At 69.7% G+C, this 446,233-nt stretch carries 442 protein-coding genes and 1 tRNA gene (2 of these 443 only partly in view); 222 read left to right on the top strand and 221 right to left on the bottom strand.

The features are described 5' to 3' along the window. Window positions 1–228, bottom strand: the start of a protein-coding gene (locus EAO79_RS06500; protein ID WP_124768437.1) for an alpha/beta fold hydrolase. The gene continues 861 nt to the left of window position 1, outside the view; 228 of the gene's 1,089 nt are visible here — the first part of the coding sequence; the start codon lies at window positions 226–228; its stop codon lies off the left edge, out of view. A 411-nt stretch (window positions 229–639) separates the two neighbouring features. On the opposite strand from EAO79_RS06500, the gene EAO79_RS06490 reads away from it, so the two are divergent. Both EAO79_RS06490 and EAO79_RS06485 read left to right on the top strand, forming a co-directional pair. Beyond that, window positions 640–713, top strand: a tRNA-Gly gene (locus EAO79_RS06490). Between the two features lie 35 nt (window positions 714–748). Beyond that, the gene (locus EAO79_RS06485) at window positions 749–1,213 is read left to right on the top strand and encodes an NUDIX hydrolase (RefSeq protein WP_124768435.1); all 465 of its coding nucleotides are present in this window, start codon (window positions 749–751) and stop codon (window positions 1,211–1,213) included. Here EAO79_RS06485 and EAO79_RS06480 read toward each other — a convergent pair. The 10 genes from EAO79_RS06480 to EAO79_RS06435 all read right to left on the bottom strand — a co-directional run bounded on the left by EAO79_RS06480 (window position 1,175) and on the right by EAO79_RS06435 (window position 14,106). Beyond that, window positions 1,175–1,720 carry a GNAT family N-acetyltransferase gene (locus tag EAO79_RS06480; RefSeq protein WP_124768434.1) on the bottom strand — a complete coding sequence of 182 codons (546 nt, stop codon included), beginning with the start codon at window positions 1,718–1,720 and terminating at the stop codon, window positions 1,175–1,177. The genes EAO79_RS06485 and EAO79_RS06480 overlap by 39 nt on opposite strands. 8 nt (window positions 1,721–1,728) lie before the next feature. Then, complete coding sequence (locus EAO79_RS06475) at window positions 1,729–2,181, bottom strand: VOC family protein (protein ID WP_124768433.1); 453 nt, start codon at window positions 2,179–2,181, stop codon at window positions 1,729–1,731. A 206-nt stretch (window positions 2,182–2,387) separates the two neighbouring features. Continuing rightward, window positions 2,388–3,593 (bottom strand): mannose-6-phosphate isomerase, class I, encoded by a 1,206-nt coding sequence (gene manA / locus EAO79_RS06470; RefSeq protein WP_206428295.1) that lies wholly within the window; start codon window positions 3,591–3,593, stop codon window positions 2,388–2,390. Then, entirely contained in the window at window positions 3,593–6,334 is a 2,742-nt protein-coding gene (locus EAO79_RS06465) for a CIA30 family protein (RefSeq protein WP_124768432.1), read from the bottom strand. The genes manA and EAO79_RS06465 overlap by 1 nt, the downstream gene beginning before the upstream one ends. After that, window positions 6,331–7,329 (bottom strand): ROK family protein, encoded by a 999-nt coding sequence (locus tag EAO79_RS06460; RefSeq protein WP_124768431.1) that lies wholly within the window; start codon window positions 7,327–7,329, stop codon window positions 6,331–6,333. The genes EAO79_RS06465 and EAO79_RS06460 overlap by 4 nt, the downstream gene beginning before the upstream one ends. Before the next feature lie 11 nt (window positions 7,330–7,340). Beyond that, window positions 7,341–9,827, bottom strand: a complete 2,487-nt coding sequence (locus tag EAO79_RS06455; RefSeq protein WP_241161006.1) for a glycoside hydrolase family 2 protein — start codon at window positions 9,825–9,827, stop codon at window positions 7,341–7,343. Further along, the gene (locus tag EAO79_RS06450; RefSeq protein WP_164486910.1) at window positions 9,824–10,744 is read right to left on the bottom strand and encodes a carbohydrate ABC transporter permease; all 921 of its coding nucleotides are present in this window, start codon (window positions 10,742–10,744) and stop codon (window positions 9,824–9,826) included. Before EAO79_RS06450 ends, EAO79_RS06455 begins: the two co-directional genes overlap by 4 nt. Further along, window positions 10,741–11,700, bottom strand: coding sequence for a carbohydrate ABC transporter permease (locus tag EAO79_RS06445; RefSeq protein ID WP_124768430.1), 960 nt, complete (start codon window positions 11,698–11,700; stop codon window positions 10,741–10,743). The genes EAO79_RS06450 and EAO79_RS06445 overlap by 4 nt, the downstream gene beginning before the upstream one ends. An 82-nt stretch (window positions 11,701–11,782) precedes the next feature. Further along, window positions 11,783–13,081 carry an ABC transporter substrate-binding protein gene (locus EAO79_RS06440; protein ID WP_124768429.1) on the bottom strand — a complete coding sequence of 433 codons (1,299 nt, stop codon included), beginning with the start codon at window positions 13,079–13,081 and terminating at the stop codon, window positions 11,783–11,785. Between the two features lie 155 nt (window positions 13,082–13,236). Further along, complete coding sequence (locus tag EAO79_RS06435; protein ID WP_086472883.1) at window positions 13,237–14,106, bottom strand: LacI family DNA-binding transcriptional regulator; 870 nt, start codon at window positions 14,104–14,106, stop codon at window positions 13,237–13,239. A 29-nt stretch (window positions 14,107–14,135) separates the two neighbouring features. On the opposite strand from EAO79_RS06435, the gene EAO79_RS06430 reads away from it, so the two are divergent. Further along, complete coding sequence (locus EAO79_RS06430) at window positions 14,136–15,404, top strand: ROK family transcriptional regulator (protein WP_240773515.1); 1,269 nt, start codon at window positions 14,136–14,138, stop codon at window positions 15,402–15,404. Window positions 15,405–15,412: 8 nt separating this feature from the next. Here EAO79_RS06430 and EAO79_RS06425 read toward each other — a convergent pair whose 3' ends face one another. The 6 genes from EAO79_RS06425 to EAO79_RS06400 form a co-directional block, all read right to left on the bottom strand. Beyond that, the gene (locus EAO79_RS06425) at window positions 15,413–17,371 is read right to left on the bottom strand and encodes a cellulase family glycosylhydrolase (protein WP_124768428.1); all 1,959 of its coding nucleotides are present in this window, start codon (window positions 17,369–17,371) and stop codon (window positions 15,413–15,415) included. A gap of 66 nt (window positions 17,372–17,437) precedes the next feature. After that, a complete protein-coding gene (locus tag EAO79_RS06420; protein WP_164486909.1) occupies window positions 17,438–18,409 on the bottom strand; it encodes an aldo/keto reductase in 972 nt (323 codons plus the stop codon). Between the two features lie 2 nt (window positions 18,410–18,411). Continuing rightward, window positions 18,412–19,302 carry a carbohydrate ABC transporter permease gene (locus tag EAO79_RS06415; protein WP_124768426.1) on the bottom strand — a complete coding sequence of 297 codons (891 nt, stop codon included), beginning with the start codon at window positions 19,300–19,302 and terminating at the stop codon, window positions 18,412–18,414. Continuing rightward, window positions 19,299–20,273 carry a carbohydrate ABC transporter permease gene (locus EAO79_RS06410; protein WP_124768425.1) on the bottom strand — a complete coding sequence of 325 codons (975 nt, stop codon included), beginning with the start codon at window positions 20,271–20,273 and terminating at the stop codon, window positions 19,299–19,301. Before EAO79_RS06410 ends, EAO79_RS06415 begins: the two co-directional genes overlap by 4 nt. Beyond that, window positions 20,270–21,577 carry an ABC transporter substrate-binding protein gene (locus EAO79_RS06405; protein WP_124768424.1) on the bottom strand — a complete coding sequence of 436 codons (1,308 nt, stop codon included), beginning with the start codon at window positions 21,575–21,577 and terminating at the stop codon, window positions 20,270–20,272. The genes EAO79_RS06410 and EAO79_RS06405 overlap by 4 nt, the downstream gene beginning before the upstream one ends. Before the next feature lie 98 nt (window positions 21,578–21,675). Beyond that, window positions 21,676–22,356 (bottom strand): ThuA domain-containing protein, encoded by a 681-nt coding sequence (locus EAO79_RS06400; protein WP_124768423.1) that lies wholly within the window; start codon window positions 22,354–22,356, stop codon window positions 21,676–21,678. 92 nt (window positions 22,357–22,448) lie between these two features. Between EAO79_RS06400 and EAO79_RS06395 the strand changes: the two genes are divergently transcribed. Beyond that, complete coding sequence (locus EAO79_RS06395) at window positions 22,449–23,642, top strand: ROK family transcriptional regulator (RefSeq protein WP_124768422.1); 1,194 nt, start codon at window positions 22,449–22,451, stop codon at window positions 23,640–23,642. A gap of 64 nt (window positions 23,643–23,706) precedes the next feature. After that, window positions 23,707–24,915, top strand: a complete 1,209-nt coding sequence (locus EAO79_RS06390; protein ID WP_124768421.1) for a multidrug effflux MFS transporter — start codon at window positions 23,707–23,709, stop codon at window positions 24,913–24,915. Window positions 24,916–25,002: 87 nt separating this feature from the next. Here EAO79_RS06390 and EAO79_RS06385 read toward each other — a convergent pair whose 3' ends face one another. The 4 genes from EAO79_RS06385 to EAO79_RS06370 all read right to left on the bottom strand — a co-directional run bounded on the left by EAO79_RS06385 (window position 25,003) and on the right by EAO79_RS06370 (window position 30,245). Next, window positions 25,003–25,857 carry a carbohydrate ABC transporter permease gene (locus EAO79_RS06385; protein WP_124768420.1) on the bottom strand — a complete coding sequence of 285 codons (855 nt, stop codon included), beginning with the start codon at window positions 25,855–25,857 and terminating at the stop codon, window positions 25,003–25,005. Window positions 25,858–25,973: 116 nt separating this feature from the next. Next, window positions 25,974–26,951, bottom strand: a complete 978-nt coding sequence (locus EAO79_RS06380) for a sugar ABC transporter permease (protein WP_241161005.1) — start codon at window positions 26,949–26,951, stop codon at window positions 25,974–25,976. A 4-nt stretch (window positions 26,952–26,955) separates the two neighbouring features. Next, window positions 26,956–28,653, bottom strand: coding sequence for an extracellular solute-binding protein (locus tag EAO79_RS06375; protein ID WP_124768418.1), 1,698 nt, complete (start codon window positions 28,651–28,653; stop codon window positions 26,956–26,958). A gap of 77 nt (window positions 28,654–28,730) precedes the next feature. Beyond that, window positions 28,731–30,245 carry a carboxylesterase/lipase family protein gene (locus EAO79_RS06370; protein ID WP_164486908.1) on the bottom strand — a complete coding sequence of 505 codons (1,515 nt, stop codon included), beginning with the start codon at window positions 30,243–30,245 and terminating at the stop codon, window positions 28,731–28,733. 201 nt (window positions 30,246–30,446) lie between these two features. Between EAO79_RS06370 and EAO79_RS06365 the strand changes: the two genes are divergently transcribed. Continuing rightward, entirely contained in the window at window positions 30,447–31,172 is a 726-nt protein-coding gene (locus tag EAO79_RS06365) for a FadR/GntR family transcriptional regulator (RefSeq protein WP_124768416.1), read from the top strand. A gap of 91 nt (window positions 31,173–31,263) precedes the next feature. Here EAO79_RS06365 and EAO79_RS06360 read toward each other — a convergent pair whose 3' ends face one another. Continuing rightward, window positions 31,264–32,271, bottom strand: a complete 1,008-nt coding sequence (locus tag EAO79_RS06360; protein ID WP_206428294.1) for a glycosyl hydrolase — start codon at window positions 32,269–32,271, stop codon at window positions 31,264–31,266. A 246-nt stretch (window positions 32,272–32,517) separates the two neighbouring features. Further along, window positions 32,518–33,081 carry a TetR/AcrR family transcriptional regulator gene (locus tag EAO79_RS06355; RefSeq protein ID WP_124768415.1) on the bottom strand — a complete coding sequence of 188 codons (564 nt, stop codon included), beginning with the start codon at window positions 33,079–33,081 and terminating at the stop codon, window positions 32,518–32,520. A 120-nt stretch (window positions 33,082–33,201) separates the two neighbouring features. On the opposite strand from EAO79_RS06355, the gene EAO79_RS06350 reads away from it, so the two are divergent. Both EAO79_RS06350 and EAO79_RS06345 read left to right on the top strand, forming a co-directional pair. Further along, the gene (locus tag EAO79_RS06350; protein ID WP_124768414.1) at window positions 33,202–33,867 is read left to right on the top strand and encodes an SDR family oxidoreductase; all 666 of its coding nucleotides are present in this window, start codon (window positions 33,202–33,204) and stop codon (window positions 33,865–33,867) included. A gap of 26 nt (window positions 33,868–33,893) precedes the next feature. Then, complete coding sequence (locus tag EAO79_RS06345) at window positions 33,894–34,526, top strand: NAD(P)-dependent oxidoreductase (protein ID WP_124768413.1); 633 nt, start codon at window positions 33,894–33,896, stop codon at window positions 34,524–34,526. 73 nt (window positions 34,527–34,599) lie between these two features. Here the strand turns inward: EAO79_RS06345 and EAO79_RS06340 are convergent, their stop codons facing one another. The 3 genes from EAO79_RS06340 to EAO79_RS06330 all read right to left on the bottom strand — a co-directional run bounded on the left by EAO79_RS06340 (window position 34,600) and on the right by EAO79_RS06330 (window position 35,770). Further along, the gene (locus EAO79_RS06340; protein WP_124768412.1) at window positions 34,600–34,953 is read right to left on the bottom strand and encodes a hypothetical protein; all 354 of its coding nucleotides are present in this window, start codon (window positions 34,951–34,953) and stop codon (window positions 34,600–34,602) included. Window positions 34,954–35,079: 126 nt separating this feature from the next. Then, the gene (locus EAO79_RS19390) at window positions 35,080–35,376 is read right to left on the bottom strand and encodes a hypothetical protein (RefSeq protein WP_124768411.1); all 297 of its coding nucleotides are present in this window, start codon (window positions 35,374–35,376) and stop codon (window positions 35,080–35,082) included. A gap of 112 nt (window positions 35,377–35,488) precedes the next feature. Continuing rightward, the gene (locus EAO79_RS06330) at window positions 35,489–35,770 is read right to left on the bottom strand and encodes a helix-turn-helix transcriptional regulator (protein ID WP_079704757.1); all 282 of its coding nucleotides are present in this window, start codon (window positions 35,768–35,770) and stop codon (window positions 35,489–35,491) included. Between the two features lie 107 nt (window positions 35,771–35,877). Between EAO79_RS06330 and EAO79_RS06325 the strand changes: the two genes are divergently transcribed. Continuing rightward, the gene (locus EAO79_RS06325; RefSeq protein ID WP_124768410.1) at window positions 35,878–36,699 is read left to right on the top strand and encodes a TSUP family transporter; all 822 of its coding nucleotides are present in this window, start codon (window positions 35,878–35,880) and stop codon (window positions 36,697–36,699) included. Here EAO79_RS06325 and EAO79_RS06320 read toward each other — a convergent pair. From EAO79_RS06320 to EAO79_RS06290, 7 genes are all read right to left on the bottom strand, one after another. Further along, complete coding sequence (locus EAO79_RS06320) at window positions 36,694–37,698, bottom strand: alpha/beta hydrolase (protein WP_124768409.1); 1,005 nt, start codon at window positions 37,696–37,698, stop codon at window positions 36,694–36,696. The genes EAO79_RS06325 and EAO79_RS06320 overlap by 6 nt on opposite strands. Next, complete coding sequence (locus EAO79_RS06315; protein WP_124768408.1) at window positions 37,691–39,160, bottom strand: MFS transporter; 1,470 nt, start codon at window positions 39,158–39,160, stop codon at window positions 37,691–37,693. Before EAO79_RS06315 ends, EAO79_RS06320 begins: the two co-directional genes overlap by 8 nt. A gap of 132 nt (window positions 39,161–39,292) precedes the next feature. Continuing rightward, window positions 39,293–40,159 carry a hypothetical protein gene (locus EAO79_RS06310; protein ID WP_124768407.1) on the bottom strand — a complete coding sequence of 289 codons (867 nt, stop codon included), beginning with the start codon at window positions 40,157–40,159 and terminating at the stop codon, window positions 39,293–39,295. An 81-nt stretch (window positions 40,160–40,240) separates the two neighbouring features. Then, window positions 40,241–40,942, bottom strand: coding sequence for a DUF3349 domain-containing protein (locus tag EAO79_RS06305; RefSeq protein ID WP_241161004.1), 702 nt, complete (start codon window positions 40,940–40,942; stop codon window positions 40,241–40,243). A 2-nt stretch (window positions 40,943–40,944) separates the two neighbouring features. Then, window positions 40,945–41,253: a hypothetical protein gene (locus tag EAO79_RS06300; protein WP_086472872.1), complete on the bottom strand. Its 309-nt coding sequence runs from the start codon at window positions 41,251–41,253 to the stop codon at window positions 40,945–40,947. A gap of 11 nt (window positions 41,254–41,264) precedes the next feature. Then, complete coding sequence (locus EAO79_RS06295; RefSeq protein ID WP_124768406.1) at window positions 41,265–42,476, bottom strand: inorganic phosphate transporter; 1,212 nt, start codon at window positions 42,474–42,476, stop codon at window positions 41,265–41,267. A gap of 69 nt (window positions 42,477–42,545) precedes the next feature. Continuing rightward, on the bottom strand, window positions 42,546–43,187 hold the full coding sequence (locus EAO79_RS06290) for a TetR/AcrR family transcriptional regulator (protein WP_124768405.1): 642 nt from the start codon (window positions 43,185–43,187) through the stop codon (window positions 42,546–42,548). A gap of 131 nt (window positions 43,188–43,318) precedes the next feature. Between EAO79_RS06290 and EAO79_RS06285 the strand changes: the two genes are divergently transcribed. Then, a complete protein-coding gene (locus EAO79_RS06285; RefSeq protein ID WP_124768404.1) occupies window positions 43,319–44,032 on the top strand; it encodes an SDR family oxidoreductase in 714 nt (237 codons plus the stop codon). Between the two features lie 70 nt (window positions 44,033–44,102). Here EAO79_RS06285 and EAO79_RS06280 read toward each other — a convergent pair whose 3' ends face one another. Continuing rightward, on the bottom strand, window positions 44,103–45,095 hold the full coding sequence (locus EAO79_RS06280; RefSeq protein WP_124768403.1) for an NADP-dependent oxidoreductase: 993 nt from the start codon (window positions 45,093–45,095) through the stop codon (window positions 44,103–44,105). Window positions 45,096–45,590: 495 nt separating this feature from the next. Next, a complete protein-coding gene (locus EAO79_RS06275) occupies window positions 45,591–47,057 on the bottom strand; it encodes a sodium:alanine symporter family protein (protein ID WP_079704748.1) in 1,467 nt (488 codons plus the stop codon). Between EAO79_RS06275 and EAO79_RS19540 the strand changes: the two genes are divergently transcribed. After that, on the top strand, window positions 47,050–47,844 hold the full coding sequence (locus EAO79_RS19540) for a MarR family winged helix-turn-helix transcriptional regulator (protein WP_124768402.1): 795 nt from the start codon (window positions 47,050–47,052) through the stop codon (window positions 47,842–47,844). The two genes, EAO79_RS06275 and EAO79_RS19540, sit on opposite strands and share 8 nt — an antisense overlap. Before the next feature lie 34 nt (window positions 47,845–47,878). Here EAO79_RS19540 and EAO79_RS06265 read toward each other — a convergent pair whose 3' ends face one another. Next, window positions 47,879–48,391 carry a hypothetical protein gene (locus EAO79_RS06265; RefSeq protein ID WP_124768401.1) on the bottom strand — a complete coding sequence of 171 codons (513 nt, stop codon included), beginning with the start codon at window positions 48,389–48,391 and terminating at the stop codon, window positions 47,879–47,881. Between the two features lie 100 nt (window positions 48,392–48,491). Here EAO79_RS06265 and EAO79_RS06260 point away from each other — a divergent pair, with 100 nt between their 5' ends. Together EAO79_RS06260 and EAO79_RS06255 are read left to right on the top strand one after the other, a co-directional pair. Further along, on the top strand, window positions 48,492–48,788 hold the full coding sequence (locus EAO79_RS06260) for a hypothetical protein (RefSeq protein WP_079704745.1): 297 nt from the start codon (window positions 48,492–48,494) through the stop codon (window positions 48,786–48,788). A gap of 110 nt (window positions 48,789–48,898) precedes the next feature. Continuing rightward, entirely contained in the window at window positions 48,899–49,918 is a 1,020-nt protein-coding gene (locus EAO79_RS06255; RefSeq protein ID WP_124768400.1) for a YafY family protein, read from the top strand. Here EAO79_RS06255 and EAO79_RS06250 read toward each other — a convergent pair. Beyond that, the gene (locus EAO79_RS06250) at window positions 49,902–51,056 is read right to left on the bottom strand and encodes an epoxide hydrolase family protein (protein WP_124768399.1); all 1,155 of its coding nucleotides are present in this window, start codon (window positions 51,054–51,056) and stop codon (window positions 49,902–49,904) included. The genes EAO79_RS06255 and EAO79_RS06250 overlap by 17 nt on opposite strands. A gap of 135 nt (window positions 51,057–51,191) precedes the next feature. Here EAO79_RS06250 and EAO79_RS06245 point away from each other — a divergent pair, with 135 nt between their 5' ends. After that, entirely contained in the window at window positions 51,192–51,725 is a 534-nt protein-coding gene (locus tag EAO79_RS06245; protein WP_124768398.1) for a GNAT family N-acetyltransferase, read from the top strand. Between the two features lie 76 nt (window positions 51,726–51,801). Then, window positions 51,802–52,320 (top strand): tetratricopeptide repeat protein, encoded by a 519-nt coding sequence (locus EAO79_RS06240; RefSeq protein WP_124768397.1) that lies wholly within the window; start codon window positions 51,802–51,804, stop codon window positions 52,318–52,320. 35 nt (window positions 52,321–52,355) lie between these two features. Here the strand turns inward: EAO79_RS06240 and EAO79_RS06235 are convergent, their stop codons facing one another. Further along, window positions 52,356–52,982 carry a LysE family transporter gene (locus tag EAO79_RS06235; RefSeq protein ID WP_124768396.1) on the bottom strand — a complete coding sequence of 209 codons (627 nt, stop codon included), beginning with the start codon at window positions 52,980–52,982 and terminating at the stop codon, window positions 52,356–52,358. A gap of 70 nt (window positions 52,983–53,052) precedes the next feature. Between EAO79_RS06235 and EAO79_RS06230 the strand changes: the two genes are divergently transcribed. Then, the gene (locus tag EAO79_RS06230) at window positions 53,053–53,472 is read left to right on the top strand and encodes an Lrp/AsnC family transcriptional regulator (protein WP_124768395.1); all 420 of its coding nucleotides are present in this window, start codon (window positions 53,053–53,055) and stop codon (window positions 53,470–53,472) included. 45 nt (window positions 53,473–53,517) lie between these two features. On the opposite strand, the gene EAO79_RS06225 is transcribed toward EAO79_RS06230, so the two are convergent. From EAO79_RS06225 to EAO79_RS06215, 3 genes are all read right to left on the bottom strand, one after another. Beyond that, the gene (locus tag EAO79_RS06225) at window positions 53,518–54,054 is read right to left on the bottom strand and encodes an MOSC domain-containing protein (RefSeq protein WP_124768394.1); all 537 of its coding nucleotides are present in this window, start codon (window positions 54,052–54,054) and stop codon (window positions 53,518–53,520) included. A 75-nt stretch (window positions 54,055–54,129) separates the two neighbouring features. Further along, window positions 54,130–54,672: a GNAT family N-acetyltransferase gene (locus EAO79_RS06220; protein ID WP_241161003.1), complete on the bottom strand. Its 543-nt coding sequence runs from the start codon at window positions 54,670–54,672 to the stop codon at window positions 54,130–54,132. A gap of 69 nt (window positions 54,673–54,741) precedes the next feature. Further along, the gene (locus EAO79_RS06215) at window positions 54,742–55,197 is read right to left on the bottom strand and encodes an Lrp/AsnC family transcriptional regulator (protein WP_085512140.1); all 456 of its coding nucleotides are present in this window, start codon (window positions 55,195–55,197) and stop codon (window positions 54,742–54,744) included. A 99-nt stretch (window positions 55,198–55,296) separates the two neighbouring features. On the opposite strand from EAO79_RS06215, the gene EAO79_RS06210 reads away from it, so the two are divergent. Then, a complete protein-coding gene (locus EAO79_RS06210) occupies window positions 55,297–55,869 on the top strand; it encodes an alpha/beta hydrolase (protein WP_124768393.1) in 573 nt (190 codons plus the stop codon). Here the strand turns inward: EAO79_RS06210 and EAO79_RS19455 are convergent. Next, on the bottom strand, window positions 55,828–56,316 hold the full coding sequence (locus EAO79_RS19455) for a TetR-like C-terminal domain-containing protein (RefSeq protein ID WP_256386833.1): 489 nt from the start codon (window positions 56,314–56,316) through the stop codon (window positions 55,828–55,830). The two genes, EAO79_RS06210 and EAO79_RS19455, sit on opposite strands and share 42 nt — an antisense overlap. Further along, the gene (locus tag EAO79_RS19370; RefSeq protein ID WP_159877177.1) at window positions 56,216–56,686 is read right to left on the bottom strand and encodes a hypothetical protein; all 471 of its coding nucleotides are present in this window, start codon (window positions 56,684–56,686) and stop codon (window positions 56,216–56,218) included. The genes EAO79_RS19455 and EAO79_RS19370 overlap by 101 nt, the downstream gene beginning before the upstream one ends. 74 nt (window positions 56,687–56,760) lie before the next feature. Between EAO79_RS19370 and EAO79_RS06200 the strand changes: the two genes are divergently transcribed. Then, window positions 56,761–57,663 carry a serine hydrolase gene (locus tag EAO79_RS06200; RefSeq protein WP_241161001.1) on the top strand — a complete coding sequence of 301 codons (903 nt, stop codon included), beginning with the start codon at window positions 56,761–56,763 and terminating at the stop codon, window positions 57,661–57,663. A gap of 19 nt (window positions 57,664–57,682) precedes the next feature. Here EAO79_RS06200 and EAO79_RS06195 read toward each other — a convergent pair whose 3' ends face one another. Next, the gene (locus tag EAO79_RS06195) at window positions 57,683–58,027 is read right to left on the bottom strand and encodes a hypothetical protein (RefSeq protein ID WP_124768391.1); all 345 of its coding nucleotides are present in this window, start codon (window positions 58,025–58,027) and stop codon (window positions 57,683–57,685) included. A gap of 329 nt (window positions 58,028–58,356) precedes the next feature. Between EAO79_RS06195 and ykgO the strand changes: the two genes are divergently transcribed. From ykgO to EAO79_RS06165, 6 genes are all read left to right on the top strand, one after another. Further along, on the top strand, window positions 58,357–58,479 hold the full coding sequence (ykgO, locus tag EAO79_RS06190; protein ID WP_064295097.1) for a type B 50S ribosomal protein L36: 123 nt from the start codon (window positions 58,357–58,359) through the stop codon (window positions 58,477–58,479). Further along, the gene (locus EAO79_RS06185; protein ID WP_241161000.1) at window positions 58,476–59,537 is read left to right on the top strand and encodes an iron ABC transporter permease; all 1,062 of its coding nucleotides are present in this window, start codon (window positions 58,476–58,478) and stop codon (window positions 59,535–59,537) included. Before ykgO ends, EAO79_RS06185 begins: the two co-directional genes overlap by 4 nt. A 34-nt stretch (window positions 59,538–59,571) precedes the next feature. Further along, a complete protein-coding gene (locus tag EAO79_RS06180) occupies window positions 59,572–60,576 on the top strand; it encodes an ABC transporter substrate-binding protein (protein WP_124768390.1) in 1,005 nt (334 codons plus the stop codon). Then, window positions 60,573–61,370 (top strand): ABC transporter ATP-binding protein, encoded by a 798-nt coding sequence (locus tag EAO79_RS06175; RefSeq protein WP_124768389.1) that lies wholly within the window; start codon window positions 60,573–60,575, stop codon window positions 61,368–61,370. The genes EAO79_RS06180 and EAO79_RS06175 overlap by 4 nt, the downstream gene beginning before the upstream one ends. Further along, the gene (locus tag EAO79_RS06170) at window positions 61,367–62,176 is read left to right on the top strand and encodes a trans-aconitate 2-methyltransferase (RefSeq protein ID WP_079704733.1); all 810 of its coding nucleotides are present in this window, start codon (window positions 61,367–61,369) and stop codon (window positions 62,174–62,176) included. The genes EAO79_RS06175 and EAO79_RS06170 overlap by 4 nt, the downstream gene beginning before the upstream one ends. 208 nt (window positions 62,177–62,384) lie before the next feature. Further along, window positions 62,385–64,058, top strand: coding sequence for an ATP-dependent DNA helicase RecQ (locus EAO79_RS06165; protein ID WP_124768388.1), 1,674 nt, complete (start codon window positions 62,385–62,387; stop codon window positions 64,056–64,058). Here EAO79_RS06165 and EAO79_RS06160 read toward each other — a convergent pair. From EAO79_RS06160 to EAO79_RS19030, 8 genes are all read right to left on the bottom strand, one after another. Continuing rightward, window positions 64,008–64,670 (bottom strand): HAD-IA family hydrolase, encoded by a 663-nt coding sequence (locus tag EAO79_RS06160; RefSeq protein ID WP_124768387.1) that lies wholly within the window; start codon window positions 64,668–64,670, stop codon window positions 64,008–64,010. The two genes, EAO79_RS06165 and EAO79_RS06160, sit on opposite strands and share 51 nt — an antisense overlap. Next, the gene (locus EAO79_RS06155; protein ID WP_241160999.1) at window positions 64,667–65,152 is read right to left on the bottom strand and encodes an NUDIX domain-containing protein; all 486 of its coding nucleotides are present in this window, start codon (window positions 65,150–65,152) and stop codon (window positions 64,667–64,669) included. The genes EAO79_RS06160 and EAO79_RS06155 overlap by 4 nt, the downstream gene beginning before the upstream one ends. Window positions 65,153–65,188: 36 nt before the next feature. Then, window positions 65,189–65,704, bottom strand: coding sequence for an ASCH domain-containing protein (locus tag EAO79_RS06150; RefSeq protein WP_206428293.1), 516 nt, complete (start codon window positions 65,702–65,704; stop codon window positions 65,189–65,191). A gap of 45 nt (window positions 65,705–65,749) precedes the next feature. After that, on the bottom strand, window positions 65,750–66,319 hold the full coding sequence (locus EAO79_RS06145) for a hypothetical protein (RefSeq protein ID WP_124768386.1): 570 nt from the start codon (window positions 66,317–66,319) through the stop codon (window positions 65,750–65,752). A 16-nt stretch (window positions 66,320–66,335) separates the two neighbouring features. Then, a complete protein-coding gene (locus tag EAO79_RS06140) occupies window positions 66,336–67,496 on the bottom strand; it encodes a hypothetical protein (protein ID WP_124768385.1) in 1,161 nt (386 codons plus the stop codon). Window positions 67,497–67,541: 45 nt separating this feature from the next. Beyond that, window positions 67,542–68,438: an oxidoreductase gene (locus EAO79_RS06135; protein WP_124768384.1), complete on the bottom strand. Its 897-nt coding sequence runs from the start codon at window positions 68,436–68,438 to the stop codon at window positions 67,542–67,544. Next, window positions 68,435–69,631, bottom strand: coding sequence for a M20/M25/M40 family metallo-hydrolase (locus tag EAO79_RS06130; RefSeq protein WP_124768383.1), 1,197 nt, complete (start codon window positions 69,629–69,631; stop codon window positions 68,435–68,437). The genes EAO79_RS06135 and EAO79_RS06130 overlap by 4 nt, the downstream gene beginning before the upstream one ends. Before the next feature lie 120 nt (window positions 69,632–69,751). Next, window positions 69,752–69,898 (bottom strand): hypothetical protein, encoded by a 147-nt coding sequence (locus tag EAO79_RS19030; protein WP_157579891.1) that lies wholly within the window; start codon window positions 69,896–69,898, stop codon window positions 69,752–69,754. A 100-nt stretch (window positions 69,899–69,998) separates the two neighbouring features. On the opposite strand from EAO79_RS19030, the gene EAO79_RS06125 reads away from it, so the two are divergent. After that, window positions 69,999–70,226, top strand: coding sequence for an RNA-binding S4 domain-containing protein (locus EAO79_RS06125; protein WP_124768382.1), 228 nt, complete (start codon window positions 69,999–70,001; stop codon window positions 70,224–70,226). Between the two features lie 11 nt (window positions 70,227–70,237). Then, complete coding sequence (locus EAO79_RS06120) at window positions 70,238–71,095, top strand: SDR family oxidoreductase (protein ID WP_124768381.1); 858 nt, start codon at window positions 70,238–70,240, stop codon at window positions 71,093–71,095. Window positions 71,096–71,117: 22 nt separating this feature from the next. Here EAO79_RS06120 and EAO79_RS06115 read toward each other — a convergent pair whose 3' ends face one another. Further along, complete coding sequence (locus EAO79_RS06115) at window positions 71,118–71,675, bottom strand: GNAT family N-acetyltransferase (protein ID WP_124768380.1); 558 nt, start codon at window positions 71,673–71,675, stop codon at window positions 71,118–71,120. A gap of 151 nt (window positions 71,676–71,826) precedes the next feature. Between EAO79_RS06115 and EAO79_RS19025 the strand changes: the two genes are divergently transcribed. From EAO79_RS19025 to EAO79_RS06100, 4 genes are all read left to right on the top strand, one after another. Further along, window positions 71,827–72,090, top strand: a complete 264-nt coding sequence (locus EAO79_RS19025) for a hypothetical protein (protein ID WP_164486907.1) — start codon at window positions 71,827–71,829, stop codon at window positions 72,088–72,090. 79 nt (window positions 72,091–72,169) lie between these two features. Next, window positions 72,170–75,112: a helix-turn-helix transcriptional regulator gene (locus tag EAO79_RS19510; protein WP_206428292.1), complete on the top strand. Its 2,943-nt coding sequence runs from the start codon at window positions 72,170–72,172 to the stop codon at window positions 75,110–75,112. Between the two features lie 66 nt (window positions 75,113–75,178). Further along, entirely contained in the window at window positions 75,179–75,886 is a 708-nt protein-coding gene (locus tag EAO79_RS06105) for an NADPH-dependent F420 reductase (protein WP_124768378.1), read from the top strand. 245 nt (window positions 75,887–76,131) lie between these two features. Next, entirely contained in the window at window positions 76,132–76,674 is a 543-nt protein-coding gene (locus EAO79_RS06100) for a GNAT family N-acetyltransferase (RefSeq protein ID WP_124768377.1), read from the top strand. A gap of 81 nt (window positions 76,675–76,755) precedes the next feature. Here EAO79_RS06100 and EAO79_RS06095 read toward each other — a convergent pair whose 3' ends face one another. Further along, window positions 76,756–77,397, bottom strand: coding sequence for a hypothetical protein (locus EAO79_RS06095; RefSeq protein ID WP_124768376.1), 642 nt, complete (start codon window positions 77,395–77,397; stop codon window positions 76,756–76,758). Between the two features lie 76 nt (window positions 77,398–77,473). Here EAO79_RS06095 and EAO79_RS06090 point away from each other — a divergent pair, with 76 nt between their 5' ends. Together EAO79_RS06090 and EAO79_RS06085 are read left to right on the top strand one after the other, a co-directional pair. Then, complete coding sequence (locus tag EAO79_RS06090) at window positions 77,474–78,853, top strand: TrkH family potassium uptake protein (protein ID WP_241160998.1); 1,380 nt, start codon at window positions 77,474–77,476, stop codon at window positions 78,851–78,853. Continuing rightward, on the top strand, window positions 78,846–79,532 hold the full coding sequence (locus EAO79_RS06085) for a TrkA family potassium uptake protein (RefSeq protein ID WP_240043972.1): 687 nt from the start codon (window positions 78,846–78,848) through the stop codon (window positions 79,530–79,532). Before EAO79_RS06090 ends, EAO79_RS06085 begins: the two co-directional genes overlap by 8 nt. A gap of 43 nt (window positions 79,533–79,575) precedes the next feature. Here EAO79_RS06085 and EAO79_RS19020 read toward each other — a convergent pair whose 3' ends face one another. Together EAO79_RS19020 and EAO79_RS06080 are read right to left on the bottom strand one after the other, a co-directional pair. Next, window positions 79,576–79,746 (bottom strand): hypothetical protein, encoded by a 171-nt coding sequence (locus EAO79_RS19020; protein ID WP_164486832.1) that lies wholly within the window; start codon window positions 79,744–79,746, stop codon window positions 79,576–79,578. Between the two features lie 97 nt (window positions 79,747–79,843). Further along, window positions 79,844–80,563, bottom strand: coding sequence for a tyrosine-protein phosphatase (locus tag EAO79_RS06080; protein WP_124768373.1), 720 nt, complete (start codon window positions 80,561–80,563; stop codon window positions 79,844–79,846). Between the two features lie 85 nt (window positions 80,564–80,648). Here EAO79_RS06080 and EAO79_RS06075 point away from each other — a divergent pair, with 85 nt between their 5' ends. Next, entirely contained in the window at window positions 80,649–81,401 is a 753-nt protein-coding gene (locus tag EAO79_RS06075; protein WP_124768372.1) for a GAF and ANTAR domain-containing protein, read from the top strand. Window positions 81,402–81,522: 121 nt separating this feature from the next. Next, window positions 81,523–82,101, top strand: coding sequence for a TerD family protein (locus EAO79_RS06070; protein WP_124768371.1), 579 nt, complete (start codon window positions 81,523–81,525; stop codon window positions 82,099–82,101). 30 nt (window positions 82,102–82,131) lie between these two features. On the opposite strand, the gene EAO79_RS06065 is transcribed toward EAO79_RS06070, so the two are convergent. Then, complete coding sequence (locus EAO79_RS06065) at window positions 82,132–83,637, bottom strand: SulP family inorganic anion transporter (RefSeq protein ID WP_124768370.1); 1,506 nt, start codon at window positions 83,635–83,637, stop codon at window positions 82,132–82,134. A 212-nt stretch (window positions 83,638–83,849) separates the two neighbouring features. On the opposite strand from EAO79_RS06065, the gene EAO79_RS06060 reads away from it, so the two are divergent. Beyond that, window positions 83,850–84,203 carry a MerR family transcriptional regulator gene (locus EAO79_RS06060; RefSeq protein WP_121291167.1) on the top strand — a complete coding sequence of 118 codons (354 nt, stop codon included), beginning with the start codon at window positions 83,850–83,852 and terminating at the stop codon, window positions 84,201–84,203. Window positions 84,204–84,270: 67 nt separating this feature from the next. On the opposite strand, the gene EAO79_RS06055 is transcribed toward EAO79_RS06060, so the two are convergent. From EAO79_RS06055 to EAO79_RS06035, 5 genes are all read right to left on the bottom strand, one after another. Continuing rightward, a complete protein-coding gene (locus tag EAO79_RS06055) occupies window positions 84,271–87,882 on the bottom strand; it encodes a family 43 glycosylhydrolase (protein ID WP_124768369.1) in 3,612 nt (1,203 codons plus the stop codon). Window positions 87,883–87,956: 74 nt separating this feature from the next. Then, window positions 87,957–89,000 carry an ABC transporter permease gene (locus tag EAO79_RS06050; protein ID WP_079704715.1) on the bottom strand — a complete coding sequence of 348 codons (1,044 nt, stop codon included), beginning with the start codon at window positions 88,998–89,000 and terminating at the stop codon, window positions 87,957–87,959. Then, the gene (locus tag EAO79_RS06045) at window positions 88,997–90,121 is read right to left on the bottom strand and encodes an ABC transporter permease (RefSeq protein ID WP_124768368.1); all 1,125 of its coding nucleotides are present in this window, start codon (window positions 90,119–90,121) and stop codon (window positions 88,997–88,999) included. The genes EAO79_RS06050 and EAO79_RS06045 overlap by 4 nt, the downstream gene beginning before the upstream one ends. Next, window positions 90,118–91,644, bottom strand: a complete 1,527-nt coding sequence (locus EAO79_RS06040; protein ID WP_079704714.1) for a sugar ABC transporter ATP-binding protein — start codon at window positions 91,642–91,644, stop codon at window positions 90,118–90,120. Before EAO79_RS06040 ends, EAO79_RS06045 begins: the two co-directional genes overlap by 4 nt. 117 nt (window positions 91,645–91,761) lie before the next feature. Continuing rightward, on the bottom strand, window positions 91,762–92,760 hold the full coding sequence (locus tag EAO79_RS06035) for an ABC transporter substrate-binding protein (protein WP_086472835.1): 999 nt from the start codon (window positions 92,758–92,760) through the stop codon (window positions 91,762–91,764). A 268-nt stretch (window positions 92,761–93,028) separates the two neighbouring features. Here EAO79_RS06035 and EAO79_RS06030 point away from each other — a divergent pair, with 268 nt between their 5' ends. The 3 genes from EAO79_RS06030 (at window position 93,029) to EAO79_RS06020 (ending at window position 96,897) form a co-directional block, all read left to right on the top strand. After that, window positions 93,029–94,612, top strand: a complete 1,584-nt coding sequence (locus EAO79_RS06030) for a sugar ABC transporter ATP-binding protein (RefSeq protein ID WP_124768367.1) — start codon at window positions 93,029–93,031, stop codon at window positions 94,610–94,612. Continuing rightward, window positions 94,605–95,642, top strand: coding sequence for a LacI family DNA-binding transcriptional regulator (locus tag EAO79_RS06025; RefSeq protein WP_086472833.1), 1,038 nt, complete (start codon window positions 94,605–94,607; stop codon window positions 95,640–95,642). The genes EAO79_RS06030 and EAO79_RS06025 overlap by 8 nt, the downstream gene beginning before the upstream one ends. Before the next feature lie 271 nt (window positions 95,643–95,913). After that, entirely contained in the window at window positions 95,914–96,897 is a 984-nt protein-coding gene (locus tag EAO79_RS06020) for a TerC family protein (RefSeq protein WP_124768366.1), read from the top strand. A 77-nt stretch (window positions 96,898–96,974) separates the two neighbouring features. Here the strand turns inward: EAO79_RS06020 and EAO79_RS06015 are convergent, their stop codons facing one another. Together EAO79_RS06015 and EAO79_RS06010 are read right to left on the bottom strand one after the other, a co-directional pair. After that, complete coding sequence (locus EAO79_RS06015; protein WP_124768365.1) at window positions 96,975–98,354, bottom strand: FAD-dependent oxidoreductase; 1,380 nt, start codon at window positions 98,352–98,354, stop codon at window positions 96,975–96,977. A gap of 11 nt (window positions 98,355–98,365) precedes the next feature. Continuing rightward, window positions 98,366–99,121, bottom strand: coding sequence for an MIP/aquaporin family protein (locus EAO79_RS06010; RefSeq protein ID WP_241160997.1), 756 nt, complete (start codon window positions 99,119–99,121; stop codon window positions 98,366–98,368). Window positions 99,122–99,169: 48 nt separating this feature from the next. Here EAO79_RS06010 and EAO79_RS06005 point away from each other — a divergent pair, with 48 nt between their 5' ends. After that, a complete protein-coding gene (locus EAO79_RS06005; RefSeq protein ID WP_124768364.1) occupies window positions 99,170–99,844 on the top strand; it encodes a helix-turn-helix domain-containing protein in 675 nt (224 codons plus the stop codon). Between the two features lie 21 nt (window positions 99,845–99,865). Beyond that, window positions 99,866–100,264: a low molecular weight phosphatase family protein gene (locus EAO79_RS06000; RefSeq protein WP_124768363.1), complete on the top strand. Its 399-nt coding sequence runs from the start codon at window positions 99,866–99,868 to the stop codon at window positions 100,262–100,264. 16 nt (window positions 100,265–100,280) lie between these two features. Here the strand turns inward: EAO79_RS06000 and EAO79_RS05995 are convergent, their stop codons facing one another. Further along, entirely contained in the window at window positions 100,281–101,600 is a 1,320-nt protein-coding gene (locus EAO79_RS05995; RefSeq protein WP_124768362.1) for an NAD(P)-binding domain-containing protein, read from the bottom strand. Window positions 101,601–101,684: 84 nt separating this feature from the next. Between EAO79_RS05995 and EAO79_RS05990 the strand changes: the two genes are divergently transcribed. The 3 genes from EAO79_RS05990 (at window position 101,685) to EAO79_RS05980 (ending at window position 103,334) form a co-directional block, all read left to right on the top strand. Continuing rightward, window positions 101,685–102,032, top strand: coding sequence for a helix-turn-helix transcriptional regulator (locus tag EAO79_RS05990; RefSeq protein ID WP_206428291.1), 348 nt, complete (start codon window positions 101,685–101,687; stop codon window positions 102,030–102,032). Next, entirely contained in the window at window positions 102,029–102,553 is a 525-nt protein-coding gene (locus EAO79_RS05985; protein WP_124768361.1) for a GNAT family N-acetyltransferase, read from the top strand. Before EAO79_RS05990 ends, EAO79_RS05985 begins: the two co-directional genes overlap by 4 nt. A 91-nt stretch (window positions 102,554–102,644) precedes the next feature. Then, window positions 102,645–103,334 carry an SOS response-associated peptidase gene (locus tag EAO79_RS05980; RefSeq protein WP_124768360.1) on the top strand — a complete coding sequence of 230 codons (690 nt, stop codon included), beginning with the start codon at window positions 102,645–102,647 and terminating at the stop codon, window positions 103,332–103,334. A 3-nt stretch (window positions 103,335–103,337) separates the two neighbouring features. Here EAO79_RS05980 and EAO79_RS05975 read toward each other — a convergent pair whose 3' ends face one another. The 3 genes from EAO79_RS05975 to EAO79_RS05965 form a co-directional block, all read right to left on the bottom strand. Further along, entirely contained in the window at window positions 103,338–104,117 is a 780-nt protein-coding gene (locus EAO79_RS05975; protein ID WP_241160996.1) for a CPBP family intramembrane glutamic endopeptidase, read from the bottom strand. A gap of 99 nt (window positions 104,118–104,216) precedes the next feature. Further along, window positions 104,217–104,585, bottom strand: coding sequence for an antitoxin HicB (locus EAO79_RS05970; RefSeq protein ID WP_124768359.1), 369 nt, complete (start codon window positions 104,583–104,585; stop codon window positions 104,217–104,219). Further along, a complete protein-coding gene (locus tag EAO79_RS05965; protein ID WP_124768358.1) occupies window positions 104,582–104,788 on the bottom strand; it encodes a type II toxin-antitoxin system HicA family toxin in 207 nt (68 codons plus the stop codon). Before EAO79_RS05965 ends, EAO79_RS05970 begins: the two co-directional genes overlap by 4 nt. Before the next feature lie 190 nt (window positions 104,789–104,978). On the opposite strand from EAO79_RS05965, the gene EAO79_RS05960 reads away from it, so the two are divergent. From EAO79_RS05960 to EAO79_RS05945, 4 genes are all read left to right on the top strand, one after another. Next, entirely contained in the window at window positions 104,979–105,629 is a 651-nt protein-coding gene (locus EAO79_RS05960; protein WP_124768357.1) for a TetR/AcrR family transcriptional regulator, read from the top strand. A 58-nt stretch (window positions 105,630–105,687) separates the two neighbouring features. Further along, the gene (locus EAO79_RS05955; RefSeq protein ID WP_164486905.1) at window positions 105,688–106,473 is read left to right on the top strand and encodes an MBL fold metallo-hydrolase; all 786 of its coding nucleotides are present in this window, start codon (window positions 105,688–105,690) and stop codon (window positions 106,471–106,473) included. 80 nt (window positions 106,474–106,553) lie between these two features. Continuing rightward, window positions 106,554–107,075 (top strand): hypothetical protein, encoded by a 522-nt coding sequence (locus tag EAO79_RS05950; protein WP_206428290.1) that lies wholly within the window; start codon window positions 106,554–106,556, stop codon window positions 107,073–107,075. Window positions 107,076–107,098: 23 nt separating this feature from the next. Continuing rightward, window positions 107,099–107,488, top strand: coding sequence for an MmcQ/YjbR family DNA-binding protein (locus tag EAO79_RS05945; protein ID WP_124768355.1), 390 nt, complete (start codon window positions 107,099–107,101; stop codon window positions 107,486–107,488). Window positions 107,489–107,508: 20 nt separating this feature from the next. Here EAO79_RS05945 and soxR read toward each other — a convergent pair whose 3' ends face one another. Next, window positions 107,509–107,952, bottom strand: a complete 444-nt coding sequence (gene soxR / locus EAO79_RS05940) for a redox-sensitive transcriptional activator SoxR (RefSeq protein WP_255377972.1) — start codon at window positions 107,950–107,952, stop codon at window positions 107,509–107,511. Window positions 107,953–108,134: 182 nt separating this feature from the next. On the opposite strand from soxR, the gene EAO79_RS05935 reads away from it, so the two are divergent. After that, entirely contained in the window at window positions 108,135–108,803 is a 669-nt protein-coding gene (locus tag EAO79_RS05935; protein ID WP_124768354.1) for an NYN domain-containing protein, read from the top strand. Window positions 108,804–108,946: 143 nt separating this feature from the next. Continuing rightward, window positions 108,947–109,243, top strand: coding sequence for a hypothetical protein (locus EAO79_RS05930; RefSeq protein ID WP_079704698.1), 297 nt, complete (start codon window positions 108,947–108,949; stop codon window positions 109,241–109,243). 28 nt (window positions 109,244–109,271) lie between these two features. On the opposite strand, the gene EAO79_RS05925 is transcribed toward EAO79_RS05930, so the two are convergent. From EAO79_RS05925 to EAO79_RS05915, 3 genes are all read right to left on the bottom strand, one after another. Beyond that, window positions 109,272–109,463, bottom strand: coding sequence for a YbdD/YjiX family protein (locus tag EAO79_RS05925; RefSeq protein WP_124768353.1), 192 nt, complete (start codon window positions 109,461–109,463; stop codon window positions 109,272–109,274). Beyond that, the gene (locus EAO79_RS05920; RefSeq protein WP_124768352.1) at window positions 109,463–111,784 is read right to left on the bottom strand and encodes a carbon starvation CstA family protein; all 2,322 of its coding nucleotides are present in this window, start codon (window positions 111,782–111,784) and stop codon (window positions 109,463–109,465) included. The genes EAO79_RS05925 and EAO79_RS05920 overlap by 1 nt, the downstream gene beginning before the upstream one ends. A 77-nt stretch (window positions 111,785–111,861) precedes the next feature. Further along, window positions 111,862–112,869: a LacI family DNA-binding transcriptional regulator gene (locus EAO79_RS05915; protein WP_124768351.1), complete on the bottom strand. Its 1,008-nt coding sequence runs from the start codon at window positions 112,867–112,869 to the stop codon at window positions 111,862–111,864. Between the two features lie 110 nt (window positions 112,870–112,979). Between EAO79_RS05915 and EAO79_RS05910 the strand changes: the two genes are divergently transcribed. From EAO79_RS05910 to EAO79_RS19355, 5 genes are all read left to right on the top strand, one after another. Continuing rightward, on the top strand, window positions 112,980–114,026 hold the full coding sequence (locus EAO79_RS05910) for an alpha/beta hydrolase (protein WP_124768350.1): 1,047 nt from the start codon (window positions 112,980–112,982) through the stop codon (window positions 114,024–114,026). Further along, complete coding sequence (locus EAO79_RS05905; RefSeq protein WP_124768349.1) at window positions 114,023–115,039, top strand: alpha/beta hydrolase; 1,017 nt, start codon at window positions 114,023–114,025, stop codon at window positions 115,037–115,039. The genes EAO79_RS05910 and EAO79_RS05905 overlap by 4 nt, the downstream gene beginning before the upstream one ends. Then, the gene (locus tag EAO79_RS05900; protein ID WP_164486904.1) at window positions 115,039–116,367 is read left to right on the top strand and encodes an MFS transporter; all 1,329 of its coding nucleotides are present in this window, start codon (window positions 115,039–115,041) and stop codon (window positions 116,365–116,367) included. Before EAO79_RS05905 ends, EAO79_RS05900 begins: the two co-directional genes overlap by 1 nt. Before the next feature lie 127 nt (window positions 116,368–116,494). Next, window positions 116,495–117,001, top strand: a complete 507-nt coding sequence (locus tag EAO79_RS05895) for a hypothetical protein (protein ID WP_124768347.1) — start codon at window positions 116,495–116,497, stop codon at window positions 116,999–117,001. A 126-nt stretch (window positions 117,002–117,127) separates the two neighbouring features. Next, window positions 117,128–118,696 (top strand): LuxR C-terminal-related transcriptional regulator, encoded by a 1,569-nt coding sequence (locus EAO79_RS19355; protein ID WP_124768346.1) that lies wholly within the window; start codon window positions 117,128–117,130, stop codon window positions 118,694–118,696. A gap of 69 nt (window positions 118,697–118,765) precedes the next feature. Here EAO79_RS19355 and EAO79_RS05885 read toward each other — a convergent pair whose 3' ends face one another. The 3 genes from EAO79_RS05885 to rffA all read right to left on the bottom strand — a co-directional run bounded on the left by EAO79_RS05885 (window position 118,766) and on the right by rffA (window position 124,569). Next, window positions 118,766–121,879 carry a DUF11 domain-containing protein gene (locus tag EAO79_RS05885; protein ID WP_124768345.1) on the bottom strand — a complete coding sequence of 1,038 codons (3,114 nt, stop codon included), beginning with the start codon at window positions 121,877–121,879 and terminating at the stop codon, window positions 118,766–118,768. 267 nt (window positions 121,880–122,146) lie between these two features. Beyond that, the gene (locus EAO79_RS05880) at window positions 122,147–123,373 is read right to left on the bottom strand and encodes a glycosyltransferase family 1 protein (protein ID WP_206428289.1); all 1,227 of its coding nucleotides are present in this window, start codon (window positions 123,371–123,373) and stop codon (window positions 122,147–122,149) included. Next, entirely contained in the window at window positions 123,370–124,569 is a 1,200-nt protein-coding gene (rffA, locus tag EAO79_RS05875; RefSeq protein ID WP_206428288.1) for a dTDP-4-amino-4,6-dideoxygalactose transaminase, read from the bottom strand. The genes EAO79_RS05880 and rffA overlap by 4 nt, the downstream gene beginning before the upstream one ends. A gap of 242 nt (window positions 124,570–124,811) precedes the next feature. Here rffA and EAO79_RS05870 point away from each other — a divergent pair, with 242 nt between their 5' ends. Together EAO79_RS05870 and EAO79_RS05865 are read left to right on the top strand one after the other, a co-directional pair. Next, a complete protein-coding gene (locus EAO79_RS05870; protein ID WP_124768339.1) occupies window positions 124,812–125,468 on the top strand; it encodes a response regulator transcription factor in 657 nt (218 codons plus the stop codon). Beyond that, complete coding sequence (locus EAO79_RS05865; RefSeq protein ID WP_124768337.1) at window positions 125,465–126,547, top strand: sensor histidine kinase; 1,083 nt, start codon at window positions 125,465–125,467, stop codon at window positions 126,545–126,547. The genes EAO79_RS05870 and EAO79_RS05865 overlap by 4 nt, the downstream gene beginning before the upstream one ends. 18 nt (window positions 126,548–126,565) lie before the next feature. Here EAO79_RS05865 and EAO79_RS05860 read toward each other — a convergent pair whose 3' ends face one another. Together EAO79_RS05860 and EAO79_RS05855 are read right to left on the bottom strand one after the other, a co-directional pair. Then, window positions 126,566–127,141: a GNAT family N-acetyltransferase gene (locus EAO79_RS05860; RefSeq protein ID WP_124768335.1), complete on the bottom strand. Its 576-nt coding sequence runs from the start codon at window positions 127,139–127,141 to the stop codon at window positions 126,566–126,568. After that, window positions 127,138–127,470, bottom strand: coding sequence for an NIPSNAP family protein (locus EAO79_RS05855; protein WP_124768333.1), 333 nt, complete (start codon window positions 127,468–127,470; stop codon window positions 127,138–127,140). Before EAO79_RS05855 ends, EAO79_RS05860 begins: the two co-directional genes overlap by 4 nt. Before the next feature lie 106 nt (window positions 127,471–127,576). Here EAO79_RS05855 and EAO79_RS05850 point away from each other — a divergent pair, with 106 nt between their 5' ends. Further along, window positions 127,577–128,236: a HEAT repeat domain-containing protein gene (locus EAO79_RS05850; protein WP_079706169.1), complete on the top strand. Its 660-nt coding sequence runs from the start codon at window positions 127,577–127,579 to the stop codon at window positions 128,234–128,236. Between the two features lie 119 nt (window positions 128,237–128,355). On the opposite strand, the gene hisD is transcribed toward EAO79_RS05850, so the two are convergent. The 3 genes from hisD to EAO79_RS05835 form a co-directional block, all read right to left on the bottom strand. Then, window positions 128,356–129,672 carry a histidinol dehydrogenase gene (hisD, locus tag EAO79_RS05845; protein WP_124768331.1) on the bottom strand — a complete coding sequence of 439 codons (1,317 nt, stop codon included), beginning with the start codon at window positions 129,670–129,672 and terminating at the stop codon, window positions 128,356–128,358. A 94-nt stretch (window positions 129,673–129,766) separates the two neighbouring features. Next, the gene (locus tag EAO79_RS05840; RefSeq protein WP_079704685.1) at window positions 129,767–130,699 is read right to left on the bottom strand and encodes a LysR family transcriptional regulator; all 933 of its coding nucleotides are present in this window, start codon (window positions 130,697–130,699) and stop codon (window positions 129,767–129,769) included. Between the two features lie 4 nt (window positions 130,700–130,703). After that, window positions 130,704–131,582: a nitrilase-related carbon-nitrogen hydrolase gene (locus tag EAO79_RS05835; protein ID WP_124768329.1), complete on the bottom strand. Its 879-nt coding sequence runs from the start codon at window positions 131,580–131,582 to the stop codon at window positions 130,704–130,706. Window positions 131,583–131,768: 186 nt separating this feature from the next. On the opposite strand from EAO79_RS05835, the gene EAO79_RS05830 reads away from it, so the two are divergent. Both EAO79_RS05830 and EAO79_RS05825 read left to right on the top strand, forming a co-directional pair. Continuing rightward, window positions 131,769–133,262, top strand: coding sequence for a cytosine permease (locus EAO79_RS05830; protein WP_124768327.1), 1,494 nt, complete (start codon window positions 131,769–131,771; stop codon window positions 133,260–133,262). An 84-nt stretch (window positions 133,263–133,346) separates the two neighbouring features. Continuing rightward, on the top strand, window positions 133,347–136,199 hold the full coding sequence (locus EAO79_RS05825; protein ID WP_124768325.1) for a hypothetical protein: 2,853 nt from the start codon (window positions 133,347–133,349) through the stop codon (window positions 136,197–136,199). A 13-nt stretch (window positions 136,200–136,212) separates the two neighbouring features. Here the strand turns inward: EAO79_RS05825 and EAO79_RS05820 are convergent, their stop codons facing one another. The 3 genes from EAO79_RS05820 to EAO79_RS05810 all read right to left on the bottom strand — a co-directional run bounded on the left by EAO79_RS05820 (window position 136,213) and on the right by EAO79_RS05810 (window position 139,834). Next, window positions 136,213–137,871, bottom strand: coding sequence for an extracellular solute-binding protein (locus EAO79_RS05820; RefSeq protein ID WP_124768323.1), 1,659 nt, complete (start codon window positions 137,869–137,871; stop codon window positions 136,213–136,215). Window positions 137,872–137,954: 83 nt separating this feature from the next. Continuing rightward, window positions 137,955–138,842 (bottom strand): carbohydrate ABC transporter permease, encoded by an 888-nt coding sequence (locus EAO79_RS05815; RefSeq protein ID WP_079704680.1) that lies wholly within the window; start codon window positions 138,840–138,842, stop codon window positions 137,955–137,957. Beyond that, window positions 138,839–139,834: a sugar ABC transporter permease gene (locus tag EAO79_RS05810; protein ID WP_338000138.1), complete on the bottom strand. Its 996-nt coding sequence runs from the start codon at window positions 139,832–139,834 to the stop codon at window positions 138,839–138,841. Before EAO79_RS05810 ends, EAO79_RS05815 begins: the two co-directional genes overlap by 4 nt. Before the next feature lie 141 nt (window positions 139,835–139,975). Between EAO79_RS05810 and EAO79_RS05805 the strand changes: the two genes are divergently transcribed. The 6 genes from EAO79_RS05805 (at window position 139,976) to EAO79_RS05780 (ending at window position 149,276) form a co-directional block, all read left to right on the top strand. Further along, window positions 139,976–141,067 carry a substrate-binding domain-containing protein gene (locus EAO79_RS05805; RefSeq protein WP_124768321.1) on the top strand — a complete coding sequence of 364 codons (1,092 nt, stop codon included), beginning with the start codon at window positions 139,976–139,978 and terminating at the stop codon, window positions 141,065–141,067. Window positions 141,068–141,171: 104 nt separating this feature from the next. Beyond that, window positions 141,172–142,200, top strand: coding sequence for a hydroxyacid dehydrogenase (locus tag EAO79_RS05800; RefSeq protein ID WP_124768319.1), 1,029 nt, complete (start codon window positions 141,172–141,174; stop codon window positions 142,198–142,200). A 28-nt stretch (window positions 142,201–142,228) separates the two neighbouring features. Next, window positions 142,229–144,160, top strand: a complete 1,932-nt coding sequence (locus EAO79_RS05795; protein ID WP_124768317.1) for a heparinase II/III family protein — start codon at window positions 142,229–142,231, stop codon at window positions 144,158–144,160. Continuing rightward, a complete protein-coding gene (locus tag EAO79_RS05790) occupies window positions 144,157–146,148 on the top strand; it encodes a DUF2264 domain-containing protein (protein ID WP_124768315.1) in 1,992 nt (663 codons plus the stop codon). The genes EAO79_RS05795 and EAO79_RS05790 overlap by 4 nt, the downstream gene beginning before the upstream one ends. Window positions 146,149–146,174: 26 nt before the next feature. Beyond that, complete coding sequence (locus tag EAO79_RS05785) at window positions 146,175–148,361, top strand: alpha-galactosidase (protein WP_124768313.1); 2,187 nt, start codon at window positions 146,175–146,177, stop codon at window positions 148,359–148,361. Between the two features lie 9 nt (window positions 148,362–148,370). Then, complete coding sequence (locus EAO79_RS05780) at window positions 148,371–149,276, top strand: PhzF family phenazine biosynthesis protein (protein ID WP_124768311.1); 906 nt, start codon at window positions 148,371–148,373, stop codon at window positions 149,274–149,276. On the opposite strand, the gene EAO79_RS05775 is transcribed toward EAO79_RS05780, so the two are convergent. From EAO79_RS05775 to EAO79_RS05760, 4 genes are all read right to left on the bottom strand, one after another. After that, on the bottom strand, window positions 149,242–150,027 hold the full coding sequence (locus EAO79_RS05775; RefSeq protein ID WP_124768309.1) for an ABC transporter ATP-binding protein: 786 nt from the start codon (window positions 150,025–150,027) through the stop codon (window positions 149,242–149,244). The genes EAO79_RS05780 and EAO79_RS05775 overlap by 35 nt on opposite strands. Then, window positions 150,024–151,079 (bottom strand): iron ABC transporter permease, encoded by a 1,056-nt coding sequence (locus tag EAO79_RS05770; protein ID WP_124770077.1) that lies wholly within the window; start codon window positions 151,077–151,079, stop codon window positions 150,024–150,026. The genes EAO79_RS05775 and EAO79_RS05770 overlap by 4 nt, the downstream gene beginning before the upstream one ends. A gap of 50 nt (window positions 151,080–151,129) precedes the next feature. After that, the gene (locus tag EAO79_RS05765; protein WP_206428287.1) at window positions 151,130–152,173 is read right to left on the bottom strand and encodes an ABC transporter substrate-binding protein; all 1,044 of its coding nucleotides are present in this window, start codon (window positions 152,171–152,173) and stop codon (window positions 151,130–151,132) included. A gap of 180 nt (window positions 152,174–152,353) precedes the next feature. Further along, window positions 152,354–152,719 carry a VOC family protein gene (locus EAO79_RS05760; protein ID WP_124768307.1) on the bottom strand — a complete coding sequence of 122 codons (366 nt, stop codon included), beginning with the start codon at window positions 152,717–152,719 and terminating at the stop codon, window positions 152,354–152,356. Between the two features lie 92 nt (window positions 152,720–152,811). On the opposite strand from EAO79_RS05760, the gene EAO79_RS05755 reads away from it, so the two are divergent. After that, a complete protein-coding gene (locus tag EAO79_RS05755) occupies window positions 152,812–153,771 on the top strand; it encodes a YafY family protein (protein WP_124768305.1) in 960 nt (319 codons plus the stop codon). A gap of 34 nt (window positions 153,772–153,805) precedes the next feature. Here the strand turns inward: EAO79_RS05755 and EAO79_RS05750 are convergent, their stop codons facing one another. After that, window positions 153,806–154,285, bottom strand: a complete 480-nt coding sequence (locus EAO79_RS05750) for an HIT family protein (protein WP_164486903.1) — start codon at window positions 154,283–154,285, stop codon at window positions 153,806–153,808. Window positions 154,286–154,343: 58 nt separating this feature from the next. Between EAO79_RS05750 and EAO79_RS05745 the strand changes: the two genes are divergently transcribed. Then, window positions 154,344–154,946: a bifunctional 2-polyprenyl-6-hydroxyphenol methylase/3-demethylubiquinol 3-O-methyltransferase UbiG gene (locus EAO79_RS05745; protein ID WP_124768301.1), complete on the top strand. Its 603-nt coding sequence runs from the start codon at window positions 154,344–154,346 to the stop codon at window positions 154,944–154,946. 28 nt (window positions 154,947–154,974) lie between these two features. On the opposite strand, the gene EAO79_RS05740 is transcribed toward EAO79_RS05745, so the two are convergent. Together EAO79_RS05740 and EAO79_RS05730 are read right to left on the bottom strand one after the other, a co-directional pair. Further along, a complete protein-coding gene (locus EAO79_RS05740; RefSeq protein ID WP_124768299.1) occupies window positions 154,975–155,550 on the bottom strand; it encodes a hypothetical protein in 576 nt (191 codons plus the stop codon). Between the two features lie 870 nt (window positions 155,551–156,420). Beyond that, a complete protein-coding gene (locus EAO79_RS05730) occupies window positions 156,421–157,296 on the bottom strand; it encodes an SAVED domain-containing protein (protein WP_164486902.1) in 876 nt (291 codons plus the stop codon). A gap of 377 nt (window positions 157,297–157,673) precedes the next feature. Between EAO79_RS05730 and EAO79_RS05725 the strand changes: the two genes are divergently transcribed. After that, window positions 157,674–158,657 carry a cyclic GMP-AMP synthase DncV-like nucleotidyltransferase gene (locus EAO79_RS05725; RefSeq protein ID WP_124768295.1) on the top strand — a complete coding sequence of 328 codons (984 nt, stop codon included), beginning with the start codon at window positions 157,674–157,676 and terminating at the stop codon, window positions 158,655–158,657. Beyond that, window positions 158,654–160,330 carry a ThiF family adenylyltransferase gene (locus EAO79_RS05720; protein ID WP_124768293.1) on the top strand — a complete coding sequence of 559 codons (1,677 nt, stop codon included), beginning with the start codon at window positions 158,654–158,656 and terminating at the stop codon, window positions 160,328–160,330. The genes EAO79_RS05725 and EAO79_RS05720 overlap by 4 nt, the downstream gene beginning before the upstream one ends. Before the next feature lie 361 nt (window positions 160,331–160,691). Here the strand turns inward: EAO79_RS05720 and EAO79_RS05715 are convergent, their stop codons facing one another. The 6 genes from EAO79_RS05715 to EAO79_RS05690 form a co-directional block, all read right to left on the bottom strand. Then, window positions 160,692–162,764, bottom strand: a complete 2,073-nt coding sequence (locus tag EAO79_RS05715; RefSeq protein WP_164486901.1) for a P-loop NTPase fold protein — start codon at window positions 162,762–162,764, stop codon at window positions 160,692–160,694. Window positions 162,765–162,930: 166 nt separating this feature from the next. After that, entirely contained in the window at window positions 162,931–163,590 is a 660-nt protein-coding gene (locus EAO79_RS05710) for a response regulator transcription factor (RefSeq protein ID WP_124768289.1), read from the bottom strand. Continuing rightward, window positions 163,587–164,843 (bottom strand): histidine kinase, encoded by a 1,257-nt coding sequence (locus EAO79_RS05705; RefSeq protein ID WP_164486900.1) that lies wholly within the window; start codon window positions 164,841–164,843, stop codon window positions 163,587–163,589. Before EAO79_RS05705 ends, EAO79_RS05710 begins: the two co-directional genes overlap by 4 nt. A 68-nt stretch (window positions 164,844–164,911) precedes the next feature. Further along, window positions 164,912–166,138, bottom strand: coding sequence for a serine hydrolase (locus EAO79_RS05700; RefSeq protein ID WP_124768285.1), 1,227 nt, complete (start codon window positions 166,136–166,138; stop codon window positions 164,912–164,914). A 14-nt stretch (window positions 166,139–166,152) separates the two neighbouring features. Continuing rightward, window positions 166,153–166,977, bottom strand: a complete 825-nt coding sequence (locus tag EAO79_RS05695; protein WP_124768283.1) for a hypothetical protein — start codon at window positions 166,975–166,977, stop codon at window positions 166,153–166,155. Beyond that, entirely contained in the window at window positions 166,977–167,723 is a 747-nt protein-coding gene (locus tag EAO79_RS05690) for an ABC transporter ATP-binding protein (protein WP_124768281.1), read from the bottom strand. Before EAO79_RS05690 ends, EAO79_RS05695 begins: the two co-directional genes overlap by 1 nt. A gap of 99 nt (window positions 167,724–167,822) precedes the next feature. Here EAO79_RS05690 and EAO79_RS05685 point away from each other — a divergent pair, with 99 nt between their 5' ends. Together EAO79_RS05685 and EAO79_RS05680 are read left to right on the top strand one after the other, a co-directional pair. Beyond that, window positions 167,823–168,377 (top strand): hypothetical protein, encoded by a 555-nt coding sequence (locus tag EAO79_RS05685; RefSeq protein ID WP_124768279.1) that lies wholly within the window; start codon window positions 167,823–167,825, stop codon window positions 168,375–168,377. Window positions 168,378–168,466: 89 nt separating this feature from the next. Further along, window positions 168,467–169,180 carry an HAD family hydrolase gene (locus EAO79_RS05680; RefSeq protein ID WP_124768277.1) on the top strand — a complete coding sequence of 238 codons (714 nt, stop codon included), beginning with the start codon at window positions 168,467–168,469 and terminating at the stop codon, window positions 169,178–169,180. 31 nt (window positions 169,181–169,211) lie between these two features. Here the strand turns inward: EAO79_RS05680 and EAO79_RS05675 are convergent, their stop codons facing one another. The 3 genes from EAO79_RS05675 to EAO79_RS05665 all read right to left on the bottom strand — a co-directional run bounded on the left by EAO79_RS05675 (window position 169,212) and on the right by EAO79_RS05665 (window position 172,418). Further along, complete coding sequence (locus tag EAO79_RS05675; protein WP_241160995.1) at window positions 169,212–169,655, bottom strand: BLUF domain-containing protein; 444 nt, start codon at window positions 169,653–169,655, stop codon at window positions 169,212–169,214. Between the two features lie 307 nt (window positions 169,656–169,962). Then, window positions 169,963–171,234: an HNH endonuclease signature motif containing protein gene (locus tag EAO79_RS05670; RefSeq protein WP_124768275.1), complete on the bottom strand. Its 1,272-nt coding sequence runs from the start codon at window positions 171,232–171,234 to the stop codon at window positions 169,963–169,965. 587 nt (window positions 171,235–171,821) lie between these two features. Continuing rightward, window positions 171,822–172,418, bottom strand: coding sequence for a hypothetical protein (locus tag EAO79_RS05665; protein ID WP_124768273.1), 597 nt, complete (start codon window positions 172,416–172,418; stop codon window positions 171,822–171,824). A gap of 58 nt (window positions 172,419–172,476) precedes the next feature. Between EAO79_RS05665 and EAO79_RS05660 the strand changes: the two genes are divergently transcribed. Next, window positions 172,477–173,841 carry an FAD-dependent oxidoreductase gene (locus EAO79_RS05660; protein WP_124768271.1) on the top strand — a complete coding sequence of 455 codons (1,365 nt, stop codon included), beginning with the start codon at window positions 172,477–172,479 and terminating at the stop codon, window positions 173,839–173,841. A 129-nt stretch (window positions 173,842–173,970) separates the two neighbouring features. On the opposite strand, the gene EAO79_RS05655 is transcribed toward EAO79_RS05660, so the two are convergent. Next, window positions 173,971–175,281: an ABC transporter permease gene (locus tag EAO79_RS05655; RefSeq protein WP_124768269.1), complete on the bottom strand. Its 1,311-nt coding sequence runs from the start codon at window positions 175,279–175,281 to the stop codon at window positions 173,971–173,973. Continuing rightward, window positions 175,278–175,985: an ABC transporter ATP-binding protein gene (locus tag EAO79_RS05650; protein WP_124768267.1), complete on the bottom strand. Its 708-nt coding sequence runs from the start codon at window positions 175,983–175,985 to the stop codon at window positions 175,278–175,280. Before EAO79_RS05650 ends, EAO79_RS05655 begins: the two co-directional genes overlap by 4 nt. Window positions 175,986–176,151: 166 nt before the next feature. On the opposite strand from EAO79_RS05650, the gene EAO79_RS05645 reads away from it, so the two are divergent. The 3 genes from EAO79_RS05645 to EAO79_RS05635 all read left to right on the top strand — a co-directional run bounded on the left by EAO79_RS05645 (window position 176,152) and on the right by EAO79_RS05635 (window position 179,788). Further along, a complete protein-coding gene (locus EAO79_RS05645; protein ID WP_164486899.1) occupies window positions 176,152–177,402 on the top strand; it encodes a sensor histidine kinase in 1,251 nt (416 codons plus the stop codon). Continuing rightward, window positions 177,399–178,076: a response regulator transcription factor gene (locus EAO79_RS05640; protein WP_124768263.1), complete on the top strand. Its 678-nt coding sequence runs from the start codon at window positions 177,399–177,401 to the stop codon at window positions 178,074–178,076. The genes EAO79_RS05645 and EAO79_RS05640 overlap by 4 nt, the downstream gene beginning before the upstream one ends. 269 nt (window positions 178,077–178,345) lie before the next feature. Further along, the gene (locus tag EAO79_RS05635) at window positions 178,346–179,788 is read left to right on the top strand and encodes a sugar porter family MFS transporter (RefSeq protein WP_124768261.1); all 1,443 of its coding nucleotides are present in this window, start codon (window positions 178,346–178,348) and stop codon (window positions 179,786–179,788) included. 7 nt (window positions 179,789–179,795) lie between these two features. Here EAO79_RS05635 and EAO79_RS05630 read toward each other — a convergent pair whose 3' ends face one another. Then, a complete protein-coding gene (locus EAO79_RS05630) occupies window positions 179,796–180,359 on the bottom strand; it encodes a manganese efflux pump MntP family protein (protein ID WP_124768259.1) in 564 nt (187 codons plus the stop codon). A gap of 212 nt (window positions 180,360–180,571) precedes the next feature. Between EAO79_RS05630 and EAO79_RS05625 the strand changes: the two genes are divergently transcribed. The 4 genes from EAO79_RS05625 to EAO79_RS05610 all read left to right on the top strand — a co-directional run bounded on the left by EAO79_RS05625 (window position 180,572) and on the right by EAO79_RS05610 (window position 183,375). Continuing rightward, window positions 180,572–180,907 (top strand): helix-turn-helix transcriptional regulator, encoded by a 336-nt coding sequence (locus EAO79_RS05625; protein ID WP_079706164.1) that lies wholly within the window; start codon window positions 180,572–180,574, stop codon window positions 180,905–180,907. Further along, on the top strand, window positions 180,904–181,596 hold the full coding sequence (locus tag EAO79_RS05620; RefSeq protein ID WP_124768257.1) for a cation diffusion facilitator family transporter: 693 nt from the start codon (window positions 180,904–180,906) through the stop codon (window positions 181,594–181,596). The genes EAO79_RS05625 and EAO79_RS05620 overlap by 4 nt, the downstream gene beginning before the upstream one ends. Window positions 181,597–181,636: 40 nt before the next feature. Then, a complete protein-coding gene (locus EAO79_RS05615) occupies window positions 181,637–182,392 on the top strand; it encodes an enhanced serine sensitivity protein SseB C-terminal domain-containing protein (RefSeq protein ID WP_124768255.1) in 756 nt (251 codons plus the stop codon). Window positions 182,393–182,541: 149 nt separating this feature from the next. Then, window positions 182,542–183,375, top strand: a complete 834-nt coding sequence (locus EAO79_RS05610; RefSeq protein ID WP_124768253.1) for a hypothetical protein — start codon at window positions 182,542–182,544, stop codon at window positions 183,373–183,375. Window positions 183,376–183,387: 12 nt separating this feature from the next. Here EAO79_RS05610 and EAO79_RS05605 read toward each other — a convergent pair whose 3' ends face one another. Further along, a complete protein-coding gene (locus tag EAO79_RS05605; RefSeq protein WP_124768251.1) occupies window positions 183,388–183,714 on the bottom strand; it encodes a hypothetical protein in 327 nt (108 codons plus the stop codon). Window positions 183,715–183,827: 113 nt separating this feature from the next. Then, on the bottom strand, window positions 183,828–184,253 hold the full coding sequence (locus tag EAO79_RS05600; protein ID WP_071261327.1) for an Hsp20/alpha crystallin family protein: 426 nt from the start codon (window positions 184,251–184,253) through the stop codon (window positions 183,828–183,830). A gap of 160 nt (window positions 184,254–184,413) precedes the next feature. On the opposite strand from EAO79_RS05600, the gene EAO79_RS05595 reads away from it, so the two are divergent. Continuing rightward, window positions 184,414–184,698, top strand: a complete 285-nt coding sequence (locus tag EAO79_RS05595) for a MerR family transcriptional regulator (protein ID WP_079704638.1) — start codon at window positions 184,414–184,416, stop codon at window positions 184,696–184,698. A 43-nt stretch (window positions 184,699–184,741) separates the two neighbouring features. Next, window positions 184,742–186,214 carry a serine hydrolase gene (locus EAO79_RS05590; RefSeq protein ID WP_124768249.1) on the top strand — a complete coding sequence of 491 codons (1,473 nt, stop codon included), beginning with the start codon at window positions 184,742–184,744 and terminating at the stop codon, window positions 186,212–186,214. A gap of 18 nt (window positions 186,215–186,232) precedes the next feature. Here EAO79_RS05590 and EAO79_RS05585 read toward each other — a convergent pair whose 3' ends face one another. Beyond that, complete coding sequence (locus EAO79_RS05585; RefSeq protein WP_124768247.1) at window positions 186,233–187,525, bottom strand: hypothetical protein; 1,293 nt, start codon at window positions 187,523–187,525, stop codon at window positions 186,233–186,235. A gap of 28 nt (window positions 187,526–187,553) precedes the next feature. After that, on the bottom strand, window positions 187,554–187,796 hold the full coding sequence (locus EAO79_RS05580; protein ID WP_124768245.1) for a hypothetical protein: 243 nt from the start codon (window positions 187,794–187,796) through the stop codon (window positions 187,554–187,556). A 110-nt stretch (window positions 187,797–187,906) separates the two neighbouring features. Between EAO79_RS05580 and EAO79_RS05575 the strand changes: the two genes are divergently transcribed. After that, window positions 187,907–188,911: a zinc-binding dehydrogenase gene (locus tag EAO79_RS05575; protein ID WP_124768243.1), complete on the top strand. Its 1,005-nt coding sequence runs from the start codon at window positions 187,907–187,909 to the stop codon at window positions 188,909–188,911. A 44-nt stretch (window positions 188,912–188,955) separates the two neighbouring features. Here the strand turns inward: EAO79_RS05575 and EAO79_RS05570 are convergent, their stop codons facing one another. From EAO79_RS05570 to EAO79_RS05555, 4 genes are all read right to left on the bottom strand, one after another. Next, window positions 188,956–189,930, bottom strand: a complete 975-nt coding sequence (locus EAO79_RS05570) for a LacI family DNA-binding transcriptional regulator (protein ID WP_240043979.1) — start codon at window positions 189,928–189,930, stop codon at window positions 188,956–188,958. Between the two features lie 94 nt (window positions 189,931–190,024). Next, a complete protein-coding gene (locus EAO79_RS05565; RefSeq protein WP_079704633.1) occupies window positions 190,025–190,924 on the bottom strand; it encodes a carbohydrate ABC transporter permease in 900 nt (299 codons plus the stop codon). Further along, window positions 190,921–191,985, bottom strand: a complete 1,065-nt coding sequence (locus EAO79_RS05560) for a carbohydrate ABC transporter permease (protein ID WP_124768239.1) — start codon at window positions 191,983–191,985, stop codon at window positions 190,921–190,923. Before EAO79_RS05560 ends, EAO79_RS05565 begins: the two co-directional genes overlap by 4 nt. 89 nt (window positions 191,986–192,074) lie before the next feature. After that, a complete protein-coding gene (locus EAO79_RS05555; protein WP_124768237.1) occupies window positions 192,075–193,376 on the bottom strand; it encodes an ABC transporter substrate-binding protein in 1,302 nt (433 codons plus the stop codon). Window positions 193,377–193,611: 235 nt separating this feature from the next. On the opposite strand from EAO79_RS05555, the gene EAO79_RS05550 reads away from it, so the two are divergent. Then, window positions 193,612–194,460 (top strand): DNA/RNA non-specific endonuclease, encoded by an 849-nt coding sequence (locus EAO79_RS05550; protein ID WP_124768235.1) that lies wholly within the window; start codon window positions 193,612–193,614, stop codon window positions 194,458–194,460. Window positions 194,461–194,488: 28 nt separating this feature from the next. Here EAO79_RS05550 and EAO79_RS05545 read toward each other — a convergent pair whose 3' ends face one another. Together EAO79_RS05545 and EAO79_RS05540 are read right to left on the bottom strand one after the other, a co-directional pair. Then, window positions 194,489–194,989: a MarR family winged helix-turn-helix transcriptional regulator gene (locus EAO79_RS05545; RefSeq protein WP_079704629.1), complete on the bottom strand. Its 501-nt coding sequence runs from the start codon at window positions 194,987–194,989 to the stop codon at window positions 194,489–194,491. A gap of 106 nt (window positions 194,990–195,095) precedes the next feature. Beyond that, window positions 195,096–195,707: a TetR/AcrR family transcriptional regulator C-terminal domain-containing protein gene (locus EAO79_RS05540; RefSeq protein ID WP_079704628.1), complete on the bottom strand. Its 612-nt coding sequence runs from the start codon at window positions 195,705–195,707 to the stop codon at window positions 195,096–195,098. 94 nt (window positions 195,708–195,801) lie between these two features. Between EAO79_RS05540 and EAO79_RS05535 the strand changes: the two genes are divergently transcribed. From EAO79_RS05535 to EAO79_RS05510, 6 genes are read left to right on the top strand one after another with little or no spacing between them, the layout of a single operon-like run. After that, window positions 195,802–196,407, top strand: coding sequence for a biotin transporter BioY (locus EAO79_RS05535; RefSeq protein ID WP_124768233.1), 606 nt, complete (start codon window positions 195,802–195,804; stop codon window positions 196,405–196,407). Continuing rightward, window positions 196,404–197,561 carry a class I adenylate-forming enzyme family protein gene (locus EAO79_RS05530; RefSeq protein WP_124768231.1) on the top strand — a complete coding sequence of 386 codons (1,158 nt, stop codon included), beginning with the start codon at window positions 196,404–196,406 and terminating at the stop codon, window positions 197,559–197,561. Before EAO79_RS05535 ends, EAO79_RS05530 begins: the two co-directional genes overlap by 4 nt. Further along, window positions 197,554–198,702: a thiolase family protein gene (locus tag EAO79_RS05525; RefSeq protein WP_124768229.1), complete on the top strand. Its 1,149-nt coding sequence runs from the start codon at window positions 197,554–197,556 to the stop codon at window positions 198,700–198,702. Before EAO79_RS05530 ends, EAO79_RS05525 begins: the two co-directional genes overlap by 8 nt. Further along, window positions 198,699–199,409 (top strand): energy-coupling factor ABC transporter ATP-binding protein, encoded by a 711-nt coding sequence (locus tag EAO79_RS05520; protein WP_124768227.1) that lies wholly within the window; start codon window positions 198,699–198,701, stop codon window positions 199,407–199,409. Before EAO79_RS05525 ends, EAO79_RS05520 begins: the two co-directional genes overlap by 4 nt. A 4-nt stretch (window positions 199,410–199,413) precedes the next feature. After that, a complete protein-coding gene (locus EAO79_RS05515; RefSeq protein ID WP_124768225.1) occupies window positions 199,414–200,010 on the top strand; it encodes an energy-coupling factor transporter transmembrane protein EcfT in 597 nt (198 codons plus the stop codon). Further along, a complete protein-coding gene (locus EAO79_RS05510; protein ID WP_124768223.1) occupies window positions 200,007–200,336 on the top strand; it encodes a CHY zinc finger protein in 330 nt (109 codons plus the stop codon). The genes EAO79_RS05515 and EAO79_RS05510 overlap by 4 nt, the downstream gene beginning before the upstream one ends. Here EAO79_RS05510 and nhaA read toward each other — a convergent pair. Further along, window positions 200,290–201,606: a Na+/H+ antiporter NhaA gene (gene nhaA / locus EAO79_RS05505; RefSeq protein WP_124768221.1), complete on the bottom strand. Its 1,317-nt coding sequence runs from the start codon at window positions 201,604–201,606 to the stop codon at window positions 200,290–200,292. The genes EAO79_RS05510 and nhaA overlap by 47 nt on opposite strands. 160 nt (window positions 201,607–201,766) lie before the next feature. On the opposite strand from nhaA, the gene EAO79_RS05500 reads away from it, so the two are divergent. The 3 genes from EAO79_RS05500 to EAO79_RS05490 all read left to right on the top strand — a co-directional run bounded on the left by EAO79_RS05500 (window position 201,767) and on the right by EAO79_RS05490 (window position 204,803). Next, window positions 201,767–202,495 (top strand): VIT family protein, encoded by a 729-nt coding sequence (locus EAO79_RS05500; RefSeq protein ID WP_124768219.1) that lies wholly within the window; start codon window positions 201,767–201,769, stop codon window positions 202,493–202,495. A 201-nt stretch (window positions 202,496–202,696) separates the two neighbouring features. Next, the gene (locus EAO79_RS05495; RefSeq protein ID WP_079704619.1) at window positions 202,697–202,870 is read left to right on the top strand and encodes a CsbD family protein; all 174 of its coding nucleotides are present in this window, start codon (window positions 202,697–202,699) and stop codon (window positions 202,868–202,870) included. Window positions 202,871–203,531: 661 nt separating this feature from the next. After that, window positions 203,532–204,803: an HNH endonuclease signature motif containing protein gene (locus EAO79_RS05490; protein WP_124768217.1), complete on the top strand. Its 1,272-nt coding sequence runs from the start codon at window positions 203,532–203,534 to the stop codon at window positions 204,801–204,803. 433 nt (window positions 204,804–205,236) lie between these two features. Here EAO79_RS05490 and EAO79_RS05485 read toward each other — a convergent pair whose 3' ends face one another. Next, window positions 205,237–205,890: a hypothetical protein gene (locus EAO79_RS05485; RefSeq protein ID WP_079704617.1), complete on the bottom strand. Its 654-nt coding sequence runs from the start codon at window positions 205,888–205,890 to the stop codon at window positions 205,237–205,239. A 207-nt stretch (window positions 205,891–206,097) separates the two neighbouring features. Here EAO79_RS05485 and EAO79_RS05480 point away from each other — a divergent pair, with 207 nt between their 5' ends. Both EAO79_RS05480 and EAO79_RS05475 read left to right on the top strand, forming a co-directional pair. Then, complete coding sequence (locus EAO79_RS05480; protein WP_124768215.1) at window positions 206,098–207,618, top strand: glycosyltransferase family 39 protein; 1,521 nt, start codon at window positions 206,098–206,100, stop codon at window positions 207,616–207,618. A gap of 4 nt (window positions 207,619–207,622) precedes the next feature. Beyond that, window positions 207,623–208,120 (top strand): GtrA family protein, encoded by a 498-nt coding sequence (locus EAO79_RS05475; protein WP_124768213.1) that lies wholly within the window; start codon window positions 207,623–207,625, stop codon window positions 208,118–208,120. Window positions 208,121–208,130: 10 nt separating this feature from the next. Here the strand turns inward: EAO79_RS05475 and EAO79_RS19450 are convergent, their stop codons facing one another. Continuing rightward, complete coding sequence (locus EAO79_RS19450; RefSeq protein ID WP_086472760.1) at window positions 208,131–208,622, bottom strand: MarR family winged helix-turn-helix transcriptional regulator; 492 nt, start codon at window positions 208,620–208,622, stop codon at window positions 208,131–208,133. Between the two features lie 122 nt (window positions 208,623–208,744). Between EAO79_RS19450 and EAO79_RS05465 the strand changes: the two genes are divergently transcribed. The 11 genes from EAO79_RS05465 (at window position 208,745) to EAO79_RS05415 (ending at window position 219,131) form a co-directional block, all read left to right on the top strand. Continuing rightward, window positions 208,745–209,968: a TerC family protein gene (locus tag EAO79_RS05465; protein WP_079704613.1), complete on the top strand. Its 1,224-nt coding sequence runs from the start codon at window positions 208,745–208,747 to the stop codon at window positions 209,966–209,968. Window positions 209,969–210,097: 129 nt separating this feature from the next. Next, window positions 210,098–210,688, top strand: coding sequence for a TerD family protein (locus tag EAO79_RS05460; RefSeq protein WP_079704612.1), 591 nt, complete (start codon window positions 210,098–210,100; stop codon window positions 210,686–210,688). Between the two features lie 58 nt (window positions 210,689–210,746). Beyond that, entirely contained in the window at window positions 210,747–211,325 is a 579-nt protein-coding gene (locus EAO79_RS05455) for a TerD family protein (RefSeq protein ID WP_079704611.1), read from the top strand. Window positions 211,326–211,377: 52 nt separating this feature from the next. Next, complete coding sequence (locus EAO79_RS05450; protein ID WP_124768211.1) at window positions 211,378–212,589, top strand: toxic anion resistance protein; 1,212 nt, start codon at window positions 211,378–211,380, stop codon at window positions 212,587–212,589. Between the two features lie 55 nt (window positions 212,590–212,644). Next, window positions 212,645–213,160, top strand: coding sequence for a hypothetical protein (locus EAO79_RS05445; RefSeq protein WP_124768209.1), 516 nt, complete (start codon window positions 212,645–212,647; stop codon window positions 213,158–213,160). Next, window positions 213,160–213,711, top strand: coding sequence for a TerD family protein (locus tag EAO79_RS05440; protein ID WP_064295863.1), 552 nt, complete (start codon window positions 213,160–213,162; stop codon window positions 213,709–213,711). Before EAO79_RS05445 ends, EAO79_RS05440 begins: the two co-directional genes overlap by 1 nt. Before the next feature lie 3 nt (window positions 213,712–213,714). Then, window positions 213,715–214,572 carry a hypothetical protein gene (locus EAO79_RS05435; protein ID WP_124768207.1) on the top strand — a complete coding sequence of 286 codons (858 nt, stop codon included), beginning with the start codon at window positions 213,715–213,717 and terminating at the stop codon, window positions 214,570–214,572. A gap of 2 nt (window positions 214,573–214,574) precedes the next feature. Next, window positions 214,575–215,768 (top strand): HpcH/HpaI aldolase/citrate lyase family protein, encoded by a 1,194-nt coding sequence (locus tag EAO79_RS05430; protein ID WP_071261351.1) that lies wholly within the window; start codon window positions 214,575–214,577, stop codon window positions 215,766–215,768. Next, on the top strand, window positions 215,765–217,171 hold the full coding sequence (locus EAO79_RS19190; protein ID WP_206428286.1) for a phosphoribosyltransferase domain-containing protein: 1,407 nt from the start codon (window positions 215,765–215,767) through the stop codon (window positions 217,169–217,171). The genes EAO79_RS05430 and EAO79_RS19190 overlap by 4 nt, the downstream gene beginning before the upstream one ends. Continuing rightward, window positions 217,168–218,322, top strand: a complete 1,155-nt coding sequence (locus EAO79_RS05420) for a cysteine protease StiP family protein (protein WP_164486898.1) — start codon at window positions 217,168–217,170, stop codon at window positions 218,320–218,322. The genes EAO79_RS19190 and EAO79_RS05420 overlap by 4 nt, the downstream gene beginning before the upstream one ends. Beyond that, window positions 218,319–219,131, top strand: coding sequence for an HAD family hydrolase (locus EAO79_RS05415; RefSeq protein WP_124768203.1), 813 nt, complete (start codon window positions 218,319–218,321; stop codon window positions 219,129–219,131). The genes EAO79_RS05420 and EAO79_RS05415 overlap by 4 nt, the downstream gene beginning before the upstream one ends. A 12-nt stretch (window positions 219,132–219,143) precedes the next feature. Here EAO79_RS05415 and EAO79_RS05410 read toward each other — a convergent pair whose 3' ends face one another. The 3 genes from EAO79_RS05410 to EAO79_RS05400 are packed head-to-tail and all read right to left on the bottom strand — an operon-like array spanning window position 219,144 to window position 221,319. Next, on the bottom strand, window positions 219,144–220,382 hold the full coding sequence (locus EAO79_RS05410; protein ID WP_124768201.1) for a molybdopterin molybdotransferase MoeA: 1,239 nt from the start codon (window positions 220,380–220,382) through the stop codon (window positions 219,144–219,146). Then, window positions 220,379–220,651 (bottom strand): DUF6457 domain-containing protein, encoded by a 273-nt coding sequence (locus tag EAO79_RS05405; protein WP_124768199.1) that lies wholly within the window; start codon window positions 220,649–220,651, stop codon window positions 220,379–220,381. Before EAO79_RS05405 ends, EAO79_RS05410 begins: the two co-directional genes overlap by 4 nt. Next, entirely contained in the window at window positions 220,648–221,319 is a 672-nt protein-coding gene (locus EAO79_RS05400) for a molybdenum cofactor guanylyltransferase (RefSeq protein ID WP_124768197.1), read from the bottom strand. The genes EAO79_RS05405 and EAO79_RS05400 overlap by 4 nt, the downstream gene beginning before the upstream one ends. A 93-nt stretch (window positions 221,320–221,412) precedes the next feature. Between EAO79_RS05400 and fdhD the strand changes: the two genes are divergently transcribed. Next, window positions 221,413–222,291, top strand: a complete 879-nt coding sequence (gene fdhD / locus EAO79_RS05395) for a formate dehydrogenase accessory sulfurtransferase FdhD (RefSeq protein WP_124768195.1) — start codon at window positions 221,413–221,415, stop codon at window positions 222,289–222,291. After that, a complete protein-coding gene (locus EAO79_RS05390) occupies window positions 222,288–224,579 on the top strand; it encodes an FdhF/YdeP family oxidoreductase (protein WP_124768193.1) in 2,292 nt (763 codons plus the stop codon). Before fdhD ends, EAO79_RS05390 begins: the two co-directional genes overlap by 4 nt. Window positions 224,580–224,619: 40 nt before the next feature. Here the strand turns inward: EAO79_RS05390 and EAO79_RS05385 are convergent, their stop codons facing one another. From EAO79_RS05385 to EAO79_RS05365, 4 genes are all read right to left on the bottom strand, one after another. Next, on the bottom strand, window positions 224,620–224,880 hold the full coding sequence (locus EAO79_RS05385) for a hypothetical protein (protein ID WP_079704601.1): 261 nt from the start codon (window positions 224,878–224,880) through the stop codon (window positions 224,620–224,622). A 90-nt stretch (window positions 224,881–224,970) separates the two neighbouring features. Then, the gene (locus tag EAO79_RS05380; protein WP_124768191.1) at window positions 224,971–225,915 is read right to left on the bottom strand and encodes an alpha/beta fold hydrolase; all 945 of its coding nucleotides are present in this window, start codon (window positions 225,913–225,915) and stop codon (window positions 224,971–224,973) included. Window positions 225,916–226,124: 209 nt separating this feature from the next. Continuing rightward, on the bottom strand, window positions 226,125–227,273 hold the full coding sequence (locus EAO79_RS19185; protein WP_206428285.1) for a hypothetical protein: 1,149 nt from the start codon (window positions 227,271–227,273) through the stop codon (window positions 226,125–226,127). Window positions 227,274–227,405: 132 nt separating this feature from the next. After that, window positions 227,406–227,807 carry a cupin domain-containing protein gene (locus EAO79_RS05365; protein ID WP_124768189.1) on the bottom strand — a complete coding sequence of 134 codons (402 nt, stop codon included), beginning with the start codon at window positions 227,805–227,807 and terminating at the stop codon, window positions 227,406–227,408. 133 nt (window positions 227,808–227,940) lie between these two features. Here EAO79_RS05365 and EAO79_RS05360 point away from each other — a divergent pair, with 133 nt between their 5' ends. Beyond that, window positions 227,941–228,834, top strand: a complete 894-nt coding sequence (locus EAO79_RS05360) for a DUF808 domain-containing protein (protein WP_079704599.1) — start codon at window positions 227,941–227,943, stop codon at window positions 228,832–228,834. A gap of 24 nt (window positions 228,835–228,858) precedes the next feature. Here EAO79_RS05360 and EAO79_RS05355 read toward each other — a convergent pair whose 3' ends face one another. Beyond that, a complete protein-coding gene (locus EAO79_RS05355; RefSeq protein WP_124768187.1) occupies window positions 228,859–229,353 on the bottom strand; it encodes a GNAT family N-acetyltransferase in 495 nt (164 codons plus the stop codon). Window positions 229,354–229,525: 172 nt separating this feature from the next. Here EAO79_RS05355 and EAO79_RS05350 point away from each other — a divergent pair, with 172 nt between their 5' ends. After that, window positions 229,526–230,422 carry an alpha/beta hydrolase fold domain-containing protein gene (locus EAO79_RS05350; RefSeq protein WP_124768185.1) on the top strand — a complete coding sequence of 299 codons (897 nt, stop codon included), beginning with the start codon at window positions 229,526–229,528 and terminating at the stop codon, window positions 230,420–230,422. 73 nt (window positions 230,423–230,495) lie between these two features. Here the strand turns inward: EAO79_RS05350 and EAO79_RS05345 are convergent, their stop codons facing one another. Continuing rightward, on the bottom strand, window positions 230,496–230,807 hold the full coding sequence (locus tag EAO79_RS05345; RefSeq protein ID WP_064295846.1) for a metalloregulator ArsR/SmtB family transcription factor: 312 nt from the start codon (window positions 230,805–230,807) through the stop codon (window positions 230,496–230,498). Window positions 230,808–230,872: 65 nt separating this feature from the next. Between EAO79_RS05345 and EAO79_RS05340 the strand changes: the two genes are divergently transcribed. Beyond that, entirely contained in the window at window positions 230,873–231,772 is a 900-nt protein-coding gene (locus tag EAO79_RS05340) for an NAD-dependent epimerase/dehydratase family protein (RefSeq protein WP_124768183.1), read from the top strand. A gap of 51 nt (window positions 231,773–231,823) precedes the next feature. On the opposite strand, the gene EAO79_RS05335 is transcribed toward EAO79_RS05340, so the two are convergent. Continuing rightward, on the bottom strand, window positions 231,824–232,882 hold the full coding sequence (locus EAO79_RS05335) for a LacI family DNA-binding transcriptional regulator (RefSeq protein WP_198425022.1): 1,059 nt from the start codon (window positions 232,880–232,882) through the stop codon (window positions 231,824–231,826). A gap of 166 nt (window positions 232,883–233,048) precedes the next feature. Here EAO79_RS05335 and EAO79_RS05330 point away from each other — a divergent pair, with 166 nt between their 5' ends. Further along, on the top strand, window positions 233,049–235,484 hold the full coding sequence (locus EAO79_RS05330; protein WP_124768181.1) for a glycoside hydrolase family 2 TIM barrel-domain containing protein: 2,436 nt from the start codon (window positions 233,049–233,051) through the stop codon (window positions 235,482–235,484). 51 nt (window positions 235,485–235,535) lie between these two features. Here the strand turns inward: EAO79_RS05330 and EAO79_RS05325 are convergent, their stop codons facing one another. The 3 genes from EAO79_RS05325 to EAO79_RS05315 all read right to left on the bottom strand — a co-directional run bounded on the left by EAO79_RS05325 (window position 235,536) and on the right by EAO79_RS05315 (window position 238,499). Further along, window positions 235,536–236,522 (bottom strand): hypothetical protein, encoded by a 987-nt coding sequence (locus EAO79_RS05325; RefSeq protein ID WP_124768179.1) that lies wholly within the window; start codon window positions 236,520–236,522, stop codon window positions 235,536–235,538. Between the two features lie 64 nt (window positions 236,523–236,586). After that, the gene (locus EAO79_RS05320; protein WP_124768177.1) at window positions 236,587–237,555 is read right to left on the bottom strand and encodes an alpha/beta hydrolase; all 969 of its coding nucleotides are present in this window, start codon (window positions 237,553–237,555) and stop codon (window positions 236,587–236,589) included. A gap of 188 nt (window positions 237,556–237,743) precedes the next feature. Next, window positions 237,744–238,499: an SDR family oxidoreductase gene (locus EAO79_RS05315; protein ID WP_124768175.1), complete on the bottom strand. Its 756-nt coding sequence runs from the start codon at window positions 238,497–238,499 to the stop codon at window positions 237,744–237,746. A 115-nt stretch (window positions 238,500–238,614) separates the two neighbouring features. Here EAO79_RS05315 and EAO79_RS05310 point away from each other — a divergent pair, with 115 nt between their 5' ends. After that, window positions 238,615–239,460: a helix-turn-helix transcriptional regulator gene (locus tag EAO79_RS05310; protein WP_124768173.1), complete on the top strand. Its 846-nt coding sequence runs from the start codon at window positions 238,615–238,617 to the stop codon at window positions 239,458–239,460. A 173-nt stretch (window positions 239,461–239,633) separates the two neighbouring features. Here the strand turns inward: EAO79_RS05310 and EAO79_RS05305 are convergent, their stop codons facing one another. Further along, complete coding sequence (locus EAO79_RS05305; RefSeq protein WP_124768171.1) at window positions 239,634–240,140, bottom strand: hypothetical protein; 507 nt, start codon at window positions 240,138–240,140, stop codon at window positions 239,634–239,636. Window positions 240,141–240,262: 122 nt separating this feature from the next. Beyond that, complete coding sequence (locus EAO79_RS05300) at window positions 240,263–240,676, bottom strand: hypothetical protein (RefSeq protein ID WP_124768169.1); 414 nt, start codon at window positions 240,674–240,676, stop codon at window positions 240,263–240,265. A gap of 105 nt (window positions 240,677–240,781) precedes the next feature. Between EAO79_RS05300 and EAO79_RS05295 the strand changes: the two genes are divergently transcribed. Both EAO79_RS05295 and EAO79_RS05290 read left to right on the top strand, forming a co-directional pair. Continuing rightward, window positions 240,782–241,351 carry a hypothetical protein gene (locus EAO79_RS05295; protein WP_124768167.1) on the top strand — a complete coding sequence of 190 codons (570 nt, stop codon included), beginning with the start codon at window positions 240,782–240,784 and terminating at the stop codon, window positions 241,349–241,351. 62 nt (window positions 241,352–241,413) lie between these two features. Then, complete coding sequence (locus tag EAO79_RS05290; RefSeq protein WP_124768165.1) at window positions 241,414–242,226, top strand: isocitrate lyase/phosphoenolpyruvate mutase family protein; 813 nt, start codon at window positions 241,414–241,416, stop codon at window positions 242,224–242,226. 13 nt (window positions 242,227–242,239) lie between these two features. Here EAO79_RS05290 and EAO79_RS05285 read toward each other — a convergent pair whose 3' ends face one another. Together EAO79_RS05285 and EAO79_RS05280 are read right to left on the bottom strand one after the other, a co-directional pair. Further along, window positions 242,240–242,782: a hypothetical protein gene (locus tag EAO79_RS05285; RefSeq protein ID WP_124768163.1), complete on the bottom strand. Its 543-nt coding sequence runs from the start codon at window positions 242,780–242,782 to the stop codon at window positions 242,240–242,242. Further along, window positions 242,779–243,135, bottom strand: coding sequence for a helix-turn-helix domain-containing protein (locus EAO79_RS05280; RefSeq protein ID WP_206428284.1), 357 nt, complete (start codon window positions 243,133–243,135; stop codon window positions 242,779–242,781). Before EAO79_RS05280 ends, EAO79_RS05285 begins: the two co-directional genes overlap by 4 nt. 235 nt (window positions 243,136–243,370) lie before the next feature. Here EAO79_RS05280 and EAO79_RS05275 point away from each other — a divergent pair, with 235 nt between their 5' ends. The 3 genes from EAO79_RS05275 to EAO79_RS05265 all read left to right on the top strand — a co-directional run bounded on the left by EAO79_RS05275 (window position 243,371) and on the right by EAO79_RS05265 (window position 246,867). After that, window positions 243,371–244,270, top strand: a complete 900-nt coding sequence (locus tag EAO79_RS05275; protein WP_124768161.1) for a pentapeptide repeat-containing protein — start codon at window positions 243,371–243,373, stop codon at window positions 244,268–244,270. A 34-nt stretch (window positions 244,271–244,304) separates the two neighbouring features. Next, window positions 244,305–244,838 carry a hypothetical protein gene (locus EAO79_RS05270; RefSeq protein ID WP_124768159.1) on the top strand — a complete coding sequence of 178 codons (534 nt, stop codon included), beginning with the start codon at window positions 244,305–244,307 and terminating at the stop codon, window positions 244,836–244,838. Between the two features lie 133 nt (window positions 244,839–244,971). Next, a complete protein-coding gene (locus tag EAO79_RS05265) occupies window positions 244,972–246,867 on the top strand; it encodes an FAD-binding monooxygenase (protein WP_124768157.1) in 1,896 nt (631 codons plus the stop codon). Between the two features lie 3 nt (window positions 246,868–246,870). On the opposite strand, the gene EAO79_RS05260 is transcribed toward EAO79_RS05265, so the two are convergent. After that, window positions 246,871–247,917: an NAD(P)-dependent alcohol dehydrogenase gene (locus EAO79_RS05260; protein WP_124768155.1), complete on the bottom strand. Its 1,047-nt coding sequence runs from the start codon at window positions 247,915–247,917 to the stop codon at window positions 246,871–246,873. Window positions 247,918–247,962: 45 nt separating this feature from the next. Here EAO79_RS05260 and EAO79_RS19505 point away from each other — a divergent pair, with 45 nt between their 5' ends. Beyond that, window positions 247,963–248,538 (top strand): TetR/AcrR family transcriptional regulator, encoded by a 576-nt coding sequence (locus EAO79_RS19505; RefSeq protein ID WP_124768153.1) that lies wholly within the window; start codon window positions 247,963–247,965, stop codon window positions 248,536–248,538. Here EAO79_RS19505 and EAO79_RS05250 read toward each other — a convergent pair. From EAO79_RS05250 to EAO79_RS05230, 5 genes are all read right to left on the bottom strand, one after another. Continuing rightward, on the bottom strand, window positions 248,455–249,804 hold the full coding sequence (locus EAO79_RS05250) for an acyltransferase (protein WP_124768151.1): 1,350 nt from the start codon (window positions 249,802–249,804) through the stop codon (window positions 248,455–248,457). The two genes, EAO79_RS19505 and EAO79_RS05250, sit on opposite strands and share 84 nt — an antisense overlap. Window positions 249,805–249,922: 118 nt before the next feature. After that, the gene (locus EAO79_RS05245) at window positions 249,923–250,591 is read right to left on the bottom strand and encodes a response regulator transcription factor (RefSeq protein WP_079704581.1); all 669 of its coding nucleotides are present in this window, start codon (window positions 250,589–250,591) and stop codon (window positions 249,923–249,925) included. Then, window positions 250,588–251,835: a sensor histidine kinase gene (locus tag EAO79_RS05240; protein WP_241160993.1), complete on the bottom strand. Its 1,248-nt coding sequence runs from the start codon at window positions 251,833–251,835 to the stop codon at window positions 250,588–250,590. Before EAO79_RS05240 ends, EAO79_RS05245 begins: the two co-directional genes overlap by 4 nt. A gap of 5 nt (window positions 251,836–251,840) precedes the next feature. Beyond that, window positions 251,841–252,521, bottom strand: a complete 681-nt coding sequence (locus tag EAO79_RS05235; protein ID WP_124768147.1) for a DedA family protein — start codon at window positions 252,519–252,521, stop codon at window positions 251,841–251,843. Between the two features lie 112 nt (window positions 252,522–252,633). Next, the gene (locus EAO79_RS05230) at window positions 252,634–253,953 is read right to left on the bottom strand and encodes an ammonium transporter (RefSeq protein ID WP_124768145.1); all 1,320 of its coding nucleotides are present in this window, start codon (window positions 253,951–253,953) and stop codon (window positions 252,634–252,636) included. Window positions 253,954–254,120: 167 nt separating this feature from the next. Between EAO79_RS05230 and EAO79_RS19330 the strand changes: the two genes are divergently transcribed. Then, complete coding sequence (locus tag EAO79_RS19330; protein ID WP_241160992.1) at window positions 254,121–254,903, top strand: GrpB family protein; 783 nt, start codon at window positions 254,121–254,123, stop codon at window positions 254,901–254,903. A 268-nt stretch (window positions 254,904–255,171) separates the two neighbouring features. Here EAO79_RS19330 and EAO79_RS05210 read toward each other — a convergent pair whose 3' ends face one another. Next, the gene (locus EAO79_RS05210) at window positions 255,172–255,708 is read right to left on the bottom strand and encodes a phosphoribosyltransferase family protein (RefSeq protein ID WP_124768141.1); all 537 of its coding nucleotides are present in this window, start codon (window positions 255,706–255,708) and stop codon (window positions 255,172–255,174) included. 96 nt (window positions 255,709–255,804) lie between these two features. Between EAO79_RS05210 and EAO79_RS05205 the strand changes: the two genes are divergently transcribed. Together EAO79_RS05205 and EAO79_RS05200 are read left to right on the top strand one after the other, a co-directional pair. After that, window positions 255,805–256,053 carry a hypothetical protein gene (locus tag EAO79_RS05205; protein WP_124768139.1) on the top strand — a complete coding sequence of 83 codons (249 nt, stop codon included), beginning with the start codon at window positions 255,805–255,807 and terminating at the stop codon, window positions 256,051–256,053. Continuing rightward, window positions 256,050–256,286 (top strand): hypothetical protein, encoded by a 237-nt coding sequence (locus EAO79_RS05200; RefSeq protein ID WP_124768137.1) that lies wholly within the window; start codon window positions 256,050–256,052, stop codon window positions 256,284–256,286. The genes EAO79_RS05205 and EAO79_RS05200 overlap by 4 nt, the downstream gene beginning before the upstream one ends. Here EAO79_RS05200 and EAO79_RS05195 read toward each other — a convergent pair. From EAO79_RS05195 to EAO79_RS05170, 6 genes are all read right to left on the bottom strand, one after another. Beyond that, complete coding sequence (locus EAO79_RS05195) at window positions 256,283–257,020, bottom strand: TetR/AcrR family transcriptional regulator (RefSeq protein ID WP_124768135.1); 738 nt, start codon at window positions 257,018–257,020, stop codon at window positions 256,283–256,285. The genes EAO79_RS05200 and EAO79_RS05195 overlap by 4 nt on opposite strands. 58 nt (window positions 257,021–257,078) lie before the next feature. Next, entirely contained in the window at window positions 257,079–258,077 is a 999-nt protein-coding gene (locus EAO79_RS05190) for an alpha/beta fold hydrolase (protein WP_124768133.1), read from the bottom strand. A 5-nt stretch (window positions 258,078–258,082) separates the two neighbouring features. After that, a complete protein-coding gene (gene glnT / locus EAO79_RS05185; RefSeq protein WP_124768131.1) occupies window positions 258,083–259,444 on the bottom strand; it encodes a type III glutamate--ammonia ligase in 1,362 nt (453 codons plus the stop codon). A 192-nt stretch (window positions 259,445–259,636) separates the two neighbouring features. Beyond that, window positions 259,637–260,683 carry an NAD(P)-dependent alcohol dehydrogenase gene (locus EAO79_RS05180; protein ID WP_124768129.1) on the bottom strand — a complete coding sequence of 349 codons (1,047 nt, stop codon included), beginning with the start codon at window positions 260,681–260,683 and terminating at the stop codon, window positions 259,637–259,639. Window positions 260,684–260,826: 143 nt separating this feature from the next. Further along, window positions 260,827–261,360 carry a hypothetical protein gene (locus EAO79_RS05175; RefSeq protein WP_124768127.1) on the bottom strand — a complete coding sequence of 178 codons (534 nt, stop codon included), beginning with the start codon at window positions 261,358–261,360 and terminating at the stop codon, window positions 260,827–260,829. Between the two features lie 33 nt (window positions 261,361–261,393). Then, window positions 261,394–261,762, bottom strand: a complete 369-nt coding sequence (locus tag EAO79_RS05170) for a VOC family protein (RefSeq protein WP_124768125.1) — start codon at window positions 261,760–261,762, stop codon at window positions 261,394–261,396. Window positions 261,763–261,825: 63 nt separating this feature from the next. On the opposite strand from EAO79_RS05170, the gene EAO79_RS05165 reads away from it, so the two are divergent. Next, window positions 261,826–262,272 carry a MarR family winged helix-turn-helix transcriptional regulator gene (locus EAO79_RS05165; protein WP_124768123.1) on the top strand — a complete coding sequence of 149 codons (447 nt, stop codon included), beginning with the start codon at window positions 261,826–261,828 and terminating at the stop codon, window positions 262,270–262,272. Window positions 262,273–262,285: 13 nt separating this feature from the next. Here EAO79_RS05165 and EAO79_RS05160 read toward each other — a convergent pair whose 3' ends face one another. Continuing rightward, window positions 262,286–263,416 carry an epoxide hydrolase family protein gene (locus EAO79_RS05160; RefSeq protein ID WP_124768121.1) on the bottom strand — a complete coding sequence of 377 codons (1,131 nt, stop codon included), beginning with the start codon at window positions 263,414–263,416 and terminating at the stop codon, window positions 262,286–262,288. Window positions 263,417–263,523: 107 nt separating this feature from the next. Between EAO79_RS05160 and EAO79_RS05155 the strand changes: the two genes are divergently transcribed. Next, window positions 263,524–264,105, top strand: coding sequence for a helix-turn-helix transcriptional regulator (locus EAO79_RS05155; RefSeq protein ID WP_124768119.1), 582 nt, complete (start codon window positions 263,524–263,526; stop codon window positions 264,103–264,105). Next, complete coding sequence (locus EAO79_RS05150) at window positions 264,102–264,659, top strand: hypothetical protein (protein WP_079704568.1); 558 nt, start codon at window positions 264,102–264,104, stop codon at window positions 264,657–264,659. The genes EAO79_RS05155 and EAO79_RS05150 overlap by 4 nt, the downstream gene beginning before the upstream one ends. Before the next feature lie 41 nt (window positions 264,660–264,700). On the opposite strand, the gene EAO79_RS05145 is transcribed toward EAO79_RS05150, so the two are convergent. The 3 genes from EAO79_RS05145 to EAO79_RS05135 are packed head-to-tail and all read right to left on the bottom strand — an operon-like array spanning window position 264,701 to window position 269,324. After that, entirely contained in the window at window positions 264,701–265,669 is a 969-nt protein-coding gene (locus EAO79_RS05145; protein ID WP_124768117.1) for an NAD(P)-dependent oxidoreductase, read from the bottom strand. Beyond that, window positions 265,666–268,344 carry an alpha/beta fold hydrolase gene (locus EAO79_RS05140; RefSeq protein ID WP_371413674.1) on the bottom strand — a complete coding sequence of 893 codons (2,679 nt, stop codon included), beginning with the start codon at window positions 268,342–268,344 and terminating at the stop codon, window positions 265,666–265,668. The genes EAO79_RS05145 and EAO79_RS05140 overlap by 4 nt, the downstream gene beginning before the upstream one ends. Continuing rightward, complete coding sequence (locus EAO79_RS05135; RefSeq protein WP_194718740.1) at window positions 268,338–269,324, bottom strand: 3-oxoacyl-ACP synthase III; 987 nt, start codon at window positions 269,322–269,324, stop codon at window positions 268,338–268,340. The genes EAO79_RS05140 and EAO79_RS05135 overlap by 7 nt, the downstream gene beginning before the upstream one ends. A 228-nt stretch (window positions 269,325–269,552) precedes the next feature. Between EAO79_RS05135 and EAO79_RS05130 the strand changes: the two genes are divergently transcribed. Together EAO79_RS05130 and EAO79_RS05125 are read left to right on the top strand one after the other, a co-directional pair. Continuing rightward, a complete protein-coding gene (locus EAO79_RS05130; protein ID WP_124768113.1) occupies window positions 269,553–270,626 on the top strand; it encodes a hypothetical protein in 1,074 nt (357 codons plus the stop codon). Window positions 270,627–270,708: 82 nt separating this feature from the next. Further along, window positions 270,709–271,935 (top strand): pyridoxal phosphate-dependent aminotransferase, encoded by a 1,227-nt coding sequence (locus EAO79_RS05125; RefSeq protein WP_124768111.1) that lies wholly within the window; start codon window positions 270,709–270,711, stop codon window positions 271,933–271,935. A 78-nt stretch (window positions 271,936–272,013) separates the two neighbouring features. On the opposite strand, the gene EAO79_RS05120 is transcribed toward EAO79_RS05125, so the two are convergent. Continuing rightward, a complete protein-coding gene (locus tag EAO79_RS05120; RefSeq protein ID WP_079704563.1) occupies window positions 272,014–272,682 on the bottom strand; it encodes a YitT family protein in 669 nt (222 codons plus the stop codon). Window positions 272,683–272,773: 91 nt separating this feature from the next. Between EAO79_RS05120 and EAO79_RS05115 the strand changes: the two genes are divergently transcribed. After that, entirely contained in the window at window positions 272,774–273,265 is a 492-nt protein-coding gene (locus tag EAO79_RS05115) for an Lrp/AsnC family transcriptional regulator (protein ID WP_124768109.1), read from the top strand. Window positions 273,266–273,304: 39 nt separating this feature from the next. Here EAO79_RS05115 and EAO79_RS05110 read toward each other — a convergent pair whose 3' ends face one another. Continuing rightward, entirely contained in the window at window positions 273,305–274,540 is a 1,236-nt protein-coding gene (locus EAO79_RS05110) for an MFS transporter (protein WP_205125839.1), read from the bottom strand. A gap of 83 nt (window positions 274,541–274,623) precedes the next feature. Here EAO79_RS05110 and EAO79_RS05105 point away from each other — a divergent pair, with 83 nt between their 5' ends. Both EAO79_RS05105 and EAO79_RS05100 read left to right on the top strand, forming a co-directional pair. Continuing rightward, window positions 274,624–274,938, top strand: a complete 315-nt coding sequence (locus EAO79_RS05105) for a helix-turn-helix transcriptional regulator (RefSeq protein ID WP_064295809.1) — start codon at window positions 274,624–274,626, stop codon at window positions 274,936–274,938. A 101-nt stretch (window positions 274,939–275,039) separates the two neighbouring features. Then, entirely contained in the window at window positions 275,040–275,357 is a 318-nt protein-coding gene (locus EAO79_RS05100) for a hypothetical protein (protein ID WP_086472701.1), read from the top strand. Window positions 275,358–275,549: 192 nt separating this feature from the next. Here EAO79_RS05100 and EAO79_RS19325 read toward each other — a convergent pair whose 3' ends face one another. Next, window positions 275,550–275,834 (bottom strand): hypothetical protein, encoded by a 285-nt coding sequence (locus EAO79_RS19325; RefSeq protein WP_241160991.1) that lies wholly within the window; start codon window positions 275,832–275,834, stop codon window positions 275,550–275,552. 446 nt (window positions 275,835–276,280) lie between these two features. Then, window positions 276,281–276,802, bottom strand: a complete 522-nt coding sequence (locus tag EAO79_RS05090) for a MarR family winged helix-turn-helix transcriptional regulator (RefSeq protein WP_079704559.1) — start codon at window positions 276,800–276,802, stop codon at window positions 276,281–276,283. 131 nt (window positions 276,803–276,933) lie between these two features. On the opposite strand from EAO79_RS05090, the gene EAO79_RS05085 reads away from it, so the two are divergent. The 4 genes from EAO79_RS05085 to EAO79_RS05070 are packed head-to-tail and all read left to right on the top strand — an operon-like array spanning window position 276,934 to window position 278,780. After that, window positions 276,934–277,236: a hypothetical protein gene (locus tag EAO79_RS05085; protein WP_124768103.1), complete on the top strand. Its 303-nt coding sequence runs from the start codon at window positions 276,934–276,936 to the stop codon at window positions 277,234–277,236. Between the two features lie 7 nt (window positions 277,237–277,243). After that, window positions 277,244–277,783 carry an RNA polymerase sigma factor gene (locus tag EAO79_RS05080; protein WP_241160990.1) on the top strand — a complete coding sequence of 180 codons (540 nt, stop codon included), beginning with the start codon at window positions 277,244–277,246 and terminating at the stop codon, window positions 277,781–277,783. Continuing rightward, window positions 277,780–278,397 carry a hypothetical protein gene (locus tag EAO79_RS05075; protein ID WP_079706159.1) on the top strand — a complete coding sequence of 206 codons (618 nt, stop codon included), beginning with the start codon at window positions 277,780–277,782 and terminating at the stop codon, window positions 278,395–278,397. The genes EAO79_RS05080 and EAO79_RS05075 overlap by 4 nt, the downstream gene beginning before the upstream one ends. Next, window positions 278,397–278,780 (top strand): hypothetical protein, encoded by a 384-nt coding sequence (locus tag EAO79_RS05070; protein WP_124768099.1) that lies wholly within the window; start codon window positions 278,397–278,399, stop codon window positions 278,778–278,780. The genes EAO79_RS05075 and EAO79_RS05070 overlap by 1 nt, the downstream gene beginning before the upstream one ends. A gap of 6 nt (window positions 278,781–278,786) precedes the next feature. On the opposite strand, the gene EAO79_RS05065 is transcribed toward EAO79_RS05070, so the two are convergent. Further along, window positions 278,787–279,725, bottom strand: a complete 939-nt coding sequence (locus tag EAO79_RS05065) for a DMT family transporter (protein ID WP_124768097.1) — start codon at window positions 279,723–279,725, stop codon at window positions 278,787–278,789. Window positions 279,726–279,797: 72 nt separating this feature from the next. Between EAO79_RS05065 and EAO79_RS05060 the strand changes: the two genes are divergently transcribed. Continuing rightward, window positions 279,798–280,721, top strand: a complete 924-nt coding sequence (locus tag EAO79_RS05060; RefSeq protein ID WP_124768095.1) for a LysR family transcriptional regulator — start codon at window positions 279,798–279,800, stop codon at window positions 280,719–280,721. A 90-nt stretch (window positions 280,722–280,811) separates the two neighbouring features. Continuing rightward, complete coding sequence (locus EAO79_RS05055; RefSeq protein WP_124768093.1) at window positions 280,812–281,993, top strand: alcohol dehydrogenase catalytic domain-containing protein; 1,182 nt, start codon at window positions 280,812–280,814, stop codon at window positions 281,991–281,993. 84 nt (window positions 281,994–282,077) lie between these two features. Here the strand turns inward: EAO79_RS05055 and EAO79_RS05050 are convergent, their stop codons facing one another. Beyond that, window positions 282,078–283,514 (bottom strand): glucose-6-phosphate dehydrogenase, encoded by a 1,437-nt coding sequence (locus tag EAO79_RS05050; RefSeq protein WP_124768091.1) that lies wholly within the window; start codon window positions 283,512–283,514, stop codon window positions 282,078–282,080. 408 nt (window positions 283,515–283,922) lie between these two features. Next, complete coding sequence (locus tag EAO79_RS05045; protein ID WP_124768089.1) at window positions 283,923–284,723, bottom strand: sugar phosphate isomerase/epimerase; 801 nt, start codon at window positions 284,721–284,723, stop codon at window positions 283,923–283,925. A 188-nt stretch (window positions 284,724–284,911) separates the two neighbouring features. On the opposite strand from EAO79_RS05045, the gene EAO79_RS05040 reads away from it, so the two are divergent. After that, the gene (locus EAO79_RS05040; protein WP_079704550.1) at window positions 284,912–285,097 is read left to right on the top strand and encodes a hypothetical protein; all 186 of its coding nucleotides are present in this window, start codon (window positions 284,912–284,914) and stop codon (window positions 285,095–285,097) included. A 23-nt stretch (window positions 285,098–285,120) separates the two neighbouring features. Here EAO79_RS05040 and EAO79_RS05035 read toward each other — a convergent pair whose 3' ends face one another. Next, complete coding sequence (locus EAO79_RS05035) at window positions 285,121–285,324, bottom strand: three-helix bundle dimerization domain-containing protein (protein WP_079704549.1); 204 nt, start codon at window positions 285,322–285,324, stop codon at window positions 285,121–285,123. 214 nt (window positions 285,325–285,538) lie between these two features. Here EAO79_RS05035 and EAO79_RS05030 point away from each other — a divergent pair, with 214 nt between their 5' ends. Together EAO79_RS05030 and EAO79_RS05025 are read left to right on the top strand one after the other, a co-directional pair. Beyond that, the gene (locus EAO79_RS05030; RefSeq protein ID WP_124768087.1) at window positions 285,539–285,982 is read left to right on the top strand and encodes a YciI family protein; all 444 of its coding nucleotides are present in this window, start codon (window positions 285,539–285,541) and stop codon (window positions 285,980–285,982) included. A gap of 37 nt (window positions 285,983–286,019) precedes the next feature. Further along, a complete protein-coding gene (locus EAO79_RS05025; RefSeq protein WP_206428325.1) occupies window positions 286,020–287,279 on the top strand; it encodes an RNA polymerase sigma factor in 1,260 nt (419 codons plus the stop codon). Between the two features lie 18 nt (window positions 287,280–287,297). Here the strand turns inward: EAO79_RS05025 and EAO79_RS05020 are convergent, their stop codons facing one another. The 5 genes from EAO79_RS05020 to EAO79_RS05000 form a co-directional block, all read right to left on the bottom strand. Continuing rightward, window positions 287,298–288,002 (bottom strand): DUF805 domain-containing protein, encoded by a 705-nt coding sequence (locus tag EAO79_RS05020; protein WP_124768083.1) that lies wholly within the window; start codon window positions 288,000–288,002, stop codon window positions 287,298–287,300. A 52-nt stretch (window positions 288,003–288,054) separates the two neighbouring features. Beyond that, a complete protein-coding gene (locus EAO79_RS05015; protein WP_241160989.1) occupies window positions 288,055–290,040 on the bottom strand; it encodes a glycoside hydrolase family 127 protein in 1,986 nt (661 codons plus the stop codon). A 2-nt stretch (window positions 290,041–290,042) separates the two neighbouring features. Beyond that, window positions 290,043–290,966, bottom strand: coding sequence for a carbohydrate ABC transporter permease (locus EAO79_RS05010; protein WP_341864845.1), 924 nt, complete (start codon window positions 290,964–290,966; stop codon window positions 290,043–290,045). Window positions 290,967–290,968: 2 nt separating this feature from the next. After that, on the bottom strand, window positions 290,969–291,886 hold the full coding sequence (locus tag EAO79_RS05005) for a carbohydrate ABC transporter permease (RefSeq protein WP_079704545.1): 918 nt from the start codon (window positions 291,884–291,886) through the stop codon (window positions 290,969–290,971). A 78-nt stretch (window positions 291,887–291,964) separates the two neighbouring features. After that, the gene (locus EAO79_RS05000; protein ID WP_124768081.1) at window positions 291,965–293,260 is read right to left on the bottom strand and encodes a sugar ABC transporter substrate-binding protein; all 1,296 of its coding nucleotides are present in this window, start codon (window positions 293,258–293,260) and stop codon (window positions 291,965–291,967) included. A gap of 159 nt (window positions 293,261–293,419) precedes the next feature. Here EAO79_RS05000 and EAO79_RS04995 point away from each other — a divergent pair, with 159 nt between their 5' ends. Beyond that, window positions 293,420–294,466: a LacI family DNA-binding transcriptional regulator gene (locus tag EAO79_RS04995; RefSeq protein WP_079704543.1), complete on the top strand. Its 1,047-nt coding sequence runs from the start codon at window positions 293,420–293,422 to the stop codon at window positions 294,464–294,466. 69 nt (window positions 294,467–294,535) lie between these two features. After that, the gene (locus tag EAO79_RS19015) at window positions 294,536–294,805 is read left to right on the top strand and encodes a hypothetical protein (protein WP_164486897.1); all 270 of its coding nucleotides are present in this window, start codon (window positions 294,536–294,538) and stop codon (window positions 294,803–294,805) included. Between the two features lie 26 nt (window positions 294,806–294,831). On the opposite strand, the gene EAO79_RS04985 is transcribed toward EAO79_RS19015, so the two are convergent. Continuing rightward, window positions 294,832–295,410: a hypothetical protein gene (locus EAO79_RS04985; protein ID WP_124768079.1), complete on the bottom strand. Its 579-nt coding sequence runs from the start codon at window positions 295,408–295,410 to the stop codon at window positions 294,832–294,834. Between the two features lie 73 nt (window positions 295,411–295,483). Here EAO79_RS04985 and EAO79_RS04980 point away from each other — a divergent pair, with 73 nt between their 5' ends. Both EAO79_RS04980 and EAO79_RS04975 read left to right on the top strand, forming a co-directional pair. Next, complete coding sequence (locus EAO79_RS04980) at window positions 295,484–295,813, top strand: hypothetical protein (RefSeq protein WP_124768077.1); 330 nt, start codon at window positions 295,484–295,486, stop codon at window positions 295,811–295,813. 118 nt (window positions 295,814–295,931) lie between these two features. Further along, window positions 295,932–296,615: a helix-turn-helix transcriptional regulator gene (locus tag EAO79_RS04975; RefSeq protein ID WP_124768075.1), complete on the top strand. Its 684-nt coding sequence runs from the start codon at window positions 295,932–295,934 to the stop codon at window positions 296,613–296,615. Here the strand turns inward: EAO79_RS04975 and EAO79_RS04970 are convergent. Continuing rightward, entirely contained in the window at window positions 296,591–296,989 is a 399-nt protein-coding gene (locus EAO79_RS04970; protein WP_124768073.1) for a VOC family protein, read from the bottom strand. The two genes, EAO79_RS04975 and EAO79_RS04970, sit on opposite strands and share 25 nt — an antisense overlap. A gap of 83 nt (window positions 296,990–297,072) precedes the next feature. Next, the gene (locus EAO79_RS04965) at window positions 297,073–297,639 is read right to left on the bottom strand and encodes a TetR family transcriptional regulator (RefSeq protein ID WP_164486896.1); all 567 of its coding nucleotides are present in this window, start codon (window positions 297,637–297,639) and stop codon (window positions 297,073–297,075) included. A 46-nt stretch (window positions 297,640–297,685) separates the two neighbouring features. Here EAO79_RS04965 and EAO79_RS04960 point away from each other — a divergent pair, with 46 nt between their 5' ends. Further along, window positions 297,686–298,855 (top strand): zinc-binding alcohol dehydrogenase family protein, encoded by a 1,170-nt coding sequence (locus EAO79_RS04960; RefSeq protein ID WP_241160988.1) that lies wholly within the window; start codon window positions 297,686–297,688, stop codon window positions 298,853–298,855. Between the two features lie 10 nt (window positions 298,856–298,865). Here the strand turns inward: EAO79_RS04960 and EAO79_RS04955 are convergent, their stop codons facing one another. After that, window positions 298,866–299,450 carry an NADPH-dependent FMN reductase gene (locus EAO79_RS04955; protein WP_124768067.1) on the bottom strand — a complete coding sequence of 195 codons (585 nt, stop codon included), beginning with the start codon at window positions 299,448–299,450 and terminating at the stop codon, window positions 298,866–298,868. Window positions 299,451–299,509: 59 nt separating this feature from the next. On the opposite strand from EAO79_RS04955, the gene EAO79_RS19535 reads away from it, so the two are divergent. Then, on the top strand, window positions 299,510–300,574 hold the full coding sequence (locus EAO79_RS19535) for a GrpB family protein (protein ID WP_371413673.1): 1,065 nt from the start codon (window positions 299,510–299,512) through the stop codon (window positions 300,572–300,574). A gap of 59 nt (window positions 300,575–300,633) precedes the next feature. On the opposite strand, the gene EAO79_RS04945 is transcribed toward EAO79_RS19535, so the two are convergent. Both EAO79_RS04945 and EAO79_RS04940 read right to left on the bottom strand, forming a co-directional pair. Next, window positions 300,634–301,908 (bottom strand): threonine/serine exporter ThrE family protein, encoded by a 1,275-nt coding sequence (locus EAO79_RS04945; RefSeq protein ID WP_124768065.1) that lies wholly within the window; start codon window positions 301,906–301,908, stop codon window positions 300,634–300,636. A gap of 50 nt (window positions 301,909–301,958) precedes the next feature. After that, on the bottom strand, window positions 301,959–302,165 hold the full coding sequence (locus tag EAO79_RS04940) for a hypothetical protein (protein ID WP_124768063.1): 207 nt from the start codon (window positions 302,163–302,165) through the stop codon (window positions 301,959–301,961). 143 nt (window positions 302,166–302,308) lie between these two features. On the opposite strand from EAO79_RS04940, the gene EAO79_RS04935 reads away from it, so the two are divergent. Together EAO79_RS04935 and EAO79_RS04930 are read left to right on the top strand one after the other, a co-directional pair. Beyond that, window positions 302,309–302,521: a DUF2945 domain-containing protein gene (locus EAO79_RS04935; RefSeq protein WP_079704533.1), complete on the top strand. Its 213-nt coding sequence runs from the start codon at window positions 302,309–302,311 to the stop codon at window positions 302,519–302,521. A gap of 68 nt (window positions 302,522–302,589) precedes the next feature. Continuing rightward, on the top strand, window positions 302,590–303,498 hold the full coding sequence (locus EAO79_RS04930; RefSeq protein ID WP_124768061.1) for a cation diffusion facilitator family transporter: 909 nt from the start codon (window positions 302,590–302,592) through the stop codon (window positions 303,496–303,498). Between the two features lie 21 nt (window positions 303,499–303,519). Here EAO79_RS04930 and EAO79_RS04925 read toward each other — a convergent pair whose 3' ends face one another. The 3 genes from EAO79_RS04925 to EAO79_RS04915 all read right to left on the bottom strand — a co-directional run bounded on the left by EAO79_RS04925 (window position 303,520) and on the right by EAO79_RS04915 (window position 305,675). After that, on the bottom strand, window positions 303,520–304,707 hold the full coding sequence (locus EAO79_RS04925; RefSeq protein WP_124768059.1) for a cobalamin-independent methionine synthase II family protein: 1,188 nt from the start codon (window positions 304,705–304,707) through the stop codon (window positions 303,520–303,522). A 46-nt stretch (window positions 304,708–304,753) separates the two neighbouring features. Next, the gene (locus EAO79_RS04920) at window positions 304,754–304,957 is read right to left on the bottom strand and encodes a hypothetical protein (RefSeq protein WP_124768057.1); all 204 of its coding nucleotides are present in this window, start codon (window positions 304,955–304,957) and stop codon (window positions 304,754–304,756) included. Between the two features lie 160 nt (window positions 304,958–305,117). Further along, a complete protein-coding gene (locus EAO79_RS04915; protein ID WP_124768055.1) occupies window positions 305,118–305,675 on the bottom strand; it encodes a GNAT family N-acetyltransferase in 558 nt (185 codons plus the stop codon). Window positions 305,676–305,727: 52 nt separating this feature from the next. On the opposite strand from EAO79_RS04915, the gene EAO79_RS04910 reads away from it, so the two are divergent. From EAO79_RS04910 to EAO79_RS04875, 8 genes are all read left to right on the top strand, one after another. After that, window positions 305,728–306,015 carry a hypothetical protein gene (locus EAO79_RS04910; protein WP_124768053.1) on the top strand — a complete coding sequence of 96 codons (288 nt, stop codon included), beginning with the start codon at window positions 305,728–305,730 and terminating at the stop codon, window positions 306,013–306,015. A 62-nt stretch (window positions 306,016–306,077) separates the two neighbouring features. Further along, window positions 306,078–306,806 (top strand): alpha/beta hydrolase family protein, encoded by a 729-nt coding sequence (locus tag EAO79_RS04905; protein ID WP_124768051.1) that lies wholly within the window; start codon window positions 306,078–306,080, stop codon window positions 306,804–306,806. Between the two features lie 139 nt (window positions 306,807–306,945). Beyond that, complete coding sequence (locus EAO79_RS04900) at window positions 306,946–308,298, top strand: cytosine permease (protein WP_124768049.1); 1,353 nt, start codon at window positions 306,946–306,948, stop codon at window positions 308,296–308,298. Between the two features lie 67 nt (window positions 308,299–308,365). After that, window positions 308,366–309,919 (top strand): hydantoinase/oxoprolinase N-terminal domain-containing protein, encoded by a 1,554-nt coding sequence (locus EAO79_RS04895; RefSeq protein WP_124768047.1) that lies wholly within the window; start codon window positions 308,366–308,368, stop codon window positions 309,917–309,919. Continuing rightward, window positions 309,916–311,019, top strand: coding sequence for a DUF917 domain-containing protein (locus tag EAO79_RS04890; RefSeq protein ID WP_124768045.1), 1,104 nt, complete (start codon window positions 309,916–309,918; stop codon window positions 311,017–311,019). The genes EAO79_RS04895 and EAO79_RS04890 overlap by 4 nt, the downstream gene beginning before the upstream one ends. After that, complete coding sequence (locus tag EAO79_RS04885; protein WP_124768043.1) at window positions 311,016–312,164, top strand: DUF917 domain-containing protein; 1,149 nt, start codon at window positions 311,016–311,018, stop codon at window positions 312,162–312,164. The genes EAO79_RS04890 and EAO79_RS04885 overlap by 4 nt, the downstream gene beginning before the upstream one ends. Before the next feature lie 9 nt (window positions 312,165–312,173). Further along, window positions 312,174–313,229: a DUF917 domain-containing protein gene (locus tag EAO79_RS04880; RefSeq protein ID WP_124768041.1), complete on the top strand. Its 1,056-nt coding sequence runs from the start codon at window positions 312,174–312,176 to the stop codon at window positions 313,227–313,229. After that, the gene (locus EAO79_RS04875; RefSeq protein WP_124768040.1) at window positions 313,226–314,734 is read left to right on the top strand and encodes a CdaR family transcriptional regulator; all 1,509 of its coding nucleotides are present in this window, start codon (window positions 313,226–313,228) and stop codon (window positions 314,732–314,734) included. The genes EAO79_RS04880 and EAO79_RS04875 overlap by 4 nt, the downstream gene beginning before the upstream one ends. Before the next feature lie 245 nt (window positions 314,735–314,979). Here EAO79_RS04875 and pdxY read toward each other — a convergent pair whose 3' ends face one another. Next, window positions 314,980–315,828 (bottom strand): pyridoxal kinase PdxY, encoded by an 849-nt coding sequence (pdxY, locus tag EAO79_RS04870; RefSeq protein ID WP_124768038.1) that lies wholly within the window; start codon window positions 315,826–315,828, stop codon window positions 314,980–314,982. Between the two features lie 170 nt (window positions 315,829–315,998). Between pdxY and EAO79_RS04865 the strand changes: the two genes are divergently transcribed. Genes EAO79_RS04865 through EAO79_RS04855 form a run of 3 tightly spaced genes read left to right on the top strand, consistent with a single transcriptional unit; the run spans window position 315,999 to window position 318,120 of the window. Then, entirely contained in the window at window positions 315,999–317,009 is a 1,011-nt protein-coding gene (locus EAO79_RS04865) for a diacylglycerol kinase family protein (protein ID WP_124768036.1), read from the top strand. Between the two features lie 37 nt (window positions 317,010–317,046). Next, window positions 317,047–317,562 (top strand): helix-turn-helix domain-containing protein, encoded by a 516-nt coding sequence (locus EAO79_RS19315; RefSeq protein WP_079704520.1) that lies wholly within the window; start codon window positions 317,047–317,049, stop codon window positions 317,560–317,562. A 9-nt stretch (window positions 317,563–317,571) separates the two neighbouring features. Continuing rightward, window positions 317,572–318,120, top strand: coding sequence for a PIN domain-containing protein (locus EAO79_RS04855; protein WP_124768034.1), 549 nt, complete (start codon window positions 317,572–317,574; stop codon window positions 318,118–318,120). 26 nt (window positions 318,121–318,146) lie between these two features. On the opposite strand, the gene EAO79_RS04850 is transcribed toward EAO79_RS04855, so the two are convergent. Further along, on the bottom strand, window positions 318,147–319,481 hold the full coding sequence (locus EAO79_RS04850; RefSeq protein ID WP_124768032.1) for an MFS transporter: 1,335 nt from the start codon (window positions 319,479–319,481) through the stop codon (window positions 318,147–318,149). 10 nt (window positions 319,482–319,491) lie between these two features. After that, window positions 319,492–319,770, bottom strand: coding sequence for a hypothetical protein (locus EAO79_RS04845; protein WP_124768030.1), 279 nt, complete (start codon window positions 319,768–319,770; stop codon window positions 319,492–319,494). A 197-nt stretch (window positions 319,771–319,967) separates the two neighbouring features. Here EAO79_RS04845 and EAO79_RS04840 point away from each other — a divergent pair, with 197 nt between their 5' ends. Then, window positions 319,968–320,483 (top strand): GNAT family N-acetyltransferase, encoded by a 516-nt coding sequence (locus EAO79_RS04840; RefSeq protein WP_124768028.1) that lies wholly within the window; start codon window positions 319,968–319,970, stop codon window positions 320,481–320,483. 7 nt (window positions 320,484–320,490) lie between these two features. On the opposite strand, the gene EAO79_RS04835 is transcribed toward EAO79_RS04840, so the two are convergent. The 8 genes from EAO79_RS04835 to EAO79_RS04800 form a co-directional block, all read right to left on the bottom strand. Beyond that, the gene (locus EAO79_RS04835) at window positions 320,491–322,452 is read right to left on the bottom strand and encodes a hypothetical protein (protein ID WP_124768026.1); all 1,962 of its coding nucleotides are present in this window, start codon (window positions 322,450–322,452) and stop codon (window positions 320,491–320,493) included. 10 nt (window positions 322,453–322,462) lie between these two features. Beyond that, on the bottom strand, window positions 322,463–323,215 hold the full coding sequence (locus EAO79_RS04830) for an SDR family NAD(P)-dependent oxidoreductase (RefSeq protein ID WP_064295403.1): 753 nt from the start codon (window positions 323,213–323,215) through the stop codon (window positions 322,463–322,465). A gap of 221 nt (window positions 323,216–323,436) precedes the next feature. After that, window positions 323,437–324,309: a phosphogluconate dehydrogenase C-terminal domain-containing protein gene (locus EAO79_RS04825; protein ID WP_079704514.1), complete on the bottom strand. Its 873-nt coding sequence runs from the start codon at window positions 324,307–324,309 to the stop codon at window positions 323,437–323,439. After that, window positions 324,306–325,103: a sugar phosphate isomerase/epimerase gene (locus tag EAO79_RS04820; RefSeq protein ID WP_124768024.1), complete on the bottom strand. Its 798-nt coding sequence runs from the start codon at window positions 325,101–325,103 to the stop codon at window positions 324,306–324,308. Before EAO79_RS04820 ends, EAO79_RS04825 begins: the two co-directional genes overlap by 4 nt. Next, window positions 325,100–325,927 (bottom strand): triose-phosphate isomerase family protein, encoded by an 828-nt coding sequence (locus EAO79_RS04815; RefSeq protein ID WP_124768022.1) that lies wholly within the window; start codon window positions 325,925–325,927, stop codon window positions 325,100–325,102. The genes EAO79_RS04820 and EAO79_RS04815 overlap by 4 nt, the downstream gene beginning before the upstream one ends. After that, complete coding sequence (locus tag EAO79_RS04810; protein WP_124768020.1) at window positions 325,927–326,397, bottom strand: ribose-5-phosphate isomerase; 471 nt, start codon at window positions 326,395–326,397, stop codon at window positions 325,927–325,929. Before EAO79_RS04810 ends, EAO79_RS04815 begins: the two co-directional genes overlap by 1 nt. Next, on the bottom strand, window positions 326,394–328,178 hold the full coding sequence (locus EAO79_RS04805; protein ID WP_124768018.1) for a dihydroxyacetone kinase family protein: 1,785 nt from the start codon (window positions 328,176–328,178) through the stop codon (window positions 326,394–326,396). Before EAO79_RS04805 ends, EAO79_RS04810 begins: the two co-directional genes overlap by 4 nt. Beyond that, a complete protein-coding gene (locus EAO79_RS04800; RefSeq protein WP_229940051.1) occupies window positions 328,175–329,554 on the bottom strand; it encodes an MFS transporter in 1,380 nt (459 codons plus the stop codon). The genes EAO79_RS04805 and EAO79_RS04800 overlap by 4 nt, the downstream gene beginning before the upstream one ends. 264 nt (window positions 329,555–329,818) lie before the next feature. On the opposite strand from EAO79_RS04800, the gene EAO79_RS04795 reads away from it, so the two are divergent. After that, window positions 329,819–330,556, top strand: a complete 738-nt coding sequence (locus tag EAO79_RS04795) for a FadR/GntR family transcriptional regulator (RefSeq protein ID WP_064295407.1) — start codon at window positions 329,819–329,821, stop codon at window positions 330,554–330,556. Window positions 330,557–330,716: 160 nt separating this feature from the next. Here the strand turns inward: EAO79_RS04795 and EAO79_RS04790 are convergent, their stop codons facing one another. After that, entirely contained in the window at window positions 330,717–331,304 is a 588-nt protein-coding gene (locus EAO79_RS04790) for an NAD(P)H-dependent oxidoreductase (RefSeq protein WP_124768016.1), read from the bottom strand. Window positions 331,305–331,476: 172 nt separating this feature from the next. On the opposite strand from EAO79_RS04790, the gene EAO79_RS04785 reads away from it, so the two are divergent. Both EAO79_RS04785 and EAO79_RS04780 read left to right on the top strand, forming a co-directional pair. Continuing rightward, window positions 331,477–331,833 carry a hypothetical protein gene (locus tag EAO79_RS04785; RefSeq protein ID WP_124768014.1) on the top strand — a complete coding sequence of 119 codons (357 nt, stop codon included), beginning with the start codon at window positions 331,477–331,479 and terminating at the stop codon, window positions 331,831–331,833. A 5-nt stretch (window positions 331,834–331,838) separates the two neighbouring features. Then, a complete protein-coding gene (locus tag EAO79_RS04780) occupies window positions 331,839–332,195 on the top strand; it encodes an ATP-dependent DNA ligase (protein ID WP_124768012.1) in 357 nt (118 codons plus the stop codon). 6 nt (window positions 332,196–332,201) lie between these two features. On the opposite strand, the gene EAO79_RS04775 is transcribed toward EAO79_RS04780, so the two are convergent. Together EAO79_RS04775 and EAO79_RS04770 are read right to left on the bottom strand one after the other, a co-directional pair. Continuing rightward, window positions 332,202–332,453, bottom strand: a complete 252-nt coding sequence (locus EAO79_RS04775; protein WP_124768010.1) for a hypothetical protein — start codon at window positions 332,451–332,453, stop codon at window positions 332,202–332,204. Beyond that, window positions 332,450–332,758, bottom strand: coding sequence for an ATP-dependent DNA ligase (locus EAO79_RS04770; protein WP_124768008.1), 309 nt, complete (start codon window positions 332,756–332,758; stop codon window positions 332,450–332,452). The genes EAO79_RS04775 and EAO79_RS04770 overlap by 4 nt, the downstream gene beginning before the upstream one ends. Before the next feature lie 189 nt (window positions 332,759–332,947). Between EAO79_RS04770 and EAO79_RS04765 the strand changes: the two genes are divergently transcribed. Continuing rightward, window positions 332,948–333,283, top strand: coding sequence for a hypothetical protein (locus tag EAO79_RS04765; protein WP_124768006.1), 336 nt, complete (start codon window positions 332,948–332,950; stop codon window positions 333,281–333,283). Between the two features lie 72 nt (window positions 333,284–333,355). Then, window positions 333,356–334,522 (top strand): VanZ family protein, encoded by a 1,167-nt coding sequence (locus EAO79_RS04760; protein ID WP_124768004.1) that lies wholly within the window; start codon window positions 333,356–333,358, stop codon window positions 334,520–334,522. An 11-nt stretch (window positions 334,523–334,533) separates the two neighbouring features. Here EAO79_RS04760 and EAO79_RS04755 read toward each other — a convergent pair whose 3' ends face one another. After that, window positions 334,534–335,094, bottom strand: a complete 561-nt coding sequence (locus EAO79_RS04755; protein WP_241160987.1) for a TetR/AcrR family transcriptional regulator — start codon at window positions 335,092–335,094, stop codon at window positions 334,534–334,536. 247 nt (window positions 335,095–335,341) lie between these two features. Here EAO79_RS04755 and EAO79_RS04750 point away from each other — a divergent pair, with 247 nt between their 5' ends. The 9 genes from EAO79_RS04750 to EAO79_RS04710 all read left to right on the top strand — a co-directional run bounded on the left by EAO79_RS04750 (window position 335,342) and on the right by EAO79_RS04710 (window position 350,562). Next, window positions 335,342–336,862, top strand: a complete 1,521-nt coding sequence (locus EAO79_RS04750; protein ID WP_124768002.1) for an ABC transporter substrate-binding protein — start codon at window positions 335,342–335,344, stop codon at window positions 336,860–336,862. Between the two features lie 160 nt (window positions 336,863–337,022). Next, window positions 337,023–337,964 (top strand): ABC transporter permease, encoded by a 942-nt coding sequence (locus EAO79_RS04745; protein ID WP_079704501.1) that lies wholly within the window; start codon window positions 337,023–337,025, stop codon window positions 337,962–337,964. Continuing rightward, a complete protein-coding gene (locus tag EAO79_RS04740) occupies window positions 337,961–339,820 on the top strand; it encodes a dipeptide/oligopeptide/nickel ABC transporter permease/ATP-binding protein (RefSeq protein WP_124768000.1) in 1,860 nt (619 codons plus the stop codon). The genes EAO79_RS04745 and EAO79_RS04740 overlap by 4 nt, the downstream gene beginning before the upstream one ends. Beyond that, the gene (locus EAO79_RS04735) at window positions 339,817–340,668 is read left to right on the top strand and encodes an ATP-binding cassette domain-containing protein (RefSeq protein ID WP_064295413.1); all 852 of its coding nucleotides are present in this window, start codon (window positions 339,817–339,819) and stop codon (window positions 340,666–340,668) included. Before EAO79_RS04740 ends, EAO79_RS04735 begins: the two co-directional genes overlap by 4 nt. Before the next feature lie 236 nt (window positions 340,669–340,904). Beyond that, window positions 340,905–343,376 (top strand): beta-glucosidase, encoded by a 2,472-nt coding sequence (locus EAO79_RS04730; protein WP_124767998.1) that lies wholly within the window; start codon window positions 340,905–340,907, stop codon window positions 343,374–343,376. Beyond that, window positions 343,373–346,201 carry a family 78 glycoside hydrolase catalytic domain gene (locus EAO79_RS04725; protein ID WP_124767996.1) on the top strand — a complete coding sequence of 943 codons (2,829 nt, stop codon included), beginning with the start codon at window positions 343,373–343,375 and terminating at the stop codon, window positions 346,199–346,201. Before EAO79_RS04730 ends, EAO79_RS04725 begins: the two co-directional genes overlap by 4 nt. Before the next feature lie 89 nt (window positions 346,202–346,290). Continuing rightward, window positions 346,291–348,033, top strand: coding sequence for a DUF5605 domain-containing protein (locus EAO79_RS04720; protein WP_124767994.1), 1,743 nt, complete (start codon window positions 346,291–346,293; stop codon window positions 348,031–348,033). A gap of 431 nt (window positions 348,034–348,464) precedes the next feature. After that, window positions 348,465–348,815, top strand: coding sequence for a hypothetical protein (locus EAO79_RS04715; protein ID WP_079704496.1), 351 nt, complete (start codon window positions 348,465–348,467; stop codon window positions 348,813–348,815). A gap of 115 nt (window positions 348,816–348,930) precedes the next feature. After that, window positions 348,931–350,562 (top strand): beta-N-acetylhexosaminidase, encoded by a 1,632-nt coding sequence (locus EAO79_RS04710; protein WP_124767992.1) that lies wholly within the window; start codon window positions 348,931–348,933, stop codon window positions 350,560–350,562. A 204-nt stretch (window positions 350,563–350,766) separates the two neighbouring features. On the opposite strand, the gene EAO79_RS04705 is transcribed toward EAO79_RS04710, so the two are convergent. The 5 genes from EAO79_RS04705 to EAO79_RS04685 all read right to left on the bottom strand — a co-directional run bounded on the left by EAO79_RS04705 (window position 350,767) and on the right by EAO79_RS04685 (window position 359,875). Next, window positions 350,767–351,267, bottom strand: coding sequence for a DUF2087 domain-containing protein (locus tag EAO79_RS04705; RefSeq protein ID WP_124767990.1), 501 nt, complete (start codon window positions 351,265–351,267; stop codon window positions 350,767–350,769). Between the two features lie 64 nt (window positions 351,268–351,331). After that, window positions 351,332–352,018 carry a 4'-phosphopantetheinyl transferase gene (locus EAO79_RS04700; RefSeq protein WP_124767988.1) on the bottom strand — a complete coding sequence of 229 codons (687 nt, stop codon included), beginning with the start codon at window positions 352,016–352,018 and terminating at the stop codon, window positions 351,332–351,334. Then, a complete protein-coding gene (locus EAO79_RS04695; RefSeq protein WP_124767986.1) occupies window positions 352,011–353,018 on the bottom strand; it encodes a hypothetical protein in 1,008 nt (335 codons plus the stop codon). Before EAO79_RS04695 ends, EAO79_RS04700 begins: the two co-directional genes overlap by 8 nt. Beyond that, window positions 353,019–355,136 (bottom strand): MMPL family transporter, encoded by a 2,118-nt coding sequence (locus EAO79_RS04690; RefSeq protein WP_164486895.1) that lies wholly within the window; start codon window positions 355,134–355,136, stop codon window positions 353,019–353,021. 35 nt (window positions 355,137–355,171) lie between these two features. Then, window positions 355,172–359,875: a type I polyketide synthase gene (locus tag EAO79_RS04685; RefSeq protein ID WP_164486894.1), complete on the bottom strand. Its 4,704-nt coding sequence runs from the start codon at window positions 359,873–359,875 to the stop codon at window positions 355,172–355,174. Between the two features lie 250 nt (window positions 359,876–360,125). On the opposite strand from EAO79_RS04685, the gene EAO79_RS04680 reads away from it, so the two are divergent. Then, on the top strand, window positions 360,126–360,869 hold the full coding sequence (locus EAO79_RS04680) for a dienelactone hydrolase family protein (protein ID WP_124767980.1): 744 nt from the start codon (window positions 360,126–360,128) through the stop codon (window positions 360,867–360,869). Between the two features lie 96 nt (window positions 360,870–360,965). On the opposite strand, the gene EAO79_RS04675 is transcribed toward EAO79_RS04680, so the two are convergent. Further along, entirely contained in the window at window positions 360,966–362,357 is a 1,392-nt protein-coding gene (locus EAO79_RS04675) for a glycine--tRNA ligase (RefSeq protein WP_064295424.1), read from the bottom strand. A 184-nt stretch (window positions 362,358–362,541) separates the two neighbouring features. Between EAO79_RS04675 and EAO79_RS04670 the strand changes: the two genes are divergently transcribed. Both EAO79_RS04670 and EAO79_RS04665 read left to right on the top strand, forming a co-directional pair. After that, entirely contained in the window at window positions 362,542–363,846 is a 1,305-nt protein-coding gene (locus EAO79_RS04670; protein ID WP_124767978.1) for an esterase family protein, read from the top strand. A gap of 93 nt (window positions 363,847–363,939) precedes the next feature. Continuing rightward, a complete protein-coding gene (locus tag EAO79_RS04665; RefSeq protein WP_124767976.1) occupies window positions 363,940–364,374 on the top strand; it encodes a hypothetical protein in 435 nt (144 codons plus the stop codon). Window positions 364,375–364,410: 36 nt separating this feature from the next. Here the strand turns inward: EAO79_RS04665 and EAO79_RS04660 are convergent, their stop codons facing one another. Next, window positions 364,411–365,424 carry a LacI family DNA-binding transcriptional regulator gene (locus EAO79_RS04660; protein WP_241160986.1) on the bottom strand — a complete coding sequence of 338 codons (1,014 nt, stop codon included), beginning with the start codon at window positions 365,422–365,424 and terminating at the stop codon, window positions 364,411–364,413. A 183-nt stretch (window positions 365,425–365,607) separates the two neighbouring features. Between EAO79_RS04660 and EAO79_RS04655 the strand changes: the two genes are divergently transcribed. The 6 genes from EAO79_RS04655 to EAO79_RS04630 all read left to right on the top strand — a co-directional run bounded on the left by EAO79_RS04655 (window position 365,608) and on the right by EAO79_RS04630 (window position 372,042). Further along, complete coding sequence (locus tag EAO79_RS04655) at window positions 365,608–366,837, top strand: Gfo/Idh/MocA family protein (protein ID WP_124767974.1); 1,230 nt, start codon at window positions 365,608–365,610, stop codon at window positions 366,835–366,837. A 70-nt stretch (window positions 366,838–366,907) separates the two neighbouring features. Then, a complete protein-coding gene (locus tag EAO79_RS04650; protein ID WP_082916064.1) occupies window positions 366,908–368,167 on the top strand; it encodes an ABC transporter substrate-binding protein in 1,260 nt (419 codons plus the stop codon). Window positions 368,168–368,172: 5 nt separating this feature from the next. Continuing rightward, entirely contained in the window at window positions 368,173–369,171 is a 999-nt protein-coding gene (locus tag EAO79_RS04645) for a carbohydrate ABC transporter permease (RefSeq protein WP_124767972.1), read from the top strand. Window positions 369,172–369,185: 14 nt separating this feature from the next. After that, entirely contained in the window at window positions 369,186–370,067 is an 882-nt protein-coding gene (locus EAO79_RS04640; RefSeq protein WP_124767970.1) for a carbohydrate ABC transporter permease, read from the top strand. A 59-nt stretch (window positions 370,068–370,126) separates the two neighbouring features. Next, window positions 370,127–370,906 (top strand): ThuA domain-containing protein, encoded by a 780-nt coding sequence (locus EAO79_RS04635; protein ID WP_124767968.1) that lies wholly within the window; start codon window positions 370,127–370,129, stop codon window positions 370,904–370,906. Further along, on the top strand, window positions 370,903–372,042 hold the full coding sequence (locus tag EAO79_RS04630; protein ID WP_124767966.1) for a Gfo/Idh/MocA family protein: 1,140 nt from the start codon (window positions 370,903–370,905) through the stop codon (window positions 372,040–372,042). The genes EAO79_RS04635 and EAO79_RS04630 overlap by 4 nt, the downstream gene beginning before the upstream one ends. A gap of 51 nt (window positions 372,043–372,093) precedes the next feature. On the opposite strand, the gene EAO79_RS04625 is transcribed toward EAO79_RS04630, so the two are convergent. Next, complete coding sequence (locus EAO79_RS04625; protein WP_124767964.1) at window positions 372,094–372,870, bottom strand: hypothetical protein; 777 nt, start codon at window positions 372,868–372,870, stop codon at window positions 372,094–372,096. 87 nt (window positions 372,871–372,957) lie between these two features. Between EAO79_RS04625 and EAO79_RS04620 the strand changes: the two genes are divergently transcribed. Both EAO79_RS04620 and EAO79_RS04615 read left to right on the top strand, forming a co-directional pair. Beyond that, window positions 372,958–374,502, top strand: a complete 1,545-nt coding sequence (locus EAO79_RS04620; protein WP_124767962.1) for a leucyl aminopeptidase — start codon at window positions 372,958–372,960, stop codon at window positions 374,500–374,502. Window positions 374,503–374,799: 297 nt separating this feature from the next. Further along, on the top strand, window positions 374,800–375,444 hold the full coding sequence (locus tag EAO79_RS04615; protein WP_124767961.1) for a cyclopropane-fatty-acyl-phospholipid synthase family protein: 645 nt from the start codon (window positions 374,800–374,802) through the stop codon (window positions 375,442–375,444). Between the two features lie 244 nt (window positions 375,445–375,688). On the opposite strand, the gene EAO79_RS04610 is transcribed toward EAO79_RS04615, so the two are convergent. Continuing rightward, a complete protein-coding gene (locus tag EAO79_RS04610) occupies window positions 375,689–376,759 on the bottom strand; it encodes a LacI family DNA-binding transcriptional regulator (protein ID WP_124767960.1) in 1,071 nt (356 codons plus the stop codon). Window positions 376,760–376,967: 208 nt separating this feature from the next. On the opposite strand from EAO79_RS04610, the gene EAO79_RS04605 reads away from it, so the two are divergent. The 5 genes from EAO79_RS04605 (at window position 376,968) to EAO79_RS04585 (ending at window position 381,683) form a co-directional block, all read left to right on the top strand. Beyond that, window positions 376,968–377,840, top strand: coding sequence for an ABC transporter substrate-binding protein (locus EAO79_RS04605; RefSeq protein WP_071261542.1), 873 nt, complete (start codon window positions 376,968–376,970; stop codon window positions 377,838–377,840). Window positions 377,841–377,909: 69 nt separating this feature from the next. Continuing rightward, window positions 377,910–378,698 (top strand): amino acid ABC transporter permease, encoded by a 789-nt coding sequence (locus tag EAO79_RS04600; RefSeq protein ID WP_079704476.1) that lies wholly within the window; start codon window positions 377,910–377,912, stop codon window positions 378,696–378,698. Continuing rightward, window positions 378,695–379,465, top strand: coding sequence for an amino acid ABC transporter ATP-binding protein (locus EAO79_RS04595; RefSeq protein ID WP_124767959.1), 771 nt, complete (start codon window positions 378,695–378,697; stop codon window positions 379,463–379,465). Before EAO79_RS04600 ends, EAO79_RS04595 begins: the two co-directional genes overlap by 4 nt. Next, the gene (locus EAO79_RS04590; RefSeq protein ID WP_124767958.1) at window positions 379,465–380,550 is read left to right on the top strand and encodes a Gfo/Idh/MocA family oxidoreductase; all 1,086 of its coding nucleotides are present in this window, start codon (window positions 379,465–379,467) and stop codon (window positions 380,548–380,550) included. Before EAO79_RS04595 ends, EAO79_RS04590 begins: the two co-directional genes overlap by 1 nt. Continuing rightward, window positions 380,547–381,683 carry an FAD-binding oxidoreductase gene (locus EAO79_RS04585; protein ID WP_124767957.1) on the top strand — a complete coding sequence of 379 codons (1,137 nt, stop codon included), beginning with the start codon at window positions 380,547–380,549 and terminating at the stop codon, window positions 381,681–381,683. The genes EAO79_RS04590 and EAO79_RS04585 overlap by 4 nt, the downstream gene beginning before the upstream one ends. 249 nt (window positions 381,684–381,932) lie before the next feature. Here EAO79_RS04585 and argG read toward each other — a convergent pair whose 3' ends face one another. Beyond that, entirely contained in the window at window positions 381,933–383,372 is a 1,440-nt protein-coding gene (gene argG, locus EAO79_RS04580; RefSeq protein ID WP_079704472.1) for an argininosuccinate synthase, read from the bottom strand. Between the two features lie 293 nt (window positions 383,373–383,665). Next, window positions 383,666–385,645 carry a M13 family metallopeptidase gene (locus tag EAO79_RS04575; RefSeq protein WP_124767956.1) on the bottom strand — a complete coding sequence of 660 codons (1,980 nt, stop codon included), beginning with the start codon at window positions 385,643–385,645 and terminating at the stop codon, window positions 383,666–383,668. 150 nt (window positions 385,646–385,795) lie between these two features. On the opposite strand from EAO79_RS04575, the gene EAO79_RS04570 reads away from it, so the two are divergent. The 7 genes from EAO79_RS04570 to EAO79_RS04540 all read left to right on the top strand — a co-directional run bounded on the left by EAO79_RS04570 (window position 385,796) and on the right by EAO79_RS04540 (window position 394,703). After that, entirely contained in the window at window positions 385,796–388,696 is a 2,901-nt protein-coding gene (locus EAO79_RS04570; protein ID WP_124767955.1) for a VTT domain-containing protein, read from the top strand. Window positions 388,697–388,761: 65 nt separating this feature from the next. Continuing rightward, window positions 388,762–390,102 carry an MATE family efflux transporter gene (locus EAO79_RS04565; RefSeq protein ID WP_256386826.1) on the top strand — a complete coding sequence of 447 codons (1,341 nt, stop codon included), beginning with the start codon at window positions 388,762–388,764 and terminating at the stop codon, window positions 390,100–390,102. Between the two features lie 98 nt (window positions 390,103–390,200). Further along, a complete protein-coding gene (locus EAO79_RS04560; RefSeq protein ID WP_124767954.1) occupies window positions 390,201–390,776 on the top strand; it encodes a hypothetical protein in 576 nt (191 codons plus the stop codon). Between the two features lie 183 nt (window positions 390,777–390,959). Further along, window positions 390,960–391,883 (top strand): ABC transporter ATP-binding protein, encoded by a 924-nt coding sequence (locus EAO79_RS04555; protein WP_124767953.1) that lies wholly within the window; start codon window positions 390,960–390,962, stop codon window positions 391,881–391,883. Further along, a complete protein-coding gene (locus tag EAO79_RS04550) occupies window positions 391,880–392,740 on the top strand; it encodes an ABC transporter permease (protein ID WP_124767952.1) in 861 nt (286 codons plus the stop codon). The genes EAO79_RS04555 and EAO79_RS04550 overlap by 4 nt, the downstream gene beginning before the upstream one ends. A gap of 86 nt (window positions 392,741–392,826) precedes the next feature. Then, complete coding sequence (locus tag EAO79_RS04545) at window positions 392,827–394,077, top strand: sensor histidine kinase (RefSeq protein ID WP_124767951.1); 1,251 nt, start codon at window positions 392,827–392,829, stop codon at window positions 394,075–394,077. Beyond that, window positions 394,074–394,703, top strand: a complete 630-nt coding sequence (locus tag EAO79_RS04540; RefSeq protein WP_079704466.1) for a response regulator transcription factor — start codon at window positions 394,074–394,076, stop codon at window positions 394,701–394,703. Before EAO79_RS04545 ends, EAO79_RS04540 begins: the two co-directional genes overlap by 4 nt. A gap of 26 nt (window positions 394,704–394,729) precedes the next feature. Here the strand turns inward: EAO79_RS04540 and EAO79_RS04535 are convergent, their stop codons facing one another. The 7 genes from EAO79_RS04535 to EAO79_RS04505 all read right to left on the bottom strand — a co-directional run bounded on the left by EAO79_RS04535 (window position 394,730) and on the right by EAO79_RS04505 (window position 402,557). Next, window positions 394,730–396,034, bottom strand: a complete 1,305-nt coding sequence (locus EAO79_RS04535) for a glycoside hydrolase family 125 protein (RefSeq protein WP_124767950.1) — start codon at window positions 396,032–396,034, stop codon at window positions 394,730–394,732. Window positions 396,035–396,135: 101 nt separating this feature from the next. Beyond that, entirely contained in the window at window positions 396,136–396,537 is a 402-nt protein-coding gene (locus tag EAO79_RS04530; protein WP_124767949.1) for a YbjQ family protein, read from the bottom strand. After that, window positions 396,534–397,820: an amidohydrolase gene (locus EAO79_RS04525; protein WP_079704463.1), complete on the bottom strand. Its 1,287-nt coding sequence runs from the start codon at window positions 397,818–397,820 to the stop codon at window positions 396,534–396,536. The genes EAO79_RS04530 and EAO79_RS04525 overlap by 4 nt, the downstream gene beginning before the upstream one ends. 75 nt (window positions 397,821–397,895) lie before the next feature. Beyond that, window positions 397,896–398,225: a hypothetical protein gene (locus EAO79_RS04520; RefSeq protein ID WP_124767948.1), complete on the bottom strand. Its 330-nt coding sequence runs from the start codon at window positions 398,223–398,225 to the stop codon at window positions 397,896–397,898. Further along, complete coding sequence (locus EAO79_RS04515) at window positions 398,222–398,761, bottom strand: hypothetical protein (protein ID WP_079704461.1); 540 nt, start codon at window positions 398,759–398,761, stop codon at window positions 398,222–398,224. The genes EAO79_RS04520 and EAO79_RS04515 overlap by 4 nt, the downstream gene beginning before the upstream one ends. Window positions 398,762–398,958: 197 nt before the next feature. Further along, on the bottom strand, window positions 398,959–401,493 hold the full coding sequence (locus EAO79_RS04510) for a hypothetical protein (protein WP_124767947.1): 2,535 nt from the start codon (window positions 401,491–401,493) through the stop codon (window positions 398,959–398,961). Beyond that, window positions 401,493–402,557 (bottom strand): LacI family DNA-binding transcriptional regulator, encoded by a 1,065-nt coding sequence (locus tag EAO79_RS04505; protein ID WP_241160985.1) that lies wholly within the window; start codon window positions 402,555–402,557, stop codon window positions 401,493–401,495. Before EAO79_RS04505 ends, EAO79_RS04510 begins: the two co-directional genes overlap by 1 nt. Window positions 402,558–402,682: 125 nt before the next feature. On the opposite strand from EAO79_RS04505, the gene EAO79_RS04500 reads away from it, so the two are divergent. Together EAO79_RS04500 and nucS are read left to right on the top strand one after the other, a co-directional pair. After that, the gene (locus EAO79_RS04500; protein ID WP_124767945.1) at window positions 402,683–403,927 is read left to right on the top strand and encodes an MFS transporter; all 1,245 of its coding nucleotides are present in this window, start codon (window positions 402,683–402,685) and stop codon (window positions 403,925–403,927) included. Between the two features lie 278 nt (window positions 403,928–404,205). Continuing rightward, the gene (nucS, locus tag EAO79_RS04495; protein ID WP_064294112.1) at window positions 404,206–404,901 is read left to right on the top strand and encodes an endonuclease NucS; all 696 of its coding nucleotides are present in this window, start codon (window positions 404,206–404,208) and stop codon (window positions 404,899–404,901) included. Between the two features lie 199 nt (window positions 404,902–405,100). On the opposite strand, the gene EAO79_RS04490 is transcribed toward nucS, so the two are convergent. Genes EAO79_RS04490 through EAO79_RS04475 form a run of 4 tightly spaced genes read right to left on the bottom strand, consistent with a single transcriptional unit; the run spans window position 405,101 to window position 410,247 of the window. Further along, window positions 405,101–406,570 (bottom strand): GntP family permease, encoded by a 1,470-nt coding sequence (locus EAO79_RS04490; RefSeq protein WP_124767944.1) that lies wholly within the window; start codon window positions 406,568–406,570, stop codon window positions 405,101–405,103. Window positions 406,571–406,622: 52 nt separating this feature from the next. Further along, window positions 406,623–408,263 carry an amidohydrolase family protein gene (locus EAO79_RS04485; protein WP_241160984.1) on the bottom strand — a complete coding sequence of 547 codons (1,641 nt, stop codon included), beginning with the start codon at window positions 408,261–408,263 and terminating at the stop codon, window positions 406,623–406,625. Continuing rightward, window positions 408,260–408,919, bottom strand: coding sequence for a bifunctional 4-hydroxy-2-oxoglutarate aldolase/2-dehydro-3-deoxy-phosphogluconate aldolase (locus EAO79_RS04480; RefSeq protein ID WP_124767943.1), 660 nt, complete (start codon window positions 408,917–408,919; stop codon window positions 408,260–408,262). The genes EAO79_RS04485 and EAO79_RS04480 overlap by 4 nt, the downstream gene beginning before the upstream one ends. Window positions 408,920–408,942: 23 nt before the next feature. Next, window positions 408,943–410,247: an amino acid deaminase gene (locus EAO79_RS04475; RefSeq protein WP_124767942.1), complete on the bottom strand. Its 1,305-nt coding sequence runs from the start codon at window positions 410,245–410,247 to the stop codon at window positions 408,943–408,945. A 158-nt stretch (window positions 410,248–410,405) separates the two neighbouring features. On the opposite strand from EAO79_RS04475, the gene EAO79_RS04470 reads away from it, so the two are divergent. The 4 genes from EAO79_RS04470 to EAO79_RS04455 all read left to right on the top strand — a co-directional run bounded on the left by EAO79_RS04470 (window position 410,406) and on the right by EAO79_RS04455 (window position 413,916). Beyond that, a complete protein-coding gene (locus tag EAO79_RS04470) occupies window positions 410,406–411,455 on the top strand; it encodes a sugar kinase (protein ID WP_124767941.1) in 1,050 nt (349 codons plus the stop codon). Next, window positions 411,452–412,225 (top strand): IclR family transcriptional regulator, encoded by a 774-nt coding sequence (locus tag EAO79_RS04465; protein ID WP_124767940.1) that lies wholly within the window; start codon window positions 411,452–411,454, stop codon window positions 412,223–412,225. Before EAO79_RS04470 ends, EAO79_RS04465 begins: the two co-directional genes overlap by 4 nt. 157 nt (window positions 412,226–412,382) lie before the next feature. Then, window positions 412,383–412,787 (top strand): RidA family protein, encoded by a 405-nt coding sequence (locus tag EAO79_RS04460; protein WP_079704451.1) that lies wholly within the window; start codon window positions 412,383–412,385, stop codon window positions 412,785–412,787. Window positions 412,788–413,025: 238 nt separating this feature from the next. Continuing rightward, complete coding sequence (locus EAO79_RS04455; RefSeq protein ID WP_124767939.1) at window positions 413,026–413,916, top strand: EamA family transporter; 891 nt, start codon at window positions 413,026–413,028, stop codon at window positions 413,914–413,916. A 45-nt stretch (window positions 413,917–413,961) separates the two neighbouring features. Here the strand turns inward: EAO79_RS04455 and EAO79_RS04450 are convergent, their stop codons facing one another. The 4 genes from EAO79_RS04450 to uxaC form a co-directional block, all read right to left on the bottom strand. Continuing rightward, complete coding sequence (locus EAO79_RS04450; RefSeq protein WP_124767938.1) at window positions 413,962–415,710, bottom strand: NosD domain-containing protein; 1,749 nt, start codon at window positions 415,708–415,710, stop codon at window positions 413,962–413,964. Between the two features lie 193 nt (window positions 415,711–415,903). Beyond that, window positions 415,904–417,142, bottom strand: coding sequence for a D-mannonate dehydratase ManD (manD, locus tag EAO79_RS04445; RefSeq protein WP_124767937.1), 1,239 nt, complete (start codon window positions 417,140–417,142; stop codon window positions 415,904–415,906). A gap of 80 nt (window positions 417,143–417,222) precedes the next feature. Next, window positions 417,223–418,683, bottom strand: coding sequence for a mannitol dehydrogenase family protein (locus EAO79_RS04440; protein WP_241160983.1), 1,461 nt, complete (start codon window positions 418,681–418,683; stop codon window positions 417,223–417,225). Between the two features lie 5 nt (window positions 418,684–418,688). After that, window positions 418,689–420,107, bottom strand: a complete 1,419-nt coding sequence (uxaC, locus tag EAO79_RS04435; RefSeq protein WP_124767936.1) for a glucuronate isomerase — start codon at window positions 420,105–420,107, stop codon at window positions 418,689–418,691. Between the two features lie 184 nt (window positions 420,108–420,291). Here uxaC and EAO79_RS04430 point away from each other — a divergent pair, with 184 nt between their 5' ends. From EAO79_RS04430 to EAO79_RS04410, 5 genes are all read left to right on the top strand, one after another. Continuing rightward, window positions 420,292–421,104 carry a sugar phosphate isomerase/epimerase gene (locus EAO79_RS04430; protein WP_124767935.1) on the top strand — a complete coding sequence of 271 codons (813 nt, stop codon included), beginning with the start codon at window positions 420,292–420,294 and terminating at the stop codon, window positions 421,102–421,104. 52 nt (window positions 421,105–421,156) lie between these two features. Next, entirely contained in the window at window positions 421,157–422,254 is a 1,098-nt protein-coding gene (locus EAO79_RS04425) for a Gfo/Idh/MocA family protein (RefSeq protein WP_124767934.1), read from the top strand. Beyond that, window positions 422,251–423,135 carry a sugar phosphate isomerase/epimerase gene (locus tag EAO79_RS04420; RefSeq protein WP_124767933.1) on the top strand — a complete coding sequence of 295 codons (885 nt, stop codon included), beginning with the start codon at window positions 422,251–422,253 and terminating at the stop codon, window positions 423,133–423,135. The genes EAO79_RS04425 and EAO79_RS04420 overlap by 4 nt, the downstream gene beginning before the upstream one ends. An 86-nt stretch (window positions 423,136–423,221) precedes the next feature. Then, a complete protein-coding gene (locus EAO79_RS04415; protein ID WP_124767932.1) occupies window positions 423,222–424,289 on the top strand; it encodes a LacI family DNA-binding transcriptional regulator in 1,068 nt (355 codons plus the stop codon). 104 nt (window positions 424,290–424,393) lie between these two features. After that, window positions 424,394–424,918 carry a GrpB family protein gene (locus EAO79_RS04410; RefSeq protein ID WP_124767931.1) on the top strand — a complete coding sequence of 175 codons (525 nt, stop codon included), beginning with the start codon at window positions 424,394–424,396 and terminating at the stop codon, window positions 424,916–424,918. Window positions 424,919–424,938: 20 nt separating this feature from the next. On the opposite strand, the gene EAO79_RS04405 is transcribed toward EAO79_RS04410, so the two are convergent. The 3 genes from EAO79_RS04405 to EAO79_RS04395 all read right to left on the bottom strand — a co-directional run bounded on the left by EAO79_RS04405 (window position 424,939) and on the right by EAO79_RS04395 (window position 427,905). Next, entirely contained in the window at window positions 424,939–425,316 is a 378-nt protein-coding gene (locus tag EAO79_RS04405) for a RidA family protein (protein ID WP_079704440.1), read from the bottom strand. Window positions 425,317–425,320: 4 nt separating this feature from the next. Continuing rightward, window positions 425,321–426,310, bottom strand: coding sequence for a helix-turn-helix transcriptional regulator (locus EAO79_RS04400; RefSeq protein ID WP_124767930.1), 990 nt, complete (start codon window positions 426,308–426,310; stop codon window positions 425,321–425,323). 95 nt (window positions 426,311–426,405) lie between these two features. Further along, window positions 426,406–427,905: a glycoside hydrolase family 36 protein gene (locus EAO79_RS04395; protein ID WP_124767929.1), complete on the bottom strand. Its 1,500-nt coding sequence runs from the start codon at window positions 427,903–427,905 to the stop codon at window positions 426,406–426,408. 143 nt (window positions 427,906–428,048) lie between these two features. On the opposite strand from EAO79_RS04395, the gene EAO79_RS04390 reads away from it, so the two are divergent. Beyond that, window positions 428,049–429,263: an ROK family transcriptional regulator gene (locus EAO79_RS04390; protein WP_241160982.1), complete on the top strand. Its 1,215-nt coding sequence runs from the start codon at window positions 428,049–428,051 to the stop codon at window positions 429,261–429,263. Window positions 429,264–429,291: 28 nt separating this feature from the next. Here EAO79_RS04390 and EAO79_RS04385 read toward each other — a convergent pair whose 3' ends face one another. After that, the gene (locus EAO79_RS04385; protein WP_124767928.1) at window positions 429,292–430,344 is read right to left on the bottom strand and encodes a Gfo/Idh/MocA family protein; all 1,053 of its coding nucleotides are present in this window, start codon (window positions 430,342–430,344) and stop codon (window positions 429,292–429,294) included. After that, window positions 430,341–431,222 carry a sugar phosphate isomerase/epimerase family protein gene (locus tag EAO79_RS04380; RefSeq protein WP_164486893.1) on the bottom strand — a complete coding sequence of 294 codons (882 nt, stop codon included), beginning with the start codon at window positions 431,220–431,222 and terminating at the stop codon, window positions 430,341–430,343. Before EAO79_RS04380 ends, EAO79_RS04385 begins: the two co-directional genes overlap by 4 nt. Window positions 431,223–431,322: 100 nt before the next feature. On the opposite strand from EAO79_RS04380, the gene EAO79_RS04375 reads away from it, so the two are divergent. From EAO79_RS04375 to EAO79_RS04345, 7 genes are all read left to right on the top strand, one after another. After that, a complete protein-coding gene (locus EAO79_RS04375) occupies window positions 431,323–432,018 on the top strand; it encodes an HAD hydrolase-like protein (protein ID WP_194599907.1) in 696 nt (231 codons plus the stop codon). A gap of 89 nt (window positions 432,019–432,107) precedes the next feature. Beyond that, window positions 432,108–432,701, top strand: coding sequence for a sulfite oxidase-like oxidoreductase (locus EAO79_RS04370; RefSeq protein ID WP_086472594.1), 594 nt, complete (start codon window positions 432,108–432,110; stop codon window positions 432,699–432,701). Between the two features lie 38 nt (window positions 432,702–432,739). After that, the gene (locus tag EAO79_RS04365) at window positions 432,740–433,426 is read left to right on the top strand and encodes a ferredoxin reductase (RefSeq protein WP_241160981.1); all 687 of its coding nucleotides are present in this window, start codon (window positions 432,740–432,742) and stop codon (window positions 433,424–433,426) included. Continuing rightward, entirely contained in the window at window positions 433,426–433,683 is a 258-nt protein-coding gene (locus EAO79_RS04360) for a DUF6510 family protein (RefSeq protein WP_124767926.1), read from the top strand. The genes EAO79_RS04365 and EAO79_RS04360 overlap by 1 nt, the downstream gene beginning before the upstream one ends. Window positions 433,684–433,816: 133 nt before the next feature. Beyond that, window positions 433,817–434,653, top strand: a complete 837-nt coding sequence (locus EAO79_RS04355; protein ID WP_124767925.1) for an alpha/beta fold hydrolase — start codon at window positions 433,817–433,819, stop codon at window positions 434,651–434,653. Between the two features lie 25 nt (window positions 434,654–434,678). Further along, window positions 434,679–435,230, top strand: coding sequence for a TetR/AcrR family transcriptional regulator (locus EAO79_RS19500; RefSeq protein ID WP_305790874.1), 552 nt, complete (start codon window positions 434,679–434,681; stop codon window positions 435,228–435,230). Window positions 435,231–435,281: 51 nt separating this feature from the next. After that, the gene (locus tag EAO79_RS04345; protein ID WP_071261898.1) at window positions 435,282–435,659 is read left to right on the top strand and encodes a VOC family protein; all 378 of its coding nucleotides are present in this window, start codon (window positions 435,282–435,284) and stop codon (window positions 435,657–435,659) included. 6 nt (window positions 435,660–435,665) lie between these two features. Here the strand turns inward: EAO79_RS04345 and EAO79_RS04340 are convergent, their stop codons facing one another. Further along, window positions 435,666–436,079, bottom strand: a complete 414-nt coding sequence (locus EAO79_RS04340; protein ID WP_124767923.1) for an ASCH domain-containing protein — start codon at window positions 436,077–436,079, stop codon at window positions 435,666–435,668. A 143-nt stretch (window positions 436,080–436,222) separates the two neighbouring features. Between EAO79_RS04340 and EAO79_RS04335 the strand changes: the two genes are divergently transcribed. From EAO79_RS04335 to EAO79_RS04320, 4 genes are read left to right on the top strand one after another with little or no spacing between them, the layout of a single operon-like run. Further along, the gene (locus EAO79_RS04335) at window positions 436,223–437,362 is read left to right on the top strand and encodes a ThiF family adenylyltransferase (RefSeq protein WP_124767922.1); all 1,140 of its coding nucleotides are present in this window, start codon (window positions 436,223–436,225) and stop codon (window positions 437,360–437,362) included. A gap of 58 nt (window positions 437,363–437,420) precedes the next feature. After that, the gene (glp, locus tag EAO79_RS04330; RefSeq protein WP_124767921.1) at window positions 437,421–438,656 is read left to right on the top strand and encodes a gephyrin-like molybdotransferase Glp; all 1,236 of its coding nucleotides are present in this window, start codon (window positions 437,421–437,423) and stop codon (window positions 438,654–438,656) included. Further along, window positions 438,653–439,636: a bifunctional molybdenum cofactor biosynthesis protein MoaC/MoaB gene (moaCB, locus tag EAO79_RS04325; RefSeq protein ID WP_124767920.1), complete on the top strand. Its 984-nt coding sequence runs from the start codon at window positions 438,653–438,655 to the stop codon at window positions 439,634–439,636. Before glp ends, moaCB begins: the two co-directional genes overlap by 4 nt. Then, the gene (locus tag EAO79_RS04320; protein WP_056011786.1) at window positions 439,629–440,057 is read left to right on the top strand and encodes a molybdenum cofactor biosynthesis protein MoaE; all 429 of its coding nucleotides are present in this window, start codon (window positions 439,629–439,631) and stop codon (window positions 440,055–440,057) included. Before moaCB ends, EAO79_RS04320 begins: the two co-directional genes overlap by 8 nt. Before the next feature lie 72 nt (window positions 440,058–440,129). On the opposite strand, the gene EAO79_RS04315 is transcribed toward EAO79_RS04320, so the two are convergent. Next, window positions 440,130–440,696, bottom strand: coding sequence for a dihydrofolate reductase family protein (locus EAO79_RS04315; RefSeq protein ID WP_124767919.1), 567 nt, complete (start codon window positions 440,694–440,696; stop codon window positions 440,130–440,132). A 93-nt stretch (window positions 440,697–440,789) separates the two neighbouring features. On the opposite strand from EAO79_RS04315, the gene EAO79_RS04310 reads away from it, so the two are divergent. Genes EAO79_RS04310 through EAO79_RS04300 form a run of 3 tightly spaced genes read left to right on the top strand, consistent with a single transcriptional unit; the run spans window position 440,790 to window position 444,482 of the window. Then, window positions 440,790–443,399, top strand: a complete 2,610-nt coding sequence (locus EAO79_RS04310) for an excinuclease ABC subunit UvrA (RefSeq protein ID WP_124767918.1) — start codon at window positions 440,790–440,792, stop codon at window positions 443,397–443,399. Window positions 443,400–443,434: 35 nt separating this feature from the next. Then, window positions 443,435–443,977: a hypothetical protein gene (locus EAO79_RS04305; protein WP_124767917.1), complete on the top strand. Its 543-nt coding sequence runs from the start codon at window positions 443,435–443,437 to the stop codon at window positions 443,975–443,977. A 37-nt stretch (window positions 443,978–444,014) separates the two neighbouring features. Then, window positions 444,015–444,482, top strand: coding sequence for a BLUF domain-containing protein (locus EAO79_RS04300; protein ID WP_124767916.1), 468 nt, complete (start codon window positions 444,015–444,017; stop codon window positions 444,480–444,482). Here EAO79_RS04300 and EAO79_RS04295 read toward each other — a convergent pair. Together EAO79_RS04295 and moaA are read right to left on the bottom strand one after the other, a co-directional pair. After that, window positions 444,479–444,736, bottom strand: coding sequence for a MoaD/ThiS family protein (locus EAO79_RS04295; protein ID WP_079704425.1), 258 nt, complete (start codon window positions 444,734–444,736; stop codon window positions 444,479–444,481). The two genes, EAO79_RS04300 and EAO79_RS04295, sit on opposite strands and share 4 nt — an antisense overlap. Continuing rightward, window positions 444,729–445,796 (bottom strand): GTP 3',8-cyclase MoaA, encoded by a 1,068-nt coding sequence (gene moaA, locus EAO79_RS04290; protein WP_064293946.1) that lies wholly within the window; start codon window positions 445,794–445,796, stop codon window positions 444,729–444,731. Before moaA ends, EAO79_RS04295 begins: the two co-directional genes overlap by 8 nt. A 90-nt stretch (window positions 445,797–445,886) precedes the next feature. Here moaA and EAO79_RS04285 point away from each other — a divergent pair, with 90 nt between their 5' ends. Next, window positions 445,887–446,233 carry the beginning of a molybdopterin-dependent oxidoreductase gene (locus tag EAO79_RS04285; RefSeq protein ID WP_124767915.1) on the top strand. It continues 1,219 nt past the right edge of the window, so the window shows 347 of its 1,566 coding nt (coding positions 1–347); the start codon lies at window positions 445,887–445,889; its stop codon lies off the right edge, out of view.

The following is a 446,233-nucleotide window of genomic DNA, read 5'->3' as shown; positions in this document are numbered from 1 at the left end:
GATGACCCGTGAGCCGTCGTCGAACTCGAGCCCGTATCGTCCCGGCAGCGCGGTGGCAGCGTTCCGTTCGAGCCGCACGGTCATCGGCGACGAGGTCGGCAGCACGTCGCTGTAGTGCACGCGTCCTGCTCCGATGACGCGCCGGGCGACCATGGCACTCGCGACCCCGAATCCCGCGACCGCAACGGTGGCAAGGCCGGCCACGACGATACCCGCGCTGCGCTTCACGTCACACCCTCGATCCCGTCCCGCTCGGGGAACGGTGAACCAGCCTAGCTCCGGGCACCCGACACACCGAGCCGACCCTTGTCACCGATCCCGGTCCCTGAGCCGACCCTCGTCACCGATCCCCCGGTCCCTGAGCCAGCACCAGCCCCGGTCCCTGAGCCCAGCCCCGATCCCTGAGCCCAGCCCCCGGTCCCTGAGCCCAGCCCCGATCCCTGAGCCCACCCCGGTCCCTGAGCTTGTCGAAGGGCACACGACCACACCTCGCCCTTCGACAAGCTCAGGGACCGAACAAGGGCCGCACGCCGGGACCGAACAAGGGGCGCACGCCGGGTCCGACCGGAGGCCTCCGCGCCGGGTCCGAACGGAGGCCCGCCGGGTCATGTACGATTACTCAGGACGCTCCGGCGCCACGCGGATGTAGTTCAATGGTAGAACTTCAGCTTCCCAAGCTGATAGCGCGGGTTCGATTCCCGTCATCCGCTCCAAACACCAGGTCAGCGGTCGCCCTAGAGTCGACGACATGCCCTCGATTCGGAACATCTCCGTCGGCCTTCCCATCCGAGACGGTCACGTACTCGTCTTGAACGGCGTGGACACCGTGAAGGACCAGGCCTTCCATCGCGCGATCGGGGGCGGCATCGAGTTCGGCGAAACCGCGGAAGCCGCTCTGCGCCGCGAGTTCGTCGAGGAGCTCGGCGTCACGCTGGGCCCCGTCACCCTCCTCGACGTCGCGGAGAACATCTTCGAATACGAAGGTGAGCCGGGCCATGAGATCGCCCATATCTTCGCCGTCGAGTCCGCCGAGATCGATGCCATACCGCTCGACGCCCGCCTCCACGTCCTGGACGAGGGAAGTCCGGTTCGGTGGGTGTCGATCAGCGAGACCGATCACCCCTTCTACCCGGCAGGTGTCACACGCCTCCTCCGTTACCCGGCGCTCATCACCTCATCGCACCAGGCCGTTCGCCACATCGACTCGCCGTGACAACACCTGGCCCGGCCATGCGTCAGCCCCGTCGCCGACCATGAACGTCACGTCACGCTCGTAGCCGGCGGCCTCGTAGAAGCGGACGAGATCTCCCGAGCCACCCGCGTAGCAGTCGACCCGCATGCGACCGACCCCGGCAGCCCGCGCGCGCTCCTCGGCGAATGCCAGCAAGCGGCGACCGGTGCCTTTCACGCGTGGATCGCGCGAGCCGATCAACACGCGGACGCAGACCTCCGGCTCGGTGGCGGCCGGCACGTACTCGAGCGCCTCGCCCAGCACGAGCGCTCCGCAGACGCCGACCGCGGGATGCTCGGCGACCCAGGCATCGGATGAGGCACACCACTGCTCGACACGCGTGATCCAGCGCTCCTGCCCAGATGCAGGCTCGGTACCCCACTGCCGTGTGTTGCCGGTCCGCACGAACCACGCGATTGCTGCATCGAAGAGCGCCAGCACTGCGCCTGCGTCCGCCGGAACGGCCCGACGGACCTTCAACTCGTCCATCGCCGCGCTCAGCTGTGCGTCGTGTTCGCCCGCATCTCCTCCACGGTCATCTCCGGCGCGCCGCCGGCGGCCGCCTCCGGGTCCATCCAGACGAAGTCCCAGTGGTGGCCGTCGAGGTCGTCGAAGCTCTTCGAGTACATGAAGCCATGGTCCTGTTCGCCGGCAGGTGTAGCCCCGCTCGCGATGGCCTTCTCGACGATCGAGTCGACGTCGCCCTTGCTCTCAGCGCTGAGCGCGAGCTGCACCTCGGTGGAGGTGGTGGCGTCGATGATCGACTTGCTCGTGAACTCCGCGAAGAACTCCCGCGTGAGCAGCATCGCCGTGATCGTGTCGCTGATGACCACGCTGGTCGCGTTCTCGTCGCTGAAACCCTCGTTGATCGAGTACCCGAGTGCTTCGAAGAACACGCGTGACCGCGCCAGGTCGTTGACGGGCAGGTTGATGAAGATCATGGTGGGCATCGGGGCCGTCTCTCTCGAGGGTGCCGGCGGCCCGTTGCCGTCGATCGTTGTTGAATGATGACGAGGATGGCCGATGACGTCAAGAGTCATCCGACGCGAAGCGGCTCGAGCAGCGCACGCCTGTCGTCACGACCGAACGTCCGCGCACGGATTCACGCCTCCATGTGGTGGACAGCAGCCACCGACAGTGTCGGCCGGTCAGCCGGTCAGCCGGTGGCGACGAAGACCCTACCGTCCGTGGACACCGTCACCGGCTCCGGCCCCGGAGAGACGAACACCGCTGTCCCGCGCTCGAGCACGACGGTGTCCGCACCCTGTTCCACCCGCGCCGTACCGCCGGTCACGAGGATCACCGCCGCCTGGCCGCGAGCAAGGTCGGTCGCCGTCCCGGGACCGATCCGGACGAGCCGGAAGTCGTCGACCGGCACCGGGTACATGACCCCACCGCCGGTTCGCACGATCGGCTCGACGAACGGGACCGGCGATGGTTCGAAATCGAGAACCGCGAGAAGCTCCGGAACGTCGACGTGTTTCGGCGTCAGTCCGCCGCGGAGCACATTGTCACTCGAGGCCATGACCTCGACCCCGAAGCCGGAGAGGTAGGCGTGGATGTTCCCCGCGGGCAGGAACAACGCCTCACCCTCCCGCAACGTCCCGAGGTTGAGGAGCGCCGCGACGACGATGCCGGGGTCCCCCGGGTACTCTTCGGCGAGCTGCAGGATGAGCTCGCGCTCGGCCGACCAGCGCGATCGACCGTCGGCGTCCGGGACCGCTCCGCTGTCGGTGCCGACACCGGCGGCCGTCACCAGGGCAGCGACCACGCCGGGCGTCCGTCGTTCGAGCACCGCTCGCACCGTCGGTTCCAGACCGGCGTCACGGAGCTCCGCCTCGAACGCCTCGAGCACCATCCGGTCACGCCCCTCGACGTAGGCGGACAGGTGCATGAGGAATGCGCGCGACTCCTCGACCGCCCGGAATCCGCAGAGGGCGCGGAAGCCGTCCTGCAGGGCGACGATGATCTCCGGCTTGTGCCAGGCGTCCTTGTAGTTCCGATGCGGTGCGTCCAGTGACACGCCGCGGCGGTCCTCGTCCGCGAACCCCGCCCTGGCCCGGTCGGGCGTGGGGTGGACCTGGAGGGAGAGCGGCCTCGCGGCGGCTAACAGCTTCACCAGGAACGGCATCCTGGGGCGCCCACCGAGAGCCGCGTCGGGGTCCGACGCGATCCAGTCGTTGAGGCTGTCGGGACGACCGTGACCCGGCTCGACGAACTCGGTCACGCTGCCAGGGTGTGCCCCGAGCCAGAGCTCCGCCTGGGGCGAACCGTCGGCGGGTACCCCCAGCAGCTCCGGGATGGCCGTCGTCGACCCCCAGGCGTACCGCTTGGGGTCGCTGGTGATGCGGTGCAGCGCCATCAGAGAGCCCGCCGTCGACCGCGGACCAGCAGCAGACCACCCATCGCGAGCAGCGCGAACGCGCCGACGATCCAGGGCGTGGCGTCCAGGCCGGTGCGGGCGAGGTCGCCCGTCGGCGCCACCGGGTCGGTGCCGCCCGACCCTCCAGGCTGTCCCGTGCCCGGCTGTCCCGTGCCCGGTTCCGGCTCCGGCTCCACCGCCGCGACCGTCGTGACGACGTCGTCGACCAGCAGGGTGCCGGATCCTTCACCACCGAGGTAGAACCCGATCTGGGTGACGGAGGTCGGGTCGAACGCCGCCTCGCCGGCCCAGGCCGGTGGGGCGAAGGCCGAGAACGGGATCTCGATCAGCTGCCAACCCTCGCCCTCGATGGGCGCGACCGTCTCCCAGTACGTCCCACGCGTCACGAACTGGACGGTGACGTCGTCGCCCGGTGTCCCCTGCACCCAGAGCTGGAGCCCGGTGTAGCCCCACCAGTCCTGCGGTGTCTGGAAGGTGCGGACGACGCCGGCATAGCCGGGACCGGCGAGGTCGTACGCGGCCGACATCGCGTTCGTGCCGGTGTCGGGGTTCGGCGTGAGCGTCGGTGTCACGGCGCCGCCCCCGCTGTTCCGCACGTAGGCGGCCTGCAGGGCGGCGTCATCGGCGTACGACTCGAAGTCCTCGACGACGAGCGGTTCGCTCGGCAGCGCCTTCATGAGGAAGTCCGCCGCTCCCGTGCTCGCTGCGGTCGTCCCGGCTCCGTTGACCGCGGTGACCGACCACCAGTACCGCTGTCCCGGCATGAGGGAGACCGTCGGGGTGACCGAGGGGGTTCCGACACCGTCGACGACGACGACCGGGTTTCCGAGGTCGGCCTGCGCGGCGAGCGTGAAGCGGTAGTAGGCCGCACCGGCCGCCGACTCCCAGGTGAAGGTCGGCGTCGCGGTCACATCGACGGTGCCGGGCGCCGGTGAGACGGATGCGAACGCCGCCGGCGGCCCGCTCGGAGCGTCCACCGCCGACCAGATGGTGGCCCGCGACACGGTCGCGTCGGCGGCGAGGGTCACCCGGAGGTACGGCCCCGCCAGATCGCGAGCGATCACCGTGCCGCCGGGTCCGACCTCGGCCGCGGCGGTCACCCAGGCTGAACCGTCAGCGCTGGACTCGACCACGACCGATCCGGAGACGATGAACGACGCCGCCGAGAGTCGGTCCTGCTTCCAGGTGACGCTGGCTCCATCGGAGGCGGCGACCACGCTCGTCCCATCTGCGCGTGGAACGATCGTCGCACCGTCGTGCGCCTCGGTGAGCAGCCAGGACTCGAGCGGGTCGACGAGCACGCGGGTGTCGGTCTCGGTCGTGACCGGGTCCGACAGCGCCGCGTCGGCCCCGGCCCCGTCGATCGCGACGACGCGGTAGACCGCTCCCGTCGGCGAGGCGAAGTCCGTCGCGGACCCGGCATCGGCCCGGAGCGCGCCGGTGTCGACCGCGGTCCACGAGATCCCGTCGAGCGAGCGTTCGAGCCGGTACGAGACCGCGCCGCCGGCCCCGCGCCATCGGACGGTGTTGATGCCGTCCGCGCGGTCGACCGCTGTGATGAGCGGTGTCCCGACGGCGGGAGCAGCCGGCACGGCACCGATCGCAGCGGCATAGGCGGTGATCGCGGAGACCCGGGCGCGCTCGGCATCGGTCGCACCGGGTGCATGGATCGTGAACCCGTCGTCGTGCGGGACGAGCCCACCACGGTCGCTGTTGCCGAACAGCGACCAGAACAGCATGCCGGTCACGTTCGGGTCGGCGACGAGCGGTTCGAGCAACGCCGGGCTCGCAGCAGTGGAGGCGTACTCGCCGGCCAGGTAGACCTTGCCCGCGGCGGTGACCGTGGCCGCGTCCGCGGACACGCGTGCGGCGGTGGGCGGGTAGTAGTGCACATCGACGATGTCGAGTTCCGGCGCGGAGAGCGTGTCCGGGTCGATGTCGAATCGCCGACCGGCCGCGACGAGCTGCTGTGGGGCGCGTTCCTTGATGAACGCGACCTGCCGGTCGATCCACGTTGCGGTCATCCCCTCCAACTCGTTCCCGAGCTCCCACGCCATGATCGTCGGGTCCTCGATGTACGGGACGCCGGTCAGCGCGTTCGTCCGCTGCAGGATCGCGTCGACGTAGGCCTGGTAGGCGGCGATCGGCCGCTCGTCGGTGTAGAAGTCGGCCGACGTCAGCCCGTACGGGGTCGTGAAGTCGCGATGCCCGCCGTGGTAGTACTCCCACTCGTCGGTGAGCGGGAGCACCAGCCGGATGCCGAGCTTGCCGGCGTACGCGACGGCGAAGTCGATCGTCGCGAACGCCTCGTCGTTCATCTGCCCGAGGGCCGGCATGATCGCCAGGGGGTTCGCACCGTCCTGGCCCGTCGAGGTCATCATGTGCGTCCGCACGACGGTCGAACCCATCCTGGCCGCCGCATCGAGGGTGTCAGCGATGCGGAACGCAGTCGGGTAGTCGACCCCGCCCACGTTCTCGTCCAGACCGAGCCAGTAGATGTTCGGACCGCTGAAGCGGAAGGTCTCGCCGTCGAGCACGAGGCGGGAGCCGTCACGCTCGACGAACGAGGTGTTGCGCGAGGTCCAGTCGGCCGGGGCGGCAGCTGCCGGCGCCGCGAGCGCCGGGAGCAGTGCGGCGGTGACGGCCGCCGCGAGCATGCCGGCGGCGAGGCGGCCGCTCGTGTCGCGGTGCGATGGGCGGGGGTCGGGGGTGCGATTCATCGTGCCAGGCTCCTTCGTCTGGGATGGTGCATCGGGTCGAGCGGTGGGAGGCCGAGTGCCTCCGGTCGGTGGATGAGTGCTGCGGCGCCGAGGATCGGACCCGCGCCGTCGAGAGCGGAACCGGTCACGACGACGCCGGCCGCGTAGTCGAGGACGATGGCGTCCTGCACCGCGGCACGGACGAGGTCGAGATAGTCGGTGCTGACGGCGGTGAACCCGCCGCCGACGGCGACCGCCTCCAGGTCGAGCAGGGTCGCGGCACTCGCGATCGCCTGTCCGACCGCGGTGGCCGAACGGACGACAGCGGACCGCGCGACGGGATCCCCCGCCGAGGCGTCGACGGCGAGCTCCTCGCCGGTGCGGCCGTCCCAGCCGTGGGCCCGCGCCCAGGCGACGCTCCGTGGTCCGGAGGCGATGCGCTCGAGCGTCGCGTCGTCGGCGGACTCTCCAGGTACGCGCGAGGCGATCTGCACCTGACCGATGTGGCCGGCGTTGCCGCTCCGGCCGGCGATCAACCGCCCGTGCAGGATGATCCCGCCGCCGACACCGGTCGAGACGATCATCGCCATCGAGTTCTCGGTGCCGCGGGTCGCTCCAAGCCAGTGCTCCGCGAGCGCGATGCAGGTCCCGTCGAGACGGACCACCACCGGGGCGTCCGGTAACAGCCGCGCGATGTGTGTCCGGAGGTCGAAGCCGTGCAGTCGCGGGAGGTTCTTCGGGCTCACGGTGCCGCGGCCGAGGTCGACGGGACCCGCCGAACCGATGCCGACGCCGACGAGCGCGGAACCGTCCGGCAGGTGCGCGATCGAGGCGAGGACCACTCGGTCGACGGCGTCTTCCAGTGCACGGCGCCCTGCATCGGGCCCCGTCGGCGCCCGATGCGCGCTGCCGTCGACCACGACGCCCTCGGCCGTGACGAGCGCGGCCTCCACTTTGGTGCCGCCGAGGTCGACCGCGAGCGCGACCGACCCCGACGGATCCCGCTCCGCGGTCATGTCCGCCAGGGTCACCGTGCCCAGTCCTCGACCAGCTGGTTCGCGGTGCGCACGACCCGGGTCGACAGGAGCTCGTCCTCGCCGAGTTCCACCTCGGTCCGCACGTGGTACGTCACGCGCTCTCCCGGCAGGAGGGTCACGAGCTGGTCGTCGACGACGGCGGCCGGGTCCAGCTTGTCGACGAGCAGCGTGAGGTCGCGAAGGAACGACTCGGCCGTGATGGTCACGGCGTAACCGTCCTCCTGGCGGGCGACCTCGGCGCTGAACCGAGGGGCGGGGATCGTCGAATCACGTGCCTCGGCGAAGGACCAGAAGCCGCGTTCCGCCCCGACTGTGGCGACGAGCACTTCATCGGGTGCCGAGCCCGCGACCGCGACCGCTTCGGGGATCTCGACGAGCGTCGAGGAGCGTCGGTCCAGGTCGACCGGGACGCGCACCGAGGCGAGTTCGGTCCCGTCGAACCGGAGGCGCCGGATGACGAGGTCGTCCGCCCAGGCATCCGGGCCGTCGTTGAGCACGGCGACCACGAGGGACTCCCCTCGCGGCTGCACGGTCACGAGCCGGTCGGCGTAGACGTGTCGCAAGGCGTAGAGCAGCGGCTTCGCGCGCTCGTCGCCGTCGACGGCCGCCCAGGACGTGACTGGCCAGCAGTCGTTCAGCTGCCAGACGATCGACCCCATGCAGCGTGGGCTCCACGACCGGAAGTGCTCGATCGCGACGGTCACGGCGTTGGCCTGGTTGAGCGACATCGCCCAGTGCCAGTCCTCGGTGTCGTCCGGCAGCGGCAGGTGCGCGACGAGTCCGTCGGTCAGTTTGTCGTTCCCGTCCGTCGCCTTCTGATGGTGGATCATGCCGGGCGACTCCGGCGTGAGCGGGGAGTCCGAGATGGCTCGATCGATCGTCGACCACGTCGCCGGACCCTGCCAACCGAACTCGGCCACGAAGCGCGGCGAGACGTCGCGGTAGGCGGGGTAGTCGACGCGGTTCCACAGCTCCCAGAGGTGCACGGATCCGTGGTCCGGGTCGTTGGCCGGGATGTCCGGCGTTCCCGACCAGGGGCTGCCCGCGGTGTAGTTGCCGGCCGGGTCGAGCTCGGCGACGAGCCGCGGCAGCAGGTCGAGGTAGTAGCCCATGCCCCAGGTACGGCCCTGGACGCGCTTCTCCCAGCCCCACTCCTCGAAGCCCCAGATGTTCTCGTTGTTGCCGTTCCACAGCACGAGGCTCGCGTGCGGCATGATGCGCGTGATGTTGTCGCGTGCCTCAGCCTCGACCTCGCTCCACAGCGGCTCCTCCTCGGCATAGGCCGCGCAGGCGAAGAGGAAGTCCTGCCAGACCATGATCCCGCGCTCGTCGCAGAGCTCGTAGAAGTCGTCGGACTCGTAGTAGCCGCCGCCCCAGATTCGGAGCAGGTTGAGGTTCGCGAACTCGGCTTGGTCCATCCGGCGCGCGAGCCGTGCGCGATCCACGCGGGTCACGAAGGCGTCGTCGGGGATCCAGTTGGCGCCTCGCACCCAGATGGCCTCGCCGTTCACGACGAAGCGGAACGAGGTGCCCTCCGCGTCGGGTTCGAGTTCGACCTCGACGGTCCGGAACCCGATACGCCTCGACCACTCGCCGAGGCGTGCCTCGTCCTGTCCGAGCACGACGTCGAGGTCGTACAGCGGCTGCTCGCCGTACCCGCGAGGCCACCACAGTTCGGCATCCGCGACGGTGAGCTCGACCACCGCGGTGTCGGCACCGGCCGCGAGGACGACATCAGTGCTCGCGTCGGCGACCGTCGCTGTGAGCGCGAGGGGCGCGTCACCGTCGCCGGCGCGTTCCACGTCGACGTGCACGGCCACCCGGCCCTCGCCGCCATCGACGGTCACGACCGGACGCACCGAGGCGAGCCGGGCCGTCGACCATGACTGCAGACTCACGGGCTTCCAGAGTCCCGACGAGGCGGCGTCGAGTCCCCAGTCCCAGCCGAAGTTGCAGGCGGCCTTGCGGATGGCGTTGAACGGGTGGGAGTAGGTGTGGGGGCGGTAGCCTATCTCGAGGCTGGCCAGGTCGGCAGCCGCAACGGGCGAGGCGAAGTGCACGACCAGCTCGTTCTCACCCTCGCGCAGGACGGCACCGACGTCGATGCGGTAGGTGCGGTGCTGGTTCCGCGTGGTCGCGACGACCGAGCCGTTCACGGTCACCGTCGCCACGGTGTCGAGTCCCTCGAACACGAGGTCGTGCCGCTCGTGGCCGTCCGGCTCCCACGTGAAGGTGGTGCGGTACTCCCAGTCCGTCGATCCGATCCACGTCACGAGGTGCTCGTTGCGGTCGAGGAAGGGGTCGGGGATGAGCCCGGCGTCGAGGAGGTCCGTGTGCACGAGGCCGGGCACCGTCGCGGGCACGCTCGTCCCGACGAATGCCTCGGGGATCGCGCCACCGACCGCACGCAGACTCCACCCCTCGTGCAGGAGGCGGGTGGTCAGGGGACGGACGGTGGCGGTGTCGATGATGCTCACTTGGTTGCTCCAGAAGTCAGGCCGTTGTAGATGTATCGCTGCAGGAAGAGGAAGGCGACGAGCGTCGGGATGATCACGAGGATCGTCCCGGCCGCGATGATCTGCCACTGGGCGCCGAACGGTCCCATGAACCGGAACAGCGAGGTGGAGATCACCCCTAGGTCCTGCGACGGCATGTACAGGAAGGGGATGTAGAACTCGTTGTAGATGGCGATGCCCTTGATGATGACGACCGTCGCGACGGCGGGCTTCAGCAGCGGGAGGATGATGCGCCAGTAGATCGTGAAGCGGTTCGCGCCGTCGAGCATCGCCGCCTCGTCGAGGGAGACGGGGATCGACTGCATGAACTGCAGGAAGATGTAGATCGCGACGATGTCGGTCCCCATGAAGAGGAGGATCGCGGCGCCACGGGTGTTGAACAGCTCGAGTGCGGACACCACCTGGAACGTGGCCACCTGGGTCGTGACCGACGGCACGAGCGTCGCCAGGAGGAACAGGCCCATGACGAGCTTCCGTCCGCGGAAGCGGAACCGGTCGAGTGCGTAGGCCGACATGGTGCCGATCAGGATGGTCCCGGCCACGGACACGAGCAGGATGATCGCGGTGTTGAGGAATCCGGTGACCATGCCGCCCTGGTCGAAGGCGACGACGAAGTTGTCGAAGTTGAACCAGTTCGACGGCGGGGTGAGGGGACCGGTCGTCCGCTGTTCGCGGTCGGTCTTGAAGGCGAGCATGAAGATCGTGGCCAGGGGGACCACCGCGAAGAGGCTCGCGATGATGAGCGAGGCGTACTTGATCGTCGTCGCGGTGAGGGCGACGGCACCCTGTGGGCGCTTCGGCCCGCGCCGCGTCCGTCGCAGTGCGCGTCGGGGCTCGGGTGTGGCAGCGGAGACCGGTCGGTCGGCGGTGGCGGTCACGATTCGCCTCCCTTCTCGTCGGGGAAGACCCGGCGTTGGACGAAGGTGATGACCAGGACGATCAGCAGCAGGACGACGGCCATCGCGGACGCCAAACCCACCTTCGAGAACTTGAAAGCCGTGTTCACCGTCTGGATCACGAAGGTCTCGGAGCCGTTGGCACCGCCGGTCATGACGTACGGCATCTCGAAGGCGGACAGTGCTCCGGCGATGGCCAGGATGAACGAGAGGCCGAGGATGCGCCGGATGCTCGGCAGGATGATGAAGCGGAACTTGTGCCACGAGTTGGCGCCGTCGAGGTCCGCGGCCTCGTACTGCTCGGACGGGACCGACTGGATCGCACCGAGGAACAGGACGAAGTTGAGGCCCATGTACCGCCAGACGGACGTGGCGGCGAGGGAGGCGTTCACGAACGAGGGGTCGCCGAGCCACTGCGGGGTGTCCTGCACGCCGACCGCCGCGAGGAGGGCGTCGAGGGTGCCGCCTGGGCGGAGGAAGTAGAGGAAGACCAGCCCGATGGCGACCCCGTTGATGAGGTAGGGGAAGAAGATGACGCCCTTGAAGAGGTTCTTGAAGCGGGTGCGGAAGCTCAACAGCGTGGCGAGGTACAGCGCCAGGACGAGCTGGGCGACGGCCCCGACGAGGTAGTACAGGCTCACGAAGAAGACCTGGAAGATCTCCGGCTTCGTGAAGATCTGCACGAAGTTGTCGATGCCGACGAACTCCTGCTCTGGTTCGAGTCCGTCCCACGAGGTGAGGCTGTACCAGAACATGTTCGCGACCGGCACGTAGGTGAGCACGATCAGGAAGGCGAGCGGCACCACGAGGAAGAGCCAGGGGGTGACACGCGACCCGGTGGCCTTCGGGGGTCTGCCCGGGCGCAGGGTGCGCGGCGGGCGTGGATGGTTCGTCACCACCGCTCGGGTGGCGGGTGACGCTCCCTGGACTGTGACCATGCTGGTTGCCTTCTTCGCTGCGCGGGGTGGAGGACACCCGGGCCCGCCGTGGGGACGGGCCCGGGTGTCGATCGGATGGGTGCTACTCGGCGACGTCCGCGCGGGCGGCCGCCCAGCGCTCGTTGAGGTCGGCGAAGGCGCTCTCCTTGTCGCCGTCGGCTGCGCCGCGGGCGATGTCGATGAGCTTCTGGCGGTAGGTGTTGCCGAAGAGGTCGATCTCGGCGGCGTTGGCGATGTCGTTGATCACGGCCTCCTTGCCCACCGGGTCCGGAGCGAGCTCCAGGTAGGTGACGCCGAGATCGGAGAAGTCGGCCAGCGTGTCGGGTGCCGGGTCGCTGATGACGGGGCTGATGGCACCCTGGCTCGCGGCGAATCCGGACTCGTTCGTGAACCAGTCGATCCAGGCCTTCGCGGTCGCCTTGTTCTTCGAGTACTTGCTGACCGCCAGGAACTTGTCGGAGGCGGTGACGGAGGTGAAGCCGTCGTCGGTCTTCCACGGCATCGGCCAGAAGCCGATCACGTCGCGGGACTCGCCGGCCTTCTCGGCCGCGTCCTGCATCTGCGAGACGGCCCAGGAGCCGAGCACCATCGAGCTGATCTCACCGGAGGCGAGGAGGTTCTTCGACTCCTCCCAGTTGGTGGTGGTGGGGTCCGGCTCGCTCAGGCCGGCGGCGACGGTGTCGAAGAGGAGACCGTCGATGTTGTACTGGTCGTTGCCCTCGGTCCAGGGGCTGTCGGTCGCGATCATCTCGGTGCGGACCTTCGGGCCCTGCACGGCTCCGAGGTTGCCCTCGAGCGTCGCGAGCGGCCAGCCGTCCTTGTAGTTCGTGTAGTACGGGATCGAGCCGGTCGCCTTGATCTTCTCGAGTGCGGCGAGGTACTCCTCCTCAGTGGCCGGAGGCTCGGTGATCCCGGCCTTGGTCCACACGTCGCGGTTGAAGACGTAGCCCATGGCGGAACCGAAGGTCGAGACGCCGTAGGCCGTGCCGTCGAAGGAGGCCTCGTTCGCGAAGCGGTAGGTCTTGGACTGCTCGTCGGTGCTGCCGAGCGGCTCGAAGAAGTTCGCGTACTGGTCCTTGGTGACGTTCGACGAGGGGATGAGGAGCACGTCGCCGTAGTCCTTCGAGTTGAGCCGGATCTTGGCATCGCCCTCGTAGTCGGTCAGAGCCTCGAACTTGACGGTGGTGCCGGGGTACTGCTTCTCGAACTCGGTCGCGTAGTCCTTGAAGGTGGTGTCGACGAGGTCGGTACGGTTCGTGAGGACGGTGATCTCGCCGCTCGGGTCGCCGTCGTCGTTGGCCGCTCCACCGGAGCAGCCGCTGAGGACGAGTGCCGCGGCCGCAGCCGTTGCGGCGAGGCCGATGATCGGTCTCCGGGACATGGGGAACTCCTTCGTTCATGAGGGCGAAGGGCCGGGTCGCCTCGTCGCTCGCTGTCCAGCATCGTCTGCCGTCTCACGCCCGTCAAGACTAAACATTATTAATTTATATAACAAATCGATCACAGGGAATCCACCCCACTCGCGCCCTCGAAACCTCAAGCGACGGGGACGGGACCCGAGGTGGAGCGCTCGATGACCACGGCGTGCGGCGCTTCCCTTGTGGCACCTGGGCGACCCGCCAACAGCTCGAGCAGCTCCTCGCCCGCCATCTCGCCGATGCGTTGCACGTCGTGGCTGAGCGCCGACATCGGCGGATCCGACAGCTGGCATTGCGCCGAATCGTCCCACGCCACGATCGACAGGTCGTCGGGCACCCGCAACCCGGCCTCCTGCACCGCCTGCAGCCCGCCGAGCGCCATCACGTCGCTGTCGAAGACGACCGCCGTCGGTCTGGGCTCTCGGGCGAGCAGCGTCTGCATGGCCTGGTAGCCGGACGTCCGCGAGTAATCGCCGCCGATCGAGACCGTGTCCACGTCGGGCAGGTCGGAGGCGAGGGTGAACGCCTCCATCCGGGACAGCGTGTGGGTGAGTTCGCGCGGACCCGTGACGTGCGCGAGACGCCGGTGCCCGAGCGAGACGAGGTGGTCGACGGCCTCGTGCATCGTGACCGCGTCGTTGGTCCAGACCGCCGGGAGCCCCTGAGCCGTCGTCGGAGCGCCGATCACGATCGCCGGGATCGCGGACCGCTCGACGAAGGCCACCCGCTCGTCGTCGTCGATGAGGTCCACGAGGATGACGGCGCTCACCGTTCCGTCCTGCTGCCAGCGCCCGAGCTGCAGCAGCTCCTCCTCCCGCGTCGGCAGCACGCGGAGTAACACGGACAGGCCGTGCGGGCGGACGACGCGATCGATGCCGGCGATGAGCTCGTGGTAGAACGGCTCCGCGCCGTAGATCTCCGAGGCCCGGAACAGCGTGAGGCCGATCGGCCGGGGCTGCGCGATAGTCTGTTCGGCATCGAGACCCATCGGGACGCGGCCTTTCGTGAGGAGTGGTCGTGTGGCCCTCACACTACGCGCTCGAAGATCGCCGGGAGGGACAGTTGGCCAGACGTGAGTCCGTGCAGTCGGGTCCCGGCAGCCAGGCGCTCATCGTCGACCTCATCCGCTCGGCCGGCACCATCAGCCGCACCGAGCTCACCGAGGCGACGGGTCTGACCCAGCCGTCGATCTCCAACATCGTCCGCCGCCTCATCGAGGACGGACTCGTCCGCGAGACCGGTCGGGCCGCGCCCCGCGGCGGCAAGCCGCGGACCCTCCTCGAGATCAACGCGAGCGCCAAGTACGCCGTCGGGATCCAGCTCGGATTCGAGTCGATCACGCTCGTCGCCACCGACGTCCGCGGCGGCGTCGTCGGCCGACAGCTCGTCGACGGCGCAGGCTCGGCCACGCCGGAGCAGGTGACCGACCGACTCGTCACGCTCTACCGCGACTTCGTCGCCGGCGTCGGGCTCGCGGCCCCGTCGATCGCGGGCGTCGCCGTCGTCGCCCCCGGCCCGATCGCCCAACTCGGCGGTGTCCTCCTCGGTCCGCCCACGCTCGTACGCTGGGACGACTTCCCCCTGCAGCAGGCGTTGCAGGAGAGCCTCGACGTTCCGGTGGTCGTCGACAACGACGCCGCCGCCGCCGCGGTCGGTGAGTTCTGGAGTCGCCAGGTGTCGCGCACGGAGTCCTTCGCATGCGTCTACATGGGCACCGGGATCGGCGCAGGAATGGTGCTGGGCGGTGCGCTCTATCGTGGTTCGAGCTCCAACGCCGGTGAGCTGGGTCACATCAGCATCGAGGTCGACGGCGTCCCCTGCCACTGCGGCAACCGCGGATGCCTGGAGCGCTACGCGGCACCGGCAGCCGTGATGGCGGCGGCCGAGGCCTCGCGGGATCGCCTCGACGGACTCGGGCTCGGCTTCGCACCGGAGACGCTCAGCCGCGACTTCGACCAGCTCGCCCGAGCCGCCGTCAGCGGCCATGACGTGGCGCTCGACCTGATCCAGAACTCGGCCGACCGGGTCGCCGCGGCCACGGTGACACTCGCGAACCTGCTCGACCTCGATCGGCTCGTCCTCGCTGGCCCTGGCATGGCGGTGGCCGGTTCGCTCTACGCCCGTGCGATCCGCGAACGTCTCGAGCAGCGGTTCTTCGCCCGGCGGGCCCACCCGATCGTGGTCGAGCTCTCCGCCAACCCGCGCGACGCGGCAGCGATCGGCGCCGCGTCGCTGGTCCTACAAGGCACGATCGCCCCGGGACACGGGCCGGCGCTCACACGCTGAGTCGCCGGTCAGCCGAGCCGCGCAGCAGCACCCAACTCGTAGACGCCGACCCCGAAGGGCGGCAGGGACACCGGCCCGACGACGGTCTCGCCTCCGAGCTCGTACAGCAATCCGTCGGTGACGGCGGTGAAGGTCGTCGGCTGGTCGCTCTGGCTGATGAACCACACGAATCGTCGACCGTCCCGATGCCGCATCCCCCCGGTCATGACCGTGCTGTCCTCGACGCGGACCTCGGGTTCCGCGCCGGCCTCAGCAGCGAGCGCGGCGTAGAGCTCCCAGGTCGGCTCGGGGTTGACTCGGGCAACCGCTGAGGCGAAGTACTCGATCGGGTAGGTGGACAGGATCATCGAGCCGCTGCCGACCCGGCGCCTGATGAGGGCCGGCCGGCCGGCCCCGTCCGTCGCGATCACCTCGGCGTCGACCGGTTCGACGGGCAGATGGGAACGGCCTTCGACCGTGCCGCCGACCACGAATGTGAGGGTCGTGCCGCGGGCGATCCCGCCGAAGTCCGCTTGGAACTCGAGAGTGACGGTGTCGTCGAGGACTGGCTCGATGAGGCCGTACCGCAGGCGCTTGCGCACCCCGAAGAGATCGTCGAGTTTCGGCCACCAGGAGCCGCGTTGGTTCGCGTGGATCCCGTTGAAGTACGAGGCGTAGACCGTCGCTCCCGCCGAGGCACGCCGTTCCAGCTCAGCCCAGGTCGGGGCGAGGAGCGCTTTGGTCGACGGGACGATGATCAGATCGAGATCGTCTGGGAGTCCGTCCAGCTCGCGGACGACGCCGATGGGCAGGTCTGCCGTTCGTGCCGCGACGTACGCCTGCCGCGCGACTTGGAACACCGTCGGCCCGTCCTCCCGTGCGGTGAAGGCGTAGGGCGACTCGAGGAAGGACGACACCAGCAGACCGACACGAGTGTCCGGCCGCTCGAGGCCGGTGAAGTCCAGCTCGGCGAGCGTCGCCGCGAAGTCGCGTACCTCGAGCAGCTGCGCCTTCGGGACCCCCTGCTCGGTGACGAGACCGAAGTGCATCTCGAACGGGTGGTGCGTGTACGGCTCACGGTCAGAGAACGCGTCGTAGTCCACGTTGTTCCACGGGATCCACGCTGTGGCACCGGCGAGGAGCGTCGAATGCAGCACCTGACGGTAGTAGTGCGCGGCGTTCTCGTCGTCGACGTAGTCCGAGGTCACCCCGAATTCCTCCATGACGACCGGCTTGCCACCGAGGTCCAGCAGCTCGCAGATGAAGGCCGCACCGAGGTGCTGGCGCACCGGGTCATCCTCCATGCGGTAGACGTGTGGCCCGAAGAAGTCGATCAGCGGCTCGAGTTCGCGGACCCGGAAGCCGTTGTCGTTCCCGGTGATCTCGACGCCCCAAGCACCCTCGCCGACGGACACCGGCTGGGTTCCGCCACCGGCCCGTACGGCGTCGATCAGCAACTGTGCCCAGGCGGTGACCGCCTCGGCGTCGATCGTGTCGATCCCACGCGATCGCCAGTCGGCGTAGATCGGCACCTCGTTCGTCAAGAGCCAACCGTCGATCGCCGGACTGTCCGTGAACCGCGAGACGACCTCGCGGATGTACCAGGCCTGACGGCCCACGAACCACACATCGGAGAAGACGTCCCGCCCGTCACGCCAGATCGGGTCCCAGTTCTGCGCGGACATGTGTCCGACCAGGAACGTCGGGATCGTCCACATCCCCGCGTCGACATGCCGCTGGAGGAAGTCCGCGAAGTGCGACAGCATCTCCTCGGACAGCCGGCCGGGCTCGGGATGGAAGTCCGGCCAATACAGGAAACTGCGGGTGTGCGTGATGCCGTGCGCGCGGAGCTGCTCCAGCTCCTCCGCCACGACATCGCCGTCGTAGTCCCGCCACATGAGGGGCCCACCGGTGCGCGACCAGTAGTTCACCCCGATCAGGGCATCGACGCCGTCCGGGGTCGGAAGTTTGGCGGCATTCCGCTTCATGGATGTCCTTCAGTGGTGGGTGAGTTGGCTTGTACGCCCGGGCTCATCGGCTGGATGGAGCACCGGTCAGTGCGGCGTTGCGTCCTGCCACGTCGAATGGTCCAGCTGCACCGACTCGATCGCCGTCCAGAGCGCGTCGTCGATCCGGACGGCGGCGAGGTCGAGCGTGTGCGTGTAGTCCTCGAGTCGTTCCAAGCCGACGATCGTCCCGGTGATGCGCGGGTCGCGGAGCGACCACTGCAGTGCGGCGGCGGCGAGTGGGACCCCGGCCTCGTCGCACAGGCGACCGATGCGGTCGACGGCCGAGAGCATCATGTCGGGCGCGGTCCCGTACGCGTATCGCGTGGTGCGGACGGGCCACCTGGTGAGCAGCCCACCACCGTAGGGCGCCGCGTTCAGGACGCCGAGACCCGCAGCCGCGGCCTGGGTCAGCAACGCATCGGACGAGCGGTCGACGAGCGTGAAGCGATTGTGCGTGATGAGCGCCTGGAACCAGCCGGTGTCGACGAATCGCGACAGCAGCTCCGCCGGGCCACCCGAGATCCCGAGACCACCGATGAGTCCCTCCTCCCGAGCGGCGACGAGCGCCGCCACCGGGCCTTCATCGGCCATCGCGAGCTCCCAGGTGGTGTTCTCCGGATCGTGCAGGTAGACCATCGGGAGCTGGTCGACGCCGAGCCGTTCCATGCTCTGCTCGAGCGATCGACGCATCTGCGGCGCGGAGAAGTCATCGGTCTCCGGCTCACGATCGGCCTTCGTCTGCACCGACAGCCGTCCGCCTGCACCGCCGAGCTGCGCAAGCACCCAGGCGATGCGGCGCTCGCTGTCACCGAAGCCGTAGTTGTTGGCGGTGTCGATCGTGGTGACGACACCGTCGTCCGCCATGGCGGCGGCGAGTTCGAGGCTCTCCTCCGGCGAGGACCCCGAGCCGTCCTCCCGACGCCGCCACCCGGCTGCGCCCGCGATGATCGGACTCACCGACACACCCGTGTCGCCGAGGGCCCGTGGTTCGACGAGCGTCGCGATCCGATCCGTCATGGTCATCCTTTCAATCCGCCGCTGATGAGGTCGAGCTTCCAGAAACGCTGCAGGAACAGCATGAGCGCGACGAGCGGGATGAGCGACACGAACGCGCCGACGATGGCCGTCGTGTATAGCAGCTCCTTCCCGTCCCCGGTACTCAGGAGCGTGAAGAGCCCGAGGGTCAGCGGATACAGCCGCTCGTTGGACAGCATGAGGTACGGCAGCAGGAAGTTGTTCCAGGTGCCGATGAAGTGCAGCAGGAACACGGTCACGAGCCCCGGCACCATGATCGGGAGCGCGATCCTTCGGAAGATCGAGAACTCCCCCGCCCCGTCGATCCTGGCCGCTTCGAGGAGGTCCGACGACACCGAGGAGGTGGCGTAGACCCGGCAGAGGAAGATGCTGAACGGGCTGATCACCATCGGCAGGAGCACCGCCCAATACGTGTTCGTAAGACCGAGTCCCGCCATCACGAAGTACTGCGGGATCGCGAGTGCGATCCCGGGGATGAGCACCCCGCCGAGGAGGATCCGGAACATCGTGTCGCGGCCGGGGAACCGGAACTTCGCCAGCGCGTACCCGGCGAGCGCCGAGACGAGCACGCACAGCACGGAACCGCCGAGCGAGTAGACGATGGTGTTGCCGATCCACGACAGGAAGACGCCGTCCTGCATGGTGAACAGCTTCTCGAGGTTCGAGAGGAAGCCGGTGCCCGGGGCGAGCGTGAAGGTGGAGAACAGCTCCTGCGGTGACTTCGTCGAGGCCATGACGACCCAGACGAGTGGCGCGAGGCAGTACGCGGCACCCACGACGAGGATGACCGTCGGGATCAACGATCCGCGGTGGTGTCGTCGGGGCACGACGGCACCCGAAGCCGGAGCTCCGACGGGGAGGGTGGTGGTGGTCATGAGGCGTCGCTCCGATCCCGGGTCACGCGCAGCAGGATGGCCGAGGCCACGAGGGTGAAGGCGGCGATGATGACCGCGGTCGCCGCTGCGCCATTGATGTTGTCGTTCGTGAACGCGTCGGTGTTGACCTTCATCAGCGGGAAGAACGTGGAGCTGATGGTGTCGGTGAGTGGACGGAGGGCGGTCGGCTCCGCGTAGGCCTGGAGCGTCCCGATGAGGGCGAACAGGGAGGTGAGGACGAGCGACGGCGCGATGAGGGGGATCTTGATCCGCACCGCGATGTCGAACTCGGAGCAACCGTCGATGCGGGCCGCCTCGTAGACCTCGGCCGGGACGGCGCGGAGTGCCGTGAACATGATGACCATGTTGAAACCGAGCGATCCCCAGATGCTGATGTTCGCGAGTGCGGCGATGACCGACCCGGAGGCGAGTGGTTCGACCGCGGGGAGCCCGACTGTCGTGAGCACCGCGTTGAGGGGACTGGTCGACGGCAGGTACAGGAAACCCCACATCATTGCCGCGATGACGCCGGGGATCGCATACGGCAGCAGGATCCCGGTCCGCCAGATCCGTGCACCCCGGATGCTGGGGAGGTCGAGCAGGAGCGCGAAGAGGAGCGCGATGCCGAGGGTGCACGGGATCACGATGACGGCGTACAGACCGAGCCGACCGACGCTGGCGACGAACTCGGGATCGGTGAGCGAGGTGACGTAGTTGTCGATGCCGACGAAGGTCTGCTCGCGGGCACCGTACCCGCCGGAGCCGGCCGGGACGCGTTGACCGAACAGACTCAGCACCACGGCGTAGCCGATGGGGGCCACGAGGAACAGCAGGAAGAGCACGATGGCCGGGAGGAGGAACAGGTAGGGCGCGAACGGGACCGGGGTCCGATGTCGCGGTACCCGGGTGCGGGCACGGTCAGTGGGCGGAGGCGACGCGCTCGTGGGCGTCAGGAGCGGCGTGGTGTTCATTCGACGTCGAATCCCGACTTCGCCAGGTCCGCACGGACCGTCCTCTGGACGGCCCGGAGGGCATCGGCGAGGGAGCGACCGGCTTGGAGCGCTTTGCCGACCTGGTCCGTGTACGCGCTGAAGGCCACCGTCGTGTTCGGTCCCCAGGTCACATCGGTGGTGTCGGCGGCGACGTCGAGCAGGATGTCGTGGAAGTCCTCCTGGCCTGCAGCGGCCTTGTCGGCCGGCTGCGGGATGCTCGCATAGACGTCGAGGCCGGGTGCCGACGCCGGGAAGTTGCCGCCCTGCTCGATCATGGCGCCCTGACCCTCGGTGGTGGAGCCGAGCCAGGCGAGGAACTCCGCCGCCTGCTTCGGATGCTTCGACGTCGTCGTGACGAGGCTGGACGAGCCGCCCTGGAACCCGACGCCGGGGTCGTCGTCGGTCCAGCTCGGCAGTGGCGCGATCCGCCACTTCCCGATGGTGTCCGGTGCTCCGGTCTTCACGGAGGATCCGGTCGCACCCCAGGATCCGATGACCTGGGTCAGGATCTTGCCGGAGTTCAACTGGGCGTTGAACTCCGGTGTCCCGCTCGCGCCGGCGGAGACGACGCCCTCACTGACGAGTCCGTTCCAGTAGTCGGCCACCTTCGTCGGCGCCGTGCCGTCGATGTCGACCGACCAGGTGTCGTCGTCGAGCGACCACCAGTCGCCTCCTGCCTGGGCGGTGAGTCCGGCGAGCCACCCGGCGTCGCTGGTCGGGAAGTTCGCGAGGACCGCGTCCGGTGCGGCCTGCTTCGACAGGCGAGCGGTGTCTGCGAACTCGTCCCAGGTGGTCGGCACGGACAGTCCGTATTGTTCGAAGAGGTCGGCTCGGTACATGAGCAGCATCGGGGCCTGGTCGAGCGGGACGCCGTAGACCCCGCCGTCGCCGAGGTTGACGAGGTTCCAGACGGCCGGACTGTACTGATCCTCGATCCCGCCCACGTACTCGCTGATGTCCGCCGCGACGCCGCTCGAGATGTACGAGGGGAGCCACTGGTATTCGGCGAGGGCGAGGTCGGGGCCTTCCCCGGCACGGACGGCCGCGTTGAGCTTCGTGAACTGGTCGGTGCCACCACCGACGTTGGTGACCTTGACCTGGATATCGGGGTGCTCGGCGTTCCAGGCGTCGGCGATGCCTGGTGCGCCGGCCCACCAGGTCCACCAGGTCAGGGTCACCGGCCCGCTCTCGGTGGCGGTTGTGCTGTCGCTCCCGGCGGAGCATCCGCCGAGCGACAGGGCTCCGACGACTGCTGCGGTGATCCAGACGGCTGATCGCTTCATGGAATTACCTCCTCGTAATCCTTCGCTGATGCACCGGTCGTCAGGACGGCCGATGCTGTTGTCAGGAACAGTAGCTTATGTTCAAGCCTTGGACAAACTTAGGCGAGTGCATCCACCGTTTCGCCGCCAAGCAGCCATCCGAGGCTGCGGCGCACGAGGATCTGGCGCTCGGGCGAGTCGAACGAGCGGACGTCGTGCCCCAGCGCGTCGTACACGACGCGAGCGAGCCCCGACCGGTGCGTCCACAACACGGGATGACGCACCCCCTCGTGCTCGTGGAACGCGAGCGGGTGGACCGCCTCGGAGACCCGGAGGTGCGTGTAGCGCTCATCCCAGACGGTGAAGTCGCCGAGACCCCGCGTGATCGGGTGCCCGGTGTCGGGCACCTCGATGAGCGCCTCGCCGATCTCGGGGTGCATCGAGACACCGCCGACCCAGCGACCCCCGATCACCCGCTCCCAAGCCGGCATGTGGGGGAACGACGTGGCTGAGACGTGATGCGACCAGATCGACCCGCCATCGCGCGCGTAGGCCTCGAACCCCTCCTGCGCCGCCGCGAAGGTCGACGACTCCAGTCCGTGCCGTGTGGGATTGCCGACCATGAGGACGAGGAGGTCGACATCGTCGAGTGACGCCAGCTCCTCCTCGACCGCGCCACTCACCCGGACCTCGAGCCCCTCGTCGCGCACGAGCCCGGCGAGCCGGTCCGAGGTCGCTACGAAATCGTGCCAGGGGTCCGCATAGCGCCCCTCGCCACGAAGAATGAGTACGTTGTGCATGCCGGTCTCCTCGATCACGTCGTATTTGTGCAAGACTAGAACTTATCAGCTCGCGCGGCACCCGTCGCGGAGGAACCCGTCGAGAGGACCCCATGAGCATCGGAACCGCCTCCGGGCACACCCTCGAGGACATCCGCCGGCGAAACGTTTCGGCCGTCCTCGCTCTCGTCCACGGTGACGGAGGGCTCTCCCGGGCGGAGCTCACCAGGCGCACCGGCCTTTCCCGCTCGTCGGTGGCGACCGTAATCTCCGACCTCGAGCTCGCCGGCGTCGTCCGCCAGGAGGCCGCTCCCCCGGCAACCAGGGTCGGACGCCCGTCTCCGGTGGTCATCCCGACCGATCGCTTCCTCGCGGTGTCCGTGAACCCCGACGTCGACGGAGTCCAGGTGGCGCTCTGCGCCCTGGGCGGACGGATCGTGGCGAGGACCTTCCGCCCGAGCGACCGGGTCGTCACCCCGAGCGAAGCCGCGGCTATGACCGCGGACGCCGTCCGCGAGCTGCAGACGACCGTGCCGGACTCCCGTCTCGTCTCACTCTGCGCCGCCATGCCGGGGCGCGTCGACAAGGCCGGCGAGGACGTCGTCTACGCACCGCACCTGCGGTGGCGGAACGTGCCGTTCGCGTCGATGCTGCAGGAAGCGACCGGCATCCCCTCCCGCGTCGCCTTCGACGCCGCCGTGGGACTGACCGCTGAACGCCACTGGGGGGCTGCTCGCGACACCGACGACGCCGTGTACCTGTACGGCGGCCCCGGCGGCATCGGAGCAGCGGCTCTCGTCGACGGCCGCATCCTGCAGGGGGCGAACGGTGGCGTCGCCCGCCTCGGTCACCTGCTCGTCGCACCCGACGGCCCTGTGTGCAGTTGCGGCAACGTCGGCTGCCTCACCACCGTCGTCTCCTCACATGCCATCGCGACGGCCACGGGTGCGGCCTCGGTCGCCCTCGCCGACCTCCGTACCGCACTGGCCGAGAGCTCGGCGCCCTACAAGACGGGTGTCCTCGATCGGCAGCTGGAACACGTCGCGACCGCCATCCGGATCATCACCAACATCTACGACCCCGAGATCGTCGTCATGGGTGGATTCTTCGGCCTGCTCCTCGAACAGGGCGACGGGGCGATCCGGCGGCGACTGTCCGACGAGACAATCTCCGCCCTGCGCAGCCCCGCTCGACTCGTCGAGCCGCGGCTCGGCGAGAGCCAGCTCCTGGCCGGGGCCAGCGACGTCGCGTTCGCCGCGCTCCTCCGTGATCCACTCGGCTTCACCGCCCTCGAAGCGATCGCATGAGCCACACGCCCCGACCGGTGTCCTCGACGGGACACCGGCGTTGAGCGCGGGCGACGCGACCCCGATGGCCGACGACTTCGCGCGCAGGCGGATCGCCTACGTCATCGCGCTCGGCCTACTGCAGACACTCAGCACCTTCACGATCGACATCTACCTCCCCGCTTTCCCGCAGATCGCGGGCACGTTCGATGTCTCGGAGTCGTCGATCCAGTTCACCTTCACGGGCGCGATGATCGGCATGGTCCTCGGGCAGTTCTTCGCCGGCCCGTGGAGCGACGCCGTCGGTCGGCGCCAACCGATGCTCATCGCGACGGTCGTGCACGTCGCCGCCTCGATCGCGTGTGCCCTCGCACCGTCGGTCGAGATGCTGGTGGCCGCGCGCGTCCTCCAGGGCGCGGCTTCCGCCGCCACGGGTGTCATCGCGCTCGCCATCGTCCGCGACCTCTACTCCGGACTCCCGATGATGCGCATGTTGGCTTCGATGTCGCTTATCTCCGGTATGGCGATCGCCGTCGGACCGTTGTTCGGATCGCTGTTGCTCGAGGTCATGGAATGGCGGGGGGTCTTCGCGTCCCTCGCTGGATACGGGCTCGCGATCGGGCTGCTGGTCCTGATCCTCATCGGTGAGACGCTGCCACCGGAACGCCGACACCCCGGTGGACTGCGCGCCCGCGCTTCGGCGATGCGTCGAGTCGCCTCCGACAGGCCTTTCGTCGGGCTCGTGCTCGTGACCTCGCTCGCCTGGGCTGGCATGTACAGCTACCTCGCGGCATCGTCGTTCCTGTTCCAGCGCGTCTACGGCCTCAGTGAGCTGCAGTACGGCCTCGTCTTCGCCTCGCACGCGCTCATGATGCTCCTCGGCACGCAGCTCGGGGTTCGTATCGCCCATCGCATCGAACCGCGCCGGATCGTGATGCTGTCCACCGCCGGGCTCGGGATCTCCGCCATCGGGCTGCTCATCGTCGGGCTGCTCCCGGTGGGGCCGCTCGTGAGCATCATGGTGTTCCTCTGGGCGTTCACCTTCTTCCTCGGGGTGAACACCCCCTGCATCCAGACCCTCGCGCTCGCTCGGCACGGCGGCGATGCCGGCACGGCGGCGAGCCTGCTCAATGCCACTCGGCAGGGCTTCGGCGCGCTCGCCACCCCGATCGCGGGGTTCATCGGTGTGACGAGCGCCGCCCCCGTGGCCGCGGTCATGGTGGTCGGACAGCTCGCCGCGATCATCATCCTGTGGGTCGTCGTCCGGCCGGGACGCCTCGACCCCATCGACTGACGGCGGACCACGGAGCGACGCCCCGGACCGAGGGAGGTCCGAGGCGTCGCGATCCATGGCGCATGGTGGATCATGGGCGGGGCGAGGTCACCCCTTGATCGCGCCGGTCAGCATGCCCTTCGTGAAGTGCCGTTGGATGAACGGGTAGACGATCAGGATCGGCAACGTAGCGAGGACCACGACCGCCATCTGCACGGACTGCGAGGGTGGTGTCGGGACGTCCGAACCGATGATGTCCGTGAGCACGGACCCCTGGATCACGTACTGGTTCAGTACGACCTGCACCGGCCACAGGTTCGAGTCGTTGATGTACAGCAGGGCGTTGAAGTAACTGTTCCAATAGCCGACGGCGTAGAACAGACCGACGACAGCGAGCACGGGCCTTGAGAGCGGCAGGATGATCTTCCACAGGATCCGGAAGTCGCTCGCCCCGTCGATCCGCGCGGACTCGACCAGGCTCGCGGGGATGCTCATGAAGAAATTGCGCACGACCACCATGTTGAACGCCGAGATCAGGCCCGGGAGGATCAGCGACCACAGCGTGTTCAGGAGACCCAGGTTCTTCATGAGCAGGTAGTTCGGGATGATGCCCGCGCCGAAGAACATGGTGAAGACGACGATGAGCAGTATCGCCCTGGTCCCCGGCACCTGCCGGGTGCGGCTCAGCCCGTACGCCATCGTCACTGTGAACACGAGCGACAGGGTCGTGCCGACGATCGTCACGAACGCGGAGATGAGGAGCGACCGGGTCACGATGTCACCCGAGAGGATGGCCTCGTAGGCATCGAGGGAGAAGGAGGTGGGCAGGAAGCCGCTGGTCTGGGCGTCACGCGACGCGAAGCTCATCGCGATGATGTACACGAACGGGTACAGCATCACGACGACGATGAACGCGATCACGATCGCCTTGAGCGCTTGGACGTGGACAGCGGGTCGTCCCATCCAGGCGGGACGATCACTCACGACCCGCCGTCGTGGTCTGCGCGGCAGCGGAATCCGCCGAGTGCGGTCCTCCTGCGGCGCGTCCGTCGTGGTGGTCGATCGTGCTGTCGTGGTCGTCACAGGACGCCCTCCGTTCCCATTCGTTTCGCCAGGCGGTTCGCGCCGAGCACCAGCAGCGTTCCGATGATGCCCTTGATGAGTCCCGCGGCTGCAGAGATGCCCCAGTCGCCGCCGACCACACCGCGGAAGTACACGAAGGTGTCGATGACCTGTGCCGCATCCGCGCCGACGATCGGTTGCTGCAGGAGGAGCTGTTCGAAGCCGACCGTCAACACGTTTCCGACGGTGAGGACGAGGAGCAGGGAGATGACGGGGACGAGGCCTGGAAGGGTCACGTGCCACATCTGGCGCCAGGGTTTGGCGCCGTCGACCGCTGCGGCCTCGTAGAGCTCCTGGGGGATCGCCGCGATCGCGGCGAAGAAGATGATGGTGCCCCAACCGATGTCCTTCCAGATCACCTGCGAGGTCACGAGGAGCTTGAAGGTGTCCGGGTTGGACATGATGTTGACGCCGTCGATGCCGATCGACTCGAAGAGGCCAGCCACCGGTCCTGCACCACCCAGGATCTGCTGCCAGATCGAGATGACGATGACCCAGGAGATGAAGTGCGGCAGGTACACGACCGATTGCACGATGCGTTTGATCCGTGACGACAGCAGGCTGTTCAGCAGCAGCGCGAGCAGGATCGGAGCCGGGAACGAGAAGACGATCTGGAGGAGCGCGATCTGGATCGTGTTCACGACCGCCCGACCGACCTCCGGGTCGCCGAGGATCCGCGAGAAGTTCTCGAACCCGACCCACGGTGATCCCTCGATGCCGAGGAAGGGTGAGAAGGCTTGGAACGCTACGACGTTGCCGAAGATCGGCACATAGGCGAACAGGACGAAGAAGAGGAGCCCGGGGAGGATCAGGGCGTACATCCGCCACTCACGCCGCATGCGGGTCGGTAGCGGCGTCCGATGACGACGCACCGCGTCCTCCCGGCGTCGGTCGCGGGCGGCGGACCGATCAGCCCCGGTCTGGAGCTGCGTCACCGGGTCACCCACGCTCATCGAGGAGCTTGCGGTAGTCGGCCTTGACCTGGTCACCGCCGGCCTTCCTCCAGTCGGCCCGCCAGTCCTTGATGGCGGAGACCGACAGCTTGCCGGAGACGATCTTGTTGCGGTAGTCGTCGTTGATCTGGGTGAGCTGTGCACCTCGGCTCGTCTGCGTCGTGGAGGTCAGACCGACGACCGGGCTGTCCACTGCCGCGGTCGTCAAGTACTCCATCTGCGCGACGAGGCTGTCCGCGCGCGGCGCGTTCTCGTTGTTGAGCACGATGTAGGGCGGAGCCGTGACGCCGAGCCACTTCAGACCCTGGAGGTTCGCCAAAGCGGTCGCGTCATCCGTGGAGACGATCTGCTTGTTCGGACCGAAGGTGTAGTTGTACCCTTCCAGACCGGAGCCGCCGATGAACAGGTTCTCCTCGGTGCCGAACGGGGCCGCCCACCAGTCGAGGAACCGCAGCAACTCGGCCAGGCGCTTCGGGTCCTTCGCGGCCGACGCCGAGATACCGTCGAACCCTCCGTAGCCGGGGCCCGCCTGCACGACGATCTCACCACCGTCGTGCCCTGGGGGCATCAGGTATCCCACTCGCGCACCCGGCGTGCCCTCCTCGACCTGCAGCATGCCCTGGGACGACAGCCATGACGGGTCGTCGAGCTCGAAGGCGATCGAACCCTCGAGCCAGAGCTGCTTCTCCTTGCTGCGCTGCGAGTCGGAGCCGAGCGCGATGGCGTCGGGATGGAAGACCTTCCGCTGCCAGAGGTCCGCGAGGTACTCCATGCTCGCCTCGAACGCGTCCGTCTCGATCGAGTGGACGAGTTTGCCGCCGGACGACAAGGTCCAATCGGCCCCGGCCCCGAACATCCACCGCGTGAGCATCTGGATCTGTCCGGTACCGAGACCGCCGACGGCCCAGACGCGACGGCCAGCGTGCTCACCGAGTTTCGCGATCTCGGCGAGGACGTCGGCGAAGGCGGCGGCGTCTGCGGGCTGTCCGGTGGCACCGACCGCTTCCATGAGGTCCGTGCGGATGACCGGGCAGGACGTCATCCGTGGGCTCGTCCGCGGGACGCCCATGATGCGATTGCTCTTCGCCGAGTTGCGCCACGCATGGGTCTCGAGGTTGGCGAGGTTCGGGTATTCGAGGACAGCGTCCCCGCCCAGAGCGTCGGACAGGTCCGCGAACGCTCCGGCCTGGATCGCCTGTTGGACGGCCGGCACCTCGTCGCGGAGGTACATGATGTCCGGGAGGGTGCCGCCCGCGAGCGTCGTGGCGACCTTCGCGTCGTAGTTGTCTCCAGAGGCATAGCTCGGCTTGAAGTCGGCGTTGATGCGCTTGTTCAGCTCCTGCCAGAACGGGTTGGACTCGAGCGCCGCTGGCGGCGAGAAGTACAGCATCTGGAAGGTCTTGAGCTCTCCACCGCGCCCGGGCGCAGCGGCGACGCTGGTCCAGTAACTCGCCGGGTAGGCGGTGTACACGGGCTGGACCCCGGCCACCTTGCTCACGATCGCGGTCGCATCGGCGGCGCGTTGGGCGCGGAAGGTGGGCAGCAGGAGTTCGGATCGAGCGGCTTGGCTCGAGACTCCCCCGGGAGTGCAAGCGGCGAGTGCGACGGCGGCGAGGCCACCGAGTCCGAGGCCGAGCGCCGAACGGCGGGTCAGTTGCAGGTCGTGCAGTGGGTTGTGTGACATCGGTCTTCTCCTCTGAAGCGGATGCTGATGGAGCGGATGTGGAACCTGGTCGAGCGTCGTTGGCCTCGGTCGCCGCGTCAGGAGACGGGCACGCCCTCATCGGCGCGGGCGAAGCGCCGACGAGCGGCGAGCGGATCGTCGACGAGGATGACGGACTCGTCGAACACCATGGTCGAGCGAGTGTCGCCGACCGGGTGCCAGGCGGGTCCGCTCGACGTGTCCGGTCGGCCGCCGGCCGCGAAGGACGCCCACGCTTCGCTCATGTACGCCGCCAGCGACGGTGGAGGTGTGTCGCCCAGTTCCTCCCGTGCGGCATCGCTGTCGTCGAGGTGCCGGAACACGAACGGCAGCTCGAGCGAGTGACCGGCGCGTCGTGCCCACACGGCGGTGTCCGGTCGGCTCCACGCGAACAGGTATCCGTAGGTGTTTGCGGCCGCCCCACGTCGGGCGTCGAGCAGCCGACTCACGGGCTGCCGGTACAGGCGGTCTGCCACGTATGACTCGAGTGCTTCGCGAGGCGCGGGTGGGATGCCGTCGTCGGCAGCGCATGCGGCGAGGTAGTCGTCGACCGTCCGGTTCAGCCCGTCCGCCCGGACCTCGCGGTCCAGCGTGGCGAGCGCCTCGCCGTCGGGCAGGCGGAGGAGGTCCACGTAGCCCGAGGCCTCGTTACGGTTGGTGCCGATGATCGCGTCGATGCCCGACCCGGCCCCGGCGGCGATCGAACGCAACGGCACGTCGTGCAGGAAGCGATGGTCGACGATGGGCCGGAAAGGGATGCCGGGCCCGCGACGCGTCGCCCGCCAACGGTCCACGACCCGTTCCTGGGCGGTGATCAGATCCGCCGCAGACGTGGTGAGGAGGCGTCCGGCCGAGGCCCTCGGACCGGCGAGTTCCTCGAGCAACTCCGCCGTGACTTCGGCGGCCTCGTCGAGGGTGTGGACGCGCTCCGCCGTCGCGCTCTCGATGATCACCCGTTGGAACGGGGCGTCGCCGGTGCTCTCGGCGAGCAATGCGGCCACGGCGACGCCGCCCGCCGACTGCCCCATCACGGTGATACGGCTCGGGTCACCGCCGAAGTCGGCGATCTCGTCTCGGACCCATTCGATACCGGCGAGCGTGTCGCGGAGCGCGAGGTTGCCGGCATCCGCGTACCGCTCGCCGAGCAGGTGGTCGAGCCGGAGATAGCCGAGTGCCCCGAGGCGGTAGGAGATCGAGACGACGATGATGCCGTGCGCGGCAGCGAGCCGCGCGCCGTCGCACAGCGGATGCGCGTTGGATCCGTAGAGGTGAGCACCACCGTGCACCCAGATGAGGACTGGTGCCGGCGTGTCCGACCGCTCAGCCGGAAGCCAGACGTTCGCGGTGAGGCTGTCTCGTTCGCTCATCGGTGCTCCGCCGGCGCGGCCGGCGTCCTGCCAGGCGAGAGGACCCTGAGCACTCTTCCGGACACCGCGCCAGCCATCCGCTTGCACGGCCGGCTGGAACCGTTCGGCGATCCTCGCCGTCGGCAGCCCGAGGACGGCGAACGCACCACCGTCTGCTGTCTCGACGCGGTGACCGAGCACCCGGCCCTTCGATGTGACGAACTCCACCACGTGACTCCCATCGTCGTTGATGGATCGATCCTGCTCCAGGGCCGTAAAGTTGTCAAGCAACTTTTTCAAGCAGAACCCCTTCGAGAGCGCAAAGTCCCGAGTTTTGGCACGACAATCTAGTGATCTCATCGCTAATGGTGTCAGACAACTTTGAAAGAACTCGCCTTGACGTGGAAAGTTGTCTGATACCTTCACGTCATGGAACACGCAGGATCCACCGAGACGCGGGTCGAGGACATCGCCGACGCCCTGCAGCAGCGGATCGCCGACGAGTTCGAGTTCGGCGCGAAGCTTCCCAGTGAGTCCGAGCTCTCCGAGCGGTACGGGATCAGCCGGGCGACCGTCCGCGAGGTCCTGAAGATCCTCAGCGGCCGGGGTCTGATCGAATTGGGCCGCGGCCGCAGAGGCACGGTCACCCGTCCGACGAGCCAGGTGCTCGGGATCCAACTCGGCGCACTGGTCCGACGGGACCCGCAGCGTCTCATCGAGCTCGCGCAGATCAGGGACTTCCTCGACGAATTCGTCGCCCAGCGCGCCGCCGAACAGTCGTCGCCTTCGGCATCCCACGCAGTGGACTCCGCTCGATCCGCGCTCGGGCGCATGCGCGACGCGGCGTCGGGCGATGCACTCGGCGTGGCCAACGGCGAGTTCCATGCGGCCCTCATCGACGCAGCGGGCAGCGAAGTGCTGTCTTTCCTCCTCGACGGGATCGAGAGCGCGTTGGTCTCGACACAGCGTTCCGCCTACGGGGGCCGACTCGTCCGCGACGAGAGCACCGTGGATTCGCTCGCGGTCCACGAGCAGCTGTTCGACGCCGTCGCTGCGGGAAAGCCCGATGACGCGAGAACCGCCGCTCGAGAGCACGCCAGGCTCGTTCGAGCCGGGCTCCGCCAGCGGGTCGCCGCACTGCTGGGGATCCGCTGAGTCGTCGCACCCGTTCACGAGGGCCCCGACCGTGACCCCGGCGGCCGCGCGGTCAGAGCGGGCGCGGACCGACGAGGTCACGGCATCCCGCCTACGGCAGGACCACTTCGCCCTGATTGAACACCCGCGGATGGAAGTACGCGTTCTGGATCTCGGCATTGGAGTTGTTGCCACGCAGTTGCTCCGACCAGATCATGAAGTACGACCAACGCGTTTGCGACTGCAGGAGGTTCGCATCCGGCGCCTTCCCCAACTCCGCGATCGCGATCGGCTTCGTACCGGCGATCGTCTGCATCTGCTGGTAGTCGGCCGCGCTCGGATAGTTCTTGTACCAGACGTCGAGTGAGACCACGTCGACGTAGGAGTTCCCCGGGTAGTAGTTCGCCCACCCTCCCGCCGGGTTGTCCTGCACGTTCCACACCCAGATGAGGTTGTCGAGCCCCTGTGAGTCGAAGTAGTCACGCATCTGCTGGAAGATCTTCGCCCCGCCGTTCGCTCCCGATCGGCCGCCCCACCAGTTCCAGGTCTCGTTCATCTCATGGAAGGGCCGGAAGAGGACCGGGACTCCGGCGTCCTTGAGCTGCCGCAGATATGGGACGACCTCGGCCATCCGCTGCCGCCAGGTGGTGTTGAGAGCGGTGCCGCCCGTGACGATCTGCGTGAACTGCGCGTTGGTGATCTGCGTCTTGACACCGCCGTCGAACTCACAGGTCGAGGGGCCGGTCGGTGAGCATGCATGCCACGTCAACGCGACGAGCGAACCGTTCGCCCACTCGGTCTTCGCCTGATCGATCACTCGCTGACGGTTGGCCGCGTCCTGCGCTCGGAACATCAGGTCACCGCCCCAGAGACCGGGATACTGACCGGTGATGTCCTTCACTTGCTGGGTGTACTGGCCCGGCGCACTCGCGGGCTCCTTGTTGTGCTGGCCCGACACGACGTTCGAGCCGGTGATCGAACGGAGGTACTGGATCACCGACGCTTTCGTCTTGGCCGGGAACGCCTCAGCGGGTGCCGGTTGCCCGACCGCCGCTCCTGCCAAGCCGAGCACGAGCGCGGTGGCGAGCGCCAGTCGTCCGGCACGAACATGTGATTTCATCATCGTCTCCTCCCCGCGCTTCCTCGTTGAAGCGGCGGTCCCAACAGGCTCCCCTGTCTCCCTTCAGAGGTCAAGAACTTTCATGACTAATTAATCAAAGTCGTCATCAGGTCAGCACAACGATGACGAGGTCCACGAGCGCCCGCAGGCGGAGGTCGAGAGCTGAGGCCGCCACCCCGGCGCCCAACTGCAGCCGCACGGACCCGTGAACGTCGCGCTGGTGACGGCGACCGTCAGCCGCCGGATCTACTCGATCCAGGCGGCAGCGACACCACGCTCGACGAGTCGTCGCCATCCGGACGGCGCTCTCGGGTCGTGACTCGCCGTGCCCGCCATCCACAACACCGCCATGAGGTCTTCGGTCGTGAAGTCCTGGGAGAGGACACCGGCGGCGTGCGCATCCTCGATGAGTTCCGCCCCCAAGGCCGTTGACCGATCGCAGGCGTTGATGAGCGCCGTTGCGTCGGGGAACCGCCGGAGCATCGCGTCGTTGAGGGCCGGATCGCTGAGCTGCAGGTCGATCATGCAGGTGACGAACCTCTCCAGCCGCGCTCGCGGAGTCGGCTCCGCCATGGTCCGTTCTTTGAGCGCGAGGAGCTTCTCCCCCACAACCGCAGGGATGACGGCATCGATCAACTGATCGCGCGAACCCACTCGGTTGTAGAGCGTGCCGATGCTCACCCCGGCTGCTTTCGCGATGTCCTCCAACGGAGCGGACAGACCTCGATCCGAGAACACCGCCAGCGCCGCCGCGTGCAGTTTCTCGACGTTCGACTGAGCATCGCGACGCAGACTCCGTTCCGCGGTCATGCCGGCTCCTATGGATATTGAGGGTGGTCTCAAGTTATGCTCGAGCTTGTTTGAGGACACCCTCAACTTAGCTCAACGACGCGACACCCCACGAACCCGTGGGATTCGAAAGGACACATCATGCCGCTCATCACCATCATCGGAGCCGGACCGGGCCTCGGCCTCGAGATCGCCCGCGCCTTCGGACGCAGGGGCTTCGACGTCGCGCTGGTCGCACGAACGCAGTCCAAGCTCGACTCGCTCGCCCAGACCCTCGCGGGCGAAGGTATCACCGCTCACGGGTTCGCTGCAGACATCAGGCGACCGGACACCGTCACCGCCGCCCTGCGTTCGATCACGGACACGCTCGGCCCGATCGACGTGCTCGAGTTCTCGCCCGCGGACCCGTCCCTCACGCCCGTCGACGTCCTCGAGGTGACGATGGAGAACCTGCAACCACAGATCGACTTCTATCTCGGGGGCGCGCTCGCCGCCGTCGGGGCAGTGCTGCCGGACATGATCGCAGCAGGCAAGGGAACCGTCCTCATCACGACCGGCGGCGGATCCATCAGCCCCATGCCCTTCCTCGGCAACGTGAACATCGCCGCAGCGGGACTTCGCAACTGGGCCCTCAACCTGCACAACGCACTGCAACCGAAGGGCGTCTACGTCGCGCACCTGGGCATCACCGCACTCATCGGAGGCGGCCACCCCGACGCCGAGCCCGAGGTCATCGCGGAGGCCCTGGCGCAGTTGCACGACGAGCGTCAGCAGGCCGAGCTGCACTACGTCGCCTACAACAGCTGACCCGCAGGCTCCGCAAGGGAGACGTCATGAAGCTGATCATCTTCGGCGCCACCGGGCGCACCGGTATCCACCTGGTCGAACAGGCACTCGCCGCCGGGCATGACGTGGTGGCGTTCATCCGCAATCCGGCGAAGCTCGACCTGCGCCACGACCGACTACGGGTCGTGCAGGGCGAGCTGACCGACGCGGTCGCCGTTGAGGACGTCGTCCGCGGTGCCGACGCCGTCCTGGCCACCCTGACTCCACAGATCGTCGGCGGGTCCCAGGACATGCCCGTCGCAGCCGGAACGCGCAACATCGTGGCCGCGATGCGCACGCACGGAGTCCGCCGACTCGTCTTCAGTTGGGGGCCGAGCATTCTGATCCCCCGCAGCCCGCTGATGCGGGCAGTGAGCAGAGCGAGCTACAGCCTGCTCAGGCTAGGGCCCGAGTCCACCGAGGTGGGCGAGGCCATTCGCGGCTCTGATCGCGACTGGACGACCGTGGTCGTCACGATGCCTCACGACAAGCCCGGAACGGGAACGGTCAGGGTGCGCACCGCGAGCGGATCCGGCGACCGGTTCCGTTTGCGCGTCGCTCGCGCCGACCTCGCCCGATTCATGCTCGCCCAGGCCGATGACCTGCGATACGCCCAGCAGGAGCTCCGGATCAGCAACTGACACCCCTGCCCCCGGCGGCGTCGATCCCGACATCCGGCCGTGGTGGCCCGGAGCGTGCGGGCCGCCACGCCGCTCAGCGCGGCAACGGTCGCAGCTGATCCTCGGTCACGGGGAAGGACACCTCGTAGTACAGCTGCGTGGCGGTCATGTCGCCCCAATCATCCTTCTTCACCCGGATACCGGCGGTCGAGACCTCGGCGATCCGGACGCGCAACCAGGAGCCGTCCTCCAGACGAAGCTCGTGCGGGTCGGCGAGATAGCCGATGCCGATCTCGTCGAGCGCCTCCTCGGCATGGAACCAGTCCAGCGCATCGGTTCGCTGACGGCCCAGGAGATCGATGACGACGAACCCCTCACCGACAGGCTTCATCCACCCCAGTCGCTCCCGATCCTCCGAGCGCCGATGTTCGATCCAGTCCGGTTCCATGCAGCGAGCGTAACGGCCACCGAGGAACAACGACTGACGGAGGACTGACCGAACGCCAGCCCCTCAACAGCACGAGGGGGCCGACTCGAAAGCCGGCCCCCTCGTGCGTCGTACGACGACGTGTGATCAGTGCTCGTCGTAGTGCTCGCCGTGCGCCGCGTGCTGGTGGCCGTCGTGAACGTAGTCGACGTGACCGTCGTGGTCGACGGCGTCGTGACCGCACGCCGCACCGTGCTCGTGGTCGGCGACGGTGTGCTCGGCGACGCTCTCGTGCTCGTCGTAGTGACCGTCGTGCAGAGCGTGGTGGTGCGTGCCGTGCACGTAGTCGGTGTGATCGTCGTGCTGCACGGCCTCGTGGCCGCATTCGGCACCGTGCTCGTGCTCGGTGACGGAGTGCTCGGCGTGGATGTCAGTCGTGCTCATGATTGCCTTTCGAAGGAAGAGATCGGGTGTCGCGACGGGCGGCGACGCGTCATCAGTACATCTTATTCATAAGCGAATTGCAATACATGCAGCTAATCGATAGTGGTTCTCGCTATCCCTCGAGCGCGTGCTGCACGGCATCGTCGACGATGTGCGAGACGTGCACGTCGGCAACGTCGTAGTGCGCCTCTCGACCGATCCGTTGCACGGAGACGAGGCCGGCTGATCGCAGCGTCCGCAGGTGCTGCGAGACCAACGGCTGCGACAACTGACTCTGCTCGGCGAGCTGACCGACCGTGGACGTGCCGGCGGCCAGGATGCGCAGCAACCGCAACCGCGAGGAGGAGGACAGGGCCTTGAACAACTCGGCAGCGGGTTCGAGATCCTCGTTCATCTATACATATAAGCAGATGTGAATGCATCAGGATCGCCTGAATCCTCGAAGACCCCGTTCGACGTCCGCCCGATGGATCATCACTCTGACGATTAGGCTGGGCGACTGTGCTCGATGGACCGCTGATCGCCGAATGGCTCCCCGTCTCGGTGGCCGCGCTCGTCCTCCTCCTCGTCGCGGCGGGAGTGGCCGGCTGGGTCGACGCGGTCGTCGGCGGCGGCGGACTCATCCAGTTGCCCGCGCTCGTCATCGCCGTACCGAGCGACGTCGCGACCCCCTTCATCCTGGGTACGAACAAGCTGTCGTCGTTTTTCGGCACCCTGTCGGCGAGCTGGGTGTACCTGCGCAAGATCAGGGTGCAGTTCGTGCTCCTGGTGCCCCTCGTCGCCGGTGCATACGCCGGGTCGACCGTCGGTGCAGCCTTGTCGCGGTACGTCCCTCGCGACGTGTTGACGCCCATCGTGCTCGTGGCCGTGATCGCTGTGGCGCTGTACACCCTCTTCAAGCCGACCATGGGCCTGCACCACGAACCCCGCCATGACCGCGCCACCGCCGTCGCCTGGCGGGCGGCGTTGATCGGGCTGCTGGTGGGCTTCTACGACGGCATCCTCGGACCGGGAACGGGTTCGTTCTTCGTCATCCTCATCGTCGGCGTGCTCGGGTACGGCTTCCTGCAAGCCAGCGTCAACGCGAAGATCGCCAACCTCACCACGAACCTCGCCGCCCTCGTCGTGTACGGGGTGCATGGCGAGGTCCTGCTCGCGCTCGGTCTCGCCATGGCCGTCATGAACATCACCGGAGGGTTCATCGGCGCCCGTATGGCGACGAAACGCGGAAGCGGCTTCGTGCGCATCGTGTTCCTGGTGACCCTGTCCATCCTCATCGTGAAGCTGGCCTGGGACACCGTGGTGCAGTTCACCGGTTCATGATGCACCCGGCAGAGCGACCTCGCCGGCGGGTGTTCCGAGCAGTCGCCTCGTCCAGTCGGCCAGGGCCGCGATGGCGGCCCGCGAGATGGCGGCTCTCGGCACCATGCTCGTGAAGCCGTGGAACGCCCCCGGCCAGACGTGCAGTTCCGCGTCGCCACCCGCAGCCCACATCGCGCTGGCAAAGGCGACCGTCTCGTCACGGAACACCTCGGCGCTGCCACAGTCGAGGTAGGTGCGCGGAAGCCCGGTGAGATCGGTCGCCCGCGCCGGCGCGGCGGAGATGGAAACGTCCTCACCGGCGCGACGGTGTCCGAGATAGGCCTCCCAGCCGAACCGGGTCATCTGCCGATCTGCGACCCCGACCCCGTCGATCTGCATCGTCGACACGGTGGCATCCCGATCGTCGAGCATCGGCGAGACGAGGATCTGCCCGAAGAGGGCCGGCCCACGGCGGTCCCGGGCGAGCAGGGCGGTGCCGGCCGCGAGCCCGCCGCCAGCGCTCTGCCCGGCGATCACGATGCGGTCCGGGTCGATACCGAGTTCATCCGCGTGCTCCGCGACCCAGACGAGTCCGGCGTAGCAGTCCTCGACCGGGTACGGGTCGGGGTACTCGGGGGGGAGGCGGTAGTCGACGCTGATGAGCACGACGTCGTGGTCGTTCAGGAGCCAGTCGTCGTAGGACTCGAGGTTGCCGAGGTGATGACCGAACATCATCCCTCCGCCATGGATCGTATAGACCGCCGTCGTCGCGCCGGAGCGCCCGATCCGCTGGACGACAGCGAGCGTGATCGGATCCCCGAGATGGCCGGGCACCGTGAGGGAGCGCCGCTCGAACCCGCGCGAGCGCAGCCGTTCGTCGAGGGCCTCCTCGGTCGTGTCGAGGCCGCGCATCCGCGGCAGCATCTCGGTCGTCAGCCTGAACGGCCCGCGCGCCTCGAGCGCGGCGAGGAAGGGGGTGAGTTCGGGATCGAACGGGGGACGGGGCATGAGGTCAGACATGGGATGGCTCCTGGGTTGCGGGCTGAGATGGGACGTGATGTGAACGGAGGACACCGACAGCCACGAGGGCTGCAGCGAGGACGGCGATGGTCGATCCCGCAATGAGGATCGCTTGCTGGAACGACGCGACGAGGGCCGGGGTGAAGTACTCGGTCGTGATGCCGCCGCCGACGACCGCAGCGAGGATCGTCCCGGTCGCGGCGATCCCGACAGCGGTGGCGATCTCGCTCGCGGTGTCGACCAGGGCCGCACCGATGGACGTGCGGTCCGCGGGAAGCCCGCGAAGGACGTTGTTGCCGGCGACGGCTCCGACCACCCGCATCCCGGCGGCGACGAGGATGAGTGCGACGAGCACCCACGGGTAGCCGAACCGGCTCAGCAGCGCGAACACGGCGAGCCCCGAGACGACCGCGGCGGCGCTCATCCATGCCGCACGATCGAGTCCCACGCGGTGCACGAACGGGCCGACGAAGCGACCGCTCGCCAAGAGCACCACGACCTGCGGGAGCATCGCGACAGCGGCCAGGGCCGGTGGCCACCCCCAGGCGAACTGCAGTTGCAGGGTCGCCAGGTACGACAGCCCGGCCATCGCCAGCCCGGCGGCGGCCTTGTACGCCAAGCCGGAGGCCACGAGCGGCTGAGCCACGAGACGGAGATCCAGCAACGGGTGGCGGGCGGTGCGCTCCCTGACCACGAAGCCGATCGCGGCGGTCACCGTTGCCGCCGCCGCACCCCAGGCCGCAGCGACGTCGGTGCCACCGACGAACAGGGTCGGGGTGAGGAGGACGCCGACGACGGTCGCGGTCCCGAGCACAGCGCCGAGCACGTCGATCCGGTCCCGGTGCAGGTGCGACCGCTCGTCGGTAACGATCCCGGCGCGGATCCCGATCCAGGCGATCACCGCGATCGGGGCGTTGGCGACGATGAGCACCTGCCACGGCGCCACGGCGAGCACGAAGCCACCGATCGTCGGCCCGGCGGCGAGGCCGACCAGCCCGGCGGTCGAGATGACCGTCAGCGCGCGAACGCGCAGGTCGTCCCGATCGAACAGACGGAACGCCAACGCCATCGATCCCGGAGTCGTCATCGCCGCGGCGACACCCATCAGGGCGCGCACGGCGATCAACTGCTCCACCGAGGCGACGAACACGGTCAGCACGCTGACGACGGCGAGCAGCGTCAGGCCGATCAGCATGACCCGACGCCGGCCGAACCGGTCGGCGACCGCGCCGAACAGCAGCATCAGACCACCGAACGTGACCGAGTACGCGCCCGACACCCACTGCAGTGACGCGGTTGAAGCGGTGAGGTCACGACCGATGGTCGGGAGCGCGACGTTCAGGACGGAGTTGTCGAGCATCTCGAACAGGAACACGGCCGAGAGACCGGCCAGCGCAACCCAGGCGTCGCGGAGACGTGGCGGCGAGGCTGCGACGACCGCGGAGGTTGAGGGTTCGGACATGGGCGCACTCCTTCGATGAAGAAGTGACGGCTCCCATGAGCCGCGTGCGCGTTTCCGTCGGCCGGAGCACGACGGGATTTTTCCCTCTGCGACGAGGGTAACGCATCATCGCCCTCTCGTGGCGCTCGCGGATCAGCGCAGATACGCGTCGACCATGAACGGACCCCGGATGGCCCTGAGCGTATCGACCAACCGGTCGAGCGCGCGTCGGTTCCACGACGAGAGCTGGAGATCGTGGGGGCCAAGGGGTTCGAGCTTCCCGGTGCGGAGGCGGACTACCTCCCAGCCAGCCGACCGCAGCGCGCGGTCCTTCCGTCGGTCCGCTTCCTCGCGGCGACCGACATGCTCGAGTCCGTGCCGGCCGATGCTGTCGTACTCGATGGCGATGCGCAGTTCCGGGTAGACCAGGTCGGGCCACACCTCCAGGTGCTGGAAGAACGGACGCTGCACCCGCACGGCGTTCAGTCCTTCGGTCAGCGTGAGTCGCCCGTGGAGATCCGCGCGCAGCTGAGCCTCGACAGCGGACGCCGGTTTCGGCGCGCACTCGGACGTGAAGGCCTCCCCCACCGGCAGGTCAGGGGTCTTCTCGCACAGCGACGGCTTCGGGCGCGCACGACGCTCCCGGATGAGCCCCGCGGCCGCGGGCACCGGATCGGTCACCGACTCCCGCATCGGCAGTGCGACGATCCTCGACGGATCCGCCTCGTCGGAGCATTCCGGGCACCACGCACTGCGGCGGCGCTCGCGTCCGGGCCGCGAGCGCTGCTCAGCCGGCGTCGCGACGAACCGGTGTCCCCGGTCACACTGCCACTGCAGCAGGACATCGGCGGCCGGCGGCACCTGACTGAGGACGACACCGGCGTTGAGATCCGCGTGGTACTGACGCCACAGCGCTGGGAACGACGCCCAGGCCTGCCGGTAGGCGCCCACCGGGTACGGCGTCTCGAGGCCCTTCGACCACTGACGGCGGGCCCACCACGCTTCGACACGTTCCGGCACGAGCCCAACCTACGACGGGCCCCCGACACCGGCCACGAGCGAGGATGCAGTGGTCGTCACGTCAGCACCACCGCTCGACCGTCAGACCGCGAAGTCGCTCGGCCACCCGTGGTCGGTGAGCGACCGGCGGACACGCTCCACGTCCTCGTCACTCGGCAGCTCCGCGGTGACCCGCGCGATCGCGGTGGCGACGTCGACCCGACTGAGCGACGTGTCGCCCTCGGCCGCGAGGCGCGCACCCACCTCGGCCACCTCGGCGTCGCTCAGCCGCCGACGGAGGAGCGCCACGAGCGGGACGAAGTCCTGGTCGGGGAATCCTGCGGGATACCCGGCTCGGAGCCAGCGCACGATGCGGGCGACCAGCCCTCCGCGTTCCTCGAGGAGGGTCGCGCGCGCATCCCGACCGGCGTCGTCCTGGTCAGTCGCCACCGCGCGGACGTCGTCCGGGCTGCCGAGCGGCCAGCCCGCGCTCGCGAGCCGGGCGGAGACGCGGACGAGGTCCTCCGGGAGCGCCGGACCGAGGAGGAGCTGTTCGACACGCGCCCGCAGACGATCGTGGCCGACCGGCTCACCGCTCGCATCGGCGTTCACCGCCTCGACGAGCAGTCCCTCGACGACCTGGTCCAACTCCTCGGGGGTGAGGCTCCGTCGGAGGATGCCGAGCAGCGGCACGTAGTCGTGCTCGGGCACGCCCGTCGGGTATCCGGCGCGGAGCCAGCCGACAACGCGCGCCACCACGCCGGACCCGTGGCCGGTGAGGTCCGTCCCGTTCTCGTGCGACACGCTCAGTCCTTCGGGGTGAAGGTCGGGAAGACGTGGTCGAAGCTGACCTCCTGCCCCAGACCGGTCGCCACGATGATCGTGAGTCCGACCAACACGGCGGCGACGACGACGGCGAAGCACAGCACGCCGATGGCGCGGAGGAGCCCCGACGGGATCGTCGGCGCGGCCGACCCGCTCCGGTCGTCGGACCCGGCGCCTCCGGCGACCGCGAACGAGCGGACACCCAGCGCGAAGAGCGCGGGAAGCCCGGCGCCGAGCACGAGCGCGATGACAGCCACCTGGGCGGCGGCTTCGAGGAAGAGCATGAACATGTCCGACGTCCTTACGCTGTGGTCTTCTGCGACGAGCGGGCGGGGGCGTCCTGCCAGTCGTCGTTCACGTTGTGGGATCCGATGCTGTCGCGGCGCGACCGGAGGTAGATGGCGAGCGCGACACCGACGAGGATCGCGACCATGAGGATTCCGCCGATCGCTCCGCCCACGAGGTGACCGACCCACCACATCACCGCGCCCATGAGCGCGGCAGCCGGGAGGGTGATGATCCAGGCGACGACCATCCGCAGGGCCACCCGCCAGCGCACCTGCGCGCCCGGTCGTCCGACCCCGGAGCCGAGGATCGATCCGGTCGCGACGTGCGTGGTGCTGAGGGCGAAGCCGAGGTGGCTCGAGGCGAGGATGACGGCGGCGGAGGAACTCTCGGCGGCCATGCCCTGCGGTGTGTTCAACTCCACGATGCCCTTGCCGACGGTGCGGATGATCCGCCACCCGCCGATGTACGTGCCGAGCGAGATCGCGAGGGCACAGGCGAGCTTCACCCAGAGTGGGACCGACTCGGTGTCGTCCCAGCCGCCGGCCGCGATGAGCGCGAGGGTGATGACGCCCATCGTCTTCTGCGCGTCGTTCGTGCCGTGGGCGAGCGAGACGAGGGACGCACTGCCGATCTGCCCGATCCGGAAGCCGCGATGGAGACGCCCCTGGGCGAGGTTGCCGATGACGCGGAAGACGAGCCAGGTGCCGATCGCCGCCACCGCGCCGGCGAGCACCGGCGACATGAGCGCCGGGAGGATGACCTTGCCGACGACGCCGTCGAGCTTCGAGCCGTCACCGGCCCAGTTCACGCCGTTCAGGCCGAGGCCCGCGAGCGTCGAGCCGATGAGACCGCCGAACAGCGCGTGCGACGAGCTCGACGGAAGACCGAGCAGCCAGGTGAGCAGGTTCCAGATGATGCCACCGATGAGTCCGGCGAGCACGATCAGCAGGAGCGCCGAGCCCCCTCCCTCGAGGAGCGCCGGATCGGGAGCTCCCGACGAGTCCTGGATCTTCACGACCGCGTTCGTGACGGTGAGCGCGACTTCGATGCTGAGGAACGCGCCCACGAGGTTCAGCACCGCCGAGAGGGTGACCGCGACCTTCGGCGACAGCGCACCGGTGGCGATGGAGGTCGCCATCGCGTTCGCGGTGTCGTGGAAGCCGTTGGTGAAGTCGAAGGCGAGTGCCGTGATCACGACGAGCGAGAGCAGGATGATGGGGTCCACGGCGACGAGCTTGCTCCTCGATCGCTGGATCGACAACGGGTGAGCGGGCGGATTCACCCGTTGTTCACGTCAGGGTGACCGGAGACCGAGCTGCGTGACGGTCGATCGCCAGCCTGGCAGGATCACCCGCACCTGCGCTTCGATCTCGGCGACGATCGCGTCGATGGTGTTCCCGGCGTTGATCGTCGCCGCCATGCTGACGAACATGATCGCGGACACGATGTGCGCCGTCGTCGCGGCACGCTCGGCGGTCATGAGGTCGTCTCGTCGCAACACCGTGGCGATCGCTTCCTCGGTCTGCATGGTGAGAGCGAGTGCGGCGCGGTGATACGGCTCCTCGGGATCGCCGAAGACGATCTCCCGCAGATAGGTGCGGCCGTTGTCGACCTGCTTCCGGTTGCACTCCACGACCGGACGGATGATCGCCATGACCGCATCGAGCGGGTCGGCTGCGGTTTGGGCGTCGGCCACCCCGCGGACGAGTGCATCCGCATAGGTGGAGTTCTGCACGAGCAGCAGGAGCTCACCCTTCGTCTTCGCGTAGAGGAAGAGCGTGCCGGTGCCGATGTCGGCCCGGTCGGCGATCTGCTGCGTCGTCACGTCGTCGACCCCGTGCTCGGCGAACAGCTCGCCGGCGGCGGCGGTGATGCGTTCGAGCTTGTCGAGCTTGTTGCGCTCGCGACGACCGAGCGGTCGGGATTCGACGGTCATGGTGTCCTTCGGGAATAGAAGATGATTGCGCTCAGTTGTGAGCATAGTCACTGGATCGCGGCATCGCTGGATGTCGCTCATTGTTCCACGACCACTTCGGAACCACTTACTCGAACAGAACGGTCAGCCACATGCCCTCACTCAACGGAGCAGTCGTCCTCGTCACCGGCGCGAACGGCGGCATCGGGACGAACTTCGTCCGCGACGCCCTCGAACGCGGCGCCAGCAAGGTCTACGCCACGGCTCGGAACCCGCGCACCTGGGACGACGAGCGTGTCGTCCCGCTCCCACTCGACGTCACCGACCCCGCTTCGATCGCCGCCGTCGTCGCCGCGGCCCCCGACGTCACGATCCTCATCAACAACGCCGGCACGAACGCGTCGACGCCCGGCATCCTGTCGCACACCGACGAGGAGATCCGCACCAACGTGGAGACCAACTTCCTCGGCCCGCTCTTCCTCGCTCGCGCGTTCGCACCGATCCTCGCCGCCAACACTGGATCCGCGATCATCGACATCCACTCCGCCCTCAGCTGGTACGCGGTCGCGGGCATCTACAGCGCCACGAAGGCCGCGCTCTGGTCGGCGACCAACTCGCTGCGCCTCGAGCTCGCCCCGGCGGGCGTGCACGTCGTCGGCGTGCATGTCGGCTACGTGGACACGGCGATGGCCGCCGGTGCGACCGACCCGAAGCTCGACCCCGCCGTCCTCGTGACGAAGGTACTCGACGCGACGGAGGCCGGCGAGTACGAAGTCCTCGCTGACGACACCTCGGTGCAGCTCAAAGCCGGGCTCAGCGCCCCGCTCGAGGCGGTCTACCCGCAGCTCGCCGCAGTGCGTAGCTGACGCTCCGAAAGCGCTCGAAACGCTCCCGAACCTCGCGTTCGGGAGCGTTTTGCGCGCTTTCGTCCGCGGGCTACGCCACGATGACGGCTTTGCCGCGGATGCCACCGCCAGCGAGCGAGCCGAGGGCCTCCACCGTGTCGTCGAAGGGGAACACCCGTCCGACGACGGGACGGATCGCCCCGCTGTCGATGAGGGCGGCGATCTCGCGCAGCTGGTCACCACTCGCCCGCATGAGGAGGAACCGGTAGCTCACCCCGAGCCGCTTGGCCTGCCTGCGGATCTTGCCACTGAGTGCTGAGATCGCGAGCCGGAGCACCGCGTTGAGGCCGGCGGAGCGGGCGAAGTCCGGGGTGGGCGGTCCGGCGATGCCGACGGCCGTTCCGCCGCGCTTGAGGATGCGCAGGGACTTCTCGAGGTTCTCGCCGCCGAGGCTGTCGAGCACGAAGTCATACCCCTGGAGCAGCGCTTCGAAATCCTCGGTGCGGTAGTCGATCACGGTGTCCGCGCCGAGTTCGCGAACGAAGTCCGCGTTGGCGGCACTGGCCGTCGTCGCGACCTCCGCACCGAGCTGCTTGGCGAGTTGGATTGCGATCGACCCGACCCCGCCCGCACCGGCGTGAATGAGGACCCGCTGACCGGGCTGCACGTCGCCGAGCTCGACGAGGGCCTGCCAGGCGGTCAGCGCGACGAGCGGTAGGGATCCCGCCTCCACCATGCTGATCGACGCCGGCTTGAGAGCGACATCCGCCTCTGCGACGGCGATGCGCTCGGCGAAGGCGCCGATCTGGTGATCACGAGGACGCGCGTAGACCTCGTCGCCGGGCTTGAAGCCGCGGACCTGCGCACCGACGCGGATGACGGTGCCGGCGACGTCATGGCCGAGGATGATCGGCAACCGGTACGGCAGGATCTGCTTGAACTCGCCGAGACGGATCTTCTCGTCGAGTTGATTGAGGCCGGCGGCCTGCACCTGCACGAGGACGTCGCCGGCACCGACGACGGGCTCGGGCACCTCGGTCTCGTGCAGTGGGGACGCGTAGCTCGAGATGGTGAACGCTCTCATGGGTGGGGCTCCTTCCGGGTCGTTTTCCCGGCTTAGCCCGAGTAAACTCAATCATGAGCCCACTCAGTTATTTTGTCAAGGCGCGCTCGCAGACATCCCGGCGCCCGACCTCGCCCACTTCCTGATGCAGGAGCACGGCATCACCGAGTTCGACGGGCGCGGCACGTTCCGCGACGCCGGCCCGGTCGACGAACCCTCGGCGCGCCGAAACGGGCCTGGCGACTCGCGACCCCGAAGAGGATCTGCGCCTCCGCGGTCATCCTGGTCAGCATCGTCTGGAACTTCCCGGCCAACCGGTGGTCGTCGGCATGCTCACCGGCATCCGCCGGCACCACGACCTCGACCGCGCCCGTCTGCACAGCGACGAATTCCCGCAGGAAGCCCGCCGGTTCGGAGCACCGCTCGGCACCGTGACGCCGCGCTCCCGGCGGGACTTCGACGATCACCACGTGCCGCGTACCGTCAGCGATGGCGTGGGTGACCGGGATGTCCGCGTCAGCGAACGGTGCGGGCCTCCTGCACGGGAAGGGGGCCGGTCACGCTGAGCGCGTCCTGCCAGCATTCGATCCCGCTGACTTCGGGCAACCGGTCACGGGTGAAGACCGGATCCAGGCCGGCGCGCCGCTGCGCGGAGTAGTCCTTCAACAGCTTGAACACGATGCCCGACAGCAGTCCGATGGCGACGAGGTTCACGAGAGCCATGAGTCCCATGATGCCGTCGGCGGTGTTCCAGATGACGTCGGCCGAAGCGATCGAACCGAGGAAGATCACGGCGACGACGAGCACCCGGTACCCGGTGAGCACACGACGGCTCGACGAGATGAACTCGATGTTCGACTCGCCGTAGTAGTAGTTCCCGAGGATGGAGCTGAACGCCAGGAGGAAGATGATGATGCTCAGCAGGACGTTCGACCACTCGCCGAGGTTGCCGACGATGGCGTTCTGGGTGAGTCCGATGCCGCGGGTCGCCCCGGCGAGGTCCGGTGAGGACACGAGGATGATGAACGCCGTGATCGAACATACGAGGAAGGTGTCGAAGTAGACGCCTAGGGTCTGGACGAGGCCCTGCTTCACCGGGTGCGTCACGGCTGCGCTCGCACCAGCGTTGGGCGCTGAACCGAGACCGGCCTCGTTCGAGAACATGCCCCGCTTCACGCCCGTCATGATGATGGTGCCCAGCGCTGCGCCGACCACTTCGTTGAACCCGAACGCCTGCGTGTAGATGGACGCGAACACGACCGGCAGCTGGTCGATGTTCATCCCGACGATGACGAGGCCGAGCAGCAGGTAGCCGAGTGCCATGGCGGGCACCACCGCCTGGGTCACGCTCGCGATGCGGCGGATACCACCGAACACCACGAGCGCGGTGAGGGCAGCGAGCAGGATCCCGATCACCCAGGGGATCCAGCCGATCTCGCCGCCGAAGCTCGACGACACGGTCGCGCTGATCGTGTTGGCCTGCAGCGAGCTGAACGCGAAGGGGAAGCAGACGATGAGGATGACGGCGAAGATGATCCCCATCCAACGCGCCTTCAGGCCGTGCTGCATGTAGTAGGCAGGACCGCCGCGGAAGCCGTCCTTGTCCCGCACCTTGAACAGCTGGCCGAGGGTGGACTCGACGAAGCTCGACGCGCCTCCGATGAACGCCATCGTCCACATCCAGAACACCGCTCCGGGGCCGCCGATCGCGATCGCCGTCCCGACACCCGCGATGTTGCCGACGCCGACCCGCGACGCGGCCGAGATCGTGAACGCTTGGAAGGCCGAGACCGACTGCGGTTTGCCGTCGTCACCGAGCGGCGTCTTGTTCGTGAGGGTGCGGAACATCTCGGGGATGAGCCGGAACTGCACGACGCCCGAGCGAACGGTGAAGTACAGACCGAGGAGCCCGAGGACGGGCAGCACCGCCCAGGTCCACAACAGATCGCCACCGGCCAGGATCACTTCGTTCAGGATGTCCATCCCGAGAGTATGGCGCAGGCGACGCCTGGCGCGCACGATCCTCCATGTCGCCATCAGCGTCACGGTCCTCGGTGCGACATTCGTCCTCGCGGCTACAGCCCTGCTCATGAGCGTCAGCGACGCCCCACTCGACCGCGTCCTGTTGGAGGCCGTCTCCGCCTTCGCGACGGGCGGCCTGTCCGTCGGGCTCAGCGGAGAACTGGAGCCGTTCGGCAAGTACGTCCTCGCCGCGCTCATGCTCGCCGCCCGCCGGGCGTGGACGACTTGTACGATGACGAACGAGGACGTCGCGTATCGGACGCGGATGGAGGTCGGTCAGGTGGCAGAGGTCGAGGACACGGCCGCGGTGGAAGCGACACTCATCGCCTCGCGGGCGCTCCTCGGCGTGGTGGCCCGCTCCCTGACCGGGGTCCTGCAGGAGATCAGCCTGCCGCAGTTCCGCGTGCTCGTGATCCTCTCGACGCAGGAACGACTGCGCATCGGGCGGCTCGCCGCGCAGCTGCACATGAATCGCTCCACCTTCTCCCGGGTGATCGACCGGATGACCTCGAAGGACTGGGTTCGTCGCGTCCCGAGCTCCGACAGCCGGCGGGAGGTCCTCGTGGAGATCACGGACTCCGGGGCGGCGATCGTGTCGGAGGTGACGGAACGCCGACGACAGGAGATCGGACGGATCCTCGAGCGGATGCCGGTGTCCGACCAGCACGCACTCGTGGACGCGCTCAACCGTTTCTCGCTCGCCGCCGGCGAACCCGCCGCGACGGAACTGCTCGACCTCGGCCTCTGACCGATCGGGATGCCGCGAGGGCGCTTCCTGCCCGCTACGGCTCCGTGTTGGCGCCGATGTGCGCGGGATCGTCGGAGAGTTCGATCCAGACCCCGTCGGGGAACGCATCGACGAGGGGCTGCGGACCCGCCTGGCCGACCTGGCGCCGAATCGCCTCATCCAGCACCGCCACGAGCATCGCGGTCTGCTTCGCCATCGGCGGCAACGGCGGTATCAGCATCGGCGGATGGGTCCAGCACTCGAGGGCGAGCGCCGGCAGTCCCGAGGCGACCGCATCGATGAACTCGTCTGCGAACCGGTCATGCAGGCCAGATCGGACGGCCCGGTCATCGGCGGCTTCGGCAGGCTCGCAGCATCGACTGACCGCGTACGCCAGCAAGAACGCGTTGCATCGCTCCCAGGCGTCCTCGGACTCGTCGCGAAGGTGACTGATCGCGGCCGCACGATCATCATCGGACGTCCGAGCGTCGAGCAATCGTCGAGCGGTCTGGAGTAGCTCGTTCTGGAGCGGTCGCTGGGCGGCCTCCAGCAGATTCAGGTCGTCCACGGACATCTCCATTCAGTATCGGTACACGGCAACTGTTGCACTCATGCACACATCACCTCAAGCTGAAAGGGAAAGCAGACTCATCACCGGAAGGAACACCATGCTCACGTTGACCCAGAACGCCGTCACGGTCATCCGGACGCTCGCAACCCGAACCGACGACCCACGCACCGGCGGTCTTCGCATCCGATCCGAAGCGGAGCGTGCGTCGCACTTCGCGGTCGATCTCGCCACCGAGCCCGAGATCGGCGACGAGGTCGTCGAAGACCGCGGCGCCAGAGTCTTCCTCGACCCTGTCGCCTGCCCTCGCATGGAGAAGAAGGAACTCGACGCCCTGATCGACGGTGGCAGCGTGCGGTTCGAGGTTCGCGACCAGGAGCGGCCCGCGCTGTTGTAGACCCGCAGCCGGAGACGCCATCCACTGTCGAGCGGGCGCGAGCGGAAGCTGGACGCCCACAGGTTCACCAGCGGACAGCGTGTGTCCTCCCTCCGCAGGATGATGGGTCCATGTGGGATACGACGTCGCGAACGTTCGAGCTGCTGGGGATGCTCCAGCGCAACGGCTTCGTGGCCAGCGAGCGCCTCGCGCGCGACCTCGGGGTGACCACGAGGACCGTGCGTCGAGACGTGGCCCGGCTCCGCGATCTCGGCTACCCGATCGACACTCGGCTAGGTGTCGACGGCGGGTACTCGATCGAGGCTGGGGCGGTACTCCCACCGATCTTCCTGTCGACCGAGGAGGCACTCGCGTGCGCGCTGGCCCTTCGGCGGTGGAAGGAGGACGCCGACCAGACCCTCGCCATCAGCTCGCTCGAGAAGGTCGCGGCGTCCCTGCCACCCCGGGTGCGCTGGGTGCTCGACGCGGTGGCGGAGGTCACCGTCGATGCCCCGGTGGACGGTCTGGATCCGATCGAGCACCCGGCGGTCGACATCGGTCTCCTCGGCGAGTTGGCGAGGTCGTGTCTGCTTCGACGCCGAGTGGAGTTCCAGTACACCGGGCGAGACGGCGACTCGAGACCGCGCCAGGTCGAGCCGCACGCCCTGGTCAACACCGTGCGGCACTGGTACGTCATGGCCTTCGACATCGACGCCGAAGACTGGCGCTCGTTCCGCGTCGACCGGATCTCCGACCTCGTGGTCTCCGAGCTGCCGGCCAGGACGCGCGTCCTCCCCGATGCGGACCTCGAGGGCTGGGTCACGCGACGGCTCCAGCTCGGATGGCAACAGGTCAGCGCCACCGTCCGCGTGCACGCCCCGAGCGAAGCGGTGCGGCGGTGGGTCGCTCCGGCCTGGGGATCCGTCGAAGCCGAGTCTCCCGAGGTCACGGTGGTGCGCGCGGGAGCAGACAGCTACGACGCGATCGCCAGATGGCTCCTGCTGATGCAGGCCGACGTCGAAGTCGTCGAACCCGACGAGCTGCGCAATGCGTTCGGCCGGGTGGCCGATCAAGCGCACCGAGCCAGCCGGCCCGGCTCGGGCGGGCCGAACCAGCAGGCCGACCCGCCCAGTGCTACCGGAGCGGCCTGAAGAACTCGGACAGATCGTCCATGAGGAGCGCCGGCTCTTCGAGGGCGGCGAAGTGGCCACCGCGGTCGGTGACGTCGGTCCACCGCGTGATGGTGTTCTCGCGCTCGGCGTAGCGGCGGATCCCGACGTCGTGCGCGAACATGATGGCGCCCGTCGGAACGCCGGACGGTTCGCTGACCGCTCCCCACGCCGAATGCTGCGCGTACCCGACGTACGCGGCGGTGCCGGCCGTCCCGGTGAACCAGTAGAGCGACACGTTGGTGAGGATGCGATCGAGGTCGATGATCGTCTCCGGGAGCGCCTCGTGCGGCATCGTCCACGCCTGGAACTTGTCGATGATCCATGCCAGCTGGCCGGCCGGGGAGTCGACGAGCCCGGCCGCGATCGTCTGGGGTCGGGTGGACTGGATCGCGATGTAGCCGAACTCGTCCTGCATGAAGGCCTGGACCCGGGCGAGACGGTCGAGCTCCAACGGGGTGAAGGCGGCGAGGTCCGCCTCGCTCGGAGCGCCCAGCGGCATACCCATCGATCCGTTGACGTGCACACCGACAACGCGCGTCGGTGCCGCTCTCGCGACCTCGGGCGACACGGCAGCCCCGATGTCCCCGCCCTGCACGCCGTACCGCTCGTAGCCGAGCCGTTCCATGAGCGTCGCCCACGTCCGTCCGATACGGGCCGCATCCCAACCACCCTCGGCGACCGGGCTCGAGAATCCGAATCCAGGCAGGGAGGGGATGACCACATCGAAGGCGTCCGCCGCGTCCCGTCCGTGCGCTTCCGGGTCGGTGAGCGGGCCGACGAGGTCCAGGAACTCGACGAACGAGCCCGGCCAGCCGTGCGTGAGCACCAGCGGCAACGCCCCGTCGACCATCGACCGGATGTGGAGGAAGTGGATGGTCTGCCCATCGATCACCGTCGTGAACTGCGGGAACTCGTTCAACGCCGCCTGCTGCGCCATCCAGTCGAAGGTCTCAGCCCAGTACGCGAGCAGTCTGCGGAGGTAGCCGACCGGGACTCCCGTCGCCCAATCGTCGCGCGGCAGGGCCGGCGGGAAACGTGTCTCTCTGAGCCGGCGGCTGAGCTCGTCCACCGCACTCGCGGGGATGTCGATTCGAAACGGCTGAATATCGGCGTGCATCACAGGTTCCCTCCATCGTGTGCGGGCTCGAGCGAGCCACGTCACAGCAGCGACGATAGGAACGAACGAGGACACGACCTGTCCTCCGCTGAGATGCGCGGAGCGACAGACAGCGATGGGTGCGATGCTCGATTCATGCCATGGCCTGTGATCGAACCGCTGGTGTCCGAGCGCCTCGCGCTGGAGCCGTTGTCGCTCGACCATGCCCGGCCGATGGTCGACGTCCTCTCCGACCCCTCCCTGTACACGTTCACCGGCGGAGAGCCGCCGACGCTCGACGCACTCTCCACTCGATATGCCGCCCAGATCCGCGGGCCGGCCGACGGCTCGCAAGCCTGGTTCAACTGGATCGCGCGGCGGCACGACACCGGCGCGCTCGTCGGGTTCGTCCAGGCCACCGTGACGTCCCAGGCCCAGGCCCAGGACACGCTGGCCGAGATCGCGTGGGTCGTCGATCCAGCCCACCAACGCAAAGGCTTCGCCTCCGAAGCGACGGCCGCCCTGATCGGTTGGCTGCACGCTCGAGGGGTCACCCGGCTCACCGCGCACATCCATCCGGAGCACACGGCATCTCAGCGGGTGGCGTACCGCCAGGGCCTACGCCCGACATCGAGCATCGAGGACGGCGAGGTCCGTTGGGAATCGCCGTCTCACGACGAGCGCTCCTGAAGCCGAGGGTCCAGCTCGGCACGCCCGATAGCCTGTCTCCACCGAATCCAGCCCGATCGCTCCCGGAGAATCGACCATGACGCACACGCTCGACGCACAGCTCGACAGCATCTTCGCGGCTCGAGACCGGGCTGACATGGGTCCGACCATCGAAGCGCTGCTGCCCATTTACGACGAGCACCCTCACCACCCGAGAGTCCTCTACGAGCTCGGTGGCGCCTACGACACCGCGGGCGAGGAGGCGAGAGCACTCGACCTCTACGAGCGGGCCATGGAGAGCGGCCTGGCGGGAGACATCCGTCGCCGTTGCTACCTGCAGTACGGAAGCACCCTCCGCAACCTCGACCGGATCGATGAGTCGCTGGAGGTCTTCGCACGGGCGCGTGCCGAGTTCCCGGAGTCAGTCGCGCTCGGAGCATTCGAAGCCCTCACCCTCCACGCCTCCGGGCGGTCGAACGCCGCGCTGTCGAGCCTCCTCGAACTCCTGGCCGAGCACGTCGACGCGGCTGAGCTCACGCGTTACAAGCCGGCCCTGCGAGGCAACGCCGAGTACCTCCGGTCACTGGAGGAGCCCCGGTCCACGACGGAGGACTGACGGCGCCGACGCCGCAGGCCATCGGCCTCACGTCGTCACAGCGCCTGGACGATGAGGGCGACACCGAATGCGACGATCAAGCCGTTGCCGACGACGGCCGTCCACCTCCGAAAGGACGCGCCCGTCCTACGCCGGAGTCCGGCTCCGAGCGCGACCAGCAGCGCCTGCCAGCCGAAGGATGCGAGCCCGACACCCACGATGAAGGCGACCACCGTCGACCCTGATTCCGTGAACTCGGCCAGGCCGGTCAGGATCGCCGCGAAGTACACGAGGGTGGCCGGGTTGATCGCCGTCAGACCGAGGAAGAGCAGGTAGCGCTGATGTGAGGTGCCCGAGCGCTCAGCGGGCCGTTCCCCGGCTGACGGCTTCGCACGGAGGCCCTGCAGGAGACCGTGCGCTCCGAGCGCGATGACGGCGACACCACCGAGGAGCTGCGGCCAGGGAGACCATCCGCTCACGATGGGACCGGCGAGCGCACCGGCAGCGACGGCGGCCGCGCAGTACGACACGTCCACTGTCGCCACAGCGGCGGCGGCAGGCAGCCCACGGTGCAGCCCGCGCGTGATGCCCTCATGGAGGAGCAGGATCCCGATCGCCCCGAGCGGCGCGGCCAGAGCGAGGCCGGCGACGGAACCGGCGAAGAGAGCGAGGGGGACATCCATGCCGACGACTCTGGTGCAGCGCACCGGTCACCACAGTGTGTTCTGGCAGTGAGACGGCATACTGTGTCGCATGGACGATCTCGACAGTGCAATCATCGGCGTACTGCAGCTGAACGCGAGGACATCGTTCAGTGAGCTCGGCCGTCAGATCGGTTTGAGCACGAATGCGACGGCGGCCCGTGTGCGTCGTCTGGAGCACAGCGGCGTCATCACCGGGTACCGCGCGATCCTCGGCTCCGATGCCCCGGTCGCCGAGGACGGCCTGGAGGCGTTCATCGACGTCCGACTCGACCCCGCGCGCAAGTCGGAGGAGTTCTTGGAGTGGACCCGACGGATCCCCGACATCAGAGACGCGGTGCACGTCACCGGCGCCTACGACTACCTCGTCCACATCCGCGTCGCGGGCACCGCTGCCCTCGACCGCCTTCTCCGCAGCATGAAGAACGATGGAGGCGCGACCCATACGCAGACGCGGCTGGCGCTCCGGTAGGCGGGAACCACGCGCGCCGTCGCATCGCGCTACCGCGGCCTGTCTCTAGACCGGCGCAAGCGGTTCGCGGGCTCCGTCCGGCAGTTCCACGGTGATCGGGTCACCGGGCTGCACGACGCCACCGACGAGCACGACACCCATGACTCCTGTCTTGCGGACGGTGCGGCCATCGGCGTCCGTACCGACGACCTGCTTGAGCAGGCCTGGTTCGTGGCGGTCGATCTGGACACACGGGTTCCGCAGGCCCGTCACCTCGACGACGGCGTCCGTCCCGAGTCGGAGCACGGCACCCGCGGGGAGGTCGAGGAGGTCCAGCCCCTCGGTGGTGATGTTCTCGCCCAGCTCACCCGGGGTGAGGTCGGCATCCACCTCCGCGAAGAGCTCCCGGTGGATGAGGTGGACCTGCCGGAGGTTGGGCTGCGATGGGTCTCGTCTCACCCGGGATCGATGCTGCACCGTCGCACCGAAATGCGCGTCCCCCTCGACGCCCAGCCCGGCGACGAGCGTGATCGCGTCCCGTCGCGGCTTGGAGAAACGGTGCTCATCGTCGCTGCTGACCGAGACGACACGGGCGTTTGTCATCACCCCAGTCTGCCTGGGGGAACAGGACCGACGGAAGTCCCCGATACTCATGTCCCGGCGCGCGAGCTGGCACACTCAGCGGTGCAGGATCACCTGGTAGAGGTTGTGGTCCTGCCAGGTGCCGGCGATCCGCAGGTAGGACGGCGCCATGCCGATGTGCTCGAAACCGGCCTTGTGCAGCACCCGCTGCGAACCGTGGTTGTGGAGCAGGGTGCTGGCCTCGACGCGGTGCAGGCCGAGGTCGTCGCGCGCCACCCGGACGATCGCCTGCACGGCGGCCGTCGCGAGACCCCTCCCCGCGTACTGCGCGTCCACCCAGTAGCCCAACCCGGCGTTCTGGAACGGACCCCGGACGATGCCGGACAGGTTGAACCGCCCCACGATGGTCGTGCCGTCGAACAGACCGAGCGAGTAGGCGCTTCCGGCCGCGGTGGCCGCGACCTTGCTGCGCAGGTCGGCCGCCTGCGCGGCCTCGGTGAAGAACTCGTCGGATCGAGCGGGCTCCCACGGCGCGAGGTGGGCTCGATTGCGCACGTACGCAGCGACGAGTTCGCTCGAATCACCGAGTTCCAGGGGTCGCAGGTCGATGCCGTCGGCGAGGTTGGTCACGGTGAACACGCGTCAACGGTAGTGCTCGCCGGGCCCACTCGCCCACCCCGATGCGACGTGGGTGTCGCTGACTGGGACTCAGCGGCTGGCGATGGGGTGGGCCGGGTACTCGCGCAGCACCAGGGCCGTGCTGACGGGACCGAACCGGCCGATCGCGTCGATGATCTGCTCGAGGCGTTCCGGCGAGGGGGCGTGCACGTCGAGGACGAAGCAGTCCTCGCCGGTGACGCGGTAGATCCGGTGAATCTCCGGCAGCTCGTCGAACTGGGCCAGCGACGCCTGGATCTGCGCGTGGGTCGTCCGGAGTCGGACGACGGCGTGTGTCGTGAGCCCGAGCTTCTGCGGAGACACCCGAGCTCCGTAGCCGGTGATGTACCCGGCGAGCTCCAACTTGCGGACCCGCGCCGACACCGCCGGCTGGGACAGATGCACGAGCCGGGCGAGGTCGGTCATCGTGGTTCGCCCGTCGACCTGGAGCACGTCGAGGATCGTCTGGTCCGTTCGATCGAAGGAAAGCGAAGCGTCGTCCGTCATCTGCTTAGTAAACAACGGATGATGACGCTCCAGCTGCTGACACCGAGGGCTCGACTGGCACGCTGAGGGCAGATCGCCCGACCACGACGAAGGAATCCCATGTCGATCATCACCATGCCCGGGATCGGTGGATCCGACGACGCCCACTGGCAATCCCGTTGGGAGCGCGAGACGCCCGCGATCCGACGGTTCGCGCCGTCCTCCTGGGACGAACCGGAGCTCGACGACTGGTCCGCCGCCCTCGACCGAGCGGTGGCAGGCGAGCCGGCGATCCTGGTCGCGCACAGCCTCTCGTGCCTGCTGGCCGTCCGCTGGGCGGCGGCGAACCCCGCTCGGGTCGCCGGGCTGTTCCTCGTCGCCGCACCCGACCCTGACGGACCGCGGTTCCCGACGGTCGCAGCAGCGTTCGCCGAGGGTCTCGACGTCCGGCCGCCCGTCCCCGTACTCCTCGTGACCAGCGAGGATGACCCGTACTGCTCCGAGGCGCGCGCGGCCGAGTTCGCCACCGTGTGGGGCGTGCTTCGGGTCGGCATCGGGCGCCAGGGTCACGTGAACTCCGCGAGTGGACTCGGCGCCTGGCCGGAGGGCCGACGACTGCTGACCGCGTTCAGCGCGGGGGTCGGGAGGATCTCAGGCGGGCCGCGCTCGGTGGTGGCGCTGCCAGTCGACTGACGCGACGCCGTTCAGGACACTCAGCACGGTCCGTTCTGCCAGGCCGTCGTCGATCGGCTGGTGCCCGAAGAAGGCACGGTAGTAGAGGGGGGCCGCCAGGAGGTCGAGTGTGAGTTCCATGTCGAGACCGTCCTGGATGTCGCCACGCTCGACCGCGTGCTCGAGCACCGCTCGCGAGGTCGCCCGGCGAGCCTCGAAGTAGTCGCGGCGGAAGACCTCGCGCAACGCCGGATCCGCCTCGAGGTCGGACACGAGCCCCGGAAGCGCCCGGGTGATCGGGGAGCTCTGGAAGGCGGGCGAAGGCCTGCGCCGGCGAGCGCAGCGTGCGACCGGCGCTCGGACGTGATCAGCGGACGCTGCAGGGCCCCGAGGCGGACAACACGATGACCGGGCCCACCTCGGGCGCGTCGGCGAACTCCCCGAGACGCAGGTAGAACCCGTCGTCAGACGTGAACGCCACGGCCCGAGTGGCGTCTGACGATCCATCCGCAGCCACCTTCTTCTCCACCTTCCATCCCGCGCGTCCGGCGTACATGGCGGCCGCATCGTCCAACCAGGCGGCACGGTCGAAGTCCGCTGCGACGCTGACCGTCAGGATCCCGTTGAACTGCGCGGCGCCACCGGTGCACTGGATGTCGACGTCGTCCTCGACCCCCGTCGACGCGCTGTCGGCAGGCAGCGTCGCCTCGAACTCGGCACGGAGCGAGAGCGCCTCCGACTTCGTGGTGTCGTAGTCCGGCCTGATCTGCAACGATCCACAGCCTGCGAGCGCGCAGGCGAGGACGATGCCGATGAGGCCGAGCATTGTCCGACGCATGATGCGATCCCTCCCCGAATGGACCAAGGTCTCCAGCGTAGGTGCCGGGGACGACCGTCGGGCAGACTGGACCGGTGACCAGATCCGACCTGATCCGAGCCGACACCACCCGAGCAGCCCTCCTCCGCGATCGCATCGTCCAGCAGGTCGCCGAGCAGGGCTTCGGCGCGCACGGCCTGCACGTGCTCGCCGGTGACGACGAGGCTGAGCATCGCTGGACCGAGGACGTCCGTGAGGACATCCACTCCGCGGCGAAGGGCGTGTGTGTGCTCGCCGCCGGCCTCGCCATCGACGACGGACTCATCGCGATGGACACCACACTGGGCGCCGTGTTCCCGGAAGCCGACTTCGGCGAGGGCACCGCCGACGTCACCCTCCGGCGCCTGTTGAACATGACGAGCGGCGTCGACCTCCCCTGGTCGCCGACCCTGCTGTCCGACTGGCCGGACCTGACCCTCGAGTTCCTGAGCAGGCCGTCCCGTGGTCGCGTCTTCCAGTACTCGAACGCCAGCACCTACACGGCGATGCGCGCGGTCGAGACCCGGGTCGGCGACGTCGGCGACTACCTCGAGCAGCGACTCCTCGCACCGCTCGGCATCCACGAAGCGCCCTGGGAGCGGTGCCCCCGCGGATTCATCGCGTCCGGCGGAGGGCTGCAGCTCCGCACCGCGGAACTCGCGCGAATCGGACGACTCATCCGCGACCACGGCCGGTGGGCAGGCGAACAACTCCTGTCACCGGAGTGGATCGACGCCATGCACGCCGACTGGGTGCCGTCCGGAACCGGCATCGGCTACGAGCGGTATGCGCTCGCGGGATGGGATGGTCCGGGCGCGGCCTGGCGACTCCACGGTGCCTATGGGCAGCTCGTCGTCTTCGCCGGCGACGCCGTGGTCACCATCACGGCCGAGGACCATGAGGGTGCCGACCGCATCGCGGCCTCCGTGTCCTCGCTCCTCACCGACACCGCGGGCTGATCACGGCCGCCGGCGCGGGTCAGCTTCCTGCGCGGAGCACTCCCGCCGCCGCTTCGACGGTCGAGACGAACGTGGCGCCGACGCTCCGGTGCCCCGACCGGATCTCCTGCTGCGGAGCGTCGGAGAGCACGACCACATCGATGTCGAGGATGCGGCAGACACGCGCCTTGTACGCGATGTCGACGCGGTCCCCTGCTCGCGGGCATAAGACGACCGCGCTCGGCGGGAAGCGGTCGTCCGTGAGCATCTCGCCCCAGGACGACGCCGCGATCGTCACCTGCAGATCAGGCGCGTGGGATTCGAGCCACGACACGGCAGACGCGCGGGCGCGAGCGTCGCTGTCCAGTACGCCGACCGTTCGCATCGATACCTCGTCACTCGTCACCGCATCCGGAGTCATACCCCGATGGTGTCGGCGCCATCCGTAAGATACCAGCGCCGGGACCACCCGCGGCGCACGGGATCCGAACCCCACCGCATCACCCACCCACGCCTCATGCGGACCAGCACCGTGGTCGACGGCGATCATCGTCGTGATCGCGGTCGTGATCGCGGTCGTGGCCGCGGCACCGTCGTTCCGCGCACCACGCCCACTGCCGGGCGAGCACACCTCTGAGCGGCCGCCCGATGTGACAGCGGTTCGTTGCTCGCGCTATGGTATTGATAACCATTATCAATACGGAGGCTGCGTTCATGAAGGTCCGGAACTCGTTGAAGTCGCTCAAGAAGATGCCGGGCGCACAAGTGGTGCGTCGACGCGGTCGCGTGTTCGTCATCAACAAGCTCAACCCGCGCTTCAAGGCGCGTCAGGGTTGAGCGAGGTCGTCGTCGCGTCCATCCGGCGTGGCCGCCGGCATGACGCGGCGATGACCGTCGGCCTGGTCCTGCTCGCCGTGGCGACGATCCTGGTCGCCGTGGCGATCGGCCCAGTCCCCATCGACCCGGCGACGGTCCTCGGCGTGCTCACCCGGCACCTCGTCGGGGCCGCGCCCGGCCCCTGGCCGGACTCGGTCGATCAGATCGTCTGGATCACGAGAGCGCCGCGGGTGGCCATGGGGCTCGTCGCCGGCGCCGTGCTCGCCGTCGCCGGAGTCATGCTGCAGGCCCTCGTCCGCAATGCGCTCGCAGACCCGTACCTGCTCGGGCTCAACTCTGGCGCTTCGACGGGTGTCGCCCTCGTCGTGCTCGTCATCGGCGGTGGCGGCGCACTCCTGGTCGCCGGTGCCGCCCTGGCCGGGGCCATCGGTGCGGTGGTGCTGGTCGTTCTGCTCGCCGGGGTCGCGAACCGCCGCGGGCCCCTGCGGCTGGTCCTCGCCGGGCTCGCTGTCGGATACGCACTGAACGCCACCACGAGCTTCCTCGTCTTCTCCAGCGACGCACCGGAGGCGGCGCGCTCCGTGCTGTTCTGGCTCCTGGGGTCGCTGGCGTCGGTGCAGCCGGTCGCGCTCCTCGCCGCAGCCGTCTCGGCGACCATCGGTCTCGGCGCCCTCATCGTCCTCGCACCGTGGACCGACGCGCTCGCATCGGGCGACGACTCGGCCAGATCGGTCGGGATCGATCCCGAGCGAGCTCGGATCGGACTGATGGTCGGCGTCTCGGCGATGGTCGGCGTGACGGTCGCGGCCGTCGGCGGGGTCGGCTTCATCGGTCTCGTGATCCCGCATCTCGCGCGCAGACTCGTCGGCGGACGCCACCGGGGGGTGATCCCGGTCGCCGCCCTGCTCGGCGGCATCGTCCTGGTCGTCGCCGACACCATCGCCCGAACCGCGTTCGCCCCGCAGGAGATCCCGGTCGGCGTGATCACCGGGATCCTCGGCGCCCCGTTCCTCCTCGTGCTCCTCCGGCAGGGCCAAGGCGCCCGGTCTGACGCATGAGCTCCCCACCCATCCATCAGAACGGAAGACACCGATGACCACACCCCGTTTCCGGCGAGCGCTCCTCGCCGCGACCGTCCCCGTGCTCGCGCTCGGCCTGCTGAGCGGCTGCACGGCCACCACCGCCGCCGAGACGTCGCCCGCTCCGAGCGACGCCGGCTTCCCGGTCACCATCGAGAACTGCGGTTCGACGATCACGTTGGACGCACCCGCCCGACGCATCGTGCTCGTGAACGACGACGAGCTTCCCAACCTGGAGGCGCTGGGAGCCGTCGACCGGATCGTCGCCATCACCGCGACCCCGCAACCCGGACTGTATGCGGACGCCACGTACGACGCGCTCGACGCCCTGTCGCCGCTCACCGCCGAGCAGAATGCGACGGGTGGTTCGGTCGTCTCCCAGGAGAGCATCCTCGGCGCGTCACCTGATCTGGTCATCGCCCCTGAGAACGCCGTGGACCGCAACGCCCTGGCGGCGAGTGGAATCCCCGTCTACTCCCCCACCGCGTACTGCTCGAACCCGGACCCGGAGCTCAGCACGACCGCGACCTTCGACCGGGTCTGGAACGAGGTCCGGTCACTCGGAAGTCTGCTCGGAGCTGGCGACCAAGCGGAGCAAGCCATCGCCGCGGCGAAGGCGACGGTGCAGTCATCTGCTCCCGCTGCGGGGACGGCCGCGGCACTCTACGTCTCGTCCGGCGGCGCCGTGCTGTCACCATACGGCGGCCCGAGCATGGTCACCCCGGTCTTCGCGGCCGCAGGTCTCACCAACGTGTACGCGGACTCGGATCAGCGGGTCTTCGATGCCAGCGTGGAGGACATCATCTCCCGCGATCCCGGCACGATCGTGCTGCTGTACTCGAGCGGCGACCCGCAGGGCACGATCGACACCTTCCTGAACACGCCGGGCGTCTCCGGACTGCGTGCTGTCCGCGAAGACCGAGTCGTGGCCCTCCGCTTCCCGTACACGGATCCGCCGAGCGTGCTTTCGGTCCGGGGGCCCGGCGAGCTCGCCCGACTCCTGGACGGCCTGGGATGATCGAAGCCGCGGCGGTGACCGTCCGCTCCGGCGGCCGAACGCTGCTCGACGCCGTCTCCTTCACCGCGCCGACCGGCAGCGTGACCGGCATCGTCGGGCCGAACGGCGGCGGGAAGACGACACTGCTGCGCGCGCTCGTGCGGGCCGTCCCGGTCGTGAGCGGACGCATCACCGTCGACGGTCAGGACATCCGTACGCGGCGCCGACGGTGGATCGCCCGAACGGTCGCCGAGGTCGGCCAACGCATCGACCCTGACCCGGGGCTGCGCGTCGTCGACGAGGTGTCGTTGGGTGGTCTCGCCGAGCGAGGGGTGCTGCGCGCCGGCGGCACCGCGCACGATGAGCAGGTGGCCGGTGCGATCGACACGGTCGGGCTGACCCCTCGCGCGTTCGACCGCCTGGCCACCCTGTCCGGCGGCGAGCTCCAGCGGGTCGCACTCGCCAGGGCGCTTGCGCAGCGCGCACCGCACGCCCTGCTCGACGAACCCACGAACCACCTCGACCTCAGACATCGGCTGGAGGTCGTGGCACTCCTGCGCACGATCGCGCCCACCGTGGTGGTCGTGTTGCACGACCTCGACCTCGCGGCACGGGTCTGCGACCACCTCGTCCTCCTCCACCACGGCCGCGTCGCCGGGGCAGGCCCGCCCCGCGACGTCCTGCATCCCGGCCTCATCGACCGGGTCTACGACGTGAGCACCCAGCGGCTCGAAGACGCGGCCGGCCGGGTGCGGTTCGAATTCTCACTGCCACCCGAACGACACCTCCACCCCGACACCAAGGAGTTCTCATGACCGAATCCACTTCAGCCGGCGACGCGACGACGCTCGCGACCGCTCGGAGCCTCGCATCGCGCTGGGATGCGCAGCAGACCGGCTACATCAGGCATCGAGCCGAGCGGTTCGACACGATCGCGCGCGTTGTCGCGGCGATCTGCGCGGATTCGCCCGCGCCCCGCATCCTCGATCTCGCGGGCGGGACGGGCTCCCTCGCCGAGCACGTCCTCGCGACCGTCCCGAACGGTCAGGCGGTCGTCGCGGACAAGGACCCCGCGCTCCTCGCCATCGCCGCCGACCTCGCGACCGCTGACCCGCGGCTCTCGATCGCCGAGGTCGACCTGTCCCTGAGCGACTGGATCACGCATCCGCAGATCGGCGACGGACCATTCGACGCCGTGGTCTCGTCGACCGCGCTGCACTGGTTGCAGCCCGCCGAGCTCGTGGAGGTTTACCGGGCGCTGCCCGCACTCATCCGGCCGGGCGGCATCGTCCTGAACGGCGATCACCTCTTGTACGGCGGACACCACGAACCGACCCTGGCCGGGATCGCCCGCGCCGACGACGAAGCGATGCAGCAGGAGACCTTCTCAGGCGACACCGACACGTGGGACGACTGGTGGGACGCGGTTGCGGCCACGCCGCGCTACGCCGACGCGCTCCGCCGACGCGACGAGGTCTGGGGCGAGTCGATCCACCAGGCTCCGCCGAAGGTCACCCTCGGCTTCCACCTCGAGACGCTCCGTAGCGCGGGGTTCAGCGAGACCGGGACCGTCTGGCAGTACCTCGACGACCACGTGCTCTACGGCATCATGCCGCACTGATCGCCACGCCGGGGTGGGCCGACGTCGCGAAGATGTCTCGCTCAAGCCTCACCGGTGAGGCCCGAGGACTGTCTGCTCAGGATGCGACGTCGACCGGTCCCCACGGTAGACGAGGCCACCGACAGCGTTCGACGGATCGCTGTTGCAGAGCCAGGCACGGTCGTCAAGAGTCAACTGCGCGTCGGTGCGCGGAGGTAGCGTCGCCGACATGGGTTCTTCTCGCTCGTCCGCCGCTTCCCTCGCCCGCATCGCCCGCGAGGAGTTCGGGTGGGACACGTTCCTGCCGGGACAGCGCGAGGCGATCCAGTCGGCCGTCGCCGGCCGGGACACGCTCCTGGTCCTCGCCACCGGCGGCGGGAAGTCGGCCGTCTACCAGGTCGCCGGCGCCCAGCGCGGCGGTGTGACCCTGGTGATCTCACCGCTGGTCGCCCTGCAGGCCGACCAGATCGCCTCGATCGCCGACGCACCGGACGCACCGCCGGCCGTCGCGCTCAACGCCTCGCTCGGGACGGCCGCCGTCGCCGCGGCATGGGACCTCATCGACCAGGGCGGCCCGGTCTACGTGCTGCTGGCTCCGGAGCAGCTCGCGAACGAGGAGACCGTCGCTCGACTCCGGGCGGCCGGCGTGTCCCTGATGGTCGTCGACGAAGCGCACTGCGTGTCCTCGTGGGGGACCGATTTCCGACCCGACTACCTCCGCTTGGCCGACGTCCGTCACGACCTCGGCGACCCGCCCGTCCTCGCCATGACGGCCACCGCCTCCGGGCCCGTCCGCTCGGAGATCATCGAACGGTTGCGCATGCACGACCCGGACGTCCAGGTCCACGGCGTCGACCGACCGGAGATCCGGCTCCTCGTGCGCCGCCACGAGAGCGAAGCGGAGAAACGGGCCGCGGTCGTCGACGAGGCCCGCAGCTGGACCGCACCCGGGTTGGTCTACGTGGCCACGAGAGCCGAGACGACCCGATATGCGGAGGAGATCGCCGCCGACGGACGACAGGTGGCCGCCTACCACGCGGGCCTATCGTCGAAGGAGCGTCGCGCCGTCCACGACCGCTGGCGCGCCGGCGAGCTCGACGTCGTCGTCGCCACCTCGGCGTTCGGCATGGGGATCGACCGCGCAGACGTCCGCTTCGTCCTGCACGCCACGACCTCCGAATCGCTCGACGCCTACTACCAGGAGGTCGGTCGCGCGGGGCGGGACGGCGAACCGGCCACCACCGCGCTCCACTACCGCGCGGAGGATCTCGGTCTCCGTCGTTTCTTCACCAAGCGTTCGGTGTCGGAATCCGCACTGCGCGCCGTCTGGCGGGCCGTCCGTTCGACGCCCGGCCTGTCGGTCGGCGAGCTCGCGACGAAGGTCAACCAGCCGCGACGGAGCGTCACGAGGCTCGTCAACGACCTCGCCGACGCACGGCTGGTCGACACGGTGGACGGCGTCCGGGCCGTCCAGGAGGTCGGTCCCAAGCGAGCCGTCGCCGCCGTCCGCGAGACGCTCGCGTCGCGGGAACGCATCGCGGAGTCGCGGCTGGCGATGATGCGCACCTATGCCGAGACCTCCCACTGCCGCCGGCGCGTCCTGCTCGAGTACTTCGGCGTCGAGGCCCCGGAGTGGTGCGGGAACTGCGACGGCTGCGAACGGCACGAAGCGCATCAGGAGCAGGAGCGGGCACAGCAGCACGCCCGGACGGACAGCGCCAGCGACGCCTCCCCCTTGCACGTCGAGCAGGCGGTGCACCACGAGGAGTTCGGTCCAGGCACCGTGATGGGCGTCGAGCCCGACCGCGTCACCATCTTCTTCGACGCGGAGGGCTACAAGGTCGTGGCGCTCTCAGCCCTCGAGACCGGTGTCCTCACGGCCCGCCAGCTCGCCTCGGCCTGAGCGTTCGGGCGCCTGCGCACCACGAACCGGCACTCCCGCGGCGCGCAAGCGACCCCGAAGGTCGTCGACCGTCGTGAACCGGTGCGTGGACATCGACAGGCGTGCTGCTCCGGCGAGCTTCGCTGCCGAGTCATCGGTGAAGAACACGTCCTCGCCCCGCACCTCCAGTGCATCGAGCACATGTTGGAACGCTCGGACGTCGGGTTTCGCGAAGCCGATGTCCGCCGAGTTGAAGATCGCGTCGAAGTGGTCGGCGATGCCGGACGTCGCCAACTCAGCGGCGATGGTGTCCGTGCCGTTCGTGAGCACCGCCGTCGTCAAGCCCGCGGTTCGGATCTCGTTGGACAGCTCCAGCAGCGCGTCGTCGACCGACCACCTCTGAGCACCCCATTCCTCAGCCGCGGCCCGGTCACCGACGAGGTGTCCGATCCGGCTGACCCATTCGGCTCTCGTGATCCGGCCGGTGGTGACCTCGTCGATCAGCGGTGGCGCGAAGGCGATCCCGGCGAGCGCCCCGGGCTGCAGCCCGTACCTGACCTCGATGTCGGACACCCGTGCCGGATCGAAGTGTCGGATCACGCCGTCGAGGTCGAACAGGACGACGCTGATCACGACCCGACCCGTTCCTCGCTACCCGCCGACTCATGTCCAGGGGCGTCGCCGATGACGCGATCGATCCAGTCGCGTCGCGACAGCGTCGGGATCTCGTCACGCGCGAACCAGCCGAGTTCGAGGAGCTCCTCGGGGTCCGCGGTCGCCTCGCTGAGGAGCTCGCAGTCGTAGGCGGTGGTCACGTACCCGACGTGGTCGCCGTTCGGGTACCGCACCATCATCGGTTCGCCGCCGTACACCCCGACGATCCCGCGGATGCGGACCCGGGCGCCGGTCTCCTCGAGGACCTCGCGGAGCAACGCGTCGGCGGGCTCCTCACCCGGCTCGACACCGCCGCCGATCAGACTCCAGAGGCCGGAGTGGCGATGGCGACCGAGGAGGAACCGGTCCCCGTCCCTGATCACCGCCGTGACCCCGGGGAGCATGAGGAACCCGGTCCCGATGTGGGCGCGGATCGAGGCGACGTAGTCGGACATCGGCATGCGGGGAGTCTACGGAACCGGTCTGACCGGAACGTGTCAGTCGGCGTGCTCCGGCGGCCACACCACGGCGAAGTGCTCGAAGACGATGTCCTCAGACTCCGACCACACCGCGCCCCGGGCCGCGCTGGTCCGCTCCCAGTAGCGTCGGTGTTCGCGCTGCCAGCTCTCGAGCGTGCGGTCGTCCTCACCTTCGGCGAACGCGAACGCGGCGTCGGCACTCGTGAACGGACCGATGCGGAGCGCGACGCTGCGGATGATGATCCGCGGAGCACCGGTGCTGTCGCACGCGATCCAGTGGGACCCGATCCGCGGGAGCGGGTCCCCGCGGTGCGCGAACTCCGAGACGAGTTCGGCGGTGGCCCGCTTCCGCCCGGTCAGGACGATGTCGAGCAGTTCGTCGGCCAGCCCGGCCGTGTCGCCGAAGTGCTCGACCGTGTAGTCGGCGTCGTCCAGTGCCGCGCCGCCGCGATGCTCGGCATACGCCTGCCACATCGTCCTCGCGGCATCGACGTCGGGGGCGGCGACCGGGCTGGCGGCGTGTGCGGAGTCCATACATCCGATCGTGCCAGACCATCCGACAGACCCGTCGACCATGGCTCAGCGCAGACGGCCGCCGGTGAACGCGTTCGTCGCGGCGAGGACGGTGTCGACGGGTGTGTCGATCGCCACTTCGCCGACCTGGAAACCGAGCTTGCCGAGCGCGGCGAAGGACCTCGGCGGGAGGGTCGTCGAGACGCCCGGAGACTGCGCGGTCAGACCGGGGACGAGGTGGAAGGTCAGGATCCGCCACTTGCCGCGTGAGCGTACCGAGATGCGCTCGATCGCTCCCCACGGGAGGAAGACCTCTCCTTGCGGGATGCTCCCACGAAGGCCGTCGGCGTCGAGCGTCAGTACCGTACGAGCCACTGACTGCGCTCCACGGACCGTCGCGAACTGCACCACCGCGAACAGCATGAGCCAGGAGATGACGCTGAAGGACAGTCCGGACAGCATGCCGAGGGCGAATCCGCCGGACGTCGTGGTCAGCACGGCGAGGAGCATCCCGAGCACCGGGATCAGTGCCGCTCCGATCAGGGTGAAGACGAACGCCGGGCGGGTCACCCGCTCCGTACGCACCGAGTCGGAGCCGACGACGAGTGGCGGGAAGGACTGCGGTGCACCGTTCATGAGGACAGTATGCCGCTCACCGCGCGGTGAGGCCCGAGCCGTCCGCATCGGCGACGAACGAGGTGGAACCGTAGTCGTCCCCGACACTGAAGGTGATCTGCGGCGGTCCGGCCGAACGGGCGAACGTGGGGCTGTCGACGTCGGTGTCGGTCGACCGGACGACGTATGCGAGCGCGTCACCCACGGGCAGGCCGACCTGCTCTGCGCCGTCCTGCATCAACGCCCAGACGCGGTCGAGCGCGACGTCCGACCAGGAGAACTGCTCGGCCGCCGATTCGGGTTGGATGCTCGCCGCGCCGTCGTTGGTGACCTGGCCATACCGGTACTCCCACCGGTCGGTCTTCGTGTCCCCCACGGTGAGCGGCGCCTGGACGATGACGAAATCGGCGGCGACCGTGATCGACACCACACGGTCATGACCGATCGCTTCCTGGAGCGCGCGCTGCGCCTCCGCGAGCGCCCCCGGGCGACGGAGGTCGGGTCGGAGGCGTCCGTCCTCGAGGGCAGCGATCGCCTGTGCGACGGACTGGTGGTACGGCACGACCACGATGGCCGCTGCCGCGATGGCGACGATCGCGAACAGGGCGAAGCGGCCGGGACGACCGGCCCGGCCGACGCCGAGCAACGGTCCGCGTCGCCGTCCGTCGACGATGCGCCGGTGCGGCTCGACGGGGAGGAACGGGACGGACGCGCGAGCCGGCACGCGCAACCGTGAACGCTCCGCCGGAGCGAGCTCGCCGGCGTCGATGAAGGCGACCTCGGGGCCGCCGTCGAGCAGGATCGCGACATCGCGCTCGGTGCCCGGCTGGAACATCGGGATGGCGGTCAGCGGGACGACGGTGCGCATCGTGCTCGCGAACGCCGCTCCGTGAAGCGGCTGGACGGTCAGGTCGAGTTCGCACAGCGGCTGGTCGTTGATCTGGGTGCCGGTCTGACGGAGCGCATCGACGCGGGCGACCCCGAGCCGACGAGCGTCCTTGGCCTGCTGGACGGCCTGAGGCGAAGCACCGACGGCGTTACCCACCGACCGGGCCACGAGCGTGAGCACTGAGGTCATGATGAAGACGGGGAGTGCGACACCGGCGACTGCGTACCCGACGTCGGGCGGACCGACGGTGATCACGATGACGCCGCCGAGCAGAGCACCGAGAGCCGCGAAGGCGATCAGACGAAGCATGCTTTCGACCTTATCGAAGCGCTCGATCCCACCACCGCCGGCGGTTCAGCCGGGTCCATCGCTCGCCGCGGCGAGCAGGGGCACGATGACGTCGCTGATCGGCGTGGGGATGCCGTGCACGCTCCCCCGCCGTTGGATCACCGCGTTGCGGACATCCCATTCGAGCGGTTGCCCCTGTTCGCGGTCGGCGAGGATCGACGTCCCGCGGTCGACCGGGGCGGCTCGGAACTGGTCGAGGAGCCGTCGAGGTTCGTCGTCGGTCAACCGCGCACCCTCCGCGCGCGCGACGGCCGCGCACTCCTCGAGGTAGCCGAGCATCAAGTTGCCGATGTCGTCGCGCCGGTACATGCCGGATCGGCGTCCGGTCAACGCCATGAGTCCGGCGGTGGCGTTCTGCAGCAGCTTCCGCCAGGCGAGGGTCGTGAAGTCGGTCGAGACCTCGACGGTGCAGCGGGAGCCGCGCAGCACGTCCGCCACCACGGCGGCACCCGGTTCCTCCGGCAGGGACAGGCGCGGCGGGCTCAGCAGGGTGACCGGGCCGCCGGGCTCGCGGGTGGCAGGGAACCACACGACCGCGGGGACGACCGTTCCCGCTCGGACGAGTGGCTCCACCATCTCGCGTTGCTCGACGCCGTTCTGCAGGACGCACACGACCGTCTCCGGGCCGCACAGCGCGGCGAGCCAGTCCGCAGCGGCAGCCGTCTGGGTCGCCTTGACCGCCAGGAAGACGAGGTCCGCGGTGCCCGGAGACTCCGCCGGATCGGTGTAGACCGGCCCGGGGACCGTCACCGTCTCGTCGTCGACCTGGAGCTGGAGCTCCGGCCGCTTCGACCGCCCAGCGATGAACGGCGTCCGTCCCTGTTCATGGAGCGCTGCGGCGACCACGGTTCCGATCGCGCCCGGCCCGATCACCGCGATGCGGTCGGGCCCACCGGGCGTCATGCCTCGCTCGATTCGGACAGCGAGTCGATCGTCGCGGCGATGACCGCCTCCGGGAACCGGCGGAGCTGGTCGAGGTCGACCCATTCCTCGGCGGCGTGCAGTCCGCCACCCGCTGGGCCGCAGACGACGGTCGGGATCCCCGCCGCCTGCCAGAGCGCCGACTCCATCCAGTACGGCGCCCCGACCGCCGCCGGTACGGCCTCGGCGTCCCGGGAGAGTTCGGCGGCGAGGATGTCGGCGAACCGCGCAGCCGGCCCCTGCTCGTCGGCCTCCCAGGCCTCGCGCTGATGGGTCAGCCGTGCGCCCGTGCGGAGACCAGGCATCCGGGCGGCGACCGCGTCGAGCATCGCCTGGACCTCGACCAGGGCGTCCTCAGCGCGTTCTCCCGGCATGGTGCGTCGCTCGATGGCGAGGGTCGCGTCGGCGGCGATCGTGAACGGAGCACTCCCTGCCCTGGCAACCGTCGTGGTGAACGAACCGTGGTCGAGCAACGGGTGCGTCGGTCGCCGATGGAGCTCGTCGTCGGCCCGCTCCACCTCCTGCAGCAGGGCGCCGAGAGCGCGGATCGCATCGACGGCCAGACCGGGCTGTGACGAGTGCGCGGCCGTCCCCTGCAGCGTCACCTCGACGACCGCGTACCCCCGGTGCGCCGACACCCGATCCAACCAGGTGGGCTCGGCGATGAGGCACACGTCCGCCGTCACACCACGATCGGCGAGGTGTCGGAGGACGGCAGCGGCCCCCACGCTCGCGTCCTCCTCATCAGCGACACCGGTGAAGACGACCGTGCCGGGATGGTCCGCCGCGGCGAGTCGCTCCGCGGCGACGATCAACCCCGCCAGGCCGGACTTCATGTCGCTGGCGCCGCGCCCGAAGAGCTTGCCGTCCGCGATCCGCGGGTTGAACGGGTCGACCATCCCCTCGACCCCGACGGTGTCGAGATGGCCGTTGAACACGACCGTCGGACCCGGCTGCGATCCCGCGTGCACGGCCACGACGCTGACGCGCTGCGCATCCTCCGGCGCGGGAACGAGGTCGACCACGAAGCCGGCGCCCTCGAGTCGCTGCGCGATCACCGCCGCGATCCGTCCTTCACCGGGAGCCCCTGGGACAAGGGTCGGACTGACGGAGTCGATCGAGATGAGCAGGCGGGCGAGCTCGAGCGCGTCGTCGCCGGGGCTGAGGTCGGACATGCCACGACGATAGCGGGACGGCTCGTCACGGAGACGCCTGAAGACCAGAACAGGCGCCCGTCTCCGTGAGGGGACAGACGCCTGAGCGCATCACCGACCACGATGGGCCGCTGATCAGGACTAGCGGTTCTTGACCCGCGTGACCGCGTCGGTGTTCTCCGAACGCGCATTGCCGGCCTTCTTGTCGGCCTTCGCGGTGCGCTTCTCCTTCAGCGTCTTCGCGGGTGCGGTCTTGCCGCCTTCTTTCCGTGCGGACTTCTCGCCCATGGTGTTGCTCCTTTGCGAGCCACGATGGCCCGGTACCGCTGAGGGTACAACCACATGCTGTCCCCGAGTCCAGCGAACCCATCCTTGTTAGCATTCGGGGATGACGAACCCGGCACACATCACCGACGTCCCGATCGGCGGCGACTCGATCCGACTCGGGCAGTTCCTGAAGTTCGCCGGGCTGCTCGACTCCGGCGGCGACGTGAAGGCGGCCATCGCAGACGGCGTGGTGAGCGTCAACGGCGAGGTCGACCTCCGACGTGGTCGCCAGCTCCAGATCGACGACGTCGTCTCGATCGAGGGACGCGCCGTCCGCGTCCGCCCCTGAGAGTAACCCCCGTGAACCCGAGCACCCCCCGACCCATCGCCGTCACCGGATCGACCGGTGTGCTCGGCGGCCTCGTGGCGCACGATCTCGCCGCTCGCGGGACCCCGCAGCGTCTGCTGGTGCGCACCCCGGCGAAGGCGCCGCAGCACCCGCAGAGCACCGTGCACCCGTTCAGCTACACGGACCAGGACGCTGCCCGCGCGGCGCTCGAGGGCGTCGACACCCTGTTCATGGTGTCGGGCTCCGAGAGCGCCGACCGGGTCGACCAGCACCGGTCGTTCATCGATGCGGCCTCCGCTGCCGGCGTGCAGCACCTGGTGTACACCTCGTTCGCTGCGGCGGCACCGGATGCCGTGTTCACCCTGGCGCGCGACCACCACGCGACCGAGGAGCACATTCGTGCGTCGGGCATGCGGTGGACGTTCCTCCGCGACGGCTTCTACCTCGACTTCATGGAAGCCCTCGTGGGTGAGGACGGCGTCATCCGTGGACCGGCCGGTGACGGTCGCGCCTCCTTCGTGGCACGCGCCGACATCGCGCGGACCGCGGCGGCAGTCCTCGTCGACCCCGCGCCGCATGCGGGCCGCACTTACGACCTCACCGGCCCTGAGGCGCTCACGATGGCCGAGGTCGCCGCGACGATCAGCCGGGTACGCGACCGCGAGGTCACCTTCCACGACGAGACCATCGAGGAGGCGTACGCGTCCCGCGCCTCCTACGGTGCGCCCGACTGGGAGGTCGACGCCTGGGTCAGCACCTACACGGCCATCGGCAGTGGTGTGATGGCCGAGGTCAGTCCGGCGATCGAGGACGTCACCGGTGTCCCGCCGATGGACCTCGAGACCTACCTGCGCGCGAACGCGGGCTGACCAGCGGCGACGGCGATCACCGTCACGCCAGGAAGACCCGCAAGGCCTCCGCACTCAGGGGGCGATCGGCGAACACGAGACGGACCGCCCCCGGGTCGGGGTTGCCCGCGTCGGGACCGCGCCAGACGACTTCCAGGCCCGCATGCTCCGCGGCTCGCCGCGACCCCTCGTTGTGCTCCAGGAGGAAGGCGACGACGGGGAGGTCGGATCCGGTCTCGGTGACCGCCGCCCGGGCTGCGGCGATGAGCTCCTGGGCGTACCCGCGGCCCCAGGCAGCCGGTGCCAGGCGGAAGTAGAGGTTCCACGCCACGCCGCCGCGCAGACTCGGGCCGCCGATGCCGACGAGTCCGCCGGTCGCCGTGTCCCGAGCGACCCAGACGTCGAGTCCGTTCGCGTCCCAGCCTGCGGAGTACCGCTCGACGAGTTCACGGGTCTGCTCGATTGAGGTGTGTCGAGCCGACGGCAGGTGCGTCCAGACCGCCGGATCCGCGTGCAGCTCGTGGAGTCCGGCCAGGTCCTGCTCCGTCGGGCGGGCGAGCGTCAGGCGATCGGTCACGGTCGGTGAATGCGGTGCGGTCATGCCCACCATTCTTCACGGTTGGGCGGGCGCCTCAGGTTGCTTGCTCGCATCGACCCGCGAGATAGGGCAGGTGCCCGAGGTGGGGCGACCCCCTCAGGGAGGAGCGTGAGGACTCGAGCCGGACGACCGGCCCGAGCACGAGGAGGCACCCATGTTGACCAGCGCGACCCACAGCTCCGCCATGACCGGCGAGACACGACGGTTCGTCGAACGCGAGCTGCAGCAGCGCCTCGAGCGGGAGCGCGAGCGACGGGAACGCCTGCTCGACGCCACCTCGGGCGAGCATGGGGCGCGCACGAGGCGCACACCTCTCCACCACCGTCTCCGCGCCGCCCTCGGCGCGTTCGTCGCCACGCTGCGCGACGCCGATCGTGCGGACGACGCACGCCGAGCACCGGTGTCCGCGCATCGCTGAGCGGTCGCGGCGGTCACCCGTCGATGTCGGCCCGGAGTGGGACCATGGGATGGTGAACGTGCCTGCGACGAGCCCGACCATGATCGGACGCGCCTCCGATCTGCGGGCGCTCCGGGCCGTGTTCGACGCGGCGGCCGCCGGCGAGTCGCGCAGCGTCGTGGTGAGCGGAGAAGCGGGCATCGGCAAGACCCGTCTCCTGCGCGAGTTCGCCCGATCCGTCCAGCCGGCGGCGCTCGTCCTCACCGGTCAGTGCGTGGATCTCGGCGAGGTGGCCGCGCCCTACGCGCCCGTCCTCGGCCTCATGAAGGACCTCGTGGCCCAGCGCGGGAACGACGCCGTGCTCGATGCGGCCGGACCGGGCCGGGCGTCGCTCGCAGCGCTCCTGCCTGCCCTCGACCCCGACGCGGTCGACGAACGCGACGGTGGCGTCGGCCGGCTCCATGAGACCGTCGCCGTGCTGCTCGAAGCGCTGTCGCGGGAGCAGCCGGTCGTGGTCGCGGTCGAGGACGTCCACTGGGCCGACGGAGCGACGCTGAGTCTGCTCTCGTTCCTCGTGCGGGTGCTCACCACCGAGCGAGTGATGCTGTTGCTCACCTTCCGCAGTGAGGACGTCTCCCGCGGCCACCCGTTGCGCGGGTTCCTGGCCGAGCTCGACCGCACGCGGCGGGTGGCACGGCACACGCTCGGACGACTGAGCCGCGGCGACGTCATGCGTCAGGCGATCGCCATCCGAGGCGGTGCGCTCGACGCCGTCTCCATCGACAGCGTGTACGCGCGGAGCGAGGGCGTCCCGTTCTTCGTCGAGGAGCTGCTCGGCCTCGACGACGGCAGCGGCTCCGACGAACTCCCCGACACCCTGCGTGAACTCCTGCTCGCCCGGTACGAACGCCTCGCGCCCACGACGCAGCAACTGCTCCGGGTCATCTCGGCCGGCGGTGTCCGCGTGGAGCACACGCTGCTCGAACAGGTCTTCACGGGCGCTCCGGAGGACATCGACGCCGGTGTCCGGGAGGCGATCGGCGCGAACGTGCTCCTCGCCGACGCGACCACCTACGAGTTCCGGCACGCGCTCGTCCGGGAGGCGATCTACGACGACCTGCTCCCCGGTGAGCGCACCCGGTTCCATGCGGGGTTCGCCGAGGCCCTGGAGGGTGGCGTCGGTGTCGATCCGGTCGCCGCGGCGGTCTCGCACCACTGGATGCTGGCCAGGGACTTCGGGCGGGCGTTCCCGGCGACCGCGCGGGCGATGGAGCAGGCCCACACGGCCTTCGCCTACAGCACCGAGGCGCAGCTCGGGGAGCGGCTGCTGGAGATCTGGGATCAGGTCCCCGCGGCGGAGGAGCTCGTCGGCCGGTCCCGCTCGGAGCTCATGCGACGCACCGCGAGCGCCCTGCGGAACGCGGGCTGGACCGATCGCGCGATCGCCATGGTCGACGAGGTGCTCGCGACCCGCGAGGACCGCGACGAGATCGACCAGGCCAAGCTCCTGCGCGACAAGGCGTTCTACCTCGCCAACCTCGGTCGGCCGGGCTCGGTCGACCTCCTGGAGCAGGCGCTCGACCGGGTCCCACCCGAGACGCCCGGCGAACTGCGCGGGGTGCTGCTGACGAGCCTCGGCGCTCGTCACATGATCATCGGGCGGCTGGAGCGGGCCATCGAGTACGCCGACGAGGCGGCCCGGGAGGCGGCGCGGACCGGTTCGGCGCGGAACGCCTCGGTCGCGGCGAACATCGGCGGCATCGCCCGGATCCACCGCGGCGAGCTGGAAGCCGGGCGGGCCCTCCTCGCGACGGCGGAGCCGCTGGCCGAGGGCGACGGCAGTGCGTTGCTCCGCTACCGGGTGAACGCCTCGGACATGGCGAACCTCCTCGGATCGTACGAGGAGGCGCTCGCGTCGGCGCTCGAGGGGGTGGCCCGGGCGAAGTCGCTCGGCGTCGAACGGAGTTCCGGGCTCATCCTGTCGTCGAACGCGGTGGACCCGTTGGTCGCGCTCGGACGCTGGGACGAGGCGGAGGAGCGGGTGCACCGGGCGCTGGCGCTCCAGCCTCCCCTCGCGTTCTCGGTCTACCTGCGCCAATCGCTCATCCTGCTGACGCTCTGGCGTGGTGATGCGGAGACCGCGGCGATCCTGTTCCGGCGGTGGCACCGGGGGATGCTGTCGCTCTCCGGCCTGGAGGTGCAGACGCGGTTCGGTGTCGCGCGTGTGGTGATGCAGGTCGGCCTGGCCACCGGCGACCTCGGCGAAGCCTGGTCCCCGGCGGGCGTCGGCGTGTTCGAGGCGCCGGACCACCGCCCGATGCCGGCGTACGACCTCCCGGCGCTCGCGGATGCGGCGCGGGTGCTGGCCCGGGTCCGCATCGCGCTGGCCGCCGGGACGCTCGACGTGGAGTCCGGCCCGTTCGCGGGCGTCGACGACGAGCGGCTCCGGCAGCTGGAGCACCGTTGGCGGGCACTGCTCGCCGAGGGACACTTCTGGCCGACCGCACCGCTGTGGAGTGCGGTGGTCGACGCCGAACTGGGCGGACCGGGCGGCACCGGTGACGACGCCGGCGCCTGGGCGGCGGCTCGGGCCATGGCAGAGCGGCCGGTCGCCCCTGCCGTGCTCGCGCCGTACACCGCACTCCGGCTCGCGGAGGCGCAGGTGGCCGCCGGCGATCGTGCCGGCGCACAGGACACGCTCGTCACCGCCGTCGCGGAAGCGACGTCACTGGGCGCCGGCCTCGTCCTCGACGGCGCCCGGGCGTTGGCAGTACGTGCGTCACTGAACCTCGACGGACGACCGAGGGTTCGCGGGGCGGCCGGATCCGTCCAGCTGACGGCCCGGGAGCGCCAGGTGCTGCAGCTCATCGCCGAGGGGCTGAGCAACCCACAGATCGGCGAGCGCCTGTACATCAGCGCGAAGACCGCGAGCGTCCATGTGTCCGCCATCCTGCGGAAGCTGGGGGTCGCCGGCCGGACCGAGGCGGCGATGGTGGCCGGGGCCAGCGGGCTGCTCGACGTGGCTCCCGGTCGGTCGATTTGACCTTCTCATCAACGTGAAGGTTGGAGGATGCCAGCGCACGTCATTCGAGACCATCACGGAGGAACCATGCAGCGGATCGGCATCATCGGCAGTGGAGCGATCGGAACCGCCCTCGCACGGCTCGCGGTCGCTGCCGGCCACGAGGTCATGATCGGCAACTCCCGTGGGCCCGGGTCGCTGGCCGAGCTGGTCGCCGACCTCGGCCCGCGTGCCGCGGCAGGGCGGGTGGAGGACGTGGCGGGCTTCGGTGACCTCGTGGTCCTCGCCGTCCCGCTGGCCGCCTACGGTGATCTGCCGGCGGCATCGCTCGAGGGCCGGACGGTCCTCTCGACGGGGAACTACTACCCGTCGCGGGACGGACGGATCGAGCAGCTCGACTCCCTGCGGCTGACCACCGCCGAACTCGAGCAGGAGCTGTTGCCCGGCACCCGTCTCGTGAAGGCGTTCAACAACATCGTCGCCCACCACATCCCTCTGCTCGCGGGGTCCGAGCCGCGGACCGCGCTCCCGGTGGCCGGGGACGACCCCGAGGCTGAGGCGCAGGTGTCGAGCACGGTCCAGAGCCTCGGATTCGACACCGTCGACGCCGGTGGCCTCGCGGAATCGTGGCGGTTCGAGCCGGGGGCCGCCGCGTACACGGTCATGTACGCGGCGAGCCGGCAGGGGTTCGCGGACGACTACCTCGCCGACCGCGGCGCGCCGGTGACAGCTGAGCGCGTGCGCGAGGTGCTGGCCTCCGCGGAGCGCGTCGACGTCGCAGCCCGGCAGTTCTGACACTCCGGTCGGCAGGGCGGGGCAGGACCAGGACCGCTGCTGTGGTGGCGACGCCATGACGGGGCGGTTCGGTCTCCCGGCCAGCATCGAGGGGAAGCTGGCCGGGAGCCCTGGCAGAGCGAAAGGGTCCTGCCGGGGATCAGCGTAGACACGATGCCCCCTCGGAGGTGGGGTGTTTCGTTCTGCGGATAGGCGCGGTGGTGGCGGTCCGGCGGTCCGCACGGCGATGTCGGCATACTGGCAGGATGCCCAGCCTGAGCTTGCGCCCGATCGTACGGCCATCGGACGACGACGCCTTCGTCGCCTTCTTGAGCGCACACGAGTTCCCGTTCCACGTGCGCCGGCGGCCGACGGCGGCGGATGCGCGAGCCCGCTTGGCCGACGGCGTGATCGACGGTCCTGCTGCAGCGGGCTTCTGGGTGCTGGCGGACGGCGAGACGGTCGGCACGGTCACCCTCGAGGACCTCGAGGACGACACGGCGCTGATCGACCTCCGGCTCGCTTCGGACGCGCGAGGCCGCGGGATCGGCTCGACGGCCCTGCCCGCGATCGTCACCGAGGTGTTCGGGCGGTTCCCGTCCGTCCGCAAGCTCGAGGGTCAGACCCGCGAGGACAACGTCGCGATGCGTCGTGCCTTCAGACGAGCCGGCTGGGTGAAGGAGGCCCACTACCGCGAGGGGTGGCCGGTCGACGGTGGAAGCCCGCTCGCCTCGGTCGCCTACGCGATCCTCCGGAGCGATTGGGAGTCCGGCACGGTCACGCCGGTGCCGTGGGACGACGAGCCGTGATCCGGGAGTTCGCGCGTGCCCGGGCTCGGACATCGAGAGTCGCCCTGGTGAGGATCGCCTGATCACTCGCGCCCGGCGGTGTCACCGGGCGTCCGAGGCCGCGCCCTGCTCCGACCCCACAGCGGTCCCCTGCGCGGGAGGTGACCACCAGGACGAGCCGGCCTCGACGGGTGCCGGCCCAGCGACCGCGGCCAGGGCTCGCAGATACTGGTCACCCATGTTGACGAGGGTGATGGTCCGGAGTCGATACCCCAAGGGGCGGGCGTGCCACGTCGCGTCAGATCGGACCTCGAGCAGGTACAGCCAGTGACGGGTCAGTTCGTCCGGCACACCGACCCAGAGGAGGTCGGGCTTGTTGCGGCGTTCGAGCGCGCAGAGGACCCCCTCGGCGAGGAATGACCGCAACATGCCACGTGTCGAGTCGAGATCGGGCGTCGGTCGGCCGGACGGAGGGCTCACTGGCCACTCGGGCCTGGTCTCCGAGAAGGACCGCTGGAACGATCCGTCGAACCGGACGCGGCTGATGTCTCGGACCCGGATGACCGTGTAGCCGTCGAAGAACCCACCTGAGGCGATCTTCGCGACGAGCGCCCACTTGCGGCCGACAGCGACGACGAACCCCTCCAGCGTCTCGTATGGGGCGGACACGCGGTCGAGTTTCGCGATCGTGGATGTCTCCCGGGCGAGGGCCAGTCGTTTGAGGACCTTCGTGCGCGTCTGCATGGCTCATTGTCCCGCGGCGGACGCCTCCGTGGACGAGCACCGCCGACCGTGCACGCCGGGCCGCTATGGTTCTCGGGTGGCGAGAGACGGATCGAGGTCGGCGAGCGGTAGAGCCCGTCGTCGCGGGCAGCTGGCCGCCGCACGCCCGGTCCAGGTCATCTCCATCGCTTTCGGAGCCGCGACCCTCATCGGCACGCTGCTGTTGATGCTGCCGATCTCGAAGACCGGCCCGGGCGGCGCGAACCTCATCGAGGCGCTGTTCACCGCGACGAGCGCCATCTGCGTCACCGGCCACATCATCGTCGACACCCCGGTGTTCTGGACACCGTTCGGGCACGCCGTCATCCTCACGCTCGTCCAGATCGGTGGCATCGGGGTGATGTCGTTCGCGACGCTCCTCGGCCTGCTCGTAGCCCGGCGGCTGGGCCTGCGGACGCGACTCACCGCGGTCAGCGAGACCCACACGCTCGCGATCGGCGACGTCCGCCGGGTCCTGCGCGGGGTCATCCTCATCGCACTCGGGGTCGAGGTCCTCTGCGCCACCATCCTCGCCCTGCGGTGGATGATCGGCTACGGCTGGGCGCCGGGCGACGCGATCTGGTTCGGCGTGTTCCACGCGGTGTCGGCGTTCAACAACGCCGGCTTCGCCCTGTTCAGCGACAGCATCATGGGGTACGCGACCGACCCGTGGATCTCCCTGACGATCTGCGCGGCGGTCATCCTCGGCGGGCTCGGCTTCGGCGTGATCCTGGAGCTGCGCCGCCGGTTCAGGACGCCCTCGCGGTGGACGCTCAACACCATGACCGTCGTCGTCGGCACCCTGATCCTCCTCGTCGTCGGCTGCGGCTTCATCACCGCACTGGAGTGGTCGAACCCGGCGACGCTCGGCGCCCTCGCCCCGGCCGACCGACTGCTCGCGGGGTTCACCGCCGGCGTCCTCCCCCGCACCGCCGGGTTCAACAACCTCGACGTGAGCCAGATGCACCCGGTGACCTGGCTCGTCACCGACATCCTCATGTTCATCGGCGGTGGACCGGCGAGCACCGCCGGGGGACTCAAGATCACCACCTTCGCGGTGCTGTTCTTCATCATCGTGACCGAGCTGCGCGGCGGTGCGGCGGTGAACATGTTCGGCAAGCGTCTCCCGCGGTCGACGCACCGGGAGGCCATCACCGTCGCGCTCCTGTCCGTCGGCCTCGTCGTCGGCGCCACGGCCGCGATCATGCTGATGACCGACTACAGCCTCGACCGCGTCCTGTTCGAGGTCATCTCCGCGTACGCGACGGTCGGGCTCTCCACCGGCATCACCGCTTCCCTCCCGGTCGCCGCGCAGCTGATCCTGGTGGTCCTCATGTTCGTCGGCCGCATCGGCCCCATCGCCCTCGGTTCCGCGCTCGCGCTTCGGACCGAGAACCGTCTGTATGAACTCCCGAAGGAGCGTCCGATCATTGGCTAGACCGTTCAGCAACAAGCGTCAGCGTGGCGTCGAGTCCGTCGTCGTCATCGGCCTCGGCCGGTTCGGGCGTGCCCTCGCCGTCGAGCTCGTCGACTCGGGCACCGAGGTCCTCGGGATCGACACGGACGAGGACATCGTCCAGTCGCTGAACGGCGTCCTCACCCACGTGGTGCGTGCCGACACCACCCGTGACGGCGTGTTCGACCAGCTCGGCATCGACGAGTTCGACCGCGTCGTGATCGCCATCGGCACCGACCTGCAGGCGAGCATCCTGACCGCGTCGCTCCTCAAGCGCCGCGGCACCACGAACATCTGGGCGAAGGCCGTCAGCGAGCAGCACGGCCTGATCCTCGAGCAGATCGGGGTCGAGCACGTCGTCTACCCGGAGTCCGACATGGGGCGTCGCGTGGCGCACCTCGTCCGCGGCGGCGGGATGCTCGACTTCCTCGCGGTGGAGAAGGACTTCGTCATGGCCAAGACGACCGCTCCGGCAGAGGTCGTCGGGCAGACGCTGACCGCCGCGCGCATCCGCGACCGGTTCAGCGTGACCGTCGTCGCCGTTCGCCAGGACGACCGGTGGACCTACGCGACCGGCGACACGGTCCTCACCGCCGGCCAGCGGCTCCTCGTCCTCGGCCCGACGGACAAGACGGAGCGGTTCGCAGCGCTGCCGCGGTAGTGGTCGTGGCGGCTGGGCTGGAGACCGATCCGGTGTGCCGGGCCTAGCGGCGGTTGTTCAGCGAGCGCTGCACCGCGCCGAACGCGATGGTGCCGACGATGAGGACGAGGCCGACGATCCCGAGCCAGAACAGGCCCTTCAGCACGAATCCGGCGATGGAGAGGGCCGCCCAGAGGACGAGGAGGACGACGATGACGACGGCGATCTTCTGCACGGGTGAAGTTCCTGTTCCGATGGTGAGGTGACTGACGGGAGCGGATGACGATCCGCTAGGACCGTAGCAGGACGGCATCCGAGCCGGCCTGGTGCCGTCACGGCAGGAGCAGACGACGCAGTCCGGTGCGAGTCTCGGCGTCGACCCACAGGGTGTCGAAGACGCCGTCCGCGTCGGCGACGAAAGCGTGGACGTGCGGCGTCACCTCCGCGAGGAAGGCGTCGACCTGTTCCGGCGTCCACGATGCCTGGCGATCGTGGGTCGGGCCGCCGTGAGGCGCCGTCCCCGCCATCGCGCGCACCGAGTCGGCGTAATCGTCGACGATCGCGTCCTCGGTGACGCCGGCATTGGCGAGGAGCAGCGCGCTGACCAGGCCGGTGCGGTCACGGCCTGCGGCGCAGTGGACCAGGACGCCGGGTTGGGATGAGGCGATCGCCTCGAGAGCGCCGCGGACCAGCTCCGGCAGGATACGCACGTTGTGTTGCCAGTACTCCGGTGAGTCGAGGATCGGGAGGCACACCTCGCGGAACTCCGCACGGGTCTGATCCTCGGTCGGCGCCAGGGTGATCGTGAGGTCCACCGGAGGACGGACGTCCGGGTCCGCCGCGCGTGCACCCGTCTCATCGGCGCTGCGGAGGTCGACGACGGACCGCAGGCCCCACGCCATCGCCGCGTCCCATCCCTCCGCGGTGAGCAGCTCGCGTCGGGGACCCCGCGCCACCATCCCGTGGCGTGTGGCGCCGGTGGACGACCAGGGTGTCGGCAAGCCGCCGAGGTCCCTGACGTTCCGCAGGCCGTCCCAGTCCAGATTCCGCATCCGCCAGAGCGTACCGGACCATGCGGATGGCCGTCCGCTCGGTTACCGTGGATCCGCTGATCAACAGATGAGGACTGACGCCGGTATGGACGACGCACGCGAAGCACGACTCATCGAGACGTTCGTGACGCTCACGGACAGCCTCGTGGACGACTACGACGTCGTCGAGCTCCTGCAGATCCTCGTCGATCGCGCGGTGGAGCTGTTCGACGCCGCGGCCGGTGCGATCCACCTCACCGACCACGACGGCGTCCTCCAGGTCGTCGCCTCGACGAGCGAGCGCAGCAGCTTCTTCGGGCTCCTCCAGTTGAACGCCGGTGAGGGGCCGTGCATCGCCGCGGTCACCTCGGGCCACCTGGTGACGGTGGAGACGGCTGAAGAGCTCCACGCCTACTGGCCGAGGTTCGCGGAGGCCGCGAACGAGAGCGGGTACATCGGCGTCCATGCGATCCCGTTGCGCCTCCGCGACAACATCGTCGGGTCGCTGAACCTGTTCCGCGAGACCGAGGGGGCCCTCAACGGTGCCGACGCCCGCGCCGCCCAGGCGTTGGCCGATGTCGCGACGATCAGCCTCCTCCAGCAGCGGACGATCGAGAACGCCACGCTCGCCACCGCGCAGCTCCAGCGCGCGCTCGACGGCCGGGTCGCCATCGAACAGGCGAAGGGGTACCTGGCTCGGGCGGCGGGCGTCGACATGGACACGGCGTTCGGCATGATCCGGCAGTACGCCCGGTCCCGGCAGCGACGACTCGGCGATGTCGCGGCCGCGGTCGCACGCGAGGAGGTCCCGCTCGACGAGGTCGTGGCGACGGGTTCCCCCGACACCGACGACGACTGATCGCCGCTGCGCACCCACGGTGGGATTCCGGATCGATGCGCCACAACCCACTCCAAACTCAGCCGGAACAAGGCAGGATGGAGGTTCGAACATCACCGAGCACTCTCGAAGGAACACACCCATGGCAGGCCTCAGCCTCTCCAAAGGCAGCAACCTCTCGCTCACGAAGACCAGCCCAGGGCTGACCATCGCCACGGTCGGTCTCGGGTGGGACCCGCGCACGACCGTCGGCGTCGCGTTCGACCTCGACGCCTCCGCGATCCTCGTCGCCGAGAACGGCAAGATCCGCTCCTCCGCCGACTTCATCTTCTACAACCAGATGTCGACGCCCGACGGCTCGGTCGTGCACCAGGGCGACAACCGCACCGGCGAGGGTGACGGCGACGACGAGCAGATCACGATCGACCTCCGCGCCGTGGAGCCCGACGTCTCTCGCATCGTCATCGCGGTCTCGATCCACGACGCCGACAACCGCCGCCAGAACTTCGGCCAGGTCCGCGACGCCTTCTGCCGGGTCATGGACCAGGACCAGCAGGAGATCGTCCGCTACGACCTCACCGAGGACGCCTCGCAGGAGACGGCGATGCTGTTCGCCGAGATCTACCGCCACAACGGCGAGTGGAAGTTCCGTGCCGTCGGCCAGGGGTACACCACCGGTCTCGCCGGCATCGCGGGCGACTTCGGCGTCCCGCTCGACTGAGCCGGACACAGGCGCCCGAACGGCCGGCGGTCAGTGACCGCCGGTCAGCTTGCCGGCCAGCCGGCTGTGGATCCGCGTACTCGCGTCGTTCATCCCCTCGATGACGACTCGCTTCCCGCGACGCTCGTACTTCGTGGTGATCGCGTCGAGGGCGGCGACGGTCGACGCGTCCCAGACGTGCGACTGTGAGAGGTCGATGACGATCCGCTCCGGGTCGTCGGCGTAGGCGAACTGGGTCGTCAGGTCGTTACTGGACGCGAAGAACAGCTCTCCGGTGACGGTGTACCGGGCGGTGGGCGTCGCGACCGACAGATCGACCGTGCGTTCGACGGTGGCGAGGTGGGCGACCCGCCTCGCGAACACGACCATCGCGGCGATCACACCGACCACGACGCCGATCGCGAGATTGTGCGTCAGGACCACCACGACGACCGTGGCCACCATGACGACGGTCTCGCCGAGGGGCATGGCGCGCAGGGTCCTCGGGTTGATGCTGTGCCAGTCGAAGGTCGCGACGGACACCATGATCATCACCGCGACGAGGGCGGCCATGGGGATCACCGCGACCACGTCGCCCAGCGCGACGACCAGGACCAGCAGGAACACCCCGGCGAGGAAGGTCGAGATCCGCGTCCGCGCGCCAGAGGCCTTCACGTTGATCATGGTCTGGCCGATCATCGCGCAGCCACCCATGCCGCCGAAGAACCCGGAAAGCACGTTCGCGATCCCCTGGCCCAGCGACTCGCGGGTCTTGCCCGACGGGGTGTCGGTGACGTCGTCGACGAGTTTGGCCGTCATGAGCGACTCGAGGAGCCCGACCAACGCCATCGCGGCCGCATACGGGGCGATGATCGTGAACGTCTCCAGGGTGAACGGCACGTTGGGGATGAACAGGGTCGGGAGGCTGCGCGGCAGTTCGCCCTGGTCGCCGACCGTCGGCACGTTCAGTCCGGTGACCACGGTCGCCGCGGTGATGAGCACGATCGCGACGAGCGGGGCCGGCACGACACTCGTGAGGCGGGGCATGACGACCATGACCACGATGCCGACCGCGACGAGCGGGTACACGAGCCACGGCACGCCGATGAGGTTCGGGAGCTGGGCGGTGAAGATCAGGATCGCCAGGGAGTTGACGAACCCGACCATGACGCTGCGTGGGATGAAGCGCATGAGCTTCGCGACGCCGAGGAGGCCGAGGACCACCTGGAAGACACCGCCGAGGATGACCGTGGCGATGAAGTAGTCGAGGCCGTGTTCGCGGGCGACCGGGGCGATGACCAGGGCGATCGCTCCCGTGGCCGCCGTGATCATCGCCGGGCGGCCGCCGAGGAAGGCGATCGCCACGGCCATGACGAACGAGGAGAACAGCCCCACCTGCGGGTCGACGCCCGCGATGATCGAGAAGGAGATCGCCTCCGGGATGAGCGCCATGGCGACGACGAGGCCCGCCAGCACCTCCCTGGTGAGGATGCGGGGGCTGCGGAGGGCGGAGAGGACGGTGGCGTCCGGTGCGGCGGGTTTGAGGCCAGTGGCCATGAGTGCTCCTGTCGGAGTCGGGGTCCTCAGCGCGAGGACCGGATGGGAATGTCTGGGTCCGGCGCTGCGGTGCGCACGCCACCGACCGCGCGGGGACGTCACGCGCGGGAGAATGGTGGGGAGATGCGGCCCGATCGGCCGCCATCGATAACTCTACCCTAACGTAAGGGTTGATTTGAAGTGAGGCGACCGTGACGAGCGAACCGACCACCATGCACATCGGCGAACTCGCCGAGCGCACCGGACTCTCGCTCCGCACGCTGCGGCACTACGACGACGTCGGTCTAGTCTCGGCCTCCGCGCGCACCGAGGGCGGATTCCGCTTGTACACGCAGGACGACTACGACCGCCTCATCCTCATCCGGCGCATGAAACCGCTCGGCTTCTCGCTTGAGGAGATGGCCGAGCTCCTCCGGGTGATCGACGCCATGGACACGGCACCCGACGACGACACCCGCGCGATCCTCGACGGCTTCATCACCGACGCGGCCGAGCGCCGCGCCAAGCTACAACAGCAGCTCGCGATGGCGGACGAGTTCGTGTCACTCCTCGAAGCCCGCCGCTGATCAGCAACGATCCCGCCCGAGGTGACGATGGTCACCCCGGACGGGATCGATGCCGTGTCGGCGCGGGCTAGGCGGCGACGCGTCGGCGACGGACGACCAGCCACGCGCCGGCTGCGAGGAACAGCCCGGCCAGACCCAGGAATCCGACGACCGAGACACCGGTGGTCGACAGCGCACCAGGACCGGAGCCCGCAGCGCCGGGAGCCGCGGCATCCGCAGCCAGGACGGTCAGCGCCGCCTCGGCCGTGATGCCGGAGTCCGCACCCAGCGCCTGCAAGGTGTGTGCACCCGGCACCACCGTAGCGGGCACGGTGAGCGTCGCAACGAACGCACCCGAAGCGTCCGCGACGACGGTCCCGAGGTCGGTCGGGGTGGAGAACAGCGTGAACCGAACCTGCTCCCCCGCGGCGAAGCCGGACCCGGACACCGAGATCGACTCACCCACCCGCACCGACGGCTGGTCGATCGTCAGCGTGCCCTCGGCACCGGGCACCGCGATCCGCTGCGGGCCGACGCTCTCGAGGGTCGGGACGACCGGGTTCATGAGGCCCGTCTCCGGGTCGAACGTCAGCCGGTCGATCGTCGTCTCGCGGTGCTGGCCGTCACCACCCGGGATGGCGAACCGGTGGTAGACGATGTACCAGTCGTCGGTGCCCGGCACGTTCAGGATCGAGCTGTGACCGGTGGCGAGGATGCCGAGTTCGGGCTGCTTCTGCAGGATCACACCGCGGTACGTCCACGGGCCGTCCACACTCGTCGCCGTCGCGTACCCGACCCGGTAGTTCTCCGAACCGGTGTCGTCGATCGAGTACGTCAAGTGGTAGATCCCGTCCCGGTAGTTGACGAAGGCACCCTCGCGGAAGTCGGTCAGGCCGTCGATGCGCTTGAGCGTGTCGGCCTTGATCGACAGCATGTCGTCCGACAGCTCGGCGTACACCGGCGAGCCGTTGCCCCAGAACAGGTAGCTCTTCCCCGTCACCGGGTCGGTGAACGTGGCCGGGTCGATCGCCTGTCCCGAGGTCACCGCTTCGTCGTTGAGGATCATCGCGTTCGGCTGAGCCGTGAACGGACCGGCCGGGCTGTCCGCGACGGCGACACCGATGGTCTTCCGGTCGACCGAGGGGTTGTGTCCGCTGAAGTAGAAGAAGAACTTCCCGTCCTTCTCCCCGATCGTCGGTGCCCAGGCGTTGCCGGTCGCCCACGGCACGTTCCCGTTCGCGCCGTCGAGCGTGAGGATCGGCTCCGCCGAGCGCTCCCAGTCGACGAGGTCCTTCGACGACCAGACGAAGAACTCCTTGCCACCCCAACCGGCGAAGCCGTCGGTGGTCGCATAGATGTAGTAGGTGTCGCCCCAGACGAAGACGTTCGGGTCGGCGTAGAGACCGGGGATGACCGGGCTCTTCATCTCGACGGCCCGCATCGTCCACGTCACGGCCTCACCCGAGGTCGGCGTCAACGTCACGGTCACCGGGCTGCTGAGGTCGACGGCGGTCCCCGAGGCGGGGCTCGCCGTGACACCGGCCGCGGTCGTGAAGGTCGGGCTCAAGGCGGTGCGGTCCGTCCCGGGCTGTACCGGGAAGACGACCTCGTGGCGGTCGTTGTCCACGATCGGAGCGGTCTTGAGCACGTCCTCCTCGAGGCCGATGTCGGTCAGCGCCGCGGTGTTCCCGGAGCCGGCGAGCACCTCGTCCGCCGAGAGCGCGCGGTTGTAGATCGCGAATTCACGGAACGCGCCCTTCAGGCGGTTGTCGGCGTCGTAGTTCGAGCGGCCCAGGTAATTGGCGCTCGTCCACCCGCCGCCGATGTCGCCCGGATCCGACGTCACGGTTCCGGTGCCGACGGCGATGCCGTCGAGGTAGATCGTGGCCGTCGTGCCCTGCACCGTGTACGTCAGCTTCGCCCAGCGACCGCGCGTCAGGTCCTTGCCCTGCGACACCGTCTGCTCCGTGCTCCAGTTGCCGGTCGCGAGGCTCGTCCGGTACGCGTTGCCGGTGCTGAACAGGTAGCCGTCGCCGGCGCCACCCGTGGTGTTGCCGAGCCCGTAGATGAAGTACGGGTTGGCCTGTGTCGGGTCGATCCAGACCTCCGCCTCCACCGTGACGTCCTTCACACCGGCGAGCAGGTTGTCCGGCAGCTTGACGTAGTCGTCGCCGCCGTCCAGCTGCAGCGCACCGTCGGAGAAGCTCGCGCCGCCTTCGACCGCCGCGTCGAGGCCGTTGCCGGACACGTCGTTGAGCGTCGAGCCCGCGGAGCCGGCGAAGTCGTACCGGACGATCTCGCCGTCCTCGTTCGCGGGCACCGGCTCGGGTGCTCCGCCGAGGCTGTCCTCGAGCAGCTGCAGCTCTGCGGCCGTGACCGGGAGCACGGTACCGTGGCGCGGGCTCGCGGGCAGGTCGTAGTCCTTCGCGACCTGCCAGTCCGGGTTCGCGATGTCCTCGGTCTCGAGCGGGATGTAGCCGCGTCCGCCGTACTCGTCGACGAAGAGGTAGAACTTGTCACCGTTGACGTCGCCGGGGTTGGCGGCGAACGCCGTCGGTCCCTCGACCGCGCTGGTACCGGCGTCGCGGCCGATGCAGCTGTCGAGCACTGTCCAGGACTCGAGCGTGGCCCGCAGGTCCGTCGAGGACTCCTGGATGATGTCGGCGCAACCGGTGCCGCCGGCACCCTCGTCCTTCGTGAAGCGGTAGTAGGTGTCGCTCGACTTGATCACCGTGGAGTCGATCCGCGAGACACCCTGGTCCTGCCAGACCTGCGGCTCGCTGAACGTCGTGAAGTCGCGGGTGGTCGCGTACATCATGCGGTGGTAGCTGTTCCCGGTGTGGTCCGGGTCGTCGGCGCCGTAGAGCGACGAAGCCCAGAAGACCACGTACGCGCCGATGGTGTCGTCGTAGTACGCCTCAGGCGCCCAGGTGTTGCCGGCGTTCTCCGGTGCGACATCGATGTGCCGCTGGTCGGACCAGGTCACGAGGTCGTGGGACTCCCACACCTCGAGGTAGTGGCTGCCCTTCCGGACCGAGTCACCCCAGGACGTGCCACTGCCGATCGAGAGGTCGGTGGCGATGAGGTAGAAGGTGTCGCCCTCGGGAGAGCGGATGAGGAACGGGTCGCGCAGCCCCTTCGTCCCCTCGTCCGAGGTGAGGACCGGGCGTCCGGCGTTGAGTTCGTTCCAGTCGAGCGCGTTGTTGCCCTCACTGGCGGCGAAGTAGATGTTCTCGCCGGCGAGCGAGTTGCCGGTGAAGTAGGCGAACGCATAGCCCTCGTAATCGGGGGCCGCGATCGCGGCGCGGACGGTCGCCGTGAACTCGCGCGTCGCGGTCGCCTCGCCCTGGCTCAGCGTGGCGGTCAGGGTGACGGTGGTGTCCGTGGCGGGCCGCGTCACGACACCGTCGGTGGTGATCACGGTGGTGTCCGACGACGCCCAGGCGATGTCGATCCCCTCGGGGGCTCCCGGCAGGGTCAGATTGCCGCGCACGTCGTCGACGTTCGCGATCGAGAGCGCCGCCGCGGCGGCGTCCAGATCCTCCTGCGCCGTGGGGGCGGCTCGGAAGCCGGACTGGGATGTCGCTGCCGGGGCGGTCCCCGGCGACACCGCTGCGGCGGCGCCGGAGGCACCGACGAGCGGCAGGATCAGGGCCGCGATGGAGGTCGCGACGACCGTTTTGAGGCGCAGTTGTCTCATGGGGGTTGGTTCTCCTGGTTCGGCGTCGTTGTCGAGCGGGGTGGAACGGGTGCTGCTGCGGGGGAGGGCGGGCGTCAGGTCTTGCGTTTGCGCGAGACCACGAGTCGCTGGAGGAGGACGAAGACGAGCAGGATGCCGCCGGTGATGATGGTCGTCGCCTCCGGCGGGATGCTGCCGTCGCGGGTGATGAGCACGTTCATGAGGCCGAGGACGAGCGCGCCGACGACGGAGCCGAGGACGAAGCCGGCGCCTCCGGTCAGCAGCGTGCCGCCGATGATGACCGCGGCGATGGCGTCGAGCTCCCAGCCGACGCCCGTGATGTTCTGGGCGATGCCGAGCTTCGAGGTGTAGACGACGGCCGCGAGACCGGCCAGCGTGCCGCTGATCACGTAGACCATGAGCTTCGTGCGGACGACGGGCAGCCCCATGAGGAGCGCCGACTGCTCCGAGCCGCCGATCGCGTAGACGGTCCGGCCGAGGCGGGTCTTGTGGAGCACCACGAACGCCGCGGCGACGACGAGCAGGGCGATCAGGACGTTCGGGGTGGTGATGAGGTCGTTGATCTTCGGGCCGTCGATCACCTTCCACTCGGTGGACAGCGAACGGATCGGCGAGTCGTCGGCGAGACGCTCCGGGGTGGTGCTGAGCATCGACGCGAGACCGCGCCCGAGGAACATCATCGCGAGGGTGGCGATGAACGGTTGCACGTTGAAGTACTGCACGAGCACGCCCGAGAACACGCCGAACGCGGAGCCGATCAGGATCATGATCACCATGACCGCGATCGGGTTCCAGCCCGAGTTCGCGAGCATCACCCCGATCAGACTGCTGATGGCGATGATCGCACCGACGGAGAGGTCCACGCCGCCCGTGAGGATCACGAAGGTGAGTCCGACGGCGAGGATGATCAGGTAGGCGTTGTTGATGAGCAGGTTCGAGATCGTGCTGGCCTGGACGATCCGTCCGTAGGCGATCTCGCCGTAGACGACCATGCCGATGAAGATGACGACGGCCGCCAGGGTGGGCAGGGTCTCGAGGTTGGGCGTCAGCCGGGACAGCAGCGAGCGCCGCGGGAGCACCGGAGCGTCGGGTGCCGGTCGGTCGGTGAGGGTGCTCATGCTGACACCGTTTCCTTTCGCGTGGGGACCGACGCCGTGGGCGTCGTCCGGGACTTCCGCCGGGCGAACAGGGCTCTCACGCGCTGTGACTGGAGGAGGCAGATGATCACGATCACGACGGCCTTGAACGCCGGCGTCGCCGAGGAGGGGATGGAGAGGAACACGATCGTCTTGTCGAGGGTCGCGATGAGGAGCGCGCCGATCACGCTGCCGGTGAGGGAGAACTTGCCGCCGGCGAGCGAGGTGCCACCGATGACGACCGCGAGGATGGCGTCCATCTCCGCGTTCAACCCGGTCTTCGCCACCTCGACCGTCATGACGCTGGCGGTGCTGAAGATCCCGGCGACACCCGCGAGGACGGCGCTCACGATGTAGACGGCGATGAGGATGCCGATGGGGCGGATACCCGCCATCCGGGCGGCGCGCGGGTTGATGCCGATCGACTCGATCATCAGGCCGAGCGCGGTGCGCCGGACGAGGAACGCGACGATCGCGACGATGACACCGGCGATGATGAAGACCACGGGGAAGCCGAACACGGTGCCGTTGGCGAGCCAGCGGAAGGGCTCGTTCGTGGCGGAGGTGTTCTGCCCCGAGGTGATGACCTTCGCGAGGCCGCGACCGGCGAGCATCGTGATCAGCGTGGTGATGAACGGCTGCAGGCCGACGATCGAGACGAGCACTCCGTTGACGGTGCCGAGGAAGGCGCTCACGGCGAGCGCGAGCAGCGCTGCGACGATGGCCGAACCCGCGTCGCCACCGCTCTGGTTGCTCATGAACTCCATCGACACGGCGCCGGAGACGGCCATGACGGAACCGACCGAGAGGTCGATGCCGCGGGTGGCGATCACGAGCGTCATCCCGACCGCGATCATCATGATCGGGGCGCTCGCGCGGAGGATGTCGATGGGGTTGCCCGACAGGTTGCCGGTCGTGCCGTTGACGGAGACCCCGAGGTAGCCGGGGTCCTTGACGAGGTTGATGATGAGGAGGAGCAGCAACGTCACGATCGCCCAGATGTAGGGCTGGTGGACGATGGTGCTGACGACGCCGCGGGCGGAGCCCTGGCCTCCGCGTGCGGAGGAACCGGAACGGGCCGGTCCCTGACTGGTGGCGCTCACGTGGCGCTCCCTTCGGTGGCGATCAGGTCGACGATGGTGTCTGCGGTGACTTCGGGTCCGTTGACGATCTCGCCGATCTTACGGTGGTCCTTCAGCACGACGATCCGCTCGCTCAACCGCACGACCTCCTCGAGCTCGGAGGAGATGAACACGACGGACATCCCGTCCTCGGCGAGCGCGGCGATCGCCTCCTGGATCTCGGCCTTGGCGCCGACATCGATGCCGCGGGTCGGCTCGTCGAGCACGATGAGCTGCGGCTTCGTCGCCAACCATCGACCGAGGAGCACCTTCTGCTGGTTACCACCGGAGAGGTTCTTGATGGGTCGTTCCGGGTCGGAGGGGCGGACGTTGAGTTCGAGCAGGTACTTGTCGCAGAGCTCGTTCTGCTCGCGGCGGGAGAGCGGGCGCGCCCAGCCCCTGCGGGCCTGGACGGCGAGGATGAGGTTCTCCCGCACGGTCAGGTCGCCGATGATGCCTTCGTCGCGTCGGTTCTCCGTGGAGAAGGCGATCTGCTTCGACAGGCCGGCCATGGGCGTGTGGACCTCGGCGGTCGTGCCGTCGATCGTGACCGTGCCGGAGTCCGGACGGTCAGCGCCGTAGATGAGCCGACCGAGCTCGGTGCGGCCCGACCCGAGGAGCCCGGCGAGACCGACGACCTCGCCGGCGTGGACCTCGATGTCGACGGGGTCGATCGAGCCCTTCCGCCCGAGGTCCTTGGCGCTGTAGAACGCCGGGGTGTCGGCTGTGGCGGTCCGGCCGCGGTTGGAACCCAGGGCGGCGAGCGCGCCGTAGTCCTTGCCGATCATCTTGGAGATGAGCTCGGTGCGGTTGAGGTCGGCGGTGCGGTACTCCCCGACGAACTCACCGTTGCGGAGCACCGTGAGTCGGTCGCTGATCGCGTAGACCTGGTCGAGGAAGTGGGAGACGAAGAGGATCGCGACGCCCTGGTCGCGCAGTCGGCGCATGACCTGGAAGAGGCCCTCCACCTCGTTGGCGTCGAGGCTGGAGGTCGGCTCGTCGAGGATGAGCACCTTCGACTTGGTGACCATGGCCCGGCTGATCGCGACGAGCTGTTGCAGCGCGAGCGAGATGCTCGAGAGCGGCTGCTTGGGGTCGATGTGCCCGAGGCCGAGCCCGACGAGCGCTTCGTGTGCAGCTTCGTGGGTGCGGCGCCAGTTGATGCCGAAGGGACCGCGGACCTCGTGGCCGAGCATCACGTTCTCGCCGACGGTGAGGTTGTCGCAGAGGTTCACTTCTTGATAGACGGTCGAGATGCCGGCGCTCTGCGCGTCCGCCGTTCCGGAGAAGGAACGGGGGCCTCCGGCGACCAGGATCGTACCGGAGTCGATCTTGTACACACCGGTGAGCGCCTTGATGAGCGTCGACTTGCCGGCGCCGTTCTCGCCCATGAGCGTGTGGACCTCGCCGGGGAAGAGACGGAAGTCCACGTCTTGCAGGGCTTTGACGCCTGGGAACTCGATGGAGATGTGCTGCATCTCGACGATCGGCTCGGTGATTGCCATGTCTGCCTGGTCGTTCTGCCGGTCGATCCGGCGTCGTCGCCGGGGAGTCTGGTCCCCGGGAAGCGGGTGGGCGGTCGCCCGGCAGCGAGGGAGTGGCTGCCGGGCGACCGGGTCGGATCAGTAGGCGCGTTCGGGCAGTGCTGCCGTCGCGGCGTCCGGGGAGTCGAACGTGACGCTCGGCACCACGATGTCCGATTCGACCTTGTCGCCGGCGAGTGCCTTCTTGACGATGTCGATCGCGGTCTCACCGAACAGCGGGTTGTACTCGGCGACGAAGCTCAGGCGTCCGGCGGCGAGTGCTTCGAGCGCAGCCTTGGTGCCGTCGATCGTGATGATCTTGACGTCGGTTCCGGGCTTCAGGCCGGCCTCCTCGACGGCGAGTGCAGCGCCGAGGCCCATCTCGTCGTTCTGTGCGAAAACGAGCTGGACGTCGTTGTTGTTCGCCTTGAGGATGGTCTCGAAGACGCTCTTCGCCTCTTCGGTGGACCAGTTGGCCGACTGCGACTCGAGCTTGGTGAAGTTCGGGTCGATGGTGTCGTCCCAGCCCTTGTTGCGGTCGTTGACGACGGAGAGGCCGGGAGGGCCCTCGAGGACGACGTACTTGGCGCCGTCGGGGAACTGACCGTTCGCCCACTCGGCGGCCGAGGCGCTGATGCCGACGTTGTCGGGGGCGATGCGGCTCGTGTAGAGCTCGGTGTCGTTCGGCTCGATGCCGCGGTCCAGCAGGACCACGGGGATCTCGGCCTCCTTCGCGCGCTCCAGGACGCTCTCCCAGCCGGTCGCCTCGGTGGCGGACAGCAGGATGGCGTCGACGCCCTCGTCGATGAACGAGGTGAAGGCGGTGATCTGCGAGTTCTGGTCGCCGTTCGTCGCCGGTGCGTACTTGAGGTCGAAGCCGTTCTCCTTCGAGAACGAGTCCTGGATGTTCTTCTCGTTCGCGGTGCGCCATCCGCCTTCGGGACCGACGGCCACGAAGCCGATGGTGGTGAGTTCGCCGTCGGAACCGGCGTCGCCGTCGGAGCTTCCGGAACCGCTCGAGCAGGCGGTCGCGCTGAACGCGAGAGCGCCGACCAGGGCGAGGCCCGCGAGTGCGCGGACACGTGTTGTCTTGAACATTGTTCTCCTCTTTGAGACCCGCGGTCCCGACGATGGGTGCGGCGTGAATGTGACGTGCGTGGTGCTGCGGTGACGCAGGTGGTCGGTGATTGTTAGCGATCACATCTGCGTTGTGCTGAACATTAGCCACGGCTCGAAGTGGTTGTCAACAGGCAATGTTAGCCCTCACAATTCTTCCGGAGCGGCCTCCCGGCGGCGCCACCGTGCGCGCTAGAGTCAGGTGATCAGCGGACACCCCGGCCGCGACCACCTCGATGGAGAGCTGCAGATGACCTCGCCCACGCCACTCGTGCAGTTGCGCGGTGTCTCCGTGAGCTTCCCCGGTGTCAAGGCGCTCGACGACGTCGACCTCCGGTTGTTCCCCGGCGAGGTCCACTCCCTCATGGGCGAGAACGGAGCGGGGAAGTCGACCCTGATCAAGTCGCTGACCGGGGTCCATCGGATCGACAGCGGAAGCATCCTCCTCGAGGGACGCGAGGTCTCGTTCTCGAGCGTCGCCGACGCCCAGGCGCACGGGATCAGCACCGTCTACCAGGAGGTCAACCTCCTCCCCAACCTGACCGTCGCCGAGAACATCCTCCTGGGCCGCGAACCACGCCACGCCTGGGGAGGGATCTCGGGGAGGCGGATGCGCGAGCGCGCCCGCGAACTGCTCGCCGTCGTCGGACTCGACATCGACCCGGCCTCGCAGCTCTCCGCCCACCCGCCGGCGATCCAGCAGCTCGTCGCGATCGTCCGGGCGATCGCCGTGCGCACCAAGGTGCTCGTCCTCGACGAACCGACCTCGAGCCTCGACAACGACGAGGTCACCGAACTGTTCCGGGTCATCTCGATCCTCAAGACCGAGGGCGTCGCGATCCTCTTCATCTCGCACTTCCTCGACCAGGTCTACGAGATCTCCGACCGACTCACCGTGCTGCGGGAGGGGCGTCTCGTCGGGGAGTACCTCCCACACGAACTGCTCCGGATCGACCTCGTCCACAAGATGATCGGCAAGGAGCTCGCGACCTTCGACGAGATCCGACGCGGGCTCGACACCTCCGACGAGGGCGACGCCCTGGACGGTGAGGACCCGTTCGTCGCGGCGATCGGGCTCGGGCGCCAGGGTGCGATCGAACCGATCGACCTGAAGGTCTACGAGGGCGAGATCGTCGGCATCGCCGGCCTGCTCGGCTCAGGACGGACGGAGCTCGCCAGACTCCTGACCGGCGTCGACCGGGCCGACACCGGCTCGGTGGAGGTGGCCGGGAGGGCCACCCGCCTCGGATCCCCGCGTCGCGCCCTCAAGCAACGGATCGTCTACGCGTCGGAGAACCGTCGCACCGAGGGGATCATCGGCGACCTCAGCCTGCGCGACAACATCGCGCTGGCCCTCCAGGCGGACCTCGGGTGGTTCAGACGGATCCCGCTGCGTCGGCAGAACGAACTGGCCGAGAGCTACATCCAGGCGATGGGTATCAAACCCGCTAATCCAGATGCCCTCATGAAGGAGCTCTCAGGCGGGAACCAGCAGAAGGTACTCTTGGCGAGGTGGCTCGCGCTCGCTCCTCGGCTGCTCGTGCTCGATGAACCGACCCGAGGCATCGACATCGGCGCCAAGGCCGAGATCCAGAAGCTCGTGACCCGGCTCGCCGAGAACGGTCTGTCGGTCGTGTTCATCTCAGCCGAACTCGAGGAGGTCCTGCGCATCAGCCACCGGATCGCCGTGCTGCGCGACCGACGGAAGGTCGCCGACCTCCCGAACTACGACCTCACCGTCTCGAAGCTGCTGGCCGCGATCTCGGAGGGGCCGGACGAGGCCCCGCCGGAACCGATCACGACCGCCGACGACGAGAGGGGACCGCGTGGCTGAGCCGTCCCGTCATGCGACGATCTTCGACGTCGCGCGGCTCGCGGGGGTCTCGCACCAGACCGTCTCACGGGTGCTCAACGACCTCCCGAACGTGCGCCCGGCGACGAAGGCGCGGGTCGACGAAGCGATCAAGCAGCTGCGCTACGTCCCCTCCCCCGCCGCCCGGACGCTCGTCACGAAGCGATCCCGGACCATCGGCCTCATCGCCACCGGCGGCACCGAGTTCGGGCCCTCGTCCTCGGTCCTGCACTTCAACGCCGCGGCCCGCGACGCCCGCTGGTCGGTCTTCACCGCGAACATGGTGGACAGCGACCCGGGTTCCGCGCGTGCAGCGGTCGAGGGGTTCCTGCGCCAGAACGTCGAGGGGATCGCCGTGATCAGCGCACGCGAGGGGGTCACCGACATCGTGGCGGGGATGGAACTCAGCGTGCCGCTCGTGGCCCTGCACGCCACGCCACGTGCAGGTATGGTCACCGTCGGCGTCGACCAGTACGCCGGCGCGCGTGCCGCGACCGCCCATCTCATCGGGCTCGGCCACCGGCGCATCGGGCACCTCGCCGGACCACCGGACGCGATCGACGCCCGCGAGCGCGAGCGCGGCTGGCGAGACGAACTCGCCACCGCGGGTCTCGTCGCTCAGGTCGTCGGGACCGGCGACTGGACGCCGACCTCCGGATACGCTCTCGGCCGTCAGCTGGACGACGAGGTCACCGCGGTGTTCGCCGCCAACGACCAGATGGCTCTCGGGCTCATGCACTCGCTCACCGAACGCGGACTCCGGGTCCCGCTCGACTTCAGCGTCGTGGGGTTCGACGACATCCCCGAGGCGGAGCACCTCTCGCCGCCGCTCACCACCGTGCGGCAGGACTTCGAACAGGTCGGCCGGACGCTGCTCGCGACCCTGCTCGACCACGTCAACGGAGAACCCCCGGGAGCGGTGCCACCCTCGGTACCGGAGCTGATCCTGCGCGACTCCACGGCGACGGCGAACGCCGAGCGCTTGGCGAGGCGCCGGGTCGACGTCCCCTGAGCACCTCCGGTCCCTGAGCCTCAGCCGGCCCCTGCCCCACACCGGTCCCTCAGCCCCATCCCGGTCCCTGAGCCTGTCGAAGGGCGAATTCCCAGGTACCCCGTCCACCCCCTGACCTACACTTGTCGGAGCAGGGGGAGTACTCCTTCGCGACATGCTCGTCAGTACGGATCCGCCATCGGGTCCCGGGGTGTCGGCTCTCATCGAGAGTGGAGAAGACCGTGTTCCGACCATCGCGTCGGAGTCCCGTCCTCGAGCCCCTGGAGCCACCATGGCCGTCACCCCGCTGATCTGGATCATCACCATCGGTGTCACGATCCTCTTCTTCGTCTACGAGTTCTTCGCGCACGTGCGGAAGCCCCACGAACCGACGATCGCCGAGTCGGCACGCTGGTCGATCTTCTACGTCAGCCTCGCCCTGCTGTTCGGCGTCGGCATCGGCCTCGTCTCCGGCTGGACGTACGGCGGCGAGTACTTCGCCGGGTACCTGACCGAGAAGGCGCTGTCGATCGACAACCTGTTCGTCTTCCTCATCGTCATGGCCGGGTTCGCCGTCCCGAAGGCGTACCAGCAGAAGGTGCTGATGATCGGCATCATCATCGCGCTCATCATGCGCGGCGCGTTCATCGCCGTCGGCGCCGCACTCATCGAGAACTACTCCTGGATCTTCTACCTGATGGGCGCGCTGCTGCTGTTCCTCGCGTACCGCCAAGCATTCGGCAGCCACGAGAGCGACCCGGCCAACGGCAAGGTCGTGGGATTCGCCCGCCGCATCCTCCCGATCACCGACACCTATCACGGTGACCGACTCTCGGTGAGGATCGACGGCAAGCGCTTCTTCACGCCGATGCTGCTGACGATCGTCGCGATCGGGTTCGTCGACCTCGTGTTCGCGGTCGACTCGATCCCCGCGATCTACGGCCTCACCGAGCAGGCGTACATCGTGTTCACCGCGAACGCCTTCGCCCTGATGGGCCTCCGCCAGCTGTTCTTCCTCATCGGTGGTCTGCTGGAACGCCTCGTCTACCTCGCCCAGGGGCTCGCCGTCATCCTCGCCTTCATCGGCGTGAAGCTCGTGTTCCACGCCCTCCACGTGAACGAGCTGCCGTTCATCAACGGCGGTCAGCACATCGACTGGATCCCCGACATCCCGATCTGGTTCTCGCTGCTCTTCATCGCCGCGACCATCACCGTGGCGACGGTGGCCTCGCTCGCGAAGACCCGCCGCGACGCACGAGCGGGCCTCGAGCGGTAGGGGTCGACCGACCGCACATGCGCTCCTCTGCTGAGCGCATGTGCGGTCGCCTCGTCGTCGGAGCAGCCGGCGGCCTCCTAACCGTTCAGGACTTTGAGACTCCGGCTCCATGCCTGTGTCGCGACCTGCACGGCGTCCCACGGGGAGCCGAGTGGCGGCGTGTACGAGAGGTCAAGGTCGCTCATCGCGTCAACCGTCATGCCGTGGTGCAGGGCGGTGGCGTAGGTGTCGACGCGTTTCGCGATCTCCGCGCCGCGGGTGCCGACGAGCTGCGCACCGAGCAACAGCCCGCTGTCGGTCGCTCCGGTGATGCGGATGCTGATCGGTGTTGCGCCCGGGTAGTAGGCCTTGTGGTCGTCCGCGATCGCCGTGGAGCTGTGCGGCGTGTATCCGGCCGCGACCGCTTCGTGGTCACGGAGCCCGGTGCGAGCGGCAACCAGGTCGAAGACCTTCACCACTTGGGTGCCGAGGCTGCCGGCGAAGCGGGTGTTGCCGCCGATCGCGTTCTCGCCAGCGACCCGGCCCTGCTTGTGCGACGTCGTGCCGAGCGGCAGATACGTGACGCCCAGCAGGCGGTGGTGGGTGACGATGCCGTCGCCCGCCGCCCAGACGTGCGGCAGGCCGGTGCGCATCTGCTCGTCGACGACCACCGCACCACCCGGCCCAGTTGCAGCGCCGGCCTCCGTGAGCAGGCTCGTGTTCGGCCGGACGCCGACGACGACGAGCACGAGCTCGGCGCTGCGCTCGAACGGCCGTCCGTCCTGCAGGCCGGTCACGGCGAGACCACTGTTCGTCTTGCTGAGGTGCTCCACGCGGGTGTCGGTGATGACGTTCACGCCGTGGCGGGTGAGTTCGTCGTGGACGAGGGAACCGAGTTCTGGGTCGAGGGTGGAGAGCACTTCGGGGCCGCGCTGCAGCTGGGTGACCTGGAGGCCGCGGACGGTGAGGGCTTCGGCCATTTCCAGGCCCACGTACCCGGCACCGACGATGATCGCGGTCTCCGGCTGGTGGGTGTCCAGGTAGTGCTCGAGGGCGAAGGTGTCGCCCATCGAGTGCAGCAGATGCACGCCGTCTGCGGGGCCGAGCTGGTCGAGGCCGGTGATGCCGGCGGTGGAGGGTGAGGCTCCGGTGCCGACCATGAGTTCGTCGTAGGCGATGGTCGACTCCGTCCCGTGTTCGTCGCGGACGGTGAGGCGCTGGCCGGCGACATCGATACCGGTCGCAAGCGTGTTCAAGCGCAGGTTCATGCCGGTGGCTTCGAGGTCGGCGTGGGTGCGGTGCGCGAGGGACTGCCAGGGCTGGACCTCGCGGGAGAAGTAGTAGGGGATGCCGCAGATGGAGAAGTTCGGGTAGGCGTCAGCGACGATCACCGTCACGTCCACGGAGGGGTCGAGCTCCCGGGCGCGGAGGGCGGTGGAGATACCGGCGTCACTGCCGCCGATGACTGCGAGATGCATGAGGGTGCCTTTCAGAGCTGAGCTGCAGGTTGTGGAGCCACGGCCGCAGCGGTGCTGCGCGCGGGAGTCGGATAGAGCACGAGCACCAGGCCGACCCCAAGGGTCGCGCCGATGAGTTGCGCGAGGATGAACGGGCCGACCGAGGCCGGGGCGATCCCGGCGAAGGTGTCGGTGAACATGCGGGCGATCGTCACGGCCGGGTTCGCGAACGACGTCGAGCTGGTGAACCAGTACGCCGCCCCGATGTAGCCACCGACCGCGGCCGCGGTCACCGCGCCCTTCCCGGAGCGAGCTAGGGCGAAGATCACCAGGATGAGCCCGGCAGCCGCGACGACCTCACCGAGCAACGTCTCAGCGCTCGCCCGGTCCGTCGTGGAGAGCACTGGTGCTGTGCCGAACATCGCCCCGGCCAGTACGGTGCCAGCGATTCCGCCAACGATCTGCGCGGCCACATACGGCGCGACGTCGCGCACCGGCAGACCGTGCGGGGTGCCGCGGCTCACCCACCAGTCCACGAGTGACACCACCGGGTTGAAGTGTGCGCCGGAGACCGGGACCAGGGTGAGGATCAGCACGGCGAGCCCGAGCGCGGTCGTCAGGCTGTTCTGCAGCAGCTGCAGCCCGACGTCATCCGGGGACAGTCGTTGCGCCATGATCCCGGAGCCGACGACGATCGCCACCAGGAGTCCGGTGCCGACGAACTCGGCAAGCATCCGACGCAGCAGATGCGGTCGGACCGGGATGGGAGCGGGATTCGATGGGTTCATGGCGGCATCATCTTGACTCACAAAGTTACTTCAGTCAATATTGAACCAATGAACGTCGAACGAACTGAAGTGGTCGAAGCGCGGGCTGCGAAGCACGCCGCGCTGAGCGATCCCACGCGCCTACAGATGATCGATCTGCTGACGTTGGGTGACCTGTCCCCGACGGAGATCCGGGTCGCACTCGGCACGCCGGGTAACCTGCTCACGCACCACCTGAACGTTCTCGAATCCGTCGGCATGATCACCCGCACGACGTCCGAAGGCGACAAGCGACGCAGCTACGTCCACCTCACCCCTGGCGAGTTCGACGGCCTGATGCCCGGCGCTGCAGGCACGGCCAGCCGAGTCGTGTTCGTGTGCTCCGCGAACTCTGCACGCTCACAACTCGCCGCCGCCCTCTGGGCGCGGCAGAGCACCATCCCCGTCGCCTCCGGTGGCACCCACCCGGCCGAACAGATCGCCCCTGGCGCGATCGCTGCTGCCGCACGCCACCAGCTCGCCCTCCCGTCGAGTGCGCCGAGCGCATTGGACGCGGTGCTGGGTGATGGGGACTTCGTCATCACGGTCTGCGATAACGCGCACGAGGAGATCGGCGTCACGGGCGATCTGCACTGGTCGATCCCCGACCCGGTACGCGCCGGCACCGATGCCGCGTTCGACGCCGCCTACACCGAACTGGAGCGCCGCATCGCGGACCTCGCTCCCCGCCTGCTCGCCTCCTGATCAGAAAGCACCAGCACCCTCATGACCACGACCAAGCCCGTCGTCCTGTTCATCTGCCAGCACAACGCCGGCCGTTCCCAACTCGGCGCGGCCCTCCTCGAACACCTCGCCGGAGACCGCTTCACCGCCACCTCAGCAGGCCTCGCTCCGTCGGATGCTGTGAACCCTGCGGTCGCCGCGACCGTCGCTGAGCTCGGCCTCGACATCACCGACCGATTGCCACGCGCGGTCACTGCCGCTGACCTGGATCAGGCCGACGTCGTGGTGCTCATGAAGCCCGGCCTGACCTTGCCTGCCACCCCGCGCGGCGAGGTGTTGGCCTGGTCGTTCCCGAACCCCGAGGCCTGGGATGTCGAAGCCGTGCGCCCGCTGCGGGAAGCCGTGGCCGAGCAGATCCGCACTGAGCTGCTCACCCGGTAGCTCCCGCAGCAAGCGGTCAGACGCTTGCTGGTGCGCGACCGATCTGCAGCACCTGCTCCGGCACCGCGCAGCATGAGCCACCCAGCGACGCACCAGCGGCATCGAACAGGCCGGCCCCGCCACACACGCCGGTGTCCGGGAGGACCAGTTCTACGCGCTCGGCCGCAGCCTGGTCGCCGGCGAGGGCTGCGACGACGGAGCGGACCTGCTCGTAGCCGGTCATCGCGAGGAACGTCGGCGCCCGCCCGTAGGACTTCGCGCCGACGATGTAGAAGTCCGGTTCCGGCTGCTCGAGATCCTTCGCACCGGTTGCGGCAACCGAGCCGCAGGAGTGCAGGTTCGGGTCGACCTCGACCGCGATCCGCACTGGAGCCTGCAGCGTCGGATCCAGCTCGATCCGCAGCTCCGACAGGAACGACAGATCAGGGCGGAACCCGGTCAGCACGACCACCCGATCAGCGGCGGGCAGCTCGCGGCCGTCCTCCGACACCAACACGGTCTGGTCACCGTCGCGCGTCACGCGCTCGACGCGGAAGCCCGTGACGAGGTTGATGAGGCCACCGTCGACGAGTTCCTTCGCCTTTACGCCCAGCGCCCCACGGGCGGGCAGCTCGTCAGCGTTGCCGCCGCCGAAGGTGTTCCCGACCGTGCCGCGGCGCAGCACCCAGGTGACCGTGGTGTCCGGGTTGCGGCGTACGATCCGCGCGAGCGCGATGACCGCGGTGACCGCGGAGTGGCCGGAGCCGACGACGACGGTGTGCTTGCCCTCGAACCCGGCCCGATCCCGGAAGTCCGGGATCCGGTAGCTGAGCTTCTCGGACGCGGCCCGCTCCCCGAGTGCCGGCAGACCGTCCGCCCCAGCCGGGTTGGGCGTCGACCAGGTGCCCGAGGCGTCGATGACCGCCCGAGCGTCGAGGCGGTACTCGCCGTCCGCGGACTCCACGTGCACCGTGAACGGCTGCTCTGCCCGGCCGGCGTCCACGAGCCGATCGCGACCACGACGAGACACCCCGACAACACGAGCGTCGAACCGCACCCGCTCTCCCAGGGCGTCAGCGAGCGGCGCGAGGTAGGAGCTGATCCACTGCGCGCCAGTCGGGTACCCCGTCGTCGGCGCCGTCCAGCCGGTCGGTGCGAGCAGTCGAGCGGATGCCGCGTCGACCAGCTCGGACCAGTCGGAGAACAACCGCACGTGACCCCACTCCGACACCGCCGCAGCAGCCGAGGAACCGGCCTCGAGGACCAGCACCGGAACGTCGCGCTCCACCAAGTGCGCTGCAGCAGCCAGCCCCTGCGGCCCTGCACCGATCACGACCACGGGCAGCTCGTTCACCATCATCAGCTCCAATCGACAACCATCAATGCATCGAGACTGATCGATACATCGACAGATGTCAATACGACGTGTCAGAATGTGTCCATGCTGATCGAACTGCCCCTCCTGGAAGCCGACGCCACAGCGTGCTGCACCCCCGTGACCGGCGGGGTGCTCGCGCTCGACGAAGCCGAGCGGATCGCGCACACCTTCAAAGCGCTCGGTGACCCGACCCGTGTCCGGCTGCTGTCGCTGATCGCAGCGAGCGAGGGCGGGGAGGCGTGCATCTGCGACCTCACCGAGCCCGTCGGGCTCTCGCAGCCCACCGTGTCGCACCACATGAAGATCCTCGTCGACGCCGGGCTCGCAACCCGCGAACAGCGCGGCCGCTGGGCGTACTTCCGCGTCATCACCGACGGGCTCGAACGCGCCTCCCAGGCGATCCGCCCGTGACCGACGCCGTCACCATCCGTCCGCTCGACGCCGCCGACTGGGCTGCGGTCGAGACCATCTACCGCGAGGGCATCGCCACCGGCAACGCCACCTTCGAGGCCGATGCACCGAGCTGGGAACAGTTCGACGCAGGCAAGCTGACCATCGGCCGACTCGTCGCCGTTGATGATTTGGGTTCGGTCGTCGGGTGGGTCGCCGCATCGCCGGTCTCTGCGCGCGAGGCGTACCGCGGCGTGGTCGAGCACTCTGTGTACGTCGCCGCGGCAGCGGCAGGACGCGGCGTCGGAACACGGCTGCTCTCGGCATTCATCGCGGCCGCTGATGACGCCGGGATCTGGACAATCCAATCGAGCATCTTCCCCGAGAACATCCCGAGCCTGGTCCTGCACGAACGAGTCGGGTTCCGCACGATCGGGCATCGCGAGCGGATCGCCCGCATGAGTTATGGACCCTACGCCGGACGCTGGCGTGACACGGTACTCCTCGAGCGGCGGGCCCCTTCACCTCCGCTTGACGTGTGAGAACTCTCGTAACCTGGTGCCCCTCGGCCGAATAGTCGCCCGCTGCCGGGGAGGCCTCGACCTCACGGTTCCCCGCTTCTATGCTGAGCGCATGTGCGGTCGCTTCGTCGTCACCGATTCCACGTCCACCCTCCTCGCGGACCTCGTGGCCGAGTTCGAGGCGCCTGCGCCCGACTACAACGTCGCGCCCACCACCGAGGTGACGGTGGTCCGCACCCGGCACGAGGAACGGACCGCGACCAGCGCCCGTTGGGGCTTCGTCCCCGGCTGGGCCAAGGACTTCGCGAAGCAACGGCCACAACCCATCAACGCGCGTATGGAGACGGTCGCGACCGCCTCCATGTTCCGCAAGGCCTTCGCCTCGGCACGGTGCATCGTCCCGGCCAGCGGGTACTACGAGTGGGTCGTCACCGAGACCGGCAAGCAGCCCCACTTCATCCACGACCCCGAGGCCGCGCTCGCGATGGCGGGCATCATCAGTGCCTGGCCCGACCCCAGCAAACCTGAGGGCGACCCGGACACGTGGCGTCTGTCGATGGCGATCATCACGCGGGACGCGCACGTCTCACCGGGCGAGGTCCACGACCGCATGCCCGCCTGCCTCACCCCCGACGGCTACGACGACTGGCTCGGCGACCACCTCGACACCGACCAGCTGTTGCAGCTGCTCGACCGGGAGTCCTTCGCGGTCGCCCACGACCTGACCCACTACGAGGTGACGCGCGACGTGAACAACGTCCGTAACACGGGCCCGCACCTCATCGAGCCGCTCCCGGCCTGAGTGTCAGCTCAGGGCGGGTGTCGCGTCCGTTCGGGATCCGGCCTGCCGCTCGTCTGTCCTCTTGATCACCCAGTACACGACCGCGACGGCGAGGATACCGATGACCGGCGTCAGATAGGCCGCCCAGGGCGTGCCGAGCGGGGCGAAGCCCACCGAGAACGCGGCGACGTCCCAGATGCCGTGCAACGCCATCGCCCAGATGAGGGAGCCGGTCACCCGCCGCACGATGTAAAAGCAGGTGCCCGACATCGCGGCGAGGACCACTTGTCCGAGCGTGTTGAGGAATGGAGCGCCGAGTGCTGCATTGACCAGATGCATGGCTCCGAAGAGCAGGGAGGTCAGCAGCCACACCCACACTTCGGAAAGACGTGAGCGGAACGCCGTCAGCAGCAGACCGCGCGACATCAGCTCCTCACAGAACCCGACCGCCAGGCCCAGCGCGAGCAGGGAGAGGAGGAACGACGGGTCGAACCTCGACCAGTCGGTGTTGACCAAGTTCGCCACGGCGACGACCAGCATGAGCGCGGGGACGAAGATCGGCCACTTGTGGTGGGAGCGTCTCCGCTCGAACAGGGCAGGCCTCCACCACCCCAACAGCCAGGTGGTGATGGTCAGTAGCACCGCACCGACCGCCAGGTCGAGCACCGCCCCTCGCCACGTGAACTCTGCGGACGTCCCGATCTCGGTGTACGCCACCCCACTGAGCTTCGATACGACGAAGATGACGGCGACGTAACCGACGTAGATCGCCAGGCCAATCCAGACACGAGGGGTGACGCGCATAGGCTGTTGCCTTCCAATCGGCGGGGAATCGACGCTCCAATGTATCGGGCGCAAGTGCTCGAATCGATGATCGTCTCAGCGCTTCCGATAGCGGGCCGATCAGCGTGCGACGAGCTGAGACACGCGGCCTCGCGAGACGCCGAGGATCGCGGCGGAGTCCGTCACGGAGAATCCCGCTTCGCGAAGATGCCGAGCCGCTGCACGTGCGCGGGCTGCCGCCGCGGCGGACGCTGCCGTCGCTTCCTCGGTAGCGGAACGCGCGGCGACGACCTCGTCATAGAGGGCACCGATTTCAGGAATCACGGTCACCACCCACCCGCTGTGATCAACGCCGGGGTCGTCGGTGTCGAGATAGTCGCGGATCTGCTGCTCGGCCTTGTCGAGCGTTGCGACCTGGCTGACCGGCTCACCATCGAGGTGAAGTTCCCAACCGTGTTCCCACTTGTACGCCATCGCTGTGATGTTCATCGCTTCGACTCGTCCTTCCTCGATGCCTCGATCGTCTGCAACACCTTCCGAACCAGACCCGGCGACACGTCCCTCGCCTGAGTGATGGTGACACGGAACGGGCCGTTCGACCAGTTCTCATGGTCGCCCTTCCCCTGTCGTGGCGCGAACCCCGCGTCCCGCAGCAGAGCGACTATCGCCTTGTACCTCATCGGCTTGACCATCACGGTAGTTTAGGGGGGCTATATCGTCAATGTCTAGGTCCCCTAGACAACACGTGTCGGAGAGGTCGAATCAGGGCCATTGCCCAGGTCCCAGCTTCCTCACAGACGCTCGTCTAAGCTAGACGAGCGTCTGACTCAGACGATCGTCTAGCGGCCCGATCGACGGGCCCTCCACCTCGAAGGAGCGCTCGTGAGCGGTCTGCGCCAGTACGCGATGAACCAGGTCCGCGACGAGATCATCGACGCCGCCGGGCTCGAGTTCGGCCGGAACGGCTACGCCGGGACGTCGTTCTCCGGCATCGCGTCCGTCATGGGCAAGCCGAAATCGGTCATCGGGTACCACCTGTTCCCGTCGAAGCGGAGTCTCGCGCACGCGGTGATCGCCGAGCAGGACGAGCGGTGGCAGGCGGCGGACGCGCGGATCGGGGTGCCCTACGGCGCACTCCGCTGGGTGACGATGATCCTCGCCTCGGCGCAGGAAGCGCAGCGATCCCGCATCGCGATGGGCGCCATCCGGCTCCTGCATGAACTGCCACGGATGGACGACCCGGTCTACACGGTGTTCGACTGGCGGGCATACACCCGCACGAACCTCCGCATGGAGGCCGCAGCGCACGATCTCGACCTCCCGGACCTCGACGGCGTCGCAGACGTCCTGCTCGACGCCTGCTTCGGACTCGTCACCACGACGGTCGGCGACGACGATGCGGCCGAGCTCAGCGAGCGACTGATCACGCTGATCCGGCCGATCCTCGCGACCGTCGACCCCGCCGGCGCTGCAGCCACGACGACCGCCGCAGCGGCCGCTCATGAGCTCGTCGCCGGACCGGCCGAGCACTGACCCTCCCCCGAGCACCGACCCCTCCCCCGAACCCGTCTCCGCAATCGGAAGGACGCCCATGTCCCAGATCGACGCCATGCCGAACGGCACCACCCGCAGCACCACGGTCACGGATCGGGTACACCTCGTGCAGGGTCCGTCCGTCAACTGGATCATCGTCGAGGGCGACCTCGGGCCGGTCCTCATCGACACCGGCTACCCCGGCGACGGCGCGGCCGTCACCGCGACCCTCGGCGCGCTCGGCTACGCGGTCGAGGACGTGCAGGCGATCCTCCTCACCCACGGACACAGCGACCACATCGGCAACGCGACGTTCATCGCCGGGTTGGCGGAGTGTGACATCCTCGCGTCCCGCGACGAGATCCCCAACGTCCGCCGGGAGGTGCTCGAGCAGGTCGGACTCGCCGACGTGCAGCCGCATCTGGAACGTCCCGGGGTCGCCGCCTGGGTCAGCCATGCCGTCGAGGCCGGCGGACTCGAGGTCGTGCCGCCGACGTCGGTCACCGCGATCGAGGACGTGCCCGAGCTCCGCGCGACCCTCGGTGTCGCGGTCCGCCCGCTCCCCCTCCCCGGCCACACGCGCGGGCACCTCGGATTCCTCCTCGTCGAGCACGGCGTCCTCGTCGCGGGCGACGCACTCGTCACCGCGCACCCCACCAGCCCGCACGGCGGCCCGCAGTTGCTCCCCGAGATGTTCCACGGCGATCTCCAGCGCGCCCGCCAGTCGTTGACCACGCTGGCCGGACTCCCGGCCTCCGTCGTGCTGCCGGGACACGGCCCGGCGTTCTTCGGCTCGCCGGCGCAGGCAGCGGCCGAAGCCCTCGCCTTCGGGAGTGCGTTCTGAACCTCCGGCTCCCCGTCGGACCCCTGCGATAGCGTTGGCCACGTCCCCGAACCCGGATCCCGAGCCACGAGGAAGTGACCATGAAGAACCCGTTCCGCCGCGACGGCAGCCCGAACAACGACAGCCCGGTCGATGAGCAGACCGGCGCCCCGGAGCAGCCGAGCCAGGGCCGCACCCTCGAACCCGCTCCCGAGGTTCTCGCCGAGCTCGATGCACTGAACGAGGCCTGCCGGGCGGCGCCGGACGACATCGACGCTCAGATCCGACTCTGGCGGGCGGTCGCCGCACTCGACCGGTGGGTCTTCATCAACCGTGGCCCGGAGGACAACCCGCGGCCGTACGCACTCGCAGCGCAACCGGGGAACCTGATCGGCATCTACAGCAGCGGGAAACGAGCGCAGGAGGCCGCGTACGCGAACGGGCTGGTCCCGCCGGACGCCACGGTGTCGCTGCTCGCGGTCCCGATGCCTGCGGCGATCGACTGGGTCCGGTCCTTCGGCGAGCACGGGGTCGTCGGCGTGACCATCGACTACCCGCGCCTCGGCGCCTGGTGCCCGCTGCAGAACCTGGCGGGGCTCAGGCCCACGGACACCCAGGGCTGACGCCGACTCCGAGGAGGACCACGATGCACGGCTCGGAGCTGCAGGACCGGGCGGCCCGCCGCGCCGACGAACTCCCCGGTGCGGAGCTGACGCACCCGTTCGGCGAGGAGTGGGACGTCTACAAGGTCCGCGGCAAGGTCTTCATGCTGCAGACGGGGGCGACGGGCGAACCCATCGTCACCCTGAAGGCGAGGCCCGAGGACAGTCACAGTCTGCGCGAGGCCTTCCCCGACATCATCCCCGGATATCACATGAACAAACGGCACTGGATCTCGCTCAAGCCGGACGGCGAGCTCGAACCGGCGTTCGTCGACGACCTCGTCACGGAGTCGTACCTGCTCGTCGTCGAGGGGCTGCCGAAGCGACTGCGCCCGGTCGATCCCGCCACGTTCGGACAACGCCACGACGGCTGAACACCGGGCAGGCAGTGCGCTCAGACCGGGATGCGCCTCGCGCCGGTGCCGGTGTCGCCGAGCTCGTCATCGGGGTTGAGGAGCGTGCACGCCTTCATCGAGAGGCAGCCGCAGCCGATGCAGCCGGTGAGCTCGCGTTCGAGTTGCTCGATCCCGCGCCGACGCTGTTCGAGGACCTTCTGCCAGCGGCGGGAGGCACGCTGCCAGTCCTCGTGACTCGGGGTGCTGGAGAGCGGCACGTCGGCGAACGCCTCCGCCACGTCTTCGAGCGGGATACCGAGGCGCTTCGCGACCGAGATGAGCGCGACGCGACGCAGCATGTGCCGGGGGTATCGCCGCTGGTTGCCGGCGGTCCGCTCGGAACCGATGAGGCCGAGCCGCTCGTAGTAGTGCAGCGCCGACACCGCGACGCCGGTGCGACGACTCATCTCGCCGACACTGAGCAACTCGTCCGGACTGTGCACAGTATCCCACCCTCGTTCCTCGCATCGACCTCAAGCCGCCTTCAGGTCCGACGCTCGTCTCGACGGTACACGAGCGGGTCAGGGCGGATGGGGTGCGCTCCCCACTGCGACGTGAGTGAACTTGTATACGTCGAAGCGCCTCCTGCGCCGGGTGTTCACCGTCAGCCCCATACCCTGAACGCATGCCACGACCCAGAGCGCGCGTCTACGTCGACGGCTTCAATCTCTACCGCCGATTGCTCACGGGCAGACCACACCTGAAGTGGCTGGACCTGCCGAAACTCTCCGAACGGCTCCTGCCTGGGTATGACATCGATCTGGTGCGCTACTTCACGGCGATGCTTCGGCCGGGAATGGCAATCGATCCTCAGACACCTGTGCGTCAGCAGATGTATCTGCGTGCGGTCCGGGCCGACCCTCGCGTCGAGGTCCATCTCGGGACGTTCCGCAACGACAAGCGTCACATGCCCCTCCACCCAGTGACCATCGACCCAGTGACGGGACGCCACAGGACCGTCGCCGTCCGCAAACTTGAGGAGAAGGGTTCGGACGTCAATCTGGCGTCAAGGATGATCGCCGACGCACACGCGGACACTGCCGACCTCTACGTCATGCTGTCGAACGACTCCGACCTGGCCGGGCCGATCTCGATGCTCAAGCACGAGCTCGGGTACCGGACTGGCATCATCTTTCCGATGCCGACCGCCCGCCTCTCGAAAGAACTGGTGAAGACGGCCCCTGATGTCATCGGCACCATTGAAGAATCCGACCTCAGCGCCTGTCAGTATCCCGACCAGCTCACCGATGCCGTGGGCAGATTCCATCGCCCGCCCGCTTGGTCGACCACTTAAATTCCGAAGGCCCCAACGAGTGGGGCCTTCTAACCGGTAACCGAAGTATCCGGGGGTGTGTAGATCCATCATACCTCCAGCATCCGCCTCCGGCAGAGGTTGTGGAGGGTTGCCCGGAACACGACGTTCCGTAGGCTGGAGGGGTGAAGCTCATCGCCACCGTCCGCGACCGCGCGACCATCACCACCGAAGCCTCCGCACCCGACGTCGCCGCCCTGCGTGCCGCCGTCCTCGCCTCCACCCCGCCCGGGCACGCCCTCGCCGGGCTGCACGGCGGCGGTCGAGTGAACGGCGACCTCGTCGGCACCGCGGTCTTCCGACCGACGGCAACCCGCACCATCGAGGCAGAGGGTCGCGACTACCCGAGCGCTCGCAAAGCCCTCGAGGCGCTCGTGCCGGAGGAGCAGGTCGTCCTCTCCGTCCACGCCGTGGACCAGTAGGACGCGACGGCACGAGCGCCCCGCGCGTTCAGCAGCAGCGCGAGCCGGGCGTCCGGTCCTGCTCCGCGAAGCGCTCCCGCCAGAATGTGCGCTCGTCGGGGACCGGTGCGTCGGGATGGACGCGACGCTGGTGATCCACGTAGGTGGCGTAGGCGGTGTCGCCCATCAGCGAGGTGACGAACCACCGCAGCGCGGCCCAACCCCGCCGCAAGCCGGCCATCAGTGCCCCGACCGCGCGGGTCGCTTGTCGGCGTCCACGGTCGACCACTCGCGCTCGAGCACCTTCTCCGCCTTCGTGGCGATGAGCCCCGACGGCGCGTACCGTCGCGACGGCAGCGCCGGATCCTCCGAACTCGGCCCGCCACCCGAGCGGAACGACCGCACGGTGTGGAGGATCGCGAAGGAGATGACGATGATCGCGAGGGTCACGAACAGGATCGAGAGCACCCCCTGCACGGTGGTGTTCCGCACGACCGCCTCCATCGCCGCCCGCGTCGGTGCGTTGCCGAAGCTGTCCTCGCCCGCTGCGAGCGCCTCACGGAACGCCGCGTTCTGCGCCCAGTAGCCGACGGCCGGCACCGGCGAGAAGATCTTGAACATCGACGCGGTGATCGTCACCACGGCGGTGAACACCAGCGGGACGGCGACGATCCACAGCCAGCGGAAGTTCCCGCGTTTCGCCACGATCGCCATGCACACGGCGAGCGCGATGGCGGCGAGTAGCTGGTTCGCGATGCCGAACAGCGGGAAGAGGGTGTTGATGCCGCCGAGCGGATCGGTGACGCCCATGATGAGGATCGCTCCCCACGCCGCCACCATCACCGCGGTGCAGATCCAAGCTCCGACCCGCCAGTCCGGGTCGCGGAACTTCGGGATGATGTTGCCGAAGGTGTCCTGCAGCATGAAGCGTGCCACGCGCGTCCCGGCGTCGACCGCGGTGAGGATGAACAGCGCCTCGAACATGATCGCGAAGTGGTACCAGAACGACATGAGCGACGTGCCGCCGATGAGTTGCTGCATGATGTGCGCGAGGCCGAGGGCGAGCGTCGGCGCACCGCCGGTGCGGGAGACGATCGACTCCTCCCCCACGTTCGCCGCCGTCTGCGTGAGCACGTCGGGCGTGAGGTTCACCCCGGCGAGGCCGAGCGAGTTCACGAAGGCGACCGCGCCCTCGACGGTGCCGCCAGTGGCCGCTGCGGAGGAGTTCATCGCGAAGTAGATGCCGCGGTCGATCGACAGTGCCGCGACGAGGGCCATGATCGCGACGAACGACTCCATGAGCATGCCGCCGTACCCGATGAAACGGGTCTGGCGCTCCTTCTCGATCAGCTTGGGCGTGGTGCCGGACGCGATGAGCGCGTGGAAGCCGGAGAGGGCGCCGCACGCGATCGTGACGAAGAGGAACGGGAACAGCGAGCCGCTCACGACCGGGCCGGCGTCGCCACCGGCGAACTCGCTGAACGCCGGCACCGTGATCTCCGGGCGGACGAGGACGATCGCTCCCGCGAGCATGACGATCGTGCCGATCTTCATGAACGTGGAGAGGTAGTCGCGTGGTGCGAGGAGCAGCCACACCGGCAGGATCGCGGCGACGAAGCCGTAGACGATGATCCCGACGGCGATGACCGTGCGGTCGAGGGTGAACGCCGCGGCGCCCCACTCGGTCTCGGCGACCCAGCCGCCGGCCACGATCGCGAACATGAGGAGGACGAAACCGATGATCGAGATCTCGGTGATCTTGCCCGGCCGGATGAAGCGCAGGTACACGCCCATGAAGAGTGCGATCGGGATCGTCATGGAGACGCTGAAGACACCCCACGGGCTCTCGCCGAGCGCGTTGACGACCACGAGGGCGAGGATCGCGACGATGATGACCATGATCGCGAGCGTCGCGATGATCGCCGCAGTGCCGCCGATCACGCCGAGTTCGTCGCGCGCCATCTGGCCGAGGGAGCGGCCGCCGCGGCGCATCGAGAAGAAGAGGACGAGGTAGTCCTGCACGGCACCCGCCAGGATCACGCCGATGATGATCCAGATGGTGCCGGGCAGGTAGCCCATCTGTGCCGCGAGCACCGGGCCGACGAGTGGACCGGCTCCGGCGATCGCCGCGAAGTGGTGGCCGTACAGCACCCGGCGGTCGGTGGGGACGAAGTCCTTGCCGTTGGCGAGGTACTCGGCCGGGGTGGCTCGTCGGTCGTCGGGGCGCAGCAGCTTGCGTTCGATGAGCTTCGAGTAGAAGCGGTAGGCGATGAGGTAGGTGCAGACCGCCGCGAAGACGAACCAGATCGCGTTGACCGTCTCACCCCGGACGAGGGCGAGCATCGTCCAGGCGAGACCGCCGAGCAAGGCGATGGCGACCCACAGGATCACCTTCGCCGGGGTCCATCTCGGGGCGAGGTCGGCTTCGTCGACCGCCGTGGGCGGCAGCTCCGGATCCTGGACCAGGACGGGTTCCGCCTCCCCGCCACCCGCGGGCTGCAGCGCTCCGTCCCGCTTCGATCCTGCGCGTGCTCGGTCCTGTCGTCCGGCGTCGTTGCCCATGACGATTCCTCCCTCAACGGTGGTGTTCGTGCGTCGAGGCTAACAGCGTCGCGGCGGCGGGCGCTCGCGAGGTCGGGTCAGACGCGGAAGGTGGTGCCTCGGACGACCAGGTCGGGTGCGAGCTGGACCGATGAGACGCGGGCGTGCTCACCCGAGAGGCGACCGAGCAGGAGATCGAGCGCGGCGTACCCGGACTCCTCGAACGGCTGGCGGACCGTCGTGAGGTCGAGCGCGGAAGCCAGCGGTCCGTCGTCGTAGCCGACGAGCGAGCGTCCCACGGGCAGGTGCGCGCCGGTGACGCGGAACGCCCGGTGCGCGGCGGCGGCCAGCTCGTCGTGGTTGGCGACGACGGCGGTCGTTTCCGGGTCGACCTGGAACGCCCGCTCGAGCGCGGCACCGACGGCTTCGACGAGGTCTGTCGAGGCGACGTCGGCCACGGCCTCGGAGACGGAGAGCAGGTGACCGAGGCCGCGCGCCCGCAGCATGCCGGCCGACACGTACTCCTCGGAGCGTTGCGGCTCGTGGAGGAACACCACGCGTTCGTGACCGAGCTCCGCGAGATGTCGCGCGATGAGTTCACCACCCCGTTCGTCGTCGATGAGGACGGAGGGCAGCCCGAGCCGCCGCTGCGCGCCGTCCGGGACGTCGACGAGGACGACGGGCGGGCCGGGGAGCGCCTTCGACTCCAACGCGGCCGGTGACAGCGGCACGCCCATCACCACGATGCCGTCGATCCCCGCTCGCATGGGCAGCGCGTCGAGGACGGGATTGTCGCTCCCCGCCGCCGAGGGGAGGTCGTGCACGACGATCTCGACCGAGTCCATCGCGGCGCGCTCCATGATCCCCGAGAGTCGCCGGTAGTAGGAGGCGTAACTCGAGAACGGCGCAGCGACGGCGATCCGCTGAGCACCGCTCGCGGCGGCACCACCGCGGTAACCGAGCTCCGTCGCTGCGGCGATGACCGATCGTCGCGTCGCCTCGTTCACGCGCTGCGGGTGGTTGATGGCCAGGGAGACGGTCGAGATGCTCACGCCGGCACGCTTGGCCACCGCGTAGATCGTCGCCTTCTGCGGTCGCTCGTACATGGCGCACCTCCTCCGACGATCCTAGCTCGTAAAAAGTTCTTTGATCGAAGTTCTTCGATAGCGGATACTCGAACCGGACACGGCATCGATGCCGGGATCGGAGGAACACCATGGCTCGGAGCAAGCCCACCGTCGACGCGTTCGTCACGGCGATCACCGGGCGTCTGGCAGCGCTGCAGACGCCCGAGCCGAAGGATCCCGTCGGGCGGCGAGCACACGCGGCCGCCTTCGACCGGGTGTCCTCCGAGGCGCTCGGCACCGAGACCCTCGTGGCAGCGACCGAGGACCACACCGTCCACGTGCCCGGCCACCCGGACGCACGGCTCCGCGTCTATTGGCCCGACCAGCAGCGACTCCCCGCCCTGGCCGACGGTGTGTCCGGTGGCCGGCCCGTCCTCGTGTACTTCTTCGGCGGTGGCTTCACGATCGCCGGGATCGACTGGATCGGTTGGGACGCCGGGTTCCGTCGCCGCGCCAGGGAGGCCGGTGTCATCATCGTCGCCGGCGAGTACTCCTTGGCCCCGGAGGTCCGGTACCCCGCACAGCCGGAGCAGTGCTGGTCCGTGTTCGAGTGGGCGGCCGAGCACGCGCGTTCACTCGGCGGTGACCCCGACCGACTCGCGATCGGCGGTGCATCATCGGGCGGGAACCTCGCCGCCGCCGTGACCCTCATGAACCGGGACCGCACCAAGCGGCCGATCCGGCTGCAGCTGCTCGAGGCTCCGGCGCTCGACCTGACGCGCGGACACCTCGACGCCCGCGGGATCACGCAGGTGCCGGGTGCCATCCTGCGTCGCCTCGCGCGCCAGCTCGTGCTCCAGTACCTGGGGCCGGACCGGGCGACGCAGCACGAACCGTACGCGTCGCCACTCCTCGCGACCGACCACCGGGATCTGCCACCGGCCGTCATCTACACGGCGGAGATGGACCCGCTCCGCGGAGACGGCGAGGCCTACGCCCGCGTGCTGAGCGAGGCCGGCGTGCCGGTGAGCTGCGTCCGGTACATCGGGCAGACGCACACCTCCGGCGGGCTGACCGGTCACGTCCCGGCCGCAGACCACCTGCACCGCGACGTCATCACGACCCTGCGGACGCTGCACGAGGACCCGGTGAGCTACGGCGCGCCGCTCCGCGAGCCGGCGGAGGCCTCGCGGTGACGTCCGTGGAGGAGCTGCGGCTGGATCCGGGCATCCTCGCCTGGGCTGGGCGGATCGAGCAGCACGCGGAGCAGCTGCCGGCACTCCGTTCCTCGGACCTCGCCCTCCGTCGGCAGGCGGCGCGGCGGCTCTCCGATCTCCTGGCGGAGGAGTTCACCGAACCCGCGCCACCGTCGGTCGAGATCACCACGAGCTGGATCGACGGACGGGCCGGCCGGCTCGAGCTCCGCCGGTACCGCCCGGAAGGACTCCCGTCTCCGGCGCCGACCCAACTCGCGCTGCACGGCGGCGGCTTCACGTCCGGCACCGTCCACGAGCTCCTGAACGACCGACTGCTCGCCGCCCGGGCCTTCGCCGCCGGGATCCAGGTCGTCGCGCTCGGATACCGGCTCGCACCCGAGCACCCCTATCCGGCCGCCGTCGACGACACCATCCACGCCCTGCAGGTCCTGACCTCCGAAGCAGGCCCGAGCCGTTTCGACGTCGATCCAGGCCGCCTGGGCATCGCCGGCAACTCGGCGGGTGGCGGGATCGCGGCGAGCGCCGTCCTCCACCTGCGTGACTCGGGTGACCTCCCCCTCGTCCATCAGGCGCTCGAGGTCCCCGCGGTGTCGCTGACCCCGTCGGGCGACTCCGCCACACGGTACGCGCGCGGGTTCGGGCTGGACGACGCGGAGGCACTCGTGCCGCTGTACCTCGGCGGTCCGCGGGCGGCGGACGCCTATGCCTCCCCGCTCGAGGCCGACGACCTCTCGGACCTGCCGCCCACGCTGATCCAGGTCGCCGAGCACGACCCGCTCCGCGACGCGGGTCTGGCGTACGGACGCCGACTCGTGGAGGCGGGGGTCCCGACGGTGACGTGGATCGGGCGCGGCCACGTCCATGCGTCGGGTGGTCTCACGGCCGTCATGGCGGGCGCGAGGGAGTGGCAGGCGGTCCAGGCCACTGCGCTCCGTGAGGCCTACGGGACAAACCCGCTCGTACCCGAACCGATCCAGCCGAGGAGACGATGATGTCAGCTCTCACCCCACCCACCGGTCCGTCCACGGGGCCCGCCGAGCCGGAGCCGCGCATCGGTGACGCCGTCCCCGTCGCGGCGGTCGATCCGGACGCCGTCCCCGGGTCACCGCAGGCGCGCGGTTTCCTGCCGCTGTTCGTCCTGGCCTGGTTCGGGGTCACGCTGGCGCTCGGCACCATCAGCGGGGCGTCGATCCCGAAGGCCCTCGCGTTCCTCGACGACGCGACGAAGGGGACGAACCTCTCGATCGTCGCGGCGGTCGGCGGCGTCGTCATCATGATCATCACGCCGCTGTTCGGCCGGCTGTCCGACCGTTCGCGTTCGCGCTTCGGGATGCGGCGGCCGTGGATGCTCGGCGGAGCAGTCGTGGCGCTCGGCGGGGTCGCGATCCTGGCGACGGGTGACAGCCTCGCGGTGACGATCCTGGGGTGGAGCATCGTGCAGCTCGGCTTCGGTGCGACGAACATGGCGGTGCACGCGCTGCTCGCCGATCAGATCCCGGCGCGGATCCGGGCGCGTGTCGCAGCGGCAGCCAGCGTCTCGGGCGGGCTCGCCCTGATCGTCGGCGCGCAGATCGTCGCCGCCCTCCCCAACGACGCGCGGTGGACCTGGTTCGTCGTGCCGGGCCTGATCGGCGGCGTCCTGAGCACCGCGCTCGTGTTCGGGCTCCGGGACATCGTGCGGACGGTACCTGCTCCGCCGTTGCGCGTGGCCGACATCCTGTCCACGTACTGGCTGAACCCCGTGCGCTATCGCGACTTCTTCTGGGCGTGGGCCTGCCGCCTGCTCGTGACGATGTCGATCGTCTCGGTGTCGATCTACCTGTTGTTCTTCATCATCGACCAGTTGGGCATCCCGAAGGAGCAGGCGTCGGGTGTCCAGGCGAACGCGCTCATCATCTTCACGGTCGGGAACATCGTCATGACGGTCCTGTTCGGTTGGATCTCCGACCGGACCGGGCGACGCAAGCCGATCGTGCTCTTCTCCAGCCTCCTGAGCGCGGTCGGACTCGGGGTCGCGATCATCTCCCCCGACGTCACCGTGTTCCTCGTCGGCATCTTCATCGTCGGAGCGGCGCAGGGGGCCTACGTGTCCGTCGACATCGCCCTCATGACGGAGGTGTTACCGTCGTTCGACGAGGCCGGCAAGGACCTCGGCATCGTCTCCCTCTCCTATCAGCTCCCACAGCTGCTCGTACCGATCGTCGCCGTCCCCCTGCTCGCGCTCGGTGGCGGGGAGAACTATCACGCGCTGTATGTCGCGGCGATCGTGTTCGCCGTCCTGGGCGGACTCGCCGTGCTGCCGATCAGGTCCGTGCGATGAGACCGGCACTTGCACGGTCAACGGATTGCAGGGGTTGGTTCCGGGGTGGTTTCCAGGTGAAGTCCACCCGGGGCGCAGGACCCGGAGTGACACTGGACCATACCCGACCTCTGACCACCGGATCCCCATGACCCTGCCGTTCCCAGCTTCGCCCGACGACACCCTGCAGCGGCGACCGCTCCGCGAGGCGCTCGCCGACGCCGTGCTGCAGGACTTCATCGACGACCTCCCGGTCCCCCTGCGACCGACCGACCTCGCGACCCGGCTCCTCTACCCGCGCTGGCAGGTGTACTCCGACATCCACGAGGGCAGACTCGTCGCCGAACGGGTCCGGAACAACAAACGGTTGTTGAAGATCGATGTCGAGAGGAACCGGGCGTGGATCGCTCGCGGGCTCACCACCCGTCGGGCTCGCGCCGGGTCCGCCGTGGGCGAGGCGGGGCCCGAGTCGCCCGTCTCGGTCGTCATCGTGGATCCCGAGGCCCTCGCGCAGCTGAACACCCTCACGGCGACCGGCTTGAGCGTGCGGGAGGCGGTCGAGCTTGCACTCACCGCCCTCGGCTCGCGCGAAGCGGCCACCACCGCCACGGTGCCCGACATCGACTCGCGGGGCCGACAGGTGCGGGCGGGCTGACGCTGGACGGTCCGTTTCTCAATCTGTGGCGCACGGGTCGATTCAGGGGTGGTTTTCCCGAAAACCGTATGAGCCCTCGGTGATCAAGCCTCATACTGCTCTGGACGTCTCACCTGACAAGACCCTATGAACAGACCTCTCGGATCGCCGCTCTCCGTCTCGCTCGCCGAGCCGTACGACGGCGCTTTGTACTCAGCGGCAGAGCTGCCCTCCGCGGTGGAGCGAATGGTGCAGGCTGAAGGGTGGCGGGCAGCGCTCGCCCTGGAGACAGCACACTGGGACCGATTGATCGGCACCGATCCCGAGGCGCTCCTGGCCGCACTCAAAGCGCTCCCCGGCGAGGCGTACGTCGAGATCCCGAGCCTGCTCGTCGCGACGAACTACCTCAAGCACCTGATCGGCGACACCGACCCCCGACGCTTCCACGACTTCGCGCACGACGAGCCCGGACGATCGAGCAGCGAGCGTGGTCCCTTGGACCAGCTCATCGGCTCGGCCGGGCGGACGGCCGGTCTGCGAACGAACGGCCGGCTCGCGGAGGCGCTCCACCAGGCGAAGGACGGTCGGCGGACGCTCGACGAACTCCCCGCCCAGGAGCGCGCGCTCGTGCAGACGGCGGTGCCGCACCTGCTCACGCAATGGGGGCGGGCGTTCGAGGTGAACGACGCCGGTGGCGTCCGCGAGTACGAGGAGGCATGGGAACTCGCGAACCTGACCGGGCAACCGCTGGCCGCTCGTCGGGCCGCCGCCTGCCTCGCCTGGCTCCACGCCGATCACGGCGAACTCCAGCAAGCCGACCAGTGGATCGACCGGGCACGAAGCACGACCCCGGTACCGCGCTACGACGCCCCACTCCACCTCGCCGCGGCGCTCACCGCGATCGATCGGCTCGACCGGGCGGCGATGCGTCACCACCTGGACGAGCTGCAGCAGGTGCCGATCGGCGAGTACTGGGCGGCCGAGCTGTGGGTCCGCGCCTGGGCGGCGGGTACCACGCAGGAGGCGGCCCTCGTCGACAAGCGGGTGCACGCGATGCTGCGGAGACACCCGGAACGGCTCGCGACCGGTGGCTCGTTCCAGCGCTACCTCGCGGCAGCGAGCGTGCGCCTCGCAGCGACGCGCGGGCGGCCGCTCCCACAATCACCAGCGACGCCTCCGACGACGCTCGATCGCATGGTGGTCGCTTCGACGGGCTACCTCGCCGGTGACATGCACGTCGTGCTGCGCGAAGCGGCGCCTGCTGCCGAGGACCCGGTGCCGCGCATGAGGGTCACAGGACTGCTGCTCGTCGCCGCGGCCAGATTCGCGCTCGGGCGCATCGACGGCGCCAGCGATGCGTTCACGAGCGCACACGCGATCATCGAGGACGAACGGTTCCTCAGTGCCTACGTCGTCATCGACCCTCAGCATCTCCATGGGCTGGCGGCGCTGACCGGGCTCGCCGTCCCGGAGACGGCTCAGCTCCACCCCACCACAGCGGCGTCGAGCAGCAGCGTGGTGCTCGCAACGCTCACCCGTCGTGAGCGCGAGGTCCTCGTCCTGCTCGCCTCCGGCCTCTCGTTGAAGGGCATCGCGACGGAGCTCTACATCAGCCTCAACACGGTGAAAGGCGTCACCTCCAGCCTCTACCGCAAGCTCGGGGTCAACTCCCGGCGTGAAGCCGCCGACTTCGCGCATCGCGCCGGTCTGCACTGAGCACGAGACGACCGCACCACAGCACGAAGCCCTCCCGTCGCATCCGACGGGAGGGCTTCGTGGTCAGGATCAGACGGTCGTGCGTCGGACCGTCCTGCGTCGGATGACCAAAGCCGCACCGAGCAACAGCATGCTCGCAGCACCGATCGTCACGGGCAGCACGTTCGCGCCGGTGGACGCGAGCACGGGGCCTGGCGTCATGACCGTGACCGTGGACGGGTCGGACGTGAACGGGTCGCCGCCCGGCGTGATGCCGGTGCCGAACGCGGTGTTCTTGATCGACCCGGCGTTCAGGTCGGCCTGCGTGACCTGGTAGGTGGCGGTGCAGATGATCTGCAGCCCCGGTGCGAGCGAGCCCGCGCCGCTCGGGCAGGTGATCGCCGAGAGGGTACCGGTCCCGGTGAAGGTGCCCTCGTCGACCGTGACGTCCGTCAGGGTCACGTTGCCGGTGTTGGTCACCTGGAACGAGTAGGTGATGACCTGCCCGACCGTGGTCGCCTTCGCGACGTCAGCGGTCTTCACGACCGAGAGGCCGGGAACCGGTGGCGACGGGATCGTCACCTCGGACGGCGGCGACACCGGCGGGGTGCCACCGTTCGGCGGGGTGCCGGTCGCCGTCGCCGCGTTCGTGATCGTTCCTGCATCGACATCCGCCTGCAGCACGGTGTAGGTGGCGGTGCAGGTGATCTGCACCCCGGGAGTCAGGGCTGCCGGCTCGGCCGGGCAGACGACCTCGGAGAGCTCGCCTGCACCGGAGAACTCGCCCTCCTCGACGACGACATCCGTCAGGGTGACGTTGCCGGTGTTGGTGACGAGGAAGGAGTACGTGACGACCTGACCCACGACGAAGTCGTCCTGGGCATCGGCATCAGCGGACTTCACGACCGTGATCGCCGGGGTCGGCGGGATCTCGACCGTCGTCTCCGACGGTGGCGAGACCGGCGGGGGCCCGCCGTTCGGCGGGGTGCCGGTGGCGGTGGCCGAGTTGGTGATCTCACCGGCGTCGGCGTCGGCCTGCGTCAACGTGTAGTCGGCGGTGCAGGTGACCGTCGCTGCGGGCGCGAGCGATCCGGCCGCCGGCGGGCAGACCACGTCGGACAGTTCGCCGGTACCGGAGAACTCACCCTCGATGACCGACACACCGGAGAGCGTCACATTTCCGGTGTTGGTGACGAGGAACGAGTACGTGACCGTCTCGCCCGCAGCTCCGACGGTCGCCGGCTGAGCGGACTTCACGACCGAGATCGACGGGTCGGCGGGGATCTCGACCGTGGTCTCCGACGGCGGCGACACGGGCGGGGTGCCACCGTTCGGCGGAGTGCCCGTCGCCGTCGCCGAGTTCGTGACCGAACCGGCGTCGACGTCAGCCTGCGTCACCGTGTAGCTCGCATCACACGTGACCGTCGCTTGCGGGGCAAGCGAACCGGCAGCCGGCGGGCAGACCACGTCGGAGAGTTCACCGGTACCGGAGAACTCACCCTCGACCACGGAGACGTCGGACAGCGTGACGTTACCCGTGTTGGTGACCAGGAACGAGTACGTGACGGTCTCGCCGGCGGCTCCGATCGTCGCGGGATCCGCCGACTTCACGACCGTGATGGCCGGAGCCGGGTCGTCGGCGGGGATCGTCACCTCGGACGGCGGCGACACCGGCGGGGTGCCGCGCGGCGGGGTCCCGGTGGCGGTGGCGGAGTTCGTGACCGAGCCGGCGTCCACGTCGGCCTGCGACACGGTGTAGGTGGCCGTGCAGGTGATGGACGCCTGCTTCGCGAGCGATGCGGCACCGGCCGGGCAGGTGATCGCCGAGAGTTCGCCCGAGCCGGAGAAGTCGACGTCGTCGACCTCCACATCACTGAGGGCGACGTTCCCGGTGTTCGTCACGAGGAACGAGTAGGTGACCTGCTGGCCGACCGTGAACGTCTCGCCGGAGCCGAGCGACGCCGACTTCACGACCGAGATCGCGGGAGCCTGCTCGACGAACTCGACCGGGGTGTCGGCGGGCGGGTTCAGGCCGACACTGGTGATGTTGTCCGGACCGTTGACGAACGAGCCCGCCTCAGGCGAGGTGACGTTCACCGTGACCGTGCACGACGCGAGGCCGGCCGTGAGGTTACCGGTGACGTCGATCGAGGAGCCACCGACAGGGGCGGTGACGACGCCCGACGGGCACGTCGTCGACGCGGAACCGTCGGCGATCGTGAGGCCGGCCGGAAGTGCATCGGTGAAGGACCAACCGTTCTTGGCGGCGAGTTCCTCGGTATTGGTGATCGTGAGCGTCAGGGTGGACGTCTCACCGGCGACGACCGAAGCGGGGCTGAACGACTTGTCCAGCTGCGGGGTCACGTCGAGGATGCGGATGTTGTCGAACGCCGCGTCGTTTCCGATGCCGGAACCGTTCGCGTTCCGCATCTGGATACCGAGCGCCGCGCTGTTGAACAGCACCGAACCGTCCGAGGTGTAGGTTCCGGCGTTGATGTCGCGCTGCGGCAACGAGCCGTAGGCGGGGACCGTCACGGTCGTGCCTGCGGTGCAGGCGTCGAGGAGGCCACCGACGTTCGTCGCCTCGCCGGCGGCGTTGAGGAACGCGAATTGGTACTGCGGAGCCGAAACCCCGCAGTTGACGGCTGCGGTGTCAACGCTGAAGGTCAGGAAGCGGCCGCTGGAGGAAGCGAGGGGGATGTTGCTCGTGGTCTGGAATTCGACGGCGTCGGCGCCCGGGTTGTTCTCCGTGTACGCGGCGACGACGTGGTTCGCCGCGGGGTCTGCTGCTCCGGCGTGCTCGCCGAGCGCGTAGGCGAGCTGGCCGAGCTGCGAGGTGTTGCCGGTGCTCCCGCAGTTGCCGAGCGTCGTGAAGGGTGTGTTCATGTTCCGGACCTGGCCGTTGCAGGCGGTGAGCCAGCTCGGGTCCGCCGTGTAGGTCTGGCCGGTCGCTCCGACGTAGTCCGTCAGACCGATCGGAGCGTTCCCGACGCCGTTCTCGAAGTTCTCGTCGTACACGACCGTGGAGGACTGGGGTACCCCGGGCGTTCCGGGTGCGGCCTGCGCCGCGGAACCGAGGCCGACGACCGACAGTGCGGCGAGAGCGGTGACCCCGATCACACCGAACAGGGTGCGACTCGCGGACCGCTCGGCGGCCCAGGCATGCCACCGCCTCGGGCGATGTTGCTGATGGCTGATGGACATGGGCATGCCTCCCCTTGGACACAGTCGCACCCACCCTGGGCGCAAACGAAGAACGTCACGTGATCCGGCGGTTCGGCGCGAGCGTCACGTGTCGGTTTCAGTGAACTGCCGGGGAAGGAGGCGTGGTGAGAATGGCGCCGGAATGCACCCGCGAATCCACCCCTCCCTCGGGGGTACCGTGCGGGCTGGTCGGGGCGCCCGCCGAACGAGACACTCGCCGCCGGAGCGGACGCCGTCGACGCTCAGGAGCGGTGCGAGGTCACCGCGTCAGATCGACGTGCGCATCGCGCGCTCGAACTGCGCCACGAACTGCGTGCCCGGGTCGGACCAGTCCGCGGCGGTGATGGACGCCGAGATCCGCTTCGCGTGCTCGACCGCGTCGGGCCGTTCGACGATGTCGACGAGGCGACGGGCGATGGCCGCAGGCGACAACGGGACGTACTCGATGTGCTCGCTGTCGAGGACCCCGGTCGTGTTCGGGCTGTCATTGACGACGGGCACGACGCCGGAGGACATGATCTCGAGCGGCAACAACGACATGTCGGTCAGCGAGAGGACGAGACCCGCGGCGCACCGGTTGTAGACCGCGTTGAGCTCCGAGATGTCCATCGCCGACCGGTTGACGAACGGGAACCCGGTCTCGTATCCCGACATGTCCCAGCCGACGAGGTTGATCGTGATGTCGGGGCGCAGCCGGTGGAACTCGGTCAGGGCGAGTTCGCCGATCTCCCAACCGCGTCGAGGTGTCGGCGGGCGGGCGTAGAACAGGATCTCGGTGCGGGGCGCGTCGTTCACGTGCGAGTAGTGCTGCTTGTCGACCGAGTAGTCGAAGTGGTCACAGCTCATCCCGTACTCGTCCGCGACCTTCTGCGCGAGCCACGGCCCAGCGGAGAAGCCGTGGAACCCGAACCGGTAGGTGTTCTCCGCGAGCACGTACTCACTGCTGGCCGGGTAGAACCACGGTTCGAAGTCCTGCACGAAGGAGAACCGTTTGGCCGGCCCCTCGTAGCGGAACGCGGGGTAGGCCGTCTGCCAGTCGGAGGACACGACGACGTCCGCGCCCGGCGCGATGCCGGTCGTCGGGTCGTACCGGACGAGGTCGGCCTGCAGCTCCGGGTACGCGCTGCTCGCGGCCATCATCGCCCGGATCCCGGGGATGTCGACCGCGGGCTGGGCCGACGCCTGGTACAGGTAGATCGTGAGCCGGTGCCCGGCGCGCTCGAGGAACTCCATGAACCGGAAGGCGTTCTGGTGCCCGCCCGAGGTCCGGCTCGGCGGCGAGATCAACCACGCCACCTCGTAGGGGCCCTCCGGGAACTCAGCGGCGTTGAAGTTCCGCGGCACCGTCCAGTCCGCGGCGATGGCGTCGCTCGGGTACAGGTCCGTCGGCTTGCGCCGCATCGGGTTGAACCGTCCGTCGGCGAAGTGCGCGGCGCGCCAGAGCGTCGATCGGACGCCCTCGCCGCGGATGGCTCGGAGCCCCTGCCCGATCATGCCCATATGGAGTCCTGTCCCGTCGATGCCGTCGCTGCGAGTGCCGCAGGTGCTGCTGGTGCCACGGATCCGAACGCGCGGACCGCCGTGATGACCCGGTCCACCTCGTCGTCCGTCATGGCCGGCCACAACGGGAGCCGGACGAGACGCTCGGCGAACCGGACCGCGTGCTGCGGCTCGGTGACCACTCTGCCGTAGCGCCGGCCCGCCGCGCTCGAGTGCAGCGGCACGTAGTGGAAGGCCGCTCCGACACCGTGCGCCTGGAGGTGCCGCAGGAACTCCTGCTGCACCTGCGCATCCGGCAGCAGGAGGAAGAACAGGTGCGCGGCATGCACACCACCGGGCGGGTCCATGAGCGTCGCGCCGCGATCGTGAGCCCACTCGGCGAGCTCGGCCGCATAGCGGTCCCAGATGCGGTGCCGATGCCCCTGGATGACGTCGAACTCGCGGAGCTGGGCGTCGAGGACGGCGGCGTTGAGCTCGCTCGGCAGGTAGCTCGACCCGAGGTCCGCCCAGCTGTACTTGTCGACCTGCCCGCGGAGGAACTGGGCCCGATCGGTCCCCTTCTCGCGCATGATCTCGGCGCGGAGCAGGACGGTCTCGTCGGAGATGAGCAGGGCGCCGCCCTCGCCGCAGTGCACGTTCTTCGTGTCGTGGAAGCTCTGGGCCGCCATCGCTCCGACCGTGCCGAGGCGGACACCGTCGCCGGCGACCCCGAGGCCGTGCGCGTTGTCCTCGAGCAGGTGCAGCCCGTGCTCGCCCGTGAGCTGCTGGAACGCCTGCACGTCCACGGGGACACCGCCGTAGTGCATGACCGACACCGCCCGCGTGCGTGGGCCGATGGCGTCGGCGACGTGCTGCGGGTCCAGGTTGCCCGTCACCGGGTCGCTGTCGACGAAGACCGGCGTCGCTCCGGCGAGGACGACCGCGTTCGCCGCCGACGGGAAGGTGAAGGTCGGCAGGATGACCTCGTCGCCGGGACCGACGCCGATCAGGCGGGTCATCATCTCGAGCGCGTGGGTCCCCGAGGTGGTCAGGAGCACGTGCGGCGCTCCCGAGAGGTCCCTGAGGCGCTCGGATGCCGACGCGGTGAAGGCACCGTCGCCGTGGACGTGGTCTCCGGCGAGGACGCGTTCGAGCTGTTCGAGTTCACCGGCGGCGTGGAAGGGCTTCGACAGCGGGATCCGCTGCTCCACGCGCACTCGTATCATGACTGTTCTCGCATCGTGGTTCCCCCGGACGTTCGATCGACACCCTCGATGTCGATGCTCCGAGTGGCGCGCACGTCACCGGGGCGCTTCAGTATCCGCCCGGGTCGGCGCGACGCGCATCCTGCTGCGGGCTATTCCACCCCCGCCACCTGGCGGGTTCAGCATCCCGGCCGTCGCCGCCCGGTTCCCGGGACTCGTAGGGTGAGAGTCGAGCTGAGGAGGACACCGTGATCGGAGTGGCCATCGTCGACGACGAGGCGTTGGTGCGGTCCGGATTCGAACTCATCCTGGGTGCCGTCGAGGACATCGAGGTCGTCGCCTCGGTCGACGGGATCGGCGCCGTGGAGGCGATCCGCTCGAGCCGTCCCGACGTGGTCCTCCTGGACGTCCGCATGCCCGGGCGCAACGGGCTCGACATCCTCGACGAGCTGCAGACCTGGGACGACCCGCCCGTCGTCGCGATCCTCACCACCTTCGACTCCGACGACTACATCGCCCGCGCTCTGCGCAGCGGCGCCGCGGGGTTCCTCGTGAAGGACACGGACCCGGAGCAGCTCCCCATGCTGCTCCGGTCCCTCTCCGCGGGCGGCATCGTGCTCTCGCCGCAGGTGTCCCGGACGCTCGTCGGCGGATTCGCCCGCACCGCCGACCGCGAGGCGGCGAAGCGACTGTCCGGGCTGACGGGCCGCGAACAGGATGTGCTCGCGGCGCTCCGGACGGGCGCGTCCAACACCGAGATCGGCGAGGCACTGCACCTCAGCCGCGCGACCGTGAAGGACCACGTGAGTGCCATCCTCGGCAAACTCGAGGTGACGACCCGACTCGAAGCCGCCATCATCGCCGAGCGTGCCGGGGTCCGCGGCGACGAAGCGGACCCGCGGTGAAGCGGCGCTCCCGGCTCTGGTCGGTCCTCCTCGAACTCGCCCTCATCGCGGCGGCGGCCGTCGAGAGCCTGACGACGCTCGAGTGGGCGACGCCCTGGGAGTCCGGCCTGGCGATCGCCGCTGCCGTCGGCCTCGTCTTCCGGCGACGCTGGCCGTGGCTGTCGCTCCTCCTCGCCGTGCCGGCCTTCACCCTGAACCTCGCCACCCTGGCCGGGTTGGCGTCGCTCTTCTCCGTCGCGGTGCGGGAACGGCGACGCTGGCGGCTCGTCACGACCGGCGCCGTGGTCTTCGTCCTCGCCGCAGTGCCGTGGTGGGGGTGGACGTCGCCCAACTACACGATCCTGTCCATCGTGTACGCCGCACTCTACGCGGCGGCACCGATCGCCTTCGGCCTGCTCGTCCGCACCCGCCGCGAACTGTTCGACCGCATACACGACCTCGAACAGATCCGACGCAGCGAGCGGGCGCGCATCGCCTCCGACGTCCTCGTCGAGGAGCGCACGCGCATCGCCCGGGAGATGCACGACGTCGTCTCCCACCAGGTCAGCCTGATCGCCGTCCAGGCCGGCGCGATCCAGGTGCAGACCGAGGAACCCGGGACGAAGCGGATGGCGGTGACGATCCGTTCGCTCGCGTCGCGCACGCTCGACGAGCTGCGGGACATGGTGACGCTGCTGCGCGCGGAGACCGGTCATGCGCCGCTGGCCCCGCAACCGACGGTCGACGATCTCGACCGGTTGATCGCGGACAGCGGCATCGCCGTCACCTCCGCCATCGAGTTGCCGGACGGCCTCCCCGCACCCGTGCAGCGGGCGATCTACCGGACCGTGCAGGAGGGACTGACGAACGCGCGCAAGCATGCGCCGGGGGCCGCGGTCGACGTACGCGCCGAAGCCTCCGCAGACGAGGTCACCGTGACCATCCGGAACGACCGCCCCACGCGGTCGTCGGACAGCTCGTGGTCGTCTGCGGGCCACGGGCTCGTCGGCTTGAGCGAACGCGCCGAACTCCTGAACGGCTCACTGCTCACCGAGGACACGCCGACCTCGTTCACCCTGACGTTCCGCGCACCCTCCTGAGCCGTCTGGACGGCGAGGTCAGCCGGCGGCCGGTCGCTCGTCGGTGGCGAGGACCGACATCAGGATCGAGTCGGCCCATTCGCCGTCCCAGCAGAGCGTGTGACGCTGTCGTCCTTCGACCACGAAGCCGGCCTTGACGTAGGAGCGTTCCGCCCGCGGATTGAACGAGTAGACGTCGAGGACGACCCGGTGCAGTCCCAGCACGGAGAACGCATGATCGAGCACAGCCGTCGTCGCCTCCGTCCCGAAGCCCTGTCCGGTCCGCCCGGGAGCCAACGCGATCCTGAAGTTCATCGACGCGTTGTCCTCGTCGAGCTCGTTCAGCACCACCTCACCGAGGTACTCGCCCGAATCGATCGCGGTCACGGCCCAGTCCGCTCGATCGTCCTGACCACCGACGGTCGCGAGGTGTCGCTCGATCGCCTGGCGCGGGATCGGGCCATGGGTACCGGTGAGGCGCAGGGTCTCCGGGTCGGCGAGTCCGCGGAGCGTCGGTTCCAAGTGGGCGGGGCCGAGCGGCACCAGGCGGAGTCTCGGCGTCAGGATGGTGTCGAGTTCCGCGAGCTTCGACGTGTCGACGGTCGGGACGGTCACGCTGCCCCCTCCCCGGCGATCTCGTCGCCGAAGAGCGGTGTCTGGAAGCGACGTTCGAACCGCACGATGGTGCCGGTGCCCCGCACGAGCTCGTAGGCCTCGATGCACTCCGGGTCCGTCGCCGCGGCGATGCGGTACTGCTCGTACGCGGCGAGCGAGGGGAAGCTGAACAGCGCGAACGCCTCGTCGTTGTCGCTTTCCGCTGGGAGGAAGTAGCCGTGGTGGTCGCCACCGAGCCGGTTCACGAGGCGGATCCAGCGCCGCCCGTACTCGGTGAAGGTGTCGAGCTGCTCGGGGTCGATCTGGTAGCGGAGGTGGATGGTGATCATGGGTCCAGTCTGGCCGTCCGCGCGACGAGCGCCGTCATAGGGGGCCGTCGGCGTCACCGGACACCTACGCTGGAAACCCGTCCCCACACCCCGGAAGGTGGTCGAGATGTCCTCGGAATACGACGACGCCGCCGCGAACGGGCTCGCCCGCGCCCTCCGCGTGCCGGCCTCTTCAGACCGGCTCCAGGCTGCGCTCGCCGCGGGCACCACCCCGAAGACCGCCTACATCGAGGTGCTCGTCGACCGCTGCGCCGTCGAGCCCGACTTCTTCGTGCGCGACATGCTCACCTGGGCACTCGTGCGGCACGACCCCGAGGTGACCGTCCCTCGCCTGATGGAGGAACTCGGGTCGGTCTTCCCGCAGGCACGCAGCCAGGCGCTGCACACCCTCTCGAAGACCGGAGACCCACTCACCTGGTCCGCCATCACCCTCGCACTGCTGGAGGACGAGGAGGATCAGGTCGCCCGAGCCGCCTGGCGCACCGCCGCAGGGGTCGTCCCGGAGCGGGAGGCGTCGGCGCTCGCCGAGCTGCTGGCGAGGCAGTTCGGCCGGGGCGACCGCGAGGTGCAGCTCAGCCTCACGCGCGCGTTCGCCACGATCGGCGAGCCCTCGATCGAACCCGTCGAACAGACAGCCGCATCCGAGGCGGTCGAGCGCGAGGCCCGCGCGCACGCTCGCGCGACCGCCCGGATCCTCCACGACCCCGAACTGGACTTCGACGAGGCGATGCAGGAGGCCCAGCACGCGCTGCGCCAGGGTGACTGAGCCATCACCCCGGTCATTGAGCCATCACCCCGGTCATGAGCCATCACCCCGGTCCTTGAGCCTGTCGAAATGCCCTTCGACAAGCTCAGGGACCGGAGAGGTCCGTGCCGCCGACCGCCTCAGCTGAGCCGGGCCGTGCGGAGCGTCGCCGTCGCGCTGTGCGCCGCCATCCCCTCCGAATCGGAGATGACCTGCACCGCGTCGGCGAGCTCGGGTGTCGCCGCCTCGGCGATCCGCTGGTAGGTGAGCGGCTTCAGGAACCGCGACACCGAGAGCCCGGCACTGTGCTTGGCGCCGCCCGCGGTCGGGAGCACGTGGTTCGTGCCGGCCATGCCTTTGTCCGAGTAGGCGACGGTGCTCCACGCACCGAGGAAGATCGACCCGTAGTTGAGCAACCGCTCGTGGTACCAGGCGTCGTCCGTCGTGATGACCTCGAGGTGCTCCGGGGCGAGGTCGTCCATGAGCACCGCGGCGGTCTCGCGGTCGTCGGCCACGGTCACGGAGCCGTAGTCGCGCCAGGCCGGCCCGCAGATCGACTCGGTCGAGAGCGTCGGGAGTTGGCGTTCGACCTCGGCGATGACCGCGCGGCCGAGGTCCTCCGACGTCGTCACGAGGGCGGCCGGCGAGTTCGGACCGTGCTCGGCCTGCCCGAGCAGGTCGGCGGCCACCAGGATCGGGTCCGCGGTCTCGTCCGCGAGGACGGCCACCTCGGACGGACCGGCGAGGAGGTCGATCGCGACCGTGCCGAACAACTGCCGCTTGGCCTCGGCGACGAAGGCGTTGCCCGCACCCACGAGCATGTCGATCGGCAGCTCGCCGAGCAGACCGTAGGCCATCGCGGCGAGCGCCTGCACACCGCCGAGGACGAAGACCCGGTCGACACCGGACACGTGCGCGGCGTAGACGACGGCGTCGTTCGCGCCGCCGTCGGGCTGCGGTGGCGTGCAGGCGATGACCGTCGGCACCCCGGCCTGCTTGGCGACGCCGACCGTCATGAACGCGCTGGCGGTGAGTGGGAAGCGGCCGGCCGGGAGGTAGGCGCCGACGCGGGAGACGGGCACGTACTTCACGCCCGTGACGAGTCCGGGGACGAGCTCGGTCTCGAAGTCCTGCAGGTGCGCGCGCTGCTCCTGGGCGAAGGCGCGGGTGCGCTCGCCACCGAGGTCGATGGCGGCGCGGAGGTCGGCGGGGAGCCGGTCGCCGCTGGTCGCGATCTGCTCGCGCGTCAGCTCGACGTCGCCGCCCTCGTACCGGTCGAGACGCTTGGCAGCGTCGAGGACGGCGTCCATGCCGCGACGCTCGATGTCGAGCAGCATGGCGGAGACGGTCTCGATGACGGCCGGATCGCGCTGCGCCGGTGGAGCGTCGACGAGCGGGGTCTTGAGGTGACGGAAGGAGCCGTCGAGGGACTGGAGCACGGGAGGACTGAAACGCATGCTGCGAGCGTACGAACGCGGTGCGCGGGCGACAACGGGGGACGTGCCTGCGTGAGCCATCGGGTCATCCGATACGCCGGTTCGCGGTCGACGCTCAGCGTCTCGGGGTGGTCGCGATCACCTGGTCGGGTTCCGCCGCCGCGAGCAGGGTGTGCTCGGCGAGCTCGGCGATCCGCGCGGTGGCCGGCGACAGGTAGGCGCCCTCGCGCTGGACGAGCGCGATCGTGTCGTAGAGCGGTTCGGCGAAGGGGGTGAGCGTCAGCTGCTCCGGGAACCCGCCGGTGCGGGCGACCGTGCCGGACACGATCGTGTCCGCGGCCCCGGTCGCGGCGAGGCTCAGGGCGGTCTCCACGTGCTCGACCTCGACGGCCGGTTCGATCGACCGTCCCTGCAGGCGAGCGCGCTCCAGCAATTGCAGCCGAGTGGGATCCCGCCACCCGGCGTAGGCGTCGTAGAGCACGAGCTTGGCGTCCGCGAACTCGTCGATCCCGACCGGGCCCGCGGCGGGATCCCTGGTGGTGGAGGCGTAGAAGACCTCGTCGCGGAAGAGGGGCCGGATGGCGAGGCCCGCGACGGGCACCGGGAGGACGACGAGCCCGGCCTCGATCTCACCGCTCGCCACGGAGTCCGCGACGAGCGCGGAGTTCAGCCCCACGAGTCGCACGCGCACGTTGGGGTACCGCTGGTGGAAGCGCTGCACGAGGTCGGACAGCTCGTAGTAGGCGGCGTTGCGCAGGACGCCGAAGGTGCACACGCCGCCGTCGAGGGAGGTGATCGCCGAGAGCGCGTCGAGTCCGCCGTCGATCGCGGCGACTGCGCGTCTGGCGTGCTCGCGCAGCTCCTCGGCGGCCGCCGTCGGGACGAGCCGACGCGCACCACGGGCGAACAACTGCAGGCCGATCTCGCGTTCGAGGCGGCTGACGAGCTCGGACACGGAGGCCTGGCTGCTGTCGAGCTCGGCGGCCGCGGCGGTGAAGGAACCGCTCTCGTAGGCGGCGAGGAAAGCGCGGAGTTGCGCGAGGGTCATGGGGTCAGCCTAGCGAGGAGCCTTTTCCCGTCACGGCGCCGTACAGCTCAGGCCGCCGGTCGGCGAGCACGTCGTTGCGTGGTCCGATTCTGGTCGCGCCCCGGTCGATCCGGACGGTCGCGTCCACCCGTCCCAGCGCGTCCTTCCCACCGACCGGCCACCCATCGGCCGGGATGATCGTGGTGCCCTCGGTCCAGGGGTTGCCGGCCTCGGTGCCGGAGCGGTCGCAGCACACGACCGGGATCGCGGACGCGCGCGCCGCCGCCATCGCCTGGACGACCTCGGGCGCTCGCTCGCCGTCGGGCCGCTCGACCAGGGGCCAGTTCGTCGGCACGACGAGGAGGTCCGCGCCTCTGAGCGCCAGACCCCGCGGCACCTCGGGGAACTCGAGGTCGTAGCAGACGAGGATGCCGAGCCGGCCGAGCGGCGTCTCGACCACCGGCTGGGTCTCGCGACCCGCCACGAAGACGGACTGCTCCTCGTCCCACAGGTGCACCTTCCGGTAGACCCCGAGCACCCCCGAGGCGCCGAGGACCAGGGCGCTGTTGCGGATCTCCTCGCCGTCCAGCTCGCAGAACCCGACGACCACCACGGTGTCCTCGGGGAGCAGCGACGCCCAGTCACTGAACACCGGCGCGTCGCTCGGGAGCGCGACCGCGCGGGCCGCCTCCGGGCTGCCCAGGTAGTAGCCGCTCGTCGCGAGCTCGGGCAGCACGAGGAGCTGCACCCCGTCGGCGACGGCGTCTCGGACGGCCGCCTCGATCGTGCGCAGGTTGCCGTCGAGGTCGCCGAGGACGGGGGCGAGTTCCTGGGCGCGGACCCGGATGCTGTGCGCGTCGGGGTCGGCGTGGTCGGTGGCCCCAGTGGGATCGGTGCTGGTCATCCAGCGATCATACGAAGCCCTCGCGGACGGGACCATCGTGTTCTCCGATGGCTGGGATCGGGGCATGGCCGATTGTGCCGGTCCGTGGCCTGCGGATACCGTCGTCGGCACGAGCGAGTCCCCGACCCGAGGCAGACCCCCGCTGCCCGTCGCACTCCTCCACCGCCCGAGCCCTGGAGGCCAGCCATGGCGACACCCGCCGCCCCCACTCCCCCGTCCGGTTCCGCCGCCGGAGCGGGTGACGCCCAGCCGTCCCTCGTCGAATCCCGCTCCATCGACTGGGTCCCGCTCAATGAGCGTCACGGTCGCCCGCGCTCGCTGTTCTCGCTCTGGTTCATGTCGAACGCGCAGGTCACGACCCTGGCGACCGGCATGCTCGGTGCGGCGCTCGGCGCGAACCTCGCGACGTCCCTCCTCGCGATCGTCCTCGGCGTCGCCGTCGGCACCGTGTTCACGGCCTTCCACTCCGCACAGGGGCCGCAGCTGGGACTCCCGCAGATGATCCAGTCGCGTGCGCAGTTCGGCTACCGCGGCGTCGTCCTCATCTGCGCGATCGTCGTCTTCAGCCTCGTCGGCTTCAACATGTTCAACCAGATGCTCGGCGCGGACGTCCTCACCATGACGACCGGAGTCGACGCCGGTGCGGGCTGGTATGTGCTCATCAGCGGCGTCGCCGTCCTCCTCGCGATCTTCGGGTACTCCTGGATCCACCGGACGCAGTCGTGGCTCACCGCGCTGTTCCTCATCACCTTCGGGCTGTTCACGGTCGTCGTCCCCTTCGTCGTGCCGCTGCCGGCCGACGCGCTGTCGCTCGCGAACTTCAGCTGGGTCGCGTTCCTCGTGCAGTTCGGCGGCGCCGCAGCGTACGCGCTCGGTTGGGCACCCTACGTCTCCGACTACTCGCGCTACCTCCCGCCGCAGACGAACCCCGGGCGGGCCTTGTTCTACACCTACGGCGGCGTGTTCGTCGGCGCGGTCTGGCTGATGGGGCTCGGAGCGTTCGTCGCCAGCGCGTTCCAGGGCGCCGACCCGCTCGAAGGCGTCCGAGACGCCGCCGACGCGATCCTGCCGGGTTCCGGGACCTGGCTGCTCGTGGCCGCGCTGCCCGGGCTGATCAGCGTCATCACGGTCAACATCTACGCGGCGTCGATCGAGACCATCACGATCATCGACTCCATCCGACCGGTCCGGCCGACACGCACCCTGCGGGTCGTCACCTGTCTCGCGATCGCCACGGCCGCCGTCATCGGCTCCTTGCTGAGCACCGGCGAGTTTTTCGCGAACTTCAGCAGCTTCCTCGTCGTCCTGCTCTACGTCCTCGTGCCGTGGACGTCGATCAACCTCGTCGACTACTACCTCGTCCGGAAGGGGCACTACGTCGTCCGCGACATCTTCACCCCGAACGGCGTCTACGGCGCCTGGGGCTGGCGTGGCCTCCTCGCCTACGCGATCGGCATCGTCGCGATGATCCCGTTCGTCGTGACGGTGTGGTTCACCGGTCCGATCGCGCAGCTGCTCGGCGGGGCGGACCTGGCCCTGTTCATCGGTCTCGCCGCCTCCGCGATCGCCTATGTGCTCCTCTCCCGGTCGCTCGACCTCGGGCGCGAGCGTGCGGCGGCCGAGCGCGACGTCACCGAGACCGGTCACCAGGCGGTCGCCTTCAGCTCTCGGCGTCGCTGAACACCCGGCGACGCTGAGCTCCCGGCGTCGCCGAGCGACGGCTGGCGTCCGGGCGCGCGACGCCACGGGATTACACTCGACGACGTGACGGAACCGGACGGCGTGGGCGAACCCGACAGCCGCATCCCGGATCCCGCGCCCCGGCACACGCCACTGTGGACCCTCCTCTCCGCCTGGCTCCTGCGGGTCGAGCGATGGTTGCAGTCTCGTGGCGGCTCCCGCCTCCGCGGCGGGCTGTGGCAGCTCTGGGGGCTCGTCGCCGTCGGCGGGATCCTCCTCCTCGTCGGCCCGGTCATCAACCCGCCCCTCACTCTCGACGACCTCACCGACGAGGCATCCGACGTCACCGACACCTGGATCGCCCGCTCCTTCAGCGCCGACTACCGCGTGACGACAGACGAGGACGGCCGACTCGTCACCGACGTCGAGGAGCGCATCGACGCGTTCTTCCCGAAGGACCTCGACGACCGCACGATCGAACGCGTGCTCGCGACCGAGTACCAGGGGCACGCCCTCGACCCGTCAGCGATCACGGTGACGTTGGACGGCGTGAAGCAGGACGTGACCCGGGAGCGGGCAGCGGTCTTCCTCCGGCTCGTCGTCGACCCCGGTGAGCAGCTCACGGGCGACCACGAGCTCGTCATCCGGTACCAGCTCTCCGATCTCGCCTACGTCGCTCCGGACCCCGCCACCGGGCAGCCCGTCGACCTGCTCCGGTGGGACGTGTTCGGCCCCGACCTGCAGCAGGCCGTGGCGAAACTCGACGTGCGGGTGACCATCCCACAGGAGCTCGACGACCGTCTCGTCCGGCAACCGCGCGGCTCCCTCGCCTGGACCCTCGTGGGTGCCGGGCAGTGGCTGACCCCGGAGCCGGACGCCCCACCCGGCGAGGTGGCCTACGCGTTCACGAGCGACGACGCGGCCCCACCGCACGCGCAGGCGCGGTTCACCATGCCGTTCGAGGCCGGCTCGATCACGATGCCCCCGCAGTCCTGGATCTTCTGGGTGCAGACCTTCGGACCCGTCCTGCCGATGCTCGTCCTCGCTGCGACGCTCCTGCTGTCGTTCGCGGCCCGTGCGGTCGCGTGGGGTGACGCGCGTGGACGTCCGTGGTACCTCGCCCAGTCGGAACCGCCGGAGGGCATCTCTCCGCGCATCGCCGCGCACCTCCTCCGGTCGCCCGCGACGATGGAGCTCGCCGAAAAACTCAAGGACGCCGCGGTGAGCGGCACGAAGCAGCCGGCCAAACGACAGGCGCGCCTCATCGCGGCGGCCGGTGCCGCCAAGCGGGCCGGCCGCTTGGGCGACCGACCCCGTGCCCTGCGTCGGTACCTCACCGGGCCGGAACGCGCCGGGCAGATCCAGGCGGGTCTCCGCCGGGTGCCGAAGGGCTTCGTGCGTGACTGGTTCATCGCCGCACCGATCGCGCTGACCCTCCTCCAGTGGGGCATCGTCCGGCAGCTCTCCCATCAGACGGTGCTCGCGGTGGTGTGGTGGCCGCTCGCCTTCGTCGCCCTCTCCACCGTCTTCGCCGTCATCGTCCTCGCGATCGCCCTGACCGCCCGGCCGCTGACCCGCAGGGGTGCGCTCGTGAAGCAGCACCTCCTCGGCATTCGTGTCTACGCCGAGCGGACGCAGCTGCTCGATCGCGCGACCCTGCGCGACCGCCTCCTGCCCTACGCCGTGCTCGGCGCTCCGCCTCGGGTGACGGGCAGACGGGTCGCCGCGCTGATCGCCCCGGAGATCACGATGCCGGCGGCCGCGGCCGATCGCGCCTCGCGCGCCGACGGGTCGAGAGCGGGCTTCCTGACCGGACCGCGCATCGCCGTCCGGGTGCTCGCCGTGCTGCTCGTCGTCGGCGCGATCGTCGCCGTGAACGTCCTCCCGGCGCCGTCGCTGGAGTCCGAGACACCCCGTTCCTACACGGGCGACATCCCCGGATCGACCCTCACGACGATCGCGACAGCCGACCTCGACGCGGAGCTCACGCGGACCGACGGTGACGGTGCGCGACTACGCGTCACCGAACGTCTCGGTGTGGACTTCTCCGACGAGGGCTCGGTGCCCGCACAGGTGGTGCGCGAATGGCCGGCCACGGTCGACGGCCAGGACCTGGGTCTCACGGTCGACCGGGTGACGGTCGACGGCGATGATGCGCCCTTCACGACGGAACGCGTGGAGGGTCGGCTGCTGCTCCGCACGACCTTCGCCGACGTGCGCACCGGCCTGCACGACGTCGTGATCCAGACGACCGCCACGAGGCCGGCCGTCTCCGCGACCGTCGATGGACGGGACGTCGACCGGGTCAGCTGGGTCGGGTTCCTCGACGGCTGGACGAGCGGTGTCGCCTGGGACGAGGACGTCGCGCAGGGGCCGTTCCGGCTCAGCTTCACCGCCGACGACGAGCTCCTCGACGACGCCGTCGAGGCTGGGTGGACCCCCACCGAGGCCGGGACTTGGCGACCGGCGGCGTCCGAGGGTGGTTCCGGCCGCGAGACGGCGACCATCGAGCTCACGCCTGACGACGACGGCGGATGGCCGCTCGACGTCCGTGGCGACGACCTCGGCGTGGTCCTCGACCTCCCGGCCGGGACGGTCGCCGGTACCGACGCCGATGCCGCGGCCTGGGCCCGGACGGCGGCGCTGGCACCGGGGTTCCTCACGGTGGTCCTCGCCGGGCTTGCCATCCTCGGTTCCGTGATCGGCGCCCTCGGGTCGGCCCGGCGCCGGGCCCCGAAGCCGGGTCTGCTCCGCGACGCGGTGCGCTGGCTGACCCCGTCGGCCCTCGCCGCCGCGGTGATCCTGGGCATCTGGACCCTGAACGGCGTCGCGGGCGACGACCCGTTCGGTGACCTCGTCCTCGGAGGGCTGATCGCCGGCGTCGTGGCGGTCATCGCCTGGTACGGCGTCGTCATGTGGGCCAGACCCCGCGCCTGACCGCCGGCCGCCGTCAGGACAGCTTCTCGAGCTGCTCCTGGTACTCCGCACGGACCTTGTCGTTCGTCGACTTCTTCCACGAGGCGATGCCCGACTTCACGGCGTCGAAACCGGTCCGGCCGAGGACGTACTCGTTCATCGTCGACGACAGGGCGTTCGTCGACGAGGACGTCTTGCCCGCGGTCTCCGAGTACAGCCCGGTGATCGGGCTCTTCTGGAGCATCGGGGAGGCCTGCTCCTGCCAGGCGTGCGAGCGACGCAGCCGTTCCTCCATCGGCACCGCGCTCGCGAGGATCTGTGGTGCGGCGGCGAGCCGGTTCAGCGAGGTGGGGCCGATCTGTGCGGATCCCGCCTCGGTCAGGACGACGCGACCGTCCGCTTCACGTGTGTGGTGCTCGCCGGCCCGGCCGTACTGGAGGAAGAACCCCTCGGTGCTGCCGTAGGGCGCCGCGAGGTGGTTGAGCAGCGTCAGCAGTTCCTTCACGCGAGCGTCGTCCGCCTGCTTGATGGCGGTGAAGGAGAACATCGACGAGCCCTGGTAGACGATGCCGTCGCCGCCGTCCGCCGCGAACGGGAGGATCGCGTCGTAGACCACGCCCTCGGGGGCACTGGGGTCGATGATCGCCGAGATGCCGTCCTGGTGCATGAGCACCGTGCCGTTGGCCATGTAGGTCTTCGCCTGGGAGCCGGAGATGCTCGGGGTGTCCGGGTGGTAGTACCCGGCATCCTTCAACTCCTTGATGTACGACAGCGTCTCGAGCCAGCGGTCCGACTCCCACTTGTGGACGAGCTTCGAGCCCTGCAGCTCCCAACCGTTCGGCACCCCGAACATCGCGCCCATGAAGTCGTACGCCCAGTCGACGCTGTCGCCGTTGCTCTGCCCGCTGATGGCGTACCGGTTGCGCTTGGCGTCGGTGACCGCCTTGCAGAGCTCGGTGAACTCGTCCTTCGTCTTCGGAGCGGGTTCCGCTCCCGTGAGGTCCTTGATGACGTCCGGTCGGGAGATGAGCATGTTGCCGAACGGCGGGCGGTTCACCGGGACGCCGTAGATCCGACCGTTGATCCGGCAGCCCTCCCAGGACGGGGTGGGCAGGTTCGCGAGGTTGGGGTACGCCTTCACCTTGTCGCCCGAGAGGTGGTCGGACAGGTCCGCGAACTGGGCCTTCAGCAGCTGCGGGTAGGACGGCGGCAGCTGGAACGCGAGGAACTCGACGAGGTCCGGCACACTGCCGCCGGCCATGACCGTCGCGAACTTGGGCGCGAACGAGTCGGCCGGGACCACCTGCAGGTCGAGCTTGCAGCCGAGTTCCTGCTCGGCCGCCTGGAGGTAGCTGTTCGACGCGGGTGCCGGCGGGCTGTACGAGATGACGAACCCGGACACCGTGCCGCTCACGGCGGCCTTCCCGGACACCGAGGTGAAGAGCTCGGCCTCCTTCGGTGCCGAGAGGTAGACGGGCTGGACCGTGGCCGAGCCGGCGAGGTCCGGGGTCGGTCCCTTCGTGATCGGCACGTACGTGGGCAGCGGGACGAGGGCTCCGGAACCCGCGGCACCGGACGTCGCGCCGCCTGGCGTGCAGCCGGCGAGCGCGGAACCGAGGCCGAGGACGGCGAGGCCGACGCCGGCCGCGGTGAGGAAGGTGCGGCGTGACAGGCCGGAGGTGGTGTCGTTCATCGTGGTCTCCTTCGAGGTGGGGCTGGCGCCAGGGGCGCGGGTGAGGTCCCGGCGACGGTGCCGGGTGGAGGTGTGCGGACCGGTCAGCCCTTGACGGCGCCGGTCAGCACACCCTTCGTGAGGTGGCGTTGCACGAGTGGGTAGGCGATGAGGATCGGGACGATGGCGATGAGCACGACGGCCATCTGCAGGGACTCGGCCGGCGGCAGCACCGAGGCGTCCGAAGCTCCACCGACGAGCGAGGACCCTTGCAGCACGTAGGTGCGCAGGACGAGCTGGAGCGTCCACTTGGAGGTGTCGTTGATGTACAGCAGCGCGTTGAAGAACGCGTTCCAGTACCCGACCGCGTAGAAGAGGGCGACGACGGCGATCACCGCGCGGGACAGCGGCAGGACGATCGTGCCGAGGATGCGGAACTCCCCGGCGCCGTCGATCTTCGCGCTGTCGATGAGCTCCTGCGGGATGCCCATCATGAAGCCGCGGACGACCACCATGTTGAACACGCTGAACGCACCGGGCAGGATGAGCGCCCAGACGTTGTCGAGCAGGCCGAGCTGCTTCACCATCAGGTACAGCGGGATGAGTCCCGGGGTGAAGAGGAACGTGGCGAGCACGATCATCAGCACGGGGCGCTGGAAGAACGAACGCCGGCTGAGGGCCCACGCTGCCGACACGGTGCAGACGAGGCTGATGAGCGTGCCGACGACGGTCACGAACAGCGTCACCAGGATCGCGCGGGTGACCACGCCCCCGGCGAGGATCTGCTGGTACGCGTCGAGCGTGAAGGACTTTGGCCACACGACGTAGCCACCGGCGGCCGTGACGTCCTCGGCGGTCGACACACTCGTGGAGACCACGATGAGGAACGGGAACAGGATGACGGCGAGGATCATGACGATCGCGAGCGCCTTGAGCGCGAGGACGACGGGCTTCGGTTTCCCCGCCCAGACCGGTCGGACGATGGTGCTCATGATTTGGAATACACTCCCTGCTCGCCGAGCATGTGCGCCGCCTTGTTGGCGACGAGGATGAGGACGAGACCGACGAGACCCTTGATGAGGCCGGCGGCGATGCCGGTACTCCAGTTCCCGTCGATGACGCCGTGGTAGTAGACGTAGGTGTCGAGCACTTCGGCGGCTCCGGGGCCGACGGCGTTGCGTTGCAGGATGATCTGCTCGAAGCCGACGGACAGCGCCTCGCCGAGCCGCAGGATGAGCAGCAGCACGATGATGGGCCGGATCCCAGGCAGGGTGATGTGCCAGAACCGGCTCCAGGCGCCCGCTCCGTCGATGGCGGCGGCCTCGTAGAGCGAGTCGTCGATGGCCGCGAGCGCCGCGAGGAAGATGATGGTGCCCCAGCCCGCGTCCTTCCAGATCACCTGCGAGGACAGCAGGAGCTTGAAGGTGGCCGGGTCGGACATGACGGAGACGGTCCCGAGGTCGAGCTGCCGCAGCCAGGTGTTGAGCACCCCTCCCGATCCGAGACTCTGCTGGAAGAAGCCGACGACGATGACCCAGGACAGGAAGTGCGGCAGGTAGAGCACCGACTGCACGATGGAGCGGAGCCAGGGCCAGGTCAGCGAGTGGATGAAGATGGCCAGCGCGATGGGGACCGGGAAGAAGAGGACCAGCTGGATGAACGTGATCTGGAGGGTGTTGGAGACCGCGTTCCAGAAAGCCGGATCGCCGAAGAGCGCCGAGAAGTTGGCGAAGCCCACCCACGGGCTGTCCGGGATCGGGATGTACGGCTGGTAGTCCATGAACGCGATGACGTTCCCGAGCAGCGGGATGTAGACGAACAGCAGCAGCAGCACGACCGCCGGCGTCACCATGATGAGCAGTGGCGAGTCGCGACGGAACTGCATCCCGAACGGCACCTTGCGCTTCGTCGGCCGGCCGCCGGACCCTGCGGGTGCGATCGGTGGTCGGATGGTCTCCGGCCGATCGGTCGTCGTCGCGCTCACAGCAGCTCCCTTGCTCGCAGCGGAGGCCCCGTCGGGTGCTTCCGCGTCGTTCTCTCGAACGTTGGCAATCTTTCGCGGGGCCGTTGAGTAAAGTCAAGATCATCTAATCATCCGAACAGATATCGAACATCGGAGTCGATCATGGAGCTCTCGCAACGTCACGACCGCATCCTCGCCGAACTGCGGATCCACGGCAGTCTCTCCGCGGCCGACTTCGCCGAGCGCATGGGCATCTCCGCGATGACCGTCCGGCGGGACCTGCGCGAGCTCGGGGAGCAGGGCCGCCTCCGTCGGGTGCACGGCGGGGCCGTCTCGATCGACACGCAGCCGACCACGGGCATCCCGCACCGGCCGGGCGCCCGCCCCACGCCGGCCCCCGGTGCGGCCGACACCCTGTTCACCTTCGGATTCGTCGTGCCCGATCCGAGCTACTACTTCCCGACGATCGTGGCCGGCGCCGTGGAGCGGGCGCAGTCGCTCGGCGGTCGGATCGTCCTCGGTGTCTCGCGCTATGACCCCGCCCGCGAGCGCGACCAGATCGAGCGACTGCTGGCCGGCGGGGTGGACGGCCTCCTCGTGACCACCTCGGTCCTCGACGCCTTCGCGACGCTCGAGCTCCTCGAGCGCGCACCGGTCCCCGTCGTCCTCGTGGAGCGCTCGGTCGCGGAGTCCCCGGTGGGCGACGGACTCGAGTTCGTGCGCACCGACCATGCCGCCGGCGCCGCCATCGCGCTCCGACACCTCGCCGCCCTCGGTCACGAGCGGGTCGGGATGGCGGCCTTCGACACCCCGACGACGCCGTCGTTGCGGCTCGGCTACGAGCGCGCCCGGCGCCAGCTCGGCCTGCGCGAGGACGCCAGCACGGCGATCATCGACGACCGGCACGGCGTCGGCGAGCAGACGAGGCGGTACCTCGAGGCATGCGTGGCGTCCGGCACGACCGCGGTGTTCATGCACTCGGACCACTACGCCGTCGAGTTCGCGGACGCGGCGCTCGACTTCGGGCTCTCGATCCCGGACGACCTGTCGATCGTGGCGTACGACGACGAGGTGGCCGGGCTCGCCCGGGTGCCGCTCACCGCGGTCGCGCCGCCCAAACGCGACATCGGCCGGTTCGCGGCGACGATGTGCTTCGAGCGCATCTCGGCCGCGGCCCAGCAGGGCTTCTCCGCCCGCCACATGAGCCTGCGGCCGAGTCTGAGCCTCCGCGAGTCGACCGCACCACCGCGATAGCCCCACGCTGTTCGATTCCTGTTCGTTTGAACGGGCGTGCTTGACACGATCGGGCGGCTCCGATTGGGATTGAGCCTGCTGCCGAGACGAACCAGGAGGCGACGATGCCGCAGAGCGAGAGCGCCCCGACGGGCACGATCGGCTTCCTCATGCCGGACGGCACCTTCGACCGGGTGTTCTCCGAGCCGGACCTCACCCGCCTGCGGTCGGAGCCGTACGCCAGACTGCCGTCGGACCGCCCGCTCCGGCTCGAGCGCGCGGAGGACCGCGCCCGGCTGGCCGCGGTCGAGGTGCTCGTGACGGGCTGGGGCTCCCCCGTGCTCGACGAGACGCTCCTGCGATCCCTGCCGTCACTGCGGGCCGTGGCGCATTCGGCCGGCAGCGTGCGCGGCATCGTCACCGACGCCCTCCTCGAACGCCGGGTCGCCCTCACCTCCAGTGCGACGGCCAACGCGGTCCCGGTCGCCGAGTTCACGATGGCGATGGTGATCCTCGCCGCGAAGCGCACGTTCTGGGCCGCCGAGACACTGCGGGCCTCTCGAGCCCCCGTCGATGCGGAGCGCGCGTGGCCGACGGTCGGCAGCCACGGGATCACGGTGGGCGTCGTCGGCGCCTCCCGGATCGGCCGACTCGTCGTCGAGCGCCTCGCCTCCCTGGACGTGCGGGTCGTCGTCGCCGATCCGACCCTCGACCACGAGGAACAGGCGGCGCTCGGGGTGCCCTGCGTCACGCTCGACGAGCTGGCCGCGCACAGCGACATCGTCACGCTCCACGCCCCGGCACTCCCCTCCACCAGACACCTCGTCGACCGGTCCCTCCTCCAGCTGATGCGGCCCGGGACCACGGTCATCAACACCGCCCGAGGCGACCTCATCGACCACGACGCGCTCGCCGACCGGCTCGACCGCGGCGACCTGGTCGCGATCCTCGACGTCACCTCGCCGGAGATCCTGCCGCCCTCCTCCCGGCTGTGGTCGACCCCCAACACGGTCATCACGCCGCACATCGCCGGCTCGGCCGGGAACGAGCTCGCACGTCTCGCAGCCAACACGGTCGACGAGGCCCTGCACTTCGTCCGGTTCGGCACCTTCCATCGACCGATCACCCTCGCCGCCCTCGCGCTGCAGGCGTGAACCGCCACCGAACACCAGAGGCCAGACCATGACCCTCGAGACAGACCGAACCGCGCCGACGACCACGAGCTTCGCCGGACGGTTCGACGACCGGGCCCGCCGCTCACTGCGCGTCGGGGGCTGGAGCGCCGCGCCGTCGGTCGACGACCGCGAGGCCTGGGGCCGCGTCGCCGAGCGCGACCGGGTGGCCCTCGTCGACGCGGCCCACCGCTGGTGCGCGGAGGCGGACCGCAACCCGCCGACGCTGTCGCTCTGGGCCCGGTACAGCGCGGAGGGCGACCGGACTCCGTACGAGACGGCGCAGCAGGCCCTCCTCGGTTCGGTCGCCGCCTCGGCACTCGCGCTCGGTGCCACCGGGGACGACGCCTGGGTCGGCGAGCTCGGTGACCGCGTCTGGCGGCTCTGCGAACTGACCGCCTGGTGTCTGCCCTCGCACTACGCGCTGCCCGAGTCCGGCGAGCGCCCCTTCCTCCCGATCCCCGGTCGTGACGTGCTCGACCTCTCGGACGCCTACATCGGCGGGATGCTCGCCGCGATCGACACGATCGCCGGGGACCGCCTGGAGCTGACCTTCCCGGGACTGCGCGCACGGGTGCACGCCGAGATCCGTCGTCGGGTCCTGGACCCGTGGCGCGACGAGGTGGACTTCTGGCACGGGCTCGACGGACCGCCGAACAACTGGGCCCCGTGGATCGTCTCGAACGTGCTCGTGTGCTCCGCCGTGGTCGAGACCGATCGGTCCGAGCTGGCGGCGTCGGTGGACCGCGCGGTCGCCGTCCTCGACCGTTTCCGTGCCGGGTACGCCGAGGACGGGAGCTGCGACGAGGGTGCGACGTACTGGTGGTGGGCGGGCGCGACCCTGTTCGAGGCCCTCGACCTGCTCGGCGACCTGACGGGCGGCGCCTTCGACGGCTTCGCGGTCCCGCCGGTCGCCGCGATGGCCCGGTTCCCGATGGTCATGCAGCTGTCGGCCACGTCACAGGTCAACTTCTCGGACGGGTCCGCGAGCCTGCCGTCGAACGCGACCTGGAACCTGCTCGCCCGCTTCGGCGAGCGCGTGGGCGACGACGAGGTGGCTGCCCACGCCCGCTGGATGGGGCGTTCGCATCCGCTCGGCTTCTCGGGGCAGTTGGCTCCGTTGTTCCGCCGCACGCTCGCGGAGCTGCTCGACCCGGCGTGGACCACGGCCGGCGACGCCACGCCGGGGATGCCCTCCTCCTGGTACGCACCGGGAACGGAGGTGGCGGTGTTCCGCGAGCACGCCGGTCGCGTGGACGGCTGGGCGGTCGCCGCGAAGGGTGGTCACAACGACGTCAGCCACAACCACAACGACGTCGGCGGGGTCATCGTCTCGCTCGACGGTGAGCCCGTCCTCATCGACGTGGGTGTCGGCGTCTACCACCGCGACACCTTCATGCCGGACACCCGCTACGGCATCTGGACCATGCGGAGCGCCTTCCACAACGTCCCCCTCCCTGCCGGGGTCGAGCAACCGTATGGTCGGGCCTTCACGGCGAGCGGGACACGGTTCTCCGACGAGGGCGACCGCTCCGTCCTCGCCACGTCCCTCCTGGGTGCGTATCCGCGCGAGGCCCGCCTCACGGCCCTGGACCGCGCGGTGACGCTCGACCGTGCGGCCGGTGCCGTCCTCGTCGACGACCACTGGGCGTTCGCCGAACCATCGCAGATGACGCTGACGTTCCTGACAGCCGTCGAGCCGATCGTCGCGGGCGGTGGGATCCTGGTCGGCGACGCCCGCCTGGACACCGACCCCGCGTTCGAGGTGGCGGTGGACCGGATCGACATCGACGACCCAAAGCTCCACGAGGTCTGGGGGTCGGCCGTCTTCCGCATCCGGCTCGTGCAGCGCGCCACCGCGACGAGCGGGTCACACACGCTGCGGGTGCGCCGCGCGCAACAGTACCCGGAACCGGGAGCACCGATGGAGGCCCCACGATGACGCCCGACCCGCTCCCGCCGTTCCGTCTACCGGCCGCGGACCCCGTCGCCGCACCCTTCACCGGGTGGACGCGGGCGCACTGGGAGGCCACGGCCGACCGGTGGCTGGCGGAGGTCCGCCGGTTCGAGAGCCCGCTCGGCGGCATTCCTCGGCTGCCAGGTCGGGTCACCCGCGACGGTGTCGCACGCGAGGGCATGGAGGCGGTCGGACGTTCCTTCCTCCTCGCCGCACCACGGATCGCCGGCGGTGGAGACGGCGATGGTGCCGGCGATGGTGCCGGGGTCGAGGACCTCGTCGCCTGGTACAGCCGGGCACTCCTCGCCGGTACGGCCCCGGACGGTCCGGAGTCCTGGCCGCTGGGCGTGACGTGTCGGGCCCCCGGCACGGGCGTCACCAACCCGATCGTGGAGGCGGCGAACATCGCGTTCGGCCTGTACGTCAGTCGCGACCGACTGTGGGCGGGGCTCACCCGGAAGGAGCAGGTGCAGATCGCCGACTGGCTGCGCCACCATGCGCGCCTCGAGGTCTGGCACAACAACTGGCAGCTCTTCCCGGCGATGGCGGAGGCGTTCCTCCGCTCGGTCGACGAGGACGTCGCCGGGCTGAACGGCACGAGGAACGTCGCCCGGGTCGAGTCGTGGCACCTGGAGCAGGGCTGGTACACCGACGGTCCGGAACACGCGATCGACTACTACAACGCGTGGGCGATCCACCCCTACCTCTGGGCCTGGTACCGCATGACCGACCGCACGGGCACGGCCGACGGCTCACGGCATCTGGAACGGCTGCACGACTTCACCGGCTCCTTCGCGCGCATGGTCGCACCCGACGGGTCGATGGTGCACGTCGGCCGCTCGCTGAGCTATCGGACGGCCGCCCTCGCCGGGCTCTGGTGCGCCGAGCTCTCGGGGGTGAACCCGTTGAGTCCCGGCGCGACGCGACGCCTGGCCTCCGGGGTGGTCTCGGGGTTCGTCCGGCACGGCGTCGGCGTCGACGGCCCGCTGAGTCTCGGTTGGTACGGGCCGTGGGAGCCCACCGCGCAGAGCTACAGCGGCTTCGGCCCGCCCTACCTCGCGGGCATCGGGTTCCTCGGGCTCGCCATCGACCGCGACGACCCGGTGTGGACCGCTCCGGAACACCCGCAGCCGACCGACGGGCCGCCGGAGACCACCGTGCTGCCGGCGGTCGGATGGATCCTGCGTTCGCAGCGGGACGGTGTCGTGACGCTCGCCAACCACGGCAGCGACCACTGCGAGATCCCCGTGGAGCCCGCTCGCGCCGACGCGGACGATCCGCACTACGCCAAGTTCGGGTACTCCTCGCACACCGCCCCGGGGACGGGCGCGGCGTGGGACGAGAACGTCGACGGCCATCTCGCGCTGCTCGACGAGGACGGGCGGGCGAGTCGACGCGCCGCGATCCGCGGGATGCGGACCGTCGGCGAGGTCTCCGGCTCGGTGCACCTCCCGCAGCTCGACGGCCGGGTGTGGCCGGGCTGCGCCGTCACCACGGTCAGCATCGTCCACGGTGATCAGGAGCTCCGCGCGCACCTCGTCGAATCGACGCACGCCTGGACCGTCCGCGAGGGCGGTGCGGCCGTCGCCGACGACGCGGTACTGCGCACCGTGGTCGATCCCGCCGGGGCCGCGCCGCGGGCCACGGTGGTCGGTCGTGACGGGCTCGCAGCGACCATCGTCGGGCTGCACGGCTGGGACCGCGCGGAGGCCGTCGCCTACCGTGACGCCAACGCGTTTGGCCCGCACTCGGCGGTTCCGGCGCTGTACGCCGCCAGCGCTCCGGGGCACACCGTCCTGGCCGCGCTCCACACCCTCCGCTTCGACGACGGCGAGACACCCGATCTCCCGGTCGCGGTGGACGTGACCGGGACCCGACTGGTCGCACGGTGGACCGACGGAACCGTGCACGACGTCGACCTCGCCACCTTCGTCCCCTGGGACGGCCAGCTCGCACGCCCGTCCGCGGACTGACCACCGCACCCATCCGAAAGGACCCCATGTCCACCGACACCCGACAGCCCGTCGTCCACCTGCGATCGCGCGCCGTGAGCGTCGTGATCGACCTGCACGACGGTCGCCTCCCGTCGATCGCGCACTGGGGAGCCGACCTCGGTGCGCTCGACGCTGCGGAGCTCGCCGATGTCGTGCGCGGCGCGGAGCGGTTCGTCACGGAGAACGCCCCCGACCGCCCGACCCGCCTCGCGGTGCTGCCGGAGCAGAGCGAGGCCTGGCTCGGTCGGCCGGGCATCACCGGCAGCCGGGACGGACGCGACTGGTCGCCGCTGTTCACGATGGAGCCGGCGCAGGTGACCCCGCGCACGGTGACCGTCGACGGCGAGGACGCCGGGGCGGGCCTGGCGATCCGCGTCGAGTTCGAGCTGAGCGAGGCCGGTCTCCTGCGTGTCCGCGCGACGCTCCGCAACGTCGCCGACGGCGTCTACCGGCTCGACGACCTGCATCTCGCGCTCCCGATCCCGGCTCGCGCCCGGGAGGTCCTCGACCTCGCCGGCCGGTGGGGCAAGGAGCGGACGCCGCAGCGCTCGCCGCTCCGGGTCGGCGCCTGGGTGCGCGAGGACCGCCGCGGGCGGACCGGGCCGGACGCGCCGCTCGTCCTGAACGTGGGCGTCCCCGGGTTCGGCTTCGCCACGGGCGAGGTCTGGGGCGTCCACGTGGGGTGGAGCGGCAACCAGCGACATCTGGCGGAACGGCTCTCGACCGGCGACCAGGTGATCGGGGGCGGCGAACTGCTGCTGCCCGACGAGATCCGCCTCGCCAGGGGTGACACCTACACGAGCCCCTGGGTGTACGGCGCCTACGGGGACGGGCTCGACGCGCAGGCCGCGCAGTTCCACGAGCACCTGCGCGCGCAACCCGGCCATCCGGCACGGGACCGACCGCTCACGCTCAACGTGTGGGAGGCGGTCTACTTCGATCACGACGCCGAGGCTCTGATGCAGTTGGCCGAGGTCGCGTCCTCGCTCGGGATCGAGCGGTTCGTCCTCGACGACGGCTGGTTCCGCGGGCGACGACACGACCGCGCGGGGCTCGGCGACTGGTTCGTCGACGAGGAGGTGTGGCCTGACGGGCTGCAGCCGCTCGCCGACCGGGTCCGGAGCCTGGGGATGGAGTTCGGTCTGTGGTTCGAGCCGGAGATGGTGAACCTCGACTCCGATCTGGCCCGGGAGCACCCGGACTGGATCATGCAGACGGGTGGACGATTGCCGATCCCCGCCAGGAACCAGCAGGTCCTCGATCTCGGCCGACCAGAGGCCTTCGCCGCCGTCCTGGAACGGATGACCGCGATCCTCACCGAGGTCGACATCGCGTACATCAAGTGGGATCAGAACCGCGACCTCGTCGACGCCGGGTCGGCACCCGACGGTCGGGCCGGCGTGCATCGTCAGACGGCGGCCGTGTACCGGTTGATGGACGAACTCACGCGTCGGTTCCCGGAGCTGGAGATCGAGTCCTGCTCCTCCGGCGGCTCACGCGTCGACCTGGGCGTCCTCGAGCGCACGCACCGCGTGTGGGCCTCGGACTGCAGCGACCCGCTCGAGCGGCAGCAGGTCAACCGCTGGACCGCCCAGCTGGTCCCCCTGGAGCGGCTCGGCGCCCACATCGCCTCCGGGCGCTCGCACACCACGGGCCGCTCGCACGAGCTGTCCTTCCGTGCGGCGACCGCGATCTTCGGTCATCTCGGGGTCGAGTGGGACCTGCGGCAGGCGTCCCCGGCGGAGCTCGACGAGCTGCGCGAGTGGTTCGGGCTCTACCGCCGGACGCGTGACCTGTTGCACACCGGGAGGCTCGTGCGCGAGGACGTCTTCGACGACGCGCTCCAGATCACGGGTGTGGTGGCCGAGGACCGGTCGCGTGGGCTGTTCTCGCTCGCGTTCCTCAGCCGCTCGGACGTCGCGAGGATCGGGCGGTTCACCCTGCGCGGACTCGACCCGGAGCGTCGCTACCGGGTTCGGCCGTTGCGCATCGGTGAGCCGACCGACGGTCGCGCCGTGCCCGCCTGGTTCGGCGAGGAGGACGACGTCGACGGTCCGTTCGCGGGCTGGACCGGCGTCGCCGCGTCCGGCAGGACACTCCTCCACGCCGGTCTCCAGACCCCGTCGTCCGCACCGGAACGGGCCTGGATCGTGGAGGTCTCAGCAGTCGGCGAGGACGGCGACGCGGGTTAGCATCGTCGGATGTCGACCACGCGACCTCCCGAGATCCTCCGCCTGACCGCCTTCGCAGCCGAGCCGGGTGGTGGGAACCCTGCCGGGGTCGTCCTCGACGCCTCGGCGCTCACCGATGCCGAGATGCAGGCGATCGCCACCGAGGTCGCGTACCCGGAGACGGCATTCGTCGTCGACGGTGTCGACGGCGACGACCGTCACGTGCGCATGCGCTACTTCTCCCCCGGTGCCGAGGTCCCGTTCTGCGGTCACGCGACCATCGCCACCGCCGTCGCCCTGGCTGAGCGCCGTGGCGTCGGACGCTTCACGCTGGAGACGAACGTCGGGCCGCTCGTCATCGAGACGGCCTCCGACGCAGACGCCGACACCGTCACGAACAGCGACACCTGCTCGATCACCGCGTCGTTCACGAGCGTCGAACCCACCGTGCGCGGTCTCGACGCCGAGGTCGCCGATCGTCTGTTGTCGTTGCTCGGGTTGGAGCGTTCCGACCTCGACGAGCGGTGGCCGCTCCGCGAATCGTTCGCCGGCAACCGACACCCGGTCGTCGCCGTCCGCGAGCAGGAGGTCTTCGACGGGTTCACCTTCGATCCGGCCGCCCTGCGCACGCTGATGGACGTGCAGGGCTGGGCCGGGACGGTGACGGTCGTGCACGACCACGGGATCGACGACGCCGGCCACCTGCTCGTCGAGGCCCGCAACCTCTTCCCCGTCGGCGATATCACCGAGGACCCGGCGACCGGCTCCGCAGCCGCCTCCTTCGGTGGCTACCTGCGGGAGCTCGGTCTCCTCACCCCTCCGGCTCGGATCCTCATCCGGCAGGGCCACCACGTCGGCGCGCCCAGTCTCCTGACGGTCGACGTTCCCGCCACCGGCGGCATCACCGTGACGGGGACGGCCCAGCCGATCTCGTGAACGTGACCACCGGATACCCGCGCTCGACGTCCAGCGTCACCTCGGCCGCCACGCCGTAGACGTCCGCGATCAGCGCCGCAGTCAGTACCTCGCTCGGAGCCCCCGCAGCAACCACCCGACCGGCGCGCAGTACCACGACCGTGTCGCAGTACATCGCGGCCAGGTTGAGGTCGTGGATGGCGATCACGGTCGTGACCGGGAGCGCGCAGACGAGGTCGAGCAGTTCCAACTGGTGTCGGATGTCGAGGTGGTTGGTCGGTTCGTCGAGGAGGAGCTCGCGCGGCTCCTGGGCGAGCGCCCGCGCGATCTGCGCGCGCTGACGTTCGCCTCCGGAGAGGGTGTGCCAGAGGCGGCCGGCTTGGTCGAGCAGGCCGACGTGGGCGAGCGCGCGGTCGACGGCGGTCTCGTCGGCTGCGGTGTCACCGCCGAGTCCCGAGCGGTGCGGGATCCGGCCGAGCCGCACGATGTCGCGCACCGTGATGTCGACGTCGGTGTCGGCGTGCTGCGTCACCGAGGCGACCGAACGCGCGATGCGTCGTCGACCGACCGACGCCAGGTCGACACCGTCGAGCGTCACGAGTCCGGCGGTCGGCTTCACGAGGCCGTGGAGCACCCGCAGGAGCGACGACTTGCCCGACCCGTTCGGACCCAGGAGGCCGACGGTCTGTCCCGGCTCCGGGTGCAGGGTCACGCCGTCGACGACGAGCGCGCCGCCGCGGTTCCAGGAGACGTGCTCAGCGTGGAGTGTCATGCCCGCTTCCTCCTCCGGGCAAGCAGGGCGATGAAGACCGGCACCCCGACGAGCGCGGTCCCGACACCGACCGGCAGCGGCGTCGGTGAGAACGCGACGCGGGAACCGGCATCCACCCAGACCATGAAGATCGCACCGATGATCGCCGTGGCCGGGATGAGGCGACCGTGACGGGGTCCGACGAGCAGGCGGGCGGCGTGGGGCAGGACGAGTCCGACGAAACCGATCGCCCCCGCGACGCTCACCAGCGTCGCCGTGATGAGCGCCGTCGCGATGAGCAGGATCGCCCGCGTCCTCGCGACGTGGATGCCGAGCGATGCCGCGACGTCCTCACCGAAGGCGAACGCGTCGAGTGCATGGGCGTACCGCAGGCACAGGAGCGACCCGGCGACGACGACGATCGCACAGAGTGCCACGTCGTCCCAGCGCACGCCCTCGAGCGAGCCGAGCAGCCAGAACATCACGCCGCGCGTCTCGTCCGAGTCGGCGAACGCGAAGATGATCAGCGAGGTCAGCGCGGAGAAGAGTTGCGTGCTGGCGACGCCGGCGAGCACGACCCGGTCGGTCCCGCCGCCCGACAGGCGTGAGAGCAGGAGCACGAGTCCGAAGGCGACGAGCGCGCCGATGAAGGCGCCGCCGGAGAGGCCGATCGACGCACCGCCGAGTCCGAGGATCCCGATCGCGACAGCACCGGTCGACGCACCGGAGGAGATGCCGAGGATGAACGGGTCGGCCAGCGGGTTGCGGAGGAGCGACTGCATGATGACGCCGCAGAGCCCGAGCCCGGCTCCGCAGGCTGCCGCGACGAAGGCCCGCGGCAGGCGTTCCTCCCACACGATCGCGTCCTTCGACAGCTTCACCGGGATGTCGGTGACACCGAGGTGGTTCGCGACGATGTCCCGGACGTTCACGAGCAGGATGTCCGCCGGTCCGAGCGTGATCGCCATGCCGACCGAGACGAGGAGGAGGACCACGCCGGCGAGGACGAGCAGGCCGGTGATCGTCGCGCGGCGTGCGCGCGAGGCCGGTCGCCGTGCCGTGTCGCTGTTCATCAGCGTGTCGCCGCTCGTCACCGGTTCGCCGCTCGTCACCGTCTCCGGGTTCAGAGCTCGTCCTCGTGCTCGACCCACCACGCCTTGATCTTCTCGAGGCCGTCGACGAAGCGGATGGACGGGTTCAGCTCGGCGCCGTGCAGGGCGATGTACCGCTGGTTGCGCACCGCGTCCATGGTCTTCGTGAGCGGGTCGGACTCCAGGAAGGCGACTTTGTCGTCGAGGCGGTCGCCAGGGAACCGGTCGCGCTGCAGGTCGCCGAGGACGAGGACCTGCGGGTCGCGGTCGACGAGGTCTTCCCAGGTGGTGGCCGGCCAGTCGTCCTCGAGTTCCCCGAAGACGTTGTCGAGCCCGGTGGTCGAGGCGAGCAGCGCGGCGGATCCGAGCCCACCGCCGACGTACGGGGTCTTCGTGTCTGCGAACCAGAACGCGACGGTCGTGCCGTCGAAGTCGACACCCTCGGTCGCCTTCGCGGCACGGGCCTTCAGGTCGGCGACGAGCGCGGCAGCACGGTCGGAGACGTCGAAGACCTCGCCCATCTCGGTGATCTCCTGGTACAGCGCGTCGATGGCGAGCGGTGTCGTGCGCGTCCCGCCACCGTTGATGCTCGTCCCGTTGTCGCAGTCGGTGGGCGAGAGGTAGCTGGCGACACCGGTCTCGGCGAACCGCTCGCGTGGTGCGACGCCGCCCTCGTTGAAGTGGCGGCCGAAGGACGCGGTGACGAAGTCCGGGTCGGCACCGAGGACGACCTCGTAGGTGGGCGCATTGTCGGCCAGGCGCGGGACGTCGGCGTTCGCGTCGGCGAGGGAGTCGAGGACGGGGTCCGTCCAGGAGGCGGTGCCGACCATGCGGTCTTCGAGACCGAGGGACAGCAGGATCTCGGTCGAGTTCTGGTCGAGGGAGACGACCCGCTGGGGCGCGGCGTCGATCGTGACCTCGGTGCCGCAGTTGTCGAGCGTGAGCGGGTACTCCGTCGCGCCCTGTCCTGCGGCGGCGGTCGATTCGGGCTCCACCGCTTCGGACGCGCCGCAGGCGGACAGTCCGACGGCGAGTGCCGCGGCGAGGACGAGGCTGATGGCGGCGCGCTGGTGCACGTCGTCTCCTTCATTCGAGGGGTGGGACCTAGGAAGGATAGCCTTACCTGAGTATCGGAGGCGAATCGGCCCCGCGCTGCCCCCGGTCGCCCCTCAGCTCGGTTCGACAAGCCCATGGCATGCCTGGCAGCCCACGCCGCTGTGGAGGTTGTCTCCCAGAAGCCGCGCGGGCCACGAGCATCAGTCCACGGGTGAGACGCGAATGAGATTCCCGTCGGGGTCTGCAATCACGAACGTTCGACCGAAGACGTCATCGTGTGGCTCCTCCACGACGGTGACGCCCTTGGCCTTCCACTCCTCGAACACCTGGTCGACGGCGGCCTCCGAACCGGGAACCATGAGCCCGACCTCGAACGTGCGCGGGGTGCTGGGCACCGCGTGTTCGTTGCGTCCTGTCCAGAGGGCGAAGAGCACGCCGGGAGCAACCGGGAAAGCGACGTACCTCGGGCTGGTGAAATCAGGTTCGATCGCGAAGAGGTCGCTGTAGAACGCGGTGGCAGCCTCAGCGTCCTGGACCTGGATCAGAAAGAGGTTGGGTGCGGGCATGGGTGACTCCTGTCGAGTGGTGCTTGCGGTGTTACACAAGCCAACCTCCCAATCACGCCACCTGTTGTCAGGTTTTCAGAGAAACTTGTCCAATGAAAGCCGCCCGGCTGCTGAGCCTGCTCCTCGTCCTCCAAACCCGCCAACGCGTGACGAGCGTGGAGCTGGCGGAGCGCTTGGAGGTTTCGGTGCGGACGATCCTGCGCGACGTGGAAGCCCTCTCGGCGGCCGGCGTACCCGTCTATGCCGAGCGAGGGAGACACGGTGGCATCGTCCTCCTCCCCGGCGCGCGCCTGAATGCATCCCATCTCGAACCAGCCGAGATGGACTCGCTCTCGCTCGCCGGCCTCGACAGCGTGCAGCGCGCACAACTGGGGATCACCGCCGCTCACGACATGGCCATTCGGAAGATCGCGGCCCGCCGTGCTGCGAACGCAGCCGGGGACATGAACCTTGCCGAACTCGTCATCGTCGACAACTCAGGGTGGCTCGCCGCCGAAACCCGCGACACCGACGTCGCAGATCTGGCGTTGACGTTGCGCTCTCGCCCACGGCTGCGAATCCACTACCGCCGAAGCGGTGCCGAGCACGCCACCAGTCGGGACGTCGACCCGTATGGGCTCGTTTCGAAGTCCGGGCGGTGGTATCTCGTGGCCGATGACGATGGAACGGCGAAGCTCTTCAACCTCGAACGGCTTGAACACTATGAAGCCCTCCTCGAGCCCGCGGCGACACGGCCTGATCAAGACTTGCGGTCGGTCTGGGCCGAACTGAAGCATCGCTCCGAGGGCCCTGGGGAAGTCGAGGTGACGGTCAGGTTGCGAGGAACGCGCGTCGACCTCGCCCGACGCATCTTGGGCAGCCGTCTGCAAGAGGCCGGACCAGGTGAAGACGGGTGGCAACTGTTCACGGTCAGCTACTCCGAAGTCGAATCCGTGCGCCAACTCCTGCAGTTCGGCGATCACATCGAAGTGCTCGCCCCCGAACGCGCCCGCCAACGCATCGTCGAACTCGCGACAGATCTCATCAGCCGACACAACACACCGCCCGCCTGATGGTTCGCGTAGCGGCCGTAAACGTCAACGAGGGCTATCTACCGAGTGGAGGTTCCGACGACTCCCACATTCGCTGGAGCGCGGCGATCGCGGCATCGAACGCATCAGGTGGAAGATACGTCGGGCCGTCTGCGATGTTCACATTCCTGAGGGGATCGTCGGTCGCGTGCTGAGGGAGCAGGTGGCAGTGCAGGTGGGGCATCCGGTGGCCCATGACGAGGTAGTCGATCTTCTTCGATCGGAAGACCCCATCGATGACACGTGCCGCACGTTGCACATCTGCCCAAAACCTCGCGAGTTGTTCTGGCGGGAGTTCCGACATGTCGACGACATGTTCTCGAAGGATCACGAGGCTGTATCCGGCGTGGTGTTGGTTCCGAGCAAGCCGCACGTGGCTCGTGCTGGTTGTCGCGATGAGGGTGCTGTGGTCGTTCGTCGGCAAGTGTGCGTCCGCGCACATGCCGCACTGCTCGGCCGCCGTCATCGCTTCCCATTCGCCATCCGACCACCACATGGCTTCCACGGTAAACGACCGATTGCAGCCGTCGCTGGAGACCGGGCAGTCTTGACCGATGGAAGATGAGCCGGCGGTCCGCTGGAACCACAACATCCACTACCACCGGCACATCCTCGACGTCGTGCCGGACGGAGCACGCACCGCGCTCGACGTCGGTACCGGAGACGGACTCCTGGCGATGGAGCTGCGCGAGTTCGTGCCTCAGGTGACCGGGATTGATCCCGACGCTCAGGTACTCAAATCAGCTCGTCGCCAGCAGTCGGACGTCACCTGGGTCGAGGGTGACGTCATGACCTATCCGCTCACGCCCGCTTCGTTCGACGTGGTGGCTTCCGTCGCCACGATCCACCATCTGCCCGACCTCGAAGCGACGCTGACCCGACTCGCCGAACTCACCGCCCCGGGTGGCACCGTCGCTGTCATCGGTCTGGCCCGCTCATCCCGACTGTTCGACCATGCCTACGACATTGCGGGGCTCATTCAGCATCGACGTCTCGCTCGACGGTTCGGCGTCTGGGAACACTCCGCACCGACTGCGCAGCCACTGCATACCTACACCGACGTACGCCGCAGCGCCGCCCGCGTCCTGCCGGGAGCGAACTGGTGCCGGCTGCCGCTGTGGAGGTATGCGCTCGTGTGGACGAAGCCGACCCGTTAGCGATCCTTCGAGCAGAGCAGGTCAACCGTCAGCGAGTTCTGGTGGGAAGTATCGGAGGTGTGACGGGTTCACGTCGTGCTGCTCCAATCCTCGCGCTGACGTGTTCGACGGCTTCCTCGACCGTGCAGTGCCCCATATCGATGAGAAGGTCCGGATCTATGCGATTGAGCTCCTCGGGCCACTGCTGGTAAACCCGACTGAGAAAGCTCCGCTCCTTCGAGACTCCTCGTGTTGGATCCGCCTGGGCCCGAGCGATCGCAGTCTCGAGCGCGACCGTTGTTGCCACCGTGACGATCACTGCACCGGGCGGGGCTTGCAGTTGGAGTCGCGAGACCTCGTCGTGCGAGCCCGATCCTTCCGCGATGACCGACGTGAGATCGGTTCGCGCCCAGAGCCCCGTCGTTGTCTCGAAAATCTGATGCGCTGCATCCCAGCTCGGAAGCGTGGGGAGTGCCATTGCCGCGATCTGGTCGAGTTCGACGAGAGCGACTCGCTCGCCGCGACGGCGTAGCTCCACACTCAGGGCGGTGGCCAGGGTGCTCTTCCCGGATGCCTGCGGTCCGGCGATGATGATGATCGCAAGCGAGGTCTCGTGGGTGGCCATTTCACCAATGTGCCCCATGTCGGGTGCGGACGCGAGTGCTCACACCCGACATGTCACTCCTGCCGCGACGATCGATTCTCGACGGCTCGCATCTATGGCGTGTCCGACGAAGGGCTCGCGACTGCCGCGAAGATCGCGCTCGCCGCGGTCATCTGAGCGCCAAACGCAACGACGCTGACGAGCCGCAGCACCAGCCGCATCCGCCGAACTTCCACATCTCCTCCTCGAAGCATCAACTCCCTGATCCAACTGCACCAAACACGTCACGACGACGCATCCCCCTGAAGACGGACCCCGGCTACGAGCACCCGAATCTTCCGCAGGGACGGAAGGTTACTCGTCAGACACACCCTGGCCGGAACCCGATGAGGGCCGTCGAAACGTACGGGTCTACATTGTCGGCGCCAGCGGTCCGGCACCGTTATCGTGCGGCGCATCGACCCTCTCGGCCGATCCGTCAACGACGTCCTCAACACCGTCAAGCTCCGGCGCGGCGCGGGATCAATCCTTCTCAGATGGGATGGACTGCGACATCGACCGGTCGACTCATGCGCCATATGCTCGCCACCCTGGCCGAATGCTAGCGCGAGCTCATCGTCGAACGCGTCAACGCCGGCATCACCGCAGCGCGCGAATCCGGCACCTGGTTCTGGCGCCCACCTTTGAACCCCGACATCATCGCGGAGAAGCTCGCCATCGTCGCCGACCCCCGCAGCCGGGGTCGCTGAATCCGCCGCGCTCGTCGGCTGGAGTCGAGCGACGCTCTACCGACACCAGACGGAAACGACGTCAGATAGATCCTCGCCGCAGAGACCAGTCGGCCCGCTCGAGCTAGTTTCCTCGTGGGGCTGGCCGAATAAGCGCTTCAGCTCATCCAATGGTGAGCGCTTCTACATACGCCTCGTCGGTTCGCTGATAGACGACCAGCTTCGGCTGTGACTCGCGCATCAGATGTTGCCCGCATGCCACAGCGGCAACCAGTGGGACCGCGGCAAGAAGGTGAATTCGTTGGCACTTTGGATAGTCGGTCTCGATTTTCGCGAGAGCATCTCGCCACGCCCGACTGAATGAGCTGAAGTCCTCCTTAGTTTGGATCGCGTCCGGGCTGAGGTGCCCCGCCGTGACAGCGACACGGGCGAGGTTGGACAGTTGTTTCGGGACCCTCGACACGTCCACGGGTGCGGTAACGCCGACGGCCATGAGGACGTCGACGGCATAGGGGTCAGGGCCTGTTGACGAAATCTTGAACTCTTGTGGCGTCACCTCCTGATTCCGCCAGCAGCACGCGAGGTCTTCGGCCTCCCGGAATCGTGGGAGTACACGGATGTCTGCCTTGTCGTCGAGCTTCGATCCGAGAAACACCAGCAACGGGATCGGGGCCATCGCGAAAACGGCCACGGTGCCGTAGGGCGAGTCGCTGAGGGCCGTGAGTCTGGCTGCGATCTTCTTCATCCCTTCTTGCCACACCCACGGATCTGTATCGTCGGAGTCGATCGTCACATTGAACTCTGCGTCATGAGGGTGCTCGCCCGCAGGGTGAAGATCCTCATAGTGCAAAGCAGCAGCGACCTGCCGGTCGGTTGCTGGCGAGAGGGTTCCCCGTATCCGACCGGTGACTCGGACTACAGCAGCGGCGGTCACATTTGCGAAGTCAGTGACCTTCCGAACACGGTCTTCATGGACACGCTTGTGTCTGGCGAGGTACTCCTCCGTGTAGACCCTCTCGGCGCCTACGTCATCGACCATTCGATGGCACTGATGGCATAGAAGCAGCAGGTTTTCTGGACGTGCGCGCTCGTCGAGAGTTAGGTCGGAGCTTCCTCGAGGGGACTTCTTTCCTCCGGTTGCGCCAATATTGTGCGCGACCTCTCCGTGCCCAGTGTGATGAAAGTAGCTCCGGCCGCTGCCTAGAAGATACACAGCACACAGCACACAGCGCCCGGCCGCTCGAACCCAGACCTCACGGATCACGGACTCCGCGATGCGCGACCGCACTACCTGCGTATTTCGACGCGACATTCACTGCACCATCTCTCTGTCGGAGGGTGTTCCTATCATAGGAATCAACCGTCCTCATTCGACGACGGTGCCAACGATTTGTACTCAGATGGGACGCACCCGCAATGCAGCTCGAGGATCACTTCGGGGTACTACTCCGAGACACCGTCAACCTCAGCCAGTTTCGACTCGACACGCTCGACGACCGAGTTGCCAAGATCTACTCAGCTCTTCGCTCGGACACCGAGTTGGGGCCGCGCGTTCTCGGCATGAGCAAGCAGGGCTCGTGGGCGCACCGGACAATCATCAGCCCAGTTGGCGCCAACGAATTTGACGCGGACTTCATGCTCTACATCGAGGACGACAGCGAGTGGTCCGCGCAGGACTACCTGACCAGTGTGAAGTCTGCGCTGCTGCGTAGCCCCGTCTACGGCAAAATGACTCTCACCCGCAAAAACCGGTGCGTACGCGTGGTCTACGCAAACTCTTGTCACATCGACATCGTCCCCGCGATCAGGCGAGGTGACGCCGAGTACGTCGCGAACTACGAGGAAGATCAGTGGGAGCGGACCGACCCCGAAGGGTTCACTCGCTGGATGAAGGAAAAGGATGACATAACAGGGGGCAACCTTCGCAGGGTCATCCGCCTCCTGAAGTTCCTCCGCGACCATCGCGGCTCGTTCACTGGGACCCGATCAGTCATACTCACGACGCTCGTCGGTGAGCAAGTCAACGCGTACAGCAAGTTCGGTGACCCGGGCTACTACAAGAACGTGCCAACCACTCTGCTGCACATCGTGAACGACCTCGACGAATATCTCTGGGCCAATCCGAGCAAGCCGGTCGTCATGGACCCCTCTAACTCCGGTGCCAGTTTCGATCACCGCTGGACGCAGGAAACATACGCATATTTCCGAGAGCGCATCCACGCGCACTCTGCAGAGATCCGTGCCGCCTACGAGTCACTCACGAAAGAAGACAGCGTCACGAGGTGGCAGTCGCTCTTCGGCGAGGGATTCGCTGCTCCGACGGCATCGGAGTCGAGTATGCCCTTCGGAAACCCTGAATCAACGCCCGCCTCGACGAGCCTCTCGGGACGCGCCGGTTGAGCCACCCCGGACGTTATTCGCGATGGCAGGACGAGTTCATCAGCGACCTCGAGGCAATCGCCCGCTCAAGCCCTGAACTAGTGGTCGTCCGCGAACGGCGTCGGCTCTCCGACACCGGCGAAGTACCTGTGCAGCTCGCGATCTACACTTCCAAGATCGCGCACGCGGAGGGCGGTCTGGTTCTTGAGCCAACGGAGATTGTCGAAATTTCGGTCCCGCCAACCCGATATCGACCACCATCCGTGCGAGTGACACATCCGCGCTTCGTTGGCTTTCCGCACGTGCTCCAAGGATTCGTGCTCTGCGTGTATCTGGACGCGAGTCGCGAGTGGAACCCGAACGATGGCGCCATAGGGTTCCTCAACCGGCTGTGGGGCTGGTTTGAGTCAGCCGCAGCCGGGACCTTCGATCCGCACACTTCTCTTTTTCACGCAGTTGGCGGCACAGACAGCGCCACTGACAGCACTCCCATTGTCGTCCTTCGGAACGAACTCGACGACGGGCTCACCTTTGTCGCACTCATTCGGAGAAATGGCCACCGATTCGATGTAGCCATCGGGACAACCGTCGATGGCCTTCGTACACCGATCATCACCGCACCCGCGGCATTACCACTGGGAACGGGCACGTCCATCTTCGAACTCGCGACGATACTGGACGACCCCACTATGAGTCGCGGCGGCCTCCCCGCCGTCGGCCTGCCTACGAATCAAGACTCCATCTGGCTCCGACTTGCCGCGGCGGCAAAGCGCAACCCAGATGCCTCACCCCAACCGTTCGTTCTCTGCGTGCCCCATCCCGCAGGAGGCCCGCCCCACGTGATAGTCGGCTGTTTGCCCTCCGAAACGGCAGATGCGCTCCGCCTGGGCAGTGATCCGCAAGACCCAAGAATTGAGTGGTGGCGGGTGTCCGACGAACGGCCGTCAGTAACGACGCGCCGGGATTCGACACGCCCGACTGCTGCGTTTGCAGATCGGACAGTGCTCCTGTTCGGCTGTGGTGGACTCGGGTCATGGATAGCGGAGTTTGTGGCCCGGGCCGGCGCTAGGCGAGTTGTCTTGTCGGACTCGGCCATCATCATGGGTGGTCTCCTCGTGCGGCAGAACTACACCGAAGCGGATATAGGCGCGAGCAAAGAGTCAGCGCTGGTCTCGCGCTTGCACAGCGTTCGCGACGACCTTCAGGTTGAGATCCTCGACGATTCTGAGTCGTTGACGCTCACTGACTTCGATCTGGTGATCGACGCGAGCGTGAGTATGGCACTCGGCCAGGTCCTCTCCTCAGTCTGTCAGGACGTACTGGTAGCTCAGGTGGCCGTCGATCCACGTTCCGCCGCTGTCGGGATGATTCTGGTCAAGCCCGCAGGATGCGCACAGCAGATGTCAGAACTCGACGCTCACTTTGGGAAGATCGTCGAAGGAGATTCCTCCTTGGAGGAGTATCATTCTCTGTGGTCTACAAGCACCCATGGAATGCTCGTACCAACGCGCGGTTGCTCTGTCCCGACCTTCCATGGATCCGCCGCGGACCTGGCCGCTTCTGCAGGAGTCATGGTTTCGCTGTTGGGTTTGCAACTGCAATCGCCGAAAGTCGGTGTTCACCTCTATACTCTCCCCCACACATCTTCACATCGGACTAAGCCAGCGGTGTTCTTGCCGCTCGACTCTCCGTAGTCAAGGTCGACCGGCGCGTAACTTGCAACGACAGGTCACAATTCTCGGCGGCGGCTTTCACAGTCTAGATCTCAAGAAACTACTGGACGCACAGGATTGACGAGAATGACTGAGCCACCTGGTGCCACCGCCTGCGCGATAGCGCACCGGCGTATGGACAGAGTTGGAGGTAATGGCTATCAGAGCAGAACCGCATCTGCCTGAGGTTTTGAGCAGTTCGGCTTCGGCAATGAGTTCGGAGCATTCCACGTCCGCGGGAGCTCACAACAATATCGGAACGGCTGGAACCTGCATAGACGCGATCGTTTATGGCAATCAGGCGATCCTAGAACGTGGGCACTTCGCGAAACTGCGTTCGTCGTCAGGAGTAGAGCCCATAGATCGAATCTACCGCGAACGCGCGAAGGATTTCATCAGCGACGTCGCGAGAGGGGAGATCCTCGATTTCGTACTGAAGCTCACCGGCATCCTCGGCCACAGCAGAGCGGTACTTTTCACGCACAGCCTCGCTAATAAGGATCATGAATGGCTCGGCGCGGAAGCTCAGCTCATAGGTAGAGCCGTTGCCTAGCCACTCCTTCAGGTAGACGAAACCTTTGGCCAGTTCGAGAAAGCTGGCGTATTCGGTGATGGCTTGGTCCAGAAGACCGTTCGTATCTCCGGGCTCCAGAGAATAGGTTACGAGCTCAGCTACGGCACCCAGGCGGCCATCCGCCAGGTACCGGCTAGGGTCTGACTTCAAACGCTCCGCCCAGATGCGTGCGAAGCCGTTCGCGATCTCGCCCCCTCTACCGCGGAACTCAGCTGACCGAGGTGCCATCCACACCACGTTCAGTGCTTCCGCTTCGCCGAGCATCTCAATGACGGCCGAAGCCGTCGTCTGGCCGGCGAGGACGCAACGAGCCACTTCCCTTGAGAGAATCTCGCGCAATCCCGTTCGTGGTGACCCGACGCGATCCTCTTCTTCGGCTCTGGCCTTCATGCGCGCGGTGAGGAACTCAAGGAGCTGGAGGTTTGGGGTCTTGTGCTCGGCTCGCAGAGACGTCAGCCGATTCAGGGCGAGGTTCGCGAGTGCGTCGTCATTGCCATCGATGACGACCGCGAGTTCGGCTGCCGCCTGCGGGAACCTGACCTCGTCCATCTCAGTCGCAACGACCCTAATCGGCTCGTCGTCTACATCATCCTCTGGGATGGCGAGCAGCAGGTAGCGTCCGAAGTAGGTCGGGTCGTTCATCGCGCGCGGATGTGCAATGAACGATCGTCTTCCACGCACATCGACACCTTCGAAGAGGAAGGACAGCACTTCGAGGGTGCCCGCGCGGTCCGCCTGCGGATGCGCCAGAGCGATCCGGTCTTCCCAGTCGGCTGCTGTCAGCTCCTCGGTCTTGGTCGTGGAGATTTGTCGTCCACCGCTACGGAGTTCCTGGTGCCACGGTTCAAGTAGCGCCCAAACGCCGTGGGCGTTGAGTCGTAGCCACGTCACGGCAACGTAATCCAGGAGGTCCAACCTGGCCGTTGCGACGTGATTTGCGAAGGCCGCAAGATGCTCCCTGAATCGCCCTAGCGCGCGCGGCGTGCGCAACTGTGGTGAGAGCACATCCACTAGGTTCGTGGCTCGTTGCAATCCGTATGAGTCGAGCCGGACGCCGGTCGCCGCGAGTAGCTCCTCGATTACCCCGCTGAGGAGGCGAATTACGGCGGCGCGTGGGACTGGCGGAGTCTCGAAGGGATACTGCACGATTTTCTCCATGAATGCCGCCGAACGGCCTACCGAGCCGGTGGAACGCAGCAGGTCCTCGACCGTGTCCTGGTCGTACGCGACGAGGTAGTGAACGCCGCGGAAACGCCCGAGTAGCCGGATGACTCTGAGCAGCGTCAGCAGCTCGCTCCCACCAAGCCGGTCCACATCGTCGACCACGATGAGTACTCGCTTCTCAAGCGACTGAATGGCTTTCGATAGCTCGGCGAACTGCTTGTGCCAAGGCGGCCGACTGGCGATAGCTTCCAGCGCATGTTCGGTGGCTCCCTTCACGCCGCCACCCACGAACGGAATCGCCTCGAGCAACGGAGTGATGAATCCGGCATAGCCGGCGAGAGTCGCGCGCGTCTCGCCCACCGCCTTCTCGCCTAGAAGGTCAGCCACGGTGTTGACGAACTCCAAGGACATCGAAGCAGCGTCGCCGCTCGACCACGGAGTAAATTCTGCGATTTGCCAGTCATCCGCGAGCCCAGCGCGTACGCGATCGAGGATGGACGTCTTACCGGAACCCCACGGACCCACCAAGCCAAAAACCGTGCTCGAATCAGTCGCGCTCGCGACCTGGATCCGTTTGACCACGGTGTCTACAAAAGTTCCGCGACCAAATGGGTCCTCGGCGTGAACGTCGAATGGTTCGTCGGTCCACATAGGCCGCACATCTTCGGTTTCGGGCACGTCACCACTCTGCCGTACATCGGCGGGTGTCGAATTAAAACCCGACAACGACATTGAGGAAGATGAACGCGTGAGCGACGGGCACACCTTTGACTATGTTCCGCACTCCACCACTCGCCCACACGAGCCGATGATGCCTATGTCGTTCGCATTCGACGCCCACCGCTCAACGAGGGTCGACGAGGCCCGCGCGGATGCCCCAGAGCACGGCCTGGAGGCGGTCGCGCGCTCCCGTCTTCTGCAGCAGACCGGCGAGGTGGTACTTCACCGTGGTGGGTTCGACAAACAGGCGGTCGGCGATCTCTGCATTGGAGAGTCCCTGCGCCAGCAGGTCGAGGACCTCGAACTCGCGATCGGTGAGCGGCGACTCGGCCGCTGACGTCACAACCGGGGCCTCGCGTCGGCGCTCCGAGAACTCGCGCAGGATGCGGCGTGTGAGGCGTTGGTCGAGGGTCCCCTCCCCTGCTGCGACGGACCGGATCGCAGCGAGCAGCGTCGCCTCGTCCGCGCCCTTGAGCAGGAAACCTGCTGCACCGGCTTCGAGGGCGGCGAACACGTCCGCGTCGACGTCGAAGGTCGTGAGGATGAGGACGTCGGCGTCGAGATCCGGATCCGCCGTGATCGTGCGGGTCGCCGCGATCCCGTCCGTACCCGGCATCCGGATGTCCATGCAGATCAGGTCCGGACGCAGCTCCTTCGCCAACCGCACCGCGTCGGCACCGTCGATCGCCTCGCCCACCACCTCGATGTCGGGCTCGGCACCGAGGATCACCGAGAGGCCGGCGCGGACGACCGCTTGGTCGTCGGCGATGAGGAGGCGGATCATTGGTCACTCCGATGCTGGTCGGGACGGTGTTCGTCGGGGATGGTCAGGCGGTTGCGCCACCCGCCGTCGTCCGTCGGCGCCGCGGTCAATCGCGCTCCGATGAGCTCCGCACGCTCGCGCATGCCCCAGAGGCCATAACCGTCACGAGACGGCGACGCAGGCCGCTGCGACGACGCCGCGTTCGTCACGATGAGCTCGATCGCGTCCACCTCGAACCGCACCGCCACGCGGCAGACGGCTCCGGGCGCGTGCCGGGCAGCGTTCGCCAGCGACTCCTGGACGGTCCGGTACGCGGCCGTCTCCGCAAGCGGCCCCAGCACACGAGGCTCGCCGGTCACGGTGTAGGCGACGTGCTGCCCCCGCGACCGCGCCGCCTCGACGAGTTCCGGGATCGCCGCGATCATCGGAGTGGTCGCCGGACCAAGCGTTGATCCGTCTCCGCCGCCCTGGACGTCCGCATCATCGCTGCGCAGCAGGCCGACCGTCCGCCGCAGGTCCACGAGCGTGGTGCGGGCATCGGACTGCACCGTCTGGAGCATCTCCCGAGCGCGTTCCGGGTCGCGCTCGACCAGAGCGCTGGCCGCCTGCGCACTGACGATGATCCCCGACAGGTGGTGCCCGGCGATGTCGTGCAGCTCCCGCGCGAGGGCGGTGCGCTCAGCGCGGAGGTCGTTCTGCACGCTGATGCGACGCTCGTTCTCGGCCATGCGTGCCTGGTCCTCGATCGCCGACAGCAAGCGCTCGCGACCCCTCGCGTACTCGGCGACGCCGGCCGGGAGCACGTACTGCAACACGATGCGCGCGACGGCCGCGAACACGAGGATGAGCGGCTCCTCGGACGACCCGAAGGCCATCGCGATCCCGCCGATGACCGTCGTCGCGACGGCACCGGCCACCAGCGCGCGGATGACCGTCCGCCGCTCCGCGCGACGAGCGAGCGCGTAGGTGGCGAGGATCACGCCGAACGAGCCGATCCCGAGTTCGCCACCACTGGACCCGAGGACCACGAGGTCGAGGAGGACCGCCACGCCGAACACCGCGACACGGTGCCGACGCCGGAAGAGCAGGGCGATGGCCTGGAGCACGACCAGCCCCGCGTGCGCCCACGGTGACACCTGACCCGGCACGGCGTGCAGCTCGTCGACCCACGGGACGACCCCGAGATACCCCACCGCACCGGCGAGGACCAGGACCGGCGGGAGCGCCGAGCGCAGACGGGCCGCGACAGGGGCGGGCCGTGCGGGAGAGGTCATGGGTCGAGTCAACCACGCCGAGCGCCGACCCCGGTGGGGGCCGGCGCTCGGCGTCCGGTGGGAAGTGATCATCGCTCGCAGAGGGTCGCGTCGAGGGCGTCGACGACGATCCGGTACTGCTTCATCAACCGCTCGTTGTCGTCGGGCGAGACGACCGCCCACGGCAGCGAGGTGACGGCGATGGTGACGGCCGTGCCGTCGGGACCGACCGCGTTGCGCGTCTGGGTTCCGGGGATGTCGCCGCCATGACCCCAGGCCACGCCGCCGCAGCTCAGCGGGTAGCTCTGCAGGCCGAGCCCGTAACCCGCTCCCGGCCACAGCTCGTCGCCGGCCGGAACCGTGGTCTGCATCTCGGCGAGGGTCTCCTCGTCCAGGAGTTCGCCGTCGAGCAGGGCCTTCATGAAGACGTTGAGCTCGTGCGGCGTCGAGACGAGCGCACCCGCGGACCAGGCGAACGAGGTGTCGAGGGCCGTGATGTCCAGGAGGTCGCCGACGGTCTTCGCGTGGTACCCGTGCGGGTGCTCACCGCGCAGCTCGCGTTCGCCCGGCGCCGGGAAGTACGTGTGCTCGAGGTCGAGCGGCTTGACGATGCGCTCGTCGATCTGCTGGGCGAGCGCCCGGTCGGTGACGCTCTCGACCATGAGCCCCAGCACGAGGTAGTTCGTGTTGCTGTACGCCCACCGCTCCCCCGGCGCGAACACGGCCGGCTTGGCGAGGGCGATTTCGAGCATGTCGCGGGGCGAGGTGTACCGCTCCTGTGCCGCGAACGCGTCGGCGGCGATCTGGTCGGCGTACTCGGGGAGCCCCGCCGTGTGCTGGAGCAGCTGACGGACCGAGATGCGGGTGCCGTCGATGCCGTCGCCGGTGATGAGCCCAGGGAGGTAGGAGTCGATCGGGGCGTCGAGCGCGACCTTGCCCTCCTCGACGAGCTGCAGGACGACGGTCGAGACGAACATCTTCGTGTTGCTCGCGATCCGCACCTCGCCGTCGACCGGAGCCGGCTCGTCGGTCGCGAGGTCGCCGATGCCGGCGGCGACGTCGATCGCCTCACCGTCCGGCCCGATCACCGAGGCGAGCGCCGCGGGGTAGCCGGCGTCGACGAGCGACTGCATCCGGTCCTGCAGCGGGCCCGATTCGGAGCCGGTGTCGGCGGTCTGCTCCGTGGCGCTGGAGCAGGCGCTGAGGGAGACGGTTCCGGCGAGCAGCGCGGCGGCGGCCGAGACGGCGATGAGCGTCCGGTGACGGGTCTGGTGCTGCGTCTTGGTCTGCGTGTGGGTCGGGGCCTGGTCGTTCATGTGGGTGGTTCCTTTCAGATGTCGCGGCGCGAGAGCGCAGCGGATGCGGCCGCAGTGAGGGCGGCGGTGAGGGCCACGAGGGCGAGGATGACGACGATCGGTCCGAGCCCGTCCGTTCCGCCGTGGATGACGCCCTGTGCGAGGGCGACGGGCAGGAACTGGGTCCAGGCCGGCACGGTGCCGCCGGTGACCAGCTGGATCGAGGAGACGACGACCGGTTCGAGGATGAGGATCGCGATCATCGTCAGAACGCCGGCGAGCTGGGTGCGGACGATGAGTCCGACCGCGAGGCCGATGACCGACAGGGCGGTGACGGCGAGGACGCCGAGCCCGAACCGTGCTGCGAGGTCCGGGAGTCCGAGGACGAACGGCGTTCCGGTCGCTGCCAGGGTCATCACGAGCGTGACCAGGCTGACGAGGGCGAGCACGACACCGAGGACGGCGCCGACGAGTGCGACCGCGCCCGCCTTGGCTGCGACGATGCGGAACCGCTTCGGCGAGGCGAGGGCGGCGCCGACGATGCCCCCGTAGCGGTCGTCACTCGTGCCGGCGAGCACGCCGAGCAGGGTGATCGCCAGGAGTGCGACGCCGATGGAGCCGCTGCCCATCGACGCACCGAGTGGGTTGAGCGCGTCGAGTTGCACGGCACGGGAGGCGAGGTCCAGGACGGGGAAGTCGCTCCCGAGGGCGTCGAGGCCAGGGCCGATGTCGCCGTCGGCGAGGGCGGGCATGAGCGTGACGAAGGCGAGTTGCGTGACGATGAGTCCCACGACGGCGACCGCCGCGGTGACCTTCGTCGCGGTCGTGGTGACGAGACCGATGAGTTCAGCGCGGAACATCAGCGCACCTCCCTGTTCTCGATGAGCTGGGCGCTTCCGGTGACCTGGAGGTAGTACGCCTCGAGGTCGCCGCCCGATGCGGCGAGGATGTCGCCCATCGACGACTGGGCCACGACGCGCCCGTCGGTGATGACGACCACGTCGTCTGCGATGTCCTGGACGTCGGACAGGAGGTGGGACGAGAGCAGGACCGTCCCACCCGCGTCGGCGAAGGCACGCAGCCGGAGTCGCAACCACTGCATGCCCGCAGGGTCCAGGCCGTTCGACGGCTCGTCGAGGATGAGCACGGCCGGCTCGCCGAGGAGGGCTGCGGCGATCGCGATGCGCTGACGCATCCCGAGCGAGTACCCGCCGGCGGGGCGGTCGGCGTCGCGTGCCATCCCGACCTCGGTGAGGACCGCGTCGATGCGGGCAGCGTCGACCCCGATCCGCGCGGCGGCGATGCGGAGGTGCTGCCGCCCGGTGCGAGCCGGGTGGAGTCCGCCCGCGTCGAGGACGGCGCCGACGATGCGAGCCGGCTGCTCGAGCTCGCGGTACGGGCGGCCGAGGATGAGGCCGTCCCCCGCGTCGGGACGGGCGAGTCCCAGCAGCAGGCGGATGGTGGTGGTCTTCCCGGCACCGTTGGGACCGAGGAGTCCGACGACCCGGCCGGGGTCGACGGTGAAGGACACGTCATCGACGCGCGGGCGACCGTGGAAGGTCTTGCGGAGCCCGCGAGCCTCGATGGGATGAGTGGAGAGGTTCATGGCTCCAGCCTCGGCGCAAGCCGTTACGGGCACCCCCGCCTGCCGCACAGTCCCGGGCTGGCCGAACGGACAGTGATCGACGACCTCTAGGCTGCTGGCATGGACACGACTGCTCGGATGCACGATCGACGTCACCGTCTCGCGCCGCGCGCGACCGTCGTGGCCACGGTGGTCGTCGTGGTCGCCGGTCTGCTCGCCGGCTGCGCGTCGTCACCGTCGCCGGACCGGACGACGGCGGCATCCGCATCGGCATCGGACTCCGCCACCCGCTCGGGCACCGGTGAGATCCGGCACGAGCTCGGCCCGCTCACCGACCGCTTCCCGCAGCTCGCCACCGCGCTTTCGGCGACCTGGATGTCGGGAACCATGGGCGACGAGCGGGTTCCGGGCCCGAGCACGTACTGGATCGATGCGGTCGTCCTCCTGGACGAGATCGGCTACGCGGAACTGCGTGCGCTCGCACCCGGTGAGGCGGGCTCGGACGCGAAGGCGGAGCTCCCGGACCTCGACGCCGGACTCGACGACGCACTGCCGCCGGGACCGCTCGTGCGTTCGTCCGCTCTCGACGACGCCTTCTCACAGGACGGCCGCTCGACGCAGGTGTTCCTCGACGATGCGACCAGCTCGGTGATCCTCACGAGTCGGTTCCAGTAGCGGCGGCGTTGCCGCGTCCGCGGGCTCGCACGTTCTGTGGAGAATGACCACCGCTTCACAATCGCGGGCTCGCGGGTTTGACTGGACGCATGTCCGAACCAGCTGACACCACCGTCCCCGAGAACTCCGACGACCGCATCGCGGTGCTCTTCGACATCGACGGGACGCTCGTCGACTCGAACTACCTGCACGTCGACGACTGGGATCGCGCGTTCGCCGATGCCGGCAGGCCGGTCGACGCGTGGCGGATCCATCGCTCGATCGGCAAAGACGGCGGTCAGCTGCTCGAATCGCTCCTCGACGGGTCCGACGAGGTCGAGCAGTACGGCGAGCGGGCGAAGGAGTTGCACAGCGAGTACTACCTTCAGAACACCTCCCGGCTGCGGGTGATCGGCGGTGCGCGCGAGCTGCTCGGCGAGTTGGCAGGCCGCGGGATCGCAGTCGTGCTGGCGACCTCGGCTCCGGAGAACGAGCTCGAGATCCTGCGGGAGCTGCTCGACGTCGACGACGCGATCTTCGCGGCGACCTCGTCCGGTGACGTGGAGACCGCCAAGCCGGAGCCCGACATCGTCGAGGTCGCCCTCGATCGTGCGGGCGTGCCGGCCTCGCGAGCGGTCATGGTCGGCGATGCCGTCTGGGACATCGAGGCGGCCGCGCGAGCCGGTGTGGAGTGCATCGGCGTGCGCAGCGGTGGGTTCGGCGAACAGGAGCTCCGTGACGCCGGTGCGGTCGCGGTCTACGGTGATGTCGCCGAGCTGCTCGCGAACCTCGGCGACAGCCCGATCGGCAAGCTCGCGGGCTGACTGCGGGTGTGAGCGAGGGCTTGAGTGCGGCTCAGCTCCGCGTGGCGCGGCTGCGGAACCAGCGGGCGAGTTCCTGCAGGGCGCGCATGGTGGCCGTCGGGTCGTCGCGGTCGAGGTCGTCGAAGGTGTCGCGGTAGCCGTCGAGCTGTGCGGCGGAGCTGGTGTCGGCGCGTTCGAAGCCCATGGTCCAGGCGGCGAACTGGCGTTCGCGGATGGGCTCCTCGAACATCACGCGGATACCGGCGTGGCGCGGATCGGCCGCGAGGGTGACCATCAGCTCGCGGACGGCGGCCTCGGGGCCCTCGAGGACCTGGAGGAACCGTCCGTCACGGTGGACGAGCATGCCGGTGAGCTGTGCGCGGGCGTTGTTCTCGCGGGAGACGGCGAGCAAGGCGGTGAGGTCGTCGTCGCTGAACGGCTGTGTCGCCGTGCTCGCGTACACGAGTGACAGCATCTGGTCTTCGTCGGTGCCCACGTTTGGAGCCTACCCGGCGGGGTGCGGAGGTGGATCCGGAAGCACGCCGGGGCTGCCTGCCCTTCGACAGGCTCAGGGACCGAACCGGTTCCGGGCACACCTCTCCCGGTCACTGAGCCTGTCGAAGTGCCCACGAGCACGCCTGAACGTTCCGGGCACACCTCTGCTCGGTCACTGAGGCAGCGCAACCCGAGTGCCCTTCGACAAGCTCAGGGACCGAAACGGTTCCGGGCACACCTCTCCCGGTCACTGAGCCTGTCGAAGTGCCCACGAGGAACCCTTCGACAGGCTCAGGGACCGGCGGGAGTCAGAATGGGGCAGGGTCCGGTTTCGTTCGATGGTGTTTGCCGTCGGGTGTCGTCCACTCGAGGACCCCGCCGGGCCCGTGGTCGAGGTTCCATCCGGGGAGGTGCTTCATGCGATGGTGATGCCGGCAGAGGCAGGCGAGGTTCCCGACATCTGTGGTCCCGCCGTCCTCCCACGCGACCGAATGGTCGAGGTCGCAGGCCCTGGCGCGCCGCCCGCACCCAGGTGCCCGACAGGTGCCGTCCCGCAACCGCACCGCCCGTTGCAGATCGGCCGGAACCCGGTACCGATTCCGCCCGACCGACAAGACCGCGCCGGTCTCGGGTTGGACGAGGATCCGCGTGAAGCTGGGGGCGTTGACCGCGATACGCGCGGCGGTCTCCGGGTCGATCGGGCCGTAGCCATCGAGCATGCCGGGTGCGTCGGAGACGCCGGCCATGGTGAGCGCCGGGACGGTGATCTGCACGGTCGGCTTGATGTGCTCCTGCACCTCGATGGGGTGCGGCAGGACTGGGCTGGACATCACGTCTTCCGGGGTTGTGCCGGTGAGTGCGAGCGCCGCGAGGGCGTCGGCTTGCAGTTGTGCGCAGGTGCGGGTGTCGCCGGCCTTGCGTGACTCGGCCGCGGCCGCCTCGACGCGCTCGACGATGCCCTGCGCGATCGGTGCCGTCGTGAACAGGTGCACCCACGCCATGCCGTCCGCCGCGGGCTCGAACTCGACCCGACGGTCAGCCTCCGAACGGGTTGCGCGTGCGGTGATCGATTCCGGGTGGAGGCGCTCGCGCAGAACGCGGGCACGCTTCCGGAGGTACGCATTGGTGGATTGTTCGGCGACCGGCAGGACCTCGGCGAGGAACACCGCTCGCCCTGCGGTCGGGACGTCGCAGAGCTGGTCCGTGATGGTCTGCGCATGCCGCGCCGAGATACGACCGGCCTCCAGCGAGGCAAGCACAGCCGGCGCTTCGTTCACGAGCAGTTCGGCGTCGTTCGTCGCCCGCTGCACGGTCCGCTCGGGCGTGCGGGTCGCCATCGCGAGGGCTGCGCAGGTGGAGCGGCGGGAGAGCGCCTGCCGTTCCGCCGGCGGGAAGATCGCCGGGACCGTGACGTCTGCGAAGGCGTCCGCGTAGGCGGCGGAGCGCGCCAGGAGCCGGGCCTCCTCGGCGTCCAGGTTGGCGCGACGCCGCTGGATGTCCGCGTAGTGGTCCGAGAACTCCGCGAGCTGCGCGGCGTAGTCATCGCCAGCTCGAACTGCGGAGGTGGTGGTCTCGGTCATGACTTCAGTCCACCACGGACCACTGACATTCCAGATGCTGAGTCGAAGTGGTTGTGGAAGTTGCTCGTGGGCCCTTCGACAGGCTCAGGGACCGGAGGGGGCATACCGCATTCGCGGGGTTCACCCGCAGGCACTTCGACAGGCTCAGGGACCGGCGAGGGTCGCTCAGGGACCGGAGGGGGTTGCTCGGAGACCGGAGTGAATACGGGTGCACCTCTTCCGGTCACTGAGCTTGCCGAAGTGCCTGCGAGCACCCTTCGACAGGCTCAGGGACCGGATGGGTGTCGCTGGTGTTGGACGCTTCCTCGTGCGCCCTTCGACAAGCTCAGGGACCGGCGAGGGTTGCTCAGGGACCGGAGGGGGTTGCTCGGAGACCGGAGTGAATACGGGTGCACCTCTTCCGGTCACTGAGCTTGTCGAAGTGCCTGCGAGCACCCTTCGACAGGCTCAGGGACCGGCGAGGGTTGCTCAGGGACCGGCGAGGGTTGGCCAGGGACGGGCGAGGGTTCTCAGGGACCGGCGAGGGTTGCTCAGGGACGGACGAGGGTTGCTCGGGGATCGGAGGGGGTCCGCAGCTCCCGGGCCACTCACGGGCCTATGAGCGCCTTCACGACCTCGACCGCGGCCGGTCCGTCGAGCGACGGATGGCCCGCCCACTGCCCACCGGTGACGGATATCTCCGTCTCCGGCAGCACCACCGTCGTGACGATCACCGCGGCGACACCGGTCTCGACCGTCGCACTGTAAGCGGTCCCTCCGGCAGCCTCGATGGTCGCATCCGGGATCGGCGTGAGCCCGGCGGCGGCGAGCTCATCGGCCGACAGCGCCTCGCTCGACTCGGGCGAGACGACGATCTCCACCGAGCGGATGTCCGCCGCATCGATCGTCCCCTCCGGCGCCTCCCAGCCACAGACGGTCCCGTACTCGTCCGCCCCGTTGTCCTCCCGCGCGACGAGCCCCTCGATGTACGGCGCGACGGCCGCCTCCACCGCCGCGCAGTCGACCTGCAGGGACGATCCGTCTCCCGAGCCCCCGCTCGAGGAATTTGCCGGCACCGACGCAGCGGGCGACGCACTGCCGGCGGAGTCGCCACCGGGCCCACCGCCACCAGTGCACGCCGACAGCGCGAGCACGATCGTTCCGGACACGAGAAGCGGCAGTCCCGCCCGCTGCAACACACGCATGATGTCGACGATATGGGTTCCGGAGTAGTGTCCGGAAGAGACCGACGGGAGCAGTGCGATGAAACCGACGACCCCCACCGACAGCGATCACGGCGACCACGCCGCCGACCACACCCCCGACCGCGACTGCGTCATCGCGGGTGGCGGCCCGGCCGGCATGGTGCTCGGCTACCTCCTCGCCCGGTCCGGCCTCCGCGTGACCGTGCTCGAGAAACACGCCGACTTCTTCCGGGACTTCCGCGGCGACACGATCCACCCGTCGACCATCACCTTGCTCGGCGAGCTCGGCCTGCGCGAGCGGTTCCTGCGGCTGCCGCTCAACCGGTTGCAGGCGATGGACGCCGTGATCGACGGCCTGCGGATGACGATGGTCGACTTCCGCACTCTGCCAGCACCCGACCGCTTCCTCGTCCTCGCGCCGCAGTGGGACTTCCTGAACTTCCTCGCCGAGGAGGCCGCCGCACTGCCGAACTTCGAGCTCCGCCTCCGCACCGAGGCGGCCGGCCTGATCGTGGAGCAGGGCCGGGTGCGTGGACTGCGCGCGACCACGACGACCGCCGACGCCCCAGCGACCGACACCGACCCAGCGACCAGCACTTCCACCGACATCGAGATCCGAGCCACCCTCACGGTCGCGGCGGACGGACGCACCTCGGCACTCCGCGACGCGGCCGGACTCATCCCCGACGAGAGCGGCGTGCCGATCGACGTCCTGTGGTTCAGCCTGCCGAAGCCGGCCGACCCGCCGCCCCCGACCCTCGCCTACCTCTCGCCGCGCGGCATGGTGCTCACGATCGACCGGGGTGACCGGTACCAGTCCGGCATGGTCATCCGGAAGGGCGGCGCGGAGCTGCTCCGAGCCGAGGGCCTGCCGGCGCTCCGCCGCCGGATCGTCGATGCCGCGCCCGTCCTGCGTCAGGTGGTCGACACCCTGACCGACTGGGACCAGGTCAAGCTCCTCTCGGTCCAGCTCAACCGCCTCGACCGCTGGCACCGCCCGGGCTTCATCGCCATCGGCGACGCCGCGCACGCGATGTCACCGATGTTCGGCGTCGGGGTCAACTACGCGATCCAGGATGCGGTCGCCCTGTCCAACGCGATCGCCGGCCACCTCGCCGCAGGGGACGCACCGTCCGGGGTCCTCGCAGCCGTCCAACGTCGACGCGAGCGACCGGTCAGGATCATGCAGCGCATCCAGCGGGCGGGGCATCGGGTGATCTCCCGCACGACCACGGGCGACCGCATCGCGCCGCGGTCGGTGATCCGGCTGATGCGGCTCGCCGGACCCGTCGTCCGACCGCTTGCGGCGAGGTTCATCGGGATCGGTCTCAGACCCGAGCACGTCACCACCCCGAAGCGCGAAGCGGAGAAGAAGCGGGCGCGGAGCCTCAACCTCCGACGACGGGACGGCCGCTTGTCGTAACGTGGACGCCGCAGACGCGACCTGAGCGTCTGCGCCGGCGCTGCTCCTCAACCTGGCGCCGGCGCGGCTGTGGGGCGTCGCTTCCGCCACGCCCCACAGCCGCCACCCGGCATTCCCGACCACTGCACCTCACTCGTAGCGGAGCGACTCCACCGGATCGGCCTTGGCGGCACGGGCGGCGGGCAGCGTGCCGGCGAGGAACGCGATCACCATGACGACCAGCACGATCATCCCGAGTGACACCGGGTCGAACGCGATGAGGTCGAGGCCCGGCAGGTCGGCGAGGAGCGATCCCGACAGCGCGGCACTGATGCCGGTGCCGGCGAGCACCGCGATGCCGACGCCGATCGCACTGCCGAGGAAGCCGATGAACGCGGCCTCCAGGCTGAACAACCCGAAGACCTTGCCGCTCCCCATCCCCATGGCCTTCATCAGCCCGATCTCGCGGGTGCGCTCCTGCACGGACATGAGGAGGGTGTTCACGATCCCGAAGCTGGCCGCGAGGAGCGCGATGATCGCAAAGGCGTTGAGGACGAGGACGATCCCGTCGATCACCGTCTTGATGGTGCCGAGCTGGTCCGCGACGGTCGTGCCGGTGTAGCCCGCGTCGGCCAGTCGGTCCTTCAACGCCGTGACCTGCTCGTCGGTGGCGTCCGCGCTGAACCGGATGGACGCCTGCGCGTACCGCTCGACCTGGTCGGACGGGACGCCGATGTTCTGCGTCTCGTAGAGGAGGTCGGTGAGCGCGGCGTTGGGCACGATCGATGCACCGGTGGGCGAGGCGAGGCTCTCCTCGGCGACTCCGACGACGGTCGCGTCCACGGTGTGCTGCGTGCGCTGCGCGTCAGTGATCGCGACCGTGACCGTCTGCCCGACCGCGTCGGCGTCGCTTCCGAAGCCGAGCGGTTCCACATAGGACGTGGGGAGCACCAGCTGGAGCGTGTCGGTGTCGTCGTCGGGCTGTGCACCGTCCAGCAGGGTGACGCTCTGCCCCGAGATGAGTCCACCGACACCGACGACGTACTTCGTGCCGCCGCCCGCCTCGATGTAGTCGGTCGAGATCGACTTCACGGCCTGCACGTCGAGGACGCCGTCGATCCCGCCGAGCTCGTCGAGATCGGTCGGTGTCAGAGCGACGACGGTCGATCCCGGCGCACCGGCACCGGTGGAGGCGACCGCGTCCGGGTCGTACTCCTTCGGCCCGCTCGACGCCGCACCCAGTCCGCCGCCGGTGTCGGCCGTCTTGGTGACGGTCATCGTGTCGGACGCGCCGACGCTCGACACCGTGTCGTCGATGTAGGCGTTGATGCCGGTGCCGAGCCCGTTCGTCAGGGTGAGCGTGAACGCTCCGACGAAGATCGCCAGGATGGTCAGGATGGTCCGGGTCTTGGACCGGAACGTGTTCGCGACGGCGGTCCCGATGAGGTCGACGGTTCTCATGCGGCCACCGCCTCGTCCTCGACGAGCAGTCCGTCTCGGATGAGGATCCGCCGATCGCAGCGTGCCGCCAGCTCCTCGTCGTGTGTGACGACGATGAGGGTGATGCCGCTCTCCCGGTTGAGGGAGAACAGGATGTCCTCCACGACGGCGCCGGTCGCCGTGTCGAGGTTGCCGGTCGGTTCGTCGGCGAAGATGATCCGCGGGTTGTTGACGAGCGCGCGGGCGATGACCGTCCGCTGCTTCTGCCCGCCCGAGAGGTTCACCGCGCGGTTCCGCGCCTTGTCCTCGAGCTGGAGCTGCGCGAGTGCGGCGAGCGCCCGGCGACGTCGGTCACCGCGGCGGACGCCGGCGATCTTCATGGGGAGCAGGACGTTCTCGAGCACCGTCGCGTTGGCGGTGAGGAAGAACTGCTGGAACACGAACCCGAAGGTCTTGTTCCTGGTCGTGTTGAGGCGGCGACCGCGGAGGGTGCTCGTGTCGACCCCTTCGAGCTCGACGGTGCCGGAACTCGGTGCGTCGAGGAGCGCGAGCACGTGCATGAGCGTGGACTTGCCGGAGCCGCTCTTCCCGACGATCGCGACACTCTCGCCGGCGTGGATGTCGAAGCTCACCCCCTTGAGTGCCTCGAACCGGTTCTGACCGCGACCGTAGGAACGCCGGACGTCCCGGACCGAGATGATCGGCGGCGCTGTGGTGCTCTGCATGGGGTCTCCTCGTCTGGGGCCGGGTGCTCCGGCTCCACTCCAGACTCGCGGCGTCGCCCGTCCGGCGCGTCCCCCACCGGCGGACACCCGTGTACCGCGTCCGTGGTACCGCGGAATGCCACGTGCGGAGGAGTCGCCCGGCGCCGGTTCCCGGCAGACTGGGCCTATGACCTCCGCGACGCAGGATCACCGGGTGCGCGATCCGCGTCGGAGACCTCCGGCGTGGGTGCACGACGTGGTCGCCGCGGTCCTCATCATCGCCTCGGCGTTCATCCCCTTCCCCAATGCGGAGTTCCGGCCGGGCAGCCCGCTCGTCGTCGCCCTGGTCGTCGCGCCCGCGCTCCTGCTCCCGCTCCGCCGACGTTGGCCGATCCCGGTGCTCGCTGCCGTCATCGCCTGTTACGGTGCGGCGGCGATCACGGGGACCCTCGCTCCCGGTGTCGTGATCGCGGCCGCGATCGCGATGTTCGGGGTGGCCTTGCGCTCCGCGCGTCGGACGACCCTGATCACGGCCGTCGCGACGATGGTCGCCGTCGCCCTCCTCAGCCTGCTGGCATCGATCGGCAGCTTCGATCCGCGGACGGTCCAGTTCGCGGTGATGATCGCGTTCGCCGCCGCAGCCGGCGACGGGACGCGATCACGCCGCGCGTACATCCTGGCGATCACCGAACGCGCGGAGCGGGCAGAACAGACCCGCGAGGCCGAGGCGAGGCGTCGGGTGACCGAGGAGCGGCTCCGGATCGCACGCGACCTCCACGACACCGTCGCCCATCAGATCTCGGTGATCAGCCTGAACGCCGGGGTGGCGTCGAGCTCCCTGGAGTCGCGGCCGGAGAAGGCGAAGGAGGCGCTCGTCTCGATCCGCCGGGCGTCACGGACGGTGCTCGGCGAGATCGGTGACCTGCTCGAGGTCCTGCGGAGCGACGGCGGGGACGCCGGCGCAGGCTCCCGTGGAACGCTGCCGCAACCGGGACTCGACCGACTCGATGCGTTGATCGCCGAGTTCACCACCGCAGGCCTCGACATCACGACACGGATCGACCCCGACGCACCAGAGCTGTCGGCCGCCACGGACACGGTCGCGTACCGCGTCGTCCAGGAGGGGCTGACGAACGCACTGAAGCACGGTCCTGAGCGTCGTGCGCATGTGCTCGTCGAGGGCGGCGACGGGAGGATCGTCGTCAGCGTGAGCAATCCGACGGCCCCCGGCGTCCCGCGTGAGCAGGCCGACGCGGCGCCGACCACCGGGCACGGACTCCTCGGCATCCGCGAGCGCGTCGCCGCCGTCCGCGGGGCCGTCGACGTCGGCGCGACCCCGGGCGGCTGGCGGCTGTCCGCGAGCCTCCCGACCGGCGAGCCGACGCACCCCGGTCCGACACACCCGGCCCCGACGCACCCCGAGGAGTCCCCCGCATGACCACCGTGCTCGTCGTCGACGACCAGTCGCTCATCCGCCAGGCCGTCGCCGACATCCTCTCCTCCGAGGCCGACCTCGAGGTCGTGGGCGAAGCCGTGGACGGCGCGCAGGCGGTGTCTCTCGCCCGCGAGTTGCGACCGGACGTCGTGCTCATGGACATCCGCATGCCCGTCCTCGACGGCATCGGCGCGACCTCGGCGATCTGCGCCGACCCCGAGCTCGCGGACACCCGCGTCCTCATCCTCACCACGTTCGAGGAGGACGAGAACCTCATCGCGACCCTGCGCGCCGGCGCGAGCGGGTTCATCGGCAAGGGCTCGGAGCCCGAGGAGATCGTGCGCGCCGTGCGCGCGGTGCACGCCGGCGACGCACTCCTGTCCCCCGCGGCGACCCGGAGTCTCATCACCAGGTACGTCGTCGCTGCGGACGAACCGACGAGCCCGCGCCAGGTCCCCACCGAGCTGGCGCTCCTCACCGAGCGGGAGCTGGAAGTGTTGCTCCTCGTGGCCCGCGGACGCTCCAACCAGCAGATCGCCGACGACCTCGTCATCTCACCGCACACCTCGAAGACCCACGTGAACCGCATCATGACGAAGGTCGCCGCCCATGACCGCGCCCAGCTCGTCATCCTCGCGTACGAGAGCGGCCTGCTGCGGCCGGGCACCGACGACTGAACCGGTCGCTCAGGGAGCAGAGGAACGCCGAGCGCAGAGGATACGACAGCCGCCGGACATCCTCAAGCGCGAACGGCGGATCGCTCTCGACCGTAGCCTCGGCCGGATAGACGAGACCCGAACCGTCTGTACCGATGCAGCTCCCTCAGCCTGGCGTCGGTGTGGTTGCGGGGCGAGGCCACGGCCCGCCCCGCAATCGCGCGGAGCCGGTACTGTCGTCGTGTCCACGTCGCCGCTCGGCACCGGGACCCAGCAGACGAGGAAGCACGATGGCCGGATCCCCCACAGCCCGACAGTCGGCGAGCACGCTGCCGGCCCTCACGCCCGGGCCGCACCGCCGCCACCTCGGCCTGATCTCGATCGTCGCCTGTTTCGGCGGCCTGCTCTTCGGGTACGACACCGGCGTCATCAACGGCGCACTGCGACCGATGACCGCGGAGCTCGGCCTCACCCCGCTCACCGAGGGTGTCGTGACGAGTTCACTCGTCTTCGCGGCCGCCGTCGGTGCGCTGCTCGGCGGGCGGGTGTCGGACGCCTGGGGCCGACGTCGGAGCATCCTCGTGCTGGCCGTCCTCTTCTTCGTCGGCACGCTGGTCGTCGTCTGCTCACCGAACGTCGAGCTGCTCGTCGCCGGTCGCATCCTTCTCGGTCTCGCCGTCGGCGGTGCCTCCGCCGTCGTCCCGGTCTACCTGGCGGAGCTCGCCCCGTATGAGATCCGCGGGTCGATCACCGGCCGGAACGAGGTCGCGATCGTCCTCGGACAGTTGTCGGCGTTCGTGATCAACGCGGTCATCGGCACCGTGTTCAGCGAGCACACGAGCGTCTGGCGCATCATGTTCGTCGTCTGCGCCCTCCCGGCGGTCGCGCTGTTCGTCGGCATGCTGCGGATGCCCGAGTCACCGCGGTGGCTCGTCGACCACGGTCGCCGCGAGGACGCCCTGGACGTCCTGCGGACCGTCCGCTCCGACGACCGCGCCGTCGCCGAACTCGCGGAAGTGGAGGCGTCCATCACCGCGCAGCGCGACCAACACCGGATCGGGCTCGGGGCCGTCCTCCGCAACCCGTGGCTCGTGCGCATCCTGCTCGTCGGTGTCGGCGTCGGGATCGCCCAGCAGCTCACGGGGATCAACTCGATCATGTATTACGGGCAGACCGTGCTCGTGGAGTCGGGCTTCGACGAGAGTGCCGCACTCATCGCCAACATCGCGCCCGGTGTCATCGCCGTCGTCGGCGGCTTCATCGCCCTCACCTACATGGACCGACTCGACCGACGGAAGACGTTCGTCATCGGCTTCTCGCTCACGACCGCGTGCCATCTGCTCATCGGCTTCTCCTCGATGGTGCTCGAGCCGGGCGACCCGATGCGTCCCTGGGTCATCCTGGTCCTCGTGGTCGTGTTCGTCGGCTCCATGCAGACGTTCCTCAACGTGGCGGTCTGGGTCTACCTCGCCGAGGTCTTCCCACTCCAGATGCGCGGTCTCGGCATGGGTGTCTCGATCTTCATGCTCTGGGTCGCCAACGGGTTCCTGGCGCTGTACTTCCCGTCCCTCGTCGACGGCCTCGGCATCACCGGGACCTTCTTCCTGTTCGCGGGTGTCGGCGCACTCGCGCTCCTGTTCGTCGCCACCCAGGTACCCGAGACGCGTGGGCGGAGCCTCGAGGCGCTCGGCGAGGACGTGTCGACCGGCGCGATCTTCACCCGGAAGCGGTGACCGCCGACTAACCCGTGAGGTGGTCGATGAGGATCTTGACACCGATGAGGATCAGGATGACTCCACCGGCGATCTCCGCCGGCTTGCCGAAGCGCTGACCGACGCGACGGCCGATGAAGACGCCGAGGAAGGCGAGCACGAACGTCGTCAGTCCGATGAGGGCGACGGCTTCGAGGATCGAGCCGGGCAGGAACGCGAGCGTGATGCCGATGGCGAGCGCGTCGATGCTCGTGGCGAGCGCGAGGATGAGGAGTCGCCGGACGTCGATACGGTCGGAGTCGACCTCGGTGTCCTCGTGGCTCGAGAACGCCTCCCAGAGCATCTTGCCGCCGACGAGGGCGAGCAGGCCGAAGGCGACCCAGTGGTCGATCTCCGTGATGTACCGCGCGAACTGCGTGCCGAGGAACCAGCCGACGAGCGGCATGACCGCTTGGAACAGGCCGAAGGTCCCGGCGATCACGAGCGCGTGACGCACGTTGAACCGCCGCATGTGCAGGCCCTTGGTGAGGGCGACGGCGAAGGCGTCGGCGGAGACGCCGAGCGCGATGAGGAGCAGCGGCCAGAACGTCATGTCGCGGGGTCTTCCTGTGATGCGTCCTGGACGCGGAGATGCGTTCGGGCGCCATGCCGCGAGGACCCGTCAACGTTGCCAGCGCGGTGCGGCGGCGGCAAGCCGAAATGTCCGATTGCCAGCGTTTCGCCTCGCCTAACGCGGCTGTTCGGGCGACCGCGAGGCTTGATCGATACAGTGTTTCGTGTACTGTCGTTCGCGTGACCGACACCATGACGCCGACCGCGACCCTGACGCACACTGCCGCACTCGCAAGGCTGGGGCACGCCCTGTCGGACGAGACCCGGGCACGCATCCTCCTGACCCTCCGCGAGGCACCGGCCTTCCCCTCCGACCTCGCGGACGCACTCGGCGTCTCCCGACAGGTCATGTCGAACCAGCTCGCCTGTCTCCGCGGCTGCGGCCTCGTCGAAGGCGTCAAGGAAGGACGCAACACCTGGTACCGCCTGGCGGACAGCCACCTGGCGCCGGCGCTCGACGACCTCCTCCGGCTCGTCCTGATCGTCGATCCCGCCTGCTGCTCGGGTGAGAGCTGCACCTGCGCATGAGCACCGTCGGCCTGCCGAGCCCTCGTCTCCGCGCCCAGCTGAGCCCCGCCAGACGCGCGACGCTGCAGCGCCGGATCCGCTGGATCGTCGCGGCGACCATCGCCTACAACGTCCTCGAGGCCATCGTCGCCCTGTCGGCCGGGACCGTCGCCTCATCGGCAGCCCTCGTCGGCTTCGGTCTCGACTCGATCGTCGAGGTCCTGTCCGCCGCCGCGGTCGCCTGGCAGTTCTCGAGCCCCGATCCCCATCGTCGGGAACGGGTCGCGCTCCGGGTGATCGCCCTGTCGTTCTTCGGCCTCGCCGCGTTCGTGAGCGTCGACGCCGCCCGCTCGCTGCTCGGGTTCGCCGAGGTCCAGCACTCGACCGTCGGCATCGTCCTCGCGGCGGTCAGCGTCGTGATCATGCCGGCGTTCTCGCTGTTCGAGCGCCGGACCGGCAAGGAACTCGGCTCCGCCTCCGCCGTCGCCGACTCGAAGCAGACGCTCATCTGCTCCTACCTGTCGGCCGCGGTCCTCATCGGGCTGGTCCTCAACAGCACCCTCGGCTGGGCCTGGGCGGACGGCGTCGCCGCCCTCGTCATCGCCGGCTTCGCGGTCCGTGAGGGCGTCGAAGCCTGGCGTGGAGACGCGTGCAAGCGGCCGGTCTCATCGCTCACCTCGGAGAACACGGACACCTGCGACTGCTGCTGAGCACACGCACCTTCCCACACGGCCGGGATACGCTGCTGGCATGCCTGCCGACGACGACGCACCCGACGCTCCCGACATCGAAGCCCTCCTCGCCGCAGCCGCGAACGACCGCTCGAACGCCCCCGCGTTCCTGACGGCGCTCCTCGAGAGCACCGTGATCGTGGCGGGGACCGTGACCGACGACGGCATGGCGACCCTGGCTGACCTCCTCGACTCGGACGGCAGCTCGGTGCAGCCGTTCTACACCTCGAAGGCGCGCTTCCAGGAGACACTCCAGGTCGTCCCGTCGTTCGAACAGCACCTCCTCGCCCTCCCTTGCCGCGTCCTGTGGCAGATGACCCGAGGCGCGAGGCTGGTCCTGAACCCGCATTCCACGCACGGCAAGGAGTTCCTCCCGGGCGAGATCGCCCAGCTGCTCGACGGCGAGGCGGTGCTCACACCACGCGTCGTCGAGCGCGAGACCGAGGTCATGGTGGGACAGCCGGCTCGCATCCCACCAGGGATGACCGAGACGCTGACTGCGGTCCTCGCCGAGTACGGCGAGGTCGACGAAGCGGTGCTGGGCTGGAAGGTCACCCCGCAGGAGGGCGGCACGTTCGACGAGTGCTACCTCCTCGTCATCGTCGGCGCCCCGACCGCCCGTGAGACGATCAGCGGTCCGCTCGCACGAGCCCTCGCGACGTACTCGGCGAGCGTGCCGATCGACGTCATGTACGTGGCGCCTGGCGCGAAGCATCTCCTGACCAGTGTCCCGCCGTTCCATCGCCGCAAGCGAGGGCTGTTCCGGCGACGATGAGCAGTGGGCTGAGTCGAACGGTGCCCGCGGTCGCACGTGGCGCACGCGTCCTCACGATCGCCGCGCTGCTGGGCGTCCTCGCGGCGTGTAGCGCGCCGCCGTCGGGGGTGCCCACCGGGACTCCGGCCGGCTCCGCACCGAATGCATCGGTGGCACTCCCATCCGCGCCGACGTCCGCCTTCCCGGGGCTCGCCTGCGATGCGCTCGTCCCGGACGCGGAGGTCGCATCCTTCCTGGGCGCCGCAGCCGCGCCGCAACCGCTCACCGTCGACGACGCCCCGGTCCTGGAGGACGGCGGGACCGTCTGCGCCTGGGCCGATGAGGCGGCCGGCACCTCACTGACCGTCCGACTCGTCGGAGAGGGTGTCGACCACTGGGCAACCTTCAACCACTGGTACGAGCACACCGACTGGAGCGCGAGCGTCGGCGAGATCAACGGGACGATGTGCTCGGACGGCGCCTGCTCCGTCCACGCCCTCGACGGCGAGCGGTTCATCGAGGTCGATGCGGCAGGGGTCGACGACCCGAACGGGACGCGCACGGAGGAACTGGCTCGGACAGCGCTTGCGGCGGCCCCGGTTCAGGCACCCACCGCGCCCCCGTCGTCGTCGGCACCCACCTCGCGCTCCTGCGCCACGGCGTTGCCGGTGGACACCGCGGCGGCACACCTCGGCGCAGCCGCCACCGGCGCGAGCTACGTGAGCACCGCGACACCGAGCTACCACCTCGTGCAGGACTCGCTCCAGCGGGTCGGCGGGCTCGACTGCCGACTGCTGTCCGCGGACTCCCGCGAGCTCGTCCGGTTCACTGTGCTCCCCGGAGGTGCGTGGGTGCTTCGCGAGGACAGTCCGGTCGGCGCCGTGGATGCGACTGGGAGCGAGCACTCGGCGCATGCTCGACGTGGCGACGACTGGGTGCGCCTGCAGGCCCCCGGGGCGAGCGAGGAGACGACTCGGGCCCTGCTGGCCGAGCTGCTCGGCTGAGCTCGACGTGCGTTAGAACACCGGCCGATCCGCGATGGACACGAGGACCGCGGCGATCACGGTCACGACGGTCAGCGCGATGGCGACGACCCACTGGATCCGAGGCACCGCGCGTCGGATCACGAGGACCAGGTGCGCCAGGAGCGCCAGCACCGCTACGGCGGCGACCACAGTGCCGACCACCGCCGGCTCGAACACCGCGACCTGTTCCGTCGCGATGCCGTCGGCACCCGGCGCCTGGTACCAGATCATCGTGGTCTGCGTCGCCGCGACCAACAGGCCGAGTGCGGCGATCACGAGCAGGGCTGACGCTACGAGGATCCGTTGGACGCGGGACATGCCCCCAGTATGCCGACCGCCGGTCGCACACGGGCGAACGCCCCACCCACGGATCGTGGGCGGGGCGTTCGGTTCGTTCGATTCGTTCGATTCGGACGAGTGTCGAGCCCGGCTCAGGCGTTGATCGACTGCGGGTGGTCGGTCGTGGAGTCGACGGTGATCTTCCGCGGCTTCGCACGCTCGCTCACCGGGATGATCACGGAGAGCACACCGCTGTCGTAGGACGCGGTGATGCCGTCGAGGTCGACTCCCTCGCCGAGGGTGAACTGCCGCAGGAAGTGGCCGCCACCGCGCTCGCGTGCGAGCCAGCGGACACCCTCGCGACTGTCGGCCGTGCGCTGAGCACGGATGGTCAGCTGACCTCCGTCGACGTCGACGTCGATGGATCCGGGGTCGATGCCGGGGAGGTCGGCGACCATCATGTACCGGTCGCCGTCACGGAAGAGGTCCACCGGCATGGGCCGGGGTGCGCGCACGGAGTCCAGTACGGAGGCCGCGAAGCGGTCGAGCTGGCTGATGGGATCGAGGGTCATTGCCATGGGTGTTCTCCTTCCCTGTCGCCCGATGACGGATCGGGCTCATCGATTGTCAGTGCCCGGAAGCCACAGATCCGGTGGTTCAGATCTGCACTTCGTGGTGTAGATTTTTTATACATCCGAAACCTGATCCATTGCAACCCGTTCAAAGGAAACCTCAAGCATGGCCGATCGTGACGGCGCGACACCCGTGTACGGCATCGCCGTCGCAGCCCAGCTCGCCGGCGTCCCGGAGGCGTCCCTGCGGCTCTTCGAGAGCAAAGGCCTCCTCACCCCGTCCCGGACCGAGGGCGGCACCCGTCGCTACAGCGAGGATGACATCGAGCGACTCAAGCGCGTCACCGACCTCCGCGACGACGGCGTCAACCTCGCCGGCATCGCTCGCGTGCTCGATCTCGAGGACATCAACCAGGGACTCCGAGACCAGCTCGACGCCGACCAGGACTGAGCGTCGGGTCGATCCCACCGCCGGCAGATGGCAGCATGGAGGGATGAGCCTGCAGCGAAGCACTCCGTCCGCCCAGCACGTCGACGCCGCCGGGATCGAGGCGTTCATCACGGCCCTCGAGCACACGCCGAACGTCGAACCGCACAGCCTGATGCTCCTGCGCGGCGGGAACGTCGTCGCCGAGGGCTGGTGGGCGCCGTACTCGGCTGATCGGGTGCACCTGCTGTACTCGCTGAGCAAGAGCTTCACCTCGACCGCCGTCGGCCTCGCCGTCGAGGAGGGCCTGCTCGGACTCGACGACACGATCATCAGCCACTTCCCGGAGCTCGACGCCGAGATCACCGACCCCCGCAGCCGCGCCATGCGCGTGCGACACGTGCTCGCGATGGCGAGCGGCCACCGCGAGGAGACGATCATGCGGGCCGCTGCGATCGACCCGACGAACCTCGTCCGCGGCTTCCTGCTCCTCCCGCCCGACGAGGACCCGGGAACCGTCTTCGCGTACAACCAGCCCTGCACGTACACGGCCGCGGCGATCGTCCAGCGCGTCACGGGCGGGACGCTCACCGACTACCTGCGACCGCGGTTGCTCGAGCCACTGGGTATCGGCGAGTTCGACTGGCAGCAGGACGACGAGGGCTTCGAGCTCGGGTACAGCGGCCTGCACGCGACGACGGAGGCGATCGCCGCACTCGGTCAGCTCTATCTGCAGGGCGGCGCCTGGGAGGGCCGACAGTTGCTGCCGGCCGCCTGGGTCGCCGAGGCGACGCGATCGCACATCGCGAACGGCGACGACCCTGAGTCGGACTGGGCGCAGGGGTACGGGTTCCAGTTCTGGATGGCCCGTCACGGGTTCCGCGGCGACGGCGCTTACGGTCAGTACTGCGTCGTCCTGCCGGAGCACGACGTCGTCCTGGCGATCACGGGGCAGAGTCTCGACATGCAGGCCGTGCTGAACGCCGCGTGGGAGCACCTGTTGCCGGCCTTCGGGACGGGCGAGGCCTCCGACGCGGTGCGCGGTGTGAGCACAACCGCCGATCAGGCGTTGCTCGAACGCCTGGCGGGGCTCGCCCTGCCGCCGCTCGACGCGTCGGACGAAACCGGCGCGGCTTCGTCACTGCGCGAGCTCGTCGGACGGACGTTCTCGGCCGCCGCCGATACCGGCCTGGCGCAGCTGACGGCGCTCGAGGTGACGGCGGGCGAGGGTGACGACATCGTGCTGGTCGTGCACGAGGGCGACGACCGGGTGGAGCTCGTCCCCGGTGTCGGCGCGTGGCGGACGCATGGACCGATCACGGCGAGTGCCGCCTGGGGCACGGGCGGCGAGGACGGAGCGCGGGTCCTCCGCGTCGACGCGATCTTCATCGAGACACCCCACCGCATGCACCTCGAGATCGACCCGGCGTCCGGCACCTTCGACGCCTGGTGGGAGACGACGCCGCTCCGGACCTCCCGTCTCGCCGAGGTGCAGCGGCCGAGCGCGGTCGTCGCAGGCGGGGGCAAGTCGTCCTGGTGAGCTGACGCGGGCGGGCGGTCAAGCCCGCCCGCGCGACCGGGCGACCCCGACGGCACCGACGATCGCGCCACCGCCCAGCAAGGCGAGTGCGAGCAGGACGGGTGCCGTGTCCGTGCCGGTCCTCGCGAGCGTGTCATCGCCGGTTCCACGAGGAGACCCGATGCTGACGCTGGTCTCAGGAGCAGGTTCCGTCGGCTGCCCACCCGGAGCCTCGACCCCTGGCGCCTCAGGGCCCTCGGGATCCCCGGGAGTGATCGGTTCCACCGGGGCGACGATGGTGACGACGAGATCCGTCGCGGTGCTGACGAGCCCCCCGGCGCGCGCTCGGACCGTCACGGTGTGCGTCCCTTCGGGGAGCGACTCGGCCGGCTGGAGCGCCCACGTCTCCTCGACGGTGGCGTCCGTCGTCCCGACCGGGACGCCGTCGACATCGACCTCGACCTGCGTGCCGGACGGAGCGGTCCCGTGCAGGATCGCATCGGACGCGAGCACGCCGTCGAGCGGGGTCGTCATGGTCGCAGCGGCGGGGGTGAGTTCGAGTTCGAACGGCGTGGTGGACACCAGTCGACCGCTTTGGATGAAGCCCATGGTGCCGCCGCGGAGGGTGCCGTAGTCCGCATCGGGGGCGACGGCGAGGTCGACGGTCTGCACGCCCTCCCAGAGACTCCCCTCGGTTCCGCAGTCGGCCGTCACCCCAGCTGCGCCGGTGACGCAGCCCGAGGCCCCGAGCCCGACGATGACGGTCTGCTCGGGGGAGGTGAAGCGCATGACCCCCGAGGTGCCACCGTTGACCGGCACCTCCATCCTGAGGGTCTGTCCGGCTGCCGCCTGGCCGACGTGCGGCGGAAGCACCTCCAGGGCGAACGGTGTCGACTCGACCGTCCTTCCGCCCACCTCGAACCCGATCGACCCTCCGGCGAGCGTCCCGACGGGTGCGTCGGGATCGATCCGGACGGTCGCCATCAGGTCCGACGCCCACACCTTGGAGTCGGTGCCGCATCGGACCTCGGCGGCGTACCGCTGGTCGCAACCGCCGGTCGTCACGATGCCGATGGTCGCGTGTTCCGGTGCGGTCACGACGAGCGTCCCCGTCCCACCCACGTTGAACGACAGGACGAGACCCTCGCCGGCGCGGCCACCGTCGATGGGATCGATGACGGCCGCAGCCGACGCTGCGTGCGGGGTGGCGAGCGTCAGCATGGACAGGACGGCGGATGCGGCGAGCGCCCAGGCGCTCCTCCGCAGTCGAGCACGCGTCCGTCGGGCGTACTGTGCGGCGTCCGGCTCCGAGATGTGGTCGGGATGATGCATGGGGCGTTCTCCGATCTGGCGGTACGGGTCAGGCGATGGATGCGCGACGAAGGCGCGCGAAGGCGATGACGATGGCGAGTTGCACCGCGAACAGCGCGGCGGTCAGCGCCGCGGCGACCGTCGTCGTGGCGCTCTGGGGCAGCACTGAGACGCCGGGGAGGAATCCGACACCGAACACGATCGCGGCATCGAGGAGGAAGGTCGCCGACGCGAGCACCGCAAGGATGCGGGCGTCGCCTTGGTGGCGGGTGGCCTGCGGGTTCTTCGTCATGAAATTAGCATATCAAATTTATAACTGAAACATAAGTGTGACTTCTAACGTGTCCGGCGCGATCCGCACTACGCTGCTCAGCACCAGCGCCGTCACGACGAGGAGACCGCATGAGAGCCGTACGCATCACCGCACCGGATGAAGCCGCGGTCGTTGACCGACCGGATCCGCAGGCCGGACCGGGTGAGGTCCTCATCCGCATCGAACGCGCCGGGCTCTGCGGCACCGATGTCGCGCTGCTGCGCGGCACCATGCCGTACCTCGCCGACGGCCGCACCACCCTGCCGCTCCAACCCGGCCACGAGTGGGCCGGTCGGGTGGTCTCCGTGGGCGAGGGTGTCACCGCGACCGCACCGGGCGACCTCGTCACCGGTGACACCTTCATCGGGTGCGGCACCTGCACGCTCTGCGCCACGGGGCGACACCATCTCTGCCCCGACCACCTCGAACTCGGCGTCCTCGGACAACTGGAGGGAGCCCTCGCAGAACTCCTCGTCGTCCCCGAGCGCGCCGTCCATCACCTCCCGGCCGGGGTCGACGCGGACCTCGGCGCGATGGTCGAACCCGCCTCCTGCTCACTCCGTGGCGTCCGACTCGCGGCAGTGGGGCCCGGCGACCGCGTGCTCGTCTGGGGCGCCGGCACGCTCGCCATGTTCGCCGCGCTCTTCGCCGCGGACTCCGGGGCGTCCGTCACGGTCGTGGCCCGCCGTGAGTCCGATCGGCGGTTCGCCGCGGACTTCGGCCTGGCCACGCGCGATCCGGCCGACCTCGGCGACGAGCGCTTCGACGTGATCATCGAGGCCACGGGTTCGGCCGAGGTCACCCGTCGCCTCCTCGACAACGCCACCGCCGGCGTCCGCGTCGCACTGCTCGGCGTGCCCGGCGGCGACTCGGGGCTGCCATCAGGCAGACTCATCGCCCTCGACGCCACACTCCACGCGGTGCTCGGCGGATCAGATTGCATCGATGAGGCGGCGCGACGGTTCGCCTCCATGGGCGACACGGTCCGGCGATTGATCGGCTCCGTGATCACCCTCGAGGACGTGCCCCGGGCGCTCGCCGCGGGACTCCCCCGCGCGGCCGGCTCCGGACCGAAGACGCAGATCCGGTTCTGAGCAGGCGGTGGAGCGGGATGCACACCGAGGTGCGCTCCACCGGCTCACACCGAGGCGCGCTCCACCAGTTCGCACGGGATCGTCGTCATCTCGGGGACGTCCTCACCGGCGATGAGCCGGTGCAGCGTCTGCACGAGCAACGCCCCCTTCTCAGCCGTGCGCAGATCGACCGTCGTCAGCGCCGGATAGGCGTCGACCGCGAAGACGTTGTTGTCCACCGAGGTCATGGCGATCCGCGTCGGAACCGGGATCCCGCGGTCGCGGAGCACACCGAGCGCGCCCGTCGCCATCTGCGCCGACGCCGCGAACACCGCATCGACCTGCCGGCCGTCTGCGAGGAGCCGTTCCATCGCGCGTGCGCCGCTCGTCGGCGTGAAGTCACCCTCCTCCTCGGGTCCCGGCTCGAGTCCCGCCTCGAGGAGGGCGCGCCGCCACCCGGCACGGCGGTCGATACCGGCCGCGGTGTCGAGCGGGCCGGTGATCGTGGCGATGCGGGACCGACCGGCCTCCACCAGACGCCGGGTCGCCAGGGCGCCCGCCTCCACGTTGTCGACGTCGACGACATGTCCAGGTGGCGTCGTCTCCTCGAGCGCCCGCACCCCGAACACGACCGGGAGGGACGTCGACAGCTTCGCGTACGCCTGCATGCTCGTGTGATGCGAGAGGACGAGCGCGCCGTCCACGTTGCCGCCGGTGAGGAACCGGCGGGTCTTGTCCGGGTCGACGTCGGATTCGATCAGCAGCGTCAGCGTGTAGTCGGTCGACGACGCGTACATCGCGGCACCCTGGATGACCTCGGCGAAGTAGGGGTCGGCGAAGAACTCGGCGGTGCGTTGCGGGATGACCATCGCGATCGTCTGCGCACGCCGACGCACGAGGCTGCGTGCCGCGCGGTTCGGGACGTAGTGCAGCTGCTCGACGGCCGCGGTCACGGACGCGACCGCCTCCGGCGTCACCTGGGAGGACCCGTTGATGACGCGGGAGGCGGTGGACTTGGAGACGCCCGCGAGCGCTGCCACCGCGATGAGCGTGGGGACGGTGGAGTCCGTCTCGGTGTCGATGGTGTGTCTCCTCAGTCGTGCCGGTGTGAAGACACTGTATGCGGCGCGGGCGTCATCCCTTGACCGCGCCCTGCATGATGCCCGCCACGAGCTGCTTCCCGGCGAGGACGAAGAGGATCAGCAGTGGGATCACCGAGAGCACCGCGCCAGCGAGCACGAGTGAGTGGTCCGGGGTCTGTCCGCCGCTCGCGCTCAGGGCCGCGAGCGCCGTCTGGACACTCGGGTTCCGCGGACCGAGGACGAGGAGTGGCCAGAGGAAGTCGGTCCACGCGGCCATGAAGGTGAAGAGCGCGAGGACGGCCATCGCCGGTCGGGCGGCCGGCAGCGCGACATGCCAGAAGGTGCCCCACATCGACGCGCCGTCGACGCGCGCGGCCTCGATGAGCTCGTCGGGGATGACGTCGACGAGGTACTGGCGCATGAAGAACACACCGAACGCGGTCACGAGCCCTGGCAGGATCACCGCCTGGAGCGTCCCCACCCACTCCCACTCGGCCATGAGCATGAACAACGGGATGATGCCGAGTTGGGTGGGGATCGCCATCGTGGCGATCACCGCGAGGAGCAGCCCGTTGCTGGCCCGGAACTTCAGCTTCGCGAAGGAGTAGCCGGCGAGGGTCGAGAAGAACACCACCGAGACCGTGATCGCGCCCGAGATGATGACGCTGTTCGCGAGCGCCTGCAGGAACGGGGCGGTCTCGAACACCTTCGCCGCGTTGCCGAGGAAGTTCGGGCCGGGGAGGACGGCGGGCGGCACGAGGTTCGTGTCGGAGGACTGCCGACTCGAGATGACGAACGACCACCACAACGGGAACGCCGAGATGGCGAAGAACGCGATGAGGATGGCGTAGGTGAGGATGCCCGGCCGCTCGTGGTCCTTGCCCTTGCGGTACCGCGGGGCCTCCGTGGTCGCGGTCGGTTCGGTCCGCGTGCGTTCCATCAGGGTGCTCATGCTCGTCCGCCTCGCTGGTCGGTGGTGCTCGTGGTCGTCGAACGCGAGCGGGCCGGGCTGGTGCTGACGGACCGCGTCGTGATGAGGGTGTCGCGCACCTTCGGGATCCGCACCGGACGTGCGTCGTTCGTCCGGATGGCCCTGGTGATGGCGAAGTTGATCAGGCCCGCGAGGATGATCACGAGGAACAGGATCCAGGCGGTGGCGGATGCTCGACCGAAGTCCCGTCTCGGGAAGGCGAGCTCGTACAGGTACAGGACGATCGTCTGGAACTGCCGGTCGGATCCGCCGTTGCTCCGGGGATCGAACAGCTTCGGTTCCGTGAAGATCTGCAGCCCGCCGATCGTCGAGGTGATGACGACGAAGATGAGCGTCGGGCGGATCATCGGGATCGTGATCGACCAGAACCGTCGGAGCTTGTTCGCACCGTCCAGCGCGGCGGACTCGTAGACGTCCCGTGGGATCGCCTGCATCGCAGCGAGGAGGATGAGGGCATTGTAGCCGGTCCACCTCCAGTTCACCATGCTCGCGATGGCGACGTGCGAGGGGAAGACGTCGAACGCCCACCGGATCGGGTCGAGCCCGAAGAGCTCGAGGAGGCCGGCGACCGGTCCGTGGTACTGGTTGAAGATCTGCAGGAAGATGACCGCGACGGCGACCGGCGCCACGATGTACGGCAGCAGGATGCTCATCCGCCAGAACGTGCGTCCGCGGAGCGTCTGGTCGAGGAGGGCGGCGATCAGCGTCGCGATGACGAGCTGCGGCACCGCCGAGAGCAGGAAGATGCTGACGGTGTTGCCGAACGCGTTCCAGAAGAACGGGTCCGAGAGGACGGAGACGTAGTTGTCGAGTCCGACGAAGTCGCCCTGGCCCTTCAACAGATGCCACTCGTACAGCGAGACGTTGAAGGTGTAGACGATCGGGAAGATGCCGATGAGGGCAAAGAGGATGAAGAACGGCGCGATGTACAGGTACGGCGAGGCGCGGTAGTCGAAGCGGTTCAGCTTCTGTCTGAACGTCAACGCGGCAGGTGGCCGGCGGACGGTTGCGGTGCTGGTCATGGCTCTGCCAATCCGGGAGAGGGAGCGGGAGGGGTGCCGGGGCGTCCGCGTGCGAACGGACGCCCCGGCGAGCTGCGTCGGAGAGGAGGTCAGCCGACGAGCTGGTCGAGCAGCTTGAGCGCCTCGTTCCAGGCGGTGTCACCATCGGTGATCTCGCCCTGGCTCACCCGGTCGAGGATCGGACCGAACACGTTGTCCTGGATGTTGGAGTCCTCAGGACCCTTCACTTGGGCCACGACCCCCTCCGACCGCGCGGCGAAGATCTCGCCCACCGGCGCGTCGTTGAAGAACGGGTTGGTGGAGTCCTTCACGAGCTCCTGGCCGTCGAGCGTGCTCGGGAACGGACCGGCGAGTTCGAACGATGCGGCCTGCGCCTCAGGGGATGCGAGCCAGAGGGCGAGCTCGGCCGCCTCCTCCTTGTGCTCGGAGTTCTCGGCGACGCCGAGGAACGCACCGCCCCAGTTGGCAGCGCCGCCGGGCATCACGTCGGCGAAGTCCCAACCGCTGTCGGTCGTGCCCTCGTCGTAATAGCCCTGCACGATGCCGAGCATCCAGCTCGGGCACATGTAGGTCGCGAACTTGCCCTCCTTGGCCTCCGGGCCGACGTCCCAGCCCGGAAGACCGGCACCGAGCCCGGCCTGTTCCGCCTCGACGATCTTCGCGAACTGCGCCTTCAGCACGTCGTTGCCCTCGATGTTCAGGGTCTCGCCGTCGGCCTTGTAGTAGCCCTCCTCCTGCTGGTTCACGAAGGAGTTCCAGAAGAACCGGGGGCTGTGATAGAACGCCTTCCCGGTGGCACCGACGTACTCCTCACCGACCTCGAAGAAGCGGTCCCAGGTCGCGTCCTCGCCGCCGAAGTACGCAGCGACCTCGCTGCGCTCGCTCGGCAGACCGGCTGCCGCGAACAGGTCACCGCGGTAGCAGATGCCCTGCGGTCCGATGTCGAGACCGGCGCCGATCACGCGCCCGTCGGCGTCCGTGCCCTGCTCGTACTTCCAGTCCAGCCAGGTGTCCTTGACGTCCTCGATGCCGTAGTCGCGAAGGTCGACGAAGGAGTCGCTGACCTCGGAGATGGTTCCGAGCCAGCCCTCCTCGATGGCCACGACGTCGCTGAGGCCGGTTCCGGCGGCGATCTTGGCGTAGGCGTCGTCGCGCGCTGCTCCACCACCCTCCAGGTTGGTGGCCTCGATGGTGATGTTGGGGTGCTCCTCCATGTACTGCTCGTAGTTGGCGTCGACGCCCATGGTGCCGAACGTGGTGACCGAGAGGGTGATCTTCTCGTCTCCGCCACTGCCGGCGGGGGAACTGCACCCCGAGGCCAGGACGGCGAGGATCGATGCCCCCGCGATGGATGCGGCGGTGATGCCGCGGCGTTTGCTGTTCACAGTCACTCCTTTGTGTGTGCGCTTCGGTGTCGGCCGGCCACCCATCCGGGATCCGCGGCGCGACGCCGTGGGAACGTTCCCACGGGCATGCAGGACACACTAAGCGCTGGATTGGACGAGGTCAAGAGAGCGCTCTCATTTGTTGCGGAACGGGTGCATGATCGTGCACGGTCGGTGACGTCGTGGCCATCGGGCGGGTCCCCCGTTCCGATTCGATCGGATTCATGATCGACTCATTGCCATGACCGGCTTCGATTCAGGCTTCCTCGACCTCGCCGACCAGCTGCAGCTCCCGGCACCCACCGATCCCGCCGAACTGTCGCGCCTCCGCCGTCTCGACTACACGCACTTCACCGTGCTCCTCGACCCCGACCGCCGCCTGGCAGCCGCGACAGGGGTCGACATCGACGGCGCCGCCCTCCTCGACCTCGGGCGTGACGACGACTGGCACCTCGACGACCGCGTCCCGGTCGAGGAGCAGGCCGGCCCGGAGCTCTACGCCCGCAACGACCTCGACCGCGGCCACCTCGTGCGGCGGAGGGACCCGGTCTGGGGGCCCGTCGAGATCGCCCGGCAGGCCAACGTCGACACCTTCTGCTACACGAACGCCGCCCCGCAGGCTGCGGACTTCAACCAGTCACTCGAGCTCTGGAACGGCCTGGAGGACCTCGTCCTCGAGTACGCCTCGGCCGGGCGCCGGCGGCTGTCGGTCTTCACCGGGCCGGTGTTCGCCGACACGGACCCGCTCTACCGCGGCGTGCAGATCCCGCGCCGGTTCTGGAAGGTGGCGGCGTGGTCGAACGACGGAGCGCTCGCGGCGAGCGGCTACCTCCTCGACCAGTCGGCGCAGCTCGACGACCTCGACCTTGGCCGGTCCAGTGCGATCGACGACACGCACGATGCCACCGCCGTGCCCCCACTCGGCCCGTTCCGGACCTTCCAGCTGCCGATCCTCGACCTCGCGAGCGTCACCGGTCTCGACTTCGGCGCCCTCGCCTCCGCCGACGTCCTCGAGCCGGCTCCCGCGACAGTGCGTCCCGACACCGACACCTGGATCGAGCTGAGCGGGCCGTCCGACCTGCGGTTCTGAGGCAGGTCCGGTCCCTCGACCCAGACCCCTACCGACGCTCGAGCGCCGCGCCGATGACCCGGAGGCTCTCGATGAGCACGGCCACCTGCTCGTGGCTGAGCCCGGCGAGCATGGCGTTCTCGTCGTCCACCAGCCGCCGCATCGCCTCGTCGACCCGCTGCTGACCGAGGGTCGTCAGGACGACGATCTTGCTCCGGCCGTCGGCCTCGTTCTTCTGCCGGGCGACGAGCGAGCGAGCGGCCAGACGATCGAGCTGGCTCGCGAGGTTGCCGCTCGTGATGCCCAGTCGGGTGGCGAGTATGGACGGCGTCAGCCCGTCCGCTCCGTGCTGGCGGAGGATGGAGAGGAACTCGAACTCCCACGGCCGCAGGTTGCTCGCGGCGAACGACAGGCGTCGGACCTCCTGCAGGTGCGGCACGAGCCGGCGGAGGCGGGACACCACGTCGAGCGGTGCGAAGTCCACGTCGGGCAACGCGTTCGCCCAGGCGTCGATGACGATGTCGACGTCGTCGTCATCACCCTTCGCCATCGCCTGCCTCCCTCGCGTCCTGCCTGCACCAACGCTACCGTGGGCCGCCGCCGATCCAGACGGTGGGCGGTTCCATCCACCCTGTGCTATCGCGCACGACGAGCCGTCAGCGGACGGAGAGCGCCGCCAGGCCGTCGACGAGGAGACCGACCCCGAAGGCGAACGCCTGTGCCTGGTCCTCCTGGCCGAGCGGATCCGTCGCAGCGTCAGCCAGCACGCCGACGCTGTCGTACTGCATCCGCTGCTGCTCGTGCGACACGTGCCCGAGGATGAAGTGGAGCAGCACCGTGCCCGCACGTCGACTCGTCGCCTCGTCGAACCCGGCCACCGACACCGCGTCCGTCAGCCGGGTGAGCGCCCGCCCGGAACCGAGCCCGAGCGCGTAGGTGCTCGACACCACCTCGGCCCCGTCGCGATAGGCGAGGAGGGCGTCACGCAGCGCCTCCGCCTCCACGCGCGTCCGCTCGCGCCAATCGGAACCGGCCTCGGACACGGCGTCCACCGGCGCCGGGTGCGCATCGACGATCCGGTCGGCGAGCTCGGCGATGAGGGTCTGCTTGTTCTCGAAGTGCCAGTACAGCGCGCTCGGCTGGACGTCGAGCGACGCGGCGAGGCGGCGCATCGTGAGGTCGGCCAGGCCGTGATCGTCGAGGATGCGGAGGGCCACTTGAGCCACATCGTCGCGCCGATGGCGACGCACTGTTTCGGGACCGGACATGAGCACCACTATAGTGAACGCTGTTCAGGTGAACACCGTTCAGGTGCGATCCACCCGCCCCAGGCGAACCGACCATCCCGACGAAGGACCCAGCATGAGCAGACTCCGGATCGACGCGACCGACATCGCACGCATCGCCGTGTTCGCCGCCATCGTGGCCGCCCTGGGCCTGCCCGGCGCGTTCTCGGTGCTCGGCGCGGTGCCCATCACGGCGCAGACCCTCGGCGTCATGCTCGCCGGCGCGATCCTCGGCCCGTGGCGCGGCATGCTCTCCATGCTGGTGCTGCTGGCGCTCGTCGCCATCGGCCTCCCTCTCCTGTCCGGCGGTCGCGGCGGGATCGGCGTCTTCGTCGGACCGAGTGCCGGATATCTCCTCGGCTGGATCGTCGGCGTCTTCGTGATCGGGCTCATCGTGCACGCCGGTGGGAATCGGCTGCGCTGGTGGCGCACCGCGCTCGGCGTCTTCGCCGGCGGCATCGGCGTCATCTACGCGTTCGGCATCCCGGTGCAGTCGCTCGTCACCCGCCTGCCACTCGGCGAGACCGCCCTGCAGAGCCTCGTCTTCGTGCCCGGCGACCTCGTGAAGGTCGTGCTCGCGACGGTCATCACGATGACGCTCGCCCGCGCCTACCCGCGCGCGTTCCGCAACGCGGCCGGCGCCGGCTCCACGCGTCCCGGCGAGCCCGCCCGGATCGGATGACCGTGCGTCCAGGGCACCTCGTCCCGCTGCGCGGCGGGGCGCCGACCGACCTCGTCCGTCGGGCGCTCGAGGTGCGGGCGGCCGGCGGCGTGCCGTTGATCGGCGACGACCGGTGGAGCGAGTCGTACTGGCGTTCCGTACGCGACCGCAGCACCGCGTCCGGTCCACAGCCTGGCCAGGGGTGGGCGACGCTGACCTCCGGCACCACGGGCGAGCCGCGCATCGTGCTCAGGACCGCCGCGTCGTGGGCGGACTCCTTCCCGGCCGTCGGCGCGCTGCTCGACCTCGGGCCGGACGACGTCCTGGCGCTGTCGTCGCCGCCCGCGTCGTCGCTGTCGCTGTTCTCGGTCGCCCATGCGGCCGCCGTCGGTTGCTCGCTCGCCCTCCCGACCACCCACGCGCTCACCCCCGACGACGCCCGTGACGCGACCCGGTTCCACGGGACCCCGAACGGCCTCCGGGCACTGCTCGACGGCGAGGTGCCGCCCCGCCTGCGGGTGGCGTTGATCGGAGGCGCCTCACTCGACCCCGGACTCCGCGCCAGGGCGGAGGACCTCGGCATCCGTGTCGTGTCCTACTACGGAGCCGCCGAGCTCTCCTTCGTGGCGGTCGACGACGGTGTCGATCCGGATCGACCGGGCCGCCGTGCGTTCCCCGGCGTCGAGCTCGAGGTCCGCGACGACGACGTCCTCTGGGTCCGATCGCCGTTCGTCGCGACCGGGTACCTCGGGGGCTCGGGCCCGCTCCGACGCGACGGTGACTGGTCCACCGTCGGCGACCGCGCACGGATCGACGACGGGATCGTCACGCTCCTCGGCCGATCCGACGATGCGATCCTCACGGCCGCGGCGACCGTCATCCCCGCCGATGTCGAGGAGGCTCTGCGCCGACTCGACGAGGTGGACGACGCCGTCGTGCTCGGTCTGCCGAACGCCGGGGTCGGATCGCTCGTGACGGCCGTGTTGGAACTGCACCCGGGCGCGCGTCCGACCCGCGCGATGCTTCGCGACGCCCTCGCACCGTTGCTGCCGCCGACCCATCGGCCCCGACGGTGGTTCGTCGTCGACGAGCTGCCCCGCACCGTCACCGGCAAGGCAGCCCGCGCGGAGCTCGCCGATCGTCTCGCGGCAGGGACGGTGGCGTCCCTTGTCTGAGTCGCACGCCCTCCCGCGCATCGTCGCGGCCCGACGGACGCCGATCGCGACGCGCGGGCGCGCCCTCGCCGCACTCACGGTCGAGCAGCTGGCGGTCCCCGTCGTCCGCGCCGTGCACGACGACGCGACGCACGTCCTGGGGCTGCCGCCGGTGGTGGCGGACGTCGTCCTCGGGAACTGCATGGGCCCCGGCGGCAACCCGGCCCGCGTCGCCGCGCTCGGGGCCGGCCTCGGCTTCGACGTTCCAGGGCTCACCGTCGACCGGCAGTGCGGCAGCGGCCTCGCGGCGATCATCGAGGCGTCCACGGCGATCAGCGCCGGCGACCATCGGCCACGGATCGCCGGCGGGGTCGAGAGCGCGTCGACCGCGCCGACCCGCTCCGTCGACGGCATCGCCTACGCACGCGCACCGTTCGCACCGGCGGGTTGGCACGACCCCGACATGACCAGGGCCGCGGAGGACCTCGCCGAGCACGACGGGATCTCCCGCGAACGCCAGGACGCCTACGCGGCGCGGAGCACGCATCGTGCGGCGAGCGCCGTCGCCGCCGGACGGTTCACCGACGAGCTCGTGCCGCTGGTCGGGGCGGCGGAGCAGGACGAGGCGCCGCGCCGCGGGATCGAGCGTCTGCTCCCCCGGTTCACGCCGCTCTTCACCGACGGCTCCCTCACCGCAGGCAACACCTGCCGGGTGAGCGACGGAGCGGCTGCCGTGCTCGTCGTGCCCGGCGGGCCCGCCCACGGGAGCACGACGCCCGGTCTCGCCGTCCGGGCGCACGCCGTCGTCGGCTGCGACCCGGCACTGCCGGGGATCGGGGCCGCGCCGGCGATCCTCGACACTCTCGATCGGGCCGGCGTGGACCTCGCGCAGGTCGCCGCGTTCGAGATCGTGGAGGCGTTCGCGGCCCAGACGCTCGCCGTGCTCGACCGACTCGGTGTCGCCGAGGACGACGAGCGTCTCTGCGCCGACGGTGGCGCCCTCGCGCTCGGTCATCCGTGGGGCGCGAGCGGTGCGGTCGCCGTGGTCCGCCTGTTCTCGCGGCTCGTCCGTGGCGGGGCTCCGGCGGGCACGATCGGGGTGGCGGCGGCCTCGGTCGGCGGCGGTCTCGGCGTCGCCGCGGTGTTCGAGGTCGTGCGATGATCGGGGACATCGACCAGTCATCCGCCATCCGTCTCGACGGCGTCACCGCACGTCTCGGCGACACCGTCGCACTCGACGACGTGACGCTCCACCTCGACGATGCGCGCATCGCGGTCATCGGGGCGAACGGCTCAGGGAAGTCCACCTTCGCGCGGCTCGTCGGCGGCCTCACCCGGGCGACCCTCGGCAGCGTCCAGGTCCACGGGGTCGACGCAGCCAAGGACACGGCGACCCTCCGACGACTCGTCAGCATCGTGTTCAGCAACCCGGACGCACAGATCGTCATGCCGACGGTGGCGGAGGACGTCGCGTTCTCCCTCCGCGGCACGAAGGCGTCGAAGGCCGACATCGCCGCGCAGGTCGCCGATGCGCTCGACGAGTTCAGCCTGGCTGCCCTCGCCGACCGGTCCGCCTACGAACTCTCCGGTGGCCAGAAGCAGTTGCTGGCGCTCTGCGGGGCCGTGATCCGCCGGCCGGCGCTACTCATCGCCGATGAACCCACCGCCTACCTCGACGCCCGCAACAGCGCCGCCGTCGCCGACCACCTCCTCCACCCCGAGGCAGGCCATCAGCTCCTCCTCGTCACCCATGACCTGGAGCTCGCCGCCCGCTGCGACACCGCGCTGCTCTTCGACGGTGGGCGGGTCGTCGCGCAGGGAGCACCGGACGACGTGATCGCGGCCTACCGCGCGAGTCTGCGGGCGTGACCGCGTGATCACTCTCTACCGTCCCGGCTCCGGCTGGCTCCACCGCGCACCGGCCGGCCCGAAGGCGCTCGGCATCCTCGTCGTGGTGCTCGCGATCTCGCTCCTGCCGACGAGTTGGTGGACCGCGGGCATCGCCACCACGGTGACCGTCCTCGCCTACCTCGTCTCGGGCCTCGGCCTCGGCGAGCTCGGACGGCAGCTCCTGCTCATCCGCTGGATCATCACGATCACGGTGGCCGGCCAACTGCTGTTCCTCGACGTCGAGTCCGCCGTGTCGAACACCTCCCGGATCGTCGCCGCCATCCTGCTCGCGGCGCTCCTGGTGCTGAGCACGCGGGTCGCCGACCTGCTCGACGCCTTCGAGCGCGTCCTCCAGCCCCTGGGTCGCTTCGGTGTCGACCCCTCGCGCATCGCCCTGATGCTCGCCGTCGCCATCAACACGGTGCCCGTCCTCGCCCGCTTGGCCACGAGCGTCCGGGAAGCGCAGCGGGCGCGCGGGGCCGGGTCGAACCTCGTGACCTTCGTCGTGCCGTTCCTCGTGGTGTCGCTGAAGCACGCCGACGAGCTCGGTGAGGCCCTCACCGCCCGGGGCGTCCGATGAGCGGCGACGACACCGTGCGCGTCCACGGCAAGACGGTCGACGACGAGACGCGCTGCGTCCACTACGCGACCGCGCTCGACGTCATCGCGATCCGCTTCGCCTGCTGCGGCGAGTACTACCCGTGCCACCTGTGCCACGCGGAGTGCGCCGACCACCCGGCCGAGCAGTGGCCGCGCGAGCAGCGCGACCGCGAGGCGATCCTGTGCGGCGTGTGCTCGACGGAACTGACGATCGACCGCTACCTGGAAGTCGACGGCTGCCCGAACTGCGACGCCCGGTTCAATCCGGGCTGCCACCTGCACTCGGCGTACTACTTCCAACCGTGACCGCCCGCCGGTAGACGCGGTTGCGGGCGGCGAGGATCGCGGCACCGATGGTGGCGGCGATGAGCGAGCCGGCGAGCACACCGACCTTGACGTGGTCGTCGGACTCGCTGCCGACCCCGAAGGACAGTTCACCGACGAGCAGCGACACCGTGAATCCGATGCCCGCGACGAACGCCATGCCGACGAGGTCGACCCAACGGATCGACGGGTCGAGGCCGAGACCGGGCAGGCGCGTGACGAGGAACGTCGTCACCAGGATGCCGATCGGCTTGCCGAGGACGAGCCCGGCGATGATCCCGAGCGCGATGGTGTCCTGGAAGGACTCGACGAGCCCGGAGAGCCCGCCGATGACCACGCCCGCGGAGAAGAACGCGAAGATCGGGACGGCGACCGCCGTGGAGACGACGCTCCAGCGATCGGCGAAGTGCGCCGCGAGGCCTTCGTAGACCGGGCGTCCCTCCGCGGTGGTCCCCACCTGGACGCGGGCACGCTTGGTCGAGAAGACGGGCACCATGAAGCCGAGCAGCACGCCGGCGACGGTCGCGTGGATACCGGACGCGTGGATGAGCGCCCAGGTGCACAGGCCGAGTGGGATGAGGACCCACCATGCGCGGACGCCGCGCTGGACGAGCACGGCGAAGATGGCGAGCGGCACCGCGGCGAGCGCCAGCGGCAGGAACTCGATGTGGTCGGTGTAGAAGATCGCGATGATGCTGATGGCGATGAGGTCGTCCACCACGGCGAGCGTGAGCAGGAAGGTGCGCAGTGCCGGCGGCAGGAACTTGCCGACCACCGCGATCACCGCGACCGCGAACGCGATGTCCGTGGCGGCCGGGATCGCCCAGCCCTGCAGTGCGTCGGGCCCGGCGCTCAGGTTCACGAGGACGTAGATGACGGCGGGCACGGCCACACCACCGACCGCAGCGGCGATGGGGAGCGCGGCGGACTTGGGGTTCCGGAGCTTGCCGGCGACGAACTCCTCCTTGAGCTCCAGGCCGACGACGAAGAAGAAGATCGCGAGGAGTCCGTCGGCCGCCCAGGCACCGACGGAGAGGTTCAGATGGAGTGCCTCCGGACCGAAGGTGAAGTCCCGGACGCTCAGGTAGAACTCGGAAGCGCCGGTGTTGGCGAGCACGAGCGCGAGTGCGGTGGCGACGACGAGGAGGGCGCCACCGACGGTGTCCTGTTGGAGCGTCTGGTGGATGCCACGCCAGATCGAGTGCGGGGCCTGGTCGGCCGGCAGGTCGCGGGAGCGGTGAGCGTCGGGCATACGGATCCTTCGGGTGAGGGTTCGGTCGAGCAGCAGAGCGATCCCGATCGATCGCCCGCCGACCAGACTTCCCGGCGCACCAGCCTCCATTCTAGGCGATCGGGCAAGCGGCCGGTCGGGAACCCTGCGCGGGCGGCCCGCGCGGTGCTTGGATGCATCCATGAGTTCATCACCACCACCCGGCGCCCACCAGGACGAACCGCACCGCGGTGACCTCGCGGGCCGCTTGAACTGGCTCCGTGCTGGTGTACTCGGCGCGAACGACGGCATCGTCTCCGTCGCGTCCCTCGTCGTCGGTGTCGCCGGTGCCACGACCGACAGCGCCCCGCTCCTCGCAGCGGGTGTCGCGGGGCTCGTCGGTGGCGCGATCTCCATGGCCCTCGGCGAGTACGTGTCGGTGAGCAGCCAGCGGGACAGTCAGCGGGCCCTCATCGCGAAGGAGCGGCGGGAGCTCTCCGACGACCCCGAGGCGGAGCTCGCGGAACTCGCCGGGATCTACGAGGCGAAGGGGCTCCAGCCGACGACCGCGAGGCGGGTCGCCGAGGAGCTGACCGCACACGACCCGCTCACGGCGCACCTCGAGGCCGAACTCGGCATCACCGAGGACGCCGTCGTCAGCCCGTGGGCGGCCGCCGGCGCCTCGGCGCTCGCCTTCACGGTCGGGGCACTGCTCCCCCTGCTCGCGATCCTGCTGCCGCCGCCCGAGGTGCGCGTCCCGATCACCTTCGTCGTCGTGCTCATCGCGCTGGCACTCACCGGCTTCACGAGCGCGAGGATCGGCGGCAACCCGGCGATCCGCCCGACCGTCCGGGTCGTGGTCGGCGGAGCGCTCGCCCTCGCAGCCACCTTCGCGATCGGCACCCTGCTCGGCACGAGCGGCGTGGTCTGATCGCCGGGGTCCTGGCTGTCGAGGACGAACCGACGACGGGTGCACTGGTGCTGGGCGGTCCGGGGAGTTCTCTGGGAGTCTGCTGGAGCCCCGCCCGGACGTGGAGCTCCCGGGTGTAGAAGTGAAGGGCGTCCACCAGGTCGCCCTGTCGGATTCGATCAGTGCGGATCGACAGCCCGAAGAACATGTGAGGAGCACCATATGAGCGCAGGAGACAAGATCAAGAACGCCGCCGAAGACCTCGCGGGCAAGGCCAAAGAGGCCGTCGGCAAGGCGACAGACAACGACAAGCTCGTCGCGGAGGGCAAGGCCGACCAGGCCAAGTCCGACGTGAAGCAGGCCGGTGAGAACGTGAAGGACGCGTTCAAGAACTGACCTCCCGATCACACGAACGCCGGTGCCCCGCTCGGGTCACCGGCGTTCGTCTGTCTGCGGGACGCCGACTCGGCTCACCCCCGGTCCCTGACCCCCCCCCCCGGTCCCTGGCTCCCCTCCCCGGTCCCTGGCTCCCCTCCCCGGTCCCTGGCTCCCCTCCCCGGTCCCTGAGCTTGTCGAAGGGCCCACGAGGAACCTCCAGCTCCGGTGATCTTCCTCCGGTCCCCGAGCTTGTCGAAGGGCACGCGAGGGGCTTCCCGTTCCGGTGATCTTCTTCCGGTCCCTGAGCTTGTCGAAGGGCACGCGAGGGGCTTCCCGTTCCGGTGATCTTCTTCCGGTCCCTGAGCTTGTCGAAGGGCCAACGGAAAACCCCGCCGATCCGACCGACCTCCCCCGGTCCCTGAGCCTGTCGAAGGGCACGCGAGGGGCTTCCCGTTCCGGCGATCTTCCCCCGGTCCCTGAGCCTGTCGAAGGGCACGCGAGGGGCTTCCCGTTCCGGTGATCTTCTTCCGATCCCTGAGCTTGTCGAAGGGCACGCGAGGGGCTTCCCGTTCCGGTGATCTTCTTCCGATCCCTGAGCTTGTCGAAGGGCCCACGAGCAACTTCCACAGTCCCCAGACTCATCATCTGGAATGTCAGTGGTCCATGGTGGACTGGTTCCATGACCGAGACCACCACCACCGCGATCCGCGTCGGCGATGAATACGCCGCGCAGCTGGTGGAGTTCTCGGAGGAGTACGCGGAGATCCACCGGCTGCGGGCGGCTCTCGACGCCCGCGAGGCGCGCTTGCTGGCTCGCTCTGCCGCATATGCGGACGCGCTCGCCGACTCGGTCGTTCCGGCCGTGTTCCCGCCGGCCGAGCGACTGGCCCTCTCCCGCCGATCCACCTGCGCAGCCCTCGCGATGGCGACCCGCACCCCCGAGCAGACGGTCCAGCGGGCGACGAACGACGCCGAGCGTCTCGTGAACGACGCACCCGCCGTGCTCGAGTCCCTCGAAGCCGGCCGCATGTCAGCGCGGCACGCGCAGACGATCATCGACCAACTCAATGACGTGCCGACCGCGGGGCGAGCGGCGTTCCTCGCTGAGGTCCTGCCGGTCGCCGAGGAGACGACCAACGCGAACCTCCGCAGGCGCGCCCGAATGCTCCGCGAGCGCCTCCACCCCGAATCCATCACCGCACGCGCCCGGCGGTCCGAGGCGGACCGCCGGGTCGAGTTCGAACCCGCAGCCGACGGCATGGCCTGGGTGCACCTGTTCACGACGGCACCCATCGCGCAGGGCCTCGTCGAACGGGTCGAAGCGGCCGCGGCGGAGTCACGCACCGCCGGCGACACTCGCACGTGCGCTCAGCTGCAGGCAGATGCCCTCGCAGCGCTCGCTCTCACCGGCGTGACCCCGGAAGACGTCATGTCGAGCCCAGTGCTCCCGCACCCGATCGAAGTGCAGGAGCACATCAAGCCGACCGTGCAGATCACCGTCCCGGCGTTGAGCATGGCCGGCGTCAGCGACGCACCCGCCACGCTCGACGGGTACGGTCCGATCGACCCCGAGACCGCGGCCCGTATCGCGGTGAATGCGCCCAGCTTCACCCGGGTCCTCGTCCAACCGGATACCGGCGCGGTCCTCTCGGTCGGGCGGAATCAGTACCGGGTCCCGGCCGATCTGCAGCGCGCGGTGCGGCTGCGGGACGGCACCTGTCGGGCACCGGGCTGCGGCAGGCGAGCCCGGGCCTGCGATCTTGATCATTCGGTCGCGTGGGAAGACGGCGGGACGACAGATGTCGGGAACCTCGCCTGTCTCTGTCGACATCATCACCGGATGAAGCACCTGCCCGGGTGGAACCTCGACCACGAACCCGGCGGCGTGCTCGACTGGACAACACCCGACGGGAAGCACCACCGGACGGAACCGGATCCCGCACCGTTCTGACCGTTTCCGGTCCCTGAGCCTGTCGAAGGGTTCCTCGTGCGCACTTCGACAGGCTCAGTGACCGGGAGAGGTGTGCCCGGAACGATGAGGTGTCCTCGCGAGCACTTCGACAAGCTCAGTGACCGGGAGAGGTGTGCCCGGAACGATGAGGTGTCCTCGCGAGCACTTCGACAAGCTCAGTGACCGGGAGAGGTGTGCCCGGAACGCTGCGGGTTCCTCGCGAGCACTTCGACAAGCTCAGTGACCGGAAGAGGTTCACCGGAACGATGCGGGTTCCTCGTGCGCACTTCGACAGGCTCAGTGACCGGGAGAGGTGTGCCCGGAACGATACGGGTTCCTCGCGGGCACTTCGACAGGCTCAGTGAGCGGGAGAGGTTCACCCGCGACGCTCCGGTCCCTGAGCCTGTCGAAGGGACTCAGGCCTGCAGTACAGCTAGTCCTTGATGAGCAGGATCGGGTCGCCGTCGAAGGAGTCGTACGGGTTCGGGTCGGTGAAGCCGCCGTCGTACATGAGGCCGGCCGGAGCCTTGCCACCGGCGGGAGCCGCCGCGACGTAGCACTGCGTGATCGGCGCGCCAGCATCGAACTCCTCGGTGAACGACTCGGATCCGCACTCGTCCCACCCGATGAGCGTGGCCTCCTGGACCTTCTCGCCATCGGCGTCGACGGGCGAGAAGGAGGTCGCGTCGCTGTTGAACGCCACCGGGTCGCCCGACACCTTGGTCATCTCGAGCCGGATGAGCGTGATGTCGTAGCCGTCGAGTTCCCCGCCGTCGAACTGCGTCTTGAGGAACGCGACCTGGTCGGCCGTCGCGGGGGTGACCTCGGTCAGCTTCGCGCTGATGAGCGCGGTGACGCCGTCGGTGCCCTGCGACTCGTAGACGATCGGCTCATCGATCCCGACCTGCGCTCCAGGCTCGGTGACCTCACCGTCCGCCGATCCGGTCGAGGTCGGCTTCGACGTCGCAGACGACGAAGCCTTCTCCGTCGGCTTCGCGTCGGGGGCCGACGGCGTGGAGCATCCGGCCAGCACGAGCATGGCTGCGACGGGGAGGGTGATCAGGGCGGTGACGCGGGAGAGCTGCATCGGGATTCCTTTCGGCGGCGGACTCCAGCAGTCTGTCCCGCGCGCCGTTGCCGCGCGATGGGGACAACTCCCCACCGGGGCGGCCGGGCTCCTGCCGTGGGGTCCCGGCAGGATCCCCCGCGGCCTCTCAGGAATCTCTCTGCTGGCGTTCATCCGAGCGGCGGACGATGAGACGACGCGCCAGGTTGTCGCGTCCGAGGGGAACCCATGACTGCGACGATCACCGTCCCGACCGCGCCCTCGCGCCGTCGGTGGGACGCCCTCCACGCCCTCCTCGGCGGCCGCGTCGCACCCTGGGTCATCGGCCTGTTCGCCACCCTCGTCTCGCTCATCGGCATCGGCACGCCGTCGTACTGGGGTGACGAGGCGGCGAGCGTCCTCGCCGCCGAACGCCCCCTCCCGGTCATGTTCGGGATGATCGGCCACATCGACGCCGTCCACGGCCTGTACTACGCGTTCCTGCACGTCTGGACCGGCGCCTTCGGCACCGCCGAGGCCGTCACGCGGTTCCCGAGCGCGATCGGCGTCGGCCTGGCCGCGGCCGGGACGGTCGTGCTCGCGCGGTCCATCTTCACCTCGGCGATCGGCATCACGGCGGGCCTCGTGTTCGCCGTCATCCCCCAGGTCACACGGATGGGCGCCGAGACGCGTTCCTATGCGCTGGGCATGGCCGCGGTCGTGTGGCTGACGGTCTGGTTCGTGTCGCTCGTGCGCCGCCGGTCCACGTCACGCCGCAGCTGGGCGCTCTTCGCCATCGCGAGCGCCGCCTCGATGTACCTGTTCCTGTACCTCGCGATGCTCCTCCTCGTGCACGCAACCTGGATGGTGCTCCAACGCCCCGGGCGGAGGGTGATGCGAGCGTGGGGCTGGTCCCTGGTCGGCGCACTGGTCCTCGGCGCTCCGATCGTGATCGCGGGCATCGCGCAGCGCGAGCAGATCGCGTTCCTCGGCAGGCGGGACTACGCGACGCCGGAATCGGTGCTCGTCGGCCAGTGGTTCCAGACGCCGGCGTTCGCCGTGCTCGCGTGGCTACTCATCGTGCTCGCTCCCGTCGGGGTCCTCGTGGTGCGCCGATCGTCCCGGCAGCGTCGCGCCCTGGCGATGATCGCCGTCTGGGCGCTCGCACCGACCGCGCTGCTCATCATCGGCAACACCCTCGTGACGCCGATGTACAACCTGCGCTACGTCACCTTCTGCGTCCCGGCCGTCGCGATCATGATGGCGCTCGGACTCCGGACGATCGTCGAGCTCCTGCCGAAGCGGGTGGACCGCGCGGTGGCGACCGCGGTCGGTGTCGCGCTCGTTCTGGCGCTCGCGATCCCGGTCCTCGCGGAACAGCGCGGCCCGTTCGCGAAGGACGACGGCAGCGACCTCCGGCAGACCGCGGAGGTCGTCCAGGCCCATGCCTCGCCGGGCGACGCGGTCGTCTTCGACCAGTCGGTGAAGCCCTCGCGCAAGTCGCGGCTCGCGATCGACCTCTACCCGCAGGCCTTCGCCGGTCTCGACGACGTGGCGCTCGAGACGAGCTACCGTGACCGCCCCGAGCTCTGGGATCTCGCCGCGCCGCTGTCCGAGATCCACGACCGGCTCATCGGCCACGACACCGTCTGGGTCGTCGAGGGCTCGAGCACCTCTCCGAACGTGGCGGATCTGGAGGCGCTCGGCTACCACGTCGAGCAGCGGATCCCCGTCCACCGCAGCATCGTCTTCGAGCTGGTCAGGTCGTGACGCGATGCTGATCCGACCACTCCCGAATCCGCGTGCACTGCTCCGGCGACCGATCGTCCGCGAGGTCGCCGCCTTCGGCCTCGTCGGCGGCGCCGGCTTCCTCGTCGACGTCGGGGTCTTCAACCTGCTCGCGTACACCGTGTTCCTCCACACCGGCACCTCCGGGCTGCTGGTGGCGAAGGGCATCTCCACGACGCTCGCCATCGTGGCCAACTGGGTGGGCAACCGGCTCCTCACCTTCCGCGCGCATCGGCGCTCGGACGTCGCCCGCGAAGCGCTCGAGTTCGGTCTGGTGAGTCTCGCGGGCGGCGCGATCGCCCTGGCCTGCCTCTGGGTCTCCCACGACGCGATGCACCTGACGACGCCGCTGGCGGACAACGTGTCGGCGAACATCGTCGGGCTGGCCCTCGGTTCAGCGTTCCGCTTCGTGCTCTACCGCTTCTGGGTGTACGGGCCGCGGGCGGAGCGGACGGGACCGATCCCGGTGCGCATCGACCCGTGAGGCCGTAGAGTCAGCGACTCGCGTTGTGCTGCGAGACGGCGTCGCTGACCCAGGAGAACTCGTCGACGAACCGCGAGAGCAACCGGGCGAGTTCCGCTCGATCGCGCTCGCTCCACTTGCCGACGAGGGTGTTGTAGACCTGCTGCGCCGCCTGCCGGTGTCGTTCGAGGGCGGTCCGTCCCTCCTCCGTCGCGCTCACGAGCACCGCGCGGCGATCACTCGGATCCGTCGCCCGGACGACGAGACCACCCTCCTCGAGGCGACGCACCTCGGCCGTCGCGGTCGACTTGTCGACGTCCATCCAGCCCGCGACCGTGGACATGCGGATCGGCCCGGCGGTGATGACGTATTCGAGGAGCCACGCGTCCGTGGCGGTGAGGGCGGCACCCTCGGCGTCGTGCAGCGAACGCCGGTTGTCGGCCCTGGTGGACCACCGGAGCACCGTCGCGAGGGACGCCTGGATGACGGCTCCCGCCTCGGCGGGGTCGACGTCATCGCTCATAGCTGAATTCTTTCTGAATACGTGCGTTCGGGTGTTGGTTCGACCATACCAACTATATAGTGGGACGGCACCAACTAAACATCACCCGTCCCCCACCTCGAGCGCTGCGGAGAACACAGCCCATGGAAATCCCCGGATACGTCTGGCTGCTGACGATCGTCGGCATTCTGGCCCTCCTCGCCTTCGACTTCATCTTCCACGTGCGCAAGGCCCACGAGCCGACGCTGCCGGAAGCCGCGAAGTGGTCGGCCCTCTACGTCGGTATCGCCATCGTCTTCGGCCTCGGCGTCCTCTTCTTCGGCGGCGGCACACTCGGATCCGAGTACTTCGCCGGCTACATCACGGAGAAGGCCCTGTCGGTCGACAACCTCTTCGTCTTCCTCATCATCATGTCGAGCTTCCGCGTGCCGCGGGCCGACCAGCAGAAGGTGCTCCTCTTCGGCATCGTCTTCGCCCTCATCGCCCGCACCGGCTTCATCTTCCTCGGTGCCGCCGCGGTGAACGCCTGGTCCTGGCTGTTCTACATCTTCGGCGCGTTCCTCATCTTCACGGCGATCAAGCTCCTCCGCCCGGAGGAGGAGAGCGACGACGCGAACAACTTCGTCATCCGTCTCGCCAAGCGCCTCTTCAAGACGACCGACCGCTACGACGGCGACAAGCTCGTCACCATCGAGAACGGCAAGAAGGTCCTCACGCCGATGCTGCTCGTCATGGTCGCCATCGGCGGCACCGACCTGCTCTTCGCGCTCGACTCGATCCCCGCGATCTTCGGCCTCACGCAGAACCCGTACATCGTCTTCACCGCGACGGCGTTCTCGCTGCTCGGCCTCCGTCAGCTCTACTTCCTCATCGACGGCCTGCTCGACCGCCTCATCTTCCTGAGCTACGGCCTGGCGGCGATCCTCGGCTTCATCGGTGTGAAGCTCGTCCTGCACGCGCTCCACGAGAACACCCTGCCGTTCCTCAACGGTGGCGAGCACATCCCGGTGTTCGAGATCAGCACTGGCCTGTCGCTCATCGTCATCATCGGCATCCTCACCGTCACGGTCCTCGCATCGCTCCTCAGCCCGGCCGGTCGTGCACACACGATCATCAGCGACGCCCGCACCCAGGCGAAGAAGATCGTCGACCACGCCGACTCCCCGGAGGACATCCCGGACGGTCACCACGTGGACGAGGTCGAACTCGAGACGAGCTACACCCGCATGGTCGAGCGCCAGAAGTCGTTCGCGAACCTGAAGCCCAAGCACCAGGCGAAGGCGGCCGACGACGAGGAGCTCCAGCGGCTGCTCGCCCGGGCCCACGAGCTGCAGGCGAAGAGCTCCGACTCCCGCGGCCTGCTCTGAACGGGCCGGGAATCCGGGCGCTCGCCCGGCTGAACCGATAACGTGGACGTGCGCTCCCAGCTTCGGCCGGGGGCGCACGTCCCACACCTCACCACCAGCAACACGATGAAGCATCTAGGAGACGGAACCATGGGTCTGAGTCTGGAAAAGGGCCAGTCGCTCTCACTGACGAAGCAGGACGGCGGTTCGCTCACGCGGATCCGCCTCGGTCTCGGCTGGGACGGCGTCGCACCGGTGAAGCGCGGCTTCTTCGGCCGCTCGTCCGCACCCGACATCGACCTGGACGCCTCAGCGATCTTCTTCGACGCCACCGGCAAGGTGCTCGACACCATCTGGTTCCAGCAGCTCGCGAGCAAGGACGGCTCGGCCAGCCACACCGGCGACAACCTCACGGGTGCCGGCGACGGCGACGACGAGACGATCCTCGTCGACCTCTCGAGGGTCGCCCCGTCCGTCCAGCAGATCGTGTTCGTGATCAGCAGCTACAGCCGCCAGACCTTCGACACCGTGCAGAACGCCTTCAGCCGGATCATCGACGACTCGACCCCCGGCTCGCCCGAGGTCGCCCGCTACCAGCTCACCGACTCCGGTCCGCACACCGCGATGATCATGTCGAAGGTCTCGCGCGAGGGCAACGGCTGGACCTTCAAGGCGATCGGCGAGCGCGCCAACGGGCGTTCCGTCATGGACCTCCTCGGCCCGGCCGCCCAGGCCCTCTGAGCACCACCCGCAGCAGTCCCCCGCGCGCCAGCGCAGTTCCGAAGGAGAAGCGATCACCATGGCAGGACTCACCCTCGAAAAGGGCAACAACCTCTCGCTCACCAAGACCAGCCCCGGCCTGACGGTCGCGACGGTCGGTCTCGGGTGGGACCCGCGCACCACGAGCGGTGAGGCCTTCGACCTCGACGCCTCCGCGCTGCTCGTCGGCGCGAACGGCAAGGTGCGCTCCTCCGCCGACTTCATCTTCTACAACCAGCCCGCCTCGGCGGACGGCTCCGTCAAGCACCTCGGCGACAACCGCACCGGCGACGGCGAGGGCGACGACGAGCAGATCTCGGTCGACCTGAACGCGGTCGGGGCAGACGTCGAGCGCGTGATCATCGCCGTGTCGATCGACAAGGCGGACGAGCGTCGCCAGAACTTCGGCCAGGTCCGCGGAGCGTACTGCCGCATCGTCGACCAGGACGGCACCGAGATCGTCCGCTTCGACCTCAGCGAGGACGCCGCCCCCGAGACCGCCATGCTGTTCTCGGAGCTCTACCGCAACGGATCCGAGTGGAAGTTCAAGGCCGTCGGCCAGGGCTACACCACCGGTCTCGCCGGCATCGCCGGCGACTTCGGCGTCCCGCTCGGCTGAGCACCGACGACTCCACCACGAGCAAGCCACACACGAGAGCAAGGTCGACCGCATGAGCACGCCACTCACTCCGCCAGACGCCAACGAACAGGCAGCAGCCTCCCTCGTGCTGCACGCTCCGGATGCACCGGACGTCGTGCAGGCCGAAGAGGCACCGGGCATGGTCCCCGTCCCGGCGGAGCGCCAGACGGAGATCCAGCAGCAGGCTCGCTCCTTCGTGACGGAGGTCGCGACGCTCGACCCGCGCTCACCCGAGTTCGCGCAGAAGATCGAGGGCATCTCCCAGATCGGCGGCAAGGAGATGGTGCAGTCGAGCGGGTACTCTTCCCGCATGCTCGACCGCTCGTCGACCTCGGTCGCCGGCGCGAAGCGTTCGGGTGACAGCGCGCAGATCAAGGTCGCGACCACGCTCGGCGACCTCCGCAGCACCGTCGAGGACCTCACGCCGAACCAGGCGGACCTCGGCGTCGGCCGCAAGATCCTCGGGTTCATCCCGGGCGGCAACAAACTCGCCAAGTACTTCCAGAAGTACGAGTCCGCGCAGACCCAGCTCGACAAGATCATCAAGTCGCTCATGGCCGGCCAGGACGAGCTCCTGAAGGACAACGCCGCCCTCGCCGGCGAGAAGGTCCAGCTCTGGGAGACGATGCAGGCGCTCAGCGAGTACGCCGTCTTCGCGAAGGCCCTCGACGCCGCCTGCGTCGCCAAGATCGACGAAGCCCGCTCCTCCGGACGCATCGAGGAGGCCCAGAAGCTCGAGGCCGACGTCCTCTTCCCCGTCCGCCAGCGCCACCAGGACATCCTCACGCAGCTCGCCGTCTCGGTGCAGGGCTACCTCGCGATGGACCTCATCCGCAAGAACAACCTCGAGCTCATCAAGGGTGTCGACCGCGCTCGCACCACGACGATCGCCGCCCTGCGGACCGCCGTCGTCGTCGCGCAGGCCCTCGCGAACCAGAAGATGGTCCTCGACCAGATCGACGCGATCAACACCACGACGAACAACATGATCCTGCAGACGAGCGAGATGCTGAAGGACCAGACCACGCGCATCCACCAGCAGGCATCCACCGCGGGTGTCAGCGTCGAGACCCTGCAGCGCGCGTTCGACAACGTCTTCCAGACCATGGACGCGATCGACACCTTCCGTGCCGAAGCCGCCAAGAACATGGAGGGCACCGTCAACGCGCTCGAGTCGGGCCTCGAGAAGGCGAAGCCGTACCTCGAGCGCAGCCGTCAGGCCGAGCAGCGCGAACTGCGGTAGCCTCACGCTCGGGTGATCGGGCGCACGGGTCGCTGAGGACGAAGGGGGACGAGGGATGGCATTCGGACGACTGCTGAACGCACTGCGGACCGGCGGGGCCGAGCCGCTCGGCGTCGTCGACGCCACGCCGGCGCCCGTCGGTGAGACCGAGGACGAGCAGACGGCCCGGCACCTCGACGAACTCCGCGACTCGGTGCGCTCCGTGGGGCGCGACCTCCCCACGCTGCTCACCTCGCAGCTCCGACAGATCGACGACCAGTTGCGCCTCGTCGTCGCGACGATCGCCGACCAGGGTGCGTCGACCGAGCAGCGCGTGCTCCTCGCCGCGATGGTGACGGACTACCTCCCCAGCCCGCTGCGCTCCTTCCTCGCGCTGCCGGCCGCGGACCGCGCCGACGACTCCCGCAGCACGATCGTCTTCGCTCGTCAGCTGGAGCTCATCGAGGAGACCATCCGCGACCTCCTCAACCAGATCCGCATCGGCGCGATCGCCGAACTCTCGACGCACGGTCGGTTCCTCTCCGACAAGTTCCAGGAGCCCGACGCCGGTCTCGTGCTGGGTGCGCACTGATGGCGTCGCTGATCGCGGGCGCGAACGCCGCGCTCACCGCCGAGAACCCTGGTCTCGACGCCGTGCTCATCGGGTTCGGCTGGGACGTCATCGCGAGCCGCGGGCCGCAGAGCGAACCCGTGCCGCTGGCGATCATGTGCGGCGACGACGGCAAGGCGCTGTCCGACGACCACCTCGTGTTCTTCAACCAGGTCGAGAGCCAGGACGGCGCGGTCACCTTCTCGTCCGAGGCCGACGACGAGGAGATCGACGTCGAGCTGTCGCGCGTGCCGGACGCCGTGTCGAAGATCGCCTTCCTGCTCTACATCGACCCCGACGTCCGCGGCCCCGGCGACTTCTCGCCTGTGCGCTCGGCGTTCGTCCGCGTCGCCACGCCCGACGGTCGGGAGCTCGTGCGCTTCGACGTGCCGATCGCCGAGGTCCGCAGCAGCCAGGCGCTGCTCCTGGCCGAGCTGTACCGGCACCGCTCGGACTGGAAGTTCCGCGCCCTCGGGCAGGGGTACGCCGGCGGGCTCGCCGGCGTGGCGCGCGACTTCAGAATCGACCTCTGAGCCGTGCCGCTCAACACCTCCCCGGTGCGACGGGACATCGACTACCTCCGTCGTCGGGTGAAGCCGAGGCCTGCGCCGGTTGCGCAGGTCGAGCCCGTCGCGAGCACCCCTGCGGTACCTGCTCCGGCAGCGCCCGCCGCGTCGGCAGCACCGTCGACGGGACTCACGCTCGGCGGGCCGTCGACGCCCGCCGCCGCACCCCCTGCCCCGGCGGCATCGGCAGCGCCGTCGGCAGCGCCTGCACCGTCGGCACCGTCGACGGGACTCTCGCTCGGCGGATCCTCGTCGCCCGCTCCCGCTACGCCGTCGGGACGCCCCGCCACCACACCCGCCGCAGCTCCCACGACCCCGCAGCCCTTCCCAGCCCCGACAGCCGAGGAGGTCCGCGTCCTCGACGACGAGACCCCGCTGGTCCGGCTCGACCCGCGTCAGTCCGCGATCGGCAGCCTCATCGTCGGCGGAGCGACGGCGGTCGTGTGGGAGACCGTCGAACTCGTGACGGGGGTCGCGACCGCCGACGGTATCGACGGCACACCGGTGACGACGCCCGGCAACCGGCCGCTGCTCGGCTTCGACGGCGGCGACGCGATCCTCGCGCTCCGGCACGTGCACCTCATCCGGCGGGCGTTGTTCGTCGGCACAGCCGGCCACCCACTGACGGTGCAGCTCTTCGACGGCGAGAGCTTCGCCGCGGCTGACGACACCGGCGCACCGCCGGTCGTCTCGCTGTTGCGCATCGGGTCGAGACTCGAACTCCGCCTCGAACCCCTTCCCGCCGAGATCCCCCTCGAGACGCTCCTGCAGCAGTTCGGCTTCGAGCCGACGCCGTACGTCGTCGCCCGCGAACCCCGGAGACGATGACCATGCGCCACTTCAGTTACGTCGACGACAAGCGCGCGTCGCGGCTGTTCCACAAGCTCCCGAGCCCCATCAGCATCGACTCCCCGCCGGAACACGTGGCGGCGGCACTCGGCGCCACGCTCTACAGTCCCGGCACGCGCCCGACGCTCGCGAAGGACGTCGTGAAGCAGGCGAAGCACGGCTGCCTGAGCATGGTGCTGTGCCTCGAGGACTCGGTCCCCGACGACGCGGTCGAGTTCGCCGAGACGAACGTCGCGGAGGCGATGCAGCAGCTCGCCGCCAAGAGCTCGGGGTCCAAGCGCCCCGTGCTGCCGCTGCTGTTCATCCGCGTCCGCACGCCCGAGCAGCTCGAGCGGGTCGCCGGGCTCCTCGGTCCGGGACTCGACCTCCTGAGCGGCTTCGTCATCCCCAAGTACGAGAACAGCGACGGGGTGGCGGACCGCTTCTTCGAAGCGCTCGGTCGCGTGCAGCGCGACTACGGGCAGGACGGGTCGAACGGCGCGCGTCGCCTCCGGGTCATGCCGATCCTCGAGTCGCCGCGGATGATCCACCGCGAGACCCGCGACGACACCCTCTCCGGGATCGTCGACGTCACCAAGGCCCACCGCGAGGACGTCCTGGCGGTCCGCATCGGCGCCACCGACCTCTCGAGCGCCTTCTCGCTCCGGCGCTCCCGCGACCTCACCGTGTACGACGTGAAACTCGTCTCCTCGGTCATCGCCGACGTCGTCAACGTCTTCGGTCGGCCGGGCGACGACTTCGTCATCACCGGCACGGTCTGGGAGCACTTCCACAACGCGGAGCGGCTCATGCGCCCGCAGCTGCGCATGACGCCGTTCCAGGACGCGAACGAGGCGCAGCTGCGTCAGAAGCTCCTCCTCAAGGGACTCGACGGCCTCATCCGCGAGATCGCGCTCGACCAGGCGAACGGGTTGCTCGGCAAGACGGTCATCCACCCGAGCCACGTGCCGGTCGTCCACGCGATGTCGGTCGTGAGCCACGAGGAGTACGTCGACGCCCTCTCGGTCGTCGGCGACGTGGGTGGCGGCGCCAACGCCTCCCCGTATCGGAACAAGATGAACGAGATGAAGCCGCACCAGGCGTGGGCGCGCAAGACCCTGCTCCGCGCGGAGGCCTTCGGGGTGGCAGCGGAGGAGACGACGTTCGTCGACCTCCTCGAGACGAGCATGCGGTGACCGCATGGACGGGCGCATGGACAGGCGGTTTCGTGCGCGACGCCGTCGGCATCGGCCTCCGCTCGGACGCATCCCGAAGCCTGATCCCGGTGGAGGACCTCGTCGGTCTCGCACTCCGCGACAACCCCAAACGCGCGCAGCTGCTCGTGTCGACGGTCCTCGCCAAACACGTGCCGACCGTGCCCGGCCTGGCACTCGCCGCCGGAGAACTGCTCGGACTGCTGGTGCGGAGCGCGCTCGACGGCAGCGATCCGGAGACGGCGCCGTTCGACACGGTGGCGCAGCTCCTGGCGCGTCGGGAACGACCGGACGCTGACGGTCTCGCCGCACTCACCGCCGTCCGCGAGCACCTCGCCCAGCTCCGCGATGCGGCCCCAGCTGCCGGGCCGGAACTCGTCACCGTCGGCTACGCGGAGACGGCGACCGGGCTCGGCCACATCGTCGCCGACGCGCTCGGCTCGCCGTACCTCCACTCCACGAGACACGAGGCGGACGTGCCCTTCACGCCGTTCGAGGAAGAACATTCGCACGCGAGCGACCACCGCCTGTACCCGAGCGACCCCGCGTGGGCCACGGCCGGCGGCACCACGGTGCTCGTCGACGACGAGTTGAGCACGGGACGCACCGTCCGCAACACGATCACCGCCCTACACGCCACCACTCCGCAGGCGCACTGGGTGGTCGCGGGCCTCATCGACCTCCGTTCGGATGCGGACCGGCAGCGCTTCGACGACCTCGCCGACCGGCTCGGCACCCGGATCACCGTCGTGGCACTCGGTGTGGGTGCCGTCGACCTTCCGGAGGACGTCCTCGCCCGAGCGCGAGCGGTCATCGACGCCGCACCCGCCGCGTCGGTAGCCGGATCGACCGCAACCGGCGACGTCGACGTCCTGGACGCCTCCGACCTGTCGCCCGTGCGGAGCGCGCGCTTCGGTGCGCCAGGACGCCTGGACGACGCGGTGACCGCCGCGATCGCCGACCGGGTCCGTCCGGAGCTGCCGGACGGCGAGGTCGTGGTGCTCGGCTCCGAGGAGTTCATCGCGGTGCCGCTGGCCGTCGCCGCCCACCTCGACCGCGCCCGCGGAGCGACGCGCTTCTCGACCACCACGCGATCCCCCATCGCCGTGATCGACCGTGACGACTACGCCATCGCGAGCGCGGTGTCCTTCACCAGCCACGACCGCACGATCGACGGCCTCGGACCCCGCTTCGCCTACAACCTCTCGCGCGGCGGCTCGCGGTTCGCGGCGGTGGTCCTGTTCCCGGAGCCGGGCGCCGACCGCGAGCTCCTGCTCCGGCCCGACGGCGTCGTCGAGGCGCTGCGGACCGTCACCGACCACGTCATCGTCGTCCTCCTCTCCGAATCCGTCCCGACCCCAGCCGAATGGAACCCCGCACCGTGACCATCGACGCCGCCGCCCTCCCCGAGCCGCTCACCGGACCGGACTTCGGGTCCTACGACGCCTCGGAGGTGCGCTGGCTGCTCACCGACCTCGGCGACACCCGCCTCGAGGCCGACGCCTCCGAACGCGAGGCCGCGATCCAGAGCGGTCGCGCGCACTACGCCGAGTCGCTGCCCATCGAGTACCTGCCCTCCCCCGAGTACGAGGAGCTCTACCGGGACGCCCTCGCGCGCTCGAGCCGACGTCTCGCGGTGGCCGTCGGTGTCGTCACCGACCTCGTCCTGGCGTCCCGTGCGAACCGGCCGGTGCTGGTCTCCCTCGCCCGCGCCGGAACGCCCATCGGGATCCTCATGCGTCGCTGGGCGCAGGAGGTCCGTGGGATCGACGTGCCGCACTACACGATGAGCATCGTGCGCGGTGTCGGCGTCGACGGAACCGCGCTGCGCTACCTCGCGGCGCACCACGACCCGGAGCAGATCGCGTTCGTCGACGGCTGGACCGGCAAGGGCGCCATCGCGCGCGAACTGACGGCGGCGCTGGAACTCTTCGCCGAGACCGACGGCATCCGCTTCTCCGACGAGCTGGCGGTCCTCGCCGACCCCGGCCACTGCGTGCCCGTGTACGGCACCCGCGACGACTACCTCATCCCCTCCGCGTGCCTGAACTCCACCGTCTCCGGCCTCGTGTCCCGCACGGTGTACAACCGCGAGCTGCTCTCCGACGACCAGTTCCACGGTGCCAAGTTCTACCGCGAGCTGAGCAGTCACGACGTCTCCGGCGCCTTCCTCGACGCGGTCTCCAGCCGCTTCGCCGAGGTGGTCGACGACGTCGCAGCGGGCGTGGAGGAGGCCTCCACGGCCGATCGCGAACCGAGCTGGGTCGGCTGGGAGGCCGTCGAGCGGATCCGGGAACAGTACGACATCCCGACCGTGAACCTCGTGAAGCCGGGTGTCGGTGAGACCACTCGCGTCCTGCTCCGCCGGGTGCCGTGGAAGGTGCTCGTGTCGCCGGACGCCCTCGACGACGTCGCGCACGTGCTCCTGCTCGCCGAGCAGCGCGGTGTGCCGGTCGAGGTCGTGCCCGGGTTGCCCTACAGCTGTGTCGGACTCATCAACCCGTTGAGCGACGCAGCGGCGGGAGACGCCCAGTGAGCGCCCTCGTCGCCTGCGACCTCGACCGAACCCTCATCTACTCGCCGAAGGCGTTCTGGCTCGAGACGCCGGACCCCGATGCGCCGTCGATCATCGTCTCGGAGCTCTGGAACGGCGTGCCGATCTCGTTCATGACGCGCGAGTCGGAGCGCCTGCTGATCGAGCTGCGCTCACAGGCCGTCTTCATGCCCGTCACGACGCGGACCGTGGCGCAGTATCAGCGGGTGCAGCTGCCGGGTGGTGCGCCCGATTACGCGATCACGAGCAACGGCGGCGAGATCCTCGTCGACGGCGTCCCGGACGCCGATTGGCGCGGTCGCGTGCGAGCGCACCTCACCGACCACACCGCTCCGCTCGACGAGGCGCTCGCGCGCTTCGAGGAACTGGCGTCGCCGACCTGGATCCTCAAGACGAACGTCGCGGACGCGCTGTTCTTCTACTCGATCGTCGAACGCGACGCGATCCCGGCGGGCTGGCTCGAACAGGTCGAGCAGGAGTGCGAACGGCTCGGATGGACGGTGTCCCTGCAGGGACGCAAGCTCTACTGCGTACCCCGGACGCTCACGAAGCACGATGCGGTCAGCGAGGTCGCCCGCCGCCTCGACGGACCACTCGTCCTCGCGGCCGGTGACTCGCTCCTCGACCAGTCGATGCTGGAGACCGCCGACCTCGCGTTCCGGCCGGCGCACGGCGAGCTCGACGACGAGGGCTTCACGATCGACACGCTGACGGTCACCGAGCGGCGCGGCATCCTCGCCGGCGAGGAACTGCTGCGGCTGATGACGGCGGCAGCCGTCCGGGGCCGCTGACCCGAGGCCCGATCACCAGGGCAGGTCGAGACTCGGTACCCGGCCGCCCGCGGCTGTGCCGGAGCCCGGGCACACGAGCACGCCATCGGCGTCGGCGAGCCCGCGGAGCATGGCTGCCCCGTGCCAGGGCGTCGGCTCCGCATGCGGCGTCGGCGAGTCCGCATCGTGCACCGAGCGGTAGGGGCGCAGCACCGTCCCTGAGCGAGCCCCGTCGACGGGCGAGGCGAGCACCGCCGGTCGCAGGGCCGGGAGCTCGAGTCCCTGGAAGCCCGCGAGCACCGGGTGCACGAGCGTGAGGACACTGAGCAGTGCGGCGAGCGGGTTGCCGGGCAGCCCGACGAACAGACGACCGTCCGGCAGCCGGGCGAGCAGCGCCGGGCCACCCGGGCGGACGTCGACGCCGTCCACGAGGAAGTCCGCGCCGGCGTCGCGGAGCAACGCTCGGACGTGATCGGCTCGGGAGTCGCCGGTACCACCCGTGGTCACGACGAGGTTCCGCTGCTGGCGGGCCGGGACGCCGACCGCACTCGTCAGCCCGAGGGCGTCGGCCGTGGTGGACGCGTCATCGCCGACACGGACGCTGGACGTGACGACGCCACCGAGCGAGGCGATCACTCCCGGGAGGGATGGACCGAAGCTGTCGCGCACGAACCCGGGCGCGGGCACGCCGCTCGTGACGACCTCGTCGCCCGTGAGGACCAGGCGGACCCGCGGTGTCGGCACGACGGGCACGCGGTCGAAGCCGGCGCCGGCGGCGACCGCGAGGTGCACGGGACCGAGACGCGTGCCGGCGTCGAGGACGGTCGACCCCGCGGGTGACTCGGTTCCGGCGGGCCGGATGTGCCGCCCCGGTCTCGCTTCGTCGCTCCGGGCGTTCGGCGCGAGGTGGAGGCTGGCAGCACCCGAACTCTGCTCGACCATGCCGTGCTCGAGCTGGAGGACCGCCCCGGCGCCCGCCGGGATCAGCCCTCCGGTCAGGACGTCGACCGCGACACCGTCGCCGAGTCCGACCGACCGTGCGCGCTCGGCGTCGCCGCCGGTCAGCAGCGTCCACGGGCCGCTCCCGGCCACCGCCCAGCCGTCCATCGCCGAGGAGGCGTAGTGCGGGATCGCGATGGGCGAGACGAGCGGCGCCGCGAGGACGTGTCCGAGGGCCTCGGTGAGCGCCAGGGTGTCGACGACGTCGGACCGCTGCGCGGCACCCGCCGCATGAGCAATGCTGCGGGCGTCCGACCAGGAGGACCTCGTCATGCGGTCGAGTCCGAGGCGACCAGCCGATCGACGGCCGCGGTCGCGGCCTCGGCGGCGGCGGCCGGATCCGCCCCGCTCGCGAGCGCCTTCCCGACGGCGATGCCGACGAGGTAGGTGGTGAGCGGGGCGGCCGGACGCCGCACGGCGTGCGCGGCCGTGCCCGCGAGCCCGAGGACGGCGTCGATGTCGACCGCGACGTCGCCGAGCTCCAGCTCGGCGGACACCCGGTCGGTCCAGTCGGCGAGGACGGCATGCAGGTCATCGGTCATCGGAGACGCTCCTCAGGGTCGGCGGTCGGTGTGGTGGACGCGGTCGGCGTCGGCGACTCGACGGCGGTGACGACCCCGAGTCCGGCGGCGTCGGCCCAGGTGTCGACGTCGGCCGAGCCGCCGTCGGGAATGGGCACCTGTCGGAGGACGAGTCCGGCGAGCAGCTGGCGGACGGAGACACCCGCGAGGTCACCGCTCGGCTGCGACGCCCGGAGTGCGGCGACCCGGCGTTCCAGGGCCTCCCGGTGGTAGACGGCGAGCAGCGACTGCTGACGACCGGAGTCGTCCACCGCGACCCAGCCGTCGGTGCCGGTCCCGGTCGCGGCTGCTTCGAGCACCGCGGCGAGCGCCGATGCGGCATCCGGCATGTCGCAGGCGAGGACGGCGACCTGCGCGGGACCCTCGGCCGCGACGTCATCACGCAGGGCGTCCAAGCCTGCGGCGATGGCCGCGGCAGGGCCGCCGAAGACGGGGCGTTCACGGACGAAGCGGACCGGAGCGGTCGTCCGGGCCTCGGGGCCGACCACGACGACACGGCCGCCGGCCGCCCGCGCAGCATCGACCGCGAGCTGGAGGAGGGTCCGGCCGCCGCGGAGCAACGACGCCTTCGCAACGCCGCCGAGGCGGGAGGACCGCCCTCCCGCGAGGATGATCGCGTCGACGGACATGGCACCAGCCTAGGCCGCGATCCAGCCCCCGAGGCGGCTGCGGATCCGGTGAGGCACCTTGCCCTCGTCCGATGGTGGTGATAGCCATGAGCCATGACTCGCATCACGGCGCGCAGACGCGTCACCCGCATCACGGTGGGACAGCCCGCACGCACCCGCGAGGACGTCCTCGCCGTCGAGGAGCCGCTCGAGATCCGCGTCGGTGGTCGTTCGCTCGCCATCACGATGCGGACGCCCGGCCACGACGTCGACCTCGCGATCGGCTTCCTCGTCTCCGAGGGCGTCATCGGTCGGGGTGACGACGTCCGGACCGCGCGCTACTGCGCCGGAGCGACGGACGAGGGCGTCAACACGTACAACGTGCTGGACATCGCCCTGTCGCCCGGCGTCCCCGCCCCGGATCCGAGCTTGGAACGGAACTTCTTCACCACCAGCTCGTGCGGCCTCTGCGGCAAGGCGAGCATCGACGCCGTCCGGACGAGCTCGCGCTACTCCGTCGCGGACGACGACTTCCGCCTCGACCCGGCACTCCTCGTGACCTTCCCCGACCGCCTCCGGGCACAGCAGGCGGTCTTCGAACGCACCGGCGGTCTGCACGCGGCCGGCCTGTTCGACGCCCGCACCGGCGAGATGCTCGTGCTCCGCGAGGACGTCGGCCGACACAACGCCGTCGACAAGGTCGTCGGATGGGCGGCGAAGGAGGGGTTGCTCCCGCTCCGCTCCATGGTCCTGATGGTGTCGGGGCGCGCGAGTTTCGAGCTCACGCAGAAGGCCTCGATGGCCGGCATCCCGATGCTCGCCGCCGTCTCCGCTCCGTCCTCGCTCGCCGCCGAACTGGCCACCGAACTCGGGATGACGCTCGTCGGCTTCCTCCGTGGCGACTCGATGGTCGTCTACAGCGGAGCGCACCGGCTCGCCGACCCGGCCGAAGGCTCGGCACCAGCAGCACTCCAGACCGGAGCGAACGCATGAGCGCCGAACCGCCCGTCGAGGACGTCACAGACGCCGACATCGAGGTCACCCACCCGAAGCACGTCGCCGTCGGCTTGCCCGGCATCCTGCACTCGATGGAGCCCGCCCTCCGGCAGCTCGGACCGAAGCGGACCGCGGAGCTCTTCACGTCGATCAACCAGCGCGGCGGCTTCGACTGCATGAGCTGCGCCTGGCCCGACCCGGACGACCGCAAGAAGCTCGAGTTCTGCGAGAACGGCGCGAAGGCCGTCATCTGGGAGGCGACACCGGTCGTCATCCCGAGCGGCTTCTGGGCCGAACACTCGCTCACCGATCTCGCCGACAAGTCGGAGTACTGGCTCGGCATGCAGGGTCGGCTGTCGGAGCCCGTCTACAAGCCGGCCGGTTCGGACCACTATCGGCCGGTGAGCTGGGACGAGGCGTTCGCCATCGTCGGCGAGCAGCTGCGCGGTCAGGAGTCCCCCGACGAAGCCGTCTTCTACACGAGCGGCCGCGCGTCGAACGAGGCGGCCTTCGTCTACCAGCTCTTCGTCCGCGCCTTCGGGACCAACAACCTCCCCGACTGTTCGAACATGTGCCACGAGTCCACCGGCACGGCGCTCGGCGAGGTCATCGGCGTCGGGAAGTCGACCATCCGGTACGAGGACTTCGAGCAGGCCGACCTCATCATCGTCATGGGCCAGAACCCGGGCACGAACCATCCGCGCATGCTCACGGCGCTCGAGGACGCGAAGCAGGCGGGCGCGACGATCGTCTCGGTGAACCCGCTCCCCGAGGCGGCGCTCGAGCGGTACAAGAACCCGCAGACGGTCCGCGGCATGGTCGGGCGCGGCACGGTCATCTCCGACCAGTTCCTGCAGATCCGGCTCGGCGGCGACATGGCGCTGCTACAGGCGGTCTCGAAGCGGGTCCTGGAGGCCGAGGCGGCAGCTCCGGGGACGATCCTCGACCACGCGTTCCTCGCCGAGCACTGCCTCGGACTCGAGGAGCTCACGGCCCACCTGGCCGACCTCGACGAGGCGGCCGTGCTCGAGGCGACCGGCCTCACGAGCGAGCAGATCGACGAACTCGCCGAGCGCTACATCGCGTCGAACGCGACGATCGTCACCTGGGCGATGGGTCTGACCCAGCACAAGGCGGCGGTCAACGGGATCAAGGAGATCATCAACCTGCTCCTCCTCCGCGGGAACATCGGCAAGCCTGGCGCCGGGGCATCGCCGATCCGCGGGCACAGCAACGTGCAGGGCGACCGGACGATGGGTATCTGGGAGCAGATGCCCGAGTCCTTCCTCGCCGCCATGGAGCGCGAGTTCGCGGTCCCGATGCCGCGGGAGCACGGGGTCGACGCGGTGAACGCGATCCGAGCGATGCAGCGGGGCGAGGTCCGCACCTGGATCTCGCTCGGCGGCAACTTCGTCGCGGCGATCTCCGACACCGCCGCCGCCGAGGCCGCGATCCGCGGAACGCAGCTGTCCGTGCAGATCTCCACGAAGCTCAACCGCTCGCACGCGGTCACGGGCGAGGCGGCGATCATCCTGCCGACCCTCGGGCGCACCGAGATCGACCTACAGGCGAGCGGACCGCAGATGGTCAGCGTCGAGGACTCGGTGTGCGCGGTCCACGCCTCGCACGGACGCATCCCGCCGGCAGCGCCCGGTCTGCTCTCCGAGGTCGCCATCATCACGCGCCTCGCGCGAGCGACGCTCGGTGAGGACTCGGGCATCGCCTGGCAGGCGTTCGAGGACGACTACGACACGATCCGCGAACACATCGGACGGGTCGTGCCGGGCTGCGAGGGGTACAACGAGCAGATCCGCCGCGAGGACGGCTTCGTCCTGCCGAACGGACCGCGGGACTCCCGCACGTTCACGAACCCCGAGGGCCGCGCCCTGCTGACGGTCAACGAGCTCGAACCGATCCACTGCCCGCCCGGTCGGCTGCTCCTGCAGACCCTGCGCTCGCACGACCAGTTCAACACGACGATCTACAGCCTGAACGACCGGTACCGCGGCATCAAGAAGGGCCGGAACGTCGTCTTCGTCAACCCGGACGACCTCCGCGACCTCGGCCTGGAGGACGGCCAGACGGTGGACGTCTTCAGCGAGTGGGCCGGGCAGCCGGATCGGGAGCTCCGCGGTTTCCGCGTCGTCTCCTACCCGACCGCCCGTGGATGCGCCGCGGCGTACTTCCCTGAGGCGAACGTCCTCGTCCCGCTCGACTCGACGGCAGACCGCAGCAACACCCCGGTCTCGAAGGCGATCGTCGTGCGGTTGCAGTCGGCCGCCTGACAGCCGGAGCGACGTCGACCCGGGCAACGGTCCGGGTGGTTCATTCGTACGCTCGGAGGAGCTGCCAGCGTCCGCGCGCGGTGTCGAGTCGGATGTCGAAGACGAAGGACCGGCCGTCTGCAGCGGTCGCCTGGAACCGCCAGGCGGGGGTCGCCGCGGGCGGATGGGTGACGAACGAGACGTTCGGCTCGAGCGGGGTCGGGGTGTCGGTGACGAGGTACCGGGCTCCATCCCAGAACAGTCGCTCCGGCACGCCTGCCGGCGTCGTCCAGACCGCGATCTCGGTGCTCGTGATCAACATGCGTGGCCTCCCGTCGTTCGAACATACGTTCGATAGAGAGTGAGCCTAACCCGACATCCGACGACACGCCAGCCCGGATCGGCCTGGGATTCAGTCTCCCGGCGTGTCGGCGAGGAACCGCTTGATGTCCTCGCCCATCACCGTCGCCTCGGTGTGGTGCAGGTAGTGGCCGCCGTCGAGTCGGACGAGCTCACTCCGCTCGACTCCGGCGAGCTGCTCCTCGTGGAGGGGCACCCAGTCGGAGAGTTCCGGGTCGTCGCCGACGACGAACATGAGGATCGGCAGGTCGGCCGGGAACGACTGTGACCGGGCCGCCTGGAAGTTGCCGGGCGTGTGGGCGATCTCGTCGAGCAGCGTCGGCGACATCGCATTTCGGTTCGTCAGGATCGCGAGTTGGCGCTTCGTGGCGGCGTCGTACGGGAGGCCCTCGTACGGGTCGGGCGCGATGGCGGTGAGGAGGCGGAGGATGCCGAGCGCCTTCAGTGTGTCGACGCCGTCGGTCGGCGTCGGCTCGTCGCTTCCGGGCTGGGACGGGACGCTCGTGTCGATCCCGATGAACGCCGTCACCTCGGCGCGGAACCGCTCCAGATACTCGAGGGCGTAGATGCCGGCGATCGAGTGTCCGGCGAGGACGTACCGGTCGATGCCGAGGTGCTGCAGGGCGGCGTGCACCTCACCGGCGATGTTGGCCGAGGTCCGGGGCACGTCCGTCTGATCGCTGAGGCCATAGCCGAACGGCTCGACGACCACCACCCGGTACTGGTCACGGAGCTCATCGACGAGCGGCTCGAAGTCGAGGCCGGGTGCCGCGGTGCCCTGCCCGGGCAGCAGGACGATCGTCTCAGCGCCGGAACCACTGATGACGACGTTCATGTCCTTGCCGTCGACGTCGACCAACTGCCCGTAGGGCTGCAGTTCGCCCGCTTCCGACGAACTCGCGACGGCGTTCACGATGCTCGTCGTCGCGAGGCCCGCCGCGACGAGGCCGGCGATCGTGGCGATCGAGATCAGTGGAACCTTCAGGAGCTTGCGCATCGTCACCCATCGTGAGGAGTCGGCGGCGGGCGGTCGCACCGCGCCGATTCCATACTCACGGAGCGAGCGCATCGCCACATCCGCCGCTGGGCGAAGACGTGCCCGACGTGGCTACGCAGTTGTGCGCAAGCGAAGCGAGGCTTCGAGTGCGACCGACGACGGAGCCGACTGGAAGCGGTGGGCTTCCGGCCGGCTCGTGGTCGGTTCGCCTACTCGGCGGGCGGCGGGCTCTGCGGCTGCGTCGGCTGTTGCGGCTCCGTCGGCTGCTTCGGTTCCTGCGGAGGGCGGGGCTCCTGCGGAGACGCAGGCGGAACCGGCGACGACGGAACCTGCGGCTGCGGAGGCCCCCACTGCTGCGGCGTGGGCTGTGCCGGAGCAGGCTGCCCGGGCGCGGACCCCTGCCAGGACGGTGTGGGCCACTGCTGGCCCGGCTGCTGCGGGGCGAACTGCTGCGGGGCAGGCTGCTGCGGGGCAGGCTGCCCCTGGTAGCCCTGCCCGGGGTACCCCTGTCCGTACTGGACGGGGTTCGGCTGGCCGGGGTTCGGCTGGCCGCCATACGGCTGTTGCCCCTGGTACGGCTGCTGCGGGTACGGCTGCCCCTGGTACGGCTGCTGCGGTTGCTGTCCCGGGTAGCCCTGCTGGCCCTGGTATCCCTGCTGACCCGGGTAGCCGGGTGCGGCCTGCTGGTACACCTCCGGACGGTACGGCTGCTGCCCGTAGGTCACCCGCTCGCCCTCCGGCTTCGGGGAGAACGCCCGGACGATCACGGGGATCACTGCGGAGATCGCCGCAGCGAGCGTCGTGGCCGCGGCGATGCGCCACCACCAGTCCGCCCAGGTGCCCTCGGGGAAGGCCATCGGCAGCACGAGCACGAGGACCGTGGCGATGATGAGCGCGATCGTCACGATGCCGGTGGCCCTGACCACGGTGGACGTGGCGCGGGTGACGAAGTGGAGGAAGTACACCTGGATGATGATGAGCGCGAGACGCACGATGATGAGGATGCCGAGGAACAGCATGATCTGCGTGGACCAGACGAACCCGTCGGAGGTGTTCGGCGGCTGGAGCCACCCGTTCCACAGCTTCAGGAGGCCGACGGTGACGAGGAAGATGTTCACCAACGTCGACACCGCGAGGTACCACTTGTTGGGTCCGTGGCCGGCTGCGGCGTCGAGCGACACGGCACCGACGAAGGCCGCGAGCAGCAGCAGCGTGAGCCAGACCCGCCCGGCGATGTCGGCCTGATCGCCGACGATGATGAAGTATCCGCCGATGATCGCCGCCGCGACGAGCGTTCCGATCGTCAAGGTCAGCGCGAGCACTGCCGACCGTGAGCGGCGCGGTGTGGTCTCGACCATTCGAAATCCCCAATCTGTCGTGAGTGCCAACAGTACCGGGGTGGCCTCCGCATGGAAGGGAGGCCTCCCTACCTCTGGGGAGGACTCCCGCTTCTCCACAGCGGAGAAGCGGGGTCGCGGTCGGGCAGTCGATCAGGGGCGGTGGTAGTCGGCTTCGGCGACGTGCTCGAGCCAGGTGGTGCTGGTGGCCGGGTCCTCCGCCTGTTCGAACATCGCGAGGTGCTCCATGTAGTCGTCCGGCGTGGCCCCGTGCCAGTGCTCCTCGCCGGGCGGGGTGTAGACCGTCTGGCCCGGCTGGACGACGAGAACGGCACCGTCGCGCGTGCCCATGAGGGCGACGCCCTCGGTGACGTGGAGGGTCTGCCCGTTGGCATGGGAGTGCCATGCGGTGCGGGCGCCGGGGAGGAACCGCACCTTCGCGACCATCATGTGCTGGCCGTCCTGCTGCGGCGCGGCCAGCAGGTCGAGGTAGACGTCGCCGGTGAACTGCTCGGCGGGGTTCTTGATTGTCGCGGGTTTCGGTTGGATCTGCATACGGACGACGCTACGACCGTGCACGTCGGCGAGGGAGTGTCCAGCAGTACACCCTTCGGCGATCACGACAGTACTGTGGACTCCGTCCCTGCCGACCCCGCGGCGGCGTGACCCCCGAGCCAAGGAGAAGCACATGTCGGTCGGCCTGCTCGCCGTTGTCGATGACATCCTCAGCGCAGCCCTCAAGGCGAGTGCGAAGACCGCCGGCGTCGTCATCGACGATGCGGCCGTCACCCCGCAGTACGTGCAGGGGCTCACCCCCGCGCGGGAACTGCCGGTCGTGTGGCGGATCGCCCGCGGCAGCCTCATCAACAAGTTCGTCATCATCATCCCGATCGCCCTGCTGCTCACGGCGTTCGCGCCCTGGGTGCTGCCGTTCCTCCTCATCATCGGAGGTACCTACCTCTGCTTCGAGGGTGCAGAGAAGGTCATGGAGTGGTTCGGCATGCACCACGCGGAGGCGGAGGAGGACGTCCGCGACGAGAAGAAGCTCGTCTCCGGGGCCGTCCGCACCGACCTCATCCTCAGCACGGAGATCATGCTCATCTCCCTCGCCAGCCTCGACTCGGGGCTCGGCATCTGGATGACACTGGGCGCCCTCCTGGTCATCGGCCTCGTCATGACGGCGGTCGTCTACGGCGCGGTGGCCCTGCTCGTGAAGATCGACGACATCGGACTCCGGCTCATGAAGAACCCGTCACGCGGCGTCCGCCGCACCGGCGCACGGATCGTCGCGTCGATGCCCGCGGTCTTCCGCGTCATCAGCATCGTCGGCACGGTCGCGATGCTCTGGGTCGGCGGCCACCTCGTGATCGCGAACCTGGCCGAGACGTTCTGGCACGGACCGTACGACCTCCTGCACGTCGTCACCCACGCGATCGAGGCCGCCGGACCGGTCGTCGTCTGGATCGCCGACACCGCGATGTCCGCCGTGTTCGGACTCGTCCTCGGTCTGATCGTCGTCGCGATCGTGACCGGGATCTCGCGCCTGCGGTCACGGAACCAGCCCGCGAAAGCTACTCACTAGCGGAGACAGCCGCGCTGCCGAGCGTCAGCGGAGCGGGCGGGCGTAGCAGAGCGACATCGGGATGACCTCGTACGGCGAGTAGATCGGGATGGGCTCGTAGCCGAGCCACTCGTAGAGCCGCACGGCCTCGGGCTGGCGGTCGCCGGTCTGCAGGATGAGGCGGGACGCCCCCTCGGCACGGGCGGTGTCCTCGACGGCGGTGATCAGGCGCTTCGAGATGCCCCGCCCGCGGTGAGCCGGGAGGGTGACGACGCGCTTGAGCTCCCATTCGCCGTGCAGTCGGCGCAGGGCGGCGTGACCGACCGGCTCGCCGTCGATGAGGGCCAGGAAGGTCGCACTGATGTCGGCAGGATCGACGGTGAACGCGGTCAGCGCCCGCTCGGCGGCCTCGGGGTCCCAGTCCTCCCAGGCCGACGCGTACCGTGCGTCCATCTCCTCGTCCATCGCGGCGCGGAGCCGCACGGCCCGCTCGTCGTCCCAGGCGACTCGCTCGATGACGACGGGGTTCAGCTCGGGCATGCGGTTCCTTCGGGACGGGCTGCTGCGGCGCGATCGGCACGTCGACGCCGTCTGCCAGTGTCCCACGACGAAGACCCGTCGGAGCGCTTCACCTCCAGCATGACGGGGACTCCTGCCCAGCCTGCGCTGCTACCGTGGCGAGACCCAGGAACCCGTCAACCGCGGAGGCACCGTGCTCACCATCCCAGGCGTCGTCGTCGGCCCAGCGCTCCGACTCATCCGCGCGAACCGCGCCTTCGTGAGTGAGGCCGGCGCGCGCCGCCGGATCCGGGAACGCACCCTCCGGCCGGCGTCCTACGGTCCACCCAGCACCCTCCGCAGCGACGTCCGGGTCGACGTCGAACGTTTCGCAGACTGGCCGGTGTACACCGTGTCCCCCACGCGACGACCGGCGATCGGCGGGGTCGTGTACGCGCACGGCGGCGGCTGGGTCGGCGAGATCGCACCGCAGCACTGGACGCTGGCGGCCACCATCGCCGCGGAGACCGGCGCCGTGGTCACACTCCCGATCTACCCGCTCGTGCCCTACGGCACCGCGGCGGTGGCGCAGAACGGCGTCGTCGAGCTGGTGCGGCGCAGCATCGAGCGGCACGGGCCGACCGTCCTCGCGGGCGACTCGGCCGGCGGTCAGATCGCCCTGTCGGCTGCGCTCCGACTCCGGGACGAGGGCGTCGTCCTGCCGATGACCACCCTGCTGTCACCGGCGCTCGACCTCACCTGGAGCAACCCGCGGATCCCCCTCGTGCAGCCGAGCGACCCCTGGCTGGCGACGCCCGGTGGGCGCGTGTTCGCGGAGCACTGGCGCGGCGATCTGGACATCACCGATCCGACCGTGAGCCCCCTCTTCGGCGACTTCGCCGGGCTCGGACCACTCACGCTCTTGAGCGGGACCCGCGACGTCCTCAACCCCGACGCAGAGCTGCTCGTCGACCGAGCCGAAGCGGCCGGCGTCACCGTCGACTACCACGAGGGCACCGGACAGTTCCACGTCTGGGCACTACTGCCGACCCGCGCCGGAGAGGCCGCCACGCAGACGATCGTCCGCAGCGTCACGCGCGGGCTGCGCTGAGTCGCGCGAAACGGCTCGAGATCGCGGCGGAATCGGACATCTTCGGGCGACTCAGCGCCGTATCGAGACCGAGCTACGCGGTCCGGCGCTTGCGGACCTCACGCAGGACCATCTGCTCCGGGCACACGGTGGACAGGAAGTCGCCCACCGACAGCGCGAGGCGCTCACCGACGAGTGAGTAGAGGATGCGGTTCGCATCGCGGCGCTCGGAGACGAGGCCGGCCTGGCGCAGGACGCTCAGGTGCCGCGAGATGGTCGGACCGGTGGCGTCGAAGCGTGCGGCGATCTCCCCCGCGGCGAGCTCGCCGTCTTTGAGGTCCTGCAGGATCTGCCGCCGCGTCGGATGAGCGAGCGCGGCGAAGATGTCCGACGCTGTATCTGCCATGTTTGCAATCTAGCACAATTGCGATATACAGTTTCGCTATATTGCTAACAAGCGAAGGAGACAGCATGCGAGTGGCCATCACCGGTGGGACCGGGTTCGTCGGACGACACCTGGCCGAGCGACTGCAGCACGACGGGCACGAGATCGTCGTCGTCTCCCGACGCACCGGCGTGGAGATCGACGACGTCGAGGCGTTGACCGCCGCGTTCGCCGACTGCGACGCGGTCGCGCACTGCGCCGGGATCAACCGAGAGCTCGGCGACCAGACCTTCCAGCGCGTGCACGTCGACGGCACCCGGGCGGTCGTGGACGCGGCCCGTCGCGCCGGCGTCGGTCGCATCGTGCTGGTGAGCTTCCTCCGCGCGCGCCCCGACTGCGGCTCCGGGTACCACGAGACGAAGTGGGCGGCCGAGGAGATCGTGCGGGGCTCGGGCATCGCGCACACCGTCCTCAAGTTCGGCATGATCTACGGCGCAGGCGACCACATGGTCGATCACGTCACCAAGGCCGTCCGCACCTTCCCGGTGTTCGCGACCGTCGGCTACCGCGAGCGCCGCGTGCGTCCGGTGCCGGTCGCGGACGCCGTCGACGTCCTCGTCGCAGCACTCGAGGGCCGGGTGTCGGAGCCGACCGTCGCGGTCATGGGCGCCGAGGAGCTCGAGCTGGGTGCGGCCGTGCGCCGGATCGCGCACGTGGCCGGACGCCGCCCGCTGTACGTCCCGGTCCCCGTGTGGACGATCCGCCTGCTCGCGCGCGCGACGGAACGCCTCATGAAGACGCCGTTGGTGGCGAAGGCGCAGGCGCAGATGCTGGCGGAAGGAGTGAGCGAGGCGGCCCCAGCGGCACCGGAACTCCCCGCGGACCTCCGTCCCTCACGCCGCTTCGACGAGTCCCGGATCCGTGCCGCGCTCCCCGTCGGCCGCTTCACGCTCCACGACCTCCGCCTGCCGCGCTCGTCCCGCTGAGTCGCCCGAAACTGCTCGAAATTCGGGCTGAAACGCACAGATTCGGGCAACTCAGGGCGTCGAGGGCGGGACCGGCCCCGTCGACTCCCGCGCGATGAGCGTCGTCGCGAGCTCGAGGTGATGGGAGAACGGCCGCTCGCCGGCATGCAAGCGGAGGACGGTGTCGACCGCCGCCCGGCCGATGTCGTGCATCGAGGTGTGGACGGTCGTCAGGAGCGGAACGGTCAGCATCGCCGAGTACGTGTCGTCGTAGCCGACCACGCTCACGTCCTCCGGCACGCGGAGACCGGCCTGGACGACCGTGCGGATGACGGCGAAGGCGTCGGCGTCGTTGGTCGCGAACACGGCGGTCGGCGGGTCGTCGAGTGCGAGCATGCGCTCGACCGCCCGCGCCGAGGTGCCCATCCCCTCCTCTGAGACGAGCTCTGGGTCGAGCCTGACACCGGCCGACAAGAGCGCCTCTCGATAGCCGATCGCCCGCGCATGGAGGCCGGGATTCGCCGGATGTCCGCCCACGAAGGCGATCCGCCGATGCCCGAGGCCGACGAGGTGCTCGACCGCCTGCTGCCCGCCGGCGGCGTGGCTCGAGCCGATACTCGCGACCGAGCGGTCGAGCGGATCCGGCGAGTCGACCGCGACGAGCGCGATGCCCGCGTCGAGGCAGGCATCGACGACGTCGGCGGCGATGGGGGTCGTGACGACGATCATGCCGATCGCACCTCGCGCCGCGACGCCGTCGACGAAGCTGCGGTCGAGCGCCACCTCGTCTCCGGTCGCATCCGTGGAACCGAAGCCGGAACCGGGCGACAGCACCCGCGTCACGAGATCGACGTCCGACCGCTGTGCCGCGGCGACCATGCCGTCGAGGACACGGAGGGAGTAGACGCTGTGCAAGGTGTCGAACACGACGTGGATGCTTCGTGGAGCACCGGGGATCGACCGGGGTGTCGGGCGGTACCCGAGCTCGCGGACGGCCGTCTCGACCCGGGCACGGGTCGCCTCGGACATGCCCGAACGACCGTTGATCACCTTCGAGACGGTCGCGATCGAGACACCGGCGCGCTCTGCGATCGACGCCAGCGTCGGACCCGTCATGGGTGTGCGTGCCATGGAGCCCCTCCCTCGTCCCGCAGCGGGCAGCCGTCGGTCGCGCCCAGCATAGCGAAACAGTTTCGAATCGAGGCGTTGACGACGCCTGGCCGCTCAGCCTACCTTCGGGGTCAGGGCGCACGACGCCGAAAGACTTTCGTCATCCCGATCTGCACTGGAGCACGTCATGACCACCATCCCGTTCACCGGCGACTGGATCGTCCGCGCACCCCGAGGCCCGTTCGCCGCCGTCCAGGGCGGTGCCGACGACTCGCTGGCCGTGACCCTCCCGCACGACGCGCTGCGCGATACCGAGCGCTCGCCGGACGCAGTCGCGAAGGGCGGGGCCGCCTACTTCCCCGCCGGCGCGTTCAGCCAGGTGAAGACCTTCGAGGTCCCCGCCGAGTGGTCCGGTCGCATCGTCCGGCTCGAGATCCAGGGCGCGTTCCGTCACGCGATGGTGTACCTCAACGACGAGTTCGCCGGCAATCGTGCCGACGGCTTCGCGCGCTTCTTCGTCGAGCTCACCCCGTTCCTCCATTTCGGCGAGACGAACACGCTGCGCATCGAGACCCGCGCAGGGCAGGACTCCCGCTGGTACGCCGGAGCCGGGCTGCACCGCCCGGTCCTCCTGCACGTCGACGAACCCACGCACGTCGAACCCGACGGTGTCCGCATCACGACGATCCGGATCGAGGATGACCAGGCGGTGCTCGAAGTGGCGACGACCATCGTCAACCGGGGTCTCACCAGGAGCGCGCGCGTCCTCGCGACGGAACTCGCCGGCCCAGACGGGAGGGTGGTCGAGGGCGAGCGCACGCCGGTCACCGTCGCGCCAGGCGGTAGCGCGCTCATCCGCCAGCGCCTGTACGTGCCGGACGCAGCCCTGTGGAGCGTCGACTCGCCGGCACTGTACTCGGCGAGGACCTCGCTCGAGGTCGACGACCGACCCGACGAGGCGGCCGTCGTCCACACGGTCCACGGCATCCGCACGGTCACCGTCGACCCTCGGAAGGGTCTCCGCATCAACGGCGAGCCGGTGCTCCTGCGCGGCGCCTGTGTCCACGGCGACAACGGTCCGCTCGGTGCAGCGTCGATCGCGCGCGCCGAGGAACGGCGTATCCAGCTCCTCAAGGACGCCGGCTTCAACGCGATCCGCGCGGCCCACAATCCGGCGTCGCCCGCCATGCTCGACGCCTGCGACCGCATCGGCATGCTCGTCATGGACGAGGCCTTCGACATGTGGGGCCGGGGCAAGACGGACCACGACTACTCCCTCGACTTCGCGCAGTGGTGGCGGGCCGATCTGGAGTCGATGGTGGCGAAGGACATGAACCATCCGAGCGTGATCATGTACTCGATCGGCAACGAGGTCGTCGAGGTCGGCACCCCGCACGGTGCGATCCAGGCGCGGGAACTCGCCGAGCACGTGCGCGCGTTGGATCCGACACGACTCGTGACGAACGGCGTGAACGCGACCCTGGCCGTGCTCGACGATCTGGACGACATCATGGCGTCGGACCAGGGGTTGAACGAGCTGATGGGCGAAGCGGGCGCGAACATGATGAGCCTCATCGGATCCTCCGACGCCGTCACGACGCGCACCGAGGAGTCCAGTGCAGCCCTCGACGTCCTCGGTCTCAATTACGCGGACGGCCGCTACGCGAGCGATGCCGAGCGGTTCCCGCACCGCGTGATCGTCGGCTCGGAGACCTTCCCGACGCAGATCGGCGACCTCTGGCCGCTCGTCGAGGCGAACCCGAACGTGATCGGCGACTTCACCTGGACCGGCTGGGACTACCTCGGCGAGGTCGGCATCGGTGCGACCTCCTACGCTGAGGACCCGGAGGCGAACGGCGCACTCGAGCGCGAGTTCCCCTACCTCACCGCGTGGTGCGGCGACTTCGACATCACCGGCTGGCGGCGGCCGGTGTCGTACTACCGGGAGATCGTCTTCGGTCTGCGGTCCGAGCCGGCCATCGCGGTGCTCCGACCGGAACGGCACGGGCAGACGATCACGATGCAGTCGCCGTGGGCATGGAGCGACTCGGTCGACTCGTGGACATGGCCCGGTTTCGAGGGCGCGCCGGTGACGGTCGAGGTCGCCGCCGATGCCGACGAGGTGGCTCTACTGCTCGACGGTGTGGAGGTGGCGCGTGGGCCGGTGGGTGGACGCCGGCCGAAGCTCGCCGAGTTCGAGACCGTCTACCGGCCGGGCACGCTCGAGGCGGTCGCGTTCCGCTCGGGCGCGGAGGTCGGACGCACCGCGCTCGTCTCCGCCACCGGCCCGACCAGGCTCGTGGCGACCGCCGACCGGACGACGCTCCGCGCCGACGACACCGATCTCGCCTTCATCGCGATCGAGCTGCGGGACGCGGCCGGCGTCCTGGTCACCGGCGCCGACCGCGAGGTCTCGGTCAGCGTCGCGGGCGAGGGTCGGCTCGCGGGCTTCGGAACCGGCACCCCGAAGACGACCGAGCGCTTCGACGCGACCACGCGCACCACCTTCGACGGACGGGCGCTGGCGATCGTCCGGCCGAGCGGGCCCGGTGCCATCACGGTGACGGTGAGCGGTGCCGGCCTCGACGACGTCGTCTTGGATCTGGAGGCAGCGGCTCGCTGAGTCGCCCGATTCTGCACGGATATCGCCGTATTCCGTGCAGAACGGGGCGACTCAACGCCCCATGGATCTGAGCAGCAGCGAGGCGAGTTCGTAGCGCGCCCGGCCGACCGGCTCACGAGGGTCGTATCCCAGGATCCGGGTGAAGTGCTCGTGCTTGCCCTGCAACGTCGAGTGGTGCATGCCGAGCTCCTGCGCTGCTGACCGCACACTGTCGCCTCGCACCAGCGCGTCGAGCACCCGCACGGCACGATCGTCGAGTGCGGCGAGCGCCGAGACGTCCGGCACCCCAGCGGCGGTGGCGGCCAACTCCCGGACCGCGTCAGCGAGAATACCGAGGTCCGCGATGTCGACGACCCGGTGGGAGGCGTCCGTCATGCTGATGGCCAACTGCGCGTCCGCCCACGATCGCACCAGCTGGGTCGCGACGCCCGGGCGTCCGATCCCGGCGACGCCGTCGACAGTAGACGGTCCCGGCACCGAGTCGGGACCGCTGATGATCGTCGCCCGCAGCACGCCACCGGTGCCGACCGTGAGGGCCGACGGACCGCCCTGCGGGTGCACCGACGGTGACGTCGCGATCACCCGCAGGGCGGAGCCGGAGAGGGACAGTCGTTCGGCGGCCTGCGATCGTTCCGACTCGGAACGGTCGGCATCGAGCAGGACCTGCACCGACGAGTCCGCCTGCGGGTGACGCCGCGACCGCAGCAGGGCCACGGCGAGCGCGAACCGTTCGAGCACGATCGCGTCGTTGGCGTGGGCGACTCCGACGCGTTCCAACCAGACGGACCCGTCACCGGCGACCGTGCGCGTCGGCCAGTCCGCGGATTCGACGGGCAGCCGGTGGCCGGCAGGATCGACGCGGACGGCAGCCTCCGGGGTACGCGCTCCTGCTGGCACCCCGGCCAGAACGGCTGCTCCGCGGGTGAGCGCTTCGGTGTTCACCCCGCCCGCGACGAGCGCGTCGAAGTAGGCGATGACCTTCAGACCTTCACTCGCCTCGGGATCCAAGGCGGTGAGGCGGCCGACGAGTTCCTGCATGGCGTCACTCCGATGTGCCTGTGACGACCCAGCATAGGGAACCGGGCCGTCACAGGCGATGACCTCAGGGCGCGAGCAGGCGAGCGACCCAGGCGTTCCGGGCGGCGGTCATGGCCCGGGCGAGTTCGGCGTGCGGCGCGAGCATGTCGAATCCGTGGAACCCACCCGGCCACACGTGGAGCTCGGCTTGGACGCCGGCCTGCCAGAGCGACGTCGCGTAGGCGACGTCCTCGTCACGGAAGACCTCTGCACTGCCGCAGTCGATGAAAGCGGGTGGCAGGCCGGTCAGATCGGTTGCGCGTGCCGGGGCGGCATAGATGGAGACGTCGTCGCCTCCGACACGGTCGCCGAGCAGTGCGGTCCAGCCGGTGATGTTGCTGCCCCGGTCCCAGACGCCGACCCCGTCGATCTGCGTGGTCGAGACGGTGGCGTCGCGATCGTCGAGCATCGGGTAGATGAGGACCTGGCCGGCGAGCTCCGGACCGCTCCGATCGCGGGCCAGGAGCGCGACACCAGCGGCGAGCCCTCCACCGGCGCTCGCTCCCGCGATGATGAACCGAGCCGGATCGATGCCGAGTTCCTGCGCGTGCTCCGCCGTCCAGACGAGTGCGGCGTAGCAGTCCTCCACCGGGTACGGGTCGGGGAACTCCGGTGCGAGTCGGTACTCGACGGTGACGACCGTGGCGTCGAGTTCGACGATCCACGGCAGGAACTGGGCGAGCCCCACGAAGCGGTCGCCCATGATCATCCCGCCGCCGTGGGTGTGGAACACTCCGGGGCCGGTGCCGATCTTGCCGGCTCGCGCGAGCACGGAGACGGAGATCTCGGCACCCTCGTACCCGGCGATGCTCAGATCGCGGCGCTCGACCCCGGCTTCGGCGAGCATCTCGTCCACGGGGAGCGAGACCGGCGACGCCTGGCGCAGCATCGGGATCATGTCGGCGGTGAGGGTCGAGGGCATCAGATCGCCGACGGCGGCGAGGACCGCGGCGAGCTCGGGATCGAAGGGCGGGTGGTTCGCGGTCGCGGTCATGATGAACTCCAATGTCCACAGCGGATGACGGTATCCCCAGTCTGCTGCTCGCGACGGCCCGACTCACCCGCCGAACGTGCCCGTCTTCCCGGCATCGCACCGCCATCTGGCGGGCTCCGGACGCGCTGAGTCGCCCGATTCTGCACGATCTCAGCCTGATTCGTGCAGATTCGGGCGAACGAACGCGCCTAGTGCGGGTCGAGGCGGTTGAGCATCGCGACGGTCTGGTCGTACTCGCCGCGGACCTCGGCGTAGCGCAGGAACTTGACGTTCTCGACCTGGATCTCCGTGGCGTCGGGCTGCGACTCGATGAGGCCCATGACCTCGTCGGCGAACGCGTCGAGTGGCATCGCGAAGTCGCTCTCCTCCTGGCCGGGCATGAGCGAGGTGCGGACGGCCGGCGGGACGAGCTCGACGATACGGACGCCCGTGTCCGCCAGCTGGAGGCGGATCGACTCGCTCAGCATGTGGATGGCCGCCTTGCTCGCGTTGTAGGTCGGCGTCACCCGCAGCGGGGTGAAAGCGAGGCCCGAGGAGACGGTCATGATCGTGGCGTCCGGTCGGCTGCGGAGCTGCTCGATGAACGCGCCGATGAGCCGGATGGGCCCGAGGACGTTCGTCGTGATGATCTCCTCGGCGGTCGCGACGAAGTCGGAACCGGTCCAGTCCTCGCCGCGCATGACGCCGGCCATCGTGATGAGCACGTTCATCTCCGGGTGCTCCGCGATGACCTGCTTCGCCGCGGCTTCGATGCTCGCAGGATCGGCTGTGTCGATCCGCACGGTGTGGAGGCCGGGCTCGTCGGCGGCGATCGACTCGAGGAGTTCGGTGCGTCGCCCGCCGATGATGACGGTGTTGCCGGCTGCGTGGAGGCGTCGTGCGAGAGCGAGGCCGATGCCGCTCGTCGCGCCGGGGATGAAGACGGTGTTTCCGGTGATCTGCATGCATCGAGTCTCCGTCGGTGACGACGGCCGCACCAGGGTGCGGCGATCCATGGATCGGCGATCCATGGATCGGCGATCCCTGGATCGCCTGGCCGCGGAGGCGGATACTGGCGGGATGGATCGCCCAGCGCTCGCCGACTTCCTCCTCCGACACCGATCGGCGTTGCAGCCCGCGGACGTCGGTCTGAGCAGCGGACCTCGGCGACGGACGGCCGGGCTCCGACGCGAGGAGGTCGCGCAGCTCGCAGCGATGTCGACCGACTACTACGCGCGGCTCGAGCAGCAGCGGGCTCCGCAGCCGAGCACGCAGATGCTGGGTTCGCTCGCGCGGGCGCTCCGATTGAGTGCAGAGGAACGCGACTACCTGTATCGGATCGCCGGACACAACGCGCCGACCCGCCTCGCAGCGACCGACTACGTCGCGCCGGCGCTTCTGCGCGTCCTCGACCGGCTCACCGACGCACCCGCGCTCGTCCTGTCGGCGCTCGGCGAGACGCTCGTCCAGAACGACCCGGCCCGGGCGCTGTTCGGCGATGCGAACCGGTACCGGGGCCTGGAACGCAGCGCGATCTACCGCTGGTTCCTGCACCCGGAGGAACGCGAGCGATACCCCGCCGAGGACCAGGACCGGCAGAGTCGAGCGCAGGTCGCGTCGCTGCGTGCGGCCTACGGCTCGTTGGGGGCGCAGTCGCCGGCTGGCGAGATCGTCGAGGCGCTCACCGCGCACAGTGAGGACTTCCGGCGACTGTGGGCGACGCACGAGGTCGGGCGGCGGTTCGAGGACCACAAGGTGCTCATCCACCCCGAGATCGGCCCCATCGAGCTGGACTGTCAGGCCCTGTTCACCGAGGACCAGTCGCAGGCACTCCTCGTCCTCACGGCCGCGCCGCACACCGAGGCCGCAAGCAAGCTCAAACTCCTCGCCGTCCTCGGTACCCAGACCTTCGAGGGTGCGCGGTAGCGGAAGCGCCGGCCGAGCGGTTCAGGCCGTCTTGGAGGACGAGCGGAGGACGCTCCGAGAAGGCCGTCCGAATCTCCGCTGGAAATCCGCTTCCATCTCAGCAACAAGGGCTCGCTCTTCATCGCTGATCGGGTCGGCCTTCCCTGCAGCGATCCGCTCGGAAAGAACGCTCTTCATGCGATCGTCTTCTGCCACGGGAACCTCCTTCTGACGGAACTCCTATTGTCCATCGCTCCCTCCCCGGTGTCCACGGCCCCTCCCGAGACGGCGTGGGTGACGGCGAGGATCATCTCGTACTCGGTTGCGGTCGCTTCCGTACGGAGCGGCTCGAGTGCTCGAATGCCGATCAGCCTGTCCACCCGATGATCCGACCGTGCCAGCGTCAGCGCCCATTCCGCTCTGTGCCACCACTGCTCGCGTTCGGCAGCCTTTCGAGTCACACGAGCCTGACGATCTGCCGCGAGTAACGCGATCCAGGCGGCGACGACGGCGAGGACACCAGCGATTCCACCTGCCATCGGCGGCCCGGACAAGACGGTTCGCCAGAACCCACCGTCGACGATGAATGGCGGGAACAGGCGTCCGACAATCGAGCCGATCAGACATCCCACTCCGGTGAATACGACACCGACCTGCCATGCGCTCAGCGCTGCGCTGCCGAGCGGCTCTCGCGACGCCACCTCGTTCAGTGAACACAATCCGCACCCCCGGATATAGCGTTCCAGACGACCTGAACCGGGTCCATCTCGTGGGGAGCTGTTCGCAAAATGCTCCGGCCCAGTGATCCTGTGGAGCGCTGTCGTCAGGCAGTTGCAGCGATCTTCCGGCGACGCCGGACAGCCCCGCCGATCGCGACGCCGACGACCCCGACGATCACCGGGACGACGAGCCCGAGAACGACGACCGCGAGGAGTGCCAGGACGAAGCTCGGCATCAGCCCGCCGCCGATCAGGTCGACCACGAGTAGCGGGATGAACGCGAGCAGCACGAGCCATGCGAGCCCCGGCTGACGCGACACCGCGAGGACGCCGACCGCGAGCCAGACACCCGCACCCCACAGCAGGAGGCCGAGGGTGAAGCGCCAGGAGTCGTACGCCTGGTACGGCAGGAGTTGCGGACCGGGTGCGGCCAGATCCGGGTTGCCGATCACGACCAGCGAGGCGACCACGAGGCCGAGAGCGGCGAGTACGAGGGCAAAGACACCGAAGACACGCACGGCTACCTCCTAGGGTCACGAATTCGATCAGGTGTGGCCCAGCCAACCACACCGAGGGGAGATGTCCCCATTCCCTGCCCCTCGCGCACCGCGTACGTTCGAGGGATGAGCGACGACGGACGCACCGAGACCGGCGAGCAGTCACACACACCAGAGCAGGACAAGCTGCTGATCGAGTGGCTGGAGATCATGCAACCACGCCTCGCGCGATTCGAGGACTTCCTCACACCGCGCGAGGTCGTCACCGACTACACGCGGGACTCGCTCGTGTCCCTCGAGCAGCTCATCATCGACCGTTGGCCGGACCGCCATGTCTTCGCGCAGGAGCAGGACACCGATTTCACCGATGGCGCCACGCGATACATCGGCGAGACCTACCTGCGGATCGGCGGCGGCGGGTGGTTCGTGAACCACGATCCGAGTTTCCTGTACTCGGGTCGGCTCTGCATCCTGCTCGACGTCGAGATGCCCGTCCCGATCTCGCCACTCAACCTGATCACCACGATGCTGAGCCGACGCACCGGCAACGTCCTCACAAGGATCTGGGACGGGCAGACGAGGAAGATCGCAGAGCTGCGGGCGGCCAACCCGGGCTGGGAGCCGAAACGCGAGCCGTTCCCCGGCGCGATTCCGATGTCACGCTCGAGCTCAGCCTTTACCCCTTCGGTCCGCTGACTCCCTGGGTCTCAGCCACCCACGCGGTCGAACGGCCAGGCGAGATGTGCTGGACTTGCCTGATGACCACACCGCTCGAACGCGCGCTCGCCCTGCAGGCCATGCACGTCCCCGGAGACCCGCTGATCCTGCCGAACGCCTGGGACGTCGCCTCCGCCCGCGCCGTCCTGGCGTCCGGCGCCCGCGCAATCGCGACGACGAGTGCCGGGGTCGCCTGGTCGCTCGGGCACCGCGACGGGAACGAGCTGAACCGCGACGTCGCCCTCGACACCGTGCGACGGATCGCATCGTCGGTGTCCGTCCCGGTCACCGCGGACATCGAGGGCGGCTACGGCGAGACACCGGACGAGGTCGCCCGCACGATCGCCTCCTGTATCGACGCGGGCGCCTCCGGCGTGAACCTCGAGGACTCGCTCCGCCCGATCGCGGAACAGGAACGACGGATCGAGGCAGCACGGTCTGCCGCTGACCAGGCCGGGATCCCCCTCTTCATCAATGCCCGGATCGACACGCATCGACTCGGCGACATCGGAGACGACCGTTGGTTCGACGAGACGGTGACGCGTGCCGCTGCGTATGCACGGGCCGGCGCGAGCGGGATCTTCGTGCTCGGTGCCCTCCGAGCCGACACGATCGAGCGGCTCGCCGATGCGACGACCCTGCCACTCAACGTCGCCTTCGGTCCGGGAACGCTGACGATCAGCGAGCTCGCGAGAGCCGGCGCGAGTCGCATCAGCGCTGGTTCGTCGATCGCGGAAGCCGCTTACAGCCTCGCGCAGCAGTGGGCGACGGCGATGCTCGATACGCCCGATGCAGCTCCCGCATCACCGCCCACGCTCGGCTGGGCCGCACTGAACCAGCTCATCCGGGACTGAACCCCCGACGGGGTCAGCGGTACGACGACCACACGTCGCGGATCGCCTCGAGCTGTCGGTCGATCGTGAAGCCGGAGATGTCCAGGACGACGTCGACCTCCGGCGGCGATGCGAGCAGGTCGTGCAGCAGATCGAACTCGGCGTCCGTCAGATACGCGGGGCGCGTCGCTGCACGCTCTCGCGCCTCATCCACCGGGAGCGTGAGATGGACCACGAGGCAGTCGGGGAGTTCCGCACGGTAGGCCGCGAGCGCGTCAGCCGGCACGACATCCGCGATGACCACGTCGAAGCCGGCGTCACCGAGATTGCGAGCGAGCGCCGCGGCGTTCCGGACCGCGAGCAGGTGCTGTGCTCGCCCCTCAGGACCGCTCCAGAGCGTCGCGTCACCGGCCACGATCAACTGCCGAACGTCGTCGGCATCGATGAACGCCGCTCGTTCACGCTCTCCGGCGAGGCGCCTGCCGCAGGTCGACTTCCCGACCGCAGGACCACCCGAGAGCACCAATGGACGCATACTCATCTGCTCGATGCGATCACAGGCCTGCGAGAAGGTCAACTCGCAAGGGTGACGCTGCGATCCCCGAAGTCGGCGACAACCCGGACCTGACCCCCCAACGCGGCGACGTACTTCCTGATGGTGTCGAGTTCGAACGACTCAAGCTGCCCGTGTTCGATGGCCGACACACGACGCTGCGATACGCCCATCGTCTTACTGAGCTCCGTCTGCGTCAGATCAGCTTCCTTCCGCAGCGTGACCAGTTGATAGGCGAGCACTTCTGCCTCGGCGGCATGGCGAGCGGCGGCGACGCGCTCCGGATCTCGGCCCAACTTCGCACGCGCGCTCCCCCAACTCACTGGCTTCTCACTCATCGTCATCACCCTTCTGCCATTCACGAAATCGCTGTTCACCTTAGAACCCTTGGGTTCTGAATGCAATCCGATCGAGCATGCCGATTCGGCACCCTCCGATACCCTGAGGGCAGTGAACCGTTCTCTCCCTCTGTGACCCAGAGCCCCTCCAGCGACACCCGTTCGCTCCTCCGTCGAGGGGCGGTGATTTCGTGCGCCCGGAAGGGGAGCTCCCTGCGGAGTTCCCCCGCACCCCGGCCCTCTCTCGAAACCACTCCGGAAAGACCACTCACGCATGACCTCCATCGACGCTTCCTCCGTCCCGTCCGACGACCGCTCCGCCCTCCGCGCGAACTGCGCTGACTGCTTCGCGCTCTGCTGCACCGCCTTCGGGTTCCAACGATCAACCGACTTCCCGATCGACAAACCGGCAGGCACGCCCTGCCTCAATCTGGCGGACGACTTCTCCTGCGCCATCCACGAATCCCTGCGTCCGAGAGGGTTCCGCGGGTGCACCGTCTTCGACTGCTTCGGCGCTGGCCAGCTCGTGTCGCAGGAGCTCTTCAGCGGCACGAGCTGGCGGGAACGCCCCGACACGAGCGCCGAGATGTTCGCCACGTTCTCCGTCGTGCGCCAGCTGCAGGAGATGAGTTGGTACCTCGTCGAAGCCGCCGAGCGGACGGCCGCGACAGACCTGATGGCGCACATCAGCCGCCTCCGTATTGGGATCCAGCGGATCCTCGACGGCGGCACCTCCGAGATCCTCGCCTGCGACGTCGAGTCCCTCCGCGCCGACGTCCGGCACCTGCTGATCGACGTCAGCGAGGAGGCGCGGGGCGGGTACCTGGCCGGCGCCGACACCGAGCCAGGCGACGACCTCCACCCCTCGGCGGATCTCGCCGGCCGCGACCTGCGCGCTCGTCGGCTGTGCGGAGCCGATCTACGCGGGGCGATCCTGATCGGCGCGGACCTGCGTGGGGCGGACCTGGCGGGCGTCGACCTGCTCGGAGCCGATCTCCGCGATACACGACTCGACGGGGCCGACCTCTCGGCCGCCCTGTTCCTCACCCAGATGCAGCTCAACGCGGCACGAGGTGACGAGGCGGCGCTCTTGCCGACCACCCTCGACCGACCGGGGCACTGGACGACGGCGAGTCGCGCTTCCTCCCCGACAGATGGGGAGTTGTCCCCGTAGGCCTCGGGCGGCCGTCCCCGATACCGTCGATGACATGATCCGCATGCACCGCACCCTCGCCCTGACCGCCCTCGTCGCAGTGACCGCCGGGATCGCCCTGACCGGGTGCTCGAGCCCACAGGAGGCACCCGACGACGCCCTGGCACTCGGCACGGGTGTGGCCGTCGAGGTCGGGACGGGCGTCGAGATGTCGTTCGCCATCGACGACGTCCGGGAGGGGAAGCTCAGCGACCTCGCCGAGATGGGCGCGCAGTCGACGCCGTCGGACGAGGGGAAGACCCCGTACTTCGTCACCTACTCGGTCACGCTGACGGACGGCGACATCAAGGACGCCGACCGCTCCGCACTCCCCGTGCCGACGACGGACGAATGGAAGCTCAGCGGCACGGGCACCTACCAGCCCATCAAGGTCCTGGGCCAGTTCGACTGCACCCCGGACGGCAACGCGACGGCCGGAGTGTCCCCCGACGCCCCGCTCGTCGCCTGCCAGGCCTTCCTCGGCGACAAGGACGCCCTGCCCACGGTCATCGAGGTCAAGGACCTCGGCACCTGGGCGACGAAGGACTGAACTCCCGCGACTCGAGCTGCACCTGCACCGGCGAACGGTCTTCCACCGTGCGCCGGTGCAGGGTAGTGTCTGCCGTGCGATAAGCGAACACCGTGTTCCATTATCGAATTCTTGACGATGAAGTGAGGAATCGATGCAGTTCCACCACCACGGCTATGTCTCCGGTGATCCGCGGGTCCTGCCCGCAGCGGGCGTCGGCATCGACCGGCCCGATGACCTCCCGGAGGAGATGGACGTCCTCATCGTCGGCAGCGGCCCGGCCGGCATGATCGCCGCCGCCCAGCTGTCCCGGTTCCCGACGATCACCACGCGGATCGTGGAGCGCCGACCGGGACGCCTCGCGATCGGCCAGGCGGACGGTATCCAGGCGCGCAGCGTCGAGACCTTCGACGCCTTCGGCTTCGCCGAGCGCATCACCGCCGAGGCGTACCGGATCACCGAGATGGCGTTCTGGAAGCCCGACCTCGACGACCCGAGCCGCATCGTCCGCGGCGCACGCCCGCTCGACGACACGACGGGCGTCAGCGAGTACCCGCACCTCATCGTGAACCAGGCTCGCGTGCTCGACTACTTCGCCGAGTACATGGCGAACGCCCCGACCCGGATGCGCCCCGACTACGGGTGGGCGTTCCAGGGACTCGAGATCGACGACGACGCGGAGTACCCGGTCGCGGTCACACTGCTGGACACGAGCGATGAGTCCTCCGGCGAGACCAGGACCGTCCGCGCGAAGTACGTCATCGGGGCCGACGGCGCCCGGAGTGCCGTCCGCCAGGCGATCGGCTGCACCTTGGCCGGCGACCAGGCGAACCACGCGTGGGGCGTCATGGACGCCCTCGCGGTCACCGACTTCCCCGACATCCGCACGAAGTGCGCCATCCAGTCGGGTTCCGGCGGCAGCATCCTGCTCATCCCCCGCGAGGGCGGGCACCTCTTCCGCATGTACGTCGACCTCGGCGAGGTGCCGTCCGGCGGAAGCGAAGCCGTGCGGTCGACCTCGATCGAGCAGATCATCGACCACGCGAACACCATCCTGAGTCCGTATCGGCTCGACGTGAAGCACGTCGCCTGGCACAGCGTCTACGAGGTCGGCCATCGCCTGACGGACCGCTTCGACGACGTCCCGCTCGACGAACTCGGCACGCGCACGCCGCGCGTCTTCATCACCGGCGACGCCTGCCACACCCATAGCGCGAAGGCCGGGCAGGGGATGAATGTGTCGATGCAGGACGGCTTCAACCTGGCGTGGAAGCTCGGCCACGTGCTCGAGGGTCGGAGCCCCGAGAGCCTCCTGGCGACGTACTCGGCCGAGCGTCAGGTCGTGGCCCGGGAGCTCATCGACTTCGACCGTGAGTGGTCGAGCCTCATGGCCAAGCGGCCGGAGGAGTTCGACGACCCCTCCGAGCTCGCCGACTTCTACGTGCGGACGGCGGAGTTCCCGGCGGGCTTCATGACCGAGTACACCCCGTCGGCCATCGTCGGCGAGGCGACCCACCAGCACCTCGCGAGCGGCTTCCCGATCGGCAAGCGGTTCAAGTCCGCCCTCACTTCGCGCGTCGCGGACGCCAACCACATCCATCTCGGACACCACGCCACGGCCGACGGGCGCTGGCGGATCTACGTCTTCGCGGATGCCGCTTCGCCAGCGTCTGGCCGATCAGCGGAGCTCGCCGCCTGGCTGCAGGACGACCCGGAGTCACCGCTCCGCGCGGTGCCTGACGGCGTGCGGGCCGACGACTGGTTCGACGTGAAGATCGTCTACCAGCAGCGCCACACCGACATCGACCTCGGCACCGTTCCGCCGGTGTTCCTGCCGCGCGTCGGCCCGTTCGACCTCATCGACTACGAAAAGGTCTACGCCCGCCATCCCGACGTCGACATCTTCGCCGACCGCGGCGTCGACCGCGCGGGTGCCGTCGTCGTCGTGCGGCCGGACCAGTACGTCGCCCACGTGCTCCCACTCACGGCCACCACGGAGCTCGCGGCGTTCTTCGACGGCGTGATGGGACGGCAGACGACGCACTCCTGATCGTCAGGCGAGCTCGGCGTCGATGTCGGCGAGGTCCAGGACGAAGCGGTACCGGACGTCGTTGCGGGCGAGCCGGTCGAGCGCCACGTCCACGTCCGCTGCCGGGACGAGCTCGACGTCGGCTGTCACACCGTGAGCGCCGCAGAAGTCCAGCAGGTCCTGCGTCCACCGGTGACCCCCACTGCCCGACGATGTCAGTCGCTTCCGGCCGAGGAGCAGGTCCATCGTCTGGATGGAGATCGGTCCGAGGTAGCCGAGCGAGCACAGGGTCCCGTCGAGGTCGAGGACGCGGAGGTACGGCGTGAGGTCGTGCTCCACGGAGACCGTGTCGATGACGAGGTCGAGACTGCCGGCCGCTGCGGCCATCGCCTCGGGGTCGGTCGAGACCACGACCCGGGACGCGCCGAGCCGCAGTGCGTCGGTCGCCTTGCCCTCGGAGGTGGTGAAGACCGTGACGTCGGCGCCGAGCGCGTGGCCGAGTCGGACGGCGAGGTGCCCCAGACCGCCGAGGCCGACAATGCCGAGCCGCGTCCCCTCCCCCACGCCGTTGGTGCGGAGCGGCTCCCAGACGGTGATGCCGGCGCACATCAGGGGTGCCACACCCGCCGGATCCAGGGAGGCCGGGCGGTGGTAGACGAAGCTGTCGCGGACGACATAGCGCCCGGAGTAGCCGCCGAGCGTCGTGCTCCCGTCGATGCGGTCCCGGCCACCGTAGGTGAGGGTCGGGAACTCCAAGCAGGAGTTCTCCTGGCTGCGCAGACACATCGTGCAGGTTCCGCACGAGTCCACGATGTTGCCGACGGCGACGGCGTCGCCGGGCGCGAAGGACGTCACGTCCGAGCCGACCGCGACGACCTCCCCGACGAACTCGTGACCGGGCACGAGTCCGGCCGCGGGTCCCGCGGAGGCGAGGGCGTGCAGGTCGCTGTGGCAGACACCGCAGTGCGTGACCCGTACGTCGACATCGTCCGGGCGGAGTTCGCGGCGGTCGATGACGGTCGGTCGGAGGGAGCGGGGAGCAGCGGTGGACATGAGGGCGGTTGTGCGCATGGGCCGATACTACCTACTAGTTGGTAGTATCGCTACACTGGATCGATGACCACTGCCGAACAGACTCGCCAGCGCATCCTCGACGCCGCGACCGAGGAGTTCGCCACCCACGGCATCGCAGGCGCACGGGTGGACCGCATCGCCAAGCGCTCCGGCATGAGCAAGCCGATGATCTACGCGTACTACGGCGCGAAGGACCAGCTGTTCGACGCCGTCTTCCACGCCCACGTCATCGCGAACGGCGACCGCGTGCCGTTCACCGCCGCCGAGCTCCCCGAGTACGCGGCCCGGCTCTACGACGACTACCTCGCCGATCCGGCGCTCGCTCGCCTGGTGCTGTGGAAGCGGCTCGAGCGCGAGAGCACCGGCTACCTGTACCCCAGCCTCGAAGACCACGACGTCCGCCACATCCAGGACATCGAGGCGGAGCAACGAGCGGGGTCGATCCGCCCCGACCTCGACCCGGCGGACATCTGGTCGCTGCTCATCTCGACCGCCGCGACGTGGGCACAGGCGTCGATGACGGTCGTCGCGACCTCAGCGGACGCACCCGAGGTCCACCAGCGTCGGCGCACGGCACTGGCCGCGACGATCCGCGCCGGCCTCTGCACTCAGGAGTAACGCGGCGAGGATCAGCACCACGGCGAGCGCCGCGCTGAGCACCGTCGTACCGATCACGAGGAGCGCCACGATCGCGCCCAGCCCCAGCAGGACGGCGATCGCGAGTCGCCGTCGTGCACCGGTCGCGACCGGAGGCGGAACCGCCTCGACACGGGCGAACACCGTCGCGACCAGTGCGGTCAGTGTCAGTGCCACCGCCAGCCAGAGGGGCCGTCCGAACCACCACCCGAGGCTGTCCGGCGCGGGGAGGGCGATGCCGGTCAGAAGCGCGAACACTGCCGACGCACCGGCCATGGTGAGGAGTACCGGCATGTGCCAGAGGTAGATCGTCATGGCGCGACGGGTGACGAAGTCGACCACGAACGCGACCCGGCGACGCGCGCTCAGCCGAGTGAGTCGCTCGCGGACGAGCGACAGCAGTGCCGTGTGGGCGACCCCGACGAGGAGCAGCGCCGCGGTGGGCGGGTTGATGTTCGCGATGAGGTCGCTGGAGTAGACGCCGGCCCACCAGGTGAGTACGAGGACGACGACCGCCCCGACACCGGCGAGCGCCCGGACGCGCCGGCTGAGCGCACCGATCGAGCCGTCCGCCAGGAAGAATCCGAGTTGCTGGAGCGCGGTCCAGACGAGGGCGAGGTTGATGAATCCGAGGGCGTCGACACCAGTGGCAGCACGCAGGACGTCGACCAGCACGGCGGCGATGGCGAGTGACGCGATCGACCGGAGCGGTGCGCGCTCATGAGCGGCGGCGAGCGCAGGCAGCAGTGCCTGGCAGAGCAGGAAGACGCCGAGGAACCAAAGTGGCTGGCCGAACCGGAAGCCGGCCATGGCGACGAGGTCGGCGGGGACACCGGCCAGCGTCAGCGTCGCGAGGGCGGCTCCCACACAGCCGATGGTGACGACCGCGGGGAGCAACAGACGATGGAGCCGCGCGGCGACGAACGCCGAGGTCGGCGCACCATGCGACCGGTGGCGTCGATACGCGAGCAGGCCGGCGAAGCCGCCGATCACGAAGAACAGCGGCATGACCTGCAGGATCCAGCTGAGCGGGGCGATCCAGGCGGTGCCGTCACTCGCGTTCTCGAACATGGGACCGGCGGAGGTCACCGTCACGCCGACCATCATCGCGTGCAGGACGACGACCCCGACAATGCAGCAGGCGCGGACGAGGTCGATGCCCGTGTCGCGCGAACCGGACGGGACGGGCGACGATCCGGTCACGGGTGCGGGTCTGGAGCGGCGGTGCGGGGTGTGGGTGATGGCCATGACGGTCCTCCTCGGTGATGTCCGAGGAGGTTATGAACGCGGTACCGAAGGGCACATCACCCGGCGGTGTCGTCGCGCCCCGTACCCAGGGGTGAGGCGCCGACGCGCGGAGTCCGGGTCAGGACGGGGCGACGAGTCCGGTGTCGTAGGCGAAGATCACGGCCTGCACGCGGTCGCGCGCGCCGACCTTGGCGAGGACCTTGCCGACATGGGTCTTCACGGTCTGCTCCGCGATGAACAGGGTCGCGGCGATCTCGCTGTTCGACCGCCCATGGCCGATGAGGACGAGCACCTCTCGCTCGCGCTCGGTGAGCTCCGCCAGCCGCGCGGCGCCATGCGAGGCGCGGGGCTTCTGCGCGGCGAACTGCGCGATCATCCGTCGGGTCACGCTCGGGGCGAGCAGGGCGTCGCCCGCCGCCACGACCCGCACGGCGTGGACCAGGTCCTCGGGCAGCGCGTCCTTGAGGAGGAAGCCGCTCGCCCCGGCCTGCAGCGCGTCGTAGACGTAGTCGTCGATGTCGAAGGTGGTGAGCATGATGATCCGTGGGACTTTCGCCGCGGGGTAGGACGGCCCGAGGATGCGCTTGGTCGCCTCGATCCCGTCGAGCTCGGGCATACGGACGTCCATGAGGATCACGTCGGGGTCGAGGCGTGCGGACAGTTTCACGGCTTCCGCGCCGTTCGCCGCCTGACCGGTCACCCGGATGCCCTCGTGGGCGTCGAGGAGGGCACCGAACCCGGCGCGGACCATGGCCTGGTCGTCGGCGATGAGGACGTCGATGGTCACGGGCGATCCTTCGTGGAGACGGGTCGGGAGGGGGACGAGGGTGTCGAGGTCCGTGGCTCGGACGACACGGCGACCGGCAACGTGGCGACGACGAGCCAGTCGCCCTCACCGTCCGGCCCGGCGCTCAAGCCGCCGCCGAGGAGTTCCGCGCGCTCCAGCATGCCACGCAGGCCGTGTCCGGCTCCGTGTTCACCAGCCGACCGGGACGCTCCGTTGTGGATGCGCAGGTGCACCGCGGCGTCGTCGACCCGGACGTCCACGGCGACCGGTGCGCCGGGCGCGTGCCGTACCGCGTTGCTCATGCCCTCCTGGACGATGCGGAAGGCGGCGATCTGCACAGACGGCGGGACCTCGGCGCCGTCGGTGTCGGTCACCTGGAGGGTGATGTCGGCGCCCACCCGGCGCAGGCTCTCCGCGAGCGCCGGGAGATCGGCGATGCCCTGCTGCGGCGTCAACTCGGCCACCTGGTCCTCGGTCCGCAGGACGCCGAGCAGGCGACGCATCTCCACGAGCGACGCCCGGGCGGTCGCTGCGATGTCGTCGAACTCCGCCGTGGCTTCGTCCGCGAGGCCGGGCACCCGGTACTTGGCGGTCGAGGCCTGCACCTGGATCACGGACATGCTGTGTGCGACGACGTCGTGCAGCTCGCGGGCGATCCGCGTGCGCTCCTCGACGAGCAGCCGCCGCGACTGCTCGGTGGCCGAGACCTGGCGCTCCCGGGTGAGCTCCTCGCCGATGCGCACGCGCCCGGAGACGAGGAGCGCGACGAGGAACGCCACGGCGGCAATGGAGGACGCGACGATGAGGTCGGCGGCCATGGCGGTCGGGTCGGCGGCGGACGGCACGAGCAGCGCTGCGACGAGCGAGCCGGCGATGTTCACGAGCAGGGTGATGAGCCCCGGCAACCAGCCGTGCAGGAAGGTGACGGCCCCGACGAGGACGGCGAACGCGATGAGCGCGGGTACGGACCACGGCCACGGCCAGACCGGGTCGTGATCGGCCGAGGCGATGAGCGGGAGCACGAACGCGGCGGCGGCGAACAGCGCGATCGCGACGCGCGGAAGGACCACGGAGAGGACCGGTGCCCCGCAGATCGCGGCTCCGAGGAGGAACGACGCCGGGAGCACGGTGCCGTAGAGGAGGCTCTGGATCGGCACGAGGACACTGAGCAGGACAACTCCGACGCCCGCGAGGACGATGAGGATGACGGTCCGACGAGTGATGCCGGGCGACGTGCGATCCATGGTCGTCATTCTCCCACCAGCACCAGGACGGGGTGGTCGTCCGCCTCCGCCTCCTCGGCCCCACTCGCCCCGGCAGCGGCCTCCGAGCGCTCGCGACGACGACGACGCGCCGCTGCGACCCGGTCGACGACGAGACCGAGGACGAGCGCCACGGCGACCCCGATGACGGAGCTGAGGAACGGCTGGTCCTCGAAGAGCTTCCCGGCCACGACGCCGATGAGCGCGCTGTAGGCGGCCCAGGTCACGCCACCGATGATGCTCAGAGGCAGGAAACGACGCCACGGGTACCGGAGGGCACCCGCCGACATGTTGACGGCGACCCGTCCGACGGGGATGTAGCGCGCACCCAGGATGAGCGGCGCGCCCCGCCGGCCGAGGGTCCGCCCGGCCCGGTCGAAGGCCGCGGCGATGCGCGGACGCCGCATCCAGGCGAAGCGGGTCGTGCCGACGCCACGGCCGATGAGGTAGGCGAGGTTGTCACCGATCGCCGCTCCCACCGCCGCGACGGCGCAGAGCAGCAGGAGGTTCGACCCACCGGTCGAGACGGCGACCGCCGCGGCGGCGACGAGCACCGTCTCGCTGGGGATCGGCGGGAAGAAGCCGTCGATCACGGCCGCTGCGAACATCACCAGGTAGAGCCATGGTGAGGTCACGGCGCCGAGGATGAGTTCGTTGATGACGTCCATGCTCCGACGCTACGAAGCGGACGGACGCCGGGCATCACCCTGGGGTATCGACCACCCCCTACCGCGGTGGTGTCCTCGGCAGGGGACGGTCGACCGCGGGGGCCGTCCGGGACTACTCGACGACGGCCGGGACCTTCGGCTCGGCGTGCCCGCGCGGGGCGAGCGCCTCGTGCGTGCTGATCTCGTACGCGTTCTCCGCGTGGAGGGCGACGTCGAGCCCCTGCGCCTCGGTCTCGGCCGACACTCGGATGCCCATCGTCTTGTCGAGGACCTTGGCGAGCACCCAGGTGATGGTGAAGGTGTAGGCGAAGACGGCCACGATCGCGAGCGCCTGCTTGCCGAGGAGGAGGAAGCCGCCGCCCGCGAGGAGTCCCTCGCCGCCGCTGGGCGCGAGCGGCACCGCGAGGACACCGATGAGGAGACCCCCGACGACGCCGCCGACGAAGTGGAGGGCGGTGACGTCGAGGGCGTCGTCGAAGCCGAAGCGGACCTTGAGGCTGACGGCGAAGTAGCAGACGACCGCGGCGGCGGCGCCGATCGCGAGCGAGCCGAGCGGGGTGACCGCGCCGCAGGAGGGCGTGATGGCGACGAGTGCGGCGATCGCACCCGAGCAGGCGCCCAGCGTGGTCGGGTGACCGTCGCGCAGCTTCTCGACGACGAGCCAGACGATGACGCCGGCGCAGGTGGCGGCGACGGTGTTGAAGACCGCGACGGCGGCGTTGTTGTCGGCCGCACCGAGGGCGCTGCCGTCGAAGCCGATCCACCCGACGAAGAGGAGTCCGGCGCCGAGCAGGGTGAGCGGGAGGCTGTGCGCCTTGGGCTGCGACGGGAAGCCGTTGCGCTTGCCGAGGACGATGGCGAGTGCGAGGGCGGCGACCCCGGAGTTGACGTGGATCGCGGTACTGCCGGCGTAGTCGATCGAGCCGATGGTGTTGGCGAGCCACCCGCCCTGCACGCTGCCGTCAGCGGAGTCGAAGGCGAAGACCCAGTGCGCGACCGGGAAGTAGACGAGCGTCGACCAGACGCCGGCGAAGACCATCCACGCGCTGAACTTCATCCGACCGGCGGCCGCTCCGGCGACGATCCCGATCGTGAGACCGGCGAACATCAGGTGGAGTGCGGCGAGCGCGAGCGGCGGCAGTGCACTCCCCTCCGGCGCGACGAGCAGTTGGCCGAGACCCGGGTACTCGGTCGGGTCGCCGACGAGTCCGAGGCCGCCGAGGCTGTCCCCGAACACCATCGAGTAGCCGAAGGCCACCCAGAGGATCCCGACGAGACAGAACGACGCGAAGATCATCATCATCATGTTCATGGTGACGCGACGGCTGACCATCCCGCCGTAGAACATCGCCAGGCCGGGCAGCATGAGCGCCACGGCCACCACCGCCGTCAGGAGCCATGCCGTGTTGCCCGCGATTGCAGCCGTGTCCATTCGGACCTCCAGGGTTCGCGCGGGATCCGAAACGGACGACCGCATTTTCAATAGGTCATCCAATTGTCGTGACGACCGGTTTCAATGCAGTATCGAATCCGTTTCGTGTTCGTTACGGGATCGCGTGTCAGGTCCGGTCGGCTTTTGCCCCTCGGCAGACTTGAAAGATGGACGACGTCGACGTTGAGTGGTTCGACCAGCCCATCGAGGAAGCGGTCGAGATCCACGACGCATCCGACGATTGGGCCGACATGGGCAGGCACTGGGAAGACCTGCTCAAGGACTCGCTCCACCCCCTCCCCGCCCACGTCGATCACGTCGGTTCGACCGCGGTGCCCGGACTTGCCGCCAAACCGGTCATCGACATGCAGATCCAAGTGCCGGACATCGAAGATGAACCCGCCTACCTACCCGCCCTGGAAGAACTGGGGATGGTTCTCCGCGCTCGCGGTGCGAATTTCCGCTTCCTGCGACCGCCCGCGGGACGCCCGCGGAATGTGCACATCCACGTCTGCGGAATGGGCTCGGTCTGGGCCGCGGAACACCTCGCCTTCCGAGACGCTCTTCGAGAGGGAATCCTGGTCTGGCACGCGAGTACGAGCGCATCAAACGAGGATTGGCGACGACCGTTTCAGAACGCGCGGACTACAACCGCGGCAAAGAGTCGTTCATCCGAGAGGTTGTCGCGAGGCACCCATCTCCCTGACCCGACACTCGACGCAAGGCGATGGGCGTCACAGAGGCCAGTCGTCGGGGTACCGGAACGGAACGGCGACGATCTGCACGTCGTCCTCATAGGTGAGGCGGCCCGGCATCATCGTTCGGAGCTCGACCCAGGGGATGTCGTATCGATCGAGGAGTGCGAGATAGCCGCCAGTGAGCGTGAGGAGATCGATCGCCGTCTCCTTGAACCACGATCGTGCGCCAGGGTGTTCGAAACTACCCGGTGAGGCAACGGACGGGTTCGCGTATGCGGCGTTCAGCCGGTCGTTGCTCTGGCGCCACCATGCTGCGTCCTCCCCCGACAGCCGCCCGGTGTCGTGCAGCCCGTTCGCCATCGCGAACACACCGGGGAACCGGCCGTTTCGATTCGGAACGGCACTCTGGAAGCGAACGAACATTCCTCGACTGTATGCGGGAGCACGAGTACACCGGCCGGAGTGTCCAGCCTTCTGGTCAGGCGCGGAGAGCGTCTCCTCTGTGATCGGCCGAAGCTGATCATGGGAGATCGGCACCCGTCACGAGCGAGTGGATCGGCGGAAGCCGGTGCCGCGCAGTGTCACTTGCCTCATCGACGATGGTGACCACTGACACGACCTCGGCCCCACCCTCCTTCGCGAGCTCCGCGACGACCAGAGCCTGGCTTCCGGTTTCCACCCAGTCATCGACCAGAACGAGTCGAGCCCCAGGCTGCAGGTGATCACGGCGCATCGACAGCGTGCGTTGCTGCCCTCGGTAGTCGACCTCGGTCCGCCTGCTGATCAACGAGCCGGGGAACATGGCTCCATCCTTTCTGACGGCCACGAACCCGATGCCCAAGGCGACCGCCACCGCTGGCGCCAGAACGAAACCGCGTGACTCGATACCCACGATGCAGTCCGGCCGGTCGCGCCCGGCGAGATCAGCCAGTGCCGTGACGATCGCACTGAGCGCCGCGTGATCCTGCAGCATGCTCCACACGTCCGCATCGCCATCGATCCACCGGAGATGCTCCAACGCGTGCCACCGCCCCTGCCCCACCACGTCGCGCGTCATGAAACAACGGTATCGAGGCCGAGACCGGACAGGCGACGCACAAGCGCTCAGCGTTCTCTCGCTGCGCGCTTGTCAGGCGCAGCATAGGCTGCTCGCATGATCAAGGCGAACGATCCCCAGTACCGGACGCCACGGCTGATCCTGGGATGGACGTGGGCGACCCTCGGTGTCGTGCAACTCGCGTTCAGGTTGCCCGCCGGCGCTGACAGTCAGGGCTATCTGTTCTGGGTCATCCTGGGTGCCGCGCAGATCGTCCTCGGCGCGGTTGTGTTGATCCAGGCGTGCCGGCTCCCGAAACACGCACCCATCGACGCCGCCCGGACCGATACCGGAGACGGCCGATGACCCGCTCTGGCAAGCTGTGGCTCGTGGCGGCCGTCCTCTTCTTGGCGCTCGTGGCCGTGCAGCTCTGGATCATCGTCTCGAACTGGTCGGGGACGAGTCGAGACTGGTTCCAGATCGTGCTCGCACTAGTGCAGGTCTCGCTCGCGCTGACCGTCATCACCTCAAGCCTGCGGTCGGGACGTCGGAACCACTCGACGGACGCCCCGGCTGAGGACGAGTCTCCGGCGGGTTAGGCGGCCGCGAGGTCGAGCTGGAGTGCAGCCCGTTCGACGTCGGCGAGCGCAGCGCGGTCGACGAGGAGGCTGTGGAGGGTGGCGGAGGCGGTGCGCCGCGCGAAGGCCCGGATGCGGTCCGTCTCGCTCGCACCCTCGGCGGCCTCGACCGGTGGGTACTGGGCGGCGATGTCGCCGGAGCCATAGCGGTAGGCCTTCTGCATGCCCTCGTTGGCGTGGAGTGCCGCCGCTGCCGCCCACTCCGGCGTCTCGCTGCCGCCGAGGACGAGGGTCCCCTGCTCGACCCCGTCGCGGATGAGTCCGGCGATGAACGTGAACAACGTGCGGTAGTCGTCCCAGAACGACGCGAGGTCGTCGGGATGCTCCGCTGCGAGCCGCTCGATCTCGTTGTAGTCGAAGGGCGCCTCGCAGATCGCGACGCCATCCTCGTAGAGGACGCGGTAGAGCTTCGCGGGAACATCAGCCTCGATCGGACCGAGGGCTTCCGCGGCGCCGACCGACTGGCGGTTCGAGGCGGCGGTCGCCCGCAGCACCTCGCGCTTGTTCGCGAACCAGTAGTAGAGCGAGGACTGCTTCATCCCGCACGCCTCGGCCAGCATCGTCATACTCGTGCGCTCGTACCCGCGCTCGGCGAACAGCCTGGTCGCGACCTGGATGATCTCCTCACGAGGATCCTCGGCGGCGATGCCGCTCGCGCGAGGACGACCGGGCGATGCTCCTGTGCGGCCGGCCATCGATCACCACTCCCTGCTCGCGGACACCTCCGCCAATCCTACGGGCGGGCACGGCAGCTCAGCCCTCGCCCAGCAGCTCGCGCATCGCGGCCTCGATCACGGCCGTCTCGGCGGCACGCACCCCAGGCCGCCCCGCCACATGGCCGAGGTCGGACTCGATGACCCGCACCTCGCTCCGACGCATCATCGCCGACTCCAGGACGTTGTCCTCGACGGTGAAGTAGAGGTCGGCCGACGACGGCATGACGATGCTCCGCGCGCGCACTCCCCCGAGCGCCAGGGCCAACCCGCCCTCGACCCCTCGCCCGGGATCCGCCCGCTGCCAGGTGCGCAGCATCGCGAGCAGGTCGTTCGCGTCCCACCGCTCGTGGTCGGCCGCCCAGTCCTCGAGGAGGTCGGCGACGTCGGCGTACCCGAGCTCACGGTAGGTGCCGTCGCGGAAGAACGCCTGCGAGTAGGCCCACCCCGCATACACCGTCCCGAATGCGCGGAGTCCGGCCCGCGGCGGTGTCGTGTAGCGCCCGTCGTCGAACGCCGGGTCGGCTCGGAGCGCCGCCTCGACGCCGGCCAGGAAGACCGCGTTGTGCGGCGAGCAGCGGGCGGCACCGGCGACGGGGAGGAACGCGTCGACGGACTCCGGGTACCGCACCGCCCACTCGTAGGCCTGCAACGCGCCCATCGACCAGCCGGCGACCAGCCGCCAGCGGCGGACACCGAGGTGTTCGGCGAGCTGCCGCTGCGCGCGCACGTTGTCGCCGATCGAGACCTCGGGGAACGCGGCCCCGCGCACCTCCTCAGCCGCGTTCGACGGCGAGGTCGACACCCCGTTGCCGAACAGGTCCACCGAGACGATGAACCAGTCCGCGGGGTCGAGCGCCCGACCCGGACCGATCCACGGCTCGTAGCTCGCGTGCGTCCCGGTGTAGTAGCTCGGGAGCAGGACGGCGTTGTCGCCGTCGGCGTTCAGCGCGCCCTGCGTCGTGTACGCGAGCCGCGCCTCCGGGAGGTCCGCGCCGGACTCCAGCGCGAACCTCCCGAGGTCGAGGACCTGGTGCATCGGGATCAGAAGAACTTCAGGTAGCGGGCGGTCTCCCAGTCCGACACGTGCGCCTGGTACTCGTTCCACTCCTGGCGCTTGTAGTCGATGAACGCGTCGTACATCGCGTCACCGAACACCGAGCGCGACAGCGAGTCGGTCGCGAACTCGTCGACGGCCTCGCCGAGGCTGCGGGGCAGCATGCCGATGCCGAGCTGCGCGACCTCCGCCTCGGTGTAGTCGTACATGTTCTCGGTGTGCGGCGCACCCGGGTCGAGGTCCTCACGGATGCCCTCGAGGCCAGCAGCGAGGATGAGGGCGGCACCGAGGTACGGGTTGCAGCTGATGTCGGCCGCACGGCACTCCACGCGGCCACCCTGCAGGGGCACGCGGAGCATGTTGGTGCGGTTGTTGTTGCCGTAGCTCACGAACACCGGCGCCCAGGTCGAGCCCGACATGCTGCCCTGACGCACGAGGCGCTTGTAGCTGTTGACCGTCGGCGCGATGACCGCAGAGAGCGCCGGCGCGTGCTTGAGGACACCGGCGATGAACTTGTAGCCGAGCTCCGAGATACCGCAACCACGTGGGTCGTCGTCGGTCTCGAACAGGTTCTCACCGGTCTCGATGTCGGCGAGCGACATGTTGAAGTGCGCACCCGAGCCGCTGCGGTCGGCGAAGGGCTTCGGCATGAAGGTCGCGAAGTAGCCGTGCTTGCGGACGATCTCGTTGGCCATGAGCCGGAAGAAGACGGCGCGGTCCGCCATGGTGAGCGCGTCTGAGTAGTTGAAGTCGATCTCGAACTGCCCCGGGGCGTCCTCGTGGTCGAACGAGTACACGCCCCAGCCCATCTCGGTCATCGCCTCGACCAGCTCGGTGAGCCAATCGAGGTTGTCGAGCGCCGCGGTCGCCGTGTAGCAGGGCTTCGCGAGGTCGTCGCGGTCGCTGACCTCGGTCACACCCTCCGGGGTGTCCTTCAGGACGAAGAACTCGGTCTCGATCCCGAGGTTGAAGGTGAAGCCCATCTCAGCCGCCGCATCGAGCTGACGCTTGAGGATGTTCCGCGACGCCGCCTCGAACGGCTCGCCCTTCGTGTAGAGGTCGCTCGCGAAGAAGGCGACGTCCTTCCGCCACGGCAACTGCACGGCGCTGTCGAGGTCGGGGCGAGCGGAGAGCTCCTCGTCGCTGATCGCCTGCGGGAGGCCGTCGAGCGCGGCCCCCGTGAAGAGCTCCGATCCCCCGGCCATGCGCTCGAGGTGCGACAGCGGGACGAACTTGGTCTTGATGCTGCCGTGCATGTCCACGAAGCTCGCCATCGCGTACTTGACGCCGGCCTCCTGCAGGCGGCCGCGGACGGACTCCACGGTGGTAACGGTCTCGACGACGGTCATTGGATGCTCCTCCGGTTACGTCGCTGCCCTCGCCGCGACTCATTTCGATACTGTATTGAAAGTATGCGTGGGTGGAGTTTCGATGCAGTGTCGAAAGTGTTTCCGGGGTGTGAACCCTGCGCCCAGGTGCACTGAAAACACGGAACCGGCGCCCGCCGCGAGTGCGACGGACGCCGGTTCCGGGAGTCGTGGTTACGGAACGATGACCGCACGCCCGCGGATCGTGCCCGCGTGCAGGTCCTCGTAGGCCTTCGGGGCGTCGTCGAGCGAGTACGGCTGCACCTCGACGTCGACCTTGCCCGCCTTCGCGAGCTCGAAGACCTCGATCAACTCGCTCCGCGAACCCCAGTACGGCACGCGGACGGCGGCGTCGTAGGCGATCGAGCCGAAGCCGATGGTGGCCGAACCGCCGCCGATACCCACGATCGTCACGTCGGCCTCCATGGCGGCGACCGCGGTGGCCGTGGCGATCGTCGGGTTCGCGCCGACGAAGTCGAACACGGCGTCGACACCGACCCCGCCGGTGAGCTCGCGGATCCTGCCCGCGGCCGACTCGTCACTGATGAGCGTGACGTCGGCGCCGACGTGCTTCGCCAGCTCGAGCTTCTCGTCGCTCACGTCGAGGACGATGACCGTCGCTCCGGAGAGCGCCTTGAGCATCTGGATGCCGACGTGGCCGAGGCCACCGGAACCGATGACGACGGCGAAGGTGCCGGCACCGAGCTTCGGCAGGCTGCGCTTGATCGCGTGGTACGGCGTGAGGCCGGCATCGGTGAGGGACACGTTCTTCACGGGGTCGAGGTCGCCGATCGGCACGAGGTGGCGGACGTCGTCGACGATCATGTACTCGGCCATGGAACCCTGCGCGCCGAGCCCGGGAGGACGGATGCCCTCGGCGGCGGCGTTCGTGCAGTAGTTCTCCTTGCCCTGGGAGCAGTTGAGGCAGTGACCACAGCCCCACGGCCCGTAGACGGCGACCGCGTCACCGATCTGCAGGCTGGTCTCGACCCCGGGGCCGAACTCCTCGATGACGCCGGCGCCCTCGTGGCCCAGCGTGAGCGGGAGCGGGTACTGCTGCTCCAGGTAGTCCTGCTCCGGCAGGCTCATGACGTAGTCGTCCGAGTGGCAGACACCGGCGGCGGTGACCTTCAGGAGGATCTCACCCGGCCCCGGCGTCGGCTTCTCGATCTCGACGACCTCAGGGGCCGAACCGATCTTCGTGTACCGCAGTGCCTTCATGGTGGGACATCCTCCTCGAGCGTCGGAACCGCACGCCGCAGTCGCTCACTAAGCGACGTGTGTCAGATAAGTCTGACCATTCCAGTATGCGCCTCGATCCGGCGGCCGGCACCCCGTTGACAGCGCTCTGACACCGACACCCGTCAGCGCGGTTCCCAGGCCAGGACGACCTCGAGGAGCTCAGCTCGCGACAGCCCGCTGTTGACCTGGAGGACCGGCTGCGGCAGGGTCGCGAGCCAGGCCTCGTGCGACGCCCGACTCCGGCCGTCGAACGCGGGGTCGCCGTAGCCGGACGCCCACTCCCGGAACTCCTGCCACGCGCGCTCGTCGTGCGGTTCGCCGGCCCGCCGCTCGACCTCTCGGGCCTCCAGACGCCGCAGCCGCTCCGCCGGGTCGAGGGTCACGAAGACGATCGCGTCGCACTCGGCCACGATCTCGTCGCCCCAGCCGGGCATCGAGCCCGATAGAACCCACGCCTCGCGCGGCACGAACAGCTCGCGCATGAGCCGCACCCGCTCCGCATCGGAGCGCTTGGTGACGTAAGGCGGGTCCGTCGGCACCCAGAAGTAGTCGTCGACGTCGGCGTGCGGGACGGACCAGTGGTCGGCGAGCGCCCGCCCGAGCGTCGTCACGCCACTACCACTGGCGCCCATCAGGTGCACTCTCGATCGTCGCATCCGTCCATTCTGACGCGTCGAACGAGAACGAGCTCAGGCGCGGTCGTGGAGGGTCAGCTGGTAGCCGTCGGGGTCGGCGAAGGTGAAGGTGCGACCGAACGGGCCGTCGATCGGCGCCGAGACGATCGTGTGGCCGTCGGCGACGAGGGTGTCGTGGATCTCCTGGACGTCCGTGGCGTGCAGCCAGATCGCCGCGCCGATCCCGGGCTGGTTCACCGAGGCGAGATCGGTTCCGGGGACGATGTCGCGCAGGGCGAAGGCCGTCGGCGTCGTCTCGAAGACGACCGCGTGCGGCGGGCCGGCCTGCGAGCGGACGAGGCCGAGGTACTGCTCGTAGAAGGCCTGCGAGGCGTCGAGGTCGGTGACCTGGAGGGAGATGAAGTCGGGTCCGGTGACGGGCATGATGTGCGTCCATTTCTCTTGTGTCAGTTACCTGACGCACTCAGCCTATGTCAGAATACTGACATGAGTCAACGCGGGATCGAACTGGACACCTCGCTCGGGTACCTCCTGAAGGAGGCTTCGAGCGCACTCCGCTCAGCCATGGAGGCGGTGCTGCGGCCACTCGGCATGACGATCACGCACTACTCCTGCCTCGAACTCCTCGCCCAGCGACCCGGGCTGTCGAACTCGGAACTGGCTCGCGGCGCCTTCGTCACCCGACAGTCCATGAACGTGCTCCTGCAGGCCCTCGAGCGCGACGGCTTCGTCAGTCGACCGGAACAGGCTCCCATCGGCAAGGCACTGCCGACTAGGCTCACACCGCTCGGCCGCGAGCATCTCGGGCAGGCGACCGCTGCCGTGCGGTCAGTGGAGGTCAGGATGCTCGGGGGCCTGACCACCGATCAGCAGCGTGAGGCGCTCGTCATCCTGCGCAGCATGATCGGGTCACTTCGCGACGACGAGCGCTGAGGCGTCCGGCCGGTCAGTCGGCGATCGGCAGTGTCTCCACGAACGCCTCGATCCGGTCCGCCACCACGTCCGGCACCTGCCAGGCCGTGAAGTGCGCGCCGCGGTCCAGCTCCTCCCAGCTCCGGATGTCGGTGTACGTCCGCGCCGCGTAGGAGCGTGGGAGTCCGCGTTCGCCCGTCTGCACGGCGACGGCTACGGGCACCTCGATCAGTGGGAGTTCAGGCTGCTTCGGGTGGTCGCGATACGGCCGGAACGATGACCCGACGCTCTGCGTGAACCAGTACAGCGAGACCGTGGTCAGCAGCTCATCGTCGGTCCACCAGTCCCCCTCGCCCGCCCACGCGAGGAGCTTCTCCACGATCCACGCGGCGAGGCCCACCGGCGAGTCGTTGAGGGCCGTCGCGAGGATCTCGGGCCTGGTGGCCTGCACTCGGGCATAGGCGAGACCGCGAGCCCACTCCTGGTCGTGTCGGTCGAGCCAGTCCTGCTCCTCGGCGGTGAGGTCGCGCGCTCGGGACGCAGATGGGAAGGCGGCGTGCGTCGCGAACTGGCCGATGACCGATTGGGGATACAGGGCCGCGAGCCAGTCGCTCGTCGTCGACCCGACGTCCTCGCCGTAGGTGAGGTAGCTCGCGTGCCCCAGCACCTCGGTCATGAGTGCGTGCATGAGTTCGGCGACCACCGGGCCGGTGAACGGCCGGTCCACGAGAGGCGCCGAGAACCCGTACCCGGGCAGCGAGGGGACGACGACCTCGAAGCCGAGTGTCCGGCCGTCGCCGAGGTCGACCGTGCGTCCTGCGAGTTCCCTCGCCAGCGGCAGCATCTCGACGAAGGAGTACGGCCAGCCGTGGAACGCGATCACCGGGATCGTCACCGTGACGCCGTCCGGAGCCGGTAGCCGCGCGACATGCAGCCGCTGCCCGTCGACCTCCGCCTCGAACTGCGACACCTCCTGCAGCTCGCGTTCGATGCGTCGCCAGTCGAAGCCGTCCCGCCAGTGGCCGACGAGCGTACGTAACCGGTCGAGCGAGAGGGCGCTTTCCTCGCCGGCGTCACCGATCGCGGCGGGGAGGCGAACCGTGTCGAGTCGCCGCCGCAGGTCCTCGAGGTCGGCATCGGGCACCTGGATCCGGAACGAACGCATGCGCTCGACGCTAGGGCAGACGTCCGACAGGGATGAAGATGCGCAGCGACGGTGTTCGATCACGATGTTCGGGTATCATTTAGCTATAGCTAATGATCGGGGAGTCGATGAGTACGCTGATTCGGGACACGATGAGCGCGGCGGGGACGAGCGGGGCCGAACTGGCTCGGCGCCTGCACGTCACGCCTGGGGCGATCTCGCAGCTCTTGAAGTCCGAGGAGGACGCGACGATCAAGCTGGCATCGCTCGAGCGGGCACTGCGCGCCCTGGGGAAGGACATCGTCATCAACGCGGTCGAGTCGTCATCACCCGCCGCTCGGTTCTCGCCCGCCGGAGTCTCCCAGGCGATGAGCGACGCACTCCTCGAGGGAGATCGCACGTTCGCCCTCCGCCTGCTGACGCAAGCGGCGCAGAAGGTCGCAGTCGAGCCCGACCTTGCGACTGATCCGCTGTTCGCCAGACCTCCAGAGCAACTCCCGGATACCGGATGGGACACCCTGTTCCGTGCCCATTACGGCCGAGCACTGCCTGATGCGCTCACCGCACGATGGCCCGAGCTGACGCCGCTGCCCGAGCCATGGTTCGTCTCCCAGTTCGACAGCCTGCGGGAGCGTGCGCGCACCCGCTCGCCGGAGCACTTGCGGCGCCTCAACATCTTCATCGACGAGCAGAGCCTGAGCCGCGCGTGAACCGTGAGCCGCAGTTGGATCCGGGTTTCGTCCGCCAGTTGATGCGGGAGCTCGAAGGCGCTTTGACCGAGCGGAAGGTGAACGGACGAATGTACGTGGTCGGAGGGGCTGCACTGGCTCTGCAGTACCCGGACGATCACGACATACGTGTGACGACCGATGTCGACGCGGTCTTCTGGCCAGACGTTGAAGTGCGAGAAGAAGCAGCGAGGCTGGCGGAGCGCTATTCGCTTTCGCCGACCTGGTTGAACTCGAATGCAAAGCCGTTCATCCCGGACGGCCGAGGAGACGTCAGGGCACACTCCGAAGGCTTCGTCGTCGCTCTTGCAGATCCGAAGGTGCTCGTCGCGATGAAGCTCGCGAGCGCTCGGGAACAGGATCTCAGTGACCTCGTCTTGCTGGTGAGACACCTGGGGATCACCGCTGCGGAAACCCTCGTCGACATCGCCTTCGACATCTATGGCGAGGAATCGATGAGTCTGACGGACAGCCGAGAAGACGTGTACCGCCTGGCCGTGGACGTGTTGGCCGCTGCCAAGCGCTCAACGGGCTGACCGACGCTACCCCCTGAGCGCATGAACGGGAGGAGAAGACCTCAGGCGCGGTAGTGCTCCGCCAGGCGTTCGAGTCCCTCGTCGATCGAGACCGCCGGCGTCCAGTGCAAGGCCGCGCGGGTCTGACGCTGGTCGAACCAGTGGGCGGTCGACAGCTGTTCCGCGAGGAAGCGCGTCATCGGCGGCTCATCGGCGCCGGGGCGGATGCTCCACAGGCGCTCGACGAGCCCACCTGCGGCCCGGGCGACGCCGGCGGGGACACTGAAGGCGGGCGGCTTGACACCGGCGGCACGGCAGATGCCCGCGAGCAGCTCACCGACCGGACGCGGCTCCCCGTTCGTCACCACGAACGCACGACCGTGTGCCGTCTCCGCATGCTCGAGTGCCGCCGCGATCGCCGACGCCGCGTTCGCGACATACGTGCTGTCGATGAGGGCGGTTCCGTCGTCGAGCAACGGCAACCGGCCGCGGCGTGCGCGGTCGACGATGCGCTCGACGAGCTGCGGGTCGCCCGGACCCCAGACGAGGTGAGGCCGCACGACGACGACCGCGAACCCGCGACGGTCACGTTCGAGGGCGAGCAGCTCACCCTTCGCCTTCGTCCGCGCGTACTCCCCGCGTGCTGCGTCCGGGTCGGCCGGTTCCGCACCGACACCCACGAGCGCCGAGCCACCGTGCGCGACGGACGGCGAGGAGATGTGGACGAATCGTGAGACGCCCGCGGTCTCGGCGGCGTCGAGGACGACCTCGGCCCCGGCGACGTTGACGCGCTCGAACTCCGCCGGGTCACCCGCCAACGAGACCTTCGCGGCCAGGTGGACGACGGCGTCGACACCGACCATGGCCGTCTCGACGACCGCCGCGTCGGTGATCGACCCGCGCACTTCCTCGACATCGGCGAGCGCCGACGGGCCGCGCTGCAGGACGCGGACGTGGTGGCCGGCGCGGAGCAGCTCCAACGCGACCTCGCGGCCGAGCATGCCGCTCGCGCCGGTCACGAGGACCGTCACGGGGTGCTCAGCCGTTCACCGGCCAGGATGCCTTCCGCCCACACCGACAGGCGGGTGCGGTCGATCTTGGAGTTGTGGCGGATGTCCGTCGGCAGCTCGGGTACGACGAACACCGCGACGAGCGGCTGCGTCGAAGCGTCCCGCACCTGCGCGGCGAGCTCCGCATCGGCGAGCTGGACCCGCTTCGTACCCGTGGTCGTCTCGACGATCGCGACGCACTGGCGGAGACCCGCGGGGCCGACGCCGACGACGGCGGCGCGGCGAACGAGCGACACGGTCTCGATCGCCTGCTCCGGTCCGACCGGAGCGATCGGTCCGTCCTGGGTCGCGATCACGTGCGGCAGACGGCCCTCGATCCAGAGGCGGCCATCGGTGTCGAGATGCCCGACATCGCCGGTGCGGTGCCAGCGTCCGTCATCGGCGACGTCGCGGACAGCGGCACGGTCGGTCAGCCAGAGCCGGTCGTACTGCGATTTGAGGTGCTCCGCCGAGATGATGACCTCGCCGAGGCGATCCGCGTCCTGCGTCGGCGCACCCGTGGCGCGTCCGGCCTCATCGAGTGGGCTGATGCGCACGTCGACGCCGCCGATGGGCGTCCCGACGCACACACCCGTGTGCTCGGTGTCCTCGTCGGGCAGCGTGTCGAGGGTGATGTCCGCAACGAGCAGGCACTCGGTCATGCCGTACACCGCGTGCGCGGACGCGTTGGGCAGGACGCCCACGAGTGCCGTGAGGAGCTGGCGACTGACGGGCGCGCCCGTCGAGAGCACTGTCCTGACGCCCTGGAGCGCTTGTCGGTCCGCTGCGTCGAGCGCGTCGGCCGTCGCGACCACGTTCAGGATGGCGGCCGGCGAGAGGAACACGATGTCGGCGTCCGTCTCGGCCACGGCGGCAGCGACCGCCCGGGCGGTGAGCGTCCGGGGCGCCGAGATGTCCATCTCCGGCGTCGAGGAACGGGCACCGAGCGCCGGACCGAGGAGGGCGAACGGAGCGAAGCCGGTGACGAGTCCCGAATCGGCGGTGATCGCGAAGTGCTCCGAGAGGACGTCACGGAGCGACGACAGCTGGGCGTGGGTGTACTTCACGCCCTTCGCCGGGCCGGTCGATCCAGAGGTGTACAGGATCGCCGCGAGGTCGGTCGGGCCGGGTTCGCTGGGCAGCTCAGGCGTCGTGCGGGTGTCGAGCAGGTCCTTGAGGCTGTACGAGACGCCGAGAGCTGCTGCTGTCGCACCGGGGAGGCGGGCGGCTGAGACCTTCACGCCGGGCCAGCCGAGCGCCCGGGCTGCGGCGAGCCCCTTGGTCTCACCGATGACGTAGGCGGGCCAGGCACCGCGCACGGCTCGGTGGAGTCCCTTGACGCCGAGACCGGCGTCGGCGACGACCACGACCGCGCCGATGCGCAGGCAGGCGTAGATGACGGCGGTGAGCGTGGCGCCAGGCGTGACGAGTAGCGAGACGCGGTCGCCCCGTCGCACACCGATGCGGTGCAGGCCGGCGGCCAGGCGGGTCACGCGGTCGTCGAGCTGCCGCCAGCTGACGCGACGTGCGGTTCCGGACCCGCGCTGCTCGACGATGGCGTCGCCGTCGTCGGTGCGACGCTGGTCGAGCCGACGCCACAGCGGCTCGAAGCCGCCGTCGGACGCGGACGCCTCGGCGGGAGCAGTCGGCACGGTCTTCGCGGTCGCACCCTGCGGCAGGCGGTCGCCGAGCCAGGTGAGCAGCGATTCGGCGACGGGGGCGTCGTCGATGACGAGGTGGCCGGCGCCCTCGAAGCGGTGGACCTCGGCGTGCGGAAGGCGGTCGGCGAGGTCGTCGAGGTAGCGGTCGCTGAAGATCGGATCGCGCGGGCCCCAGAGCATGACGGCCGGGACGCGGAGCTGGGCGACGTCGTCGGCGAGGCGCTCGAGGCGCGCGAAGCTGACGTGGTCGGGCGTCGCGGGGATGTCGGCGACGAACGCACCGATCCCCCGACGACGGGCCGGCGACCCGTACGGGCTCCGGTAGGCGTCGCGGACGTCGCGGTCGAGCGGCGGTGACGCGAGGGAGAGCGTCGTGTCGAGGAACGCCGTGGTCTGGACCGATCCGGCACCGAGCATGCCTCGAGCGCCTGCGAGACGCAGCGGCGCGGGGATCGCAGTGCCCTCCGGGTGGTGCACGGCGGTGTTGAGGAGCATCGAGCCGACGAGCTCCTCCGGGTGCTCCGTCGCCCAGCCGAGGGAGATGACGCCGCCCCAGTCGTGGCCGAGCGTGACGACGGGACCGGTGATGCCGAGCGCCTCGGTGAAGGCGGCGAGGTCGGCGATGCGCTGTTCCAGGGTCCGGGTGGTCTCGGTGCGCTCCGACCAGCCCATCTCCAGCTGGTCCACCGCGACGACGCGCCAGGCGTCGCCACCGGAGGACGCCTGCTCGACCGACTGCGTGACGAGCGAACGCCACAGGTACGACCACGTCGGGTTCCCGTGGACGGCGAGCACGGTGCCGACCGGTGTCGCGCCGGCTTCGGCGAGCGCCGAGGCGGTGTCGAGGTAGTGCCAGTTGCGCGTCGTGCCGTCGTCGGCCAGGCGGCCGGGGACGTCGATGCGGTGGGAGAAGGCGGCGGGCAGGCCGGGCAGACCTGCGGCGCGCACCCCCATGGTCCGCAGACCGACGTTCGCGGCGACGGTGCCCGCTACCACGCGAGTTCCATGAGGCCGGTGTTCAACCCCGAGCCGACGCCCATGAGGAGGACGCGGTCGCCCTTGTTCAGGGTCGACTGCTGGTCGGCGAGGGTGATCGGGATGGAGGCCGGCCCGACGTTGCCGAGGTAGGGATAGGTGACCGGCACCCGGCTGCGGTCGAGTGACGCGGCCTTCACCATGGAGTCCGTGTGGATGGACGACACCTGGTGGGTGATGTAGCGGTCCATCTTCGACCACCGCCACGAGTCGCCGGCGGCCTCCTTCCACGCGGAGACGACGAGGTCGAGCCCGCCCTTGAGGAGTGCTCGGGCGTCCGTGAACATGCCGTCGACGCTGCCGACGCAGAGGTGGTTGAACTCGGTCGCGGCGCGGGTGACGCCGCCGAGGATGCGGTGCCCCTCCGGGTGGCGGTCCGCCGGGCCGATGACGGCGGCGGCCGCTCCGGAGCCGAGCGTGAGAGAGGCGAACTCGCTCATGAAGTCGTCGCGGTCGATGGTACTGCCGCTCAGGCGCTCGATCGTGTTGGCGTGGACCTCGCTCGCGTCCTCACCGTTGACGATGAGCGCGTACTCGATCTGTCCGGACTCGATCATGGCGGCCGCCATCGTCATACCGGTGACGAACCCGAGGCAGGCGTTGGCGATGTCGAAGTTGATGGCCGAGCTCGGCAAGCCGAGGCCGTCGTGGATGCGGACGGCGACGGAGGGCTCGAGGTGCTGTCTCGTGACCGAAGTGTTGATCATGAGGCCGATCTGCGACGGCGAGATGCCGGCCTCGGCCAGCGCACGGCGTCCGGCCGACACGGTGGCGTCATCCGAGTTCTCACCGGGGCCCCAGTGTCGTCGCTCGACCACACCGGCGACGCGTCGCAGGATGCCCTTCGGGAGGCGGGCGCGTTTCATCGCGGCCGCGAGGCCCTCTTCGATCTCGACCGAGGTCACCACTGCGGACGGCAGCGTGCTCGCCACCGACAACATGGCCACATTGTCGAATCGGGTAGTTGCGTTTCCGGTCACGATTCCTCCGTGCCTCTGACCAGGCAGTCTTGACCGCCAGCGTCTGACGGTACTCCTCTACCCTGAACGTGGACGAATCGTGTCCCCGACGTTGACAGCGGGCGTCCAGCCGGACAGCGCGCGGGGCGTCCGCCTAGGCTGGTGGGCGCGGCCCATTCCGCCGGTGCCGCCCGATCGGAGGATGTCACGATGGTGGTCCGGCCCTACTGGTTGAAGCGTGCGAGCATCGAGGACTTTGAGGCGGCCTACGACCCCGAGACCTGGCCCTCGTACACCGATTCGACCGGGCTGCCGCTGTTGGCCGAGGCGATGTCCAACCAGGATCCGGCGACGCGCGCGTTCATCGCCGGGCGGCTCCTTGACGACGGGGCGGATGCGACGGTCGTCCTCGACGAGGGGTACACGCTGCTGCACGTCCTGCTGGCGCAGCGCGCCCGGGACCCCGAGGTCGACCCTCCGCTCGTCCGTCGCCTCATCGCCGCCGGTGCCGACGTGAACCGGCCCGCCGGACGACACCAGCGCCGCCCGGTGGAGGAGGTCGACCACCCGAAGCTGTCCGAAGCGGAGCTCGAACCCTACTACCGTGCGTTCTTCGACCAGCCGGGCCTCGAGCTCCTCGCGCCCGACCCGCACGGGCACTCGGTGCTCGACCGGGCCCGCTCGAGTCGCTTCCGGCGGCCGCAGCTGTTCGACCTGGTGACGGCGTATCTGGATGCGGCCGGACTCGCCCCCGCCACCGAGGCGGTGACCCGCACGGCTACCTGGCAGAACCTCGACGAGCTCCGAGCCGTCTACACCCCAGGCCTCGCGTCCGCGGTCGACGAGAACGGCGACAGCCTGCTCCACGCCGTCCTGCGCAATCCCGACCTCACCGTCCGCTCCACGTTCGTCCCGCAGCTGCTGGCCGACGGTGCCGACGTCGCCCTGCGCACCGCCGAGGGCGACAGCGTCCTCCACCTCGCGCTCGACCGCTCCGGCGCGCGGGACGCCGAACAGGACGCCCGGGTGCTCGGCGCACTCATCACCGCGGGTGCCGACGTCAACGCGTCGTCACCGGCGAACGGTTTCCCGCTGACCGCACTCGCCGGGCAGGGCAACTTCCCCGAGAACCGACTCGAACCGCTGTACGACGTGCTCCTCGCCGCGCCTGGCCTCGACCCGGCCGTCGTCCTCGCTGACGGCCGGACCGCGCTCGACGTCGTCCGCACGGCGCGGCCTCCTCGTCCGGTGCTCCTCGCCCGCCTCGAGGCCCTTGCCGTCTGACACCGGAGCCGACCGACCGTGGGAGCCGCGATCCCTGAATCGGCATTGTCGTGCGCTCACATCCCCGCAGTAGCCTGTGGGGATGACCACCCGCCGCACCCTCGACCAATCCTCCAAGCTGAAAAGCGTCCTCTATGAGATCCGGGGGAAGGCCCTCGTCGAGGCCGTGCGTCTCGAGGCCGACGGGCACCGCATCCTGAAGCTCAACACCGGCAACCCCGCGATCTTCGACTTCGAGGCACCGCACCAGATCGTGCGCGACATGATCGCCGCACTCCCCCACTCCCACGGGTACAGCGACAGCCGCGGCATCCTCTCCGCGCGTCAGGCCGTCTCCTACCGCTACGAGGAGATGGAGGGGTTCCCCCGGGTCGATCCGGAGTGGGTGTTCCTCGGCAACGGCGTCTCCGAACTCATCACGATGACGATGCAGGCCCTCCTCGACGACGGCGACGAGGTCCTCATTCCCGCGCCCGACTACCCGCTGTGGACCGCGATGACGAGCCTCGCGGGTGGCACGCCGGTGCACTACCGCTGCGATGAGGAGGCGGACTGGGCGCCCGACATCGAGGACATCCGCTCCAAGATCACGCCGAACACCAAGGCGATCGTCGTCATCAACCCGAACAACCCCACGGGCGCGGTGTACTCCCGCGAAGTGCTGGAGCAGATCGCCGGGGTCGCACGCGAGCACGGGCTGCTGCTGCTCGCCGACGAGATCTACGACCGCATCCTGTACGACGACGCCGTCCACATCCCGATGGCGACCGTCGCCCCCGACCTCCTCTGCCTGACGTTCAACGGCCTGTCGAAGACGTACCGCGTCGCCGGCTACCGGTCCGGCTGGCTCGTCATCACGGGGCCCCGCGACCACGCCAAGGGCTTCCTCGAGGGCATCACCCTCCTGGCGTCCACGCGCCTGTGCCCGAACGTGCCCGCGCAGCACGCGGTGCAGGCGGCGCTCTCCGGTGTGCAGTCGATCGACGCCCTCATCGCACCGAGTGGTCGCCTGCTCGAGCAGCGCGACGCCACCTGGGCCGGCCTCAACTCCATCCCGGGCGTCTCCTGCACCAAGCCGATGGGTGCGCTCTACGCCTTCCCGCGCCTCGACCCCGAGGTCCACGAGATCCACGACGACGAGCAGCTCGTCCACGATCTGCTCGTGGCGGAGCACATCCTGCTCGTCCAGGGCACGGGCTTCAACTGGCCGGACCCCGACCACCTGCGGGTCGTGACCCTGCCCGAGGAGCGCGTGCTGACGGACGCGATCGAGCGGCTCGGGAACTTCCTGTCGTCCTACAAGCAGTAGGCGCGCGACAGCAGGACATCAGCGCGGTAGCAGGATGTTGTCGAGCAGCACGTCCTGCTGCCGGGCGGATCTCCTGCCCTAGACGCCGAGGTAGCGGCCCGGCCGGTGGTTGAGCGCGAGGATGAGGTTCAGGAGGACCGCACCGAGCGCCGAGACGAGCACGTTGAGCGGCGGCACGGCGACGAGCGACACGAGCACCACCACGGTGTCGACGGCCATGAGGACGTAGCCGGCACGGATGCCGAAGCGGTCCTGCAGGATGAGCGCGACGATGTTGAACCCGCCGAGGCTCGCCCGGTGTCGGAACAGGATCAGGATGCCGACGCCGCAGAGCACGTTACCGACGACGGCCGCGTAGAACGGGTCGATGTGTCCGACCGGCAGGAACAGCGGGTGCACCCCGGACAGGACGGACACGAGCACGATCGCGCCGCCGCTCCGCAGCGTGAACACCCAGCCCTTGCCGCGGATCGCGAGCAGGAAGAACGGCAGGTTGATCGCGATGAACAGCACCGGGAACGGCACGGGCGCGAGGTAGCTGACGAGGAGCGACAGGCCTGCCGTCCCGCCGGTCACCGCCGAACCGGCTTTCAGGATGAAGAGGCCGAACGACACGACCGTGACGCCGACGAGCAGCCCGAGGATGTCCTCGACCGCCCCGTGTCGGACTGGAGACGGCGCCGGGGCAGGTGTGGAGGGAGCCTGCTGCGCGCTCGACGTCGCGGCGCTCGGCTGCTGGGTACTCATTCCGCCAACGATGCGTCAGCTCGTCGTCTTGCGCAACACGAGTAGAATGCAGTGGTCATCGTGCTCGATTCCCAGCCCGAGAGTGAGCAACATGCCTCATCCTGCGACCATCGACCACCTCGACGCGCGCATCCTGACCGCGCTCGACGACGACCCGTCCATGACGGCGCTCGCCCTTGCACGCACCCTCGGCGTCGCGAGGAACACCGTCCACGCCCGCCTGCGTCGACTCGAGACGAGCGGCGCACTCGGCGCCCCGAGTCGCCGGGTGCGACTGTCGGCGCTGGGCTATCCCCTCACCGCGTTCATCGAGATCTCCATCCGGCAGGACCTCGCGACCGAGGCCTACGCGGCCCTCGAGTCGATCCCGGAGATCGTCGAGGTGCACGCGACCACCGGCGACGCCGACCTCTTCGCGAAGGTCGTGGCACACGACACGGAGGACCTGCACCGCATCGCGGGCGTCCTCCTCGCTGCCCCTGGCGTGGTCCGGACGAACACCAAGGTCTCCCTGATCGAGGTCATCCCGTACCGATCGTCGAGCCTCCTCGACCGCCTCGCCGAGGAGCCGTCAGCGCGCTGAGGTCGTCAGCGCGCTGAGGTCGTCAGCGGGCTCGAACCGTCAGCGCGCCGACCGGGCACGCACCACAGCGGCCGTGCCCGCGGCGATCGCGACGACCGTGCCGTAGCCGAGCACCGTGGCGTGGAGCCCGATGGCCGAGGCGAGCAGGCCGGCGATGACGGCCGGCACGCCGAAGGACAGGTACGCGACGATGTACAGCGCGGCGAAGAGCTCAGCGCGTTCGTCGGCCGGCGCGAGCGGGACGAGCGAGGCGATCGTGCCCATGAACGCCGTGCCGAACCCGGTTCCGGCGATCACGACGGCGACCACCGCGACCGGGAGCGACCCGAGGATCAGGGCGACGAGCAGGAGCACGGTACCGGCGGACAGCGCGGACGCCCCGTAAACGGCCGCGACGACGGGTCGGCGGCGGTGGAGCACCGCGGCCGCGACGGCCCCGGCGGCCGGCAGCAGCCCGATGAGGAGTGCCCCTCCGAGCTGGCCGTCCACGCCGAGCTCCGTGTGCATGATGCTCGGCCCGAGGGAGAGGAACAGCCCGCCGGTCGCCCAACCGCCGAGGACGATCGGGATGCTCACGACGAACAACCGTCGGGCATCGACGGGGACGGCTGCGCGGGGTCGGATGGCGCGCGCCCACCCGGGGGTGCGGGCTGCGGTCTCCGGCACGTTCCAGATGGACACCGCGATGAGCAGGTACGCGACCGCCAGCGGCAGGAACGTCCAGCTCGACGGGTCGGCGACCGTCTGCAGCAGGACGCCCGCGAGGATCGTGCCGGAGGCGAGACCGATCATCGGGGCGATGGCGTTCAGCAGGGTCGCCGCTCGTGGCCGCTCGGGCGGGGCCAGATCGATGATCGTCGCCGACAGCGTGGAGAGCAGTGCCCCGCTGGCGAGGCCTTGGAGCACGCGGGCGAGGTACAGCAGCGCTCCGGAGTCGACGTGCCAGAGGAGCAGCATGCTCGCGGCGAGCACGACGAACCCGGCGGTGATCACCGGGCGGCGTCCGAGGTGGTCCGAGACCGAGCCGATCGTGAGGAGCGCGACCAGCAGGGCGAGCGCGTAGGCCGAGAAGGCGATGGTGACGCCGATCGGGCCGATGCCGAGCCGCTCCTGGAGCTCCGGGTAGAACGGTGACGGAGCGCTGGCACCGGCGAGCATGAGTGTGCTGCCGAGCCCCGCGAGGACGAAACCGAAGCGACGGCGCGGCAGCACGGGCGCGCCGTCAGCCGCGGTGGGCACGGGTCGGGTCGGGGGTGACGGGGTCGTCGTCTGCACGGGGCGGGCATCCTTCGGTTCCAAAAATGTCGAACGATTGGACGATACGCGCTTTCCGCTCATTGTTCAACTATTATCGAACCATGCCCGCACCAGCCGATCTCACGCACCCCGACCGCGAGGCGATCGAGCTGCCGGCCGTCCTCTTCGCGCTCAGCGATCCGGACCGACTCGAGATGGTGCGGCAGCTCCGGGACGGACCGATGGACGCCGCGAACTGCACCGCCCTCGACCCCACGATCCCGAAGTCGACGAAGTCCCACCTCATGAAGGTGCTCCGCGAGGCCGGCGTCATCCGGAACGAGCCGAACGGTCGCCACCGCACGCTCACCCTGCGGCGTGACGACCTCGACACCCGGTTCCCGGGCCTGCTCGACGCCGTCCTCGACGCCGACTGACCAGCAATCCCGCCCCTGGCATTCGCGCCGCATCGACGGGAGCTGCCAGAATTGTCGGCGCGGTGATCGACCGCGCAGACGATGACAGGGGGCTGGGGAACATGGGAACGCTGCGGTACGGGAACGAAGCACTCGAACTCGAGGATCGGACCCTCGCCCATGTGCAGATGGTCGTCGTCTCCAAGCTCCGCAAGGGCGAGGCGTTCCTCCTCTCCTGGACGATCGACCCCGCACACGGCTCGGGCCGCTACGCCATCTGGATCGAGACCGGCGTCCCCATCGTCTTCCGGTTCACCGGCTCACGCCCGGTCGCACTCAACCGCACCTGGTTGCAGGCCATGCTCGACCGCACCTACACGCCGGCGGGGCTCGAGCTCATGCCGGAGACCGACTACCCGGAGCTGTCCGCCGACAACTGAGGCACCGCCACCAGCACGATCCCAAGTAGCACAAGCGATCCGACCGTTCAAGCATCGGTCGTCCGACACGTGCTCGATTACCATCGGATCATCGAAGGTCGGGGACTTCTGAGAGTCGGCTCGAGCGGTGCCTGGAGGGCCCGCAGCGCGCGGTCGAAATCGTCGAAGACATTCGGAGGCGGGTCACACGGATCAGACCGTGCGGCCCGCCTCGTATCTGCGATCGCCGCTTGATGCAACGGCGCTCGACGACGCGTCGAGCAGGATGGTCGCGGACGCACGCGGGCCGAAACGCTCGGCGAAGTCGATCTCATTCGGGAGCCAGACATCGCGCCACAACGATTCGTGGTCGCGGCCGAGTCGTTGATCGCGAGCCATTCCGCGCTCGGCGGCGGTGTTCAGGTCGACATCACACCACACGGTCACGTCGAGACTGGGAAGCGCCTCAGGGTGCAGGAGCCCGATGAGGTCGACCACGAGGATCTCCGCCTTCGGGAGCGACTCCGGCGCGCCGAGGGCCCGTGCCGACCAGTCATACCGACGGAACTCGCTCTCTTGACGCGCCCGGAACGGATCCAACACGGTGGTCACGAGGCGTCGACGATCCACCCCGTCCCAGTCGGATGACCGCCTGTGCGAGCGAGCCGGGTCGAGGAAGTCGTCGCCCCTGATGCGCGCCGCCCGTGGGAGTTCCGCGACCAGACTTCGCGCGAGTGTCGACTTCCCTGAGCCGCAGTAGCCCGAGATGCCGACAGTGATGGGATGCGCCGTCTGCTGCGAATGACTCTCGACATGGTCGATGAGGGCACGATATTCCATATGTTGACCATACAAGTGACCAGTCCACGCTGGGTAGGCCGAAGACTCTCGCTCTGCCGGTGGCGGCCTGCGCCTGTGCCGCTCGCGGCAAGTGCCGGGGCGGCTCAGTGCTGCGGCTGCCCCTCGGGCTCGGTGCGGTCGATCGAGTCGACGGCCTCGCGCATGCGGTCGAGGAAGTCGACGATGCCGGCCGCGATCTCCGGTTCGATCCCGGTGGTCGCCTCCATCATGCGGTGGTGCATGTGGCTCAGGGTCTTGCGGACCTCCGAGTCGGCGAAGTCGGTGGTCGAGACGGTGACGCGGCGACGGTCGGTCTCGCTCGGCCGACGGACGACGTGACCCGCCGCCTCCAGGCGGTCGAGCATGACCGTGACCGATGAGGTCTTGATGCCGAGGTAGGCACCGAGATCCGTGGGGCTGACGAGGCGGTGCTCCTGCTTGGCGCGCAGCATGAACCGCAGCGCGAGGAGGTCGTTCTCGCCCATGTGCATCTCGTCGCGGGTCCGACGACGCATGGCGGCCTCGGCAGCACGGTACAGACGCATGGCCTCGAGCATGCGGCGGCCGCGCTCGTGCTCGTCCTGTTCGTACCAGTAGTGCTGCGCGTCAACGGCTTGGGCGGTCATGAAGTCCAACAGTAGTGGTTCTCGTAACGAGATTGCCTAGCGGAGTCTGGATCGCGATGTCAAGTGGGGTACATGCAGACGCATGAATAGCTAGATTCTCTAACAACACGAACGTTGAGCAAGGAGCAGTCATGAGCACGGTGTTGGAGCGAGGCACGGGGACCACGGTCGCCTGGGCTGAGCCGGACGCGACCCTCTGGGTCGCCTCGGTCGACGGCGAGTACGCCGGCATGGTCGAGTTCCGGGACGGCCGCTTCGTCGCCGCCTCGAGCACCGGCAAGGACCTCGGGGTCTTCGTCTCCCTGCTCCGCGCCAAGGAGGCGGTGGAGAACGGCCCGGCGAAGACGCTCCAGTTTCCGTACGTCGCCGCTGTCGCCGCGTCCGCGATCGTGTCCGCGACCGCCGTCGCCTTCACCGCTTTCGCCGTCCTCTAACCACTCCGTGAAGCGCTCGCTCGAGGTGCTCCCGGACGGAATCCTCGCCGAGCGCGCCGCCACCGCCTTCGAGGTCCTCGTCTTCCGGCACGGTTCGCTCATGCGCGCCTACGCCGTCCGCGTGCTGGGCAACCAGTCGGAGGCGGAGGACGTCGTGCAGGACGTCCTCATCCAGGCGTGGGGCCAGCTGGACCGGCTGAACGACCCGAACGCGGTGAAGTCCTGGCTGATGCGCATGGTCTCGAACCGGGCGATCGACCGCATCAGACGCCGCCGCGAACACAGCGAGATCGAGGATTGGAATGCCCCCGCCCCGTCCCATCAGTCCCCGGAACGGGTCGTCGAGGTGCGCATGCAGATGAGCGCACTCGCTTCGGTCCTCGACCGACTGCCCGCCATGCAGCGCGAGTGCTGGATGCTCAAGGAGACGGGCGGGCTGTCGTACGTCGAGATCGCCGAATCGCTCGGGGTCCCGACGTCGACGGTGCGCGGCCAGCTCGCGCGGGCCAGACAGACCGTCCTGCGGGAGATGGAGGTGTGGCGATGAACGACGACGACCACGAGTCCATGCTCGACGGCCTGGCCGGCGCCGACCTCGACGGGCACACCATCGACGAGCTCTCCGACTACCTCGACAGCGGCCGCGAGCCCCTCGACCCCGACATCGAAGCCTCCCCCGGTTGCCAACTCGCCCTCGACGCCCTGCTCCGGCTGCGCACCCAGACCTGGGCGCTGCTCAAGTCGGAGGCGGCGACGCACTCCGAGCAGGACCGCTCCTGGATGCACGCGGTCCTCCAGAACATCTCACTCGAGGCGCACGCCGGTCGGGACATCCCGCTCAGGCACCCGGACCCCGAGGTGCACCTCCGTATCACGGAGGGCTCCGTCCGTACCCTGATCCGCGGGGTGGGCGACAGCGTCGGCGGGGTCATCGTCGGTCGGGTCCGGCTCGACGGCGATGTGACGACCCTGGACGCGCCCATCACGGTGGCGATCACCGCCTCGGCCGCGTTCGGCAACAACCTCGAACGGCTGTCGCAGCTCATCCGGGATCGCGTCGTCGCGGAACTGGCCACGCACACCGAGCTCAACGTGGTCGCCGTCGACGTCACGATCATCGACATCCACACGCAGCGCGTCGCCCGCCCGGAGGACTCCTGATGGACACCGATGCCGCACTCTCGCAGCAGCTCACCGCCGTCGTCGCCGCGACACCGGGGGTCACGACGGTCTACGCGTCCGGGTCGCCGATCCGTGCCGTCCTGCGGACCGTCGCCGACGCGGTCGGGCGTGACGACGACAAGCCGACGAAGGTGGCCATCGGTCGCGGAGCCGACGGCGCGCTGACGATCGGCGTGACCATCGGCGTGACCGACGGGGCTCCGGTCCCGGCGACCCTCCGTCTCGTCGGCGATGCGATCCGTGGGGTACTCGCGACGTCGAGGGAGGGGACGCCGATCCATGAGATCGACGTCCGCGTGTGCCGGATCGAGGACGCAGCGCCGCTGGGAACGCCGCTCACGGGCGCGGCGACCACGCTGTAGACCCCGTCAGACGGGCGCCGGCTCCTGCTGCACCGTGGGCGCCGTGCCCGTCGTCCGCGCACGGTGGCGGCGTTCGATCGCCTGGCCCACATAGCTCGCCACGATGATCAGCGCCGCACCGAGTGCGCCCAGCGGCCCGATCGCCTCCCCCGCGATGAGCACACCGACGAGGAGCGCCCAGACGGGTTCCGTCCCCATGAGGATGCTCGCCCGGGACGCGGAGGTCCGCCGGACCGCCCACAGCTGGACGACGAAGGCGAACACCGAGCACAGCAGCCCGAGGAAGAGCACGTCCAGCCAACCGCGCAGATCGAGCAGCGTGAAAGCCGCAGCGAGCCCGTCACCGGCGATGAGACTGAACGCCCCGGCGCACACGAGCATCTGGACGAAGACGACGCCGAGCGTGCTGTCCGTACGACCTCGCGTCAGGTGCGCACTCGACGTCACGTGCACCGCACGGACGACGGCGGCGGCGATCACGAGCGCGTCGCCCGCGGTGGGTGCGCGGAGACCGCCGTCCGACACGAGCAGCGCGACACCGACCACGGCTGCGACCGCGGCGACGAAGTAAGACCTCGGGAGCCAGGACCGCGACGCGACACCGTCGAGCACCGGCGTCATGACGAGCGCGAGGCTGATGAGCAGCCCGGCGTTCGTCGCCGAGGTCAGGTGCACGCCCCACGTCTCGAGGCCGATGATCGCGGCCTGCGAGCAGCCGAGTGCCGCCGCGATCAGCAGGCCCCGTCCGCGAGGGAGCCGCTCCCGCCGCACGAGGCAGATGAGCCCGATGGCGATCACCGCCACGAGGAACCGCAGGGCGACCGCGGCCGGCACACCGGTGACGGCGGCGAGGTCCTTCGCCGCGAGGAAGCTGGCGCCCCACACCGCTGCGACCCCGACGAGCAGCACGTCGATGATGAGTTCGGAGGGTGCGCGGCGGGCCATGCCGCTACTCTCCTGGAGACGGACACGACAGAACAACAGGCAGTTTCTGGATCGACGATGAAGGAATTACTTATGGATCCCGCTCGCCTCCGCCTCCTCCGCGAACTCGGTGACCGTGGCAGCGTCGCCGCGGTCGCCGCAGCCATGCACGTCAGCGCCTCGGCCGTGTCGCAGCAGCTCGCCACGCTGCAGGCCACCATGCCGGTGCCACTCACCGAGAAGCATGGACGCCGGCTCGTCCTCACCGAGGCCGGCGAAGCCCTGGCCGTCGCCGCCGCGCGCGTCGAGGAGGCTCTCGCCGAGGCCAGGGACGCCGTGGACTCCTTCCTCCAACACGAGCAGCGCCCCGTGAGCGTCTCCGCGTTCCACAGCGCGGGGCTGGCGTTCTTCGGACCGCTGCTCGCGGGCGGCCCTATCCCCGGAGTCGACGCGACCGGTCCGGTTCCGCGGCTCATCCTCGCCGATGCCGACGTCGCGCAGGACCGGTTCGCCGGGCTCACGGCGGACTACGACCTCGTCATCGCCCACCGGCTCCCGCACGAGCCGGCGTGGCCGCTCGACCGCCTCGTCGTGACGCCGCTGCTCGTCGAACCCCTCGACATCGCGATGCACGAGGCGCATCCACTCGCGGCGCGGTCGGAGCTGCGACCGGAGGATCTGCGCGACGAACGCTGGATCTCCACGCACGAGGGGTTCCCGCTCGCCGGCGTCCTCCATCACCTGGGCGCGCTGAGTGGCCGGGCGCCGCGGATCGACCACCGTATCAACGAGTTCTCGGTCGCCGCCCAGGTCGTCCGCACGGGGGCGGCGATCGCCGTCATGCCGCGCACCACGGCGGCACCGTTGGCCGTCGACGGCATGGTCCTCCGACCGGTCGCCGGCGCGGTCCTCGTCCGGCACGTCGACGTCCTGGCGAGACCGGAGGCGATGGCGCGATCCGCGGTCCGGTCGGTGCTCGCCAGCCTCCAGCGCGTGGCCGCCGACGCAGCACGCTGAGCTCGTATCAGCCCTCCGACGAGACGTCCACCCCCAGTCGCCCGACGTCCAGGAGGCGCAGGGTGGAAGGACAACGACGAAGGAGCATCCATGCGCGCACTCACGTACCAGGGTCGCCGTTCGGTGTCGGTCGAGACCGTCCCGGACCCCGCGATCACCGCCCCCACCGATGCGATCATCCGTGTCACCTCGGCAGCCATCTGCGGCTCCGACCTCCACCTCTACGAACTGTTCGGCCCGTTCCTCGACCGCGGCGACGTCCTCGGCCACGAGACGATGGGTGTCGTCGAAGCCGTCGGCTCGGAGGTCACCCGCGTCGCGGTCGGCGACCGGGTCGTCATCCCGTTCACCATCGCGTGCGGCGAGTGCTTCATGTGTCGCAACGGGCTGCAGTCGCAGTGCGAGACGACCCAGGTCACCGAGCACGGCAGCGGCGCCTCCCTCTACGGCTACACGAAGCTCTACGGGCAGGTGCCGGGCGGACAGGCCGAGTTCCTGCAGGTCCGACTCGCCGACGCGAACTGCATCGTCGTCGGTCGCGACCTGCCCGACGAGTCCTACCTCTACCTGAGCGACATCCTCCCGACCGCCTGGCAGGGCGTCGAGTACGCCGAGGTGCCGGACGGCGGCTCGATCACCGTGCTCGGCCTCGGCCCGGTCGGTCAGCTCGCGGCTCGCATCGCCAAGCACCGCGGTCTCGAGGTCTTCGCCGTGGACCCGGTGCCGGAGCGCCGTGCCCTCGCCGGGCGCTACGGCATCCGTGCGCTCGACCTCTCGGACGACGTGGTCGCGGAGCTCCGCGACGCCACCGGCGGACGCGGCCCGGACGGGGTCGTCGACGCCGTCGGCATGGAGGCCCACGGGTCACCGATCGCGGCTGCGGCACAGACGGCCGTCGGCGTGCTGCCCGACGCGATCGCGCGACCGGCCATGGAGCACGCCGGCATCGACCGGCTCGCCGCCCTGCACACCGCGCTCGAGCTCGTCCGCCGTGGCGGCGTCGTGTCCCTGAGCGGCGTCTACGCCGGTGAGGCGGACATCATGCCGATGAAGTCGATGTTCGACAAGCAGGTGTCGCTCCGGATGGGTCAGTGCAACGTCGCCCGCTGGATCCCGACGCTGCTCCCCCTCGTCGAGGACAGCACCGACCCGCTCGGCGTGCTCGACCTCGCGACCCACCGCGTGCCGCTCGCCGAAGCACCGGCGATGTACGAGACGTTCCAGAAGAAGGAGGACGGCTGCATCAAGGTCGTCCTGAAGCCGTCGGCGTAACCGCCCACAGCACGAAACGACCCGCGCCGATCATTCGGCGCGGGTCGTTTCGTGTCAGGCGCTCAGCAGTGCGTCAGAGCCCGGTCACCAGTCCGTCGGACCGGCGCTCCCCGCCTCGTACTCCTCGAGCGGCGTCTCACCAGCGGACCAGGCGGTGAGGACCGGGGTGACGATGCGCCAGCACTGCTCGGCGATGTCGCCGCGCACCGACAGCAGCGTGTTCTCCTGCAGGAGGCCGGCGAGCACCTGCGCGTAGGCGCTGAGGGTCGCAGCTCCGGGATCGGCCTCGAGCTCGACCCGGCGCAGGCCGTCGACGTCATCGGCTCCGGTCACGATGAGGTCGAGGTGCACTGCACCGCCCTTGAGCGACATGCGGAGGACGGTGTCGGAGTGTCCGTCCGGAGCGTCCAGTCCGGTCGGCGCAGCCGAGCGGCGGAAGTGCACGGCGACCTCGCGGCGCGGGTCACCGATGCCCTTGCCGGAGCGCAGGACGAACGGCACGCCCTGCCAACGCGGGGTGTCGACCTGGAGCAGGAGCTGTGCGAGCGTCTCCGCCTCGCGGGAGGCGTCGACGTCGGGCTCGTCCACATAGGAGGGGAAGAGCCGGTCGCCGACCCGGCCCTCGGTGTAGCGGGCGCGACGGGCGGTGGACGGGTCGTCCTTCCACAGTCGCACGGCGCCGAGGACCTCGGCGATGCGGTCGTGGACGTCGGTCGGCGTCACCGCGTCTGGACGCTCCATCGCCGTGAGGGCGAGGACCATGAGCAGGTGGCTCTGCAACATGTCGCGCAGAGCGCCGGTCTGGTCGTAGAACGCTGCACGCCCCTCGAGCCCCAGCTCCTCGTCGTAGAGGATCTCCACCTTCTCGATCTGTTCCGCGTTCCAGCCCGCCTCGAGGAGTCGGTTGCCGAAGCGGAGGCCGAGCATCCCGAGGACGGTCGCGTTGCCGAGGAAGTGGTCGATGCGCCACAGACGCTCCTCCGGCACGACGTCGGCGAGCGCCGCGTTGAGCGCCTGGGCGTCGGCGAGGTCGTCGCCGAACGGCTTCTCGATGGCGATGAGGAGGTCGTCGGGCAGGTCGATCTGCGCGAGCGCCTCGGCGACCTTGCGCCCGGCGGACGGTGGGAGCGCGATGTAGAGGATCGGCGAGCCGGTGCAGGCGTCGAGCAGTGCACGCAGTTCGTCGGGGTCGGAGGCGTCGGTCGGGATGAACTCCGTCGTCGACACCAGCGCGTCGACGGCCCGGGCTCCGATGCCGGCGTCCTCGAGACTGGCGCGGACGGTCGCACGCCACTCCTCGTTCGGCTGCGGCGTGCGGGCGGCGCCGATGATCTGCAGCGAGATGTCGCGTGCGGCGTCGACGACCTCGCCGAGGCCGGGGATCAGGAGCCGCTTGGCCAGGTCGCCGTTGGCGCCGAGGATGGCGATGGTGCGCTTCGTCGGCTCCAGCGACTCCGCGTCCGGGATGCCGGGTACGGTGTCGGGATCGGGCTGGGTGGTGGTGTCGGACTGGTCGCTCATGATTCCATCCTGACCGAGCCGCGGCCGATCGTCGTGGGGTTGCGCACGCCCGCGCCCCGGTCACTGAGCCAACTTCGGCCACTGAGCTAACTTCGGTCACTGAGCTTGTCGAAGTGCCCCCGAGCACACGTCCACGGCCACAGAACGACTCCCCGTAGGCCCTTCGACAGGCTCAGGGAACGGGCGCCCCGCTCACCGAGCCGACCTCGGTCACTGAGCCGACCTCGGTGACTGAGCCGACCTCGGTGACTGAGCCAACTTCGGTCACTGAGCTTGTCGAAGTGCCCCCGAGCACACGTCCACAGCCACAGAACGACTCCCCGTGGGCCCTTCGACACCTCGACAGGCTCAGTGCGGCGCAGCTCGGGGAACGGGCGCCCCGCTCACCGAGCCTGTCGAGGTGCGCGCCTACTTGTCGTTCTCGGCGAGCCAGGCGTAGGACTCGGCGACGCCGCCGAAGATCTCCTTGCTGTAGCCGTCGAACTCCACGACGCGGGTCGCATGCGGTGCGGCAGCGAGGATCGCCGGGATGTCGACCTGGCCCTGACCCGCGGGCTGCTGGTTCGCGAACGCCTGAGCGAGCGCGTCGGGCACGACGAGCGCACTCTCGCTGCTCGGCAGTGCGGTGGCGATGTCACCGGAGATGATGCCGTCCTTGATGTGCAGGAACTGCACGCGGTCACCGAGCGAACGGAGGAACGCCGGGGTGTCGGCACCGCCGACCGTCGACCAGAAGGTGTCGATCTCGAGGACGACCTCGGGCGACAGCTGCTCGACGAACAGCTCGAAGATCGGGCGCCCGTCGACGTGGGTCGAGAACTCCCAGTTGTGGTTGTGGTAACCGAACTTCAGGCCGGACCCCGCTGCTTGGACGGCGAGCTCGTTGACGCGCTCGGCGAGACGTGCCGCGTCGTCGGCGGTCTGCCAGCGATCGGTGGGGATGAAGGGGTCGATGACCGTCCCGATCCCGAGCCGCGATGCCGCGTCGAACGCGACCGCCGGGTCGGCGGCGTCGATGACGGGCGCGTGGCCGGACGGGGCCGTGACACCAGCGGCGGCGAAAGCGGTCTCGAACTCGGCAGCGCGCTCGACGAACGCGTATGGCTCGACCTTCGTGAAGCCGATCTCGGCGATGCGGGCGACGGCGCCCTGCAGGTCCTCGGCGATGGCGTCGCGGACGGTGTACAGCTGCACGGACGGTGCGCTCATGGGTACTCCTTCGTAGCTTCGGGCGGGCACCGACGGGCGATCGGATCGGTGACGGACACCGAGCCGGACCGCTTCTGTCGACTCATCGACAAAAGTACCCGAGCCGAGTCTATCGACAGAGACTGGGCGCGCGGGTGGCCGGGCACTCATAGTCTGGAGATTCGACCGACCATCAGCGAGGGGGCACCATGGCAGACCTGAACCGGACGAGGCGGAGATCACCACGCCGCGCGATCGTCATCATCGGCGTCCTCGTGCTGATCGCCGTCGTCCTCTACGCGCTGACCCTGAACCCGAACGTGTTCATCCTGCTCGTCGTCTGCATCGTCATCGTGGTCTCGATCGAGGCGCTGACGAGCAGACCTGACCGGTAGCGATCCGCCCGGCGACGGGACCGTTACTTCTCGGCGCGCTTGAGGGACTTCTTGACCGCACGCTCGGCGAGGACGGTCACGTAATCCTGGACCGGACGTTCGGCGAGCGCGCTGACCTCTTCGCGCACGAGCTCGCCGATCCGAGCGGAATCGACCCCCGAGTACTTCTCGCTCAGCTTCGCAGTGAGCTGACGGATGATCTCTTCGTGGTCGATCTCAGTTGCCATGGACTCAGTATCAACCCACAGTTGTTGCCTGGGCTGTGAATCGCGACTTCCGTCCGCCGCTGTTCTCCCGCCGGACACCTGGCCGCCGCGATCCGTTCACCCTCCCCATCGGGCACCCGCCGAGGATATTCTGACCGCGATGTCGATTTCCGTGTTCGCCGTTCGACGTCAGAGTGAGGCGGGCGATCAGCGCCCCTGACGACAGGAGAAAACGATGTCGAAGTACATGCTCATCATGCGCAACAGCGGGTCCGTCGAGAAGCTCGAGGACATGGACTTCGAAGCGGTCATCAACGCGATGGGCGCCTACAACGAGTCGATGATCAACGCCGGCGTGATGGTCGGCGGTGACGGTCTCACCGACGCCGCACAGGGCGCCGTCGTCGAGTTCACGACCGAGGCGCCGATCGTCACCGACGGCCCCTACGGCGAACTCCACGAGCTCTTCAACGGGTTCTGGACAATCGAGGTCGCCACCCGCGAGGAGGCCATCGAATGGGCCGGCCGTGCGCCGCTCGGCCCCGGCAACAAGATCGAGGTGCGCCGTGTGACCGACGAGACGGACTTCGCCGACCACGCCGACAACGAGTACCTCCAGAAGGAGCAGGAGTGGCGGGCGCAGGAAGGTGTGGCGAAGCCGGCGGCCGGCCCGGCCTGAGCACGACCGACGCGAGACGGACATGACCGACGCCGACATGACCGACACCGGCGCGGCGGACGGCGATGAGGCCGCCCGGCGCGTGGTCGACAGCGTCTGGCGGATCGAGAGCGCGCGGATCGTCGCGACCCTCACGAAGCTGACCGGCGACCTCGGCCTGGCGGAGGACCTCGCTCAGAAGGCTCTGCTGGAGGCCCTCGAACACTGGCCGCGCGACGGCGTGCCGCGCACCCCGGGTGCGTGGCTGACGATGGTGGCCAAACGTCGCGCGATCGACGGGTGGCGACGTCGGGCAGCCCTCGATGAGCGGTACCGGTCGCTCGCCCGGGATCTTGAGCAGGCGAGCGACCTCGACTGGGAGCCGATCGGGGACGACGTGCTGCGGCTCGTCTTCACCGCCTGCCACCCGGCGCTCTCGCGGGAGTCGCAGGTGGCGCTGACGCTGCGGGTCGTCAGCGGCCTCACCACCCAGGAGATCGCCCGGATGCTCCTCGTCCCGGTGCCGACGGTGCAGGCGAGGATCACCCGTGCGAAGAAGACGCTCGCCGCGGCGAACGTCCACTTCGAGGCGCCGGACCCTGCCGAGTGGCCCCGGCGCCTGTCGGCCGTCCTCGGCGTCGTCTACCTGCTCTTCACCGAGGGGTTCGCGGCGACGAGCGGACCGACCTGGATCCGTGCCGACCTCGCGAACGAGGCCCTGCGGCTGGGCCGACGCCTCGTCGCGCTCGTCCCCCGCGAGCCGGAGGCGCACGCGCTCGTCGCCCTCATGGAGTTCCAGGCCTCACGCTTCGCCGCCCGCGTCGCACCCGACGGCTCCGCGATCCTGCTCGCCGACCAGCACCGCGAGCGTTGGGACCGGGCGCAGATCGTCCGAGGGACGGCCGCGCTCAGCCGCGCCGACGCCCTCGGACGGGGACGCGGCGCTTACGCGCTCCAGGCGGCCATCGCGCAGTGCCACTCGGTCGCTCCGAGCGTGGAGGCGACGGACTGGGAGCAGATCGTGATCCTCTACGAGGCGCTCGGACGGATCGCCCCGAACCCGGTCGTCGAACTCAACCGCGCGATCGCGGTGTCGATGGCGACCGGCCCGGCGACGGCGCTCCGCATCGTCGACGGTCTCGCCGACGATGCGTCGCTCCGGGGGTCGCACCTCATCCCGAGCGTCCGCGGCGAGCTGCTCGCACGGCTGGGGCGCATCGAGGAGGCACGCTCGGAACTCCTGACCGCCGCGCACCTCGCAGCGAACGACCGGGAGCGCGACGTGCTGCTGCGGAAGGCCGCCGGGCTGCCGCAGTGAACCGCGTCTCCTGCGACCTCAGCGCCCGGACGACACCTGAGCCGGACGATCGAAGCGCTGCCCTTCGGGCTTCGACGGAAGCAGCACGAGGACCAGGATGATGACGCTTCCGATCGAGGGGACGAGTGTGAAGAAGTAGTACGGGCCGGGGAAGTTCGCGTCGTGCAGGCGCCGCCAGGTGATCGCCAGGCTCGGCACGATGAGGGCGAACCACACCACCAACAGCAGGATCACGCCGAGGATGAGGAGCACACGCATGCCGAACTCCATGGGCCCAGGCTCCGCGAAGTCATAGCCACCCCCGGACAGGTCTTCTTCCTGCGCAGCCGTCGCTGCTGCGACGCCGGTCATGATGGCACCGACCATGACGAGCAGCGTCGGGATGAGGATCAGGATCGTCGTGAGCAGCGAACTCCACCAGTACTCGCTGAGCGACGCGCGCCCCGAGAAGTTCGCGTACTGCTTGAAGAACCGCTTGGTGGCCTGGCGGAACGTGGCCCCGTAGAGCGGCAGGGTCAGGTCGTCCGGCGAGCTGGCACCCCGGAGCGGGGGCGCGATGTACTGCGGCTGACCGTACGGTGCCTGGCCGTACTGCGGCTGGCCGTAGGGTGCTTGGCCGTACTGCGGCTGCCCGTACGGTTGCCCGTAGGGTGCCTGGCCGGACTGTGGCTGGCCGCCCTGCGGCTGGCCGGAGGGGACCTCGGGGTTCGGAGGATACGTCATGGCTGCTTCCGGATCGCTGGTCGACAGGACACCAGTATGACGCGCTCCGCCCTCACGCCCGGGCGATCGGGATCCAGACACGCATCGTGGACGGCCCGCGCTCGGCCCACGAATGGTACGGCGCGATGCTCGCGGTGAAGGTCTCATCGGGTCCCGACCCGGCGAACGCATCGCCGTACGGCCAGGCGGTGTCGGCGAGACTCCGGGTACGCAGCTCGATCGACAGCCGACCGTCCGCGTCCTCGACGGGCACGACACCCTCCCCCACCTCGATACGCGCGATCGCCTCGTCACCGCCCGGGAGGTCCACCGACTCGACGCAGTAGACCTCGGGTCCGCGCTCGATCGCGACGCTGCCACGGATGGCGTCCACGCGGGGATCCGGCAGGGTGACCCGCGGACGGACGCTGAACGCGAGCTCCACGACGTCACCGGGGACGAAGGACCGCTCGACGTCGGCGTAGCCCGGGGTGACGGCGCGATCGGTGGGCTCCCCGTCGACGGGTCGGACGGTCACCACCGCGTCATCAGCCCACGACGGCACGCGGAGCGAGACGGTCACCGGTCCACTCGGCGCCTCCACGATCCGCATGGTGACGACACCGGAGCGCGGGTAGTCGGTCACGAGCTCGGCCCGGAACCGCCCGCCATGCTCGCCGCCGATGACCGTGTCGATCGTCGCCGATGCGAACTGATGGATCTGCACGCCGCGGTCGTCGCTCGTGGCGATGAAGGCCGCGAGGCTCGCGAGCGTGCGGGCGACGTTCGGTGGGCAGCAGGAGACGTCGAACCAGGGCGCACGCTCGGAGGACGACGCTCGGGGCGACACCTCGTCGTCCGGGCTCGACTCCCCCGGCGTCCGCTGGTGCAGCGTGTTGGCGTAGAAGAACGCGGTGCCGGCGGCCGACGGCGAGGTCGCGACGACGTTGTACAACACCCGCTCGATGTGGTCCGCGTACCGGACGTCGCGGTCCTCGAGGAGGAGCCGCCAGCTGAACATGATGGAGGCGATGCCGGCGCAGGTCTCGGAGTACGCGCGATCGGACGGCAACTCGAAGTCCTCACCGAACGCCTCGTCCTGGTGGTGCGAGCCCTGCCCGCCGGTGAGGTAGGTGCGGCGCGCGATCGTCCGGTCCCACTGGCCGCGGAGGGCGTCGAGCAAGCCGGCGTCACTCTGCTCGACCGCGATGTCGGTCGCGCCGGCCGCGAGGTAGTTCGCGCGGACCGCATGACCCCGCAACGCCTCGGCCTCGCGGATCGGCACGTCGTCCTGGAAGTAGGCGCGGCCCCACTCGATGTCCTGGAGCACGCCGGTGCCGCGACGCTCGACGAACAGCGACGCGAGTTCGAGGTAGCGCGGCTCGCCCGTCACCCGTGACAGCTCCGCGAGGCCCACCTCGACCTCGGCGTGCCCGCACACGGACTGGATGCCGTCGGTGCCGAAGACCTCGCAGATGAGGTCGGCGGCCCGCGTCGCGATCCCGAGGAGCCCGTCGTCGGAGCCAGGGCTCGTCCGCTCCCGGGCGACGGCCGCCTGGAAGAGGTGGCCGAGGCAGTACAGCTCGTGCCCCCACTCGAGATCCGACCAGCGCTCACCCTGACCCGGGCGACCGAAGCGGGTGTTCAGATAGCCGTCGGCCTCCTGTGCGGCGGCGACCCGGTCGACGATCGCGCGGAACCGCGACTCGAGCGCTTCGTCACCGCCGAGCCGTCCGAGCTCCCACGCGACGGCCTCGAGGTACTTGTAGACCTCGGAGTCGGCGAACTCGCGTCCGCGGCGACCCTCGGGAAGCGTGCCGGCGGCGGCGAGGTCGAAGTTGCGGAGCCAGCCCTCCCGCTCGAGCCAGTGTTCGACGTGCGGCAGCGTCGCCGTGCCGTTGACCCGCTGGCGGTCGGCCCAGAAGCCGTCGGTGATGCGCACCTCGTCGAGGCCGAGCGGTGTGAGCGCGCCGGTGGTAGGGACGACCGGGGCTGCCACGGTCACCGACGGAGTTGGCGTAGTGGACATCGTGGGCGTGGTGCTGGTGGTGGTGCTCATGGTTACCCCTTGAAGGCGCCGGACATGAAGCCGCGCACGTAGTGACGTTGGAGGATGAGGAAGAGGAGGATGCACGGCAGCGCGAGGACCACGACGCCGGCTTCGGTCGCGCCGTAGTCGACGACGCCCTGGACCTGGCCGCGCAGGTTCGAGACCGCGAGCGGCAGGGTCATCTTCGCCGAGTCGTTGATGAGGATCAGCGGCGCCATGAAGTCGTTCCAGGCCGCGAGGAACGCGAACAGTCCCACGGTGATGAGGCCGGGCTTGACCGCCGGGACGAGCACCTTCCAGAGCACGGTCCAGGAGTTGCAGCCGTCGACCATCGCCGCCTCATCGAGCTCCTTCGGGATCGACTCGAAGGCGATGCGCATCATGAAGGTCGAGAACGGCAGCTGGAACATGGTGAGCACGAGCGCCACGCCGACGAGCGAGTTCGACAGCCCGACCAGGTTGAGGAGCACGTAGAGCGGGATGAGCAACGTGGCGTACGGGACCATGAGGATCGCGATGGTCGCGAGGAACAGGGCGTTCTTGCCGCGGAACTGGAACCGCGCGAAGGCGTAGCCGCCGAACAACGAGATCACGAGCGTCAGGACCACGGTCAGCAGCGAGACGAACGCCGAGTTGCCGATGTACTGCAGGATGCCGTCCTGGTAGCCGGCGAGGGTGATGTAGTTGCCGAGCCCCCAGCCCTCGGTCTGGTTCGTGCCGGCGAGCGGGGAGACCGATCGCACGGCGGTCCAGACGAGCGGGTAGAGGAAGATCACGGCGAGCGCCGCCGTGAAGATCCAGAACGGCATCCGGATGGCGATACCGAAGAAGTTCGTCGGTTTCCCGTCGCGTCCGCGGCCGCGATTGCGTCCGTGACCACGGACGTCGGGCATCGTCGAGGTGACGGTGGCCGGTTCCTTTCGGGTGATGGTCATGCTCAGTCCTCGACCTTCTTGCTGAACGCGCGGATCTGCACGATGTTGATGACGATGAGCGCGGCGAGCACGATGACCGACAGCGCACCGGCGACGCCGAGGTTGTTCGGGCCCTGGAACGCCACGTTGTAGATGAGCTGGACGACGGTGATGGTGCTGTTGTCCGGCCCGCCCTTGGTGAGGATGTAGAACTGCTCGAACGCGAGGAGTGAGCCGGTGACGCACATCACCGTCGTCAGCGCGAGCGTCGGCTTCAGCAGCGGGACCGTGATGTCGCGGAAGGTCTGCCAGCGTGACGCGCCGTCGATGCGCGCCGCCTCGTAGACCTCCTCCGGGATCCCCTGCAGGCCCACGAGCATGAGCAGCATGTAGAAGCCGGCGAAGCGCCAGACGATGAGGAAGACCGTCGACCAGAGCGCCGCGTCCGGGGTCCCGAGGAAGGTGAAGCCCATGGCCTTCGTGAGGTCGGCGAACGGACCCGCGATCGGCGAGTACAGGACGTAGAACAGGAGCGACGCCGAGGCGAGGCCGAGGGCGCTCGGGATGAGGAAGGCGGTGCGGAGGAAGCCCTTCCATCGGCTGGACTCCTGGACGAGGAGCGCGAGGCCGAGCCCGAGGCCGATGAGGAGGACCGTCGCGATGACGGTGTACTTCAGCGTGAAGACCACCGAGTCGAGGAAGAAGCGGTTGTCGATCGCCTTCGGGAAGTTCTCGGGGAAGTTCACACCCTGGTTGCCACCGAGGAGCGGCCAGTCGGAGGCCGCCATCTGGAACACGAGGCCCAGTGGGACGAGGAACAGCAAGATGACGAACACGGCGGTGGGGAGCGCGAACAACCAGCCGGTGCGGGCGTGCACGGCTCGACGCTTCCGGGCGCCGACCGAGTCCGTCGGGCCTCGTCTGGCGAGGGTGGTACTCATGGGTGGGACCTTTCGAACGGGTGGGCGCCGGTGCGCCGTCGCGATGGGGGGATCACGGCGGCGCACCGGCGGATCGGGCTACTGCGAGAGCACGTCCGTGATCGCGTCGCTGTCGGCGTCGACCGTGTCGGTGCCCTCGAGGACCGCGTTCCGCACGAGGGTCAGCCACGGGCTGGTCGGCGAGTTGAAGGCCTCCTGGAAGTTCAGCGAGTACGGGGTGTCACCCTTCGAGGCGACCTCGTTGATCGTGACGAGGCGCGGGTCCTTGCTCGAGTACTCGTTCTCGGCGAGGTCGGAGCGGGAGACGACGTCGTTGTCCTTCGCGAGGACACCGACCTGCGCGTCCTCGGACATCAGCCAGCTGAGGAAGTTCCACGACTGTGCGGCCTTCTTGCTGTCCTTCGAGACGCCGATGCCGTCGCCACCGACGAAGGTCGAGTCGCCGCCCTTCGGGCCGGGGATGCCGGACACGCCCACGTCGAAGGGAGTGGAGGAGAGCAGCGTCGCCGGGTACGGCATGACGCCGACCTTGCCCTCGGTGAAGCCGGCGGTCCAGGTGGGTCCGGCCTCGTCCTTCGAGGAGGGGAGCACGGCGCCCGACTTCCACAGGTCGGCCCACGTGCTGTAGACCTCCTTCGCGCCGTCCTCAGCGAGGAGCGACTCGGTGCCCTCCTTGTTCATGACCTGCTCACCGTCGGCCCACACACTGGGGAACCACGTGAAGACGAGGCAGCCGCCGCAGTTGAGGCCAGTGGCGGTGCCGTAGGTGTCCGGCTTGTTGAGCGCCTGCACCGCCTTCGCGTCCTCGGCGAACTCGGCGAGGGTCGTCGGACCCTGCTCGGGGTCGAGGCCGGCCTCCTTGTAGAGCTCCTTGTTCCAGAAGAGCATCGACAGGTCGAGCACGAACGGGAGCACGTGCTCCTTGCCGTCGGACGTGCCGGCGGCGAGGTGGCCCTGGTTGATCTCGTCCTTGAAGTCGAGGCCGTCGATGTTCGCGGTGAGGTCCTGGAAGAGGCCCTGCTCGACCCAGTTCGGGACGTACACGATGTCGGCGGCGAACAGGTCGGGGAGACTGTCGGAACCGGCCGCCGCACCCACCTTCGCGACGTAGTCGTCGTTCGGGACCACGGTGAGCTTGACCTGGTTCTCGTGCGAGGCGTTGTAGGCCTCGACGAGCAGCTTCGCCTGCTTCTCGAGTGGGGCGCGGGTCCAGAGCGTGAGCTCGGAGCCGTCGTCGACGCCCTCGGGCCCGGCGCTGGCGAGCGGGGAACTGCCGCCGCCCCCGGAGGAACAGGCGGCGAGGCCGACGAGGAGGGCGCTGGCGGCCAACACCCCTCCGACCCGCTGCATCCGTCTGGTGTGCGTGCTGCGCATGGTGACTCCTCTGACTCATCGTTGAGCGGACCGGTCGGGTCCGGCGGTGCATGGGAGGTTTTCGAAACTGTCGAAACGCCTTTCGGTAAAGCTAGCCTGGGATCGGTGTAGCGTCAAGAGCGAAGTCCGGTAACGTTTCGGAAACGAAGAGGGGGAGCAATGCCAGACAGTGACGTCAGTGCGTCGGCAACCGGTACCCCCGGCCGAGCGGCGACCTTGGGCGACGTCGCCCGGATCGCAGGCGTCTCGATGGCCACCGCCTCGAAAGCCATCAACGGACGGAGCGAGGTCGCCCCGAAGACCCGTCAGCGGGTGCTCGACGCCGCGAAGGAAGTCGCCTTCACGCCCAACGAACTCGCGAGGAGCCTGATCAACGGGCGCACCGGCACCGTCGGACTCTTGACGAGCGACCTCGAGGGACGCTTCGTCATCCCCATCCTCATGGGCGCCGAGGACGCGTTCGGTGCCGGTCAGGTCAACGTGTTCCTGTGCGACGCCCGCGGGGATGCGATCCGCGAGCAGCACCACCTGAACGCGCTCCTCACCCGGCGCGTCGACGGCATCATCGTCGTGGGCCGCACGACGGACCCACGCCCCTCGCTCGGCCACAAACTGCCCGTCCCGGTCGTCTACGCCTACGCGCCGTCCGACGACCCGACCGACGTGTCGATCACCCCCGACAACCGCGACGGCGGGCGCCTCGCCGTCGAGCACCTGATCGCCTGCGGGCGTTCCCGCATCGCGATGATCACGGGTGAACCGCAGTACGCGGCGGCCAGGGACCGCGTGACGGGCGTGCAGAACGCTCTCGCCGCGGCGGGTCTGGACCTCGTCGGCACGCCGATGTTCTCGGAGTGGACCGAGCACTGGGGTCGCGATGCGGCGGCGATGCTGCTCGCACAGCACCCGGAGATCGACGGCATCGTCGCCGGTTCCGACCAGATCGCCCGCGGCGTGCTCGATACCGTCCGCGACCTCGGGCGCGACGTCCCGAGCGACGTCGCGGTCGTCAGCTTCGACAATTGGGAGATCCTGGCCACAAACTCCCGCCCGGAGCTGTCGTCGATCGACGCCAACCTGCAACAGCTCGGCCGGCTCGCCGCGACCCGCATCTTCGAGGCGATCGAGGGTACGGACGTCGCACCGGGTGTCGAGTACCTGCCGGGCCGCCTCGTCCTCCGCGGTTCCACCATCCCGAGGCGCTGAATCCGGTCGGACGCCGATACTCGCCCCACGGGTGATGCGACAGCCGTCGGACATCGCTACGGTCGAGCCATGGACAGCTCAACCGTCATCATGATCGCGGTCCTCGCCGTCGTCGCGGTCATCGTCATCACGATCACCGTGCAGGCCAGACGACGTGCCGGCGGGTCGAAGCATCGCGGTGGTACGACCTCGGACTCCGGCATGCCGTTCATCGTCGACAGCGACGGTCACCATGGAGGCGGCCACCACGGCGGAAGCGACTCCGGCGGTTGGGACGGTGGCGGTGGCGGCGACTCCGGCGGCGGCGGAGACGGGGGCGGTGGGGGCGGCGGCGACTGACCGGTCCGCCCGGGCCGCGTGAGCCGTCAGCGACGTCGCTGCTGCTTCGGGCGACGCTTCGGTTTCGGACGCGGCTTCCGCTTCGGTGGTGGCACAACCGCGTCCCCCTCGCCCGAGCGCTTCCGGCGCGAGACGTCGACGCCGCCTGCCGGTCCACCGATCCACATCGGCACCCCACTCCCCCAGCCGGCGACGAAGAACAGCACCCCGCCGACGACCAGGCCGGCGACCCCGACGACCTGCCAGATCGCCTCGTCATAGATCACGGGCCCCACAGCCTGACCGTCGAAGAGCAGATGGAACCCGTTGTTCACGACGACGACGAGCAGCGTCAGCCACCCGACACCGAACACCGTGCCGGCCACCCACCCCCATGAGGCGATCGCCAACCCGCCCAAGACGGCGGCCGCAGCGACGGGTACGCCGAACGCCACGAACAGGACGATCGCGACCCAGGACTCGGCACTGTCGCCGCCGATGGCGGCCAAGACGATCGCGACGACGACGAGCAGCACGACGGAGGCGATGAGCGCGCCAGTCCACGTCGTGATGCGCCGACGACTCATCCGGTACGGGTTGGTGGTGGACGACTCCCGGTTCGGCATGGCTCCATCCTCGACCATCAGAGACCCCGCCGTCAGCCGGACGACGAGCGCGGCGTCACGGTAGCCTCCCTGCATGGGGGAATCACGAGGCGCCCGTGCGCGCGCGGGTGCGACCCGCTCCCGAGCATGGCTGACCCTGTCCTGGTGCGCATCAGTCTTGGCCGCGGCGTTCCTGGGGGCAGGCGTCGTGAGCATCTCGACCTACGCTTCGTTCCTCGACTTCCCGCAGGACGATCCCGGCTGGATCAGCCACCACGGCTGGCTCGCCTCCACCGGCACGGCTGCACTGATCATCGGCGCCGCGCTCGCGGTCTGCAGCGCGGTGGCGTTCATCCTGTGGCAAGTCGGGCTCCCGGAGCAGCCGGTCGGTCAGGGCGCTCGATCCTCCACGGAACACCGCTGACCGACCGCGCCGCCGTCGCCGTGGTATGCGGTGGTGAGCGGCGGACCACGGCCGTCGTCGGTCGACATCGGTCCGATCGGTGTCGACACCATCACGCGCCGATTGAGACACTGGGCAGGTGTACTCCGAGCGTGTCCTCCTCTTCGGCGACGCGCTGTGGCGCTCGGAAGACAGCGCTGGCGGGGCGGTCGTCCCGGCCGACGGCTGCGTCGACCTGATCCTCCGCGACGGCCGGGTCGAGGTGGCCGGACCGTCCACACGGTGGCTGGCCACCGGTCCCGACGGGGCCGCCGGGTCGTTCGGCTTCAGGATGCAGCCGGGGCGGGCCAGGCTCCTGCTCGGCCTCGATCTCGCAGCGATCGCGGACAAGCTCGTACCGCTCGACGACGTCACCGATCGGCGGACCGCGGCACGGCTGCGCGAGGCGATGATCCCGCTCGAAGCCGGACCCGCCCCGATCGGCACGCTCGCGGCGTTCTCGGCCCAGCTTGCCGAAGCGAGTCGCTGGTCGGACGCCGTCCGCCGAGCGGCGTTCGAGGCGACGCCGGCGCGTGACGTCGCCGCGACGCTGAGCGGCTCCGAACGGTCCTTCCGGCGGCGGATGCTCGCCACCTTCGGATACGGCTACGCCACGCTCGTGCGCCTCGATCGCGCACATCGAGCTCGATCCTCACTCCGCTCGGGCTCGTCGATCGCCGACGTCGCCGCATCGGCGGGCTATGCCGACCAACCCCACCTCTCCCGCGAGTTCAGGCGTCTCGTCGGCTCGAGCCCCGCTCAGTTCGCGGCGAGCGCGGCGTAGAGGTCGACCGAGTTCCCGTCCGGGTCGAGGACGGTCGCGTACCGCTGGCCCCACACGGCGTCCCAGGGCTCGACGTGCCCGGCGTATCCGGCATCGACGAGCGTGGCGAAGGTGGCGTCGACGGCAGCCGGACTTCCCTGGTCGAAGGCGAGGGCGATCCGGTGGCCGCCGGACGCCGGAACGAAGGTCGGGTCGAAACCGCGGATCGTCTCGACCGTGTCCCATGCGAGCGCCACCCCTCCGTCCAGGAGTGCATCCACGTGGGGAGCATCGTCTTGACCGGGCTCGATGGGCACGCCCAAGGCTCGGTAGAAGGCGAGCGAGGCCGCCATGTCGTTCGTCACGATGCCGATGAAGCCGAGTCTCAGTGTCATGGTCTCACCGTACGACCGGGCGACGACGGGGTCGTGAACAGAACGGCCACGCTGCGCGCGCGACCGGTTCCCTGTCTGCTCGGTCAGCGACCCGCGAGGTCGCCGAGTCGGGCGCGCATCGCGCGGAGCACGTCGACGAGGAGCACGTCGTCCGGTCCGGCGAGCCACTGCTCGAGGGAGGCGTCGAAGAGTGCCGAACCGATGGACGCTGCGAGCGCCGCGTCGGCTGACGTGACACCACTCTCCATGAGGGCATCGCGCATCGCGTCGGTGAGGACCGCCGACTTCAACCGTTCCCGCTCGCGCAGCTGCGGTTCCGACCGGACGACGGCGCGGCGGGCGGCGATGTCGTCCCGCCAGCGCTGCAGCTCACCGGCGGCCACGGTCTCGAGGCCGGACATCACCAGGGCGAGCGGGTCGAGCCCTGCTGGCGCCGCGGCGACCAGCCGTCCCACCACCGTCGGGAGCTCGCGCTCGCGGAGGAAGAGCACGTCGCGCTTGTCGGCGAAGTGACGGAAGAACGTGCGGGTGGTGAGCCCGGCGGCCTCGGCGATCTCCGGGACCGTCGTCGCCGCGAAGCCCCGGTCGGCGAAGAGCGCCATCGCAGCGCTCTCGAGTCGGAGAGCGGCGTCGGGAGCCCAGCGTGCCATGCGATCAGGATAACCGATGACACGTCGTGTCGTCAGGTGTACAGTGATGACACACCGTGTCATCATCGCCACGCCAATCCGCAACACCCTTGGAGACCTCATGCCGACGAACACCGCAGCCTGGCTGCCAGCACCCCGAGCGGACTTCGTCGTCGGTCCGGCCGCGATGCACGAACCCGGCCCTGGCGAACTCCTCATCCGGAACCGAGCGGTCGCGGTGAACCCGCTCGACGACGTCAAGCAGCAGACCGGGAACCTCATGTACCGGTGGCTTCCCTCGCCCGCCGTGCTCGGTGAGGACGTCGCAGGCGAGGTCGTGGCCGTCGGGCCGGACGTCCGTCGCTTCGCCGTGGGCGACCGCGTCGTGGCGTACGCGGTCGGCATGGAGCGCGGTCGGCGCCATGACGCCGAGGGCGGGTTCCAGCAGTTCACCGTCGTGCGGGCGGACCTCGCTGCCCCGATCCCGGACGGTCTGCGAGACGAGGACGCCGTCGTCCTGCCGCTCGGGATCTCCACGGCCGCGACCGCCCTCTTCCAGCGCGACCACCTCGCGCTCCCCCACCCCTCGGAGCACCCCACCCCCCCCGGGACGACCGTCGTCGTCTGGGGCGGCGCCACCAGCGTCGGGAGCAACGCCATCCAGCTCGCGGTCGCCTCCGGCCACCGGGTCGCGACCACCGCCTCGCCGCACAACCACGACCGGATGCGCGAGCTCGGTGCCGACCTCGTGTTCGACTACCGCAGCCCGACCGTCGTGGCGGATCTCGTCAGCGCCCTCCGCGGCTCCTCGGTCGTCGGCGTCCTCGCCGTCGGGACCGGCTCCGCAGAACCAGCCGTCGCCGTCGCCGCCGCCACCGGGGCACGCCGCGTCGCACTCGCGAGCCCGTCGGTGTCGTTCGGGTCGCTGCCGCGTCGGGCCGGCCCGAGTCTGACGTTCGTCCGCACCATGACCCGGCTCGTGACGGCCAACGTCGCGCTCCAGATCCGTGCCCGTCGGGCGGGGATCTCGGCGCGGTACGTGTGGGGCAGCTCGCTCATGACCAACGAGGTCGGGCCGATGCTGTGGGAGGACTACCTGCCGGGCGCGCTCGCCGGCGGACGACACGTCTGCGCGCCAGCCCCCGAGGTGGTCGGCGAAGGCCTCGAAGCGATCCAGCCGGCCCTCGACCGACTCCACGGCGGCGTCTCGGCCCGCAAGCTCGTCGTGCGGTTGTGAGGCGCGGGACTCACACCTCCCAGACCGAGCGGTAGCTCCGCTCGGCGAGGAGCCCGGACAACTCCGTATGCACGCTCATCGTCTTGGCGAGCCGCTCGGCGCGGTCCGCCTTCAGCACCTCGGGACGCTCCCAGTCCCGCTCCGACAGGTAGGCCGTGTACGGGTTGATGACGCACTTGAAGTCCAGCATGAGCGACTGCCCGAGCGTGGCGGTCGCCATGTAGCTGTGCGGCAGGCCGGCAGCGCAGACGAAAGTCACGACCTTGTCGAACCAGGCGGCGACCCTGCCGTCCTCACCGGTCGCGCCGGTCGCCTCGATGAGCGACTTCACCGACGCGGCCGGCGCCCAGTTGTAGATCGGGAAGGCGAGGACGACGCCGTCCGCAGCAGTGATCGACGCATGCAGGCGACGGAACGCAGGGCTCTCGAAGACCCGGTCGTTGTCGAACGGCGGCAGTTCCATCTCGGCCAGATCGATGACGGACGAGTCATGACCTTGCTCGCGCAGCAACCCGCTGCTCGCCGAAGCGAGGGTCCGACTCCGACTCGCCGGATCGAGGCTGCAGGAGATCACGGGCAGGTTCAAGGCGGCCATCCCTCTACGCTAACCCGCCTGCCCACGCTCCGAGCGCGGCGGGTATGCGAGGGTGGAGCATGCTCTCCCCGCAGTCCCTCAGTGAAGCCGACCGCCGTCTCGTCGCCTCGTGGGCCGCCGATTGCGCCGAGCGGGTACTGCCGCTGTTCGAAGCGGAGGCCCCGGACGACGATCGCCCACGTGACGCGATCGCCCGCGCGCGGGCGTACGCGAGTGGCGAGCTCGACACCGCCGGTGAGATCCGCCGCCGCTTCGTCGCCAACCGGGCCTCGCAGGTGGTGTCCTCACCCGCAGCCAAAGCCGCCGCGTGGTCGGCCGGGCAAGCAGCAGGTGTCGCGCACATGGGCGCCCACGCGCTCGGCGCCGCCGCCTACGCGGCGAAGGCCGCCGAGCTGCATCAGGCCGGAGCCGGCACGGCCGAGATCGCCTGGCAGCTCGAGCACCTGAGCGACCCGGCCCGCACTGCACTGCGCCTCCTGCCGGCACTCGGCACCGATCCGTCAGGGCCGCTCGGTTCCGGACTGCTGGCCTCGGGGGTGCTCGGCGACAACATCCGTGCGATCCAGAACGGCTTGCGTCGCCGCCCGGACGTCACCGCGCTCGAACTCGTCGGCGGCCCTGAGCCGGTCCGGGTCGAGTTGCACGACGCCAACCCGGAGTGGCCCGAACGGTACCGGGAGCACCGGCAGCGCATCCTGGACGCGCTCGAGACCAGCACCGTCGCGATCGAGCACATCGGCTCGACCTCGGTGCCCGGACTCGCGGCGAAGCCGATCGTCGACATCGTGGTCGCCGTGGAGGACATCACGGCGGAGGAGGACTACCTCGACCCCCTGCTGGCCGCCGGCTACGTGCTGCGCGTCCGTGAACCCCGCCATCGGATGGTCCGGACCCCGGAGCGCGACGTCCACGTGCACCTCTACGAGCAGGGCGCACCGGAGATCGACGAGTACCTCCTCCTCCGCGACCATCTGCGTTCCGACGCCGACGACCGCGCGTTGTACGAGCGCACCAAGCGGGAGCTGCTCGGGAGGTCCTGGGACGACATGAACGACTACGCCGATGCGAAGACCGAGGTCATCCTCGCGATCAAGGCGCGGGCGCGTGCAGCCCTGAGCCGCTGAGCCGCTGAGCCGCCCGAATCTGCACGGATTCGGCTCGGTTTCGGACGATTCCGGGCGACTCAGGGACGGGCGGTCGCACGCACCGGCGGGATGACGACCCCGGTCAGGACCGCCGCCGTCTTGACGCCGACGCAGAGGCTGATGAAGACCGTCAGCGCCGCCGTGACCGCTGAGCCTTCGAGCGTCGCGAGCGACACGAGTCCCACGGTGCCCGGCACGAGCATGAGCAGGGCCGGCTGGAACGTGACGTTGGACGGCACCGCCGCCGAGTACCGCTCGACGATGCGAGCGACGACGAACACGATTCCGGCGGTGAGCCCCGTCGCGACCGCGTTCCCCACGAGCGGGGCGAACAGGACGATGCCCGCATAGGTCAGCGCCATCACGCAGATGGTCAGCAGCGTCAGGGAGCGGCCTGAGCCGAACGCGATCCCGATCCCGGCCGCGAGCATCACGACGCCGATCCACGTGAACCACAGCGGCGGGACCGACTCCCACCCGACCAGATCCGAACTCCCGCGGCCCACCTGACCGACGAGCGCCGTCGAGTCGGGGTCGATCGATAGGCCGGTGAGCAGCGCCCCGGCAGAGATCCCGGCCGCCATGAAGGCGAGCACGATGAGCCCGTACATCAGGCGTGCCGAGCCCGTCACGATGTCCGTCGCCGTCAATTCCAGCAGGGCGTTGGTGATGAGCGCGCCGGGCACGAGGATCGCGATCGGCGCGCAGACGGCGAACAGCGGCACGGGACCGAGATCCATCGCTGATGCGAGCGTCCCGACGAGCGTCGTCGAGACGAACGCCGTCACGAATGGGGCGATCGCGACCGCTCCCCGCCACCGCGCCAGCAGGGTGATGACGAGGCCGACGAAGGCACCGACGAGCATGGATGCGACGATCGCCCACCATGGGCAGCGGAACAGCAGCGCGAGCCCACCCGCGAGCGGCAGGTTCCCGACCACCCAGTGCATCGACGCGTGCGGGCGCGGCGTCTCCCGGATCGACTGGATACGGGCCGGCAGATCCCCGACCGGCCAGTGTCCGAGCTCGAGTTCGCGCATGAGCCGGTTCGCCCGCGCCGCGCCGCGGAACGACAGCTCGCCGTGCGTGTTGCCGGCAGCGAGCACCGCGCCGGTGCGCACGTCGTTCACGATGATGAGCTGCGGCAGCACCGAGAAGGCCAGGCCCTCGTCGCCCGATGCGACCGTGGCGCGCTCCAGGGAGTCGCGGACGTCGGTGACGGAGGTGCCGGCGTCGAGGAGCAGGCAGCCGAGCGCGCTGTAGGCGTGCGCAGCGGTCCTGCGGTGCTCCTCGGTCGCGGTGTCGTCACTCATCCCGCCAACGGTACGCGAGATTCCGGGGGCGCCTGCGGTGGCCGCGGGCCTCAGCGGCGGTTGCGGAGCCCGACGGCTCCGGCCACACCGAAGTACAGGCCGGCGAGGATCGGGACGATGACGATCCACCAGAAATGGAAACCGTACTCGCCGTGGGCGTTCGCGATGGCGACCGGGATGAGCGCCACCCCGAGTACGACAGCCACGATGCCGATGCCGAGCGTGAGTCGGGGTCTTCCCGGAGTGAACGAGGCCATGGGGACACGCTAACCCCGCGGAGCCCGCGGGCCTCGGGGGATATCCCCTGCGCTCACGCGGCGCAAGCGCTTGTCCGGCCGCCGACACGCTGGCATCGTCGCTGTCACGTCGCGCGCGCGGCGTGGAGCGCCGAGGAGGCAGCATGGCAGACGTACGAGTGGGCGACCGCGTGTCGTGGGGCACCTCGCAGGGGCGGACGCAGGGGAAGGTCGTCGAGCGGAAGACCGCGGACTTCCAATTCGACGGCCAGCACTTCACGGCCTCGACGGACGAGCCCGCGTTCATCGTGGAGTCCGAGAAGACCGGCGCGAAGGCCGCACACAAGGGCTCCGCGCTTCGCGTCCTGAAGCCCTGAGGCCCTGACCGCTGTCGTCCGGTGTCCGGGCGTACGCAGCGCACCCCGGCTAGGCGTAGCGTTGGCGCATGACCGTCGTGATCGCCTTCCTGGCCAACGTCATCGTCGCCATCGCCAAGTCCATCGTCGCCGCGCTCACCGGGTCGGCGTCGATGCTGGCCGAGGCCGCCCACTCGTGGGCCGACGCGGGGAACGAGATCTTCCTCCTCATCGCCGACAAACGGGCCGACAAGCAACGAGACGCCGCACATCCGCTCGGCTACGGCCGTGACGCGTACATCTTCTCGCTGTTCGCCGCCTTCGGGATCTTCACCGTCGGTGCGGTCGTCTCGATCCAGCACGGCATCCAGAGCCTCACCGCACCGGAGGCGATGGAGGACTACGCCCTCAGCTACCTCGTGCTCGGCGTCGCCTTCCTCCTGGAGGGCTTCTCCTTCACCCAGTCGATCCTCGAGGGCCGGCGCACGGCGAAGAAGTACGGCCGCGGCTTCTTCGACTACATCGTGAACGGCTCCAACACGACGCTCCGCTCGGTGTTCTTCGAGGACTCCGCAGCACTGCTCGGCCTCATCATCGCGGGAACCGGCATCGGCCTCCACCAGGTAACCGGCGACCCGGTCTGGGACGCGATCGGGTCGATCGCGATCGGCGTCCTGCTCGGCGGGGTCGCGCTGCTGCTCATCAACCGCAACCGGCGCTATCTCCTCGGGGCCTCGCCGAGCCCCACGTACCGCGCGCAGACGATCACCGCGCTCCTGTCGCACCCGGAGATCGAACGGGTGACGGCGCTGTACCTCGAGTTCAGCGGACCGGAACGCCTCTTCCTCGTCGCGTCCGTCGACCTCGTCGGCGACGACCGCGAGAACGACGTCGCGCGTCAGCTGCGCCGACTCGAGGGCGACCTCGAGCAGGACGACCTCATCGGCAAGGCCGTGCTCACGCTCTCGGTGAGCGACGAGCCGTCGATCACCGTCTGAGCGCGACGCCGAGCCGAGGACTCAGGCGCCGAACAGCCGCTTCGACGCGATCGCAGCGCCCTCGACGAGCGCACCGAGCTTCGCCCACGCGACATCGGTCGCGACGAACTCGTAACTCGCGAAGGTGGAGAGCCCGCAGTCGGTGCCCGCGATGACGCGCGTCGGATCGCAGACCGCTTCCGCGACCTCCACGATGCGGTTCGCGATGACCTGCGGGTGCTCCAGGTAGTTGGTGGTCACGTCGACGACCCCTGGGATGAGGAGCGCGCCCTCGGGGAGCGGGTGCTCGCGGAACGCCGGCGCCTCGTGCTGGTGCCGCGGGTTGCCGAGCGGGATGCTGAACGCGCCCACCCGCGCCCGGTAGAGGTGCGGGAGGAGCACGTCGACCGGGACGTCGTCCTGGTGCGGCCCCTGCCAGTTGCCCCAGCAGACGTGGAGCCGGACCTGCTCGCGGGGGATGTTCCGGATGGCGTGGTTGAGGGCGTCGACGTGCAGGTCCACGGCCGCGAGGAACTCCTCGAGCGTCGCGTCACCGAACTGGATGACCCGCTCCATGGCGAGGTCCGGGGCGTCGAGCTGCAGGACGTGACCCCGGGCGACGATCGCCTCGTACTCGATCCGCAGTTGCTCGGCGAGCGCGAACACATAGGCGCGGTCGTCGCCGTAGAACGGGTTCGCGGCGTCGAGCAGCAGCGTCGTCGACACGATCCCGGGCGTCGCCGCGGAGAAGAAGGTGCCGGCGGGTGTGCGTCCCTGGCCGGCCTGCACGGCGAGCTCCCGTTCGAAGCCGTCGAGATCGGCGGTGATGCCGGACAGCGTCGGGTCGTACACGAGCTGCCCCTGGGCCATCGGCGGATCCCACACCCGTGCGACGTCTGCCCCCTCGACGATCTGCTTCGCCTGGAACGCCGCGTAGTCCGGGAATCGCACGGAGTCGAGCGTCGGCTTACGGTGTCCTGCACCGCCGAAGCCCTCGATGCGTTCCAGCACATAGGTGGAGAAGCCAACGCGCGGGACCTCGCCGTCGTTGATGAGATCGAGACCGGTGGCGAGCTGCGCGGCGACCGTCGAGGCCACCGCATCCGCCGTGACCTCCTCCAGCTCGGCGACGTCGAACGTCCGCCGCTGGTCGCGGGCCACGAGCAACCGGGTCAACTCGGGCGTGCGCGGCAGGCTCCCGGCGTGCGTGGTCAGGATGCGGTCGGTCATGCGTGGGCTCCTCGGTGCGTGGCGCGGGTGGATGTGGACGGCACGCTCACGCCATGCAGGGAGCCCACTCCTGATTGGAGAGTTCCCGCTGCTCGTTCTCGGTCTGGAGGAGCCAACCGGTCTTCGTCGCGCCTCGGTACTGCCCGCTCACGAGGTCGGCGCACCAGGAGCGACCGTCGAAGGCCCACCGGACGAAACTCGCCTCGCTCCCCTTGCGCAGGAGCGGGCGTTCGCGTTCTACCTGACTCATGTGTTCCATCTCGACCGTGGCTGACATATCTTCCAACCGTATCGAGGAACGTCGTCGGTGAACAGACTGCTTGCGTTTCGCGGCCGGTTGCCCGAAAATACCCGGTCGCGCCCGGAAGCGGCGTCCTTCTGCACGCTCGGAGATCGGGTGCGGCGGTCGTTCAACCCACGAACGCGCGGAGCGCCTCGTCGCTGAGCACCCGGTCGGCGAACACGAGGCGCACGGCATCGGGATCCGGGTTGCCCGCGTCGGGGCCACGCCAGACGACCTCCAACCCCGCGCGTTCGGCAGCCCGTCGTGAACCATCGTTGTGCTCCAGGAGGAACGCCACCACGGGCAGGTCCGGTGCCGACGCCGTTGCCGCGGCTCGCGCGGCCGCGATGAGCTCCTGCGCGTATCCGCGCCCCCAGGCCGCGGGCGCCAGGCGGTAGTAGAGGTTCCAGGCGACCCCGCCACGCAGGCTCGGGCCGCCGATGCCGACCAATGCACCCGTCGCGGTGTCACGCGCCACCCACACGTCGAGACCGTTCGCCTCCCAGCCGGCCTGGTACCGCTCGATCAACGCGCGGGTCTCGTCGAGCGCCGTGTGTCGGGCGGACGGCAGGTGCGTCCAGACCGCGGGGTCGGCATGGAGCTCGTGGAGCTCCGGCAGATCCCGATCGGTGGGGCGGGTGAGCGTCAGTCGTTCCGTCAGGGTCGGCGGAGTGGCGTCGGTCATGCCCTCCATTCTGCTCTGGTCGGCGGCTGGCCCAACTCGATACCCTGTGCCCATGGCTGGGAAGAACGAACCGATCTCGGCACGCGCGTGCGCGATCCTCAGCATCGCCATCGCCGCGTTCTCGATCTTCATCGTCGCGTCGACGGTGAGAGACGGCGGGTCATGGACGTTCTCGGTGCTCGCCTGCTTCGTGCCGCTGCTGTTCGCGGCCCAGGGCATCAGGATGAGTCGCCAACCCGGCGCTCCCTGGCCCACCTTCAGCCTCATCGGGTCGATCGTGGGCGCAGCACTCGGACTCGTGTCCTTCGGTGCCTTCGCCTGGTTGCTCGTGCGGTCCTGAGCGCAGCGACGGAGCGTGGTGTCGCCGCGTAGAGTCGTCCCCAGCACCGACGGAGGAGGGCCATGCGACTGCACGTCGAGGAACGCGGGCACGGCCCGGTCCGGATCGCCCTCATCCACGGATTCCTGGCCGACGGAGCCGCCTGGACCGACGTCGTCGCAGCGGCCGACCCGGAGCGGTACACGTTCCTGCTCGTCGACCTCCGCGGTCACGGCTCCAGCCCACGCGCCGATCGGCCCCGGGGCGAGCAGTACGACATCACCTCGCTCGCGGCCGACCTCGTCGAGACGTTGCCGAACGGCCTCGACGCGATCGTGGGCCACTCCCTCGGCGGGCGGCTCCTCATCGACATCGTGGGGCCGCTCCGCCCGGCGCACGCGATCTACCTCGATCCCGGGTTCGGCCTGAAACTGCCGGGCCGAGGCCTCGGCGCACGACTGTTCTGGAGCATCCCAGGGCTGCCTCGGCTCCTGGCCTGGTTCTACGACCGCACGGACCCAGCGACGGGTCCCGCGAACGTCGCGCTCGCCGAGGCCGCGCATGCCGCGTGGGACCGCTCGATGATCGCGGAGGTGCTGCAGGACGTCGCAGCGAACCCGGTGACGCCGTCGGCGCCGATCGTCCCCTCGACGCTGGTGCTGTCGGACGACGCGAAGCTCGTCGTTCCGCGAGCGGACGTCGAGCAGTACGACCGGCTCGGCTGGACCGTCACGCGGTTCCCTGGCATCCGCCACGACATGGCGGCACTCGACGGCGCACGCACCTTCGAGGTGATCCAGGCGTCGCTCTGAGCACCAGCAGACCGGAGCGCTTGTGCAGAGTGCTGATATCGCGCGCACATTCCTGCATGATGCACATTCTGCTGCGGGCGAGCCGTCAGTAACGTTGCCGCCACCCGCACCGCTCCCTCCCCCACTTCTGGAGACCAGCATGGCTCGCATGGCACACGCAGACGACTTCGCCCTGTCCCGCGTCCGTCCCGACGCACAGAAGCCCTGGTTCGGCATCGCCGTCCAGCGCTTCGGACAGGTGTCGGCCCTGTCCCAGTTCCTCCTCGGCGCCACCCTCGGCTACAGCATGACCTTCGGCGAGGCGTTCCTCGCTCTGCTCCTCGGCTCGATCATCCTCGAGGTGATCATGTGCATCGTCGGCATCATCGGCCAGAAGGAGGGCCTCAACACCGCCCTCCTCGCCCGCTGGACCGGCTTCGGCGAGATCGGCGCGTCACTCGTCGGACTCGCGATCGGCATCAGCCTCATCGGTTGGTTCGGCATCCAGAGCGCCATCTCCGCCGAGTCGCTCGACGCCCTCCTCCCCGGCTTCATGCCGGTGTGGGCCTGGAGCCTCATCTTCGGTCTCGCCGTCACCGCCATCGTCGCCTACGGGTTCAAGGGCATGCAGTGGCTCGCGAACATCACCGTCCCGCTGTTCCTCATCCTCGTCGGCTGGTCGATCCTCAGCGAACTCACCCAGCACGACTTCATGGAACTCGTCACCGGCCCGGCACCCGGCCCCACCATGAGCGTCTGGGCCGGCACGGGCATCGTCGCGGGCGGTCTCATCGTCGGCGCCATCATCACCGCCGACATGACCCGCTTCAACCGGTCCCGCGCCGATGTCATCAAGCAGACCGTCGTCGGCGTCTCGCTCGGTGAGTTCGTCATCGGCCTCTCCGGGGTCCTGCTCGCCCACGCCGCAGCGTCGGGCAACGTCGTCGCGATCGTCACGTCGTCGGTCGGGCTCATCGGCCTCATCATCGTCATCACCGGGACGCTCAAGATCAACGACTGGAACCTGTACTCGTCGACGCTCGGGCTGGTCAACTTCATCTCGACCGCGTTCGGCAAGAACCTCAACCGCGTGACCACCACCATCGTGCTCGGTGTGGTCGGTTCCATCCTCGCGGCGGTCGGCATCCTCGGGCAGTTCTCCGGCTTCCTCATCATCCTCGGCGTCGCCTTCCCGCCCATCGCCGGCATCATGGTCGCCGAGTACTTCATCGTGAAGCGCTGGCGCGGCGAGCTCGACGAGACCCGCGCCTCGGGCCGCCTGCCCACGACCGCGCCGCGCATCGTCCCGGCGACCATCATCATCTGGGCCGTGTCCGCGATCACCGGGTACTTCGTCACCTGGGGCATCCCGGCCGTGCTGTCGCTCATCCTCTCGATGGTGCTGTACATCGCGGCGGGCAAGCTCGGCCTGGTGCGAGGTGTCGGCGTCGCCCACACCTCGCAGATCGCCGCACCCGAGCAGGCGGACACCACCTCCCCCGCCACGAACTGACCCGGCGCCCGGCGCACCGTTCCACCGCACACCGCTCCACCGCACCAACAGAAAGCGAACCCCTCATATGCACATCGGTATCGATGTCGGCGGCACCAACACCGACGCCGTGCTCATGGACGGCACCACCACCCTGGCGGCCGTGAAGCACGCGACCACCCCGGACGTGACCGACGGGATCGTCCAGGCGATCGGCGAACTGCGCAGCGGCCACCACTTCGACGGCGAGCAGATCACCGCGGTGATGATCGGGACGACCCACTTCATCAACGCCCTCGTGCAGGCCAAGCGGCTCGCACCCACCGCGGCACTGCGACTCGGGCTCCCGGCGACCCGCGCACTGCCACCGCTCGTCGACTGGCCGGCGGAGCTCGTCGAGGCGATCAGTGCACGCAGCTACCTCGCGCATGGCGGCTACGAGTTCGACGGACGCCCCATCTCACCGATCGACCCCGACGAGCTGCGGGCACACGCCGAGGACATGCGTGTCAACGGCATCCGCTCCGTCGCGATCTCCTCCGTCTTCAGCCCCGTCAACCACGACCTCGAGGTCGAGGCGGCGCGGATCGTCGGCGAGGTCCTCGGCCCGGACGTGGCCATCTCGCTCTCGCACGAGATCGGGCGCATCGGCCTCCTGGAGCGCGAGAACGCGACGATCATCAACGCAGCCCTGCGCGAGCTCGCGTCGGAGATCGTCGACGGGCTGACCGCCGCCGTCCGGAAGCAGGGCATCGAGGCGCCCATCTTCCTCAGCCAGAACGACGGCACCCTCATGGACGAGGACTACGTGCGCCTCTACCCCGTTGCGACGTTCGCCTCCGGCCCCACCAACTCGATGCGAGGGGCGGCACTCACGAGCGGACTCGCAACCTGCGCGGTCATCGACATCGGCGGCACCACGGCGGACATCGGCCTGCTCATCAACGGCTTCCCCCGCGAGACGGCGAACGAGGTCAAAGTCGCCGGCATCCGAACCAACTTCCGCATGCCCGACGTCCTGTCGATCGGCATCGGTGGCGGCAGCATCGTCGACGAGGAGACGGCCGAGGTCGGGCCGGCTTCCGTCGGGTACAAGCTCATGACCGAGGCCCTCGTCTTCGGCGGCAGCACCCTCACGGCGACGGACATCGCCGTGGCCGCCGGTCGCGCGTCGATCGGTGACGCCTCGAAGGTCGCCCACCTCGACCCGGTCTTCGTGGAGCGCGTCCTCGAGCGGATCGGCGAACGCATCGCCGAGGCCGTCGACCGCATGCGCACCTCCCCCGAGCCGATCCCCGTGGTGGCGGTCGGCGGCGGGTCGATCCTGCTCTCAGACGAACTCCCCATCTTCGGCGCCGTCCACCGGCCCGACAACTACGCCGTGGCGAATGCCATCGGTGCTTCCATCGCGCAGGTCGGGGGCGAGATCGACAAGGTCTACGCCATCGAACCCGGCCGACGCGAGGAGGCGATCGCCGAGGTCCGTGCCGAGGCGATCGACAAGGCGATCGCGGCCGGCGCCTCCCCCGCGTCGGTCGCGATCGTCGATTTCGACGAGGTCCCGATCCCCTATCTCCCCGGGAACGCCACGCGCATCCGGGTGAAGGCCGTCGGCGACCTCGACATGGGAGGCCTCCGATGAGCTGGACCATCTCGGCCGAGCTCATCCCCGGCCTCGCCCGCGGTGCGGCCGTCCTCGGGACCGGCGGTGGCGGTGACCCGTACATCGGCGCACTGCTCGCCGCGCAGGCACTCCGTGAGCACGGCGACGTCACCGTCGTCACCCTCGACGAGGTCCCTGACGACGCGCTCGTCCTCACCGTCGCGATGATGGGCGCCCCGACCGTCATGGTCGAGAAACTGCCCAGCCTCACCGAGGTCGTCGCTCCGGTCCACGCCCTCAGTGCCTCCCTCGGTCGCCCGGTCACGCACATCGCGTGCGCCGAGGTCGGCGGCGTGAACTCGACCATCCCGATCGCCGCAGCCGCAGCGCTCGGACTCCCCCTCATCGATGCCGACGGGATGGGGCGGGCCTTCCCGGAGCTGCAGATGGTGCTCCCGACCCTGTACGGGATAGACGCCTCCCCGCTCGCGTTCAGCGACGAGAAGGGCAACACCGGCGTCCTCACGACCGTCGACAACAGCTGGACGGAACGCATCGCCCGCGTGGCCTGTGTCGAGATGGGCTGCTCGGTCATGATCTCCGGCTTCCCGATGTCCGGCGCGCAGGCCCGCGAGGCGCTCGTCGCCGACTCACTGTCGCTGTGCCGCGAGATCGGCGACGGCATCGAGGCGGCCCGAGCCGAGAAGGCCGACCCCGTGGAGCGGACCGTGCAGCTGCTCGGCGGTCGCGAACTGTTCTCCGGCAAGGTCGTCGACGTCGAGCGCGCGACCACCACCGGGTTCGCCCGAGGTCGCGCACGGATCGACGGGGTCGACGCGAGCCTCGAGCTGTCCTTCCAGAACGAGCACCTCATGGCCGCGCTCGACGGCGTCACCCTCGTGACCACGCCCGACCTCATCATGGTGCTCGAGCACGACTCCGGCGAGCCCATCACCACCGAGGGGCTCCGCTACGGACAGCGTGTCCGCGTGATCTCGGCACCGAGCGACGACCGCTGGCACAGTCCTGAGGCGCTGGCGATGGTCGGGCCGGGGTACTTCGGGTACGAGGTGCCCTCGCACCGCTTCGACGGCACGGCCGAGACGCCTGCGCCGGACGCGCCGGAGGTCGCCGCATGAGCTGGACGCTGACCGCGGACGACCTGCCCGACCTCGCTCGAGGCGCCACCCTCCTCGGGACCGGCGGCGGAGGTGACCCGTACATCGGCATGATGCTCGTGAAGCAGGTGCTCGGCGACCGCTCCATCACGATCCTCGACCCCGACGACCTCGCCGACGACCTCTTCGTCATCCCCACCGCGCAGATGGGCGCTCCAACGGTCATGGTCGAGAAGATCCCGGCCGGGTTCGAACCGACACTCGCCCTGCGGACACTGGAGGAGCACCTCGGGCGCACCGCCGACGCGACCATGCCGATCGAGTGCGGTGGCATCAACTCGATGATCCCGCTCATCGTGGCCGCCGAGACCGGGCTGCCGGTCGTCGACGCCGACGGCATGGGCCGGGCCTTCCCGGAGCTCTCCATGGAGACCTTCGCGGTGTACGGCGTGCACGGTTCGCCGCTCGCCATCGCCGGGGAACGCGGCGAGCGCGTGATCATCGACACCGGCGACGACGACCGACAGATGGAGTGGTTGGCGCGCGGCATCGCGATCCGACTCGGCGGGGTCGCGCACATCGCCGAGTACGCGATGAGCGGGGCGGACGTGCGTCGCACCGCGGTGCCGCGGACGATCTCGATGGCGCTGGCCCTCGGCCGGGCGATCCGGGTCGCGCGCGAGGAGCACCGTTCGCCGTTCGCCGCCATCGCCGACACGCTCTCCACGACGCTCTACTCCCACGTGCGGGAGCTGTTCGTCGGGAAGGTGGCCGACGTGGAGCGTCGCACCACCGAGGGCTTCGCCAAGGGCACGGCCGTCATCTGGTCGGCCGACCCGTCGAGCTCCGAACGCCTCGAGATCTCGTTCCAGAACGAGAACCTCATCGCCCGGTGGAACGGAGAGGTCGTCGCGATCGTGCCGGACCTCATCTGCATCGTCGACCACGAGACCGCCGAGCCGATCACCACGGAGGGCCTCCGCTACGGCCAACGCGTCCGGGTCCTCGGGATCTCGACGCCCGCACTCATGCGCACGCCCGACGCGCTGCGCGCCTTCGGACCGACCGCGTTCGGGCTGACGGAGCCGTTCGTCCCGGTCGAGGGCGAGGCAGCGGCTGCGGAAGCCGCGGATGCGTTCGCCGCTGGTCAGGCGGTCCGAGCCTAGGCTGAGGGCATGCCGACCCTCCTCGAGCGCGATCGCCTCCCCGCCCTGGCGACGGGGTTCGCGATCCTGGGCTCGGGAGGTGGCGGCGCGACGACGATGCTCGAGCTGGCCCTCCGCGACGAGCGCGCCTGGCCGTTCGACCTCCACAGCGTCGACGACCTCGACCCGGAGACCCCGTGTCTCGCCGTCGGCTTCGTCGGCTCGACGATGCTGCTCAGTGAGCGCCTGCCCGGCACGGACCCGTTCGGGCGGCTGATCGGGGCCGCGGAACGCTGGCTCGGACACCGCATCCCGGCCATCTGTTCGTTGGAGGGTGGCGGGGTCAACGGGCTCACCCCCTTCGCATTCGCCGCGGGGCGGACCATCGTCGACGCTGATCTGACCGGGCGTGCCGTCCCCTCGCTCGACCAGATGTCGATCCTCGTGGACGAGGTCCCGGGCATCGTCGTCACCTGCGACACCGGTGCCGGCGGGGTCGCCCTCGTCGAGACCGAGCGGGCCCTCGACATCGAACGCGTCGTCCGCGCGGCGATCGTGCAGGCCGGCGGCAGCGGCGGCATGGTGTTCGCTGGCTTCACCGTCGGCGACCTCCGCGCGCACGCCATCGTCGGGAACGCCGCCCGGGCACTCGAGCTGGGCGGGGCGTTCCTCGCACGGATCGACGGCCCGTTGACCGCCCTGGCCGAGTCGCTGGGTGGACGGCTCCTCGCGGAGGGACGGGTCAGCAGCATCGAGCCGGACTCCCGGGACCCGCACGTGCTCACCTTCGGGATCGACGGGAGCAGTGGCGCGCTGCACCGTCTCGTCGCCCGCTCCGAGACGCTCGCGTTCATGACCGACGGACGACTCGAAGCCGCCGCGCCGGACCTCATCGTCGTGGTCGACGCCGTCTCGCGGGACATCCTCGAGGTCACGGCGATCTCGATGGCGAGACACGTCGCCGTCATCCGGGTCGATGGTCCGGACTGGTGGTCCGGCTCCCCGGAACGACTCCGCCATGTGCTCCCGTCCGCCTACGGCCTGGACGAGCTCGACGAAGTCCGGACCGACGAGGTCCCGGCATGAGCGATCGCCTGCAGTTGGGCGCGCTCCTCGCGCACCCCGACAACGGTGGCGTGCGGCTCGTCGCCGGCCCGGCCGACGCCAACTGGGCCGGCGTGGTGGTCGAGACGAACGAGGCGGCCCTCCCCGAGGACGGGGCCGGCCGACTCGCCGTGGTGACCGGAGCCCCACCCACGAGGCCATGGCAGCAGGACGCACTCGTCCGCCGCACCCGGGATCGCGGCTTCCTCGCCCTGGCGATCCCGGAGGCCGACGGCTTCGGCGCGGGGACGCGCGCGCTCGCCGACCGACTCGGCTTCTCGCTCCTGCACGTCGACCGACCGATGCTGCTCGCGAAGGCGTGCTGGCAGCTCGTCGAGGCCCGCGACTCCCTGACCCTCGGGTACGTCCGCAAGGTCGCGCAGTCCATCGAGTACCACGCCGAGGGACTGGCCGACCTGCTCCGCCACCTCTCGACGAGCATCGGCCACGGGATCGCCCTCATCGACAGCGAGGGCGTCCTGCTCGAGGCCGGCGGGCGGTTGCCGTCGGAGGTGCACGCGGCGATCGACTTCGGCCCCTGGGTCGACCTGACGAAGGCCGGGCAGGGCGCTGCGGCATCGGTCCGGGTCGACAGCCCGAGCCGGGAGGGCCTCCGGGTCGCGTTCTTCGGGGACGGACTCGACGACCGACAACTGAGTGCGCTCGCGGTCGCCGCCGAGGTCGCCATGCCCGCCGTCGCGGCGCGGATCCTCATCGACGAGGTCGCCGAGGTCAGTGACGCATCCGTGTCGTCCGGCGTCCTGCGGGACTTCGTGGACCTCCGAGGCCGCCCCGATCCCGACGTCGAACGTCGCATGCTCGAGCGGGGCTGGCGGACGACCGGCTACCACCTCGCGTTCCGCATCGTCGGCCGGAGCCGGGTGGACGCCCTGCAACTCCTCCGCTTCGTGACCGGCGCACTCGGGCGGATCGCCGTGGACTCCCATGCGACGACGAGCGGCCGCGGGGTGAGCGGTTGGCTGACCTTCGCCGAACCGCCGGAGCCACCGCAGGTCGAGCGGTACATCGCCGCTCTCCGCGACCTGCACGTCGAGGCGCGGCGCTCGTTCAACGTCGCGACGGCCGTCGGGTCGCTGGCGAGCGGATCGGCGGGCCTGACGTCGTCACTCGGGGAGGCGTCCGACGCGGTGCGCATCGCCGCGAACCGGTCCACGACGGGCTGGTTCGTGCGGGTGGACGGCCTCGGCCTGGAACAGCTCCTGCTCGCCTGGACCGGCAACGACACCTTCGTCCCGGCGGCGCGGTCGCTCCTCGCACCGTTGCAGACCGGCAACGGTGAACTGCTGACGACACTGTCCGCCTACCTCGACCACGAGTCCGCGGTCGCGCCGACCGCCGCCGCCCTCGGACTGCACCGCAACACCGTCGCGACGCGGATCACACGCGCGCAGGAGCTCCTCGGCGTCGACATGGCGGACCCGGAGGTGCGCCTCGCGCTCCACCTCGCCTGCCGCGCCGTGCGGTGACGGAGGGCGCTGAGCCAGCCTGGTCACTGAGCTTGTCGAAGTGCCGCCCTTCGACAAGCTGAGGGACCGGAAACCGTTCGAGACACCTTCCCCGGTCACTGAGCCTGTCGAAGTGCACACGGACAACCCCGCCCTTCGACAAGCTCAGGGACCGGATGGGGCGCTGAGGGACCGGATGGGGCGCTGAGGGACCGGAAAAAGGGAGCTGAGGGACCGGAAGGGGAGCTGAGGAGCTGGAGTCGGGCTCAGACCGCCGTCGCGGTGAACTGCATCCTCGGGTTCGCGTAGAACTCCTGCGCCTCGACGAGCTGCAGCTCGCGCTGGCCGGAGCGGTACGTGAGCTCCACGAGGTCGAACACACTCGACGCCGTCCGCTCCAGGGCGAGCTTCGCGTCGCGCGTCTCGCCGTAGTGGGCGGCGAACAGGGCGGCCGTCACGTCGCCCGAGCCGTTCGCCTTGAACGGCAGCAGCGGCGTCTGGACGATCCACCGACCGGCATCGTCCACGACCAGCATCTCGATCGTCTCGGGGTCGCGGTCGGGACGCTCGACGCTCGTCACCAGGACGACCGACGGGCCCATCGCACGAACCAGCTCGACCGACGCCAGCGTGGACTCAAGGGACGCGGGCTCGGTGCCCGTGAGGAAGCCCAGCTCGAACTGGTTCGGCGTGATGATGTCGGCGTTCGGCACGACGCGGTCGCGCAGCAGGTCGGGGATCTCCGGGGCGACGAAGCAGCCGGACTTCGCGTTGCCCATGACCGGGTCGCACGCGTACAGCGCGTCGGGGTTCGCCGCCTTGACCCGCTGCACCGCGTCCACGATGACGTCGCCGATGCCGACGCCGCCCTGGTAGCCCGAGAGCACGACGTCGATCTGCGGGAACGCACCGCGCTCCTCGACACCGGTGATGACCTCGCCGACCTGCTCCGGCGAGATCAGGGGCCCGCGCCACGCGCCGTACCCGGTGTGGTTCGAGAAGTTCACCGTGTTGACCGGGATCACCTCGACGCCGATGCGCTGGAGGGGGAACACTGCCGCGGAGTTGCCGACGTGCCCGTAGGCCACGGCTGACTGGATGGAGAGGATCTTCACGATGTCGCAATCACGATGGGGAGGCCGCCGCGGACACTGCGTTCGTGGCGGGCATGGACGGTGCCTGCAAGGACTCAACGATACTCTTCCGCCGCCTACAGACCCCACGTGCCGCGTCAACCCGGAGACGAGATATCCACGCTGCCGGAATCCGCTCCTATGCTGATCGGATGACGACTCCTGAGAGCACGACCGCGCCGGCCGACGCCACCGCCACGAAGGTCGCCGCCATCATCTACAACCCGGTGAAGGTCGACCTCGACGCACTCCGTGAATCGGTCGAGCGCTCGGCGTCCGACGCCGGATGGGCCGAGTCGCTCTGGTTCGAGACGTCCGTCGACGACGTCGGCCAGGGGGTCACCGCCGATGCCATCGCAGCGGGCGTCGACCTCGTCATCGCGGCCGGCGGTGACGGCACCGTCCGCGCCGTCTCGGAGGGCCTCCGCGGCAGCGGCATCCCGCTCGCCCTGCTCCCGTCGGGTACCGGCAACCTGCTCGCCCGGAACCTCGACCTCACGCTCAACGACCTGCCCGGCTCCGTCATCACGGCCTTCACCGGCACGGACAAGGCGATCGACCTCGGTGTCATCGACATCGAGCGCGCCGACCACTCCCGCGACCGCCATGTGTTCGTCGTCATGGCCGGCATGGGCATCGACGCGAAGATGATCAAGAACACCGACGACGACCTCAAGGCCAAGGCCGGTTGGGCCGCCTACGTCGACGCGATCGTGAAGTCGTTGCGCGACCCGGACGAGCTGCACCTGCGGTTCCGGATCGACGACGAGCCGCAGACGCGCGCGACCGTCCACACCGTCATCATCGGGAACTGCGGCTCGCTCCCGGCCAACATCCTCTTGTTGCCCGACGCGGTCGTCGATGACGGGCTGTTCGACCTCATGTTCATGCGTCCCGGCGGAATCCTCGGCTGGATCCGCATCTGGGCGAAGGTCGCCTGGGTGAACGGCGTCCTCCGCCGGACGAAGGCGGGCAAGGCCCTCGCCGGCAAGCAGAAGGACGACGGCGAGCTCCGCTACGGCACCGCGAAGCGCTTCATCGCCCGCATGTCGAAGCCTGAGGAGATCGAGCTCGACGGCGACGGTTTCGGCAAGGCCGTCGCGATCAACACCTGGATCGAGCCCGGCGCCCTCACGGTCCGCGTACCCGCCGCAGCCGAATAGCCAGGTTCTTTTCGAATCTTTCGAATAGAATCGAGTTGTGAATCCCCTCGACACGCCTCGCGCGACCAGCAAGCCTCGCACCTACCTTCCCGACGGCGACACCCGGGCCGACATCGTCGATTTCGCGAAGACGCTCCGGGCGATCGAGTCGTACCTCACCACACACGCGAGCCAGGCGGCGCTCGTGGCTCCTGACGGCTCCCAGCGGTCCATCCCCGACGAGATCTTCCGCGCGCTCGAGCAGGTCGCGAACGCGTTGGCCAACGGTCACGGAGTCACGGTCGCGCCCTACAGCACGCAGATGACGACGCAGGAAGCGGCCGACTTCCTCGGCGTATCGCGACCGACGTTGGTGAAACTCCTCGAACAGGGAGAGATCGCTCACGAAAAGCGCGGACGCCACCGACGGGTGATGCTTCGCGATGTCGTCGAGTTCCAGGAACAAGCGCGGAGCGAACGTCGCGACGCGCTGACGGATCTGGCTCGGGCGGGCCAAGGATCCGCACTTCGTTCCGAGTCGATGCCGACGCTGAAGCGCCTCGACGAGGAGTGACGCGAGGGCATGGCATTTCCCGCATTCTTCGACACGTGTGCGCTGTACGGTTCGACCCTGAATGACGTGTTCTTGTGGCTTGCCCACCGCGGCGCGTTCCGACCGCTGTGGTCGGTGGGCGTCATGACCGAGCTCGACCGGAATCTTCGGGGTCACGGGGTCGACGTGACGCTCGTCGAGAAACGGCTGTCCACGATGGGGCGCGCCTTCCCCGACGCGTTGGTGAGCGGATACGACGATCTGATCGATGGGATGACCTGTGATCCGAAGGACCGCCACGTCCTGGCCGCGGCGGTCCGCGCCAATGCCGAGGTGTTGGTGACCTTCAACATCACCGACTTCCCACCGGAGTCCGTGAGCCTGTTCGACATCGAGGTCGTCCATCCGGACGAGTTCCTCCTCGATCAGCTGGACCTGTACCCGGGTGTCACCCTTTCAGTGCTCGAGCATCTCGTCGCCACCTACGAGTCGCCTTCGCTCACGATGGACGAGTTGCTGCAGTCGCTCGCTCAGGCGGGTGTGCCGAAGTTCGCCCAGGATGTCTACCGATTCCTCTGAAGTCGCCAGCTCAGCGGCGAGCGGGCTCACCCGCGAGGCGTGACCCGGCGGGCCCAGAGCAGCACGGGGATGAGCAGGAGCGCGAGCACCCCGCCCGCGATCGACAGCGCCTCGTAGCCGACCCCGGCCATCACCACACCCGACATGACGCCGGCACCTGCGCCGGCGAGGGCGATGAGGACATCGAGCGTGCCCTGGGTGCGGGCGCGGTTGGCGGGCACGGTGTGGTCGACGACGAGCGCGGTGCCCGCGATGAGGCCGAAGTTCCAGCCGAGTCCGAGGAGGGCGAGCGCCAGGATGAGCAGGCCGAGCGAGTCCGCCGGCGCGAGTGCTCCCGTGACACCGGCGAGCAGGAGGGTCACGCCGGCGGCGATCGCCATCGGGGTGCGGCCGATCCGATCGACCAGGACGCCGGTCACGAGCGAGGGGAGGTACATCGCCGCGATGTGGATCCCGATCACGAGCCCGACCTCGCCGAGGCCGTGGTGGTGGGCGCGCATGTGCACCGGGGTCATGGTCATCACCGCCACCATGGCGATCTGCGTAACCACCATGACCGCGGCGCCGACGTAGGCGCCGACGCCGGGACGCGGGCGTGCGGCGGTCGTCGGCGATGCCTGCTTCGACCCCACCTGTTCCACGGCGGTCTGCTCCGCGGCGGTCCGCTCCACCTCCAGCTGCGCGAGCTCGGCGTCGAGACGGCGGGCGAGGAGGAACGGGTCGGGTCGGAGCAGCACGAGGAACGCCGTCCCTGCCGCGAGGTAGGCGACCGCGGCGAGGAGGAACGGCCCGGCGAGCGACGGCAGCCCGAGGCCGGTCGCGAACGATCCCAGCGGCTCGACGAGGTTGGGGCCGGCGACGGCGCCGAGCGTCGTCGACACCATCGCGACGCTGATCGCAGAACCACGTCGGGCCGGGGTCGCGAGATCGGTGCCGGCGTAGCGCGCCTGGAGGTTCGTGGCCGTGCCAGCGCCGTAGACGAACAGCGACAGGAAGAGGAGCGGCACCAGAGCGGTGGTGGCGGCCACGACCACACCGATCGCGCCGCCGCCGCCCGCCGCGAATCCGAGTCCGAGCCCGATGCGCCGGCCGAGCCGCTGGGTGACGCGCCCGACGAGGAACGCGGTGAGCGCGGAGCCGAGGGTCAGGAGCGCGGCTGCGACGCCCGCGAGGCTCATGCTGCCGAGGACGTCCTGCACGAGGAGCGCCCCGACCGTCACCCCGGCGGCGAGACCGGCGCCACCGAGGACCTGGCTGATGACGACGACCGTGAGCGTCCGCCGCTGCACCCGGGCGCGCTCCGCGGCGATGACAGCTCTGGCGTCGGTCTCCCGGGAATCGCTCTCGCCGCGCTCGCTCATGCTCCGACCGTCAGCGTCGCGTGGAGATGCGACCGTAGGCGTCGACCGTCACGATGAGCGACTCGACCTTGCGGTTCACGACGCGGATGATCACGACGATGAGCCAGAGCCCGCCGGTGATAAGCGTCAGGATCAGGTTCCAGAACCAGCCGATGCGCTTCTGCCGCTGCAGCACAGCCTGCTGGCCCTGCACCGACGACACCGTCCAACCGTGCGCGGCGTAGCGGGCGACTTCGGCGTTCAGGACGGCGGTGAGCTGCTCCATCGGGAGCGGAGTGGAGGAGGACATGCCTCGAATCTACCCGTCACGGGCACCGGGCCCCTGAGCCCAACACCGTCGGTCCCTGAGCCGCACACCATCGGTCCCTGAGCCTATCGAAGGGCGCCCCGGCTCCCTACGGCCGACCCCTGAGCCCAACACCGTCGGTCCCTGAGCCCGACACCACCGGTCCCTGAGCTTGTCGAAGGGCGCTCTACGATCGATGTATGCGCATCCGTCTCGCCGAACCCGCCGACCTGCCTGGCGTCCTCGCCATCCACACCGACGCGGTCGCGAACGGTGTCGCGATCTGGACCGAGGTCACACCCGACCTCGCCGAGCGCGAGGCATGGCTCGCCCGCCACCAGGAGCCGGGCCGGGTCGCGCTCGTCGCCGTCGCCGAGCGCGCCGACGACGCGCTCCCCGAGGGTGACGTCCTCGCCTACGGCAGCTACGGTCCGTACGCCGCGAAGGACGGGTACCGCCACACCGTCGAGAACTCCGTGTACGTCCACCCGGACGCGCAGGGGCGCGGCCTCGGCAAGGCGCTCATGGTCGAGCTGCTGGAACGCGCCACGACCGACGGCCACCACGTCATGCTCGCCCTCATCGAGGCCGAGAACACCGCATCGATCGCCCTGCACACGAAGCTCGGGTTCGAGCAGGTCGGCCTGCTGCCGGAGGTCGGGACGAAGTTCGGCCGCTGGCTCGACCTCGCCATCCTGCGCCGCACGCTCGCCTGAGCAGGATCTACGAGCCCGAACCGGCCATCACGACCCGGGCGACCGCACCCGCACCGAGGTCCACGACGCGCGGCTCGGACGCGCCGTTCAGGATGACCCGGACCGGCGACTCGCCGAGGTTCCCGAGGATCACGACGGTCTCGCCGGCGCCATCGACGGCGGCGATCGCGGTCACGCCTGCCGGTGAGACGGGCGGCACGGCGACCGGCGACACGGCGACGGGCGAACCGGCACCGAGCGACACCCCGCCGATCCCGACCGCGACGCGCTGCTGTCCGCTGAGCTCGGCGATCCACCCGAGCGCCCGTCCCGCAGCCGTCAGCGTCCCGTCGGCCGCGACGAGCCCACGCGGTCCGGTCGCCTCGAAGTACGACAGCGACTCGACACCCGGGACGGCCAGCGCCGCGACACTGCCGACCACCCACGCGCCGAGTGCCTCGGCCGACTGCCGGTCGTCCGTCGCGCCGGGCACGTGCTCCGCGCCGAAGCCCGCGCGGAGTTCCGCGTCACGGGAGTCACCCGCGCTCGCCCGCGTGGTGGCGACCGCGTTGTAGCGGGCGCCGAGCGTGACCGGCCCGACGTGCAGCGGGCGGCCGTCGGCGATCCTGACAGCGTCCGCCACGACGACGGCCTGCATGCCGAGCGACTCGACGAGCTGGTGCCCGCCACGGTCGTGCATGAACGGCGTGATGCTGAAGGCCACCGGGCCCGCCCAGCGCTCGAGACGCGCGTGGTTGCGGTTGAGCTCCGTGAAGTGCGCGCGCGTGCCGCCGACGAGCTCGGGGTGCGGCGTCGGGCCCTCGGCCCACAGGGTTCGCAGGACGTCGCCGAGCGCGGTCAGCAGCGCGCCCTCCGAGAGGTGGGTACGGCGATGGAACGCCCCGACGCGCACGACGGGCACGGCCGCGTCATGGAGCCGCCGCAGCACCGGCTCGGCCTCCTCACCCGTCCCGAGCACCAGTCGGAGGTCGAGGGGCCTGGCGCCGGCCTGGCGTACGGCGCGGTCGAGGATGGCCGGCCAGTCCGGGTTCGTCGGGTCGATCTCCACGAGGATCCCGGTGATCGGGTCCGGGACCGCCCCACCAGCGCGTCCGCCGTCGGGGTCGCTCGACACCGAGGTCGAGATCGTGGGGACGACACTGTCGAGTGGCGCGCCGATCCGCCCGTCGACAGACTCCAGGACCGGGTCTTCTCCGTGCACCGCGACCTCCGGCTCGGGCACGACGGTCACGGCGAGCGGCGTCGCCAGTGGGGCCTCGGCGCGCTCGACAGCACCGGCCCGCGCACAGCTGACCTCGACGGACTGCTCCACGACGTCACCGACCGCCAGCGCCACGGGGAACGGCAACGAGAGCGGCGTCGAGTAGGTCTTGAACGAGGCGTCGGTCCAGTTGCGCTGGTCCTCCATCTCGAACACGTCACCGCTGAAGCGGGCCGTGGTCGCGATGCGGTCGCCGGTCCAGGCGAAGGACTCGATGCGGATCGCCGGCTGATGCGGAGCGACGTGCTCCGGGAGGCGCGTGGTCGTCGTGGACCCCTCCGGGTGGCCGACGACGAGCTCGGTGCCGGCGAGGGCCGGTGACTGCAGCACGATGAGACCGATGCGCGCGCGCCGGAACGCGGCGGTCACCTCGGCCCGGACGGCGACCCGCAGTGTCGACGCACCGAGGTCGACCGACAGGGACCAGGCGACGGTCTCGCCGTCGTCGCCGACCCGGCCGCGCAACTGCAGGCCGCTCGTCGTGTGGTCGACCGCGTCGACGATGACGGGCAGCGTCTTCCAGTCCTGGTCACGAACGACGAAGCGGATGCTGCGCAGCACGAACTCGCCGTCGAAGGCGATGTCGTCCAGCTCCGAGCCGCGAAGCGAGGCCGACCAGGGCCCCCGGCCGACGGCGAGGGCGTCGCGCTCGCGGTCGAGCAGCAGGTCGGATGCGACGCGGAAGGTGGTTCCCGAACGCGAGGTCATGATCGTCGGCTCAGAGGCTCGTCATGCCGCCGTCGACCCGGAAGGTCGCTCCGGTGGCGAAGCTCGACTCGTCGCTGGCGAGGTACACCATGATGCCCTCGACGTCCGAGGCCTGGCCGGGACGACCGAGCGGGATGCGCCCGACGATCGCGGCGCGGGACTCGGGGTCACCGGAGATCGCGGTGACGAGCGGGGTCTCCGTGTAGCCGGGGACGACGGTGTTCACGCGGATCCCCTGATCGGCGTAGGCCGCGGCGACGGTCCGGCCGAGGCCGTGGATGCCGGCCTTCGTCGAGCTGTACGCCGTGAAGTCGGCGCCCTCGCCGTTGAGACCGGTCGGGCTGCCCGTGAGGATGATCGAGCCGCCGCGGCCGAGCATGGCGCGGACGGCGTGCTTCGTCGTGAGGAAGGTGCCGGTGAGGTTGATGTCGACCGTGCGCTGCCAGACCTCGAGGTCGAGGTCGGCGATCTTCGCGTCCTGGCCGAAGAGCTGCACGCCGGCATTCGCGACGACGACGTCCGGGGTCTTGCCTGCTGCGTCCATGACCGCGAAGGCGGCCTCGACGCTCGCTTCGTCGGCGATGTCGAGTCGCACGGCGATGGCGGTCGGGAAGGGTGCCGCCGCATCGCGGGCGGCCTGGATGTCGCGGTCGGAGAAGACCACGGCGGCATCCTCCCGCGCGAACCGTTCGGCGACCGAACGTCCGATCCCCGATCCGGCACCCGTCACGAGCGCGGTCTTTCCTGCAAGTCGTCCAGTCATCGTCGCCTGTCTCTCGTGCGGTGTTGCGGGGGTGGTGTCGCGGGTGTCGCAGTGGCTGTCGCGGGTGGTGCATCGGGTCGTCTGCAGCCTATCCGGCACAACCGGTTGACCGCATGCGACGTTCGCAATTCAGGACGGCCGCGGCACGTCGACCCGGATCGGGGGTGGAGCGGGCCGACGCGCCGGGCACGTCCTGAATTGCGAACAGTCGGGGAGGTGGGTTACCGCTCGATCTTGTCGAGGTGGAGCATGGCGGCGAGGTTCTTGTCGAGCTCGTCGTCCTGGAAGACCTTCTTCCAGTCGTCCTTGATGATCGCGCTGCGGCCGTAGTCCATCGCGATGAGGCATGCGTCGGAGAACGGGTTGTCGCCCTTGAGCGAGTTCGCGAGGGCGACCTGCGTGTGGCCGAGGAGGATCGCACGAGCGGCCGGCTCCGGCACACCCATGGTGTTGACGGCCTCGTCGAGCGACTCCTTGAGGAGCGCACCGATCATGCAGGCGATCGTCTCCACGAGGGTCGGCTCGAGCTGCGCGAGCTGCTTGACCGTGACCCAGTGGACTTCACCGACTGGGGCGAAGATCGCCCGGACGACGGCCTCGACCTGCGCCTGCTTCTCAGCGTCGTCGGACTCGATCGCCGCGATGGCGTCCTGAAGAGCGGCGATGCCACCGAAGGTGTCCGCGTACTCCTCGGGCGTGTGGCGCTCGACGAAGACCGACGGGTGGCAGGGGTGCGTGACGGCCTGGATGACGTCGTCGCGACGCGTCAGCAGACCCGCGTACGCTGCGGCCGGGTCGAGCGTGAGGAGCACGGCGCCCGACTTCATGAGCGGGACGACGCCGGCGGACACGGCCTTGAGGGCGAGGTCCGGGACGGCGAGGATGACGACGTCGGCGTCGGTGACGGCCGCATCGGTCTCGGTGAGCTCGCGACCGGCCTCGGTCACGCGCTCCTGGCCGGCGGGCGAGACCTCGCTGTAGAAGACGGTGTGGCTGGTCTTCACGAGGTTGTTGGAGACGCGCATGCCCATCTTGCCGCCCGCGCCGATGACGGCGATGGTGAGCTGGTCCGCGACGGTGGTGGTGTCGGTCATGATCTTCCTTCTCTCAGGTACTGCAGGTTGTGTGCGGTCCACGTGCGCTCGAGCTCGATCGTCTCCGTGATGGAGTCGCCGAGCGGGAGCCAGTGTTCGATGATCTGGTTGACACCGCGTTCGTCCGGTCGGACGACGGCGGTGAGGGCGGGGTAGTCGAGCAGGCCGGTGCCGAGCGGGGCACCCTCGAGGGTGAAGCCGACCCAGCCACCCCGACGGGTGAACGCGAAATCCTTGACGTGGATGTTGCGGACGTACGGGGCGGTGCGGGCGATCACGTCGCTCGGGTGCTCGAGCCGGGCCACGGTGTTGGCGGGGTCGAGGCAGATGCCGAGGTTCGGGTGGTCGACGGCACTCACGAGGTCGACGAGCTCCTGCGACGACAGCTGCTCGTAGGTCTCGAGCGCGATCGTCACGCCGGCCGCTTCGAACGCCGGGAGCACCGCGCGGAGTCGATCGACGGCGGCCGCGTGGGACGGCCGGTCGTCGCCCGACGTGACCATGCTGCGCAGGAGCTTCGCGCCCAGCACGGTGGCGATGTGGAGGAAGCGTTCGAGGTGCGCGACCGCGATCCCCTTCGTCCCGAGTTCGAGGGTGACCCCACGCTCGCGCGCGACCTCGGCGATCTGGCGCAGCTCATCGTCGGACATCGTCTCGATGCGGGCGTCGTCGCAGATCTGGAAGAGCTCGACGCCGGCGTCGGCCGTGCGCTCGATCATGCCGATGACGCTCAAGCGCTCGGGAGCGAGCTCGGAGCCCTCCCAGAAGAAGGTGTAGGTGCCGAAGCCGATCATGCTGTCCTCGGTCCCTGAGCCTGTCGAAGGGTGCCATCCTGAGCCTGTCGAAGGGCCTCGTCGAGCACGGCCTCGAGCGCCGCGACGTCGTGGGCGAAGCGTCCGAGGAACACGCCGTCGACGTCGTCACCGAGGGCGGTCAGCAGACCGGGACCCGCACTGCCGCCGTAGATGACGGAACTGCCGACCCGGTCGGGACGCTCGGCGATCGATTGTTTCAGGATCGCGCCGACGGCTCGCACGTACTCGGCAGACGCGGGTTCAGCCGCACCGATCGCCCACACGGGCTCGTAGGCGACGATCACCGGTCCTGCCACGGCGTCGGCGAGCGCGGAGTCCAGCTGTCGCACGCACTCCGTCGCAGCCGCCTCGGGCGTCGTGCGCTCGACCTCGCCGATGCAGAGGACCGGCGAGAGGCGGTTGCGGAGGGCCGCGGCGGTCTTCTCGGCGACGACCTCGTCGGTCTCGCCGAAGAGGGAGCGGCGCTCCGCGTGGCCGACCTCGACCACCGCGACGCCGACCTCGGCGAGCTCGGGACCGCCGACCTCACCGGTGAACGCGCCACGGTCCGCGCTCGCGAGGTCCTGTGCTCCGACCAGCACGCCCGTCCCGACGAGGGCCGCCACCGACGGCGCGACCGCGAGGTAGCCGGGGATGACGAACAGCCGCACGCGACCGTCGACCACGGCCTCGTGCCGGCGGGCGAGGGCGCCGACCTGCTCGATCCAGTCGAGGGTCTGCGCGTGGCCGAAGTACATCTTCAGGCTCACCCCGACCACGCGGGGCGCGGTCGACGTGCTCGCGGTCGACGGGGAGGCGGTCATCAGCAGGAGCCCGTCGCCTCGTACTCACCGATGACGGCGACCTTCTCGGCACTCGCGCTGGACTCGTCGAAGCGGTACGTCAGCCACTCGCGCACCAGGCGGCGGGCGAGCTCGATGCCGATGACGCGCTGACCCATCGTCAGGACCTGCGCGTTGTTGCTGAGGACACCGCGCTCGACCGAGAAGCTGTCGTGTGCCGTGACGGCGCGGATGCCGGCGACCTTGTTGGCGGCGATCGCGACGCCCAGGCCGGTGCCGCAGAAGAGGAGCGCGCGGTCGGCCTGGCCGGACGCGACGAGTTCCGCGGCGGCGATCGCGACGCGCGGGTAGGCGGTGTGGCCATCGGCGTCCACGCCCACGTCGACGAGCGAGGCGACGCCGTCGTGCTGCTCAAGGTCGCGCTTGACGATCTCCTTGTAGTCGAACCCGGCGTCATCCGAGCCGATGACGATGCGCAGCTGATCGGTCATGCGTGTACTCCTTCGTTGGTGGTGGTGCTGGTGGAGCCGTCCGGCGCGGTGGTGCTGGCGGCCCGCTCGAGGACGGGGACGATCGCCGTGACGATCAGGCCGAACGAGTAGGCACCGGCGTCGACGGTACCGAGACTCTTCTCGGCGTGCGGACGGGCGCGGCCCATCTTCGGCAGGAGGTCCGCGGTCTCAGCGGCAGCGGTGGAGGCAGCCGTAGCGGCGGTCGTCCAGGCGGCGACGAGGTCGGAACCGTCGGCGACGGCTGCACGCAACGTGGTGGTGAACGGCACGAGCGCGTCGACCATCGTCTTCTGTCCGACCTCGGCCTTGCCGAACGACATGATGCCGTCGACCGCGGCCTGCACGCCGGTCGCGACGTCGCTGCGGCCTGGTGCGGCCTCGTCGCCGAGGGCGGTTCCGACCGAGCGGAGCGCGAGGCCCCACAGGGCGCCGGACGTGCCGCCGGCGCGGTCCGCCCAGGCGTCGCCGGCCAGGTGCAGGACGGTGTGGGCACCGGCCCCGGCATCGGCGGCGGCGTGTGCGGCGGTGACGGCGGCACGAGCACCGCGCTGCATGCCGATGCCGTGGTCGCCGTCACCCGCGACGGCGTCGATCCGTCCGAGCTCCTCGACGTTCGTGTCGATGACCTGGACCAGCGCGTCGAGGGCCTCGACCACGACCGCGGCGGCTGCCCGTGACTCGTCAGTGGACTCGGGGATCTCGGCAGCCGTCTCGGCGACGAGCTCCGAGGGGTCGAGCTGCTCGGCCGCTGCGACGACGCCCTTGCGGTAGGCGGGGGTGTCGGCACCGGCAGCCCAGAAGCCCTCGAGCTCCTCGTCCAACCAGAAGAGCGTGAGCGACACGCCGGCCATGTCGAAGCTCGTGACGAGCTCGCCGACCTCGGGATCGACGATCTCCACCCCTGCGGCCTCGAGCTGTGCGGCGACCGCACGGTAGACGACGAACAGTTCCTCGTACTTCACCGAGCCGAGGCCGTTGAGGATGACCCCGACGCGCGCGCCCGTGGCCTCGGAGACGCCCTCGGGCAGTTCCGCGAGCAGCGAGGAGACGAGCAGCGAGGCGAGCTCATCGGCCGTCGGCACGTCGGTCTCGTCGATACCGGGCTCGCCGTGGATGCCCATGCCGACCGCCATGCGGCCCTCGGGCACGGTGAACAGCGGCTCGGTCGCGCCCGGCAGGGTGCAGCCGCTGAAGGCGACACCGAAGGACCGGGTGCGCTCGTTCGCGTGGGTGGCGACGCGGACGACCTCGTCGAGGTCGTAGCCCGCCTCGGCCGCGGCGGCGGCGGACTTGAAGACGGTGAGGTCGCCGGCGATGCCCCGACGCTTGTGCTTCTCGGCGAGGGGCGCGCTCGAGATGTCGTCGGTGACGGCGACGCTGCGGGTGGGGATGCCCGCCGCGTTGAGGGCGTCCTGTGCCTGGGTGAAGTGGAGGACATCACCGGCGTAGTTGCCGTAGCTGAGGAGGACGCCGCCGCCGCGCTGCGCCGCCTTCGCGACCGACTCCACCTGGTGCGCGGACGGCGAGGCGAACAGGTTGCCCATCGCCGCGCCATGAGCGAGGCCCTGTCCGACGATGCCGCCGAACGCCGGGTAGTGGCCGGAGCCACCGCCGATGACGAGCGCGACCGTGCCCTCGGGCGTCCGGGTGCTCCGGACGACGCCGCCGGTCACGCGCCGGACCTGGTTGCGGTTCGCGGCGACGAAGCCGTCGATCATCTCGTCGGCGAAGTCCGCCGGGTCGTTGAAGAGGCGCGTCATCGGGTCTTGCCCGTGAGGTCGTCGTGCGAGACGCGCAGCTCGCGAGAGCTCCGCTGCTTGGAGAGGATCACCATGAGCGTGGCGGAGATCATCATGAAGCCACCGACGATGAACATCGGGACGACGTACTGCGGGGTGTCGCCGACCTTGGTGAGGTCCGCGACGGCGCCGGTGATGTACGGCGCCGAGAAGCCGGCGAGGTTGCCGACCGTGTTGATGAGCGCGATGCCGGCAGCCGCTGCCGCACCGGTGAGGAACTGTGTGGGCAGCGTCCAGAAGTTCGGCAGCGCGGCGAAGATCGCCATGGCCGTGACCGCGATGATCGCGATGGTGAGGGCGGGCGAGTTGGCGAAGAGCGCGAGCGGGATGCTCACGGCGCCGACGATCGCGGGGATCACGATGTGCCAGGTCTTCAGGCCACGACGCGTCGCGTCACGAGACCAGAAGTACAGGGCGATGGCGGCCGGCACGTACGGGATCGCCGTGATGAGGCCCTTCTGCATGACGTTGAACTCGGTCCCGAACGTCTCCTGGAAGCCCTCGATGATCGTGGGGAGGAAGAAGCCGAGCGCGTAGAGGCCGTAGATGAAGCCGAAGTAGATGAACGCGAGCATCCAGACACGACCGCTCGTGAACGCGTGCTTGAGGCTGACGTGGCCCTGCTTCTGCTCCGTGGTGGCCTTCTCATGTGCGAGAGCCGCCGTGAGCCAGACCTGCTCCTCGGTGGTCAGCCACTTGGCGTCCGCGGGGCGGTCCTTCAGGTAGAACCAGGCGATGACACCGATGAGGATGGCCGGGAGACCGACGCCGAGGAACATGAACCGCCAGCCCTCGAGGCCGAAGAACACGCCGTGCTGGCCGATGAGCCACCCGGCGAGGGGTGCGCCGATGACGGTGGTGAGCGGCTGCGCCAGGTAGAAGAGGGCGAGGATCTTGCTGCGGTGCTTGGCCGGGACCCAGAGGCTCAGGAAGAGGATCGCGCCGGGGAAGAAGCCGGCTTCGGCCACACCGAGCACGAAGCGGAGGATCGCGAGCTGCTCGAAGTTGGCGACCCAGGTGAACAGGACCGCGACGATGCCCCAGGTGACCATGATGCGGGCGAGCCAGCGGCGGGCACCGAACTTGTTGAGCGCGAGGTTGCTGGGCACCTCGAGCAGGATGTAGCCGATGAAGAAGACGCCGGACGCGAAGCCGAACTGGGCGGCGGAGAGCGCGAGGTCCTCGTTCATGCCGTTGGGGGCGGCGAACCCGATCGCGGTGCGGTCCAGGTAGTTGATGAAGAACATCAGCGCCACGAACGGCACGAGACGGATCGAGACCTTCCGGATGGCTGATCGCTCGACAGCCGGATTGGCCGCGGGGGCGGTGGTGTCCACTATGACTCCTCGGGTGGGCGGCATCGATGCCGCGGGCAGGGCGTGGTCCGGGTCGGACCGGAATGAACGATACATCAACCGGTTGACCAATTCAAGCATCGCTGGCCCCCGAGCCTCTCCCGGTCCCTGAACACCCTCCCGGTCCCTGAAGCACCCCTACCGGTCCCTGAAGCACCCCTCCCGGTCCCTGAAGCCCCCCGCCCGGTCCCTGAAGCCCCCCTCCGGGTCCCTGAGCTTGTCGAAGGGCCGCGATACAGTGAACCCATGCCTGCGTTCCCGGATCGGCCGACCGACGACATCTCGTCCAGCCTCGGACCGGTCGCCGTGGGATCCGCCGTCTCCGCCGTCGCGAAGCGCCTGCTCGACCACTTCACGAGCGGTGAGATCGCCCCGGGGACCCGCCTCCCACCGGAACGCCAGCTCGCCGCATCCCTCGGCATCGGGCGCTCTGCCGTCCGCGAGGCGCTCGCGGCGCTCGAGATCCTCGGCGTCGTCGACGTCCGCCCGGGCAGCGGCACCTACCTCCGCGGCAGCGTCTCCGAGCTCCTCCCCGAGACGCTCAGCTGGGGCCTCATGCTCGGCGAACCACGGACCCGCGAACTCATCGAGGTGCGCGGGCAGCTCGAGGTCTTCGCCGCCGGCCTCGCCGCGACGCGCATGGACGACATGGCACGCAACCGGCTCCGCAACCACCTCACCGCGATGAGCGAGGCGGGTGCCAACCGCACCAAGTTCATCGAGGCCGACCTCAAGTTCCACCTGGAGCTCGCCTCCGCCACCGGGAACCGCGTGCTGTCCGACCTCCTGCAGAGCATCCGCTCGCTGCTCCGCATCTGGGTGGAGCGCGGTATCCACGAGGACGTCGACGCACAGCGCGCCTTCGAGGAGCACGAGGCCGTCTACGAGGCGATCATGTCGGGCGACCCCGCCGCCGCGACGGCTGCGATGCAGCACCACATGGACACCGCGACCGAACGGCTGAACCGCACGCTCACGGCGTAGCACTTCGACAGGCTCAGTGACCGGAGGGGGCGGCTCAGTGACCGGAGGGGGCGGCTCAGTGACCGAGTCCCTGTCCCTGAGCTTGTCGAAGGGCGGTCGTCCCGGTCCCTGAGCTCGCCGAAGGGCGGTCGTCCCGGTCCCTGAGCTTGTCGAAAGGCGGTCAGGCTCGAATCGCCTCGACGACCGCGGCCACCGCCGCCTCGACCGCACGCGTCCGCGCATCCGCGTCCTCGCCTTCCGAGTCGTGGACGTACGCCGTCACCCCGCGCCGGGCTCCGCAGAAGTCGACGATGCCGTGCTCGATCTGCGTCCGCATCGCCTGCTCGTAGCCGTGACGGTCGTAGACGCCGGCGTCGTCGCCCGCCACGGGGACGACGTGGATCCGCAAGCGGTCGAGCTTGCGCACGATCCCGCCGTCGGCGTCGACGCCGAACGCCCAGCCGTTGACGAAGACGCGGTCGAACCAGCCCTTCAACAGCGCCGGCATCGACCACCAGTACACGGGGAACACGAGCACCAGATCCGTCGCGCGGTCGAGACGATCCTGTTCCCGCGCGACATCGGGGGTGTAGTCCCCGCCCACGCGGTAGGTGTGCCGGTCACTGAGCAGGTAGCGCGGGTCGAAGCCCTCCGCCGCCAGATCGGCGACCTCGACGGCGTCGGGGGTGAGCACCTCGGCCAGGCGGTCGGCGAGGTGGCGGGTGAGGGAGTCGCCGTCGGGATGAGTGGTCACGATGAGGGTCGGCACACCCCATCATCGCCCGGATCAGCCGCCTCCGGCGCACGAGGACGGCCCCGGCGGACCGAAGCCGAACGATAGTCACGCTACGGTCGCGTATCCATACTTCTTCGGAAACTGGCCACGTTTTCTACCCTGGAAGCACGTACCTTCGACCCGGACCCCGTCGGACCGTGCGTGCATGTTCGGCGTACCCGTCGGCACCTCACCTGGGGTCGAGGGGATGAACACGACCATGGGGACACTCGTCTACGGGATCTCGAGCGCTCAGGTGCAGCTCCCGGATCCGGAACTGGCTCACGTCAAGGCGATCGCGCTGATGAAGCTGCGGAGGAACGAGTCCTTCGCCCTGATGATCCGCTTCAACGACAGCGACCAGGGGCGCACCACCCTGTGGTTGCATCCCGCGATCCCGTTGCAGTTCCGGTTCGAGAGCGGCGACCGCAGCGAGCTCGACCGCCCGCTGCTCGAAGCGCTCATGCAGAAGGCGAACTCCGGGGAGTTGACCATCAACTGCTCCTCGGCGGCGCCGCACTGACGATCATGGGCAAGCTCATCTACGGGTCCGAGTTCAGCATCGCGATCCCGGACCGCGCACTGCGGCATCTCCAGGTCGTCGTCGGCATCAAGCTGCGGCGGGGAGAACCGTTCTTCTTCACCTGGCGCGTCCACACGGTCGGCGAGGGGCGGGAGACCGTCTGGATCCACCCGGCCCTGCCGCTCCACTTCGTGATCGACGACGCCAACGTCATGGACGACATCAACCAGGACTGGATCGCGCAGCTGCTCGACGCCGCCTCCTCCCCGGCCGGGCTGTTCCTCAGCCACGAACCGGGCCCCGGCGGCTCGGCGTCCGAGGAGCCGCGACGACGAGGAGCCCCATCGCCCCGTCGGGAGTGAGGAGCCTCACGCTTCTTCGACGTGGGCGGTGTACACGTCGTCGTCGTCGCGCGCGCTGGGCTCGAGAGCACCGATCGCGATCGGGATGCCCGGACCGATCAGGAGCCCGATGGGTTCCAGACGCCCCTCGCCGCGGTTCACCTCGAGCCAGTGGAACCCCCCGTCCGAGACGAGCTCGAGCACCCGCGCCCGGTACGCGTCCTCCTCGGCCGGCACGGTGTACACCTCGCCGTCGTAGAGGATCTCGAGCCGGCTCACGAGCGGCGCTCCGTCGGCTCCGGCAGCACACCGAGGCCCTGCGACGAGTCGGCGCTCACGGCGAGGACGTCCAGCCAGGCGCGGTTGAGTTCCACCGGAACGCTCCCGGTGTACTTGAACCGCAGCGACATGGCGGGGTGCAACCAGATCGCACTGCGCCCGTCGCCGGCTCGGGGATCGTCCCGCCAGCTGAAGAAGAAGCTCTCCGAGCGGCGCAGCTTCACGCCGATGACGTGCTGCAGATGCGCCATGACCCGATCGTCGAAGGTGATGCTCACGCCGGCGTCGTAGATGATCTTTCCCATGCAGGCCTCCCATCGGTGTGCTGGCGACGACGGTACGCCGTGGCCCGACGGAGGAGAAACACCGACGGATCGCTTGCATTTCGGGCGATCGGTCCGGTCGGATCCCGCCCATGCCCGCACGCGGTCCCACTCCTCACGACGAATTGCAAGCGCGCCGACAACATTTCTGATCGATCTACGGTCGATTGCATGAAGCACCTGACCTACGCGGACAAGTCCCTGCTCATCGACGATGCGACGGCCGACGCACTCCTCGAGTACGCGGCGCTCCTCGCCCGCGCCGGAGACGCCGACTCGGTCACCATCTCGGCCTACGGTGCCGACGGGCAATCGGTGGAGGCGACGCTGCTGCTCGATGCGGGAGCGCCCGTCATGAGCGAGACCACCCACTCCACGATGAACGAACCCGAGAACCCCACCGCGCTGCCGTACCTGCAGGAGCAGATCGCGCTCCGCTCCTCACCGCCGTCGATCGCCAGCGAGGACCGGCATCCGACGGACAGCGCGAACGCCTACGACCTCTGAGGGACCGGACCCTCCGGGAATCCATCCGACGACTGATGCTCTGAGGGGCCCGTTCGCCCTACTGTTGTCGGCATGAGCGGGTGGACCTGGCAGGCGTGGATCGGACTCGTCGGTGGTACGGCGATCTTCTTCGCCGTGCTCGGGCCGATCCTGCTCGTCCAGACACGGCGCTACGGACAGATGTCCCTCCCCCGAGTGCTCGGCGCAGCAGGGGTCAGCATCTACGCGGTGGCACTCGTCGCCTACACCCTGCTGCCACTCCCCGACGAGCGCGCGAACTGCGCGACGGCCCACGGTGCGCTCGAGCTCGTCCCGGGGCACTCGATCGCCGACGTCGCTCGCGAGACCGCCGGCTTCTCGGTCCTCAGCACGCTCACGAGCCACGCGTTCCTCCAGGTCGTGCTGAACGTGGTCCTGTTCGTGCCGTTCGGCGCCATCGCCCGCCGGTACTGGAGCCGCGGCCTCGGCTCCTCGATCCTGCTCGGTGCCCTCGTCTCCGTCCTGATCGAGGCGACGCAGTACACCGGGATCTGGGGACTGTACGAATGCGCCTACCGGGTCGCCGACGTCGACGACGTCATCACGAACACCCTCGGCGCGGCCGTCGGGGCACTCATCGCCCCGATCGTCCTCAGCTGGATGCCGAGCACTCGCGTCCTCCGCGCCAGCCGCGATCGCGCGCGTCCGACCACGGTCTGGCGTCGGTGGTTCGCGATGGTGCTCGACGCCGTGGCCGTGCAGGTGTCGATCACGGTGCTGTCGCTCGTGTTCGTCGTGCCGCGGGTACTCCTCACCGGGGCGACGGGCCCCGACAACGATCCGACGCTCCCGGAGGTGCTGAGCATCGGTGCCGGCACGGTGATCCTCGTCGTCGTCCTCCCGGCACTGGTCGGCAGTGGAGCGTCCCTCGGCCAGCGGCTGGTGTGGCTGCAGCCCGAGTGGCCGGACGGCCGCGGTTCGGTGGCCCGACGCCTCTACCGTGCCTCGCTCGTCGCCGTCCCCTACATCGCCACCACGTCGGCCGGCCAGTTGTCCGGCCGAGCGGAGGGACTGACCCAGACGGTGTCCGGCGCCGTCGCGCTCCTCAGCCTCATCATCGTCACGACGGCCGTCGTCTCGGTCCCCTTCACGAGACAGCACCGCGGGCTCTCGCTCGCGGTCACCGGGACCGGGCTGCGAGACGCGCGCTCCGCCGCCGTGCAGGCCAGCCCGCCCTCGCGGGCCACACACGACGCCTAGGAGGCGCGGGTTCAGAGCTCCTGGCCGAGGAGCCCCGACAGGAAGGCGTGGAGCTCGTCCGCCATGTCGACCGACTCGGGTGCGAGCAGCCACTGGACCTGCAGGCCGTCCATGAGCGCGAGGGTCATGAACGCCGCACTGGTGGTGGGGAAGTCAGCCCGCACCCGTCCTGCGGAGACGAGTAGCCCGAAGGTGCGCTCGAGCCGCCCGCGCGTGCCCTCGTAGCGCTCGACGAAGTAGTCGTGCGCCGGGTGGTCGGGCGAGGTGGCCTCCGCCGAGAGCGTGCAGTAGAGCGCGACCACGCCGGGCACGGAAGCGTTGTACCGGGCGAGCGCGACCAGCCCCCGGAGCGTCTCGATCGGGTCGTCGCCGTCCATCGGCACGAGCGTCGCCGAGAGGTCGTCGCGGTGCGAGAGCACGGCGGCGAGCAATGCGCTCTTGTTCGGGAAGTGGTGCAGGAGCCCGGCCTCGCTCATCCCCACCTGCGCGGCCACCTCCCGCAGTGAACCCGCGCGATATCCCCCGTTGGCGAAGACGGCGAGCGCGGCGTCGAGGATTGCGACGCGCTTCATACCGGTTTTCGCATATGCGCCGCGGGGCTTCCCCTGCGGCTTGTTCCCGGTCTTGACCGATGTCATCGGACGACCTCCCCCTTCGGACGGCTTCACGATAGCGCGTTCCCCGTCGAACGCCGCGGCCTGGTCGTGATCCAACTGTGACATGGCCGAAAACAAAAAGCTAGTGACCACTCGGGTTTCATGCTAGCGTCCTCAATCACCAGCGATCCGATGAGGGATTGCTCACAGCGAATGGACAAAGATGTTCCGATGGAAGACGACCGCAGCCGTCGCGGTCACCGCTGCTGCACTCGTGCTCACCGGATGCTCCGGTAGCACCTCCGGCTCTGACAGCGGCTCCGGTGGCACCCTGATCCTGGGTGCGATCACTCCCCCCACCACGTTCGACCCGGCCGGCTCCGAGTGGGGCAACCGCTCGCCCTTCTACCAGGCCGTCTTCGACACCCTGCTCGTCGCCACCGCCGACGGTGAGATCGTCCCGTCGCTCGCGACCTCCTACGAGTACAACGACGACAACACCGTCCTGACGCTCAAGATCCGCGACGACGTCACCTTCACCGACAAGTCGAAGCTCACCGCCGACGTCGTCAAGCAGAACCTCGAGCGGTTCAAGACCGGCACCTCCCCCGACGCCGGCTACTTCGCGGGCGTCGCCTCCGTCGAGGCACCCGACGACACCACCGTCGTCATCACCCTGAGTGCACCCGACCCGGCCATGCTCGACTACCTCACCCGCGACCCCGGCCTGATCGCCAGCGCCGAGTCCTTCGACAGCCCCGACCTCGCCACCAACCCGGTCGGCTCCGGACCGTACATGCTCGACACGGCCGCGACCGTCACGGGCACGAGCTACAGCTACACGGCGAACCCCGACTACTGGAACAAGGACTGGCAGCACTACGACAAGCTGACCATCAACGTCCTCCAGGACGCGACCGCAGGCCTGAACGCCGTCAAGTCGGGCGAGGTCAACGGCATCAAGCTCGCCAACAACGACAACCTCGCCGAGGTCGAGGGCGCCGGCTGGACCGTCAACGCCAACGAGCTCGACTTCCAGGGCATGCTGCTCCTCGACCGCGCCGGCACGATGAACCCGGCGATCGCCGACGTCCGCGTCCGCCAGGCCATCAACTACGCGTTCGACCGCCCAGCGCTGCTCAAGGCGCTGCAGAACGACAACGGCACGGTCACGGGTCAGGTCTTCCCGGAGAACTCGCCCGCCTACGACAAGTCGCTCGACGACCGCTACGGCTACGACCCCGAGAAGGCCAAGGAACTGCTCGCCGAGGCGGGCTACGCCGACGGCCTGACGCTCTCGATGCCGTCCTCCACGGTGCTCGGCGCCACCACCTACACGCTGATCTCGCAGCAGCTGGCCGACGTCGGCATCACCGCCGAGTACACGGACCCGGGCAACAACTTCATCGCCGACCTCCTGGCCCCGAAGTTCCCCGTCTCCTTCATGGCGCTGGAGCAGAACCCGGACTGGCAGCTCATCCAGTTCATGATCGCCCCGAACGCCGTCTTCAACCCCTTCAAGTACGACGACCCGAAGGTCGACGAGTACATCAAGCAGATCCAGTACGGCGATGAGGCGACGCAGGGCAAGGTCGCCAAGGAACTCAACGCCTACATCGTCGAGCAGGCCTGGTTCGCCCCCTTCTACCGGGTGCAGGGCAGCTTCGCGACGGACGCCAACACGACCGTCAAGATGATCCCGACGAACGCGTACCCGTCCATCTACGACATCCAGCCGAAGTAGTCCGCTGATCCTTGAGCCGGTCGAGGGGTTCGCCCGTCGACCGGCTCAGGGACCGGGACCGGCCGGCTGCACGTCGGTTCGACCCCGGCCCGCCCGAGTGCCCAGCGCTCGGACGGGCCGGCCCCAACACCCCTCACTCACCCACTTCCTGGAGTGACCCATGCTCGGATTCATCCTCAGACGCCTGGTGTCCGGCGTCGTCCTCATCTTCGTGATCTCCGTGATCGCGTACTCCCTCCTCTACCTCGGCGGCGGCGACATCGCCCGCCGGATCCTCGGCCAGAGCGCCACCACCGAGACCGTCGCGAAGAAGGCGGCTGAACTCGGCCTCGACCGCCCGCTGCCGGTGCAGTACTTCGACTGGATCACCTCCGCCTTCCAGGGCGACCTCGGCCGCTCGTGGTTCACCGGCCAGCTCGTCTCCTCCGGCGTCACCGGCCGCCTCGCCGTCACCCTCTCGATCGTGCTCGGCGCGACCATCATCGCCGCGATCGTGTCCGTCATCCTCGGTGTCCTCGCCGCCCGTCGCGGTGGATGGATCGACAACGTCGTCCAGTTCATCTCCGTCATCGGCTTCGCGATCCCCAGCTTCCTCATCGCGCTCGTGCTCGTCATCACCTTCGCGATCAACCTCCGCCTGTTCAAGGCCACCGGGTACATCCCGATCACCACGTCCTTCTCCGGCTGGGTCGCCTCGGTGACATTGCCGATCATCGCCCTCGCGATCGGTGCCATCGCGACGGTCTCGCAGCAGGTGCGCGGCTCGGTCGTCGACGCGATGTCGAAGGACTACGTCCGGACGCTCCGCAGTCGCGGGCTCGGCACGGGCCGCGTCATCTACAAGCACGTGCTGCGGAACGCCGGCGGCCCGGCCCTCGCGGTCCTCGCCGTGCAGTTCATCGGCCTCCTCGGCGGCGCGGTCATCATCGAGCAGATCTTCGCCCTCCCGGGGATCGGTCAGCTCGCCGTGCAGGCCACGACCCAGGGCGACATCCCCATCGTCATGGGGGTCGTCATCGCGACGGCCATCATCGTCGTCGTCGTCAACCTGCTCATCGACCTCGCGCAGGCTGCGCTCAACCCGAAGGTGCGACTGTCATGACCGCCATCGAAACCCCCCTCACCGTCCCGACCCCGCAGGTCCGCGTCAACCTCCTGCGTCGGCTCCTCAAGCGCCCGATCGGCGCCGCGTCGCTCGTGTTCCTCGCGCTCATCGGGGTCGTCGCGATCTTCGGACCGCTCATCGCCCCGCAGGACCCGAACCTCGCGTCCCTGCAGCAGGTCCTGGCGCCACCGAGCGCCGACCATCTCCTCGGAGCGGACAGCGCCGGGCGCGACGTGTTCTCCCGTCTGCTCGCCGCCACCCAGATCAGCGTCGCCGCAGCGCTCCTCGCCCTCGTCGTCGCGATCGTCATCGGGGTCGTCGCCGGGCTGATCGCCGGGTACTACCAGGGCTGGTTCGACTCCGTGTCGTCCTGGTTCACGGGCCTCATCATGGCGCTGCCCGGCATCGTCGTCCTCCTCGCCGCCCGCGCCGTCCTCGGCCCGTCGGTCTGGATCTCGATGGCCATCTTCGGCATCCTGCTCTCGCCCTCCTACTTCCGCCTCGTCTATGCGGCGGTCACGGCCGTGCGCTCGGAGCTCTACGTGGACGCCGCCCGGGTCTCAGGCCTCAGCGACCCGCGCATCATCGGCAAGCACATCCTCTCCGTCGTCCGCGCACCGATCATCATCCAGTCGGCGATCATCGCGGGCATCGCCATCGCGATCCAGTCCGGCCTCGAGTTCCTCGGTCTCGGCGACCTGTCGGTGCCGACCTGGGGTTCGATGCTGAACGACGGCTTCACGAACATCTATAAGGCACCGATCCTCATGGTCTGGCCGTCGCTCGCGATCGCGCTCACCTGCATCGCGCTCACCCTGCTCGCCAACGCGATGCGCGACGAGCTCGAGCGCACCGTGTCCGTCCGCCGACGCCGTCGCAAGATCGTGACGACGTCGAAGACGGGCTCCAACACGATCGTCACCCAGTCGATCAGCACCTCCGGGATCAGCGAGGACGAGATCGTCGGCGTCCCGCCCATCCGTCACGACGACGACGCCCGCGCCTCCGCTCGCGCCGAGGAGCTCGTCCTCAGCGTCCGCGACCTCCGCGTCGGCTACGACCAGGAGGGCGGCCGGGTCACCGAGGTCGTCCACGGCGTCGACCTCGACATCCGCAAGGGCGAGGTCCACGGCCTCATCGGTGAATCCGGCTCGGGCAAGACCCAGACGGCGTGGGGCGTCCTCGGACTCCTGCCCCGCGGCGGCCGGGTCACCGACGGCACGATCCGCTACGAGGGCACCCGACTCGACACCCTCGGGGAGCGCGAGTACACGGCCATCCGCGGCAAGCGCATCGGCTACATCCCGCAGGAGCCGATGTCGAACCTCGACCCGGCGTTCACGATCGGCAGCCAGCTCGTCGAACCCCTGCGCGTCACCCTCGGCCTGAGCAAGAAGGAGGCGACGGACAAGGCGCTCGCCCTGCTCGAGCGGGTCGGCATCCCGAACCCCAAGCGCACCTTCGCCGCGTTCCCGCACGAGGTCTCGGGCGGTATGGCGCAGCGTGTGCTCATCGCCGGCGCCGTCTCCACGGACCCGGACATCATCATCGCCGACGAGCCCACCACGGCCCTCGACGTGACCGTGCAGGCGGAGGTCCTCGACCTGTTGCGCGACCTCCAGGCGGAGCGCCACATGGCGATGCTCCTCGTGACACACAACTTCGGGGTGGTCGCCGACCTCTGCGACCGCGTCTCAGTCATGCAGAACGGTCTCATCGTGGAGACCGGGCCGGTGCGCTCGATCTTCAACCACGCACAGCACCCGTACACGCAGTCGCTGCTCGGCGCGATCCTCGACGAGGGTCCCGCCCGACCGGCACTCGCGACGAACCTGACAGGAGAGACCCGATGACGTCGTCACTGCTCGAGGTGAAGGACCTCGAAGTCGAGTACCCGGGCAAGGGGTTCCGTGCCCAGTCGTTCAAGGCGCTCAAGGGCGTGTCGATCGACATCAAGCCCGGTGAGACCGTCGGTCTCGTCGGCGAGTCCGGCTCCGGCAAGACCACGCTCGGTCGCGCCGTGCTGGGCCTCGCCCCGGTCACCGGCGGCAGCATCCGCTACCGCGACCAGGAGATCGGGCATTTGAAGCGCAAGGAGCGCCGAGCGCTGAGTTCGGAGATCCAGGTCGTGTTCCAGGACCCGTACTCCTCGCTCAACCCCTCGCTCACGATCGAGCAGATCCTCACCGAGCCGCTCACCGTCCGCGGTGTCTCCGGTGCCGACGCCCGCAAGCGCGTCGGATCCCTGCTCGACCAGGTGCAGCTGCCGACCGGCGCGGCCTCACGGCTCCCCCGGGAGTTCTCGGGCGGCCAGCGGCAGCGCATCGCGATCGCCCGGGCGCTCGCCCTCGATCCGAAGCTCATCGTGTGCGACGAGCCCGTGTCGGCCCTCGACCTGTCGACGCAGGCGCGGGTCCTCGACCTCTTCATCGACATCCAGGAGCAGACGGGCGTCGCCTACCTGTTCATCTCGCACGACCTCGCAGTCGTCCGGCACATCAGCCACCGCGTGGCGGTCATGTACCACGGCGAGATCGTCGAGTCCGGCGACGGCGACCAGGTGACGGCGCACCCGGCCCACCCCTACACGCAGCGCCTGTTCATGGCGGCACCGATCCCCGACCCGGACCGCCAGGAGGACCGCCGGGTGGAGCGACGCCGCCTCATCGACGAGCAGCGTGCGGCGGAGTCCGCCGCCTGATCCGTCCGGATCACCACGACCGCCCGGTCGGCCGGGGCCAGGAACCTGGCCGGCCGGGCGCACCACGCACATCGCTCGGTCCCTGAGCTCGTCGAAGGGCCCACATCCGGTCCCCGAGACCCACAACCGGTCCCCGAGGCCCACAACCGGTCCCCGAGACCCACAACCGGTCTCTGAGACCCACCATCCGGTCCCTGAGCTTGTCGAAGGGCCACCCCAGAACGGACCCACATCGCATGACCATCACCACTCCCCGGCACGCCGCCGCCACGAAGCCCGTCGACACCGCGGCGATCGACGCCCTCGTCGCCCGACTCGACCTCGAGGAGAAGGTCGCGCTCGTCTCCGGCGCCGACTTCTGGACCACGGTGCCGCTCGAGAAGATCGGCCTGCGCGCCATGGTCCTGTCCGACGGGCCGGCCGGCGTCCGCGGTCCGCTGTGGGACGAGCGCTCGCCGTCGATCAACCTCCCGTCAGCGACCGCGCTGGCGTCCTCGTGGGATCCGTCGCTCGCCTACCGATACGGCGCCGTCGCCGCGGCCGAGGCCCGCCGAAAGGGCGTCGACGTCGTCCTCGGCCCGACCATCAACCTCCACCGTTCCCCGCTCGGCGGGCGGCACTTCGAGGCGTTCAGCGAGGATCCGGAACTCACCGGTTCGCTCGCGGCCGCCTACGTCAGCGGCCTGCAGGACAACGGCGTCGCCGCGACCCCGAAGCACTACGTCGCCAACGACTCCGAGACCGACCGCTTCACGGTCGACGTGCATGCGAGCGAGCGTGCCCTCCGCGAGCTCTATCTCGCACCGTTCGAGCGCACGGTGACCGAAGCCGGCACCTGGGCGATCATGAGCGCCTACAACTCCGTCGACGGCGTCACGATGAGCGAGAACGACCTCCTGGAGACGCCGCTCAACTCGGAGTGGGGCTTCGACGGCGTCGTCGTCAGCGACTGGACCGGCGTCCGCAGCCTCGGCTCGGCGCCGGCGTCCCAGGACCTCGCCATGCCCGGCCCCGCTCCCGCATGGAGCGCGGCCCTCGTCGAGGCCGTCCGCGACGGCCGCGTCGCCGAAGCCGACGTCGACCGCAAGGTCGCCCGGCTCCTCGCGCTCGCGGTCCGCGTCGGTGCCCTCGGCGAGGAAGCACTGGCGCCCGCTCCGGTCGACGGGGTCTCCTTCTCCCGCGAGGCCGAGACTGAGGGCATCGTGCTGCTCGACAACGACGGCACGCTCCCCCTCGACGCGGCCTCGCTCACCCGCGTCGCCGTCATCGGGCACAACGCCCGCGACTCGCGCACCCAGGGCGGCGGCAGTGCGACGGTCCTCCCCGAGCACACCGTCAGCCCACTCGAGGGACTCCGACTCGCGCTCCCCGAGGCGACGATCGACTACGCCGTCGGCGCGATCGTGCAGGAGGGCGTCGCCGAGCTTCCGCTCGAGCGCCTCACCAACCCGCGCACGGGTGACCCCGGTCTCGTCGCCACGTTCCTCGATGCCGACGGCGCGGAACTCTTCACCGAGGACCGCCGGTCCACCGCGCTCGTCTGGTTCGGCGGCGACGCCCCGGTCACCACGGCGTCGCAGCTCGTGCTCACCACCACGTACACGCCGGAGGCCACCGAGCAACTGCGACTCGGTTTCGCCACGGGGCTCCACGGCCGACTCTTCGTCGACGGCGTCCTCCTCGTCGACGAGCAACCCGTGGTCGTCGGGAACGACCTCGGCGCGGCGCTGCTCGCCCCGCCGTCGGCGACCGGGGCGTTCGCCGCCCAGGCCGACGTCGCCGTCGAACTCCGTGCGGAGTTCGACCTCTCCCCGAGCGAGAACGGTCTCGGCGCGATCAGCGTCACTGTCGGTCGCGCCCCCGACGACTCCGACCCCGACGCCCTCATCGCCCAGGCGGTCGAGGCGGCCCGCGCGGCCGATGTCGCCGTCGTGGTCGTCGGCACGAACTCGAAGGTCGAATCGGAGGGCTGGGACCGCAGCGACCTCACCCTCCCCGGCCGTCAGGACGAGCTCGTCCGGGCTGTCGCCGCCGTGAACCCGCGCACCGTCGTGATCGTCAACTCCGGCGCCCCGGTCCTGCTCCCCTGGAGCGACGAGGTCGCCGCCGTGCTCCTCGGCTGGTTCGGCGGACAGGAGATGGGCAACGCCCTGGCCGACGTGCTGCTCGGGGTCGCCGAACCCGGTGGTCGCCTGAGCACCACCTGGGCTGCGGCGCTCGACGACGTCCCGGTGCTCGACGTCACCCCGGTGGACGGCGTGCTCCGCTACGAGGAGGGCATCCACATCGGCTACCGCGCGTGGCTCCGCTCGGGTGCCACGCCCGCCTACTGGTTCGGCCACGGGCTCGGGTACACGAGCTGGTCCATCGACGGTGGCGAGGTCTCGGGTGACGTCGCCTCCCCCCGCGTCTCCGGGACCGCGACGAACACCGGCGACCGCGCCGGCAAGCACGTCGTGCAGGTGTACGCGGAGCGACCGGACTCATCGGTCGACCGCCCCGTGCGCTGGCTCGTCGGATCGGCTGTCGTCCGCGCGGGCGCCGGCGAATCGGTCGCCTGGGAGGTCGCGCTGCCGGCCCGGGTCTTCGCCCACTGGGCGGACGGCTGGCAGGTCGAGCCAGGCGACGTCACCCTCCGGATCGGATCGTCCGTCGTCAACCTCGTGGACGAGCACGTCGTCACCATCGCAGCCGGGACCTCCCGATGACCGCGCACGTCGCGCGGATCGGCCGGCTGCGGGCGGAGACCCGTGACGACAGCCCCGCGGTTGCGACGCCGACGCCTCGGTTGAGCTGGACCGTCGAGACCGCTGGCTCCGACTGGGCGCAGGCCTGGGCCGAACTCCGAGACGGCAGTGGTGCCACGGCACGTGTCGAGGGCCGCGACTCCGTCCTCGTCTCCTGGCCGTTCCCACCACTCGGCCCAGACGAGGTGCGCACCGTCGAGGTCCGTGCCGCGTCGACTGCTGGGGAGGAGACACCCTGGAGCGAGCCGACCGTCGTCGAGGCCGCGTTCCTGGCCGACGGAGCCTGGACCGCCCGCTTCATCGGTCTCGCAGCGCCCGAGCGTCCTGCGCAACCGATCCGGGTGCGCCGCACCTTCACGGTCGGCGGGCCCGTCCGTCGCGCCCGGCTGTTCTGGACCGCGCTCGGTGCCGCCGAACCGCAGCTGAACGGGATGCCCGCCTCGGAAGACGTCCTCTCCCCCGGCTGGACCGCCTACGGCGACCGCCTCGTGCACGAGACCGTCGACGTCACCGCGCTCGTCGAGCCGGGTGAGAACGTCCTCGCCGCGACCGTCGCCGGCGCCTGGTACACCGAGCGGTACGGGTTCTTCCAGTTCGCCGAGCGCATCTACGGCGACCAGCCACGCTTCGCCGCCCAGCTGCAGCTCGACTACCTCGACGGGACGACGGAGACGCTCGTCACCGATGCGAGCTGGTCGGCGGCAGACGGTGCCGAGCTCGTCGACAGCGGCATCTACGCCGGCGAGGCGATCGACACCACCCTGGTCGAACCCGGCTGGTCGACGACGGCGCTCGACGCGTCCACCTGGGCCCCGGCCCTCGTCGACGACGCTGCGCACCCGGTGCCGGAGGCCCGGATCGCCGCGCCCGTCCGCCGCATCGAGGAGCGCGCGGTCGCGGAGGTGCTCACCTCGCCGTCGGGCGCGACCATCCTCGACTTCGGCCAGAACCTCGTCGGCCGCCTCCGGCTCACCGTCGCCGGCCCGCGGGGCACGACGCTCACGCTCCGGCACGCCGAGGTCCTCGACGAGGGCGAACTCGCCCTGCGTCCCCTCCGCAACGCCGCAGCCACCGACCACGTCACGCTCTCGGGCGACGGCGAACAGACGATCGAGCCGCGCTTCACCTTCCACGGCTTCCGCTACGCGCAGATCGACGGCTGGCCGGGCGCATTCGACCCGGCGTCGGTCTCCGCCGTCGTCCTCCACAGCGACCTCACGCGCACGGGTTGGTTCTCCTCCTCGCACGAGCTGCTCGACCGCCTCCACGAGAACGTCGTCTGGGGCATGCGCGGCAACTTCCTGAGCATCCCGACCGACTGCCCGCAGCGCGACGAACGGCTCGGCTGGACGGGTGACCTACAGGTCTTCGCCCCGACCGCGAGCTTCCTCTACGACAGCTCCGCCTTCCTCGACTCCTGGCTGCGCGACCTCGCACTCGAGCAGGAGCACCAGGACGGTGTCGTCCCCATGGTGGTCCCGGCCGCGCTGTCCGGGTTCGCCGGCGGCGGGCCGACCGCGGCCTGGGGCGACGCTGCGACCGTCGTGCCGTGGGTGCTCCACGAGCGCTACGGCGACCTCGGGATCCTGCGCGAGCAGTACCCGTCGATGCGTTCCTGGGTGGAGGCCGTGCTCCGGGTGAGCACCGACGGTCTCTGGTCGAACACCTTCCAGCTCGGCGACTGGCTCGACCCGAGCGCGCCGCCTGACCAGCCGGCGAAGGCCAGGGTCGACTCGGACATCGTCGCGAGCGCCTATCACGCGCGATCGCTCCGGATCCTCGCCGACACCGCCGGGCTCCTCGGGGAGACGGCGGACGCGGAGCGGTACGGCGACCTGGCCGAGCGGAGTCGGGCGGCCTTCACCGCCGAGTATGTGACGCCCGCCGGCCGGATGATGTCCGACGCGCCGACCGCGTACGCCCTCGCCCTGCGGTTCGACCTCGTCGACGACCCCGCCCTGCGGCAACGCCTCGCGGACCGCCTCGCCGACCTCGTCCGCGCCGACGGTTACCGCATCGGCACCGGCTTCGTGGGGACGCCGCTCATCACCGACGCACTCGCCGACGGCGGACACCTCCGCGCGGCCGGCCGCCTCATGCTCCAGACCGAGAACCCCTCCTGGCTCTCGCCCGTCACCAAGGGCGCGACCACGATCTGGGAGCGTTGGGACAGCCTGCTCGAGGACGGCTCGGTCAACCCGGGCGAGATGACCTCGTTCAACCACTACGCGCTCGGCGCCGTCGCCGACTGGCTGCACCGCACCGTAGCCGGCCTCGCTCCCGCGGGTCCCGGCTACCGCGAACTCCGGATCGCACCGCGGCCGATCGACGGACTCGACCACGCCGAGGCCCGACACGTCACGCCCTACGGCGAGGCGTCGGTGGCGTGGCGACGCGAAGGGTCGTCCCTCCGGGTGTCGGCGGTCGTGCCGCCGAACACGACGGCGACGGTCGCGTTGCCGGGTGCCGCGGAGGAGACGATCGGGTCCGGTCGCCACGATTGGACGGTCGAGGTCCCCGACGCCGGCTCGAGTGCCGACGACGACATCACGCTCGGCCTCGACTCGCCGCTCTCCGAGATCATCGACCGACCGGCCGCGTACGACGCCCTCCTCAGCTCGGTGGGTGCCCACGATCAGGCCAAGGCCGACGACATCCGCCGCAGCACCCAGTGGAGTCGTGGTCGGACCGTCCGTCAGCTCCTCATGTTCACGCCGCCGTCGATGCTCGACGACGTGGACGCAGCGCTTGCTGCAGCCACTCCGGCATCAGGAGTTGCGCGATAACCCCCACTCGACTGTTCCACGTGCAACACTCGCACCGCCTGCACCAGTAGCACCCGCCGCCGACCCGCTCGGCTGATCACAGGAGATCCATGTTCGACCGCAGTTCCGCCTTCGGAGACGTCATCGAGAGCCCGGCGGGTCGCACCGTCCTCGAGCAGTTCCTGCCCGGCATCGCCGCCTCGCCGATGGCCAAGCAGTTCCGCAGCATCCGTCTCGGGCAGCTGTCGGCGATCGTGCCGGAGCTGCAGGACGATGCGGCGAAGGATCGTCTCTGGGCGGCGCTCGCACAGGTCGACGACGGTCCCGACGCCCGCGCACCCTACGGCGCCGCGATCGAGCCCGCTCCCGACTACGAGGGCCAGGACGTCCCGCGCGGCTCGGCGACCCTGACGGTCCCCGGCGACGTCCCGCAGTACGGCGTCGTCGAGATCCGGCTGGACGGGCCGTCGCACGGCAACCCGTTCGTCGACGTGGAACTCGGCGCGACGTTCACGAACGGCGCACGCGAGCTCACCGTCGGCGGGTTCTACGACGGCGACGGCCGGTACCTGGTGCGGCTGCTCGCCGAGGAGCAGGGCGAGTGGTCGTTCACCACGAGCTCGACCGCCCGATCACTCGACGGCGTCGCAGGCGCGTTCACCGTGTCGGCCGCGGCGACGGGCAGCCACGGACCGGTGCGCGTGGACGGCTTCCACTTCGCCCACGCCGACGGCACCCGCCATCGCCCGCTCGGCACGACCGCCTACGCCTGGACGCACCAGCTCGAGGAACTGCAGGAGGAGACGCTCCGCGCCCTGGAGATCGCGCCGTTCACGAAGATCCGGATGTGCGTGTTCCCGAAGTCGTACCTCTACAACGCGAACGAGCCGGAGACGTTCCCCTTCGTCGGCTCACTCGCAGACGGGTTCGACCACGAGCGCTTCGACCCGAAGTACTGGGCGAACCTCGAGCGGCGCATCAACCAGCTCGGCGCGCTCGGCATCGAGGCGGACCTGATCCTCTTCCACGCCTACGACCGTTGGGGCTTCGCGGACCTCGGTCCGGCCGTCGACGAACGGTACCTCCGCTACGCCGTCCGCCGGCTCACCGCGTTCGCGAACGTGTGGTGGTCGATGGCGAACGAGTACGACCTGCTCTGGGCGAAGACGAACGACGACTGGGAGCGGCTCGCGGCGGTCGTCGGCGCGGAGGACCCGCACGGCCACCTCAACTCCATCCACAACTGCCAGGGGTTCTACGACTACGCGAAGCCCTGGATCACGCACTGCAGCGTGCAGCGCGTCGACGTCTACCGGACCGCGGAGAACACCGACGCCTGGCGCGAGCAGTGGGGCAAGCCGATCGTCATCGACGAGTGCGCCTACGAGGGCGACATCGACCAGGGCTGGGGCAACATCACCGGCGAGGAGATGGTGCGACGGTTCTGGGAGGGCGCGATCCGCGGCGGCTACGTCGGCCACGGCGAGACCTACCTCAACGACCGGGAGGAGCTGTTCTGGTCGAAGGGCGGTCCGCTCATCGGTTCGAGTCCCGACCGCATCGCATTCCTGGAGCGCATCTCGGCGGAGTCCCCGACGGGCGTCCTCGACCCGCTCCCCGGCGACTGGGACGTGCCGTGGGGCGGGGTGGCCGGCCGGTACGTCATCGGCTACTTCGGCTTCAACCGGCCGCGGTTCCGCAACGTCTTCCTTCCCGAGGGCGAGTTCCACGTCGACGTGCTGGACACCTGGAACATGACGGTCGAGACTCTGCCCGGCACGTACACCGGTACCGTCCGGGTCGACCTGCCCGGCCGCCAGTTCATGGCGGTCCGCCTCCGCCTGGTGGAGTAGCCGCCCGCCCGGCCGCCGGGCCCGGACCCGCCCGGTCACTGAGCCGGGCGGGTCCGGTCACCGAGCCCGCCTCCCCCGGCCACCGAGCCGCCCTCCCGCGGTCACTGAGCCGCATCCCAGGTCACTGAGCCTGTTGAAGTGCCGATCTGCCCTCCCCGCTCGCTGGCCCACCGGCAACCGGTCACGAGGCCCACCCTTCCCCGGTCACTGAGCCTGTCGAAGTGCCGAGCAACCCTCCGACCACTTAGCCGCCTCCCCAGTCACCGAGCCGCCTCCACCGGTCACTGAGCCTGTCGAAGTGCCGAGCAACCCTCCCCCGCAACCCCGTCTCCACATCGTTGACACGTTTGTTCGGACCCTTTACAGTTGTCGGGCATTGACGCAACCCCCGTTGCAACATGCGCAATCGCCCGACGACTGGAGAGCGGCCCATGGATCACGGCACCGGCACCATCCTCCCGGGCGGCGTCCTCCGCGGCACCGCCCTCACCGCCCTGCTGCCCACCTGGGTGACGGGCGGTGGCGGCGACGCCGTCATCGACCGTCTCCGGGACGACGCCATCGTCGACGAACTCGAACGCGCCTTCGCCGAGCCGCCGTTCGACGAGCGCGTCGACTGGTCCGCTGTGCGCATTGCGCAGGTGTCGCACCCCGACCTCCGCGAGCTCGTCGGCCGCAGCATCGCCGAGCTCGCCGCCGAGGCCGGTCAGTCGCCGCTCACCGTCGTCTCGGATACGCTGATCGCCGACCGGCTCACCACCCTCGTCGACCGCCCATCCTGACCTCCACCATCCGGGACCGTTCTCAGGAGTCCTCCGGCGTGTCACCGGGTTCCCGGCCAGCCGCGCCGCAGATGTCCTGAGAACGGCCCATCAGCACTCGAGGAGAGAACCACCGATGCTTCCACTGCCCGTGTCCATCCAGCAGCACGACGGCGCCTTCACGCTGAGCGAGACGACCGGGCTCGGCGGTGACCACCGCTTCTCGGCCGCGACCCGCTGGTTGCGCGGGGTGCTGCAGACGTCGACCGGGTTCGACCTCGACGCACGGATCGACCTGCGGACCGACAGCATCGCGTTCATCCACGACGACACCGTCGCGGCCGGCGGCTACCGGCTCGTGGTCGACGCGGACGGTGTGCGCATCGTCGCCGCCGACGCCTCCGGCGCGTTCTCGGGTGCGGTGACCCTGACCCAGCTCCTTCCCCCTGCGGTCAACCGCCGTGCGCTCGTCCCCGGCGTCGACTGGACCGTCCCGGCGACGACCATCGACGACGCCCCGCGCTTCGGGTGGCGCGGCGTCATGCTCGACGTGGCCAGGCACTTCCTCCCCACGTCCGACGTGCTGCGGTTCATCGACCTCGCCGCGCGCCACAAGCTCAACGTCCTCCATTTCCACCTCACCGACGACCAGGGCTGGCGGATCCAGATCGACGCCTTCCCGAAGCTGACCGAGGTCGGCGGGTGGCGGACCGAGAGCCAGCACGGCGCAGCACGGCACGCTCCCGGCGACGGCCGCCCGCACGGCGGCTTCTACACGAAGGACGACCTGCGCGAGATCGTCGCCTACGCCGCTGAGCGGTCCATCACGGTCGTCCCCGAGATCGACCTGCCCGGTCATGCGCGAGCGATCATCGCCGCGTACCCGGAGCTGGGCGTGCCGGATGTGGCGCAGGACGCGGACGAGCCGTCGGTGTGGACGAGGTGGGGCATCAACGAGGCGATCCTCGACATGGGCGAGGAGACGGTCGCGTTCTTCCGCACCGTGTTCGACGAGGTCATGGAGCTCTTCCCATCGACCTTCATCGGCGTCGGTGGCGACGAGGCGAAGAAGACCCGCTGGGCAGCGAGCGCTCGAACGCAAGCCCTCATGGCCGAGCGCGGGCTCGACTCCGTCGAAGCGCTGCAGGCGTGGTTCATCCGCCAACTCGAGGCGCACCTGTGCGCCGCCGGCCGACGCCTGTACGGCTGGGACGAGATCCTCGAGGGCGGCGGATTGCCGAAGGACGCGACCGTCGCCTCATGGCGCGGCGAGTTCGGTGCGGTCGCCGCCGCACGCCAGGGGTACGACGTCATCGCCTGCCCGGACGACCGCGTCTACCTCGATTACCGCGAGTCGGAGCTGCCGGGTGAGCCGATCCCGGTCGGGCCACCGCTGACCGTCGCGGAGGTGTACACCTTCGAGCCGGTGCCGGCTGAGCTGACGGAGGCGCAGGCCGAGCACATCATCGGGGTGCAGGCGAACATCTGGACCGAGCACATGGACTCCGCCCGCGTCATCGACTACCAGGCATACCCGCGGCTGTGCGCCCTCGCCGAGGTCGCCTGGGTCGGCCGCGAGCGCGACCTCGCGGGCTTCGAGGCGCGGCTGCAGCAGCACCTCGCCCGCCTCGACGCCCTCGGGGTCGAGTACCGCCGCGCTTCGGGACCGTTCCCGTGGCAGGAGCGTCCCGACGCCGAGGGTCGGCCGTCCACCCGCGAGCAGCGGGCCGCCCTCGTGGAGGAGCTCACGAAGGACATCCGCGCCTGACGCCGGCCGCGGGCCTGCCGCCCGGTCTCTAAGCCTCCCGTCGGTCCCCAAAGCCTCCCGCCTGGTCCCCGAGCCCCCCAACCCGGTCCCTGAGCCTGTCGAAGGGCCCCGCAAGCCCCTCGTGCGCACTTCGACAAGCTCAGTGACCGGAAGAGGGCCGCCGTCGCGCGCACCAGTCCCTGAGTCTGTCGAAGGGCGGCCTCCTCAGGTGACGAGCGCGTATTCGGTCCCCGAACGCGTGCGCTCGACGAGCTGCGCGTCGACGAGGTACCGCCGGAGCACCGCGACGTCGTCGTGGAACGCGGACAACCGCTCGTTGATCTCGGCTTCGTCGACCACCTCACCAGGCTCGAGCACTGATGCCGCGACGCGCTGCAACAGCGCCTGCCGCTCGTCCGGATTCGACGGGTACTGCACGATCCGACCGTCGACCAGGAAGCGGTCGATCCCTTCGCGCTTCGGCGGTGCGGCGGCCGCGAGGAGGTCCCGGAACACCCTGCCCGAAGCACGTCCGTCAATATCCAACAGGCCCGCCCGAGACAACGTCTGGACGCTCTGCTCGGCTCGCCGCACAGCACGCTGGGTGGCGCCGAGGTCGGGCTCCTGCCCGAGGACGAGTTGCGCGTACACCGTCCGGGCGTCGTCGTTCGCGAGGGCGGCGGCCACTGCACGCCAGTCCGTCGTCGTCCGTTCCTCGTCCGACATGGCCCCTCCTCCTGCGGTCGACGACATCGTCCTCAACGGTACCCGCGCCGACCGGAACAGCCGATCACCCGTCCTGTCGCTGCGAGGCCGGGACGATGACGACGCTGCAAAGGTGGGTGCCCACCACCGACCACCGGCCGGTGAAGGTGCGCGGCGTGGTCGAGCGCGCGGTCGGGCCGGCCGACACGACGATCCGCGCATCGAACGAGCCCCGATCCGGGTGGATCACCACCTCACACGCCGTGTAGTCGACCCATCGGCCGGTGAGCGGGTACCACGCCTTGAAGACGCTCTCCTTGACGCTCCACAACACGGCGCTCCACGCGACGGTCGGATGGCTCGAGGCGAGCCGTGTGAGCATGGACGCCTCATCCCCGCAGACGATCGTCGCCGCGACGGCGGGACGGACGGGCCGGTGCACCTCGACGTCGATCCCGATGGCGCTCGCGACACCGACGTGACCGACGGCTGCGATCGTGAAGCCGGGGCAGTGCGAGAGACTCCCGACGACGCCGGTCGGCCAGACCGGTTGCCCGCCCTCCCCCGTCGGGATGTCCGTGGAGCGCTGGCCGAGCATCGCGAGTGCCGCCCTGGCGCAGTCGCGCGCCGAGCGGGATTCGGTGCTCCGAAGAGCCTGAGTCGGACGGACCCCGAACGGCCCGGGTGCGGTGCCGACGGACGCCGAGACGACGACGCCCGACGGCACCTGCATCCGGAGAGCGTCGACGACCGCGGCTGCGGATTCAGCCACTCGATCGACGCGGGGACGCCAAGCGCGTCGCGGGGTCCGAGGCGGGGATGCCGACCCGGAACCAGGCGACGAGCTGCTCGTCCCGGGCGATTTGCCAGCGTTCTTCGAGCATGGCTCTGGTCTCCGGACAGTCGAGCGGCGCGCTCTGGGGATGCACGTACAGGCCGTGGCGCTGGAAGCCGAGCCAGAGCCGGGCGAGCAGTCGCCCAGCGGCGAGTTCCTGTGGGGCCTCGGTGGGACTGACCACGCCGAGGACGGTGCCGGAGCCCTGGGTCGCGGAGGCCGACATCCTCGCCAACAACCCGGGCAGCCCGACGCCGCGAAGCGCGCGGAACACCCGCGGGCTGATCAGCGTCCGCAGGCCGGCTCGTTCGACCTTCGACAGCACGAGCATCGCGTCGTTGAGTCCGTCCTCGCCGTAGTCGGGGTGGCGCGGCGACAGGCGGGTCCACCGGTGGAGCTCGGCGACGATCGCCGCGTCGCCGAAGAACCACCGGTTGGCTCGGATGAGGAACGGACGGGCGTCCCGGGTCGGCATCGAGACGAGCCGGAACCCCGCACGCTCCGCCTCCGCAGCGGCCGCCGTGAGGACGTCGGGCGGAGGAGCGCCGTCCCGCCATCGCCCTCGCCAGACGCGTCGTCCACGGACGTCCGCCGAGGAGAACGTCGTCTGGTAGCCCTCCGGGTGGCGCGAGAACCGGCCGACCTCATCGGTCTCCGCGTCACCGCCGGTGGAGGCCTCGAAGCGCAGTCCGACACCGGCCGACGCCGCACAGATGAGGAGTGACTCGACGAACGCCCCGAACGACAGCATCGTGTCGCGTCCTCGCGGATCGCTCGCGCCGAGGGTGCGAGTGCGATCCCGGCGGAGGACGAGTTCGTCGCCCTGACAGTCCACGCCCCACGGCTGCGTGTTGTGGGCGTTCGCCGCACGAGCCGCCTCGGACACGAGCGCCGAGAGGTCGTCATCGGCCGACAGGCCGCTGAACCGCGCGTCCACTCAGCCCTCCGTGATCCCGATGCGACGGTGGATCGCCGCGAGCCACCGCGGCACCCACCAGTTGCATCGTCCGGCGACGCGCATGAAGACCGGGACGAGCACGCCGCGGATCAGGATGGCGTCGATGAGGATCGCGATACCGGTACCGATGCCGAGCATCTTGATGATCGACACCCCGGAGGTCGCCATGGCGAAGAACGACACCGCGAGGATCGCCGCAGCGGCCGTGATGATCGGGCCGCTCGCACCGAGCCCGCTCCGCACCGCCTCCGCGAGATCGCCCGTGGCACGGAACCGTTCCTGGATCCGCGCGAGGAGGAACACCTCGTAGTCCATCGAGAGTCCGAAGGCGATGCAGAACAGCAGGATCGGGATCGAGATGGCGATGGGCGACGGGGTGAAGCCGAGCACGTCCGACAGGTTGCCGTCCTGGAAGAGGAACACGATGACGCCCAGGATGCCGACCAGCCCGACCACGTTCAGCACCAGCGCCTTGATCGGGAGCAGCACGCTCCCCGTGAACAGGAAGAGGATGATCAGCGTCATGAGCGCGATGGCCGCGGCGGCGAACGGCAGACGCGCCGAGATGGAGTCACCGATGTCGATCATCTGTGCCGCGAGGCCACCGACCAGGACGGTCGAGCCGGCTCCAGGGTCCACCGCACGGACGTCGCGGACGAGCTCCGAGCCCTCGGGTGAGTACGGGACGACGTCGGTCGCGACCTGCAGCCAGAGCGCCGAACCGTCACGGAAGTGCTGCTCCGTCCGCGCGTCGGCCGGGACGACGAGGCGTCCGTCGACGAAGCTGCCGAGGGACGTCGTGACGGCCTCGACGCCCGTGATCGAGGAGAGTCCGGTGGCGTACTCCTCGAGCTCGCGGTCCGTCCCCGCCCAGTCCTCGGTGACGACGGAGACGGCGTCCGCCTCGGCGACGTCGAAGTCGGACCGCATGATGTCCGCCACGACACGACTCTCGGCGTCGGCGGGGAGCACTCGTTCGTCGGGTACCCCGAACTCCGCGTGCGCGAACGGCGCGGCCATGGCGATGAGCAGCGCGATCACGGGCACCGCCAACCACGGACGGCGATACGCGTGGTCGCCCACCCGGTACCAGAACCGACCCTCGGCCCCGGCCGGGCGCCGCGAGCGCAGACGGCCCCAGTCGATCCGGCGACCCAGGAGGGTGAGGGCTGCGGCCAGCAGGACGACCGCGCCCACCACGGAGCAGGCCACGATGACGAGTCCCGCGATGGCGAACGAGCGCAGGAAGTACTGGTCGAACAGCATCAGCGTGGCGAGCGCCGCGGCGACGACGACGCCGCTGAACACGATGGTCCGGCCGGTCGTCCGCCGAGCGATCCGCAACGCCTCCTCGTCGGTGGCTCCGCCCGAGCGTTCGTCCCGATAGCGGGTGAGGAACAGCAGGCAGTAGTCGATGGCGAGTCCGAGGCCCAACGCGGTGACGAGGTTGACTGCGAACAGGGAGACCGAGGTGAGCTGCGCGACCACGTTCAGCAGGCCGAGGGAACCGAGGATCGTGACGCCCGCGACGCCGACGGGCAGCAGCGCGGCCACCACACCGCGGAACGCGAAGAACAGCAGCACGAGGGTGATCGGGATGGCGATCGTCTCCGCGACGATGATGTCCGTCTTGACCTGCGCGTTCAGGTCGTCGTTGATCCCCGCGATGCCGCCGAACCGGACCGTGGCCGACGTCACCTCCTCGGTGATCGTCCCGCGGAGCGCGGTGGTCGCGCGTTGCACCGTGTCCTCGTCTCCGGCGAGCGCCACGAGCACGACGCCGCGGTCCGTGTCGCTCCGCAGCTGCTCCGCGTCGGCGTAGGAGCCGGTGACGCTGGCGCCGTCCACATCGTCAACAGCGCCGACGATGTCGTCGAGCGCCTCCCTGCCGGCGGCGCTGTCGAGTCCGTCGGAGACGTCCACGACGAGGACGAGTTTCGGGTCGCTGCCGGGGAACCGGTCGGCGAGCACGTCCGCTGCAGCCACGGAGTCGGACTGCGGGTCGTCGAACCCGCCCGTCTTGAGGTTGTCGAGGACGTCGGCCCCCGCGATGCTCGCCACGATCGCGAACACCAGGCCGATCAGGAGCGTGATCACCGCCCGTCGTCTGGGAGTCGTTCTGGAGTGGTTCGTCATGCGGATACCTCGATGTCGTGGGTGATGCGGTTGAGTTCGGATGCCGTGATGTCCACGACCCGCTGGATCTGCTCGGCGGTGTGCTCCGCGGTGATGAAGAAGCGGAGCCGCGCCTGGTCGTCCGGTACGGCCGGGTACAGGATCGGGTTGACGCTGAAGCCGTGGTCGAAGAGCGCCGTCGCCAGGGCGAGCGCCCGTTCCGAGCTGCCGACGATGCACGGCACGACGGGCGAGTCGGCGCTGTCGCCGATGTCGATGCCGGCGGCCCGGGCCGTCTCGCGGAAGCGGTCGGCGTTCTGCCGCAGGCGGCTGAGGCGCTCGGGCTCGTCGCGCATGAGCCGGAGGGCGGCGAGCGACGCGGCCGCGTTCGCCGGGGTGATGCCGACGCTGTACACGAACCCGGGCACGGAGTACTTGAGGTAATCGATCGCCGCGGCGGTGCCCCCGACGTAGCCGCCGCATCCGGCGAGCGACTTCGACATCGTCCCGCACCAGAGGTCGATGTCCGAGCGGTCGACGCCGAAGTGTTCGCCGACCCCGCCCCCGTTCGCGCCGACCGTTCCGATGCTGTGCGCTTCGTCGACGAGCACCAGTGCGCCGTGCCGCCGCTTCAGCTCGATGAGCTGCGGGAGCGGCACGAGGTCGCCGTCCATGCTGTAGACGCCCTCCACGACGATGAGGACTCGGCGGAACCCGCCGCGGATCGCGCCGAGGAGGTCGTCGAGCGCGTTCAGGTCGTTGTGGGGGAAGGACCGCCGGGTGGCTCCGGAGAGTTTCGCCCCCTGGATGATGCTGTCGTGCGCGAGGCTGTCGTGGACGATGAGATCGCCCGGTTCCACCAGGTGCCCGATGACACTCACGTTCGTCGCGTGGCCGCTCACCAGGGTGAGCGCGGACTCCACCTGGAGGAGGTCGGCGAGCTCCTGCTCGAGCTCGGCATGGATCGGGCGCTCACCGGACAGGAACCGACTGGCGGACACCGAGCTGCCGTATCGGGCCACGGCGTCGGCGATCGTCTCGGCGACCACGGGGTGGCCGGTGACACCGAGGTAGTTGTAGCTCGAGAAGCTCACGAGCTGGGCGTCGCCGATCGTCGTCGTCGCGTCGATGATCCCCTCATGGAGCAGGAAGTAGGGGTTGCGGTCGGTCTGCTGCCGGCGTTCCCGCATGGCGACCGCCTCCGGGAAGCACTCGATGCGGGCGTCGGCCTCGGTCCATCGGGTCGGGCGGTCGGCCGGCGCCGGGGAAGCGGCAGCCACCGGTTCCGTCTCGACCCGCGGAAGCCGGTGCTGCGGCTCCTCGGCGAACGGGTGCAGCAGGGAGCCGACGCCGTCCAGCACCTGCTCCACCGTGGGCCGCCCGGCGAAGCGCTCGCCGAGCTGGGCGGGGGTCGGCAACGATGGCCACTCGGTGTGCAGCTGGGTGATCAGCTCACGCATCATCAGCGAATCGAATCCGAGCTGTTCGACGAGGTGCATGTCGGGCCGGATCAGGTCCAGCGGGAACCCGCTGATGCGCGACACCATGCCGAGGATGACCGCGTCGGACTCGGCGCGATGCGACCGGGAGGCTGCGAGGCCCATCCGGGCGACCACCTCCGCCTGCGGCGAGCCGGGTTCCGTGGACCAGCGGAACGGATCCGTCGATGCGGGCGCGTGATCGGCCCGCCCGGACCCCTCGATGAGGCTCAGCTGGCGGTTCATGAGGGCGAGCAGTCCGGGCAGGTGGTCGGCCTGCGCCTCGGCGGCTCGCGGCTGGATCGGCGGTCGTGCCGACGGTGGTCCGGCGAGCGGGGAGGACGGCAGTTCGCGGGGGTTGTGACGCATGGAGTGGGGATCCTGTTCGACGGGGGAGGGTGGTCGGTGCGGTTCGGATGTGGGTACTCGGGGCGTGGTCGTCGGGTCGGAGGCGTCCGGTCGGACGACCCAGTACGGCTCGGCCGGCAGCGGCGCGATCGGCAGCGCCACACCCGCGGTGTCTGGCGGGACGAGCGATGACAGGTCGAGGTCGGCGCCCAGCACCGTCAGCCGGCCGAGCAGTCGGAGGAAGGTCGCCGCGCCGTCCGGCGCCGACGCGCTGCTCGGGATGACGTGCACCTCGGGCGCATCGCCCAGGGAGCGCCGGATGGACCCGACCAGCGCCGAACCCCCACCGATCTGGACGTAGACACCGACGTCGGATGCGGACGCCGACTCGATCGCCTCGCGGAACCGCACCGTGGAGAAGACGTTCTCCTCGAGCTGACGGCCCAGCTCCTCGCTCGTCTCCACCGCGCGGCCCGTCACGGTCGACACGAGCTGCACCTGCGGCGCGCGAGGCCGGAATCGCGACAGGTCCGCCACGAGGGCCGGCCGGATCGGCTCGAGCAGGGGCGAGTGGAACCCGGTGGCGACGCGCAGCGGGTGTGTCGACACCCCGTGCTCGACGCACCGTTCCGCAACGGTGCGCAGGGCCTCGCCGGTTCCACTCACCACCGTCTGCCGGGGATCATTGGCGGCCGCGATCCACGCGTCGTCGATGCCGCTGAGGAGCGCTGCGGCCCGCTCGGCGTCGCAGCCGAGGGCCGTCATGCCGTCGCCGGGTCGCGTCGCAGCCGACCGCATGTGGTGTCCGCGGACCGCGGCGAGCCGCACGGCGGCGGGCGCCTCGAGCGCGCCCGCCGTCGCCAGGGCGGGCAGCTCACCGACACTGTGCCCGATGACGAGGTCGGGCTCCACGCCGATCTCGCGCAACTGCGCCACGGCCGCGAGCGCCGTCACCGCGAGCGCGGGTTGGCAGACCTCGGTGGACGTGAGACGGTCGACTCCGGAGGGGGTGTCGGCGTCGGCCGCGGAGAGCGCCGCGAGCACATCGACCCCGGTCTCGTCGAGCACCTGCTCGTTCAAGGTCTCGGCCGCTGCACGGAAGGCGGGGAACCGGTCGAGGAGGTCAGTCTGCATCCGCGGGGTCTGGCTACCCTGCCCGGGGAAGACGAAGGCGATCCGCCGAGCGGCCTCGTCGACACGGACACCGGTGCAGACGTCCGCGGAGATCACCCCGGTGGCTCCGCTAGCGAGCTGCTCCACGGCGGCCGACAGCCCGGAGATCAGCTCGGCGGCGGTGCGGCACACGATCGCCAGACGGGTGCTCGCGAGCGAGCGGAAGCTCAAGGTCCGTGCGAGGCCGGCGATGGACGGTGCGTCGGCGGCGTGGAGGACGGCGAGGACCGCACGGAGGTGCTCGCCGAGCAGCGTGGGGTCGGCGGCCGAGAACACGAGGAGGTGCGGGAGCGGTTCGTCGGCCGCTCCCCCAGCGGCACGCCGACGGACTCGACCTGCTCGCGTCGCCGGTGATTCGAGCACCACGTGCGCGTTGGTGCCGCCGAACCCGAACGAGCTGACGCCGATGAGGCCCAGACCGTCGTCGCCCGGGTCGATGGTGCGGGAGGCGAGCGCAAGGCGGCCGTCTCGGAGGGTCTCGGCGTGCGCCTCGGAACGCAGGCGGGGCTGCCCGGGGACGACCCGATGCCTCGCCATGAGCGCTGCTTTGACGATGCTGGCGATCCCGGCCGCCGCCATCGTGTGCCCCACGAGCGCCTTCACCGCCGTGACCGTGGCGGTCCGGTGCGGCGATGTCCCGAGACGACGCAGCGCCGCCAGCGATTCCAGCTCGGTGCGGTCGCCCACCGGGGTGGCCGTGCCGTGCGCCTCGACGACGCCCAGGTCGGCGGGGTCGGCAGCGGCGTCCTCGTAGGCCCGGCGGAGCGCTGCCAGCTGTCCGTCGGTCGTCGGCGTCATCGGCCCTTCGGCCCGGCCGTCGTTGGACACCCCGGAGCCGCGGATGACCGCGTAGACGTCGTCGTGGTCGTCGATGGCGGCCTCGAGCGGTTTGACGACGATCATGCCGACGCCCTCTCCGAGGAGGAATCCGTCGGCGTCGCCATCGAACGGTCGGCACACCCCGCTCCGTGACAGCGCACCGATCCGGGAGAAGGCGACCATCGCATCCGGGACGAGGCTCAGGTTGACGCCGCCGACGAGCGCCGCCGAGCACTGCCCGGACCGGATGGCGGCGATCGCCTGGTGGAGCGCGACGAGGCTGCTGGAGCACGCGGCGTCGACCGCGAAGCTCGGGCCGCCGAGGTCGAGCGTGCTGCTCACCAGCGCCGGCCCCATGTTCGGCAGGCATCCCGGCATCGAGAACGCGTGGAACGGGCGCACACCGGCGACGCGCGCGCCCATCGCCGCCGCGAGGTCGGGGCCGGCGTGTTCCGCGTGGACCGAGTCGTCGCCGAGGAGTTGCGCCCGGATGCGGAGCGAGGAGAGTTCGCGGTAATCGTTCGCAGCCATCCCGACGAAGACGCCGATGGACGACCGGTCGATGCGACGACGTTCGAACCCGGCGTCGATCCAGGCGGCTCGCGCTGCCTCGAGGAGCAGGCGATGTTGCGGGTCCATCGCGTGCGCCCGGCTGGGTGGGATGCGGAAGTGCCGTGCCGCGAACTGCTCGACGTCGTCGATGAAGGAGCCCTGGTCGGAGTAGGCGTGATGCACCGCTCGGGGGTCGTGCGGCGCGAAGAAGGAGGCGTGATCCCATCTCGAGCGGGGGACGGCGGAGCCGCTGCGTCGGGCCGCCAGGATGTTGCGCCAGTACTGGTGGGCGTCTGCCGCGCCACCGAAGCGGGCGGACAGGCCGACGATGGCGAGTGGTCGAACGGGCACGACGAGAGAACCTCCGAGGGTGTTGATCGCGGATGGAACGAGGGGGCAGGTCGGCATGTCGACGACTCCGAGCGGAGTAGGTCGAGGTCCAGGGGCCACCTCGCGGTGAGGAGAGCTGTCCCGTGGGCACGCCACAGCTCGACTGTAGTCATCTGAAACATCAGTTCGGTTGCTCGTTCGGAATCTGTGGATAACTCGCGGGCAGCGCAACCCCCAGCCGGTGCGGAGGGTCGGCTGGAACACTGGCGATATGACGACCATCACGCTGACCAAGGGCCTCACCGCCTACCGCGCCGATCCGCCGAAGGGCGTCGAGCTCCGCGGCGGGCTCGTGCTCATCCACGAGATCTGGGGCCTCGTCCCGCACATCACCGACGTCGCCGACCGGTTCGCCGCGGAGGGGTACCTCGTCATCGCGCCCGACATCCTGAGTCGCGCCGGCGTCACACCCGAGATCGGTGCGGAGCTCGAGAGCCTCGTCTTCAACAGTGACGAGGCGACGAGGACCGCGGCACAGCCGAAGCTGCGCGAGAAGCTCTCGGCCTCGAAGTCGCCCGAGTACGCCGAGGAGGCGCTCGGGTACCTGGGGAAGGCCGTCGACGCCCTGTTCGACGAGGAGGGGATCGACGGGCGCGTCGCCGTCGTCGGCTTCTGCTTCGGTGGCGGCTACAGCTTCGCGCTCGCCGCGGCCGACCGCCGCATCCGCGCCGCTGTCCCGTTCTACGGCTACCCGCCGGAGCCCGAGGCTGTGACGAGAATCGCCTGCCCGGTCCTCGCGTTCTACGGCGACCAGGACGAGGGCCTCATGCAGAGCCTGCCCGAGCTGACCACGACGATGGAGGACGCGCGTGTCGAGTTCACCGCGACCGTCTACCCCGACGCCGGTCACGCCTTCTTCAACGACACCAACACGATCACCTACCGCGAGGACGCGGCCGCCGACGCCTGGGTGAAGACGCTCGCGTTCCTCGACACCTCACTCGGCAACGCCTAGCCCGAGCCATCCGTGTCCGTTCGCCCGTTTCTGGGCGAAGAAACGCCCGCTCGCCCAAACATGGGCGAGCGGGCGTTCGGGTGAAACGGCGGAGGCCTACGCGCCCTTGAGGCGGGTGGCGAGGTAGGCGTACAGCTCGTCGATGGCGACACGCTCCTGCTGCATGCTGTCGCGGTCGCGGACCGTCACGGCGTTGTCCTCGAGCGAGTCGAAGTCGACGGTCACGCAGTACGGGGTGCCGATCTCGTCCTGACGACGGTAGCGGCGGCCGATCGCGCCCGAGTCGTCGAAGTCGATGTTCCACGAGCCGCGCAGCTCGTCGCCGATCTGGCGGGCGAGCGGCGACAGCGCCTCGTTGCGGGACAGCGGCAGCACGGCGACCTTGACGGGCGCGAGACGCGGGTCGAGGTGCAGCACGGTGCGCTTCTCGATCTTGCCCTTGGCGTTCGGCGGCAGCTCCTGCTCCTCGTACGCGTCGACGAGGAAGGCCATGAGCGCACGGGTCAGACCGAAGGACGGCTCGATGACGTACGGCATGTACCGCTCGTTCTTGGCCTGGTCGAAGTAACTGAGGTCCTTGCCGGACTGCTCGGCGTGCACCTTGAGGTCGTAGTCGGTGCGGTTCGCGACGCCCATGAGCTCGCCCCACTCGCTTCCGGCGAAGCCGAACTTGTACTCGATGTCGACGGTGCGCTTCGAGTAGTGCGCCAGCTTCTCCTGCGGGTGCTCGAACCAACGGATGTTGTCGGGCGTCATGCCGAGGTCGATGAACCAGGCCCAGCACAGGTCCATCCAGGTCTGCTGCCACTCGTCGTCGGTGCCGGGCTCGACGAAGAACTCGATCTCCATCTGCTCGAACTCGCGGGTGCGGAAGATGAAGTTACCGGGCGTGATCTCGTTGCGGAACGCCTTGCCGATCTGGCCGATGCCGAACGGCGGCTTCTTGCGGGCCGTCTGCAGGACGTTCGCGAAGTTCGTGAAGATGCCCTGGGCGGTCTCGGGACGCAGGTAGTGGAGACCGGACTCGTCGTCGACGACGCCGAGGAAGGTCTTCAGGAGGCCGGACATCTGACGGATCTCGGTCCACTGGCCGACCTTCGAGGGGTGCTCGGGGTCGGGGATGTCGGCGAGGCCGTTCTCCGGCGGGTGGCCGTGCTCGGCCTCGTACGCCTCGAAGAGGTGGTCGGCCCGGTACCGCTTGTGGGTGATGAGCGATTCGGTCAGAGGGTCGCTGAAGACCTTGACGTGACCGGACGCCTCCCAGACCGGGGTGGGCAGGATGACGGCGGAGTCGAGACCGACCATGTCGCCGCGGCCACGGACGAACGCGTTCCACCACTGGCGCTTGATGTTCTCCTTGAGCTCGACACCCAGGGGCCCGTAATCCCACGCAGACCGCGTGCCGCCGTAGATGTCTCCCGACGGGAAGACGAAGCCGCGGTGCTGGGCCAGGGTGATGACGGACTCGAGATGGGACTGCTCTGCCATGGGTGTGGATCCTCCGTGCCGCTTGCCACGCGGCGGTACCTTCCGGTGCTGACGCCTGGCTGGCGCCCGCTCCCGGAACCCCTCAATCCTATGGGCGAGCCCGTGAGGACGCCCAACGGCCCTTGTCCCGCTCAGGGCGGCCGCTTAGCCTGGCAACCATCGCGGTACGCAGGATGGAGCATCGATGGATTGGCTGTGGAACCTCGACGTCATCGACGGTCCACTCGTCTGGGTGCTCGACGGGCTCAGCATCGCCGGCCTGCTGTACCTCGTCATCCGTCGGTCCGGGCTGCTGTGGTACCTGAGCGCCGCCATCGCCCTCCTGGCCGGCGCGCTCCTCGCCCTGGGGACGGTGTGGCTGGTCTTCGACGTGCTCAACCTCTTCGGCGGGCCGTTGATCCGCTCCGCGGAGCCCTGGTTGATCGGCGTCTTCGCCGGCATCGCGCTCGCCGTCCTGACGATCTGCTGGCGCGTCTCATGGCAGCGGCGCGTCATCGCCGTCGCGTGCATCCTCGTCTTCGGCGCCACCGCGGTGCTGGGCGTCAACGGCGCGTACGGTGTCCAGACCACCCTCGGGTCGATGTTCCACGTCCAGAACCGCAAGCCGATCACCCTCGTGACGCCGACCAGCACGCCCACCGGCGATCCGGCCCGCCCGCTGTACGAGACGTGGAAGCCGCCGGCCGATCTGCCGAAGACAGGCAGGTTCGGCCCGCTTCCCACGGGCGACCGGATCCCGAACACGAACTCCGGGTTCAACGCCCGCCCGGCGCAGGTCTACTACCCACCCGCCGCACTCGTGAAGGATCCCCCGGCGCTCCCGTTCGTCCTCATGATGATGGGACAACCGGGTGACCCCGACGCGAAGTGGATCGGCGAGGCGCTCGACGCGATCGCCGCCGACCACCAGGGGCTCGCCCCCATCGCGCTCGTCGTGGACCAGCTCGGCGACCCTTCCGTGGATCCGCTGTGCATCGACGGGCGGTACGGGAAGGTGGAGACCTACGTCACGCAGGACGTCCTCCCGTGGGCGAAGGCGAACCTGCACATCCTCCAGTCGCCGAAGGATTGGACGGTCGCCGGGTACTCGGCCGGCGGCAGCTGTGCGATCTACTACGGAGCCAAGTACCCGCAGACCTTCGGCAACGTCGTCAGTGTCTCGGGCGAGGAGTATCCCGGAGCCGGCCTCCCGGCGGACAACCTGCGCGTGATGTTCAACGGCGACCAGAACGCGTACGACGCGATCAAACCGGCGACCATCATGGCGAAGACGACGTACGTCGACACCGAGGCGTTCTTCTCCGCGGGGACGGCGGACGCGGTCTACACCGACATGATGCGGCGCGCCGCAGCCACCGCGACGGCGGCCGGCTGGAAGGTCCAGACCTTCGCGATACCGGGTGGCGACCACGGCGCCAGCTCGCTCACGGGCGGGCTGGACCAGACGCTCCGCGCGCTCTACCCGCGGATCGGCCTCCAACGACCGTGACGGGGACGGGGCTCCGCGACCCGGCCTCCACTCCATCGTGGGCTGTGGAGAACTTCGGCGGCGGTCTGAACCGATTGGTTATGGTCGATGCCCATGACCACCCCGCTCCCGCCGATGCCACAGCCCCTCCTCGTCCAGATCGGCAACATCAGGGTCACTGAGGACGTGATCATGACCCCCGCCGGCACGTGGCCACTCGCGGACGTCAACGTGACGTCGAGCGATCAGACCTCGACGACCACCCACACCCCGGCGTGGGCCATCGTGCTGGTCATCGTGTTGATCTGGTTCTTCTTCCTCAGCCTGCTGTTCCTGTTCGCGAAGGAGAGGCGTGTCTCAGGGTTCGTCTCCGTGAACGTCCAGGCCGGCCCGTACACCTACACCGAGCAGGTCCCGATCTCGACCGACTTCGCCCGACACGACACCATGAACCGCGTCGGCTACACCCAATCACTGATCGGGCAGGCACGGCACCGGGCGATCGCGAACCGAGCGGCGGAGTCCTCCCGGCACCCTGAGGTGCAGTGACCGGTCGCTCGCGGGCCATGCACGCGACGAGATGACTCAATCGGGCGGCGGCGCGAGGGACGCGCCCTCGAGGAAGGCGCCCATGACGAGTTCGTGACGCAGTTCACCGAGGGTGCCGTCGAGACGGCCGATGAGGGTCTCGACGCCCATCCTGCCGAGTTGGGCGGCGGGCAGCAACGTGACGGCGAGTGCCGGGTCGGCCGCTTCCGACACCTCTCGCGTGGAGGCGACGAGGACGACGGACAGGTCGTCGGGGACCGAGACGCCGCGCCTGCCGAGCTCGCTCACGAAACCGAGGGCCGCCCGATCGTTGAGCACGAGGACGGCTGTGACCTCGGGCGCCTCCTCCTGGAGGGCCGCCGCGATCTCGCGACCACCGGCCGGATCGGGAGTGCACTGGAGCGTCCGAGCGCGGAGTCCACGGGCCGCGCACACGGCGTGGAAGGTCTCCTGCACGCGGATCACCGGGCCGTAACCGTCGAGGTCGGCCCGCTCGACCTCCTCGAGCAGGGCGAACTCCCGGTGACCGAGAGCCTGCAAGCGGTCGATGGACAACTCGACCATCCCCTCGAAGTCGACGTCGACGTAGTCGAGACCGGAGGGGTCGCGCGTCCGACCGATGAGCGTCAGTGGCGTCCCGGCCGCGAGCAGACGGTCGACCCGATGGTCGTCGAGCCGCACCTCCATGAGAATGACGCCGTCGATGAGGCCGTCGGAGGTGAACTCGCGAAGCGCGTCTGGGTCGCTCGGCTCCGGCCAGAGGACGACGGTGTACCCGAGCTCGGCGGCAGCCTCCGCAGCACCGGTGAAGAAGCGGGCCGCGTTGTCGGACAGTCGATGCTGGAGCACCGGGAACAGCAGTGCGATGATGCGGGTCCGCCGGCTCGCGAGCGCGCGGGCGACCGCGTTCCGGCGGAAGTCCAGCTCGACCATCGCCGACTCGACCCGCAGTCGAGTGGCCGGGGACACGGGCTTCGAATCGTTGACGACGAACGACACCGTGGCGACCGAGACCCCTGCGAGTCGCGCGACGTCACGCATCGTTGCCATGGATCCCCGTTCAGGTGCGGTGCTGTCCGGTCAGTCTCTCACGGATCACGATTCGGTAAACCGGTTAAATTGCTCCTTGACGACTCCGGCGGCGCGGTGCATGCTGGTTCCCGAAGCGCGCAGTAAACCGGTTAACTTTCTGGTCTGCGCGATCCGACCTCGACCGGCGAAGGAGCCGTGCTGATGCCTGTACCGACCACGGAGGACCGCCGCTCCGAGCAGCCACTGCGCGTCGCGATCGTCGGGTACAGCTTCATGGGCACGATCCACGCGCAGGCCTGGACCACCGCTCCCCGCTTCTTCGACCTCGGCCGCGGGGTCGACCTCGTCGCCGTCAGCGGTCGCGATGCCGACGCTGCCCGCGCGTTCGCCGACCGGTTCGGGATCGCCGACGTCGAGACGGACTGGCGAGCGCTCCTCAGCCGCGGCGACATCGACGTGATCGACATCTGCACCCCTGGCCACCTCCACGCCGAGATCGCGATCGCGGCACTCGACGCCGGTATCCACGTCCTGTGCGAGAAGCCGCTCGCGAACACGCTCGAGGAGGCCGAGCGGATGAACGCCGCGGCCGAGCGAGCTGCGGCGCGCGGCGTTCACGCGATGGTCGGCTTCAGCTATCGGCGCACCCCCGCACTCGCCTATGCACGACGGCTCGTCGCCGACGGTCGCCTCGGGACGATCCGTCACATCCGGGCCCAATACCTGCAGGACTGGATCGCGGATCCGACGTTCCCGCTCGTCTGGCGGCTCGACGCCGACCAGGCCGGCTCCGGTGCGCTCGGTGACCTCGGCGCCCACATCATCGATCTCGCACGGTTCATCACCGGGCAGGAGCTGACCGGCGTGAGCGCCCTCACCTCGACCTTCGTCACCGAGCGGCCGCTCCCCACCTCGTCGAGCGGCCTCAGCGCCACCGCGGGCGACGATCCTGAGGATGGCGACGCGGCGGAACCCCTCACCGGGCGGGTGACCGTCGACGACGCGGTCGTGTTCATCGCCCGCACCGACGGCGGCGCCCTGGCGACGTTCGAGGCCACCCGCTTCGCCACCGGTCGCAAGAACGCGATGCGGCTCGAGATCGACGGTTCCGACGGATCGCTCGTCTTCGACTTCGAGCGCATGAACGAGCTGCAGTTCCACGACCACACCCTCCCCGCCGAGGAGGCGGGCTTCCGGCGCATCCTCGTCACCGAACCCGGCCACCCGTATGCGGACGCCTGGTGGCCGGCCGGACACGGTCTCGGCTACGAGCACACCTTCGTCCACGAGGTCGCCGACCTCGCCCGTGACCTCGCCGCCGGCCGGGCGCCCGAACCTGGCTTCGCCGACGGCCTCCTGGTGCAGCGCGTGCTCACCGCGGTCTCGGCGAGCGCCGGCGCAGGCGCCGCCTGGATCCCACTCGACCACTGACCGAACCACCCACCGCACCACGATCACCACCGCATCACGAACACCACTCACCAGGCAAAGGAGCCATGACATGAGATCCACGACCACCCGCGACACCCGGCCACGCATCATCCGTCGGCCGCATGTGCTCGGATCGCTCGCGATCCTCGCGATCACCCCGTTCGCCCTCACCGCGTGCAGCGGTGGCGGTGGCGCGGCGGCCGGAGGCGACGCCGGCACCCTCACGATCCTCGACTACTACAACAACGAACCCGACAAGACCCTCGTGGGCGACGCCCTCGACCGGTGCGCGGACGACGTCGGCGTGAAGATCAAGCGCGAGACCGTCCCCGGCAAGGACCTCATCCAGAAGGTGCTCCAGCAGTCGTCGTCCAAGACGCTGCCCGACGTCCTCATGCTCGACAACCCGGACGTCCAGGAGATCGCCGCGACCGGCGGCCTCTCGCCGCTCAGCGACTACGGCGTCGACACCTCGGGCTTCGCGAAGGGCATCCTCGACGCGGCGAGCTACGAGGGGGAGGTCTACGGCCTGGCGCCGACGGTCAACACCCTCGGCCTCTTCTACAACGAGGATCTCCTGGCCGCGAAGGGCATCACCCCGCCGACCACGTGGGACGAGCTCAAGACGGCCGCCGCCGCACTGACCGAGGGCGACACCTACGGGCTCGCCTTCAGCTCCATCGCCACCTACGAGGGCAGCTGGCAGTTCCTGCCGTTCATGTGGACCAACGGCGGCGACGAGGCCGACCTCACGACGCCCGCCGTCGCCGAGGCCCTCCAGCTGCAGGTCGACCTCGTGAACTCGGGTTCGGCGTCGAAGAGCGTCATCAACTGGTCGCAGGCCGACGTGAACGACCAGTTCATGGCCGGCAAGGCCGCGATGATGATCAACGGCCCGTGGCAGATTCCGGCCCTCAGCGCCGACACCAACCTCAAGTACGGCAGCGTGCAGGTTCCGGTCAACAAGGCCGGCCAGACACCTGTCGCCCCGCTCGGTGGCGAGGTCTGGACCGTCCCCGTGACCGGCGACAAGGACAAGCAGGCGAAGGCGGCGAAGTTCGTCGAGTGCATCTCGAGTGACGAGAACCAGCTCGCCCTCGCGGAGGCCCGCTTCACCGTCCCGACGAAGACGGCCCTGGCCGAGCAGTACGTCGCGAAGGTCCCCGAGATGGCCGCGTTCACGGAGCAGGTCGCCAACGCCCGCTCGCGCACCGGCGAGCTCGGCGAGGAGTGGCCGGAGGCCGCGACCGAGATCTACACCGCCATCCAGCTCGCCCTGACCGGGCAGGCGACGCCTGAAGAGGCGTTCAAGCAGGCGGCCGCGGGCTGATCCCGATGAGCAGTGGCATCGCCGGAGCATCGCTCCAGGACCGGAAGACCGGCCAGCGGTCCAGCGGCACCGACGGGGGCGCGCCGACCAAGCGCACCCCCGCCGGGGCCGGCCGCCGGTCCCGACGCTTCCGTCGGGAAGACCTGATCAAGCTCGGCTTCGTCCTCCCAGCAGCGCTCTACATCGTGCTCTTCTTCGGCTATCCGGTCGTCAAGAACGTCACGATGAGCTTCCAGGAGTACACGACGAAGACGTTCTTCACGGGCGAGGCGCCGTGGGTCGGGTTCGCGAACTACGTGACCGTGTTCAGTTCCCAGCTGTTCACACCGGCACTGCTCAACACGGCGCTGTTCACGATCGGGTCGATCGCCGGGCAGTTCGTGATCGGGCTCGCGCTCGCCGTGTTCTTCAAGCGACGCTTCCCCCTGAGCTCGTTCCTCCGCGCGATGCTGCTGCTCCCCTGGCTGCTCCCCCTGATCGTGTCGAGCGCCACCTGGCGGTCGATCCTCGACCAGGACAGCGGCGTCCTGAACGCCGCCCTCGGATCCATCGGCCTGTCGGGCGTCCCCTGGCTGACGAGCCCGTCGGTCGCCCTGTTCGCGGTCGTCCTCGTCAACATCTGGATCGGCATCCCGTTCAACGTCACGATCCTCTACGGCGGCCTCCAGGACATCCCCGACGAGCTCTACGAGGCGGGAGCGCTCGACGGCGCGACCGGCTGGAAGGCGTTCCGCCACATCACCTGGCCGAACCTCCGCCCCGTGGTCAGCGTCGTGCTCGTGCTCGGCGTCGTCTACACGATCAAGGTGCTCGACATCATCCTCGGCCTCACGAACGGCGGGCCGGCGAACGCCACCCAGACCCTCGCGGTGCGGTCGTATCAGGAATCGTTCGTCAACTTCGAGTTCGGTGTCGGTGCGGCCTTCAGCAACATCCTCATCGTCATCTCGCTCCTCTTCGCCATCGTCTACCTGCGCGTGAACCGACGCGCGGTCGACGAGTAAGGACACGGCCCCTCATGACCACGACCAGCATCGTGACCGGCGGCCGGCAGACGCGCCGCTTCGCCCCGGTCGGCCCGCGTCGACACCGCGGCGACCGACGCCACCTCGGCTACACCGTCGTCGGCGTCATCATCCTCGCGATCATGCTCTTCCCCGTCTACTGGATGGTGAACGCGTCGCTGCAGCCGTCGGGCAACACACTCACGGGCGACTTCTTCCCGATCAACCCGAGCTTCGCGGGGTATGAGAAGGCGATCGCCGACCAGGGCGGGCACCTCGTCACGAGCCTCATCATCTCGCTCGGTACCGTCGTCCTGTCGCTCGCTATCGCGTCCCCAGCGGCCTACGCCCTCGCACAGTTCCGGTTCCGCTGGATCAGCATCGCGCTCCTCGTGATCCTGATCGCCCAGATGATCCCGGGCATCGTGATCGCGAACGCTCTCTACTCGGCGTACAACGACCTCGGCCTGCTCAACTCGATCCCCGGGCTGATCCTCGCCGACGCCTCGCACGCCATCCCGTTCGCGATCCTCATCCTGCGGGCGTCGATGCAGACCATCCCGCCGTCGATCGTGGAGGCGGCGCGGGTCGATGGCGCGGGGCACGTGCGGGCCTTCGTCTCGATCGTCCTCCCGGTGAGCCGCAACGTGCTCATCACCGCCGGCCTGTTCGCCTTCCTCTTCTCCTGGAGCGACTTCCTGTTCGCCCTGACGCTGACGACGACGGAGGACGTCCGGCCAGTGACGCTCGGCATCTACCAGTACCTCGGCTCGCAGGTCTCGAACTGGAGCGCGGTGATGGCGACCGCCGTCCTGTCGTCCCTGCCCGCGATCCTGCTGCTCGTCATCGCCCAGCGGTTCATCGCCGCGGGTGCGACGGGCGGTGCCGTGAAATGACCGACGACCACTCCGACACCCTCTCCGACCACGCAACGCATCCTCGAAGGAGCACCACCATGTCCGACAGCAGCACCCCCATCCGCGTCCTCGTCTGGGGCGAGAACCGCCACGAGCAGATCGAGGAGAAGGTCCGCGCCATCTACCCGGACGGCATGCACACGACCATCAAGGAGGGCATCGAGGAGCACCTCGGCACCGACGCCGTGGTGACCACGACCACGCTCGACGAACCGGAGCACGGGCTCACCGAGGAGGTGCTCGCCGCGACCGACGTGCTCGTCTGGTGGGGCCACGCGGCTCACGGCGAGGTCGCCGACGAGGTCGTCGAGCGCGTGCACCAGCATGTGCTCGCCGGCATGGGTCTGCTCGTGCTGCACTCCGGCCACTGGTCGAAGATCTTCGGCAAGCTCATGGGCACCTCGTGCACGCTCCGGTGGCGGTCGGAGGAGGACCGCGAGATCGTCTGGACCGTCGACCCCACCCACCCGATCGCCCAGGGCATCCCGCACCCGTTCATCATCCCGGCGCAGGAGATGTACGGCGAGTTCTTCGACGTCCCCGCGCCCGACGAGCTCGTCTTCCTCTCGACCTTCACCGGTGGCGAGGTCTTCCGTTCCGGCATGACCTACAAGCGCGGCTTCGGCAAGATCTTCTTCTTCTCCCCCGGCGACCAGGACTACCCGGTCTACCACCACGAGCACGTCCGTCGCGTCCTCGCGAACGGCGTCCGGTGGGCGCAGACGCTGCGTCCGGAACGCGCGGTGCCGGTCCTGCTTCGGTACGAGACCGAGGACTTCTACAACGGCCGCGGGTACGAAGGGGCGCTCGCGCGATGAGTGCTCCTGTCGACGGTGGCTTCGCGACGCTCGCGGACGCCACCAGGCCGGTCCGGCTCGTGCTCGTCGGCGCGGGCGGGATGGGACGGGCGTGGTTGCGGACGATCCTCGCGAACCCGGACACGGAAGTCGTCGGCGTCGTCGACCTCGACACGGCCCTCGCGGAGTCGGCGGTGACCGAGGCCGGGCTCCGGGTGGGCCCCGAGGGTGTCGTTGTCGGCACCAGCGTGTCGGTCGTCGCCGAGGCGACGGGGGCGGACGCGGTCGTCAACGTCACCGTGCCCGCCGCGCACCACCCGGTGAACACCGAGGCGCTCTTCGCCCGGTTGCCGGTGCTCTGCGAGAAGCCGATCGCACCGACGGTGGCGCAGGCCCTCTCGTTGGCCGCGACGGCCGAGGCCAGCGGGCAATTGCTCATGACGAGCCAGTCGCGTCGCTACTACGCGTCCATCGCCGCCTTCCGGGAGCAGGTCGCCACGCTCGGCCGGCTCGGGTCCGCGACGACCGAGTTCTTCAAGGCACCGCACTTCGGCGGCTTCCGCGAGGAGATGGCGCACGTGTTGCTCGTCGACATGGCGATCCATGCCTTCGACGCCGCCCGCTACGTCCTCGGCAGCGACCCGATCGCCGTGTACTGCGAGGAGTACAACCCGGGGTGGAGCTGGTTCTCCGCCGACGCCGCCGCGACCGCGGTCTTCGAGTTCGCCGGAGGCGTCCGGTACACCTACAGCGGCAGCTGGTGTGCGGACGGCGTGGAGACCTCGTGGAACGGCAGCTGGCGGGTGAACGGCGAGCACGGTACGGCCGTCTGGGACGGCGACTCCGCTCCGCAGCGGCAGCTCGCGCCGCAGGGCGGATCTCCGTCGGCGGTCGAGACCGCTGAGCTCGAGCCGGACGTACCGGAGGAGATCGCGGGCTCGCTCGTCGAATTCGTCGATGCCCTGCGCACGGGGCGTGTCCCGTCGGGTGAGGTGCACGCCAACGTGCTGAGCCTCGCGATGGTGGAGGCCGCCGTGCGGTCCGCCGAGTCCGGCGAGAGAGTGGTCATCGCGGACGTGCTCGCCCAGGCGCACACGCGGGCGATCGAGGCCGAGCCGCGCGCCGACGTCCGGGCCACGCTCGTCACCTCCCGCTGAGGTGAGGCGGATCGTCGCCCGCGCACCCCGCGAGCGACGATCCGCCTCACCTCACCAGGTGCCGTCGAGGAGGTCGCGGGTCACGACCAGGTTGAGCACCCGCCAGAGGCCGGAGTGGCCCGGCGTCTGGCCCGGCCGGTTCGGCCACCCCTCGACGCGTGCGACACGGACGAAACCGACCTCGTGCCACACGGGGTCCGTCTTCCGGAAGCGGTGCGGCTGCCAGACGACCGGACGCTCAGGCAGACTGCCCGACGCCGGCTCGCGCTTCGCCCCCAGCGTCGCCAGGGTCTCCGGCCCGGGGACCTGCTCACCCACCCAGTCGAGGACGTCGAGCTCGGGTGAGTCGCCGTATCGGGACCGATGGATGCCGGCGACCCGGAACAGGGCGGTCCGTCCGTTCGGCGCAGTGAACGCGAGGACGTCGCCCGGCGTCAGGTCGTCCTCCACGTGGCGCCACGATCGACGGAGGCGCTTCGGGGCGGGCTGCGGGCCGAGGAGCTTCTCGCGGAGACGGTCGAGGGCCGCGGTCCGCCTCGCGACCTCCCCCGGGCCTGCTTCAGCCCACAGCTCGAGGTCGGCACCGCGATCGATCGCCGCGAGCGCCCGCGTCCGCACGTCGGGATCGAGCCGGCCGACCTCGCTCTGCGCGGCCGCGAGCGGGATCCAGAGCTCGCCGTCCTCGCGCTCCACCAGGTGGGCGAACGACGCGATGGTCCGTCGCGTCGCCTCGTCGTCCGGCACGCGGTCCTGCACGTACTCGCGGTACTCGGTGCGAATGTCCGACGCCGTGTCGTTCGAGAAGATCGCCGTTCCCCATGCACCCATCCCGGCATCCTGCCAGACCCCTCGCGTCAGCGGCCAGGTGAGGCCCATACGATGGATCCAGCCCGACTCCGAGACGAAGGACGCTGCATGCCATCCCGCCCCACCAAGCTGATCCCGCCGACCTTCTCCCGCACCCCCTCACTCGACGCCGAGGCGGTCGAGTTGAGCGTCGCAATCGAACTCCCCGAGGGCGTCGAGGCGATCGGCCTGGCCGTCGCCCCCGCAGCCGACGGTGCCGGCGACGACATCCCCGCGGCGCTCGGACTCGACCGTGCGGCCCTGACCCGCGCCGGCTTCACCGGCGAGATCGGCCAGACGCTGGTCATCCCCAGCCAGGACGCCCCGACGTACATCGCGGTCGGCGTCGGTGCCCCCGAGAAGCGCACCCCGTCAGCCCTCCGCGACATCGCTGCTGCCTTCGCCCGTGCGGCATCCTCCTTCGCGAGCATCGGCCTCGACGTGGCGCGCTCGTTCGACCTCGACCCGGCCTCCGCCGGCCAGCTCGTCGTCGAGGGCGCGCTCCTCGCCCGGTACCGCTACACCGAGCTGAAGCGGGAGACCAAGCGCACCCCGCTCGTCGCGCTCCACCTCGTCGCCGGTGCTGAAGACCTCCCGGAGACCGCGACCGGCGCGCACCGCGGTGAGGTCCTCGCCCGCGCGGCGAACCTCGCCCGCGACCTCGCGAACACGCCGCCCGGACATCTCACGGCAACCGACCTCGCCGAGGTGGCCGAGACGCTCGGTGCCGCCAACGGGCTCGACGTCGAGGTCTTCGACAAGGACGCGCTCATCGAGCTCGGTCTCGGCGGCCTGCTCGGGGTCAACGCCGGCAGCGTCGAGGAACCGCGCATGATCAAGCTCCGGTACACGCCGAAGGACGACGACGGCTCGCCGATCGAGGCCGCAGGACACCTCGCGCTCGTCGGCAAGGGCATCATGTACGACTCGGGTGGCATCTCGCTCAAGCCGTCCGACCCGTCCCACGCGGCGATGAAGATGGACATGGCGGGCGCCGGAGCGATCCTGTCCGCCATGACGGCGCTGGAGGAGTTGCACTGCACGAGCAGCGTCACGGCGTTCCTCATGTGCACGGACAACATGCCCTCGGGCTCGGCCACGATGCTCGGCGACGTGCTGACGTTCCGCAACGGCACCACCGTGGAGATCAAGAACACCGACGCCGAGGGTCGCCTCGTCCTCGCCGACGGCCTGAGCCTCGCCGTCGAGGAGGAGCCCGACGCGATCGTCGACATCGCGACGCTGACCGGTGCCGCGATCATGGCGCTCGGCACGAAGACGGCGGCCGTGCACGGGACCGACCAGGGCATCGTCGACCAGACGCTCGCGTCATCGAAGGCCACCGACGAGCAGCTGTGGCAGTTGCCGCTCGAACGCAGCTACCGGAAGCAGCTCGACTCGGACGTCGCGGATCTCGCCAACATCGGCGGCCGGTTCGCCGGTTCCACGCTCGCCGCCCTGTTCCTCGCGGAGTTCGTCGGCGACATCCCGTGGGCGCACCTCGACATCGCCGGCACCATGCTCGTGGAGTCGGACGAGTCCTGGCGGTCGAAGGGCGCGACCGGGTACGGCACGCGCCTCCTCATCGACCTGGCGCTCAACTTCCGCGCCTGACGCAGGACGCGGCGTCGGTGCCCGGTCCCTGAGCCTGTCGACGGGCGGCGACCGGACCGTCGTTCCCCGCGAGCACTTCGACAGGCTCAGTGACCGGATCAGCCCATCCACAACCCGGTCACTGGGCCGCAACCCGGTCACTGGGCCGCAACCCGGTCACTGGGCCGCAACCCGGTCACTGGGCCGCAACCCGGTCACTGAGCCTGTCGAAGTGTCGAAGGCCACCCAGCGACAACCTCCGTTGCCGTTCCGGCAAGAATCACGTGTTCGCAACCGGTGTCACGGCAGGCTGATGCCATGACCTCCGAGCACGAGCCCGCCATCACCGATCCCGCCGCCTTCTGGGAGCACCGCTACAGCAGCCGCGGCCAGGTGTGGAGCGGCAAACCGAACGCCGCCCTCGAGCGCGAGGTGGGCGGGTTGGCGCCCGGCACCGCACTCGAGCTCGGCAGCGGGGAGGGTGCCGACGCCGTCTGGCTCGCCCGGCAGGGCTGGTCCGTGACGGCGGTCGACATCTCCCCGAGCGCGCTCGCCCTCGGAGCGTCGACCGCGGCAGAGGCGGGGGTCGCCGATCGCGTCACCTGGGTGCAGGCCGACCTCGTCGAGTGGGAACCGTCGGCGTCGTTCGATCTCGTCACAGCGACGTTCCTGCACTCCCCCGTCGAGTTCCCCCGGGAGGCGGTCCTGCGCCGTGCGGCGTCCGCGGTCGCTCCCGGCGGCACGCTGCTCATCGTCGGCCACGCCGGTCCGCCGCCCTGGGCGACCGAGCACATCGCGCACGCGCACTTCCCGACGCCCGAGGAGGTCCACGCCTCGCTGGAGCTGGAGGCGACCGAGTGGGAGGTCGTCACCGCAGGCCTCGTCGCGCGCGCCGCGATCGGGCCTGACGGCGAGCCAGCCGAGCTCGACGACAGCGTCCTCGTGCTCCGTCGCCGTCCCTAACTCAGGAGCGGCGCGGCGTGTCGCGCCGTCCGCCGGCGTGTCGCACCCGACACACCGCAGCCGTCCTGAGTGAGGGACACAACACCACCCGCCGCGCATCCCGGCTCAAACCGGATCCTCCACGTCCCTAACTCAGCAGCGTCCCGGCGCGTCCCGACGCCCGACCGGCGCGTCGCACCGGACACGCCGCAGCACTCCTGAGTCAGGGACAGGACTGAGGTCGAATCGGGTCAGCGATCAGGGGTCAGCGAGCCGGGGGCGCACCCACGGAGCCGCGCTCGATGAGCGTCTGGGCGAGCACCAACTCCTCCGCGTCGGCCCCCGCCCCACCGATCCGGGCGATCAGCCGGCGCGCGGATTCGGCACCGAGTTCGTAGATCGGCTGCGACACGACGGTGATCGGCGGCGTGGTGAGGCTCGTCCAGTCTGCGTCGTCGAATGCGATGAGCGACACGTCGTCGGGGATCGCGAGGCCGAGTTCGCGGATGGTCCGGAAGACCGCGGAACCGACCAGGCTGTCGGAGGCGATGATCGCGGTCACGGGGTCCCGGTCGCCGAGGACCTTCCGGGTGATGACGTCGATCCCCTCCGCGCGCGCATTGAGGTGGACGGACGCCGCCGGGTCCTCGACGCCGGCCTCGCGGAGGGCACCCGTGAACCCGTCGATGCGATCGCCGACCGAGGAGGAGCCGACATCGTCCCCTGAGGCATACGGCTCCCCGTGGCCGAGGGTCGAGATGAACGCGATCCGACGGTGTCCGGCGGCGAGGAGGTGCCGGGTTGCCGCGGCCGCCCCGGAGGCGTTGTCGGCGACGACCGTGTCGGCCTCCATACCGGCCGCACGACGGTCGAGGAGCACCACGGGACGCCCCTCGGCGAGCGCCGTTTGTAAACTTCTCGTTTCGATCGAGGAGGCCGGCGTGACGATGAACCCGTCCACGCGCTTGTCGAGGAGGAGCTCGATCGCGGCCGTCTCAGCGTCGACCTCCTCGTCGGAATTGGCGAGGATGAGGTCGAATCCGGCTGCTTGCGCGACGTCGGAGATCCCCCGGGTCGCACGAGCGAAGAAGGGGTTCTCGATGTCGCCGATGACCACCCCGATGGTGTTCGACTTCCCCGTGTTCATGCTCTTCGCGAGGGCGTTCGGGCGGTAACCGAGGCGTTCCGCGGCGGCCTGCACACGGTCCCGCACATCCTCGCTCACGGCCCCGTAGTCGCCGAGCGCGCGGGCCGCAGTGGCCTTCGACACCCGTGCGGCCTTCGCGACGTCCGACACCGTCGCCTCGCGTCTGCCGGTACCCGGATCCGTTGCCATGTGCCCTCCGATGGGGTCTGCTGCGTCGTTGACGTTGTCCGAGAACCAGGGTACTGTCCTGGACAACCTGTTGAGACCGGTCTCAACCTACGACATTGAGACCGGTCTCACCAGCAGAACGACAGCAATGGAGCTGGCGGCGTCCACAAGACACGAGCCGACGGTTCCCTCCACGCACCACGAACTCCTCCCCACGATTGGACTCGCCGTGACGAATCGCTTCACCCTCCGCAGGACGGCCCTCCTCGCCGTCGCTGCGGCGACCGCCCTCATCCTCTCCGCGTGCTCCGGTGGTGCCGGAACCGCGAGCAGCACCGAGGACAACCCGTACGGACTCATCACCCCCGGACAGATCCGCGTCGCCAGCCTCGGCGACTCGAAGCCATACACCTTCACCGACGCCGACGGGACGTTCACCGGCTTCGACGTCGAACTCTTCACCGACGTCGCGAAGCGGATCGGGATCGACGACGTCGTGTTCACTGGTCAGGACTTCTCCGGTCTGCTCTCCGCCGTCGCGAACGGTCAGTTCGACGTCGGCGTCGCGGCCATCGGCATCACCAAGGAGCGCGAGCAGACGGTCGACTTCTCCGACGGCTACCTCGCCGGGTACCTCACGGTCATGGCGGCGAAGGACTCCGGCATCACCGACGCGGACAGCCTCGCCGGCAAGCGCCTCGGCGTCGTCCAGGGCACCCTCCAAGAGGCCTACGCGGTCAAGCACTTCACCGACACCGAACTCGTGCGCTTCCCCGACAACAACTCGGCCATCTCGGCCGTCAACAGCGGCAGCATCGACGCCCACTTCCTCGACTACGAGGCGGCGAAGGAGTACGCGGCACAGTACGGGCTCGTGAACGCCATCGACATCCCGTCCTTCGACGCACCGGCCGGGTTCGCGATCGCGAAGGACAAGCCCGAATTCAAGAAGGCCCTCGACAAGGCCCTCGCCGAGGCGATGGAGGACGGCACCTGGAAGAAGCTCTACCAGAAGTGGTTCCCGGGCTCTCCGATGCCCGAGCAGTACCTCCCGAAGGCGGAGCAGACCTCCAGCCCCAGCCCGACCTCGTCGACCGAGTAGTCCCCGTCTCGTGGTGCGGGCCGAGGACCGGCCCGCACCACACCATCCCACCCCTCAGGAGCAGACAGCATGGACTGGCTCGACAGCATCATCAAGACCTTCTTCGACTTCGACGCGATGTGGCAGGTGTTCCCGCAGCTGCTCGGCGTGGGACTCGTCAACACCCTCGTCATCTCGATCGCCGCCACGGTGATCGGGGTCATCCTCGGCATGATCATCGCCATCATGGGCATCTCGCCCTCACGCTGGCTCCGAGTACCCGCGCGGATCTACACCGACGTGTTCCGCGGCCTGCCGGCGATCCTCACCATCCTCCTCATCGGCCAAGGCTTCGCCCGCTTCAGCCAGCAGCTGTTCGGCCCCTCGCCCTATCCGCTGGGCATCCTCGCGCTCAGCCTCATCGCCTCCGCCTACATCGGCGAGATCTTCCGCGCCGGCATCCAGAGCGTCGACCGCGGCCAGCTCGAGGCCTGCCGGGCGCTCGGCATGAGCTACGGCAAGGCGATGCGACTCGTCGTGGTGCCGCAGGGCATCCGCCGGGTCCTCCCTGCGCTCGTGAACCAGTTCATCGCCATCGTGAAGGACTCGAGCCTCGTCTACTTCCTCGGGCTCCTCGTCAGTGAGCGCGAGCTGTTCCGGGTCGGTCAGGACGCCGCCGTCCTCACCGGCAACCTCTCCCCGCTCGTCATGGCGGGGCTGTTCTACCTCGTCATCACCGTGCCCCTCACCCACCTCGTCAACTTCTTCGACAACCGCTTCCGCACCGGTCGCCGCAAGGCCACCCCACCGAAGAGCGGCCTCGACGAGCTCGACGAGGTGCAGCCACCCCTGCCAGCCACCACCGGGAGCAACACATGACCTACACCTCTCCCCTGCCCGTCACCGACGGACACTTCTACCGCGGCTCGAGCCTCGAACTCCGCGACGTCTCGATGGCGTACGGCGACATCGAGGTCATCCGCGAGGTGAGCATCGACGTCGAGCCCGGCACGACGACCTGCATCATCGGGCCGTCCGGCTCGGGCAAGTCGACACTGCTCCGCGGGGTGAACCGCCTGCACGAGCCCACCTCCGGCGACGTCCTCCTCGCCGGTGAGAGCGCCCTGAAGATGAAGCCGGAACGGCTCCGGACGCGGGTCGGCCTCGTCTTCCAGCACTTCAACCTGTTCCCCGACCACACCGCGCTCGAGAACGTGGCCCTCGCACTCCGCAACGTGAAGGGCATGTCGAAGAGCGAGTCACTCCGAGTCGCAGCAGCGCGCCTCGACGACGTCGGACTCGGCGAACGATCGGACCACCGGCCGCGCGACCTCTCGGGCGGCCAGCAGCAGCGCGTCGCGATCGCCCGCGCACTCGCGATGGAACCCGAGGTCATGCTGTTCGACGAGGCCACGAGCGCCCTCGACCCCGAACTCGTGAAGGGCGTCCTCAACCTCATGGCCGGTCTCGCGCAGCGCGGCATGACGATGCTCGTCGTGACCCACGAGATGGGCTTCGCCCGCAAGGTCGCCGACCAGGTCGTGTTCATGGACGAGGGCCGCGTGGTCGAGGCGGGGACCCCGACGCAGCTGTTCGACGCCCCGCAGAGCCCCCGCCTGCAGCGCTTCCTCTCCGAGGTCCTCTGATGGCGGCGCGCGTCTCCGGCACGATCAGGACGGGCGTCATCGGCTTCGGCACCTCCGGCGCGGTGTTCCACGCGCCGTTCCTCGCCGCGGATCCCGACTACTCGCTCGACCTCGTCGTGACCTCCGACCCGGATCGACGGGCCGAGGCGCTCGGGCGGTACCCGGGCGTCAAGGTCGTGTCGACCGCCGAGGAGCTCTTCGCCCGAGCCGACGAGCTCGACCTCGTGGTCATCGGCTCGCCGTCCGGCACGCACGCCGCGCTCGCGACAGCCTCCCTGGACGCCGGCCTGCACGTCGCGGTCGACAAGCCGTTCGCCGTCACCGCGGCCGAGGGCCGCGCGGTCGTCGATCGTGCTGCAGCCGCCGACCGCCTCGTCACGGTCTTCCAGAACCGCCGCTGGGACGGCGACTTCCTGACCGTGCGGCGGCTGCTCGACGAGGGCATGCTCGGGCACGTCCATCGCTTCGAGTCACGCTTCGAGTGGTGGAAGCCCGATCCGCCCGCATCGTGGAAGACGGCCGCGACCGCCGCGGAGGGCGGCGGCATCCTCTACGACCTCGGCACGCACGTGATCGATCAGGCCATCCAACTGTTCGGCGAGGTCGAGGACGTCCAGGCTGAACTCGGTGTCGTCCGGCCCGGAGCGGTCGCGGACGACGACGCCTTCGTGGCGCTCCGTCACCGTTCGGGGGTCCGGTCGCACCTCTGGATGGGGTCGCTCGTCGCCCAGGCCGGCCCACGGTTCCGCGTCCTCGGATCCTCCGGTGCCTACACCTCGTGGGGACTCGACGGCCAGGAGCCCGCGCTGAAGGCCGGTGCTGATCCGCGTGACGACGGATTCGGTCGGCGTGACCCGTCCGGTTGGGGCGCGATCGGGGTCGACGGTGCAACAGAGCCCGTCCCCATGGCCGACGGCGACTACGCCGCCTTCACCCGCCTCCTCGCGACCGCCCTCCACGACGGCGGTCGTCCACCGGTCGATCCGGCCGACGCGATCGCCGTCCTCGAGATCATCGAGGCCGTCCACGCGGCCGCAGCATCTCACCAGCGCAGCACTCCAGAACAGAAAGAGCAGACAGCATGAGCAGCACCACCCAGACCAGCCGACGCGTCGTCGTGATCGGCGGCGGCATCCTCGGAACGTCCAGCGCCGTCGCCCTCGCCCGCCGAGGTGCCGACGTGACCCTCGTGACCGACCGCTCCCTCGCCAGCGGCGCCTCGGGACGATCGCTCGCCTGGCTGAACTCCGCGGCCCAGCGGTCGAGCGAGTACCACGCGCTCCGTGTCCTCGGGATCGACCGCTGGCGGACCTTCGCCGCGCAGATCCCGAGCGCGGAGTTCCTCCGCTTCGACGGCGGACTGATGTGGGCACCGGAGGGCGAGTCCTACGCACAGACCTTCGCCTACGAGCGCGGCATCGGCTACGACGCCCGGTGGCTGGCTCCGGAGGAGGTCGCCTCGGTCACGCCGGGTGTCGATCCGGCCGCCGTGGCTGCGGAGGGCGCGATCTTCAATCCGGGCGAGGGCTGGGTCGAGCTGCCGTCCGTGATCGAGGTGCTGTCCCGCGAGTTCGTCGCCCGCGGCGGACGGATCGTGACGGACGCCGGCGCCGAGATCGCCTCGTCCGGCGGACGTGCCGTGGGTGCGGTGCTCGCGAACGGCGACCGCATCGAGGCCGACGCCGTCCTGTTGGCCACGGGTCCCGACGTCCCGGCCCAGCTCGCCGCACTCGGCATCAAGATCGGCGACCAGAGCCCGGCCGCATTCGTCGCGTTCACGAAGCCCGTCGCAGCCGAGCTCGTCGCCGTCCTCAACACGCCGAAGGTGGCCGTCCGTCGCACCAGGGAGGGCGGCTTCGCGCTGGACTCCGCGTGGTCGGAGGAGGAGATCGAGGTCCGCGACGACGGTTCGCTGCACATCTCGGACTCGACCGTGGAGCGGCTGATGGCCGAGGGATCGCGGGTGCTCGCCGGCAACCCGACCCTCGAACTCGACCACATCGGGGCCGGCTACAAGCCGATCCCCGGAGACGGCGAGCCGGTCTTCGGCGCGGTCCCGCAGCTGCCGGGGCTCTTCACGGCCTTCAGCCACAGCGGTGCGACACTCGGGCTCATCGCCGGTGAACTCCTCGCGGACGAGATCGTCGACGGCGAACCCTCGCCGCTGCTCGCGACCTTCCGGCCCGAGCGGTACGCGGAGTCACCCGTCCCCGCGTAGCCCTGGCCGGTTCACAACTCAGGACGGCCCCGGCGGGTCACATCGGCCACCCGGTGTGTCCGGCGGGACGCGCCGCACCGGTCCTGAGTTGTGAACCCCTGCCGTCCCCAACTCAGGAGTCGTCCGGCGCGTCGCAAGCGCTCCCGCTCGACGCACAGCAGGACTCCTGAGAACGGAACGGGAAGGACCACGACAGAACGCCCGCCGCACTCCTCGAGTGCGGCGGGCGTTCGGCGTTGCGGGGTGCGACTAGTCGGTGCCGGAGTCGAACGCGGCACCCTCGGAAGCGAGATCGGTCGCGCGCTCGAGGGCGTCGGCGGTCGGGTCGAGGAGTTCGCCGCCCAGGATCTCCTGCGCTTCACCCTGCTCGAGCTTGCCGACGAGGTCGGCGGTCGCGCCGCCGACGATGCCGGCCGCTGCGTACTGCTCGAGCCGCGAGCGCGAGTCCGCGATGTCGAGGTTGCGCATGGTGAGCTGACCGATGCGGTCGTCGGGACCGAACGCCGCATCGCCGACGCGCTCCATCGAGAGCTTGTCGGGGTGGTAGCTGAGGCCGGGGCCCGAGGTGTCGAGGATCGTGTAGTCGTCGCCGCGGCGCAGACGGATGGAGACCTCGCCGGAGACGGCGGAGCCGACCCAGCGCTGGATGGACTCGCGGAGCATGAGCGACTGCGGATCGAGCCAGCGGCCCTCGTACATGAGGCGGCCGAGTCGGCGGCCCTCGTTGTGGTAGTTGGCGACCGTGTCCTCGTTGTGGATCGCGTTGAGCAGACGCTCGTACGCGATGTGGAGGAGCGCCATGCCGGGGGCCTCGTAGATGCCGCGGCTCTTCGCCTCGATGATGCGGTTCTCGATCTGGTCGCTCATGCCGAGGCCGTGACGACCTCCGATGGCGTTGGCCTCGAGGACCAGCGCGACCGCGTCGGCGTACTCGACGCCGTTGAGCGCGACCGGGCGACCGGCCTCGAAGGTGACGGTGACGACCTCGGAGGCGATCGCGACGTCTTCACGCCAGAACGGCACGCCCATGATCGGCTCGACGAGTTCCATGCCGGAGCTGAGCTCCTCGAGGCGCTTGGCCTCGTGGGTGGCACCCCAGATGTTGGCGTCAGTGCTGTACGCCTTCTCGGTGGAGTCGCGGTACGGGAAGTCGCGGGCGACGAGCCACTCGCTCATCTCCTTGCGGCCACCGAGCTCGTTGACGAAGTCGACGTCGAGCCATGGCTTGTAGATGCGCAGGCGCGGGTTGGCGAGCAGACCGTAGCGGTAGAACCGCTCGATGTCGTTGCCCTTGTAGGTGGAGCCGTCGCCCCAGATGTCGACGCCGTCCTCCTTCATCGCGCGGACGAGCATGGTGCCCGTCACGGCGCGACCGAGTGGCGTCGTGTTGAAGTAGGTCTTGCCGGCGTTGCGGATGTGGAACGCGCCGCACTGGAGGGCGACGAGGCCCTCCTCGACGAGCGCCGACTTCGCGTCGACGAGGCGCGCGATCTCGGCGCCGTACTCCTTGGCGCGGTCGGGGACGGCACCGATGTTCGGCTCGTCCGCCTGGCCGATATCGGCGGTGTAGGTGCACGGAATGGCACCCTTCTCGCGCATCCAAGCGACGGCGACGGAGGTGTCGAGACCTCCGGAGAAGGCGATGCCGACGCGCTCGCCGACGGGGAGGCTGCTCAAGACTTTAGACACGCCTGCGATTCTACGGGTTCGCGGGGAGTGGAGCACGTCGCCGCCGGTACCGCCTCGCCCGGGCCGGGGGACGGCTGGGGCTGTGGCGATATCGACGGCGACGCTGCTGTGAACCAGACGGATCGGACCAGGTCCGCTCAGGCGCTGTTCGGGTCTCGCGCCATGAGCTTCACGAGTGCATCGGGATGACGATTCGTCGACTCCAGAGTGATTCTCGCAGCGTTTGTCGGTCTTCCGCATGTCCCACTACTGGGGTCATCGGTAGGGGGCGACAGGCTCCGCGAGACGCGGCGCTACCAGATGGTGACGCGCTCCTCGGGGGCGAGCCAGGCTGCGTCGGATTCGGTGACGCCGAACGCCTCGTAGAAGGCGTCGATGTTCCGGACGATCTGGTTGCAGCGGAACTCGTTCGGCGAGTGCGGGTCGATCGACAGCAGTCGGATGACCTCCGCGTCGCGTCCCTTCTGCTGCCAGGCCTGCGCCCAGGAGAGGAAGAACCGCTCCGCGCCGGTGAGGCCGTCGATGACCGGTGGCTCCGCGCCCTCGAGCGACAGCAGGTAGGCCTTCCAGGCGATGCCGAGCCCGCCGAGGTCGCCGATGTTCTCGCCGATCGTCAGTGCGCCGTTCACGTGGTGGTCGGGCACCTGGGCGGGAGCCAGCGCGTTGTACTGCTCGATGAGCGACGCGGTGCGCTCCTCGAACGCCGCGCGGTCGGCCTCGGTCCACCAGTCGGTGAGTCGGCCGTCGCCGTCGAACTTCGACCCCTGGTCGTCGAAGCCGTGCCCGATCTCGTGGCCGATGACCGCGCCGATCGCCCCGTAGTTCGCGGCGGCGTCGCGGCCGGCGTCGAAGAACGGGTACTGGAGGATGGCGGCGGGGAACACGATCTCGTTGAAGCCGGGGTTGTAGTAGGCGTTGATCGTCTGCGGCGTCATGAACCACTCGTCGCGGTCGAGCGGCTTGCCGATCTTGCCCAGTTCGCGCTCCATCTCGAACCGGCTGGCGCGACGGACGTTGCCGAGCAGGTCGTCGGCTTCGAGCTCCAACGCCGAGTAGTCGCGCCACTTCACGGGGAAACCGATCTTGGGCGTGAACTTGTCGAGCTTCTCCAACGCCCGCGTGCGGGTCTCGGGGCTCATCCACTCGAGGTTCTCGATGCTGTCGCGGTACGCCTCGACGAGGAACCCGACGAGGACGTCCATCTCGTCCTTCGACGTGGCGCCGAAGTGCCGGTCGACGTAGATGCGGCCGACGGCCTCGCCGAGCATGCCCTCGACGAGCGAGACGCCGCGCTTCCAGCGCTCGCGCTGCTGCGGCGTGCCGGTGAGGGTCTTGCCGTAGAAGTCGAAGTTGGCGCGACCGAACTCCTCGGAGAGGTACGGTGCGGCACCGTGGACGACCTTCCAGGCCAGCCAGTCCTTCCAGGACTCGAGCTGCTCGGCGACGAGGAGCTCCCCGAGGCCCTCGAGGAAGCTCGGCTCACGCACGACGATCTCCGCGAACACCGCGTCGGCGGCGCCGATCGCATCGCGCCAGACGGCGAGGTCCGGGCCGTCGAGGTCGGCGCCCGCGGCGAGCGCCGCAGCTTCGTCCCACGAGTAGAGGTTGTACGTCTTCTCGCTGTCGCGAGTGGCGACGTTGTCCCAGTGCTTGGACGCGATCGCCGTCTCGAGGGCGAACACGCGGTCGGCACGTGCGGCAGCGTCGTCGATGCCTGCGAGCTCGAACATCGTCTGGAGGTGTGCGCGGTAGGCCTCGCGGATCTCGGCGAAGGTGTCTTCACGGAAGTAGGACTCGTCGGGCAGCGTGATGCCGCCCTGTTCGGCGAAGACGAGGTAGCGCTCGGGGTTGCCCGGGTCGTTGTCGACGAAGAGCTGCAGGAAGCCGCCGACGCCCTCCGCCTCGAACTCGCCGGACAGGCGGAGGAAGGACTCGATGGAGTCGACCGCTGCGACGCGGGCGAGCTGGTCGGCGAGCGGGGTCGCTCCGAGGGCGTTGGCCCGGTCGACGTCCATGAAGCTGGCGTACAGGGCGCCGATCTTCACGCCCTCCTCGCCGTCGGGGTTCGTCTGCGACTCCTCGATGATGTCGCGGACGGCGTTCTCGGCGTCTTCCGCCAGCTGGTGGAACGATCCCCAGCGAGCTTTGTCGTCGGGGATCTCGGTGCGGTCCATCCACTTGCCGTTCACGTGGCGGAAGAGGTCGTCCTGCGGCCGCACGGCCGGGTCGAGTTCGGAGCGGTCGATGCCGGAGGCGAGCTGCGCGTCAGTCATGCGGATCAGCCTAGCGACGGCACCTGACCACGGCTCGGGTGTTCTCTCAGAGCGGGCGTGCCGCTCTGGACCGAGTCCTGTGGAGGAGCGTCGCGAGCGCTTCGGGGAACGAGGGACTACCGTTGACCCACCCGGCCGGAAGGAGCCCGCGTGGACTGGTTGGCCGACTTCCCGCCCGGCGTCCTGCTCCTCGTCGTCTTCCTGGTCGTCGCGGTCGAAAGCCTCGGCGTGCCGTTGCCGGGAGAGACCGTGCTCATCGGGGCGACCCTCCTCGCCGCGTCGAGCGGCCTGAACCCGGTGTTCGTCGCCGCCGCGGCCGCCGGTGGTGCGATCCTCGGCGACTCGATCGGGTACTGGATCGGCAAGCGGTACGGCCGGCGGCTCCTGTCGGTGCTGAACCGCAGATTCCCGAAGCACGTGGGGCCGAAGCGACTGGGCGCCGCGGTGCACCTCATGCGGCGGTGGGGGCCGTGGGCGGTGTTCGTCGGGCGGTTCATCGCCGTCCTCCGAATCTTCTCCGGACCGCTCGCGGGCATGTTCCGCATGACGTACCCGCACTTCCTCGTCGCCAACGCGGCGGGTGGCATCGCCTGGGCCTCGCTCGTGGTCACGGTCGTCACCGTACTGGGGAGTGCCGCGACCGAGTTCCTGCACCGCTTCTCCTGGGCGGCGCTCGCGTTGGCCGGTGCCGCGGCCGTCGTGATCGCGGTGGTCGTCGTGTTCCGGATCCGTCGTCGGGCCGCCCGGCCGGCCGCCGATCGCGCGCCCGTGTCGATGACCGAGGCGGAGCTCGACGAACTGCTGTCTCCATCCGGGTCGGTCCCGGCCACGACCGACGCCGACGCCCGAATGGACACGCCGACCACCCGGGCCGCCAGCTCGGCCCCCGTCCGCACCGATCTGCGCGCCGCGATCGCCGTCGTCCTGACGCCGCTGCGCTGGGCCCTGCGGACGACCCCCGCGACCACCGCCTTCGTCACCGTCTTCGTCGCCCTCGGCGTCGTGACCGGTGGCCTGTGGCGCCCGATCGACCAGGCCGCCTGGTACCCGGCGTTCGCGTACGGGGTGCCGAGCCTTGAAGCCGGGCGCTGGTGGACGGTCCTGACGGGCATGTTCATCACCGCCGACCCGCTCGCCTACCTCATCGCGATCGTCGGCGCGGCCGTGTTCGGCGGGTGGGTCGAGGTCCGATTCGGCACGCTGCGGGCGTCGGCGATCTTCGTGACCGGCCATCTCGTCGGTGTCCTCGGGGCCCTCGGCGCGGCTCTGGCGCTGGCCCGGCTCGACTGGCCGTGGGCGCAGTCCCTCGTGACGACGCTCGACGTCGGTCCGAGCTGCGGCATCCTCGCCTGCGTCGCGACCGCGACCGCGTTCATGCGTTCCCCCTACCGGCTGCGCTGGCGGCTGCTCCTGCTGTCGTGGGTGTCGATCGCGCTCCTCTACGTCGGGAAGATCGACGACCTCGAGCACTTCATCACGACCGTCGTCTTCGTGATCGTCGCCCGGCTGCTCCTCGGCGAGCACCGGTCGACCCCACGACCCACCATGCGCGACTGGCGGCTGTTCGCCGTCTCCGGGCTGCTCGTGATCGGTGCGGTGCAGCTGCTCGTCACCCTCGTGCCGCTCGACGGGCCGCTCGGTTCGACCACCCTGACGCAGGGCTCCATCCTGGACGTCGGGGTCGACACCATCGCGATCCTGGTGATCGCGAACTGGCTCCGCCGTGGTCATCGCTGGGCCTGGTGGGCGGCGATGGTGCTCACCGTCGGCAACCTCCTGGTCACGCTCGCCCTCATCGCCCTCGCCTGGCTGGCCCAGGTGCCGGTCGTGGCGTCGACCATCTGGATCTCCGCGAGCGTCCTGTGGGTGGGACAGACGGTGGTCCTCGTGCTGTCGCGCCACGCGTTCCGGGTCGCGGCGAACCAGACCAGGCGACGCCTGCCTGGAGCGATCGGTCCGGGTGCACGGCGAGCGCGCGCCAGGGCGGCGCAGCTGCTGCGCGAACACGGCGGCGGACCGCTGGCGGCCTCGGCACTCCGACCCGAGAACCGGGTGTTCGTCACGGCCGACGGTGGACACGCGGTCGCCTACCAGCAGCATGCCGGCGTCGCGCTTGCCCTCGGCGAGCCGATCGGCGACCCCGGCGGTGCAGTCGCCACGGTGTCGGCGTTCGCGACGGCGGCCGAGCAGGAGGGGCTCACACCGGCGGTCTTCGCCGCTCGCGACGCGCGCATCGTGCCCGAGGGGTGGCGGGTGTCGCCACTCGGCCGAGACCTCGTGCTCGACCTCAGCGGGGCGGATGCATCAGAACCCGTTGGTCCGGACGATGCGACGGGAGCCGCCGGCGCGGATCCGACGACCTCGATCCTGGTGCCCGCTCGCGAACTGCCGTGGGAGCTCCGCAGTCAGATCCGCGCGCTGTCGTCGGTGTGGGTGTCCGACCGGCACGTGCCCGAACTCGGTCTCACCGTGGGTTCGAGCATCGACGCCCCCGATGGCGACGACCGGGAGCCGACCGCCGCGGTCCGGGTCTCCGTCGTGACGGACGCCGCAGGCGCCGTACTCGCGGCGGTGTCCTGGTTGCCGATCCCCGGGGCCGGCGGCACCGCGCACGGGTGGGCGCTCGATGCGGTCCGTCGCGCACTGCCGAAGGACGACGCCGGAAGGACGGCGAGTGCGGGTACAGCGTCGGAGGAACACACCAGCCGAGCCGTCGAGCGGGCCCTGACCGACGCCTGCCGACGATTCGCGTCCGAAGGCTCAGCCATGGTCTCGTTCGCTGCTTCCGGGCTGGCACAGGACGGCACCGAGCCCGACGGCGTCGCCGTGCGCACGATGGCCGGCATCGCCCACCGGGTCGACCCGCTCGTCGGCTTCGCGGAGATCGCCGATGTCGCCGAGCGCCTGGGTGCCACCGCCGTGCCGCTGTTCCTCGCCTGCCGCGAGGACGCCGACCAACCGCGGGTCGCCTACGCCGCCGCGGCCGGCTTCCTCACGGGCATCCGTCTCCGCGACCTCCCTGGCCTGAGCGGGTCGCTGCTCGCGCGGTAGGACGTCGACTCGTCCCGCCTCGGACGGCGACGCGGCGTGTCACCAACCGCGGCTAGGCTCGGCGGGTGACCACGGGACAGGACGGGCGACGACTGCGACCCGTCGACCGCGACATCCTCCGGCTCGCGGTCCCGGCGCTCGGGGCGCTGATGGCGGAGCCGCTGTTCCTGCTCGCCGACTCCGCGATGATCGGCCACCTCGGCGTCGTGCCGCTCGCCGGCCTCGGGGTCGCGAGCGCGGTCCTGCAGACGGTCATCGGACTCATGGTGTTCCTCGCCTACGCGACGACGCCCGCGGTCGCCCGGCGTCTCGGACACGGCGACGAACGCGGCGCGGTATCGCTCGGGGTGGATGGGCTCTGGTTGTCGCTCGGGCTCGGAGTCGTGATCGGTGCGGCCGGATGGTTCCTCTCGCCCACGCTCGTCGGGCTGTTCGGCGCGACGGACGCCGTCGCCCAGCAGGCCGACACCTACCTCGGCATCTCGATGCTCGGCATCCCCGCCATGCTGCTCGTCTTCGGTGCGACCGGGCTCCTCCGCGGCCTGCAGGACACCACCACGCCCCTCGTGGTCGCCGGCGCCGGGTTCGCCGCGAACATCGGCCTCAACTTCCTCTTCATCTACGGCCTCGGACTCGGCATCGCGGGATCCGCCATCGGCACCGTCATCGCGCAGTGGGGCATGGTCGTGGCCTACCTCGTCGTCGTCCTGCGCCATGTGCGGCGGACGGGAGCGAGTCTCCGCCCGCACCGCGCCGGCCTCGGTGGTGCGGCCCGTTCCGGCGGATGGTTGTTCCTCCGCACCGTCAGCCTCCGCGCCGCGATGCTCATCGCCGTGTTCGTCGCGACCGACCTCGGCACCGACGAACTCGCCGGGTTCCAGCTCGTCATGACCCTCTTCGCCACCCTCGCCTTCGCGCTCGACGCCCTCGCGATCGCCGCGCAGGCGCTCGTCGGCAAGGGGCTCGGGGCCGGCGACGTCGCAGGTGTGCGTGCCGTCCTCGTCCGCTGCCTGCAGTGGGGCGTCGGCTCGGGGATCGTGCTCGGCCTGGTCATCGCGCTCGCGAGCCCGGTCATCGGCCTGCTCTTCACGAGCGACCCCGACCTCGCGGCGCTCATCGTGCCCGCGATCATCGTGCTCGCCGCCACCACCCCGCTCGGTGGCGTCGTCTTCGTCCTCGACGGCGTCCTCATCGGCGCCGGAGACGCGAAGTACCTCGCGATCACCGGGCTGCTCAACACACTCGTCTTCCTGCCGTTCGCGCTCGCGGTCCTCGCTTGGGCACCCGGCGGGCAGACCGGGCTCACCTGGTTGGCGCTCACCTTCTTCATCGGCTACCTCGGTGCGCGCGCGACCACACTCGGGCTTCGAGCCCGCACGACGGCGTGGATGCGCACCGGGGCCTGACCGACAACTGGGGAGTTGTCCCCATTGAGGCGGCCTCCTCGGTCCCCCATCCTGGACCTGAGCATCCGTCAACGCTCACGATTCCAGGGGGAACCACCATGTCACTTCGCTCCGCTCACCACCGTCTCCGCGTCTCCGCGGTGACCGCCGTCGCCGTCATCGGGCTCTTCGGGCTCGCCGCCTGCAGTAGCGGCGACGCGCCGGCCGACTCCGAACCCTCGACGAGCGCCACGACCGCGCCCGAGGCCACGGAGGACGCTGCCCAGGAGGAGCCGGCATCGGGCGCGACGAAGTGCACCGAAGAGCAGGTCAACACGCTCAGCGCAGCCAGCGGCGTCGCGGTCCCGGCGGCCGCTGTCGCCGCGGCGAAGGCCACCTTCGCTCCGGCCGCCGTCCTCGGCGACCTGCCGACCGTGTGCATCCTCAGCTACGAAGCGGGTGACGCCTCGGGGAGCTACGCCGTCCTCTCCGGCGGCGCCGCCTCCCTCACCGCAGCGGCCGCGAACGCGACGGCCGGTGGCGCGAGCGTGACCGAAGCCGCCGGCACGTTCACCGGATCGCTCGACGGGCTGACGATCATCGGGATCCCGTTCACCCAGCTCACCCAGGAGACCGCCGGGTTCGAGAACGTCGAGGACCTCGTCGTCGTCGTCTCCACCGCGGCGCTCGGCTGAGCCGCCCCAGCGTCACGCCAGCGCCCATCCACCCTCGTCGGGTGGGTGGGCGTTCGTGCGTGTCGACCCACCGAGCAGACGCGGCGGGGAATCAGGCCGCTCGCGCATCAACCGATCGGTGGATACGAGGATCAGCCCCTCCACCGCTACCGGTGCGCGCCGCAGCGGACGAGCATGGACACCATGAGCACACGACCGATCATCGAGGTCCGCGAGCTGCGCAAGCAGTACGGCGATTTCACCGCCGTCGACGGGGTCTCCTTCGACATCCACCCGGGTGAGACCTTCGCCCTCCTCGGCCCGAACGGCGCCGGGAAGAGCACCACGATCGAGATCCTCGAGGGCTACCGGCACCGGACGGGCGGCGAGGCGAGCGTCCTCGGTGTCGACCCGGCGAAGGGCGGTCTCGACTGGAAGGCCCGCCTCGGCATCGTCCTCCAGTCGAGTGCCGAGGCCGCCAACGTCACGGTCCGGGAGCAGCTCGCACAGTTCGCCCGGTACTACGCGGACCCGCGGGATGTGGACGAGGTCATCGAGGCGGTCGGGCTCACGAGCAAGGCGGGCACGCGCATCGGCAAGCTCTCGGGCGGCCAGCGTCGTCGGGTGGACGTCGCGCTCGGGGTGGTCGGCCGCCCAGCCCTCCTGTTCCTCGACGAGCCGACGACCGGGTTCGACCCCGAGGCGCGTCGGCAGTTCTGGGAGCTCATCCGCTCGCTCAAACGCGACGGAACGACGATCCTCCTCACCACCCACTACCTCGACGAAGCCGCCCAACTCGCCGACCGCGTCGCCGTCATCGCGGCGGGCCGACTCGTGGAGATCGGCGCGGTCGACGAGATCGGCGGTGCCGAGGCCCGGATCCCCGTGGTGCGCTGGCGCGACGAGCACGGCCTCCATGAGGAACGGACCGAGGTGCCGGCTGCACGGGTCGCCGATCTCACGGCGACACTGGGGGGAGAGCCGCGCGACCTGGAGGTCATCCGTCCGAGCCTCGAGGACATCTACCTCGGGCTCGTCCACGCGGCCGACGCCGCTGCGTCGTCGACCACCCCATCAGCAGCACCGTCACCGGCCACGAAGGTCACCACGACAGGAGTCGGCGCATGACCACCATCGACCGCACCACCAACACGCTCGTCCCGGCACTCCCCCGCGGACGCACCCTCCGGCTCGGAGCCAGCAGGATCGGCTACGAGACCCGCATCTACTTCCGCTCCGGCGACCAGGTGTTCTTCACCTTCCTCTTCCCCGTCGTGATGCTCGCGATCTTCTCGACCGCGTTCAGCGCGATGGGGAACGTCGGTGAGGCACCCGACGGCACCGGCGGGGTCAGCCAGGCCGCCTTCTACCTCCCCGGCATGATCGCCGCCGGCATCCTCCTCTCGGGCGTCCAGAACCTCGCGACCGACATCGCGACGGAGAAGAGCGACGGCACGCTCAAGCGCCTCGGCGGCAGCCCGCTCCCGGTGATCTCCTACTTCCTCGGGAAGATGGGGCAGGTCCTCGTCACCTCGGTACTCCAGATCGCGCTGCTGCTCCTCGTCTCGCGGTTCCTGTTCGACGTCACCCTGCCGACCGAGCCCGAGCGGTGGCTCACCTTCGCCTGGATCTACCTGCTCGGCATCGCGACGTCGGCCGTCCTCGGTATCGCCCTGTCGGCGCTCCCCCGCACCGGCAAGAGCGCGACGGCCGTCATCATCCCGATCGTGCTCGTGCTGCAGTTCATCTCCGGCGTCTACCTCTCGTTCACGATGCTCCCCGAGTGGCTGCAGAACGTCGCGAGTGTCTTCCCGCTCAAGTGGATCGCGCAGGGCATGCGCTCCGTCTTCCTGCCGGAGGGGTTCGCCTCGCAGGAGCCGTCCGGTGGCTGGGACCTCCCGATGGTCGCGCTCGTCCTCGGCGTCTGGGCGATCGTCGGCCTCGTCCTCACCCGCCTCACCTTCCGCTGGGTCCGCCGCTCCTAGCCCGCGAACTGTCAGTTCCGGCGGGTGTACGCCCCCGGAACTAGCAGGAAGTGACAGTTCGCGAGCAGGGATGGGAGGGTTGGGACATGGACGGACGACGGTGGTGGGATGTCGCGTTCGGCGCGGGGTGCGTGATCGTCGGTGCGCTCGTGAGCGTCAGCGCGGCAGGGGCACCGGAGCGGGCCGTCGGCGTCTGGATCGTGCTGGCGGCGCTCTGCCTCGTCTACTACACGGCCGGGCGCCGCACCCTCGAGCGTCCGCAGGGCGGGCTTTGGTTCGCGATCACCCTCATCGCCCTCACCGCAGTCGGGACGGCATTCTCCCCGAACGTCCTGACCCTCCAGTGCCTCGTGTTCCCGCTGCTGTGGGTGCTGACGCCGAACACCCGGAACGCGATCATCCTCAACATCGCGAGCGCCGCGGCCCTCGCCGTCGGCTTCATCGTCGGACAAGGCGCCGCCCCGGAGGCGATCCTGCAGGGGCTCGCGATCCAGAGCGTCTCGCTCGTCTTCGCGTTGTCCCTCGGGCTCTGGATCACCCGGATCGCCGAGCTCGGCGACGAGAAGGCACGACTCCTCGTGAGTCTGCAGACCGCTCAGGCGGAATCGGAACGGGCGAGCCGAGAGGCCGGGGCGGCCGCCGAACGCGAACGCATGGCTCGCGACATCCACGACACCATCGCGCAGAGCCTCACGAGTGTGGTGCTGCTCGCGCAACGCGCCCGCTCTGAGGTCGGTGAGACCGTCGCGGGCACGCCGGACGCCTCCCCGCTGGACGGTCGACTGATCGCCGCCCTCGACAGCATCGACCTCATCGAGAGCACGGCACGCGACGCCCTCCGCGAGGCGAGATCCCTCGTGGCCACGCTGGCCGCGATGCCGGCCGCCGACACCACCCTCGGTGACAGCCTGCGGCGCCTGGGCGAGCGGTTCAGCCGTGAGACGGGCGTGGTCGTCGAGGTCGACGCCCCGTCAGAACGGTTCGAGCGAGCACCCGAGGTCGTGCTGCTCCGGAGTGCCCAGGAGGGTCTCGCGAACATCCGGAAGCACGCCGCCGCCGACCGCGTCGAGCTGGTACTCACCGTCGACGACGGCTGGGCCGAACTGCGGATCTCCGACGACGGGGTCGGCATCGCGGACCCGGACGGCGCGCTGCTCGGGACCAGTCCGGGCGCAGGCTTCGGGCTGCACGGCATGCACGACCGGGTGACGCTGCTCGGCGGAACGGTGGAACTCACGAGCGCCGCCGGAACGGGGACGACGGTGCTGGTGCGAGTGCCGGTGACGATCGAAGCGGGCCCTTCGACAGGCTCAGGGACCACGGAGGAGGGACGATGACACGGATCAGGATCGTGGTCGCGGACGACCACCCCATCGTGCGATCGGGCATCGTCGCGCTGCTCGGGCGCGCGGACGACCTCGAGGTCGTCGCCGAGGTGGCGGATGGCGCTGCGGCGGTCGCGGCTGCAGAGGAGCACCGGCCGGACCTCGTGCTCATGGACCTGCGCATGCCGGTCCTCGGCGGTGCGGAGGCGACGGCGCGCATCGTGCAGCGCGTGCCAGGCGTCCGGGTGCTCGTGCTGACGACCTACGAGACCGACGACGACATCCTCGGCGCGATCGAGGCCGGAGCCGGCGGCTACCTGTTGAAGGCGGCGCCCGAGCAGGAGATCCTGGCCGGCATCCGTTCGGTGGTCGCCGGTCAGACGGTGCTCGCGCCCACCATCGCGGCGACGCTCGTCGGCCGCATGCAGGGTGGGACCCCAGCCCGCCCGCAGCTCAGCGCTCGCGAGCTCGAGGTCCTGGCGCTCGTCGCCGCCGGCAACAGCAACCGGGCGATCGCGGCGGCACTCTTCATCTCGGAGTCGACGGTGAAGACGCACCTGCTGCACGTCTTCGAGAAGCTCGAGGTGGCCGACCGGACCAGGGCCGTCACCCGTGCACAGGAGCTGCGGCTGCTCTGAGCCGGCGCACGAGGCTGCGGGTCCGTTCAGTCACCTCGGGGCACAGGACGCCGCACGTGCGTGCGCAGACCCACCACGTCGAGGACGAACTCGCAGAACATCGCGTTCGCCCAGGAGAACCAGCGGCGGGTGAAGGTGTCGGGGTCGTCCTTGTGGAACGACTCGTGCATGACCCCGGTGCCTGCGTCGGTCCGCAGCAGCGTGTCGAGCAGGCGGGCGCGATCCTGCTCGTCCTGCGAGGTGAGGCCCTCGATGGACAGGGCGATCGGCCAGATGTGGTCGTCGGGCGTGTGTGGGCTCCCGATCCCACGGGCGGCGGACCCGACGAAGTAGCTCGGGTCGTCCTCGCTGAGCAGGAACCGTCGGGTGGCGAGGTACCGGGCGTCGTCGGGCGCGCACCAGCCGAGGAACGGCAGCGAGAGCAGACTCGGCACGTTTGCGTCGTCGATCAGGAGCGCGTTGCCGAACCCGTCGACCTCGTAGGCGTAGACGTCGCCGCACTGATCGGTCGTCACGACACCGTGGGCGTCGATCGCGGTCTCGAGCTCGCGTCGGAGCGCACCGGCCTCCGCGGCGAGTGCCGCGTCGTCGAGCACATCGACAGCGATCGATTCGACCCCGGCGAGCGTCACCGCAGCGAAGAGGTTGCCCGGAACGTTGTAGCCGTACCGCCCTGCGTCGTCGCTCGGCCGGAACCCCGACCACGAGAGCCCGGTCCACGCCGTCTCCGGCCCGAGTCCGTCGCGGACGAGGGTGTCGGAGAGCGGGGCGTCGAACCGCTGGAACCGGTACGGTGAGCGCTCCTCGTGGTGCTGTTCGACCCGCCAGACCTCCATCGCCGCGACGACGGCGGAGCGGTACCGCGCATCCAGGTGGTCGCGGCGCCCCGTCGCCAGCCAGATGTCGTGTGCGAGCTGGAGCGGGTAGCAGAGCGAGTCGATCTCGTACTTGCGTTCCCACACCCAGGGCGACGCATCGGTGCGGTCGTCGCGGTGGCCGTGCCCGTTCGGCTCGGCGTTGAACGCGTTCGCGTAGGGGTCGAGTGCGATCGCATCCAGCTGCCGGCGGTTGACGGCGACGAGCAGCTCGGCCAGCTCGGGGTGGTCGGCTGCGAAGTGGAGATAGGGAGCGAGTTGGGCGCTCGAGTCGCGCAACCACATCGCGGGGATGTCGCCGGTGAGCATGAACACGGTGCCGTCCGGCATGGGCGTCATCGTGCTGTGCAGGGTGTCGGCGAAGCAGCGCTCGAACATCTCGGCCACCCGTTCGTCACTGCGCTCCCGCACAGCCGTGGTCACCTCGGTGATGAGTTCGTCGATCCAAGCGGTCATGGGTCTCCTCCGTCTGCGTCGGCGCGGTGATCGGGCGGGTCAGGTCGAGTCAGGTCAGCGCAGGTCGGAACGAGGGGCGTGCCCCTCGTTCCGCTCCACCGTCAGACGTCGCCGCGTGGTTTCGGGGCGTCCGGCTGCTTCGCCGCGTAGGCGGACTGGCCGGTCGCTCCAGGCTCGCCTGCGGGGATCGGGACGAGGTACGCCGCGGTGCCGTAGGCGGTCAGCTGCGTCCACGCACCGCCGATGTCGGTGGTCTCGAGACGCATCGCGAGGACCGCGTTCGCGCCGCGCTGTTCCGCGTCGGCCACCAGGCGTCGCATGACCTCCTGGCGGGACTCGAACAGCAGCTGGGTCATCCCCGGGACCTCGCCGCCGCCGAGCGCCGAGAAGCCGATCGACATCGAGGAGCCCCAGTCGCGAGCTCGCACGGTGAGCCCGACGACCTCGCCGAGGACGGCGTCGATGCGGTGTCCGGCGACGGTGTCCGTCGTCACGACGATCATGCGGTGGCCGCCGTTCCGGCCAGACGCGACAGTGCCGCGAGCGAGAGCGCTGCGATGCCGGTGTCGAGGGTGGGGTGGATGAGCGGAGCGAACTTCGAGGAGTGGTTGCCGGGAAGGTCTTGTTCCATGCGCCCCGAGGCGTAGGCCGCCGCGAAGGCCTGTGGGTCGGCACCCCCGAGGATCCAGTAGACGATGGGAGCGTCGGCGGCCGTCGCGAGCATGCCGACGTCCTCACTCCCCGTGACGAGACCGGGGTCGACGACGCGGTTGGCACCGAACGCGTCGGCGAACACCGCCGTCACCGCGCCGGTCGCCGCGGGATCGTTCACGAGCACCGGGAAGGCCTCGGTGTGTTCGATCACCGGTTCCCGCTCGGCGCCCGATGCTGCGGCCTCGGCCCGGATGATGCGCTCCATGGAGCCGACGACGCGGTCGCGCACGTGCGGTTCGTAGCTGCGGATGTTGACGCCGATCTGCGCGGTGTCGGGGATGATGTTGTTCTTGGTGCCGGCGTGCATCGTGCCGACGGTGAGCACCGCGGTGTCGGTTCCGGCGACCTCGCGGGACACGATGCTCTGGAGGCGGACGACCGCCGACGCCGCCATCACGATCGGGTCGATCGTCGACTGCGGGCGGGATCCGTGCCCGCCGCGGCCGTGGAAGGTGACGCGGTAGGCGTCGGTCGCGGCGAACGACGGACCGGCGTGCGTGCCGACGACACCGGCCGGCAGCGGACCGACGTGCTGGCCGAACACGATGTCGGGCTTCGGGACGCGTGCGTAGAGGTCGTCGTCGACCATCGCCTGCGCACCGCCGCCGGCCTCTTCAGCCGGCTGGAACAGGACGACGAGTGTCCCGGACCAGGTGTCGCGCCGTGCGGCGAGCAGTTCGGCGGCTCCCAGCAGACAGGTGACGTGGACGTCGTGGCCGCAGGCGTGCATGACCGGGACGTCGTTGCCCTCCGGATCGACCCCGCGCGCGACGCTCGCGTAGTCGAGGCCTGTCTCCTCCAGGACGGGCAGGCCGTCCATGTCGGCCCGCAGGAGGACCGTCGGTCCTTCGCCGTTCTCCAGGACACCGACGACACCGGTGCCGCCGATCCCCGTCGCGACCCCGTACCCGAGGCCGGTGATGCGATCCGCGACCAGGGCGGCCGTCCGGTGCTCCGCGAAGGAGAGCTCCGGATTGGCGTGCAGATCCTGGTACACCGGTGCGAGCGACACGGCGAGCGACGCCGCCTCCTGCTGGACGAGTGCTGCGGTGGCGATGGGCTGGTCGGTCATGGGTCTCCTTCGAGCGTCTCCTCCACCCTACGGGGCATGCCGTCCGTACCGTCGGCCGGGCGCCGGCTCGGGCGATCAGCCGCGATCGCCGGCGCGTCGCTTCCGGACACCGACGACCGCGAACACGACGGCGACGGCCAGCGCGATCGCGGCGACGCCGAACGGCCCGATCGTGCCGAGCAGCGCACCGAAACCGGCTCGCCGTCCGGTGCTCCGTCCGGCGACCTCGTCCCAGATCGGGGTGAAGCAGAGCACGGCGACGAGCACGCCGATCCCCGCACCGACGAACCACCCGAACGGTGAACTCCCCCACTCCTCGACGGACCATTGCGGTGGGGTCTCCGGTTCGCTCGGCTGAACCGGTTCCTGCTCCGGCTGCTGGCCAGGCTGCTGCCCGCCGCTCATCGCTTCCAGACCGTTCCGCCAGCGCCCATGTCGGAACCGCCGACGGAGACGCCGGTCACCTCGAGGCCATCGGTCGAGGACAGCGGCACACAGACCGTGATCGTCTCGCCGCCGACGAGGTCCTCCGCAGCCGTCGTCGGATCGTCCGGTGTCCCGGTGCACTCCGTGAGACCGATGAACGACGTCTCGAGGAAGCTCCCATCCGACAGCTCGGCGAAGACGTTGTTCCAGGGCAACGCGAGCACCTCGGCGGTGGCGTCCCCCTCGTACGCGAACTCGATGGAGGCGAAGTAGACGTCGTCGTCACCACCCATCTGCGCGGTCACCTCGGCGGGTGCCTTGTCGAGCGAGGCGACCGTGACGGCGAAGTCCTGATCGTCGTTCCCCGCGATCTTGGCGGGCAGGGTCACGGTGGCCGTCTCGCCGACCGAGACGGAACCGCTGGAGCAGCCGGCGAGGGCCGCGGCGAAGACGAGCGCAGCGCCTCCTCCGGCCAGGCGCGGGAGCCGGCTCATCGATCGTGTGCGGTGCGTCATGTGGTTCGTCCTTCTCGTGGCCCGGACCGAGCGACACGCGTCGCCCGGTCCGGTCGTCTGGGGGTGGCGGCATGCTCCACGGCGTGCCCGAACCGATGGTGCCGGAGCGCCGCGGCTCCGAGCCAGCCACCCGAACGAGCCCGAACGACTCGCGCGGGTCGACGAACGGAGGTCACGCACGCCTGGTGGCGGTGGAGTCAGGCCCGGGCGAGGTCCGCGCGCATCGTCTGGACGGCCGTGGCTCGCCAGTGGCCGACTGCGCTGAGGAGGTCGGCGGCGGCGGCGAACGCGGCGTCGGCCGCCGCTCGGTCGCCGCGGATCGCCGCCGCCCTCCCGATCGTCTCGAACGCCCTCGCCTGCTCGACCCGGTCACCGAGCAGTTCGGCGAGCTCAAGCGAGCCTCGCGCCCAGCGTTCGGCGGTCCCGGCGTCGTCGGCGTCGGCGGCGATCTCGCCGAGGGTGCTGCAGGCGTCGGAGCGGAGGAGTGGGTAGCCGACGCGCTCGGCCGAGGCCAGGGCGGTGTCCGCCAGACGCGCAGCCTCGACGAGGTCCCCGCGTCGACGGGCGACCTGGGCGAGCTGGATGGCGATCTCGGCGTCCTCGTCGAACGTCGTCGGACCGCCGCCGTCCGCCCCTGCCGCGAGCAGGGCCTCCTCCGCCTCGGCCACACGGTCGAGATCCAGCAGGATCATGGCGCGTTGGGTGAAGAGGTATCCGCGGTTGACGCCGGGACCGCCGCGCTCGAGTAGGGTCGCGCAGCGCCGGAGCGCCTCGTCGAACCGCCCCTGCGCCTGGAGCAGGAGCACACGGTTCGACTCGACGATCGTCCGATTGACGTCATCCCCGGCTCGAGCGCTCACCGCCTCGGCGAGATCGAACAACCGCTCCGACCGGCGATACCGGCTCGTGATGCGCGCCAGATTGCCGAGGTTGCCGAGCGCGCGCCCCCGCGTGATCGGATTGCCGGCTGCGGCCGCGATCCGAGCGGCGCGGAGATACGACTGCTCGGCCTCCGCCATCCGTCCCAGTTGGCGTTCCACATTGGCGATCACGTTCATCGTGCGACCCGGCTGCTCCTCGGTGAGGAGGCGGCTCGCCCGATGCAGGTGGTCGAGGGCGTCGTCGTACCGACCGAGCTTCTCGAAGGCGCGGGCGAGGAGCTCCGCGGTCGTGCCTCGTCGTTCCCGCGGCACGAACGGCGCGGCGAGTTGGAGGAGTTCGGCCGCATGGCTCCAATAGCCGGCATCACCCACCGGCTCCACCACGTGGAAGACGACCGCGGCGAGCGCGGCACCCGCCCGCTGGTCGACTGCGAGCGCTGCGGCGGCCACCAGCCCGTCGGCGAGCGACGCGTCGAAGCGGACGGAGCCGACCAACTCGCGGAACCGTTCCAACACCCGCTCGGCCAGCACCACGAGGACCGACGGGCGCTCCTGCTCGACCGCGAGCCGGTGGGCCGCGGTGTGGACGAGCGGGTGCAGTTCGACGGTCCGCTCCGAGACGGTGGCCAGGTGCATGTCCGCCAGGCGACGGAGCAGGCGCACCGAGGTCAGCGCATCCGCACCGGCGTCGTCCAGCAGTGTCCCGACGACGTCCAGCCGTACGGGGCCGCGGAGCAGGCCGAGTCGCCGGAACAGGGTCGCGGCGTCCGGTCCGATGGCGGCGACCGAGGGTTCCAGGAGCGGCACCGCGTGGTCGCGCCGCGGGCGGTCGCCGAAGCGCTCGGCCACATCGGCGAGCGACCAGTCCGGGTGGTCTTCGATGAAGCGCAGCACGAGGTCGAGGTCGAGGCGGATCCCGCTGATCGCGTTCGCGAGCCGGCGGACCGCCGCGTCGTCGGTCGAGGAGGACGTCGGACGCTGCGAGGCGGTCGCGGCCGAGAGCCGCCGGACCGTCTCCTCGGTCTCGAGCGGCAGGACGGTCCGGCGGTCCACCGCGAGTCCCTCCGCGGCCGCCAGCGCCTCGAGGCCGTCGAGCCGGGCTCGCGAGGTCACGATCAGATGGAGACCGAACCCGGCGGGACCCCGGGCGTGATCGGCGATCAGGAGTGGAGCGAGCTGCGCTGCGGAGAACGCATCCTCGAGCAGGACGATGATCCGGCGGTCGTGTGCCGCCGTTCTGAGCGTCTCGCGCAGCGATGCGGCGTCGAGCCGACGATCGGACCGACCGCCGACGGCGCGCACCAGTTCGCGCAGGACCTCGTCCGCTTCCGCCGGACGCTGCCCGTCTTCGAATCCGTGCAGCCGGACGCGGAGCACCACCGCACCGGGGGTACGGCGGCGTTCGACCTCGGCGAGCCGCCTCGCGAACTCGGCCTTGCCGACCCCGGGGAGCCCGGTGAGGACGACGACGGGTGCGGCAGCGGGTTCCACACCGGTGGACGTCGATCCCTCGGCTGCCGGTAGGACGGAGGCGGACACCGGCGCTCCGAGCGTCGCACCGTTGAGGCGCGCAGCAGTGGTGCGCCACTCGGCGGCCGCTGACGCTGAAGCTCCGAGGGCGAGGACGAGGTCGTGGATGAGTTCGGCGTCGACCCGATGCCGGTCGGTGCGGAAGCAGTCGTAGACCGTCACCTTGCCGGGGGCGTCGCGGGAACCTCGTCCGAGCCGGAGGGCACCGACCCGCCGGGCCAGCTCGGCGAACGACGGCGCACCGGCCTCCGCGCGCAACTCCGTGAGCGCCTCGGCCAGCTCCCCGAGGTCGGCGATGGACGGGAGGGTGGTCGGTCGCATCACCGGGCCCGGTGCGCCCGTGCCGTCGTCGCTCCAGGGTGGAAGCGGACGCTGAACTGCTCGCACTCCGGATCCCGGCCGTCGAGCATGGCGACGATCGCGCGGCCGGCGGCCGACCCCTTCTCGCGGGAGGGCTGCCACACCGTCGTGAGGTCGTAGTCGAGCCCCTCGACGCGGATGCCATCGAACCCGACCACGCTGAGCTCCGCGGGGACGGAGATGCCGAGTTCCTCGGCTGCGCGGATGACGCCGGCGGCCAGGAGGTCGCTCTGTGCAGCGATCGCCGTCGGCCGTTCACCCGCCGGAACGTCGAGGATGGCGTGTCCGGCGACCCGCCCCTCCTCGAGCGATGACCCCGTGGTGACGAACCCCTGCGCGTCGGGGAAGACGTCGCGGAGGCCCTGCAGGCGTTCGATCGCCGGGACCGTCGTGGCGGATCGCTCCCACTCGGGCGTGAGCGGGCCGCGGCGTTCGGTCGAGTCGAGGTTGAGGGTGACGACGGCGACACGCTCGTGGCCGAGGTCGGCGAGGTGTCGCGCCTCCTCACGCACGCCGCCGCGGTTGTCGACGGCGATGTCGGGGACGCCGAGGGCTGCGAGTCCCTCGATCGAGACGATCGGCATCCCCCGTCGGCTGAGGATCGCGACCGAGCTGTCGAGGTTCGGGCTGCAGCCGATGAGGACGACGCCGTCCATCGGTGCGTTGCTCAACTGCAGCGTGCCCTCCTGCGCGTCGTTCAGGAGCAGCAGACCGGCACCGACCGCGCCGAGTTCGTCGGCGAGTCCGTCGAGGGTCTGGATCATCACCGGGTCGCGGAAGGAGTGCCCGATCCGGCCGGCGACGACGGCTCCGACGATGCCGCTGCGTCCCTGGCGGAGGGAACGGGCCCGGGGGTCGGGGCCGGCGTAGTCGAGGTCGGCCGCAGCCTGCAGCACCCGCTGCTTGGTCGCTTCGGAGACGGGTCCGGCGCCGCTGAACGCGAGCGAGGCGGTCGACGGCGACACCCCCGCGCGCTCGGCGACATCGGCGAGCGTCGGTCGCGAGGGGCGTGATTCTTGGTCCACGATCTGCTAGCTTAGTCGACGGAATCGAATCGATTCGATTCTCGTCAGATCCACCCAGATGCACGGGCCTCACCACCCCGCTCCACCGAGCGCCCAGGCGCACCAGCACCGATCCCGAGGACCCTGTGTCAGAGCCGACCAACCCGCCGACCGCACCCGTCGCCCTGCGCCCGCGCCGCGAGCTCCTCGCCTGGCGCAACGCGATCTTCGTGATCTTCGCCCTGAGCGGCCTCAGCATCGCGACCTGGGTGGCCCGCCTCCCGGCCATCCGCGACAACCTCGACCTCACCACCGGCACGGTCGGACTCCTCATCCTCGGCATGTCGATCGGGTCGATCCTCGGCCTCATCGCCTCGCAGCACATCCTCGGACGGCTCGGCCCGCGGCACGGGATGCAGCTGACGCTCGGGCTCATCGCCGTCGGGCTGCTCCTCATCGGGATCGGCGCGAGCCTCGTCCCGACTGCCGGCATCGTGCTCGTCGGCCTGATCATCTTCGGCTTCGGCAACGGCGCGCTCGACGTCATGATGAACGTCGAGGGAGCCGCCGCGGAGCAGGAACTGGGCAAGACGGTCATGCCGTTCATGCACGCGTGCTTCAGCTTCGGCACGGTCGCGGGCGCCGGAATAGGGGCGCTCGCCTCCGCCGCCGGCCTCGAGGTGTTCTGGCACGCGCTCATCATGGCCGTCACCATCGCGATCGCCGCCGTCATCGTCGTCCGGTTCGTGCCGACCGAGCAGGCCGTCGTGGACGGGCTCGACGAGGCCCCGAAGGCGCCGTGGCGGGAGCGGCTGCGCGAGAGCCTGTCGGTCTGGGCGGACGGCCGGCTCATCCTCATCGGCGTCATCATGCTCGGTATGGCCTTCGCCGAGGGCAGCGCCAACGACTGGCTCGCACTCGCCGTGGTCGACGGCCACGAGCAGAGCAACACGACCGGCGCGCTCGTCTACGGCGTGTTCGTCACCGCGATGACCGTCGGTCGCATCGTCGGCGGGCCGCTCATCGACCGCTTCGGCCGGGTGCCGGTGCTGCAGGTGTCGGCCGGTGCCGCGATCGCCGGACTCGTCCTGTTCATCCTCACGCCGGTCACCGGGCTCATGGTCCTCGGCACCGTGCTGTGGGGACTCGGCGCCTCGCTCGGGTTCCCGGTGGGCATGTCCGCCGCGGCCGACGACTCCAAGCGCGCTGCGGCACGGGTGAGCGCCGTCGCGATGATCGGCTACTGCGCGTTCCTCGTCGGCCCGCCGCTCATCGGCATCCTCGGCGACGCCATCGGCCTGCTGAACGCCCTGTTCGTCGTGCTCGTACTCATCGTGTTCGCCGGCCTGGCGTCGCCGGCCGCCCGCGAGAGCAGCCGCCGCAAGCGCTGAGCCCCGTCCCGTCCACCCGTTCGTCCGTTCGCCCACCTGGCGAGGGTGCTGCACAGGTCCTGCCGACGGTCTGCCCGTCGCCCGCGCCCGGTTCGCAACTCCTGCTCCTCGCATCTCCCGCGACCCGACGACCCGAGAACTCCGGGCTCATGACTCGCCGGAAGGGGCACCAGCAGGAGTTGTGAGCGGAGCCGTGCTGACGGCAGCAGGAACTGTGCGCAGCCGCCGGACGCCGGCTGCGCGTCGGGAGCCTACGTCCGGAGGGTAGGCTCGTCGGCGTGCGTTTGGTGATTGCGGAGTGCTCGGTCGACTATGCCGGACGGTTGTCGGCTCACTTGCCGCTCGCCAAGCGGCTGCTCATGGTGAAGAACGACGGCAGCCTGCTCGTCCACTCCGACGGCGGCTCCTACAAGCCGCTCAACTGGATGAGCCCGCCCTGCGTGCTCACGACCGTCGAGCCCGACGAGACGCAGGCCGCGGCCGGGATCACCGAGCTGTGGAAGGTCACGCACAAGAAGACCGGTGACGCCCTCATCGTGTCGATCCACGAGGTCCACCACGACAGCGCGCACGAGCTCGGCGTCGACCCGGGGCTCCAGAAGGACGGCGTCGAGGCGCACCTGCAGAAGCTCCTCGCCGAGCAGATCGAACTCCTCGGCGACGGATACCGGCTCATCCGCCGCGAGTACATGACCGCGATCGGTCCGGTCGACATCCTCGCCACCGACGCGACCGGGGCGTCCGTCGCGGTCGAGCTGAAGCGCCGCGGCGACATCGACGGCGTCGAGCAGCTCACCCGCTACCTCGAGCTCATGAACCGCGACCCGCTCCTCGCGCCCGTGCAGGGCGTGTTCGCCGCACAGGAGATCAAGCCGCAGGCGCGCACCCTCGCCCAGGACCGCGGGATCCGCTGCGTCGTCCTCGACTACGACGCGATGCGCGGCCTCGACGACAGCGACTCCCGCCTCTTCTGACGTCGACTGGGTCCCTTTCTCAGGAGTCCTCCGGCGCGTCGGCTTCGCCAAGCACCGACGCGCCCGGAAACTTCTGAGAACGGCACCACCTACCGCTCAGTGACCTTTCTCAGGAGTCCTCCGGCGCGTCGGCTTCGCCAGGCACCGACACGCCCGGAAACTCCTGAGAAAGGCACTGGACAGACGGTCACGACTCGGACTAGACGAACAGCCAGATGAGGGCGACCATCCCGAAGCCGACGACCGAGAGGATCGTCTCGAGCACGGTCCAGGTCGCGAGCGTCTGCTTCACCGACATGTTGAAGTACTTCGCGATGATCCAGAACCCACCGTCGTTGACGTGCGAGAGCGTGATCGAACCCGCCGCGATCGCGATGCCGATGAGCGCCAGCTGCGGCTGCGAGTAGTCACCCGCGAGTACGACCGGCTGGAGGATCCCCGCCGTGATCACGATCGCCGCGGTCGCCGAGCCCTGCGCGATGCGGAGGCCGGAGCTGATGAGGTACGCCGACACGATGATCGGCAGGCCGAGCGAACCGAGCACCTCGGCCAACGCCGCGCCCACACCCGTCGCTGAGATGACCGCGCCGAAGAACGCACCCGCACCGACGACGAGCAGGATCATGCCGATCGGCCGGAGCGACTGACCGGAGAGCTCGCCCAGCTCGGCGAGCGTCATGCCGCGCCGCACCCCGAGCACGTAGTACGCGAGGCAGACGGCGATCGTGAGCGCGACCGCGGGGTTGCCGATGAGCGTCAACGCTTCGAGGACCGGGCCGTTCGGGAGGGCGAGCGCACCGAAGGTTGCGGCGAGGATGAGCAGGATCGGCGTGATGATGATGAGACCGACGCTCCAGAGCGAGACGTCCTTGCGCTCGGGGGCGTCGTCCTCGGGCTCCAGCACGTACTCCTCGGGAACCGAGACCATGACGCGCTTCCCGATCCAGAGCGGCCAGGCGATGCCCGACGCGATGAAGGCGGGGATGCCGCAGAGGAAGCCCATGAGGATGAGCCAGCCGAGCCCGACCTCGAAGGTGCCGGCGAGCGCCGTCGGGCCCGGGTGCGGCGGCAGGAACGCGTGCGTCATCGAGAGGCCGGCGAGCATCGGGAGCGCGTAGAGCACGAGCGACTTCCCGCCGCGGCGCGCGGTGATGTAGACGAGGGGCGCGAGGACGAAGATGCCGACGTCGAAGAACACGGGGATACCGAAGATGAGACCGGTGAGCCCCATCGCGATCGGAGCGCCGCGTTCCCCGAAGCGACCGAGGAGCTTCCGGATGAGGACGTCCGCACCGCCGGAGCGCTCGAGGATCGCACCGAGCACGGTGCCGAGACCGATGATGATCGTGATGTGCCCGAGGATCCCGCCGAAGCCGGTTTCGAGGAGCGACGCCCCCGGCTTGATCTGCTCGTCGTCGAAGGGGTCCGGCACGGCCACGCCGACGATCTGGTAGATGCTCGTCCCGGTCGCGAGGGCGAGACCGATGCCGACGATGAAGAGCGAGATGAACGGTTCGAGCTTCACCCGGATGATGAGGAACAGCAGCACCGCGATGGCGACCGCGCACAGGATGAGCAGGCCGGGGGTGGTCTGCTGCAGCCATCCGATGGGATCGCTCGGGGCTGGTGTGGCGGCTACGACGCTGCGCGCGAGGGCGGTGATGGGCATGGGAAGACCTTCTGTGTCTGTGGGCGCGGGGCGGGGAGGGACGAGGGAGCGGTCAGGCCGGGCTGCGCCGGATCGAGCGACCGGGGACGGCGTCGGTGCGTCGACCGTCGGCGATGACGGCGGCACCGTTCACGAACACCCACGGGATGCCGGCGGCCTGCTGCCGGGGCTCGGCGAACGTCGCGCGGTCGGCGATGGTCTCGGGGTCGAACAGGACGAGGTCGGCGACGGCTCCGACGCGGAGCACGCCGCGGTCGCTGAGACCGAGACGCGCGGCCGGGCGCGAGGTGAGGTGGGCGACGGCGTCCTCCAGCCCGAGCACCCCCTCCTCGCGGACGTAGTGGCCGAGGTAGCGCGGGAAGGTGCCCCAGGCACGCGGGTGTGGCTTCGCGCCGACGAGGATCCCGTCGCTCCCGCCGGTGTGGGCCGGGTGCACCATCATCGTGCGCACGTTGGCCTCGTCGCCGACGTGCTGGAGGATGCCGGTCGCGAGCCGGTCGGCTTCGAGCAGCGCGAAGAACAGGGCCGTCGGGTCGCCCGACCACGCGTGTCCCGCATCCTCGGCGGCGATGTCGGCGACGGTCCGCCCGACGAAGCCGGCGAGCTCGGGGTTCGCGACGCCGGAGATCTCGATCGTGGCCCAGTCGGTGACGACACCGTGACAACCGTCCGTGCCGAGCACCTCGAGCTCGTATCGGATCCGCGCACGGACGTCGTCGTCACCCAGGCGCTCGATCGTCGCGTCCGGCCCGCCGACCGCCGCCCAGCTCGGCAGCAACGCCGACAGGGTGGTCGAACCTGGCAGATAGGGATAGGTGTCGAGCGTGATGTCGACCCCGTCGGCGATGGCGGTATCGATGAGCGCCACGAGTTCGGCGGCCCGGCCGGCGTTGACGCCGAAGTTCATCGTCGCGTGCGTGAGGTGCAGCGCGCACCCGGAACGACGACTGATGTCGATCATCTCCGCGTACGCCTCGAGTGCACCCTTACCGTACGAACGTTGGTGCGGTGCGTAGAAGCCGCCGTGCTTCGCGACGGTGCGGCACAGCGCGACGAGCTCCTCGGTGTCGGCGAACATGCCGGGCACGTAGGTGAGGCCGGAGGACATGCCGACGGCCCCCTCCCGCAGACCCACCGCGACGAGCTCCTGCATGCGCGCGATCTCGTCAGGGGTCGCCGGACGGTTCTCGGTGCCGACCACGAGCATCCGGACGGAGCCCTGCGGCACGAGGTAGGCGACGTTCAGCGCGGCCCCGCGGTCGACCCGGTCGAGGTACTCGCCGACGGTCCGCCACGAGAAGTCGACGTCGTCTGGTTGCCCGTTCCAGCCGGCGATCTGCTGCCGGACGATCGCCATGGTGCGGTCGTCCGTCGGGGCGTAGGAGAGCCCGTCCTGCCCGAGGACCTCCGTGGTGACGCCCTGCGAGACCTTGGCGAGGTGCTCGTGGTCGCGGAGGACGGCGAGGTCGGAGTGGGCGTGCATGTCGATGAAGCCAGGTGAGGCGACGAGACCCTCGGCGTCGATGATCAGGGCGTCGGCGGGCGCGTCGGCCTCGGCGGACGCCCCGATCGCGATGATGCGGCCCCGGCCGATGAGCAGCGACCCGTGCACGCTCGGTCCGCCGGTGCCGTCGACGATGCGAGCGCCGCGGATGACCACCGCGCGCGCATCGTCCGTCGGTCGCGACGTCACGGCAGGAGGGCCGCCGAGGTGAAGGCGGTCGCACGCTCGGTGACCCCGGCCCAGTCCGCCGCGGCGACGTCGGCCGCACCGACCACACTCGACCCCGCGGTCACGGCGGCTGCGCCGGCCTGGATGTACTCCCGGGCGTTGCCTGCGTGCAGTCCGCCCGAGGGCACGAGCCGGAGACCCGGGAACGGGCCCTTGAGGTCCTTGAGGAAGCCGGGCCCCATGGCGGCGGCCGGGAAGATCTTCACCGCGTGGGAACCGAGCGACGCGGCGCGCATGACCTCGCTCGGCGTCATCGCACCGAGCAGGAACGGGATGCCGGCGGCGGTGGCGACCTCGGCCACCTCCTCGCTCAGACCGGGCGTGACCAGGAACTGCGCACCGCTGTCGACGGCGCGCTGCGCGGTGTCGCGGTCCACGACCGTCCCCGCGCCGATCACGGCCCCGTGGTCGCCGATCGCGTCGGCTGCGGCACGGATCAGGGCTTCGACGCCCGGCGTGGTGAAGGTGAACTCCACACTGCGGATCCCGCCCGCGGCGAGCGCCCGACAGAGTTCGACCGGGTCGGGGATGACGGGTACGCGGACGACGGCGATGGCGCGGTCGGCGTACAGGGCGTCGAGGGCGTGCGGCGTGGAGGGAGGGGTCTCGAGCGTCATGCGGGGCTCCTGTTCGGTTCGGCTCAGCCGAAGGTGGTGGTGACGGCGTCGACGGCGCTCGGTTCGGCGAGACGGACGTCGTCGATGACCACGAGGGCACGCCACTTGTCGAAGGTGGTGCACGGGTGGGAGAGGCCCAGGCGGATGACGTCGCCGACCTCGACGTCGCTGCCGGGCGGCAGGGAGACGAAGGCGTGCTGGTCGTTCATGGCGGTGGTCGTCGCGCCCGGGAGCGGTTCGACGGTGGCGGACCCGGCGCGACGGACGCCCTGCACCTCGGGGAGCCCCTCGTCGAACGGGAAGTCGCGCTTCCCGCCGTCGACGAGCGCGAGGCCGGGCTCGGGGCGGGAGACGATCGTCGCCCAGCCGTGGATCGCGGAGCGGAAGTCGCCGGTGCCCTCGTGGCGGCCGAGCGGGGTGATGCCGCGGTAGAAGCCGTCGTCGTGGGTGACGTATGCGCCGGAGCGCAGCAGCACGTCGACGGCGCGTCCGTGAGCACCGTCGAGGTCGCGCAGTCCGGCGAGGACCTCGGCGACCACGTCGAAGTAGGCGCTGCCCCCGGCGGTCACGATGAGCGTCCGGACACGTTCGTCGTACCGGCCGCCTGCGAGGAGCGCGTCATGAAGAGTGGCGAGCGACTCCAGGTAGTCGCGGACGATCTGCAGCGAACCGTCGTCGCCGTGGTGCGCGAGGGCCCCCTCGTAGCCGCTGACGCCGGCGAGCGCGAGCTCGGGCGAGGCGACGACGGCCTCGGCGATCTCGAGCGCGGTGGCCTGGTCCCGGGCTCCGGTGCGGCCGCCCGGCGCACCGAGTTCCACGAGCACGTGGAGGGGGCGACGGGGTGGCTGCTCGGCGAGCACGCGCGACATGATCTGCACGGCTCGGACGGAGTCGGCCCACACGACGATCTCGGCGTCCCCGCTGTCGAGGGACCGTCCGACGGCGCGCAGGTGTTCGGGCTGCACGAGGGCGTTGGCCAACATCACGCGGGGGATCGACCAGTCGAGCGCGACGGAGAGCTGCCACGGGGTCGCGACGGTGATGCCCCAGGCACCCGCGTCGAGCTGACGCTGCCACAGGGCTCGGTTCATCGTCGTCTTGCCGTGCGGTGCGAGGCCCACCCCTGCATGGTCGCACCACTGTCGCATGGTCTCGACGTTGTCGGTGACCGCCGAGCGGTCGAGCGTGACGAGCGGCGTCGTGAAGTCGGCGAGCGCCGGTCGACCGGCGAGGAACGTGGCGGCGTCGGTCCCGACGGACGCCGGCGGGAAGCCCTTGAGGCTGCCGTCGAGCACGCCCAGCGCGCCGGCATCGAAGTCGTCCGTCATCGTCTCCTCGTTTCGCGATCGAGCGCTGCACCCGCCGACGTCGTGAGCGCCTAGCGTTGCGCATCTTGCAACGTACATTGCATCCGGCGCTACGTCTGTTCTAGCATTGCGTCCACAGGCCGTCAACCGGACCCGGCCGAGACGCGAGGGGAACCGTGATGACGACGTCACCGTCCACCGTGAGCACGATCGGCGAAGCGATGGTCGTCCTCCTGCCCGAGAACCAGCTCCCGGTCGCCGACGCCCGCGAATACCGGACGGGCGTCGGGGGCGCCGAGTTCAACGTCGCCTCGAGCCTCGCGCGCCTGGGCGTCCCCACCCACTGGATCTCGCGCCTCGGCGACGACGGGTTCGGCGACTACATCCTCGAGACGGCACGGCACGACGGCGTCCTCACCGACGCCGTCGAACGCGACGACCACCGGCCCACCGGCCTCTACGTCAAGGAGACGGTCGTGAGCGGCGACGGCGACCGTCGGCCGCGGATGCACTACTACCGCAGCGAGTCCGCAGCGTCGCAGCTCGGCGCCGACACCCTGCGGCACGAGGCGACCCGGGCGGCCATCACCGCCTCCGCCATCGTGCACACCTCCGGCATCACCCCGGCGCTCTCCGACTCGACGGCGCTGCTCGTCGGCGAGCTGGGCGACGCGCTCCCCCGCGACACCGTCCTGAGCGTCGACCTCAACTTCCGGCCGCGCCTCTGGGAGCGTCGCTCGACCGCCCCGCTGCACCGCCTGCTCGACCAGGCGTCCGTCCTGTTCCTCGGCGTCGACGAAGCGGCGCTGTTCTTCGGCCACACGGACGCCGCCCGCCTCTTCGCCGAGCTGCCGACCCTGCAGCGCATCGTGCTCAAGGACGAGGAGAACGCAGCGACCACCCTCCACCGTGACTCCGAGGCGGGCATCGAGGTGCGGTCGTTGTCGGTCGACGTCGTCGAGACCGTCGGTGCGGGCGACGCGTTCGCTGCCGGCTACCTCGCCGGGCTGGCCTCGGGTCGCTCCGACACCGCCTGCACGCGGCTCGGCCACGCGGTCGCGGCGTCGACGCTCATCTGCCACGGCGACCGCCCCGAGCTCGTGCCCGACGCGCAGGGCGTGGACACCATCGTCGAGGCGTCCGATGAGGAATGGGCGTCGTGGCGGATCACCGCGGACCACCCGCTGCCGTGGACCACGGTCGGCGCGCACGGGATGATCGACGCATGAGTCAATCGCTGTCCCGGGCCCTCGACCTCCTCCGCGAGATCGTCTCGGGCACCAACTCCCTCGACGCGCTCGCGGCGACGGCCGGCGTGCACAAGACCACGGTGCTGCGCCTGCTCAACACGCTCGAGGAGCACGGCTTCGTCACGCGCGACGCGTCGTTCCGGTACCACCTCGGGCGGGCGATGTTCGAGCTGACCCAGACCGCGCTCGACGAGCAGGACGTCCGCGGCGTCGCCGCTCCGCACATCCGGGCGCTCGGGGCGACCACGGGCCAGACGGTGCACCTCGCCGCCTACGAGAGCGGCTCCGTCTTCTACATCGACAAGGTCGAGTCCCGTCAGCCCCTCCGCATGTACTCACGTGTCGGCCTGCCCGCCTCCCTGTACGCGACCGGGGTCGCGAAGGTCCTCCTCGGTGGACTCGACGAGGCGGAGCGTCGACGCGTCGTCACCGGCATCGTCTTCGAGCGGTACACCGACAAGACCATCACCGACGCCGACGCCCTGCTCGCCGAGATCGAGCGTTCGACCGAACGCGGATGGGCCGAGGACCACGAGGAGCACGAGAGCTTCATGAACTGCGTGGCCGCGCCGGTCTTCGGGCCCGACGGCCGGGTCACCGCGGCGGTGTCGATCTCGGTCCCGACGATGGTGCTCCCCCACAGTGGCGTCCGCGCCCTCCTGCCGCAGCTCCTCGCCACCACGACCGCGATCTCCGCCGAACTCGGCTACGCAACGCCGGCGCCCACTGCGGCCCCGGCCACCGCCTGACCTCCCGCCCGTCCCGTCCCTGAGCCCCCGCCGACCCCGGCCCCTGAGCCTCACCATCCGGTCCCAGAGCTTGTCGAAGGGCCACCTACCCCGTCCCTGACCACCTACCCCGGCCCCCGAGCTTGTCGAAGGGCCACCAACCGAAGGACACACCCCCATGACCGACCGCACCGCCATCTCCACCACCGACGCCCCGGCTCCCGCGCACACCTTCTCCCAGGGCGTCCGCAAGGGCAACTTCGTCCAGGTCTCCGGCCAGGGCCCCGTCGACCCCGCGACGAACGAGTACCTGTTCCCGGGCGACGTCGCCGCGCAGACCACCCGCACGCTCCAGAACGTCGAGGCCATCCTCGCGGCCGGCGGCGCGACCTTCGACGACGTCATGATGCTGCGCGTCTACCTCACCAAGCGCGAGGACTTCGCGATCATGAACGACGCCTACGGCGAGTTCGTCGGCTCGCGCGTGCAGGGTGGCGTGCTGCCGTCCCGGACCACGGTCTTCACCGGCCTGCCGCGCGAGGAGATGCTCGTCGAGATCGACGCCATCGCGATCGTCGACTGACGCAGGCCGTTCGCCCGTTTCTGGGCGACCGAGCGTTCGTTCGCCCATCTTCGGGCGAACGAACACGCCTCGTCGGAGGCTGGTAGCGTGGTGCGCGATAGCGCCTAGGGTTCCGGAGCGACAGCTCGACTGGTCCGAGCGGCGCCACGGTCGGCGGCCAGCCGACGACCGTCATCTGACAGGACAAAAGCCCGGAGGACCCTGATCGTCGCGCCCGCGAGGATCGGAAGGGTCTCACGTGTCTCTGCTCGCCGTCACCATCGTCCTCGCCGCCGCGGTCTGCCATGCGGCGTGGAACATCGTCGCCCACGGCGTCAGCCGGATCGGCATGCCCTTCCTCTGGTGGGGAGCGGTGGCGAGCACCGTGTTGTGGGCGGTCGTCGTCCCGTTCACGGGCGGACTCGGTACGGACGACCTCGCCGGCTTCGCCATCGGCGTCGTGGTCTCCGCCGTGCTGCACTACGTCTACATGCTCGTGCTGCAACGCGGCTACGCCAGCGGGCGCCTCTCCACCGTCTACGCCACGGCACGCGGCACCGGCCCGACGATCAGCGTGATCATCGCCGTCCTCGTCCTCGGCGAGCGCCCGTCGCTGCTCGCGCTCCTCGGCGTCGCGGCGATCGTCGTCGGCGTCGTCGCGATCGGGTTCGTCGATCGCGGCAGCGACCCGTCACCGGTCGCCGTCGAGGTGCGCGCCACCCGACGACGTATCGACCCCGCGGTCGCCTTCGGGCTCCTCACCGGGGTCGCCATCGCCGCCTACACGATCTGGGACGCGCACGCCGTCCGCACCTGGGGTGCCTCCCCGGTGGCGTTCATGGTCGGCTGCACCGCGGTCGAGGTCGTCCTCTTCTCCGGGTCACTCGGGCGCCGCGCACGCGAGCTGCCGGCGGTCCTGCGCGCCCACTGGCCGCGCATCCTCGCTTTCGGGGTGCTCTCGCCGATGTCGTACATCCTCGTACTGGTCGCCATCACCATGGCACCGGTCGCGCTCGTCGCGCCGATGCGCGAGGTGAGCGTCATCCTCGTCAGCCTGTTCGGCGCACTCGTGCTCCGCGAGGGCCGACCGGTGCGCCGGATCGCCGCGGCGACCGTCGTCGTGATCGGCGTCGCCCTCCTCGCGGGCTGACCAGCGGACACCCGCACGCCGGCACGGACCACCGCGACGACCGCCTCAGATGACCTTCACCGAGCGCCAGGTGCCCTGGTCGTTCACCCAGAGCAGCCCGTTGCCCACCAGTAGGTCGCCGGACCCGCCGCCGGCCGGGCGCGCCGTACCCATGTGCCTGGTCGTGACGTAGCTCGTCGCCGGCTGCGCATTGATGTGGGCGCTGCCGGAGACTGACATACGGTTGGCCGCGACCATGGAGCGGCCGGTGGAGCCGTAGGTGTCGATCCCGGTCGCGCACGCCAGAACCGTGTTGCCGACGATGGTCACCCCGCCCGTCGAATTGGTGACGGCGAGCCCGATCCGGAACCCCTCCACCCGGTTGCCGGTGACCTGCACGGCTCCGGCGCCCTGATGCTGCACCCCGTACCCGCTGGCCTCACCTGCGCCGAGGAGCGAGTTGTCGGCGACGACGAGGTCGCTGCTGAGATACGAGACGACGCCGCCCGCGGTCCCGCTCGGCGTGGTCACACTGAGCCGGTTGCCGACGACGAGCGGCCGGATCGCGCGTTGCAGCACCACCCCACTCGGACACGTGCCGCCGGCGAGCCGGATGACGTTGTCGGTGATCACCGTGTCGGTCGAACCGACGGGCGTCGTGGTGTCGCCCGAGGGCATGGTCGCGTCCTGCAGGCGGATGGCAGCGGAGGCGACGCCGCGGATCTCCAGCACGTTGCCGTCCACCACCGTGGCCTCCGCGTTGCGGTAGACCATGATCGGCCCGCGCGACGGACCCCAGACCGCCCCCTGGTCATCCTCGGCCGCCCGCGTCCAGCGCACCGTGTTGTTCGAGATCCCGGTCGAGCGCGTGTCGATCGCGGCGATGCCCCACCACGTGCTCCCGGTGACGGTGTTCCCCGACACGGTGGCGTGCGACACCGCCTCCAACGCGATGCCGCGGCGGAACGGACCACTGACGACGTTGTCGTTGATCGAGAACATCGCGTCGGGGTAGAGCCCCGGGTCGACTTCGTAGTCCGACAGGCCTTCCGCGTGAATGCCGATCCTCGCGTCCGTGCCGGCGAGCGCGTTCACGACGTTGCCGGAGACGAGCGCACGAGCACCCCAGATGGTGATGCCGTCGCCGCGGTCCTCGCCGGCCCTCGAGGTCGAACCGCGGCCACCGCCCACGCCGACGATGTCGACGATGTGGCAGTTCGTGACGATGACGCCCTCGAACTCGCCGGTGGGCTCGTTCACCACCCCGTTCTGGAAGCCGACGATCCGCACCCCGTCGACGATGACGTCGCTCGTCCGGATGTCGATGCCGATGTTGCGCGCACCCGTGGCGGAACCGAGGTGGTTCGGGTTCGTGAGGCGCACCTCTCGTACGGTCGACCCCGGAGCGGTGATGCGGACCGCCGGCGCGTTCGTGATGCCGGCCGTCCACCGCAGCTCGCCGCTCCCCCGCAATGCCAGCCGACGGTCGAGCAGGAGGGTCGCGTCGAGCGCGATGACGGCGCCGCCCGGCACGATGATCGTGCTGCCGTCCGGAGCCGCCGACAACAGCGTCTGGACCGCGGTCGTCGACACGGTCGCGCCGGTCGGATCGATGTCGTCACCGGCCAGGACGATCGTGCCGTCGTCCGCTGCCTGCGTCGAGGGCGACGCCGGATCGGCCTCGGCGGGAGACTCCGGTGCATCGGGTGCCGGGCTGGGTGGGGCCGGGGTAGGAGGCTCGGGCGTCGGGTCTGGTGTCGGCGATGGGGCGGGGTCGGGCTGGACGTCCGGTGGCTGGGTGTCGTCGCTCGTCATCTGCTCCCCCGAACCGTCGTGCGCGTCCTCGTACCGCACCACGGTAACCCGCTGGAACCTGAAATACCAGAGGTGCTTAGGTGACGAGGGCTCGACGTGAGCGCGCCCCTGTGACGTGAGCGCGGGCCTCCGGAGGGGCGCACTCACGCCACAGGGGCGCGGTCGGGTCAGCGCACCGCGCTGGCCGCAGGGATCACCAGTCGTGGACGGTGCCGTCGGCGAGACGGTTGTAGGGCAGGTAGGCGCGCTGGTACGGGTACTTGCCCGCCTCGTCGACGTCCAAGTCGACACCGAGGCCGGGCGCATCCCCGGGGTGGAGCATGCCGTTCTCCCAGGTGTAGGACTGCTGGAACACCGCGTCGGTCTTGGCGCCGTGCTTCATGTACTCCTGGATGCCGAAGTTGTGGATCGACAAGCCGAGGTGCATCGCGGCGGCCATCCCCACCGGCGAGATGTCCGTCGGCCCGTGCATGCCCGACTTGATCTGATACTGCGAGGCGTAGTCGAGCACCTTCTTCAGATGCGTGATCCCGCCAGTGTGCGTGACCGCGCTGCGGACGTAGTCGATGAGCTGCTCGCGGATGATCTGCTGGTAGTCCCACACCGTGTTGAAGATCTCCCCGATCGCCAGCGGCGTCGTCGTGTGCTGCCGCACGAGACGCAACGCCTCCGGGTTCTCCGCCGGCGTGCAATCCTCCAACCAGAACAGGTCGTAGGGTTCGAGGCTCTTGCCGAGCTTCGCGGCCTGGATCGGCGTCATCCGGTGGTGCCCGTCGTGCAGCAACGGCAGTTCCGGCCCGAACTCGTTCCGCACCGCCTCGAACACCGTCGGCAGGTGACGCAGGTACGACCGGGTGTCCCAGTCCTCCTCGTTCGGCAGGCCACCGCGCTGCGCCGGCTCGTGGTCGTACCGGACACCGGTGTTGCCCTCGAACGTGGCGTTGGAGGCGATCCCGTAGATCGACTTCAGCCCCGGCACCGCCGTCTGGATCCGGATGGCCTTGTAGCCCTGCGCCTGGTGCTCGCGCACGCTGTCGAACAGCTCCTCGTTCGTCTTGCCCGACGCGTGCCCGTAGGCGAGCAGCCCCGTCCGGGACGCCCCGCCCAGCAGCTGGTACACCGGCATGCCCGCAGCCTTGCCCTTGATGTCCCACAGCGCCATGTCGACCGCCGCGATCGCCGCCATCGTCACCGGACCACGCCGCCAGTACGCCGAGCGGTAGAGGAACTGCCAGGTGTCCTCGATCCGCGACGCATCGCGCCCGAGCAGCAGCGGCACCACGTGCTCGGTCAGATACGCCACCACCGCGAGCTCGCGCCCGTTCAGCGTCGCGTCCCCGAGGCCGGTCAGGCCGTCGTCGGTCGTGAGCTTCAACGTCACGAAGTTCCGGTCGGGACTCGTGACGATGACCTCGGCCTTGTCGATGTTCATGGGTACTACTCCTTCGTGCGTTGCGGCCGATGTGGCCGGGGTGGTTCCGACGGACTGCGGGTCGGCTGCAGCGGCGGGTGTCAGGGGTTCCGTGGGCGTCCGGTCAGCTCGTCGACCAGGTGCTCCAGCTCGGTGACGAGCGTGGAACCGTCATCCGGCTCCGAGTCGAGGAGGCGGGGATCGATCAGGCGTACGAGCGCCGCGGTCCGCTCCCGGCCGTGGAACCGGAGTGCCTCGGCGACCGCGGCACCGCTCGCATCGCCCGGGCGGTCGTCGCTCTGTACAGCCGCCACCCACGCGGCGATCACGCGCAGGGACCCGGTTCCCGGCCGACCGGCGGCGCGTTCCGCGAGGAGGGTCGACACGATCCGCACCCGCAGCTTGGTGACGCCCTCGAGGGCGATCTGCTGCAACCGATGCTCGATGCGCGCGTTGTCGAAGCGCTCCAGGAGTGCGGTGCGATACACCGTCAGCCCGAGGTCGTCCGGCAGGTGACGCTCCGTCTCGTCCCAGTACTCCTCGACCCAGGCCCGGCACTGCTCGTCACCGACCGCCTCGGCGACCGTCGCATGATCGCGCAGCGGGCCCGCATAGGCGAGGAGGCAGTGGGCGCCGTTCAGCAGCCGCAGTTTGCGTTGCTCGTAGGGCTCGAGGTCGTCGACGAACCGGGCACCCGCGGACTCCCACGCCGGCCGCCCGGCGGGGAAGTCGCCGCTCAGCACCCAGTCGGTGAAGGGCTCGGTGACGACGGGAGCGGCATCGGCGAATCCGGTGAGGGTCGCGGCCGCCGCTTCGTCGGCAGGCGTGGGACGCGGCGTGATGCGGTCGACCGAGGACGAGACGAACGAGACCTCGTCGGCGATCCACCGAGCGGTCTCCGGGCGGACCCGGTCGGCAAGGGCGAGCATCGCGCGACGGACGAGCGCACCGCCGTCGGCGATGTTGTCGCACGGCACGATCGCGATCGGACCGGCCCCGGCGCGACGACGGGCTTCGAGGCCGAGGAGCAGTCTGCCGAGCGTCGTCGTCGGTCGGGCATCGCGGAGTTCCGCCCCGCCGTCCAAGGCGTCCGACAGCAGCGTGACGTCCCGCTCGACCGCCGGATCCGACGCGTCCGGCTTGCCCTCGGCATCGAGCCGGTACCCGGACTCGGTGACGGTGAGGGTGACGATGGCGGTGGTCTCAGCGGCGAGGAGGTCATGGAGCCGTGCGACGTCGGCGCCGTCCCGCGCCTCGACGATCGAACCGACGATCGTGGCCGAGTCGCCGTCCGCCGAGCGCTCGACGACCGTGTAGAGGCAGTCCTGGGCGTCCAGGTCGACTGCGGCCTGCGGGCTCCGGCCGGTGAAGGCGGCGATGCCCCACTCGTGATCGGGGTCGACGAGCTGGGTGTACCAGGCCTGGTGGGCACGGTGGAAGGCGCCGAGTCCGAGGTGGACGATCCGGACCGGTGCCGATGGGAACTCGGGCAGCCGCGCGCGGGACAGACGCGGGACCGCCTGCTCCCGCGGCGCTCCGGCAGCGCTGTCCACGTTCGTCACGGTGCTCACAGCTTGAACACCCGTCGCGGCTGCTCGACGACGAGGTCGAGGATGATGCGTTCGGCCGTCGCCTCGTCGATGCGCCCCTCCCGCACGAGTCGCGCGAGGAAGGACGCGTCGAGGCGCCGGGACATGTCGTGTCGGGCGGGGATCGAGAGGAACGCCCGCGTGTCGTCGATGAACCCCGATCCGCGTGAGAATCCTGCCGTCTCCGTCACGGCGGACCGGAAGCGCAGGACGGCGTCGGGCGCGTCGAGGAACCACCACGGCGCGCCGATGAAGACGCTCGGGTAGAACCCGGCGAGCGGTGCGATCTCCCGCGAGTAGCTCGTCTCGTCGACGCTGAAGAGGACGAGGTGGAACCCCGGAGCCGTGCCGAACCGCTCCAGCAACGGGCGCAGGGGGCGGACGTAGTCGGTGCGGACCGGGAGGTCGTGCCCGGTGTCCGGTCCGAAGCGGGCGAGCGTCGGCGCGTGGTGGTTGCGGTGGACACCGGGGTGCACGGTCATGACGAGGCCGTCCTCGACGCTCATCCGGGCGCTCTCGAACAGCATGTGCGCGGCGAACCGCTCGAGGTCGGCGGCGTCGGCGGTCCCCGACAGCGCGCGGTCGAACAGCGCTGCGGCGTCCGCCTCCTCGAGTTCGAGCGTGAGTGGCTGCGGGACACCGTGGTCGGCCGACACCGCCCCATGTTCGATGAAGTGGCGACGGCGCCCGGCGAGCGCTTCGAGATAGCCGCGGTAGCTGCCCTCCGGGGTGCCGTTCCAGGCAGCGAGCGCCGCGACCCGCTCCGCCCACCCGGCCTTCGACGGATCGAGGTACGCGTCGGGCCGGAAGGTCGGCAGGACGCGCCCGCTGAAGGTGGGGTCCGCTGCGAGGGCGGCATGCGCGGCGAGGTCGTCCATCGGGTCGTCGGTGGTCGCGAGCACCTCGATGCGGAAGCGGTCGAACAGCGCACGCGGACGGAACGCCGGCGCTTGGAGCGCCTCGTGGATCGTGTCGAAGAGCCGGTCGGCGTTCGCGCCGTCCGGCTGCTCCGTGACGCCGAACTGCTCACCGAGGATCGAGCTCAGCCAGTACCCGGAGGCGGTGCCGGCGTACAGGTGCCAGTGCTCGCAGAACCGTCGCCAGGCGTCCCGCGGCGCGGCGACGGCACCACCCTCCGCGAGGTCGGGCACGCCGACGTCCGCGAGGGAGAACCCGGCGGCGTGCAGCAGGCGGGTGACGTAGTGGTCGTGCCGGAGGAACAGCTCGGTGGCGTTCGCGAACGGGGTGTCCTCGACGAGGATCGCCGGATCCACGTGCCCGTGCGGCGAGATGATCGGCAGGGCCTCGACCGAGCGGTAGAGCGCCCTGGCGACGTCGCGCGTCCCGGGGTCGGCGGGGAGGAGGCGGTCTGGATCGTTCTGCAGCGTCGTCGGCACGCCTCCATTGAAACGGTGAGGCCTCCGTCTGTCAACCGATTGCCACACCCTGCTGGCAATCGCTTGCCGGAACGCCGACCGTCTGCGAGACTGATCCCGCTTCCGACCGGAACCGTCGTGGTCCAGGACCACTGGAACGCGTCAGCGACGCGAGGAGCAGACCCGGCTATCACAGGAGATTGCAGTGGCAAGCAGCGTTCGTATCGACATCGCGACCGCCCAGCGGCACCCGCTCACGGGGTACGGCGTGATCGTCCCCTCCGAACGCATCCCCGGTGCGTTCGCGTCCGGAGCCGACTACGCGGAACCGACCATCGTCGGCAACCTCGTCGTCGCCGACGGAGCCGGGTGGACGCGCCACCCCGACTACGACGTGAGCGTCCGACGCGGCTCGTTCGCGATCCTGTTCCCCGGCGACCTGTCGCTCGCCGACCCCGGCTTCCCGACGGAACGCGTCACCGCGTACCTCGACGCCGTCATGCCGATCATCGGTTCGGTCTCGGAGCCCGGCGCGAAGATCGTGTTCGGGAGCGGTACGGCGCGCACCATCCCCACCGGGGTGGACGTCGCGGCCGCCCGCGCGAGGTTCGCAGAGGTCGTCGTCGAGACGCGCGACGCGGCGGAGCGGAACGGACTGCAGATCGTCCTCGAGCCGCTGAACCGTGACGAGACGAACCTGCTCAACTCGCTCGAGGAGACGGTCGCCTTCCTCGACGAGTTCGGGATCGACCGTGTGCCCGTCGTCGCCGACCTCTTCCACATCATGCTGGAGGAGGAGCCGTTCGCCGTCGTCCAGGCCCTCGGCGCCCGCATCGGACACGCCCACATCGCCGATGCCGGACGACGGCCGCCCGGCCAGGGCGACTGGCCACTCACCGAATTCATCACGGCCCTCCGAGACGGCGGCTACGACGGCCCCATCACCGTCGAGTGCCTCTTCGAGGACTTCGAACCGGAGCTCGAGGCCGCCCTCGCGCACCTCCGTCAGCTCGCCTGAGCCGGCACGGACACCGACGCACCCCACGCACAGAACTGGAGCGAACCCCCGCATGTCCCGACCGCACCGCATCGCCATCGCCGGCGCCGGCATCATCTCGAAGCAGCACGGCATCGTCATCGACCAGTTGCGCGACGAGCTGGAACTCGTCGCCGTCGCCGACCCGGAGCTCGCGAAGGCGGAGGCCCTCGTCGCCGAGCGCGGCGGACGCGCGTTCACGGCCCTCACGGAGGCGCTGGCGCAGACCGACCCCGACATCGTCGTCGTCTGCACGCCCACCGGTCTGCACGCCGACCTCGCCATCGAGGCGCTCGAGGCCGGCAAGCACGTCATCATCGAGAAGCCGGCCGACGTCACCGTCTCGCGGACGGACGACATCATCGCCGCCCAGGAGCGCGCCGGTACCGTCGTGACCGTCATCTCCCAGCACCGCTTCGACCCGTCGACGGAGATCGTCCTCGCCGCTGCCGAACGCGGAGACCTCGGGCGCATCACCTCGGGCATCGCATCGGTCGACTGGTGGCGCGGGCAGAGCTACTACGACTCCGGCGACTGGCGCGGCACGTGGGCGCTCGACGGCGGCGGAGCGCTCATGAACCAGGGCGTGCACACGGTCGACCTGCTGGTCGCCCTCCTCGGACACCCCGTCGAAGTCTTCGGGTACACGGCGCTCCTCGCCCACGAGCGCATCGAGACCGAGGACGTCGCGGTCGGTGTCGTCCGCTTCGCATCCGGCGCGCTGGGCGTCATCCACGGCTCCACGGCCGTCTACCCGGGCCTCGTCGCGCGGCTGCAGGTCCACGGTGACCGCGGCTCCGCGGTCATCGAGAACGACCAGCTGACGTACTTCCACTCCACCCCCGCGGGGATGGAGCGCGCCGAGGCCTTCTTCGGCTCGCAGGGCAAGGACACGAACCAGGCGGCGCAGTTCGCCGACGAGACGCAGGCGGGCTCGAGCGTCGCCGGACAGATGTCGGACGCGCACCTGCGCCAGTACCGGAACGTCCTCGCCGCGATCCGCGGGGAGGAGCCGCTCCGCGTGACGCTGGCCGAGAACCGCCAGGCGATCTCGATCATCACCGGTCTCTACGAATCCGCACGCACGGGCCAACCGGTCCGCCTCGACGCCGTTGCGGCGGTGGCCCGATGAGCGCCCAGCGGACGAACCGGGTGGCGGCGAACCCCATCCCGTACTGGAGTGCGCGCGGCAAGACCCGCGAGGTGTTCGAGGAGGCCTTCGCCGACTTCCAGCGCATCGGGTTCACCGCGGTGAAGGCCGACATCCCCGAGGGCATGACCGCGGACGAGTACCGCACGTGGATCGGCGGCTACGGCCTCGCACCGTCGCTCAGCCTGTTCAGCAGCGCGTTCGACGAGACGGTCGACCCGGCCGAGGTCCTCGAGGCGGCGAAGGCGTTCGGGGCGGCCCAGGCCTCCCTCGGACTCGACCGTACGATGATCTCCTCGATGGCGATCCCGGCGCGCATGGCGACGCCGGCGATCGGCGCCGACTTCTCCCAGGAGCGCCTCGACCTGGCCATCGAGAACGTCGGCCGCACCTGCGAGGTCCTGCTCGCCGAGGGGATCCGTCCCCTGCAGCATTCGCACGTCGGTGGTGTCTTCGAGACCGAGCACGAGATCCGCAGTCTGCTCGACACCCTCGGACCGGACCTCATCGGGTTCGGGCCCGACACCGGGCACCTCCGCTGGGCGGGAGCGGACCCGGTCGCGATGATCACCGACTACCGCGACCGCGTCGGCGGCATCCACATCAAAGATGTGTACGCCGATCACCTCGACGGCGCAGCGGACGGCGCGCTGAGCTACCACGAGACGTCGCAGACGAAGCGGCTGTGGGCGGAACCCGGGCTCGGTGTGCTCGACTTCGACGCGATCGTCGCGGCGATGCCCGCGGACTACGACGGGGATTTCATGATCGAGGTCGACTTCCCGAGCGTCGAGAGCGTCTACGAGTCGCACCGCCTGTCGTACGAATGGGCCAGCCACGCACTCGATGTCGCGACCCGCTGACCAGGCCGGCCTGAACCCGCACGCCGAGGCCGCGGCAGTACGATGGCTCAGGTCGCCGAGGGCGGCGATCGAGAGGAGCGGGCCCCATGAGCACCTCTGACGCATCCGCGGAGACGGTCGCTCCCGAGCCCGGAACGCCCGAACCCACGGCAGGGGCCGCGAGGACGAAACGTGCCGCGACGATCTACGACATCGCACAGCTCGCCGGCGTCAACCCGTCGACCGTTTCGCGGGCGCTGAGCCGCCCTGGCCGCATCAACGAGAAGACGGCGCAGAAGATCCACGACGCCGCCAAGCAGCTCAACTACGTCGCGAACCCCGCCGCCCGAGCGCTCCCCACCGGGCGCACCGGCACGCTCGGCCTCATCGTCGCCGACATCACGAACCCGATGTTCTTCGACGTCGTCCGCGGCGCGGAGCGTGAGGCCGCCGAGCGCAACTACACGCTCGTGCTCGCGGAGTTCAAGGAGTCGGCGGAGATGGAGCTGCTGACCGCCCGGCGGCTCATGCCGTCGGTCGACGGTCTCATCCTCGCGACCTCGAGGCTTCTGCCCGACGACGTGCGCGCGCTGGGCCAGGAGAAGCCCGTCGTCGTGATCAACCGTCAGGTCGACGACGTCGACAGCATCGTCGCCGACATCGACCCGGGCCTCACCGCGGCGATCGACCACCTCGCCGAGCTCGGGCACCGGAGGCTCGCGTTCGTCTCCGGCCCCGGTCGGTCCTGGATGTCGCGGCATCGGTGGAGCCGGACACGGGAGCTGTGCGCGGAGCGCGGCATCGAGACGGTGCGGGTCCCTTCGACGCAGCCCGACATGGCCGCAGGCAGGGCGGCAGCCACCGCCGTGCTCGAGACGGGTGCCACCGCGGTCCTCGCGTACAACGACCTCCTGGCCATCGGCATCATGCTGGAGCTGCGCTCACGTGGTGTCGAGATGCCCACCCAGCTGAGCCTCATCGGCTTCGACGACATCTTCGGTTCGGACTTCACGACACCGGCACTCACCTCGATCCGCAGCCCGCACATCGCCTCCGGCTCCTACGCCGTGCAGACCCTCTTCGCGCACCTCGGGGGCACCGCCGTCCCGACCATCACCGACCTCGCGACCACGCTCATCATGCGCGAGTCGACCGCCCCGCCGCCCTCGGACTGATCCCCGCCGTCACCCAGCCCTTCGACAGGCTCAGGGACCGGGGTGGGCTCAGGGACCGGGACGGTCCCTCGCCCGGGGACCGACCGCGGGGTACGCTCGATCCGATGATCGAGCTGAGCCCGCACCGGACGGCGTGGGCGACGGCGTTCCGACACGAGGCGGCGCGACTCTCGGACGTCCTCGACGGACGTGTCGACGCGATCGAGCACATCGGGAGCACCGCCGTCCCTGGTCTCGTCGCCAAGCCGATCATCGACCTCGCCGCGAGAGCGATGGCAGGCGTCGACCCGTTCGCCCTCGGACCGCTCCTGGCCGGGCTCGGGTACGAGCCGAACGCCGCGGGACCGAAGACGCATGCCGTGTACGTCCGCTCAGAGCGAGCCCGTCGCACGCACATCCTCCACATGTTCGGCCCAGACGCGTGGGAGCACTGCAACCAGCGGCTGTTCCGAGACAAGCTACTGCACGACGCATCCGCTCGGCGCCGCTATCAGGAGCTCAAGCTGGAGCTCGCCAGGACCGACGACGGCCGCGCCTACACGGCGGCGAAACTCCCGCTCATCGAAGCGCTGCTGAACGAGGAACGCACCGCGCGGGGCCTGCCGCCGACCGAGGCCTGGGACAAGTAGGGCCGCCCCTCGCGTGGTCCTCAGGCGACGAGCTCGATCTCGACGCGCGCGCCGAGCGGCAGCCCGACGACCGCGACCGTGGTGCGCGCAGGGTAGGGCGCCGAGAAGACCGTCTCGTAGACGCGGTTCATCGCGGCGAAATCGGCCATGTCGACGAGGTACACGTTCACCTTCACGACATCGCCGAAGCCTCGACCGGCGGCCGTCAGCACCGACTCGAGGTTGGCGAACACCCGCTCGGTCTGTGCCGCGACGTCGCCCTCGACGAGGGTTCCGGTCGAGGGGTCGATGGGCGTCTGCCCCGAAAGGTGGAGTGCCCCGCTCGGGCCGGACGCCGCATGCGAGTACGGCCCGACGGGTTCGGGCGCGTGCGGGTCGGTCACGGTGGATCGGGTCATGGCCTCAGCCTAGGGAACGCGGGCGGGTTCCGATGGTGTTCGACGAGGCCAGCGTCGCACTCGGGTACTCGCCGAAGCGTCGCGAGTACCCGGCGGCGAACCGCCCCAGATGACCGAACCCCCACCGACGGGCGACGTCACCGACCGTCGTCCGTCCGGGGTCGGCGTCCCGCAGGTCGTCGCGGACGCGGTCGAGCCGGACCGCGCGGAGGTAGTCGGCCGGTGTCACGTCGAACTCCCGGCGGAACGCCGACTGCAGACTGCGGAGGCTCATGCCGGCCGCCGCTGCGACGTCCTCGGTGCGGATCGGCAGATGAGCGTTCGCGACGAGGTACTCCACCGCGGTCCGCGTCCGAGCGCTGGCGGCGACGGCCACCTCGGTCGGCGGCCGGAGCGCGAGGTGCGGGAACGTCTCGAGCAACGACACCGCGGCCGCTCGCCTGGCCTCCGCGCGCAGGAGCGCCGGGCTGTCGTCGTCGTAGACCACCCCTGCGACGGCCGCGACGGAGGCGTTCCATCGGTGGAGTCCCGCGCCCGACGGGCGGAACGTCGTGTCGAACCGGATCGGACCCACCGACCCCTCGGTCTCCCCCGCGACACCCTCGAGATAGGCGCCGCCGAAGTGCATCATGTTGAGCCGGTAGTCGATGAGGTCGAACTGCGCGGGGCGGTCGTTGGCGAACATCGCCGGCTGCCCGTGCAGGAACTTCATCGGCGAGCCGAGCAGGTCTGAGACGCCTTCGCCACGCGTCATCCAGGAGACCACGTACTCGCCCTGGGTGAACGACGCACCCGTGATCCGTCCCTCGACCTGCGAGGCACGGAGGGAGAGGTCGTCGTCGCCGGTCGAGGTGAAGCGGTATCCGAACTCGGCGGCGGTCGGCTCGACCGTCATCCCGCCGATCCGGTAGGCCTCGCGGTAGAGTTCGCGAGCGTCGTCGACGTCGCTCCCCGCGGCCTCGAACCGCTCCGCGGACCCTGGTTTCGCGCTCATCCTGCTCAGAATCCCACGACTGTGCCAAAGCTCCACTTCCGGGCGGTCGGCGTTCGTTTATCGGATAACACCGGATCGCCGCCGAGCGCCAGGCGTCACCCGATGTACGAGGTGTCGGAGCGGGCCTCTCCCGCCACGACGGCAGTCAGGTCGACCTCGCGGCCGTCGAGGCGGAACGTGAACCGCCCCGTCTGTTCGACCGTCGGCGTCTCCGTGAGGTACTGGCGGAGTTCGGCGCGTTCGCTCTCGTGCAGCCAGACCACCGGGTCGGAGGTCGACTTGAACTCGAGGATGGCGGCGACGTCTTGGAGCATGCGACGTTCGACGGGGTCGAGGAGGTTCCGAGCGCTGCGGAAGTAGACGGCGTCGGGGTCGACCTCGTAGACGTCCTTCAGCCAGACGCGGTTGACGGAGTCGACGATGGAGTTCCAGGCCCCGACGCCCGACGGATCGCCGACCCGTTCGGCGTTGTCCCAGAACGGACCGACATCCGGCCCCACGCGCGCGCCGTCGAATACCCCGATGGACGGGATCATCGGGACGCCGCAGCCGAGCAGGTACACGTCGTCGCCGACGGTCTCCCTGATGAACGAGATCGCGTCCCGGTAGGCGGTTTCGCGGTGGACGTCCTGGTGCCGCCGCCCGGTGACGGCGCCCGCGTACATGAAGTCGAGCTTGAGGTAGCTGAAGCCCCACCCGGTGACGCGCTCGAAGACCTCGCGGAGGTGGTCCTGCACCTCCCGCTGGGTGGTGTCGAGCGAGTAGTAGTGGGAGTTCCAGTTGTAGCCGGTCGCCAGCGGGCGGCCGGCGTCGTCCTGCACGAGGAGGTCGGGGCGCTCCCGCGCGATCGTGGAGTCGGGAAGCGCGATCATCGGGGCGAGCCAGAGCCCCGGGCGGAACCCGGCTTCGGCGATGCGACCGGCGGTCGCCTGCATGCCCGACGGGAAGTCCGGTCCGGCCGTCCAGTCGCCCACGATCGGCTCCCAGCCGTCGTCGAGCTGGAACACGTCGAAGGGGTACCCGGTGAGATCGGCGACGGTGCGGGCGACCAGCTCCTCGTCGATGCCCTCGTAGTAGGAGTACCAACTGCTCCAGACGCGACCGGCGCGCTGCGAGCGCCGCCCGAGCCGTTCGGACAGGATCGCCGCGTAGTCGGCGAAGGCCTGCTGCTCCGGCCCGAACGTGACGAACCACTCGGCTTCGTCGGTCTCGCTCCGCGCCCAGATCGTGTTGCGGTCGGCACCGACCCGGGGGTTGCCGAGCCCGAGGGTCCCGATGAGCAGTACGGTGCCGTCCGGCCCCTCGATGGCTCCGACACCACTGCCGGAGTGGAGGTGCGGGGTCTCGTTGACCGCGTCGTCGGCGGTGAGCAGCCGGTCGGGGCTGTTCTTGATGCCGATGGTCTCGCCGTCGGTGGTGGTCCACCCGCTCGGGCTCCACGAGTTCCAGCCGTGCCGGTAGAAGCCGGTGTCGCCGAAGGGGTGGAGGAGCGCGACCGGACCTGCGGGCACGACGAACCCCGAGCTGGTGGCGGTCGGTTCGCCGGCGAGGTTCGCGGGGATGCGGAGGTCACCGAAGGTGAAGGTGTGCAGCATGGCCGGCTTTCTCTCTGGGTGGGCGCGCGCTCGGCGTCGACGTGGGTTTCCCGACTGCCGCCGCGGGGCTGCCGCGGGTAGAGTCGAGGAGGCGGAGTTAATACTGCAACGTGCCGTGAAAAGTCGCAAGAGGGGAATGGCGAATGCCTCGAGAGGCGATGGTGGAGCCGTCCGGCGGATCGATGGGCAGTCGGTCGTTGCTCCGGAGGATGAACTCGCTCGGTGTGCTGCGCGCCCTGCTCCCGCAGCCACTCACCCTGCGGGAGCTGGCGGACGCGTCCGGGCTGTCTCGGACGGCCATCGACGCGATCGTGACGGATCTCGTCGAGATGGGCTGGCTCGAATCCGTCGAACGCGCCTCCGCGTCCCGGATCGGCAGACCCGCCACCGCCTTCCACGTGCGCGCCGGACTCGGCCACCTCCTGTCGCTCGACATCGGCGCGAACCACATCCACGCCGTCGTGACCGACCTCGCCGGTGCCGTCCTGGGCCAGCGCACGGCTCGCCTGCCCGAGGATGCGGGCGCGCCCGAGCGCATCACCCTGGCGCTGGCGACCGGCGATGCGGTGCTCAGCACCCTCGACCTCACCCGCGGGTCGGTGTGGATCGTCGCCGTGGGATCCCCCGGCGCGATCGGCCGGGACGGCGAGGTGCTGCACTTCGGCGGAACGGGACTCCCGGACTGGGTCGGACTCAACCTGCGCGGGCGGTTCGAGCAGGAGTTCGACGGAGCCGTCCTGGTGGAGGGCGACGTTGCGCTCGGTGCCCGCGCGGAACTGACCGTCGGCGCGGCACAGGGCCACCGCGACGTCGTCTATCTCCTCTGCGGCGTGCGCACCAGCGCCGCCTCCATCGTCGACGGGAAGGTGCATCGCGGCGTGCACGGTGCGGCAGGGATCGTCGGCGAGATGCCCGAACTCCGGTGGTCCCGCCTGAACGAGCGGTACGGCGAGTCGGTCCTCGGCTCACCACGGCCGTCCCGCGAGGAGATCTTCGATGCGGCTCGCGCCGGTGATCGGATCGCCCTGACGGCGATGGACGAGTTCGCGGACGACCTGGCCACCGGCGCAGCGGCCATGGTCCTCGCTCTCGATCCGGAACTCCTCGTGGTCGGCGGCGGCAGTGCTCCGGGCGCGGACGTCTTCCTGCCGCGTTTCATCCGCACCCTCGGCGAGATCTGCCCGCTGCCACCGGACGTGGTCGTCTCCTCGCTGGGTTCGGAGGCGGTGGCGATGGGTGGCGTGAGCCTGGCGTCCCAGCACCTCGACACCGTCCTGCAGACGGCCGTCCGAGACGTGGAGCGGTTCCCCGACCCGGACGGAGCGCAGCTGCTCGTCAAGCGGACCGCAGCGTCCTGAGCCGTCACAGCCCGCCGCGGGTGGTGGCTCAGCGACCGCCGAGCTGCGCGGCGACGACCGACGACCGTCGCTCGGGGATCGCCGCGTCGTAGACGTCCTGGATCACGTCGAACGCCTTCCGCGCTTCTGCGGGGTGGAGCCAGAAGGCGCCCGGCTCGTCGAGCCCCGCGTAGAAGTCCTGGATCAGCCGTTCATGGGACACGCCCCAGTAGGCACGCGCTCCGCTGGCCATCACCCGCTCGACGGTGGTCTCGACGCGTCCATCGGCGAAGCGTGCGGTGAGTTCGGCCCCCAAGCTCAGCGTGCCCAGCTCGCAGACGACGTCGATCGTCACGGGTAGGTTCGCGACCCCGGCGACCGTCGCGTAGACCGTGCTCGTCGCGCCACCCGCGTGCACGATGCGCAGCTCGGCCGTGTCCTCGACCTCGATCACCTCGGCGAGCGCGCGGGTGGCGATCGACCCCGTCGCCTCGAGCGGGTCGCCGACCAACCACTGCACGAGGTCGATCGTGTGGATCGCCTGGTTCATGAGGAGTCCACCGCCGCCGGTCTCCCAGCGACCGCGCCACGGGCGATCCTCGTAGTAGGCCGCCGTCCGATGCCACGGCACGACCGCCGAGGCGCCGAGCACTGCGCCGAGCTCACCCGAGTCGAGGAGTTCCTTGGCGCGCTCCGCCGGCTGGTTGTAGCGGTTCTGAAAGCACACCGCGATCTTCGCGCGACTGTGCTCCGCCGCGGCCAGGAGCCGTTCGGCCTCATTGCGCGTGTGGGCGAGGGGCTTCTCGAGGATGACACTGATCCCGCGCTCGAGCGCCCGGATCGCCTGGTCGGCGTGCAGGTGGTGCGGGGTGCAGATGTGGACGACGTCGGGTCGCGCCTCGTCGAACAGTCGATCGAGGTCGGTGAAGCCCGGGACACCCGTCGCAGCCATCGCCGCATCGAGCCGACCGGCGTCGACGTCGCACACCGCCACGAGCTGCGCACCGGGCACCGTTCCGATCGCCGCGATGTGGAGGGCGGAGATGTCGCCGCACCCGACCACGGCGACGCGACGGAGGACGGGTGCGGGCCCGCGGCTCATCGCAGCTCGATCCCCAGCTCGTCGGTGAGCCTCCGGAAGGCCCGGGCGGCCACGCCGAACGAGGCGGGACCCGAGAAGCCGCCGAGCGCGTGGGTGTCGGCGAGGTGCGGCTCGAGCGAGGCGAACCCCGCGTAGCCGTCGTCGCGCAACGCCGTGAGCGTTTCACGCAGTTGCCCGTCGCCCTCGCCGGACGGCACGACCTGGCCGCTCTCGGCGACCGCGTCCTTGACCTGCAGGTAGTCGAGGTACGGGCGCAGCATCGCGTAGCCGTCGTCGAACGGCGCGACGCCCACCTGGACGAAGTTCGCGTTGTCCCAGGCGAGGCGGAGTGCGGGCGATCCGACCGACTCGACGAGGTCGAGAATGCGCTCCGGGACGTCGCCGTAGATGTCCTTCTCGTTCTCGTGCAGGAGCACGACCCCCTCCCGCTCGGCCAGGTCGGCGAGCAGGCGCATGCGGACCAGGACGTCGTCGCGGGTGGCCTCCACCGGCACGCCCTCACCGCGGAAGAAGGAGAAGATCCGGATGTTGGGGGTCCCGAGGGCATGTGCAGCGGCGATCGCTCGCTCGAGGCGGGCGACCTCCAGCTCGGCGTCGAGGGCCACGTCGACCTTGCCGATCGGCGATCCGATGGCGGACACGCCCATGCCGGACCGCTGCAGCTGCGCACCGAGTCGGGCGAGCTGGTCGGCGTCGAGGTCGATGATGTTGACGCCCCACGCGCTCCGGACCTCGATGTGCGATGCACCGAGCGCCTCGAGCACGGCGATCTGCGTCGTCGGGTCGGCGTCGATCTCGTCTCCGAAGCCCGACAGGGTCCAGCTCACCGGTTGTTGTGCATTCACGTGCGCTTCCGCCTTCGCGTTCGTTCTCGTCATCGGGAACCAGGCAGTCGGGCTGCCGGTCCTGTCAGCCTACGGCTCTGGCAACCGGTTGACAACCCTCCGCAGCCGGAGGGGTCGCCCTAGGATGGAGCGTGTGACCGATCTCTACCTCGCGAGTACGACCGTGTCCTTCCACCGCAGCTGGTCCTGCGTACTGTTCGACCTCGACGGCACGATCGTGGACTCGGCTCCCGGCATCATCTCCCGCATGAAGACGACCCTGGCGAACGTCGGTGCCGTCGTCCCGTCCGACGAGTCACTGCTGCGTTGGGTCGGGCCGCCGCTGCTCGACTCCTTCCGCGACTTCGCGGACATGGACCCGTTGCAGTCGCAGCTCGCCCTCACCGAGTACCGTCGCCAGGTCGCCATCGAGGGCGCCGAGGTCGGCACCGCGGTGTTCCCGGGCGTCGCCGGACTGCTCGCGCGCATCTCCGAGGCCGGGATCCCGATCGGGCTCGCGACCTCGAAGCCCGAGTCGCAGGCGAACACGATCCTCGACCACTTCGGCCTGAGCCAGTACTTCACCGTCGTCACGGGTGCCTCCGAGGACGAGGTCCGCAGCAGCAAGGCCGACGTCGTCGGCGAGGCCCTCCGGCGCCTCACGGCCGCCGGCGTCGACACGTCCCGCACCGTGCTGGTCGGCGACCGCCTCCACGACATCGAGGGCGCGGCTGCGCACGGGATCCCGACGATCCTCGTCGAGTGGGGCTACGGCTCGCCCGCGGAGGCCACCGGCGCCCTCGCCGTCGTCCACTCGATCGACGCGCTGTCGAACCTCATCACCGGCTGAGCGAGACCGGAACCACTTGGTGACCCCAGGAGGGCCTGGCTTCACCGACACCTGCTCACTAGGGTGATGACCATCCTGAGGAGGTCGACATGGCGGTGTTCACACGCGGTTTCGGAGGACGGGCACGGGAGCAGGACGACCGACTCCCGCCCGGTCAGTTCCTCACCGAGGACTTCCCCGTCCTGTCCGCCGGACCCACGCCGCGGATCGACACCGATGAGTGGGAGTTCCAGATCCGCACGGAGACGGGCGAGACCCACCGCTGGGACTGGGCGGCCATGCAGGCCCTCCAGCAGGACGACATCACCCGCGACATCCACTGCGTGACCCGCTGGACGAAGCTCGGCACGAGCTGGCAGGGCGTCTCCCTCGACACGCTCTTCGCCGAGGTCGAGAGCGGCTACGACTTCGTGATGGCCCACTCCTACGGCGGTTACACGACCAACGTCCCACTCGACGACCTCCTGGACGGCAAGGCCTGGATCGCCACCGGCTTCGACGGCGAGCCGCTCGCCGCGGAGCACGGCGGCCCGGCACGACTCCTCATCCCGCACCTCTACTTCTGGAAGAGCGCGAAGTGGATCCGCGGCCTCGTCATGCAGCAGGACGACGAACCGGGGTTCTGGGAGCAGAACGGCTACCACGCCTACGGTGACCCCTGGCTCGAACAGCGGTACTCGTGAGGCGCTCGGGCCATGTCGACGTCTGGAAGGCGGCCACCGTGGTCACGGCGACGCAGCTGACCCCATCGGGGCGGAGCCTCGTCCTGGACGCCCCCGGCTGGGGCGGGAACCTCGCCGGGCAGCACGCCGACGTCCGCCTCACCGCACCCGACGGCTACCAGGCGGTCCGCTCCTACTCGATCGCCTCGGCCGACGCCGGTGACCGCATCGAGATCGCCGTCGACCGGGTCCCCGACGGTGAGGTCTCCCCGTTCCTCGTCGACGCGATCGAGGTCGGCGACCAGGTCGAGGTGCGTGGCCCACTGGGCGGCTGGTTCGTCTGGCGCCCCGAGGACACGGAGCCGGTCCTCCTGATCGGCGGAGGTTCGGGCATCGTGCCGCTCATGGCGATGGTGCGAGCGCACGAGGCGGCCGGGAGCACGACGCCGTTCCGACTCGTGTACTCGGTCCGCTCACCGCAGGACGCCTTCTTCGCCGACGAGCTCGCTGCGGCGACCGGGGTCGAGGTCACCTGGATCTACACCCGGCGAGCGCCCGATGGCTGGCCTCGTCCCGCCGGCCGTCTCGTCGCGGCCGACCTGCAGGCGCTCGAGTCCACCGGCGGCGAGGCCCCGTCGGTGTTCGTCTGCGGACCGACCGGCTTCGTCGAGGCGGTCGCCGACACCCTGGTCGCGATCGGCCATGATCCGGCCCGCATCAAGACCGAGCGGTTCGGAGGCGCGTGATGAGCTCGCATCTGGACGGCAACGTCCTCGCCGGAACCCTGTCGGAACTGACCGGCACCGACCCGAGCGGCACGATGTCGCAGTGCCTCGGGTGCCGCGACGTCTCGCCCCTCGCCGCGGAGCTGGTGTTCGGCACCCCGGACGCGTGGGTGGTGCGCTGCCGGCACTGCGACGACGTCCTGCTCGTCGTCCTCCATCACGAGGAGACCACGCGCGTCACCCTCGACGGCGTCCGCTGGTGGACCGACCTCGGCTGACCGCCCCTCCCCCGCACTCGTTCGCCCATCCTTGGGCGAACGGAGCCGCCGCTTCTGTCGCCCGAAGATGGGCGAACGAACCTCGTCCATCAAAGCTATTGACATTAGCCAAACGGCGATGCAGACTAGCTTCATGAACACGAACCCGGCATCGACAGGGCCTGCCACCCGCTACCTCGACCGTCCCGAGGGCAAGATCGCCTACGAGATCCAGGGAGACGGCCCGCTCGTCGTCCTCGTCCCGGGAATGGGCGAGCTCCGCTCCTCCTACCGCTTCCTCGCTCCCGCGCTCGTCCAGGCCGGGTACCGCGTCGCCTCCACCGACCTCCGTGGTCACGGCGACAGCGACACGACGTTCTCCTCGTACGGCGACGTCGCGACCGCCTCGGACATCCACGCCCTCATCCGCGACCTGGGTGCCCCGGCCGTCGTCATCGGGAACTCCCTCGCTGCCGGCGCGGGCGTGATCGTCGCCGCCGAGCACCCGGAGGACGTGTCGGGTCTCGTCCTCGTCGGGCCCTTCGTCCGCAACCCGAAGGCGGGCGCCGTCATGCAGGCGGTCTTCCGCGCCATGATGGCTCCGCTGTGGATCGCACGGGTCTGGAAGGCCTACCTCCCCACGCTGAACGCGGGCCGGAAGCCGGTCGACTTCGACGACTACCTCGCCGACGTCTTCGCAAGCCTGCGTCGCCCCGCCTACGGCAAGGCCTTCTCGCAGACGACCAGACAGACCGACCATGCCCCGGCCGAGGCTGCGCTCCCCGGCGTGAGCGCTCCGACGCTCGTGATCATGGGCACCAAGGACCCCGACTTCCCCGACCCCGCAGGAGAGGCCCGCTGGATCGGCGACACCCTGCAGGCGGAGGTCGTCCTCGTCGAGGACGCCGGCCACTACCCGCAGGCCCAGCAGCCCGAGGTCACCTCGCAGGCCGTCCTCGGCTTCCTCCAGTCGGCGCTGCACCGTGCCTAGGGCGGGACTCAGCCGCGCGCGCGTGGTGGACGAAGCGACTGAACTCGCCGACGAGGTCGGGCTCGAGGGGCTGACCCTCGCCGCCCTCGCCGAACGGCTCGGCGTCCGGCAGCCCTCGCTCTACAAGCACCTCGACTCGCTCGCCGGACTCCGCCGGAGCATCTCCCTCCAAGCGAAGGGCGAGCTCGGCGACGTCCTGCTGCGCGCCGCCGTCGGCCGTTCGGGCGCGGATGCGATCACGGTGATGGCCGGCGCCTACCGGGAGTGGGCCCTGGAGCACCCGGCACGCTATACGGCCGCGCAGTGGATCGCCGGGCCGGAGGATGAGGAGGACGCGGCGGCATCGCTCGGCGCCATCCAGGTCATCAGCGACGTCCTCACGGCCTACGAGCTCCGCGGCGACGACGCCATCGACGCGATCCGCGCGTTCCGCTCCACCCTGCACGGCTTCGTCTCGCTCGAGGCGGCGGGCTCCTTCGGCCTCGACCGCGACCTCGACCGGAGCTTCGACCGCCTCGTCCGTGGGTTCACGATCACCCTGACCCGTTGGGCCGAGACCGCTGGGGACGAGTCCTAGCCGATCCGCAACGGGTTCCGCTGCACGACGCGTGCGGGGTAGCGTGCCGTCATGTCATGCCGCATCAGTGAACTCGTCCTGGACTGCCGCGATCCGGAAGCGCTCGCCCGCTTCTGGTGCGAGGTCCTCGACTTCGTCGTGCTCGACCGAGACGAGGACGGGGTGGAGATCGGAGCGCGGGACGGCTTCGGTGGATCGCAGCCGACCATCATCCTCAGCCGCAGCGACGACCCGCCGCAGCCGAAGTCGAAGCTCCACATCGACGTCAGCCCGACCGACGGCGACCAGGACGCCGAACTCGAGCGCCTGTTGGCCCTCGGAGCGCGCCCGACGGACATCGGGCAGACGGGCGACGAGTCGTGGCACGTCCTCGCCGATCCCGAGGGCAACGCCTTCTGCCTCCTGCGCACGCCCGTCAAGCCGGTCTGATCGGCCTCAGTCCCGGGCGATGAGGGCGAACCGTTCGAGGACGACGAGCGTCGTGTCGTCGACGCGGAAGTCGGCGCCGAGTTCGGCCTGCATCTCCGGTGAGGTCCAGAACCGCTCGTGACCGGCACGCCAGTCGGCGACCGAGGCGTAGCCTTCGCCCTCCGCCAGAGCGTGAGCCAGTGGCACCTCGCCCAGCGGTACCACCTCGACACCCACCGTCTCGATGACGAAGCGGTGAGCGCCATCGGAATCGACGACGATTCCGCGCTGCCCGACCGCCGGCAACTCCTCGCCTGCCACCTCGTACTCGTGCGCCAGGGAACTCGTCGCGACCTTCTCGCCGGACTCGATCGCCGCCACCAGCCTGTCCCGCAGCGGGCCGGGGAACGCGAACTCGACGATGGGGAGGTGGTCATCCATGCGTCCATCCCAGCATCGATCGACGCGTCGTGCCACTGCACCACTCCTGTCGGTTTCTCGCGGCGGCGCCTGCTGCCTCCTGCGGACGCGAGCGGATGCGGTCTGAGGGCCGGCGGGCACGGTGCCGGTGGGATAATCGGCGCATGTCCTCGACCGCGCGGTACGCCAGGCAGCTCGCCCTCCCCGGGTTCGGACCAGCGGCGCAACAGCGTCTCGCCGACGCACGGGTGCTGATCGTCGGCGCCGGCGGCCTCGGCAGCATCGTCATCCCGGCGCTTGCCGCTGCCGGTGTCGGTTCCGGTGACGGCGCGATCCACCTGGTGGACGACGACACGGTCGAGCTCAGCAACCTGCATCGGCAGACCGTCCACAGCACCGCGGACGTCGGCCGTCCGAAGGTCGACTCCGCCGGGGACCGCGCCCTCGCCGTCAACACCGATGCGACGATCCTCAGGCACCGCCTCCGCCTCGGACCCGGCGAGATCATGGGCCTCCTGGCCGACGCGGAGATCGACCTCGTCATCGACGGCAGCGACAACTTCGAGACCCGTTACCTGGTCGACGACGCCGCGACGCTCGCCGACGTCCCACTCGTCTGGGGTGCGGTCTCGCAGTACGGCGGGCAGGCTGGACTCAGCTGGTCGTCTCGCGGCCCGCGCTACCGCGACCTCTTCCCCCACCCGCCGACGGACGGTTCGGTGCTCTCCTGCGAGGCCGGCGGCGTCCTGCCCACCACGGTCGGGGTCATCGGGTCCATCATGGCCACCGAGGCGATCAAGGTGCTCACCGGGGTCGGGACCCTCTCGCTCGGCCGGGTGACGATGTTCGACGGGCTGAGCGGCGGGTTCCGCGAACTCCGGTACGAGCGCGACCCCGCGGGCGCCCGGCAGGTGTCGCTCGATGAGCATCTGCATCGGACGCCAGGAGGGGACACGGCGAGCGCCGCAGCGGCAGCCCCGCACGAGCCGCGACACGGCGGCCGCACGATCACCGCACCGCAGCTCGCGGCGAGCGACGATGAGGCCGTCCTGCTCGACGTCCGGGAGCCGTGGGAGGCGGAGATCGCCCGGTTGCCCGGTTCGACGCTGATGCCGCTCGGCTCGCTCCCCGAGACGCTCCACGGGCTCGACCCCGAGACGCCCGTGGTCGTCTACTGCCACCACGGCATCCGATCCGAGTCCGCGCTTCGCCTGCTCCTCGAGCGCGGCTACTCGGCCGTCCATCTCGAGGGCGGCATCGACGCGTGGTCGCGGCTCGTGGATCCGACCGTCCCCCGCTACTGACCGCGGCTCCGAACACCCCGTGCAGCCCCACCGACCGACCTCGACGACGGGAACCACCATGACGACGCCAGCGCCCACGAGTCGGAAGACCGTCGAGCAACACGCCTCCGACGTCGCAGCCCTCCTCGACGACGTAACCGACACCGGCGCCGAGCACGTGCCGACCGACGAGGCCGCAGCTCGGGTGACGGCGGTGGCGGTGCCGTCTCCGGTCGACCTGCCGCTGTTCCGCAACTCGCAGATGGACGGCTTCGCGGTTCGGGCGGCAGACCTCACGGGCGATGAGACGCGACTGCGGGTGGTGGGCGAGATCGCCGCGCGCCCGATCGACCCCGCGCCGCTCGAGGCGGGGACCTCGGTGCGCATCATGACGGGCGCGGTCGTTCCGCCGGGTGCGGACGTCGTCGTGCCGGTCGAGGAGAGCGAGGTCGAGACGGATCCGGACGGTGTCGAGACCGTTCTCCTCGGTCCTGCGCGCGGCGGTGGCGAGCGCCCGGTGGGGCTGTTCGTCCGGGAACGCGGGAGCGACGTCCGCGCCGGCGAGGAGCTGCTGCCGGCCGGCGTGCGCCTCGCTTCACGACACCTCGCCGTGTTGGCTGCGGCCGGGATCACGACCGTCGAGGTGCGTCGGCGGGTGCGGGTCGCGATCGTCACGACCGGTGCCGAACTCGTCGAACCCGGCGAGACGCCGACGCTCGGCCAGACCTTCGACTCCAACGGGACCGCGCTGGCGGCCGCTGTCGTCGCAGCCGGGGCCGAGGTCAACGCCCGTGCGCGCGTCGTCGACGATGCCGACGTCCTGCTCGCCCTGCTCGACGACCTCCACGGCGAGGTCGATCTCATCCTCACCTCCGGCGGGATCTCCATGGGTGAGCACGAGGTCGTCCGTGACGTCCTCGGTCCGCTGGGTGGCTGGATCGGTTCGGTCGCGATGCAGCCCGGCGGACCACAGGCGCTCGGCGCCCACCGGGGCGTCCCGATCATCGCGTTCCCCGGCAACCCGGTGAGCACCCAGCTCTCGTTCGAGGTCTTCGTCGCTCCGGTCCTCCGCCGGGTCGCGGGGCTGCCGCAAGCGTCGCGCGTGCCGGCCGAACTCGCGGTCGCCGTGCGTTCGGTGCCCGGCAAGCGCCAGTTCCTCCGCGGACGCCGACGAGACGATGGCCGGGTCGAACCGGTCGCGGGCCCCGGCTCGCACCTGGTCGCCGGGCTCGCGGCCTCCGACGTGCTGATCGTGATCCCGGAGGACACGCTCGAGCTCGGCGCCGGTGACGCTGTGGAAGCATGGGCACTATGACCGGGCTCACACACCTCGACGACGACGGCCGCGCACGCATGGTCGACGTCGGCGACAAGGCCACGACGAAGCGGGTCGCGACGGCGACCGCGACCTTCACCACCCGACCAGACGTGATCGCACTCGTCCAGGCGGACGGCCTGCCGAAGGCGGATGTCATCGCGACCGCTCGCATCGCGGGGATCGCGGGGGCCAAGCGGACGAGCGAGCTCATCCCGCTGTGCCACCAGCTCGCGCTGTCGTCCGTGAGCCTCGACTTCGCATTCACCGAGGACTCCATCGTCATCACCGCGACGGCGAAGACCACCGGCCAGACCGGGGTCGAGATGGAGGCCCTGACGGCCGCGTCGATCGCCGGCCTGACCCTGCATGACATGGTCAAGGCCGTCGACCCGGCCTCGGTCCTCGGCGACATCCGGCTGCTGGAGAAATCCGGCGGCAAGCGCGGGAACTGGACGCCGGAAGCGTCGGAGCCGATCGAAGCACCTGTGGCGCGAACGGTCCGTCCGCGAACCGCGGCCGTCATCGTCGCGTCGACCGCCGGCGCGGCCGGCACGCGCGAGGACCTCACGGGGCCGCGCATCTCCGCGTGGTTGTCCGAGCACGACTACGCGGTCGATGCGGTGACGGTCGTGTCCGACGCCGACGTGCACCTCGCGATCACGGCAGCCCTGGACGCCGCGCCCGCAGTGCTCATCACGACGGGCGGCACCGGCCTCTCGCCGAGCGACCGCACCCCGGAGGCGACGCAGCCCCACCTCGACCGCGAGCTGCCCGGCATCGCGGAGGCGATCCGCACCCTCGGGTCGACCAAGACCCCGACCGCGGCGCTCAGTCGTGGGCTCGCCGGGGTCTCCGGCGGCACCGTCGTGGTGAACCTGCCCGGGTCGACCGGCGGCGTGAAGGACGGGCTCGCGGTCCTCGACGGCCTGCTCGACCACCTCGTCGCCCAGATCGCCGGAGGTGGCGCGCATGAGTGAGTCGACGGTTCCCGAGGTCCTCGCCCTCATCTCGGAGTCGCCCCTCGACGCGCACGCGATCGAGGACTTCGTCGCGGCGCCCGCCAACGGCGCACTCGTCGCCTTCCGAGGGATCGTGCGCGACCACGACCACGGCGAGGCGGTCGACGCCCTCGACTACCGCGCCCATCCCGATGCCCAACGGTTCCTGGAGGACTGCTGCCGGACGGTCGCCGCGGAGACCGGCCTCCGAGTGGCGGCAGCGCATCGCGTCGGGTCGCTCGTCGTCGGCGACCTGGCCCTCGTGGCCGCCGTCGCCGCCGCGCACCGGGCCGAGGCGTTCGCCGCCTGCGAGCGCCTGGTCGAGGAGATCAAGCGCACCGTCCCCATCTGGAAGCGCCAACACCTGGCCGACGGCGAGACGGAATGGGTCGGCCTGTAGCGGCTCGTCCTCGATTCGCCCCGAGTGGTCGCACGCACGAAGCGTGGGCGACGATCCGGGGCGAATCGACTGTCAGCGCGGCAGCACGTCGTAGGTGATGCGCACGAGCCCGTCCTCGGGCGTCGCGTGGGTACCGCGGAGCCGCAGGCGGACGTCGGCGTCGAGGTCGCCGAAGAGGCGGGCGCCCGAGCCGATGAGCACCGGTGCGACCGACACGGTGATCTCATCGACGAGGCCCGCACCGAGGAACGCCTGGATGGTCCTGCCGCCGTCGATGTAGACGCGGCCGGCCCCGGCCTTGTCGAGCAGGGCGGCCGCCTCGTCGAGCGACCCGGCGACCGTGATGCGGTCGTCCCCGACCTCGAGCGTGGTGCTCAGCACGACGACCCGCTTGCCGTCGAACGGCCACTCGCCGAAGCCGAGGACGGTGTCGTAGGTAGTGCGGCCCATCACGAGGGTGTCGATCGTCGGGAAGAACGAATCCCAGTCGAACGCCGGGTGCTGCCCTGGCGCATCCGCGGTATGCCCCCGCGGCTCGAGCTCGGTGAGCCAGCCGAGGTCACCGTCGGGCCCTGCGATGAAGCCGTCGAGGCTCACGCCGATGAAGACACAGCCGTGCCAGGATCGTTCACGAGTCATGAGGACGATCCTGCCGTCCACCCCCGACATCGCGCATCGGGCGGGGCACGTCAACCGGTCGCCCACCGGACCGCGGCGACGTAGGGTGATCTGATGCCCGAACACGCCCCCGAAGCATCCGACCCGTTCGTCCGCGTCCGGGGAGCCAACGAGAACAACCTCCGCAACGTGGACGTCGACGTGCCGCGCGATGCGATCGTCGCCTTCACCGGGGTCTCCGGCTCGGGCAAGTCGTCGCTCGCGTTCGGCACCATCTTCACCGAGGCGCAGCGACGGTACCTCGAGTCCGTCGCACCGTACGCCAGGCGGCTGATCCAGCAGGGTCATGACCCGCACGTCGACTCGATCTCAGGACTGCCACCGGCGGTCGCCCTGCAGCAGCGTCGCGGCGCCCCCAGCTCGCGCTCCAGCGTCGGCACGGTGACGACCCTCTCAAACTCGCTCCGCATGCTCTTCTCGCGCGCCGGCACCTTCCCCGAGGGGTTCACGACCCGACTCGACTCGGACGCCTTCTCCCCCAACACCGCCGTCGGCGCCTGCCCGGAGTGCCACGGCATCGGCGTCGCGCACACGGTCACCGAGGACTCCCTCGTGCCCGACCCGTCGTTGAGCATCCGCGAGGGCGCGATCGCCGCCTGGCCGGGAGCCTGGCAGGCGAAGAACCTCCGCGACATCACCATCGCCCTCGGATACGACGTCGACCGACCCTGGCGGGAGCTCGACCAGGAGGACCGCGACTGGATCCTCTTCACCGAGGAGCAGCCGGTCGTGCAGATCACGCCGCAGCGCGACCGCGTCGCGAAACCGTACAACGGCATGTTCTGGAGCGCCAAGCAGTACGTCTTCCACACCCTCTCCGACTCCAAGAGCCAGATGATGCGGAACAAAGTGCTGCAGTTCGTGCGCTCGGGTCCGTGCCCGCTCTGCCACGGCACGGGACTCCGCCGCGAGGCGCTCGCGGTCACCTTCGCCGGCCGCACGATCGCCGAGCTCAACGCCCTGCCGATGACGGAACTCGCCGAGGTCATCCGCCCCACCACGGAGCTGACCGACGCGGCGCCCGCGCTCCCGACCACGCTCTCCGGCGAGCGCACCGACGTCGCCGTCGCCATCACGACCGACCTCCTCGCGCGCATCCGCGTGCTCACCGACCTCGGACTCGGCTACCTCGGACTCGGGCGCGTGACGACCACGCTCTCCCCAGGCGAGATGCAGCGGCTCCGGCTCGCGACCCAGCTGCGCTCCGGGCTCTTCGGCGTGGTCTACGTCCTCGACGAACCGTCAGCGGGTCTGCACCCGGCCGACGCGGAGCCCCTCCTCGAGGTGCTGGAGCAGCTGAAGCGCTCCGGCAACTCGGTCTACGTCGTCGAGCACAACATGGACGTCGTCCGGAACGCGGACTGGATCGTCGACGTCGGCCCCGGCGCGGGTGAGGGTGGCGGCGACGTGCTCTACAGCGGCGCCGTCGAGGGTCTCGCCGACGTCGAGGCGTCGGCGACCCGTCCGTTCCTCTTCCCCGACCAGCACGGTCCGGCTCCCGAGCGACGAGCACTCCGTGAGGCGCGCGACTGGCTCGAGGTGGAGGGCATCACGCTCCACAACCTCGCCGGCGTCGACGCCTCGATCCCCCTCGGGACGTTCGTGGCCGTCACCGGTGTCTCCGGTTCCGGCAAATCGACCCTCGTGAGCCGCGTCCTCCGCGACGTCGTGCGCGATCACCTGCGGGCAGACGGCCGGACGACGGACGACGTCGCAGACGATGACGACGAGGTGCCCGCCGATCCGGATGCGGCCGAGGGTTCCGGCCTGGCGGAGGCGACGGTGCCGGACGGACATGCCGACACGCTCACCGTCCGCCGCGTCCGAGGGCTCGAGCACGTCGACCGCCTCGTCCGGGTCGACCAGAAGCCCATCGGACGCACACCGCGGTCGAACCTGGCCACCTACACCGGCCTCTTCGACGCCGTCCGCGCCGCCTTCGCCGCCACGGACCTCGCCCGCGAACGCGGCTACACGGCCGGCCGGTTCTCGTTCAACGTCGCGGGAGGTCGCTGCGAGACCTGCCTCGGTGAGGGCTTCGTGTCGGTCGAGCTGCTGTTCCTCCCCGGCAGCTACGGCAAGTGCCCGACCTGTGACGGCGCTCGGTACAACGCTGAGACCCTCGAGGTCACCTACGACGGGAAGTCGATCGCAGACGTCCTCGCACTCACGGTCGAGCAGGCGGCCGAGTTCCTCGCGGCCGTCCCGGCGGCTGCGCGCAGCCTCCGCACCCTGCTCGAGGTCGGCCTGGGGTACCTGCGGCTCGGCCAGCCGGCCACCGAGCTGTCGGGCGGTGAGGCGCAGCGCATCAAGCTCGCGACGGAACTCCAGCGGGTGCGACGCGGCCACACCCTCTACCTCCTCGACGAGCCGACGACCGGCCTCCACCCGGCCGACGTCCGTCGTCTGCTGGCGCAACTGAACGCGCTCGTCGACTCCGGCGACACGGTCGTCGTGGTCGAGCACGAGATGGACGTCGTCGCGGCGGCCGACTGGGTGATCGACCTCGGACCGTCCGGCGGCGACGCTGGTGGACGCATCGTGTCCGCGGGCACGCCGGACACCGTCGCCGCAGACCCCGACAGCCGCACCGCGCCCTACCTGGCGAAGCGACTGGCGTTGCTCGGAGCGGCACCGTCACCGGAGGACGCGTCGGCGGGATGACGCCCCGCCGTCGCCGAGCGCCTAGCGTGGAGTCCATGCAGACGACCGATGCACGCCGTGACCTCCGCGCTCAGCGCATCGCCGTCGTCGTCTGGGCGGTCGCCGCGACGGTGATGCTGGTGCTGGCTCCCATCGAGGAACTCATCTGGGCGCCGCTCGCGATGACGGACGACTCCTACGGCATCGAGGCGATCTACGGGGTGTTCACGCCCACCACCCTGGCCGTCGGCCTCGTCGGTGTCGCGATCGCGTTCCTGCTCGGCCTCACAGCCATTCTGGTGTTCACCCACTTCGGATGGCGCGGCCGGCTCGGCACACACTGGGTCCACGTCGCGACACTCGGTTCGATGCTCGTCTGGCTCGGTCTCCTGGCCATGTTCGTCGCCGGCTTCGGCGTCGGGAACACCGTGTCCGACGAGATCCCGCCGTACGTCGGCCGGTCGTCATCGATCGGTGAACTGCTCCAGATGCTCGCGCTCGTGGCGTTCCTGGCGACCGTCGTCGGAGCGATCTGCTCGCTCATCCTGATGTTCCGGTCGGCCGGGGTGGCCCGTCGCGCTTGGCAGGCTTCGCGATGAGCCCCTATCCGACACCTGACGTGTAAGGTCACGGAGTATGACGCAGCCCGAATCCGCGTTCCTCTCCCTGACCTACGTGAGCACCTCCGCTGCGCCGCTGACCCAGACCGCCCTCGAAGCGATCCTCCGGCAGTCCCGCGACAACAACGGACGCTCCGGCCTCACCGGCATGCTCGCCGTGCGCGGCGACGACTTCTTCCAGGTGATCGAAGGGCCTCCTACGGCCGTGCGCCACGTGCTGCAGCGGTTGCGCGAGGACACCCGACACAGCGAGCTGCGGGTCCTGGTCGAAGAGGAGATCGACTACCGGCGGTTCCCGGACTGGACCATGCGCTGCGAGAACCTCGACGACTACCCGGCTGATTCGGTCCCCGGCTACCGCGCGTCGCACGAGGACGAATCGGATGCACGGCGCCATCGCATCCTGGACCTCCTGCGATGGTTCCAACACCGCGCGACCCGCGCCCTCGCCGAGCGTGGTCGCTCAGCGACGTCCCCGTCCTAGCCGCCGGCGAAGGGTGGGAGGACGTCGACCCGGGCGCCGAGCGGACGGGTGTCGTCGCGACTGACGACGCCGTCGACCAGGAACGAGCCTGACGCGAGGACCTTCGCCATCGCGTCGCCGTAGCGCTCGAGCAGCACCGACTTCAGCTCGCCGACCGTCGCGACCGCCGGCAAGGACTCCTCGGGGACGCCGGCGGCCTCCTCGGCAGCGGCGAAGTAGCGCACGAGCACCTGCAGGGTCGTCGTCTCAGCCACCGATCGCTCCCATGCTCCGCTCGGGACGGACGAAGTCGGGTGACGCGATGCGGTGCCCGGCCTGCTTGTGCCACATCGCCGCGCGCCAGCGATCCGCGATCTCGACGTCCTCGACGCCCGAACGCAACATGCCCCGAAGGTCGGTCTCGTCGTCGCCGAAGAGGCAGGAGCGGATCGTCCCCTCGGCGGTGAGACGCGTGCGGTCGCAGTCGTCGCAGAACGAGCGCGTGACCGAGGCGATGATGCCGACCGTGGCCGGGCCGCCGTCGACGAGCCACTCCTCTGCGGGAGCGGAGGGGTCCTCGCGATGCGGGGCAGTGAGCGTGAAGCGGGAGCCGAGGACGTCGAGCAACTCGGCCGCGTCGACCATGTTCTCCCGCACCCACGCCTCGTCGGCGTCGAGCGGCATCTGCTCGATGAAGCGGAGGCGGCAACCGTTCTCGATCGCCCAGGAGAGCAGGGCGACCGCGCCGTCGAGCGTGTCGCGCATGAGGACGGCGTTGATCTTGAGCGGCGTCAGCCCGGCGCGCTTGGCGGCCTCGATGCCGGCCAGGACGGCGGGGAGTCGGTCGCGACGCGTGAGTCGCGCGAAGTGGTCGCGGTCGACGGTGTCGAGGGAGATGTTCACGCGGGTGAGCCCGGCGGCCACGAGCTCGTCGACGCGCTTGTCGAGTCCGATGCCGTTCGTCGTCATGGAGATCGAGGCGTCGCCGGCGACCGCGGAGCTGCGGGCGATGATCTCCGCGAGGTCGGGGCGCATGAGCGGCTCGCCACCCGTGAAGCGGATGTCGTGCACCCCGAGGTCGCGGACGGCGATCTCGACGAGGCGACCGATCTCGGTGGGCGTCAGCAGGTCGTCGCGGGCGATCGCGGGGAGACCCTGCTCGGGCATGCAGTACGTGCAGCGCAGCGAGCACTTCTCCGTGATCGACACCCGGAGGTCGCGGGCGACCCTGCCGAAGCGGTCGATGAGGCCGTCGACGTCGGGGCGCCCGGCAGCGTCCGGGATGTGCCTGAGCGGCGACCCGATGCGTGGGATTCCGAGCCCGACTGTGGTCATCCCCCCAGAGTACGGGGATGGACGGCCGACTTGCCCCTCTAGAGCCGCTTCGGGGAGGAACGCCCAGCGGGCGCGCGTAGCATGACGGACATGGAGCCCCGCCGCCGCACCCTGCTCGCCGGTGCGTCCGGCGTCGTCGCAGCCGTCGCCACCCTCGGCTCGGCCGAGGCCGTCGCAGCCTTCGTCGCCCCCGCGAGCTCGCCACTGCTCGCCGTGGGTTCCCTCGTGATCGACCTCGTGCCCGGGTGGGTGAAGGACCTCGTCATCGCCCTGTTCGGCACCAACGACAAGCTCGTGCTGCTCATCGTGCTCGGCGTCCTGGTCGCGGCCCTCGCCGTCGGGATCGGGATCCTCGAGGAGCGTCGCCCGGTGGTCGGCAGCATCGCGCTCGCGCTCGTCGGTGTCGTCGCGGTCGTCGCAGCGATCACCCGCGCGGA

The sequence above is a fragment of the Plantibacter sp. PA-3-X8 genome, from assembly GCF_003856975.1.
GTDB classification, from domain to species: Bacteria; Actinomycetota; Actinomycetes; order Actinomycetales; family Microbacteriaceae; genus Plantibacter; species Plantibacter auratus.
Note: the sequence above shows the minus strand (reverse complement) of the source record. Positions and strands in the feature narration are given on the sequence as shown.

Bases quoted from the DNA above. Each gene is read 5' to 3' on its own strand.
- EAO79_RS06125 (WP_124768382.1), top strand. From the start codon at position 69,999: ATGACGAACCCGGCACACATCACCGACGTCCCGATCGGCGGCGACTCG.
- EAO79_RS05290 (WP_124768165.1), top strand. From the start codon at position 241,414: ATGACCACACCGCTCGAACGCGCGCTCGCCCTGCAGGCCATGCACGTC.
- EAO79_RS04920 (WP_124768057.1), bottom strand. From the start codon at position 304,957: ATGAGTCAGGTAGAACGCGAACGCCCGCTCCTGCGCAAGGGGAGCGAG.
- EAO79_RS05000 (WP_124768081.1), bottom strand. From the start codon at position 293,260: ATGCGCAGCACGCACACCAGACGGATGCAGCGGGTCGGAGGGGTGTTG.
- EAO79_RS05455 (WP_079704611.1), top strand. From the start codon at position 210,747: ATGGCAGGACTCACCCTCGAAAAGGGCAACAACCTCTCGCTCACCAAG.
- EAO79_RS06350 (WP_124768414.1), top strand. From the start codon at position 33,202: ATGCCGCTCATCACCATCATCGGAGCCGGACCGGGCCTCGGCCTCGAG.
- EAO79_RS05805 (WP_124768321.1), top strand. From the start codon at position 139,976: ATGGAGCTCTCGCAACGTCACGACCGCATCCTCGCCGAACTGCGGATC.
- EAO79_RS05175 (WP_124768127.1), bottom strand. From the start codon at position 261,360: ATGCGACGATCGAGAGTGCACCTGATGGGCGCCAGTGGTAGTGGCGTG.
- EAO79_RS06330 (WP_079704757.1), bottom strand. From the start codon at position 35,770: ATGAACGAGGATCTCGAACCCGCTGCCGAGTTGTTCAAGGCCCTGTCC.
- EAO79_RS04560 (WP_124767954.1), top strand. From the start codon at position 390,201: ATGTCACTTCGCTCCGCTCACCACCGTCTCCGCGTCTCCGCGGTGACC.
- EAO79_RS05170 (WP_124768125.1), bottom strand. From the start codon at position 261,762: ATGCCCGTCACCGGACCCGACTTCATCTCCCTCCAGGTCACCGACCTC.
- EAO79_RS19540 (WP_124768402.1), top strand. From the start codon at position 47,050: ATGTCCATCCCGAGAGTATGGCGCAGGCGACGCCTGGCGCGCACGATC.
- EAO79_RS04465 (WP_124767940.1), top strand. From the start codon at position 411,452: ATGAGTCAATCGCTGTCCCGGGCCCTCGACCTCCTCCGCGAGATCGTC.
- EAO79_RS06355 (WP_124768415.1), bottom strand. From the start codon at position 33,081: ATGACCGCGGAACGGAGTCTGCGTCGCGATGCTCAGTCGAACGTCGAG.
- EAO79_RS04815 (WP_124768022.1), bottom strand. From the start codon at position 325,927: ATGACCGCCTCCCCGTCGACCGCGAGCACGTCGACCGCGCCCCGCGTG.
- EAO79_RS06400 (WP_124768423.1), bottom strand. From the start codon at position 22,356: ATGCACAACGTACTCATTCTTCGTGGCGAGGGGCGCTATGCGGACCCC.
- EAO79_RS04820 (WP_124768024.1), bottom strand. From the start codon at position 325,103: ATGATCGGCTTCGGCACCTACACCTTCTTCTGGGAGGGCTCCGAGCTC.
- EAO79_RS04425 (WP_124767934.1), top strand. From the start codon at position 421,157: ATGTCCCGACCGCACCGCATCGCCATCGCCGGCGCCGGCATCATCTCG.
- EAO79_RS05355 (WP_124768187.1), bottom strand. From the start codon at position 229,353: ATGCCCGAGCTGAACCCCGTCGTCATCGAGCGAGTCGCCTGGGACGAC.
- EAO79_RS05620 (WP_124768257.1), top strand. From the start codon at position 180,904: ATGAGCACCGTCGGCCTGCCGAGCCCTCGTCTCCGCGCCCAGCTGAGC.
- glnT (WP_124768131.1), bottom strand. From the start codon at position 259,444: ATGACCGTCGTCGAGACCGTTACCACCGTGGAGTCCGTCCGCGGCCGC.
- EAO79_RS05910 (WP_124768350.1), top strand. From the start codon at position 112,980: ATGGCTCGGAGCAAGCCCACCGTCGACGCGTTCGTCACGGCGATCACC.
- EAO79_RS05880 (WP_206428289.1), bottom strand. From the start codon at position 123,373: ATGATCGGGCAGGGGCTCCGAGCCATCCGCGGCGAGGGCGTCCGATCG.
- EAO79_RS04940 (WP_124768063.1), bottom strand. From the start codon at position 302,165: ATGGCCTCGTTCACTCCGGGAAGACCCCGACTCACGCTCGGCATCGGC.
- EAO79_RS05685 (WP_124768279.1), top strand. From the start codon at position 167,823: ATGGACACGACTGCTCGGATGCACGATCGACGTCACCGTCTCGCGCCG.
- EAO79_RS05660 (WP_124768271.1), top strand. From the start codon at position 172,477: ATGAAACCGACGACCCCCACCGACAGCGATCACGGCGACCACGCCGCC.
- EAO79_RS06385 (WP_124768420.1), bottom strand. From the start codon at position 25,857: ATGGGACGACCCGCTGTCCACGTCCAAGCGCTCAAGGCGATCGTGATC.
- EAO79_RS06320 (WP_124768409.1), bottom strand. From the start codon at position 37,698: ATGTCTGACCTCATGCCCCGTCCCCCGTTCGATCCCGAACTCACCCCC.
- EAO79_RS05260 (WP_124768155.1), bottom strand. From the start codon at position 247,917: ATGCGCACAACCGCCCTCATGTCCACCGCTGCTCCCCGCTCCCTCCGA.
- EAO79_RS05995 (WP_124768362.1), bottom strand. From the start codon at position 101,600: ATGGTGAACGAGCTGCCCGTGGTCGTGATCGGTGCAGGGCCGCAGGGG.
- EAO79_RS06225 (WP_124768394.1), bottom strand. From the start codon at position 54,054: ATGACAAACGCCCGTGTCGTCTCGGTCAGCAGCGACGATGAGCACCGT.
- EAO79_RS05975 (WP_241160996.1), bottom strand. From the start codon at position 104,117: ATGCGCGTCACCCCTCGTGTCTGGATTGGCCTGGCGATCTACGTCGGT.
- EAO79_RS05465 (WP_079704613.1), top strand. From the start codon at position 208,745: ATGGAAATCCCCGGATACGTCTGGCTGCTGACGATCGTCGGCATTCTG.
- EAO79_RS05535 (WP_124768233.1), top strand. From the start codon at position 195,802: ATGAGCAGACTCCGGATCGACGCGACCGACATCGCACGCATCGCCGTG.
- EAO79_RS05495 (WP_079704619.1), top strand. From the start codon at position 202,697: ATGAGCGCAGGAGACAAGATCAAGAACGCCGCCGAAGACCTCGCGGGC.
- EAO79_RS05165 (WP_124768123.1), top strand. From the start codon at position 261,826: ATGAGTCAACGCGGGATCGAACTGGACACCTCGCTCGGGTACCTCCTG.
- EAO79_RS06170 (WP_079704733.1), top strand. From the start codon at position 61,367: ATGACCGAATCCACTTCAGCCGGCGACGCGACGACGCTCGCGACCGCT.
- EAO79_RS05650 (WP_124768267.1), bottom strand. From the start codon at position 175,985: ATGCAGAGCACCACAGCGCCGCCGATCATCTCGGTCCGGGACGTCCGG.
- EAO79_RS05100 (WP_086472701.1), top strand. From the start codon at position 275,040: ATGGGAACGCTGCGGTACGGGAACGAAGCACTCGAACTCGAGGATCGG.
- EAO79_RS05815 (WP_079704680.1), bottom strand. From the start codon at position 138,842: ATGAGCACCATCGTCCGACCGGTCTGGGCGGGGAAACCGAAGCCCGTC.
- EAO79_RS05410 (WP_124768201.1), bottom strand. From the start codon at position 220,382: ATGACGAGGTCCTCCTGGTCGGACGCCCGCAGCATTGCTCATGCGGCG.
- EAO79_RS06300 (WP_086472872.1), bottom strand. From the start codon at position 41,253: ATGTTCATGCTCTTCCTCGAAGCCGCCGCCCAGGTGGCTGTCATCGCG.
- EAO79_RS04390 (WP_241160982.1), top strand. From the start codon at position 428,049: ATGCCTCGAGAGGCGATGGTGGAGCCGTCCGGCGGATCGATGGGCAGT.
- EAO79_RS04540 (WP_079704466.1), top strand. From the start codon at position 394,074: ATGACACGGATCAGGATCGTGGTCGCGGACGACCACCCCATCGTGCGA.
- EAO79_RS05240 (WP_241160993.1), bottom strand. From the start codon at position 251,835: ATGGATCGCACGTCGCCCGGCATCACTCGTCGGACCGTCATCCTCATC.
- EAO79_RS05325 (WP_124768179.1), bottom strand. From the start codon at position 236,522: ATGCAGGAACTCGTCGGCCGCCTCACCGCCTTGGATCCCGAGGCGAGT.
- EAO79_RS05155 (WP_124768119.1), top strand. From the start codon at position 263,524: ATGAGTACGCTGATTCGGGACACGATGAGCGCGGCGGGGACGAGCGGG.
- EAO79_RS19330 (WP_241160992.1), top strand. From the start codon at position 254,121: ATGGACGACGTCGACGTTGAGTGGTTCGACCAGCCCATCGAGGAAGCG.
- EAO79_RS06040 (WP_079704714.1), bottom strand. From the start codon at position 91,644: ATGGCAATCACCGAGCCGATCGTCGAGATGCAGCACATCTCCATCGAG.
- EAO79_RS19535 (WP_371413673.1), top strand. From the start codon at position 299,510: ATGCTCTCCCCGCAGTCCCTCAGTGAAGCCGACCGCCGTCTCGTCGCC.
- EAO79_RS05655 (WP_124768269.1), bottom strand. From the start codon at position 175,281: ATGAGAACCGTCGACCTCATCGGGACCGCCGTCGCGAACACGTTCCGG.
- EAO79_RS04595 (WP_124767959.1), top strand. From the start codon at position 378,695: ATGACCTACACCTCTCCCCTGCCCGTCACCGACGGACACTTCTACCGC.
- EAO79_RS04715 (WP_079704496.1), top strand. From the start codon at position 348,465: ATGGATCACGGCACCGGCACCATCCTCCCGGGCGGCGTCCTCCGCGGC.
- EAO79_RS06000 (WP_124768363.1), top strand. From the start codon at position 99,866: ATGACCACGACCAAGCCCGTCGTCCTGTTCATCTGCCAGCACAACGCC.
- EAO79_RS05500 (WP_124768219.1), top strand. From the start codon at position 201,767: ATGAGTTCATCACCACCACCCGGCGCCCACCAGGACGAACCGCACCGC.
- EAO79_RS04630 (WP_124767966.1), top strand. From the start codon at position 370,903: ATGAGTGCTCCTGTCGACGGTGGCTTCGCGACGCTCGCGGACGCCACC.
- EAO79_RS05315 (WP_124768175.1), bottom strand. From the start codon at position 238,499: ATGCAGATCACCGGAAACACCGTCTTCATCCCCGGCGCGACGAGCGGC.
- EAO79_RS04825 (WP_079704514.1), bottom strand. From the start codon at position 324,309: ATGACCGACACCACCACCGTCGCGGACCAGCTCACCATCGCCGTCATC.
- EAO79_RS04885 (WP_124768043.1), top strand. From the start codon at position 311,016: ATGAGCTGGACGCTGACCGCGGACGACCTGCCCGACCTCGCTCGAGGC.
- glp (WP_124767921.1), top strand. From the start codon at position 437,421: ATGACGACGCCAGCGCCCACGAGTCGGAAGACCGTCGAGCAACACGCC.
- moaA (WP_064293946.1), bottom strand. From the start codon at position 445,796: ATGACCACAGTCGGGCTCGGAATCCCACGCATCGGGTCGCCGCTCAGG.
- EAO79_RS06100 (WP_124768377.1), top strand. From the start codon at position 76,132: ATGCCCAGCCTGAGCTTGCGCCCGATCGTACGGCCATCGGACGACGAC.
- EAO79_RS06135 (WP_124768384.1), bottom strand. From the start codon at position 68,438: ATGACGCCCGGTGGGCCCGACCGCATCGCGGTGATCGGGCCGGGCGCG.
- EAO79_RS04575 (WP_124767956.1), bottom strand. From the start codon at position 385,645: ATGACTGACGCGCAGCTCGCCTCCGGCATCGACCGCTCCGAACTCGAC.
- EAO79_RS04520 (WP_124767948.1), bottom strand. From the start codon at position 398,225: ATGAGCGGCGGGCAGCAGCCTGGCCAGCAGCCGGAGCAGGAACCGGTT.
- EAO79_RS06405 (WP_124768424.1), bottom strand. From the start codon at position 21,577: ATGAAGCGATCAGCCGTCTGGATCACCGCAGCAGTCGTCGGAGCCCTG.
- EAO79_RS05790 (WP_124768315.1), top strand. From the start codon at position 144,157: ATGACGCCCGACCCGCTCCCGCCGTTCCGTCTACCGGCCGCGGACCCC.
- EAO79_RS06145 (WP_124768386.1), bottom strand. From the start codon at position 66,319: ATGAACGGTGCACCGCAGTCCTTCCCGCCACTCGTCGTCGGCTCCGAC.
- EAO79_RS06215 (WP_085512140.1), bottom strand. From the start codon at position 55,197: ATGACGGACGACGCTTCGCTTTCCTTCGATCGAACGGACCAGACGATC.
- EAO79_RS05180 (WP_124768129.1), bottom strand. From the start codon at position 260,683: ATGAAGGCACTGCGGTACACGAAGATCGGTTCGGCCCCTGAGGTCGTC.
- EAO79_RS04770 (WP_124768008.1), bottom strand. From the start codon at position 332,758: ATGGGAAAGATCATCTACGACGCCGGCGTGAGCATCACCTTCGACGAT.
- EAO79_RS06420 (WP_164486909.1), bottom strand. From the start codon at position 18,409: ATGACGGATCGGATCGCGACGCTCGTCGAACCACGGGCCCTCGGCGAC.
- EAO79_RS06425 (WP_124768428.1), bottom strand. From the start codon at position 17,371: ATGAAGCGGAATGCCGCCAAACTTCCGACCCCGGACGGCGTCGATGCC.
- EAO79_RS04930 (WP_124768061.1), top strand. From the start codon at position 302,590: ATGACCGTCGTGATCGCCTTCCTGGCCAACGTCATCGTCGCCATCGCC.
- EAO79_RS06140 (WP_124768385.1), bottom strand. From the start codon at position 67,496: ATGCTTCGTCTGATCGCCTTCGCGGCTCTCGGTGCTCTGCTCGGCGGC.
- EAO79_RS06005 (WP_124768364.1), top strand. From the start codon at position 99,170: ATGAACGTCGAACGAACTGAAGTGGTCGAAGCGCGGGCTGCGAAGCAC.
- EAO79_RS05510 (WP_124768223.1), top strand. From the start codon at position 200,007: ATGAGCGGCGACGACACCGTGCGCGTCCACGGCAAGACGGTCGACGAC.
- EAO79_RS05130 (WP_124768113.1), top strand. From the start codon at position 269,553: ATGGTGGTCCGGCCCTACTGGTTGAAGCGTGCGAGCATCGAGGACTTT.
- EAO79_RS06375 (WP_124768418.1), bottom strand. From the start codon at position 28,653: ATGTCACACAACCCACTGCACGACCTGCAACTGACCCGCCGTTCGGCG.
- EAO79_RS04410 (WP_124767931.1), top strand. From the start codon at position 424,394: ATGATCGAGCTGAGCCCGCACCGGACGGCGTGGGCGACGGCGTTCCGA.
- EAO79_RS05680 (WP_124768277.1), top strand. From the start codon at position 168,467: ATGTCCGAACCAGCTGACACCACCGTCCCCGAGAACTCCGACGACCGC.
- EAO79_RS05430 (WP_071261351.1), top strand. From the start codon at position 214,575: ATGCGCCACTTCAGTTACGTCGACGACAAGCGCGCGTCGCGGCTGTTC.
- EAO79_RS06020 (WP_124768366.1), top strand. From the start codon at position 95,914: ATGGCCGTCACCCCGCTGATCTGGATCATCACCATCGGTGTCACGATC.
- EAO79_RS05035 (WP_079704549.1), bottom strand. From the start codon at position 285,324: ATGGCAACTGAGATCGACCACGAAGAGATCATCCGTCAGCTCACTGCG.
- EAO79_RS04405 (WP_079704440.1), bottom strand. From the start codon at position 425,316: ATGACCCGATCCACCGTGACCGACCCGCACGCGCCCGAACCCGTCGGG.
- EAO79_RS05340 (WP_124768183.1), top strand. From the start codon at position 230,873: ATGCGAGTGGCCATCACCGGTGGGACCGGGTTCGTCGGACGACACCTG.
- EAO79_RS05945 (WP_124768355.1), top strand. From the start codon at position 107,099: ATGCACGGCTCGGAGCTGCAGGACCGGGCGGCCCGCCGCGCCGACGAA.
- EAO79_RS05755 (WP_124768305.1), top strand. From the start codon at position 152,812: ATGAAAGCCGCCCGGCTGCTGAGCCTGCTCCTCGTCCTCCAAACCCGC.
- EAO79_RS05600 (WP_071261327.1), bottom strand. From the start codon at position 184,253: ATGGCAATGACCCTCGATCCCATCAGCCAGCTCGACCGCTTCGCGGCC.
- EAO79_RS06235 (WP_124768396.1), bottom strand. From the start codon at position 52,982: ATGGATGTCCCCCTCGCTCTCTTCGCCGGTTCCGTCGCCGGCCTCGCT.
- EAO79_RS04655 (WP_124767974.1), top strand. From the start codon at position 365,608: ATGCCTGTACCGACCACGGAGGACCGCCGCTCCGAGCAGCCACTGCGC.
- EAO79_RS04310 (WP_124767918.1), top strand. From the start codon at position 440,790: ATGCCCGAACACGCCCCCGAAGCATCCGACCCGTTCGTCCGCGTCCGG.
- EAO79_RS04460 (WP_079704451.1), top strand. From the start codon at position 412,383: ATGACCGACCGCACCGCCATCTCCACCACCGACGCCCCGGCTCCCGCG.
- EAO79_RS06070 (WP_124768371.1), top strand. From the start codon at position 81,523: ATGGCAGGCCTCAGCCTCTCCAAAGGCAGCAACCTCTCGCTCACGAAG.
- EAO79_RS05605 (WP_124768251.1), bottom strand. From the start codon at position 183,714: ATGTCCCGCGTCCAACGGATCCTCGTAGCGTCAGCCCTGCTCGTGATC.
- EAO79_RS04645 (WP_124767972.1), top strand. From the start codon at position 368,173: ATGAGCAGTGGCATCGCCGGAGCATCGCTCCAGGACCGGAAGACCGGC.
- EAO79_RS04760 (WP_124768004.1), top strand. From the start codon at position 333,356: ATGAGCGGGTGGACCTGGCAGGCGTGGATCGGACTCGTCGGTGGTACG.
- EAO79_RS04830 (WP_064295403.1), bottom strand. From the start codon at position 323,215: ATGACTGGACGACTTGCAGGAAAGACCGCGCTCGTGACGGGTGCCGGA.
- EAO79_RS05090 (WP_079704559.1), bottom strand. From the start codon at position 276,802: ATGACCGCCCAAGCCGTTGACGCGCAGCACTACTGGTACGAACAGGAC.
- EAO79_RS04305 (WP_124767917.1), top strand. From the start codon at position 443,435: ATGCAGACGACCGATGCACGCCGTGACCTCCGCGCTCAGCGCATCGCC.
- EAO79_RS05925 (WP_124768353.1), bottom strand. From the start codon at position 109,463: ATGGCCGGCTTGCGGCGGGGTTGGGCCGCGCTGCGGTGGTTCGTCACC.
- EAO79_RS05695 (WP_124768283.1), bottom strand. From the start codon at position 166,977: ATGTTCCGCGCTGAACTCATCGGTCTCGTCACCACGACCGCGACGAAG.
- EAO79_RS04680 (WP_124767980.1), top strand. From the start codon at position 360,126: ATGACGACCATCACGCTGACCAAGGGCCTCACCGCCTACCGCGCCGAT.
- EAO79_RS19510 (WP_206428292.1), top strand. From the start codon at position 72,170: ATGATCGGACGCGCCTCCGATCTGCGGGCGCTCCGGGCCGTGTTCGAC.
- EAO79_RS06175 (WP_124768389.1), top strand. From the start codon at position 60,573: ATGATCGAAGCCGCGGCGGTGACCGTCCGCTCCGGCGGCCGAACGCTG.
- EAO79_RS06155 (WP_241160999.1), bottom strand. From the start codon at position 65,152: ATGCCGATGTCCGACTACGTCGCCTCGATCCGCGCCCACATCGGGACC.
- EAO79_RS05725 (WP_124768295.1), top strand. From the start codon at position 157,674: ATGCAGCTCGAGGATCACTTCGGGGTACTACTCCGAGACACCGTCAAC.
- EAO79_RS04785 (WP_124768014.1), top strand. From the start codon at position 331,477: ATGTTCGGCGTACCCGTCGGCACCTCACCTGGGGTCGAGGGGATGAAC.
- EAO79_RS19185 (WP_206428285.1), bottom strand. From the start codon at position 227,273: ATGGTCGAGACCACACCGCGCCGCTCACGGTCGGCAGTGCTCGCGCTG.
- EAO79_RS05295 (WP_124768167.1), top strand. From the start codon at position 240,782: ATGAGCGACGACGGACGCACCGAGACCGGCGAGCAGTCACACACACCA.
- EAO79_RS04840 (WP_124768028.1), top strand. From the start codon at position 319,968: ATGCGCATCCGTCTCGCCGAACCCGCCGACCTGCCTGGCGTCCTCGCC.
- EAO79_RS05480 (WP_124768215.1), top strand. From the start codon at position 206,098: ATGACTGCGACGATCACCGTCCCGACCGCGCCCTCGCGCCGTCGGTGG.
- EAO79_RS05235 (WP_124768147.1), bottom strand. From the start codon at position 252,521: ATGGACGTCATCAACGAACTCATCCTCGGCGCCGTGACCTCACCATGG.
- EAO79_RS05015 (WP_241160989.1), bottom strand. From the start codon at position 290,040: ATGAGCACCACCACCAGCACCACGCCCACGATGTCCACTACGCCAACT.
- EAO79_RS05645 (WP_164486899.1), top strand. From the start codon at position 176,152: ATGACCTCCGCGACGCAGGATCACCGGGTGCGCGATCCGCGTCGGAGA.
- EAO79_RS05545 (WP_079704629.1), bottom strand. From the start codon at position 194,989: ATGGCGAAGGGTGATGACGACGACGTCGACATCGTCATCGACGCCTGG.
- EAO79_RS05900 (WP_164486904.1), top strand. From the start codon at position 115,039: ATGTCAGCTCTCACCCCACCCACCGGTCCGTCCACGGGGCCCGCCGAG.
- EAO79_RS06365 (WP_124768416.1), top strand. From the start codon at position 30,447: ATGGAACACGCAGGATCCACCGAGACGCGGGTCGAGGACATCGCCGAC.
- EAO79_RS04450 (WP_124767938.1), bottom strand. From the start codon at position 415,710: ATGACGAGCGACGACACCCAGCCACCGGACGTCCAGCCCGACCCCGCC.
- EAO79_RS04420 (WP_124767933.1), top strand. From the start codon at position 422,251: ATGAGCGCCCAGCGGACGAACCGGGTGGCGGCGAACCCCATCCCGTAC.
- EAO79_RS05835 (WP_124768329.1), bottom strand. From the start codon at position 131,582: ATGACCAGCACCGATCCCACTGGGGCCACCGACCACGCCGACCCCGAC.
- EAO79_RS06440 (WP_124768429.1), bottom strand. From the start codon at position 13,081: ATGTCCCGGAGACCGATCATCGGCCTCGCCGCAACGGCTGCGGCCGCG.
- EAO79_RS05335 (WP_198425022.1), bottom strand. From the start codon at position 232,882: ATGGCACGCACACCCATGACGGGTCCGACGCTGGCGTCGATCGCAGAG.
- EAO79_RS06480 (WP_124768434.1), bottom strand. From the start codon at position 1,720: ATGGACGAGTTGAAGGTCCGTCGGGCCGTTCCGGCGGACGCAGGCGCA.
- EAO79_RS04900 (WP_124768049.1), top strand. From the start codon at position 306,946: ATGGCTCGCATGGCACACGCAGACGACTTCGCCCTGTCCCGCGTCCGT.
- hisD (WP_124768331.1), bottom strand. From the start codon at position 129,672: ATGCGTTTCAGTCCTCCCGTGCTCCAGTCCCTCGACGGCTCCTTCCGT.
- EAO79_RS06150 (WP_206428293.1), bottom strand. From the start codon at position 65,704: ATGGACTCCGCACACGCCGCCAGCCCGGTCGCCGCCCCCGACGTCGAT.
- EAO79_RS04415 (WP_124767932.1), top strand. From the start codon at position 423,222: ATGAGCACCTCTGACGCATCCGCGGAGACGGTCGCTCCCGAGCCCGGA.
- EAO79_RS04530 (WP_124767949.1), bottom strand. From the start codon at position 396,537: ATGATCGTCGTGACGACGGACACCGTCGCCGGACACCGCATCGACGCC.
- EAO79_RS04725 (WP_124767996.1), top strand. From the start codon at position 343,373: ATGACCGCGCACGTCGCGCGGATCGGCCGGCTGCGGGCGGAGACCCGT.
- EAO79_RS05575 (WP_124768243.1), top strand. From the start codon at position 187,907: ATGAGAGCCGTACGCATCACCGCACCGGATGAAGCCGCGGTCGTTGAC.
- EAO79_RS05920 (WP_124768352.1), bottom strand. From the start codon at position 111,784: ATGGGCAACGACGCCGGACGACAGGACCGAGCACGCGCAGGATCGAAG.
- EAO79_RS05120 (WP_079704563.1), bottom strand. From the start codon at position 272,682: ATGAGTACCCAGCAGCCGAGCGCCGCGACGTCGAGCGCGCAGCAGGCT.
- EAO79_RS05250 (WP_124768151.1), bottom strand. From the start codon at position 249,804: ATGGCCATCACCCACACCCCGCACCGCCGCTCCAGACCCGCACCCGTG.
- EAO79_RS05770 (WP_124770077.1), bottom strand. From the start codon at position 151,079: ATGAACAGCGACACGGCACGGCGACCGGCCTCGCGCGCACGCCGCGCG.
- EAO79_RS06465 (WP_124768432.1), bottom strand. From the start codon at position 6,334: ATGAATCGCACCCCCGACCCCCGCCCATCGCACCGCGACACGAGCGGC.
- EAO79_RS04315 (WP_124767919.1), bottom strand. From the start codon at position 440,696: ATGACTCGTGAACGATCCTGGCACGGCTGTGTCTTCATCGGCGTGAGC.
- EAO79_RS05830 (WP_124768327.1), top strand. From the start codon at position 131,769: ATGGCGACACCCGCCGCCCCCACTCCCCCGTCCGGTTCCGCCGCCGGA.
- EAO79_RS05040 (WP_079704550.1), top strand. From the start codon at position 284,912: ATGGCAGACCTGAACCGGACGAGGCGGAGATCACCACGCCGCGCGATC.
- EAO79_RS05785 (WP_124768313.1), top strand. From the start codon at position 146,175: ATGTCCACCGACACCCGACAGCCCGTCGTCCACCTGCGATCGCGCGCC.
- EAO79_RS04665 (WP_124767976.1), top strand. From the start codon at position 363,940: ATGACCACCCCGCTCCCGCCGATGCCACAGCCCCTCCTCGTCCAGATC.
- EAO79_RS04385 (WP_124767928.1), bottom strand. From the start codon at position 430,344: ATGAGCCGCGGGCCCGCACCCGTCCTCCGTCGCGTCGCCGTGGTCGGG.
- EAO79_RS06475 (WP_124768433.1), bottom strand. From the start codon at position 2,181: ATGCCCACCATGATCTTCATCAACCTGCCCGTCAACGACCTGGCGCGG.
- EAO79_RS05560 (WP_124768239.1), bottom strand. From the start codon at position 191,985: ATGACCAGCACCGCAACCGTCCGCCGGCCACCTGCCGCGTTGACGTTC.
- EAO79_RS19025 (WP_164486907.1), top strand. From the start codon at position 71,827: ATGTTGACCAGCGCGACCCACAGCTCCGCCATGACCGGCGAGACACGA.
- EAO79_RS06015 (WP_124768365.1), bottom strand. From the start codon at position 98,354: ATGCATCTCGCAGTCATCGGCGGCAGTGACGCCGGTATCTCCACCGCC.
- EAO79_RS05730 (WP_164486902.1), bottom strand. From the start codon at position 157,296: ATGGTCGATGACGTAGGCGCCGAGAGGGTCTACACGGAGGAGTACCTC.
- fdhD (WP_124768195.1), top strand. From the start codon at position 221,413: ATGACTCGCATCACGGCGCGCAGACGCGTCACCCGCATCACGGTGGGA.
- EAO79_RS05485 (WP_079704617.1), bottom strand. From the start codon at position 205,890: ATGCAGCTCTCCCGCGTCACCGCCCTGATCACCCTCCCCGTCGCAGCC.
- ykgO (WP_064295097.1), top strand. From the start codon at position 58,357: ATGAAGGTCCGGAACTCGTTGAAGTCGCTCAAGAAGATGCCGGGCGCA.
- EAO79_RS04635 (WP_124767968.1), top strand. From the start codon at position 370,127: ATGTCCGACAGCAGCACCCCCATCCGCGTCCTCGTCTGGGGCGAGAAC.
- EAO79_RS06105 (WP_124768378.1), top strand. From the start codon at position 75,179: ATGCAGCGGATCGGCATCATCGGCAGTGGAGCGATCGGAACCGCCCTC.
- EAO79_RS06065 (WP_124768370.1), bottom strand. From the start codon at position 83,637: ATGGCCACTGGCCTCAAACCCGCCGCACCGGACGCCACCGTCCTCTCC.
- EAO79_RS04320 (WP_056011786.1), top strand. From the start codon at position 439,629: ATGAGTGAGTCGACGGTTCCCGAGGTCCTCGCCCTCATCTCGGAGTCG.
- EAO79_RS06210 (WP_124768393.1), top strand. From the start codon at position 55,297: ATGTCGATCATCACCATGCCCGGGATCGGTGGATCCGACGACGCCCAC.
- EAO79_RS06345 (WP_124768413.1), top strand. From the start codon at position 33,894: ATGAAGCTGATCATCTTCGGCGCCACCGGGCGCACCGGTATCCACCTG.
- EAO79_RS04845 (WP_124768030.1), bottom strand. From the start codon at position 319,770: ATGTCCTCCTCCACTCCGCTCCCGATGGAGCAGCTCACCGCCGTCCTG.
- EAO79_RS04740 (WP_124768000.1), top strand. From the start codon at position 337,961: ATGACCGCCATCGAAACCCCCCTCACCGTCCCGACCCCGCAGGTCCGC.
- EAO79_RS05855 (WP_124768333.1), bottom strand. From the start codon at position 127,470: ATGATCACCATCCACCTCCGCTACCAGATCGACCCCGAGCAGCTCGAC.
- EAO79_RS04470 (WP_124767941.1), top strand. From the start codon at position 410,406: ATGACGACGTCACCGTCCACCGTGAGCACGATCGGCGAAGCGATGGTC.
- EAO79_RS05965 (WP_124768358.1), bottom strand. From the start codon at position 104,788: ATGGTCAAGCCGATGAGGTACAAGGCGATAGTCGCTCTGCTGCGGGAC.
- EAO79_RS06460 (WP_124768431.1), bottom strand. From the start codon at position 7,329: ATGACCGCGGAGCGGGATCCGTCGGGGTCGGTCGCGCTCGCGGTCGAC.
- EAO79_RS05840 (WP_079704685.1), bottom strand. From the start codon at position 130,699: ATGACCCTCGCGCAACTCCGCGCTTTCCTCGCCGCCTACGAGAGCGGT.
- EAO79_RS05565 (WP_079704633.1), bottom strand. From the start codon at position 190,924: ATGAGCACCCTGATGGAACGCACGCGGACCGAACCGACCGCGACCACG.
- EAO79_RS05160 (WP_124768121.1), bottom strand. From the start codon at position 263,416: ATGCGTTCGTTCCGGATCCAGGTGCCCGATGCCGACCTCGAGGACCTG.
- EAO79_RS05970 (WP_124768359.1), bottom strand. From the start codon at position 104,585: ATGAACATCACAGCGATGGCGTACAAGTGGGAACACGGTTGGGAACTT.
- EAO79_RS05380 (WP_124768191.1), bottom strand. From the start codon at position 225,915: ATGCGCAAGCTCCTGAAGGTTCCACTGATCTCGATCGCCACGATCGCC.
- EAO79_RS05990 (WP_206428291.1), top strand. From the start codon at position 101,685: ATGCTGATCGAACTGCCCCTCCTGGAAGCCGACGCCACAGCGTGCTGC.
- EAO79_RS19505 (WP_124768153.1), top strand. From the start codon at position 247,963: ATGACCACTGCCGAACAGACTCGCCAGCGCATCCTCGACGCCGCGACC.
- EAO79_RS04620 (WP_124767962.1), top strand. From the start codon at position 372,958: ATGCCATCCCGCCCCACCAAGCTGATCCCGCCGACCTTCTCCCGCACC.
- EAO79_RS04710 (WP_124767992.1), top strand. From the start codon at position 348,931: ATGCTTCCACTGCCCGTGTCCATCCAGCAGCACGACGGCGCCTTCACG.
- EAO79_RS05595 (WP_079704638.1), top strand. From the start codon at position 184,414: ATGGCCGATCGTGACGGCGCGACACCCGTGTACGGCATCGCCGTCGCA.
- EAO79_RS04380 (WP_164486893.1), bottom strand. From the start codon at position 431,222: ATGACGAGAACGAACGCGAAGGCGGAAGCGCACGTGAATGCACAACAA.
- EAO79_RS05615 (WP_124768255.1), top strand. From the start codon at position 181,637: ATGCCTGCCGACGACGACGCACCCGACGCTCCCGACATCGAAGCCCTC.
- EAO79_RS04895 (WP_124768047.1), top strand. From the start codon at position 308,366: ATGCACATCGGTATCGATGTCGGCGGCACCAACACCGACGCCGTGCTC.
- manD (WP_124767937.1), bottom strand. From the start codon at position 417,142: ATGAACATCGACAAGGCCGAGGTCATCGTCACGAGTCCCGACCGGAAC.
- EAO79_RS04805 (WP_124768018.1), bottom strand. From the start codon at position 328,178: ATGACGCGCCTCTTCAACGACCCGGCGGACTTCGCCGACGAGATGATC.
- EAO79_RS04780 (WP_124768012.1), top strand. From the start codon at position 331,839: ATGGGCAAGCTCATCTACGGGTCCGAGTTCAGCATCGCGATCCCGGAC.
- EAO79_RS04945 (WP_124768065.1), bottom strand. From the start codon at position 301,908: ATGAGTGACGACACCGCGACCGAGGAGCACCGCAGGACCGCTGCGCAC.
- EAO79_RS05885 (WP_124768345.1), bottom strand. From the start codon at position 121,879: ATGTCCATCAGCCATCAGCAACATCGCCCGAGGCGGTGGCATGCCTGG.
- EAO79_RS19390 (WP_124768411.1), bottom strand. From the start codon at position 35,376: ATGAGCACGACTGACATCCACGCCGAGCACTCCGTCACCGAGCACGAG.
- EAO79_RS04935 (WP_079704533.1), top strand. From the start codon at position 302,309: ATGGCAGACGTACGAGTGGGCGACCGCGTGTCGTGGGGCACCTCGCAG.
- EAO79_RS05135 (WP_194718740.1), bottom strand. From the start codon at position 269,324: ATGTTGTCGGTGGCGAGCACGCTGCCGTCCGCAGTGGTGACCTCGGTC.
- EAO79_RS19355 (WP_124768346.1), top strand. From the start codon at position 117,128: ATGAACAGACCTCTCGGATCGCCGCTCTCCGTCTCGCTCGCCGAGCCG.
- EAO79_RS05045 (WP_124768089.1), bottom strand. From the start codon at position 284,723: ATGAGCGCACCGTCCGTGCAGCTGTACACCGTCCGCGACGCCATCGCC.
- EAO79_RS04340 (WP_124767923.1), bottom strand. From the start codon at position 436,079: ATGGATGACCACCTCCCCATCGTCGAGTTCGCGTTCCCCGGCCCGCTG.
- EAO79_RS05690 (WP_124768281.1), bottom strand. From the start codon at position 167,723: ATGAACCTCTCCACTCATCCCATCGAGGCTCGCGGGCTCCGCAAGACC.
- EAO79_RS05105 (WP_064295809.1), top strand. From the start codon at position 274,624: ATGCCCGCACCAGCCGATCTCACGCACCCCGACCGCGAGGCGATCGAG.
- EAO79_RS05405 (WP_124768199.1), bottom strand. From the start codon at position 220,651: ATGACCGATGACCTGCATGCCGTCCTCGCCGACTGGACCGACCGGGTG.
- EAO79_RS06060 (WP_121291167.1), top strand. From the start codon at position 83,850: ATGCACATCGGCGAACTCGCCGAGCGCACCGGACTCTCGCTCCGCACG.
- EAO79_RS04880 (WP_124768041.1), top strand. From the start codon at position 312,174: ATGCCGACCCTCCTCGAGCGCGATCGCCTCCCCGCCCTGGCGACGGGG.
- EAO79_RS05795 (WP_124768317.1), top strand. From the start codon at position 142,229: ATGACCCTCGAGACAGACCGAACCGCGCCGACGACCACGAGCTTCGCC.
- EAO79_RS04610 (WP_124767960.1), bottom strand. From the start codon at position 376,759: ATGGCAACGGATCCGGGTACCGGCAGACGCGAGGCGACGGTGTCGGAC.
- EAO79_RS04615 (WP_124767961.1), top strand. From the start codon at position 374,800: ATGACCTCCGAGCACGAGCCCGCCATCACCGATCCCGCCGCCTTCTGG.
- EAO79_RS06035 (WP_086472835.1), bottom strand. From the start codon at position 92,760: ATGTTCAAGACAACACGTGTCCGCGCACTCGCGGGCCTCGCCCTGGTC.
- EAO79_RS05065 (WP_124768097.1), bottom strand. From the start codon at position 279,725: ATGGCCCGCCGCGCACCCTCCGAACTCATCATCGACGTGCTGCTCGTC.
- EAO79_RS04640 (WP_124767970.1), top strand. From the start codon at position 369,186: ATGACCACGACCAGCATCGTGACCGGCGGCCGGCAGACGCGCCGCTTC.
- EAO79_RS05625 (WP_079706164.1), top strand. From the start codon at position 180,572: ATGACGCCGACCGCGACCCTGACGCACACTGCCGCACTCGCAAGGCTG.
- EAO79_RS05365 (WP_124768189.1), bottom strand. From the start codon at position 227,807: ATGCAGATCCAACCGAAACCCGCGACAATCAAGAACCCCGCCGAGCAG.
- EAO79_RS05530 (WP_124768231.1), top strand. From the start codon at position 196,404: ATGACCGTGCGTCCAGGGCACCTCGTCCCGCTGCGCGGCGGGGCGCCG.
- EAO79_RS04475 (WP_124767942.1), bottom strand. From the start codon at position 410,247: ATGACGGACGACTTCGATGCCGGCGCGCTGGGCGTGCTCGACGGCAGC.
- EAO79_RS06485 (WP_124768435.1), top strand. From the start codon at position 749: ATGCCCTCGATTCGGAACATCTCCGTCGGCCTTCCCATCCGAGACGGT.
- EAO79_RS05800 (WP_124768319.1), top strand. From the start codon at position 141,172: ATGCCGCAGAGCGAGAGCGCCCCGACGGGCACGATCGGCTTCCTCATG.
- EAO79_RS05955 (WP_164486905.1), top strand. From the start codon at position 105,688: ATGTCCCAGATCGACGCCATGCCGAACGGCACCACCCGCAGCACCACG.
- EAO79_RS05270 (WP_124768159.1), top strand. From the start codon at position 244,305: ATGATCCGCATGCACCGCACCCTCGCCCTGACCGCCCTCGTCGCAGTG.
- EAO79_RS04765 (WP_124768006.1), top strand. From the start codon at position 332,948: ATGAAGCACCTGACCTACGCGGACAAGTCCCTGCTCATCGACGATGCG.
- EAO79_RS06415 (WP_124768426.1), bottom strand. From the start codon at position 19,302: ATGACCACCACCACCCTCCCCGTCGGAGCTCCGGCTTCGGGTGCCGTC.
- EAO79_RS05030 (WP_124768087.1), top strand. From the start codon at position 285,539: ATGTCGAAGTACATGCTCATCATGCGCAACAGCGGGTCCGTCGAGAAG.
- EAO79_RS05540 (WP_079704628.1), bottom strand. From the start codon at position 195,707: ATGTCCGGTCCCGAAACAGTGCGTCGCCATCGGCGCGACGATGTGGCT.
- EAO79_RS04675 (WP_064295424.1), bottom strand. From the start codon at position 362,357: ATGGCAGAGCAGTCCCATCTCGAGTCCGTCATCACCCTGGCCCAGCAC.
- EAO79_RS04545 (WP_124767951.1), top strand. From the start codon at position 392,827: ATGGACGGACGACGGTGGTGGGATGTCGCGTTCGGCGCGGGGTGCGTG.
- EAO79_RS05085 (WP_124768103.1), top strand. From the start codon at position 276,934: ATGAGCACGGTGTTGGAGCGAGGCACGGGGACCACGGTCGCCTGGGCT.
- EAO79_RS06055 (WP_124768369.1), bottom strand. From the start codon at position 87,882: ATGAGACAACTGCGCCTCAAAACGGTCGTCGCGACCTCCATCGCGGCC.
- EAO79_RS04335 (WP_124767922.1), top strand. From the start codon at position 436,223: ATGTCCTCGACCGCGCGGTACGCCAGGCAGCTCGCCCTCCCCGGGTTC.
- EAO79_RS06340 (WP_124768412.1), bottom strand. From the start codon at position 34,953: ATGGAACCGGACTGGATCGAACATCGGCGCTCGGAGGATCGGGAGCGA.
- EAO79_RS04400 (WP_124767930.1), bottom strand. From the start codon at position 426,310: ATGAGCGCGAAACCAGGGTCCGCGGAGCGGTTCGAGGCCGCGGGGAGC.
- EAO79_RS04995 (WP_079704543.1), top strand. From the start codon at position 293,420: ATGCCAGACAGTGACGTCAGTGCGTCGGCAACCGGTACCCCCGGCCGA.
- EAO79_RS04750 (WP_124768002.1), top strand. From the start codon at position 335,342: ATGTTCCGATGGAAGACGACCGCAGCCGTCGCGGTCACCGCTGCTGCA.
- EAO79_RS05590 (WP_124768249.1), top strand. From the start codon at position 184,742: ATGAGCCTGCAGCGAAGCACTCCGTCCGCCCAGCACGTCGACGCCGCC.
- EAO79_RS05050 (WP_124768091.1), bottom strand. From the start codon at position 283,514: ATGAGCGACCAGTCCGACACCACCACCCAGCCCGATCCCGACACCGTA.
- EAO79_RS04855 (WP_124768034.1), top strand. From the start codon at position 317,572: ATGGCATTTCCCGCATTCTTCGACACGTGTGCGCTGTACGGTTCGACC.
- EAO79_RS06130 (WP_124768383.1), bottom strand. From the start codon at position 69,631: ATGTCCGACCTCAGCCCCGGCGACGACGCGCTCGAGCTCGCCCGCCTG.
- EAO79_RS04360 (WP_124767926.1), top strand. From the start codon at position 433,426: ATGAGCTCGCATCTGGACGGCAACGTCCTCGCCGGAACCCTGTCGGAA.
- EAO79_RS05670 (WP_124768275.1), bottom strand. From the start codon at position 171,234: ATGACCGAGACCACCACCTCCGCAGTTCGAGCTGGCGATGACTACGCC.
- EAO79_RS05700 (WP_124768285.1), bottom strand. From the start codon at position 166,138: ATGAACGACCAGGCCCCGACCCACACGCAGACCAAGACGCAGCACCAG.
- EAO79_RS04395 (WP_124767929.1), bottom strand. From the start codon at position 427,905: ATGCTGCACACCTTCACCTTCGGTGACCTCCGCATCCCCGCGAACCTC.
- EAO79_RS05445 (WP_124768209.1), top strand. From the start codon at position 212,645: ATGGCATTCGGACGACTGCTGAACGCACTGCGGACCGGCGGGGCCGAG.
- EAO79_RS05935 (WP_124768354.1), top strand. From the start codon at position 108,135: ATGCCACGACCCAGAGCGCGCGTCTACGTCGACGGCTTCAATCTCTAC.
- EAO79_RS04905 (WP_124768051.1), top strand. From the start codon at position 306,078: ATGCGACTGCACGTCGAGGAACGCGGGCACGGCCCGGTCCGGATCGCC.
- EAO79_RS06315 (WP_124768408.1), bottom strand. From the start codon at position 39,160: ATGTCCGAACCCTCAACCTCCGCGGTCGTCGCAGCCTCGCCGCCACGT.
- EAO79_RS05210 (WP_124768141.1), bottom strand. From the start codon at position 255,708: ATGACGCGCGACGTGGTGGGGCAGGGGCGGTGGCACGCGTTGGAGCAT.
- EAO79_RS05320 (WP_124768177.1), bottom strand. From the start codon at position 237,555: ATGACCGCGACCGCGAACCACCCGCCCTTCGATCCCGAGCTCGCCGCG.
- EAO79_RS04875 (WP_124768040.1), top strand. From the start codon at position 313,226: ATGAGCGATCGCCTGCAGTTGGGCGCGCTCCTCGCGCACCCCGACAAC.
- EAO79_RS06410 (WP_124768425.1), bottom strand. From the start codon at position 20,273: ATGAACACCACGCCGCTCCTGACGCCCACGAGCGCGTCGCCTCCGCCC.
- EAO79_RS04915 (WP_124768055.1), bottom strand. From the start codon at position 305,675: ATGACCGACGCCACTCCGCCGACCCTGACGGAACGACTGACGCTCACC.
- EAO79_RS04650 (WP_082916064.1), top strand. From the start codon at position 366,908: ATGAGATCCACGACCACCCGCGACACCCGGCCACGCATCATCCGTCGG.
- EAO79_RS05020 (WP_124768083.1), bottom strand. From the start codon at position 288,002: ATGACGTATCCTCCGAACCCCGAGGTCCCCTCCGGCCAGCCGCAGGGC.
- EAO79_RS05915 (WP_124768351.1), bottom strand. From the start codon at position 112,869: ATGTACGAGCGACCGCAGAAGGCGACGATCTACGCGGTGGCCAAGCGT.
- EAO79_RS04355 (WP_124767925.1), top strand. From the start codon at position 433,817: ATGAACACGAACCCGGCATCGACAGGGCCTGCCACCCGCTACCTCGAC.
- EAO79_RS05740 (WP_124768299.1), bottom strand. From the start codon at position 155,550: ATGGCCACCCACGAGACCTCGCTTGCGATCATCATCATCGCCGGACCG.
- EAO79_RS06435 (WP_086472883.1), bottom strand. From the start codon at position 14,106: ATGGGTCTCGATGCCGAACAGACTATCGCGCAGCCCCGGCCGATCGGC.
- EAO79_RS06260 (WP_079704745.1), top strand. From the start codon at position 48,492: ATGCTCACGTTGACCCAGAACGCCGTCACGGTCATCCGGACGCTCGCA.
- EAO79_RS06095 (WP_124768376.1), bottom strand. From the start codon at position 77,397: ATGCAGACGCGCACGAAGGTCCTCAAACGACTGGCCCTCGCCCGGGAG.
- EAO79_RS05005 (WP_079704545.1), bottom strand. From the start codon at position 291,886: ATGAGTACCACCCTCGCCAGACGAGGCCCGACGGACTCGGTCGGCGCC.
- EAO79_RS05775 (WP_124768309.1), bottom strand. From the start codon at position 150,027: ATGACACTCCACGCTGAGCACGTCTCCTGGAACCGCGGCGGCGCGCTC.
- EAO79_RS04835 (WP_124768026.1), bottom strand. From the start codon at position 322,452: ATGACCTCGCGTTCGGGAACCACCTTCCGCGTCGCATCCGACCTGCTG.
- EAO79_RS04810 (WP_124768020.1), bottom strand. From the start codon at position 326,397: ATGACCGATCAGCTGCGCATCGTCATCGGCTCGGATGACGCCGGGTTC.
- EAO79_RS04510 (WP_124767947.1), bottom strand. From the start codon at position 401,493: ATGCGACCGACCACCCTCCCGTCCATCGCCGACCTCGGGGAGCTGGCC.
- EAO79_RS05115 (WP_124768109.1), top strand. From the start codon at position 272,774: ATGCCTCATCCTGCGACCATCGACCACCTCGACGCGCGCATCCTGACC.
- EAO79_RS06010 (WP_241160997.1), bottom strand. From the start codon at position 99,121: ATGAACCCATCGAATCCCGCTCCCATCCCGGTCCGACCGCATCTGCTG.
- EAO79_RS06255 (WP_124768400.1), top strand. From the start codon at position 48,899: ATGTGGGATACGACGTCGCGAACGTTCGAGCTGCTGGGGATGCTCCAG.
- EAO79_RS06080 (WP_124768373.1), bottom strand. From the start codon at position 80,563: ATGCGGAATCTGGACTGGGACGGCCTGCGGAACGTCAGGGACCTCGGC.
- manA (WP_206428295.1), bottom strand. From the start codon at position 3,593: ATGGCGCTGCACCGCATCACCAGCGACCCCAAGCGGTACGCCTGGGGG.
- EAO79_RS04965 (WP_164486896.1), bottom strand. From the start codon at position 297,639: ATGGCACGCTGGGCTCCCGACGCCGCTCTCCGACTCGAGAGCGCTGCG.
- EAO79_RS05385 (WP_079704601.1), bottom strand. From the start codon at position 224,880: ATGTTGATCACGAGCACCGAGATCGCGGTCTGGACGACGCCGGCAGGC.
- EAO79_RS04535 (WP_124767950.1), bottom strand. From the start codon at position 396,034: ATGACCGCTTGGATCGACGAACTCATCACCGAGGTGACCACGGCTGTG.
- EAO79_RS06390 (WP_124768421.1), top strand. From the start codon at position 23,707: ATGGCCGACGACTTCGCGCGCAGGCGGATCGCCTACGTCATCGCGCTC.
- EAO79_RS05750 (WP_164486903.1), bottom strand. From the start codon at position 154,285: ATGTGGTGGTCGGATGGCGAATGGGAAGCGATGACGGCGGCCGAGCAG.
- EAO79_RS04480 (WP_124767943.1), bottom strand. From the start codon at position 408,919: ATGACGCTCGAGACCCCTCCCTCCACGCCGCACGCCCTCGACGCCCTG.
- nhaA (WP_124768221.1), bottom strand. From the start codon at position 201,606: ATGCCCGACGCTCACCGCTCCCGCGACCTGCCGGCCGACCAGGCCCCG.
- EAO79_RS06250 (WP_124768399.1), bottom strand. From the start codon at position 51,056: ATGCACGCCGATATTCAGCCGTTTCGAATCGACATCCCCGCGAGTGCG.
- EAO79_RS06050 (WP_079704715.1), bottom strand. From the start codon at position 89,000: ATGAGCACCCTCACCGACCGACCGGCACCCGACGCTCCGGTGCTCCCG.
- EAO79_RS05200 (WP_124768137.1), top strand. From the start codon at position 256,050: ATGACCCGCTCTGGCAAGCTGTGGCTCGTGGCGGCCGTCCTCTTCTTG.
- EAO79_RS04795 (WP_064295407.1), top strand. From the start codon at position 329,819: ATGCCTGCGTTCCCGGATCGGCCGACCGACGACATCTCGTCCAGCCTC.
- EAO79_RS04755 (WP_241160987.1), bottom strand. From the start codon at position 335,094: ATGAAGCGCGTCGCAATCCTCGACGCCGCGCTCGCCGTCTTCGCCAAC.
- EAO79_RS05665 (WP_124768273.1), bottom strand. From the start codon at position 172,418: ATGCGTGTGTTGCAGCGGGCGGGACTGCCGCTTCTCGTGTCCGGAACG.
- EAO79_RS04980 (WP_124768077.1), top strand. From the start codon at position 295,484: ATGGGGGAATCACGAGGCGCCCGTGCGCGCGCGGGTGCGACCCGCTCC.
- EAO79_RS04550 (WP_124767952.1), top strand. From the start codon at position 391,880: ATGACCACCATCGACCGCACCACCAACACGCTCGTCCCGGCACTCCCC.
- EAO79_RS05585 (WP_124768247.1), bottom strand. From the start codon at position 187,525: ATGCATCATCCCGACCACATCTCGGAGCCGGACGCCGCACAGTACGCC.
- EAO79_RS05390 (WP_124768193.1), top strand. From the start codon at position 222,288: ATGAGCGCCGAACCGCCCGTCGAGGACGTCACAGACGCCGACATCGAG.
- EAO79_RS04735 (WP_064295413.1), top strand. From the start codon at position 339,817: ATGACGTCGTCACTGCTCGAGGTGAAGGACCTCGAAGTCGAGTACCCG.
- EAO79_RS06230 (WP_124768395.1), top strand. From the start codon at position 53,053: ATGGACGATCTCGACAGTGCAATCATCGGCGTACTGCAGCTGAACGCG.
- EAO79_RS06165 (WP_124768388.1), top strand. From the start codon at position 62,385: ATGGGTTCTTCTCGCTCGTCCGCCGCTTCCCTCGCCCGCATCGCCCGC.
- EAO79_RS05450 (WP_124768211.1), top strand. From the start codon at position 211,378: ATGAGCACGCCACTCACTCCGCCAGACGCCAACGAACAGGCAGCAGCC.
- EAO79_RS05635 (WP_124768261.1), top strand. From the start codon at position 178,346: ATGGCCGGATCCCCCACAGCCCGACAGTCGGCGAGCACGCTGCCGGCC.
- EAO79_RS05125 (WP_124768111.1), top strand. From the start codon at position 270,709: ATGACCACCCGCCGCACCCTCGACCAATCCTCCAAGCTGAAAAGCGTC.
- EAO79_RS06360 (WP_206428294.1), bottom strand. From the start codon at position 32,271: ATGAAATCACATGTTCGTGCCGGACGACTGGCGCTCGCCACCGCGCTC.
- EAO79_RS06195 (WP_124768391.1), bottom strand. From the start codon at position 58,027: ATGCGAACGGTCGGCGTACTGGACAGCGACGCTCGCGCCCGCGCGTCT.
- EAO79_RS05060 (WP_124768095.1), top strand. From the start codon at position 279,798: ATGGATCCCGCTCGCCTCCGCCTCCTCCGCGAACTCGGTGACCGTGGC.
- EAO79_RS05275 (WP_124768161.1), top strand. From the start codon at position 243,371: ATGACCTCCATCGACGCTTCCTCCGTCCCGTCCGACGACCGCTCCGCC.
- EAO79_RS05205 (WP_124768139.1), top strand. From the start codon at position 255,805: ATGATCAAGGCGAACGATCCCCAGTACCGGACGCCACGGCTGATCCTG.
- EAO79_RS04370 (WP_086472594.1), top strand. From the start codon at position 432,108: ATGGCGGTGTTCACACGCGGTTTCGGAGGACGGGCACGGGAGCAGGAC.
- EAO79_RS05710 (WP_124768289.1), bottom strand. From the start codon at position 163,590: ATGATCCGCCTCCTCATCGCCGACGACCAAGCGGTCGTCCGCGCCGGC.
- EAO79_RS05055 (WP_124768093.1), top strand. From the start codon at position 280,812: ATGCGCGCACTCACGTACCAGGGTCGCCGTTCGGTGTCGGTCGAGACC.
- EAO79_RS05490 (WP_124768217.1), top strand. From the start codon at position 203,532: ATGACCGAGACCACCACCACCGCGATCCGCGTCGGCGATGAATACGCC.
- EAO79_RS05820 (WP_124768323.1), bottom strand. From the start codon at position 137,871: ATGAACGACACCACCTCCGGCCTGTCACGCCGCACCTTCCTCACCGCG.
- EAO79_RS04745 (WP_079704501.1), top strand. From the start codon at position 337,023: ATGCTCGGATTCATCCTCAGACGCCTGGTGTCCGGCGTCGTCCTCATC.
- EAO79_RS05310 (WP_124768173.1), top strand. From the start codon at position 238,615: ATGGATCGCCCAGCGCTCGCCGACTTCCTCCTCCGACACCGATCGGCG.
- EAO79_RS06030 (WP_124768367.1), top strand. From the start codon at position 93,029: ATGACCTCGCCCACGCCACTCGTGCAGTTGCGCGGTGTCTCCGTGAGC.
- EAO79_RS04525 (WP_079704463.1), bottom strand. From the start codon at position 397,820: ATGACCGACCAGCCCATCGCCACCGCAGCACTCGTCCAGCAGGAGGCG.
- EAO79_RS05195 (WP_124768135.1), bottom strand. From the start codon at position 257,020: ATGGCCGGCCGCACAGGAGCATCGCCCGGTCGTCCTCGCGCGAGCGGC.
- EAO79_RS04490 (WP_124767944.1), bottom strand. From the start codon at position 406,570: ATGCCCATCACCGCCCTCGCGCGCAGCGTCGTAGCCGCCACACCAGCC.
- EAO79_RS05780 (WP_124768311.1), top strand. From the start codon at position 148,371: ATGTCGACCACGCGACCTCCCGAGATCCTCCGCCTGACCGCCTTCGCA.
- EAO79_RS04960 (WP_241160988.1), top strand. From the start codon at position 297,686: ATGACACACCGTGTCATCATCGCCACGCCAATCCGCAACACCCTTGGA.
- EAO79_RS06445 (WP_124768430.1), bottom strand. From the start codon at position 11,700: ATGGTCACAGTCCAGGGAGCGTCACCCGCCACCCGAGCGGTGGTGACG.
- EAO79_RS06245 (WP_124768398.1), top strand. From the start codon at position 51,192: ATGCCATGGCCTGTGATCGAACCGCTGGTGTCCGAGCGCCTCGCGCTG.
- EAO79_RS04660 (WP_241160986.1), bottom strand. From the start codon at position 365,424: ATGGCAACGATGCGTGACGTCGCGCGACTCGCAGGGGTCTCGGTCGCC.
- EAO79_RS04925 (WP_124768059.1), bottom strand. From the start codon at position 304,707: ATGACCGACCGCATCCTGACCACGCACGCCGGGAGCCTGCCGCGCACG.
- EAO79_RS06285 (WP_124768404.1), top strand. From the start codon at position 43,319: ATGCCCTCACTCAACGGAGCAGTCGTCCTCGTCACCGGCGCGAACGGC.
- EAO79_RS05475 (WP_124768213.1), top strand. From the start codon at position 207,623: ATGCTGATCCGACCACTCCCGAATCCGCGTGCACTGCTCCGGCGACCG.
- EAO79_RS05980 (WP_124768360.1), top strand. From the start codon at position 102,645: ATGTGCGGTCGCTTCGTCGTCACCGATTCCACGTCCACCCTCCTCGCG.
- EAO79_RS05075 (WP_079706159.1), top strand. From the start codon at position 277,780: ATGAACGACGACGACCACGAGTCCATGCTCGACGGCCTGGCCGGCGCC.
- EAO79_RS04720 (WP_124767994.1), top strand. From the start codon at position 346,291: ATGTTCGACCGCAGTTCCGCCTTCGGAGACGTCATCGAGAGCCCGGCG.
- EAO79_RS04600 (WP_079704476.1), top strand. From the start codon at position 377,910: ATGGACTGGCTCGACAGCATCATCAAGACCTTCTTCGACTTCGACGCG.
- EAO79_RS05460 (WP_079704612.1), top strand. From the start codon at position 210,098: ATGGGTCTGAGTCTGGAAAAGGGCCAGTCGCTCTCACTGACGAAGCAG.
- EAO79_RS05630 (WP_124768259.1), bottom strand. From the start codon at position 180,359: ATGACGTTCTGGCCGCTGCTCCTCATCGCGCTCGGCGTCTCCGCCGAC.
- EAO79_RS04890 (WP_124768045.1), top strand. From the start codon at position 309,916: ATGAGCTGGACCATCTCGGCCGAGCTCATCCCCGGCCTCGCCCGCGGT.
- EAO79_RS05190 (WP_124768133.1), bottom strand. From the start codon at position 258,077: ATGCACCAGGTCCTCGACCTCGGGAGGTTCGCGCTGGAGTCCGGCGCG.
- EAO79_RS05745 (WP_124768301.1), top strand. From the start codon at position 154,344: ATGGAAGATGAGCCGGCGGTCCGCTGGAACCACAACATCCACTACCAC.
- EAO79_RS04515 (WP_079704461.1), bottom strand. From the start codon at position 398,761: ATGACGCACCGCACACGATCGATGAGCCGGCTCCCGCGCCTGGCCGGA.
- EAO79_RS04300 (WP_124767916.1), top strand. From the start codon at position 444,015: ATGACGCAGCCCGAATCCGCGTTCCTCTCCCTGACCTACGTGAGCACC.
- EAO79_RS04985 (WP_124768079.1), bottom strand. From the start codon at position 295,410: ATGCCGAACCGGGAGTCGTCCACCACCAACCCGTACCGGATGAGTCGT.
- EAO79_RS05360 (WP_079704599.1), top strand. From the start codon at position 227,941: ATGTCGGTCGGCCTGCTCGCCGTTGTCGATGACATCCTCAGCGCAGCC.
- EAO79_RS05705 (WP_164486900.1), bottom strand. From the start codon at position 164,843: ATGACCTCTCCCGCACGGCCCGCCCCTGTCGCGGCCCGTCTGCGCTCG.
- EAO79_RS04730 (WP_124767998.1), top strand. From the start codon at position 340,905: ATGACCATCACCACTCCCCGGCACGCCGCCGCCACGAAGCCCGTCGAC.
- EAO79_RS05640 (WP_124768263.1), top strand. From the start codon at position 177,399: ATGACCACCGTGCTCGTCGTCGACGACCAGTCGCTCATCCGCCAGGCC.
- EAO79_RS05400 (WP_124768197.1), bottom strand. From the start codon at position 221,319: ATGTCCGTCGACGCGATCATCCTCGCGGGAGGGCGGTCCTCCCGCCTC.
- EAO79_RS05330 (WP_124768181.1), top strand. From the start codon at position 233,049: ATGACCACCATCCCGTTCACCGGCGACTGGATCGTCCGCGCACCCCGA.
- EAO79_RS04625 (WP_124767964.1), bottom strand. From the start codon at position 372,870: ATGGGTGCATGGGGAACGGCGATCTTCTCGAACGACACGGCGTCGGAC.
- EAO79_RS06280 (WP_124768403.1), bottom strand. From the start codon at position 45,095: ATGAGAGCGTTCACCATCTCGAGCTACGCGTCCCCACTGCACGAGACC.
- EAO79_RS19030 (WP_157579891.1), bottom strand. From the start codon at position 69,898: ATGGGCGAGAAGTCCGCACGGAAAGAAGGCGGCAAGACCGCACCCGCG.
- EAO79_RS06240 (WP_124768397.1), top strand. From the start codon at position 51,802: ATGACGCACACGCTCGACGCACAGCTCGACAGCATCTTCGCGGCTCGA.
- EAO79_RS04850 (WP_124768032.1), bottom strand. From the start codon at position 319,481: ATGAGCGAGCGCGGCGAGAGCGATTCCCGGGAGACCGACGCCAGAGCT.
- EAO79_RS05025 (WP_206428325.1), top strand. From the start codon at position 286,020: ATGACCGACACCGGCGCGGCGGACGGCGATGAGGCCGCCCGGCGCGTG.
- moaCB (WP_124767920.1), top strand. From the start codon at position 438,653: ATGACCGGGCTCACACACCTCGACGACGACGGCCGCGCACGCATGGTC.
- EAO79_RS05070 (WP_124768099.1), top strand. From the start codon at position 278,397: ATGGACACCGATGCCGCACTCTCGCAGCAGCTCACCGCCGTCGTCGCC.
- EAO79_RS04865 (WP_124768036.1), top strand. From the start codon at position 315,999: ATGACGACTCCTGAGAGCACGACCGCGCCGGCCGACGCCACCGCCACG.
- EAO79_RS06115 (WP_124768380.1), bottom strand. From the start codon at position 71,675: ATGACCGCACCGCATTCACCGACCGTGACCGATCGCCTGACGCTCGCC.
- EAO79_RS05850 (WP_079706169.1), top strand. From the start codon at position 127,577: ATGTCCTCGGAATACGACGACGCCGCCGCGAACGGGCTCGCCCGCGCC.
- EAO79_RS05345 (WP_064295846.1), bottom strand. From the start codon at position 230,807: ATGGCAGATACAGCGTCGGACATCTTCGCCGCGCTCGCTCATCCGACG.
- EAO79_RS04345 (WP_071261898.1), top strand. From the start codon at position 435,282: ATGTCATGCCGCATCAGTGAACTCGTCCTGGACTGCCGCGATCCGGAA.
- EAO79_RS04555 (WP_124767953.1), top strand. From the start codon at position 390,960: ATGAGCACACGACCGATCATCGAGGTCCGCGAGCTGCGCAAGCAGTAC.
- EAO79_RS05550 (WP_124768235.1), top strand. From the start codon at position 193,612: ATGACCGGCTTCGATTCAGGCTTCCTCGACCTCGCCGACCAGCTGCAG.
- EAO79_RS19370 (WP_159877177.1), bottom strand. From the start codon at position 56,686: ATGCGTCGGACAATGCTCGGCCTCATCGGCATCGTCCTCGCCTGCGCG.
- EAO79_RS05440 (WP_064295863.1), top strand. From the start codon at position 213,160: ATGGCGTCGCTGATCGCGGGCGCGAACGCCGCGCTCACCGCCGAGAAC.
- EAO79_RS05010 (WP_341864845.1), bottom strand. From the start codon at position 290,966: ATGACCATCACCCGAAAGGAACCGGCCACCGTCACCTCGACGATGCCC.
- EAO79_RS04585 (WP_124767957.1), top strand. From the start codon at position 380,547: ATGAGCAGCACCACCCAGACCAGCCGACGCGTCGTCGTGATCGGCGGC.
- EAO79_RS04955 (WP_124768067.1), bottom strand. From the start codon at position 299,450: ATGGCCGCCTTGAACCTGCCCGTGATCTCCTGCAGCCTCGATCCGGCG.
- EAO79_RS06180 (WP_124768390.1), top strand. From the start codon at position 59,572: ATGACCACACCCCGTTTCCGGCGAGCGCTCCTCGCCGCGACCGTCCCC.
- EAO79_RS06395 (WP_124768422.1), top strand. From the start codon at position 22,449: ATGAGCATCGGAACCGCCTCCGGGCACACCCTCGAGGACATCCGCCGG.
- EAO79_RS04590 (WP_124767958.1), top strand. From the start codon at position 379,465: ATGGCGGCGCGCGTCTCCGGCACGATCAGGACGGGCGTCATCGGCTTC.
- EAO79_RS05580 (WP_124768245.1), bottom strand. From the start codon at position 187,796: ATGACGAAGAACCCGCAGGCCACCCGCCACCAAGGCGACGCCCGCATC.
- EAO79_RS04970 (WP_124768073.1), bottom strand. From the start codon at position 296,989: ATGACACTGAGACTCGGCTTCATCGGCATCGTGACGAACGACATGGCG.
- EAO79_RS19450 (WP_086472760.1), bottom strand. From the start codon at position 208,622: ATGAGCGATGACGTCGACCCCGCCGAGGCGGGAGCCGTCATCCAGGCG.
- EAO79_RS06275 (WP_079704748.1), bottom strand. From the start codon at position 47,057: ATGGACATCCTGAACGAAGTGATCCTGGCCGGTGGCGATCTGTTGTGG.
- EAO79_RS06290 (WP_124768405.1), bottom strand. From the start codon at position 43,187: ATGACCGTCGAATCCCGACCGCTCGGTCGTCGCGAGCGCAACAAGCTC.
- EAO79_RS04670 (WP_124767978.1), top strand. From the start codon at position 362,542: ATGGATTGGCTGTGGAACCTCGACGTCATCGACGGTCCACTCGTCTGG.
- EAO79_RS05230 (WP_124768145.1), bottom strand. From the start codon at position 253,953: ATGGACACGGCTGCAATCGCGGGCAACACGGCATGGCTCCTGACGGCG.
- EAO79_RS06075 (WP_124768372.1), top strand. From the start codon at position 80,649: ATGGACGACGCACGCGAAGCACGACTCATCGAGACGTTCGTGACGCTC.
- EAO79_RS04705 (WP_124767990.1), bottom strand. From the start codon at position 351,267: ATGTCGGACGAGGAACGGACGACGACGGACTGGCGTGCAGTGGCCGCC.
- EAO79_RS05520 (WP_124768227.1), top strand. From the start codon at position 198,699: ATGATCGGGGACATCGACCAGTCATCCGCCATCCGTCTCGACGGCGTC.
- EAO79_RS05760 (WP_124768307.1), bottom strand. From the start codon at position 152,719: ATGCCCGCACCCAACCTCTTTCTGATCCAGGTCCAGGACGCTGAGGCT.
- EAO79_RS04910 (WP_124768053.1), top strand. From the start codon at position 305,728: ATGGCTGGGAAGAACGAACCGATCTCGGCACGCGCGTGCGCGATCCTC.
- EAO79_RS05265 (WP_124768157.1), top strand. From the start codon at position 244,972: ATGCAGTTCCACCACCACGGCTATGTCTCCGGTGATCCGCGGGTCCTG.
- EAO79_RS19015 (WP_164486897.1), top strand. From the start codon at position 294,536: ATGGACAGCTCAACCGTCATCATGATCGCGGTCCTCGCCGTCGTCGCG.
- EAO79_RS05895 (WP_124768347.1), top strand. From the start codon at position 116,495: ATGACCCTGCCGTTCCCAGCTTCGCCCGACGACACCCTGCAGCGGCGA.
- EAO79_RS05950 (WP_206428290.1), top strand. From the start codon at position 106,554: ATGAAGAACCCGTTCCGCCGCGACGGCAGCCCGAACAACGACAGCCCG.